General features: G+C 47.0%; 395 protein-coding genes, 5 tRNA genes, 8 pseudogenes and 2 riboswitches (2 of these 410 running past the window's edge). Of the genes and pseudogenes, 158 read left to right on the forward strand and 250 right to left on the reverse strand.

The window, feature by feature from the left end:
- On the reverse strand, positions 1–1,642 hold the 5' portion of the coding sequence (gene uvrB, locus VP504_RS00345) for an excinuclease ABC subunit UvrB (protein WP_325892399.1). 341 nt of this gene lie to the left of the window's left edge; the window shows 1,642 of its 1,983 coding nt (coding positions 1–1,642); it begins with the start codon at positions 1,640–1,642; its stop codon lies beyond the left edge, outside the window.
- Positions 1,643–2,131: 489 nt separating this feature from the next.
- On the opposite strand from uvrB, the gene VP504_RS00350 reads away from it, so the two are divergent.
- Positions 2,132–2,701 carry a hypothetical protein gene (locus VP504_RS00350; protein ID WP_325892400.1) on the forward strand — a complete coding sequence of 190 codons (570 nt, stop codon included), beginning with the start codon at positions 2,132–2,134 and terminating at the stop codon, positions 2,699–2,701.
- 86 nt (positions 2,702–2,787) lie between these two features.
- On the opposite strand, the gene fhuB is transcribed toward VP504_RS00350, so the two are convergent.
- The 5 genes from fhuB to VP504_RS00375 all read right to left on the reverse strand — a co-directional run bounded on the left by fhuB (position 2,788) and on the right by VP504_RS00375 (position 9,736).
- Positions 2,788–4,767, reverse strand: coding sequence for a Fe(3+)-hydroxamate ABC transporter permease FhuB (gene fhuB / locus VP504_RS00355; protein ID WP_325892401.1), 1,980 nt, complete (start codon positions 4,765–4,767; stop codon positions 2,788–2,790).
- Positions 4,764–5,699 carry an iron-siderophore ABC transporter substrate-binding protein gene (locus VP504_RS00360; protein WP_325892402.1) on the reverse strand — a complete coding sequence of 312 codons (936 nt, stop codon included), beginning with the start codon at positions 5,697–5,699 and terminating at the stop codon, positions 4,764–4,766. The genes fhuB and VP504_RS00360 overlap by 4 nt, the downstream gene beginning before the upstream one ends.
- Positions 5,693–6,460 carry an ABC transporter ATP-binding protein gene (locus VP504_RS00365; RefSeq protein ID WP_325892403.1) on the reverse strand — a complete coding sequence of 256 codons (768 nt, stop codon included), beginning with the start codon at positions 6,458–6,460 and terminating at the stop codon, positions 5,693–5,695. Before VP504_RS00365 ends, VP504_RS00360 begins: the two co-directional genes overlap by 7 nt.
- A gap of 62 nt (positions 6,461–6,522) precedes the next feature.
- Entirely contained in the window at positions 6,523–8,673 is a 2,151-nt protein-coding gene (locus VP504_RS00370) for a TonB-dependent siderophore receptor (RefSeq protein ID WP_325892404.1), read from the reverse strand.
- 133 nt (positions 8,674–8,806) lie between these two features.
- Positions 8,807–9,736 (reverse strand): AraC family transcriptional regulator, encoded by a 930-nt coding sequence (locus tag VP504_RS00375; protein WP_325892405.1) that lies wholly within the window; start codon positions 9,734–9,736, stop codon positions 8,807–8,809.
- Positions 9,737–9,908: 172 nt separating this feature from the next.
- Here VP504_RS00375 and VP504_RS00380 point away from each other — a divergent pair, with 172 nt between their 5' ends.
- The 3 genes from VP504_RS00380 (at position 9,909) to VP504_RS00390 (ending at position 12,182) form a co-directional block, all read left to right on the forward strand.
- Positions 9,909–10,685 (forward strand): siderophore ferric iron reductase, encoded by a 777-nt coding sequence (locus tag VP504_RS00380; RefSeq protein ID WP_251878814.1) that lies wholly within the window; start codon positions 9,909–9,911, stop codon positions 10,683–10,685.
- A gap of 151 nt (positions 10,686–10,836) precedes the next feature.
- The gene (locus VP504_RS00385; protein WP_325892406.1) at positions 10,837–11,544 is read left to right on the forward strand and encodes a hypothetical protein; all 708 of its coding nucleotides are present in this window, start codon (positions 10,837–10,839) and stop codon (positions 11,542–11,544) included.
- Between the two features lie 107 nt (positions 11,545–11,651).
- Positions 11,652–12,182, forward strand: a complete 531-nt coding sequence (locus VP504_RS00390; protein WP_325892407.1) for a hypothetical protein — start codon at positions 11,652–11,654, stop codon at positions 12,180–12,182.
- A 23-nt stretch (positions 12,183–12,205) separates the two neighbouring features.
- Here the strand turns inward: VP504_RS00390 and VP504_RS00395 are convergent, their stop codons facing one another.
- From VP504_RS00395 to yccS, 5 genes are all read right to left on the reverse strand, one after another.
- Positions 12,206–12,502 (reverse strand): S24/S26 family peptidase, encoded by a 297-nt coding sequence (locus VP504_RS00395; RefSeq protein ID WP_325892408.1) that lies wholly within the window; start codon positions 12,500–12,502, stop codon positions 12,206–12,208.
- A gap of 46 nt (positions 12,503–12,548) precedes the next feature.
- The gene (sodN, locus tag VP504_RS00400; protein WP_325892409.1) at positions 12,549–13,049 is read right to left on the reverse strand and encodes a superoxide dismutase, Ni; all 501 of its coding nucleotides are present in this window, start codon (positions 13,047–13,049) and stop codon (positions 12,549–12,551) included.
- A 5-nt stretch (positions 13,050–13,054) separates the two neighbouring features.
- Complete coding sequence (locus VP504_RS00405) at positions 13,055–13,249, reverse strand: hypothetical protein (RefSeq protein WP_325892410.1); 195 nt, start codon at positions 13,247–13,249, stop codon at positions 13,055–13,057.
- Between the two features lie 16 nt (positions 13,250–13,265).
- Complete coding sequence (locus VP504_RS00410; RefSeq protein WP_325892411.1) at positions 13,266–13,631, reverse strand: hypothetical protein; 366 nt, start codon at positions 13,629–13,631, stop codon at positions 13,266–13,268.
- Positions 13,632–13,837: 206 nt separating this feature from the next.
- A complete protein-coding gene (yccS, locus tag VP504_RS00415; protein ID WP_325892412.1) occupies positions 13,838–16,012 on the reverse strand; it encodes a YccS family putative transporter in 2,175 nt (724 codons plus the stop codon).
- Positions 16,013–16,246: 234 nt separating this feature from the next.
- Here yccS and helD point away from each other — a divergent pair, with 234 nt between their 5' ends.
- On the forward strand, positions 16,247–18,331 hold the full coding sequence (gene helD / locus VP504_RS00420) for a DNA helicase IV (protein ID WP_325892413.1): 2,085 nt from the start codon (positions 16,247–16,249) through the stop codon (positions 18,329–18,331).
- On the opposite strand, the gene VP504_RS00425 is transcribed toward helD, so the two are convergent.
- Together VP504_RS00425 and VP504_RS00430 are read right to left on the reverse strand one after the other, a co-directional pair.
- Positions 18,328–19,779: an HD-GYP domain-containing protein gene (locus VP504_RS00425; protein ID WP_325892414.1), complete on the reverse strand. Its 1,452-nt coding sequence runs from the start codon at positions 19,777–19,779 to the stop codon at positions 18,328–18,330. The two genes, helD and VP504_RS00425, sit on opposite strands and share 4 nt — an antisense overlap.
- Positions 19,780–19,854: 75 nt before the next feature.
- Positions 19,855–20,349 (reverse strand): hypothetical protein, encoded by a 495-nt coding sequence (locus VP504_RS00430; protein WP_325892415.1) that lies wholly within the window; start codon positions 20,347–20,349, stop codon positions 19,855–19,857.
- A 663-nt stretch (positions 20,350–21,012) separates the two neighbouring features.
- On the opposite strand from VP504_RS00430, the gene VP504_RS00435 reads away from it, so the two are divergent.
- The 4 genes from VP504_RS00435 to VP504_RS00450 all read left to right on the forward strand — a co-directional run bounded on the left by VP504_RS00435 (position 21,013) and on the right by VP504_RS00450 (position 23,287).
- Positions 21,013–21,759, forward strand: a complete 747-nt coding sequence (locus VP504_RS00435) for a flagellar brake protein (protein ID WP_325892416.1) — start codon at positions 21,013–21,015, stop codon at positions 21,757–21,759.
- A 143-nt stretch (positions 21,760–21,902) separates the two neighbouring features.
- Positions 21,903–22,082 carry a hypothetical protein gene (locus VP504_RS00440; protein ID WP_325892417.1) on the forward strand — a complete coding sequence of 60 codons (180 nt, stop codon included), beginning with the start codon at positions 21,903–21,905 and terminating at the stop codon, positions 22,080–22,082.
- A complete protein-coding gene (locus tag VP504_RS00445; RefSeq protein ID WP_325892418.1) occupies positions 22,083–22,520 on the forward strand; it encodes a chemotaxis protein in 438 nt (145 codons plus the stop codon).
- 32 nt (positions 22,521–22,552) lie between these two features.
- Entirely contained in the window at positions 22,553–23,287 is a 735-nt protein-coding gene (locus VP504_RS00450) for an MBL fold metallo-hydrolase (RefSeq protein WP_062714449.1), read from the forward strand.
- A gap of 63 nt (positions 23,288–23,350) precedes the next feature.
- Here VP504_RS00450 and VP504_RS00455 read toward each other — a convergent pair whose 3' ends face one another.
- Complete coding sequence (locus VP504_RS00455) at positions 23,351–23,761, reverse strand: BLUF domain-containing protein (protein WP_062714447.1); 411 nt, start codon at positions 23,759–23,761, stop codon at positions 23,351–23,353.
- 81 nt (positions 23,762–23,842) lie between these two features.
- Positions 23,843–25,462, reverse strand: coding sequence for a VRR-NUC domain-containing protein (locus tag VP504_RS00460; RefSeq protein ID WP_325892419.1), 1,620 nt, complete (start codon positions 25,460–25,462; stop codon positions 23,843–23,845).
- Positions 25,463–25,553: 91 nt separating this feature from the next.
- Between VP504_RS00460 and VP504_RS00465 the strand changes: the two genes are divergently transcribed.
- The 3 genes from VP504_RS00465 (at position 25,554) to VP504_RS00475 (ending at position 30,832) form a co-directional block, all read left to right on the forward strand.
- A complete protein-coding gene (locus VP504_RS00465) occupies positions 25,554–26,984 on the forward strand; it encodes a phosphatase PAP2 family protein (RefSeq protein ID WP_325892420.1) in 1,431 nt (476 codons plus the stop codon).
- A 158-nt stretch (positions 26,985–27,142) separates the two neighbouring features.
- A complete protein-coding gene (gene ydiJ, locus VP504_RS00470) occupies positions 27,143–30,196 on the forward strand; it encodes a D-2-hydroxyglutarate dehydrogenase YdiJ (protein ID WP_325892421.1) in 3,054 nt (1,017 codons plus the stop codon).
- 201 nt (positions 30,197–30,397) lie between these two features.
- The gene (locus VP504_RS00475) at positions 30,398–30,832 is read left to right on the forward strand and encodes a VOC family protein (RefSeq protein WP_062714440.1); all 435 of its coding nucleotides are present in this window, start codon (positions 30,398–30,400) and stop codon (positions 30,830–30,832) included.
- A 198-nt stretch (positions 30,833–31,030) separates the two neighbouring features.
- Here the strand turns inward: VP504_RS00475 and aqpZ are convergent, their stop codons facing one another.
- Positions 31,031–31,723: an aquaporin Z gene (aqpZ, locus tag VP504_RS00480; RefSeq protein WP_062714438.1), complete on the reverse strand. Its 693-nt coding sequence runs from the start codon at positions 31,721–31,723 to the stop codon at positions 31,031–31,033.
- 354 nt (positions 31,724–32,077) lie between these two features.
- Here aqpZ and VP504_RS00485 point away from each other — a divergent pair, with 354 nt between their 5' ends.
- The gene (locus VP504_RS00485) at positions 32,078–32,233 is read left to right on the forward strand and encodes a hypothetical protein (RefSeq protein ID WP_325892422.1); all 156 of its coding nucleotides are present in this window, start codon (positions 32,078–32,080) and stop codon (positions 32,231–32,233) included.
- A gap of 61 nt (positions 32,234–32,294) precedes the next feature.
- Here the strand turns inward: VP504_RS00485 and VP504_RS00490 are convergent, their stop codons facing one another.
- Positions 32,295–34,577, reverse strand: coding sequence for a YgiQ family radical SAM protein (locus VP504_RS00490; RefSeq protein WP_325892423.1), 2,283 nt, complete (start codon positions 34,575–34,577; stop codon positions 32,295–32,297).
- A gap of 282 nt (positions 34,578–34,859) precedes the next feature.
- Here VP504_RS00490 and VP504_RS00495 point away from each other — a divergent pair, with 282 nt between their 5' ends.
- From VP504_RS00495 to VP504_RS00505, 3 genes are read left to right on the forward strand one after another with little or no spacing between them, the layout of a single operon-like run.
- Complete coding sequence (locus VP504_RS00495) at positions 34,860–35,144, forward strand: DUF1367 family protein (RefSeq protein ID WP_325892424.1); 285 nt, start codon at positions 34,860–34,862, stop codon at positions 35,142–35,144.
- Complete coding sequence (locus tag VP504_RS00500; RefSeq protein ID WP_325892425.1) at positions 35,141–35,473, forward strand: nuclease domain-containing protein; 333 nt, start codon at positions 35,141–35,143, stop codon at positions 35,471–35,473. Before VP504_RS00495 ends, VP504_RS00500 begins: the two co-directional genes overlap by 4 nt.
- Positions 35,470–35,691 (forward strand): hypothetical protein, encoded by a 222-nt coding sequence (locus tag VP504_RS00505; RefSeq protein WP_325892427.1) that lies wholly within the window; start codon positions 35,470–35,472, stop codon positions 35,689–35,691. Before VP504_RS00500 ends, VP504_RS00505 begins: the two co-directional genes overlap by 4 nt.
- Before the next feature lie 149 nt (positions 35,692–35,840).
- Here the strand turns inward: VP504_RS00505 and VP504_RS00510 are convergent, their stop codons facing one another.
- The 11 genes from VP504_RS00510 to VP504_RS00560 all read right to left on the reverse strand — a co-directional run bounded on the left by VP504_RS00510 (position 35,841) and on the right by VP504_RS00560 (position 42,755).
- The gene (locus VP504_RS00510; RefSeq protein WP_325892428.1) at positions 35,841–36,188 is read right to left on the reverse strand and encodes a hypothetical protein; all 348 of its coding nucleotides are present in this window, start codon (positions 36,186–36,188) and stop codon (positions 35,841–35,843) included.
- 126 nt (positions 36,189–36,314) lie between these two features.
- Positions 36,315–36,848 (reverse strand): hypothetical protein, encoded by a 534-nt coding sequence (locus VP504_RS00515; protein ID WP_325892429.1) that lies wholly within the window; start codon positions 36,846–36,848, stop codon positions 36,315–36,317.
- A 636-nt stretch (positions 36,849–37,484) separates the two neighbouring features.
- Positions 37,485–37,919 (reverse strand): hypothetical protein, encoded by a 435-nt coding sequence (locus tag VP504_RS00520; RefSeq protein ID WP_325892430.1) that lies wholly within the window; start codon positions 37,917–37,919, stop codon positions 37,485–37,487.
- Between the two features lie 355 nt (positions 37,920–38,274).
- Positions 38,275–38,727 carry a GNAT family N-acetyltransferase gene (locus VP504_RS00525; protein WP_325892431.1) on the reverse strand — a complete coding sequence of 151 codons (453 nt, stop codon included), beginning with the start codon at positions 38,725–38,727 and terminating at the stop codon, positions 38,275–38,277.
- A 149-nt stretch (positions 38,728–38,876) separates the two neighbouring features.
- On the reverse strand, positions 38,877–39,224 hold the full coding sequence (locus VP504_RS00530; protein WP_325892432.1) for a hypothetical protein: 348 nt from the start codon (positions 39,222–39,224) through the stop codon (positions 38,877–38,879).
- A gap of 158 nt (positions 39,225–39,382) precedes the next feature.
- Positions 39,383–39,652, reverse strand: a complete 270-nt coding sequence (locus tag VP504_RS00535) for a hypothetical protein (protein WP_325892434.1) — start codon at positions 39,650–39,652, stop codon at positions 39,383–39,385.
- Positions 39,653–39,760: 108 nt separating this feature from the next.
- Positions 39,761–40,084: a hypothetical protein gene (locus tag VP504_RS00540; protein WP_325892435.1), complete on the reverse strand. Its 324-nt coding sequence runs from the start codon at positions 40,082–40,084 to the stop codon at positions 39,761–39,763.
- Positions 40,085–40,683: 599 nt separating this feature from the next.
- Positions 40,684–41,052, reverse strand: a complete 369-nt coding sequence (locus tag VP504_RS00545; protein ID WP_325892437.1) for a hypothetical protein — start codon at positions 41,050–41,052, stop codon at positions 40,684–40,686.
- A 309-nt stretch (positions 41,053–41,361) separates the two neighbouring features.
- A complete protein-coding gene (locus tag VP504_RS00550) occupies positions 41,362–41,694 on the reverse strand; it encodes a hypothetical protein (protein ID WP_325892438.1) in 333 nt (110 codons plus the stop codon).
- 176 nt (positions 41,695–41,870) lie between these two features.
- The gene (locus VP504_RS00555; RefSeq protein WP_325892440.1) at positions 41,871–42,320 is read right to left on the reverse strand and encodes a hypothetical protein; all 450 of its coding nucleotides are present in this window, start codon (positions 42,318–42,320) and stop codon (positions 41,871–41,873) included.
- A gap of 132 nt (positions 42,321–42,452) precedes the next feature.
- Entirely contained in the window at positions 42,453–42,755 is a 303-nt protein-coding gene (locus tag VP504_RS00560) for a DUF2004 domain-containing protein (RefSeq protein ID WP_325892441.1), read from the reverse strand.
- A gap of 375 nt (positions 42,756–43,130) precedes the next feature.
- Between VP504_RS00560 and VP504_RS00565 the strand changes: the two are divergent.
- Positions 43,131–43,250: pseudogene (locus VP504_RS00565) on the forward strand (alpha-amylase family glycosyl hydrolase); the annotation flags it as partial.
- A gap of 147 nt (positions 43,251–43,397) precedes the next feature.
- Here the strand turns inward: VP504_RS00565 and VP504_RS00570 are convergent.
- The 6 genes from VP504_RS00570 to VP504_RS00595 all read right to left on the reverse strand — a co-directional run bounded on the left by VP504_RS00570 (position 43,398) and on the right by VP504_RS00595 (position 46,321).
- The gene (locus VP504_RS00570; protein ID WP_325892442.1) at positions 43,398–43,664 is read right to left on the reverse strand and encodes a hypothetical protein; all 267 of its coding nucleotides are present in this window, start codon (positions 43,662–43,664) and stop codon (positions 43,398–43,400) included.
- Between the two features lie 24 nt (positions 43,665–43,688).
- Entirely contained in the window at positions 43,689–44,006 is a 318-nt protein-coding gene (locus VP504_RS00575) for a DUF5992 family protein (RefSeq protein ID WP_325892443.1), read from the reverse strand.
- A 106-nt stretch (positions 44,007–44,112) separates the two neighbouring features.
- Complete coding sequence (locus VP504_RS00580; protein WP_325892444.1) at positions 44,113–44,469, reverse strand: hypothetical protein; 357 nt, start codon at positions 44,467–44,469, stop codon at positions 44,113–44,115.
- A 163-nt stretch (positions 44,470–44,632) separates the two neighbouring features.
- On the reverse strand, positions 44,633–45,097 hold the full coding sequence (locus tag VP504_RS00585; protein ID WP_325892445.1) for a hypothetical protein: 465 nt from the start codon (positions 45,095–45,097) through the stop codon (positions 44,633–44,635).
- Between the two features lie 117 nt (positions 45,098–45,214).
- Positions 45,215–45,613, reverse strand: coding sequence for a hypothetical protein (locus VP504_RS00590; RefSeq protein ID WP_325892446.1), 399 nt, complete (start codon positions 45,611–45,613; stop codon positions 45,215–45,217).
- Positions 45,614–45,976: 363 nt separating this feature from the next.
- Positions 45,977–46,321 carry a hypothetical protein gene (locus VP504_RS00595; protein ID WP_325892447.1) on the reverse strand — a complete coding sequence of 115 codons (345 nt, stop codon included), beginning with the start codon at positions 46,319–46,321 and terminating at the stop codon, positions 45,977–45,979.
- Between the two features lie 190 nt (positions 46,322–46,511).
- Between VP504_RS00595 and VP504_RS00600 the strand changes: the two genes are divergently transcribed.
- Positions 46,512–47,474 carry a transposase gene (locus VP504_RS00600; RefSeq protein ID WP_325894090.1) on the forward strand — a complete coding sequence of 321 codons (963 nt, stop codon included), beginning with the start codon at positions 46,512–46,514 and terminating at the stop codon, positions 47,472–47,474.
- A gap of 577 nt (positions 47,475–48,051) precedes the next feature.
- Positions 48,052–48,540: pseudogene (locus VP504_RS00605) on the forward strand (Mobile element protein); the annotation flags it as partial.
- A 250-nt stretch (positions 48,541–48,790) separates the two neighbouring features.
- On the opposite strand, the gene VP504_RS00610 reads toward VP504_RS00605, so the two are convergent.
- From VP504_RS00610 to VP504_RS00665, 13 genes and pseudogenes are all read right to left on the reverse strand, one after another.
- Positions 48,791–49,120 carry a hypothetical protein gene (locus tag VP504_RS00610; protein ID WP_325892449.1) on the reverse strand — a complete coding sequence of 110 codons (330 nt, stop codon included), beginning with the start codon at positions 49,118–49,120 and terminating at the stop codon, positions 48,791–48,793.
- 805 nt (positions 49,121–49,925) lie between these two features.
- A complete protein-coding gene (locus VP504_RS00615; RefSeq protein ID WP_325892450.1) occupies positions 49,926–50,588 on the reverse strand; it encodes a hypothetical protein in 663 nt (220 codons plus the stop codon).
- A gap of 2 nt (positions 50,589–50,590) precedes the next feature.
- Positions 50,591–57,949 (reverse strand): RHS repeat-associated core domain-containing protein, encoded by a 7,359-nt coding sequence (locus VP504_RS00620; RefSeq protein ID WP_325892451.1) that lies wholly within the window; start codon positions 57,947–57,949, stop codon positions 50,591–50,593.
- A 70-nt stretch (positions 57,950–58,019) separates the two neighbouring features.
- A complete protein-coding gene (locus tag VP504_RS00625; RefSeq protein WP_325892452.1) occupies positions 58,020–58,412 on the reverse strand; it encodes a hypothetical protein in 393 nt (130 codons plus the stop codon).
- Between the two features lie 671 nt (positions 58,413–59,083).
- Positions 59,084–59,320: pseudogene (locus tag VP504_RS25545) on the reverse strand (integrase core domain-containing protein); the annotation flags it as partial.
- Between the two features lie 34 nt (positions 59,321–59,354).
- A complete protein-coding gene (locus VP504_RS25550; protein ID WP_442788887.1) occupies positions 59,355–59,636 on the reverse strand; it encodes a transposase in 282 nt (93 codons plus the stop codon).
- Between the two features lie 699 nt (positions 59,637–60,335).
- Positions 60,336–61,526: a hypothetical protein gene (locus tag VP504_RS00635; protein WP_325892453.1), complete on the reverse strand. Its 1,191-nt coding sequence runs from the start codon at positions 61,524–61,526 to the stop codon at positions 60,336–60,338.
- A 501-nt stretch (positions 61,527–62,027) separates the two neighbouring features.
- Positions 62,028–62,366, reverse strand: a complete 339-nt coding sequence (locus VP504_RS00640) for a GFA family protein (RefSeq protein WP_325892454.1) — start codon at positions 62,364–62,366, stop codon at positions 62,028–62,030.
- A gap of 204 nt (positions 62,367–62,570) precedes the next feature.
- The gene (locus tag VP504_RS00645) at positions 62,571–64,583 is read right to left on the reverse strand and encodes an EAL domain-containing protein (protein WP_325892455.1); all 2,013 of its coding nucleotides are present in this window, start codon (positions 64,581–64,583) and stop codon (positions 62,571–62,573) included.
- Between the two features lie 531 nt (positions 64,584–65,114).
- The gene (locus tag VP504_RS00650; RefSeq protein WP_002535001.1) at positions 65,115–65,276 is read right to left on the reverse strand and encodes a hypothetical protein; all 162 of its coding nucleotides are present in this window, start codon (positions 65,274–65,276) and stop codon (positions 65,115–65,117) included.
- A 384-nt stretch (positions 65,277–65,660) separates the two neighbouring features.
- A complete protein-coding gene (locus VP504_RS00655) occupies positions 65,661–66,650 on the reverse strand; it encodes a DUF2860 family protein (protein WP_062712548.1) in 990 nt (329 codons plus the stop codon).
- Positions 66,651–66,824: 174 nt separating this feature from the next.
- Positions 66,825–67,361, reverse strand: a complete 537-nt coding sequence (locus tag VP504_RS00660) for a DUF6942 family protein (RefSeq protein WP_157515662.1) — start codon at positions 67,359–67,361, stop codon at positions 66,825–66,827.
- 8 nt (positions 67,362–67,369) lie between these two features.
- On the reverse strand, positions 67,370–68,239 hold the full coding sequence (locus tag VP504_RS00665) for a LysR family transcriptional regulator (protein WP_325892456.1): 870 nt from the start codon (positions 68,237–68,239) through the stop codon (positions 67,370–67,372).
- 171 nt (positions 68,240–68,410) lie between these two features.
- Here VP504_RS00665 and VP504_RS00670 point away from each other — a divergent pair, with 171 nt between their 5' ends.
- The gene (locus tag VP504_RS00670; RefSeq protein WP_325892457.1) at positions 68,411–69,610 is read left to right on the forward strand and encodes an MFS transporter; all 1,200 of its coding nucleotides are present in this window, start codon (positions 68,411–68,413) and stop codon (positions 69,608–69,610) included.
- Positions 69,611–69,633: 23 nt separating this feature from the next.
- Here VP504_RS00670 and VP504_RS00675 read toward each other — a convergent pair whose 3' ends face one another.
- Positions 69,634–70,806, reverse strand: a complete 1,173-nt coding sequence (locus VP504_RS00675; protein ID WP_325892458.1) for a GGDEF domain-containing protein — start codon at positions 70,804–70,806, stop codon at positions 69,634–69,636.
- Between the two features lie 276 nt (positions 70,807–71,082).
- On the opposite strand from VP504_RS00675, the gene VP504_RS00680 reads away from it, so the two are divergent.
- Both VP504_RS00680 and VP504_RS00685 read left to right on the forward strand, forming a co-directional pair.
- Positions 71,083–71,757 carry a hypothetical protein gene (locus tag VP504_RS00680; RefSeq protein ID WP_325892459.1) on the forward strand — a complete coding sequence of 225 codons (675 nt, stop codon included), beginning with the start codon at positions 71,083–71,085 and terminating at the stop codon, positions 71,755–71,757.
- Between the two features lie 137 nt (positions 71,758–71,894).
- Complete coding sequence (locus VP504_RS00685) at positions 71,895–72,089, forward strand: DUF4250 domain-containing protein (RefSeq protein ID WP_325892460.1); 195 nt, start codon at positions 71,895–71,897, stop codon at positions 72,087–72,089.
- A gap of 44 nt (positions 72,090–72,133) precedes the next feature.
- Here VP504_RS00685 and metR read toward each other — a convergent pair whose 3' ends face one another.
- The gene (gene metR / locus VP504_RS00690; protein ID WP_325892461.1) at positions 72,134–73,045 is read right to left on the reverse strand and encodes an HTH-type transcriptional regulator MetR; all 912 of its coding nucleotides are present in this window, start codon (positions 73,043–73,045) and stop codon (positions 72,134–72,136) included.
- A gap of 105 nt (positions 73,046–73,150) precedes the next feature.
- Between metR and metE the strand changes: the two are divergent.
- Both metE and VP504_RS00700 read left to right on the forward strand, forming a co-directional pair.
- Positions 73,151–75,426 (forward strand): annotated as a pseudogene (gene metE, locus VP504_RS00695) (5-methyltetrahydropteroyltriglutamate--homocysteine S-methyltransferase).
- Between the two features lie 137 nt (positions 75,427–75,563).
- On the forward strand, positions 75,564–77,171 hold the full coding sequence (locus VP504_RS00700; RefSeq protein ID WP_325892462.1) for a CHASE domain-containing protein: 1,608 nt from the start codon (positions 75,564–75,566) through the stop codon (positions 77,169–77,171).
- A 48-nt stretch (positions 77,172–77,219) separates the two neighbouring features.
- Here VP504_RS00700 and VP504_RS00705 read toward each other — a convergent pair whose 3' ends face one another.
- The 8 genes from VP504_RS00705 to moeA all read right to left on the reverse strand — a co-directional run bounded on the left by VP504_RS00705 (position 77,220) and on the right by moeA (position 85,563).
- Entirely contained in the window at positions 77,220–77,666 is a 447-nt protein-coding gene (locus VP504_RS00705) for an META domain-containing protein (protein ID WP_325892463.1), read from the reverse strand.
- A gap of 407 nt (positions 77,667–78,073) precedes the next feature.
- Positions 78,074–78,838 (reverse strand): phosphate ABC transporter ATP-binding protein PstB, encoded by a 765-nt coding sequence (gene pstB, locus VP504_RS00710; RefSeq protein WP_325894091.1) that lies wholly within the window; start codon positions 78,836–78,838, stop codon positions 78,074–78,076.
- Positions 78,839–78,873: 35 nt separating this feature from the next.
- Positions 78,874–79,719 carry a phosphate ABC transporter permease PstA gene (gene pstA, locus VP504_RS00715; protein WP_325892464.1) on the reverse strand — a complete coding sequence of 282 codons (846 nt, stop codon included), beginning with the start codon at positions 79,717–79,719 and terminating at the stop codon, positions 78,874–78,876.
- Positions 79,720–79,724: 5 nt separating this feature from the next.
- Positions 79,725–80,636, reverse strand: coding sequence for a phosphate ABC transporter permease subunit PstC (pstC, locus tag VP504_RS00720; protein WP_325892465.1), 912 nt, complete (start codon positions 80,634–80,636; stop codon positions 79,725–79,727).
- 86 nt (positions 80,637–80,722) lie between these two features.
- Positions 80,723–81,544 (reverse strand): phosphate ABC transporter substrate-binding protein, encoded by an 822-nt coding sequence (locus VP504_RS00725; RefSeq protein ID WP_325892466.1) that lies wholly within the window; start codon positions 81,542–81,544, stop codon positions 80,723–80,725.
- Positions 81,545–81,744: 200 nt separating this feature from the next.
- A complete protein-coding gene (locus VP504_RS00730; protein WP_325892467.1) occupies positions 81,745–83,364 on the reverse strand; it encodes a putative bifunctional diguanylate cyclase/phosphodiesterase in 1,620 nt (539 codons plus the stop codon).
- Positions 83,365–83,569: 205 nt separating this feature from the next.
- Positions 83,570–84,319, reverse strand: coding sequence for a molybdopterin-synthase adenylyltransferase MoeB (moeB, locus tag VP504_RS00735; protein WP_325892469.1), 750 nt, complete (start codon positions 84,317–84,319; stop codon positions 83,570–83,572).
- Positions 84,320–84,327: 8 nt separating this feature from the next.
- On the reverse strand, positions 84,328–85,563 hold the full coding sequence (moeA, locus tag VP504_RS00740; protein ID WP_325892470.1) for a molybdopterin molybdotransferase MoeA: 1,236 nt from the start codon (positions 85,561–85,563) through the stop codon (positions 84,328–84,330).
- Positions 85,564–85,907: 344 nt separating this feature from the next.
- Here moeA and folE point away from each other — a divergent pair, with 344 nt between their 5' ends.
- Positions 85,908–86,564 carry a GTP cyclohydrolase I FolE gene (gene folE, locus VP504_RS00745; RefSeq protein ID WP_062712598.1) on the forward strand — a complete coding sequence of 219 codons (657 nt, stop codon included), beginning with the start codon at positions 85,908–85,910 and terminating at the stop codon, positions 86,562–86,564.
- Between the two features lie 124 nt (positions 86,565–86,688).
- Here the strand turns inward: folE and VP504_RS00750 are convergent, their stop codons facing one another.
- The 3 genes from VP504_RS00750 to VP504_RS00760 form a co-directional block, all read right to left on the reverse strand.
- A complete protein-coding gene (locus VP504_RS00750) occupies positions 86,689–87,882 on the reverse strand; it encodes an amino acid aminotransferase (protein ID WP_325892471.1) in 1,194 nt (397 codons plus the stop codon).
- Between the two features lie 315 nt (positions 87,883–88,197).
- Positions 88,198–89,598, reverse strand: a complete 1,401-nt coding sequence (asnS, locus tag VP504_RS00755; protein ID WP_325894092.1) for an asparagine--tRNA ligase — start codon at positions 89,596–89,598, stop codon at positions 88,198–88,200.
- 227 nt (positions 89,599–89,825) lie between these two features.
- A complete protein-coding gene (locus tag VP504_RS00760; protein WP_325892473.1) occupies positions 89,826–91,430 on the reverse strand; it encodes a methyl-accepting chemotaxis protein in 1,605 nt (534 codons plus the stop codon).
- A 226-nt stretch (positions 91,431–91,656) separates the two neighbouring features.
- Here VP504_RS00760 and queD point away from each other — a divergent pair, with 226 nt between their 5' ends.
- Positions 91,657–92,019, forward strand: coding sequence for a 6-carboxytetrahydropterin synthase QueD (gene queD, locus VP504_RS00765; RefSeq protein WP_325892474.1), 363 nt, complete (start codon positions 91,657–91,659; stop codon positions 92,017–92,019).
- Positions 92,020–92,103: 84 nt separating this feature from the next.
- On the opposite strand, the gene queE is transcribed toward queD, so the two are convergent.
- Positions 92,104–92,766 (reverse strand): 7-carboxy-7-deazaguanine synthase QueE, encoded by a 663-nt coding sequence (gene queE, locus VP504_RS00770; RefSeq protein WP_325892475.1) that lies wholly within the window; start codon positions 92,764–92,766, stop codon positions 92,104–92,106.
- A 260-nt stretch (positions 92,767–93,026) separates the two neighbouring features.
- Here queE and mlc point away from each other — a divergent pair, with 260 nt between their 5' ends.
- Positions 93,027–94,241: a sugar metabolism global transcriptional regulator Mlc gene (mlc, locus tag VP504_RS00775; RefSeq protein WP_325892476.1), complete on the forward strand. Its 1,215-nt coding sequence runs from the start codon at positions 93,027–93,029 to the stop codon at positions 94,239–94,241.
- 47 nt (positions 94,242–94,288) lie between these two features.
- On the opposite strand, the gene VP504_RS00780 is transcribed toward mlc, so the two are convergent.
- The 8 genes from VP504_RS00780 to bioA all read right to left on the reverse strand — a co-directional run bounded on the left by VP504_RS00780 (position 94,289) and on the right by bioA (position 102,474).
- Positions 94,289–95,128, reverse strand: a complete 840-nt coding sequence (locus tag VP504_RS00780; protein WP_325892478.1) for an energy-coupling factor transporter transmembrane component T family protein — start codon at positions 95,126–95,128, stop codon at positions 94,289–94,291.
- Entirely contained in the window at positions 95,125–96,822 is a 1,698-nt protein-coding gene (locus VP504_RS00785; protein ID WP_325892480.1) for an ABC transporter ATP-binding protein, read from the reverse strand. The genes VP504_RS00780 and VP504_RS00785 overlap by 4 nt, the downstream gene beginning before the upstream one ends.
- An 8-nt stretch (positions 96,823–96,830) precedes the next feature.
- On the reverse strand, positions 96,831–97,379 hold the full coding sequence (locus VP504_RS00790) for an ECF-type riboflavin transporter substrate-binding protein (protein WP_325892482.1): 549 nt from the start codon (positions 97,377–97,379) through the stop codon (positions 96,831–96,833).
- Between the two features lie 269 nt (positions 97,380–97,648).
- Entirely contained in the window at positions 97,649–98,887 is a 1,239-nt protein-coding gene (sstT, locus tag VP504_RS00795; RefSeq protein WP_325892483.1) for a serine/threonine transporter SstT, read from the reverse strand.
- 330 nt (positions 98,888–99,217) lie between these two features.
- Positions 99,218–99,886 (reverse strand): ChrR family anti-sigma-E factor, encoded by a 669-nt coding sequence (locus VP504_RS00800; protein ID WP_325892484.1) that lies wholly within the window; start codon positions 99,884–99,886, stop codon positions 99,218–99,220.
- Positions 99,879–100,511: a sigma-70 family RNA polymerase sigma factor gene (locus VP504_RS00805; protein ID WP_325892486.1), complete on the reverse strand. Its 633-nt coding sequence runs from the start codon at positions 100,509–100,511 to the stop codon at positions 99,879–99,881. The genes VP504_RS00800 and VP504_RS00805 overlap by 8 nt, the downstream gene beginning before the upstream one ends.
- 68 nt (positions 100,512–100,579) lie before the next feature.
- On the reverse strand, positions 100,580–101,131 hold the full coding sequence (locus VP504_RS00810; protein ID WP_325892487.1) for an LON peptidase substrate-binding domain-containing protein: 552 nt from the start codon (positions 101,129–101,131) through the stop codon (positions 100,580–100,582).
- A gap of 62 nt (positions 101,132–101,193) precedes the next feature.
- Entirely contained in the window at positions 101,194–102,474 is a 1,281-nt protein-coding gene (gene bioA, locus VP504_RS00815) for an adenosylmethionine--8-amino-7-oxononanoate transaminase (RefSeq protein ID WP_325892488.1), read from the reverse strand.
- Positions 102,475–102,582: 108 nt separating this feature from the next.
- Between bioA and bioB the strand changes: the two genes are divergently transcribed.
- Genes bioB through bioD form a run of 4 tightly spaced genes read left to right on the forward strand, consistent with a single transcriptional unit; the run spans position 102,583 to position 106,302 of the window.
- Positions 102,583–103,635 carry a biotin synthase BioB gene (bioB, locus tag VP504_RS00820; RefSeq protein ID WP_062712622.1) on the forward strand — a complete coding sequence of 351 codons (1,053 nt, stop codon included), beginning with the start codon at positions 102,583–102,585 and terminating at the stop codon, positions 103,633–103,635.
- 15 nt (positions 103,636–103,650) lie between these two features.
- On the forward strand, positions 103,651–104,817 hold the full coding sequence (gene bioF, locus VP504_RS00825) for an 8-amino-7-oxononanoate synthase (RefSeq protein ID WP_325892489.1): 1,167 nt from the start codon (positions 103,651–103,653) through the stop codon (positions 104,815–104,817).
- Positions 104,814–105,629: a malonyl-ACP O-methyltransferase BioC gene (gene bioC / locus VP504_RS00830; RefSeq protein ID WP_325892490.1), complete on the forward strand. Its 816-nt coding sequence runs from the start codon at positions 104,814–104,816 to the stop codon at positions 105,627–105,629. Before bioF ends, bioC begins: the two co-directional genes overlap by 4 nt.
- A complete protein-coding gene (gene bioD, locus VP504_RS00835) occupies positions 105,622–106,302 on the forward strand; it encodes a dethiobiotin synthase (RefSeq protein ID WP_325892491.1) in 681 nt (226 codons plus the stop codon). Before bioC ends, bioD begins: the two co-directional genes overlap by 8 nt.
- A 63-nt stretch (positions 106,303–106,365) precedes the next feature.
- Here bioD and VP504_RS00840 read toward each other — a convergent pair whose 3' ends face one another.
- Positions 106,366–106,545 carry a hypothetical protein gene (locus VP504_RS00840; protein WP_062712629.1) on the reverse strand — a complete coding sequence of 60 codons (180 nt, stop codon included), beginning with the start codon at positions 106,543–106,545 and terminating at the stop codon, positions 106,366–106,368.
- 741 nt (positions 106,546–107,286) lie between these two features.
- Between VP504_RS00840 and VP504_RS00845 the strand changes: the two genes are divergently transcribed.
- The 7 genes from VP504_RS00845 (at position 107,287) to VP504_RS00875 (ending at position 115,738) form a co-directional block, all read left to right on the forward strand.
- The gene (locus VP504_RS00845) at positions 107,287–107,706 is read left to right on the forward strand and encodes a hypothetical protein (protein ID WP_325892492.1); all 420 of its coding nucleotides are present in this window, start codon (positions 107,287–107,289) and stop codon (positions 107,704–107,706) included.
- A 281-nt stretch (positions 107,707–107,987) separates the two neighbouring features.
- Positions 107,988–108,869 (forward strand): protease HtpX, encoded by an 882-nt coding sequence (htpX, locus tag VP504_RS00850; protein WP_325892493.1) that lies wholly within the window; start codon positions 107,988–107,990, stop codon positions 108,867–108,869.
- A 129-nt stretch (positions 108,870–108,998) separates the two neighbouring features.
- On the forward strand, positions 108,999–109,133 hold the full coding sequence (locus tag VP504_RS00855; RefSeq protein WP_325892494.1) for a VOC family protein: 135 nt from the start codon (positions 108,999–109,001) through the stop codon (positions 109,131–109,133).
- 304 nt (positions 109,134–109,437) lie between these two features.
- Positions 109,438–111,735: a penicillin acylase family protein gene (locus VP504_RS00860; RefSeq protein ID WP_325892495.1), complete on the forward strand. Its 2,298-nt coding sequence runs from the start codon at positions 109,438–109,440 to the stop codon at positions 111,733–111,735.
- 337 nt (positions 111,736–112,072) lie between these two features.
- Entirely contained in the window at positions 112,073–113,644 is a 1,572-nt protein-coding gene (locus VP504_RS00865; RefSeq protein ID WP_325892496.1) for a DUF1800 domain-containing protein, read from the forward strand.
- The gene (locus tag VP504_RS00870; protein WP_325892497.1) at positions 113,641–114,966 is read left to right on the forward strand and encodes a DUF1501 domain-containing protein; all 1,326 of its coding nucleotides are present in this window, start codon (positions 113,641–113,643) and stop codon (positions 114,964–114,966) included. The genes VP504_RS00865 and VP504_RS00870 overlap by 4 nt, the downstream gene beginning before the upstream one ends.
- Before the next feature lie 196 nt (positions 114,967–115,162).
- Positions 115,163–115,738, forward strand: coding sequence for a class I SAM-dependent DNA methyltransferase (locus tag VP504_RS00875; protein ID WP_325892498.1), 576 nt, complete (start codon positions 115,163–115,165; stop codon positions 115,736–115,738).
- Between the two features lie 31 nt (positions 115,739–115,769).
- Here the strand turns inward: VP504_RS00875 and punC are convergent, their stop codons facing one another.
- Positions 115,770–116,981 carry a purine nucleoside transporter PunC gene (gene punC / locus VP504_RS00880; protein WP_325892499.1) on the reverse strand — a complete coding sequence of 404 codons (1,212 nt, stop codon included), beginning with the start codon at positions 116,979–116,981 and terminating at the stop codon, positions 115,770–115,772.
- 100 nt (positions 116,982–117,081) lie between these two features.
- On the opposite strand from punC, the gene punR reads away from it, so the two are divergent.
- Positions 117,082–117,984 carry a DNA-binding transcriptional activator PunR gene (punR, locus tag VP504_RS00885; RefSeq protein WP_325892500.1) on the forward strand — a complete coding sequence of 301 codons (903 nt, stop codon included), beginning with the start codon at positions 117,082–117,084 and terminating at the stop codon, positions 117,982–117,984.
- A 5-nt stretch (positions 117,985–117,989) separates the two neighbouring features.
- Here punR and VP504_RS00890 read toward each other — a convergent pair whose 3' ends face one another.
- Together VP504_RS00890 and VP504_RS00895 are read right to left on the reverse strand one after the other, a co-directional pair.
- On the reverse strand, positions 117,990–118,370 hold the full coding sequence (locus tag VP504_RS00890) for a rhodanese-like domain-containing protein (RefSeq protein ID WP_325892501.1): 381 nt from the start codon (positions 118,368–118,370) through the stop codon (positions 117,990–117,992).
- Between the two features lie 12 nt (positions 118,371–118,382).
- The gene (locus VP504_RS00895) at positions 118,383–119,129 is read right to left on the reverse strand and encodes a sulfite exporter TauE/SafE family protein (RefSeq protein WP_325892502.1); all 747 of its coding nucleotides are present in this window, start codon (positions 119,127–119,129) and stop codon (positions 118,383–118,385) included.
- 352 nt (positions 119,130–119,481) lie between these two features.
- Here VP504_RS00895 and VP504_RS00900 point away from each other — a divergent pair, with 352 nt between their 5' ends.
- From VP504_RS00900 to VP504_RS00910, 3 genes and pseudogenes are all read left to right on the forward strand, one after another.
- Positions 119,482–119,790, forward strand: coding sequence for a DUF1272 domain-containing protein (locus VP504_RS00900; RefSeq protein WP_062714362.1), 309 nt, complete (start codon positions 119,482–119,484; stop codon positions 119,788–119,790).
- 39 nt (positions 119,791–119,829) lie between these two features.
- Positions 119,830–120,079 (forward strand): annotated as a pseudogene (locus VP504_RS00905) (NIPSNAP family protein).
- Between the two features lie 256 nt (positions 120,080–120,335).
- Complete coding sequence (locus tag VP504_RS00910) at positions 120,336–121,007, forward strand: protoglobin domain-containing protein (protein ID WP_232314524.1); 672 nt, start codon at positions 120,336–120,338, stop codon at positions 121,005–121,007.
- Between the two features lie 108 nt (positions 121,008–121,115).
- Here the strand turns inward: VP504_RS00910 and VP504_RS00915 are convergent, their stop codons facing one another.
- A complete protein-coding gene (locus tag VP504_RS00915; RefSeq protein WP_325891013.1) occupies positions 121,116–122,450 on the reverse strand; it encodes an IS4 family transposase in 1,335 nt (444 codons plus the stop codon).
- Between the two features lie 159 nt (positions 122,451–122,609).
- Positions 122,610–122,807, reverse strand: a pseudogene (locus VP504_RS00920) (IS5/IS1182 family transposase); the annotation flags it as partial.
- 218 nt (positions 122,808–123,025) lie between these two features.
- Here VP504_RS00920 and VP504_RS00925 point away from each other — a divergent pair.
- Both VP504_RS00925 and VP504_RS00930 read left to right on the forward strand, forming a co-directional pair.
- Entirely contained in the window at positions 123,026–123,598 is a 573-nt protein-coding gene (locus VP504_RS00925) for a hypothetical protein (protein ID WP_325892503.1), read from the forward strand.
- Positions 123,585–125,084 (forward strand): hypothetical protein, encoded by a 1,500-nt coding sequence (locus VP504_RS00930; RefSeq protein ID WP_325892504.1) that lies wholly within the window; start codon positions 123,585–123,587, stop codon positions 125,082–125,084. The genes VP504_RS00925 and VP504_RS00930 overlap by 14 nt, the downstream gene beginning before the upstream one ends.
- A 159-nt stretch (positions 125,085–125,243) precedes the next feature.
- Here VP504_RS00930 and glyA read toward each other — a convergent pair whose 3' ends face one another.
- A complete protein-coding gene (gene glyA, locus VP504_RS00935; RefSeq protein WP_325892505.1) occupies positions 125,244–126,578 on the reverse strand; it encodes a serine hydroxymethyltransferase in 1,335 nt (444 codons plus the stop codon).
- A 109-nt stretch (positions 126,579–126,687) separates the two neighbouring features.
- Between glyA and VP504_RS00940 the strand changes: the two genes are divergently transcribed.
- Positions 126,688–127,548: a LysR family transcriptional regulator gene (locus tag VP504_RS00940; protein ID WP_325892506.1), complete on the forward strand. Its 861-nt coding sequence runs from the start codon at positions 126,688–126,690 to the stop codon at positions 127,546–127,548.
- Between the two features lie 36 nt (positions 127,549–127,584).
- A complete protein-coding gene (locus VP504_RS00945; RefSeq protein ID WP_325892507.1) occupies positions 127,585–128,202 on the forward strand; it encodes a LysE family translocator in 618 nt (205 codons plus the stop codon).
- 254 nt (positions 128,203–128,456) lie between these two features.
- Here VP504_RS00945 and VP504_RS00950 read toward each other — a convergent pair whose 3' ends face one another.
- Positions 128,457–129,434, reverse strand: coding sequence for an MBL fold metallo-hydrolase (locus VP504_RS00950; RefSeq protein ID WP_325894094.1), 978 nt, complete (start codon positions 129,432–129,434; stop codon positions 128,457–128,459).
- A gap of 114 nt (positions 129,435–129,548) precedes the next feature.
- Here VP504_RS00950 and VP504_RS00955 point away from each other — a divergent pair, with 114 nt between their 5' ends.
- The 7 genes from VP504_RS00955 to VP504_RS00985 all read left to right on the forward strand — a co-directional run bounded on the left by VP504_RS00955 (position 129,549) and on the right by VP504_RS00985 (position 135,262).
- Entirely contained in the window at positions 129,549–130,454 is a 906-nt protein-coding gene (locus tag VP504_RS00955) for a LysR family transcriptional regulator (RefSeq protein WP_325892509.1), read from the forward strand.
- Between the two features lie 67 nt (positions 130,455–130,521).
- Positions 130,522–131,133, forward strand: a complete 612-nt coding sequence (locus VP504_RS00960) for a Crp/Fnr family transcriptional regulator (protein ID WP_325892510.1) — start codon at positions 130,522–130,524, stop codon at positions 131,131–131,133.
- Positions 131,134–131,227: 94 nt separating this feature from the next.
- The gene (locus VP504_RS00965; RefSeq protein ID WP_325892511.1) at positions 131,228–131,959 is read left to right on the forward strand and encodes an SDR family oxidoreductase; all 732 of its coding nucleotides are present in this window, start codon (positions 131,228–131,230) and stop codon (positions 131,957–131,959) included.
- On the forward strand, positions 131,960–132,397 hold the full coding sequence (locus tag VP504_RS00970; protein ID WP_325892512.1) for a DUF2141 domain-containing protein: 438 nt from the start codon (positions 131,960–131,962) through the stop codon (positions 132,395–132,397).
- Between the two features lie 9 nt (positions 132,398–132,406).
- Positions 132,407–133,072, forward strand: a complete 666-nt coding sequence (locus tag VP504_RS00975; protein WP_325892513.1) for a TVP38/TMEM64 family protein — start codon at positions 132,407–132,409, stop codon at positions 133,070–133,072.
- Positions 133,073–133,203: 131 nt separating this feature from the next.
- Positions 133,204–134,487: a ferredoxin reductase family protein gene (locus tag VP504_RS00980; protein ID WP_325892514.1), complete on the forward strand. Its 1,284-nt coding sequence runs from the start codon at positions 133,204–133,206 to the stop codon at positions 134,485–134,487.
- Between the two features lie 79 nt (positions 134,488–134,566).
- Complete coding sequence (locus tag VP504_RS00985; protein ID WP_325892515.1) at positions 134,567–135,262, forward strand: hypothetical protein; 696 nt, start codon at positions 134,567–134,569, stop codon at positions 135,260–135,262.
- Between the two features lie 81 nt (positions 135,263–135,343).
- Here VP504_RS00985 and VP504_RS00990 read toward each other — a convergent pair whose 3' ends face one another.
- Complete coding sequence (locus VP504_RS00990; RefSeq protein ID WP_325892516.1) at positions 135,344–136,300, reverse strand: AEC family transporter; 957 nt, start codon at positions 136,298–136,300, stop codon at positions 135,344–135,346.
- 351 nt (positions 136,301–136,651) lie between these two features.
- Here VP504_RS00990 and VP504_RS00995 point away from each other — a divergent pair, with 351 nt between their 5' ends.
- The 6 genes from VP504_RS00995 to VP504_RS01020 all read left to right on the forward strand — a co-directional run bounded on the left by VP504_RS00995 (position 136,652) and on the right by VP504_RS01020 (position 145,264).
- Positions 136,652–137,356: a GntR family transcriptional regulator gene (locus VP504_RS00995; RefSeq protein ID WP_062661938.1), complete on the forward strand. Its 705-nt coding sequence runs from the start codon at positions 136,652–136,654 to the stop codon at positions 137,354–137,356.
- Between the two features lie 12 nt (positions 137,357–137,368).
- On the forward strand, positions 137,369–138,268 hold the full coding sequence (gene prpB / locus VP504_RS01000) for a methylisocitrate lyase (protein WP_062714381.1): 900 nt from the start codon (positions 137,369–137,371) through the stop codon (positions 138,266–138,268).
- A gap of 134 nt (positions 138,269–138,402) precedes the next feature.
- Entirely contained in the window at positions 138,403–139,530 is a 1,128-nt protein-coding gene (gene prpC, locus VP504_RS01005; protein WP_251879149.1) for a bifunctional 2-methylcitrate synthase/citrate synthase, read from the forward strand.
- A 23-nt stretch (positions 139,531–139,553) separates the two neighbouring features.
- Positions 139,554–142,148, forward strand: coding sequence for a Fe/S-dependent 2-methylisocitrate dehydratase AcnD (gene acnD / locus VP504_RS01010; RefSeq protein WP_325892517.1), 2,595 nt, complete (start codon positions 139,554–139,556; stop codon positions 142,146–142,148).
- A 9-nt stretch (positions 142,149–142,157) separates the two neighbouring features.
- Positions 142,158–143,354, forward strand: a complete 1,197-nt coding sequence (prpF, locus tag VP504_RS01015; RefSeq protein ID WP_325892518.1) for a 2-methylaconitate cis-trans isomerase PrpF — start codon at positions 142,158–142,160, stop codon at positions 143,352–143,354.
- A gap of 32 nt (positions 143,355–143,386) precedes the next feature.
- Entirely contained in the window at positions 143,387–145,264 is a 1,878-nt protein-coding gene (locus tag VP504_RS01020) for a propionyl-CoA synthetase (protein ID WP_325892519.1), read from the forward strand.
- Between the two features lie 63 nt (positions 145,265–145,327).
- On the opposite strand, the gene VP504_RS01025 is transcribed toward VP504_RS01020, so the two are convergent.
- A complete protein-coding gene (locus VP504_RS01025; protein WP_325892521.1) occupies positions 145,328–145,714 on the reverse strand; it encodes a hypothetical protein in 387 nt (128 codons plus the stop codon).
- A 137-nt stretch (positions 145,715–145,851) separates the two neighbouring features.
- On the opposite strand from VP504_RS01025, the gene VP504_RS01030 reads away from it, so the two are divergent.
- Positions 145,852–146,226, forward strand: a complete 375-nt coding sequence (locus tag VP504_RS01030; protein WP_325892522.1) for a hypothetical protein — start codon at positions 145,852–145,854, stop codon at positions 146,224–146,226.
- A gap of 127 nt (positions 146,227–146,353) precedes the next feature.
- Here VP504_RS01030 and VP504_RS01035 read toward each other — a convergent pair whose 3' ends face one another.
- The gene (locus VP504_RS01035) at positions 146,354–146,929 is read right to left on the reverse strand and encodes a hypothetical protein (protein ID WP_325892523.1); all 576 of its coding nucleotides are present in this window, start codon (positions 146,927–146,929) and stop codon (positions 146,354–146,356) included.
- Between the two features lie 659 nt (positions 146,930–147,588).
- Here VP504_RS01035 and VP504_RS01040 point away from each other — a divergent pair.
- Positions 147,589–149,958 carry an FG-GAP repeat protein gene (locus tag VP504_RS01040; RefSeq protein ID WP_325892524.1) on the forward strand — a complete coding sequence of 790 codons (2,370 nt, stop codon included), beginning with the start codon at positions 147,589–147,591 and terminating at the stop codon, positions 149,956–149,958.
- 364 nt (positions 149,959–150,322) lie between these two features.
- On the opposite strand, the gene VP504_RS01045 is transcribed toward VP504_RS01040, so the two are convergent.
- Positions 150,323–151,285: a transposase gene (locus VP504_RS01045; protein WP_325894095.1), complete on the reverse strand. Its 963-nt coding sequence runs from the start codon at positions 151,283–151,285 to the stop codon at positions 150,323–150,325.
- 542 nt (positions 151,286–151,827) lie between these two features.
- On the opposite strand from VP504_RS01045, the gene VP504_RS01050 reads away from it, so the two are divergent.
- Entirely contained in the window at positions 151,828–153,834 is a 2,007-nt protein-coding gene (locus tag VP504_RS01050; protein WP_325892525.1) for an FG-GAP repeat protein, read from the forward strand.
- Positions 153,835–154,091: 257 nt separating this feature from the next.
- Here VP504_RS01050 and VP504_RS01055 read toward each other — a convergent pair whose 3' ends face one another.
- Positions 154,092–157,142 carry an efflux RND transporter permease subunit gene (locus tag VP504_RS01055; RefSeq protein ID WP_325892526.1) on the reverse strand — a complete coding sequence of 1,017 codons (3,051 nt, stop codon included), beginning with the start codon at positions 157,140–157,142 and terminating at the stop codon, positions 154,092–154,094.
- A gap of 2 nt (positions 157,143–157,144) precedes the next feature.
- Positions 157,145–158,236, reverse strand: a complete 1,092-nt coding sequence (locus tag VP504_RS01060; RefSeq protein WP_325892527.1) for an efflux RND transporter periplasmic adaptor subunit — start codon at positions 158,234–158,236, stop codon at positions 157,145–157,147.
- Positions 158,237–158,423: 187 nt separating this feature from the next.
- Between VP504_RS01060 and VP504_RS01065 the strand changes: the two genes are divergently transcribed.
- Positions 158,424–159,017, forward strand: coding sequence for a TetR/AcrR family transcriptional regulator (locus tag VP504_RS01065; RefSeq protein WP_062712943.1), 594 nt, complete (start codon positions 158,424–158,426; stop codon positions 159,015–159,017).
- Between the two features lie 18 nt (positions 159,018–159,035).
- On the opposite strand, the gene VP504_RS01070 is transcribed toward VP504_RS01065, so the two are convergent.
- Positions 159,036–159,734 carry a class I SAM-dependent methyltransferase gene (locus tag VP504_RS01070; RefSeq protein ID WP_325892528.1) on the reverse strand — a complete coding sequence of 233 codons (699 nt, stop codon included), beginning with the start codon at positions 159,732–159,734 and terminating at the stop codon, positions 159,036–159,038.
- Positions 159,735–160,037: 303 nt separating this feature from the next.
- Between VP504_RS01070 and bfr (VP504_RS01075) the strand changes: the two genes are divergently transcribed.
- From bfr (VP504_RS01075) to VP504_RS01090, 4 genes are all read left to right on the forward strand, one after another.
- Entirely contained in the window at positions 160,038–160,508 is a 471-nt protein-coding gene (bfr, locus tag VP504_RS01075; RefSeq protein ID WP_062712947.1) for a bacterioferritin, read from the forward strand.
- Positions 160,509–160,510: 2 nt separating this feature from the next.
- On the forward strand, positions 160,511–160,984 hold the full coding sequence (gene bfr, locus VP504_RS01080; protein WP_325892529.1) for a bacterioferritin: 474 nt from the start codon (positions 160,511–160,513) through the stop codon (positions 160,982–160,984).
- A gap of 289 nt (positions 160,985–161,273) precedes the next feature.
- The gene (locus VP504_RS01085) at positions 161,274–162,647 is read left to right on the forward strand and encodes a tetratricopeptide repeat protein (protein WP_325892530.1); all 1,374 of its coding nucleotides are present in this window, start codon (positions 161,274–161,276) and stop codon (positions 162,645–162,647) included.
- A gap of 28 nt (positions 162,648–162,675) precedes the next feature.
- Entirely contained in the window at positions 162,676–163,308 is a 633-nt protein-coding gene (locus tag VP504_RS01090; RefSeq protein ID WP_062712954.1) for a DsbA family oxidoreductase, read from the forward strand.
- Here VP504_RS01090 and VP504_RS01095 read toward each other — a convergent pair whose 3' ends face one another.
- The 10 genes from VP504_RS01095 to torC all read right to left on the reverse strand — a co-directional run bounded on the left by VP504_RS01095 (position 163,309) and on the right by torC (position 177,922).
- Entirely contained in the window at positions 163,309–163,941 is a 633-nt protein-coding gene (locus tag VP504_RS01095) for a CDP-alcohol phosphatidyltransferase family protein (protein ID WP_062712956.1), read from the reverse strand. It abuts the gene before it with no gap.
- On the reverse strand, positions 163,934–164,620 hold the full coding sequence (locus VP504_RS01100) for an ATP-binding cassette domain-containing protein (protein WP_325892532.1): 687 nt from the start codon (positions 164,618–164,620) through the stop codon (positions 163,934–163,936). The genes VP504_RS01095 and VP504_RS01100 overlap by 8 nt, the downstream gene beginning before the upstream one ends.
- Positions 164,583–166,289: an ABC transporter permease gene (locus tag VP504_RS01105; protein ID WP_062712959.1), complete on the reverse strand. Its 1,707-nt coding sequence runs from the start codon at positions 166,287–166,289 to the stop codon at positions 164,583–164,585. The genes VP504_RS01100 and VP504_RS01105 overlap by 38 nt, the downstream gene beginning before the upstream one ends.
- Before the next feature lie 49 nt (positions 166,290–166,338).
- Complete coding sequence (locus VP504_RS01110; RefSeq protein ID WP_325892533.1) at positions 166,339–167,472, reverse strand: ABC transporter substrate-binding protein; 1,134 nt, start codon at positions 167,470–167,472, stop codon at positions 166,339–166,341.
- 5 nt (positions 167,473–167,477) lie between these two features.
- Positions 167,478–169,655 carry an FAD-dependent oxidoreductase gene (locus VP504_RS01115; RefSeq protein ID WP_325892534.1) on the reverse strand — a complete coding sequence of 726 codons (2,178 nt, stop codon included), beginning with the start codon at positions 169,653–169,655 and terminating at the stop codon, positions 167,478–167,480.
- A gap of 1,154 nt (positions 169,656–170,809) precedes the next feature.
- A complete protein-coding gene (locus tag VP504_RS01120) occupies positions 170,810–171,403 on the reverse strand; it encodes a TfoX/Sxy family DNA transformation protein (RefSeq protein WP_325892535.1) in 594 nt (197 codons plus the stop codon).
- A 115-nt stretch (positions 171,404–171,518) separates the two neighbouring features.
- Positions 171,519–171,614: riboswitch (cyclic di-GMP riboswitch) on the reverse strand.
- Positions 171,615–171,923: 309 nt separating this feature from the next.
- The gene (gene purR, locus VP504_RS01125) at positions 171,924–172,931 is read right to left on the reverse strand and encodes an HTH-type transcriptional repressor PurR (protein ID WP_325892536.1); all 1,008 of its coding nucleotides are present in this window, start codon (positions 172,929–172,931) and stop codon (positions 171,924–171,926) included.
- Between the two features lie 479 nt (positions 172,932–173,410).
- Positions 173,411–174,058, reverse strand: coding sequence for a molecular chaperone TorD (gene torD, locus VP504_RS01130; RefSeq protein ID WP_325892537.1), 648 nt, complete (start codon positions 174,056–174,058; stop codon positions 173,411–173,413).
- Between the two features lie 93 nt (positions 174,059–174,151).
- On the reverse strand, positions 174,152–176,680 hold the full coding sequence (gene torA, locus VP504_RS01135) for a trimethylamine-N-oxide reductase TorA (RefSeq protein WP_325892538.1): 2,529 nt from the start codon (positions 176,678–176,680) through the stop codon (positions 174,152–174,154).
- A gap of 78 nt (positions 176,681–176,758) precedes the next feature.
- Entirely contained in the window at positions 176,759–177,922 is a 1,164-nt protein-coding gene (gene torC / locus VP504_RS01140) for a pentaheme c-type cytochrome TorC (protein WP_442788888.1), read from the reverse strand.
- Positions 177,923–178,336: 414 nt separating this feature from the next.
- Between torC and torR the strand changes: the two genes are divergently transcribed.
- From torR to VP504_RS01155, 3 genes are all read left to right on the forward strand, one after another.
- On the forward strand, positions 178,337–179,050 hold the full coding sequence (gene torR / locus VP504_RS01145) for a two-component system response regulator TorR (protein WP_062713001.1): 714 nt from the start codon (positions 178,337–178,339) through the stop codon (positions 179,048–179,050).
- A gap of 23 nt (positions 179,051–179,073) precedes the next feature.
- On the forward strand, positions 179,074–179,544 hold the full coding sequence (locus tag VP504_RS01150) for a DUF2947 domain-containing protein (RefSeq protein ID WP_062712976.1): 471 nt from the start codon (positions 179,074–179,076) through the stop codon (positions 179,542–179,544).
- 149 nt (positions 179,545–179,693) lie between these two features.
- On the forward strand, positions 179,694–180,095 hold the full coding sequence (locus tag VP504_RS01155; RefSeq protein WP_325892539.1) for a hypothetical protein: 402 nt from the start codon (positions 179,694–179,696) through the stop codon (positions 180,093–180,095).
- A 400-nt stretch (positions 180,096–180,495) separates the two neighbouring features.
- Here VP504_RS01155 and VP504_RS01160 read toward each other — a convergent pair whose 3' ends face one another.
- The 25 genes from VP504_RS01160 to VP504_RS01280 all read right to left on the reverse strand — a co-directional run bounded on the left by VP504_RS01160 (position 180,496) and on the right by VP504_RS01280 (position 211,163).
- Positions 180,496–181,572 carry an ABC transporter ATP-binding protein gene (locus VP504_RS01160; RefSeq protein ID WP_325892540.1) on the reverse strand — a complete coding sequence of 359 codons (1,077 nt, stop codon included), beginning with the start codon at positions 181,570–181,572 and terminating at the stop codon, positions 180,496–180,498.
- A 14-nt stretch (positions 181,573–181,586) separates the two neighbouring features.
- Positions 181,587–183,335: an ABC transporter permease gene (locus VP504_RS01165; protein ID WP_325892541.1), complete on the reverse strand. Its 1,749-nt coding sequence runs from the start codon at positions 183,333–183,335 to the stop codon at positions 181,587–181,589.
- An 81-nt stretch (positions 183,336–183,416) separates the two neighbouring features.
- Positions 183,417–184,781, reverse strand: a complete 1,365-nt coding sequence (locus VP504_RS01170; protein WP_325892542.1) for an ABC transporter substrate-binding protein — start codon at positions 184,779–184,781, stop codon at positions 183,417–183,419.
- Between the two features lie 269 nt (positions 184,782–185,050).
- Complete coding sequence (locus tag VP504_RS01175) at positions 185,051–186,406, reverse strand: sigma-54-dependent transcriptional regulator (RefSeq protein WP_325892543.1); 1,356 nt, start codon at positions 186,404–186,406, stop codon at positions 185,051–185,053.
- Positions 186,388–188,388 (reverse strand): ATP-binding protein, encoded by a 2,001-nt coding sequence (locus VP504_RS01180; protein WP_325892544.1) that lies wholly within the window; start codon positions 188,386–188,388, stop codon positions 186,388–186,390. Before VP504_RS01180 ends, VP504_RS01175 begins: the two co-directional genes overlap by 19 nt.
- Positions 188,385–189,587 carry an ABC transporter substrate-binding protein gene (locus VP504_RS01185; protein WP_325892545.1) on the reverse strand — a complete coding sequence of 401 codons (1,203 nt, stop codon included), beginning with the start codon at positions 189,585–189,587 and terminating at the stop codon, positions 188,385–188,387. The genes VP504_RS01180 and VP504_RS01185 overlap by 4 nt, the downstream gene beginning before the upstream one ends.
- 176 nt (positions 189,588–189,763) lie before the next feature.
- Positions 189,764–190,819, reverse strand: a complete 1,056-nt coding sequence (locus VP504_RS01190) for a TRAP transporter substrate-binding protein (protein ID WP_325892546.1) — start codon at positions 190,817–190,819, stop codon at positions 189,764–189,766.
- Positions 190,820–190,917: 98 nt separating this feature from the next.
- The gene (locus VP504_RS01195; RefSeq protein WP_325892547.1) at positions 190,918–192,240 is read right to left on the reverse strand and encodes a TRAP transporter large permease; all 1,323 of its coding nucleotides are present in this window, start codon (positions 192,238–192,240) and stop codon (positions 190,918–190,920) included.
- Positions 192,237–192,815, reverse strand: coding sequence for a TRAP transporter small permease subunit (locus VP504_RS01200; protein WP_325892548.1), 579 nt, complete (start codon positions 192,813–192,815; stop codon positions 192,237–192,239). Before VP504_RS01200 ends, VP504_RS01195 begins: the two co-directional genes overlap by 4 nt.
- Positions 192,816–192,843: 28 nt before the next feature.
- Complete coding sequence (locus tag VP504_RS01205; protein ID WP_325892549.1) at positions 192,844–193,599, reverse strand: glutamine amidotransferase-related protein; 756 nt, start codon at positions 193,597–193,599, stop codon at positions 192,844–192,846.
- Positions 193,600–193,607: 8 nt separating this feature from the next.
- Positions 193,608–194,768: an iron-containing alcohol dehydrogenase gene (locus VP504_RS01210; RefSeq protein ID WP_325892551.1), complete on the reverse strand. Its 1,161-nt coding sequence runs from the start codon at positions 194,766–194,768 to the stop codon at positions 193,608–193,610.
- A gap of 8 nt (positions 194,769–194,776) precedes the next feature.
- Positions 194,777–196,162 (reverse strand): aldehyde dehydrogenase family protein, encoded by a 1,386-nt coding sequence (locus VP504_RS01215; RefSeq protein WP_325892552.1) that lies wholly within the window; start codon positions 196,160–196,162, stop codon positions 194,777–194,779.
- An 8-nt stretch (positions 196,163–196,170) separates the two neighbouring features.
- Positions 196,171–197,541 (reverse strand): glutamine synthetase family protein, encoded by a 1,371-nt coding sequence (locus tag VP504_RS01220; RefSeq protein WP_325892553.1) that lies wholly within the window; start codon positions 197,539–197,541, stop codon positions 196,171–196,173.
- A 257-nt stretch (positions 197,542–197,798) separates the two neighbouring features.
- The gene (locus tag VP504_RS01225) at positions 197,799–198,776 is read right to left on the reverse strand and encodes a LysR family transcriptional regulator (RefSeq protein ID WP_325892554.1); all 978 of its coding nucleotides are present in this window, start codon (positions 198,774–198,776) and stop codon (positions 197,799–197,801) included.
- A 132-nt stretch (positions 198,777–198,908) separates the two neighbouring features.
- On the reverse strand, positions 198,909–200,552 hold the full coding sequence (gene panP, locus VP504_RS01230) for a pyridoxal-dependent aspartate 1-decarboxylase PanP (RefSeq protein ID WP_325892555.1): 1,644 nt from the start codon (positions 200,550–200,552) through the stop codon (positions 198,909–198,911).
- Positions 200,553–200,715: 163 nt separating this feature from the next.
- Positions 200,716–201,249 carry a hypothetical protein gene (locus tag VP504_RS01235; protein ID WP_325892557.1) on the reverse strand — a complete coding sequence of 178 codons (534 nt, stop codon included), beginning with the start codon at positions 201,247–201,249 and terminating at the stop codon, positions 200,716–200,718.
- A gap of 194 nt (positions 201,250–201,443) precedes the next feature.
- On the reverse strand, positions 201,444–202,511 hold the full coding sequence (gene ugpC / locus VP504_RS01240) for a sn-glycerol-3-phosphate ABC transporter ATP-binding protein UgpC (RefSeq protein WP_325892558.1): 1,068 nt from the start codon (positions 202,509–202,511) through the stop codon (positions 201,444–201,446).
- 40 nt (positions 202,512–202,551) lie between these two features.
- Positions 202,552–203,400, reverse strand: coding sequence for a sn-glycerol-3-phosphate ABC transporter permease UgpE (gene ugpE, locus VP504_RS01245; protein WP_325892560.1), 849 nt, complete (start codon positions 203,398–203,400; stop codon positions 202,552–202,554).
- Positions 203,400–204,281 (reverse strand): sn-glycerol-3-phosphate ABC transporter permease UgpA, encoded by an 882-nt coding sequence (ugpA, locus tag VP504_RS01250; RefSeq protein ID WP_325892562.1) that lies wholly within the window; start codon positions 204,279–204,281, stop codon positions 203,400–203,402. Before ugpA ends, ugpE begins: the two co-directional genes overlap by 1 nt.
- 68 nt (positions 204,282–204,349) lie before the next feature.
- Positions 204,350–205,654, reverse strand: a complete 1,305-nt coding sequence (gene ugpB, locus VP504_RS01255; protein WP_325892563.1) for a sn-glycerol-3-phosphate ABC transporter substrate-binding protein UgpB — start codon at positions 205,652–205,654, stop codon at positions 204,350–204,352.
- 320 nt (positions 205,655–205,974) lie between these two features.
- On the reverse strand, positions 205,975–207,228 hold the full coding sequence (locus VP504_RS01260) for an ABC transporter substrate-binding protein (RefSeq protein WP_325892564.1): 1,254 nt from the start codon (positions 207,226–207,228) through the stop codon (positions 205,975–205,977).
- A 3-nt stretch (positions 207,229–207,231) separates the two neighbouring features.
- Entirely contained in the window at positions 207,232–208,674 is a 1,443-nt protein-coding gene (locus VP504_RS01265; protein ID WP_325892565.1) for an ATP-binding protein, read from the reverse strand.
- Positions 208,664–209,386: a response regulator gene (locus VP504_RS01270; protein WP_062709418.1), complete on the reverse strand. Its 723-nt coding sequence runs from the start codon at positions 209,384–209,386 to the stop codon at positions 208,664–208,666. The genes VP504_RS01265 and VP504_RS01270 overlap by 11 nt, the downstream gene beginning before the upstream one ends.
- Positions 209,387–209,562: 176 nt before the next feature.
- Positions 209,563–209,661: a MetS family NSS transporter small subunit gene (locus VP504_RS01275; RefSeq protein ID WP_157515575.1), complete on the reverse strand. Its 99-nt coding sequence runs from the start codon at positions 209,659–209,661 to the stop codon at positions 209,563–209,565.
- Positions 209,658–211,163 carry a sodium-dependent transporter gene (locus VP504_RS01280; RefSeq protein ID WP_325892566.1) on the reverse strand — a complete coding sequence of 502 codons (1,506 nt, stop codon included), beginning with the start codon at positions 211,161–211,163 and terminating at the stop codon, positions 209,658–209,660. Before VP504_RS01280 ends, VP504_RS01275 begins: the two co-directional genes overlap by 4 nt.
- A gap of 922 nt (positions 211,164–212,085) precedes the next feature.
- Here VP504_RS01280 and cydH point away from each other — a divergent pair.
- The 8 genes from cydH to VP504_RS01315 all read left to right on the forward strand — a co-directional run bounded on the left by cydH (position 212,086) and on the right by VP504_RS01315 (position 221,721).
- Positions 212,086–212,178, forward strand: coding sequence for a cytochrome bd-I oxidase subunit CydH (cydH, locus tag VP504_RS25555; protein WP_157515573.1), 93 nt, complete (start codon positions 212,086–212,088; stop codon positions 212,176–212,178).
- 86 nt (positions 212,179–212,264) lie between these two features.
- Positions 212,265–213,479 (forward strand): patatin-like phospholipase family protein, encoded by a 1,215-nt coding sequence (locus VP504_RS01285; protein ID WP_325892567.1) that lies wholly within the window; start codon positions 212,265–212,267, stop codon positions 213,477–213,479.
- A 35-nt stretch (positions 213,480–213,514) separates the two neighbouring features.
- A complete protein-coding gene (locus VP504_RS01290) occupies positions 213,515–214,072 on the forward strand; it encodes a sugar O-acetyltransferase (RefSeq protein ID WP_325892569.1) in 558 nt (185 codons plus the stop codon).
- 184 nt (positions 214,073–214,256) lie between these two features.
- Positions 214,257–214,856 (forward strand): GTP cyclohydrolase II, encoded by a 600-nt coding sequence (locus VP504_RS01295; protein ID WP_325892570.1) that lies wholly within the window; start codon positions 214,257–214,259, stop codon positions 214,854–214,856.
- 354 nt (positions 214,857–215,210) lie between these two features.
- Positions 215,211–216,377, forward strand: a complete 1,167-nt coding sequence (gene emrD, locus VP504_RS01300) for a multidrug efflux MFS transporter EmrD (RefSeq protein ID WP_325892572.1) — start codon at positions 215,211–215,213, stop codon at positions 216,375–216,377.
- A gap of 249 nt (positions 216,378–216,626) precedes the next feature.
- On the forward strand, positions 216,627–218,024 hold the full coding sequence (locus tag VP504_RS01305; protein WP_325892573.1) for a peptide MFS transporter: 1,398 nt from the start codon (positions 216,627–216,629) through the stop codon (positions 218,022–218,024).
- Positions 218,025–218,369: 345 nt separating this feature from the next.
- Positions 218,370–218,459, forward strand: a riboswitch (cyclic di-GMP riboswitch).
- Positions 218,460–218,489: 30 nt separating this feature from the next.
- On the forward strand, positions 218,490–221,165 hold the full coding sequence (locus VP504_RS01310) for a calcium-binding protein (RefSeq protein WP_325892574.1): 2,676 nt from the start codon (positions 218,490–218,492) through the stop codon (positions 221,163–221,165).
- A 16-nt stretch (positions 221,166–221,181) separates the two neighbouring features.
- Positions 221,182–221,721: a NapC/NirT family cytochrome c gene (locus VP504_RS01315; protein ID WP_325892575.1), complete on the forward strand. Its 540-nt coding sequence runs from the start codon at positions 221,182–221,184 to the stop codon at positions 221,719–221,721.
- A gap of 48 nt (positions 221,722–221,769) precedes the next feature.
- Here VP504_RS01315 and VP504_RS01320 read toward each other — a convergent pair whose 3' ends face one another.
- The gene (locus VP504_RS01320) at positions 221,770–222,093 is read right to left on the reverse strand and encodes an HI1450 family dsDNA-mimic protein (RefSeq protein WP_325892576.1); all 324 of its coding nucleotides are present in this window, start codon (positions 222,091–222,093) and stop codon (positions 221,770–221,772) included.
- 201 nt (positions 222,094–222,294) lie between these two features.
- On the opposite strand from VP504_RS01320, the gene VP504_RS01325 reads away from it, so the two are divergent.
- Positions 222,295–223,086 (forward strand): hypothetical protein, encoded by a 792-nt coding sequence (locus VP504_RS01325; protein ID WP_325892578.1) that lies wholly within the window; start codon positions 222,295–222,297, stop codon positions 223,084–223,086.
- A 337-nt stretch (positions 223,087–223,423) separates the two neighbouring features.
- Positions 223,424–224,740 carry a YjiH family protein gene (locus VP504_RS01330; RefSeq protein ID WP_325893954.1) on the forward strand — a complete coding sequence of 439 codons (1,317 nt, stop codon included), beginning with the start codon at positions 223,424–223,426 and terminating at the stop codon, positions 224,738–224,740.
- A 62-nt stretch (positions 224,741–224,802) separates the two neighbouring features.
- On the opposite strand, the gene VP504_RS01335 is transcribed toward VP504_RS01330, so the two are convergent.
- On the reverse strand, positions 224,803–225,045 hold the full coding sequence (locus tag VP504_RS01335; protein WP_325892579.1) for a hypothetical protein: 243 nt from the start codon (positions 225,043–225,045) through the stop codon (positions 224,803–224,805).
- Between the two features lie 158 nt (positions 225,046–225,203).
- Here VP504_RS01335 and VP504_RS01340 point away from each other — a divergent pair, with 158 nt between their 5' ends.
- Positions 225,204–225,797 carry a PGAP1-like alpha/beta domain-containing protein gene (locus VP504_RS01340; RefSeq protein ID WP_062709374.1) on the forward strand — a complete coding sequence of 198 codons (594 nt, stop codon included), beginning with the start codon at positions 225,204–225,206 and terminating at the stop codon, positions 225,795–225,797.
- A gap of 156 nt (positions 225,798–225,953) precedes the next feature.
- On the opposite strand, the gene VP504_RS01345 is transcribed toward VP504_RS01340, so the two are convergent.
- Positions 225,954–227,237, reverse strand: coding sequence for a DASH family cryptochrome (locus VP504_RS01345; RefSeq protein WP_062709372.1), 1,284 nt, complete (start codon positions 227,235–227,237; stop codon positions 225,954–225,956).
- A gap of 461 nt (positions 227,238–227,698) precedes the next feature.
- Between VP504_RS01345 and VP504_RS01350 the strand changes: the two genes are divergently transcribed.
- Positions 227,699–228,040 (forward strand): hypothetical protein, encoded by a 342-nt coding sequence (locus tag VP504_RS01350; RefSeq protein WP_157515571.1) that lies wholly within the window; start codon positions 227,699–227,701, stop codon positions 228,038–228,040.
- Positions 228,041–228,122: 82 nt separating this feature from the next.
- On the opposite strand, the gene VP504_RS01355 is transcribed toward VP504_RS01350, so the two are convergent.
- On the reverse strand, positions 228,123–228,764 hold the full coding sequence (locus tag VP504_RS01355) for an OmpA family protein (RefSeq protein ID WP_062709370.1): 642 nt from the start codon (positions 228,762–228,764) through the stop codon (positions 228,123–228,125).
- The gene (locus tag VP504_RS01360) at positions 228,761–230,167 is read right to left on the reverse strand and encodes a TolC family outer membrane protein (protein ID WP_325892580.1); all 1,407 of its coding nucleotides are present in this window, start codon (positions 230,165–230,167) and stop codon (positions 228,761–228,763) included. Before VP504_RS01360 ends, VP504_RS01355 begins: the two co-directional genes overlap by 4 nt.
- Positions 230,168–230,622: 455 nt before the next feature.
- Here VP504_RS01360 and VP504_RS01365 point away from each other — a divergent pair, with 455 nt between their 5' ends.
- Together VP504_RS01365 and VP504_RS01370 are read left to right on the forward strand one after the other, a co-directional pair.
- On the forward strand, positions 230,623–240,858 hold the full coding sequence (locus tag VP504_RS01365; RefSeq protein ID WP_325892581.1) for a retention module-containing protein: 10,236 nt from the start codon (positions 230,623–230,625) through the stop codon (positions 240,856–240,858).
- 153 nt (positions 240,859–241,011) lie between these two features.
- Complete coding sequence (locus tag VP504_RS01370; protein WP_325892582.1) at positions 241,012–242,001, forward strand: chemotaxis protein CheV; 990 nt, start codon at positions 241,012–241,014, stop codon at positions 241,999–242,001.
- Between the two features lie 62 nt (positions 242,002–242,063).
- On the opposite strand, the gene VP504_RS01375 is transcribed toward VP504_RS01370, so the two are convergent.
- Complete coding sequence (locus tag VP504_RS01375; RefSeq protein ID WP_325892583.1) at positions 242,064–244,199, reverse strand: TRAP transporter permease; 2,136 nt, start codon at positions 244,197–244,199, stop codon at positions 242,064–242,066.
- 90 nt (positions 244,200–244,289) lie between these two features.
- The gene (locus VP504_RS01380; RefSeq protein WP_325892584.1) at positions 244,290–245,303 is read right to left on the reverse strand and encodes a TAXI family TRAP transporter solute-binding subunit; all 1,014 of its coding nucleotides are present in this window, start codon (positions 245,301–245,303) and stop codon (positions 244,290–244,292) included.
- Positions 245,304–245,523: 220 nt separating this feature from the next.
- Here VP504_RS01380 and VP504_RS01385 point away from each other — a divergent pair, with 220 nt between their 5' ends.
- On the forward strand, positions 245,524–245,775 hold the full coding sequence (locus VP504_RS01385; protein WP_325892585.1) for a hypothetical protein: 252 nt from the start codon (positions 245,524–245,526) through the stop codon (positions 245,773–245,775).
- Between the two features lie 55 nt (positions 245,776–245,830).
- On the opposite strand, the gene VP504_RS01390 is transcribed toward VP504_RS01385, so the two are convergent.
- The gene (locus VP504_RS01390) at positions 245,831–246,319 is read right to left on the reverse strand and encodes a hypothetical protein (RefSeq protein ID WP_062709359.1); all 489 of its coding nucleotides are present in this window, start codon (positions 246,317–246,319) and stop codon (positions 245,831–245,833) included.
- A gap of 312 nt (positions 246,320–246,631) precedes the next feature.
- A complete protein-coding gene (locus VP504_RS01395; RefSeq protein WP_325892586.1) occupies positions 246,632–248,059 on the reverse strand; it encodes an NAD-dependent succinate-semialdehyde dehydrogenase in 1,428 nt (475 codons plus the stop codon).
- Between the two features lie 563 nt (positions 248,060–248,622).
- Here VP504_RS01395 and VP504_RS01400 point away from each other — a divergent pair.
- Positions 248,623–249,870: a hypothetical protein gene (locus VP504_RS01400; RefSeq protein WP_325892588.1), complete on the forward strand. Its 1,248-nt coding sequence runs from the start codon at positions 248,623–248,625 to the stop codon at positions 249,868–249,870.
- Between the two features lie 60 nt (positions 249,871–249,930).
- On the opposite strand, the gene VP504_RS01405 is transcribed toward VP504_RS01400, so the two are convergent.
- From VP504_RS01405 to VP504_RS01420, 4 genes are all read right to left on the reverse strand, one after another.
- Positions 249,931–250,950 carry a Preprotein translocase subunit SecY gene (locus tag VP504_RS01405; RefSeq protein WP_325892589.1) on the reverse strand — a complete coding sequence of 340 codons (1,020 nt, stop codon included), beginning with the start codon at positions 250,948–250,950 and terminating at the stop codon, positions 249,931–249,933.
- Between the two features lie 128 nt (positions 250,951–251,078).
- Positions 251,079–251,975, reverse strand: a complete 897-nt coding sequence (locus VP504_RS01410) for a DNA-3-methyladenine glycosylase family protein (RefSeq protein ID WP_325892590.1) — start codon at positions 251,973–251,975, stop codon at positions 251,079–251,081.
- 182 nt (positions 251,976–252,157) lie between these two features.
- Complete coding sequence (locus VP504_RS01415; protein ID WP_325892592.1) at positions 252,158–252,865, reverse strand: response regulator; 708 nt, start codon at positions 252,863–252,865, stop codon at positions 252,158–252,160.
- 253 nt (positions 252,866–253,118) lie between these two features.
- On the reverse strand, positions 253,119–254,780 hold the full coding sequence (locus VP504_RS01420) for a sensor histidine kinase (protein ID WP_325892593.1): 1,662 nt from the start codon (positions 254,778–254,780) through the stop codon (positions 253,119–253,121).
- A gap of 308 nt (positions 254,781–255,088) precedes the next feature.
- Here VP504_RS01420 and VP504_RS01425 point away from each other — a divergent pair, with 308 nt between their 5' ends.
- From VP504_RS01425 to VP504_RS01450, 6 genes are all read left to right on the forward strand, one after another.
- Positions 255,089–256,072 carry a tripartite tricarboxylate transporter substrate binding protein gene (locus tag VP504_RS01425; RefSeq protein ID WP_325892595.1) on the forward strand — a complete coding sequence of 328 codons (984 nt, stop codon included), beginning with the start codon at positions 255,089–255,091 and terminating at the stop codon, positions 256,070–256,072.
- Positions 256,073–256,203: 131 nt separating this feature from the next.
- Positions 256,204–256,677: a tripartite tricarboxylate transporter TctB family protein gene (locus VP504_RS01430; RefSeq protein WP_325892596.1), complete on the forward strand. Its 474-nt coding sequence runs from the start codon at positions 256,204–256,206 to the stop codon at positions 256,675–256,677.
- A 4-nt stretch (positions 256,678–256,681) separates the two neighbouring features.
- Complete coding sequence (locus tag VP504_RS01435) at positions 256,682–258,235, forward strand: tripartite tricarboxylate transporter permease (protein ID WP_062709333.1); 1,554 nt, start codon at positions 256,682–256,684, stop codon at positions 258,233–258,235.
- 11 nt (positions 258,236–258,246) lie between these two features.
- A complete protein-coding gene (locus VP504_RS01440; RefSeq protein ID WP_325892598.1) occupies positions 258,247–259,449 on the forward strand; it encodes a CaiB/BaiF CoA transferase family protein in 1,203 nt (400 codons plus the stop codon).
- Positions 259,446–260,291 carry a citryl-CoA lyase gene (locus VP504_RS01445; RefSeq protein WP_062709326.1) on the forward strand — a complete coding sequence of 282 codons (846 nt, stop codon included), beginning with the start codon at positions 259,446–259,448 and terminating at the stop codon, positions 260,289–260,291. Before VP504_RS01440 ends, VP504_RS01445 begins: the two co-directional genes overlap by 4 nt.
- 233 nt (positions 260,292–260,524) lie before the next feature.
- On the forward strand, positions 260,525–260,917 hold the full coding sequence (locus VP504_RS01450; RefSeq protein WP_231870044.1) for a hypothetical protein: 393 nt from the start codon (positions 260,525–260,527) through the stop codon (positions 260,915–260,917).
- A 41-nt stretch (positions 260,918–260,958) separates the two neighbouring features.
- Here the strand turns inward: VP504_RS01450 and VP504_RS01455 are convergent, their stop codons facing one another.
- Positions 260,959–261,150 (reverse strand): hypothetical protein, encoded by a 192-nt coding sequence (locus VP504_RS01455; protein WP_062709323.1) that lies wholly within the window; start codon positions 261,148–261,150, stop codon positions 260,959–260,961.
- 187 nt (positions 261,151–261,337) lie between these two features.
- Here VP504_RS01455 and VP504_RS01460 point away from each other — a divergent pair, with 187 nt between their 5' ends.
- The 5 genes from VP504_RS01460 (at position 261,338) to VP504_RS01480 (ending at position 264,289) form a co-directional block, all read left to right on the forward strand.
- Positions 261,338–262,033 carry a glutathione S-transferase family protein gene (locus tag VP504_RS01460; protein WP_062709320.1) on the forward strand — a complete coding sequence of 232 codons (696 nt, stop codon included), beginning with the start codon at positions 261,338–261,340 and terminating at the stop codon, positions 262,031–262,033.
- An 81-nt stretch (positions 262,034–262,114) separates the two neighbouring features.
- The gene (gene sigZ, locus VP504_RS01465; protein ID WP_325892600.1) at positions 262,115–262,666 is read left to right on the forward strand and encodes an RNA polymerase sigma factor SigZ; all 552 of its coding nucleotides are present in this window, start codon (positions 262,115–262,117) and stop codon (positions 262,664–262,666) included.
- Positions 262,667–262,799: 133 nt separating this feature from the next.
- The gene (locus VP504_RS01470; RefSeq protein WP_062709313.1) at positions 262,800–263,195 is read left to right on the forward strand and encodes a GFA family protein; all 396 of its coding nucleotides are present in this window, start codon (positions 262,800–262,802) and stop codon (positions 263,193–263,195) included.
- Between the two features lie 16 nt (positions 263,196–263,211).
- Entirely contained in the window at positions 263,212–263,958 is a 747-nt protein-coding gene (locus VP504_RS01475) for a metallophosphoesterase family protein (protein WP_325892602.1), read from the forward strand.
- Between the two features lie 43 nt (positions 263,959–264,001).
- Positions 264,002–264,289 (forward strand): hypothetical protein, encoded by a 288-nt coding sequence (locus VP504_RS01480; RefSeq protein ID WP_325892604.1) that lies wholly within the window; start codon positions 264,002–264,004, stop codon positions 264,287–264,289.
- A 36-nt stretch (positions 264,290–264,325) separates the two neighbouring features.
- Here the strand turns inward: VP504_RS01480 and VP504_RS01485 are convergent, their stop codons facing one another.
- The gene (locus VP504_RS01485) at positions 264,326–266,026 is read right to left on the reverse strand and encodes a mechanosensitive ion channel family protein (protein ID WP_062709304.1); all 1,701 of its coding nucleotides are present in this window, start codon (positions 266,024–266,026) and stop codon (positions 264,326–264,328) included.
- 361 nt (positions 266,027–266,387) lie between these two features.
- Here VP504_RS01485 and VP504_RS01490 point away from each other — a divergent pair, with 361 nt between their 5' ends.
- The 3 genes from VP504_RS01490 (at position 266,388) to VP504_RS01500 (ending at position 268,617) form a co-directional block, all read left to right on the forward strand.
- Positions 266,388–267,188: a ParA family protein gene (locus VP504_RS01490; RefSeq protein WP_062709302.1), complete on the forward strand. Its 801-nt coding sequence runs from the start codon at positions 266,388–266,390 to the stop codon at positions 267,186–267,188.
- A gap of 68 nt (positions 267,189–267,256) precedes the next feature.
- Positions 267,257–267,898: a hypothetical protein gene (locus tag VP504_RS01495; protein WP_062709299.1), complete on the forward strand. Its 642-nt coding sequence runs from the start codon at positions 267,257–267,259 to the stop codon at positions 267,896–267,898.
- Positions 267,892–268,617, forward strand: coding sequence for a DUF3307 domain-containing protein (locus VP504_RS01500; RefSeq protein WP_325892605.1), 726 nt, complete (start codon positions 267,892–267,894; stop codon positions 268,615–268,617). Before VP504_RS01495 ends, VP504_RS01500 begins: the two co-directional genes overlap by 7 nt.
- A 50-nt stretch (positions 268,618–268,667) precedes the next feature.
- Here VP504_RS01500 and VP504_RS01505 read toward each other — a convergent pair whose 3' ends face one another.
- Positions 268,668–269,630: a TerC/Alx family metal homeostasis membrane protein gene (locus VP504_RS01505; RefSeq protein WP_325892607.1), complete on the reverse strand. Its 963-nt coding sequence runs from the start codon at positions 269,628–269,630 to the stop codon at positions 268,668–268,670.
- Positions 269,631–270,118: 488 nt separating this feature from the next.
- Between VP504_RS01505 and VP504_RS01510 the strand changes: the two genes are divergently transcribed.
- On the forward strand, positions 270,119–271,627 hold the full coding sequence (locus VP504_RS01510) for a phospholipase D family protein (RefSeq protein WP_325892608.1): 1,509 nt from the start codon (positions 270,119–270,121) through the stop codon (positions 271,625–271,627).
- Between the two features lie 170 nt (positions 271,628–271,797).
- On the opposite strand, the gene VP504_RS01515 is transcribed toward VP504_RS01510, so the two are convergent.
- The 14 genes from VP504_RS01515 to VP504_RS01580 form a co-directional block, all read right to left on the reverse strand.
- Positions 271,798–272,715, reverse strand: a complete 918-nt coding sequence (locus VP504_RS01515; RefSeq protein ID WP_062709286.1) for a helix-turn-helix transcriptional regulator — start codon at positions 272,713–272,715, stop codon at positions 271,798–271,800.
- Positions 272,716–272,843: 128 nt separating this feature from the next.
- Positions 272,844–273,551 carry a 4'-phosphopantetheinyl transferase family protein gene (locus tag VP504_RS01520; RefSeq protein WP_325892610.1) on the reverse strand — a complete coding sequence of 236 codons (708 nt, stop codon included), beginning with the start codon at positions 273,549–273,551 and terminating at the stop codon, positions 272,844–272,846.
- Complete coding sequence (locus VP504_RS01525; protein WP_325892611.1) at positions 273,532–275,460, reverse strand: hypothetical protein; 1,929 nt, start codon at positions 275,458–275,460, stop codon at positions 273,532–273,534. The genes VP504_RS01520 and VP504_RS01525 overlap by 20 nt, the downstream gene beginning before the upstream one ends.
- The gene (locus tag VP504_RS01530) at positions 275,457–276,608 is read right to left on the reverse strand and encodes a saccharopine dehydrogenase NADP-binding domain-containing protein (protein WP_002541815.1); all 1,152 of its coding nucleotides are present in this window, start codon (positions 276,606–276,608) and stop codon (positions 275,457–275,459) included. The genes VP504_RS01525 and VP504_RS01530 overlap by 4 nt, the downstream gene beginning before the upstream one ends.
- Positions 276,609–276,699: 91 nt before the next feature.
- Positions 276,700–278,871 carry a TonB-dependent receptor gene (locus VP504_RS01535; protein WP_325892613.1) on the reverse strand — a complete coding sequence of 724 codons (2,172 nt, stop codon included), beginning with the start codon at positions 278,869–278,871 and terminating at the stop codon, positions 276,700–276,702.
- A 158-nt stretch (positions 278,872–279,029) separates the two neighbouring features.
- Positions 279,030–279,818, reverse strand: coding sequence for an ABC transporter ATP-binding protein (locus tag VP504_RS01540; protein ID WP_325892615.1), 789 nt, complete (start codon positions 279,816–279,818; stop codon positions 279,030–279,032).
- Positions 279,815–280,900 carry a FecCD family ABC transporter permease gene (locus tag VP504_RS01545; RefSeq protein ID WP_325892616.1) on the reverse strand — a complete coding sequence of 362 codons (1,086 nt, stop codon included), beginning with the start codon at positions 280,898–280,900 and terminating at the stop codon, positions 279,815–279,817. Before VP504_RS01545 ends, VP504_RS01540 begins: the two co-directional genes overlap by 4 nt.
- A gap of 3 nt (positions 280,901–280,903) precedes the next feature.
- Positions 280,904–281,941: a FecCD family ABC transporter permease gene (locus VP504_RS01550; RefSeq protein ID WP_325892617.1), complete on the reverse strand. Its 1,038-nt coding sequence runs from the start codon at positions 281,939–281,941 to the stop codon at positions 280,904–280,906.
- 8 nt (positions 281,942–281,949) lie between these two features.
- Positions 281,950–282,969, reverse strand: coding sequence for an ABC transporter substrate-binding protein (locus VP504_RS01555; RefSeq protein WP_325892619.1), 1,020 nt, complete (start codon positions 282,967–282,969; stop codon positions 281,950–281,952).
- 221 nt (positions 282,970–283,190) lie between these two features.
- Positions 283,191–284,027, reverse strand: coding sequence for a thioesterase II family protein (locus VP504_RS01560; RefSeq protein WP_325892620.1), 837 nt, complete (start codon positions 284,025–284,027; stop codon positions 283,191–283,193).
- Positions 284,028–284,029: 2 nt separating this feature from the next.
- On the reverse strand, positions 284,030–288,706 hold the full coding sequence (locus tag VP504_RS01565) for a non-ribosomal peptide synthetase (RefSeq protein ID WP_325892621.1): 4,677 nt from the start codon (positions 288,704–288,706) through the stop codon (positions 284,030–284,032).
- The gene (locus VP504_RS01570) at positions 288,703–298,626 is read right to left on the reverse strand and encodes a non-ribosomal peptide synthetase (protein ID WP_325893956.1); all 9,924 of its coding nucleotides are present in this window, start codon (positions 298,624–298,626) and stop codon (positions 288,703–288,705) included. The genes VP504_RS01565 and VP504_RS01570 overlap by 4 nt, the downstream gene beginning before the upstream one ends.
- Before the next feature lie 8 nt (positions 298,627–298,634).
- Positions 298,635–300,020 (reverse strand): salicylate synthase, encoded by a 1,386-nt coding sequence (locus VP504_RS01575; protein ID WP_281545339.1) that lies wholly within the window; start codon positions 300,018–300,020, stop codon positions 298,635–298,637.
- A 52-nt stretch (positions 300,021–300,072) separates the two neighbouring features.
- The gene (locus VP504_RS01580; RefSeq protein WP_325892622.1) at positions 300,073–301,707 is read right to left on the reverse strand and encodes a (2,3-dihydroxybenzoyl)adenylate synthase; all 1,635 of its coding nucleotides are present in this window, start codon (positions 301,705–301,707) and stop codon (positions 300,073–300,075) included.
- A gap of 289 nt (positions 301,708–301,996) precedes the next feature.
- Here VP504_RS01580 and VP504_RS01585 point away from each other — a divergent pair, with 289 nt between their 5' ends.
- A complete protein-coding gene (locus tag VP504_RS01585; protein ID WP_325892624.1) occupies positions 301,997–303,838 on the forward strand; it encodes an ABC transporter ATP-binding protein in 1,842 nt (613 codons plus the stop codon).
- Positions 303,831–305,591, forward strand: coding sequence for an ABC transporter ATP-binding protein (locus VP504_RS01590; protein ID WP_325892625.1), 1,761 nt, complete (start codon positions 303,831–303,833; stop codon positions 305,589–305,591). Before VP504_RS01585 ends, VP504_RS01590 begins: the two co-directional genes overlap by 8 nt.
- A 526-nt stretch (positions 305,592–306,117) precedes the next feature.
- On the opposite strand, the pseudogene VP504_RS25560 reads toward VP504_RS01590, so the two are convergent.
- The 7 genes and pseudogenes from VP504_RS25560 to VP504_RS01620 all read right to left on the reverse strand — a co-directional run.
- Positions 306,118–306,384, reverse strand: a pseudogene (locus tag VP504_RS25560) (Mobile element protein); the annotation flags it as partial.
- A gap of 74 nt (positions 306,385–306,458) precedes the next feature.
- Positions 306,459–306,534: transfer RNA gene (locus VP504_RS01595), tRNA-Val, on the reverse strand.
- Positions 306,535–306,583: 49 nt separating this feature from the next.
- Positions 306,584–306,660: transfer RNA gene (locus VP504_RS01600), tRNA-Val, on the reverse strand.
- Between the two features lie 33 nt (positions 306,661–306,693).
- Positions 306,694–306,770, reverse strand: a tRNA-Val gene (locus VP504_RS01605).
- Positions 306,771–306,793: 23 nt separating this feature from the next.
- Positions 306,794–306,870: transfer RNA gene (locus VP504_RS01610), tRNA-Val, on the reverse strand.
- Between the two features lie 169 nt (positions 306,871–307,039).
- The gene (locus VP504_RS01615; RefSeq protein WP_325892627.1) at positions 307,040–308,038 is read right to left on the reverse strand and encodes a DUF3080 family protein; all 999 of its coding nucleotides are present in this window, start codon (positions 308,036–308,038) and stop codon (positions 307,040–307,042) included.
- A gap of 112 nt (positions 308,039–308,150) precedes the next feature.
- Positions 308,151–309,521, reverse strand: a complete 1,371-nt coding sequence (locus VP504_RS01620) for an MATE family efflux transporter (RefSeq protein WP_325892629.1) — start codon at positions 309,519–309,521, stop codon at positions 308,151–308,153.
- A gap of 155 nt (positions 309,522–309,676) precedes the next feature.
- On the opposite strand from VP504_RS01620, the gene VP504_RS01625 reads away from it, so the two are divergent.
- Positions 309,677–310,288 (forward strand): riboflavin synthase subunit alpha, encoded by a 612-nt coding sequence (locus VP504_RS01625; protein WP_325892630.1) that lies wholly within the window; start codon positions 309,677–309,679, stop codon positions 310,286–310,288.
- A gap of 77 nt (positions 310,289–310,365) precedes the next feature.
- Here VP504_RS01625 and VP504_RS01630 read toward each other — a convergent pair whose 3' ends face one another.
- From VP504_RS01630 to hutC, 8 genes are all read right to left on the reverse strand, one after another.
- Positions 310,366–310,569 (reverse strand): CPXCG motif-containing cysteine-rich protein, encoded by a 204-nt coding sequence (locus tag VP504_RS01630; protein WP_325892632.1) that lies wholly within the window; start codon positions 310,567–310,569, stop codon positions 310,366–310,368.
- A 318-nt stretch (positions 310,570–310,887) separates the two neighbouring features.
- Positions 310,888–311,538, reverse strand: a complete 651-nt coding sequence (gene hxpB / locus VP504_RS01635) for a hexitol phosphatase HxpB (protein WP_325892633.1) — start codon at positions 311,536–311,538, stop codon at positions 310,888–310,890.
- A 68-nt stretch (positions 311,539–311,606) separates the two neighbouring features.
- On the reverse strand, positions 311,607–312,470 hold the full coding sequence (locus tag VP504_RS01640) for a fructosamine kinase family protein (RefSeq protein ID WP_325892634.1): 864 nt from the start codon (positions 312,468–312,470) through the stop codon (positions 311,607–311,609).
- 155 nt (positions 312,471–312,625) lie between these two features.
- Complete coding sequence (gene hutH / locus VP504_RS01645; RefSeq protein ID WP_325892635.1) at positions 312,626–314,158, reverse strand: histidine ammonia-lyase; 1,533 nt, start codon at positions 314,156–314,158, stop codon at positions 312,626–312,628.
- 13 nt (positions 314,159–314,171) lie between these two features.
- Entirely contained in the window at positions 314,172–315,866 is a 1,695-nt protein-coding gene (gene hutU, locus VP504_RS01650) for a urocanate hydratase (RefSeq protein ID WP_325892636.1), read from the reverse strand.
- Positions 315,866–316,879, reverse strand: a complete 1,014-nt coding sequence (gene hutG, locus VP504_RS01655) for a formimidoylglutamase (protein ID WP_325892637.1) — start codon at positions 316,877–316,879, stop codon at positions 315,866–315,868. The genes hutU and hutG overlap by 1 nt, the downstream gene beginning before the upstream one ends.
- Entirely contained in the window at positions 316,869–318,080 is a 1,212-nt protein-coding gene (gene hutI / locus VP504_RS01660) for an imidazolonepropionase (RefSeq protein ID WP_325892638.1), read from the reverse strand. The genes hutG and hutI overlap by 11 nt, the downstream gene beginning before the upstream one ends.
- Before the next feature lie 166 nt (positions 318,081–318,246).
- A complete protein-coding gene (gene hutC / locus VP504_RS01665) occupies positions 318,247–318,951 on the reverse strand; it encodes a histidine utilization repressor (protein ID WP_325892639.1) in 705 nt (234 codons plus the stop codon).
- A 245-nt stretch (positions 318,952–319,196) separates the two neighbouring features.
- On the opposite strand from hutC, the gene VP504_RS01670 reads away from it, so the two are divergent.
- From VP504_RS01670 to btuD, 15 genes are all read left to right on the forward strand, one after another.
- Complete coding sequence (locus VP504_RS01670) at positions 319,197–320,408, forward strand: glycerophosphodiester phosphodiesterase family protein (RefSeq protein ID WP_325892640.1); 1,212 nt, start codon at positions 319,197–319,199, stop codon at positions 320,406–320,408.
- A 360-nt stretch (positions 320,409–320,768) separates the two neighbouring features.
- Positions 320,769–322,430: a methyl-accepting chemotaxis protein gene (locus VP504_RS01675; protein WP_325892641.1), complete on the forward strand. Its 1,662-nt coding sequence runs from the start codon at positions 320,769–320,771 to the stop codon at positions 322,428–322,430.
- A 371-nt stretch (positions 322,431–322,801) separates the two neighbouring features.
- Positions 322,802–324,730, forward strand: a complete 1,929-nt coding sequence (thrS, locus tag VP504_RS01680; protein WP_325892642.1) for a threonine--tRNA ligase — start codon at positions 322,802–322,804, stop codon at positions 324,728–324,730.
- A 3-nt stretch (positions 324,731–324,733) separates the two neighbouring features.
- Complete coding sequence (infC, locus tag VP504_RS01685) at positions 324,734–325,279, forward strand: translation initiation factor IF-3 (RefSeq protein WP_082111321.1); 546 nt, start codon at positions 324,734–324,736, stop codon at positions 325,277–325,279.
- 100 nt (positions 325,280–325,379) lie between these two features.
- On the forward strand, positions 325,380–325,574 hold the full coding sequence (gene rpmI, locus VP504_RS01690; protein ID WP_002540100.1) for a 50S ribosomal protein L35: 195 nt from the start codon (positions 325,380–325,382) through the stop codon (positions 325,572–325,574).
- Between the two features lie 42 nt (positions 325,575–325,616).
- Complete coding sequence (rplT, locus tag VP504_RS01695) at positions 325,617–325,970, forward strand: 50S ribosomal protein L20 (protein WP_002540099.1); 354 nt, start codon at positions 325,617–325,619, stop codon at positions 325,968–325,970.
- Between the two features lie 630 nt (positions 325,971–326,600).
- Positions 326,601–328,100, forward strand: a complete 1,500-nt coding sequence (locus VP504_RS01700; RefSeq protein WP_325892643.1) for a sugar ABC transporter ATP-binding protein — start codon at positions 326,601–326,603, stop codon at positions 328,098–328,100.
- 60 nt (positions 328,101–328,160) lie between these two features.
- On the forward strand, positions 328,161–329,198 hold the full coding sequence (locus VP504_RS01705) for an ABC transporter permease (RefSeq protein WP_325892644.1): 1,038 nt from the start codon (positions 328,161–328,163) through the stop codon (positions 329,196–329,198).
- Positions 329,199–329,344: 146 nt separating this feature from the next.
- Positions 329,345–330,454, forward strand: a complete 1,110-nt coding sequence (locus tag VP504_RS01710; RefSeq protein WP_084387649.1) for an ABC transporter substrate-binding protein — start codon at positions 329,345–329,347, stop codon at positions 330,452–330,454.
- A 624-nt stretch (positions 330,455–331,078) separates the two neighbouring features.
- Complete coding sequence (gene pheS, locus VP504_RS01715; protein ID WP_062706165.1) at positions 331,079–332,062, forward strand: phenylalanine--tRNA ligase subunit alpha; 984 nt, start codon at positions 331,079–331,081, stop codon at positions 332,060–332,062.
- Between the two features lie 19 nt (positions 332,063–332,081).
- Positions 332,082–334,472, forward strand: a complete 2,391-nt coding sequence (pheT, locus tag VP504_RS01720) for a phenylalanine--tRNA ligase subunit beta (protein WP_325892645.1) — start codon at positions 332,082–332,084, stop codon at positions 334,470–334,472.
- A 410-nt stretch (positions 334,473–334,882) separates the two neighbouring features.
- Positions 334,883–335,179, forward strand: coding sequence for an integration host factor subunit alpha (gene ihfA / locus VP504_RS01725; protein WP_062706172.1), 297 nt, complete (start codon positions 334,883–334,885; stop codon positions 335,177–335,179).
- A 198-nt stretch (positions 335,180–335,377) separates the two neighbouring features.
- The gene (locus VP504_RS01730; RefSeq protein ID WP_325892646.1) at positions 335,378–336,451 is read left to right on the forward strand and encodes a succinylglutamate desuccinylase; all 1,074 of its coding nucleotides are present in this window, start codon (positions 335,378–335,380) and stop codon (positions 336,449–336,451) included.
- Between the two features lie 62 nt (positions 336,452–336,513).
- On the forward strand, positions 336,514–337,500 hold the full coding sequence (gene btuC, locus VP504_RS01735) for a vitamin B12 ABC transporter permease BtuC (RefSeq protein ID WP_325892647.1): 987 nt from the start codon (positions 336,514–336,516) through the stop codon (positions 337,498–337,500).
- On the forward strand, positions 337,497–338,252 hold the full coding sequence (gene btuD, locus VP504_RS01740; protein WP_325892649.1) for a vitamin B12 ABC transporter ATP-binding protein BtuD: 756 nt from the start codon (positions 337,497–337,499) through the stop codon (positions 338,250–338,252). The genes btuC and btuD overlap by 4 nt, the downstream gene beginning before the upstream one ends.
- Before the next feature lie 236 nt (positions 338,253–338,488).
- Here the strand turns inward: btuD and VP504_RS01745 are convergent, their stop codons facing one another.
- The 3 genes from VP504_RS01745 to VP504_RS01755 all read right to left on the reverse strand — a co-directional run bounded on the left by VP504_RS01745 (position 338,489) and on the right by VP504_RS01755 (position 340,414).
- Positions 338,489–338,941: a tellurite resistance TerB family protein gene (locus VP504_RS01745; protein ID WP_325892650.1), complete on the reverse strand. Its 453-nt coding sequence runs from the start codon at positions 338,939–338,941 to the stop codon at positions 338,489–338,491.
- 127 nt (positions 338,942–339,068) lie between these two features.
- Positions 339,069–339,482 carry an OsmC family peroxiredoxin gene (locus VP504_RS01750; protein WP_062706189.1) on the reverse strand — a complete coding sequence of 138 codons (414 nt, stop codon included), beginning with the start codon at positions 339,480–339,482 and terminating at the stop codon, positions 339,069–339,071.
- 575 nt (positions 339,483–340,057) lie between these two features.
- Positions 340,058–340,414, reverse strand: coding sequence for a YibL family ribosome-associated protein (locus VP504_RS01755; protein ID WP_062706192.1), 357 nt, complete (start codon positions 340,412–340,414; stop codon positions 340,058–340,060).
- 379 nt (positions 340,415–340,793) lie between these two features.
- Here VP504_RS01755 and hrpA point away from each other — a divergent pair, with 379 nt between their 5' ends.
- The 4 genes from hrpA to VP504_RS01775 all read left to right on the forward strand — a co-directional run bounded on the left by hrpA (position 340,794) and on the right by VP504_RS01775 (position 347,734).
- Complete coding sequence (gene hrpA, locus VP504_RS01760) at positions 340,794–344,636, forward strand: ATP-dependent RNA helicase HrpA (protein ID WP_325893958.1); 3,843 nt, start codon at positions 340,794–340,796, stop codon at positions 344,634–344,636.
- A gap of 340 nt (positions 344,637–344,976) precedes the next feature.
- Positions 344,977–345,588, forward strand: a complete 612-nt coding sequence (locus VP504_RS01765; RefSeq protein WP_325892652.1) for a murein L,D-transpeptidase catalytic domain-containing protein — start codon at positions 344,977–344,979, stop codon at positions 345,586–345,588.
- A 176-nt stretch (positions 345,589–345,764) separates the two neighbouring features.
- A complete protein-coding gene (locus VP504_RS01770; protein WP_325892654.1) occupies positions 345,765–346,622 on the forward strand; it encodes a DNA ligase in 858 nt (285 codons plus the stop codon).
- A gap of 113 nt (positions 346,623–346,735) precedes the next feature.
- On the forward strand, positions 346,736–347,734 hold the full coding sequence (locus VP504_RS01775; protein ID WP_325892656.1) for a substrate-binding domain-containing protein: 999 nt from the start codon (positions 346,736–346,738) through the stop codon (positions 347,732–347,734).
- 23 nt (positions 347,735–347,757) lie between these two features.
- Here the strand turns inward: VP504_RS01775 and VP504_RS01780 are convergent, their stop codons facing one another.
- From VP504_RS01780 to VP504_RS01805, 6 genes are read right to left on the reverse strand one after another with little or no spacing between them, the layout of a single operon-like run.
- Positions 347,758–348,663, reverse strand: a complete 906-nt coding sequence (locus VP504_RS01780) for an SMP-30/gluconolactonase/LRE family protein (RefSeq protein ID WP_325892657.1) — start codon at positions 348,661–348,663, stop codon at positions 347,758–347,760.
- A gap of 23 nt (positions 348,664–348,686) precedes the next feature.
- The gene (locus tag VP504_RS01785; protein WP_325892658.1) at positions 348,687–350,261 is read right to left on the reverse strand and encodes an aldehyde dehydrogenase (NADP(+)); all 1,575 of its coding nucleotides are present in this window, start codon (positions 350,259–350,261) and stop codon (positions 348,687–348,689) included.
- Between the two features lie 2 nt (positions 350,262–350,263).
- Positions 350,264–351,214 carry a YncE family protein gene (locus VP504_RS01790; RefSeq protein WP_325892660.1) on the reverse strand — a complete coding sequence of 317 codons (951 nt, stop codon included), beginning with the start codon at positions 351,212–351,214 and terminating at the stop codon, positions 350,264–350,266.
- A gap of 12 nt (positions 351,215–351,226) precedes the next feature.
- Positions 351,227–352,237, reverse strand: a complete 1,011-nt coding sequence (gene araD1 / locus VP504_RS01795; protein ID WP_325892661.1) for an AraD1 family protein — start codon at positions 352,235–352,237, stop codon at positions 351,227–351,229.
- Positions 352,238–352,245: 8 nt separating this feature from the next.
- Positions 352,246–353,418, reverse strand: coding sequence for an L-rhamnonate dehydratase (locus VP504_RS01800; protein WP_325892662.1), 1,173 nt, complete (start codon positions 353,416–353,418; stop codon positions 352,246–352,248).
- Positions 353,415–354,470 (reverse strand): 4-hydroxythreonine-4-phosphate dehydrogenase PdxA, encoded by a 1,056-nt coding sequence (locus VP504_RS01805; protein WP_325892663.1) that lies wholly within the window; start codon positions 354,468–354,470, stop codon positions 353,415–353,417. Before VP504_RS01805 ends, VP504_RS01800 begins: the two co-directional genes overlap by 4 nt.
- Before the next feature lie 606 nt (positions 354,471–355,076).
- On the opposite strand from VP504_RS01805, the gene VP504_RS01810 reads away from it, so the two are divergent.
- The 6 genes from VP504_RS01810 (at position 355,077) to VP504_RS01835 (ending at position 361,590) form a co-directional block, all read left to right on the forward strand.
- Positions 355,077–356,174, forward strand: a complete 1,098-nt coding sequence (locus VP504_RS01810) for an ABC transporter ATP-binding protein (protein WP_325892664.1) — start codon at positions 355,077–355,079, stop codon at positions 356,172–356,174.
- Between the two features lie 64 nt (positions 356,175–356,238).
- A complete protein-coding gene (locus tag VP504_RS01815; protein WP_325892665.1) occupies positions 356,239–357,582 on the forward strand; it encodes an extracellular solute-binding protein in 1,344 nt (447 codons plus the stop codon).
- 53 nt (positions 357,583–357,635) lie between these two features.
- Positions 357,636–358,604, forward strand: a complete 969-nt coding sequence (locus VP504_RS01820; RefSeq protein WP_325892666.1) for a carbohydrate ABC transporter permease — start codon at positions 357,636–357,638, stop codon at positions 358,602–358,604.
- A 12-nt stretch (positions 358,605–358,616) separates the two neighbouring features.
- Positions 358,617–359,444, forward strand: a complete 828-nt coding sequence (locus tag VP504_RS01825) for a carbohydrate ABC transporter permease (RefSeq protein ID WP_325892667.1) — start codon at positions 358,617–358,619, stop codon at positions 359,442–359,444.
- 2 nt (positions 359,445–359,446) lie between these two features.
- Entirely contained in the window at positions 359,447–360,415 is a 969-nt protein-coding gene (locus tag VP504_RS01830; RefSeq protein ID WP_325892668.1) for a c-type cytochrome, read from the forward strand.
- The gene (locus tag VP504_RS01835) at positions 360,412–361,590 is read left to right on the forward strand and encodes a cytochrome and DOMON domain-containing protein (protein ID WP_325892670.1); all 1,179 of its coding nucleotides are present in this window, start codon (positions 360,412–360,414) and stop codon (positions 361,588–361,590) included. Before VP504_RS01830 ends, VP504_RS01835 begins: the two co-directional genes overlap by 4 nt.
- Before the next feature lie 12 nt (positions 361,591–361,602).
- Here the strand turns inward: VP504_RS01835 and VP504_RS01840 are convergent, their stop codons facing one another.
- The 11 genes from VP504_RS01840 to VP504_RS01890 all read right to left on the reverse strand — a co-directional run bounded on the left by VP504_RS01840 (position 361,603) and on the right by VP504_RS01890 (position 374,188).
- Positions 361,603–362,343: a FadR/GntR family transcriptional regulator gene (locus tag VP504_RS01840; protein WP_325892672.1), complete on the reverse strand. Its 741-nt coding sequence runs from the start codon at positions 362,341–362,343 to the stop codon at positions 361,603–361,605.
- A gap of 230 nt (positions 362,344–362,573) precedes the next feature.
- Entirely contained in the window at positions 362,574–365,405 is a 2,832-nt protein-coding gene (locus VP504_RS01845) for an FAD-binding and (Fe-S)-binding domain-containing protein (protein ID WP_325892673.1), read from the reverse strand.
- Between the two features lie 2 nt (positions 365,406–365,407).
- On the reverse strand, positions 365,408–366,082 hold the full coding sequence (locus tag VP504_RS01850) for a LutC/YkgG family protein (protein WP_325892674.1): 675 nt from the start codon (positions 366,080–366,082) through the stop codon (positions 365,408–365,410).
- A complete protein-coding gene (locus tag VP504_RS01855; RefSeq protein WP_325892675.1) occupies positions 366,079–367,509 on the reverse strand; it encodes a LutB/LldF family L-lactate oxidation iron-sulfur protein in 1,431 nt (476 codons plus the stop codon). Before VP504_RS01855 ends, VP504_RS01850 begins: the two co-directional genes overlap by 4 nt.
- Positions 367,506–368,279 (reverse strand): (Fe-S)-binding protein, encoded by a 774-nt coding sequence (locus VP504_RS01860; RefSeq protein WP_325892676.1) that lies wholly within the window; start codon positions 368,277–368,279, stop codon positions 367,506–367,508. The genes VP504_RS01855 and VP504_RS01860 overlap by 4 nt, the downstream gene beginning before the upstream one ends.
- A 222-nt stretch (positions 368,280–368,501) precedes the next feature.
- Positions 368,502–369,326 carry an HDOD domain-containing protein gene (locus tag VP504_RS01865; RefSeq protein WP_325892677.1) on the reverse strand — a complete coding sequence of 275 codons (825 nt, stop codon included), beginning with the start codon at positions 369,324–369,326 and terminating at the stop codon, positions 368,502–368,504.
- A 135-nt stretch (positions 369,327–369,461) separates the two neighbouring features.
- Positions 369,462–370,181, reverse strand: coding sequence for a DUF3581 family protein (locus VP504_RS01870; RefSeq protein ID WP_325892678.1), 720 nt, complete (start codon positions 370,179–370,181; stop codon positions 369,462–369,464).
- 78 nt (positions 370,182–370,259) lie between these two features.
- Complete coding sequence (locus VP504_RS01875; protein ID WP_325892679.1) at positions 370,260–370,709, reverse strand: NUDIX domain-containing protein; 450 nt, start codon at positions 370,707–370,709, stop codon at positions 370,260–370,262.
- Between the two features lie 81 nt (positions 370,710–370,790).
- Positions 370,791–372,419 (reverse strand): diguanylate cyclase domain-containing protein, encoded by a 1,629-nt coding sequence (locus VP504_RS01880; RefSeq protein ID WP_325892680.1) that lies wholly within the window; start codon positions 372,417–372,419, stop codon positions 370,791–370,793.
- Positions 372,403–372,837 carry a hypothetical protein gene (locus VP504_RS01885; RefSeq protein WP_325892681.1) on the reverse strand — a complete coding sequence of 145 codons (435 nt, stop codon included), beginning with the start codon at positions 372,835–372,837 and terminating at the stop codon, positions 372,403–372,405. The genes VP504_RS01880 and VP504_RS01885 overlap by 17 nt, the downstream gene beginning before the upstream one ends.
- A gap of 1 nt (position 372,838) precedes the next feature.
- Positions 372,839–374,188, reverse strand: coding sequence for a hypothetical protein (locus tag VP504_RS01890; RefSeq protein WP_325892682.1), 1,350 nt, complete (start codon positions 374,186–374,188; stop codon positions 372,839–372,841).
- A 114-nt stretch (positions 374,189–374,302) separates the two neighbouring features.
- On the opposite strand from VP504_RS01890, the gene cobB reads away from it, so the two are divergent.
- Positions 374,303–375,019, forward strand: coding sequence for a Sir2 family NAD+-dependent deacetylase (gene cobB / locus VP504_RS01895; protein WP_325892683.1), 717 nt, complete (start codon positions 374,303–374,305; stop codon positions 375,017–375,019).
- Between the two features lie 54 nt (positions 375,020–375,073).
- Here the strand turns inward: cobB and VP504_RS01900 are convergent, their stop codons facing one another.
- The 4 genes from VP504_RS01900 to potA all read right to left on the reverse strand — a co-directional run bounded on the left by VP504_RS01900 (position 375,074) and on the right by potA (position 378,959).
- Entirely contained in the window at positions 375,074–376,114 is a 1,041-nt protein-coding gene (locus tag VP504_RS01900; protein WP_325892684.1) for an extracellular solute-binding protein, read from the reverse strand.
- A 121-nt stretch (positions 376,115–376,235) separates the two neighbouring features.
- Complete coding sequence (gene potC / locus VP504_RS01905; protein WP_325892685.1) at positions 376,236–377,006, reverse strand: spermidine/putrescine ABC transporter permease PotC; 771 nt, start codon at positions 377,004–377,006, stop codon at positions 376,236–376,238.
- Positions 377,003–377,860, reverse strand: a complete 858-nt coding sequence (gene potB / locus VP504_RS01910; protein ID WP_325893959.1) for a spermidine/putrescine ABC transporter permease PotB — start codon at positions 377,858–377,860, stop codon at positions 377,003–377,005. Before potB ends, potC begins: the two co-directional genes overlap by 4 nt.
- Positions 377,844–378,959: a spermidine/putrescine ABC transporter ATP-binding protein PotA gene (gene potA, locus VP504_RS01915; RefSeq protein ID WP_325892686.1), complete on the reverse strand. Its 1,116-nt coding sequence runs from the start codon at positions 378,957–378,959 to the stop codon at positions 377,844–377,846. Before potA ends, potB begins: the two co-directional genes overlap by 17 nt.
- A gap of 342 nt (positions 378,960–379,301) precedes the next feature.
- Between potA and VP504_RS01920 the strand changes: the two genes are divergently transcribed.
- From VP504_RS01920 to VP504_RS01970, 11 genes are all read left to right on the forward strand, one after another.
- Positions 379,302–380,111 carry a hypothetical protein gene (locus VP504_RS01920; protein WP_325892687.1) on the forward strand — a complete coding sequence of 270 codons (810 nt, stop codon included), beginning with the start codon at positions 379,302–379,304 and terminating at the stop codon, positions 380,109–380,111.
- The gene (locus tag VP504_RS01925) at positions 380,112–380,885 is read left to right on the forward strand and encodes a glucosaminidase domain-containing protein (RefSeq protein ID WP_325892688.1); all 774 of its coding nucleotides are present in this window, start codon (positions 380,112–380,114) and stop codon (positions 380,883–380,885) included.
- Positions 380,882–381,526, forward strand: a complete 645-nt coding sequence (locus VP504_RS01930; protein ID WP_325892689.1) for a DUF2987 domain-containing protein — start codon at positions 380,882–380,884, stop codon at positions 381,524–381,526. The genes VP504_RS01925 and VP504_RS01930 overlap by 4 nt, the downstream gene beginning before the upstream one ends.
- Positions 381,527–381,705: 179 nt before the next feature.
- Positions 381,706–382,599: a tRNA 2-thiocytidine(32) synthetase TtcA gene (ttcA, locus tag VP504_RS01935; protein WP_325892690.1), complete on the forward strand. Its 894-nt coding sequence runs from the start codon at positions 381,706–381,708 to the stop codon at positions 382,597–382,599.
- A gap of 286 nt (positions 382,600–382,885) precedes the next feature.
- Positions 382,886–383,353 carry a TRAP transporter small permease gene (locus VP504_RS01940; RefSeq protein WP_325892691.1) on the forward strand — a complete coding sequence of 156 codons (468 nt, stop codon included), beginning with the start codon at positions 382,886–382,888 and terminating at the stop codon, positions 383,351–383,353.
- A complete protein-coding gene (locus VP504_RS01945; protein ID WP_325892692.1) occupies positions 383,354–384,658 on the forward strand; it encodes a TRAP transporter large permease in 1,305 nt (434 codons plus the stop codon).
- Between the two features lie 25 nt (positions 384,659–384,683).
- Entirely contained in the window at positions 384,684–385,691 is a 1,008-nt protein-coding gene (locus VP504_RS01950; RefSeq protein ID WP_325892693.1) for a TRAP transporter substrate-binding protein, read from the forward strand.
- 50 nt (positions 385,692–385,741) lie between these two features.
- Positions 385,742–386,719: a VOC family protein gene (locus tag VP504_RS01955; protein WP_325892694.1), complete on the forward strand. Its 978-nt coding sequence runs from the start codon at positions 385,742–385,744 to the stop codon at positions 386,717–386,719.
- A gap of 6 nt (positions 386,720–386,725) precedes the next feature.
- Positions 386,726–388,222, forward strand: coding sequence for a bifunctional 3-(3-hydroxy-phenyl)propionate/3-hydroxycinnamic acid hydroxylase MhpA (mhpA, locus tag VP504_RS01960; protein ID WP_325892695.1), 1,497 nt, complete (start codon positions 386,726–386,728; stop codon positions 388,220–388,222).
- On the forward strand, positions 388,219–389,061 hold the full coding sequence (locus tag VP504_RS01965) for a fumarylacetoacetate hydrolase family protein (RefSeq protein ID WP_325892696.1): 843 nt from the start codon (positions 388,219–388,221) through the stop codon (positions 389,059–389,061). Before mhpA ends, VP504_RS01965 begins: the two co-directional genes overlap by 4 nt.
- 19 nt (positions 389,062–389,080) lie before the next feature.
- Positions 389,081–389,854 carry a DNA-binding transcriptional regulator gene (locus VP504_RS01970; RefSeq protein ID WP_062706316.1) on the forward strand — a complete coding sequence of 258 codons (774 nt, stop codon included), beginning with the start codon at positions 389,081–389,083 and terminating at the stop codon, positions 389,852–389,854.
- Positions 389,855–389,946: 92 nt separating this feature from the next.
- Here the strand turns inward: VP504_RS01970 and uspE are convergent, their stop codons facing one another.
- From uspE to ccoN, 10 genes are all read right to left on the reverse strand, one after another.
- Positions 389,947–390,897: a universal stress protein UspE gene (uspE, locus tag VP504_RS01975; RefSeq protein ID WP_325892697.1), complete on the reverse strand. Its 951-nt coding sequence runs from the start codon at positions 390,895–390,897 to the stop codon at positions 389,947–389,949.
- Between the two features lie 140 nt (positions 390,898–391,037).
- A complete protein-coding gene (locus VP504_RS01980; RefSeq protein WP_062661551.1) occupies positions 391,038–391,781 on the reverse strand; it encodes an FNR family transcription factor in 744 nt (247 codons plus the stop codon).
- Between the two features lie 63 nt (positions 391,782–391,844).
- Complete coding sequence (locus VP504_RS01985; RefSeq protein ID WP_325892698.1) at positions 391,845–392,519, reverse strand: sulfite exporter TauE/SafE family protein; 675 nt, start codon at positions 392,517–392,519, stop codon at positions 391,845–391,847.
- Positions 392,520–392,711, reverse strand: a complete 192-nt coding sequence (gene ccoS, locus VP504_RS01990) for a cbb3-type cytochrome oxidase assembly protein CcoS (RefSeq protein WP_325892699.1) — start codon at positions 392,709–392,711, stop codon at positions 392,520–392,522.
- 4 nt (positions 392,712–392,715) lie between these two features.
- Positions 392,716–395,109 carry a heavy metal translocating P-type ATPase gene (locus tag VP504_RS01995; RefSeq protein ID WP_325892700.1) on the reverse strand — a complete coding sequence of 798 codons (2,394 nt, stop codon included), beginning with the start codon at positions 395,107–395,109 and terminating at the stop codon, positions 392,716–392,718.
- A complete protein-coding gene (locus VP504_RS02000) occupies positions 395,106–395,597 on the reverse strand; it encodes a FixH family protein (protein WP_325892701.1) in 492 nt (163 codons plus the stop codon). The genes VP504_RS01995 and VP504_RS02000 overlap by 4 nt, the downstream gene beginning before the upstream one ends.
- Before the next feature lie 78 nt (positions 395,598–395,675).
- A complete protein-coding gene (ccoP, locus tag VP504_RS02005; RefSeq protein WP_062706337.1) occupies positions 395,676–396,647 on the reverse strand; it encodes a cytochrome-c oxidase, cbb3-type subunit III in 972 nt (323 codons plus the stop codon).
- Complete coding sequence (locus VP504_RS02010) at positions 396,644–396,811, reverse strand: CcoQ/FixQ family Cbb3-type cytochrome c oxidase assembly chaperone (protein ID WP_002537147.1); 168 nt, start codon at positions 396,809–396,811, stop codon at positions 396,644–396,646. Before VP504_RS02010 ends, ccoP begins: the two co-directional genes overlap by 4 nt.
- Before the next feature lie 9 nt (positions 396,812–396,820).
- A complete protein-coding gene (gene ccoO, locus VP504_RS02015) occupies positions 396,821–397,432 on the reverse strand; it encodes a cytochrome-c oxidase, cbb3-type subunit II (RefSeq protein ID WP_062706340.1) in 612 nt (203 codons plus the stop codon).
- A 12-nt stretch (positions 397,433–397,444) separates the two neighbouring features.
- Positions 397,445–398,872, reverse strand: a complete 1,428-nt coding sequence (ccoN, locus tag VP504_RS02020) for a cytochrome-c oxidase, cbb3-type subunit I (RefSeq protein ID WP_325892703.1) — start codon at positions 398,870–398,872, stop codon at positions 397,445–397,447.
- Between the two features lie 275 nt (positions 398,873–399,147).
- Between ccoN and VP504_RS02025 the strand changes: the two genes are divergently transcribed.
- On the forward strand, positions 399,148–399,558 hold the full coding sequence (locus tag VP504_RS02025) for a hypothetical protein (protein WP_325892705.1): 411 nt from the start codon (positions 399,148–399,150) through the stop codon (positions 399,556–399,558).
- A 115-nt stretch (positions 399,559–399,673) separates the two neighbouring features.
- Here the strand turns inward: VP504_RS02025 and VP504_RS02030 are convergent, their stop codons facing one another.
- Positions 399,674–400,294 carry a hypothetical protein gene (locus VP504_RS02030; protein WP_325892706.1) on the reverse strand — a complete coding sequence of 207 codons (621 nt, stop codon included), beginning with the start codon at positions 400,292–400,294 and terminating at the stop codon, positions 399,674–399,676.
- Positions 400,295–400,450: 156 nt separating this feature from the next.
- On the opposite strand from VP504_RS02030, the gene VP504_RS02035 reads away from it, so the two are divergent.
- Positions 400,451–401,644, forward strand: coding sequence for an FIST signal transduction protein (locus tag VP504_RS02035; RefSeq protein WP_325892707.1), 1,194 nt, complete (start codon positions 400,451–400,453; stop codon positions 401,642–401,644).
- A complete protein-coding gene (locus VP504_RS02040; protein ID WP_325892708.1) occupies positions 401,641–403,722 on the forward strand; it encodes an ATP-binding protein in 2,082 nt (693 codons plus the stop codon). Before VP504_RS02035 ends, VP504_RS02040 begins: the two co-directional genes overlap by 4 nt.
- Before the next feature lie 46 nt (positions 403,723–403,768).
- Here the strand turns inward: VP504_RS02040 and VP504_RS02045 are convergent, their stop codons facing one another.
- From VP504_RS02045 to VP504_RS02065, 5 genes are all read right to left on the reverse strand, one after another.
- The gene (locus VP504_RS02045; protein WP_325892709.1) at positions 403,769–404,695 is read right to left on the reverse strand and encodes a LysR family transcriptional regulator; all 927 of its coding nucleotides are present in this window, start codon (positions 404,693–404,695) and stop codon (positions 403,769–403,771) included.
- A gap of 34 nt (positions 404,696–404,729) precedes the next feature.
- Entirely contained in the window at positions 404,730–407,078 is a 2,349-nt protein-coding gene (locus tag VP504_RS02050) for a nitric oxide reductase activation protein NorD (RefSeq protein ID WP_325892711.1), read from the reverse strand.
- A gap of 32 nt (positions 407,079–407,110) precedes the next feature.
- Positions 407,111–407,932, reverse strand: coding sequence for a CbbQ/NirQ/NorQ/GpvN family protein (locus VP504_RS02055; protein WP_325892713.1), 822 nt, complete (start codon positions 407,930–407,932; stop codon positions 407,111–407,113).
- 130 nt (positions 407,933–408,062) lie between these two features.
- The gene (locus VP504_RS02060) at positions 408,063–408,422 is read right to left on the reverse strand and encodes a ribulose bisphosphate carboxylase small subunit (RefSeq protein WP_325892714.1); all 360 of its coding nucleotides are present in this window, start codon (positions 408,420–408,422) and stop codon (positions 408,063–408,065) included.
- A gap of 29 nt (positions 408,423–408,451) precedes the next feature.
- Positions 408,452–409,870: a form I ribulose bisphosphate carboxylase large subunit gene (locus tag VP504_RS02065; protein WP_062706368.1), complete on the reverse strand. Its 1,419-nt coding sequence runs from the start codon at positions 409,868–409,870 to the stop codon at positions 408,452–408,454.
- A 626-nt stretch (positions 409,871–410,496) separates the two neighbouring features.
- Between VP504_RS02065 and tkt the strand changes: the two genes are divergently transcribed.
- From tkt to VP504_RS02100, 7 genes are all read left to right on the forward strand, one after another.
- Positions 410,497–412,470: a transketolase gene (gene tkt, locus VP504_RS02070; protein ID WP_325893961.1), complete on the forward strand. Its 1,974-nt coding sequence runs from the start codon at positions 410,497–410,499 to the stop codon at positions 412,468–412,470.
- A gap of 36 nt (positions 412,471–412,506) precedes the next feature.
- Positions 412,507–413,571 carry a class II fructose-bisphosphate aldolase gene (gene fba / locus VP504_RS02075; RefSeq protein ID WP_325892715.1) on the forward strand — a complete coding sequence of 355 codons (1,065 nt, stop codon included), beginning with the start codon at positions 412,507–412,509 and terminating at the stop codon, positions 413,569–413,571.
- A gap of 45 nt (positions 413,572–413,616) precedes the next feature.
- Complete coding sequence (locus tag VP504_RS02080; protein ID WP_325892716.1) at positions 413,617–414,543, forward strand: phosphoribulokinase; 927 nt, start codon at positions 413,617–413,619, stop codon at positions 414,541–414,543.
- A 9-nt stretch (positions 414,544–414,552) separates the two neighbouring features.
- Positions 414,553–415,602 (forward strand): class 1 fructose-bisphosphatase, encoded by a 1,050-nt coding sequence (locus tag VP504_RS02085; RefSeq protein ID WP_325892717.1) that lies wholly within the window; start codon positions 414,553–414,555, stop codon positions 415,600–415,602.
- Between the two features lie 90 nt (positions 415,603–415,692).
- On the forward strand, positions 415,693–416,571 hold the full coding sequence (locus VP504_RS02090) for an inositol monophosphatase family protein (RefSeq protein ID WP_325892718.1): 879 nt from the start codon (positions 415,693–415,695) through the stop codon (positions 416,569–416,571).
- A 123-nt stretch (positions 416,572–416,694) separates the two neighbouring features.
- Positions 416,695–417,219 carry an SLATT domain-containing protein gene (locus tag VP504_RS02095; RefSeq protein ID WP_325892719.1) on the forward strand — a complete coding sequence of 175 codons (525 nt, stop codon included), beginning with the start codon at positions 416,695–416,697 and terminating at the stop codon, positions 417,217–417,219.
- Between the two features lie 487 nt (positions 417,220–417,706).
- The gene (locus VP504_RS02100) at positions 417,707–418,135 is read left to right on the forward strand and encodes a phage protein (RefSeq protein WP_325892720.1); all 429 of its coding nucleotides are present in this window, start codon (positions 417,707–417,709) and stop codon (positions 418,133–418,135) included.
- Between the two features lie 38 nt (positions 418,136–418,173).
- On the opposite strand, the gene VP504_RS02105 is transcribed toward VP504_RS02100, so the two are convergent.
- The 23 genes from VP504_RS02105 to VP504_RS02215 form a co-directional block, all read right to left on the reverse strand.
- A complete protein-coding gene (locus VP504_RS02105) occupies positions 418,174–418,563 on the reverse strand; it encodes a hypothetical protein (RefSeq protein ID WP_325892721.1) in 390 nt (129 codons plus the stop codon).
- Between the two features lie 17 nt (positions 418,564–418,580).
- Positions 418,581–419,096 (reverse strand): hypothetical protein, encoded by a 516-nt coding sequence (locus VP504_RS02110; RefSeq protein WP_325892722.1) that lies wholly within the window; start codon positions 419,094–419,096, stop codon positions 418,581–418,583.
- Positions 419,097–419,397: 301 nt separating this feature from the next.
- A complete protein-coding gene (locus tag VP504_RS02115; protein ID WP_325892723.1) occupies positions 419,398–419,538 on the reverse strand; it encodes a hypothetical protein in 141 nt (46 codons plus the stop codon).
- Positions 419,535–419,660, reverse strand: a complete 126-nt coding sequence (locus VP504_RS02120) for a hypothetical protein (protein WP_325892725.1) — start codon at positions 419,658–419,660, stop codon at positions 419,535–419,537. The genes VP504_RS02115 and VP504_RS02120 overlap by 4 nt, the downstream gene beginning before the upstream one ends.
- Complete coding sequence (locus VP504_RS02125) at positions 419,660–419,884, reverse strand: hypothetical protein (RefSeq protein ID WP_325892727.1); 225 nt, start codon at positions 419,882–419,884, stop codon at positions 419,660–419,662. Before VP504_RS02125 ends, VP504_RS02120 begins: the two co-directional genes overlap by 1 nt.
- Positions 419,877–420,200: a hypothetical protein gene (locus tag VP504_RS02130; protein WP_325892728.1), complete on the reverse strand. Its 324-nt coding sequence runs from the start codon at positions 420,198–420,200 to the stop codon at positions 419,877–419,879. The genes VP504_RS02125 and VP504_RS02130 overlap by 8 nt, the downstream gene beginning before the upstream one ends.
- Positions 420,201–420,246: 46 nt before the next feature.
- On the reverse strand, positions 420,247–420,699 hold the full coding sequence (locus VP504_RS02135) for a structural protein (protein WP_325892730.1): 453 nt from the start codon (positions 420,697–420,699) through the stop codon (positions 420,247–420,249).
- The gene (locus VP504_RS02140; RefSeq protein ID WP_325892732.1) at positions 420,641–420,949 is read right to left on the reverse strand and encodes a hypothetical protein; all 309 of its coding nucleotides are present in this window, start codon (positions 420,947–420,949) and stop codon (positions 420,641–420,643) included. The genes VP504_RS02135 and VP504_RS02140 overlap by 59 nt, the downstream gene beginning before the upstream one ends.
- Entirely contained in the window at positions 420,946–421,404 is a 459-nt protein-coding gene (locus VP504_RS02145; RefSeq protein ID WP_325892733.1) for a hypothetical protein, read from the reverse strand. The genes VP504_RS02140 and VP504_RS02145 overlap by 4 nt, the downstream gene beginning before the upstream one ends.
- Entirely contained in the window at positions 421,404–421,931 is a 528-nt protein-coding gene (locus VP504_RS02150; RefSeq protein ID WP_325892734.1) for a hypothetical protein, read from the reverse strand. The genes VP504_RS02145 and VP504_RS02150 overlap by 1 nt, the downstream gene beginning before the upstream one ends.
- Positions 421,931–422,365 (reverse strand): hypothetical protein, encoded by a 435-nt coding sequence (locus VP504_RS02155; RefSeq protein WP_325892735.1) that lies wholly within the window; start codon positions 422,363–422,365, stop codon positions 421,931–421,933. Before VP504_RS02155 ends, VP504_RS02150 begins: the two co-directional genes overlap by 1 nt.
- Positions 422,340–422,750, reverse strand: coding sequence for a hypothetical protein (locus tag VP504_RS02160; protein WP_325892736.1), 411 nt, complete (start codon positions 422,748–422,750; stop codon positions 422,340–422,342). The genes VP504_RS02155 and VP504_RS02160 overlap by 26 nt, the downstream gene beginning before the upstream one ends.
- Positions 422,728–422,937: a hypothetical protein gene (locus VP504_RS02165; protein WP_062706419.1), complete on the reverse strand. Its 210-nt coding sequence runs from the start codon at positions 422,935–422,937 to the stop codon at positions 422,728–422,730. Before VP504_RS02165 ends, VP504_RS02160 begins: the two co-directional genes overlap by 23 nt.
- A 9-nt stretch (positions 422,938–422,946) precedes the next feature.
- Complete coding sequence (locus VP504_RS02170) at positions 422,947–423,261, reverse strand: hypothetical protein (RefSeq protein ID WP_062706421.1); 315 nt, start codon at positions 423,259–423,261, stop codon at positions 422,947–422,949.
- 9 nt (positions 423,262–423,270) lie between these two features.
- The gene (locus VP504_RS02175) at positions 423,271–424,062 is read right to left on the reverse strand and encodes a major capsid protein P2 (RefSeq protein ID WP_325892737.1); all 792 of its coding nucleotides are present in this window, start codon (positions 424,060–424,062) and stop codon (positions 423,271–423,273) included.
- 226 nt (positions 424,063–424,288) lie between these two features.
- Entirely contained in the window at positions 424,289–424,942 is a 654-nt protein-coding gene (locus tag VP504_RS02180; protein ID WP_325892738.1) for a hypothetical protein, read from the reverse strand.
- The gene (locus VP504_RS02185; RefSeq protein WP_325892739.1) at positions 424,932–425,423 is read right to left on the reverse strand and encodes a hypothetical protein; all 492 of its coding nucleotides are present in this window, start codon (positions 425,421–425,423) and stop codon (positions 424,932–424,934) included. The genes VP504_RS02180 and VP504_RS02185 overlap by 11 nt, the downstream gene beginning before the upstream one ends.
- A 30-nt stretch (positions 425,424–425,453) precedes the next feature.
- Entirely contained in the window at positions 425,454–425,681 is a 228-nt protein-coding gene (locus VP504_RS02190; RefSeq protein ID WP_325892740.1) for a hypothetical protein, read from the reverse strand.
- A complete protein-coding gene (locus VP504_RS02195) occupies positions 425,663–425,860 on the reverse strand; it encodes a hypothetical protein (protein WP_325892742.1) in 198 nt (65 codons plus the stop codon). Before VP504_RS02195 ends, VP504_RS02190 begins: the two co-directional genes overlap by 19 nt.
- Positions 425,857–426,039 carry a hypothetical protein gene (locus VP504_RS02200; protein WP_325892743.1) on the reverse strand — a complete coding sequence of 61 codons (183 nt, stop codon included), beginning with the start codon at positions 426,037–426,039 and terminating at the stop codon, positions 425,857–425,859. Before VP504_RS02200 ends, VP504_RS02195 begins: the two co-directional genes overlap by 4 nt.
- Positions 426,023–427,765, reverse strand: coding sequence for a rolling circle replication-associated protein (locus tag VP504_RS02205; RefSeq protein WP_325892744.1), 1,743 nt, complete (start codon positions 427,763–427,765; stop codon positions 426,023–426,025). The genes VP504_RS02200 and VP504_RS02205 overlap by 17 nt, the downstream gene beginning before the upstream one ends.
- Positions 427,758–428,021 (reverse strand): hypothetical protein, encoded by a 264-nt coding sequence (locus VP504_RS02210; protein ID WP_325892745.1) that lies wholly within the window; start codon positions 428,019–428,021, stop codon positions 427,758–427,760. The genes VP504_RS02205 and VP504_RS02210 overlap by 8 nt, the downstream gene beginning before the upstream one ends.
- Positions 428,018–428,185, reverse strand: coding sequence for a hypothetical protein (locus VP504_RS02215; RefSeq protein ID WP_325892746.1), 168 nt, complete (start codon positions 428,183–428,185; stop codon positions 428,018–428,020). The genes VP504_RS02210 and VP504_RS02215 overlap by 4 nt, the downstream gene beginning before the upstream one ends.
- 137 nt (positions 428,186–428,322) lie before the next feature.
- Between VP504_RS02215 and VP504_RS02220 the strand changes: the two genes are divergently transcribed.
- Together VP504_RS02220 and VP504_RS02225 are read left to right on the forward strand one after the other, a co-directional pair.
- Complete coding sequence (locus VP504_RS02220) at positions 428,323–428,586, forward strand: helix-turn-helix domain-containing protein (protein ID WP_062706439.1); 264 nt, start codon at positions 428,323–428,325, stop codon at positions 428,584–428,586.
- 186 nt (positions 428,587–428,772) lie between these two features.
- Complete coding sequence (locus tag VP504_RS02225; RefSeq protein WP_325892747.1) at positions 428,773–428,940, forward strand: DUF3653 domain-containing protein; 168 nt, start codon at positions 428,773–428,775, stop codon at positions 428,938–428,940.
- A gap of 168 nt (positions 428,941–429,108) precedes the next feature.
- Here the strand turns inward: VP504_RS02225 and VP504_RS02230 are convergent.
- Positions 429,109–429,294, reverse strand: a pseudogene (locus tag VP504_RS02230) (hypothetical protein); the annotation flags it as partial.
- 246 nt (positions 429,295–429,540) lie between these two features.
- Between VP504_RS02230 and VP504_RS02235 the strand changes: the two are divergent.
- Positions 429,541–430,059 carry an outer membrane beta-barrel protein gene (locus VP504_RS02235; protein WP_325892748.1) on the forward strand — a complete coding sequence of 173 codons (519 nt, stop codon included), beginning with the start codon at positions 429,541–429,543 and terminating at the stop codon, positions 430,057–430,059.
- A 148-nt stretch (positions 430,060–430,207) separates the two neighbouring features.
- Here VP504_RS02235 and VP504_RS02240 read toward each other — a convergent pair whose 3' ends face one another.
- The 4 genes from VP504_RS02240 to VP504_RS02255 all read right to left on the reverse strand — a co-directional run bounded on the left by VP504_RS02240 (position 430,208) and on the right by VP504_RS02255 (position 433,706).
- Positions 430,208–432,091, reverse strand: a complete 1,884-nt coding sequence (locus tag VP504_RS02240; protein WP_325892749.1) for a methyl-accepting chemotaxis protein — start codon at positions 432,089–432,091, stop codon at positions 430,208–430,210.
- 225 nt (positions 432,092–432,316) lie between these two features.
- Complete coding sequence (locus VP504_RS02245; RefSeq protein WP_325892750.1) at positions 432,317–432,778, reverse strand: GNAT family N-acetyltransferase; 462 nt, start codon at positions 432,776–432,778, stop codon at positions 432,317–432,319.
- Positions 432,775–433,032, reverse strand: coding sequence for a hypothetical protein (locus tag VP504_RS02250; protein WP_325892751.1), 258 nt, complete (start codon positions 433,030–433,032; stop codon positions 432,775–432,777). The genes VP504_RS02245 and VP504_RS02250 overlap by 4 nt, the downstream gene beginning before the upstream one ends.
- 38 nt (positions 433,033–433,070) lie before the next feature.
- Positions 433,071–433,706: a phosphotransferase-like protein gene (locus tag VP504_RS02255; protein WP_325892752.1), complete on the reverse strand. Its 636-nt coding sequence runs from the start codon at positions 433,704–433,706 to the stop codon at positions 433,071–433,073.
- Between the two features lie 241 nt (positions 433,707–433,947).
- Between VP504_RS02255 and VP504_RS02260 the strand changes: the two genes are divergently transcribed.
- Positions 433,948–434,511 carry a DJ-1/PfpI family protein gene (locus tag VP504_RS02260; protein WP_325892753.1) on the forward strand — a complete coding sequence of 188 codons (564 nt, stop codon included), beginning with the start codon at positions 433,948–433,950 and terminating at the stop codon, positions 434,509–434,511.
- A gap of 180 nt (positions 434,512–434,691) precedes the next feature.
- Here the strand turns inward: VP504_RS02260 and VP504_RS02265 are convergent, their stop codons facing one another.
- From VP504_RS02265 to VP504_RS02285, 5 genes are all read right to left on the reverse strand, one after another.
- Positions 434,692–435,354, reverse strand: a complete 663-nt coding sequence (locus tag VP504_RS02265) for a class GN sortase (RefSeq protein WP_325892754.1) — start codon at positions 435,352–435,354, stop codon at positions 434,692–434,694.
- 13 nt (positions 435,355–435,367) lie between these two features.
- On the reverse strand, positions 435,368–437,491 hold the full coding sequence (locus VP504_RS02270) for a marine proteobacterial sortase target protein (RefSeq protein WP_325892755.1): 2,124 nt from the start codon (positions 437,489–437,491) through the stop codon (positions 435,368–435,370).
- Positions 437,492–437,695: 204 nt separating this feature from the next.
- Positions 437,696–438,922, reverse strand: coding sequence for an RtcB family protein (locus VP504_RS02275; protein ID WP_325892756.1), 1,227 nt, complete (start codon positions 438,920–438,922; stop codon positions 437,696–437,698).
- A gap of 56 nt (positions 438,923–438,978) precedes the next feature.
- On the reverse strand, positions 438,979–440,133 hold the full coding sequence (locus tag VP504_RS02280) for a slipin family protein (protein ID WP_325892757.1): 1,155 nt from the start codon (positions 440,131–440,133) through the stop codon (positions 438,979–438,981).
- A 239-nt stretch (positions 440,134–440,372) separates the two neighbouring features.
- Positions 440,373–440,441, reverse strand: a tRNA-His gene (locus VP504_RS02285).
- Positions 440,442–440,735: 294 nt separating this feature from the next.
- On the opposite strand from VP504_RS02285, the gene rtcR reads away from it, so the two are divergent.
- Positions 440,736–442,343: an RNA repair transcriptional activator RtcR gene (rtcR, locus tag VP504_RS02290; protein WP_325893963.1), complete on the forward strand. Its 1,608-nt coding sequence runs from the start codon at positions 440,736–440,738 to the stop codon at positions 442,341–442,343.
- 189 nt (positions 442,344–442,532) lie between these two features.
- Here rtcR and VP504_RS02295 read toward each other — a convergent pair whose 3' ends face one another.
- Genes VP504_RS02295 through matP form a run of 3 tightly spaced genes read right to left on the reverse strand, consistent with a single transcriptional unit; the run spans position 442,533 to position 443,704 of the window.
- On the reverse strand, positions 442,533–442,937 hold the full coding sequence (locus VP504_RS02295; protein WP_325892758.1) for a PPC domain-containing DNA-binding protein: 405 nt from the start codon (positions 442,935–442,937) through the stop codon (positions 442,533–442,535).
- A 17-nt stretch (positions 442,938–442,954) separates the two neighbouring features.
- Entirely contained in the window at positions 442,955–443,245 is a 291-nt protein-coding gene (locus VP504_RS02300; RefSeq protein WP_002537093.1) for a DUF3634 family protein, read from the reverse strand.
- Between the two features lie 9 nt (positions 443,246–443,254).
- The gene (gene matP, locus VP504_RS02305; protein ID WP_325892759.1) at positions 443,255–443,704 is read right to left on the reverse strand and encodes a macrodomain Ter protein MatP; all 450 of its coding nucleotides are present in this window, start codon (positions 443,702–443,704) and stop codon (positions 443,255–443,257) included.
- A 262-nt stretch (positions 443,705–443,966) separates the two neighbouring features.
- On the opposite strand from matP, the gene VP504_RS02310 reads away from it, so the two are divergent.
- Both VP504_RS02310 and fabA read left to right on the forward strand, forming a co-directional pair.
- The gene (locus tag VP504_RS02310) at positions 443,967–445,649 is read left to right on the forward strand and encodes a Lon protease family protein (protein ID WP_325893965.1); all 1,683 of its coding nucleotides are present in this window, start codon (positions 443,967–443,969) and stop codon (positions 445,647–445,649) included.
- A gap of 63 nt (positions 445,650–445,712) precedes the next feature.
- Positions 445,713–446,231, forward strand: a complete 519-nt coding sequence (gene fabA / locus VP504_RS02315) for a bifunctional 3-hydroxydecanoyl-ACP dehydratase/trans-2-decenoyl-ACP isomerase (RefSeq protein WP_002537089.1) — start codon at positions 445,713–445,715, stop codon at positions 446,229–446,231.
- Between the two features lie 217 nt (positions 446,232–446,448).
- Here the strand turns inward: fabA and rmf are convergent, their stop codons facing one another.
- From rmf to pepN, 10 genes are all read right to left on the reverse strand, one after another.
- Positions 446,449–446,619: a ribosome modulation factor gene (gene rmf / locus VP504_RS02320; protein WP_082111327.1), complete on the reverse strand. Its 171-nt coding sequence runs from the start codon at positions 446,617–446,619 to the stop codon at positions 446,449–446,451.
- Between the two features lie 165 nt (positions 446,620–446,784).
- Complete coding sequence (locus VP504_RS02325; RefSeq protein WP_325892760.1) at positions 446,785–448,638, reverse strand: DUF3466 family protein; 1,854 nt, start codon at positions 448,636–448,638, stop codon at positions 446,785–446,787.
- Positions 448,638–450,557: an ATP-binding cassette ATPase Uup gene (gene uup, locus VP504_RS02330; protein WP_325892761.1), complete on the reverse strand. Its 1,920-nt coding sequence runs from the start codon at positions 450,555–450,557 to the stop codon at positions 448,638–448,640. Before uup ends, VP504_RS02325 begins: the two co-directional genes overlap by 1 nt.
- A complete protein-coding gene (locus VP504_RS02335) occupies positions 450,544–450,798 on the reverse strand; it encodes a glutaredoxin family protein (protein WP_325892762.1) in 255 nt (84 codons plus the stop codon). Before VP504_RS02335 ends, uup begins: the two co-directional genes overlap by 14 nt.
- Positions 450,798–452,930: a bifunctional 23S rRNA (guanine(2069)-N(7))-methyltransferase RlmK/23S rRNA (guanine(2445)-N(2))-methyltransferase RlmL gene (rlmKL, locus tag VP504_RS02340; protein WP_325892763.1), complete on the reverse strand. Its 2,133-nt coding sequence runs from the start codon at positions 452,928–452,930 to the stop codon at positions 450,798–450,800. The genes VP504_RS02335 and rlmKL overlap by 1 nt, the downstream gene beginning before the upstream one ends.
- 1,131 nt (positions 452,931–454,061) lie before the next feature.
- Entirely contained in the window at positions 454,062–454,610 is a 549-nt protein-coding gene (locus VP504_RS02345) for a cell division protein ZapC (RefSeq protein WP_325892764.1), read from the reverse strand.
- A gap of 141 nt (positions 454,611–454,751) precedes the next feature.
- Positions 454,752–455,762, reverse strand: coding sequence for a quinone-dependent dihydroorotate dehydrogenase (pyrD, locus tag VP504_RS02350; protein ID WP_325892765.1), 1,011 nt, complete (start codon positions 455,760–455,762; stop codon positions 454,752–454,754).
- A gap of 57 nt (positions 455,763–455,819) precedes the next feature.
- On the reverse strand, positions 455,820–460,637 hold the full coding sequence (locus tag VP504_RS02355; RefSeq protein ID WP_325892766.1) for an NAD-glutamate dehydrogenase: 4,818 nt from the start codon (positions 460,635–460,637) through the stop codon (positions 455,820–455,822).
- 155 nt (positions 460,638–460,792) lie between these two features.
- Positions 460,793–461,020, reverse strand: a complete 228-nt coding sequence (locus VP504_RS02360; RefSeq protein WP_251875040.1) for a DUF2835 domain-containing protein — start codon at positions 461,018–461,020, stop codon at positions 460,793–460,795.
- Positions 461,021–461,087: 67 nt separating this feature from the next.
- Positions 461,088–461,373: the end of an aminopeptidase N gene (pepN, locus tag VP504_RS02365; protein ID WP_325892767.1), read on the reverse strand. The gene runs 2,324 nt beyond the window's last position; the window shows 286 of its 2,610 coding nt (coding positions 2,325–2,610); its start codon lies beyond the right edge, outside the window — the gene reads right to left on this strand; its stop codon occupies positions 461,088–461,090.

Below are 461,373 nucleotides of genomic sequence, written 5' to 3' on the forward strand. Positions count from 1 at the left end.
CATTGCGGGCCGCGCGGCCAATGATTTGGATAAGCGCCTCTGTGGAACGCAGAAAGCCCGCATGATCCGCCTCGAGTATTGCAACCAAAGACGCTTCCGGAATATCCAGTCCCTCTCTCAGCAGGTTGATACCAATTAGGACATCCAATTCGCCACGTCGCAGCTGGCGAATAATCTCAACGCGATCTTCGGTTTTCACGTCGCTGTGAATGTACTGGCAGCGAATACTTTCTTCTGTGTAGTGTTGATAAAGGGCTTCTGCACTGTGTTTACTGAGGGTAGTCACTAACACCCGCTCTTTGCGTTCAATACAGCTTCGAATGCGGTTCAGCAGGTCTTCCTGGGTCTTTGCCAACGGGACTATCTCGATTTCAGGGTCCAGCAGTCCAGTTGGGCGGATCACTTGATCGACAACGACGCCACCGGAGCGTTTTACTTCATAGTCGCCGGGTGTCGCGGATACAAAAATGGTCTGCGGCTTTATCTTCTCAAACTCTTCAAAGGCGAGAGGGCGATTGAATTTGGCAGAGGGCAGGCGGAAGCCGTAATCAATCAGGGTATCTTTGCGGCTTTGGTCACCTTTATACATGGCGTGGATCTGCGGCACCATGACATGGGATTCATCAATAAATAGCAGGCCACCCTTGGGGAGATAGTCCATCAGGGTGGTTGGCGGAAGACTGGGGTCGCGGCCAGTCAGATAAGACGCGTAGTTTTCAATACCTCCGCAGTAACCTTGTAATCGCAGCATCTCCAAATCCCGTGTGGTGCGCTCAAAAAGTCTTGCTGCTTCTGCGACTTGATGGTTTCGACTGAGTTCGGCAGTGCGTTGTTCAAGCTCGGTTTCTATCGCTTTACAGGCGCGGGCAATTTGTTCCGGCGAGGTGGAATAGAGGGTCTTTGGCGAGACACGGTAATGTTCCAGGTCACCTAGAATTTCGCCCGTGGCGTTGTCCACTCTCAGCAGTTGAGTAATGGTTTGGGCATTGTCCAGCATCACCACTATCGCGTCTTTTTCAGAATCCGCCGGGAATATATCCACTTTATGCGGGCTGATGCGGTAACTCCCGCGAGAAAGAGGCTCACCGCCGGGCTCATAGTGAAGTTTGGCCAACTGGTTCTCTAGTGTTGTCAGGTTCAACTGTTCTCCGGGATGGAGCGGAATTTGGAGTCTGCGGTAATCCTCTGGCGAGCCTAAGCCATAAACGGAAGATACCGATGCCACCACAATCACGTCTTTTCGCTCAATCAGCGCTTTGGTGGTGGAAAGCCGCAGCCGTTCAAGCTGTGCGTTGATAGCGGAGTCTTTTCGAATAAAACGGTTACTGCCGGGAATATAGACCTCTGGCTGGTAGTAATCGTAATAAGAGACGAAATACTCGACCGCGTTTTTGGGAAAGAAGGCCAACATTTCATGGTAAAGCTGTGCTGCCAGTGTCTTGTTATGGGCAAGGATAAGGGTGGGGCGCTGCAAACGATGAATAATGTTTGCCATGGTGAATGTCTTACCAGACCCTGTGACACCTTGGAGTGTCTGGTGGGTTTTGCCTTCTTCAATGCCGGCGATGAGTTTGGCAACGGCTTCCGGCTGATCGCCTGCCGGTGCGTTCTTTGAGTGAAGCAAAAAGATTTCCTGACCCATGCCTGATCCCCTAGTCAATAAAGGTAATCATCAAGTAAAGGGCGGCGTGCAGTGAACTGTCAAACCGTATGGTGTGCTAGGTTTGGGAATGGCGATGGGTAAAGGCGCTTTGTCGGGTTGTGGATTGTCCGATGCGAATTTTTTGGCAAAAAAGCACAGATTTTTGTACTTAAACATAAAAACTTCTCAGATTTGTAGTCACTGTTTGATTTGATATATCAGTCTCCTAAAGCCAGTCCTGCCCTCTTTAAAATCTTAAACCCCTTCTTTAATTTGTCTGGTGAATTGAGCAGTTGGTGAGATCAGCGTGAGGCCCCCTTTTCGGGTGGTTCCATCGCTCTCGAAGTACGGATGATAGTCTGTCTGCCAATGCTTCAATACGTCGAGCACAGCTAGTTCCTTTAGCTGGGTATATGATCCTTGTGGGAAATGCAGTCTCAACATGGTTTCAACCTTTCTGCATTTTCTGCACTATCAAGAGGTATGTATATGCGTCAGTTTTCGAGCTTTATCGAAACCCTTAAAACAATAAAAAGTAATAGCGCGATGATGGCAATTTTCGTGTTATCCATGTCATTGAGCCAAGTCACCAGAGCAGAAGAAAAGCTCCCTTTCCTTACATTTAGTCCGCCGAGTTATGTCACCAGTATTCAGACCAGATCTTCGAATTTTGTCGGCGTGGATGAAGCAGACATGAGCTTTGTAGTGTTTGTAGGAGAGATTAACAACGTCGATAGCAACGGCGTTCACCCTGTGCAATTTTCGTTGCCATCAGCGGATTACTTTGTGGTGGATTACGACCCAACACTGACGAGCCTGAATGGACGTAACGTGAGCAATGCGGATTGGGAATACAGTTCAGTCGGGGGGAATCATACTTTCACTTATAAAGGAAACGGCGGGATTTTCCCTGGCAACACGTATTCCTTTGTGGGTGTAAACGCGACCTTTGTCCGCCCGCAGCGTGAAGAAGTGACATTGCAGGTCGACCTGGACCCAAGTGCAGGTGGTCAAGTAAGTTCACCAAGGCCTAGCGATTCGGATGTGCTTTATTACTGATACTTCCAAATAATTGCCATGGAGAAAGTGATAACACAATGTTGATGGCTTGAACGAGAACCAAGCCATCATTACGTTTGCGAAGTTCAGCGCCTTATCGATTTGTTCCTAACTAATATATAAATGAAATAGCTTCCTCCCAGCACTGATACCAAGGTTCCCGCTGATATTTGCGCGGGGTAAACAACGATTTGTCCCAGAAAGTCAGCCAGCAACAACAACACTGCACCCACCGCACCAGAAAAGTAGATTTGCTGTGTTACCTGCCTTGCACCAAGCATAGCGGCGATGTGCGGGGCGAGCAGGCCAACAAAGGAAACTGGTCCCATGGTTGTGGTGACAATGGCACAGAGGAAGGCTACGAGGATCAGCAAAGTGATGTAGGCAAGGTTTAGGTTTAACCCACGTGCAGCGGCAAATTGTCTTCCTGATGAAATCAAGGTGATCCAACGTGAAAGTACCAATACCAGTGCCATTGATACTGCAACACAAACTACCAGCGTAATGGCTTGGTTGCCTTCTACACGGTAGGTTGAGCCAGAGAGCCAGCCAAGCAGGACATATTTGTCGTCGCCGACACGGGTCAACGTAAATTGAACCAGCGCCTCTAACAAAGCGGTAAGTGACAAACCAGTCAAGATGAGAATAGAGGGTGCAAACTCATGTTTTTTCCCAAGAAAAAGTAGTACGACAAGCGCGCCAACACTACCCAACATCGCCACCCAGGGACTCATACCATGGATTGAGTAACCAAACACCAAGCTTGCAAGGACTAACGCCAACACTGCCCCGGCCGATACCCCCAAAATATCTGGACTTGCAAGAGGGTTAAATACCAGCCTCTGAAGCACAACGCCCGCAACAGCCAAGCTTATGCCAGAGGCAATGGCGGTGAGTAGTCTTGGCCACTTCAGTGTCCATTCAAACCCATCTGGTATTTGTAATGCGTATCCTGAGGGACTGGAAGCCAAAAAAACGCTCAGTAAGATAAGGAAAGTCATGGCGAGTCCCAGCCACTGTAATGCACCATTTTTTAACTTATCTGGGCCTGTTGGTAAGGTCAGCGAAAGTTGATCCTGTGCAGATAAACGGCGGCGGGCAAGTATGACAAGAGCTGGTGTGCCAATTACGGCTGTTGCTGTACCTGTGGGTATCATGTCCAGCGACCATTGCCCTAAATACGTTGCTAATGTATCGGTCAAAGCAAGAAATGCTGCGCCGAGTATGAAGCTGGCAACCAATTCTGTTCTCGGACGGGTGAATCCGATATAACGCGCGATGTTTGGGGCAATTAACCCAACAAAGCTGATCACTCCAACAGCGGTAATAGAAACCGCCGCGAGCCAAACACCTAAGGATATCAGGAGAAAGAATGCCCAACTGACATCCAATCCTCTCGCTGCCGCTCCTTTACTGCCTATACTGAGAAGCTGCAAAACGCGTGGAGCAAAGAAAATCAGCAAGAAAATAGGCGTAAGCCTGATAAGAAGCCAGTCAAATACTTCCCAGCCGTTTTGCCCCAAGTCGCCCGCGCCCCATACGAAGAGATTTTGAGCGTATTGATCGTTGAGAAGGATGATAGCCGTAGCTATTGCACCCAACAGTAAATTGACTGCCATACCTGCTAGGACGATAGGAATGCCGCTAAGGTTGTTGATACCCACTATGGTAACGACCAGCACCATGGCTAAAAGTGCCCCAAGCAATGCCATGAGCAGAGAGTAATCGCCTGCCAATGAAGGGGCCAATATGCTGAGCAGTACAAGCCCCAACCAGGCACCTGAAGAGGTGCCAAAAGTGAGGGGGGACATCATTCGGTTTTGCGTTAACTGTTGAAACAGACTGCCGACTAATCCTAGCGCTCCACCTACGGTAATGGCCATCATCAACCTTGGAAGGGAGGCTTCAACAAATGCCAGCCATTCGAAGGAGTCTTGCTTATCAAGGGTGCCGTTAAACCATTCTGTGTAGAGCTGACCAACAGAGCCAAACTGGTGTTGTCCAACGCCTAGATGTAATAAAGCAGCGCCAATAAACGCTGCCATTAAATAACCCCATCGTTTCATGGGCGTTCTGATAACGTCAACAATGCCTCTGCAAGTGCTTCAGCATTATATAAAATCGACATAGCGCCGCCGTAGCTCCAGCTTGCAGCAACAGGCGCCACATCATTGCGTTTAACAAATGGCATATTTTTCCAGATGGGAGAGCGGTTTAACCTTGCCTGCTGGTCAAAAGGTTCAAAATACAGAGCAATACCATTTCCCACTTTCTTGAGGTTGGTAATACGCTTCTGCGTAATTCCCCATTGTGTGCTTTCCTGAGGCATGGCGTTGTTGAAACCCAGCTGCTGCAAAGCAAATTGTGGGATGGAGTTATCGCCATAGACGTAAACAGAGGTTGCGCTGGCAAATCGAAAAGAGGTCACATCAGGTTTACCGTTTGGGTAAGCATCAGAAAGTTGTTGATTGAGCTCTTTGAGCCTTTTTTTCATGCTTGCCAGCTTCTGCGTTGCTAACTCGTCTTTGCCGAGCAAGTGCGCGATACGCTTGAAGTTTTCAATAGCTGCTTCGGCGTTATTATGGTCTTCACTGTAGGTCTGAAAATGAAGTACAGGCGCAATCTTTTCCAATCGTCTCTGCAAATCTTTTTGCGGTGAAGCAATTAATATAACGTCAGGTTTAAGGTCACGCAGTAGGGTGAAATTGGGCTCTACTCTTGTCCCGATATCCACGGATGTTTCTGGAATTGAAGGTTGTACTACCCATTCCTCATAGCCTTTGATATCAGGCACGGCGATAGGTGTGATACCGAGCTCTAATACCTGTTCGGTAATATCCCAATTCAATGCCGCAACACGTGTTGGCACTGCAGGAAGGGTCTTTTCACCATCACTGTCGGTGACTTTGTGATCTGCCCAGACAGCAGTAGAAGTGATGAGTGTTAACACCAGTGCGGTGAGGTTTGGTTTTTCCAATAAAAATTTAAAATTCAGCATACTACTGCAACCTTTGTTGTTTTTGATGGGTGGTCTAACAGGCGAATATTGGTATCAAAAAGCGTGGAAAGTGAGGCTTCATCTGTTAGCGTCCTTGTATCTCCGCTGTAAACGACGTTTCCCTCTTTCAGCGCCACGATATGGTCGGCATACCTTAGGATTAGATTGATGTCGTGAAGAATAACGATCACCCCTTTTTCCTGTTCACGATTAAGCGACTGGAGCATATCCATTACATGGTATTGGTGCTGAACATCGAGTGCTGAAGTGGGTTCATCCAAGACCAAAAGGGGGGATTGTTGAGCGAGTAACATGGCGATCCAGGCTCGTTGGCGCTCTCCGCCTGAGAGTTTCTCCGCTGGGTGATCGGCGTACTGCCCAATCTGCGTGGCGGCCATTGCAGCTTCAATAAACTCGATATCTTTCGCTTTCATGCGGCCAAAAGTGCCGCGCCATGGGAAACGTCCAAGCTTAACCAGTTCGCGTACTGACAGCCCCGAAGCTTGCGGCAGGTGTTGAGGCAAAAAGGCGATTTCTCTTGCCAGTTCCCTGCTGGTGTAACCAGTGAGACTGTTTCCATTAAAATCGATTGTTCCTGCGGACGGCTGGGTTTGCCCTGCCAACAAATCTACCAGTGTCGATTTACCTGATCCATTGTGCCCCATAATGACGGTCAGCTTATCGCTAGGAATAGAGAGGGAAGGAATGTTGAGAATATCTCGACACTCTCTTGTCACTTTTACATGGTTTAGTTGATACATATTTCTGAGAACCGTAGAAAGCAACTCACGAAGAGTTGCTTCTACTTTGTTTAAAGACGTCGTTAAAATTCGTATTTAACGTTCAGTTCAACCGTTTGTTCAGCGCCGAACCAGCAGTTGGTTTGGTTGTAGCAAGAGTAGTATTCCTTATCGAACACATTGTTCACTACCAAATTAGCCTGTGCGCCATCCAGTGAGGTGCTTGCGCTACCAAGGTCATAACCTAGAGATAGGTCTGCCACGGTATAGGATGGAACTTTACCTTGCGTGTTGTTGGCATCCATTTGCATTTCACCCACATAGCGAACGCCACCACCGATACGTGCACCATCCAGCGCACCGGATGTGACGTAATAGTTACTCCAAATGTTGGCACTGTGCTCCGGTACATAGATAGGTGTAGTGCCAACAAGGCTCGTATCAGAGGCTTTTTTTACTTCCATATCGAGGTAGGTATAAGAGGCCAGCACATCCCAGTTTTCAGCGAGATACGCCTGTCCTTCTATTTCTATACCTTGAGAAGTCACTTCTCCCAGTTGGATCTTTGCTCTAAATGTTGGGTCATTTGGATCAGCAGCAATTGAGTCATTCTTCGTGATGTGGAAATAGGATGCAGTCAGGGTATTCGACATGTCTTCTGACATATATTTAACACCGACTTCGAACTGTTTACCGGTTTGAGGCTTCAGGCTGTCGCCATTAATGTCTGTGCCCGCGGCGGGTTCAAAGCTGGTGGCATAACTGGCAAAAGGTGACAGTCCATTGTCAAACTCATACAAGGCACCTAGACGGTAAGAAAACTGATTATGATCTGAGGTGTCTTTGCCATCATAGGTAGGCGAAGAGCTTGTCTTATCGTCATGTGATTTGAAGAGGTCATATCGTCCACCTGCCAACAGAACGAGTCGGTCATAGCGCATTTGATCTTGGAAATAGAACCCCAGTTGTTCAAAGCCAATGTCATGGCTTTCTGAGTAAGCTTCGGTGACTTGGCTTCTGTCCAATAGGTTGTTGTTCGGGCGATAAGCATTAAAGGTGTAGAACGCGGCGTTGCCCGCATACTCTTTGTAGACAGAGTCGCCCTCTAAATCTTGATAATCCAAACCTAATAGTAGGTTGTGCTCCAACACACCCATGGCCACCCAGCCAGAGAGCTGGTTATCAATGACGTAGCTTTTGTAGTCTTCATCGGTGGTGTAGATATTTCGAGTCAGCAGTCCTGTTGATGCTGTAAAAGCGGTGTCGCGGTGGTATGTGTTTTCTTGATACAGAGATGCATCGGTGTATCGTGCGTTTTGTAGGAATGACCAATTATCGTTGAACTCGTGATGTAGCTTGTAGCCAAGCATGAGGACATCGCGTTCGAAAGAGCTCCAATTCACATCACCCAGAGAAACGGATGGTGACTGTCTTTCCAGTACAGCCAGTGGCATGGATGAGTTGATACCCATTTCAGGGTCATTCTGATAGTAAAGATTGAAATTGATCAGGGTGCGATCATTAACCTGCCAGTCCACCGAGGGGGCGATAACGTAACGCTCTTCTTCAGCACCATCCACCTGGCTGTCTTGCTTACGAGCCATTGCTACCAATCGGTAAGAGAGGTTGTTGTCACCAATCTGACCGGTTGAATCCACCGAGGCTTCAAGCAGGTTACGCGAGCCCGTTGCTGCATTGACAGATGTGCTGTCTTCTTGCTGTGGTGACTTGGCGATAATGTTGACCATACCACCCGGTGGCATTGAGCCATAAAGGACGGAAGTGGGCCCTTTGAAAATTTCGATTTGCTGAATAGCGGAGGGATCAATTTGCGGATGTAGGTTCCAGCCCGTTAGGTATGGCAGGATTAAACCGTCGTAATAGTTCTGGTTATTGTTGCTAAAACCACGAATAGAGAAGTTGTCATACATAGTAACAGCAGCGCCTTTTTGCTCTGTTACAACGCCAGGTGCATATCTTAGCGCCTCATTGACCGTTTTAACGCCTCGTTGCTCAAGCAGCTCGTTATCAATTACCGTTATGCCCTGGGGCGTCTCCTCTGGCTCTAAAGCGGTTTTAGTTGCTGTGTTTCGGTAAACCTGTCCAAGAACGGTGATGGTCTCTAGTTCCGCGCTATCAACAGTATTCTGTGCATCTGCGTAAAGTGGGGCAGAAAAGGCAGTTAAAAGTGCGACAGCGATGGATGAATGCTTAAATTGAGTCGTGGTGTCCATATTATCCTCAAATACCAATGCCAATTAATGGTAATAATTCTCATTTGCATTGTATGGAGAGGCGAAAAAGATAGTTAACAATTTGGTGCAACTTAAACACAAATTAAGGGCGAAATACGCTTTGGGTCTGCCGCTAAACTTTCTGGATAGGTACCCAATATTCCATGTCTGCGTGAGGTGATAGAGGCTCGTAATTGCTCGGATAAACCTCTAATTCATAGCCATCCATGCCTCGATATCCAGAGTTGGGCAACCAATGAAGAATAAACCACTCCAAGGTATGAGGAAGGCGTTCAATCGGCCCTTTGTGTCGAACTGCCGCGTATGTTTGTTTCGGCACTGTCAGCGCTTCCAACCTTTCAGAAATGAGGCTAGGTAACTCTGGGATAGGAATATGAGGGTCAAGCTCAACACCAGCCCAGTATTGAATTTGGCTACCGTCGAAATTGGCTTTAGTGATATCTACAACACCGAGTAATTGGCCTACCGGTTGGTGAATACCGCTGGTTTCAGCTTCTAAACTTGCCCAAAGCTGAGGGACAACCTCAGCAAAATTGGGGGCGAGTGAAAATAGTCCGTTTATTTCACCTCGAACGCCTTTCAGCAAAAACGTATCTTTGGTGTCGATCCTTACTTCAACAAACGAATATGTATTCTTTCCCGGGTAGTGAATTTCGGAAACTTCGATAGGTTTTTTTAACCCGATGCGTTGTGATTGCTTTCGATAAACACTTGGGCTTTGGCCGAAGAGTTGCTTGAAAGCGCGGCTGAACGCAATTTCGGAATTAAATCCAAGGGAGAGGGCGATATCGATGACGCGTTGTTCCGTGTCCAGCAGCATTTCGGCTGCGACACTCAGTTTTAATTCTCTGACATAATGTGCAACGGTTAACCCGGTTTCAGACTGAAATACACGTTGAAGCTGCCATCGCGACCAGCAACTCTGTTCCGCAATTTCCTCTAGAGATAATGTCGCGTCGAGGTTGTTATGTATGAATGACAGCACCTTGCTGATGCGATTAAATGTCGATACAGACCTTTCTTTACGTTGTTCCACCGCCACGATAACTACCAACAATGATGATTGAGTTGCACCTTGACCGATGAGGGGTAACAAGTGTGCAAGTAAACTAATCGTAATGAGAATTATTATTATTTTGCACCATATTGTTAGGTTTCTCAATTGTTATTGAGCTACCGTGTTGACCAATTCGCCCCCAAGATTTGTATTGTGTATGTTTCCTGACTGGCTAAAGCTTTTTTGGTTTCGCCCTCAATCACCTGCTATTTATCAACTGATCTTTACTCATTCAAAACAGGTCTCTCCTTACTTGAAAGGATCGTTTGGAGACTTACCCCAAAGCTGCATATCTATTGAGAATCCTACGAGTAGTGCATCTATTCGGGAGGTTTATCGAGAAATTGAGGGGTCTAATCCAGAGGCCGGCGGAAGTTACTGGCTGACACGTACTTGGGATCTGCTTTGTTGGCAGCCCATTTACCTGAGTTTTCTCTCGATTTACGGATTGAAGTCATTGCCTGATTTCACGCAATTCGGCCAGTTCAAACGAAACCGTCTTGTGGCGGGCTATCGTTTTGCTTCTGAGGAGCATTGGCACGGAGAACCTGAAGAGTTGATTCCGCTAGCGGCAGAGCAATTGTCTGAATTGTTCGAACAGTATCGCGCGCAAATCAATGATTGGGCGAGAATTAGGCCGGGGTTTACTAACCACCTGTTGGCTGATTTGATTTTAAGTTGTTTGATTAAACTACAAACGCTAAGACCCGAACTGGAAAGTGATTACATAGAAGAGCAAGCGGCACTCTGGCTCGACGCTTTTAAGTTGCCTAAAAAGCACTTGATAAGTCTTAGTCGAGACGAAGCTACGGGAAAGCTTAGACATATGCGAATCAGTTGTTGCTTGGTTTATAAGTGCAAGAAAGGAAGCCTCTGCTCGGACTGCCCTAGGCGAAATACTCGCCAAGCATTAACTCGCGTTAAAGAAAGCTAGTCATACCGCTCAGGCGGCATCTTAGAAGTGGTTTTCACCGTAACGTCTTATTTATGAACGATAGTTGTAATAAGAATTACGATAGTTTGGTGAAAGAATGTAATGGCTTGTCGCCATAGCGAGTTTTCAAAGGATTGAAAAGGGGCTTTCGATGTTCGGAAACGTGCTATCTTCGGCGTTCAACTTTGCTTTTAAGCACTTAGGCTTAATGTTCCGCGTGACGATTATACCGATTCTTTTGAGCGTAGCGCTGGAAGTCATCGCTTTCTCTTTTGAAAGCCAAATGATGGAGTGGGTGGATTACTTGTTGTGGAGTGTGCTCAATACCATCATTGCGGTTAATGTGCATCGCGTGGTTCTGATTGGGCCTCACTCTGTACCAGCATTCGGCCGATTTACCTTTGGCAAAATCGAGATTTGGTTTTGGCTTCACTACATTGTGCTTGGCTTACCCTATTTACTCAGTTATTACCTGATGGATCGGGCAAGCATGCTGCTTATTACACTGGCGGTAGTTGCTCTGGTTGTTGGGTGCCGCGTCAGTTTAGTTTTTCCCGCCATTGCTATGGGTAAGGGCGTTTCGTTCCTGTATGCCTGGGAGAAAAGCGCGCAAAAAACCTGGTTGATGATCTTAGTCGTGGCGTTGGCACCGTTCATTTTTGGCGTCATCTTTATTCCTGTGATGGCGCTAATTGTATTTATCGCACCTGAATCATCACCCATCTATTTGCTGATCGGCACCAATATCGTTATTGCCTATGTGACCGTGTTGGCGGTGATTGCGCTCTCTTTTGCTTATCAAGATCTCATCGGTGATGAGGATGTAATGCGATCCTCTGACGAACCACGGGAAGATTAGTATCGGTTGTCGAGAGTAATGCCAAGCGTGTCGCATTGGTTTAAGCGGCAGTGAGGGCATTGCGAACAATGGGGTTTGAGCTGGTAAAAACAGCCAAAGAGGTAAGAATGTTTGAATTTAAGATTGGCGATTGGGTGTTTACGACGCAATCTGGTGTCTGGCAGATCTACCGCATAGAACTTTTTAAAGCGTTTAGCCCTTCACGCAAGGAGCTTGAAGACAAAACGCTGATATTCGCCAAGCGTTTTATTGATGACACGGGCAAGGCAGCTTTCTCTCAGGAGTTCTTCTCACCTGCTTTGTTGTTCCCTGTTAAAGGGGAGGCTGAACACGATTTGGATTTGTTCATCAAAAGCCATCCGAAACTTTACTCAAAATTTCTCCGATACAAGCCCGAACCGATTAACACCGTTTTTCATTGCCGTGTTGAAGCGCCAGAGCATCAGTCCACAGAAGATATTGCTGACATGTTCCCGAGAGAAGAAGAGTTTACCCAATCAGAAGCAATGAAGTTTGTCGACTCGCTGGGGTTGGAATCGAGCAGTTATCCGCTTTGGACAGTGGAATTTGTTTCCCGGGGTACAGTATTGCGTGATGGCTATATACGCTATGTGTTTAACCGTGTGCTGGAGTTCTGAAGACTCCGATTGTGAAAGAACCCCTATGTTGAATCAGCAGAAATCCGCATCACCATGCGATATAAGGGCAGTTGGTTATCTATTGGGCCAATGGCTTCTTCGCTGATGCTGAGGGGATTATCGCCACGGAACGTGATGAAACTGCCAAGGGTAGTTTTCTGAAACCGTTTTACCATCCATCCCATACTCGGGTGATCAAACACATAAATCTGGTCGCGTTTCTTGGGCCACCATGTGGGCTGTCTTACGGCAACTATGTAATCGTCTGTGTTGAGTGTTGGGCTCATCGAGGAGCCCGCGACACGCATAATCTTCAACATCTTTCTCAAGTAAACATCAAGTTAAGTACCTTAACGCCTCAAGCATTTAGGGCTTGAGGTCAGGATACACAGTTGGCAATTCCGGGAGATAGGGACAGTCTGCCGTGAAGGTTTTCACACCTTTGGTCGCCCAGAATATCTCTGCAAACTGATTGACTTTATCCAACAGCTTCAGTGCTGCGTCTTTGTCTGATTCCTGCTTAACGACGGAAGCCAACATCATGATTTCATGTGTCAGGGAGTGAATTTCTGGGAACTGGTCAAGTTGAGGTTGCTTGAAGTAATCTCCCCAGATAATGCGGATTTCTTCTTTTAGTTTTTTGCCATGTTCTTCTTTCTGTTCAATCAAACGGGCGAACGTCGCTTTCTGCTGTTTGGTAAGGTCTTCTTCTGGTAGTTCATTGAGTAGGTCAATCATTCGGATCATTGTCAGCACAGCGATTTGTGCATGGACGGGATCGTAGATTTTGCAGGGAATGTCGCAGTGAGCAGAGACCCTGCCAAAGGAAAGTTTTTGGTCTAGACGTTCCATGAAAGCGTGAAGCATAGTGTTTATCTCCGTGACTGGGATTTCTTATCCAGATAATGAATCGCAAAGATGATGAGGGCGCAGCCAAGCAAAATTGGCATTAGCCATAGAAAGTGAATGAAATCGGCTGTCCAATGCGCATGGTCGTGGCCTTTGTGGGCGAAGATTTCTGAACTGAACAGGAACAGAAGAGCAAACAGGGTGAAATTCTTGAACATGGTTTCCTCCGACTGCTTAAGCAGCGCGTTGGGTAGTTTGTTTGAACACGACCAACTCACTGAGTCCGGCTGAATAAGCTTTCAGAAGGTCAACAAAATGCTGGTGGTCTGGTGACATTTTTTTCAACTGAACTTCGATGATCTCCAGTGGTGATTCAAGGTGGAATCGGGCGAGTTCAGATTGGTCTGATTGCTTATAAACGGTGGCGAGGTTGTGATGGCAGGCAAGCCAGGCTGAGAGCTTTTCGCGATCTGTAAACAGAGATTCGCTGTTCTCGTCCAACAAGGTTAGGGCGTCGAAGTAGTTGTCTTCGGCATGATCCATCTCATCAATAGCAAAGTGTTGGTTTCCCGTCACTATCAAGTTTCTCCAATCATCCATATCAAAGCGCCTCAATCATAATGATAACCATTCGCAAGTGATAATTATTATCGATTTAATGGAAAAGTAAAGACAGTTCCAAAACGAGAGCACATCAGATGCCCGAAATGTGAAGTAGATTGGAGAGCAAGGAATTGGGTGTTTGCGGGATCTGGACACGTTGAGAAAAGAAAATCCCGGCGACAGATGCCGCCGGCAAGGTTGTTTTAAGACTTGGAACTTTTCAGCGCTTTCTCCGCCAGCTCATCAGTAAGCGTGTGCATTTCCGGCATGATACGGTGTATTAAGTGAAGCTGCTGCAGCACCATACGGGCTGAGCTACTTTCCTCTTCTCGCCACCGCTCAAGGTGTTTGCCGAGCGCTTCGTCTAGACAAGGTATTTTCTCGGATGATTCTCCTGCCAGTTTCGAAACAAGACAGTCCAGTTCTTGGTGAATACCACGGTGCGCTTTGGAAACCAGTTCGTGGATGCTGTCGTCGTCCATTTGCATACGATGAGCACCCAGTGCGGAGATGTAACTTAGCATGGCATGGTTCAAACACAGGAAACGGAAGCTTTCGTCTGTGGCGGTTCGGTATCGGCCGGGCTCCGCCAGCATGTTACTGATTGCTGTGGTGAGCTGGGCGTCCCCATTGTGGGCTTCACGACGGGCAACGCGGTAAGCCATGTTGTCGCGTTTACCAATGCGGTATTGGCCAATAATTTGCGCCAAATAATCCCGGTTCGCGGCCACTGAGTCTTTCATGATCCCGCGCAGACGGTGAGCCTGCCAATCAGGCAATACAAAGCGGACGGCGATGACAGAAAGCGCGCAACCGACTAAGGTGTCGCCAAGGCGGGGAAGGATAACGGCATAACCTTCGCCTAACTGGTTAAAACACATCAATACCAGCAGAGTAATAAACGCAGTGGCGGCGGTGTAGTGAGTGGTTCGGAACGCGAAGAAAAGCACGCCGAACAGCACCATCAATACCAACTGTCCAGTTAAATCCGGGGACAGGGTGAGCAGGGGTAAGCCCACTAACAAACCAATCAATGTACCGGAAATACGCTCGGTCAGTTTGCTGCGGGTAGCCGAGTAATTCGCCTGACAGACAAACAGGATCGTCAATAAAATCCAGTAGCCGCGTGTTAGATCAAAGCCCTGAATAATGCCGTAACCCACAGCCAGTGCAAGGCTGAGTCGAACCGCGTGGCGGAACAAAAGTGATTTTGGGGTTAACTGGGCGCGGATACGGGACAGCTTGTCGCGTAAACCATGCGCATCTGAATCGGCGATTTCTTTGTCTTCATCGCTTTGTGTAGCATCTGCATTACTGACATTGGAGAGTTGGCGCTCAACTGTGGCCAGATTGCGGAACAGGAAGTCGAGCTGTGGGAGCAGGGGAGACCATTCTGGATTGTTTTGCGCTTTTACGTAAAGCAGTGACTCATTGAGTTCATCCAGCGCTTTTACGCTCTCTTCGCCGTGTCGGTAAGGTTGACCCAATGTCAGGCATTGAGAGACTTCCAAACACGCTTTGGATTGCAGGTGCAAAAGGCGTTGTAGGCGGAACATCACATCGCTGTGAAAGAAAACCTCTGCCAGTTCCTGATAGCGGTAGTGCGAGGAGTTGGCGCGCTCATGTATGTCCTGTGCAAGGAAGTAAATCTTTAGGTATTGGCGGTTGCTGTCGCTCAGTCTGCCGCCACGCACACGGTTTAGCAGCGCTGCCTTGGCTGTGTTTAGCGCGGTGACAACCAGCGCATTTTCTTTTGCATCTCGCAGGCGCAAAGGCTGTGGCTTTAAATCTCTACTTGGGTGGAACATCTCTGATTTCTGGTCGAGATAACCGGAAAGGGATTTAAACAATGCAGCGAGGCTTTGTTGTACCGGCTGGTGTGGCCAAAGTAGCAGCCAAATCAGCGAAATAACGCCGTAAAGTGCGGCACCTGCCAGCAGAAGTGAAGGTTGATACCAGAGGTTTTGTGACTCGTGCGCGCCAAGCATGGTGTAAACAGCAATAAGCAAGGACGCAAACGCGATACTGGCATATCGCGCGCCTATTGCGCCCAACATGATAAAACCGAAGGTTGAGGCCATGAGACCGGAAACAAACCACCATGGGTAATCAAAAAGGAGCTCGATAGAGAAGGTGGCGACGGCGAAACAGAAAAGGGTGGTGAGCAGCGCTGAAAGTCTGCCGGAGAAGTTGTCGTCTGTTTCTGCCAGTGCAGAGGCAATAATACCGAGAACCAGTGGTGTGATCGCTTCCGAGGCACCATACCACCAACAGGGAAGGGCAATACCAACGAGGGCGATAAATACGCGGACACTATAGTTAATGCGGCTGTTGGCCCAGTATTCCCTGAATGTAAGAGACGTTTTTTTTGAAATCATTTCAACGCAGCGTTAAGGCAAGTGTGGGTAGGAGCTGTTGACCTAAGATAGCAGATTAAAGGTGTCATCCAAGGGACGAGATCAAAAAGGAAGACTATTTCGCTTGGACAAGACAGGGAAAGCGTCCTTTTGCTTGATTTTCATTCATCTATATTAATTCTTTGGCTACTTGGGGTAGGAAATAGTGACGAAATTGATATCCTGTATAAATACACATGACTATAGAGTTGATGAATGAAAATCACCGCCTCTCATCTGGCTCAGTGGTTTGTACAGGGCGATCACTACAGTATCGCGCTGGACGAAACCCAACTTGTTTTTGAATCCAAACAAATGACGCAAACCGTCCCATTCTCAATTTGGGATGGACAGTGCCGTGTGTCTCGCGGTTTGGTTTGGGGGCGTTTGACCTTTATTGTTTCTCCTGCTGATCAGCCCGCACAGAAAATCACGGTTTATGGTTTGCCCTGGAATCAGGTGTATGAGTTTGCTGAGGCACTCTCTGAACACTATCAAGCGTGGCTGGGTAAGCAGCAAAACAGGTTCATGCTGGTGGAGCCGGAATTGGTTGCGCTGCGTGATGAGTTACGTGACTTCTCGGGGTTTCTGCGGTTTGAAGATTTGAAAGCGTGGCAAGTGAAAGCGCAGGAAGTGTTTGAGCGTTGCGGTGTGTTACCGCAAGTGATGGCGACAGCCAATCCAGCGCTTTATCAATCACTCTATGGCTGGCTGCAAAACGGTGAAGCACAACGCAACGCCCGAAATACTGCATGGCGTGATGAAGAGTTAGCGCGTTGGTCAACCTGGTTTGATGGGGTGGAATCGTCACCGCTGAATGATTCACAGCGTCAGGCGGTGTTGATGGACGATAACCACAACTTGCTGTTGGCGGGTGCAGGCTCCGGTAAAACCAGTGTGCTGATGGCACGGGCGCAATATTTGGTAGCCAGCCAGCAGACGGAACCTTCGCGGATTCTGATGTTGGCGTTTGGTAAGAAAGCCAGTGAGGAAATGGCGGAACGTTTAGCGAAAGCGGGTTTAAAGGGTGTGGAAACCTCGACCTTCCATGCCTTTGCGCTCAAGGCAATCAAAGAGATTTCAGGGCAGGATGCCAATATCGCGCCGATGGCGACAGATGAAGAATCCAAACATAGCTGGATGACCTTGTGGCTGGCGGAAAACTTCGCACAGCCTGCGGTTGAAAAGCGCTGGCTCAAGCATTTGGCGCAGTGGTCAATTCCGGGTTTATCGGCAGAGCGTCCGCTGGTGGAACAAGCTCACGAGGCAAAGCTGCAAAGGTGGCTGTGGCGACTGGTGGATTTGCTGGCGCAACAAAGCCAATCGGCAACTGCGATCAAGGCATCGATTAAAGGTGATGAAAAAGCTGAAAGTGAACTGGCATTGGTTCAGCCAGTGCTGAAAGGCTACCTCGCGGCGCTGAAAGAACAGAAGGCTTATGACTTTAACAGCCTGATCAAAGAAGCCACTAAGCTGCTTTCCAAGAAAAGCGAAGCCTTTGGCGCGCGATACGATCACATTATGGTCGACGAATATCAGGACATTTCCCCAGCGCGTCTTGCTTTGTTGGAAGCACTTTGCGGTGGTAAACGAAATCGCGCGCCTTCACTGTTCGCTGTAGGGGATGACTGGCAGGCGATTTACCGTTTCGCGGGCTCCGATGTCAGCTTAACCACAGGTTTTCTGAGCCGCTTCTCTTCCGGTGTGATTCGTTATCTTGATACCACTTACCGCTTTAATTCCCAGATTGGTGCTGTCGCCAATACCTTTATTCAGGTTGACCCACAGCAACTCAGCAAACCGCTGGAAAGCGCCCGGGAGCAAAAGAAAAAAGCGGTGCATCTGGTGCCGTCTGACAGCGCAGGTGCGGTGCTTGCCAAGCTGGCGAAATCTGCAGGCGACAAGCCAACCAGCTTGCTGTTAATTGGCCGCAATAACGCTAACAGTCCGGAAACTCTCAGCCAGTGGGAGGAGGATTACCCTAACTTCTCTATCAAGTATGTCACTGCACACGGCAGTAAAGGTCTTGAAGCAGATTACAGCTTTGTTCTGGCGATGGATGACGGTACCTTTCCTGCGAAATCGTCCGGGGAAGGGTTAGAGTCTTCATTGTTGTCAGCGCAAGATGAAATGGAACATTCCGAGGAAAGACGCTTGTTCTATGTAGCACTGACCCGTGCAAGGCATGAATGCTGGGTATTCTCTGACCCAGAAAAACCCTCTATTTTCGCGAAAGAGCTGTGGCAAGGAAGTTATCCTGTCACGTCTAAGTTATCGAAGAAAGTACTTCAGGCGGTTTAAGCCGCCTTCACATCTTCGTCTTTGTACTTCTGGGCAATATCGACAAAGGCATGCTCGCAGGCCAGAAATGCGTCCACCACAGCAGGGTCGAAGTGGGTGCATCGTCCCTCAAGAATAATCTGTTTGGCTTTTTCATGGCTAAAAGCAGGTTTATACACGCGCTTTGAGATCAGCGCGTCGTATACATCAGCCAGTGCCATTAGCCTTCCTGAAAGTGGTATTTCTTCACCTGACAATCCGCGTGGATAGCCAGAGCCATCCCATTTTTCATGGTGAGTCGCAGCAATCTCACGTGCAAAGCGCAGAAAGGCAATGCCATCGCCGCTTTTCTCGGTAATGCTGAGGGCATCTGCGCCGAGTTGGGCGTGGGTTTTCATGATGGTGAATTCTTCATCCGTCAGTTTGCCGGGCTTGAGTAAAATGGCATCTGGAATACCGACTTTACCGACATCATGTAGCGGCGCTGATTTGTATAGCAGGTCTATATTTTCTTCCGTCAGATAGCTGGAATATTTGGGCTGGCGTTTGAGCACATCAGCCAAGGCTTTCACATAATGCTGGGTACGCAGAATATGCGCGCCGGTCTCGTTATCCCGCACTTCAGCAAGAGTGGAAAGCCCAACAATGGTGGCGTCCCGTGTGCGGTTTATTTCGTCGTAGCTGTTTTTTAGATCGCCGAACATTTTGTTGGTGTAGTAGGCAATAACACCTAACTCGCCGATTTGGCTCAATGAAACTCTCTCGTCGAAACTACCGGAAGCTGCCGCTGTCATTGCATTGGTCTGCCGGGTCAACTGTTCGCTGACCAGTGCTGCCCCATTGACTGATATCAGTGCGATATAGGCTAGCACGACTCCTGCTACATAAACGAACTCTTTAATGATGCTGTCTATATCAGCAATATCTACCTGGTACTGAGTGTGCTCAGCCAACCACAATAAGTCTTTGGTCACCACAAGTCCCAAAAGTACGGTCATCATTACGGTAAGAAACATGGCACCTAAACCGATTTGCCCTGCGAGAGGTTTGATGTTTTCCGGCATTTTATGCTTGTTGATGTTGTTTTTAGAAAGGTGGCGGGCATTGGAAATGGCCAGGTCCAGATTGATCACAATACCAAGGAGGGTAATACCGAAAACAACCTTGAGGTTGCTGTCTAGGGGAAAGTCGTAAAGCAGGGAATACCATCCCGCAAATCCAACGCCAACGATACTAAACAGACTGACATTTGTCGTTAGACTGGCTTCATCATGTTTCACAGCGCGGGTAATCAGACGGGCAAAGTAAAGAAAGATAAAAACGGTCGCGGTTTGGATGAAGAGGACAGCAGTTGGCAATGAATCGATGAGAGGGCAAACCCGGGCGCCATACAAAGTGAATATAAATACGGCGGCTATGTAGTGGAGTGTCGCTCGGATTGGCGACTGATAGTGGGTTGTATCGGCCATAAGTCCTTTTGCCTTCAAAGGGGTATCCTAAAATTCTAGTCTTAAATGTGAGACCCGTAAGGAGACGAACTTATTTCACTGATTTTTAACACCACATTTCATCAGGGTGCTTTCCGTAATCATTTCGGTGATCAGTACGTGATAATGGAAGGGAGTTCGTTCATTGAAAGCAGTGGTTTCTGGATTGTTCAGCGCTTTTCCGGTGAGGTGAGTGAATGCACTGAAAACAGATTTTGAAGAGTCACCTGTGGCTGCAATGCCCAGTTGGGCGCAAATAGAAAGGTTGTTGATAAGAGAGACTTGCATGGTTTGTTCGTTATCATCATGCACCGTCATTACGGCAAAATAATGACCATCACGAACCCACAGTTCGCCATTGCTCAGCGCTTGCTTTTCACCGCCTTCTGTCATGTTCCAAGGTTGATCAAACCCCATTGCTGACAGCGCTTTTTTCATCTGCTCGGTGTTAGAAAACACCTTACTTTCACCATCTGATGTATTTGCCAACGCCATTGGTAGCAACATAAACCCTGCCAGAATGCATACTATTTTGGTTAAGCGAATAGCCATAGACAACCTCTTAACTGTCGCTTGTTTTCTCTCACTCATGCGCCTAGATTTGTATATACCCAAACAACCTAAATCATGCACCTTCAGGTTGTTTGGGTATATTCAGGTGCGCCGCCCCTTAATGCGAACAACGGCGGGATAATGAAAACCTTTAGAAATTAATTGGCACTTTATACCCAAACGACCTGAAGATGCGCGCATTCAGAGGTCATCAATGCGTTCAATTCGAGGCAAATTCCACGAGGAATAGTCGTTCTATATCCGTGGGATTTGTATAGTCACAAAAGAGAATAGGAAGTTGTATTTCTGATGTGGTTTCGTTCGACTAAAAAAGAAAAACTATTGAAAAAACAGGATGAAGAAATAGAAGTGTCAAATGGAAAAATATCACTATCGCTTTGAAATAATGCGTGCTTTTGCCTATATATTAATAATACGCCGTTTAGTCAGTGTTTGTTGTGGCACTGCTGTAAAAATGTCCAACAGTTTTTATCTGCTAGGCCGATAGCAAGATAAGTGAGTGATACCTAGGCTAACTGAAAGTTCCTTCAATGAGGTGTAATAGGTCTCTTTCCGTTCAAGCAATTTGTACAGGTGCACATCCACCCTATTTCCTATGTATTTGGTATTTAATCAGAGTAGCATTTCCGGCGAGGATGTTAGATGAACACAAATTCGATTCAAGAAAAAAAACCGCCGGCCAGACAAAAAGAAAGAGTGATTATGGGGCTCCACGCTATGGATTTTATCCAGCACGGTACGGAAGCTTCATTAGAGGTTCTGACTCCTTTAGGGCAGCGTCTTACTTTTAAATCCAACTTTATTGGCTTTAACGAGCAGCAACATATTTTCTTCACCATGCCGCATCTTACGAAAAAAGAGTATGACGAGTTTTTCATAGAAGGGTTCAATGTCGATATTGAAGGTGTATCGGAGAAAGGCGGAGGGGCGTTAGTTCGTTTTAGAACCCGAATTGAGCATGTGGTTTACAAGCCGATTAAACTGTTGGTATTTTCTGTTCCTCAGCAAGCAAAGGTGGTTATGCTGCGTAATGAGGTTCGCTATGAACTAAGTCTGCCCGGTGATATTCAACTTCCAAACCGAAAACTACGGGTCATTCTGACTGACGTTTCTTCCGCGGGTTGTGGATTCAGCTTCGATGCGATTTCTCCTGAATTCGATGTGGATCAAAGAATTGTGCTAGAGGTGGTAAACAACATCAGCGGTGAAAATTACGCCCTAAGTGGTGTAGTGAAGAATTCGCGTAAAAAGCGGGGTAAACAAAACTACGGTTTGGTTTTTGACGGACCTGGTAAGGCGAACTGTCAACGATTGCAGTCGAAACTGTTTTATGATGGTACCAAGTATGTGTTTAAGAGCCCGCAGAAAGATCCCACGTTAGGTGCATAATCAGAAAAGCATCGTTTAGGCGGTGTTTTTTTATGCGTTATTGCGGTTAACCCTACAAATTGTAAAGAAACTCTGTCTCATTTCTGAGCTGACTGAAATACTTGTCTCAACTGAAACTATATTTTATTCAATCAGATACTTCCATGACAGACTTAAACGCTGATAGTCACTTTGTGACAGCGGCGGTTGTCGCGGCGGAGTTGTATAAAGCCCGGGAAATCGCCAATGATATTTCATTAACTGCCAGCAACGCGAGAGCGTTGGCGCTGCGTGCCGGCCAAGGAGCGGCAGGGTTTCGAGCCATCACCGATTTCATCGACTAATTGGCCGATACAACAGTGAAAACCTCTGACATCATCAATCTCAAAGCTGTCACTATCAGTAGGCTGGCGACGATTTCAGTCCGTAATGAGCGGACAATTGAAAGCTTCAGCAAAGCCGCGACAATCAGCAAAAACGCCGAATTTGTCGATAGCATCCAAGCACCGCTAGACAAAATGAAGTCGGAACATGTCCAGTTGAATCGCCAGTTTTACCGTGAAGTCACGTCATTGTCGGAATTGCTGGAAAATCTGGCGCGGGAAATCAAAACTGCTTCAGTGCTGTCGGCTATGTCTCGCGTAGAGGCTTCGCAGTCTGGTAAGAAATTTGAAGAAGGGCTCAACGTTGTTGCTGACAACGTTTCAACCGCTGCGGAGCGAATTCAGACACACGTCATGCTGTCTCAGTCGTTGTGTCGTGAACTGGCAGAAGAATACTAATACAAATCCCTAATGCTTCGGAGACAGATCGAATGCTCACCAAGGAAATCTATTCTGGGGACACCCACCAGTGGTTTATGTTTGGCCGAGATCCCTCAAAGCCGGAGAAAATCATCGATACCAATCAGTATATGATTCGCACCAACAATAATGCGCTTTTGATGGATCCCGGTGGTATCGAGATTTTCTCTGCGATGCTGGCGGCGGTGGTTAAAAAGGTGCCTATTAGTCAGATTGGGCACATTTTTGCTTCTCATCAGGATCCAGACATTATCTCTTCGCTTGGGCTTTGGGATGCGGCCCTATCCGGAGCCAAACTCCATGCGCCCTGGCTTTGGGAGGGCTTTGTTCGCCACTTCGGTATGGAACATATCGAGTATGTTCCTATAGCGGATGAAGGTGGCTGCTTGGTGCTGAATGGCGTCGAAATTCGCTTTTTCCCTGCGCATTACCTGCATTCTTCAGGCAATTTTCATGTCTATGACCCCGTGGCCAAAATCTTGATGAGCGGTGATGTTGGTGCGGCATTGGAGGCAGATGAAGCACCTATGGAAGTGGAAGATTTCGAAGAGCATATTTCAAAGATGAAAGGCTTTCACCAGCGTTGGATGCCATCTAACGCGGCAAAAAATGACTGGATACGCCGTGTTCGGGCGCTAGAAATTGATATGATGTGCCCACAACATGGCCGTGTATTCACTGGCGATAATGTTGGGAAGTTTCTGGATTGGTTTGAACGTCTGGATGTGGGCGTGGCTGTGAAATAGCAAAAAAACTAATCTCTGAAGGGTGCCCAGGCACCCTTTTTTAGTTGGGGTGAAAGGCGTCAGTTAGTCGCGAAATATCAGAAGAAGGCTTAGCGCTTCTCCTGGATCAATTTTGTGCTCAGTGTCGTCATCAAAGAAACGCTTGAACCCTTCGAGTCTTGGGTCATCATTGTTGATGTGATGGAAGCCCATGCTCCAATTCTTGAATTGACGTTCGACGATGGGTTTGCGCATCATTTCAACCACAGAGTAATGACGATTGTCCTGACAGATAGTTGTATATAGAGGAGTGAGAACGTGTTCTTCCCCTTCGATAACCTGAATGAAGTCGCCATCCTTGTACAGCAACATCCCAGTGACGCCAATCTTTTCGTTGTTCTCACGAATAGCGGCGAGCATTTCAGCGAATTCTTCATCAGTAAAAGGGTGTTCTGCGCTGCTGATGTAAACAATCTGCTGTAAGTTATCGCTCATTTCGAGCTCCTATCTCTATCGATAACATATTCTTTCCATAAGTATGTATTAACTTAGGATTTTTGCCTTAAAAATGAGGATTCAGTTTTCAGCGGTCACATAGAGAGTGAGACTGCAAAGCCCTTCGGCCGCTAAAAAGTTCAACCAGCGCACTTGATGATGTTGAAGCTTGTCGCCCGGTCCTTTTACTTCAACAAACTGGCAATTGCCGTTTTTCACCATAAACAGATCAGGGTGGCCGGAGCGGTTGGATTTCGGATCGAACAAGATGCGTTTGACACAAGCCACGATTTGATTAGGGGATAGCGTTGATATAGCTGCTTCAACTAACTCGCGTTTGGCCCAGCCCCAATTTACCCAGTCATTGGAGATGCCCAGCTTGGTGTCGTAAATTGCCATAAGATCGTATTCACCGCGTTCAAAAGCCTCACAGCGTCGGTCAATATTGACTTGTCGTACCGTTGTGAACTCCGGGGAATACATGTCGCGTGGCGCTCGCTGGAAGGGGTTGAGAAAAGCGCCGGGAACGGGTTCAAAGATGATGTCCCAAAGCAGAAGGCCAAACAAAGCATTGAGTAAATTGTTTTCGCAGTACCATACGTTCCAGCCTTGTTGAGCGTAATAGCGTGCGGATTCGAGCTCCACACGCTCAGCGATCTCAAGGGTGATGTGTTGAGAAGTAAATGACTCTCCTGTTTTTTTAGGCGCGGGGTAGGGTATTTTCTTCGCTAATTGTCTGGCAATACGTGCGGCGACATCGGCTTCATCTTCATTGATCGGGGATTCCAGCATGGCTGTGACTAAGACAGCTGCCTCTTCTAAGCGTTCTTGCTTGATGGCAATACGGGCTAACCTTTCTCTGGCAGGGGGAAGAGAAGACTGCATAAACAAAGCTTCTGCGGAGCGTTCATCCTTCTGTCTTTCAAAATCTCTAGCGAGTTTGTTGGCTAACCGTTCCCACTTACGTGTCAGTGGAGGCCAATCGGGCTTCTCAGACAGCATTTGACTCACTTTTAATGCAGAAGCGAGTTCTTTGGTTTCTTTATAATCCCAATACAAATCAGCAAGTGATGACAAGAAGAGCCAGTCAGTGATTTGAGTTCGTGAGTGAAAGAGTCTGTCCTCAGGGCGAAGTTCAACTTTTTCAAAGCGGTAAATACCCAAATCGTTGAGAACGAACTGGCTAATATCCTGGCGCGAATTGCCGAAGTAAAGCAGTAAAAATACAGGCAAGACATCGTGTTGTAGACAAAGAAAACGGGTTGGCAAAGGTGGGAGATCTTCTTCACTGTTTTTAACGATAGCGGCAATAATTTCCGGTTTCCGCAGGGAAGCTGTTAATGGCATATGTGCGTAAAGAGAAAGCAGTTCTCCTTTCGTCATCAAGCTTGCTACTACGTCAAATGGCGGCGTTGTGTCAGTGATTAACCCTTCATCAGATAAAGTGGTGATAGCGCTTTCAATGTTCGGAATTTCAGGATAGTGAAGCTTGTCACTGCGAAACCAATTCCCTTTTCGCGTCAGCATCCGGACCAACAGTAATTGTGCATTTTGGGGTAAACCTGAAAATGCATGTAACCAATTTGTTTCCGTTTCTGTCAGCAAGTCGCTGTATCTAGTCGATACTAAATCGACGATGGATAAAAAGTTATCCAGATAGTAGTGAGGAGGCAGAATAGGGAGGTTGTGTGACTGGCTCATGGCATCCTTGTGGGTTTAAAACTAAGACGATATTTATAGGGACAATCAGTTAGTGAGCATAACACGACTCATTTCAGGGGTGCTTTTTCTCTTGTTACTTCTATTTGCATTTCCTGGAACCACAACCAGCAAAGAAAACGCGATCAATAGTACCTTACCCATTGAGGCCGGAGACTGTTTGATCGTCGACAGTGATAAAAATATTCTGATGATTGTTGAAGCGATCAGCGGGCGATACTCGATTCCTGGCGGCTCAAGCATTGGTGAGGAAACCGGGGAAGAAGCCGCAAAGCGTGAGACTTATGAAGAAACTGGCTTACATGTGAATGTTGGTAAACAAATCGCGCGAACATACAATTCTGCCATCTTTGCTTGCGAGCTGGTTTCGCCAACGCCCTATTTTATCGACTCTCAGGGGCGTAAGGTCCTGATGGCTTGGTCTGCGCCCCATTTCGGCAAAGAAGTCATGCGTGTTCTTATGATGCCGGACAACGAGACGGTGCGTGATAACTACCGTTTTCCTGAGCATAAGTGGATGTTCAAACTCTGGGTTCCGGAAGTAACACCGAGTGCGTTCGTGTTGTCAGCGGGTGATACTGCCGTGCTGACGCCTTTCTATCAGGCGCAGCTGTCATTGCTGCAATCCCTGTACGAATGGAAAGCCAAGAGTACGTCAGTTGAGGTTTTCGTTACTGGTACCATCGCATTGGGCAGCCTGTTCACACCGTTTTTGTTCCTCGTCTCACTCATCTACATTCGTGCATACCATGGGCACAGAGCGACGCTGATTTATGGGGCGGGGTTGTTGTCCATATCCACTTTTGTGTTGATTCTGACAACTGTGGTGGAATTGCCTAGACCTTATTTTATCGACCCTGTATTTGGAGAGCAGGACACGCTCGGTTACACGTTGCCAAGCGCGATGGTGTCTCTGACAACGTTCTTTTTTAGCTGGCTGTTGTTGAATTGGGATAAAGAGAGTTTTCCTAAAGGGAGAAAACGCCTTGCTTTGTTTGCGGCATTTTGTGTGTCGGTGATTAGCGGAAAGGTTTTGCTTCAGGGGGAACACTATCCCTCTGATATTGTTTTGGGCTTATTGATAGGATTTGGCTTCTCAGTGGGATTTAAACGGCTCAGGGATTGGCGTTTTGCCAATCGAAATCGTGCGCTAACGTCGGCACGTTTCTGGCTGATGAGCTTTGTAGTAGCCGCAACCATTGGAATAGGTATTCACAAACCGCACATCGTGTACCTTTCTGCATTTTCTTTAGGGATTTACTGCGCGCTTTTGTGGCTGAAGGTTTTTCCGCTCTATGTTTCGGCCGTTCGACGCCCGTCCAAGTTAACGTTCTTTATGATTGCACTTGTTGGTGTCATCGTGATCGTGTTTGTAGATAACGCTATATCATCCCGCTATGCGGTGAATACTGTGATTGTCGCTGTAAACTGTGCATTAGCTTGGGCGATATCTGTCTGGTTGCTGTTGGTGACGCCACGTATTATTTATCAATTTGTTCGGTGACACGTAAACGTTTGCGCGGCGTGTTTTTAAAGGGATTTCTAATAGGATTACCGCTTTGAAGCAGGTCACACCTGAGGTAAAGTTATAGCAGTCGTTAGTTTATAAGATTGCCAACGATCGTATGGAAATAGATCGTACAAATGGCTTCAGGGAGCAAGATGTTACCAGCACTTACACACCAGCATACGCTCGATCCCATCGTCGGGCGTTTTCTTGATGCTTTAAAAGAGAAGGGTTTCCAAGGTGAGACGGAAACCTTTTATGCCAGCCGCCTTGCTGTTGCGACCGATAACTCGGTTTACCAGCTTCTTCCCCAGGCGGTGGTTCTTCCTACTTCAACGCAAGACCTAACGTTGTTGGGCGAGGTCTGTAAAGACACTGAATTTGCTGGAATTAAATTTTCGGCCCGTGGCGGCGGCACTGGCACCAATGGCCAGTCACTGACCCAGCATATCGTTGTCGATATGTCGCGCCACATGCGCAATATCCTCGAGATTAACCCGGAAGAGGGTTGGGTGCGCGTACAGGCGGGTGTGGTCAAAGATGCATTGAATGATGCGCTGCGCCCACATGGCTTCTTTTTCTCGCCTGATCTTTCAACCAGTAACCGAGCGACGGTTGGTGGTATGGTCAATACCGATGCGTCGGGTCAGGGCTCATTGCGCTATGGCAAGACCTCAGACCATGTTCTGGCGCTGAAGGCAGTGCTTGCCGATGGTTCAGTACTAGATACCGAACCTCAGTCTTTAGCGGATGTGATTGGCAACAGCCGTGATAATTATGCAGGTAACGCATTGCGCCGCGTGGCGGAAATCTGCCAGACCAAACGAGCAGAGATTGACGCAAAATTCCCACCGCTCAACCGTTTCCTGACAGGCTATGACCTGAAAAACGCCTATCAGCCAGAGACTGAAACCTTTGACATGGCGCGTGTGCTTTGCGGCGCGGAAGGCTCGCTCGCATTTATCACTGAAGCCAAGCTGAATATCACGCCAATTCCAAAAGCGCGCACTTTGGTTAATGTGAAATACGACAGCTTTGACTCTGCGCTTCGCAGTGCGCCAGTGATGGTGGAGGCGAATGCGTTATCAGTGGAAACCGTGGACTCCCGAGTATTGAATCTGGCGCGCGAAGACATTGTCTGGAACACAGTAAAAGATTTACTGACGGATGTGCCCGGTAAAGACATGCAGGGCATCAATATCGTTGAGTTTGCAGGTAATGATGCAGATGAAATCGACGCGCAAATCGCCTCTCTCTGTGAGCGCCTAAATGTATTGGTTGAAGCGGGTGACAAAGGCGTGATTGGTTATCAGGTCTGTAACGATCTGAGCTCAATCAACAAAATCTACAACATGCGCAAAAAGGCGGTTGGCCTGCTAGGGGCCGCGAAAGGCGCAGCTAAACCCGTTGCCTTTGCAGAAGACACCTGTGTACCACCGGAAAACCTGGCTGACTTTATTGTTGAGTTCCGTGCCTTGCTGGACAGCCACAAGCTGAACTACGGCATGTTTGGTCACGTTGATGCTGGCGTATTGCATGTTCGTCCCGCGCTTGACCTTTGCGACCCCGAGCAAGAACGTCTGATGAAGACGATTTCCGATCAGGTTGTGGCGCTGGTGGCGAAATATGGCGGCTTGATGTGGGGCGAGCACGGTAAAGGCTTCCGTTCTGAATACGGCCCTGAATTCTTCGGCGAGGAACTGTTCGACGAACTGCGAAAAGTAAAAGCAGCATTTGACCCTCATAACCGCATGAACCCTGGCAAAATCTGTACGCCAATCGACAGCAGCGATTCGCTGGTGAAAGTTGATGGAGAAAAGCGCGGTACTTTAGATCGCCAAATTCCGGTGACGGTGCGCGACAGCTTTAAGCAGGCGATGGAATGTAACGGCAACGGCCTTTGCTTCAACTATGACACCAGCTCGCCGATGTGCCCGTCGATGAAGATCAGCTATGACCGTCGTCACTCGCCAAAAGGCCGAGCGGGTATTGTGCGTGAGTGGCTGCGTTTGCTCGCGGAACAGGGTGTTGACCCTGTCACCATGGAAAAAGAGCTGATGGAGAAAACGCCATCAGTGCGCCAGATTTTTGCGCGATTCAAGAATACCTGGCTTTCCAACAAAGACGATTACGATTTCTCCCACGAAGTGATGGAAGCCATGAATGGTTGTCTGGCGTGTAAAGCCTGTGCAACCCAGTGTCCGATCAAAGTGGACGTGCCGAGCTTCCGTTCGCGCTTTATCAATCTCTACTACAGCCGGTACCAGCGTCCGATGAAGGATTATCTGGTGGCAAACATCGAAGGCATGTTGCCTTGGATGGCAAAAGCGCCGGTGATTGTTAATGCCGTCACTCAGCCGAAATGGGCGCAGTCGGTTACTGAGAAAACCATCGGTTACGTGGATACACCTGCGTTGTCAGTGCCTACTTTGATGGAATCACTGGACGGCCACCATGCCACCAAGTTTGACTTGGAATGGTTAAAAGCCTTAAGCGCAGAAGAACGTTCCCGCTATGTGTTGATTATTCAGGATCCGTTTACCAGTTTCTATGAAGCGGATGTGGTGAAGGACTTGGTGACGCTGGCAGAGAAGTTGGGTAAGAAGCCAATGCTGGTTCCGTTTAAGCCAAACGGTAAAGCGCAACACATTAAAGGCTTCCTGAAGAAGTTTGCCAAAACAGCCCGCAATACCGCTGACTTCCTGAATCAGTTGGCAACGTTGGACGTGCCAATGGTGGGTGTCGACCCAGCACTGGTGCTTTGCTACCGCGATGAATACAACGAGGTTCTGGGTGATAGCCGTGGTGACTTTCAGGTGCAGACGGCGCATGAGTGGCTACTCAACGTGATTGCTGATGTGCCGCAGAAAGAGAACCCAGATAAAGACGCTTGGTATCTGTTTGCGCACTGCACTGAGAAAACCAAAATGCCGAATGCGGAAGCAGAGTGGGGCAAAATCTTCCATCACTTTGGTGGCAAGTTGGAGGCTATGGCTGTGGGTTGTTGCGGCATGGCCGGTACCTACGGCCATGAGTCCGACAAGCTGGAAAACTCGAAAGGCATTTTCGGTTTGAGTTGGAAACCACGCTTGGAATCTTTGCCACCGTCGCGCTGTATGGCGACAGGCTATTCATGTCGTAGCCAGGTGAAACGCTTTGAAAGCAAAAAACTGAAGCATCCGGTGCAGGTGTTGGTAAAGCTTGTTTAAGTACCGCAATATCAGAGAGAAGGGAGCCACAATGGCTCCCTTTTGTTATCTGTACCCAAATAATCTGAATCCTGCATCTTCAGGTTGTTTGGGTATAACGAAAAGCTAAATCATAAAACGTCTTAATTATTAGGCGGGATGCATATGGGCACCTGATAGTCTGGTTGGTAGAGATTTCATACCAATGGAAAGGAGTCAGACATGAGCACACTTCAGCCACATGTGACGTTCCATGGCGTTTGTAGAGATGCATTGGGCTTTTACAGTCACGCGTTGAGCGGGGAGATTAGAACGCTCTCGACTTTCAATGATTCGCCGGTAGAGTTTCCCGAGCACTTACTTTCCAGAGTGATGCATGCAGAGTTTGCCTCACCGGAAGTTCAGTTCTTTGCCTCCGATGGATTGGATGACTCATTGGCGCAAGGCTCGGGAGATGTGGCATTTCACGTTAGATTTGAAGATGAGAAAAGACAGAATGAAGTCTTTATGGCGCTTTCTGAAATGGGGCAGATAGTGATGCCTCTGGATTACACCTTCTGGAAAGTGCGCTTTGGTATGGTGACGGACAAGTACGGGATAAGGTGGATGCTGAGTTGTCCCGCCGAACACGTAGATATTTATACCCAAACAACCTGAAGATGCTCGCATTGAGGGCCTCCCTTCGGGCGAGTTGACTGACGTCGTGCTCTTTGTTGTTCCTTTTTGATGGAGGTGACTACACCTACAAAGGAACGCCGCGATCACAACGCCAGTCAAACTCGCTGAATCCTGCATCTTCAGGTTATTTGGGTATAAAAAAAAGCCCCGAATTTTCGGGGATTTTTCATGGAGTATTTAATCTTCGTTCGGACTCAGCCAGCGGTAAACCACACCGGCGATGAAAGCACCAATCAACGGGGCCACCCAGAACATCCAGAGTTGTGCCATCGCCCAGTCACCAACAAGCAGCGCAGGGCCCGTGCTCCGTGCAGGGTTCACGGATGTGTTGGTGATTGGAATACTGATAAGGTGGATCAGAGTGAGAGCAAGACCTATCGCCAAGCCTGCCATACCTGGACTTGCCAGTTTGTGGGTTGCGCCCATGATGACAATCAGGAACATAAAGGTCATCAACACCTCGGTGATAAAGCCTGAGAGCATGTCATACCCGCCCGGTGAGTGGTCGCCATATCCATTTGACGCCAAGCCACCCGCTAAATCAAAACCTGGTGCGCCGCTGGCAATAATATAAATGACATACGCGCCAACAATACCCCCTGCGACCTGAACCAACATGTAAGGAATCAGCTCAGCGGTAGGAAAGCGTCCACCCGCCCATAGGCCAAATGAAACCGCTGGATTGAGATGACAACCGGAAATATGGCCAATGGCATAAGCCATGGTTACGACAGTTAAACCGAAGGCGAGGGCGACACCCAGAAAGCCGATGCCAAGTTCTGGAAAAGCTGCAGCAAATACTGCGCTACCGCAGCCTCCAAGTACCAGCCAAAAGGTGCCAATAAATTCTGCGGTCAGTTTCTTTAACATTTCACGTTCTCCCTAGTTTTAGTTAGGACGGCACGTGAGAAAACCAGACTCATGACTGCTTTACCATCTGAGTGACTTAGATATGGGTATCTTTACGCCATAAAAGTAGCACCCTATGCTTCTTTCACGATGTTATTTTTGATACCCCAACGCGCCGCCAAACGTACCTAAGACCAGTGTGTTGGTGCGAGTGTCACAATTCGGGACTGCCAAGCGTGGTGGAGTTTACAGTAGGGCAGTTGTTACGCTAGGCACTGATATGTGTTAGCCTTAAAAATCAAAAGGATGGTTATTTTCCTAAACAACCATTTCACGGTAGCGGCGAGCTGAGCTATCTCATCCAGAGGTGTCAGAATGGTTAAAATTGGATTTATCATAGGCCTTATCATCATCGGCGTATTGGTCGCTAAGTTTCTCGATGAAAAGTCTCAGAAGAAGTTTATGATTGGCGCAGTCGCCATCGCTGCCGTGGCTGTTGTGTTGTTGGTGATTTCAGAACTGATGCACTGACTGAGAATCAGGCAACAAAAAGCGAACCTTGCGGTTCGCTTTTTTGTTTTACGGAGAGTGGTTATCTCACTGCCTGACGGCTTCTGGTTCCAGCTGGACGTTTTTTGCTGCCTTGTGCTGGTTTACCGCCAGCATTTGAGTGTGCTTTCGGCTTGCCACCTTGAGGCGATGCTTTGCCATTGGTCGGCTTCTTACCTGCAGGTTTGCCGCTGCGCTGGTTAGGCTTGCGAATATCTGGCTGGTTCGGGTGCTTGGTCGCAAAGCGTTTTGCGCCATGACGACTTGAACCACGGCGTTGTGCGGGCGTCATTTCCGCTTCGGTGCCTTCTCGAGGTACCAGACAACCTGGGCGGTCACCAATCAAATGACGCTTACCCATGCTGATTAAAGCTTCACGTAGCAAAGGCCAGTTAGCGGGATCGTGATAACGCAGGAAGGCTTTGTGCAGACGACGCTGACGCTCACCTTTCGCGACAAACAAGTCTTCACGTTTCTTGTACTTCACACGTTTCAGCGGGTTGGCTTCCGCATGGTACATAGCCGTCGCATTACACATTGGTGATGGGTAGAAGTTCTGTACCTGGTCGCAACGGAAATCATTCTCTTTCAGCCACAGCGCCAGATTCATCATATCTTCGTCAGTACACCCAGGGTGCGCCGCAATGAAGTAAGGGATCAGGTACTGCTTCTTGCCAGCTTCTTTCGAGTATTTCTCGAACAGCTCTTTAAAGCGGTCATAGGCACCCATGCCCGGCTTCATCATCAAGTCCAGCGTGCCCTTTTCTGTGTGTTCAGGCGCGATTTTCAGATAACCACCAACGTGGTGAGTCACCAACTCTTTCACGTACTCCGGAGATTCAATCGCCAGGTCATAACGAACACCGGATGCGATAACTACTTTCTTCACGCCTTCAAGCTCGCGCGCTTCACGGTAGAGGTCGATCGTGTGTTTGTGGTCAGTATCGAGCTTTTCACAGATTTTCGGGAACACACAGGAAGGACGACGACAGTTCTTCTCTGCGCGAGGGTCAGAACAACCAAGGCGGTACATGTTCGCGGTTGGGCCACCCAAATCAGAAATCACACCCGTAAAGCCCGGTACTTTTTCTTTGATGTCTTTAATCTCGTTGAGGATGGAATCCTTTGAGCGGTTCTGGATGATTCGGCCTTCATGTTCGGTGATCGAACAGAAAGAACAACCACCAAAACAACCACGCATGATGTTGACTGAGGTTTTAATCATTTCATACGCAGGGATTTTCGCATCGCCATAGCTAGGGTGAGGAACACGCGCATACGGGAGACCAAAAACGTAATCCATTTCTTCTGTTGTGAGAGGAATTGGCGGTGTGTTAACCCAAAGTTCACGCTCGCCATGCTTTTGCACTAACGCACGTGCGGAATAAGGGTTGGTTTCCAAGTGCATCACGCGGCTTGCGTGCGCATACAGAATACGGTCGTTTAACAGTTTTTCGTATGAAGGCAGACGAACGAAGCTATTTTCCGCATCGTGGCGGGAAGGGCGCACCATCACAGGCTTCGGCACTTCTTCTTTCACTTCGCTCTTGTCGGTTGCACAAGCCGTTTCCGTTACGTATGGGTTCGGCATAACCATGGCTTTGCCTGGCTTATCGATACGCGAACTGTCAATTTCCTTCATTTCTTCCGGCACTTTTTTCAGCATCACTGCGGTGCCCGGAATTCGGGTCATATCGGCAATATTCTCGCCACGAGAAAGGCGGTGCGCCACATCAACCAGCGCACGCTCTGCGTTACCGAACAGAAGAATGTCAGCTTTGGCGTCACACAGCACTGAGCGGCGGACTTTATCTGACCAGTAATCGTAGTGTGCGAGACGACGCAGGCTGGCTTCGATGCCACCCAGTACGATAGGGGTGTCTTTGTATGCTTCTTTACAGCGTTGCGAGTAAACCAGTACGGCACGGTCTGGACGTTTGCCGCCTGCATTACCTGCCGTGTAAGCATCGTCATGGCGTGGCTTACGGTCTGCGGTGTAGCGGTTAATCATAGAGTCCATGTTACCGGCTGTTACACCAAAGAAGAGGTTAGGCTGACCAAGTGCCATGAAGGCTTTCTTATCCTGCCATTCTGGCTGCGAGATAATACCTACACGGAAGCCCTGCGCCTCAAGCGTACGACCGATAACCGCCATACCAAAGCTAGGATGATCGACATAGGCGTCGCCGGTGACAATGATAATGTCACAGCTATCCCAGCCGAGCATGTCCATTTCTTCTCTGCTGGTCGGCAGAAAAGGAGCAGGACCAAAACACTCAGCCCAGTATTTGGGGTAATCGAATATCGGAGTTACAGAATTGCGCATTTTTTAACCTCTTTCTCGCGAGGCGTGAATTATAGCGGCTTGAGCAGGTGAGAGCTAGATCGAATAAACCTCAGAAACTAAGGGGGTTAGTAGTGAGCAAGGCTATATACCCAAATAACCTGAAGATGCAGGATTCAGGTTATTTGGGTATACAACCTACCATATCATTGTGCAGAAGCCAGCCAACTTACTGATAGAAGAGTTACTGGACTTCTATTAGAGCATCTGTACCGCTAAGCGCTCTTCAATCCCGCCCAATCCTATCCCCAAAAGCTCTCTGGGATGGCAAGTGTCCACAACGCTTCACTGACGGTCGAAAAGAGCTTTGAGGCTTACCGAAAGTGGGTGGCGATGGAGGCGGGTTTCTTTCGTATCGTCGTCTTCCCGAATGGCGCGGTGAAAAAAGAAGCCAAATCTATCTCGTTCGCCAAGATGGACGACAACGAATTCTCTGAACTCTACCGAGCCTCCTTCAACGTGATTTGGAATCAGATCCTGCATAAGTACTTCGAGAGCGAAGCGGACGCTGAAAGGGCAGTGAACAACCTACTGGGGTTTGCATCATGACTATGAAAAAAACAGCCATCAGAAGTAAAGCCCTTACTGATGCCGCAAGGGGACAGGAATGTACATTGCAGATTTCCGGGGTGTGCTGTTTTAACCCTGAAACCGTGGTGTTTGCGCATTTTCCAAGTGCGACACATGGCATGGTCTATAAGTCAGACGACTTTTGGGGTGCGGATGCCTGCATGAACTGTCATGACGTCATGGATGGACGGGTGAGCTACGACTTTGAGCCGGGAGAGCGAGAGGAATACATGTTAAGGGCGGTACACGCCACGATCGCAAGGAGAGTGAGAGCCGGGCTTATCGAGATAAAGGGGCAGCGAGTATGAGTATGGGATTGGAGCTTTTTATCCGCCTGCACGGTGAGAAGACGCTTTCCATACAGCGGGGAAGGTCAGCGCTTACGCCCGATGTCATCTTGGGTGTTTTGGGGAAATTACAGCACGACTATCCAATGGGGAGTGACGCCATCATGTGGAAGTGGTTAAACGACATCCCGGCCTTTGAGCGGCTGCAAGAACGACTGGAAGCACAATGTTGTCATTGATTTTGGCCTGATAGTGATTCCAATCTGCCATGATCTATAGTCCCTCTTGATGTTTAACGCTTTGCTTCGCTGGCACCGTAATGGAGCCACTTTGTGCTAGCGTACAGCACAAAGCGAGTGGAGTGCAGGCGGTCGGCTGCCGAAATTTGTTATGTATTTCTATGGTGGACATTAGAATACCCCACTATTTTAATTGCTATCTTGTATGAGATAAGCCCTGTAATAATGAAAGCAGGTAAATGCCACCACCAAAATAAGTACAACAATTCTGCTATTTCATTTGGAGCACCACCAAAAACGCCAGCGCCTAGCATAACCCCAAAAGGCATTGGCACAACCACTATTGTTGCAGGGGCGAAAGATGGCGTAAATAGCAAGGTATAGATTGTTGTGCATATCGCGACCCTTGCTTTATCCGTTAGTCGCTTTACCAAAAGAGTTGCAACCAAAGCAACAAAAAGTAAAACCAATACTGCCCCGCCGAATATTAGTAGCACTTACTCTCCTTACACAGAACGTTAGCATAACGGGCGCTTATTAGCCCAAACTGATTGAAACGCCTGAATCACAGCATTTCTATGAAAAAATGTGCCACGAGTAAACATCCCTCGTTAATTCGCTTGTTATGCAGCCACACCAAAGTACTTTTTATACAACTTGGGGCACATAAACTTCTCGCACTCTTCTCTAAATAGCCAATTGGATGAGCACTCAATATGACTGAATACACGATCTATAAAGTAAGCCATATCCTCCAAATACTTTCTAGAAGCGTTATTGGAAAGTCCTTTAGAAATTCTCACCTTAACTAGGTCGGCACTAATATCCTTCCTTGCTCTAAAATAGAATTGTTTGCCTTCTTGCGAGAAATACTCGACACCAAAGGCTTCGCCTTCTAATTCCCATTCGGCTTGGTGAATTTCTTTCTGATTGGCGAAACCACTCAAAAATTTTTTAGCAATTTGTAAATTCTTTGGTAAACGACCGCTAGATCTAAATCTCACGAGTTTTGCGCAGCAGTCCAGCAAATAGTGCTTTACTATTTTCTGTTTAGCCGGATTTTTACTTACTTTCTCTAACTCTAATTTTATATTCATAGTCTTGGAATCAACTGGATGACTAACGTAAGCATAACGGGCGCTTATCAAATCACCCAAAACTGCTTTAATTCCTTGTATTCATGATACTTTACAAAGCTACTGCAAACTTAAACCATTGTGACATAAACACTAATGCCAAGTTGTGAGCCAAGTTGTCAAGCGTTGGTTGTCTGATTGAACGCTTGGTTATGTCACTTGATAGCAATGGTTTCTAACTCTTCTCCGGCTAGTGTAGTGCTGTGTACATCTAAGCACTTCCCAGTAGTTCCCCAAACCTGTACAGTTTTACCACTCGCGTGAGCTGACAGAACCATTGATAGCCACTGAGCACCCCCTGGATTAGACGTGTCAAAGACATAATGACCTCTATCCCCCATGTTGGAGCACGTAGGCTGAGAGCTAGGAGTGGACGCTACCTTAAACGTAACAATTTTCCATACCAAGGCCCCGACCTCACTTCTAGGATTTTGGTATTTTTGACTTCACTTGCTAAAACGGCACCAGATAACAAAATTCCCAGTGTAAATATTAATAGTTTCTTCATTATTATTTTCCTATAGTTTTTCCTTGTGGCATAGCTCTCGGCTCAGGCGTAAACAACCATAGCGGGATTGGAGCCATATTTCGCGCTCGCGCCATTGGCACAAATGACACGGCAGTTGGTTGTCGTTTGGAGCCGTTTGTTATGCCTGATTAAAAATAAGTCTCTTGGACTGCAACAAAATCCACCTCACAACCAGCTCCCTCTGAGTGGATTCTAACTTTCTTTCCAGACATCTGGGCGGATAACAACATGCTTAGCATCCTATTAACTGTTGGCTCATCATGGTTAACCTTGCTTATTATCGCTACGGCGGTGCCGCCATGAATGCAATTTTCATTCACCTTTGTGGCATCGGCATTGAAGTAGATCCTAATGGACTTATTGTTGGAAAAGTCATAAAGCTTAATTCCTTTCAGCGTCCCAAATGCAACATCACCTGCAAATAAGCTCATAGAAAAGACCAAGCTAAAAAAACATATAAACTTTTTGATAATTTTCCTATACATATAAATAAACTTCTGGGACATAGCGTTGCAATCAATAATGCGCGCATACCAAGCCACCCCCAAAACTGCATTAATCATTTGTATTCACGTTACTTTAAAAGCCAGACCAAAAGGACTCTCCGGTCACTGTCCAACAACTTTGCATACAATGTCTGTATCAATAGTGCCAATTTCTACAAATTAGCCGTGTCATACGACATTCCCGAAAGAGAGGGGGATTGGCTGCGCGGGGAATAAACGCTTCAGAGACAGGCTTATTCAACACACAAATAAGAATAAGTGTTGGCTGCTCGATACTTGGTCATGAGGCGAGGTTGGATGAACTGGAAGGGCCGGGTAGGTAGGTTGAGAGCCTAAAGACAATGCGTTGACAGGGAAAAAGGAGTGAAGAACTCATATGTGTCATACGACAATTCACATAACACGCAAAAATTCATACCTGTTTTCTGAAATATACACGGTTAAAACCTGCTTCGCGTCGACGTTCTACTTCGATGTACCCCATCTTTGGATACATGGATAAATTTTCAGTCATGGCTTCATTTGTATATAGCACTACTGTTTCGTACCCAGTGTCTTTAGCAATGCGCTCAACGTGCTCGATTAAGCATCTACCAAAACCGAGCCTATTGTACTCAGGTAAAACCGCAATGTTCTCTAGGCATATATGACTGCGTTCCGGATAGAAAACAACGTACCCAACCAAGAGCGAGTCGCCGATAGCGACATCTACACAGCCTCTTGCAATCAGGCTTTCGAAATCTGCATGCATCGGCGCAGGATCTCTATCCATACGTTGAACATATTTTCCATAAGCCTTCCACGCGCAGGACTGAATATCGGTAAGGTCAGTTCCACAAGCCGGACGGATTTCGATGATAGTCATTTTTTCGTAATATCTTTTGCCGTTTAACTCCCAATCCAGGTGTGAAGCATGCCATAACTAAGTTTCCGAATTGCACTTCCACACCAAAATCACTGCATGCCAAAAATGCCACGCCTTAGATTTCGGTTTGGAGCTTTTGTTATAGCTGGCTACCAAACTACATATACGTTTCTAATCAGAATATTGCCGGATAGGCAGCTATTTGGTGCAGTACCTTGAAGTTTGATAGGTTTATTTGACGTAGCTGCGGCTAAAATAGCTGAGTACTGAGCTCTGCCTGCATCATTATCCAAGGCTCCAGTCCAAAAATCTGATGACCCGCAAGATGAAGTCGAAACAGAACCGTTTAGTTTTACGATAAACCTCTGAGCAGAATTCGATGTAGAGGTTGGATTGTTATGAATCTGAAGAAGTGAAATATTTCCAACTTCAATTGGCGCATTAGCATATGCACTTACTGAAAAAACAAATAACAGTAAGGCAATGAATTTATTCATCAAGTAGTACTCCTAAACCTAATTTGGGCTATAGCGTTGCAATAACGGGCGCTTACCAAACCGCCAAAAACCGCTTTAATTCTTTGTATTCACAACACTTTGAAAGCTGCCGCGTTGACAAAGCGTCCGCGTTGATTGCCTTTGTATGTTACTTATCACTACACATCTTCAATTGTTACTGCACCGAAAACACCAGAGAGCTGCTCTAGAAAATAGCCAAGAAAACTAAAATAATTCCCAGAGCGATGGCAATACAACCCTCTACTAACAATTCTGATTTCAAACATCATTTTACAGCCTTCAAACTCTGAAACCGTCCAAAGATCTTTTTCATAATGAAGCCTTGCTGTTTTATTGAAATTATTAATAAATGATTGAATTTCTTCTGTGCTTTGATATTCAACTTTGAATGTTTGGGCTAAGCCCACAATCTCTCCTCAGTAACATGACATCAACTTAAACCGCAGACAACGCACTGCACAATTTGCAAAGAAAAAAATTACATTAAATCGACCAATTTGGCCTGAATAGTTACCTCACTTTTGTAAAGTCACTGAGTCAACACGACAATTATCATCACGCTTCGAAATAATAAGAGCTTTGTCTGCTACGATAGAGGATAGAATTACACTGGAAAACATTTTCAGACCGTCTGCGTTTACCCCATACTGATTGATTTCAACTTTGAAGGGATTTGTACGGGAGCCACAATCAGAGTTAGTAGACGAAGACCAGAAATTGATATTTCCTATAGGGAGCACTTGCATGCGATCTACCTTTTGTGCGGGAACCCACTCTGCAAGTGCTTGAGAGGACACTAGCATAAGAAAGAAAGTAGAAATTAGTTTTAAAGTTTTCACTATGAATCATCCTTGAAAATAAAACGTTTGAATAGCGGATGCATACAAAGCCGCCCAAAACTGCTTGAATCCTTTGTATTCATGACACGTCGAAAAGCTGAAGCATTGAGAAGACGTCCCGTTGATGACTTTGTAGGCATCGAAGTTGAACCAATATTACTTGATCTGGGATTAGCTATTCGAAGAAGACATTAACATGATTTATTCGATAGCGTTGTCCATCACAGGGTTCGCTCGAAAAAAAGACATTTATAGACTTCTGGGTTGTAGCAGCAGTCAATAGTGTAGAAAGTATTTGCCTCCCTCTTTCATTGCTTGTGTCGATTGAAACATAGTGTTTATCAGCACATCTGTTATCTGGCCATGCTGTCCCAATAATTCGAGCGTAGGCGGTGGGGGAAGCCTCGCTACCTTCAATCGAAATATTGCCAACCTTCCAGCTACCATTACTCCATGTTGCAGACGCTCCCATAGAGAAGGCAAGGCATCATTGAGAACGCTATTAGACAACTTTTAATCATTTTACTTCCTATTCACCCTAATAAAGTAGCGGCTAAGCGAGGCAATTCTGGCTAGAGTGCATAAAGGCTTGCCTCAATCTAATTAACTATCCAGCCAAAATTCCAGCTTTCCGCATTACTTGTAACATTACAATTACCTGTGCCTTGCGCATACACCTTTTTACCCGAGACTTGGGCCGCCAGCAAAAGAGAGAGTATTGCACCGCCATCTGGCGTCTTGGTTGAAAAAGATAGCGAATCCTTGTTCCATGAAGCCACGCAACTGGCGGTTGAACCATTAGATGGAACTAAAGGCACTGTAAACTTTACAGTAGCCCAACCTCCTTCGGCTACGACTACTCGATTGATAAGCTGACCCGATTCATCATTCAACGAGTTTGTCGCCGAGATAGCGGCCAATGAATTGAAAGAGATCATAGTAAGCGCTAGGAGCAGTTTAAACTTCATACTTTCATCCATGTTAATTATGTAGAGCAAAACTTGCTCAACGACGCGACTGGCATATCTGCCATCCTCGTGCTCAATATCTAAACTCTGTTTATAAATTTAACAGTACGACCTTTGAATACCAACAGGTGCTAGATTAGATTTGCTTTCCTTAAATGAGACAAAAATGAAAATTAGCACCTCATAGCCATGCAGCTTGATGGGTAGTTGCAGCGTGAGAGGATTGGCTGCGCGGGGCAGCCGGGATGCTATGGGTTATTGACCGGAGAAGGGCTCATATGTGTTATATGAACAAAACACACCTACCCTTTATTGAATTTTCAGATAGATTGCTTGGATTTCTGTTCCCCAACCACCACCTACAGCGCAACTTCCCCACGTTTCTAACTTGACTGATTTTCCAGCAAGGGCCGCAGACAACAATGTCGAGTAGACAGCTTTTGAACCATCGTCCTTTACTTTAATTAAAAATGCATTTGAGTTACATATAGCAACCCTATCAACATCAAAATAAACATTACCATCTACTATTGGTCTTATCTGGGTCACATTCACCCAATCAGAAGTCATAGCGGCATATGCTGGGAATGACATAGAACAAGCCAGCAATGCACCAAGTAATTTGTACGATTTCAACTTCATAACCTAAAGCCCTTCTGTTTTAACAGTTAACCCTGTTCAGTTGCCCACTACATAATAACGTTGCAATAGCGGGCGCTTACCAAACTACCCAAAACTGCTTAATCCTTTGTATTCACAACACTTTGAAACGCTGCTACAGTGACAAAGCGTCCACATTTATTGCCTTTGTTAGAGTTTTAGCCGAATAACTCATGCCCAATATAAAGATGGCCTTCTTTCAACTTAAGAATGAATGCTTTTTTACTTACCAAACCGTGATCAGGGTCTTTTAAGTTAGCTTTAAAAATATAAAGCGAGCAATCATCGTCCCCATTTTGTAATATTTCAATATCACTAAGGCATTCCCATATATGTTCTGGACTACTACTGGATGAGCATGGCTGATAGAACGGCGATGAGTTGGACCAGTATTTTTTGTGTATTTCAGCCTTCTTCTCAAGGTGAGGCTCTAGTTCATCGCGATTATAGTCAGATGATGACATTATCTCTGCTTCAAGCCTTTCAACCTCAAGCATATCCTGAAAATAGCTATGTACGACACCACATACAGCACGTTCTATTTGGTCATATATTTCAGGGAGATTCTCAAGTCTCCTAATCATATTCAATGCATCGTTTATATCCATACTGACCTCTAACGTCGCAATAACAGGCGCTTGCCAAATAGCCCGAACCTGCTTAACCCTTTGTATTCACGATGCTTTGCAATGTTGCCGCATTGACAAAGTGTCTCGTTCATGGCTTTTTTCGGTAAACAACTAGCTTTCCATCTCAATACTCTCAACTTTGCCTTCTTCGTTGAATGTTACGCTGACAACATAATCAGTAACTTCTCCAGGGAGAGTAAAGTCATATACTTCTTCACCTTCCCATTTACTGCGCAGTACAAGTAGGCCAATTACTTGCTCACTCGATGGCGATTCGGTTCCCAGTAGCTCTACCCAATAACTTGTCGGCAACTCTTCCAAATGGTGAGATACAAACAAATCAACACCATCTTCTCCTATTTCAGTACCGGAAGAGTCTTTGATTGCTTGTAATGCCGATGCTTCGTATTTCATGGTTCACCTAACTCCTGCCATAAACGGCGAGCGTGTTTTGCGGGTACAGCCCCATAGGGCCCAATGAATGCTTCATGACATATGCTTGAGTGTGTGAGCAATTCGCAGGATTAACCCTATCAGCCCCAAGAGGGATGAAAGCGATAGAGCCGTCTTGATATCCTGCAAAAACGTAGTCAACTTTAGCGCTCGTAAAAATTGGAGCAGCAGTGACGACTTGAGGTAGAACGTACTTTTTAGGGCAGTCACCCGAAGAAAAGAACAAATCTGTCAGTTTCATCTCGATGAGTAACAATCTATATATTTCTAATCCCGAAAAGACAGCACAGAGATACTGATGTAGATTCGTGGAACCTAAAGGATTAAATGATAGGCATGACCATCGACCGCTCTTCGTTGATTAATGTGTCAGCAACGCCTTATTATCATTGCGTATCTCGTTGCGTTCGACGCTCATTTCTTTGCGGGTATGACAAACATTTTCAAAAAGTGTTTTATTTAAATGGTGGAAATTAATCGATTAGCCTATTCATATCTTATTACTATAGATTTGGAACCTAACGGTAAGACCTGCTCTGTCTCCAGTTCAAGAGAAATGAAGTTAAGTTACTATAATCAGGATAACCTTAGGATGCCTGCCCGCTAGCTATTCACTACTGGTTGGTTTAAATTAATATCATCTAAGATTTCCTGAAGCTTTTTAGTGTCAATTAATGCTCCAAAATGAAACCTCTTACCGCCATGATTTTTCAAATGTTCCGGACTGCTAAAAATATAGATTAGATGATATTCTTCGGTCAGGATATCATCGAGATTGTCGGCATCACTATAGTTGCTAATTTCTATGAATGGGCATGAGTCTTCATCAAATTGTACTAATACTCTTTGATTGGTTATGTAGTCTATCATCTTCCTAATCACTAAGAGCGTATATCAATGCAGTCTGATATATGAGGCGTTTCCGCAATTACTACCAGAGTAATCATAAATATCCACTTTGTGATTAGTAGACAGGGCAGATAGCGCTGCGGAGTATGCTCGAGCGTGAATTTCGTTGGAGCTCACTGCCCTTCGAGGGAAGGTAACTGCTCTATCCGTACAGGGCCCACTTCCTCCTTCAACCCAAACGGTAAAGTTTTCTCCATTACTATTAGTATTTGCAATAGAGGTTATTATTGCATCTTTCACGATGTATTCGGCATGAGATACTGTAGCGAATAGTACTAAACTTAAAGAGATAATCCTAGTCATGGATAAATCCTTTTTAAATATGTATGGTTCATGGAATTTCAGTGATGGTTTATTACTCTATCACGTAACTGAGAATTTAAGTTTCGTTAGCCTTATTCGATTGGATTTACTTGCTTAATTGAATATGGTGCATCACAGGGAAACCTGCATCATCACATCCACCGACATAATAGTTAACCTTTGTGTCGGTTGTAAAAGCAGTAAGAAGTAAAGAGTAAATTTCTGAAGATAGTTTATTGTCTTTTCTTAATGCTATTAACCAACCATGTGTACAATTAGATGGATTTATCATTTTTTCGAAAGAGTAGTAAACGGTTCCTACTCCATTATTATGGGAATGGGGGTAGATCGTTTTTAAGTTAGTGCCACCACTCCATTCTTGAGAATAAGATGCTGCCGAAGTTAGTGGTAATAAGATAAGTAAGTGTCGTAATATAGTGACTTTTTTTAATTTTAGTTTCATAACTACTCCATGTTAATGAACGTTGAATTATTAGTGATAAATTTTACCACTAACCTTTTGCTAGAAGATGTCTTATAAATCTATCTTTTCAACGATAGGTTTCTTGTAGAGGAGTTACTATTTTCCTCTTATGATGCCTGTCCTACTAACTGTACTCATAATATTAGTCGTTAAAGTATTTTTTCACTAAGTCACAGTCGCCTTTACTTAAGTTATATATTCCGCTACCAATATAGCGTAAATCACCAAAATGCCCAATGCCATCTAAAAAATTGTTTTTATGAAACATGACATCATAGCCCCGTATTCTTTTTTTAATTTTTAATGTTCTTCCATGTGTATTGAGAGTGAATACTGAACCATTTGGCTTTCTGTAAACTATTCTCTCTTTTGTTATAATGTATTTCCCATTGTTTCTTATAAATCTTGCTCTAAGATAAGGACGATTTAATATCATAGGTATTACTATTAAAGGTATTATAACGTCCATTATAGATGAACCATAACTCCAGAGATAAGATACGAAAACACTGATTGGGATTCCAATTATTGCTTCGGCCAGCTCTTTTCGATCTAAATAAAAAATACCACTTTTAAGGGGATTAACCTCTAATTCATTAGAAATCATAAATAACCTGATTGTGAAAGTCCTTAGAGTAAGTCCTAGCGGCTTTCGAAACGTGTGGGCAAAATTGAAGGTATAGGAGTGTTGGGGAGTCTGTCCCGTTAACTCTTAGCTAAATGTCTACAAATCCGGTTCGATAATAACTGGATCAGTATTCGAAAAAACACTTAAACACTCTTCTTGGCCAATAATTAAATATTCTTTAAGATTATCTTCTCTGGATAAAAAACCACTTCGTGATTTTTCATGATCAAGCCAACCGCCTGACTCCACTTCGCAAAGCCAAGAACTGATTTTTTTCTTCTTATCCCAGAACTCGTTTAAGTTGAATTCATCAAGCATCCTAAAACCTTCAACCCAGAAAAAGATAATATAAACTGGCTTCATTTCAGAAGCGGTATCAAGTGAGATATCCACCCTAGCTTCAAGTTTACATCCGTCCCAAGTTACGCTAGATAAGCTTGGAACGCTCAAAGGGTCAGGTACATTTCTTGGGCTAAGTTTTATCGAATTAGACATAAGATTTGTTTACAACCTAAGCTACCGGTTTTTCCAGACTTGCTTTCGAATTTGCCCAAAGGCCAACGTTTGTAGCCAAATCGAGCAGGGCAGGTTAGTGGGCAGCCCTGTGGTCAGGTACGGAACTCATTAGAGGCCGAGGCGAGAAAATCGCCTCATTCTACTCAAAGAAGCGAGCCTGGATATATGTCAGTACTGACCTTCCCTTAAGGGGAATGAAAACCAGAGCATCAACGCTGAACACAGGGGTAAAAAGAACGTGAATATCGTCTCGCTATACGAAACGACAAGAGCCGTTTGGCTTGACGTTGAGAGAGCGTCCATATATATCCCGCTAATATCGTTCTAACATGGAACTGCTGATTATCTGACTGATATTCTTTGTAATACAGGAAACGTTCCCGGATTATCTGTTTGCGGCAGAGCATGACATTCGCTGTCCAGAATGGAGAAAGCCACTTTCTTATCACCCATTTTTGCCGCCAGCATGATGCTTAAAGCCCCATCTGTGCCTAATGAATGTTTCATGACATATGCTTGAGTGTGTGAGCAATTGGCAGGATTAACCCTCTCAGTACCAATAGGTATGAAAGCAATAGAGCCGTCTGGATATCCTGCAAAAACGTAGTCAACTTTAGCGCTTGTAAAAATTGGAGCTGCAAAGACAAATTGAGATAGAAACACTAGTAAAATTGTTGCTTTAGCCATATTTTCACCTAGTCGTTTTGAATGGAATTTTATTTTATGATTTCGTACTTTTTAGGACAGTCACCCGAAGAAAAGGACAAATCTGTCAGTTTCACCTCGATGAGTAAGAGTCCATATATATCTAATCCCGAAAAGACAGCACAAAGATATCGATGTAGCTTCACGAAACCTAAAGCATTAAATGATAGCCATGACCATCGCCCGCTCTTCGCTGATCAATGTATCAGCAACGCCTTATTATCATTGCGTATCTCGTTGCGTTCGACGCTCTTTTCTTTGCGGTTATGACAAACATGCAGACAAGAACTTTGAACACAGACGCGAATGGATAGAGAAACGTCTGCTTTTACTCGCGCAAACGTTCTGTATTGATGTTTGCGCCTACGCCATTATGAGCAATCACTATCACGTTGTTTTGCACATTAACGTTAAAGACGCCGAATCATTGTCCCTAGAACAGGTCGCTGAACGCTGGCTCTCATTGCACTCCGGTCCCGTTTTGGTCAACCGCTTTATCCGAGGTGACAAACTGTCCGGATCTGAACGCCAACGCAGCGAAGAAATTATCGAACTCTGGCGAGCGCGATTGACCAGCATCAGTTGGTTTATGCGCTTGCTCAATCAATACATTGCTTCAGAGGCCAACCGAGAAGACCAATGTACCGGTCATTTCTGGGAAGGACGCTTTAAAAGCCAGGCTCTGCTTGATGAAAAGGCACTCGCAGCTGTAATGACCTATGTGGATTTAAACCCCGTTCGTGCTGCCATTGCTGATACGCCAGAGAAGTCTGCATTTACCTCTGTGAAAGCACGGATTGATGCCCTAAGAAAAGAACAACACACAGCGCCTTATCTTTTCCCTTTTGTCGGTAACCCTCGTGAGCCTATGCCTGATGGTATTCCATTTCGATTAATGGATTACCTAGAGCTTGTCGACTGGACGGGCAGACAAATCCGCCATGATAAACGCGGTCACATCGACACCACCTTGCCCCCCATTCTTTCCAGGCTTGGTTTTAACTCTGCCGAATGGTTGAGCGCTTGCACTCGAATCGAGCAGGGTAGGTTAGTCGGTAGCAGCCGAGCGATTAAAGCAGCACTACCTCATCTAAACCGAAAGCGGTCATCAGGGTTTAGACTGCCTGACGGCTAAAACTTTTCTTCTCAACCCAAACACTACCAACCAGCAGGCTATTGCCTGTTTTTGTGCTGTTTGAAATTTGCAAATTTGGCTTGGATTGACGCGGAATCTCGTCTGTAGCCACTTCTGAGCGTCTTTCTGATAAATTCAACATTATATCAATGAGTTGTTGATATAAGAGTGATTAGACTTTCCTTATGGTGTCTGTCCCAGTTAGTTCCCATTCTTTCCAGACTCGGCTTTGAATCGGCCGAATGGATGAGTGCTTGCACTCAAATCGAGCAGGGTAGGTTAGTCGGCAGTTGCCGAGCGATTAGGGCAGCACTACCTCACCTAAACCGAAAGCGGTCATCAGGGTTTAGACTGCCTGACGGCTAAAACTTTTCTTCTCAACCCAAACACTACCAACCAACAGGCTATTGCCTGTTTTTGTGCTGTTTGAAATTTGAAAATTTGGCTTGGATTGACGCGGAATCTCGTCTGTAGCCACTTCTGAGCATCTTTCTGATAAATTCAACATTATATCAATGATTTATCGATATAAGAGTGATTAGATTTTCCTTATGGTGTCTGTCCCAGTAGTTATGCCGGTCATTTCTGGGAAGGACGCTTTAAAAGCCAGGCTCTGCTTGATGAAAAAGCACTCGCTGCTGCAATGGCCTACGTGGATCTAAACCCCATTCGCGCTGCCATTGCCGATACGCCAGAGAAGTCTGCATTTACCTCTGTGAAAGCATGGATTGAAGCCCTAAGAAAAGAGCAACACACTGCGCCTTATCTCTTCCCTTTTGTCGGTAACCCTCGTGAGCCTATGCCTGATGGTATTCCATTTCGATTAATGGATTACCTAGAACTTGTCGACTGGACGGGCAGACAAATCCGCGATGATAAACGCGGTCACATCAACACTACCTTGCCACCCATTCTTTCCAGACTCGGCTTTGAATCGGCCGAATGGATGAGTGCTTGCACTCAAATCGAGCAGGGTAGGTTAGTCGGCAGTTGCCGAGCGATTAGGGCAGCACTACCTCACCTAAACCGAAAGCGGTCATCAGGGTTTAGACTGCCTGACGGCTAAAACTTTTCTTCTCAACCCAAACACTACCAACCAACAGGCTATTGCCTGTTTTTGTGCTGTTTGAAATTTGAAAATTTGGCTTGGATTGACGCGGAATCTCGTCTGTAGCCACTTCTGAGCATCTTTCTGATAAATTCAACATTATATCAATGATTTATCGATATAAGAGTGATTAGATTTTCCTTATGGTGTCTGTCCCAGTAGTTACTATTAAATTTTTCTTACGGTGTCTGTCCCGCTAACTCCGTCTTTACTGAGGTTTGGAGTGCAGCCAAGTTTGAGTTGTGTTATCTAATGTAGGATAACCAGCAAAACATCCGTTTGTTCTAAATTGAATCTCTCCGCCAGTTGCGTATGCACTAAGTGCTATGCTTAACCAACGGTCTATTTGTGGGTGATTAGGTGCCACATCAATTCTAGTTCCTTCGCATCCAGGTTCATTTATAAGCCTATCTGTTTGTACGAAAAATCGTCCATCTCCATAGAGTCCAGTATAAATTACTTTTCCAGTAAGATTGTCCGATGCATGAGCGTAAAAGCTACTTAGAAATATCAGAACAGGTAGGAATATTTTCTTCATTGGCATGTTCCTCGAAATAATCTTTGTGATCCAACTGTCGTATTGAGTGATTGGGAAGATCTACAAACGGGTCATATTAGCCCCAATTTACTGCCAAATCTTTCCAGACTCGGCTTTGAATCGGCCGAATGGATGAGCGCTTGCACTCGAATCGAGCAGGGTAGGTTAGTCGGCAGTAGCCGAGCGATTAAAGCAGCACTACCTCATCTAAACCGAAAGCGGTCATCAGGGTTTAGACTACCTGACGGCTAAAACTTTTCTTCTCAACCCAAACACTACCAACCAACAGGCTATTGCCTGTTTTTGTGCTGTTTGAAATTTGAAAATTTGGCTTGGATTGACGCGGAATCTCGTCTGTAGCCACTTCTGAGCATCTTTCTGATAAATTCAACATTATATCAATGATTTATCGATATAAGAGTGATTAGATTTTCCTTATGGTGTCTGTCCCAGTAGTTAATATCAATGAGTTGTTGATATAAGAGTGATTAGACCTTTCTTACGGTGTCTGTCCCAGTAGTTCTTTCTGCCTCACCTAAACCGAAAGCGGCTATCAGGGTTTAGACTGCCTGACGGCTAACTTTCTTCCTCAACTCAAACACTACCAATCAACATGCTATTGCCTGTTTTTGTGCTGTTTGAAATTTGCAGATTTGGCTTGAATTGACGCGGAATCTCGTCTGAAACCGCTTCTGAGCGTCTTTCTGATAAATTCAACCTTATATCAATGATTTATTGATATAAGAGTGATTGGATTTTTCTTACGGTGTCTGTCCTGTTACGGCTCTGTTACGGCTCTGATAACTTACTCTCTCGCTAAATCTTCAATTTCATCAGGGAATCTCTCTTGAGCTAACTTAGAGTATTGGTGGTATCTATCTGAAAACTTGCCACCTAGTGATGCCATATCTTTTAAGCCTAATATCCCCTCCTGAACCATGTGAAGATCACCATAGGTAATTAGCAGAATATTCTTATTTAGTTTCGACTCATTGCTTCCTAGATTTTCTGACTTCTCGAAAAGTTCATAGGTTTCGTCTAGCAACTGCAAGTTATTGCTAAATTTGAACTCTTGAAAAGTGATTTTTGCAAGAAGCTCGAGGGCATCTGCATCTTGATACAACCACGTTTGAGATTTCAGAAGGTTTTTAGCTCCTAAAGGATCTTTTCTATAGAAGCTATCTGATATCATCAGCCAGCCTTTGAGTATTATGGCATCCCGATCCCCTAGACTAACTAAACGATCAAGAGTTTCTTTTGAAAGAGCTTCATACTTTTCAAGACGTTCTTTATTATTTAAGTATAAGAAAACTGAAGAAAGTTTATCTTGTTGATTTTCTCTGGAGTTCAGGTCATTGAAGCAACGATCTATATCATATTTGCAGTTTTTTTCTATGGCTTTATCACTACCTTTGGATGGGAAGATAACAAACATCAATAATATGAAAAATATTCCACTAAACTTCATGTTTACCTCTTGATTTCAAAGTGGTTTAGGTGTCTCTCTACATCGCCAAGGAAATTTTCAACGCTATTTGTAAATTCTTTTGCATTGTCGATGAAGTTTCCACCATCTACTTTTATTGTTCCCTCAACCGTTGCTTGTCCTAAAGATCCCGATCCTTTCACACTTAGCTGACCCTCGGTATTTATGGCCGCACCTGCCGCCACATTTGCACCCTTGGGCCCTATTTTCTTCTCTATTGCGACTTCGCCTTCAAACTCGCCTGTTGTATGATTGTAACTGCCACTTGCTTTAATTTCCGCTACTTTTGTATCAACTTTAAAGTCTCCCGCGGTGACATTTACTGCAGTACTTACACTGTTGAAATCGGTTTTTGTTTCGAAATTACCTTTTCCGTATGAAGCTCCAAATTCGCCAGTTATAACGTCCTTAAACTCTAAGTCTGGCTGCAGATTGCTGATCTCACCTAACTGCGAAAATCCTGAATATGCGTATAGATCTTCGTTTTCTTGACTGTCACTTGAACCGTCACCTGACCCATCTTCTAAAGAAGAAGTAGATGAGTCGCCCGTATCATCATTTTTGCTGTCACGTTGACCATCTCTTTTTGTACCTCCATTTGAATGGTTTTTTTCATATTCATTCAAGGATTTATCTAGGTTATCTGATCTATCTTTAGCCCTTTCTGAGTATGCGACAAACCCAGTCGGATCTACATACTTCAACGGATTGTTCCAAACATACGCATAACGGTTAAAGCTATTCGTCACAAACGGCGCTTGAACAATCGGGTCTGCACTAATAAACCGCCCCAACTCCTCATCATAAACCCGTCCATTCATATGGGTCAGACCGACTTCCTCGATCTGCTCATGGCCGGTATAGCCTCGGTTGGTGCTGACCGCTGTCTCGACGAGCGTTGGGCTCTTGTTCGCGTTCCAGATGATTTCCCGCTGCTTACCCCATACGCTGTAGCTGCGGCGCTCAACCACCAGACGGTCTCTCGCAAACCGCTCTTCAATACCATTGGCACTAATCACACCATAGCCATCAGTGATCATGTCCACCGACTCAAGTGCATCGTAGTGGAGGTATTGGGTTTTCTTATTGAGTAGTTTCTGGGCGCTGTCACGCTCATGCACAACCAGTGAAATTAACTTCCCATCCGCATACACAAAGTGTTTATGCTCAACGTTACCTGTCGTTGTGTCTTTAACCCGCTCATACACCTTATCGAAGTAGAAGGTTTCCACGCCATCGCTGTTGGTTTTCAGGTAGCGGCTGTGGTTAGCGTCATACTTAAATTCAACCGTTTTACCGTTGCGGGTGATTTTGGTGGGTTTGTTGAATTCGTTCCATTCCAGTTCACGTTCCAATGCATTGTCAGTGCCTGCCACCGCTTTGGCGCTGACCATGTTACCGACTTCGTCATACTGGTAAGTCAGGCCATTAGCTTGTGTGACCGCATGTGGGCCAGCCTGCACACCGCTATAGGTGTAGTCGCCGATTTCAGAGCGTTGCTTGATGTTGCCCAACTTGTCATATTGCACGGTATGGAGCCCGGCAAAGTCAGGGGTCGCGCCCAAATAATCGTCTAACGAATCAAGGGTGACGTGGTTTCTGGTGACGCGATCCAGCCCGTCATATTCGAAGGTGTCTTGGATACCCAGAATGCGGTCATATCGCATTTTCACATTGTCGTGATTGTCGTAGGTGTATTCGATATGACGCAGCAATTGTGCCGACGATTTCTTAATCCGCTGGTCAAACAGACCGGACGCGATATGGGTGGTGATATGGTCAGGGCGACCCGTTCTCGCATTGTGTTTATAGGTGTTGACCAAACCATTACCCAGCATTTCAGAGAGGGTGTGGTTCCACGCATCGGTTTCACGACGCTGCCAGTAGTAGATATAGGCGTCTGCACCTTCTTCCATTTTTGATTGTGTCAGAATGGTATCCAGTTGTTCTGCCTGACTGTCTTCTTTGTACTGTTGGTCATCTAAATTATTGGTACATTTCTGGCGCTGTGCGGTCGTTAAATCACCTCCTAACTGATTCGCCATTTCACAGTAGATACCGGAAAACTCAGCCACATCTTCAGAGAGCGAAATCAACGCCGTCGCCAGCTCGGTATAAAACTTGTAGCGATTTCCGGCAATCACGCCTGCTTGCTCTAAATCTTCTGCCGAGAACAGTAACTCTTCCTGTGTTTCAGAATCAGCTTGTGCGACATAAATATCCTTGGTGGACATCAGGTCTGGTTGGCCGTTCTTGTCATAGTCGGTGAGGATAAAGTCATGAGCCGCAGTCAGTGCGGCGCTGTTAAATTCTGCCTCAGAGACTTTGTGCACAGTGGTGGTGTAGTTACGCTTGCCTGCTGTACTGCTTTCAAGGGTGGATTCGATGCGGTAAATGTCGCCATCCAGCGTCACATCAATCGGGGTGACGACATCATCATGCAGCATGACCCAGGTGCCGGGACGGAGGTAACACACCTTGTTAGCGTTGCACCATTGTTTAAAGCGGTAACCACCTGCGAGCATCGCGGCTGAGGAGCTATCCAACGTGTGGACATTGACGGTTTTTTGGTTGTATTCAGCCGCTTTTCCTTTAAAGAAGCTTTCCTGTGCTGCGTATTTTTCAGCCCGCTCTAGGTAGGTATTGGCAAGTGCAATGGCTTGGTCGAGCAATTGTTTAATTTCAGCGCGGAAGCTCGCACTGGTGAACACTTCATCGGCGTAGTTTTTCGGGCTACGCACGGCAGACATATAACCGTTGGAGTTGTAGATGTATTGCAACACCAGTCTGTCTTCCGGTTTGTCTCCCCGGTTGAGTGCGTTAGGGCGGGATAAGGGAGAGGTATCTATCCCGTTTGGTCGCACTTCCTGATTAACACGCTCATAGTCGTCATAGAAATAGTGTGAGCTGAATTTCTCGCCAAGGGTCTTTTTCGCAACTTCTGACAGCAGGCCATTGTTGTTGTAGTAGTAGTCGGTGGTCAGTCCGTTACCACCCACGGTGGTCAGGGTGCCGGGTTTTCCATTGCCGTCGTATTCCCACGACATGAGATTGACCTGATTGTTTTTGTCACTGCGCTCTGAGGTTTTACGACCCAGCGCATCATAGCTAAGGGTGGTTTTTACCCCGTTCGCATCCGTTTTTTCACTGAGTTCGCCCAGCGCATTATAGGTGTAGCCCCACACGCCCATATCCGGGTCGTCAAGGCTTTTACGGTGACCGAGTGAGTCATAGCCAATCGTGGTCACGTTGCCGGATGAATCTGTGGTGTCTTTGAGCTTGCCATCCGGGTAGTAGGTGTAGGTCTGGTAAGCGCCGTCTGGCTCGTCTTTACGCAGAATATGCCCCAGCACGTTTTGGGTGGTGCTGTGTTGGTAAGTGCGGGCATCTGTCAGCTCAGTCACAAAGCCTGTGTATTGGGTTTTGAACACGGCACGCTGACCGGCGGTGGCGGCTGGCTCGTCCTTTTCAATTTCACGGTGCAATTCATCGTATTTGAAGTTCACGATGGAAACGGCATTGTCTGTCAGGAAGCGCGGACGGGTGGCTGAGACTTTGCGGCCGCTTTTATCCCAAGTGTTGTCCTGCACAATCCATTCACCATTGAAGCCCTGATGGAGTGAGCGGATTTCACGGCCTGCATAGTCAAAATGCGTGATGGATTTACCACGGTCAGGCGCACTGGTTTCCACACAAGAGACGGTTTGTGCTGTGGCAGCGGTACAGGCATCCCCCAGTTTATAAACGTGCTTGATGACGTTGCTGGTGCCCGGACGGGTTTCGGATTTCAAGCGTTGGAAGGCGTCATAGGCGTAGCCCATGGTACGTCCCGCCAGTGGGCTCACCGATTGTTTCATCAAACCATTCGGGTAATAGGCGAGGGACGTTGTATGACCCTTGGCATTGCTTTGTGAGGTGGGGAACAACCCATTGGCGTCATAGGCCGTGGTCGACATGCGAGGATGGGTAATGCCTGTGCCTGTCACCTTGGTTTCGGTGACATTGCCGTAATCATCATATTTAAAACTGTTGGTAAGGGACTTGGCGGAAGAAATCGCATCGGACGTCCCGTACTCTGAGGCACGGGTGGTGTTGCTCATCAGCAATTTGTCATCGTTGTATTCAAAGCTGTTTTCAACGGCGCGTTTGTCGTTGGTTGTTTTGTCTTCAATCACCGTGGTGGAGACGTTGAGTGCGCCAATCTTCCAATAGTTTTCCGCTGTCTCTGACACCAACTCTGTGCGGCTGGAGGTGGTGGTACCAAACTCAGATTTCCCGTCACCATCGATGTCACTGTACACATAGCTACCGCACGAGGTAGGGGAAGCCGCATTAAATTGCGCGGCAGTAATGCCGACCAGATTTCCGGTTACCGTGGTCAGGCCATCTAAATCTGTCGATGAACCGGAGGCATCGTAACGGTAGTAGCTGTTGTAACGCTGAAGGACGATAGGGGTATCGACCTCCCCGTGAATAATGACGATGTGGTCATTGGGTTTGAAGTAGAGCTTGCCATCTGTCCCACAGTAGCGGCCAAGGCCCGCTTTAAAGGTGGAAAGCGTCGCTTCGAAGTTCTCGATATTCTGGACGGAAGAAATGTCGTAAATCTGGTGATTACTGTTCACCCCGGTAGAGAGATACTGGTTCGCGGTGGAGGTGTAGAAATGCCCACCGCCATCAATCCCACTGGTGATGGTATTGGTTTCATTCAGCACATTGCCGAAATGGTCGAGTGTACGGGTCGTGACTTCTTTTCTTTTTACCACCGGATTGTCGGCTGGACTGGCGAGGTCAAAGGCCTGTGTGGTAATCGTGTTGGCATAGATTTGGTAATACTTGGCACCATAGCCTTGTTTAGTCACCAGTTGGTAGTCGAAACTCTGTTCGCTAACTTTTTTGTCATTGCGGGTTTCAATAATAGAGAGTGGCTTACCCGCTTTAATGCCGTCATTCACCTCATACGTCGTCGTTGTCACGGTTTTAATTGCTGCGTTTTCGGTGCGGGTGATTTTGTTAAAACCTAAGAACCCATAACCTTTGTAGTGCGAGCGGGCACCTTCGTAGACATAGCTGTAAGTGGTGGGTGAATAGCCCTCGGGTGACTTGCTGTACCCTGACACCAAGAAGCGACGAGGTGTTGTGTTGAGGTAGGGGTATTGGTAGTAGCGAACCTGTTTGTGTACAGAGATGTCTGCGGCGAATTTGTAGGAGATATTGTAGTCAACGCCAGCTTCTTGGATTTTGAAGATTTTGTCTTGAATGCCGCCATCAGATAAGTGCTCAATTGCGTATGGTGTGGTATCTCTTGGCTCAGAAGTAGTGTCGCTGCCTCCTTCTCCATGAGAGCCAAAAATCTCAAACGATGGTAGGTTAACGTCATCAGAATTAGCAAATGAATATGTAGTTACAATATCAGGCCAACCATCGCCATTTATATCTGGATAGCTGATATAACTCGATGATGATAGCAGTGCACTCAAAGAATGGTTAATGGTTGTTTCAGCTGTTTTATTAGCATTAATTAAGCCAAATTCATTTATATAAAACTTACCCTCTCTGAAGTACTCTGGATAACCGTCACCATTTATGTCAATAAAGTCCAACTTACCTGATTTACTTTCTTTTACTCCAATGGTAAATGTTTGTGATAAATTGAATTCTCGTGAGGTGTTTACATATATTCTTGTTTGGTTATTTGAAGGGTTATAGCTTACTACATCAGGTAAAGAGTCATTATTAATATCAATGAATGAGAGCTGAGTATTGATGTATATGCCAGAAGGTGAGGCAACTTCCACTTCTCTTTCTGTGCTCTCTCCGGTGATTTTGTAGCGGAGTTTTCCCAAACTGACGCCATAATGTAAGTCATCAATACCATCACCGTTAATATCGAGCGACTTAGCAACAACTTTCCTTAACTTTCCGCCAGTATAGAGGAGTTTATATGCGCTACTTAGTGTCTCTTTACCATCGCCATTGAAATCGCCGGCGGAATGAGTATTTTCACAGTAAGCGTTAAGGTTTCCATCTCCATTCGGGGAGTAACTCCCACCAAGACAAAGACCTTTGGGCGTCAGCACTGCCTTGTTAGCCCCCCTTCCATAGGTATCACCATCACATAAATTACCTATTTGTTTCCACTTGGTTGTAACTAATGTTGGCTCTAGAAGGGAGCCAGTTAAAGAGTATGTTTTTCCATGACCTCCAGATATCGTTGAGCCATTTGGGTGCTTAATCTTGTGAGTGACATAGCTGTTACAATGATCAACTAATGTTCTGGAGACGATACCGTAGCTGGAAGGTCTACCGTCTCTTTTTGTATCAATGTATTTGGGCTCGATTAGGTCTGAATGTTGAACTGAATAGTTTATGGCTTTTTTTGAATACCAATCAAAAGAGATTGGGGTGGCGCACTGGGAGCCAGAACAATACTTAATATTATCTATTAAGCTTCTTTTTGTTCCAGGGGAATAAACATAGTTAATGGTATAGTTCGATATATCTTGGTTGTTGCTGTTTTTAATAGTTAGATTTGTGATTCTCTCAGATCTTTCTAACTTGCTACCATATAAATAGGATGAAGTCTTATCGTTTCTATCTCCGTACGTAAATAGAACCTTACCGCCAACATAATCTATAGACACAATCTTATGGCTGCTTCCAGATTGCTGCTCTGCATATTTGAAATCAATGTCGTTATTGCCGGTAATATCGGTAATCTTATTCAACGCCCACTTGTAGACATGAGCCTGACCGGGTAATTGTGCCTGTGAGTCTTCAGTCGCACCGTACTCGTAAACAGAGCCGTCTTTGGTCCACACTTTAAAAAATGCAGGGCCACTTCCTGCTGCGCCGTAAGAAATGACTTTTGAATAGCCATTCTCTTTCAGGCGGTACTCTGTAAGATTTCCACCATCTTTACCCGTGATGGCAATCAGGCGTTTGCCATCTAAGCAATATCTATCATTAGCATTAAACTGTACGCCTCCCCAACGTCCGTCCGTGGCTAAGTTTTTTCCACAACGTGTAATGGCGGATAAGCCACCGACTGACCAACCCATCCCCAAATAGCCATTCGGCCCATCACTGCGGTATTGAAGAGAAAGTTGAGGCTGATGACCTGCCCGGCCGGGAGAGACAGAGATAGGAAGGGAATAAGTCGCCTCACCGCCAGAAACAGAAAAGTCACCGGACAAAACGGCGGTTTCGCCACCGCTGGGTGTCAGCGCCAAGGTGGGCGTTGGCAGGCTGAATATCGTCAAGGCGGTGAAAACGCCTGTCAGCCATTTTGATGCGATTGATGTGTTCTTCGATGTACCCACTGCAGACGAACAGATATCCATATCTACTACCTGATTTTTATTTTTGAAGAGGGGAGTTGGAAATTGGAAACAGTGTTTCTTGTCCCAATGGCTATTGGGAGTTTGATATTTGCTTTAACGCGTTAAGCCTTGCTTTGAGGTTTGCCAGCTCATCAGGGACTTGTTGTGAGTCATCAATGTTGCTCTGGGCAAACGATTCCAAATCTCCCTTGAGAATGGGGAGAGAAGGGGCGTCGGCATTGACGAGTCCATACGTTAATGTTTGTTGAAGCTGAACAACCGGTGTTGGGTACTCTGCATCGTCGCTGAGCAGTTTTTTGGCAGGTGTATCCACGTCCACATCACTTTCAGGTGTGACACCTTGTGTCTCACTTTCAACTAGAAGCGATGAATGTGGTGTTGGAGCAGAAGAAATAGATACAAAGCCAATAACGCTGACAAGCAGAGCAACACCGGTAGCCGCATAGATGTGTGTTTTATTCATTGGCTACCTAATGAGTATGTCGGGTGAGGGCTCAATGTTAAATGTTAATAGCGTAAAAAATAAAAACGCTACCGCCCTTCGTAGTTAAACGACACAGCATAATGTAAATGACTATTGTTGCTTTGGTAAGTGTGCCGTCACTAAGTATTCATATAAAAGATATTTGTCTTATTTATTAAACATTGATTATATGCAAATGATCTCTTATTCCTTCTTTCGGTGACTCAGGATCGTGATTGGGTATAGAGCGTAACTCGTTGTTGATTAATACACTGTTGAGATCTTGAGGATATTCGTATTTGCCTGCGCGACTTTGCATACACATTTTAAGGTTTGACTGAGTAAATCAGCTTGAGAACGGTTTGTACTGTCCAGTTATTTGTATCTCTGGGGGCATTCTTGTTTCAAATTAGGCGTGTATGAACATAAATAAACACATTTGGAGCATGTATTCGAGATGGGACAATACATGTAAAGAAAGTAGGGTGTTTGGTTGAATATGCCGCTCAGCCTGTTAATCATCATAGTTACCTTAAGTCGTCATTTAAGGGACATAAATGGAAAAGTCAGTTGGTGATAACAAAGATGCTGAGAATAAGGTCAACCTAGAGGAAAGAAGTGGACCCCATTGGTTGGACACGCAAGCTAATTTCTTAAGTGTTTGATCCGGCTCATGCTGCGTATCTTTGCCTACCGAAGTAGGCTTCATCAGGAGTGAGGTCATTGAGACCCTGATGGTTACGCTCTTCGTTATAGAACACCATGTAGTTGCCGATTTCAAGCTCAGCCTCTCGGGGGGTGGTATAGGCTTTTAAGTAAACCTCCTCATATCTTAAGCTACGCCATAATCGCTCGATGAACACGTTGTCGACCCAGCGTCCTTTCCCATCCATGCTTATCCGTACACCATGGTCAATGAATCGAGTTTTTGCTGGGCCCGGTCTAACGACCGAGCACTTTCGCCAAAAAATCATTTTCCATGGTCATCTGACCGATCTTGGCGTGGAGTTTGTCCACCTCTTCGGAGCTGTCCTTGCCCAACTGACTTTCAGAAGCAAAAATCATGGCCGCATTATCCAGCAGCTCTTTCTTCCATGTTGAGATTTGGTTAGCGTGCAGGTTGTACTGTTGCGTTAACTCGGCAACCGTTTTATCACCTTTAGCGGCGGCAAGCGCCACCTTCGCTTTAAATTCGGGTGAGTGGTTTCTACGTTTTCTTGTCATTATCTGCTCCAGTCTTTCTGGGGACTATCAAAACAGATCAATCACCTAAAGTCGTGTCCAAAAATTGGGGGCCACTTCTGTGTCGGCTGCGCGACACTTATTCTTGTTTTTTAGGTGTACTTTGCAGTTGCGCCCTATCTAAAAGCCACACCATTAAGTGCCACAGCAAGAAATAACAGAACAGCCCCTAAACCAATTAGTAGAAGTGAAATAAGCCATAAAGCGAAGCTGGTTAACTTAACCAGAAACGTTTTTTCCCTTTGAGAACGGGTAACTTTTCGAAACTGATAAGCAGCAGTCAACGAGCCAATACACCACAATATGACTAGCCCTATGATTTGAGAATCACTTCTTCCTCTCGAAAAAACATGGTCCACAGCTATAAACAGCATTACATGCATCAACAAAGTAGCGATTAAAGTTGCTTTGATTCTACTCATATCCCCGAAAAACCTAATGCCTATGATAACGGGCGGAGGCGCTTTAGCGCCGGAGTCCAGCCCGCGTGGGTGACATTGACCATATTATTAGGGTTGGAAGGCGCTCGGGGTCAGGTCTTTCATCTTGCTAGCAAAATGTAGAATTTGCCCCAAACGCTTCTGAACTTTGCTCTTAACCTTTTGAAATTGCTTATTCATTAAACAAGGTTATGTTGCAAATACCACCATTCAAAACCTAAAGCATTGCCATTCTGAATGGCTAAACTGGTATTTTTTCAATCCAGTCTTTTGGCATCGTGTGCTTACCTCCAGCAGGCGCATATAGGCCCCCGTTCACATCGTACAGTTCTCCGCCTTTATTGTTGTAACCTCTGCTTGAATCATCCATTTTAGATCTACATGCCAACACTAGCACATCTTCATAACCACTGAATTCTGGGCTGTTTAATATTAGGCTCATTGGGATCGCCTTCTCTAGCTCTGATCCTGTCCTGTATGGGTTATACGGCACTGTATGAGAAACTAGGGCAAAATCACAGCTTTGAGTAAAATCAGCAAGCCCACTCAACTCAGGCTGGATTGTTAGGGAAAAATCATCTTCGTGGCCCATTAAATACTGGTCGGGCATCTCACTTCCTGTTTTGAAATGACCGCTCTGAGCCGCTTTTTGAATCATACCATCAGCTATATCGTTAAAGAGTTCGCCGTTAGCATGTCTTATGTGAGTTTTCCCAGAATCGCATAGGTACATCAAACTTCTATTAGCTGTATTGTTTTTCTGAGTAAAGTGAGGGTGCTCATATCCATGTGCCATTATTACTAGTGGCCTCTTAGCTGCTTCTTCTTGGTTTGATCTAGAGTACAATGCAACACCTGCTTCACCTAGCTGAGGGTCCTTGCATGTAACGAACTTAGGATCGGGTAAAGGCTTTCCCCCCATCACAACGGGCTTTTCAATAATCATTTGTTTCCAGTTTTCAGGTAACGCCTTTAGTGTCTGATCTTTTTCAATAACCTTCGGCTGTATCTTGCTTATTTGCGCCGGCGTTTTAAATGTCAAACGCTCTGAAGCAGTGAGTGTTACGCCACCGGTTTTGGTTCCCCTCATTTTGTTCAGTAATCTATGAATATCATTTTCATTCTTAGGGTCAGGAAGTACTTTATCTTTTTTTAACTTCGCCGGAACGTCTTTTGTATTAAACTCAAATATCGCCTGTTTCAGTGATGTCTCATCGAGATCTCCTTTAATCTTGAGGCTAATGAACCCCTTAAGAGCATTTTTGGCATCTGTAATATCTATAATGTATTCTGTTGTTATAGGTTTTGTGTCTGTTTGAAGAACCGTTTCAGGTTTCTTCACTTCTGGGGAAACTGGAGATAACTCTTTATTATGGCTATTGACTTGAGCTTGAGGAAATATTGCTCCGGAATTAACTGCACTTATTGGCATAACATCTTTCCTAGATTTGTGAACGTGTAAGCTCAATATACTTAGTTTTGGGTGGGAAAATATCAAATTTTGTCGTGATTTTATAACTTTATCAATAATGTTTTCAACTCATTGATAATAAATAATTTTCAAATTATAAATCAGTATCTGTACGTTGGCCGTTAAGTTTATTTAATCTTTTATCATAAATATATTCTATTATTAATAAAGCGTTATTAAAAAATTTAACTAATACTTTTTAAAGTATAAGATTAATTTTATTTTCATTTGTCAAGATTTCGTCGAATAAAATAATAAAAGGAGAAGTGATATGAAAAATTAAATCTTGTTAGTAAGCGTTATACCCAAACGACCTGAAGATGCGCGCTTGGGTATATATGGGAGTATGTCCTTAATTATTGCTAGTACGCTTTGTAAGTATAAAAAAGACGCTAAAAGCCCCTTAACCAGAAATGCCGCTATTGCTCTTTGATCGGAGAAGGGCTCATATGTGTTAGATGATTAGTAAGATGCGCCATTGATCTTCCAAACTGGGATACCGGAAAGCACTTCACTTTCAGCCATTCTCATATTTACGGCCAAGATATCTTCTGAACATTTCTGTGTTGTGACGCAATGAGTTAAACAACCACATGAGTTGCAACGATGAAATTCTACTTCTTTGTCACCCCAACAATAGAAAGCCGTTTTCTCATTCATGCTGATTTGAACTTGTTCTGGAGAAAAGTACGCCCAAGCCGCTGCATAACGACGACAAATAGAACAGTTACATTCACCAACTTCTTTAGGTAGTGAACTCAACACCAAGCTAACGTTTCCGCAGTGACACTTTAATTCCATTCGATGATCCCCTGTATTCACCTTACCATTCAAAAAGGTCGGTGATACATAACGAACACCGCACTAGTACGGCTCTTCGGTTACTGTCCAACAACTTTGCATACACTGTATGTATCAATAATGTTAATTTCTACAAATTGGCCCTTTCACACGATACTCCCAAAAGAGAAGGGGACTTTCAGCAATGTGGCTGAGCGCAAACTCTCAGCTCGCGGTTTTCTGGTAAAAATCGAATACCTTGAATGTGGGCTTATACCTATCTATTCGATTGAAAGGCAGCGCTTTTTCGAAGTAGAAGCCTTGGATATATCTCACGCCCATGCTTTTTAACTTAAGGTACTGGATATCTTTTTCTACGCCTTCAGCCACGCAGGTTAGTCCGAGGTCATTACACATGGTAAAGATGTTTTTGCAGATGTGATATCCCTTTTCTGATTCAATATTGTCGATCAGTGATTTATCAATCTTAACGGTGTTCATTGGAAGGAAAGTAAGCGTTTCAAAGGAGCTATAGCCAACGCCGAAATCATCAAGTGAAATATCAAATCCACTATCGTGGAGTCGCATAATGTTAGAAATAGAACTTGGGCTTTTTACTGATTCACGCTCAATAATTTCGAACTCTACATTTAGCCCTTTTAGTTCATTGATAATTAATCCTATGGCTTTGTTATCAGTCATGGTGTCAGGGTGAATATTGATAGCAACCTTAGGGTTGAAACCGCTGAGTTGCCATATTTGATAGTGCTTTTTCAATTCTCTACATACCCAAAGATCAATGATGCTTGCTAAGCCTGCGAGTTCAAGTGACTCAAGGAAGAACGGGCCAGAGATTGTTCCGTCGTCCTTTCGAATTCTGAGCAGTGCTTCATAGGAACTGCAATGTTGATCAATGATATCGATTTTGGGTTGGTAGTGGACGGCGAGCTTATTTGAGCTTATGAAGTTGATAATTTTATCGACTTCCAGATTGGATTTGATGATTTTGGACTCTGAAATATTTGATTTAATCCCCTCGGTTGACTCCATCAGCTCTATCATTTCCAGATTATTTTTAAGGTTTTCAACGTGGTTTGAAGAAGACTGTGCCAATGAATATCGCTTGATAAACGGTGTGTAAACAATGATACCAATGACAACGAGCACCACTTGAAGGAGGAGGGCGCTTCCGTTACCTCCTGTGGCGATGAATGCATTGATAAATATCGGTGTAATCCAGGAAACCTGGTTGTTGACGAAAGTAATGCCGAAGAAGTCTAGAAAGAAGAAAGCGATAGCAATATTAAGCAGTGGAATGGTGATGAAGGGGATAAGTAGAAACCTGTTAAGGACAATGGGAAGTCCATAAATGAGTGTCTCATTGATATTGAAAATAGCAAATGGGAGCGAGATTTTGGATATTTTGGTGATATGTTTGCTCTTTGAATATATCAGTGCCGCGAGAATGAGTGATAGCCCTGCCCCTGAACCGCCGAATACGATGAATACATCATAAAAAGCTTGATACGAAACATTATTAATAAGGATGTTATTGATGCTGTTGTTAGGCTCGATGATGGAGAGTGTGTTGGGCCCATGAGCCCCGAAAAACCAGAGAATTTGTGAGCCTAGTGTTCTTAGTGCCATAACCGACAAAAGGTCAAGATCCAAAAAGCTGAAGTTGATACTGCTTGCAATAGTTTCTAGCCCTCTTAACACGATTAAATAAGTCACAATCGAGAAAAAATAGATGATGACAAATGATTTTAGGTGGAAAAAGACGTGACTAAGCTGACCGTTTGACAACTTCAGGTCTTTTTCAAATTTAGGGATGATATTGAACAGTACGATAGAGACGATAGGAATGATAAGCACAAAGAAAGAAACGCCAGCGTCATTCAGTAGCGATTGAGAGTTGTGAGCATTTATTATGGACTCAATGGTGATAAAAATAGCGAATGATAACGTGATGATAAATATATTGTTTATGTTATAGCGTTTTGAAAAATGGAACGCGATTGATGTCATTAAAATGACGGGAAAGAAATTGCTCATGTAGCCTATGATTTTCGAGAGCAGTGCGCTATTGATAAATGACGAACTCAAGCCTGTTAAGAGTAATAGTTGGTTTATCAGAACGATAATGGAGGATATAACTAAATAGGGAACTGTGCTGATAAACGACTCTTTTATTGCCATGAAAAACACGTCTCTTCTTAATCTCTTGATTTTATCCACGATGCTTTCCCCAAACGATTGTCCTAGGCTGACCCTCCCTTAAGCTCAACAACTATCAAGCGGTTGGTCACTGATAGTTTTAGCTTTGATAGTTATGTTTCATATTTGAAGTTAAAATAAATTAATAATATGTATTTAAAAAGAGACAAAGTTGTCATTTAATTTTACATATCGTCTTTGTTTGTACTTATTGTAGGTTTTGTCTTTTGGGGTTCGTATGGACGTGATGAGAGTGTAGCATGTGGTGCAAATGACAGAGCTCCATGACCGCATTCCAACGAGTGAGTTCACGACAGAGGAATAAGCAGTGCTCACCCCTAATTTTTGTTCTCGCCGTTTGGAGATTCGTGTCTGTATTTGAGCTTAAAATATCTCAAAAAATACAGACTAAAGCTTTTATAGGGGCGGGAAAACAGTGGAATGTGCGGGAGTGGTAAGGGCCTTCATAAAGAATAAAAAAGAATTGGAAGGCCCTGTCCGTTGTTAAGGTCATCGCGTTATATCGCGATCTTTCAAATACAGCGTAATTGCTTAGTGAACCGTTACCTTAACGAGTGAGTCCGGTTCCAACTCAATGTAGAAATTACCTTTCTTTAGTCCGTCAAGATACTTAACATATACCGACCCTTTTACCGGGCATTTCTTGTGGTACTGCAGTTGGATAAGCTCACCGTGTTTGTTCATGCAAATCATACAAAGCTCCTCAACTCACTTCTCTAAATTGTTTTTCTGCACGCTACCAGTATCCATTCGTTGTCGCTCGTTACCCCTTGTTACGCTACGTTGTACCGTTTTGTCTGAAGCAACGTACAGGCCAACTTTTCTAAGAGATTCCTAAAAAACAGATATATCAATAGGTTAATGTTCATCTGTTAACATATTTTAGTAGTGCCTAGGTTTACCGTCTTATTGCAAAATGATTTTCATAATGCAATTGCAAAATAGGCCTATAAGTGCGGTTAATTTCATTTAATTCAATCATTTGTGAAATTTATATTTGTGCGTGTATTTTCCTACATGAATAAAAAACGCCACCTTACATTATAGTAAGATGGCGTCAAGTAGAGAGATGGATGGTTAGAATCGATATGTGACGCCGACTGAGCCAAAGAGTTCACTGGCGTTGTAAAAATCGATGTTTGAATCTGTATTGTTGTAGCCTGCCAGAGTCACGAATGAAAGCGGCTGAACTTCAAATAAGTGTGCGTATTCGTAGGCTAGAAAAGCGCTGTATTCTCTGTCATGGCGGACTGCACCAAAGATAGGATGAGGTGCATCGTAATCGCGGGAATGGTATTTACCCGTTAGTACGATTTTATTGCGACCTGCGAAGCTGAAGTAGCTTAGTTCTCCACCGTAAGATTGGTGAGACATGGCGTCCCCGTCAGATTCATTATTCATATATATGAATGCTGGCGTAATGCCCAATCCTTTACCCAGGAATTGTCGGTAACTCAATTTGGAGTAGAAGGTGTCACCACTGCGTTTAAGGCTCTGCTGGTCATTAGTTGAAAGCCCAAGCGAGCGACCACTTTGTTCGTGTTCGATATCGGTTTGAGCGTAAGCGATATCCAGAGAAAGCATGGAACCGCCAATACGATCCAGTTGCAGACGGTATGCGTCGCCGGATTTTTCTGTCTTACTTCTAGGTGTTCCAACCGCAAATGGGTCTTTCCAGACATCTGTGGCTAATACAGTTGGTAGGTAAGAAACGGATACTCTTGTTCCTGAATCCAACGCTTGGCGGTAGCCCAATTCCATTGCAATGGTACCCACGGCGATATCGTCGCGGGAGGTACCCACGAAAATTTGCTTATCAAGTCCTTGCCCGAAGGTATATGACAAACCGCCAAGCACACCAAAGATAGAATCGGTTTCTTGGCTTCCCTCAGAATTGAGGGGAGCGTCCTTTTTAGCATGACCTTTGGTTGATAAATTGGAGTCAGTAGATGTCATCCCCCCGATAAAGGAAATTTCACCACTGAGCCCACCTTTATCGGCCAGTCCAGCATGTGCAGCAAAAGGGATAAGCGAAATACTGACGATAAGGGGCTTAGTTATTTTCATTCGTACTCTGTCCCTAACAGAATGTGTAGAAGTGCATATGTTAACAGAGTGAACGATACAAAAAACACCCAAAACCTTTCGTGTTATTGCAACTTTTACTCATGCTCCGATAATGTTTTGGTTGCGAGCTCTGGTGAGTTGGGTTTGTCACGGTTGAATGCGTTCATGGGGCCATCAAGAGAGGTCTATCTTGCGGACGAGGTTCACTAATACGTCAATTTTGTTATTTGATAGCTGTCTGTAATCGAAATACGGACAGATAAATATAGGCAGCGACGGATGTTTGGCGAACTCATTGTTCAACCAGACGCATTTTTCTGAGAGGCCGAGATTTAGGGCATGAGTGCGTCCGGCAATGACGTGAATACCCCCATTTTTTGTTCTTTCTTCTACATCCCACTCACCAAATAAGAGCGCAGTTTTACTTTCGTTTTGTAATAAGGCCTGGTCCCTATAGCTTTGCCAGCTTGAAAAGCCTCTTGGCCTTAATGGCGATTGCTCTGGGAAAGCACATAACAATTTGGCGAAAACGTTGAAGACTTTTCGCCAGCCATTTCCGCCGATTTCTCCAAGTAATTTGATATCTCCAGCATCTAATATTTTGATACTGCCGCTTGAGGGCAGGTCTCCCCACAATGCTTCAGATGGCGGTGCTTTTTCTACATAGACGTTAATGCGGGCTGTTTTGTCGCCAAAGGCATAGTGATTCACATGATTTCCTATTTATTGTTTTGCACGAAATCGATAAAGGCTCGGTCGGCTAGAGATAGGTAACCATGTTTACGCCAAGCCATGGCAATGTCTAGTGTCACAGGCTGTTCGAAAGGAATGGGCGTTAATCCTGGCTCGTGATCGGTCACTAATTCAAGCAGCGCGGTGATGGCAAATCCGTGTCGGACAATATTCAGAATCATGGCTAACAGGTTCGTTTCAAATGAGAGTTGTGGAGAGATTTTGTGAATGGCACAAATCTGGTCGATGAACTCCCGGTGAAAATAGCCTTTCTTGAACATGACCAATTCTTCATTGAAGAACTCCTGAAAACTAATTGATTGTCTCTCAGCAAGTGGATGGTCTGTTGAAGTGACTGCCACCATTTGGGATGAAATCAGGTATGTCGTTTCAAGTGCTGGCGGAACATCCTGGTTGTGTATCACGCCAATATCCAACTCACCATCCAACAGCATTTGGCGAATCGACTGTGTCCCTGCCTCGACGACACTCAGTTTGAGATCGGGGTAACGGCTTTTAAAGCCCATTAGAATAGAAGGAAAGAAGTAAGAGCCAAGCATGCCAGGTACACCGACACGGACTTCGCCTTTTTGTAAGCCCCGAAGTTCTGCCATGGCGGTATTGGCGTCTTCGACCTGTTGGAGTACGCGGTGGGCATGGGGTAACAGAACTTCGCCTTCATGCGTTAGGTGAACCTGGCGTTCATTGCGGTCAAACAGTGGAAGGCCAATGCTCTGTTCTAGCTTTTTAATTGCAATACTGAGCGCGGGCTGGGCGATGTTCAATTGTCTCGCGGCACGGGTGAAGTTCTTCTGCTCAGCCACGCAGGTGAAGTAGCGCAATTGGCGAATGTCCATTCCGATTCCTTATATTCATCTTCTTGGAAGCTGTGCGCTCGTGAGGTAGCGACAAACCTAATGACTTGATTATATATAAAAGATCTTACCTCTATATATTTAATATATTTCTTTTATCATAGGTGTATTGATAAGTTCACTGTGTATTGAGAAAAAACAGCGAAAATTATCATGATTGAATTACAGACTCCCGCATACAGAAGAGCCGCCTTCGCATTGTCATTTGGCTCTTTTCTTGTGTTCTGTAATCTCTATCTTTTCCAGCCATTACTGCCGGTATTTGCAGGCGCATTTGAAGTGACAGCAACCAAAGCCAACTGGCTTTTAGCCTCTTCAACATTGGGATTGTCTGTCAGCTTAATTCCCTGGGCAGTCATTTCTGAAAAAGTCGGGCGACGTCCGGTAATGCTATTCAGCTTGGTGTTAATGCCACTTGTTGGCGTGCTATCACTTTTTATTGATTCATTTTGGGGCTTGGTGGCGGTTCGCGGTTTAATGGGTATCGCACTGGCAGGTTATGCTTCGGTTGCGGTGGCCTATATGGCGGATGAATTTAGCCCAAGAGCTTTGGTTGTTGCTGTTGGGGGATACATCAGCGCAAACTCACTGGGCGGAATCTTCGGTAGGCTTTCTGGGGGTACGTTAGCAGACTTTTTCGGCTGGGAAGATGCGGTCGCTGCTATGGCTACATTCACTGCGTTAGGTATGGCTTTGGTTTATTACCTGCTGCCATCTCAACGTCAATTTACGGCCTCACAAGATTCTGTCTTCAAGCAATTCCGCTGTATCGGGCGACACATTAAAACTCCGATTCTTTGGGTGGCGATGGTTGTCGGTGGGATCAACTTTGCGCTATTCGTGAATATCTATTCTGTTACAACCTTCCGCTTGCTTGAGGCTCCATTTGATCTGCCTGTTAGTATCGCTTCTGCCATTTTCATCTGTTATCTGGCCGGTACGTTAACTTCAACGTTGAGCGGCCGTTGGGCGAACCGTTACTCACCAATTACGGGTATGACTATCGGCACGTTGGTTACGCTAACGGGCGTACTCATTGCCAGTATTGAGCACTCGGCGGCAGTGGTCATTGGTCTTCTGGTTGTGAGCGGTGGTGCATTCTTCACTCACTCTCTTGCTTACGGGTGGGTCAGTCGGCGTGCTGTGCAGGGAAAAGCGACAGCGACTGCTTTGTATCTGGTTCACTATTACGTGGGTGGCAGTCTTGGGGGATTCTATCTCATCGGATGCTGGGAGATGGGTGGTTGGCATGCCGTTACATTTGGCGCGTTGTCACTGGCTGCAGCAAACATTGTGTTGATTCAGTTGCTTGGTGCGAAAAATAAAAAGGTCTCTTTGCAGGAGCCTTGTTAATACCCCGCAAGACTTCGGATGGCTCAGTTCACCAATTCCAGCCAAGGACGCTTCTGGCCTTCTTCTTTTACCTCATCAACTCGGTCATAGGTACTGCTTTGATCTCGGCCCGAATTTTTGGCTTTAAAGAGGGCTTGATCTGCTTGTTCAAGAATCACAGATAGGTCGTCGTCCTTGCAAAGGCTGGTGCTAATGCCAATAGAGGTTGTCACTTTCAGGGGCTCTGACAAGCCATCCACTTCGATCCGCATATCCCGAACACGAGCCATAATCCGATTGGCAACATGTTGGGCGTTATCTGCGCTGCATTTTGGCAGAAAGAGAATAAATTCTTCTCCGCCAAACCGTCCGAAAATGTCACTTTTACGCTGCGTTTCCTGAACCGCCTGAGTGAATGCTTGAAGCACAATATCCCCGGCATGATGGCCGTATCTGTCATTGACGCGTTTGAATCTATCTAGATCCATCAATAGTACAGAATAGGGACGCGACTTGGTTCGTGTATTTTCAAAATCCCGTTTGGCCAGCCTGAGAAGCATCCGGCGGTTGTAGATACCTGTGAGGGGATCTAGCGTCGCGTGCCGATAAAGTCTGAGCATCATGTGTAACTTGGAAGTCTGCGCCCAAATGACCAGAAAGCTGACCACGGTCTGCAGCCAGTAAAGAGTAAACGTTTCGAAGGACAACAAAGCGCCGCTCTGCGCATCAACGTAAATTTGGGACACGGCGATAATCAGCATGACGCAAACTGACTCTTTCACTGTCAGGGGGAGAATGGTCAGGATCACCACATAAACAAAGGGAAGCAAGTTGTAGCAGTAACTGAAGGCATCAATACTGTGCGGATAACCTAGTGCATGGTTGGTCAGCACATAAAACAAATTTAGGCTGACAACAAGGGCAAAAATGGCATTTCGACAGGCATTGAGTGTGCTGCGTTGGCTTGTCAACCAACCAATGAAAAACAATACGGCAGAAAGCTTGAGACGGAGAATGGCAAGGGGAGCCGATGCTTGGTCGAGAAGCAGGGCGTCAACAGGGATCCACAGAACGCACAATGCTGCCCACAGGTAGCAAAGGGCAACAATGCGGATACGCAAATAGGTTGCTCGGGTCGTACTAAAGGCTGATGCATGATGCTTGGCCGTTAGCAGTTCTCCCAACTGGGCTTTGTAATATGATAAGGACAATTCCATATCCCGGACGTGACTTCCTGCATTTTGAAGTTTTAGGGTTGCTCAGAAAACTAACTGTTTTAGGGCAATATCTTGAACCGCGTTCATATTTGCAGCTCCTATATAAAAACAGTTACATATTCATGCGGGTGAAAGCAAAATAATGGTCAATTTCTGTGAGCGTCTCAACGTTGTCACACACAAAAGGTGTGGTTTTTATCCCCGAAAAATCTGAAAATTAAGAATTCAGAACGTTTGGGTATATAATCGGTGCTCATTTGATCTGGGTGATAGTAGATGTACGAGATTTTTAGCGCCGTAACGCTTGCTGGTGTGTTGGGGGCGCAAGCTGTTTTGACTTTAGTTCTGCTGAAAGGGGACATTTGTCCAGGGCAGCGAGGACGTTTGCATAAGGCTTTCTGGTTTTTGGTTGCAGGCTGGGCAGTCACCATTCCTTTCTCGCCATTTTCAGCCTTACCTTTTATTACCCTAGGCTTTTTTTCCTTCCGTTCAAAGTCGGGTAAAACCCGCCAAACTGGCCCAGTTCCACTGTTGCATCTATCAAACGGTTTTGGCGTTTTGGTACTGCTGATGGCAGGTACCGAGCAAGGCTTGTTGGCAAGCTTAATGATGCTTTCTCAGGTTTTATTGGTAGGTGCCATCACTGCACATTGCCTGCTTGTTAGGGCACGTTCCCGTCTTCAGGCATTCCACCGTATCCTACCAGTGATTGGTGTTGTTGCCGCGATGCTTACTGCAGTGACATTGGCGGTAAGCAGCATGATGCTGGAACCGGAAGTTGCTAATTCTCTTGTTAACTCGGTGCTGGTTAGTCTTGGATTGGCAATGGCAGGAGTGTTGGTTTGGGCTTCTCATCTACTCCGCCAGACAACGCCACATATCGCGCAGCTTTGTGTTTCACTGGTGGTGATCGGGTGCGCATCAGGCATGGCATTGTCGACGATGATCTAGTTGGCGTGGAAGCCTGAAAACTGGCTGTCTCAGCAACAATAAATAGGCACGTGAAGTGCCTTTTTATTGCCTGATTCTCTCTGGCGGGGGAAATAGTCGTTCTATGCTTTAGTCATGTATCCGCGAGGACTACCATCATGGAAATACATAACCTTGCTCACCTCGATAGCGCCATTATGTATGGCATCGTCAATGAAAAGCTTCGCCTCGAATGCTCTTCATTGGATGAATTAGTGTCACAATTTGATCTGGATTTACAGGAATTCCAAGCCAAAATCGATGCCATGGGGTACTACTACGATCCGCTGGTGAATCAACTTCGCCGGAAATAGTCCCTAGGGGTCTGTTGGCCTTTGGTGGTTAAATTTTGTTCTCGCTATACGCGTTTGATTCCCTCTAAGTGCGTGTGGCACTGATTTCGCGCTGTAGAAAAGAATGCCTGCAGGTAAGGACGCTGCGCCTCCTGGTTTCTTACGGCGGCAAACAAACGTCGCCATAGCCCTTTCCCCAGTGGTCTGTCGACGACTAATCCTTGTCTTGAAAACTCACTGATTGCCCAATTGGGTAGCGCCGCCACACCAAGACCTGCCGTTACCATTTGAATCAGCATCAGGGTGTTATCTGCTGACTTAAAGTTGACGGGTTCTATGCCTGCTGGTTGTAAAAAGTGCTTAATCACATCCATTCTTTGGCGTTGAACCGGGTAGGTGAGCAATGTTTCACCGGCCAAATCTTCTGGCTCAATACGCTTTTTCTTTGCTAGTGGGTGGGTATCTGCCAACACCAATCGCATCTCGAAATCAAAGAGAGCTTCGTAGTGAATTTCGCTGCGCGGAGCGATATCTGAGGTAATCACTAAGTCTAGCTCGCCACCCGCAAGCGCGGGTAAAGGTTCAAAGCCAAACCCTGATGAGAAATCCAGCGTGACGAGAGGCCAGCTGATTTTGTATTCCTTGAGCGCGGGCATCAGCCATTGGAAGCAGGAGTGGCACTCGATCGCCATGTGCAGCCGACCCTGAGCATCCTCTTTCAAAGCGGCTAGTTCGGTTTCTGCCTGAGCAAGTCTTGGCAGAATGTCATCCGCCAGTTTCAACAACACCTGACCCTCAGCAGTAAAGCGTACCGGTCGGGTTTTACGCAGAAACAATGGGGCACCAATGCGTTGCTCTAAGTCCTTCAATTGATGACTCAATGCGGATTGAGTCAGACACAGTTGTGTGGCGGTTGAGGTCAGCGACCCTGTATCTCTCAGAACCGCCAACGTACGTAAGTGTTTTACTTCTAGCATGAATTTTTCTCAATATCCGTTTGAGCAATTTGAGTTTGTTTTATGCACTCTAATAAATCAATGTGGACATGTAAACATCTGGACGGCTAAAAAAAGGAAAGTGCCATGACCACAACGCATATTCTTGGTTACCCTCGCATTGGTAACAAACGTGAACTGAAATTTGCACTCGAGCAGTACTGGAAAGGTGAAATCAGCCTACAGGGATTGCTTGATGTGGGTGCGACTATTCGCCATCAAAACTGGCAGGTGCAAAAGGACGCAGGCCTTTCATTCGTCACTGTCGGTGACTTCGCTGGTACGACCAAGTACTGCAAACCAGTCTGACTTTAGGCCATATTCCAAAACGTCATCGCAATGGTCATCCGGATCTGGATACCTTGTTCCGCATTGCCCGTGGTAAAGCGCCTACGGGATGCAGTTGCGCGGCATCAGACATGACGAAATGGTTTAATACCAACTACCACTATATTGTTCCTGAATTCACAAAAGATGATGAATTCAATCTGAGTTGGAACCAAATTTTCGATGAGGTCAACGAGGCAAAAAGGCTGGCCACAAAGTGAAGCCCGTTATTCTGGGGCCAATTTCTTATCTCTATCTGGGTAAAGAAAAGGAATCAGACTTTAACCGTCTGGATCTGCTGCCTCGTCTACTTTCTGTTTACCAGCAAATTTTTGCCAAGTTTAAAGCGCAAGGTGTTGAGTGGGTTCAGATTGATGAGCCGATACTTGCGTTTGAATTATCTGAAGTATGGCGCAAGGCCTATAAGCTTGCGTATCAGGTTATATCGGGCGACGTAAAGCTGCTACTGACCACTTACTTTGAGTCGGTAGAGCAGCAGCTAGACATCATTTCCCAGCTGAAAGTAAATGGTCTGCATATTGATCTGAGTGTTGCACCTCAGCAGCTTGATGCAGTGATTAATGCACTTCCACAAGACTGGATTGTATCTTTAGGTGCTATAAACGGCCGCAACGTTTGGAAAGCAAATCTGAATACCTGGATTAAAACGCTTTCTCCGGCTATCGGGAAGCTGGGCGAACGTGCTTGGGTGTCGACAAGCTGTTCATTACTGCATACACCTGTGGATTTAGAGCAGGAAACCGACCTTGGACTGGAGGTACAGTCCTGGTTGGCTTTTGCTAAGCAGAAAACCCGCGAAGTGGTGCTGTTGTCTGATGCGCTAAGTGGCAATGAGTCAGCGATCGCGAAATGTGCTGAATACACTGCTGCAATTGAAGCCCGTGCGACCAGCGCAAGGGTAAATAAGCCAGAGGTTCAGGCGCGTGTGAATGCCATTACTGATGCGTTGGCAAAACGCGAGGCAAACTTCTCTGAGCGCGCCGAAGCACAGAAAGCTGCGCTGAACCTGCCACTATTTCCTACCACGACAATTGGTTCTTTCCCGCAGACCGAAGAAATCCGCCAACAGCGCCGCGCCCACAAAACTGGAAACTTATCCAAGGCGGATTATACCGCCGCAATGCAGAGGCATATTAAAGATGCCATCGAGCGTCAGGAGAAGCTGGGATTGGATGTGCTGGTTCATGGCGAACCTGAGCGAAACGACATGGTGGAGTACTTTGCGGAAAACCTAGATGGTTTTGCTGTCACCCGTTTTGGGTGGGTGCAGAGTTATGGTTCTAGATGCGTCAAACCTGCTCTGGTTGTGGGCGATATTTCCCGCGAATCGCCAATCACTGTTGAATGGGCAGCGTACGCGCAATCGCTGTCAGAAAAGCCCGTAAAAGGGATGTTGACAGGGCCGGTCACGATTCTGGGTTGGACGTTCCCGCGCGAAGACATTCCTCGTCAACAAATTGCCGAGCAAATAGCACTGGCATTACGAGATGAGGTCGCAGAACTCCAGAAAGCGGGTATCAAAATCATACAGATTGATGAGCCGGCCATCCGTGAGGGCATGCCGCTAAAGGCGAGTGATTGGAAAACCTATCTGGATTGGGCGGTGAACGCATTTAAGATCTCTGCAGCAAGTGCGGCATCGGATACCCAGATACACACTCATATGTGTTACAGCGAGTTCAATGACATCATTGACTCGGTTGCAGCGCTGGACGCAGATGTCATCACCATCGAAACCACGCTCTGACATGGAGTTACTGCAGGCTTTCGAGGAATTCGCTTACCCGAATGAAATTGGCCCGGGTGTGTATGACATCCACTCGCCAAACATTCCCTCGGTAGAAAGCATTGTAGGCCTGCTAGAAAAAGCGCGTAAAACGATTCCTGACCAGCGTTTGTGGGTGAATCCGGATTGTGGCTTGAAAACTCGCAACTGGACAGAAGTTGAAGCTGCATTGACCAATTTGGTCGAAGCTGCAAGAAATGTTCGTGCCACTGCCCAATATTCCTATTAAGCAAAAATCCGAACCTGAATCCTGGTTCGGATTTTTCGTATTTACATCATCGAGTTTCCCGTATCGAACGCCCAATGCTGGCGGGATCTAAGATTATGTTCAACAATTAGTTAACACATAACAGGGACGATGAAGGGATGGCGAAGCGGGTTTTATATTCAACGATACTTACAGTCTTTGTTGGGCTGTTTTTTTCGTTTCTGGCTGCCATGTCTTTGTATCAGTCAGAACGACAGTCTATCGAACATGAAATCCAGAAAGATGTAGAGAATGCAGCGCTTTCGCTTGGGCGTGAGCTTAACATCGGTATTGAGCTCATGTATGCCTTGAGAAATCAGATTGTGATGGATGAAGGCATTAATGAAAATGTGTTTGTTAGCCTTTCTCAGGCCGTCATGGATAGACACCCTAACATCCATGCAATGGAGTGGGCAGAAGTTGTCAACGAAAGCGATCGGGAACTCTATGAAGCAGAAGCTGCGTTGGAATTTGCCTTGTTTGAAATAGTCGAACTCAATGAGGAAGGTAATCTTGTTTCTGCCGTTCAACGCAATCGCTACTTCCCCGTCAGGTACATCCATCCTTATGAACTAAACCAAAACGTGTTGGGGTTTGATCTGGCATCCCGTCCTTCAATGAAGGACGCGCTGGAAATGAGTTGGTACCGAGGCGTACCCATTGCCACGCCTGCGATTCGCCTAAAAAGGGAATTTGAAGATCACAGTGGCTTTTTGATGTTGTTGCCAGTGTTTTTTGGCGATCCTGAAACAGATGCAGACAGGGAAGACGCGTTACGTGGATTCTTGGTTGCTCTGTTTGATGTGTCCGATATCTTCGACTTGGCGATTAACAACACGGTTAAAGAATCGATTAATCTCGAGCTGGTGGATAAAGGCTTATCAGAGCAAAGTGATGTGATTTTTTCCAACGTCGTGGACTTGGGAGAGCCGCCCGTGGAAGCTTTGACGTATGAGTCTGACCCGATTTTCTTTGCCGGCCGCGAGTGGTCGTTGCGTGGTACACCTTCTGCTTCCTACGTTCATTCACGAATGAGCATTTTCCCGCACCTTATTTTCTTTATCGGTGTGTTGATATTTTCCCTACTTGCCTACCTATTGTACATGCTGCAACACCGCGCCTTGACGATTCAAAGGCGTGTGGATGAGAAAACACGAGAGCTTAGAGACGCGAATAAGAAGCTGGAAAAACTTTCCAAAAGTGACGGGCTCACAGGGTATTACAACCGCGATTATTTCGAGCAGACTGTGGAAGCAGAAGTCCGCCGGACTCAAAGGGATAATCTCTATATCAGCCTGATGATCATTGAAATTGACAATATGTCGAAGTACAACGCTAAACATGGCAGGGTGGCGGGTGACAAAGCGATACGCCTTATCGGCTCGGCGATTTCAGATACGATGAAGCGTCCCGGTGACTTGCTTGCCCGCTACAGCGGAGAAGCATTTGCCGTGCTTATGCCTAACACCAAAGATGGCGGGCCTTTGGCAGAGGCTTGTATAGAAGCAGTAAAAATCTTGCGGCTACCATTCGATAAAGAAGTGGGCTCTCAGATTATTTCTATTTCGATAGGTGGTGTCACTATCAATGATGCAAGGTCATTGGAAGTGTCTAAGGTGTTATCCTATGGTGAGATAGCACTGGGGAAAGCCGTGGCCGAGGGAAGAGGTAAATTTCACTGGGTTTATATTCCCGAAACCATTCAGCCTCCCGGAGGAGGCTTTTAGAAACACCCGAAGTCGCTTACCGGGTGTTTGAATCACTGGTTAGTGGGATTAATTCACCCAGTCACGCAGTTGGAAAGACAATACGTGCTCGCCGTTTTCCAAAACCAGAGTTTGTTTGGTCAGCGTCACATCACTCCAATCGCTCAACACATTCGTCATGACACCTTCCAGTTTCATTGCTGGTTCAGGGCACGCCATCATGGTGCTTGCCATTTTGTCGATGCGGAATTTGTCGCCTTTCAGCTCTCCTTGACCAAAGTAGCGGTTACAACCACCATGGCCATTTGCAGTGAATGACTCACCAATTTCGAGGCTAGGTGCTGCAAAGCCTTCTGGCAGGTTCAGTGGTTGACCATCAACGCTTTCTAAAACCCAGTTGTGGTGCTGCATGTTTGCCTTAGACACTTCCATTGCGTCACCTTTGCCCGAAGTGCTGGCTGCACAGCCTGCCAGAATTGCTGGTGCGATCAGCATTGCGATTGCCATCTTTTTCATTATCAACTCCAGATTGATCTCTGAGTGTTTCTACATTTCGTCACGTAGAGACAGCGCCTGATTGGCTTGGTTCAATATTTTGGTTTCGCGATTATTATGAATCTTAGTTGCTTAGCAAGTCAGAAATCTGTCAAATCAGTACTAAATTGTGGAACTTGAACAAGGTTTGTTCGTTTTAAGAATTGTCTCAACGATTTGTTAACCTAAAGATCGATATTTTATAAATATCAGCCAGTTGGATCTGGTGGATTTTTAACGCAGAAATAAAAAATCCCCCGCTAGACGGGGGAATAATGCATCGCGATTGTTATACCAAAACAACCTGAAGATGCTCGTATTCAGAGATCATTAATGCGTTCAATTCGAGGCAAATTTCACGAGGAATAGTCGTTCTATTTCCGTGGCTTTTAACCAAAATCGCCGTTTACATAACCACGGGTGCGATCGTCACGAGGATTGGCAAACAGATTAGCGGTTTCGTCATGTTCTACCAATTCGCCCATAAGGAAGAAGGCAGTGCGGTCAGAAATACGACGCGCTTGTTGCATGGAGTGTGTCACGATGACGATGGTGTAATTCTTCTTAAGCTCTTCCATCAAATCTTCGATTTTCTTGGTGGCGATAGGGTCGAGCGCTGAGGTTGGTTCGTCCATTAGAATCACCTCAGGCTCCATGGCAATGGTGCGGGCAATACACAAACGTTGCTGCTGGCCGCCAGAAAGGCCGAAAGCGTGGGACTTGAGGCGGTCTTTTACTTCATCCCAAAGTGCTGCACCACGCAGGCTTTTCTCAACCACTTCATCCAGTCTTTTCTTGTCAGTCACGCCCTGAGCACGAAGACCGTACGCCACGTTGTCATAGATGCTCATAGGGAATGGATTTGGCTTTTGAAATACCATTCCCACCTTGATGCGGAGACTGGCAATATCGATGTTGCCGTAAACGTTCTCGCTGTCCATATCCAAGCGACCGTTAATTGTTACACCTTCAATTAAATCATTCATTCGGTTCAGGCAACGCAGCAGTGTTGATTTGCCGCAGCCAGAAGGGCCAATCAGTGCTGTGACTTTTTTAATTGGGATAGGCAGGGAAATATCTTTTAAGGCGTGGTTTGCGCCGTTGTTATAAAACAGGTTCAGGTTTTCGATATCGAATTTGTTTGCTGTGCTCATTGCAGTTGCAGTCATCATTGTGTTCTCTCCCGGGCTCAGTAAGTGGCCTTGCTAAATTTGCTGGCGATAATCTTGGTCAGCATGTTGATAAACAGCACGACAACAATCAGTACTGTCGCGGTGGCATACGCCTGGTTCCATTCGTGAATGGTGTAGAGCTCCTGGGTTAATTTGTAGAGGTGTACGGTTAATGTGCGGCCCGAATCCAGCGCACTTTCTGGGATACGTGCGACCATACCTGCTGTCAGAAATACCGGTGCAGATTCGCCAATTACCCGGCCTACACTCAAAATGATGGAAGTAACAATACCCGGCATGGCACTCGGTAGAATCAGTTTCCAGATAGTGTAGATTTTCGATGCGCCCAGACCATACGAGCCTTCTCGATAGGTTTGAGGCACTGCCATCAGCGCTTCTTCTGTGGTACGGATAATCACTGGCAGAATAAGAATGCTCAGCGTCAGTGCGCCAGACAGAATGGAGAAGCCAAGGCCAAGCACAGCAACAAAAAATGTCATACCGAACAAACCGAAGATGATAGACGGGATACCCGCCAGAGATTCGGTGCAGAAGCGAATGACTTTCACGAGACGGCTGCCGACTTTCGCGTACTCAGTCAGATAAATTGCAGTCATGATGCCGATAGGGGCGGCGATAGCGATAGATGCGATAACCATATAAATGGTGGAGACAATCATCGGCCAGATACCTGATTTTTCGCCAATGCGGGTGTAATCACTGGTGATAAATGACCAGTCCACATATTGAAGGCCATTGCTCAGGATGTACCAGATAATCCAGAATAGGAAACCCACGGTCATTGCGGCAGCAGCCCATACAGTGACCAGCGAGATTTTGTCTTTCATTTGACGAGTCAACATTGTCATTACCTCGCTTTTTCGCGGTTCAGGTAAAGCAGGGAAGCATTCAGGATCATGATAAATACGAGAAGGACGATGCCTGTTGCATAAAGTGCGCTGGCGTGTACACCTGAAGCGTATGACATTTCCAGAGCAATGTTGGCTGTGAGCGTGCGTGCTGATTCGAGAAGGCTGTTAGGCATAGCTGGAGCATTCCCCATGACCATAATGATGGCCATGGTTTCACCCAATGCGCGGGCAATACCAAGGATGACGCCAGTCATGATGCCTGAGCGGGCCGCCGGCACCAGCAGCTTGAAGGTAGTGAACATCGGCGATGCCCCAAGTGCCAGAGAGCCTTCTTTGTATGCTTTAGGTACAGCGCGCAGTGAGGTTTCAGAGACGGCGATAACCGTTGGTAGAATCATCACTGCGAGCACGATGATACCTGCCAGAAGTGTGTTACCAGCTGGGACGTTGAATATGTCCTGGATCATCGGCACGATAATAACCAGTCCAAAAAAGCCGTAAACCACGGAAGGAATGCCTGCCAAGAGTTCTACCGCTGGGCGGATTATGTTTGCCAACCACTTGGGAGCGACTTCTGCGATAAATACGGCGGTCAGTACTGCAACCGGAACCCCCAGTGCCACGGCTCCTGCAGTGGAAGCCAGTGACGCCACGATCATAGGTGCAATGCCATACAGGGCGGGTGGAAGCCATTCTGAACCGGTAACAATACTGGTAGCACCAGCTTCCTGGATAGCTGGGAGGCCTTCACGGAAAATAAAGAAGCCGATAGTCGCGAGAGACAATACGCCCAGTGTAGCGGCTGTAAGGAATAGCGCGCGGAAGATTTCTTCGCGCCAATCTTGGCGCTTTCCATTACCCAGTTTACCGGCTGGGATTTGGATAGATTGTTCAGTTGCGATGGTCATAGTTGCTGTCCTTTGTGTCAGGTGATGACAGAAGGGATTAAAAACTTGGTAAAGGTGGCCTGCCAAACTTGGCAGGCCAAAGGGTATTACTTAACTGGCACGTAGCCTTGGTTCGAAACGATTTTCTGGCCTTCTGCTGATACTACCCATTTGAGAAACTCGTCGGCCGCTGGAGAAGGTTTGCCCTCTTTGCTCAGTACCAGGAATGGACGAGCCACTTTGTAATCGCCTGCTGCGACAGCTTCAGATGTTGGTTTAACACCGTTTACTTTCACTGCTTTCAGTGATTCATCAATTGAACCCAGAGAGATGTAGCCAATTGCGAATGGATTGTTTGCGACGATAGTTTTGATAACACCGTTACCGTTACCTACCTGAGCACGTTGGGAGATAGCAGACACTTTGATGCCGTTAACTTTACGTTTCAAGCCCATGATGTCCTCGAATGCGCCACGGGTGCCTGATGCCGTATCACGGGTAACGACGACGATTGGTTTGTTTTCGCCACCAACCTGAGACCAGTTCTGTACTTCGCCACGGTAGATTTTTGCGATGTCTTCGATTGTCAGATCGTCCAGCGTGTTTGCTTTGTTTACCACAACCGCAATGCCGTCACGCGCAATGACAGTTTCTTTTAATGCAGACTCCTTTTCAGCGTCTTTCAGTTCACGTGATGCCATACCGAACATTGAGGTCCCGTTTTTCGCTGCTTTTACACCGGCGGAAGAACCTGTTCCTTGTACTTCGATAAAAGTGTTGTTGTTTTGGGTCTGGTATGTCTCAGCCAAAACTTCCATGACCTCTGTTACTGATGTCGAGCCAGATACGGTGATTGTTTCTTGAGCAGTTGCAGAATGAGCAACGAGCGCACCAGCCATACAAAGCGCCGTGAATACTTTTGATTTCATTATAGATTTCCTTAATCGTTGCCTTTCTTGAAGGACGTGTATGAGTCAACGATGGCAACTTTAGGTCTCTTTTATGACACTCATGTTTCAACTAAATTAAGCATTGATGACGGGGGAAGAAGTCAGAAATGGGACCTATGATTCTCTGGTAAATCATTAAATTAGTGAATGGGGCGGTCTTTTTTGGGGTAGATGGGTTGTTAGTTTTGGCTGGCCACACGCGAATTGACCAGTAACGTTTCATTGAGCCAAGCGTCGGTCTGTGCGAGGTTCATTGGGCGGCCATACCAGTAACCCTGGATCTTATCACAACCAATTGATACCAGATATTTTCCCAAGGCTTCGGTTTCTACGCCCTCCGCAACCACGCGGCAATCAAGGCTATGGGCTAGGTAAATAGTTGATCTAACAATGGCTTCGTGGTTGCTGCTGTAAAGAAGGTCAGTCACAAAACTACGATCAATCTTAATCTCATCGATAGGCATGTTGCTCAAAATCGATAGTGATGAAAACCCGGTACCAAAGTCATCAATACTAAGCGATATACCTAACTTTTTAATTTTCTCTAGCACAACACGCGCTTTAGCGGGATTTTGCATCATGCTGGTTTCTGTAATTTCCAGCGTTAACTGGGCAGGATTGACCGCGTAACGACTGATCAGTTTCGATAAATACGGTTCCAGTGAATCGTCTTCAATGTCCTTTGCCGACAGATTGACTTGAACTTGAGGAGTGATGGACTGGTTGCGCCAGACTGCCAGTTGGGCAAATGTGGTTTCCAGTACCCAATGGGTGATTTTTTTTATCGTATTGGTCTGTTCGGCGAGGGGGATGAAATCGTCTGGGCTAACACAGTAACCGTCGCTGAGAGGCCAGCGAATTAGGGCCTCGAACGTTGTGTTATGTGGGCTTTGCACATTCATAACTGGCTGAAAGTGCAATTCGAAATCCATGCTCTCCATGGCATTATGAAGCATGTCAGCTAATTCTGTTTGGTCGTAAAAATGGCTGGACGTGGAAGGTTCATATATTGCGTACGGGGCTTGAATACGTTTGGCGTTGTACATGGCAACTTCTGCGCGCTTGAGAATCTCTTCCGCATTACGGCTATGTTCTGGGTAAAGGGCTACACCCACTGTGTTCGTTAAGTTCACATCGTGATCATTGATCGTCAGCGGGTGATCAAGATAGCCCTGAAGGTTCTCGATGTGCGTGGCAATATTTATGTTTTCAGGGTCGTTTAAAATCATGGTGAAGCGATTCTCACTGGAGCGGGCGAGAAATATTTCATCCTGAACAAACTCTTTTAAGCGGGAGGAAAACTGGGCAAGCAGTACATCGCCTTTCTTGTGGCTGAAGACTTCATTGATGTTGTTGAAATTATTGATATCAATGATGATAAGTGCAAATCGCTGCTCAGAGATATTGCACTCGATAATTTGTTGACCAATGGTTTTCAGTAAAAATCGCCGGTTCGGCAAATCCGTCAAAGAATCATGTGACTCGTTGTGGCGCCGCTGAAATTCAACGAAGGCTATCCGCTCCATGCTTCGGGAAACCACACTGAAGATCATTACACAAAATATACCACCGCCAAAAAAAACTGCAGCGACGATGAACTCGATGATTGTTGCTTCAGTCTGTCGAGACAGGAAGGCTGCGAAGATAACGTATCCCAAGACGAAACCGAGCATGACGGGAATAAAGCTGAACGTGGATGGGCGGCGATCTCGATGGTATAGGGCGATCGAAGATTTGAGCGCCGAAATCAGGGCGAGCATTCCAAGTATGACAAGCACTATCGAGACGGTTTTTATCATCGTCCTATCACTTCGCCCGTTGTGAAATACTAGGGTCTATAGACATTTGGTGGTTAAGTCTTGATGCAAAAACCATCACCAAATGTCAGTTGACCCTTGCAAGGGATTAAGGCTGCCTTAATATGCTAAGGCAGCATAAGCTGTTATAAATGTAGTAGAGAATTTTCGAAATTGAGAAAAGTGTCAGCAAATCAATCTGAGTGTGTTAGTTATTGCAGACAGGGCAGGTTGGAGATTTAGGCAGGTTGAAGTCGCGCCACTCACTGCTCAAGGCATCGTACAGCATCACTTTTCGTGTTGGAGGGGGAGCGAAACCCGATAACAGTTTGATGGCTTCTAGTGCCTGACAAGCGCCAATGATACCAATAACTGGGCTAAGAATACCTGCTTCTAAGCAGCTCAAAGATTGCTCACCAAAAAGGGCGCTCAAGCACTGATAGCAGGGTTCGTCATCAGAATAAGTAAACACTGCAATCTGCCCTTCAAGGCGAATGGCTGCGCCACTCACAAGTGGCTTTTTTAATTTAAAGCACAGACGGTTTAGCTGATTCCGGGTTTCAACGTTGTCCGAGCAGTCCATGACCAAATCGTGAGACTGTATTAGCTTTTGTAAGGCTTCGTCATTTAACCGTTTGGCTATGGTTTCAACCTTGGTGTGTGGGTTGATCTTACGAAGGTTGGCTGCTGCAGATTCCACTTTCAGTACGCCAATGGAGCTGTCATTGTGGAGAACCTGTCGTTGCAGGTTGGAAAGCTCTACGATGTCATCATCAATAAGGGTTATTTTTCCGATCCCCGAGGCTGCAAGGTACTGCGTGGCGGCGCAACCAAGGCCGCCAGCGCCCAAAACCAGAATACTGCCTTTTTTAAGTGCTTCCTGACCGTCAAAGTCAAACTGACGCAGAATGATCTGACGGTTATATCTGAGTTCTTCTTCAGGAGAGAGAATATCCACGTTTTTCCTCAGTTCATTACAGCGTTAAATGGTTCAATTGTGACGGTTTCTCCCACTTCCACATGATTGCGATCTTGCTCAAGTACTGCAAAACAGTTCGCCAGAGACAAAGAACTAAATGCGCCTGAACCTTGATTGCCTGTTGTAGACACCAGCAAGTTGCCATTTTCATCCGTACGATAAATCGCGCGTTGGTAATCGGCACGGCCAGATACTTTCTTGAAGCGGGTTTCGGCCTTGGCTTTCAGTTTGATAGCTGGTTGCCATTGTGTGTGACCAGCCAGTTTTGCCAACAATGGCTGTACCAATACATGCAGTGTTACGAGCACAGAAACCGGGTTACCTGGAAGGCCACAGAAAAGGGAATTCTTTACGTTACCAAATGCAAAAGGTTTACCCGGTTTGATAGCGATTTTCCAAAAACCGACTTCGCCTTCCTGATCCAGAACGTCTTTAGTGTAATCTGCTTCACCTACGCTGACGCCGCCGGAGGTCACGATGACATCTGCTTGAGAAGCTGCACTTAGGAAAGTCTCGCGAAGCTTTTCAGGACAATCCGGCACAACGCCAAGGTCAATGGCTTCACAATGCATTTTTTCCAGCATGGCACGAATGGTGTATCGATTGCTGTCGTAGATTTCACCTTTGCCCAGTGTTTCACCAACCTGACGTAATTCGTCTCCAGTAGAGAAGAAGGCGACTTTTGGTCGACGTATAACGGTAACCTCAGCAATACCAAGTGTCGCCAGCATGGGTACTTCACGCGGTGTCAGTAGGGTGCCTTTAGGAATCACGACATCACCCACTTTAACGTCGTCGCCAATCGGGCGGATGTTTTGCTGTGGCTGGGCTGATGCAGTGAAAGTGATCTGGTCGCCCTGAACCGTCGTTTGCTCCTGCATGATAACGGCGTCCGCACCCTCTGGTACTTCTGCACCCGTCATGATGCGAATACAACTGCCTTTGGGCCATTCGCCTTCAAAAGGAACACCGGCAAATGACTTGCCTGCCAACGTCAGTGTATTTGATTCTGTCAGATCGCTGGTGCGAAGCGCATATCCGTCCATGGCTGAGTTGGCAAAAGGAGGCACGTTTAGCGGTGAGCAGATGTCTTGCGCAGTAATGCGGTTTTGCGCATTCACGAGAGAGACCACTTCTGTTTCTGTGAGCGGCGTCGTGTTCTCCAGAAGGGTGGTAATGGCCTCAGAAACGGGCATTAATCCCGGCGTGTCGCAGCAATCCATATAAAAACTCTCTTTCGATTTTTGAATACTGTAGCCGATTACAAATGTCAGGTCATATGACGTAACTTTGATGCTTAGCCTATGATCTCTATGTTGAGATGTACATTAGGCTCTCGCCATCGGGGCAACGAGATTTATGTCAGAGCGTATTCCGCCCGGCTCATAGAAGAAAGGCGATATTATCGCAAACTTTGTGGGCGGAAACTAATGCCCACACGCAATTCGAGGTGTAATTTTCTTGGCATTAACGTTATGCTTCAAAATTCTGACAGTACATTGATCCTTGTCCTCAAAAGGCGAGTAATAAATAAAACTATAACATTGGAACGATCCGAGGAAAGACTATGACAGCATTGAACGATTCTGCAAAACGGGTCCGTGAGGCGCTGATAGCACGTGGTATTGAGACTCCGATGCAGGCCGGTTCGTCGATGACCGCCCAAGAGAAGAAAGAGAAAATCGAATACCACATGCGCGAGATTCTGACTGCAATGGATCTCGACTTGGAAGATGACAGTTTGACAGAAACACCGATACGCATAGCAAAAATGTATGTGGACGAGGTATTTTCCGGTCTTGATTACACCAACTTCCCAAAAATCACAGTTATCGACAACAAGATGGGCTGTGACGAGATGGTGCGGGTGAAAGACATTACGCTGACCAGTACCTGTGAACACCACTTGGTAACGATAGACGGTAAGTGTACTGTGGCTTATCTGCCTAAGAACAAGATTATTGGTCTTTCGAAGATTAATCGCATCGTGCGCTTCTTTTCCCAGCGGCCACAAGTTCAGGAGCGTTTGACCCGTCAAATCTTGGTGGCTCTACAAACCTTGTTGGAAACCGATAACGTAGCAGTCCATATGAATGCCACCCACTACTGTGTGAAAGCGCGTGGTGTGATGGATGCAACGAGTGCGACGACGACAACTGCTTTGGGTGGCATATTTAAATCGAATGCTTCAACCCGCGCGGAGTTTCTTCACGGCATCGGCTAATAATACCAATCGTAGTAAATATCTGATCACCTACCTACTGTGATTGGTACAAATCAGGCTGACATAAAGCAGCTCAAAAAGAAAAAGCGCCAATTGGCGCTTTTTCTGTCTCTATCGTTCCGGACTATTTCAGAACAGCAGCAATACCTTTACATAGTGGGCCCATGTTTGAGCGGGTCATACCAGCAACGCTGATGCGACCAGAGCCAACAATGTAAACACCGAACTCTTCTTTCAGTTGGTTCACTTGCTCTTTGGTCAGGCCAGAGAAAGAGAACATGCCGTTTTGACGTTCGATGAAGCTGAAATCGCGGTCTACGCCTTCTTCTTTCAAAGTTGCTACAAACAGTTCGCGCATTGCTTGAATACGAACACGCATGTCAGCTACTTCCTGCTCCCACTCTGCACGCAGTGCGGCATCATTCAGGATAACAGTCACTACCGCAGCGCCATGTGCTGGCGGGTTAGAGTAGATAACACGTGCAATGCTCTTCACTTGGCTGAATGCAGTTGCTGCTTGCTCGGCAGATTCACCGACCAGTGTGAACGCACCAACACGCTCATTATACAGACCAAAGTTTTTCGAGAATGAACTTGCGACCAGAAGCTCTGAACAGCTTTCAGTGAAAATACGCAGCCCTGCAGCGTCTTCTTCAACGCCTTTTGCAAAACCTTGGTAAGCGAAGTCAAACAGAGGCAGAAGACCTTTCTCTTTCACCAGTGCTGCCAGTTGTTGCCATTGGCCAGCATCTGGGTCGATACCGGTTGGGTTGTGGCAGCAGCCGTGCAGAAGCACAACATCACCAGCGCTTGCGGTTTTCAGGTCTGCCAACATCGCGTCGAAATCCATGTCTTTGGTTTCTGCGTTGTAGTAGCTGTACTGTGCTACTTCCAGACCTGCTGCTGCGAATACGCCATTGTGGTTTGCCCAAGTTGGGTTGCTCACCCAAACTTTCACGCCGCCAAGCTGGCGTTTAATGAATTCCGCCGCCAGACGAAGTGCGCCAGTACCACCCGGAGCTTGTGCAGTTTGTGCACGTTTGTCTGCAATTACTGGAGCATCAGCGCCAAACAGCAGTTTTTGCACTGCCAGACCGTATTCAGGGGTACCTGGAATCGCCAGATAAGATTTAGTGGTCTCGTTTTCCAGCAGAACAGCTTCTGCTTTTTTAACGGTGGCCAGAACAGGGGTATTTCCGGATTCGTCCTTGTAAATACCTACACCCAGATTGATTTTCTCAGCACGGGCATCGGCCTTGAATTCTTCGGTTAGGCCCAGAATAGGGTCGGCGGGAGCCGCTGCAATTTTTTCAAACATCGTCGTTCATCCATGGCGTTAGTAACTTTCTTTTTTATAACATTTGACTGATCGTAATAAAACGGAAATTTGAGGATTTTTTACGTTTACCTATCACTTGGCTGTCAGAGGACTCTAAAACCCTTATTTTTCTATCTTTTCTTAAAGGCGTGAGGTCAGGCACATTAGTTTTGGAGGGATAACACAAAATCTTGAAACTCGCATGAGAAGGGGAGTTGGACGTGCTAGGACCACTTATATGCGAGGTGAACGAATGAAGAAAATTTACAGACAAAAAAGGCCGCTTTCGCGACCTTTTTAAAAATCCAAAATGGATTAGAAGTTTGCGCTACGTGGGGTACGTGGGAATGGAATAACGTCACGAACGTTACCCATGCCCGTTACGTAAGAAACCAGACGCTCGAAGCCCAGACCGAAACCAGCGTGTGGCACAGTGCCGTAACGGCGCAGGTCGCGATACCAGTTCATGTGCTCTGGGTCGATATTCATCGCGCGCATACGCTCGTCTAGTACATCCAAACGTTCTTCACGCTGTGCGCCACCGATGATTTCACCAATGCCAGGTGCCAGAACGTCCATCGCAGCAACAGTCTGACCGTCATCGTTCAAACGCATGTAGAAAGCTTTGATGTCTTTCGGGTAGTTCTTCACGATAACTGGTGCGTTGAAGTGCTCTTCAGCCAGGAAGCGCTCGTGCTCAGAAGCCAGATCGATACCCCACTCAACAGGGAATTCGAACTTCTTGCCAGATTTAATCAGGATGTCGATAGCATCGGTGTAATCCACCTGTGCGAAGTCAGATTCAACAAACTTCTCAAGACGGCTGATAGCTTCTTTGTCGATACGTTGAGCAAAGAACGCTAGGTCGTCACGGCGCTCTTCAAGCACAGCTTTAAACACGAACTTCAGCATGTCTTCTGCCAGCTTCGCTACATCGTCAAGCTCTGCAAACGCAACTTCTGGCTCAACCATCCAGAACTCCGCAAGGTGGCGGCTGGTGTTTGAGTTTTCAGCACGGAAAGTAGGGCCGAAGGTGTATACCTTGCTGATTGCACACGCGTACGCTTCTGCATTCAACTGACCAGATACGGTTAGGAAGGTCTCTTTACCGAAGAAATCTTCGTTGTAATCTACCGCACCTTTATCGTTACGTGGCAGGTTTTCCATATCCAGCGTAGAAACGCGGAACATCTCACCAGCACCTTCTGCGTCAGACGCAGTGATGAGTGGCGCAGAAACCCAGAAGTAACCTTGCTCGTGGTAGAAGCGGTGAATCGCTTGAGCCAGACAGTTACGTACACGTGCTACCGCACCGATTACATTGGTGCGTGGGCGCAAGTGGGCTACTTCACGCAAGTACTCGATAGAGTGTCGAGTTTTTGCCATTGGGTAAGTGTCAGCGTCCTCAACCCAACCAACGACTTTAACGTTAGTCGCTTGCAGCTCGTATGCCTGACCTTGTCCCGGGCTCTCTACCACTGTACCGGTAACTTCTACAGAGCAGCCTGTGGTAAGACGCAATACTTCTTCCTGGTAATTATTCAGCTCATTAGGAACAACCGCCTGGATAGGATCAAAACAAGAGCCGTCATAAATGGCAAGGAAAGAAATACCGGCTTTTGAATCACGACGTGTGCGGATCCAACCGCGAACAGTGACTTCTGTGTCTACTGCCGCTTTGCCGTGCAGGACGTCTGCTACAGGCACATAGTTCATAATTTGCATCTAACTCCGTTGAAGAATACCCGACGATCTGTCGTCGTCGGGCTGGGATAATTCGCACTAGGACAGAAGAGTTTACCCGCATACCAAAGCTACCTCAAGATGCAGGAATAGAGAGGCTTCATGGTGCGATGAGATCGAAGAAAAAACCAGCACATTTCGACGGGTATAAAGAAAAAGAGGGCGAGAAGGCCCCTTTAACTGATGGATTAGTATCCAACTTAAGCCAATTTGAACTCGTCAATAAGTTGTTCCAGTTGATCGGCGAGGTTTTTCAGGTTCGCACTGGAGGTTTGAGTCTGGTTTGCATTGGTCGAAGTATTCTCTGCATGAGACTGAATAGTGATGACCTGTTCTCTAAGTCCATCCGACATTTCAGCCTGATGTGCGGTGTCATGACTGATATCTTTGGCGTTCGCATTCACAATCAGGATTTCTTCAGCAATCTGAGCAAGTGAGTTAGAGAGTTGCATGACGGTATCAGAGCGCTGAGCCGTGTTTTCGCAAGTGGTCTCGATGGCTGAAGCTGAACGGTCAGCATCGGCTGTGAGTTGTTCTATGATGTTCTGAATATCACCTGTAGCGTCATGGGTTCGACTGGCTAGGTTACGTACTTCATCTGCTACTACCGCAAAACCTCTACCTTGATCGCCAGCGCGGGCAGCTTCAATTGCAGCGTTAAGTGCCAGAAGGTTAGTCTGTTCTGCAATACCGCGAATAACCTCCAGAATACTGTTCACTTCCTTGCTTTGTTGGTTTACCTCAAGGATCTGGTGACGAACCTGATCAATTTCCTGCACGAGTTGTTGAATTTGTTCCGCGGCCAGTTCCGCAACGTGGCGGCCTTGGTGCGCGCTTTCTGCCAAAGCTTCGCTAAGTTCGGCTGCTTCAGTGGTTTTCTCTTCTACGATGTGTTGGTGGTGTTGGACTTCATCAATAGAAGATGACATCTCCTGCGTTTCGCGGCGCTGATTTTCAACTAGCTTGTTAGTTTCGCTGGAGACATTGGTGAGGACTGTCGCTTCATGAAGTAGCGCGGTGGCAGTGCCTTTCACCCGGTTCAAACTGCTGGAGAAACTGTCGAGCAGTGTATCGCAGCTTGCGGCTAGCTGGCCGATCTCATCGTCACGGTGCATGGTAAGTCGCTGGCTGAGATTCTTCTCTTCACTGCAACGGTGCATAAAGCGGGAGATTCGCTTCATGGGAGAAACAAGACTGACTCGAATAAAGCCGAAAGTCAGGGCAAAGCCGCCAAGGGTTATCGCACTCATGATCCCGGCAGTTATTAGCATTTGGCCGTTGATGTTTTCATAGAGTGAAGAAAGATTGTATTCCAACCTGACCACACCGAGCACTGTCTCTTCGGGAACGATATGGCATTGTAGGCAATTTGTGCCTCGGTAGTTTGAGCTGGCCTTCATCGGAAGGGCTACAACAATACTTGGCCCATAGTCGCGAGTGACACGCTCTACAACGGTTTCTCCGTCGATGGCACGCTGGTCAATACTGTCCAGAATTGCTTGACCAGGGTTGCCGGGACCAAAGACTTTAGTGATGCCTTCAGCGCGAACAACGCGAGCATCTTCAATTCCGTTTTGCTCCAGAACTTTATTTCTCAGTGCTTCCTTTTGATGAATAGTGCCTGTCAGCATCATCATATTCAGACTGTCAAAATAGTTACTGGCTTTATCGAGGGTTTGTTCTCCGACTATATCGGTAACAAATGTTTTCTGTTGGTTGTTTTGGTAAATCAACGAAACAGCTAAAACGACAGAAAAAATACCGAGTAAGGCAAAGAGGATTTTAGCCGCTATTGGTAGGCGCATTGTTGAGTGTCACTTCCATGTAGTTATAATTTTCAACAGTTTACCTACATAATTGTGAATGAGTATTATCCATGATGTTAATGTGTGATTATTGCGACATAAATTTTTATGGGGTATCTCGCAACGATAGATAAAGGATTTGCGTCTGATTCAGTTTGAGCTGAACGCAATAATTGAGTAGCATCGCCGCGCAATGTAAAAACTATCGATCACAGGAACGCTAATAATGCATACCGAACTATTTAAAGAATTCATGTTTGAAGCGGCACACCGACTACCGAATGTTCCAGAAGGGCATAAGTGTGGTCGTCTACATGGCCACTCTTTCCTGGTTCGTATCTATGTAGCAGGCGAAGTCGACCCGCATACTGGCTGGGTGGTTGATTTTTCAGAGATTAAGCAGGCATTTAAACCAATTTATGACCGTCTGGATCACTACTATCTGAATGATATTGAAGGTTTGGAAAACCCAACCAGCGAAGTATTGGCTAAGTGGATTTGGGAGCAATTAAAGCCTGAACTGCCAATCTTGAGCAAAGTCATGATCAAAGAGACTTGCACTGCGGGTTGCATCTACACGGGTGAGTAGTATTTCGCTTAATTTCAATAGTAGAAAAGGGCCAATATGGCCCTTTTTTTGTGCCTTGAAAGATAAGTGAACTATATCTCTTATTTAGGCAATCTCTAGATACTTATGTGTTTGAATAGACAAACGCCAGTTTCTTTGAATGCAGGTTTTGATACAGAGGCTTGTAGCACGCGCTTTTTGGCTAATTGGCTGCAATGCTACCTCTTTCCCTCTTAAATCAATGTCTTTGAGTAAATTATCCAGCTTCTCTATATCACTTTCTGTACCGACTGGGTGCTTGATTTCATTAGCTCGCTCTAGAGCCTCTATCAGAACCGGTAGTTTTCCACGCATATTGATCTTAGGAGAAACGGTCACCCAGGTATTTGTCGTGGCTTTCACGGCGTATGTACCACTGGTTTCAATCTGACAACGGTAATTGTTTGATTCCAACAGGGAGGTCAAAGGGATAAGGTCAAACATACAAGGCTCTCCGCCTGTAATCACCACGTGCTTTGCGCTATAGCTGGCTTGCAGGTGTGCAAGAATCTCTTCGGCGGAGACTTTGGTCCATAGCGGGCTATCGCCATTTTTGGCAATGATGGTGCCAAAATCCCGCTCGTCTGCTGGCAGTGTGTCCCAAGTCTGGCGCGTGTCACACCAAGGACAGCCAACTGGGCAGCCCTGAAGGCGAACAAAGACCGAAGGAACGCCGGTGAAGGTCCCTTCACCCTGAATGGTTTCGAATATTTCGTTGACGTTGTACATACCGCTAAAACAGTCATTGGTTTCAAAGAGGGGGCAGATTATGTCAGTTTCAACAGCGGCTGTCTTGACCTGAAATGAAGAGGAATAAGGGTTATAGATTGAAATGGTGCTAACTTGTTGATTTTAGGAAATTGAGCGATTTATCGTTACGCTAAATCAATTTGCTCGTGACGTGGTTCACGACATTATCTAATGACGCTTCACAATTACTTCGCAAAGTAAAAAAATTCAATATTAAAGAATTTCACAGGGAGCATGGGATGATTCTCGCCCGGCCAGGACACATAGATCACATCAAGCGTAACAACGCTGGAGCAGTCTACAAGTTGATCGATCAGCTAGGGCCAATCTCCCGAATTGAACTCTCTAAGCGCAGTCAGTTAGCGCCTGCCAGCATTACCAAGATAACCCGAGAATTGATAGAGGCCCACTTAGTCAAAGAAACTGAATACGGCGAGCCTGCAAGTCGTGGGCGTCCAGCTATTGGTCTTGTGCTCAATAACGAGGGCTGGCAGTTTCTCTCAATCCGTCTTGGACGCGGATATCTGACACTGGCACTACATGAATTGGGTGGTAATATCCTTGTAGAAGAGCGTCACGATATTGTTGTTCTCGAGCAGGACTTGCTGCTTGAACTGATTCAGCGGCACATTAATCAGTTTTTCTCTACCTACTCTGAGGTGGTTGATCGCGTCACTGCTATTGCAGTTACATTGCCTGGTTTAGTGAATAGCACTCAGGGCATTGTGATTCAAATGCCACACTATGACGTACACAATATGCCTTTGGGTCCAGTGATTCATCGGGCAACGGGCTTACCTGTGTTCATTGGTAATGATACCCGCTCATGGGCACTGGCAGAAAAGCTGTTTGGTAATGCTCGTGATGTCGAAAACTCAGTGCTAATTTCGATTCATCATGGTGTTGGCGCAGGGATTATGATTGATGGCAAAGTTCTGGAAGGTCAGGTGGGCAACATTGGCGAACTTGGTCACATACAAATCAAGCCATTTGGTAAGCGCTGCTATTGCGGCAACAGCGGTTGTTTGGAAACGGTTGCTAGTTTGCAGGCTGTATTGGAGGACGCTCAAACCCTTCTTGACCAAGGCCATGACAGCGTGCTTCAGGACAAATCGTTAACCATTGATTCTCTGTGTGAAGCGGCGGTAGCGGGTGATGGCGTGGCCGTGAAGGTGATTACTGAGTTGGGTCATAACCTAGGGCAGGCAATTGCTATTATGGTAAATCTGTTTAATCCCGAGCGAATTTTGATTGGCGGTGAGTTCAACCAAGCGAAATCTGTATTGTACCCGGCGATCATTGAGCGCATCCAGAATCAAACGTTGCCACATTACTTTGAGAATCTAATGTTGGAAGAAAGCTATTTCTATACACAGGCAACGATGCCGGGAGCGGCACTTGTAAAACGCGCCATGTATGATGGGTACTTATTGATGAAGGTGCTGGAAGGCTAAGTAGATTTTCCGAAGTTGAAAAAGGAGCCATCGGCTCCTTTTTTCGTTTATAGCGGATACCAGACGATGCCATTGTCGAGCGAACGTTTGGTTAATGCCAGCGCGACGCAGATAGCAATCATCGCTAGCATGCTCCAGTCTTTCAGCGCAAGAGGTCGGTCGTTATACCAGGTACGGGATTTATTGCGCCCGAAGCCGCGGAGGGTCATGGCATTAGAGATTTCGTCCGCACGATCTAAGCTGGAAAAAATTAATGGGATAAGGATATTTGCCACACCGCGAAAACGTGTCATCAGCGGGACGTTTTTTGAAAAATCCACACCGCGTGCTTGTTGCGCATGCATGATATTGACAAAATCATTCTTCACTTCCGGTAAGTAGCGAAGTGTCAGACTTACAGCATAAGCAATTTTGTAAGGAACACCAATGCGATTGAGGCTAGATGCAAACTCTGTTGGATGGGTGGTAAACACAAATACCAGCGCGATTGGGAACATACTGAAGTATTTCAGCGTCACCGTAAGCAGGTAAAACAAGGTTTCTTGAGTGAGTGAATAGTTACCGGGTAACGCAATAATCTCTGTTGTGGTATTTGTCCAATCAGAGCCTTGCTGCGGTGCAAGCAGGAACATGAATATTGCATTCATACCCAAAACACTTAAGGTGCCAATCAACAGGGGTTTGTAGACCTGAAATGCCACGCCTGTCATTTTCAGCAAGGTCAGACCAAGCAATACCATTGCCACAATAATACGTAGATCGAACGTAGTGAGAACTACTGTCACCCACGCCATAAATAAGGTAAATTTGGTGATGCCATTCAGCGAATGAAGTGGCGACTGGGAATCAATGTAGCTAATACCAAACTTCATTTTGGATGCCTTCATTTGGCGTTGCTCTCTGTCTCAATAAACTGCTGCATAAAACCGTTGATGTCACTGATGTTTGCCTGCTCTGCCAGCTCATACAAGCTGGTGGTCGTTAGGTTGGCTGCATCTAACAGCTGAGGCTGGCTGAACACAGCTGTCATCGGTGCATCAGCGGTCAATTTACTATCAGCAATCACGATAGAGCGGGTGGTGTTTTCAAGCACCAAGTGCAGGTCGTGAGATATAATCATTACGGTCACGCCCCGCTCTTTATTCAGTCGCTTGATGAAAGAAAGCATCGCGGTGTAGTTGCGGTAATCCTGACCCGCTGTCGGCTCGTCCAGAATCAGTAATTCTGGCTCCATCACCAGAATTGAAGCGATAGTGACACGTTTTTTCTGGCCATAGCTCAGCGCGTCAACCGGCCAGTGTCGGTATTTACTCAGGCCACAGAATTCAAGCACTTCAAAACAACGTCGCTCGATCTCGAGCTCATCCAATCCTAAGTGTTTTAGACCGAAAGCCACTTCATCCATGATCATGTGATGGGAGATCATGTGATTAGGGTTCTGCATCACCACGCCGACTTTTTTGCTTCGTTCAAAAATCGAAAGCTGGTTGAAATCCTGACCGTCAAAAATGATGCTCCCTGCATCTGGCGCCAATACACCCATGATCAACTTGGTAATCGTGGACTTCCCCGAACCATTCTTACCCAGAATAGATACCAGCTCACCACGATGAATGGTGAAGGAGATGTCTTCGAGCGCGTTTTTCTCACCGTCGTAGGAGTAGGTGAGGCCGTCTACGATCAGCAGTGGTGAGTCGTTTTTCTCCAGACTTACAATGCGTCCAGCACAGGTTGCCCAACCTTGTAGTTGCTGTTTGAACCGCTCCACGGGCAGTGCTGACAGATAGGCAGGAGAGTCTGACTCAGCCAGCACACAACCAGCATGTTTTAGAGCAGAAAAGTACAGTGGCTGGCGGATACCATGGGTTTCAAGCAGGTCTGACATCATCAGCGCATTAGGTGTGGTGTCAGCCACGATAGTGCCGTTATCCATCAGGAGGACACGGTCGACATGCTTGGTCAGTACATCCTCCAAGCGATGTTCAATGATGATGATCGTTTTACCGGTATCACGGTGCAGTTGGTCGATGATTTCTATAGTGCGTTTTCCCGTCTTTGGGTCGAGGGCAGCAAGTGGCTCATCGAACAGAAGCACATCGACATCGTCGACAAGCACACCGGCAAGAGAAACGCGTTGTTTCTGACCGCCGGATAAATCATGTGGTGCATGATTGAGCAGGGCTTCCAGCTCAACCATCTGGGCGGTGGCTTTCACAATTGGGTACATCTCTCCAACCGGAACTTGCTGGTTCTCCAGTGCGAAAGCTATGTCTTCACCGACAGTTAGGCCGACAAACTGGCTGTCTGTATCCTGCAAAACGGTACCTACTTGCTCGGTGTACTGAACAAGTGACATTGAGCTCGCGCGCCTGCCGTCAATGAACAATTCCCCAGAAACGTCGCCTTCTACGGAGTGAGGGATCAAACCGTTGATACATTGACCCAGGGTGGACTTACCACTACCGCTTGGGCCGATAATCAGGACTTTTTCACCTCTCTCAATGCGAAGGTTGATATTCTTTAGCGTCGGGTTTACCAGCGCGTCGTAACGAAAGCTGAAGTTCTTAAATTCGATGGTCATGAAGAATGTCAGGCCTCAGTGAGGTTACGGCACTGGCTGTTGCGCTTGGCGACAGACTGCAGGATGAAATAGCCGACGACAGAAACCAGCAACGCGTTACCTGCGGCGATGATGCATAGCTGGATAAAGACCTTGGTGAAGGGTTCTGCATACAAAATAGTGTCGAGAAACGCTGAACAGCCGTAACCAACCACATTGCCTACCAATGCCAGCAGGGAAAACAGCAAAATATCAGGCAGTCTAAAATGGCCGTATTTGAGACGTTTTCTGGTTAGAACAGGAAAGAGACCGATGATCATACCGACGATACCCGAGCCTAAAACCCAGGTCAGCCAAACTCCCCAACCAGCGAATAGGTCAGTGACCCAATGGCCAATAAAGCCGACAAAGAAGCCAACGCCTGGGCCAAAGAGGACGCTGAAAAGCGCGAGAATTGCCATGGCAGGCTTCAGTGTGGTGTTGGCAAAAACGGGAATACCAAACATAGGCAAACCACCGATGCCGTAGAGTGCGGCACCGATAGCAATGATAACGACTGTTTTTGCAGAGAAATTCATAGATAACCTTTCGCACCCGGCTAATCGAAGGCCAGCCAGGACGCTCCGTAATGCAATTGTTTTAAGTTGCTCGCAAAAAATGAGGCGGGATTATATAAGATAAAATTCGAGAAAGGAAAGCTATCAGTCTAGACGTCTAAACCTTTCTGTAAACCAAGGTAGACGCTTGACGAAGTGTTGACCGGAACGAAGTTGAGAAAGGCTCGAAGACTAAATCAAAAAAGGCGCCTAAGCGCCTTTTAGACAGAGATATAGAGGAAGTTTACAGTTTACTTAGCCAGTTTTTCCAATACCGCTTTACGTTCTACTTCACGGCAAGCTGCAGCAGTGAACACGACGTCAGTCGAACTGTTCAATGCGGTCTCTGCAGAATCCTGAACCACACCAATAATGAAGCCCACTGCGACAACCTGCATCGCCACGTCATTCGGGATGCCAAACAGGTTACATGCGAGAGGGATAAGCAGTAGGGATCCGCCTGCTACGCCGGATGCGCCACATGCAGAAACAGCCGCAACGATACTCAGCAGAAGTGCCGTTGCTAAATCTACTTGAATACCCAGTGTATTAACCGCAGCGAGCGTCAGCACTGTGATGGTAATTGCTGCGCCGCCCATGTTGATGGTTGCACCCAAAGGAATCGACACCGAGTAAGTATCCTTGTCGAGTTTCAAACGGCTACACAGCTGCATGTTAACAGGTATGTTGGCTGCCGAACTGCGGGTGAAAAATGCGGTCATGCCACTTTCACGCAGACATTGGAGTACCAATGGGTAAGGATTTGAGCGTGTTTTGAAGTAAACGATGATCGGGTTAACCACCAACGCAATGATTGCCATGCTTCCAAGTAGGACAGCCAGCAGATGTGCATAACCCATCAGTACTTCAAAACCGGTTTCCGCAAAGGTTTTAGCGACCAGACCAAAGATACCCAGCGGTGCCAGTTTGATGATGTTGCGAACGATAAACGACACGCTCTCTGCTATGTCACCGAAAACGGTTTTCGTGGTGTCATTCGCGTGGTGAAGGGCAATACCCAAACCAATTGCCCAAGCCAGAATGCCAATGAAGTTACCATTCATCAGCGCATGGATTGGGTTATCAACGATGCTGAATAGCAGGGTAGTAATAACCTGAGCTATACCCTCAGGTGGCGCTACTGCAGTGTCAGAAGTGGTTAGCGTCAGTTCAGTCGGAAACAGGAAGCTCATGGTCACCGCTGTCAATGCAGCCGCGAAAGTACCAACAAGATAAAGGATGACGATGGGCCGAAGGTGGGTGTGTTGGCCTTTACGCTGGTTAGCAATAGATGCGGCAACCAGAATGAATACTAGAATTGGCGCTACCGCTTTCAGCGCATTAACGAAGAGTTCACCGAGAAACCCGACGGCTTTGGCGCTTTCTGGCGAGAAGCTTGCCAGTGCTACACCCGCAACAATACCAATCAGAATCTGGACAACCAGACTTGTATTGGTAACGCGGGCTAGGGGGGATTGTGTTTGCTTCATTTTATTCTCACTTCACTGTGTAAGGGTCTTGGGGGCCCATAACCGACAAAGCCTCAAACGTCATTACGCTCAAGGTAAAATGGGTATAAATCTGTTAACGCGAGGTTAGCGAATGGATTAAATCAGGATGGCTGGCGTTCTGTAAAGTGAAAATTGACATAAAATACGATACTAGATCGCGTTTGCGTTATTATATAACGATATGTGTGTATAGGGTAATTTAAAATATTGTATATCCAAATGTTTTTTAGTTGTTAATGGTAACAGTAAAAAAGCGCCCCAAAGAGCGCTTTATATACTTAACTAATGGATTCGCAACAGTACATTCTTCTAGTAGATGACATGTCCAACTGTGTTTAGCAATTGGCTCACGCCTTTTGTAAAATGAAGCGGAGCATCAGCCACGGTGTAGCAGAGACAACCGTCGTGGGTCTGCGGCGTATGGTGGTTTGTGCTATCCAAAATAATAAAGTCTCCGGGCACGTATTTATCGTGCTCATCCTCAAAGTGCCCACTTAGTAACAAGGTGACTTCCATTCCTTTGTGCGTATGGCTTGGAACGCTGCCGTTCATACCGATGTGCAATAGGCTGGCTCTTGTGTCGCCCTCGTTTAAAGGAAGTCTGGCGCGACTGATTGAACCAATAGAGCTCCAACCCAAGTGATGATATCGGCGTAGTGCAGTTGGCAGTTTATATCGTTCGCCTGCAACTTCTATCTCTGACACAGGTGAAGCGGACACTTTAGTTAATGGCGCGTTTTCTCCGTTAACAATAGACGCCATCATGTCGCTGAAAATATCTTCGTGGGCGCTTTGTTGCTCCGTGAAGATATCGTCATTGAATGCTGCGTCGGCAGCTTTTGCTTCGTATTGAGCAAGTTTCTCTGCACAGCAGGAGCACAGTTCGCAGTGAGCCGCGACGGCGATAGACATTGACGCCGGTAATTCACCCGCCGCGTGTGATTCAAGTAAAGCTTCAGACGGATGGTACTTAATCATTGTTTACCTCCAAATGACTACGCAGTTTTTGTAAACCCAATCTTAATCGCGATTTTATGGTGCCTAGGGGCACATTGAGCTGATCTGCGAGTTCTTGGTGTGTCAGTTGTTTTAGATAGACGCCTCTTACTACCTGCTGCTGAAGATCAGGGAGTAGGTCAATATAGGAAAGGAGCTGTGTCTGAATTTGCTCTTGCAGCGCTTCGTCTTCTTGGTCACCGACCTCTCCATCGATAAGCGGCCAGATGTCTCCGCTCAAACAGTCCTCTCTGTTGCTTTTAACTTTTCTGAGCATGTCAAAGCTGACGTTACGCATGATAGTGAAAACCCAAGTTGACGCTCCACCTTTGGAACCATCGTAAAGATGCGCTTTGCGCCAGACCAATATCATGGTCTCCTGAACCAGTTCCATCGCTTGGCCATCGGCTCGCAGATGACGGAGGCCGTAGGCACGAATTTTCGGTGCAAAGTGGCTGAAAAGATTTGAGAATGCTTTGTCATCTCTCTTCTCTGCAACGCGTGTGAGTAACTCCGCTAGGTGCTCAGGAGTAGGTGTAGACATAGATGACCGACTGTTTGAAGGTTTCTGGTTGCCTGAATTATAAGTGCTTTCGACCAGTTCCATGATGATTGTGTCCTTTAAATGTCTTATCAGTCGAAACGAATTAGATTTGATTTCGGATCACTAATACATCAAATTTTTTCTTCGCTAAGCAGTAGTGAAATAAATTGTTTGGCCTCTTGAAGGTCGTGTTGTGCGAGAAACCATTGACGTTGGTTGTTTGCGAGAGGAAGGATTTCTAACCAACGCTGGCAAACCCATAACATGTCGTCAAACCTGTGCTCGCTGTTGTACTGAGAGGCATGCTCGGGATGTGCTTCGAAGAGATTTTCAAGTGCTGTCCCGAGATCGCCGGCACCTTCATTTTCATTCCAGTCAGGGAGTACTTCGGTATCGCTAATCCAAAGTCCATCTTCTTCTTGTCCGATATTCGCGAGTTTGACACGTGATATACCGCGGATAGTGACACCCAGCAGTCCGTCGGGCAGAGTTTCAAAATCAACAATCTTCACATGCGTACCGAAACGACAAATTGCATCACCGTCTTTCATTGCAAGCACGAATCCGCTGTCATTTGCCATCGACTCCTTGACTAAGCGCACATAGCGTGGCTCAAAAATTCGTAGCTTCGTCACGCCGCCGGGAAGCAAGAAAAGTGGTAACGGGAAAAGACCTAACTGCATTGAAACCTCCATAAAATCACTTAGAAATTTACGTAGGTTCCAATCCGCGCGATCACCTTCGCCTATTCTTTGCTATCGAAAAAGTCAGCAAGACCGGTTTGAATGGCATCAACCAATTGCTGCAGTTGCACACCGCTCATGTCATAGGGAGGCATGATGTAAACCAGTCGGCCGAACGGACGGATCCATACCCCTTTGTTAATAAAGTGTTTTTGAATAATGTCGACATCGACTGGAGAGTGGGTTTCTACGACACCAATAGCGCCCAGCCAACGCACATCTTTGACATGCTGCATTTCAAGCAGAGGAGGTAGTATTTCAGCCAGCCTAGTCTCGATAGCATGCACTTTTTCCTGCCAGGGCGTATCTTGGAGTAATTGGAGGCTGGCATTGGCAACTGCACTTGCGAGTGGGTTTCCCATAAAGGTAGGGCCATGCATAAAGCAACCTGCTTCTCCGCCACACACTGTGTCTGCAACGTGCTTGGAGGTGATTGTGGCTGCCATGGTCATATAGCCGCCCGTTAGGGCTTTACCCAAGCAGAGAATGTCAGGTTCGATGTCGGCATGTTCGCAGGCGAAAAGCTTGCCTGTGCGCCCAAAGCCTGTAGCGATTTCATCACAGATTAAAAGAATACCGAACTCGTCGCACAGTTCCCTCACGCGTTTTAGGAAGGTTGGGTGATAAATCCGCATCCCACCCGCACCTTGAACAATCGGTTCGAGGATTACTGCTGCTATTTGCTTTGCATTGCTTTCTAGCTTGTCTTTGAAATCAGCAATATCATTTTCGTCCCACTCATCGTGAAAACCGCATTGCGGAGAGTCCGCGAAGATGTGTTCTGGTAAAAAGCCTTTATAGAGCTTGTGCATTGAGTTATCTGGGTCTGTCACTGACATTGCTGCAAAACTATCGCCATGATAGCCGTGGCGAAGCGTCAAGAACTTCGCCCGGCTTTCCCCCTTTGAGTGCCAATATTGAAGCGCCATTTTGAGTGCGACTTCTACAGAAATAGAGCCTGAATCACACAGAAATACTTTCTCAAGCGAAGGTGGTGTCATGGCTACCAGCTTTTTACACAATTCGATCGCTGGCTCGTGGGTGATGCCACCAAACATCACGTGAGACATGTTGGCGAGCTGAGAAGTAACAGCTTCATTCAATGCAGGGTGATTGTATCCGTGAATCGCCGCCCACCAAGACGACATGCCGTCAATAAGCTCAGTGCCATCTTCCAGATAAATGTGAACGCCTTTCGCCCGGTTGACGGGATAACACGTCAACGGGTTAATGGTGGATGTATAAGGGTGCCAAATGTGATTGCGGTCGAATGCGATATCCATGCTCAAAAAATACCCAGATGTAAACCATAGAAAGTGTTTGCTGTTGACATTGTAAAGGGCGACTTTAGACTGGACAAGTTATCGTTTAATCAATTTGAGGAAAGACAGGTGGATGTTCGCCATAACTGGACTGTCGAGGAAGTACAGGCCCTTTTTGAAAAACCTTTTATGGATCTGATGTTTGAAGCGCAGCAGATTCACCGACAGTACCAGCCCGCTAACCAAGTGCAAGTCAGCACACTGCTTTCCATTAAGACTGGCGCGTGTCCTGAAGACTGTAAGTACTGCCCCCAGAGCGCACATTACCGGACAGACGTTGAGAAAGAGCGTTTGTTGGAGGTAGAGCGTGTTCTGGATGCAGCGCAAAAAGCGAAGAACTCAGGAGCGACGCGATTCTGCATGGGTGCAGCGTGGAAAAACCCTAAAGAGCGTGACATGCCTTATCTGAAAGACATGATCAAAGGTGTGAAGGGTATGGGCCTTGAAACCTGTATGACACTTGGCATGTTGAGTTCGGACCAAGCGAATGAACTTGCGGGTGCGGGTTTAGATTACTACAACCACAACTTGGATACCTCGCGCGAGCACTACAGCAACATTATTACTACCCGTACATTCCAGGATCGTCTGGACACGTTATCTCATGTTCGCGGGGCGGGCATGAAGGTATGTTCCGGCGGTATCATCGGCCTTGGCGAGAGCAAACAAGACCGCGCTGGTCTGCTTGTCGAGCTGGCGAACCTTCCACATCACCCAGAAAGTGTGCCAATTAACATGCTTGTTAAGGTCAAAGGCACGCCAATGGAAAGTGTTGACGACGTTGAGCCTTTTGACTTCGTTCGTATTATCGCTGTAGCACGCATTATGATGCCGAAGTCTGCTGTTCGTCTCTCTGCAGGTCGCGAAAATATGAATGAACAGATGCAAGCCATGTGTTTTATGGCGGGTGCGAACTCGATTTTCTATGGATGTAAGCTACTCACCACGCCAAACCCAGATGAAGACTCAGATATGATGCTCTTTAAGAAGCTGGGCATTAACAGCGAGCAGGCCGTTCAAAAGCCAGATCAGGTTCAGGAAGAAACGCTGTTGACTCAAGTGGCTGAACGCGTAGCTTCTCGTCCTGGCAAAGACGACCTCTTTTACGAAGCGAACGTTTAGGAGTGCGCTTCGATAATGCGTGAACAGTGCCAGCTGCAAAGCCGTATCGAGCAGAGGCTCGAAGCGCGGCGGCAACAACGCCTTCACCGTCAGGTGGCTGCATTCAGCCACCGAAACGGACTGATAACGGACAGCGACAATCGCCAGTTCGCGAACTTCTCGGGTAACGATTACCTTGGCCTCGCCCAGGACGCATCCCTTATCAAAGCATGGCAAGAAGGACTTTCCCTTTATGGCGCGGGAAGCACAGCTTCGCCATTGGTAACCGGCTTCTCTAAAGCTCACCAGTTCTTGGAAGACAAACTTTGCAATTGGCTTGGCTTTGATCGGGCAATATTATTTAACAGTGGTTTCTCTGCCAATCAGGCGGTGATTTTCTCTTTACTAGAAAAGGGAGACTTGCTGCTTCAAGACAAACTTAACCATGCCTCGTTAATGGAAGCGGGCATGCTGTCTGAAGCCACCATGAAACGCTTTTCTCATAACGATGTGACTAAACTTGGCTCACTTCTACAGAAAGCGGACAGCCCAACGCTGACGGTCACAGAAGGCGTTTTCAGTATGGATGGTGATTTGTCACCACTGGCTGATGTGAAAGCACAATGCGAAGCTCACGGGTCGTGGCTGATGGTGGACGATGCTCATGGCTGTGGGATTCTAGGCGAAGATGGTCGGGGTAGTAGTAATCATACAGGTATTAAACCTGACATCCTTATCGTGACCTTCGGTAAAGCCTTCGGGATGATGGGCGCGGCGGCACTTTGCAGCGAGAGTGTCCATGATTATTTGACACAATTTGCCCGTCACTACGTCTATTCAACCGCGATGCCGCCTGCTCAGGCACATGCTTTATCACATGCTGTGGATATCATCAGCACACAATCCTGGCGTCGAGAAAAACTCGCATCGCTCTCTGAGCTCTTCCATTCTTTGTTAGCCGACGCCTCAGAAGTCATTCCTACGATAACGCCAATCAAACCCGTGGTACTAGGCGATGTAGAACGTATGCAAGTGGCAGCAACATCGCTTAAAGCATCTGGTTTTTGGACGGGGGCGATTCGTCCACCGACAGTACCAGCCAATTCCTCCCGCCTTCGAATCACGTTGTCAGTCAATCAAAGTGAATCGCAGGTGAAAGAGTTAGCAGCGACGCTGAGCCAGATTTTGCAGGAGGTGTCATGAGCCAGGCTGTCGATTTTCAGCAGGATGCCCTTGCGATGTTGGATGAGGAAAAGAAAGCCATTAAAGACGCCTTCAGTAGGGCAGCGAAGACCTATGACAGCAGCGCTGCGTTTCAGCGTCAGGTCGGTCACCTACTGATGGCAATGAACACGGACTGGCAAGGTAAAACAGTACTCGATTTGGGATGTGGCACAGGTTATTTCACCGAACAGATGCTCACATTGGGCGCTGACATGGTCGCGCTTGACCTTTCTGACAAGATGCTCGAACAAGCAAGGGTTCGTTGTGGCGATAGCGCGAACTATATTTCAGCGGACGCTGAGTCATTGCCATTGGCAGACAACAGCATTGATGTAGCGTTTAGTTCACTGGCATTACAATGGTGTCATGACCTCTCGGTGCCACTAAGTGAGTTGAAAAGGGTGGTGAAACCAGGGGGTAAGATCCTCTTCACTACTTTGCTTGAAGGTTCGCTTGAAGAATTGAAACAGGCTTGGCGAAAAGTTAATGGGCAGTCTCACGTTAATACCTTTTTATCGCACAAGCAGGTAAACATTGCGCTCGCTCAAGCTCACTGCAACCACTACCACATAGAATGTAAGCCGATTACGGAGTATTACCCCTCGGCGTTGGCACTGATGAAAGACCTTAAAGGGATTGGTGCTACGCATTTACAAGAGGGAAGAAGTGCGGGATTAGTTGGTAGACGTGCCTTTATCGAATTGGAAAGCGCCTATGATGTTTTTCGAAATGAAGATGGCACTGTCCCCGCTACGTATCAGGTTTGCTTTGGAGCTATAAGTAATGAATAAAAGCTTTTTCGTCACAGGTACGGATACTGAAGTTGGAAAAACCGTCGCATCAATGGCGGTGATGCAGGCCGTCTCCAAGGCTGGCTATAGTGTGGCTGGTTACAAGCCTGTGGCTGCAGGCAGTAAGGAAACAGAGCGAGGTCCAATGAACTCTGACGCCATTCGTCTGCGCGAATGTACGACAGTAGAAGTTAGCTACGCGGATGTGAATCCGTGTCTTTTGCATGCGGCTTGTTCACCGCATATTGCTGCTGAATTGGAAAATGAAACAGTAGACTTCAATCAGTTATCAGAGGGCTTGAAACGCCTTCAGTCACGTTCAGACTTCACCTTGGTTGAGGGGGCTGGTGGTTGGAGAGTCCCGGTCACCTATGACACAACACTTGCTGACTGGGTTGTAGGTGAGAAACTACCGGTGATTTTGGTCGTGGGCATCAAGCTGGGATGTTTGAATCATGCTTATCTGACCGCAGAAGCGATTCGTCGTGATGGTATTGAAATCGTGGGTTGGGTAGCGAATCGTGTGAATCCCGGTACAGAGCATTATTGCGATATCGTGAAAACGCTGGAACACCACTTGAAGGTGCCCAAACTTGGTGAGATCCCTTATATGCCATCTATTAAATCACGTGATTTAAGTGGATACATCGACATTGCGCCACTGGGTTTGTAAGTACCTTGTAGAGAAAAGAAAAGCCAGCTAGATAGCTGGCTTTTTTGGAACTTGTTTTGGTGCTCATTTGCTGTCTTCTGGCAGCAAGCCCATCAGCGATTGCTGAACATCGGACACTTCTTTTAGCTTTTGGTTTTCGTCGTCGGCAAGCCCTAACTCGGCACAAGCTTCATCGAAGCTCATACCCAAGTGACAGCAAAGGATATCGATCGCCATACGATAGTTTTCTTTGTCAGCCATCATTCTCTCTCCTTAGAATCGCGTCCCTGCTGGGCCACAATGTGTGCCTTTTAGCATTTCATCCTTGTGCGTAAGTTATTCCTCTATGGCGACAAATACAACTCGACAAAAGTCTAATACCCTAGTAGAACATCCCTGAACAATAGCCTGTTTACGCACGACTTAAAAAATAGCATGTGGCGTATGTTTGCAATGACTTGCGTTTCAAACTGTGCTCCTTCGCAAATAATGTGTTTTGGGAATGTTAATCGAGCACACAGTGCACTGAGTTGGCTCATTCAGGCAGACTGTTTGTATTCAGTTGCATTCTTGCCAATGAGTATTTCGAAGGTAAGCTGGTAGATACAAGGACGAAGGGGCAGTTGACAGCATGTCGTTGTTTTCTAGAAACATATTCAGGAAAGAAAAGCCAAGGGTGTATCTTGACTCGATTTTTGTCGTACCTAGGGTCTGTTGACCTTTGGTGATTAAATTTTGTTCTAGCCCTAGGCGTTTTAGGCGCGGCGAGGTGTGTGCCGCCTAGTCATTCTAAGCAAATACACCTCAACAAAGCATAAAACGTTTAGGGCAGAACCCTTCGGGAAGCGTTTGTGGGGAATTTCTGCTGCGTTATCGGCATCTTATGTAGGCCAGCTACACATCGATGCCTCTGCCTTGCATAAAATCCCCACAAACTGCTGCAAAAATCATCACCAAAGATCAACAGACCCTTGAGAAAGCCTTATATCCATAGATGAGTGGGGAATGTTTTGGAAAACAGAAAATTTTGAAAGCTCCATTCGTAAAGAGCTGGAAGAGATTTTCAATTTACCTCACGTATCGTCAGCTGAGAATGTGAGTGGTAATGACCTTGGTTTACAAGTGGCCGTCGTTAGCTATAGAGGTGGTGAGTTTTTAGACTTTACGATGCCTTCTGCTCACCTTCCCATTTTCTGGAGACCTAAAATCGAGGTTCACTCTAGGCTGTATTTTCTGAAAGACTACAAGACCTTTAAAACCTTCAAAGTTGTGGAAAGATATTCCTGGTCTGACTTTACTCGACGCACATTAACCATTAACGGCCTTCTACTGAGGTATAAGCCCCTGTATAACAACAAGGATATAGAAAGTTTACTTGTGAAAGCGTGTTTTGAGCTAGTCGGAAAAATGAAATCATCTCTATGATACGATAAAGAAATCATAGCTTCTCCAAAGCACATGACGAAGATGAATAATTTGGCTTCCTGATGGCGCGCGAGTGAATGGTTTTTCTTTTGACTCCATGACCAAAAGAACAAAAACAATAAATTTTTGTGATTTATGTTTTAAATTGTTACACAGGCTTGTTTTTCCGTATTTCGACCCTACTATTCGAGGAGTATCCCCAAGCTAGCTGAGGCTACTATAACCAGTGTCTTGAGCTAGGTTGAGGAATACGCTTTCATGATTCGGAGATTATTGACGCAATGAAACGCATCGCATTATTTCTGATGACAAACTTAGCTGTACTGTTTGTCTTCAGCATCGTATTAAACATCGTATATGCAGTTACCGGCATGCAGCCAGGCAGCCTGTCTGGCCTGTTAGTGATGGCAGCACTGTTCGGTTTTGGTGGTTCCCTGATTTCGTTGATGATGTCGAAATCAATGGCACTGCGCTCAGTGGGCGGGCAGGTTATCGAACATCCCCGCAATGAGACTGAGCACTGGCTGATGAGCACAGTGAGCCGTCAGGCGCAGCAGGCCGGCATCGGTATGCCAACGGTTGCGATTTACTACTCGGACGACATCAACGCTTTTGCAACCGGTGCGAAGCGTGATGACTCGCTGGTCGCGGTCTCGAGCGGGCTATTGGAAAACATGACCCGTGATGAAGCAGAAGCGGTATTGGCGCATGAAGTCAGCCATATTGCTAATGGTGACATGGTGACCATGACCCTGATGCAAGGTGTCGTGAACACCTTCGTTATCTTTATTTCCCGCCTTATTGCTGGCGCCATTAGTGGTGTGAACAACAGCGATGAAGAGGGTGAAGGTGGCGGCAGCTTTATCACTTACTTTATCGTATCTTCTATTCTGGAAATCGTGTTTGGCCTGCTGGCAAGCATCCTGACCATGTGGTTCAGTCGTCACCGCGAATTCAAAGCCGATGCAGGCTCTGCCAAGTTGGTAGGTAAAGAGAAGATGATTGCAGCGCTGGAGCGCCTGAAAGTGAGCCATGAAAGCCGCCTTGAAGGTTCAATGATGGCTTTTGGCATCAATGGCAAGAAGTCACTGAGTGAATTGTTCATGACTCACCCTCCGCTTGATAAGCGCATAGCATCACTGCGTGCGGGCGAGCATCTGTAACAGGTATTCGTCCTGACTATGATAAAAACGCCCCCTTAATTTAAGGGGGCGTTTTTTTATCCCCCCCATTTTCTGTTAGAAAGATAATCATCAGCTAGTTTTCAAGAAAACGCAGGAGGATAGAGGAAGATGAATCCAGTTGGTTGGTTTGAAATCGCAGTCAGCGAAATGGACAGAGCAATGGCATTTTACGAAGAAGCGTTAGGCTTGACGCTAAGCAAACAAGAAGTGGGCGGATTGAGTCTCTTCCTTCAGGCGAGTTGACTGACGCTGTACTTTTTGATGGCGGTGACGACACCTGAAAAGGGCCGCGGTGATCACAACGCCAGTCAACCTCGCAAGATCCGACATCTTCAGGTTGTTTGGGTTTAACGTCACATTTAAGCGACAAGTTGGAAGAAATCTGGCTTGGCGGTCACGTTTGTGACCGCTTTTGCTGGGTGGTTATTTTTTAGGCGCTCTCAATGTGTTGAAATGGCAATATATACATGAAAACACCGTACATTAAGTCTAATAAACCAGTCAGCGCCGACGGCTTGTCGTATAACAAAGGAATCATGGAAGACTGATGCTTAAGGCAATTAAATTTGTCATCTACAGTGCTATCTTGTTAGCGCTACTCGCGACAGCTGTATTTTACGGCGCTCTTACGCTCAGCCTTCCAGCCTTATCTGGCAGTAATTCTACCGATAGCATAGATCAAACCACTTATCTTCAGCGTGATGACTTGGGCACGGCAATCATCATCGCCCAGAATCGATCCGATGCCTCTTATGCGTTAGGGTTTGCCCATGGGCAGGACAGGTTCTTTCAGATGGATTTATTGCGCAGAAACGCTGCAGGTGAACTTGCAGCACTATTTGGAGAAGCTGCGCTCCCAATTGATGAAAATCGCCGGTTCCATCAGTTTCGTAAAAGAAGCGAAGAGACTTTTAAGCGACTACCCGAAGCAGACCAGCGTGAGCTTGAGATATATTCCAACGGTGTGAATGATGCGCTGGCACAGCTCTCCTTACCACCCTTTGAATATTTGGTTACCCAGACCCAGCCGTTACCTTGGAAGCCGGAAGATTCACTGCTGGCGATATTCAGCATGTATCTGGATTTACAAGGAAGAAGCCTCGAAAGGGATTTGCTAACAGATGCCCTGTACCTTCAATTCGGGGATGATATCGCTGAGTTCCTGCTCCAGCCCTCACCGTTTCAGGCTGCCTTGGATGATTCCATAATTAAGATAAAGTCAAAACCTGTTCCCGAACTACCTTCTTCTTTGTTGGAGACATCTCAGCGCGTCGAGATAGAAAAGTCTATTGCTGTTGGAAGCAATAACTGGGCAGTGGAAGGCTCATTAACGCGTAATGGTAAAGCCATGCTGTCAGATGACATGCACCTTGGACTAGCTGTTCCTGTTATCTGGTATCGCACCCAGTTAAATATCCAATCTGGTGATGATTTGTTGCAGATAACGGGTGTCAGCTTACCCGGGGCACCTGCGATTGTGGTGGGTTCCAATGGTCATATTGCCTGGGGGTTCACCAATGGTTATATGGATACAGCAGATTGGTATCGCTTAAACCCGAAAGATAAAACCAGACTGGAAACAGAAACCATTCCCCTCAAGGAGGGAGAACATAAGTATTTGCTGGAGCAGAGCGAATTTGGTCCAGTCCGCGTTATCAACGGACAAAAATATGCGTTGAGTTGGGTTGCACACCGTGACTACGCCGTCAACCTCAACTTGATGAAGCTTGAACAGACAACAACGGTACAGCAGGCGCTTGATACCAGCAAAACGACAGGGATTCCGTTACAAAATATGGTGCTGGCGGATTCTGCAGGAAACATTGCCTGGCAAGCTACAGGAGCCCTCCCAGACCGGAGGGAGCCATTCGCACGACCTGAACCTTCAAATAGATATGATAAGCGTTGGCTGCAAAGCGCAAAGCATGTTCCTTATGTTGTGAATCCAAAATCGGGAAGGATATGGACGGGCAACAGTAGAGTAGTGGGTGCTGAAAAAGATAAGCGTTTCGGGAATGGGGGTTATGCACTTGGTGCGAGAAGCGCCCAGATTAAACAACGTCTTATGGAGAAAGACACCTTCGACATCGAAGACTTCTACGCGATTCAGCTAGACAACGAAGCCATTTTTCTTCAGCGATGGCATGGATTGTTGCTGGGGGTGTTGGAGCAGGATACTTTGCTATTCCAAGAAGATATTAAAGTACTTAATGACTGGCATAATTGTGCCTGCGAAGATTCTGTCGGCTATACCTTAGTCCGAAAGTACCGTGATGCACTGATTGATAAACTGTTTGCGCCGCTGGAAACCAAACTCGAGGAACAGCACCTATCACTCTCCCTGATTGAACGACAAATTGAGCCAGCCCTATGGCAGTTAGTCTCGGACCGCCCCGAATCCTGGGTGCCGAGTGAGGTAGGTGACTGGAATAAGTTTCTCGTGGCACTTTACCTTGAGATGCGTGAAAGCCTGATGATCGAAATGACAGGGCATGCTGATGGCTCCCTCCAAGCACTGAAATGGGGAGAGGTAAACCAACTAAAGGTTCAGCATCCATTCAGCCGTCAGCTCCCTGTTCTTGGTAATGTTCTCGATATGCCGTCAGTGCAAGGGTTTGGTGATCGCTTTATGCCAGCAGTACAAGGGCGAACTTTTGGCGCTTCTCAGCGTCTGATTGTTCAGCCGGGGGATGAAATCAATGGTGTTTTAACGCTTCCAGGTGGGCAGAGTGGTCATCCATTATCGCCTTTTTATCGTGAAGGCTTTGAATCTTACATCAACAATGCACATACACCACTGCTCCCTGGCCCTCCTGTGCAACAAATATTATTTAAGCCTAATTAGACTTTAATTATCATTACAAATTATTGGTAGTGGTTATCAGTGATCACCGAATGATGAAGAAATTAGAATGAATGTCGGGGGATTTTACATCTTATTTTATGTCGGAAATGATTGATATTTAGTAAAAATTTCACTGTATGTTGGGCTATTCTGCCCTCAAGAATATTATCCCTACCCCATCCATTTGTAAAAATACAAGCATATACGTGTATAAATATCTGGACTTATTCAATTATTGAAGTATCGATCCATTTTTATTTCACTAACTTTCTTCGATTGGAAAAATATGAATATTCTCATTTGTGTGTCGGGTGGTCTTAAAAAGAGTCGTCTCATCATGAGTGACGTTCAAGATTGCCCGGGCAACTTGAGGGTATTCGATATGCAATTTGATTCTTTTTCTCATGCATCGCGCTGGCTGGATCTGGCAACATTTGGTCCTAAAAGAGGCGAAGTAAAAAGTCTTATAAACAAACGCGCCAAAGCTTGGTATGACGAACAAGTTTCTCTGCCAGTGACATCCCATTTAGAGCAATGCCATAAGCAATTTGAGGCGCAGGGTTACGGTAAAAAACCTTCCAAGGCAACCCGTGTAAGAGCCTGGCTTGATGTCGCATTTTACTCACAAGATCAACTGCGACAACGGGTCGCTTATGCATTATCTCAAATCTTTGTCGCTTCCGACCAAGATTCCGACCTAACCAACCATGCCCCAGCAATCGCAAACTATAACGATCTGCTGTGCCAACATGCATTTGGTAATTTCCGGGAGCTGTTGAAAAACGTATCAGTTTCTCCAGTGATGGGCCAATACCTCTCTATGGTTGGCAATAAGAAAGGCGACCTGGCAAGCGGCCGTCGGCCAGATGAAAACTATGCCCGTGAGATAATGCAGTTGTTTTCAGTGGGCCTGTATCAACGCGATATAGACGGTACTTACTATCTGGATGAGAATGGTAAGCCAATTCCTTGTTACACCGAAAGAGACATCCAGGAATTGGCGAGAATTTTCACAGGTTGGAACCATAGTGATAACGCGCTGATTGAACCAATGGTGAACAACGCCGTTGATCATGACCGTGGTGAAAAATGGGTAATGGGCCACCGTTTCCCGAAAAACATGCCTGCAGAGCAGGAAATGGATCAGGTTATGGATATGCTTCTGCACCATCCATCGACCGCACCGCACATATCACATGGCCTTATTCAGCGCCTGACCAGCTCCAACCCATCGCCTGATTACGTGCGCCGCGTAGCGGAAGTGTTCCTGGACAATGGCATGGGCATAACGGGTGACCTGAAAGCAGTGGTTTGGGCAATCCTGACTGACCCTGAGGTCTACACAGCAACACCAGTGACCATGAGTAAAGTCCGAGAGCCCTGGCTGTCGCTGGTTACTATCTACCGAGCTTTAGATGTCAAGCCGGGGGCGGGCAGTGATGTTGTTGAAACAGATTTGGTTTATTTGAAAACCTGTAATCAATATCCACTGGGGTCACCCTCTGTATTTAATTTCTATCTACCGGATTTTTCGCCCAAAGGCATAGTGAAAGACAATAACCTTGTTGCTCCCGAACTACAAATTGTTGATTGGTCGCATATTATTTACGTCCACAACTTTATTTATGGCCTACTTCGCCTGAATCTTCAGAAATTAAGCGCTCCGTTAGCGAAAGAGCTCTACATTAATGTCGAAGATTTTAAGGCTTTGATTACTAAAAAAGATATTGAGGGTTTTGTTCAGGAAACATCAGAGCGCTTCTTTAATGGTGCTATGCCGAATTCACTGAAAGAGTCAATGTATAAACAATACAACGGAATCGACTTAAAACCGGGTAAATGGGTGCAGCGTTTATTGTTTATTGCTCTGGCATCACCCTATTTCCATATCCAGGAGAACCGCGCATGACACTCACAAGAAGACAAGTCATCAAATCTTTGGGCGCGGCAAGTGCAACAGCGGCTGCACCATTGAGCCTTAGTGTTCATGCTGGTGGTGCCGACGATTACAAAGCCCTTGTTTGCGTATTCCTGGCTGGTGGTAACGACTTTTTCCATCAGGTGCTGCCTTTAGACAGTTGCAATTACAACAAATACGCATCATCTCGTTACTCGATCGTTGTTTCGCAAAGCATGGTAAACCCTTTGCACATCAAAGATGCTAATGGCGCACGATTTGGCCTACATAAGAGTATGACTCCACTCATGCGCTTGTTCGAAAGAGGCAAAGCGAATTTTGCGATCAACGTAGGTCCACTGTTGGCTCCTGTCACACAAAGCGACATTGTGTCTGGCCGTGCTGACCTGCCTCCATTCCTTTTTGCGCACAACAAACAGCAAGAAGTCTGGCAGCACAGCTGGATGGGACGGGGCTATAGCGAAAATGGCTGGTTGGGGATGTCTATGGATGTTCTTTCTCGAAGCAACGGTGGCATGCCTAATGCGTTCTACACAGGTCCGAATAGTCTGTTGGATGCATACAACACCGACAAAATCTTCGTGAACAGAAATGGCTTTGAGTCATTTAATATGCTTCAGAACGCCGCGATGCGATCGAGCTACGAAAATAACGCGAATCAATACTACGATTCGCCACTGACTGCAGGCTATGCAGACGTAGTGAAGCAAGCGATGTACGCACAAGATCAAATGAGCCCGATCATCGCGTCCATTCCAATGGACAAGCGCATTCCTGCTACCAGTCTTGGCATGCAACTTCGCGCGGTTAAGCAAATGATTGAGGGGGCGCAGATGCTAGGTCATAACCGACAAGTGTTCTATGTGACACTCGGTGGTTTTGACACTCATGATAATCAGGTGCGTCGCCAGGACGAGCTAATGAAAGAGTTTGCAGAGGGTATTGCCGCGTTTTACACCTCGCTTGAGGAAGAGGGTTTGGAAGACGGTGTACTGACTTGTACCTTGTCGGAGTTTGGTCGCACTATGCACGATAACTCACGTAATGGCACTGATCATGGATGGGGGGGGGGTCACTTCCTGTTTGGTGGTGGTACAGCGTCGAACACCTGCTTCGGTACATATCCAGATTTCACCCGAGGTGGACAGGATGACAACGGAGAGGGTCGCTTGATCCCTAAGATTTCGCACGAACAGTATGCAGCACATGTAGTTAAATGGTTAGGGCTGAACAATGCTGCATTGAACACTGTGTTCCCAAATCTGTACAAGTTTGGTGGAGCAATGGGAGAGGCTACTGTGGTAGCCCGCTGAAGTTATTTTAGCGAGTCATTTCCAAAGCCCGCAGCTCCGGGCTTTGTGGTTTTCATATTCAACAAAGAGAATAAAATTGAAATTTATCATGTAGTAAAGTGCTGGGTTTTTAATGCTTTGTGTCATGTTGAAATGGATTCATTTTACAAAATGCCATACCATTTATGTTCATTGATCACGGTATAAGGGAAGAGAAATGAGCGAAAGCTGGGATGATTTGGCCGCAGGGTGGGACGAAAATGAAGCGGTCATAGTGTATTCAGAGAAAGCTTTCAGCTCCCTTTGCGAACTGATCAATATCAAGGATGCAGATGTTTTAGACTTCGGCTGTGGTACGGGCCTTCTCACGGAAAAGCTCTCTCCAGAAGTCGCATCTGTTACGGCCATAGATCCTGCACCAAAGATGATCGCCGTTCTAGATGGGAAAGCACTTTCTAACGTAGTCACTATCGTGGGTATTGTCGACGAGGCTTTTGTGCGTGAATGCCGGCAAGCAAAAAAACGGTTTGACGTGATTGTTGCTTCCTCTTCACTCGCGTTTGTTCCTGATTATCCTGAAACCATTGCGTTGCTGACCATGTTGCTTTCCGATAACGGTGTTCTTGTTCAGTGGGACTGGGAGAAGAGTAGTGACTCGGGCGTTGGATTTTCAGCGAATGAGATTGAAGAAGCCTACGAAAATGCGAGTCTCAAAATGGTGTCTTTGTCGAACCCATTTAGTATGGGAGACATTCGGGTGATTATGGCGGTCGGGCAACGAATTGATGGCTAAAGCCGCGAAAAATTGCGGCTTTAGCCAGTCATTAAGCCGCCTGCGGCGAGTCTTCAATCGCTACGCGGTTAGCGTTCCAGCTCAACATCAGGCCCAGCAACACACTTGCACCAGCACCCATCATCACCGCTGATACCGTCAACAGGCCGTGGAACGCCAATGCAGATACCACGGCACTTGCTACGAAACAGATCATCGTCTGTAGGAAGTTCAGCAGGCCTGCTGCTGTCGCGCTACAGGATTTGAATTCTTCCAGCGCTTTGTTCACCACGATTGGGTAAATTGCCCCGTTTGCTGCTGCCATGAAACAGAATGGGATCAGTACAGGCCATATGGTGGTCAGGTCGCTCTGCCAAGACACCACGAAAATAACAGAAACACTGGCAATAAAAAGCCCAACAAACCACGGAAGCATGGTAGCGCTATCAAACTTGCTCAGCAACGCGCGACAGCTGTAACCGCCTACGATGAAAGCGATGGTCTGAGGCACATAGCTCATACCGATATCAGCACCGCTGTAACCCATTTCCGTCATTACGAATGGAGAACCTGTCAGCCATGCAAAGAATGCTGCAGAACAGCCGGCGAATACCAGCATGTTTCCAACAAACTTGCGCGAGCTAATGATGTTCTTGTAATCACCAACCAGTTTTGCACCCAGCTTTTCGCCGCTGTTTACCACTGGCGCACTCTCAGCCTGACGCAAAGTAGCGATAACCAGCATGGCGCCCAGAGCAACCAGCGCGATGAAAATGCTTCGCCAGCCAAACTGAGATTCCAGTGCCGCCCCTGCCAGTGGTGCAAGGGCAGGGGATAGAGCGACCAACGGCATGATAGTGGCAAATACGCGCTGTGACGTTTTGCTGTCGTAACGGTCGATAACTACCGCTTGCCAGATCACAGAAGCAGAACATGCTCCCAGCGCCTGGACAAAACGTGCGGCCAAGAATACTTCAATGCTGTCAGCCATAAAACAGGCAGCTGTGGCAGCACTGAACAGCGCCATACCGCCAACCAGCACTTTAATGCGGCCGATGCGGTCAGACAGTGGTCCATAAACGATTTGGCCCAGCGCCATGCCCAACAGGAACACGGTTAGCGACAGGCCAATCATGGATTGAGTTGTAACCATCTCAAGGCGGATGTTTTCAAAAGCGGGCAGGTACATATCAGTCGCCAGAAAACCGAGCATGCTCAGGCCGGCAAACCAAATCATTGTTGTCATAGGAACAGTATTTTTCATTTTACTTATCCGTTGTTGCAATATGCGCGCAGTCTACTGCTAGCGAAAAGCGCTGTGAAACGCTAAAATTTCCACACTGCTTTCAAAAAATTTGATTCGTATGTTTTCTTATCAAGATCTGCAAGTTATCGATGCTGTTGCACGCCGTGGCAGCTTTTCTACTGCAGCCGAAGAATTACACAAAGTTCCTAGTGCAGTGAGCTATACCGTCAGACAGATGGAAGAGAAGCTTGCTGTGAATTTATTTGAGCGATTACACCGCTCAGTTAAACTCACGCCCGCTGGCGAGTTCTTTGTGCAACAGGCTAGAGACTTGCTCAAACGGATGGATGATATTCGCGATCAAACCCAGCGGGTCGCCAACGGTTGGACACGAAGTGTTTCTCTGGCTCTTGATAACGTGGTGCGTGAAGATCGTGTCGATTCATTGGTTCGGGACTTCTACGATGCTTTCCCTGACGTGGAATTACTGCTGACGATGGAAGTGTTCAATGGCGTATGGGATGCTCTGGCTTATGACAGGGCGGACATAGCCATTGGGGCAACTGCTGCGGTACCAGTCAGCGGAAACCTGAGCTATCGCGACATGGGCATCCTCACCTGGCGGTTTGTGGTTTCGAAAGACCACCCTCTAGCGGCAGAACCTGAACCTCTCAGACATGAACAACTGCTGGCTTACCCTGCAATTTGTCTTGAAGACACCTCCCGCATTCTCCCCAAACGTGCTACCTGGCTGCTCGACAATCAGCGTCGCCTCACTGTACCTAACTGGCACAGTGCGATTCAGTGTTTTCGTTCTGGTCTTGGCATTGGGGCCATGCCTTCACACATGGCTAAACCGTACCTCGAAAATGGTGAATTAGTAGAAAAAACGTTAGTGGAACCACCCGCAAAAAGTCCATGTTGTATTGCTTGGCGGTCAGACAAAGAAAATCCAGCAGTGAACTGGATCTTAGATTACCTTGGTGATGCTGAAAAAGCCCACAAAGAATGGCTGGATTGAACCCATTAACTTTGCTCCACCAATGGATATCCCGCGGAAGACCATTGGGCAATGCCTCCTTTTAGCGAGCTCACATTGTTGAAGCCCATTCTCTTTAAAGATTCTGTGGCTAAAGCTGAGCGTGCACCTGAACGACAGTAGAGAACAATAGGGGCGTTAGAAACATCTTCTACTTTTAAGGTGTCGACGAGGTATGCAATGATATTCATTTCCAGTGTTCCTCTGGGAATAGGATACGAGTTGGAGATAATTCCACCCTCTAATTCTTGGGGCTCTCGCACATCAATGAGAACTACTTCGTCAGCACTTTCGCTGAGTTGCTTTGGTGATATCTCTATGATTTTTTCTTTAATAACATCGACGAATTGCTGACTGGTTAAGAGCATAGGTTTTTCCTTTCACAATATTTGATTGAATACAAAAACGGTAGAAATGATCATTAAGAGCGCTCCAAATAAACGAGTCATGTATGTTTGGGGAAAGAAAGTGCGAAGCCTGCCTCCAAACAACACGCCGATAGCGCCTAAAAGAATGACCTGAGTTAAATCTGTCCAACGAAGTGAGAAGAACTGGTCTGGGGAAGATGTCAGATAACCAGTCAGGCCAAAAATGGCATTGAGGGTAATGAGTATTAGGCTTGTTGCGAGTGCTTCATCGAACTGTAAGCCTGCTGCCAAAATCAATGCTGGTACAATGAGAAATCCACCGCCGACCCCTACGAAACCCGTTAAGAGTCCGACGAAACCACCAACGATAAATATCGGAAAGAGGGTGGTTGGTGTTTGCTTTATCTTTGGCGTTCGGGTAGAGAAAAGCATTTTCCCCCCCGCGATATACATGAAAAAAGACAGGACAATCAGTTGTGTTATAACAGGTGCGTCGACTGCTGCATCTGCGCCCAAATAAGCGCACAGAACACTTGGTACACCGAAGGCCAGCAGGAGACGAATGTTGATGTTTTTGGTGAAAGGATTCTTCAAAGAAGATAAGAGGCTAAGAATACCAACCACAATTAGGGAAGACATAATCGCTTCTTTTTCTGGCATTCCTATACCGTACACCAGCACCGGTATTGTAATAATGGCGCCTCCCGAGCCTAAAATTGCTAGTGAGAAACCAATAAAAAGTGCTCCGAGTAAAGCCATTCATTTATCTCATTACTTAGTAAAAGTATTGACGAGACACTAAATGATGGGGGGGAAGTTCAACAACGTATGAAACGTTGTTTGCTCGAAAAGGGATTGTTTGCCGCTTGATGTTGACTGAGTTAAAGGGGGGCTCACTTTGCCGGATATAAGCCGGACCTAACCATCAACAGTCCCCTATCAGAAGCTCTTAAAACCATGCGTGTTATCTATTGTTATCTTTTATCAGTACCCCGCAAAACAATTGATGTTTTTTCCTGAGGCCTAAGTGGATTCACTCTGTAGTATTTGATGTATGTGATTGCACTGACAATGACACTGGCACTGTCACTTTCAAAAAAGGAATTTGCCCATGCTGGAAATTAGACCTAACTGCGAATGCTGCGATAAAGACCTGTTGCCTGATTCAACCGAGGCGATGATCTGTACCTACGAATGCACCTTCTGTGTCACTTGCGTGGAAGACATCCTTTCTAACGTTTGCCCAAACTGTGGCGGTGGATTTATGCCAAGGCCCATCCGTCCGAAAACAGCACGACGTGAAGGAGTGAGCCTTCATCACCAAATACCCTCGACCAAGCGGGTAAATACGCGTTACACCATTGAAGAACTCAAAGCGTTTAGTGAGCAGTTCAAACATATCGAGCCTGAAAATCGATAACGTGGCCTGAATAAGACGGGTACAAACAGGGAGAGCAAAATGGTTACGTGTTATCTCAAATATGTCATCGATCCGAGGAAAGTTGCTGAGTTTGAGCAATACGCCAAGATGTGGGTTCCGCTGTTGAACAAGTTTGGCGGCTAACACAACGGCTATTTCTTGCCTTCAGAGCGAGGTTAACAATGTAGCGCTGGCGCTTTTCACTTTTCCGAGTCTCGCTGATTAGGAGATGTATACCCAAATAACCATAAGCTACGAACGGCGCTTTTTCAGACCCATCTTTGAATAACTGATATTTTTCCATTACCTGCTTGGGCAATGATAATTGACTTATCAGTAAGCCCCTGCGAGCCATTCTGCAGTGCCCACCTTTATTTGATCTCTAAATGATTTCTTTAGTGCTATTGACGTTTTCAAACAACCTGACATATAGTGTCGACACGAAACATAAAAAGTTTCGATTCGATACCCGATGTTGGCGCGATAGGAATGGTGCCGAGGTGTATGGAAAATAACCACTAAATTTGAAGCAATGAGAGGTAAATATGAAGAAGCTTGTATACGCGCTTTTCAGTGCATCGGTACTTTTAGGGTGCACAGGAACAGCAGTCAGTGCTGGTAATAATTCTGGTAGCAATATCCCTGGTTACGATGCTTACTCAAAATCTTTGGAAACCTCCCCTGTCACACCAGAGGAATTTGCACTGTTACAAAAAACCATTTTCTTTGGTCCCGAGGATGTGAAGGCGCTTCGTCAGGCCCAAAAAATTCTTAAACCTCAAATTACTGAGATTCTCGATACTTGGTACGGTTATGTAGGTGCAAATCCCCATCTGCTTTACTATTTTTCAAACAAGGAATCGGGCGAAGCAAACGGTGAATACCTTTCAAGAGTCAGGGACCGCTTTGAGCAGTGGATTTTGGATTTGACCGATGCAAATTATGACCAGCAGTGGTTGAATTATCAGCATGAAATTGCCAAACGTCACCACAGCGTGGGTAAGAACCGTACTGATAACGTGAATTCAGTTGACCACATTGATTACAGATACATGGTGGCGTTTATCTACCCAATTACAACAACCATCAAACCGTTTTTGCAAAACGGCAACGCATCGCAAAAAGAGGTTGATGCTATGTATGAGGCGTGGAGAAAAGCAGTCATTCTGTCTGTGATTCTTTGGACACACCCTTACATCAAAGATGGTGATTTCTAAGGTCTACAGTTTACTCTCCTAGTTGTAACTTTAAGACAAACAGGCCTCTTTAAAGTGGCCTGTTTAAGGTTGTTGACTAAACCCGCTTTTTGAGCTAACACCTATCACTTAAGGTTTAAGGTGCTTAGAGCGAACAGGGTAGCGAGTTTTATTAATACGAACGGTCCTCGCTTTGGGCCGTTTTCTTTTTTTGGGGAGTATGTAGCGTTTCACTCTCTCCCGCATGGCTCTTAGCTTTCTCGGGATTGAGCCGGGGGCTGCTATCGCACACCACATCAGCTCATCCTGAATATCTCTCAATGCCATCATAAAACTTATCCGCAATGGCGATACCTGCGCCTCTCTCGCAATACGACTGATTTCCAGACGAACCAAATTGTAAGCTATCAATAGTCCCCAGATTTCTTGTATTACCCCCTCCACAGACTGACTTCGTAGCAGCACTTCATCTTCAAGCATATTGTGCTTTATCTCTCCGTAGCTGTTCTCTATTTCCCATCGCTCAAAGTACACATCCAGTAATGACTGCGTACCATATTCCAGACTCGTTAAGGAGGTGAGGACACCTTTGACGTGATTGGGTTGCTCTGGCTTGGGGGACAGGACAAGGCGGGCTTGCCATTTCTCCGGCAAGCTCGGGTCTTGTTTCCGAGCATGGGCTGACACTTTCATTTCCACTAAAAGGTCTCGCCCTTCCTTATCCAGTTGTTCAATCACTTCATATTGCGTGTTGGATTTTATCGGCGTCATCCAGTGACTCGTCGTATGTTGCCGTTGCCAATTAATCATCAACTCAGCACTGAGGTAACAGCGGTCAAAAATCGTCAGGGAGTGAGCGGGAGCCGAAGCCGCCAGCTGTTTGGCATAAGAGACCTCACCTGTCGAGCTGGGCCCAAAGACAACATCATGTAATAAACGACTTCGCAGCGATGTGAGGGCACATAATCGAACAATCGGGTATTCAGTATGGTGGTTTTCATTGTACTTGATGTATTGGAAGTGCTCCGCAAGACAGGCGGTATCATGGGTGCGGAACTGAGTGCCGTCGACTGAAAGTAAACTTAGGCCAAACCATTTGTCATCGCTATCTTCCTGCTGGGTCCAATGGGCGGCTGTCAGTTTAAAAAGCGCTTCCAAAGGTTGGGCGGTGAGGCGCTTTCTCGCTTGAGGGATAGCACTTGGTGCAACAGAATCCCCTAAGTGGTTGGAAAGCTTGAGGTCTAATTTATCTAAAACTTCCGTGATGGGTTTATCCCGATACAAGCCAATACCGACAATCAACCAAACGACAAGTTCGGCGGGTAACTTACGCCGTCTCATACTGGCTTTGTTGGTCGAATCAAGGGCTTGCTCTATCCATTCGAGCGGGAGTTCTTTTTGGAAGAGAGCCATTGATTCGGGTGCAGCAAACGTATCGACATCAATCAGCCAGTGAGCCAACATAAAAAATACCCTCAGCAATTAGTGTACTGAGGGTATTGTTAACCATCTGTAGGATCGTTCAACTGATCAATGCCTTAACTGATCGGTGTTAGCTTTTTGAGCGGGTTTTTTGTTAGCGGTTGAAGGGCGCGATCACGCTACTTTTCCATACCGTTAGTTTCAAACGGCTTTTAACCCACTGAGGCTGACTTGCCTAACTAGCTGAGCTATTTGGCGCGTATAGAGCGCGATTTGGCAAAGATATGCCCCCAACAGGACAATCTTCTTAGTGTTTTTCGCTGCTGCCGCCAAAAAGCATTGGATTTGTATTTTCAACAATCCACGTTAGCCCGCATAGAGATGACCTCGATGTCGCTGGGTTTACGTTACCGAATAGGTGAATAGTTAGCGCAATCTGCGTCATTAAATGCATATGGCGTCTGGTTTTCCTAACAGCTGCGTCTCACTAATAAGCCAGAGCATCGATGAAAATCCTTTTAAATTGGTTGTTTAGGTATATGTACCTAAGCACGACAGAAGTCAGAAACAGATTCTGTTTAGGTTATTTCTTTTTGGCTAGCTAAATGGATTTTTAAATGAAACGGATTTCATTCTACCCCTTGCTGTTTTTTATCCTGTCAGGATGCAACAGCGATAGTAATACCACCGATTCAAATACACCCAGCTCCTCTCCCTCAGCGCCGACAGAAACCGTGACCTTGGCGGAAAGCGTTAAGAAATCACTGGAATTGTCTTATTCAAATCATGAACCTCAACTCGATAGGACAGAAAGCCTAGAGGGTACTGATGATGATGGGAATGGGGTACGTGATGATATCGACATGATCATTTCTTATACGGACGCTGATGAAACGGTGAAACAAGCGCTAATACAGCACGCGAAATCACTTCAAAACGAAATGAAAGTTGATTGGGATTCGCTAGGTGAAGAGGAAAGTAAAGCAGCGATGCGACAGCTTTCAAGCGATAGCATTCGTTCTAAACGGTGTTTGATGGAATCACTGGGTTCAGGTTTTTCAAAAGTCACCCGCACGCTTAGAGCGCTTACTTACAATACCAAAGCACGTACGATGCAATACCTGAAAGGTAACAAGGTTGCAAATGGCATGGCTTTCTCTATTGGAGGTAATGAAAATGCGTGCGAGTAAGTTAATGTGCGTGTTGCTGGTTTTGAGCTCTGCGATATCCTTTAAAACTCATGCAACAAATACCTGCAAAATCGAAGATTACGCCATCGTTTTCTTCAATGGCGTGCTGACTGACAGGCAAGAGGCTGAGGACAATATACTCGCAACAGAGTCAGCATTGGGGCATGGAGCGCAATACAATCAAGCAAAACTTCGCTACGTGCTTGCCTATAACCAGAGCGGTAAAGCCAATGGATTTGTTACTGCACTGGAAGATTTTGCTGAAACATTTGAGCAGCGTTCCGCTGAGTATGATCAGATTCTTTCTGAACGATGGGAGCTGTTCTGGCCAATATTGCGTGGTGAGCAATCTTCGGGATTTTTTGATTACCAGGGCGATGTGCTATCTGGGTATTTTAAACTGCTCCAGGCAGCGTTAAGTGAACAACGCCACGATGTCATTACAACGCTACTGACCTTCCTCTATAACAACCAAGCGGACATCCAAACCAGCAAAGAGCATGAGGCTATTCTTGACGCCTTGGTGTGGCATGGGAGCAAGATCGTTCTCGTTGCCCACTCTCAAGGTAACCTCTATATGAATCAAGCTTATAACCATACAAAAAATGTCAACGCTTATTCGACGGGGGATGCGATCAAAGCCGTACACATTGCACCAGCTTCGCCAATATTAAATGGTAATCACGTGCTTTTGGACGTGGACTATGTGATCACTTCTTTAGATCTGTTCACTGGTTGGAACATAAACGTTAACTCCTTCTGGCCAGCGGGATTTGATAGACCTGACCCCGTAGGACACAACTATATCGACATGTATTTAAATGGACCATCCGGTGCGCGTTCAACCGTTGTTGCTGCGATTGATAGTGAGCTGTTGAGTGTCAGTGATCCAGACCTTAAAGAGTATTTGATCGAGTTGAAACTCACGCCCAAACACAATGTACAGAGTTATTATGGTGCGACTGTTCAAGTAACCGATTACAAATCTCAACTCTACACTGGGGGGTACGATAACTATGACCCTAATAACCCACCTTCCTATCAAATCTTAAAAGAAGATGGTGCTGGGCCAAATCAAGATTTATCGCCGACGGCCATTAATAGCGACCCTTACAATGGGTATCGGATTGAAAACTGTGGCGATTACAACGAGCCAGATTGGCTCAAACACGGTAGCTATATGCTAACGACGGAGCATCCCAGAACAGCCTCTTCGCTAAATTTGGACGGCGCACCGCAACCCGGTTTTGACGTTGAGTTGACCACAAGGTTTGGGGATAAAATTACGCTTCAGCACAACCTGTTTCCCGGTTCGATAGGGCAGGTAATCAGTCGTCTGGCTTGCGATGGCATGGGGTTACGACATGTTGTCACGCTTGATCAAGACGACTATAAGCCTTTTATTTCCATCTTCCGTCAGGAGACATTGCAGATCCCTTCCAAGCTCAAAGTGGAAGAAACATGGCCACTTTGTGTGCCACATTGATTGAGTGGTAGGTAAGCGATTCATCTCTATAAAAAAGGCCACTGGTATGTTGTGGCCTTGTCAAATTGCGTTCGTGTATCCGGGTAGAGCCGCGCGTTCTTTGTTTCCTATGACCTGTATTATCGAGAAGCGTGGTGCGTACCCAGCCGAATGCAGGGTTTAACTGTGGACGTAGCGCATCGTTGTGAACTGCCGGCGAAGCGCTGAGACTGCTTTTGCTGTGTTCTCATCAGGCTTTCTGCTTAACAATGAATCAGCAATATACCTGGCGACTTCAGGCATTTGCTCTGCTGTCATTCCTGCCCGAACAATTTCGGGTGTACCAAAGCGAAGGCCGTTCATATCGTCGTCCACGGCTTTTATTGGCAAGCCAATCCCACAGGTCAGAATGTTCACTTTGCGTAGTTTCTTTGCCATGGTTTGCCCGCCACCAAATGATGTTGCCTGAATGGCAAATTGGTGAGATTCAGAAGTGGTTTGTCCATTTGACCCTATTACTTGAAACACAGGTAACCCTTCCTCCTGACAGGCCTTTGCCAGCTTTCGATTAGCTTCAATCATAGTGTTGGAATAATCAGTGCCAAACGACTTCCAGTCCAACAGCGAAACAGCAAGAGCGGCAGACTTGGCAGCGTCAAAATTCGCGGTTAACCCGGGGAAGGCAATGGCGTCAATGCGTTCCATCAAAGCAGCATCGTTGGAGACGATCAGCCCGCCCGGAGGACCTCCCAAGCTTTTATAGGTGCTCATGGTCATCAAATGAGCACCTTCGGCGAGTGGATTTGGCCAGCTGTTGCCTGCGATAATCCCGCATTGATGCGCTGCATCGAACAGCACTTTGGCACCGACTTCATCGGCAATAGCTCGGATGTCTGCAACAGGGTGGGGCAAGAGGTTTAAGCTGCCGCCAATGGTGATCAAATTAGGTTTGAGGGCGTGTGCTTGCTCTCTTAGCGCATCCAAGTCGACGGTGTAGTGCTCGGCGTCGGCTTTCATTTCGACAATATTAAGCCCATACAATCCCGCCGCACCTGCATTATGGTGAGTGACATGACCACCGATAGAAGCTGGTGGAACGAGAATGGTGTCGCCCGGTTGTGTCGTCGCCATAAAGGCATAAAGGTTTGCCATCGCCCCTGAGGCGACGCGGATTTCAGAGAATTTCGCATCAAAAACATCACACGCCAATTGCGCTGCAATGATCTCGATTTTCTCGATGGCTTCCAGCCCCATTTCATACTTGTCGCCGGGATAGCCAAGAGAAGGGCGCGTACCAATACCTGTTGCCAACAGCGCTTCCGCTTTTGGGTTCATGATATTGGTGGCCGGGTTGAGGTTGATGCACTCTCTTTCGTGGATGTTCCGGTTCTCATCGGAAAGCGCATAAATTGCCGCAATGACACCTGATTCGTTCAGCGCGCTGATATTGCCTACGGTGTCTTTCGCGTAATCATTGATGCTTTCTGCTACCCAAGGCTTCTGATGAAATGTCATTTTTGCCGTCCTTTCTCTGTTTTGTGATGTATCTATCTCAACGCGGAAGACCATTTCGCTCAAATGGATTATTTTTTGTATAAGGCAAAAATAATTTTGGGCTTATGTCATGCGTTCTGTTCGCTTTCCTCAACTTCCTCCTTTAGATGCGCTGGTGGCTTTTGAAGCTGCTGCCGAACATGAAAGCTTCGCCAGAGCGGGAGAAGAGCTTTTCCTGACTGCATCTGCAGTGGCGTATCAGGTCAAAAAACTCGAAAGTCATTTAGCCGTTTCTTTGTTCGCGAGGCATGGGAAAGGGGTTTCACTCACGCCCAAAGGCAAAGAATTTTTAGTGCTGGTTAAACAAGCGCTAAAAGATTTTGAAGAGAACGTTGAACGGATTCGTCATGGAAAGCTAAGGCCAGTTAGATTGGCTACACAGCACGCTATTGCTCAGTTCTGGTTGCAAAAGCGTTTGGGGAGCTATCAGCATGATTTCCCGGAGCATGAATTGGAAATCACCGCTGTGTCGACCGTTTCCGGCCAACCGGATGAAACCGATCTTGCGCTGGGTTATTTCCTTCATGACCCTGGCCGTCGCTGGCAAAAACTGTGGAGCGAGACACTGTTGCCGGTCAGTGCGCCTAATTATAAAGGGAAAGATGAGCCCGTCTTTTACCAAGACATGCACTGGCATGATGATTGGCGATTCTGGCAGGACAAGTTCAGCAGTATTCAAGCGCGAACGCGTCGCTCCAGTTTGTATGCTTTATTACTGCAATCGGTCTTGGACGGGCAGGGAGCGATGGTTGGGCGGGTTTCCCTGTTGCAGGATTATTTGGAGCGAGGTGAGTTGGTGCCTTGGCCGGACGATTCAGTGAATCAGGTGGAAAGTGGCGGATACTATCTCTATCGAAGCGCTGCCTGTGATGATCACCCTGTGGCCAATCATTTCTATGATTGGTTGACGGCGCAGTGCGCTTCTAGATAGGGTGAAAAGTCACCAAAAGGACGCAAAGATACACTAATGGAACTAATTACCTTTCTACTGTTTATCCCGGCCTGCTTTGCCTTGAACATGACGCCGGGGCCAAACAACTTACTTGCGATGAATAATGCCCGTTGTTATGGGTTTCAATCTGCGTTGATCGCCAGCTTTGGCCGAATAGTGGCCTTTGCGGTAATGATTGCACTAACCGCCTCTGGATTGGCGGTCATCCTTTACGCATCTGAAAAGGTCTTTCTAGCGATAAAGCTAGTCGGCGCGATGTATCTGTTCTGGATTGCTTTCCAGCTTTGGCGGTCAACGTCGAATCCGGTAAGCGATAAAGGAGCAGATAAAAAGGTTAAAGCATTGCTTCAACAAGAGTTGGCGCTGGCGGCTGGAAATCCAAAGGCCATCCTCATCTTCACTGCGTTTCTACCGCAGTTTGTTGATCCTTCTGCACCCATCAATCAGCAGTTCTTCATTCTGGGGCTGACCTTCTTGGTTTTGGAGGTGGTCGCTATTTCTATTTATGCGCTCTTCGGCATTTATCTTCGCCAATGGTTTAGTAAACCTAAAATGGCTCGCTGGTTTAACCGCGGATGTGCTGTCGTACTTGGCGTGTCAGGTGGTAACTTGCTGATGATGAACCGAAGCTGATTTCCTGTTTGCTGGAAGGTGATTTGTAGAGGAAAGGGTGCTTAATCACCCCTTTTATGTTCTGCTCAGTGCTTAAACAGTTTATACCCAAATAACCTGAAGATTCAGGATTCAGCGAGTTTGACTGGCGTTGTGATCGCGGCGTTCCTTTGTAGGTGTAGTCACCTCCATCAAAAAGGAACAACAAAGAGCATGACGTCAGTCATCTCGCCCGAAGGGAGGTCATCTTCAGGTTGTTTGGGTATGCAAGGAAGCTACTGCTGCTTAGATAAATCTCGGTAAGCTGCTGGTACGTTCAGGCCAGGGTGAACCCAATCGCGCAGCGCGTAGCCAGTAAACTCTGGCAACTGCACTTTCTTCACTGTTTCGCCAAGTGACAGGCCTTCATCAACGGCTTTTTGTACCTGGGTTGTGATTGCTTCCAGATAATCAATGTGCCACTGAATATCTTCCGGTGACATTGGGGAACCATGTACCGGAACCACCGTCGCTTCTTCAGGAAGGAAGGCTTTCACTTTCTTCAGTGAATCCAGAGTTTCCAGCAAGTGACCATCCAAAAGCCATGGTAGCGATGGTTTGACAGTGATAATTGGGTTACCCGTCCACATGGTTTTTGATTTTGGCTCCCAAACGAACAGATCACCGCCTGTCTGAGCAAAACCAAAGTCTATGATTTCAACATTCCTGCCGCCTAGGTCGAGTTCAATCGTACCGCCTTTACCGATCAGAATGTCCGCATCTGTCGGTACGATTTCTTCGATGCCGCGGCCTTTACCAAAATTCTGCATCATGAACTGCGTGTCTTGCTTAAAGTGAGTATCAATATATTCTTTCGTCACTTCGTGCTGGATGATTTTAGTTTCCTCAGGCAGGTACATGTTGCCGTAGGAGTGATCGCCGTGGAAACTGGTGTTCACCGCATAGATGATTTGTTTTTTCGCTTCTTTCTTCACCATTCCCTGAACTTGCTGGTTCAGACGTTCATTGAGCATGGTGTCGATGACCAATGCGCCTTTGTCACCTACAACAAAACCGCCACTTGTGGCTACTGGTAAGCCTTTCTGCTCCAGCTCTTTGGCATCGCTGGGATAGTAGGCATAAACCCCATCATCGAGTTTTTCAGCGACGAGTTGAACCTTGTTGGCATCCCATACCGGCTCGTTAGCTTGCGTTGAGAGACTCAAGAGTGAAGTTGCAGCAAGTACTGCCGCTGTTGTTGTCGTTATTTTCATCATGCTTTCCTTTACTTGTCGTCCATTTGTGTCCACTCTAGAAATTCTTGGATAAAGAAAAAACAGCAATTGAAGTAACTCAGTGTTCTCCAAACGAGAATAAATGGAGAGGCGATGGACAAGTTCACCAATATGGAAACCTTTGTGCGGGTGGCAGAGATTGGCAGCATCAGCGGTGCAGCAGACCGCATGAACATTGCCAAATCAGCAGTTAGCCGACGTTTAAAAGAGCTGGAAGAACACCTGAATGTTCAACTGTTCCACCGAACAACACGCACCATGCATGCCACAGAAACAGGCACGGAATATTACAAGCATTGCCTGCGCATTCTCGAAGACTTGCGTGAAGCGGAGGAAATGACTTCTCAGGCGCATTGTGTGCTGAAAGGGCCGTTAAAAGTTGCTGTTCCTTCAACGTTTGGAGTGCTCCATATAGGGCCCGCCATAAACGATTTCCTTGAAGCACACCCGCAAATTGAGTTTGAACTCGACTTCAATGACAGACAGGTTGATTTGATACAGGAGGGCTACGATCTGGCGATTCGTATCGCTGATCTACCTGATTCCACCTTACTTGCGAGAAAGATCGCCACAGTCCGTCATGTACTTTGTGCCAGCCCTAAGTACCTCGAAAAACATGGCTCACTGAAAACACCCTCCGAGCTTATTAACCATCAAGCTATTGTTTATAGCCTGAATAAAGACGTGAGCCATTGGCGGTTAAATACGCCGGATGGAAAACTGCAAAAAGTGAAGATTAATCCAGCGCTAAAAGGGAGCAGCGGGGATTTTCTGCTTTCCGCGGCAGAAAAAGGGATGGGTATTGCCCACCTACCAACGTTTGTTGTCTATCAAGCCATCAGGGAAGGGCGTCTAGAAGTGGTGCTTCCCGGCTATGCTTTTGGCGAGCTCAACGCCTACGCGATTTACCCGCAAACACGGCATTTATCACGCCGAGTCAGAACCTTGATTGATTTCCTGGTCGCCCGATTTGAAGGCACACCTTATTGGGATAAGTAAGATCTGCAACTCGCTGTAATTCGTAATGAATTAGCCGATGGTAAACCGATGAAGAACGGAAAGGTGGATGGAAGAAAGGCAGATACTGACACAGTTTGAAGCGGGCTTCAGACAGCATTTTGCTCTGAGCGATGACGAATGGCAGTCTTTTATCGAACAGGGAAAACTCAAGCTTTACAGCAAGGGTGATGTCCTGTTCAGCGCCGGAGATGTTGTCGACAAAGTAGGGTTTGTTTGTGCGGGTACCTTGTGCAATTTCTATCTCACGCCAGACGGCAACCGACGTAACAAGTCTTTTCTCCAACAGGGCAAGGTGTCTGCGTGCTTATCGTCTTTCGCAAGAGGGCTGCCTGCGCGCTTTGGCTGTGAAGTATTAACCGATTCAGTGTGCTTCGAATTGCCTGCGAAGGCGTTAAGAAGTTTAAGTGAGTCAACACCGGGATGGAAAGATGCCTTCCTGCAGATGGTGACGGCATTGGCCTTAAAAAAAGAGGCGAGGGAAGCTGATTTACTGATGCTGTCACCGACCGAGCTCTACATTCAGTTTGTCGAATCCTGCCCTGAATTATCGCAATCCTTGCCCAACTATCATATCGCTTCCTACCTTGGCATCACGGAAGTCTCACTCTCCCGCATCCGCGCTAAACTCGGCGTCCAAAACGCTTATCAGCGCCAGTAAAAAAGAAGAAATTTGGTGGTTTTAACTCTTGTTAAAGTGTTAGCCGCTTCTTCCCAATAAGCTGAATCCCGAACTATCTAAAAAGGGAGTCAGGATGAAACTACTCAATAAAACCATTGTGCTTACTGGTGGGACGTCCGGCATTGGCCGCCAGTTAGTTGAACAACTCGTCAGCGATAACCAACTGATAGTGCTTGGGCGGGATGCACAGAAACTCAGCACATTGAAGAAAAAATGGCCTTCCATCATCACTTTTCAGGTTGATTTGGCGGATGTGGATCAGGTTCATCTCATCGCCCAATCTATTGCCTCCGCGAAACCCGAAATAGATTTGCTCATCAATAACGCTGCGGCCCAGTTTATGCCGAAATTCACTGACGAGGCGTTCACATTCGACACGGTGAAAACGGAAGTCGATACCAACTTCACCTCTATTTGCGCGCTGATTCATGGCTTATTGCCTGCACTTCTTGCATCGGAATCGTCTCGCGTCATCAACATTAATTCTGCACTTGGATTAGTGCCAAAGGCATCTTCTGCGGTCTATTGCGCAACGAAAGGTGCACTCAACATCTTCTCCCAGAGTTTGCGCTATCAACTGGAAGGCTCCGTTGTTGCCGTACAACAGGCTTTTTTGCCTCTGGTAGATACCGCAATGACTAAAGGCAGGGGCAAGAACAAAATCTCATCGAGTGTCGCAGCCGCTGAAATTATCGCTGGTATCGAAAAAAGCGAGGACGACTTCGACATTGGTGCGACCCGATTTTTACGGGTGCTGAATGCCTTGGCACCTTTTGCAGCACGCAAACTACTGAAGGCGTCATAAATGGTCACAAAACGTAGTTGGCTGGGATTTATTTGGGGAGTGATTTCAATGACTGCAACGGCGACAGAAAACAGCGTAGACATCGTTGTGAAGGGGATAGACACAACAAGGCCAGGAAATGTGTTGGTGATGTTATTTGCTGAAGACGGCTTTCCAAAGAAGCACGACAAAGCGCTAAGGATCGTTAGTTACACCGCTGACAAAGCTGAGCGGAACGTCACCTTCGAAAATGTGCCAACGCAGTTTGCCGTCAAGGTTCTGCACGACGAAGACGAGGACGGGAAAGTCACCAAGAGCTGGACAGGTGTCTGGCCCAAAGAAGGTTTGGGTTTTTCCAACGGTGCGCGAATCACGTTCAAAGCGCCAAGTTTTTCCAGTGCACAGCTTGAAGCTTCAAGCATCACCTCTCCCCACGAAATCACTATCCGTTATCCGTAAGGAGGATTTATGTCATCACTTTTTAAACTCATGGGCATCATGGCCCTGTTTTTTGCTTCGACCTTTATTACGGTGAATGCGATGGGCTGGTTAACGGTAGAGCAGATTCAGTTGTGGTTTGAGCAAGCACAGTCACTGAGTGCATTGACTGTTGCAATTATTGTCGTCTCATTGTTGTTTTTGGATTTGTTCATCGCGGTACCCACGCTCTCCATCATGATTCTGGGAGGCTATTTCGCAGGGGCATATGTTGGCGCCTTAGCGGCTTTCACGGGTACTTTGCTGGCGGGAATTGCCGGGTATGTCTTGAGTGCAAAGTTTGGCGATAAGCTGGTCAATGTCGTCGTGAAAGATGAGAAACAGCGTGCTGAGTTACGCGGTCACTTCCGTCAGCATGGTGTGTTAATGATTTTACTTTCCCGCGCCATGCCGATTCTGCCAGAAGTCACAGCATGTATGTCAGGTATCAGCCGCATGAAATTCACAACTTTCCTACTGGCTTGGTGCATAGTTAACCTGCCGTATACCTTTATCGCTGCGTATGCGGGTTCCATCAGCAGTCCGGAAAACCCAAAACCGGCCATTCTCACCGCGATTGCACTTTCGGTATTCTTCTGGATTGGATGGGGACTACTCAGACGCTTTTCGTTGAAACGACCTGTTCGCGCGGACTAGCCGAGAAAGAGGATTAAAAACAGTGTTTCGATAGTTAGATTTCACAACAATTCGACATTCGAAGCACTATATTTCACAAGAGGAAGCCTTTCTAATTCAAACCAATTTTATACACACGACAGGCAAGTCTTTTGAAATTGAAATTCGCACTGGATAACCGGAAAAACATCTTAGTTGCCGGCGTAGTAATACTTAGCTTCATCGGCATAGGCAGTTTGTTGCCGGAAGAATTAACGCTTCAACGCTGGATTGCAGCCTTTTTTGCTGCCAATGCCTTGGTGGGAATGGCATTGGCTTTTCTGCTTTCGACGCGCATGGAAATTTTGGAATCTATCTTTGGTGGTTTGGACAGGGTTTACAAAGCGCACCGATGGGCGGGTATTTGGTCGGTTTTTTCTATCTTCATGCATTGGTGGCTAGTGCCACAATCTGAAGTCGCTCGTGAAGAAACAAGTCTGATTGAGATTGGCTCCGACACCGGAGAATGGGCAACTTGGCTGCTGCTGGTCTTGGTAGTGATCAGCTTTATGCGCATGCTGCCTTACCACTTATGGAAGTGGAGCCATCGCTTGATGGGATTGGTTTTCTTCATCTCCGTCTTCCACTATCTTTTTGCTGTCAGACCTTTCCAGCTGTTCTCACCAGCGGGAATCGCCATGAACCTGACGGCAGTTATTGGTGTTTGGGCTTGGTACTACTATGCCTTTGGAAAGGACACCAGTAAGCACTACATCGCCAAAGTTGAAAACGTGAAAAAGCAAAATGGTATCGTCAGTTTTGATACCAAGCCTTTGCAGGGCAAGCCGAAGTGGGAAGCCGGGCAATTCGCCTTTGTCTCAGTCCTCCATAATGACAACATCAAAAGTGAGCCGCATCCGTACACCATCGCAAGCAGCGATCACGGCGGGAAGCCAAGTTTCTCGATTGCCGCATTGGGTGATTACACCAAAACGCTTTATGAGCATTTGGAAAACGGCCAGATGATTCGACTGGATATGCCATACGGGCGCTTCCGCTTGGATATGAAAGCGAAAGAGCAAATCTGGATTGGTTCTGGCATCGGTATCACCCCGTTTATTGCCTGGTTACAATCGCTCAACAGCCAAAGCAAACAGCACCCTTCGGTCACGCTTTATTATCTGGTGAAAAACGAAGACGCTGCCATATTTGCAAAAGAGCTTGGTGAATTGGTCGAAGGCTTGCCAACGGTCAATCTAAACATTGTCTATTCAGAGCAAGGGCGTCTAACGCCAGAAAAAATTGCCGAAGATATCAATGGCGATATCGGTGATGTTTCGCTCTACTTCTGCGGCAACCCTGAAGTCAGAAAGACAATGCAGGACGGGTTAGAACAACTCGGCATGCCGAAGAACAACACCCATTATGAGTTGTTTGATTTTCGGGGTGCTTTGTAAGCACGAGCTTGTTCAAACGTCGGTTTCTTTTCATCCAACTAACCAAAAGTCACAATGCTAAGGTCCACGGGAGGAGCCTATGCACAAACAAAACATGCGCAATGCAGTATTGGCTGCTGTTATCTGTATTTTGAGCGTAGGGTGTTCATCAATGAACGAATCGGGTAATTCTAAATTCGCAATGAATGTAGAATATGTAAATGATGACAATGAGGTTATTTCAAGGCCCGACCTACCTCAGCGAGTTATTGTCCAGTTTACCGTTATCCCCGGCGCAATATGGGGCCGCCCGTTAACTGATAGCCAGTACTTAGATGTCACCGACATCGGCAGCGCTTTGAATGCTGACCTTTCTGATTTACACGCGAAAATTGAGCCTTTCGCAACTCCGTTGCTCGACACAGAAGCGAACGAAGGTTTAGTCATTACGCCAAAAGAAACAAAGTTAGCGAGATTCGGCACATTTACGTATGACTTTGAAACTCAGGACTCTCTGGGCGGGACAGGCTTTGGTAGTGCCGACCCTGAGATATATGGTCTAGTACTCACATACTTTGATCGACCAGCTGAGATCAAAGCTGTCAAAACCGAAAATGGGGACACATCAGAGTTCGACATTAAGGTTAAAAAGAAAGGGCTGGTTTGGCTGAAAATAACGAAGCTTCGTAAGAATTTTTATCTTTACACTGTGCATGAGTTTATTGGTAACGAATTTCTGTTCATTCGACCTCGAACACCAGACCCCAAAGAAGCTAAGCAAGACTTGTCGGCATAAAGTGGTCTGCTGAATATCTGTATTTGATATAGCAATTTCTAGGGAGCGAGTTAGCTCCCTTAGTTGTTTGGAAAGCTGCTTTTAGATCAACCCCAACACCTTCAACACCAAAGACCCAACACAAACCGTCACGCTCGAAAATAGGGTGGTGAGCCCGATAATATTGGCGCTTAACGTGGTATTACCCCCTGCAGCCCGTGTCATTGCATAGCTTGCGGCAGCCACTGGTGCGGCGTTCATAAAGAACAGAATCCCCAGTTCCAAGCCTCTGAATCCATAAAGGTAAGCAATCAAGGTAAAGGCGAAAGGCGCAACCATGAGCTTGTTAGAAGCTGCAAACCAGGTGGGCTTTTTCTCGTCTCTCATCATCCGGAAATCCAAGCTGCCACCCGTACACAAGAGCGCGAGTGGAAGTGCGATTCGGGAAAGGTAGTTGCCCGTGTCGACAATCACGGGTGGGAGAGTGATATTCAGTAGTGAAACAACAACGCCAAGTGCGATCGCGATGATCAGCGGATTCTTGGCCAGATTAATAAATATGGTTTTGGTCGATTGCAGTTTGGAACCCGCCGAACGCGGCGACAAGCAGATCACCGCTTGAATGTTATATACCACGGTAATCACAGCCACATAAATTGCCGCGAGGGCCAGTCCTTGACTGCCATAGGCATTTTCAACGTAAGCGATGCCTATGATGGCTGTGTTGGCACGAAAGCTCCCTTGAATCAGCACGCCGTGATCTGGATTTCCCTTGAAAGCCAGTTTGGTGGACGCGATACAAAACAGGAAAAAAACCACCGTCATAATAATGGAGAAAGCCAGAAATTCTGTGGCTTGTGAGAAGTTATGGTCAGCAGTCGCGATACTTAAAAACAGCATCGCAGGCAGGGCGACATTGAACACCAAACGTGAGGCAACATCGTTAAAGTTGGCGTTGGTCCACTTTAGTCTCTTGAAGATATAGCCAAGGGAAATGATGAAAAATATCGGTGCGACGAGAGAAAGGGAAAACGCTAATTGCTCCAGAATGTTAGCCATTTTGCTTCTTCATCTCGACTGTTTTGGTGGTTACTTAAAATTTACGCTATTTATGTGTTAATACTCAATAGTCATGCTATCAAGGCTATGTGTCCCATTTGTCTGTCCCACAAATCTATCACTTCTTAACGCTTCTTTAACTTCCTTAATAGTGACCTTATACCTTGGTCTTAATTGTCGACAATCTTCTTGATCTAATCTATTTTCAGGGTCTAAAGTATGTCTATAAGATAAAATTGTAGACAATGTTGGGGTTGTATCGATGTCTCAATTTCCTCCAGAAATGCTCATGAAAGCGCTGGAGGAAACCACGACAAACACCGTCAACACAGCCATTGGACAAGGAACACAATGAGCGAAAACAACGCATTAAGCGCGACGCTGGAAAGCGTGAGTCCCACATCGAAAGAAAACACCAAGTCGGAAAATCTGACAGCTTTGCTGGTCGAGGCCATCGTCTCCGGTGAAATCGCATCGGGCAGCAAAATCTCTGAACCAGAACTCGCCCGCCGTTATGAATGCAGCCGTGGGCCGCTGCGCGAAGCCATTATGCGTCTTGAAGGGCTGGGGCTGATTGAGCGTATTCCTCATGTTGGGGCGCGTGTCATTACCTTAACGCCAGAAAAACTCGTCGAGTTGTATGCAGTGCGTGAAGCGTTGGAAGGCATGGCGGCGCGACTGGCAGCCAGAAACATCAAGCAGGATGAGCTTCAGGGCATAGAAGATTTGCTCACCAAGCACTCCAGACATATCGACGAAGTCGAGGGCGCATCTTACTTCCATCAATACGGTGACTTTGATTTTCACTACCGGGTCATCATGGCGAGCCGCAATCAAAAGCTGATCAATTTGCTGTGTGGTGAGCTGTATCACTTGCTTCGCATGTATCGCTACCAATCACCCAAGACTCAATCCAGACCCAACCATGCGTTAGAAGAGCACAAGTTTATTTTGCACGCGATCCGTAACCGTGACGAAGAGTTAGCTGAGCTGGCAATGCGTCGCCATATCGCGGGCAGCCGAAAGGCAATCGAACAACAAATCTTAAAAGATTAGAAGGACCTGACGATGACACTCTCCCCTGGAGCCAAATTCCGACAAGCCGTTGAGCAGAACAACCCACTGCAAATTGTCGGCACCATCAATCCTTACTGCGCCATGATGGCACAACGCCTCGGCCATCAAGCCATTTACCTCTCTGGTGGTGGTATCGCCAACGCGAGTTACGGTCTGCCTGATCTTGGCATTACCACGCTGAATGATGTGATGGTTGATGTCGAACGCATCACTAACGCCTGTGATTTACCGCTGCTGGTGGATATCGATACCGGATTCGGCGGCGCATTCAATATCGCCCGCACCATCAAAGCGATGGAGAAAGCAGGCGCCGCAGCAGTGCATATGGAAGATCAGGTCGCGCAAAAACGCTGTGGTCATCGCCCAAACAAGGCGATTGTTAGCCAGCAGGAAATGGTCGATCGCGTAAAAGCGGCCGTCGATGCCCGTACCGATGACCAGTTCGTCATCATGGCACGCACCGATGCCTTGGCCGTGGAAGGCATGGACAGCGCCATTGAACGCGCAATTGCCTGCATTGAAGCGGGTGCTGACATGATCTTCCCGGAAGCGATGAACAAGCTGGAACAATACCAGCAATTCTCAAGCGCGCTTCGCAGTGCGATTGGCAAACCTGTGCCTATTCTCGCCAACATCACTGAGTTCGGACAAACCCCGCTTTATACCTGTGAAGAATTGGCCGCAGTGGACGTCGACATGGTGCTTTATCCCCTCAGTGCGTTCAGGGCAATGAACAAAGCGGCGGAAAACGTCTATCGCCACCTTCTCGAAGAGGGCAACCAAGAGGCATTGGTCGATTCAATGCAAACCCGTGCCGAGCTCTACGACTACCTCAACTATCACGACTACGAAAACAAACTGGACGATCTGTTCGCACAAGACAAATCGTGATGATTGAAAAGAACACCCGTTAACAAGCGCTTGCTGAGACTCACGCTTGAATACAAAAACTAAATCCAATACGTGAAACCGTTCGTCAATAACGCCCCGATAGAGGGCAACCGCGAACAGAAAAGGAGTTCAACATGCCAAATAAAGAGCTAAGTGGAGCAGGGCTACGTGGTCAAAGTGCAGGGTCAACAGCGCTGTGTACTGTTGGAAAATCTGGCACAGGGCTGACTTACCGTGGCTACGACATTACCGATCTGGCGAACAACGCGCAGTTTGAAGAAGTCGCGCACCTGTTATTGCGTGGTCATCTGCCCAATCAAAAAGAACTCGACGATTACAAAACGCGTCTGGTGAGTCTGCGCGGTCTGCCGACAGAGCTGAGACAGGCTTTGGAACTCATTCCCGCTTCAGCGCACCCCATGGATGTGATGCGCACTGGCTGTTCGGTTCTGGGGAATCTAGAGCAAGAGAAGGATTTCTCTGAACAGTTGAACGCCACCGAGCGCATGCTTGCGTTGTTCCCAGCCATCATCTGTTACTGGTATCGCTTCAGCCACGACGGTGTGCGTATTGATACGGAAGACACGAGCGAAGATTGCACCGGCGGTTATTTCCTGAAAATGCTGACGGACAAAGCGCCGAGCAACCTGCACAAGCAAGTGATGCATTGTTCGTTGATCCTCTACGCAGAGCATGAGTTCAATGCCTCCACCTTTGCGGCGCGTGTGTGTGCGTCTACGCTGTCCGACCTGCACTCCTGTATTACGGCGGCCATCGGCACCTTGCGAGGTCCTCTGCATGGTGGGGCAAACGAGGCGGCTATGGAAATGATTGAAAACTGGCAAACGCCCGATGAAGCTGAGCAGAACATCCTGCGCATGCTGGAAAACAAAGACAAAATCATGGGCTTCGGTCATGCGATTTACCGTGAAAGTGACCCGCGCAATGCGCTCATCAAACGCTGGTCAGAAGAACTTTCTGAAGCGGTCGGCGATACCCATCTTTATGCCGTATCAGAACGTGTTGAAGCCGTCATGAAGCGCGAGAAAGGCTTGTTCTGTAATGCCGATTTCTTCCACGCTTCTGCCTATCACTTTATGGATATTCCCACCAAGTTGTTCACACCAATTTTTGTGATGAGCCGTTTAACAGGCTGGGCGGCACACGTATTTGAGCAGCGTGAAAACAACCGCATTATCCGCCCAAGCGCCGATTACACCGGGCCAGAATCCCGTGATTGGTTGCCGATTGAGCAGCGTTAATGGGTGGAAATAGGGAACAGACGATGACGCAAAACAATACCCAATACCGAAGGCCGCTCGCGAAAACCGGACTCGATTATTTCGATGTTCGCGCAGCCGTTAATGACATCAAGCCGGACGTTTACGACACCTTGCCCTACACCTCTCGTGTATTGGCAGAGCAACTGGTGCGTCGCTGTAATCCGGCGGATTTACAAGCCTGTCTGACCCAAATTGTCGAAGGCAAAAAGGAACTGGATTTTCCTTGGTATCCCTCCCGCGTGGTGTGCCACGACATTCTGGGGCAAACCGCGCTAGTGGATTTGGCAGGTCTTCGCGATGCGATTGCAGAGCAGGGCGGCGACCCTTCACGCGTTAATCCCGTAGTGGAAACCCAACTGATTGTCGATCATTCATTGGCAGTCGAACATGCTGGCTTCGAACCCGATGCGTTTGAAAAGAACCGCGCCATCGAAGAGCGTCGCAATGAAGATCGCTTCCATTTTATTGAGTGGTGTAAAACCGCCTTTAAAAACGTCAGCGTTATCCCGGCGGGCAACGGCATCATGCACCAAATCAATTTGGAAAAGATGTCGCCGGTTATCCAAAGTCAACAGGGCGTCGCCTTCCCCGATACCTGTGTCGGCACTGACAGCCACACCCCGCATGTTGATGCGTTAGGCGTCATTGCCATTGGCGTTGGTGGCCTTGAAGCCGAAACCGTCATGCTTGGCCGACCTTCCATGATGCGACTGCCGGACATCGTCGGCGTGAAGCTCGTAGGCAAACGTCAGGAAGGCATTACTGCCACAGACATCGTGCTGGCACTCACTGAGTTTCTGCGCAATGAACGCGTGGTGTCGAGTTATCTGGAATTCTATGGCGAAGGCGCACGCGCGCTGACCATTGGCGACAGGGCGACCATCTCCAACATGACGCCGGAATATGGTGCGACTGCCGCGATGTTCTATATCGATGAGCAGACCATCACCTACCTCAAACTGACAGGGCGCGAGCCTGAACAAGTCAATTTGGTGGAAACCTACGCCAAAACCGTTGGCTTATGGGCAGATGACATGGAAAGCGCGCGCTATGAGCGGGTTCTACAGTTCGACCTTTCCAATGTGACACGCAATATGGCGGGCCCTTCAAACCCGCATCGCCGATTGCCAACCAGCGAGCTTGCGGAGCGTGGCATTACGTCAGCAAATGCGCCAGCAGACTCAGAAGGCAGCATGCCGGATGGCGCTGTAATCATCGCTGCTATTACTTCCTGTACCAACACCAGTAACCCGCGCAATGTGATCGCCGCTGGTCTGGTCGCGAAAAAAGCGAATGAACTTGGCTTGGTTCGAAAGCCTTGGGTGAAAACTTCGTTCGCGCCAGGTTCCAAAGTCGCGAAGCTGTATCTGGAAGAAGCTGGGCTGTTGTCCGAACTGGAACAGCTAGGGTTCGGTATTGTGGCTTATGCCTGTACCACTTGTAACGGCATGAGCGGTGCGTTAGACCCAGCTATCGAACAGGAAATTATCGAGCGCGACCTCTACGCAACAGCAGTGCTTTCCGGTAATCGTAACTTTGATGGCCGAATCCATCCGCATGCCAAACAAGCGTTTTTGGCTTCACCACCGCTGGTTGTCGCTTACGCCATTGCAGGCACCATGCGCTTTGACATCGAACGCGATGCGCTAGGTACTGATGCCAACGGCAAGCCAGTTTATCTTAACGATTTGTGGCCGACCGATGCAGAAATTGACGAAGTCGTGGGCAAATCCGTCAAGCCAGAACAATTCCAGCGTATTTACGTCGAAATGTTCCAACAAGATGAGAGTTCAAGCCTGAGCGACCCGCTTTACGACTGGCGTCCAATGAGTACCTACATTCGCAGACCACCCTATTGGGAGGGGGTATTGGCGGGAGAGCGTACGTTGAAAGGCATGCGTCCGCTGGCGGTGCTGGGTGACAACATCACGACAGACCATTTATCGCCTTCCAATGCCATTTTGCCATCGAGCGCAGCGGGCGAATATCTGGCAAAAATGGGTTTGGAACCCGTCGATTTCAACTCCTATGCGACGCACCGAGGCGATCACCTAACTGCTCAGCGCGCCACCTTTGCCAACCCGAAATTGCTCAATGAAATGGTGAAGGAAAATGGCGAAGTGGTGCAAGGATCGTTGGCGCGCGTTGAGCCGGAAGGCAACGTCACCCGCATGTGGGAAGCGATAGAAACGTATATGGAACGCAAACAACCGCTAATCATTATTGCTGGCGCAGATTACGGACAGGGCTCTTCACGTGACTGGGCGGCAAAAGGCGTTCGTCTGGCGGGTGTTGAAGCCATTGCAGCAGAAGGCTTCGAGCGTATTCACCGCACCAATTTGGTCGGCATGGGCGTGTTGCCTTTGCAGTTCAAGGAAGGCGTTAATCGCAACACCTTGGGGATTGATGGTACTGAGCTTTATGACGTGATGGGGGAGATCAAACCCGGCGCAGATTTGGCTTTGGTCATCACCCGAGCCAGCGGTGAAAAGCTTGATGTTGCAGTGACCTGTCGTCTTGATACCGAAGATGAAGTAAAGGTTTATCAAGCAGGCGGCGTACTTCAACGCTTTGCGCAAGATTTTCTGGCGCAGTAGGTGGTGAGCATGAGTAAGAAGTTGAAAATTCCTGCCACCTACATGCGAGGTGGCACCAGTAAAGGCGTCTTCTTCAGGCTGACAGATTTACCGGTTGAAGCGCAATCGCCGGGCGCAGTGCGAGATGCCATTTTGATGCGGGTGATTGGCAGCCCAGATCCTTACAGCAAACAGATTGATGGCATAGGCGGTGCAACGTCCAGCACCAGCAAGACCGTGATTGTGTCTAAAAGTACCCGCGATAACCATGATGTCGATTACCTGTTTGGTCAGGTCGCGATTGATAAACCCTTCGTCGATTGGAGTGGTAACTGCGGCAACCTTTCTGCAGCGGTTGGGCCATTTGCGGTGCATGCGGGTTTGATTGCCAAGGAACGTATGGTCGATAATGGTGTTATCTCGGTGCGTATCTGGCAAGCCAATATCGGTAAAACCTTGGTGGTTGACGTGCCAATACGTGACGGTGAAGTGGAGGAAAGCGGCGATTTCGAACTCGATGGCGTGACCTTTCCCGCCGCCGAAGTGCCGGTCGAGTTTCTTCACCCTGCGGGTGCGCCGGGTTCTCTGCTCCTGACAGGCAACCTTATCGACACGCTGGACGTGCCGGATATCGGCTCGTTCCGCGCTTCATTTATTAATGCAGGCATCCCGACCATCTTCCTTGATGCGTCAGAGCTTGGCTATGAAGGCACAGAGCTTCAAGACGACATCAATAATGATGCAGAAGTACTGGAACGGTTTGAAAAAATTCGCGCTTATGGCGCCATTCAAATGGGTTTAAACCAAACCGTGGAAGAGGCCCAAACCCGTCAACACACACCGAAGATTGCGTTCGTTTCCCCGCCTAAAAGCTACCAGAGTTCCAGCGGGAAAAAGGTGGAAGAGGCCGAAATCGATGTACTCGTCCGAGCTTTGTCGATGGGCAAATTGCACCATGCGATGATGGGAACCGCAGCCGTGGCCATCGCCGCCGCCGCATGTGTGCCGGGCACCATCGTCAACATCGCTGCTGGTGGTGGAGAAAGGGAAAACGTGGTGTTTGGTCATCCTTCCGGCACTCTAAAAGTCGGCGCGAAGGCACATCTTAAGCCCGAAGGCTGGTGGGTTGAAAAGGCGACTATGAGCCGAAGTGCCCGTATTTTGATGGAGGGACGCGTTCATGTGCCTTCCAGCGTTCTAGAAGTGAACGAGCGCGGCGAAAGCTAACGCGTTCAGAAAGACATTTTGGAGGAATCAATATGTCTGGCTATCAACAGGAATACTCGAAAGCGCAAACCGAGCCAGAAGCCTTCTGGCGCGAGCAATCCGAACAATTGAACTGGTTTGAAAAGCCGAAAACCATTCTGGCCAACGATGAAAATGGCATTGAGCGTTGGTTCCCCGATGGAGTGATGAACACTGCTTGGCTGGCATTGGATTACCATTGCGAAAACGGGCGCGGTGATAAAACCGCGCTGATCTATGACTCTCCCGTCACCGCCAAAAGACAAGCCTACAGCTATTTTGAACTGCGCGACCACGTAGCAAAAATCGCGGGTATGCTCGCTGGGATGGGCGTTGAGAAAGGCGACCGCGTGGTGATTTACATGCCGATGGTGCCTGAAGCTGCCATGGCGATGCTGGCTTGCGCAAGATTGGGCGCAATTCACTCTGTGGTATTTGGCGGTTTTGCACCCAACGAACTGGCGGTTCGCATTGAAGATGCAGAGCCGAAAGTGCTGATGACTGCCTCTTGTGGTGTTGAAGTGAACAAGGTGCTGCCATATAAGCCATTGGTCGACAAAGCCATTATGGACAGTTGTTGGAAACCTGAAAAGGTGGTGGTGTTGCAGCGCCCAGAATGTGCCGCGCCGATAGACCAAGAACGCGATGTGGATTGGCAAACTGCGTATCAGGCCGCGCAGCCCCATGACTGTGTTCCTGTTCTTGCCACTGACCCGCTTTACATCCTTTACACCTCTGGCACCACGGGCAAACCCAAGGGGGTGGTACGTGATAACGGCGGCCATGCTGTCGCGATGAAATATTCCATGAAAGCCGTGTACGACATGCCGCAGGATGGCGTTTTCTGGGCGGCGTCTGATGTCGGCTGGGTAGTGGGGCATTCCTACATTGTTTATGCGCCGCTTATCCACGGTTGCACCACCATTTTGTTCGAAGGCAAGCCCGTTCGAACACCAGATCCAGGTGCCTTTTGGCGGGTATGCCAAGACTATGCGGTGAATGTTATTTTCTCTGCACCGACTGCTTTTCGTGCCATCAAGAAAGAAGATCCTGATGGAAACTACGTTAACGAATACGATTTAAGTTCGCTGAAATCCATTTTTATGGCAGGTGAAAGGCTCGACCCTCCGACCTACGATTGGGTTGTCGAAAAAACCGGAAAGCCCGTGATTGACCATTGGTGGCAAACCGAGACGGGCTGGGCGATTGCTTGTAACCCAACAGGCGTTGAAGTGATGCCGGTGAAAGCGGGTTCATCGACCAAGCCAACACCTGGCTATCAGGTTGAAATACTGGATGCGGTGGGAAACAGCCTCAAAGCCAACCAGCAAGGTTATGTGGCATTAAAACGCCCGTTGCCACCAAGCTGTTTGCCGACCGTTTGGCGCAATCACGACCGCTTCGAAACGGGCTATCTGAGTCAATTCCCCGGCTACTATGTCTCAGGTGATGGTGGCTACTTAGATGAAGAGGGTTATCTCTTTATCATGGGCCGCATCGATGACGTGATAAACGTGGCAGGGCATCGTCTCTCAACCGGGGAAATGGAAGAGATTGTCGGCGCACACCCTGCTGTGGCTGAATGCGCAGTCATCGGTATTCATGATGACCTAAAAGGACAGCTCCCGGTCGGTTTTGTAGTACTGAAAGATGGCGTCGACATAGCCTCAGACCAATTGGCTGGAGAGCTTGTCGCCAAAGTGCGGGAAGAAATCGGCGCAGTGGCTTGCTTCAAGCTGGCATTGGTTGTCGACAGATTGCCAAAAACACGTTCCGGTAAAATCCTGCGTAGAACCATGCGTCAAATCGCAGATGGCGAGCAATATGTGGTGCCTTCAACGATTGATGATCCGTCGAGCCTGAATGAGATAGAAAGGGTGTTGCAGCGTTAGAAGCGGTTGGTTATTTGGAATAGAAAGGGAGCCAGTTGGCTCCCTTTTTGCTTATGATCATCATCACTCAAGGGTTTCAAAGTGGAACTTGTATTCACTGACACCGTCTATACGCACGCCTTTTTCCCTTAACTCAAGGTACTGCTTCATTTTAATGGTTCTGAAGTCCATTGCCTTCAGCGCAAGGATGATCCGCAGTTCATCCATTGAATGTGATTTGGCTTCAGAGCTGCATGTACCGCAGACAACATGGGTCTTAGGCTTAAAGCCAACCTGATTAAGCCAGTGCAAGTCTTTGGGTTCTTTACGTGTGCCGCAGAAGTAGCATTGATTATCTTGTTTCAATGCCGCCTGTTCCCTTAATTCATTGGGACTTGGTGAATTGGTAGATGGGGAAATTTTAGCCTTCTTATTACCACCGAACTGAGAAAACTGAACGACATTAGACATTGGGTTTGGCCTTATTAATTGAGTTATACCCAAACGACCTGAATACGAGCATCTTCAGGTCGTTTGGGTATATACAGCTAGTATTTTGCCAGAAAATGATCATAATCGTGCGACAAAACACGGGAAGAAAAATGACCATGACTGATTTTCAATATTACTTTCACCAACTGCCTTGTTTTAACTGCAAAAATACCACAGTAAGCACTGATCTTGGTTGGTTAACCTCGGCGATGAAAGACGATGTTGTCGCCCAAATCGCAACGATTATTGCGCAAGGCAAGGTTGAACCTGATCTTTCAGTGAACGTGACTTGTACGAAAGAAGAAGCACGTGATTACTTGCTGTTGAACTTCTTTGGCTACTCGGAAGAAGAACTCGCGAATCAAGTTAAAGCGGAAGATGAGCAAGAAGTTGAGGATGAAATCGCAGAGCTTCTTGCTGACGGAAGTGAAAAAGCCGTGTTTGAACATGAAGTCGCGCTGCAAAGCTGTACTGACTGCGATATTGACTAAGCGCGAAACCTGGCGTTAAGCCAAGTGTGATTGTAGGGCTTATGATGTTCTAAAGAAAAAGGCGCTATCAAACGAGGGTCTGATAGCGCCTTTTTGTTTTTGCAGTTATTGAATCGTTGGCCGAGGTTCAATCACATTCGTCAAGGGACACTGGGCCTTGCAGTTCTTTCAGGATCATCTTTTGAATATCGATGCCCATGCTCATCACGATCAGGCTCCAGTTCAGGAACGGCAATGAACCGTTTGCAATGCCACGCGCAAAGTTATTGGCATTCCAGTTAAACACCGCTGACAGCTTTTCGGTGGTCAGCGCTTCGTAATTGTCGTTATCAATCAAATTGCTGAACTGTTCACTGGTGGGGCACACAAACTTGTCATTAGGCCTGAAAGCCGTCGGTTTAAAATAAGAAAGTACCCTTCTTACGTTAACCTCAATCACTTCACCGTCACTTTGGATATTCGGCTCGCCAGCGAGCGCGCATAAGAAGCACCAGCATGGGTAAGGAATTGTTGAAACGTTTTCAGGTTCGTTCTTATAACGCGCCGTCCACGCATTGATATTTTTTTGCTGGATGCCTGTTACGCTAAACAATTGATTGGAATCGTAGCCGTTGTCTTTTAGTAGGTTGATCACTTCGGCCACTTCTGACACCAAAGGCTTGGCCCATCTACTGTATGGAGTAAGTGTTGCTTCTCTGACCATAATTAAATTTGTTTATAAACAAACGTTTAGTTTGTTTTTACTAAATATTACCCGAGATCATACGTGTTCAGACTGATAAGTCTACTTTTATCGGAAGCTGGGGCGGGAACCCTTAAAAGTCCGAAGCCTGTGTCCCTTCCTTCACGCCAAGTGCTCTCTTAACCAATGATGCGCTTTACTGTGCGGCTCAATGTCTGTTTGAGTGCTTGGAATAGCTTATCCGAACCGCGAGTGTTAGTGCTGCAGCACTTAGTCATTCTTGTCTTATCAGTGTCAGACTAATCGGTTCTGGCACGAGCCCCAAAGCCAGTGTCACTGAGTCCGTCATGGCGCGGAAAAAAAGAAAAACAAAACAAAACAAAACAAAACCAATTATGTTGAAGTACGCCGCATTCTTTAAAGGAGTGGTGTGTCTCAACTGTGAAACTTTCTTTCTGTATTTCACCAGATTTCTCTCAGTAACTGTCTGCTTTAACAATTAATCTGATTTCCACAGTGTCTCAGTCTTATTTGTGAATCAGTATTCTCATCATTGAATTCCCCTCAATCTCTTCTAGCTTATTTTTCGATACGAAATTATACGCGCACCCGATTTGTGGGTGTGCTGATGGGCTTAACACGCTTCACAACCATTAGACGTAATTTATCGAGGACATAGGATGTATTTCTCTAAGAAAGCGATATGGGTGGTGCCGGTATTTTCACTTGGACTCACCGCATGTGGGGGGGATGACGCCTCCGTACCGGGGAACGCGAATAGTCTCCAAATACCGGGCGCACCGGTTTTAGCACAACCGACGGTGGGGGCGCTCACAGGTGATGCTTATCCTGTCACCTTCAACTGGAGTAGCGCGGCGAATGCGACCGGCTATACCCTGTGTAGGAAAGATGCATCACAAGACGATAACTGTGCAAAACAGGGCGAAACGACGACCAATACATCACTGACTCTGCCTCTGAGTTTGGACACGCCGGCTGACTATTTTGTATTGGCCAAAAACAGTTCGGGCTCAACGGCGTCTAGTGAGATAGCCGTATCTATTCCCAAACCAGAGATGCCGGTTTTAGCGACGCCACAGGTGGGTGCGTTCAACGATAGTTCTCGTTTTTACCCTGTCACCTTTAGCTGGGATAGCGCCGAGTATGCGACGCACTATACCTTGTGCAGAGAAGACGGATCAGAAGACGATAACTGTCAATTTCTATTAGAAACCGAAGCTAACAATACCTCGCTTACTGCCAATCTAAATTTGGACGAACTGGCTAATTATTTTGTATTGGCCTCTAACGGTACAGGCAAAACAGCGTCTGGTAAGCAAGCCCTCTCTCCCGCACCTGGGCAACTGAATTTAGCGGCCCCTAATGTGGGTGAACTCCAAGATGACTATTATCCTGTCACCTTTACCTGGGATAGCGCCGAGCATGCGACGGCATATACCTTGTGCAGAAAAAATCAAGCACTCGAAGATGACTGTGAAAAGCTGGGCGAAACGACTGACACAACATCGCTTACTCTGAGTTTGGGCCCACTGAAAAATCATTTGGCTGAATTTTTTGTGCTAGCCGAAAACAGCACGGACAAAACAAAGTCTGGTGACGAATCCTTAACATCACCAGACCTGACAAAATTGATAACCTACATCAAGGCCTCGAATAGCGAGGAAGATGACTTTTTTGCCTACTCGTTATCAATGTCATCGGATGGCAACACCGTCGCGGTGGGGGCTTATCAGGAAGATTCCAGTTCCAGGGAAATTAACAGTGGCGAGGACCTTAATGATGCAAGTTCTGCCGGCGCGGTGTATGTGTACCGCCTTGCAAATGGCAGTTGGACGCAGCAGGCCTACATCAAGGCCTCGAATGCCGAGGCAGGTGACAATTTTGGCAGGCCGGTATCTGTGTCATCAGATGGCAACACTCTCGCGGTGGGGGCTTTTCAGGAAGGTTCCAATGCCGATCTCACTAACGCTGACGGGGCACCTGGTTCCGGCGCGGTGTATGTGTACCGCTTTTCCAATGGCAGTTGGTCGGAGGAGGCCATCATCAAGGCCTCGAATGCCGAGGCAGGTGACCATTTTGGCATCGCGGTATCGGTGTCAGGGGATGGCAACACCCTCGCGGCAGGGGCTCCCTATGAAAAATCCATTATTACTGATGACCAGAGCAATAATGATTCAAGTAGTGTTGGCGCTGCGTATGTGTACCGCTTTGAGAATGACAAATGGACGCAGCAGGCCTACATCAAGGCCTCGAATGCCGGGTACAGAGACTTTTTTGGCTTCGCGGTATCGGTGTCAGGGGATGGCAACACCCTCGCGGTGGGGGCTACAAATGAAGATTCCAATGCAGATCTCACTAACGCTACCGGGGTAACTGATTCCGGCGCGGTGTATGTATACCGCTCTGACGGTAGCAATTGGACGCAGCAGGCCATCATCAAGGCCTCGAATGCGAATGCAAATGACGAATTTGGCGAATCGTTATCATTGTCAGGGGATGGCAACACCCTCGCGGTGGGGGTGCCAAATGAAGATTCCAGTTCTCAGGTAATTAACACTGGCGAGGCCCTTAATGATGCAGCATATGCCGGCGCGGCATACGTATACCGCTTTGATAATGACAAATGGTCGCAGAAGGCCTACATTAAGGCCTCGAATGCCCTGACAGGAGACAATTTTGGCTCGTCGATATCAGTGTCAGAGGATGGCAACACCCTCGCGGTGGGGGCTCTTCTTGAAGATTCCGGTTCCCAGGGGTTTAACACTGGCGAGAGCGGTACTTTCGCAAGTTCTTCCGGCGCGGTATATGTATATCGCTTTGAAAATGAAAATGACGAATGGTCGCAGCAGGCCTACATCAAGGCCTCGAATACCGGCTCATCTGACTATTTTGGCTTCTCGTTATCAGTGTCAGGGGATGGCAACGCCCTCGCGGTGGGGGCTCGTGGGGAAGCATCCGATGCTAACGGCATTAACGGTGACGGAGACAATGACAATGCAGATGACGCCGGCGCGGTGTACATCTACTAGCCCATACCAGTAGTCACAATGGACGCGCCCAAACACGGTGTTGCACCAGACCGAGAGGTGAAATCCGTGAATCGGGCGCGTCCATATCTATCCAATAAATGGGACACAATAAATGGGACAGGTATTCTAATAAAATCTATAGCCCTTCACCCTCTGACAATAAATGGGACAGGCATTCTAATAAAATCTATAGCCCTTCACCCTCTCCGACTTAGTGCATCCCCCAACATTGGCGGCATTCAGCTAGATATGCCTGCCATGTGTGTCGAATCGACGAACTTTTTCTATCCGTTAAGTCTTTTTCAAAAAGCCGAAAACTCAGATGAGTATCTGATAAGTTTGAAACAACGAGTAAAAGTGGAAATTAGTAGTCAGGCAGTCGGAGCCCAGACATCCTTTGGCGACTAAGGTGAGGCAATGCGGCTTTAACAGCCGATTCTGAGCCTACAATGGAGCCGCGCTCTATGTGCGTACAAGTGTTTAACCAACAATCAGGCTCGAATCCAAGCCGCTCGAGCAAAGGTGGAAAGGAATTTTCGACATAACCACGTTTATCGTCGCGTATTTGTCGCCCTGTCCACTCAACCAGCTCCAAATAATCCATCAACCGAAAAGGTATACCGTCAGGCATGTTCTCTCTTGGATTACCGGAAAATGGAAACAAGTAGGGTGCTGTTGTTTCATCTCTTAACAGTGAATCCGAACGGGCTTTTACTGAGGTATGTGCAGACTGCTCAGGGGTAGGCGCTAACGCAGCACGAACAGGGTTTAAATCCACATAGGCCATCGCAGCCGCTAACGCTTTTTCATCCAGTAGTGCCTGGCTCTTGAAACGTCCTTCCCAAAAGTGCCCAGTACATTTGTCTTCTCGGTTTGCCTCGGTGGCAATGTGCTGATTAAGTAAGCGCATAAACCAACTGATCGACGTTAAACGCTCTCGCCAACTTTCAACGATTTCCAAACTATGTTCTGTTTCTGATGTTGAGAGCTTGTCACCCCGCAGCCACCGCTGAACTAACAAGGGGCCTTGATGAAACACCAGCCAGCGCTCTGCAATATCGAATGGAGATAATGATTTTACCTGCTCTGTGTTGATATGAAGTACAACATGATAGTGATTGCTCATGATGGCGTAGGCACAAACATCTATACAGAATGACTGCGCTAGCGCTAGTAATCGCTTCTCTATCCACCCTCTTCGGTGTTCGTAGCTTTTTCCATCCGTTTCATCAACACCACAGAGAAACGAGCGACGGACGCACCGTGAAACACAATGGTAGTAAGGCGTGGCATCAACACTGATAAGAGAAGAACGGGATTTAGTCACAGGCATCGTATTCTTTTTGGCTATCAATGCGATTCAACATACCGAGACCAAAGCGTCATTTCACATTTAATGAAGCAGTATGAGAGCGCAAAGATAAGACGATGAAACTGACTGTTTTATGATTTTCTAAAAGTGCCTGTCCCCATTTTTCGCCCATTTTTCTACCCGTTTTTCTTTAGACATTGGGAGCGGTCTTATTAAATGGGGTGTATACCCAAACAACCTGAATCCTGTATCTTCAGGTTGTTTGGGTATTTATTGAAGTGCGCCGCATTCTTTAAAGGAGTGGTATGTCTCAACCGTGAAACTTTCTTTCTGTATTTCACCAGACTTCTCTCAGTAACTGTCTGCTTTAACAATTAATCTGATTTCCACAGTGTCTCAGTCTTATTTATGAATCAATATTCTCACCATTGAATTACCCTCAATCTCTTCTAGCTTATTTTTCGATACGAATTTTTTACACGCAGCCGGTTTGTGGGTGTGCTGATTAGGCTTAACACGCTTCACAACCTTTAGACGTAATTTATCGAGGAGATAAGATGTATTTCTTTAAGAAAGCGATATGGGTGGTGCCGGTATTCTCGCTCGGACTCACTGCTTGTGGGGGGGATGACGCTAATACGTCAGCCTCCGTGCCGGGGAACGCGAATAGTATCCCTTTACCGGGAGAACCGGTTTTAGCGCCGCCACAGGTGGATGCGCTCACAGGTGATGCTTATCCTGTCACCTTCAGCTGGAGCAGCGCGGCGAATGCGACGGGCTATACCCTGTGTAGAAAAGATGCATCACAAGACGATAACTGTGCAAAACAGGGTGAAACGACGACCAATACATCGCTGACTCTGCCTCTGAGTTTGGACACGCCGGCTAACTATTTTGTATTGGCCAAAAACAGTATGGGCTCAACAGCGTCTGCTGAGATAGCCTTATTTCCCAAACCAGAGCAATTTACTCTTGTTGAAACGGAAGTGAAAACGTTCCAAGATCGCTCTCTTCAAGTCAAATTCAGTTGGAATGATGTCAAGTACGCGCAGAGCTATACCCTTTGTAGAAAAGATCAATCACAAGACGGTAAGTGTGCAAAGCTGGGCGAAACGACTAACGATACATCGCTTACTCTGAGTTTGGGCCCACTGGAAAATTATTTGTCTGAATTTTTTGTGCTAGCCGAAAACAGTACGGACAAAACACCGTCTGTTGGCCAACCCTTACCGCCAGAACAACTGACTGAGATGATAAACTACATCAAGGCCTCGAATACCGGGGAAAGTGACGATTTTGGTTACTCGGTATCTTTGTCAAAGGATGGCAACACCCTTGCGGTGGGGGCTTACGGTGAAAGCTCTAACACTACTAGCGAGGAAAACGACGATATGACGTCGGCCGGCGCGGTGTATGTGTACCGCTTTGACGGCAGCCGTTGGACGCAGGAGGGCTACATCAAGGCCTCGAATCCCGGGCAACATGACGCCTTTGGCTACTCGGTATCGGTGTCAGGGGATGGCAACACCCTCGCGGTGGGGGTGCCATGGGAAGATACACAATCCGGAGGCATCGATCCACCACATGATGATACTGATACTTCTTTTAATTCCGGCGCGGTGTATGTGTACCGCGTTGACAATGGGAATTGGACGGAGGAGGCCTTCATCAAGGCCTCAGATCCCGCGAGAGGTGACTACTTTAGTAACGTATCTTTGTCTTCGGATGGCGATACCCTCGCGGTGGGCGTTTCTAGCAGAAAGCACGGTGCCGGCGCGGTGTATGTGTACCATTTTAACGGTACCGAGTGGGCGCAGAAGGCCTTAATCGAGGCCTCGAATAAGGAAACAGGTGACCACTTTGGCACATCAGTATCTTGGTCAGAGAATGGAAAAACCCTCGCGGTGGGGGCTGATACGGAAAAATCTGACGGTACTGACAAGGGAAACAACAGTATAAACCTTGCCGGCGCGGTGTATGTGTACCGCTTTACCGACAGTTGGACGTACGATGAGGCCTACATCAAAGCCTCGAGTCCCGCGACGATTGACAAATTTGGTCACTCGGTATCTTTGTCATCGGATGGCGCTACCCTTGCGGTGGGCGCTATAGGGAAAGATGCCTATACCGGCGCTGTTTATGTGTACCACTTTGACGGTAGCAGTTGGACGAGGGAACAATACATCCAGGCTTCAAATAAAGGGGCAGATCACTACTTTGGCTACTCGGTATCTTTGTCATCGGATGGCAACACCCTCGCGGTGGGGGCTTATAAGGAAAAGTCCAATGCCCAAGGCATTAACGGTGAGGAGAACAACGATGAATTAGACAGTGCGGGCGCGGCGTATGTGTACCACTTTGACGGTAGCAACTGGACGCAGCAGGCCTATATCAAGGCCTCTAATACCGGGGCAGGTGACGAATTTGGCAAAGTGGTATCTGTGTCAGGGGATGGCAACACCCTCGCGGTGGGGGCCGCTAAAGAAGCTTCCGATGCCACCGGCATTAACGGTGAAGGGAACAATAATGATGCAACTGATTCCGGCGCGGTGTATGTCTTCTAGTCTATACCAGTAGCAACAATGGACGCGCCCAAACACGGTGTTGCACTAAACCGAGAAGGTGAAATCTGTGAATCGGGCGCGTCCATATCTATCCTAATGGGTCGGTTTCTTTTTGTAGGCTCAACCGCCAATGCGCTAAAATAACAAAGTGAATGCGACACTTTGCGTAAATAGAGCTAAGTCAGAATTGTCCAAAAATCATTTCCAAAACAAAAAGGGAGCCACTTGGCTCCCTTCGCATTTCCTTTCAGCCTGCTTTAAGCAGCCTCCACCGTCACCCTGAAGAAAATCGCATAGAACAGCGGGATCACCACCAATGTCAGAATGGTCGCGAAGAGTAGACCAAACATAATGGTCACTGCCATGCTCTTGAAGAAGGGGTCAATCAAGAGTGGTGCAACACCCAAAATGGTGGTGAATGCGCCCAGCAATACCGGACGGGCGCGGCTGAGGGCTGCATCGATAATCGCAAAGTAGGGCGCTTTACCATCGCGGATTTCTACGTCTGCCTGATCAACCAGAACGATGGCGTTTTTCACCATCATACCAATCAAGCTCAGGAAGCCGAGGATCGCCATAAACTCAAAAGGAGTCTGGAACACGATCAATCCAACCGTCACACCCACCACCGCCAGTGGGGCAGTCAGCCAAATCACCAAGGGTTGGCGTAGGGCGTTGAACATGAAAACCACCGCCAGAATCATGGCTGCAAAACCGTAAGGCGCAGAAATCACCAGACCTTCGTTGGCATCTTTCGAGGCTTTGTACTCTCCATACCACTTGAGCTCGTAACCCGCTGGCAGTTCAATGGCTTCAATCTTGGTGCGGACATCGTTGAACGCATCGGCAGTCAGCACGCCTGGTGCAGGGTCTGCCTGAACCAGAATGGTTGGCACGCGATCGATTCGGCGAAGAATTGCATCCTGATACACCACGTCGACTGAATCGACTAACTGGCTTACCGGAATAAAGGAGCCTGCTGCTGGGCTGAATACTTCGGTGTTTTCAATCGCACGCTGGTGATTGCGTTCGCTTTCAGGTGCGCGCACCACAACCGGGATCAAATCATCACCTTCACGGTAAACACCCACGTTACGTCCCGTCAGTGTTTGGGCAATCGCTTGGTTAATTTCCAGCGTAGTCAGGCCGAATCTCTGCGCTTCTTCGTAAGAATAAACAGGGCGAAGTACGGGCACTTGCTGACGCCAATCGTCTTGCACCGCAATCAGGTTATCGTCGGCCAACATGATGGCTTTTGCCTGCTCTGCCAGTTGACGCAGCACCGCGCTGTCAGGGCCTTTAAAGCCAGCTTCGATTTTCTTACCGCCGCCACGGCCAAGCATGAACTTCCATACCTTGATAGAAGCGTCAGGGTATTTCGCATCCAGTTCACTTTGCAGTTCGCCGAGAAGCGGAGCGATTTTGGTGTAATCGTCGATATCAATCAGCAACTGACCATAGCTCGGGTTTCGTGCTTCTGGTGCGTACGTCAGCATAAAGCGAAGGCCACCACCGCCAATCAAGCTGGTGATATTGGTAATGCCTTCTTTGGCTTTCACGTCTTTCTCGATGTCTGCGACCACGGCTTCGGTGCGCTTGATGTCTGAGCCTTGCGGCAAGTAGACATCAACCACGAACTGAGGACGTTGAGATTCCGGCATAAAGCCCGGTGGAACGAACTGCACACCCCAAATCGCGGCGGCCATTGTACCGAACAGCAAGGCACAACTGATGATGCGGCGATTCAACACCCAGGTCAGCAAAGCTTTGTAACCTGTCACTATACGCCCCGGTTTCTTATCGGCTTTTACCGGCTTCACTTTGAGGAAGTCATGGCACAGCATTGGCGTGACAGTAACGGCAAACACCCAGCTCAGGAACATGGAATAGAGGATCACCCAAAACAGGGAGCCCGCGTATTCGCCCATGTCTGATGGTGACAAACCAATCGCACTGAATGCGCAGATACCGACGACTGTGCCGCCAAGCAGAGGCCATTTGGTGGCGTTCACCACGTCTGAAACCACAACCTTGCGGTCTGCATCCGGTTCTTGCTGCAATCGCACCAGAATACCGTCTGTCACCACGATGGCATTATCGACCAACATGCCAAGCGCGATAATCAGCGCACCCAGCGAAATACGCTGCATGGCGATATCTTCAATCAGCATGATGCAGAGCGTGCCTGCGACGGTCAGGAGTAAGACAAAGCCGATAATCACACCGGAACGGACCCCCATAAACAGCAACAGCACCACAAATACGATGGCAACCGCGGCAATAAGGTTGTCGATAAAGTTGGAAACAGAATCACGCACCGAGTCAGACTGCATGGAGATAACATTCAGCTCCATGCCGAGCGGACGCTGACTTTCCAGTTCTGCCAGACGCACTTTGACCGCATCACCCATATCCACGACGTTACCGCCGGTGACATTCGAGATACCAAAGCCGATCGCGCGCTCGCCGTTGTATCGCATCAGCATGGTGGAAGGTTCTTTGTAGCCTCGCACGATGTTGACGATATCGCCCAGACGCAGCACGGTGTTGTTATCACCAACTGCAACTTGCAGGTTTTTCAGGTCGGCAACGGAATCAATGCTGGAGCTTGGGATCACCGGAATACGCATCGCTTGGGTTTCGATGCTGCCCGCAACTGTCACCAGATTTTGCTTTTGCAGCACCTGAAAGACTCTCTCTGCAGACACACCAAACTCTGCCAGACGTTCGCTGGAGATCTCGACGAAGATGGTTTCCTGCTGTTCCGCCAAGGTCGCGGTTTTCGCCACGCCCGGTACCAGCACGATTTCACGGCGAAGGGTATCGACATAATCCTGCAGCTGCTTATCGCTGAACCCTTCTCCGGTCACGGCAAAGAACAGGGCGTATACATCCGCAAAATCGTCGTTAACAATTGATGGGCCAGCGCCTGGAGGCAGCTGCCTTTGAGCGTCTGAAACCTTGCGGCGCAGCTTGTCCCAAACCTGTTGAAGGTCAGCACTGCTTTTTGCGAACTCGAGTTTGATTTCAACCGTCACCTCAGACATGCCTTGCATGGAGACGGATTTCACCTCTTTGAGTTCCTGAAGCGATTGCACCGCGCCTTCGATCACATCGGTCACTTCGTCAGAGACTTCCTGGGCTGTTGCGCCGGAATACGGAGTGACAATCACCGCCTGACGAATAACAAATTCCGGATCTTCAAAACGACCGAGTTTGAGGTAGCTGATATAACCGCCAATCAGAGTGAGGGCGATCAGCATCCAAACACTGGTGCGTTTGGCAATGGTATAACGTGCGATATCCATTGTTATGCTCCAGTGCGTTCGTCAGTGTAAGGGCGGACTTCCATGCCTTCTCTCACGCTGGAAACTCCCGCGATGATGACACGTTCGCCAAGGGCCAAGTTCTGTTCCACGACAATGCGGTCTTTGACCAGCGCGCCCAAGCCCACATAACGTTTTTCAGCTTTGTTATCGTCACCAACTACCCAAACGAACTGCTTGCCCTGGTTATCAGGCACTACGGCGGTCAGCGGCAGGGTGATGAGGCTGTTTTCGTCGCCAACAGCATTTACATCTGGTATGACTTTCACAGCCATGCCCGGCAAAACGCGGAAGCCCACCTGCTCTAACCCAAGTACGACGGCATAGGTTTGGGACACTGAATCTGCTTGTGTAGCAAAAGTGCGCAGTGTCAGCGGGAACGCTTGCCCCGGAATCGAAGAAATTTCTGCGATGGCTTTAGTGCGGTTACCACCAGACAACATGACTTGATGAGGAATGTTAATCACCACTTCCAAATCGTTGAGATCATGCACGGTAAGCACAGGTTCATTGGCTTGAACCTGAATATGGTTATCCATCATTTTGCGGCCAACAATGCCATCAAACGGTGCGTGAAGTTCGGTGTATTCAAGCTGGCGTTTTGCCTCGGCAACACGGTTCTTTGCCAGATCAAAGCGCGTAGTAATCGCATCTAAGTCGGCTTTGGAGATCGCCTGGCTTTTCTTGTAAATCGCCTGTGCACGCTCGTATTCTAACGTGGTGTTTTTCAGTTCAAGTTCTGCTGATTCCAAAGCTGTTTTGGCATCGCGAGAATCCAGCGTTGCCAGTAATTGGCCTTTTTTCACTTCATCACCTTCATTGACGAAGATGTTGGTCAGCCGGCCGCCAATGCGGAAGGCCATGTCTGCGCGTTCAGCCGCGCGCACGACACCGTTAAAGCTGAGATCTGCGGCTTGTTGTGTATTGACGATTTCAGTTAAGGCAGGCTGGATGACAGGCGCGGTGACTAGCTCAACCGCTTTCTCGCCACAACCTGACAGAAGAAAAGAAGAGATGATCAAAGTAGCAATCGCGCCGCGCTTGAATGGCGGTTTGCCGAACGTGTTGATGACCATGTAGTTCCACTCCACAAAGAGACCGGCCTGCAAAGCCGGTCTGATCAGACAATTTTGGGGTTGGTGTTAAAACCCAAAGTAAACTCTGGAGTTTATCTTAAGCATATTTTGTATTGAGGTAAACTCAAAAGTGTACTTCTTGATTTCAACTTGGTAGATTTGTCGCGTTGAGAAAAGGAGATAGCCCATGACACGCTCAGAGCAAAAGCGCCTGGCGATCATTACTGCAGCCAAAGAAGAGTTTATCCAGCATGGATTTGCGGCTGCGAATATGGACCGCGTCTGCACAATCGCAGAAGTATCAAAGCGCACGCTTTACCGTCATTTTGAAAGTAAGGAAGTACTGTTTGAATCTGTGCTGACCATCATTCAGTCTTCGATTGATGAAAGCCTGAGATATGAATTTGACGCCGACAAAAGCCTGAGTGAGCAACTCACCGCGATTACACGCCAAGAAGTGGATATTCTTTACGGCACATACGGGATTCCTTTTACCCGGACCATCTTGATGGAGTTCTTGCGTCAACCCGATATGGCTAGCCAGATCATTTCAAAAATCTATAACAATAAATCGTTGAACCATTGGTTTGATAAAGCGCAGAAGGCCGGGAAAATCAAAGCCATCAAGCTTGAATTACTCACCCAAACCTATTCAAGCCTGTTTAACGGCATGTTCGTGTGGCCCCAGGTATTCGATATGCAGCCAATTCCGGAAGGGGAAGATCTGGATCAGAAGATTGAGCATGTGGTGAGCGTAGTGGTGGGGTGTTGTGCAGCCTAACACTCCACGTTGTACTTTCTACTTCTGACACTTGATAAAGATGAAATTAGGGTGTTTTCTCAAGCGTTCATAGGTCTCTGGTGATGCTTGTTTAATGGCTCCTGAAACCTGTCCTTCTGAAATCTGGGTGATAGACAGCCCTGCATTGGTGACTGCATTTGTAATTTCAACCAGCGGTCGGCGGTAGAAGGTCACCTGAACCGGGGTGCCGACTGTGTTCCATTCCTCTTGTACTAACTCGGTGTCGAAGTAGTTACCCGATGCAGAACATTCAAAGTCTGCAAACGGATGGTGGGTTGAAAATGCCATGGATCCGCCAGGTTTTAGCACTCGGTAGACGTCACTAAACAGGGCGGTGATGTCTTTCAGGTAATGGATAACCAAAGGACACACGATGACATCGTATTGCCTTTTAACTTCTTTGGGTAAGCCTTCTAATAAGTCCTGAACATAGGTCGAAACACGGTCGCTAAATTTGTTTTTCACAATATCGACCATCTCTACAGAAAAATCGAGACAGGTAACAGATTCAGCGCCTTTACGGAGGAAGTAATCTGCGTATACGCCTGACCCACAGCCTAAATCCAACACTTTTTTCCCTTCGATATCACCAAGCATGGCTTGTAGGTTAGGGCGCTCAAAAAGCGCGTTGTAGATATTGTCTTGAACGGCCAGGTCATATTGCTGGGCATATCTTGAATACATGTCGGATTTCATGATTTTTCTTCGGACTCGATAGGGACAAAAAAACAACGGCATTTTGAGGTCGAGTGGACTGAAATACAATCCTTCGCACAAGGGAAATCACAATAAGGTCAGTATTTTCACACACTTGTTTGTAAATCCATGGGATTTTAAGGTTTTTGAAAAACAGTAACCTAAAACTGAATAAAAATAGGAATGGTTATCATTAGCTAATATTATGAAAATTAAGCATTTTTCTGGTTGTTGTTTACCTTGGTTTCACTTAGGATGTAGCACATCTTTTGGGATTCCCTGCGCTATAAAAGGATCATCACGATGAAAGGTCACCAAGACGTTGTCGTTGAGCTGAATAAGATTCTCACCTCCGAGCTCACCGCAATTAACCAGTACTTCCTCCATGCAAGAATGCTGGGCAATTGGGGTTTTGAAGCGCTCAATAAAGCCGAATACAAGAAATCTATTCAGGATATGAAGCACGCCGACAAACTGATCGAGCGCATCCTATTTCTGGAAGGTTTGCCTAACCTGCAACACCTTGAGCGCCTTCGCATTGGCGAGGAAGTTCAGGAGATGATCGAGTGCGACAAAGTGATGCTGGAAGAGCAGTTGGTTCAGTTGAAAGAAGCCATTGCTATCTGTGAAGAGAAACAAGACTACGTCACTCGTGAGCTGCTCAACGACATCCTCGAAGACGAAGAAGAACATCTTGACTGGATTGAATCACAACTTGAACTGATTAGCCTGACCGGTCTGCAAAACTACCTGCAAGCGAAAATGGAGAAATAAAAATGAAAGGTAATCAAGAAATTATTGATGGTCTAAACCGCTTGCTGACGAATGAGTTGTCTGCCATGGATCAGTACTTCGTTCATGCGCGTATGTACGAAGACTGGGGTATGGATGAGCTGTATGAGCGCATTAACCACGAGTCTGAAGACGAGCGTGAGCATGCATCCATTCTGATCAACCGCATCCTTTTCCTGGAAGGTACGCCGAATGTTCAGTCTCGTGAAAAGCTTCTGATCGGTGCTGATGTCGAAGAGATGATGCAGAACGATCTGAAATACGAGTACATGGTGGCTGCAGAGCTGCGTACCGTGATTGCACTGTGTGAAGAAAAGCAGGATTACCAGACTCGTGAAATTCTGCTGAAACTGCTGGATGATACTGAGTCAGACCATATGTACTGGCTTGAGAAGCAACTTCGCTTGATCAATATGGTTGGTTTGCAGAACTACATTCAGTCCAAGATGGGCAAATAAACCAACATCTACTCCAATCAAAGGCCGCTTCACACAGCGGCCTTTTTTATTGTCGAGGGTATACCCATATGTGGGTGTAGGTGTTGTTTCGATAGGCGTAACCAAAAACGCTTGGTATTGCAATGAATTATGCGTTGAGACGCTGGATTTACCCGCCGAATATTTTGTTTCGCGTTGACCTTAGGTAGAAGCGACAACAAATCGTTTCCCGCCAGGCAAAATATCCTAGTTTGTCACCCAATATTGACCTCGTTAAGCTCTCCTGACAGTTCGCTAAGGAGAATAAAAAATGGGAACAGACAAACGTGGGTTGGTTTTTACGGGTACTGACGATGCCGGTGTAGAACAATTTGAAGCCGCATTGGAATGGATATTCGACTATCGCCCTAATGCCATGGAGAAAATAGAGACTATCCTGGAAGCTTACCCTGAGTTTGTTATGGCTCACGTTTTAAAGGGATACAGCATTGCCAGTGAAGGACGACACTCTTCTTTGGTAAAGGTGGTCGGCGTACTCAACGCTATTGAATCACTCCATGTAAAGGCAAATAGCCGCGAACGACAACACATTTCAGCTCTCCAAGCTTATCAGCGGGGAGATATCAAAGCCGCCTTGGAGCTATGGGCGGGTATTTTGAATGAGTGGCCGCTGGATCTTGTCGCTTTTCGACAGTCTACAGGTAATCTTTTCTGGCTCGGTGAAAGACAGCGATTGGTTGATACAGCTGCTAAAATAGCGCCTCATTGGTGTGAAGACACCCCCGGATATGGTTACTTTATTGGGGCCTTTAGCTTCGCCTTAGAAGAAATTGGGGAGTATGGTAAAGCTGAAGAGTATGCTCGCAGAGCGGTTGAGCTAAACCCCGCAGATGTATGGGCCATTCACTCACTTGCTCATGTGCTGGAAATGAATGCACGCACTGACGAAGGCATAGACTGGATAGAGTCACGTCGAGAACAGTTACCTACCCATAACGCTTTTGTCGGCCATATCTGGTGGCACCTTGCGCTGTTCCATCTTGAGCAGGGTAACATCGATGAAGTGTTCTCCCTTCTTGACGAGCACATTTACCCTGAACCTTCTAATTTCTACTTGAGTGTTCAAAACGGGGCTTCACTGCTCAAGCGATTGGAGTTTCTAGGTATTGATGTCGGTGATCGTTGGCAGCGGCTCTACGAAGGTGTGAAGGATTCCTATGGGGACTATATCTACCTGTTTACTGAGCTTCACTCTGCTATGGTGCTCCATCGAGCGGGTGATAAAGAGGCAATCTCTTCATTGAAGCATGGGCTGAGTAACCCAAATGCTCTGCGCTATCCTTTCGAAAATGGGATTTCTCAACAGCTGGTTACGGGTATTGAGGCCTTTGAAAATGGCAATTTTGCCCACGCGGCAAGTTTGATAACGCCAATTCGATACGATATGGCAAGGCTGGGTGGAAGCCATGCCCAGCAAGATATTCTGCATCAATACCTGATCAACGCTGAGGTTCAGCAAGGCCATTTGGAAACAGCAAAAGGCTTCCTCAAAGAAAGGGTATCCCGGAGAACCCACTGGGACTTGGCTCCTGAAATCTATCTGAAAAAGCATGCCGAAATTGAAAGGCTGACGTTGAGTGGTGAAAAACAAGCGTTGAATCAATTACTCAGACGCGTTCTCTAATATTCCACAGTAACAGGATTGGTTTTCAATGACAGTAAAGGTTAACTTCTATAGCGATGTGCTTTGTTTTTGGGGTTGGGTTGGTCAGCATTACAACGACAAAATCATGCATCTCTGGGATAGCTCTCATGTGGAATGGCAGCATCATCATTTGGCTTTGTATGCGAATGTCCCCGAACGGATGAATTCCATTGGTGAGGGGGAACGTGGATACATGAAGTATGCCGAAATCACCGAAAGGTTAATGGCGAAATTTGACGGTTTGGATGTTAATCCAGATTTGTGGCGTAAAGTCAGACCGTCCAGTTCATTAATGCCACACCAAGCGGTGAAGGCAGTACAGTATGTTGCTGGTAATGATGTTGCGGTTGAACTCGAACATGCACTCCGAGAAGCGTTTTTCCGTGATGCACGGGATATCAGCCACTATGGTGTGCTAAAAGATGTGCTTGAGGAATGTCACCTTGCTACCCCAGACATCATGGAGCGCTTTTTGACGGGGAAAGCTCTGGCGGATGTCTATAGTGATATCAAACATGCAGAGGAAGACAAAATCCCGGGTAGTCCAGCGTGGGTTTTTGACTCTGGCCGTTATCGATTCTTCGGTCAAGTTGATATCGATGTACTGGCATTTGCCATCAATAATTTGGCGCGGGATTGATTATCCCGCGTTATCTTGAAGTGGATTATCTTTCAGTGTTTGATAGCCCGCCCAAATACGCGTTGCTGTGGTAATCCAGCAAAGTGCACCAAATGTCCAGGCAATTTCTGCAAAGTAACCAGGGAACAAGCAAAACAGTACAAAGCACGCAATGGTTTCAGTTCCCTCGGTTAACCCGCCAATGTAGTAGAGCGATTTGCTTTGATAAACCGGGTTTTCAATGTTTCGTTTACTGGCCATGATGGCAAACGCGAGGAAACTGGAACCTGTCCCCATAAACGAAAAAACAAGAAATGTGGCGGCGACTGCGTTTTGTTCGGGATTCGCTAAAGCAAAGGCAAACGGGATCATCGAATAGAACAGGAAATCCAGCGTGATATCCAAAAATCCACCTGCATCGGTAATCCCTTGTCTGCGAGCCAGAGCACCGTCTAACCCATCAAAAATACGGTTCAGGGCAATAAAAAGTAGTCCGAACCAGTAATACTCGTAAGCAATTGCAGGCAGCGCTAACAAACCAATCAGGAAACCAATGACAGTGACTTGGTTGGCAGTGAGGCCGATTTTGTCAGGTATCTTGGCGGCTTGCTTTAAGGGCCAACGGATAACGGCGATGGAATAGCGATCAAGCATTGTTTTGCTCCGTATTCATAAAGCCCACTTTCAAGGTCGTTTTCCTTTCTTTGTTTGGCCAATGCAACAAAGTGCTTTCCATTGGCACGTCATCTTCATCGTGCGTGACCATGACAGCGGCGATATTTCGATTTTTGATTTGCTTGAAAACGAATGCGCGGAAGGACTTTCGAAGTGGTTTATCCAGCTTGCTGAAAGGCTCATCCAGCAAGATGACTTTGGGGTGCGAGAGAAGAGTGCGCATCAAACTGATGCGGGCTCGCTGGCCACCGGAGATTTGGTCGGGCGCTTTAAAAGCGATATCTGCCAGCTCAATTTCTTGCAACGTCGCCAATGCACGTTCCTTTTTCTCGGTGGCGCTCATGGTGTCTGGCAGACCAAACGCGAGGTTTTGCCAAACATTAAGATGCGGGAAGAGTAAATCATCCTGAAACAGAATGCCTACCGCCCGTTTTTCTGCTGGGAGCGATTGGATGTTTTGGCCATTAACCAGAATATCGCCATCACAACTAAATTCGGGGGCAAGGTGTCCGGCAATTGCACTGAGCAGCGTGGATTTACCACAGCCGCTTGGCCCCATGATCGACAGTACATCCCCTTTTTCGATAAGGAATGACATGCCATCGACCAAGGTGGCTTGATTAGATTTTATAGTCAGGTTTTGTACGGACAAACTCATTCACAGACTCTCTGGATTCATCATGTCGGGCGAGGCGACGGCGCGGGTCAGCCAATCGGCTCGAAGCAAGCGCAAGGGCAAAGAAAATAAGTGGCAGGAAGGCTTGTATCAGACCATACACAGCACTGATACGTCTGTCCTGACCACTGGCAAGGCTGACCGCTTCGGTGGTTAATGTTGTAATGCGTCCTGCGCCTAAAAGCTGTGTTGGCAGATATTGTGCAAAACTGACACTGAGACCAACAGCCCAAGCCAGCAATATAGCTGGTATGACAATCGGTAGCTTGACCTGCCACCAGGCCTTCAACGGACTGTGCCCCAAGCTGCGCGCGGTTTGTGTAAGGCGCTGGTCGAACGATTTCCAAGGCCCATCCAACGCAAGATAGACATAAGGGAAGGCAAACAGAATATGCGCCCAGATAGTCGCCGGGACGTGCCATTGCCCCGGCAACATGTATATCGCGACTTGAATACCGAAAAGAATGGATAACTGTGGGATCAGCATGGGGACGGCAATGACCAACTGTGGGAGTGATTTGTGGTACTTGTCGCGATACTCCAGACAGCCTACAGCAAATATCAACGCAATCGTTGCGGATATCAGACCAAGAATCAGGCTGTTGGTCGCAAGCTCAATCAGATGACTGGATTCCTGTTCCCAAAACCGCGTACTGGTGCGTGTCGGCCAGATATCAGGAAAGCGCCAGCGGAGAGCGAACGACCAAACCAGCAGCAGGGGTATCATCATAAAAGGGAGTATAGCGATGAGTTTAAACAGGTGTCGTCCCGGCAGAGAATAGGTTTTGCTGCCGCTGAACTGCCAGTTCTGCCAAACGTTAATCAGTACATATTCGAACAGGCGATACAAAAGCAGTGTGCCGAAACAGAGGACGAATAACGAAATTGCTCCTGCTGCCGCACGTGGCAACATCGACAGATCAGGGTCGTTGAACCACTGCCACACCAGTACCGCAAAAGTCGTTGGTGAAGTTGGCCCGAGAATCATTGCCACATCGACCACTGACAACCCATAAGCAATCACAGCGTAAACTGGGAAGCGCATTTTCGGCAGCCATTGCGGAAACACTACTTTTAACCAAGCCGCGGTGCGGTTGTAGCCCAGACTTTGTGAGGCTGCGAGTAAACGGTCTACTTGCATTTGCTTCAGCACAGAAAGGCTCATCAAAAGTAGGAAAGGGGTTTCCTTCACCGCCAGAGCCAGAATTAAACCAATGCCATTGCTGTCCTGAACCAGCGACCAGTGGTAGGGCTGCTCTTGTCCGGTAAAAAGCGTGATAAAACGGAATAACCAGCCTGATGGCGCAAAGGTGAGGGCAAAGCCGATCGCAAAGGCAACGTGAGGCATCGCCAGCAAAGGTGAAAGCCACTGCTCGATGCGCTTCCAGAATCGGGTTCCCCAGCAGGATTGAAGGATCAGAAACGTAAACAGTACAGCAACAAAAGAGGCGGTAATGCCAGTAAATAGGGTGAGCTGAATAGCTTTGTGAGTGCCGGGCCACTCTTGCATCGCTCGCCAACCTTCGAGGCTGGGTTCACTTAGTCCAAGAACGGGAAGATAACTGACAGCTGAAAGTAACACGCCGCCAAGTCCGGGAAGAAGAGGTAAACAGCACACGACTAATGTCATCAAATACAGCAGGCGTAACATGTTTACCTCATTTCACTTGAAGCGCCCGTGGCTTCAACATTTATTCTAATTATTGACCATAACGCTTGAGCCATTCCTGCTCTAACGCACCTTGCCAGCTTGGATGCGGCTCAGGTTGAGATTTAAACAGAGGCTTGCTGTCAGACAGTTTGACGACAGCTGGGTCACCCCAGTAATCGCTGTTTGCTTTACGCGCCTGCGCTTCTTCGCTCATCAGGAAATTGATCGCAATAAGTGCGCCTTCTTTCGCATTAGCGTTCCACGGAATACCCATAAAGTGAATGTTGGACAGTGCACCTTTTTCAAAAGCAAAGGCTTTTGCGGAAGGCGCAAGTGTACCGTTTTTCACTGCCGTTTCAGCCGCATTGGGGTTAAATGTGATGGCGAGCAGCAATTCTCCGTCATCCAACAGCTGCATGGTTTCCGCGCTGGCCGCTGGGAACTGTTTTCCCTTGCGCCAAGCCACAGCATGCAGCTCATCCAAATATTTCCAAAGTGGTGCTGTCACTGCATTGAAATCAGCTTGATCAGCAGGCTTGTAGAACGGAGCGGTATCCATGCTTAATTCCAGCAAAGCGGCTTTCAGGAAGCTGGTGCCGTGGAATGCTGGTGGTTTCGGGTAGGTGATTTTCCCCGGAAACGCTTTTGCCAGACTCAGCATTTCATTAAAAGAGGCGGGTGGGTTTGCCAATGTCTTCTCATCATAAATGAAAACCAACTGGCCAACACCCCAAGGTGCTTCGAGGCCGTTAGTTGGTTCTGTGAAATCTTCGCTCACTGGCAGGGACTTATCGACAATCGACCAGCTTGGTAGGCTTTCGACAAACGGTCCAAACAACAGACCATTTGATTTCATTGATTTGAAGTTTTCACCATTAATCCAAACCATGTCTACACTACCGCCTTCATTCTTGCCAGCGGCTTTCTCGGCGACTAAGCGGTTTACGGTTTCAGCAATATCTGACACTTTGACATGTTGAAGAGTGACGCCGTAACGATCTTTTAGCTCGTCGCCCGCCCAACGCAGGTAGGCATTGATTTCCGGGCTACCGCCCCAAGCATTGAAGTAAACCGTTTGGCCTTGAGCGCCTTCTTCAATTTTCTCCCAGTTGGACAGATCAGCCGCCGAAACGGCTGATGTGAAGGCGAGGGCACAAGCTGCGACGATAGATTTCAAATTCATGGTGATCAATCTTCCTTAATCATGGTTTGAGATTTGTTTGCATTGGATTCGTTACGCATCCAGGTGTGGAACTTCTCTACCCAAGCCAACAGTCCTTGAGGAGCATTGTTCTGCTTCCAAACACCCGCTGTGTATTTGGTTGCCTCACTCATGGTTGGGTAAGGGTGCACTGTACCGAGGATCTTGTTTAATCCAAGGCCGTGTCGCATTGCCAAGGTGAATTCTGCGAGCAGGTCGCCAGCATGTGAACCCACAATGGTCGCACCCAGGATCTTATCTTTGCCTTTCGGTGTGATGACTTTGATAAAGCCATGGTCTTCCCCGTCCGCAATCGCACGGTCCAAGTCGTCGATACCATAGTGAGCCACTTCGTATTCGATACCTTGTGCAATCGCCTCTTTCTCGTTGATCCCGACACGGGCGACTTCCGGCGCAGTGTAGGTGGCTGCTGGCATCACAGAGTAATCTGCTTTGAATTTCTTAAAGTCACCAAACAAAGCATTCACTGCGGCATACCAAGCTTGATGGCCTGCAGCGTGGGTTAATTGAAATGGCCCCGCCACGTCACCAACGGCGAAGATATTCGGATAGTTCGATTGCAAATACTCATTCACTTTAACAGTGCCGCGCTCCGTGAGCTCAACGCCGATTTCCTCAAGGCCAAAGCCTTTGGTGTTGGCGACGCGGCCAAGCGCCAGCATCACATAGTCAAACTCGATGACAACTTCTTCGCCATTGTGCTCAAGGTAAGCACGTTGAACGTCGCCATCTTTCTCAAAGCGTGTTGCTTTGTGTCCAAGAAGAATGTTCACGCCGTCTTCTTTGAGGCCGTTTACAACCAGCTCGGCAGCATCGGCGTCTTCACGGATCAGCAGTTGGTCTGCCATTTCCACCAAGGTCACGTCTGTACCGAGGCGAGAGAAGCTTTGTGCCAATTCGCTACCGATTGGGCCACCACCCAATACCAGCAGCTTCTTAGGCTGCTCCTGAAGCTCCCAGACGTTGTCTGAAGTCAGGTAACTGACTTCCTGAAGACCTGGAATACCCGGAACCAAAGGACGCGCACCGGTTGCGATAACAATGTTGCGGGTGGTCAGGCGTTGACCATTCACCTCGACTTCCCAAGGAGACAGGATCTTCGCTTCGCCTTCAATACACTCCACACCAAGCTTGGTGTAACGCTCCACAGAATCGTGTGGCTCAATGTCAGCAATGACTTTATGAACACGGCCCATCACTTGTTGGAAATCCACCGTAGGTTCGCCGACCGTCACACCAAACTCTTGTGAGCGTTTGATTTCATGCACGGAATGACCTGCACGAATCAGTGCTTTTGATGGCACACAGCCAGTATTCAGGCAATCGCCGCCCATTTTGTGTTTTTCAATCAGGGTCACTTTCGCTTTTACAGCAGCACCAATGTAGGTGGTGACCAAACCGCCCGCACCCGCACCAATCGCAACCAGGTTGCGGTCAAACGTGGCTGGCTTTTGCCATTTTGCGTAAACGCGGCGCTTTTGAATCACGTTCATGATCATCTTGGCGATGATTGGGAAAACACCCAACAGAACCAGAGATAGCAATACGCCCGGTGAAACGATGCCGCTCAGGGAATCGATTTGTGCCAGTTGGGTACCCGCATTGATGTATACCGCAGTACCCGGCAGCATGCCGATTTGACTCACGATGTAGAAAGTGGCGGTGCGGATTGGCGTTAAGCCCATCAGCAGGTTAATCAGGAAAAACGGAAAAACAGGGATGAGACGCAGAGTCAGTAGATAGAAAGGCCCATCTTTCTCTACACCTTGGTTAATCGTGGCAAGGCGATCACCAAATTTGCTTTGTACCGAATCTTTCAGCAGGAATCGACTGACTAAAAACGCAAGCGTTGCGCCAATAGAGCTGGCAAACGAAACCAGAAGCAGTGCCCACCAGAAGCCAAATAAGGCGGCACCGAGCAGTGTAGCAATCGCTGCACCCGGCAATGAAAGTGCGGTCATGGCGATGTAAACGATAAAGTAAATCACGCTGGCACTGACAAAGTTGCTAGCAATGTTGTCTTTTAGTGCTTCATGCTGCGCTTTTGCGTTTTCAAGTGTAAACAGCGCTCCGAGGTCGAAGGCAAACCAGGTGACGAATATGGCTGCAATGGCAATGAGAACAGCTAACTTCTTTGTGTTCATTTCGGGTCCTTTTTTGATGACGTTGTTCCACGAATCGGTCTACTCGAAAACGGGATAACTACAAGTGATTTGGCACACCTATAACTATGGCAAAAGTTTCCTTTTGTCTTAGCTGAATGCACTTCGTTACCAATGAGTTAAACAGGTTTATTGTCAAAACTGTGACCGAGGGAGTTGTTAAACCTCGGCTTGACGAAAGCAATACGTGGAGTTGCGCGCGATTCCTCTTCTTTTTTGCTTGCTGGATATGACCGAGGGGTTTTGGGAAAAATTACAAACTTATTCAAATTTTTCGATGTTATTTGCGGGGGGATGAAGAGTGAGTGCATGTATGTCAAAGCTAACTTTATGGTTTAATTGATAAAATTTTTACGCAAAGAGTGGGTCGTTGGATTACTTCAGTGTCTTTTAAAGATGAGAGAGTGGAAATGACGTTTACAGGCAGTACGTGGTGTATTGGAGAACTAAAAGCCCCAGAGGAATCAGCGCAAGTGTCGTTGCGCCACCAATATGGTAGTTGCGGTACCAATAGCTGCGTTGTGCGAAGCTGTTCAACCTGAGACCCCAAATCACTACCAGTGCGTTGATACTACAAAAAAGAATAACAATGATAGTAAGAAAAGAGGGGTCAACAGTGCCATGTGTGTTTGTTGCATAGGAAACCGCAGGGAAGGAGAAACAGAAAAATACTGTCCACTTGAACCTGCGCGGCCACTTTCTGAAATGGTCGCGGAAAATTCTATCAATTTGGTCAGGAAACGGCTTTGTGTAGTGCATTTATTTGTCGTCATTTGTGTATCTTCTCTTTTGGCATAGTTCAGATTTGGATGCACTGATAAACGATATGCATCACAATGTCTCATATGTGTGATGAGTGTCACAAATGTGATTTAACTGTGGCTTTGGCTAGGTTGATCGTCCTTCACAGTAAATCTCGTCCTTTTTACCACTTTACGTAGACAAACCCTTCTCATGTAAGCAATGGGTCATCGTATTACTTTCCATTATTAAGGCCAAGATTGTCTATCAAGGGGGAAGTTAATTACTTTTATCGTGGCTTTTTACAGTACAGAGTATCTTCATATCGTCGCTCAATAACAAAAAAGCCAATGGCCGAGAGGGCACATTGGCTGTTTATGAGAGAGGTTTTTCGGCTACTGGCGAAGGGTTTCGAGTAACTCGATTCTGCGTTGAGGTGTGATCACAGACCAGTGCTTTCCTTCAATTGCACCTTCTAGTGCCCAAAGCAACTCAAGACTCAGCGCATCATTGTGTGATTTCTGTAATGCCTGATAAGCACCGACCGCGCCTGCACGTTGCAACTCCTCGACGGATTCGATGCCCGCTTTTTTCAGCATGCGTTCCGTCGCAAGGCGAAGGTTTGGAAGATCTTTGATACGTGACGGTGCAGCAGTCTTCTTTTCTTTCTGGTCTTCCCTTGCAATGGACAATGCTTTAACTGCATGGTCCATGAGAAGATCTGATTGCTCCCACCATTCCTGCGGCACTGAGTAGTATTTGGTGACAACAGGGAATCCACGTTTCTTGTATACGTAGGGTTTCATACTAAGCGTTTTGAATTCTGATTCATTGGCTATACCAGCGCGAAGATGAAGCTGGTCATTGACAACGAGTGCAAACATCGTCTCGTCGCAAAATACACCGAAACCGCCAAACATCGAGCGTGATTTCATTTTGCCCAGACATTCAAAGAACTTCAGTGTGTTTTTTAGAGTAGGTTTGTCCATGTGACTTATTCTCAATCAATACGTTCCTGGATGAATGGTCAAGGAGTAACGTAGCAAAGCTAATTCAGAGAATTGTCAACGCACCGGGTGAACCGGAATGTGAAATGCTAACGTCATCGGTAACTCCGCTACCAACATCAGAGAGTCACTCTCGATGTGAGGCCGGAAGCTTTGCGTCCCAGGCTTTCGCCTTGGTTTGCCTTTTTCTTGACAAGATTTAGCTTAACCGAATCGCGTCATTTTGTCGTTATTGCTAGTCTAACAAAGCGTGATCTTAGTTCAGAATGGGCTTTATTGATGCCTTTATAATTATTCCGTTCCCTTTGTTATTGAAGAAATTTCGACTTTCGCACCCCTTTTTCAATGTGAAATAAGGGTAGCACTAGAAATCTAGGCATTTTATTGATTTTGAGGTTTGTCGCAATAATAGTATTGGTTTATCTAACAAACTTGTCACTAATAGAAAAGCCTGAACGTAAACGCTCAGGCTTTTAGGTTTAATAGAAGCAGTAATTTGCTGTTAATTGTTCAAGTTCTTTACAGAACGTCGCACGATCAACTCAGGCTGCATTTCGAAAATCTGTTGCTGGTTTTCTTTGTTTGCCAGACGTTCCATCAGCAGTTTGATTGCCGTTTTACCCAAACGGTTTTTAGGCTGATGGATCGTAGTCAATGGCGGAGAGAAAAAGCCTGCTAAATCGATGTTGTCGTAACCAATGATTGAAATGTCATTGGGCACATCCAAACCTTCTTGGCGGAATGTACTGATAGCAGCAAGCGCCATGATATCGTTAAAGCAGAATATGGCTGTAGGGCGTTCTTCAAGCGCCACAAGTTTGTTGGCGGCTTCTACAGCAGAGTCACATTCAAAATCCGCTTCGACAATCCAGTCTGGGTTATAAGTTAATCCCGCTTCTTCCAGCGCTTTATGGAAACCGTCTAAGCGCTCGCGACACGTTAATTTATCCATTTGGCCTGAGATACAGCCAATTTTGGTGTGACCGTTTTCAATAAAGTGTTTGGTCGCAATATAGCCGCCAAGCTCTGCATTGTCCTGAATACAGTCTGTGTTGATGTGCTCAGTGCCCCAGTCCATCACTACCATCGGCAGATCTTGTTTCTTCTCAAGCAGCGAGAGTAGCTCTTCATTAAGGTCAGAGCACATGACTAACAGACCATCAACGCGTTTTTCTGCCAGCATTCGCAAGTAATCGCGCTGCTTGGAAAGGTTACCTTCGGTATTACACAGGATAAGCGTGTAGCCCTCTTTATAGCAGTATTCTTCTACACCATGCACTACTTCCGCGAAGAAAGGGTTGGTTGATTTGGTGACCAGCATGCCAATAGTGCGGGTAGAGTTGCACTTCAAGCTCCGAGCCACTGCGCTTGGTGCGTAATTCAGTTCATCGACTGCTGCCCATACTTTCTTTGTCGTGTTCTCTGCAACAAAACGTGTCTTATTGATCACGTGCGAAACTGTTGTTGTGGAGACACCAGCGAGTCGAGCGACGTCTTTAATTGTTGCCATTCGGTAATCTTCTTATCGTTTTCATTGGCAGTCTCTGTCATATCGGACTGCACAAGTTTACGCCGCTTAACCGACCTGAATGTTTTGGATTCAATCCGACGGTATAAGCAGCGTATTAGGTTCGTTCAATTTATGTGTGTGCTTTTTTCTCTTGTTGGTGCGTAATCGAACGCAATGCCCAAACAGTCTGACTGTTATCGACGCAGAGGAGAAAAAACGCGCGAGGCATTTACATGAGTTTGTTGTAAGATTTCAGAAAATTCTCAATGCCAATCGCTTGCGTTCACAGTTTAATGTCAATGGTCCTACGCCGCAATTATTGTGTTTTAGAGACGTGCATAAGGTTGATGCGCATCATGCTAACCACACAGTGCGTACTTTCAGTTTCAGCTAACTGAGCGCTAGCTTGGTGATTTTGAACGGCTATAAATACAAAAAGCCGGGAACAAGCCCGGCTTTTGAACACTGTGCTTGTCCGCTTATTCGACGTTAAGGAAGGCTTGGTCCAACTTGATAAAGGACACCAACAAGTTCGCTGCGGCTTTATAGAAACCGAATTTGTCGAACTGCTGCACGGTTTGTTGGAACTGCTCAATCCAAGGCAGCATCATGGTTTCAAGAAAACATTGCTGCTCTTGCATCATTGCTTCCTGCTTTTCCTCGTCTGTTTCTTTGTTCGCGAGGATCGCCAGGTTACCCATAAAGTCGAGTTCTACCGCCAAATGATCAAACGGCTCGTTAAAGTCTTTCCGTTGAGCAATACCGTACTTGTCCATCCACTGGCCCATTTCAACCGCTGGCTTGTCGTTCAATAAGCCGGTTTCGCCAATGTACATAGAGGCGTAAGGCAGGGCGCCAGACTTCGGTGTGCTCAGGAAAAGGCCACAGAAATCTGCAGCAAGCTCTAGTTGCGCATCTTCTCTGACTTTCAGTTTCACCAGCGCGTCACGAAATTCCGCAATCGGGGCTTTCAATTCGTCGGTCATCGCCAACACGGAGTAGTAGTTATCCATGTCGCCGCCGTGGTAGTTGTCCAGATTTTGCTGGGTCAACTCCGTCGCAAACAGTGAAGACATCCACCAGTAAAACTCGGCACGTTGTTCGTTAATGGCGATAAATTCTTGCATTGTAATTCCGTAAGTGAGGGATGTTTTTCGTTAATTCTAACCAGCTTAGAGTAAAAAAGGGCAGCCAAGCTGCCCTTTTCATCACACTGTCTCTTATGCGATATCCATCGCTGGGAACAGTGGGTTAACGTCGTCAACCGCGATAGGGCCGCTGAAGCCTGTCACTGCCGGTACTTTGCGAGTGTATTTCTCAATTTCGACCAGTGCAGTATGTGCTGAGGTTGCCTGAGCCAGCTTAGAGGTACCGATATCAACGGTCAGTACGTTTGGATCGCCGTAAGTACAAAGGGTACCTGGTTTGCCACCTTCCAGCGGCGCATACCATGCACCTTCGTGGATACGACATACACCAGACATGTAATCGTCAGTCACCACTGCACCAGCGAGTACCTGACCACGGTCGTTGAACACACGCACGATGTCGCCAGATTGGATACCACGCGCTTTTGCATCAGCGGTGCTGATGTAGCAAGGCTCGCGACCTGCTACCGCATAAGTGCCGCGGTGGTCGTCAGACGAACACAGCTGCGAGTGCAGACGGTGGTTCGGGTGACAGCTTTGCAGGTGGATAGGGTACTGCTTCGACTTAGGACCACCGTGGCTACGTTCTACTTTTTCGAACCACATTGGGTGACCCTGACAGTCGTCGTAACCCATGTCAGCGATAGTCTTACAGTAGATCTCGATAAGACCAGACGCTGTGCCCAGTGGCTCCAAATCAGGTTCTTTACGGAATGCTGCGTGACGAACCCACTCAGAACCTTCAGGGAATGCGATAAACTGCTCTTCTTCCCAGAATTTAACGAAGTTAGGCATACGAACACCGATGCCACGACCTTGCAGACGTGCGCCGTTGTAGATCTCTTCAATCCACTCCATCTTGGTCTTGCCGCCAGTGAAGGCCTCTTCACGACCGTAACGGGTACACAGCTCACGGAAGATATCGAAATCGTCTTTCGCTTCGAACATTGGCTCAACGATTTGTTTCATCGCGATAATGCCTTTATTCGAGTGGTTGCCGAACTGCTCGATGTCGTTACGCTCGTAAGTGGTGGTCGCTGGCAGAACGATATCTGCAAAGCGACAAGTCGCTGTCCACTGGTGCTCGACGGTCACAACTGTTTCCAGATTACGCCACGCCTTGATCATACGGTTACGATCCTGGTGGTGGTGGAATGGGTTGTTACCACAGAAGATAGCCATCTTCATGTGTGGGAATTTCACGCTGTGACCGTTGAACTGGATGGTGGTACCCGGGTTCTCGATACAATCAACGAAACGCGCAACAGGGATGTAGCTTGAGTAGCCGTTGTAGCTGCCGCTGTGGATTGGGTCAACGCCAGTCACTGAGCTGAAACCAGACATCAGAGGGCCCGCAGAAGTAATAGTACCTGCGTCGTTGTAGTGCCAACCAAAGCCAAAGCCACCGCCTGGCAGGCCGATTTGACCCAGCATGGCAGCCAGAACAACGATCATCCACGCGTATTGTTCGCCGTGCTGCATACGTTGCAGGCACCAGCCAGCGATGATCTGGGTGCGGCCATTTGCCATGGTACGCGCCAGTTCGCGGATTTGATCAGCTGGGATGCCACAGATTTCTGCCGCCCACTCTGGCGTCTTCACCACACCATCTTTCTCACCGGTCAGGTAAGGAACGAACTTGTCAAAACCCGTGGTGTAGTCAGCCAGGAACTGCTCGTCGTAAAGCTTCTCAGTGTAGAGAGTGTGCGCGATAGCCAGCATCAGAGGCACGTCAGTTTGTGGGTTAACCGCAACCTGAGAGCCGCCGAAGAACTTGTATGATTCGTTCTTAACCGGGTCAACGTGAATCACGTTGATTTCGCCTGCTTTTACTTTCTCAGCCAGTTGCTGGTAGTAACCGTACACGCTGTGGTCTGGAACCAGCCAGCCCACTTGCAGGTTCTTGATTGGGTCTGAACCCCAGATCACGATGTTTTTCGCGTTTTCCAGAACCAGAGGCCAAGAGGTTTGCTGCTCGTAAACTTCCATTGCGCCTGCAACGTAAGGGAGAACAACTTGCGCAGAACCAGTCGAGTAGTCGCCTACTTTTGCTAGGTAAGTACCGTGCAGGCTAATAGCGCGCTGCATCATCGTACCTGCGGTGTTGAACTTACCGCATGACTGCCAGCCAGAGTGGCCTGCGTAAAGTGCGCTTGGGCCGTAAGTGTTTTGAACACGTTCCAGTTCGTGGTGGAAGAAGTCCAGCGCCTGTGACCATGGCACACGCACAAAGCGGTTGTCGCCACGTTGTGAAGTGTCTGATTTCCAACCGTGCTTCAGCCAGTCGATGCGTACCATTGGGTACTTAACGCGAGATGGGTTGTAGACCACCTCGCGCACACCGTTCAACATTGAGGTTGGGTGTGGGTCGTTTTCAAACGCTACTGTGTTAACCCAGATACCGTTTTCAACTTTCGCGCGGAATGCACCCCAGTGTGAACCGTGGATAACTTCACCAGAGAAGGTGTTTTTCGCTTCAGTCGCGGCCATTGCTTTGCGTGGTGCCAGCAGGCTGGAACCAATCACAACACCCGCACTGGCGGTTAACATGCCAGAGAGAAAACGACGGCGGGAAATGCCTTGTTGTTTTTCAGTCGCCATGTAGAAGTCCTTATAGTTTTTAATTCATCAGGGCAGATGCACGAGGGCGCATCTGCCGCTTAGTATTCTTTTTACCGATTAGTGGGCGCCTGCACCGCCGGTATCACTACCGTGGTTCTGCAGATACTTCAGCAGTGTGCGCTCTTCGGTCTTGCTCAGACGGTAGTACGCACTCATGGCTTTCAGGCTTGAAATCCAGCCATTTGCAGTGAAGTGGCCAGGTGCCGGTGCTGCGTGACAAGAGTTACAGGTAGATGCGAACATTTCTGATGCATAGTCCCAGACTGGATCAATGCTCTGAACCAGGTGATCCTTGGTGATGTAGGCATTCACAGCCACTTGTTTCCAAGCGATGTTGGTTGCTGGATCCACTTCTTCAGAAATCACAGTCTCAGTCGCTTTCACGTCGCCACGAACGGTCGCCTTGAATACACGTTTACCCATGTACTCTGTCATTACACGGCCTTTACCGTTGGTTTCGATCCAACCTTGAACACGCACTTTAAGCATTTCGCCTTCTTCGCCAATGACTTCTACTTCAGAAGCTGGCAGCAATTGGCCTTCAACTTTGCCGTTTGCATCAGCGGTAGCGAACAGGCTCTTCTCTTCGATAGAGAACAGTTTCTTGGCACCAGCAGGTGCGATCGCAGAAGCTGTCAGGGTTTCGAATGTCTTACGGAAGCCACCCGCCATATTTGGCAGTTCGTGCGCGATACCTTTGTGACACTCGATACATGCCATGTTTTCTTTCGCCGCAGGGATCATTTCTTTCATCGCCTGAACAGACTGCTTGTCATGGTCCATAGCTTCATATGAGTGGCAGGTGGTACAGGTCTTGTAGTTCTCGTCAGCCATGCGGTCCCAGACTTTCTGGGCGAGTTCGAGTCGGTGTTCCTCAAACTTTTCCGGGGTATCAATTTTGCCCGTCACAAAGTGGTGGTAAACGTCTTTATAAGCGCCCATTTTGCGCCAGATTTTGCCGACGAAATCTTTGGGCTGGTGACAGTCTACACACTCAGCTCGGATGCCTTTTGCGTTGCTGTAGTGAATCGACTGCTTATATTCCTCGTAGTTTTGCTTCATTGTGTGGCACGACACACAGAACTCTGTTTGAGAGAAATAGTGGAGAGACTTATTCATCACGACCACGCCGGCAACCGTGATGACAGCACCGATCAGAACCAGCGCAAGGATGGAGTACTTCGCGCTAGGTTTGTTCAGCTTCTGCAGTAGCTTTTTCATAAAAGTGGATACACCCATAAAGTTTTTGTAGTCAGTGTTTGGGCCCATTCCGGTAGCGTGTTTGGAAGCAAGCCAGCGCACTATAGCTACATGTTTTTGATGCGTTATTTTGTTGCGGGCATAGTAGCGATTGGATATGAATATGGTTCAACCAGAAAATGAACAGGCAAGCGGCAAATATGAACAGATATGAACAGAATCGATTGTTAACGTGAAATGTGGGCTTTATGTGCTTCTAAATGTACCAAAAATGACTTAATTGTCGTCTATCTCGCAAAATGACCCCTGGGTTTGTTAAAAAACATGGTTGATTTGTCGTACATAAAACTGCAATAACCATGAGGTAAATCAAGTTTGTTCGCAATTTAGGTGGTAAAGTGCGGCTCCTCATGACGATATGTGAACAGGGTAAATGTGACACATCACATCTTGGTTGTAGATGATGAAGCAGTGACTCGCACTATGGTGAGCGCATACTTCGAAAAACAGGGATATCACGTCAGTCAGGCCGCTGATGGCAAGGAAATGCACCAGATTATGAACGAATGGCACATTGATTTAGTGCTGCTTGATATCAACCTCCCGGGTGAGGATGGGTTGATGCTGACGCGCCAACTGCGCAGCAAATGCGATGTGGGTATTATTCTCATTACCGCTCGAACTGACACTATTGACCGTATCGTCGGTTTGGAAATGGGTGCGGACGACTACTGTACCAAGCCGCTTGAATTGCGTGAACTTCTTGTTCGCGTGCGTAATTTACTCTGGCGCATTTCCAAAGCGAATACTCAGCCTGAAATGCAGAGTTCAGTAAAAGAAAGTGATAACATCGTGAACTTCAATGGATGGACATTCGACATTGAACGTCGCGCACTGAGCAAAGGCAACAACGCAGTTAAACTCACCAAAGCAGAATATGAAATGCTGGTGGCGTTCACAGCGAACCGTAACCGGGTATTGAGCCGGGAGCGTATCTTGAATTTGATCAGCCATCGGGTCGATGCGCCAAATGACAGAACCATTGATGTATTAGTTCGACGTTTACGCAACAAAATCGAGGTCGAACCCAAAAAACCGCAAATGTTCATTACGGTCCATGGCGAAGGTTACATGTTCGCGGGGAAATAATATCCGCGAATTCTGAGAGAACTATGAATTACATTCCCTTTGAAGAATACAAACGTAAGTGGATTTTTACGCATCAGTCTATGCCTGTTGCCGAAGAAGACCGCGAACACATCAAGCCGATGACGGAAGAGCGCGGTGGCCAGCTATGGCGTGATTTTATTAGCCAGCAAAGCCCAACTCCAGATCACTTTGGTAAAGGTGACTGGGCGATCATGCGTGATGCGTGGTCGCAGGAATCTGACTGGCAACATCCTTGGGAAGAAGAAGACGATTTGCCGGAAGACGTATTGGCGTTTTTCCCATGGGAAGACAATGCTGTCGTTTACTTCTGCTATGACAAAGGCAATGTCGTTGAAACCCGCTGGGGAATGTTCAAGAAGTACTGGAAAAACTTCCTGTTCTACGATGACAAGCCTTTGCTTATTGGCAGAAAACGCAAAGAAACTGCGATGTTTGAACAAAATGGCACAGTGAAGCTGGGCAAGCGCCCTTAGATAAACGACATCGTTTCAGTGAGTTAGAAAGCCGGGATTGACTCCCGGCTTTTTTTGTTTATACCCAAGCATTGGGTATATAGGCTTGGTTTTTGCTAGTTTTTTAACCAAAGACAAAATGTTGCCGCTTCAATTGGAAAGGATTTTTCATGAAAAAGTTACTGCTGGGTTTGATGGCTGTGAGTTTGGTGTCGGGATGCAGTTATGTGTCTAATTATGGTGTGCACGGAAAACTATTGGGAGCCGAACAACAGATAGTCCAATGTGAGTACGAGGCGGCATTGGATACCTTGCAGCAATTTACCGTGGTCGGCAGTAACAAAGAGAAATCCCAAGCTTTTAAATATATGGGTGTGGTATATCAGGAAAAAATGGATTTGGAAGCGTTTAATCATACAGTTGACCGCTTTTTGTTTAGTGAAATGGGCAGGGGGGAAATACGTGCCCAGATAATCGAGGAGTGGAACGAAGCACGCCGTACAATCCGTGAAAAGCGACTGTATGAACTAGGACGAGCAGAATGTGCGACGAACTTTGCGACCACATCGTGAAACATGGTTTCACTACAAATGTGACTCTCTTTCCAGAGTAGTATCTGGCTCGCAAAATTGCTGCATCTTCATAAAATATAAGGAAACTTTCATGTTTACCTCACAGTTTTCTTATTCATCAAGTACTAAATTACTCCTGTGTTCAAAATCAGTCAGTAATGCAAGGCCGCCACTTACAGACTGATTCTGAACCAAAAGACTTTCATTTCTTTCATTTGGTCCTATCAGCTGAAGGAAATTAATGAGAGGGCAGAACTCTAAATCTGCCAACGTAAAAACTCGAGGAAAACCAGCGTCGATATTGGCCTATCAACGCTGGTTTTTTTCATTCCAGAGCTCCATACACATAAAAAAAGAGAACCCCTAACAGCTAGGTTCTCCGTTAGCAAAAAATGAAACTTCAGCGCAATGCCACTATTTCCTCGGGCTTTAACGCCAATCGAATAGAAGAGCCGTTCTCTATATGTTCAGCCCCTCGGCGATGCGGATCGTCGACCATCAATACTTGCCCTCCGACATCAATACTGTATCGAACTAAATGACCGAGAAACTCTTTGTGTTTCACTGAACCTTGCAGCTCAATTCGGTTAGGGACCATGTCTTCATCACAAATTTCGAGACTTTGGGGCCGGAAAACGAGAGAAATTGTCCCGCTATCGGGGTGATCAAAGGGAAAGCAAATCCCGGACTCTGTCGTAAAGGTTTTTCCGTTAAGACCTTCGCGCAGCCTGCCATTTAGCATATTGGCGGTACCCAGAAAATCGGCGACAAACTTATTGGAGGGGTTGTCGTAGAGATCCATGGGTTTACCCACTTGCTGAATAACGCCTTGGTCGAGAACGGCGATACGATCAGAAATGGTGTTCGCTTCTTCTTGGTCGTGGGTAACAAAAATCGTGGTTAGCCCAAGCTGACGTTGAAGTTCAAGTAGGTCTCTGCGCATTTGCTCTCTGAGGTTAGCATCGAGATTAGATAGAGGTTCATCAAGCAGCAAAACCCTTGGTTCAACCACAACGGTGCGGGCAATCGCAACACGCTGCTGCTGCCCACCGGAAAGCTGGGATGGTCGTCGTTCTGCCAAATGATAGAGACCGACGAGATTGAGAGCATTGTCAACGCGCTCTCTAATTTCCGATGTGAGAACTTTTCTCTCTTCAAGCCCATAAGCAACGTTCTGTCTGACTGTCATATGCGGCCACAATGCATAGCTTTGAAAAACCATGCCAACGTTTCTTCTCCACGGTGGAAGCGCTTTGATGTCTTCATCACCCAGCAATATTTGCCCCTGAGGTTCGGGGCCAAAACCTGCAATGGCGCGTAGCAACGTCGACTTACCTGACCCAGAAGGACCAAGGAAAGCAAAGAACTCTCCAGGCTCAATCTCCAAATTTACGCCTTTAAGAACCTCTGTCTCCCCGAATGCAAGAGTGAGATCTTTAATGGTTATTCCAACTTGCTGTTTGTTATTTGGTTGCATAGTCATTCCTTAACTTAATGTTGTTTTTCACCGTGTGCCTGGCGTGTGCGTTCCACAATCGTGTGCGATAGATAGGTTGCGAGGCCAACAATAACAACAGCGATGACACCCAGAGCTGCACCAGGGCCGCGACCGGAAGCACTTTGCATAAAGAGATAGAGACCATACGCAAGGGGGGCATCAGATTCTTGAGAGACCAACATGATGGTGGCAGAGAGTTCCACAGCCGCAGTAGCAAATGCAGTGACAAACCCTGCGAGAATACCTGCAGCCATCAGAGGGATGACGATACGACGAATAGTTTTTGCCCTCGTTGCCCCCAAGTTTTCAGATGCTTCTTCAAATGAAGGGCTGACTTGTTGGAGGGCGGCAACACATGAGCGCAACGCGTAGGGTAGTCGCCGAACGGAAAGTGCAATCACGATAATGCCCCACCATGTTGCCATGGAGGTTCCGATGATAGGCAACTCTACATCATAGAAGGTGCGCAGGTATCCGATACCGAGCACGACACCAGGTACTGCCAATGCTGCCATAGCGCCAAAATCGAGCCATTTTCTTCCCATAATTTTCGTACGCCAAACCAGATAGGCAATGGCGGTACCAAGAATTACATCAATTAACCCAGCTAAACCTGCGTAAAGTAGCGTGTTGGTAATGAACTCTGAGGCTTGGGTGATAGCCGTCGAGTAGTGATCCAAGGTAAACCCATCAGGCAATGGGCTGAAGCTCCATATAGTGCCAAAGGAAAGTAGCAGTAGGGCAAAATGTGGGGCCAGGACCAGCAGAAGAATAAGTGCTATGACAGCATAGCAACCAATCATTTCTAATGGGCGTAGTTCGCGTTTTGACAAGCCACCTCCGCCTTTTTGATTGGTTGAGTAGTCCTTTCCTTTCAGGGCCTGAAAGGAAATCCAAAGTGCAAACGCCGAAAATACGACCAGAATGACCGATATGACATATCCCATTGGGTCTGTGATACCGACCGATGAAATACGAAGGTAAGCTTGTGGTGCGAGCATATTGTTAACGTTTAGCAGGAGAGGTGTGCCCAGATCATCAAAAACCTTCACAAACACCAAGGACGCACCTGCGACGTATCCAGGCATCGCCAGTGGGAATACGATGCGTCTGAATAGTCTTAATCCTGATGAGCCAAGTGATTGTGCGGACTCTTCCATTGAACGGTCAATGTTCTGCAATGCCGCAGACAAGTTAATGAGAATAAATGGAAAGTAATGCACACTCTGGACGAAAACGACACCATTTAGCCCTTCCATTATGGGAATGGTGAAGCCGAAGTATTCGTCCAGCAAAAGGTTCATACTGCCGTTTTCACCAAAAAGCAGTTGCATCGCCACCGCGCCAATAAAGGGAGGCATAATAAGTGGCACGATCCCCAACGTTTGGATGATAACGGTTCCGCGAAACTGAAAGCGACTGGTGAAATAGGCAAGTGGCATGGCAATGATTGAGGCCACGATGACCGACATAAACGCCACATAAAATGAGTTAAAGAAGGACTCTCTGAAGAGGCTTGAACCAAAGAAGTCTTTGAAGTTCACCAGAGTCAGCGAGCCATCAGGGTCTTGAAAGGCAACAAAAATGACTTTTATGACGGGCACAAACAAAAATACCACAACGAATAGAGCGATAAGCGCGGCACTCAGGTATAGAGCCCAATCTTCACGAAACTTACGCCAAAGCCCCTTTGAATTGGCACTGACTGACTTGTCAGACTGAGAAATAGAGACATTGCTCATTAGATACTCCGTTATCTATGGAATAAACACGCCCCTAACCGCGATAATTGGGGGCTCACTGAGAGGGGCGTGGGTTATGGGCTAGAGAAGTTCTATTGCTTGCTCGGCAAGCTCAGTCGCTTTTTGATAGTTAGCCAGCGTTGTTTTATCCCACTCCTGCTCAATCTCTGCCTGACGTGCCTCGACTTTGTCTGAGGCTTTTTTACGCTTTTTGGTAAAGATGCCCGCAAATTTAGGGTCAGATGCTCGCTCAGCGGTAATAGGGACGGCGGATACGAGAAGTTTTGCCTCGGCGACGAGATTCATTGCCTCGGTATTTTTGGCGGCTTTTGCTTTGGCTTCAGCTTCTTGAATGGCTTTTGTTGCTTCGCGCAATTCATCCAGTCTGTAGGTCACCATGACATCAAAAAGGCTGTTAACGACGTTATAGCGGGACTTAGAAACATCGAGGTTAAAATCAACGGTGCCCAGTTGCTCGCCAGTAAATGGGTTAGGGAAGCCTTCTGGGGTGCTTGCATAGGCCGCAGGGTTAACTGGAAGTCGTTGTATCTTTTTATCAAGCAGCAGCGCTTGCCCTTCCTCAGATAGCAGGAAATCAATAAAGGCAGCAGCGGCTTCGTTGTTAGGCGCATTACTGACCATGCCTACGTTTGCAGGGACGAGGGCTGTCAAGGTGGGATAGTGAAAATCAACGGGAAACCCTGTTGCCTTTGAAGATAGCCCAAAGAAATCAATCACGATACCTACGCCAAACGAACCGCTATTGACGCCATCAGGTACGCCGAAACTGCGCTCAGTGACAGTTTTGAAGTTTCCTGAAATAGATTTAAGGGTCGACCATCCTTGTTCCCAACCTTCGCCTTGAAGAATGGCTTCAACGGTAAGGTGTGTTGTTCCAGATCGTGAGGGGGCCGACATGCCAACATGCTTGTGATAAACCGGATCTGCTAAATCATGCCATTCTTTCGGGGTCGGAAGCTTTTTGGCTTTCATGTAGCGCTCATTCCACATCATGCCGTATCCAGAAAGCGCAAAGCCTTTATAGAAACCGTCAGGATCATTAATCGGGAAGGTACCGACCTTTTCGGGTATACCGCTCACGGAAGATTGGTATGCGGCGAGGAGGTTATTATCTTTGAGCACCTCGAAAGCGTCTGGTGCAGAGGCCCAAAAAATGTCAGATTTATTGTTACTCGATGTCTCTTGTAAGTACTTAATTCCCGCGGTCGTTTTCTTGGAAAGAACTTCGACGTTAATGTCGGGGTACTTTTTCTCGAAGGCCTTTTTGTAGACATCGGTAACGTCATTGGGAAATGAAGTGACAATCACGAGGTCTTTATCAGACATCGCCAGTGATGAAGTACTGCTAAGCGCAAGTATTAGTGATGTAGCCAATAAGGCTTTTACATGCTTACTCGTCGATCCTTGATGTTTGCTTGCTTTCATAAAACACTCCACTTGATTTGATATACCTAAACAAACTGGAGATACAGGATCCAACTCGCCCGAGGGAGGGTTTTCAATGCAAGTATCTTCAGGTCGTTTGGGTATAAAGTAGGGGAATTCCTACTCATCAGCCGTTTAGCATTTCAAGTGTTGTGCCAAAATGTGAAAGTTTATCAAGTGATTGTTTTTGATGGATATTTATGTTTTTTAGGTGGGTGTTAGCGTGTCATTTTTGGTCTTTGGCATGTCTTGAGTAGGTCAAAACTGACCTACTCAACATCTTTAAGATTATCAATAAGGTAACTCGCCTTATTTAAGCCGTATTTCTTCATTCGCAGATATAGGTTCTTACGTGGTATATCCAGATATTCGGCAGCATTGCTAATGTGGCCATGAAACATCTTCAAGGTGTGATGAAGCACTGAAAACTCGTATTGAGCCAACTGATGTGAAAGAGAATGGCAAGCATCAGCATCATTGGTGAAAATCAGGTCAGAGATGCCAAGGACAATACGATCTGCTTCGTTCATCAACTCCCTCACATTGCCTGGCCAGTCGTGAGACATCAGTTGTTGGAAATGGATAGAGGTCAGTGTTGGTGCTATTTGTCCCAGCCGCTTTTCAGCTTCATAGAGAAAGTAGCCTAACAGTTGGGGAATATCAGACTTACGCTCCCGTAAAGGTGGAATATCGAGTGATGCAACGTTAAGCCGGTAGTAGAGGTCTTGTCGGAATGTACCTTCCTGAGAGAGCGCCAGAAGATCTCCTTTTGCTGCTGAAAGTACTTTAAGATCGACCTTGACGGTCTCATTGCTGCCTACACGTTCAAGCTCACCTTCCTGTATCACCCGCAATAAACGTATTTGAGCAGTTAGCGGCATACTCTCGATTTCGTCTAGGAACAGTGTTCCCCCAGAAGCGTGCTCAATTTTTCCTATCCGCTTTTTGTTTGCGCCTGTAAAGCTACCTGCCTCGTGACCAAACAGTTCAGACTCAATGAGGTTCTCAGGCATTGCGCCACAGTTAATCGCGACAAAAGGACGATTCTTCCGACTAGACTGACTGTGCAAAGTTCTCGCTATCTTTTCTTTTCCCGTACCTGTTTCCCCATTAATGACGATATTGATGTCTGCATTTGCCAGCGTGATAAGACGCTGTTTTAGCTTTTGCATCACATCTGATTGGCCTATAAGCAGTTGGTCGGCGGTGATATCATGTTGCTTATTCTGTTTTAAGCGTCTGTTTTCAAGGGTAAGGGACCGATGCTGGGCTGCTTTACCCGCCAGGCCAATAAGACGTTCAGGACGGAGTGGCTTTTCAACGAAATCAAACGCGCCAAGCTTGATGGATTCCAGAGCGGTTTCTATGTCTGCATGCCCTGAAATAAGGATAACGGGCAAAGTGGGGTCAAGCTTTTGAAGATGTTTGAGAAAAGTAATCCCATCCATCGTTGGCATACGGATATCAGAAATCACGATGGCGTCACTGTTGTATTGGAGACTGACCAGTGCCATGTCTGCACCGGCGAAGTCAGTGACAGTAAATTTTTGTAACTCCAAAATTTCTTTAAGACTTTCTCTTAGCTCCTTGTCATCTTCTACCAACACTATGCGGCCGTTAGACATAATATGACCTCCGTTCCTTGGTTCGGTGTTGAGTTGACGACGATATTCCCGCCGAAATCCTTAATAATGTTATGTGTAATTGACATGCCAAGCCCCAGACCGCTGCCGACCTCTTTCGTGGTAAAGAAGGGTTCAAAAATCTGTGCTTGGGAATTTGCGTCCATCCCACAGCCATTATCGACGATATGAATGGCGATGTTCTGAGCCTCGTTGTTTGCAAAAATATGAATTCGTGGCGTAAAGCTGCCAGTTTCTTGTTTGAGAGTGATAGCGTCGATGCTGTTACTGAGTAAATTGATGAAAACCTGTTCTAATCTGATGTCATTTGCCTGTACGTGCAAATTGTCGCTGATATCTACGGACACCCATGTGTCCGGTAAGCTATCAGTAAAGAGGTCCATGGCATTTTTCAAAACATGCTTGACTGATGTTGGCTGGGTCAGGTCATCGGTTTTACGTGCAAAGGATTTTAAATGCTGACATAGACGGGCGGCGCGGTCGGTAATATGGTCAATCTTGTGCAGTTTTTCTTTAGCCTGGTTTAATCTTTTCTGTTTGATGTATTGCTCCGCCAGATAAGTATTTGAGCTAATGGCCGCCAACGGCTGGCTAAACTCATGTACGATACCTGATGTCAACTGCCCTAAAACCGCCAGCTTGGCGGCCTGTACAAGTTCTTCTTGTGTTTCTTGCAGGTTCTGTTCTGTCAGTTTTCGTTGATAAATCTCTTCAGTAAGCTGCCTGTTTTTCATTTCCAACATTGCCGTGTTTTGTTTTACCTGCCTGGCTTGCTCATTGAAAATATTGGTGGCTTTGGCTAGGGAACTGACTTCGTCTTTACCTCTGACATCAATGAGCGGCTGAAGCTCTCCCTTTGCTAAATGGCGCATACTGCGCAGCACATTTGATAATCGATTAAGCAATTGACTGCGGAGGTAAGCGCCGACAAATAGGGTGAGAAACGCAATACCAATAAGGGTGAATTTCAGTTGCTCACTACTTTGGTCGATGACTTCAATGAGTGTTTTTGAGGTTTCTATATTCTGATCTTCAGCGAAAGAAACAGCCTGATTGATGATGCGTCGAACATTTTCTATGAGGGTTTGGTTTTTGATTAAGAGGGTTCGGTTTTCTTGATCCAGTTCGAGTATCTTCAGACTTTGAGAAATCGAATTTTTGGGCCCCAGCGTTAATGCCTCCACCTGTGCTGCCATTTGGCGCACAGTGACAGTACTTGGGTAAGGGGCAAGAGTGTTAACCTGCCGATTAATCGTTAACAAGGTTTCATCTATCACGCTTTGTGCTGCCAAGACATCATTTCGGTCGTTGAACAAGGAGGTACGTTGAAGCAGGTCGAGCACCAAGTTTAAATCAGCCTCTAGCTTCAGTAGCTGAACCTGTACCTCCGATTCTGAACGCATTTTCGCAAACTCTTCAGGAGACAAGGCATTTTGACGGGCTAACTTTTCCGATAACTGGTTAAGGTTGTACTGGCTGTCAGTAGTAAGTGGGGTGACTTCTTCAACAAAGTCTATTTGTAGCCAGTGCAGTTGCTGCCTTAATTGCCGCTGTTCGTTTTGAAGCCGTAACTTGTGCTCAGTATTGCGGTATATATTTTCGATATTTTCTGATAGACGGGATACAAGCAAAGTAAATTCATAACTGCGTTGTTTTACTGCACTTGAGCTCGTGATGTCAGCGAGCTTAGGAAGGGCATTAGCCAGATTTTGTTGTGCCCGATCCAGCGCTTTTTCATTATTGGCTAGGGCCAGATTTGTAGCGTCTGTGGTGATACTTCCACCAATTTGGGCGATCTTTGCAGCGGATATAAGAATGGGAAGTTGCTCATCAACCAGTGACCGTGAACTGTTAGCCAGGAGCTGAAAAGAAAAGGAGTTTGAGAGTAAAAATGCACCCGATAACAAGCCAAGTAACACAAACAACGCAAAAATACGTGTCGCTATACTGTCACGTTTCTTCATTGATTACGCTCCAGCTTGATGGTTTCCAATGCCGCTGTTGCCGTATCCAGATTTTGGGATAGCGTCTCCCTCCATTTACCTGTCACTGATTGGAATGTGTTGGTATAACGGCGCTCAGGGCTAAGCATGTTATTTAAATGCTGGTCTGCGGCTTCCTTGTGCGAAATAGGGACAGCCGTTGCTTGTTCATATATTGTGTTGAGTTTGTTCTGAGTTTCTATATCTATGTTGTGGTTTTGAACTTGGTGCCACTCCTGCCAAAAGGCTTGAAGATCTGCCAGTCGATTGGTAATCAACTGATCAAAGAGGGCATTCACTGCGTGATATCGCATGGCCGACAGATAAGGATCAAACACAGGGCTAGGGTTTTGCTCAGTGATACGGTGCCCTTGTTGTAACGATATTCGGTTCACGCTGGGTAGTGACAGCAAGTTTTGTCCACTATCTGACAATAGATATTCGACGAACTTTTCACTACACGTATTCTTTGATTGACTGCGGATATGTGCAATTTTGGCAGCAATGAGAGGGGTATTAGGCACAGGTTCAAAACCGACGGGGTGGCCTTCAGCTCGCGCACTTCTGTAAAAGAAGTCCACCACAGGACCAAGCGTAAACCTTTGTTTAATGACACCTTCCCGAACACCGAAACTCCTCGCTGTGACTGTCGCTAGATTTCCACCCAACTGGCTTAAATAAGCCCATCCGTCTTCCCAGCCATATTGTTGGAGAATGATTTCTATAAGAAGGTGATTGGTTCCTGAACGGGATGGCGCGCTGATAGCTATTTGCTGATGAAAGCTTGGATTAAGCAAGTCTTCCCAACGTTTAGGGGAGGAAATGCCTAACTCGGACAATTTGTCGTTATGCCAAAAAAAGACAAACTGAGACCAGGCAAATGTGACTGGTTCGTCGATCAGCGATTTGCTTTGTAGAGTGGCCATCGCATCAGCAGAAGACATCCATACTAAATCTGGCTTCGGTGACCGCTTGTTAGCAATATGCTGAATAACCGCCGGTGTTTTTTTGTTGAGTAATTGGAGGTTCAGTGATGGGTGCGCTTTTTCAAAGGCAGTTTTAATAGGTGTATAAAAACTTTCAGGAAAAGAGGTCAGCACCACGATGGTGTCCTGAGGTTTTGCAACAACAAAGCCAGATGCTAGCCACAAAAGGACGAGCAAACGCAGTATGTGTGGCATGTTTGGCTCCTGAACAACTTTGCCATCAGTATTATAAAAACACACAGTTTTAACAAAATCTAAACATAATTTTGTGACCTGATAGTGCTGTTCACTGGCTGCAAGCAATTGCCTAAAAAAGAAAAAAGAAAGCGGCAATATGCCGCTTCAAGTCTTGATAAAGTGAAGAGTGTTTATCATGAATACCGGTATGGCTTACCTGCTTTCTCCATTACTCCAGCATATTCTTTAAATATCTCGATCACCCGAGCATTTCGTGGACTGGTTTTGGCGATCTCATCCCAGAACTTATAAGCCTCGACCTCAACCTGACGCCACTCTTCATCCGGAATGGTAGTAAGTTTCATCTTGGTGCCGCTTGTTCTGAGTTTAGCTTCACCGCCCCAATACCAGTGCTGACGATAATAGTGTGAAGAGTCCATCATGAGGTTAAAGAGTACTTTCAGGTGTTCCGGCAGTGCATTCCAACGCTCAGTGTTGGCAAAGAAGGAACCGCACCATGCACCGGAAATATTATTGGTCAAGAAATAGTTGGTGACATCTGCCCAACCAACGGTGTAGTCCTCGGTAATCCCTGACCATGCTATGCCATCCAGTTCGCCGGTCTGCACTGCCACTTCCACATCTTCCCAAGGCAGGGTGACGGGGATAACGCCGAAACGGGAAAGGAATCGGCCAGCGGTTGGGAAGGTAAAGATACGTTTCCCTTTCAAGTCCGCCAAGCTACGAATTGGGTCTACCGTCGCGAAGTGGCAAGGATCCCAAGAACCCGCACTTAGCCAAGTGACACCTTTGACTTCACCATAGGCTTCCTGCCAGATTTCTTTGAGACCATATTCTTCAAACAGCACCGGTACATCCAAGCTGTAGCGTGTGGCAAAGGGGAAATAGCCGCCAAATACGGAGATATCGACAGGTGCAGCGATGGAGTCGTCATCACTTTGTACAGCATCAATCGTTCCCTTCTGCATTGCGCGGAACAACTCGCCTGTTGGGACAAGCTGGTCGGCGAAATACAGCTCTATGATCATTTCACCATTAGCTGCAGCATTGAATGCATCTACGGCAGGCTTGATGACATGCTCAGCGAGCGCTGGGCCAGCATAGGTCTGTAGTCTCCAGCGTATAGGTTCCTTGGCGGATACAACAGCTGGTGCACCCAGAATCGCCGTTGAACTAGCAGCGCCGACGATACCTGCTTTTTTCAGAAAATCACGTCTGTTGTTACTCATAGTGGTGTCCTTATTACGTCATTAATTCGATAAACACACTTTTCTATTGCTTTGATTGTAGTTGCATATATGAAGTTGATATCTGTCGTCATTTCCTCCTATCGGCTGTAGTGCCATTCCGGCAGCCAGAGCGCGATCTGAGGGAATGCCATGACAATGACAAGCGCGCAGATCATGATGAGAACAAACGGCACGATAGAGCGGTAAATGTCGGTCAGTGACACCTCGGGCGGTGCCATCGCACGCATCAGGAACAGGTTGTAGCCAAATGGCGGCGTCATGTAGGCGATCTGACAGGTAATGGTATAAAGCACGCCATACCAGATAAGGTCGAAGCCGAGTAATTTCACCAATGGCACGTAGAGAGGGGCAACGATAACCAGCATGGCAGTATCGTCGAGGAAGGTACCCATGATGAGGTAGGACAGTTGCATCAGTATCAGCACTTCCCACGGGGTGAGGCCAAGCCTGTCAATAAACAGTGCTTCAATCGCTTTGACTGCACCTAAACCGTCAAATACCGCGCCAAAGCAAAGAGCAGCAAGAATGATCCACATGAACATGCAACTGATGGCGAGGGTTTTCCGCAACGTGTTTTCCATGACTTCTTTTGTCATACGCCGTTTGACGATGGCTGCAATGGTTGCAGCCAATGCGCCCACGGCCGAGCTCTCCACTAAACTGGTGACACCCATCAGGAACAGGCCTGTCATAGAAAAGAAAATCGCCAGAGGAAGAATGCCGGCTCGCAACAGCTTGAGCTTCTCACCCATCGGGACATTGCGTTCCTCTTTGGAAAGCGCAGGACCGAGATGCGGCTGCATTTTGCAGCGGACAACGATGTAAACAATGAACATCGTTGCCATTAGCAAACCCGGTAATACACCGGCAAGCCAAAGTTGGCCGACTGGCTGGCGAGCAATCATGCCGTAGAGCACCAGTACCACGCTGGGTGGCACCAATATCCCGAGCGAACTGCCTGCCTGTATCACCCCGGTAACCATGATCTTGTCGTATCCCCGCCTAAGCAGTTCGGGGAGGGCAATACTTGCACCGATGGCCATACCTGCCACGCTGAGACCGTTCATAGCTGAAATCGCCACCATTAACAGGATTGTCCCGATGGCTAAGCCACCATGGATCGGACCCATCCAAACATGGAACATTTTGTAGAGGTCTTCCGCAATGCCAGACTCTGAGAGCATGTAGCCCATGTAGATAAACAGTGGCAATGTCAGTAGCGGATACCACTTCATCAGCTTCATGGCTGCGCCAAAAGCAATTTCTGAACCACCATCTCCCCATAGCAAGAGTGAAGCGATAACGGCGACAGAGCCAATCGCAGCAAATACACGTTGCCCCGTCAGCAGCATCAGCATCATCGAAGAGAACATCAGAAGGGCGATCAGTTCATAACTCATTGCACGCCTCCTTCTGATTCTTCCTCAGAGACCTTTGGAGCACGCAATTTAGCAATGTCTTTGAGCATCACAGCTGTGGCTTGCAGCAGCATCAGCAAGATACTGAGGCACATGATGAGTTTGATTGGTGCCATATAAGGTCGCCAAGCCGAGTAACTGCGCTCGCCATATTCCAACGCATAGGAGGTGCTTGAAATGCCGCCATAGAGCAGAATGACAAGATAAACGATAAGAAAAATGACGGTGAAACTGTCGACCATGGCTTTGGTTCGGGGCGACCAATTACCGTAAACCAAATCCATACGTACATGACTGTTAAGCTGCATAGAGTAGGGGCCACCAAGCATGTAGTAAGCGACCATGGCAAACTGCGCCATTTCAAGCGTCCAGAGTGAAGGGAAGAAGAAGGTTTTAGTTATCGATGAATAGACGAGAATGCCTAACATCAAAAATATCAGATACATGGCAAAGCGGCCGATGTAGAAATTAACTGATTCAACAAACCTGACATATGTAGCGAGGGCAGAGGGTAAATATGACAGGTTTTTGTCTTCGGGTAGACGTGATGACTCCATAAATACTTCCTTCCTTGAATGGGGTCGATTAAGGTTTTGTAGACGGCGAAGGTGTGCTGAGTGGCGACTGATTTACCTTCAGAAAGTCGAGCAACCAATGCGTGACAAGCTCAGCGTCTGGGCTCTGTTGCAGGGAGGCCTGGCCGCGGGATATGACGTCTTCTGGTATACGATCCCTGCGTGACTCCATCAAATCGAAGGAGTAAGCACGACTGAACTCCGGGTGCCCTTGAATGGCCAAAAAATGATTGCCAACGGTAAACATACCAATCGGGCAGAAATCGCTGCTGGCAAGCGTCGCGCTGTCAGGGGGTAGCAGGCTAACCTGGTCCTGATGGCTCACGACAAGGGAAAAGTCAGTCTTTGGGCTTTTTAACCAAGGCGGTGTAACTTTTTCTTCCGTCGACAGAGTGCTGGTGGCAATACCGACACCCCAACCTTTGCCTGAACGTTCTACTTTGCCACCCAGAGCCTGTGCCATCATTTGGTGACCAAAGCAAATCCCTACCGTAGGCTTTTGCTGTTCATAAAGTATTCTGACGAAATCCTCGAACTTTTTAATCCACAGCAAATCGTCATAAACAGAGTAGCGACTCCCAGAAATAACATATCCATCGCATTCATCGATACTCGTGGGATACTCACCGTCAATGACCCGATAGCAGTGCAGAGAAAGCGAAGGATCGACTTTTTTCAATGTCCTCTCGAACATACCTGGATAGTTTCTGTGCGTGTTTTGAAGCTCTGGCTTCACATCATCACAAAGCAGGAGACCGATACGCATAATGCCCCTCAGAGTCCTTTTCCATGGACAGCGTTGATAAAGAGTTGGCTGTATTCAGCAGCAGAAAACGGGATTGGATTACCTCCCGCAGATGGGTCGTTGATAGACATCAATCCGATCTTTTCTGCTTCGGAGTCATTAATCCCAATATCAGCCAGTGTGTGGGGTATCTCAAGAGATTCTCGTAATGCCAGTATCCAGCTCAATATGGCATCAGTGCCAGAGCTTTCCAGCGCCAGATAACGAGCCAATCGCTCCATTTTCTCGTCGATTTCGCCGCGATTCGCTTCCAACACGTATGGCATCAGGATGGCATTCAGCAGGCCATGGTGAGCGTTGTACAAAGCGCCAAGTGTGTGGGCGATGGCATGCATAGCACCCAAGCCTTTTTGGAATGCTGTTGCGCCCATGCTGGAAGCAACCAACATTTGCATTCTGGCTTGTTTGTCTGCACCGTTTTCAAAAACAATGGGGAGGTTTTGCTGTACTAAACGGATACCTTCAATGGCGATGCCTTCAGCCATAGGGTGATAGCCTGGGGCACATAGCGCTTCAAGAGAGTGTGACAACGCATCCATCCCGGTGGCTGCAGTGATATGGGGTGGTAGGCCAAGAGTGAGTTCAGGATCCAGAATGACTTTTCCTGGCAGCATCTGAGGGTGAAAGATGATGAGCTTGCGTTTTTCATCTTCTTTAGTGATGACAGATGCGCGACCCACTTCTGAACCTGTACCTGCCGTGGTTGGAATTGCAACGATGGGGGCAATGAGTTCTGGGTCTGCTTGTGCCCAGTTATCGCCCACATCCTCAAACGCCCAAAGTGGTTGAGACTGTTCCGCTGATAGGGCGATGGCTTTCGCGCAATCTAAGGCAGAGCCACCACCTAGTGCAATCACGCCATCATGGGAGCCTTGTTTGAAAGCAATGTTTCCCGATTCGACGTTCTGGCCTGTTGGGTTGCCTTGAACATCACAGAACAGCGCTACAGAGAGTCCTTGCAGTGCGCAAAGGTCTCTTGCCTGTTGCGTCATCGACAGCGCCGCAATGCCAGGGTCGGTGACCAGCAATGGCCGATGCATTCCCAGACTTTTACAAGCTGCTGGCAAGGCTTCTAACGCGCCGATACCGGCTGTCATTGCAGTGGGGTAATTCCAGTTTGATAATGACATGTCCGCTCCTAAACGCGTTTGAAGTGATAAGACTTGGGCCGTGTTAGATGTTCAAACCCAATTTTTGATAGTGTGCATCCCCGTCCACTGTTTTTGACGCCTACCCAAGCCAGACCGGGGTCGAGGTAATCGCAGCGGTTAAGGAAAACGGTGCCGGACTCGGTGCTATCGGCTAATTGCTCGCCGCGATCTTCATCTTCAGTGAAAATCGCTGCGGTCAGACCGAATTCACTCTCATTCATCAAGCGCAAGGCTTCTTCGTCACTGCTGACACGTTGGATGCCTAAAACGGGGCCGAAGGTTTCTTCCGTCATCACCCGCATACTGTGGTCAACGTTAACGAGAAGTTGTGGTGACAAGTAAGGCGTGCCAAGCTGACTAGCTGGGAAATCGGACGCATCAATCAGGGGTTTTGCGCCTTGCAGAACCGCTTCTTCGGTTTGTCCTCGTACAAAGTCAGCAGAAGCGGTGCGAACTAAAGGCCCCATTGTTGTTTTTACTTCGTCTGGTCTTCCCAATTGATATTGATTAACGAGTTTGATGGCAGCGTCGACAACATCGTCATAAACCGCATCATGGACATAAAGCCTCTCCATACCGCAGCATGATTGGCCCGAGTTGAAAAAAGCGCCGTCGATGACAGTGTCAACAGCATTGGGAACATTGGCGTCGTGGCGTATATAGGCTGGGTCTTTTCCGCCAAGCTCCAAACCTGCGCTGATAAAGCGACCTGCAATCGCCTTCTCAACGACTCTGCCGCCAGGCACTGAGCCAGTGAACGCGACATGCCGGATTGAATCGTGTTGCATGACGGATTCGGTATCAGCGTGGGAAAGGTGAAGATATTGGAAAACGCCATCAGGCAAACCTGCCGCTGAGAAGGCTTCAGCCAATCTCTCGGCACATAGTGGTGTTTGGGCAGAGTGCTTAAGCAACACCGTATTTCCGGCTAACAAAGCGGGAACAATGGCATTAACCGCAGTCAGGTAAGGATAATTCCATGGTGCAACGACGAATACTGTACCGAGTGGAACGCGCTTGATGTAACGACGGAAGCCCGCTTTATCAGGTAAAGGCATGGGTGAAAGGGCTTCATGCGCAATGTCTATCATATGCATCGCGCGTTCTTCAAAACCGGCGACTTCCCCTTTGGTATAGGAAATAGGGCGCCCCATCATCCAGGTGATCTCTTCTGAAATTTCATCACCCTTCGCAACAAAACACTCAACGGCTTTGCGGCATAATGCCTGGCGCACCTCAAGTGGCGTGTTTTTCCATGGCGAATAGGCCTTGGAGGCACTTTCCAGTGCGGCATCTATATCGCTTGATGTAGCAAAAGGGCGCTCAACATAAACCGAGCCATCTACGGGTGTAACTGTCTGAAAACGTTCCATGTCTTCACCTAAATAATTTCAAAGTAACGGTCGAGTTCCCAATCGGTCACATGCTTACGGAACTCTCTTTCTTCCCACTCTCTTGATGCAGCGAAGTGTTCAACAAAGGCTTCGCCTAACATGGCTTTGGCGGCCTTGGATTGCTTGAACGATTGTGCGGCCTCCCAGAGTGTGCGGGGCAGTTGGAGTCCTTCGGGATGATCGATTTCATAGGCGTTGCCTACGATGCGGTCCGTTGGTTCCATCTTGTGCTCGATGCCATAAAGACCAGAAGCCAACGCGGCAGCGAGGGCGAGATAAGGATTGGCATCTGCAGCGCCAAGACGGTACTCAATGCGCTGCGATTTATCAGAGCCCGGAATCACACGGAGTGATGTGGTGCGGTTCTCAACGCCCCAGGTCGCATCCGTTGGAGCCCAAAAGCCTGGGATCATTCGGGTGTAGCTATTGACGGTTGGGGCAATCATGCAAAGGAATTGCGGCATCAAAAGCTGTTGACCAGCGAGGAAGTGGCGCTGCACGTCACTCATGTTGAGCTCTGCATCGGGCGCATAAAAGGCACTTTTCCCCGAAGCCCGATCGCGAAGCGAAATGTGAATGTGTCCGCTTTGGCCGGGGTAATCATTGGTCCATTTGGCCATAAAGGTCGCCATCATGTCGTTTTTCTGCGCCAGCACTTTCATGTAGGTTTTGAACAGCGCGGCTTTGTCCGCGGCGTCTTTCGCGTTGTCGACAGTTAGCGCAGCCTCAATGACACCTGGGCCAGTTTCGGAGTGAATACCTTCGATAGGGAAGTCCATGGATTCACCCATGGCGAGAATCGCTTTATACAAGCCTGAGTAAGTAGAGTTACGAATCATCGAGTAACCAAACCAGTCAGGCGTGATCGTTTTCAGGTTGCGGAAGCCTTTTTCACGTGCAGAGTGGGGTGTTTCATCGAAAATGAAGAATTCGTATTCAAGCGCGGCGTAGGCGTCAAACCCCATGTCCGCGGCCTTTTCTAATACACGCCGTAGTGTGGCGCGTGGGCAAACTGCTTCAGCATCACCTGAAAATTCCGCAATGAACAGCAGCATGCCATCCTCATCAAGCACATCGCGGCAGGTGTCAGGAAGAATACGAACCGGGGCATCAGGATAACCTGTGTGCCAGCCAGTGTATTTGGCGTTGTCGTAGAGTTGGTCTTTTACATCCCACCCCAACACCACATCACAGAAAGCAAATCCACCATCCAGCGAAGAGAAGAATTTCTCTTTCGACATGTACTTGCCTCGCATCACGCCATCGTTATCAAACAAACCGACTTTGACGTGAGAGAGCTTCCTTTCTTCAACAATCTTTTTGGCGTCTGCCGCCGTTTTTACTTCACGCGCTTCCATACCCGCTCCTGTTATTTTCGTTACCGGACCGAAAGAAAAACTGCATGCTCCATTTGCTTCTGTTGTTTCAGAAACCCATGAACCTCTATCAACGATAGTTGAAGCATGGGTAAGCAGTAGGTGACTCATCAGTCACTTACGGTTGGTAACGGACTGTAAATTTAACGTAGGCGAGGTATGAAAACTTTTACCACCACAATCACACAGGATGGGATAACACTATTAGGAATTTTAATAGTGTGAATTTGAACGGCTAGTTAGGTGTACTTTCCAATGCGGATTTTTCCATCCAGCCAGGGGTAATGTTGGCGGATTTTGGCAAGGAAATGTTGGCGTAGGATTTTGCAACTTCCATCGGCGAGTTTTTCTGGTAAATCACCAAGCTCATTGCGTCTGGCGATCAAGGTTAAATACCTGAAAAAAGAATCTTTTTCCGGGAGTGGAATGACGCTTATCTGATTACGGAATACCTCGCCTTGAAGAAGGCAAAGTGGCGTAGTTAATGCCCAGCCAAGTCCTTGAGCTACTGCGGAAAGTACCGCAAACGTGTTATCGAGTTGCATACGATCTGGCACGGAAAGACCTTGGTGATGCAGGTAGGTTTCTATTGATTGGCTGATAAGGCTTTGTTCACTGTAGCGAATCATATCCAAATGTTGACTCAATGCGACGAGTGAATGGCAGGTGTCTGGGTATTTTTGCTGGAACTGCTTGGGAACAACCAGAACAAAGGGCTCTTTCAGAATCTGTAGCCGGCGAAGGTCGTCCTGTCTTTCGAGAACATCATCAGAAATAATAATATCAATACTCCGGCTCAAAAGACCTTGCTGGTGGAGATGGGAGTAGCCCGTCATCATGGTCCAGTTCTCTGTGTGTGCTTTAATCACCTCGATCAGCGGCTGTCCTACGGTGGCAGCCAGTGAATCCACCATAGCAATTCGCACCAAGTGCAGACTGTTAAAACTCCCTTTGGTGATGACTTGCTGGGTTTTATAGGCTTGTTCGAGTAGATGAACAGACTGGTCGTAGAAGTAACGCCCGGCAACAGTGAGTTCCACGGGGCGCACACTGCGATCAAGCAATTTCACGCCGAGGCTACTTTCAAGATTGGCGAGGATTTGTGAAACCGAAGATTGGGAAATATCCAGATGCTGTGATGCTGCGGTCATGTTTCCGGTTTTAGCGGTTGCCACAAAAACTTCTAGCGATTTCAGCTCAAAGCCAAGCGTCCCCATCTCACATTCCTTATGATTTTAATCTTCCTTTGAACATCTTAGTCAAGTGATTTGAAATCAGCATGTTGCAGCTATGAGGCGAGAGCGGTGAGGAACAAAAAAAGCCGCTTTCGCGGCTTTCCTTCATGAAGATTAATTCAGGATTTGTTCGGCAAGTTCGAGAAGTTTCGGATAGGCGATGGTGCTTCGAAGAGCCAGTGCTCTCTGTTCTTCTAACACCTCTTGCAGGATGCTTTTGGTGGTGAGCGGGTTTGCCAAAACAACACGGAACACAATTGTTGCACGGTTATCTAAATAGACAGGCGTTAGCGTGGTACGGGAAACAAAGGTGTTCCCTGCTTCACGCTGGTGCTTTTGAATGAAGACCGTCAGATCGTTGAGGCGCTGGTGGAGCACTTCACGTTGGGCGTCATTGGCAACTTCGAACGCTTTCTTAACTGGCTCGGGTACCAAGCGGTAAGTGAGTAGGCAAAGCTCCGGCTCACTCACCACTTCAAAGTCTGGTTGCTCAGCGATAAGTGAAGCAAAGTACTCAGCTTTATCGACGCTTTGATCAATCAGGAGTTCATAACCTTCGCGTCCGATGATATTCAAGCTTGCATACAGCAACATTGCCATACCGCTGCGAGACCCTTCGAGCGTGTGACTGCCTAAATCTTTTGAGCCTTTTCGAAGGATGTAGTTGGCGTGATGTTCAATCGCAGAGACCATAGAAGGGTCTTTGAAAATCACCATGCCTGCACCCATTGGCACGTAAAGTTGTTTGTGCGCATCGATGGTCACCGAATCTGCACGCTCTATGCCTTTGAGCTTCTGGCGTTGGTTGTTGGACATCAAACTTGCACCGCCCCAGGCGGCATCCACATGAAAATGAATGCCTTCGCGCTCAGCAACGTCTGCCATGGCGTCAAGCGGGTCGATATTCCCGGTTTCGGTCGTGCCAGCAACACCAACCAGTGCAAATACCTTGATGTTTTTCGCTTTCAGCTCAGCAACTTTCTCTTCGAGCTTATCAATACGGATGCGGTTGTTTTCGTCCGTTGGAATCGCAACCAGAGACTGGCGTCCAATACCAAGCACGTCAGCAGACTTCTTCAGAGAATAGTGCCCGCGCTCAGAGACCAGAATAGCCAAATCGTCATAGCCGTAGTGGCGCATGGCACGGAACAGGCCCTCTTCAGCCACACCCTTGAATTCACCATCCGCTTTCAAAACTGCGTTGCGGGCGACCCACAGCGCTGTGATATTGGCGACAGTCCCACCAGAACAAAAAGCGCCAAGGGAGTGTTCTGCACTGTGCATCCAGCTTTCGTAGAAGTGCTTGTTGCGATCGTAAATCAGGTTGTGGAGCATGCCCAACACCTGACGTTCCAATGGCGTGAATGCTTTTGATGTTTCGATTTTGACCGTGTTCTGGTTCAGGCCAATCATGATTTTGGACAACGGCATCAGGAAGTAGGGAAGCGCTGATGTCATATGTCCAATGAAACGTGGCGATGAGGTATGTACAGACTGAGCAACCAGTTTATCCAGCAAAAATTCAGTGTGTTCAGAAACGAACGTTGGTTGCTCTGGGATCAACGGATTACTGAAATCTTTTTCGATATCAGTGAGAGACGAATCTGTCGCCGCAATATGATTCTGCAAAAAACGATTCAGGTTTTGGGAAATTTCCTGCTCGATTTTACCCAATGTGGAGTCGGGTGCTTCGGGCACGGTGAAAATACGGTGGAGGCTCTCTAGTGACGCTTCCGCCGTCTTAGTTTCTGTAACCATCCGAGGTTCTTTATTTTCTAATAATGGGCTTTTCTACACGATGTTTAAGCAAGTTACAACACAGGACCTACGTGGGCTTGGTTGATATCAAAGGGTAGAAATTTGGGGGATTGAGAAAAAGGCCAACATTTAGGTGGCCTTTGTGAAGCTTGGCTCGAGGCTGTTATTGCTTATCGCAACTGGTTTCGGCCAGTTTCAACATCGCATCGTTGTACTGAGTCAGCGGCACATCGATTTCTTTAGGGTGGCTTAGTAGAGAAGCGAGTGCTGAGCGAAGATCATAGTTACCTTCGTGTGCTTTACCCTGACGGAACTTAAATACTTTCTTGGCTGCATCTGCGAGTTCGCCTTGGGATGAGCTCAGGGCTTTCACATCTTCTTGAGTAAGACTCAGCCAGGATTCGACTGGCGCATCAAAGTTAAGTTTGGCTGGGTCATTTTCCAGATAGTAGTCAAACGCTTCTTCATTCAGCGTGAAGTGGTTACGACGGCCTTCCAGAAACCATCCTGCAACGCTTTCCAGCTTTGGGTCTTTTTTAATGGTGAGGTCTACGAGATTTTCGTACCAGATGATAGAGGCATCAACATAGTTGTGATACTTCTGGCTAACACAAAGCTTGTCCAGTTGGTCGATGTCTTTCGCAAACGAAACGCCAGGCAACAAAGTGGCAATGAGGATCAGGGCTGAACGACGCATTTTAAAATCCTTTTGGTCGAAGGTTGTTTCTGTGGTGTGGTTGTTTTGGTGTTGACGCTACAGATAGTTTTTATAGCCGTAATGGTAATGTTAGCGACCGAAGAATAAAAACGAAAACTTTCCCTGGAATTAGTGGATTGTCACAATCCAAGCGAGAGATCTCTCAGTTGCTCAGATTGTGACAGATGAAGGGGTTAGCTTTCGATACGTTTTTCAGTTTCTCTATCGAAGAGGTGAATGTTTTTAGCATCAATGGTGAGTGGTAGGGAAGTGTTGTCCTCTACTACCACATGACCTTCGACGCGAAGTGTCATTTGTTGGTCTGAGTCGGCGAGTGTACCGTACACCAGTAGATCGGCACCTAAAGACTCTGTCAGTGTCACCTTCATGGTGAGTTGTTTGTCCTTTGGGTTTTCTGCAATTTGCAGGTGCTCAGGCCGAAGACCAATGAAAAGCTCTTTATCGGAAAGGTTGGAGTCTGCAATTGACTCACCATTGTTCAGAGTGAGTTTTCCACTCATCACTGAGCCTTTAAGAATGTTCATCGACGGGCTACCAATAAAAGTGGCCACAAACAATGATGCTGGTATGTCATAGACTTCCAGAGGCGTGCCAACCTGTTCCACGTCTCCAGCACTCAACACGACTAAGCGATCTGCTAAAGTCATGGCTTCCACTTGATCGTGAGTCACGTAGATAGAAGTGGTATTCAATGAGCGTTGTAGCTTTTTGATTTCCAGCCGCATTTGTACGCGGAGTTTGGCGTCCAGATTCGATAAGGGCTCATCAAACAAAAACGCTTTCGGACGACGCACAATGGCACGTCCCATCGCCACACGTTGACGTTGACCACCAGAAAGCTGAGAAGGTCTGCGGGTCAGCAGATGGTCAAGTTCCAGCATCTTGGCGACCTCGTTGACTGACGTTTCAATCTGGTCTTTTGGGACGCCACGGTTTCTCAGGCCATAAGCCATGTTATTGAACACCGTCATATGCGGATAAAGCGCGTAGTTCTGGAACACCATAGCAATATCTCGTTCGCCGGGTTCTTTTTCGTTTACACGATTACCACCGATGGCAAGCTCACCATCAGAAATAGTTTCCAACCCTGCAATCATGCGAAGCAGGGTAGATTTGCCGCAGCCACTTGGGCCAACCAGCACAATCATTTCGCCATCAGCGATATCCAAATCCACCCCATGAATCGCTTTGAAGCCGTTGGGATAAACTTTTTTAATTTGGTCGAGTGTCATTGTTGCCATTCACGCATCCTCTGTGTGAAGCTGAATTTTTCGTCTTTTATCATTTTTCGGTTTCAACCAGGCCTTTTACGAACAGCCTTTGCATGCCAAGCACCACAAGCACGGGGGGAATCATGGCGAGCAGTGTCGTTGCCATCACCTTGTTCCATTCTACTTCGCCGTCGCCAACGGCCAGCATGCGCTGAATACTCATCACAATGGTGTAGTAGTTGTCTTCAGTGGTGATGAGAAGCGGCCATAGATATTGGTTCCAACCGTAGATAAACGTAATCACAAACAGTGCTGCAATATTGGTTCTTGAGAGCGGCAGGAGAATATCGAAGAAGAACTTAATCGGACCAGCGCCATCTATCCGTGCGGCTTCCAGCAACTCACCCGGCACCGTCATGAAGAACTGGCGGAACAGAAATGTCGCGGTGGCGCTGGCTATCAACGGAATAGTCAGGCCGGACATAGTGTTAAGCATGCTGAGATCTGCAATAACCTGGAAGGTCGGCATAATGCGTACTTCTACTGGCAGCATCAGGGTCATAAAAATCACCCAGAAAGCTAACATACGACCAGGGAAGCGGAAGTACACCACGGCATACGCAGACAAAATGGAAATCGACAGTTTGCCAATAGCAATACCGAGTGCCATTAATGTGGAATTCCATAGCATGCCTGCCACGCTGATATTCAGCTCTCGTGAGGTGCCTTCAGTAAGGATTTCATGGAAAACCTCAAAGCCTCGATCACCGAACCAAAGCGGTGTCATACCACTCACAAACTCTTTACTGTCGTGTGTTGCTGCCGTCAATGCGAGCCAAACAGGCAAGGCGACGGCCAGCACACCCAGAATGAGAATGAAGTGGCTGAAGAATGTCAGTAACGGTCTTCTTTCTACCATCAGTAAGCCACCTTCTTTTCAACGTATTTGAACTGAATGACGGTCAGCACGCCGACCAGAATCATCAGCAGGACAGACTGTGCGGAAGATGAACCTAGGTTCAGCCCGACAAAGCCATCAGCGTAAACTTTATAAACCAGCGTGGTGGTTGAGTCGCCTGGGCCACCTTGTGTCATCGCATGGATAACACCGAAAGTGTCAAAGAAGGCATAAACCAGATTCACGACCAGCAGGAAGAATGAGGTCGGTGAAAGTAGTGGGAACACGATGGTAAAGAATCGTTTCGCCGGACCTGCGCCATCAATGGCTGCCGCTTCAATCAAAGAACGTGGAATGGATTGAAGACCAGCGAGGAAGAACAGGAAGTTGTAACTGATCTGCTTCCAGGTTGCCGCGACGATAACCATAAACATGCCATCCCCTCCGTTGATAAACGGGTTCCAATCAATACCAACTGCTGCCATGGCATGTGCCAACACGCCCACAGTTGGGTTGAACATGAACAGCCATAGCACACCAGCGACGGCGGGAGCGACTGCGTATGGCCAGATGAGCAAGGTTTTATAGGCGGTAGCGCCTTTGATAATGTGGTCAGCCATCACTGCCAGCAACAGCGAGACGACCAGCGCCAGCGCAGCTACGGCAAAGCTGAAGAACAAGGTGGTACCAAATGACGAGAAGTAAGCGCTGTCTTCTAGAAGCTCAAAGAAGTTCTCTAAGCCCACGAATTCGGTGCTTAACCCGAAGGGATCTTCTAATAACGTTGACTGCCAAACTGCCTGTCCCGCCGGCCATAGGAAAAAGATGAAAGTAATGACCAATTGGGGGGCAAGTAGCAGTACGGGCAACCAAACGTTGTGAAAGACGGGTTTGTTATCCATAGCAATCTGCTTATTGTAATTATGTGGTTCAGCGGGGGGATGTCTCCCCCCGGTTTACGGTGAGCGTATTACTTGTTCGCTTTCGCGAATTTTGCCAGCAGTACGTTTCCGCGTTTAACGGCTTTATCCATTGCATCTTGTGCAGAGGTTTCGCCAGACCAAACATTTTCAAGTTCTTCGTTGATCACATCACGGATCTGCACAAAGTTACCCAGACGGACGCCTTTAGAAGCAGGCGTCGGTTCTACAGACGTCATTTGAACAATGGCGACGTCAGTTCCTGGATTTTCATTGTAGAAACCTTGTTTTTTACTGAGGTCGTAAGCCGCGTGAGTGATTGGTAAGTAGCCAGTGAACTGGTGCCAGTCAGCTTGGTTTTCTGCGCTGGACATGAATTTGAAGAACTTAGCGACACCATCATAGTCCTTATTATCATGACCTTGCAGAACCCAAAGGGTCGCACCGCCGATGATGGAGTTTTGTGGCGTTTTGATTTTCGAGGAGTAGTAAGGCAGTGGTGATACACCGAACTCAAAGTCTTTCACGTTACCTTTAATGCCTGCGTATGAAGCCGATGAGTTGATGTACATTGCACACTCACCGCTGTAGAACAGTGGCGCGCTGTCTGAACGGCGACCACCGTATTTAAAGGTGCCGTCTTTTTGCCATTCTGCCAGTTGGGCGATGTGGTCAACGAAGATTTTATCGTTGATCAACAGTTTTGCGTCTGTGCTATCAAAGCCGTTGTTGGCGGTGGCGATAGGTGCATTGTGGCGAGCACCGAAGTTCTCGATTTGTGTCCAAGATTGCCAGCCAGTGGTAAAGCCACACTTCGCGCCGTTTGCTAGCAACTTTTCAGCCACAGCATCCATTTCTTCCCACGTTTTTGGTGGCTCAACGCCAGCTTTTGCAAACAGATCTTTGTTGTAGTAAAGCACTGGGGTAGAGCTGTTAAACGGCATGGAAAGCATGTTGCCGTCACTGTCCGTGTAATAACCGGTTACTGATGCCAAATAGGCGGAAGGGTCAAATTCTGTTTTTGTGTCTTCCATCAGTTGGTAAACCGGATAGATAGCGCCTTTCGCGCCCATCATGGTAGCAGTACCAACTTCAAAAACCTGGACTATCTCCGGTTGCTGTTTCGCACGGAAAGCGGCGACAGCGCCAGTCATTGTTTCAGTGTAATTGCCTTTATAAACCGGTTTTACAACGAACTCACTTTGGCTCGCATTAAACTTATCTGCAATCTCGTTGACCTTTTCACCGAGATTACCTCCCATTGCATGCCACCATTCGATTTCTGTTGTAGCGTAAGATGGGGATGCCAGCAGCAGTGATACAGAGGTGAGTGCTGCTAATTGACCTAGCTTCATGGTTTACTCCTTGTCTGACGAACTTTTTTATGCCAGTACGGCTTTCCATTTCGAAAGTAAGATCGCTCGTTCGAGCGGGAGGGTAGAGCATATGAGCGTTGTGTTACGGTTTTGTTATAGCACTGCGGAGATTGCGTGTCTTCAAGCGAAAATAAAATGTGTGATTTCCCGCCAACTTACAAAGCGTTATAAAGAATAGACAATTGAATTGACAGGATTATTAATTTTCGATGTCGAAAATGCGAATTGTGAGCAAGGTGCTCGAATCAACAGATTAGAGGAGTTGCGCCCAGGTGGTTAAGGGCGCAATAGAGTCACAATTAGAGTTTATCAGCGAGCACTGCCGCGCGGATATGTCGCATAGTCTCGTCAATATCTACATTGTCATCGTTAAAGAAGCGGCTGATGACATCAAACAGCGCAATTTGGGATGCACGGCCAATAGCCATATTGTGGGAAAGGCTGGCAACCAGGTTGTCTGTCGCAGCAGCGCGCAGAAACGCCTGCATAGAGTCTTTCGCGCAGGCATCAAAACCTTCCATGTCGATATCCACACGGACCGGTATAGAGCCTTTACTGAGGTTAAATTCGCGTTGGAAGTCCGGTTCAAGTATCAGCTTAGCCAGCATCTTTTGTGACTCTGTTGTTTGTGAGGCGCCATTTTTGAAGAATACGAAGCTGTCAATGTTGAAAGAAAACTGGTTAGCTGTTCCGGGGGCTGGTATACAAAGGAAGTCCTTTCCTGCTTCTTTTCCTGCTGCGAGGAATTCGCCTTTTGCCCAGTCTCCCATCATCTGCATAGCGGCTTTGCCATTGATCACCAAAGACGTTGTATCGCTCCAGTTCCGCCCTGGAGCATCTGCATCCGTGTATTGCTTCATTCTGCGGAAAACCTTCAGGGTTTCGCGCATTTTTTCACTCGTCAATGCATCACTGTCTTGCTCAATAAAGGCTTGATGGAACACTTCAGTACCCATCACTGACAGTGCTATCAGTTCAAACAGCGTGGTTTCTTGCCAAGGCTCATTACCTAATGCAAGGGGAATGTAGCCAGCGGCTTTTATGTTCTCGGCAACAGCAAAGAAGTCGTCGAGTGTTTGTGGTGGTTGAACACCAACCTTGTTCAAGACGTCTGCGTTCGCCCATAACCAGTTTACGCGGTGAATGTTGAATGGCACTGCCACGTAATGATCATCCACTTTCAAGTAATCACTGACGCGGCGAGGTACCAGTTCGTTCCAGCGTTGTTGTTTGGCTACGTCATCCAAGCTGGCAAGAAATCCCAGCTTTCCCCATTCCTGGATTTCAGGACCTTTTATTTGGGCTGCATCAGGAGGGTTACCTGAAAGGGCACGTATCCGAAGGGTATTAATGGCGCTTTCCCCCGCTCGGCCAGCGACAGCAAAGTCTTTCCATACGTGGCCTTCGTGCTTCATGAGTTCTTTCAAAGTATCAACTGAGCGAGCTTCGCCACCACTTGTCCACCAGTGCAGTACCTCAACGTCGTTGTGGTCGTGTGCCAAAGCGGGCAAGGAAAGGCTTAATGCCAGAAACAGCGATAATATTCTCTTCATAATTCAGGTCCTGGGGAAAGCGATGTCGATTTGCAGACCGCCTTCCTTGCGGTTGGAAAGAATGATTTCACCACCATGAGCGCGAATGATATTTTTTGCGATACCCAAACCGAGCCCCGTACCATGCAAATCCGTGTGTAACCGAAAGTAAGGGTCAAAGACTTTTTTCAGGAACTCTTCCGGAACCCCAGGTCCTTTATCCATCAAAGTAATGTCCAGTGACTTCTCACCGTCATGCACATAAACAGTGACTTCATCACCGTATTTGACGCTGTTTTCGATGAGGTTGGTTAGGCAACGTTTGAAAGCCAGAGGCTTGCAATAGAACGGACGTAACTGCTCTCCGGTAATGTTCACACGCATGCGCTGCTGGTTGTGGACTTCAGCGATACTACTCAGTATTTGAAGCACATCCAGCGCTGTCACATTCTCGTGGATATCTGTATCTTTTACGGTTTGAAGTGCCCCTTTCACCATGATCTCGAGTTCATCGAGGTCTTTGTTAATTTTGGTCGCCTGAACTTCATCATCAATCAACTCTGCACGAAGGCGTAAGCGAGTGATTGGCGTTTTCAAATCGTGCGAGATAGAACCAAACAGCTTTTCCCTGTCGTGCATATAGCGCTGCAGTCGTTTCTGCATCAGGTTAAAAGCACGGGTCACTGTCGTGATCTCGCTGGCACCTTCTTCAACCAGTTCTGGTTGTTCGATGTCTGTACTCAAACGATTTGCTGCCTGTGCGAGTCTTTTTAACGGGCGTGTTTGGTTGCGGATCAACGTGAAGGTGAAGACCAACAGCAGGGTAGTGATCGCGAACAGGAAAACGATTTGGTCTGCGTTAATCAAGTCGTTTTCCAGCGTCACGTATGGAGCAGGCAGAATAGCGGCGATGTATACCCATTGCCCTTCAGTGAGCTCAATTTGTACTACCAGGATCGGTGGGTTTAATGGTTCCAGACTGAGAGTGTGGTGTGCCCAGGATTTCGGGAGGTCAGACAGCAACAAGCTGTTGTTGAGTACTCGCAGTGTTTCAGGACGCGAGAAGTCCACTTTGATTTGGTCGACGTTAGGTAGTTCTTTTTTGAGTACGTTTTCGATGGTGTCTATCGCCTCCAGTTTTGAACGGGTCTCCGGGATTGGCGTAATGTGGATTTCCTCAGTGTTAAACGATACGAAGAATCGCGCACCACCCATATTGCGGAGTTGGTCTAGGGCGATATGACGGTACTCGAGGGGGAGTGACTGGAAGAAAGTGGTGGTGGAAGCAAACATCTGCGCCATGCTTTCGGATGCTGATTTCAAACCTTCCACTTCACGCTCTTTGGACTGCGCATACCAGAAAAAGCTCGCGACGCTCTGTGCGAGGATCACCGATAGTACTGTGAGTAGCAGCGTCCGGGTAAGCAGTGAGCGGGGCCAGAAATAGGATTTTAAATCAAGACTCATAGGTAATGTCTGCGACAAACATGTAGCCGTTGCCACGAACGGTTTTGATGATGGTGGATTGGCGGCCATTATCTTTTAATCGTTGCCGCAAGCGGCTGACTTGAACATCAATACCACGTTCTTGTGGTTGAGCATCACGGCCGCGTGTTGCGTTGGAAATCGCGTTTCTGTCCATCAGCGTGTTTGGATTTTCAATAAACATCATTAAAAGAGCAAAGTCAGCGGAAGTCATTTCTACTTCTTGGCCGGTGACCTGATGGTTTAAACGTTGGGTCACGGGGTCCAGACGCCATTGTGCAAATCGAATGCCTTTCGGCTTGGACATGGTAGTTTCCTGCAACTGTTGCGTTCTGCGGAGCAGGGCACGGATACGGGCGACCAATTGGCGTGGGCTGAAAGGTTTTGCGATGTAGTCGTCTGCACCCAGTTCCAAACCGATGATTTGGTCTGTTTCGTCTGATACGGCGGTCAGCATAATGATGGGTACGCTTGAATCTTGACGAACGTACTTACATAGGGTGAACCCATCATCGCCTGGGAGCATAATGTCGAGAAGAATAAGGTCAGGGTACTGAACAGCCAGCTTGGCTTTCATTTCCTGTCCGTTTTGCGCGGTTGTCACATCATATCCGGCTTTAGACAGATATTCTTGAAGCAGCTCGCGGATTTCTAAATCGTCATCCACCACCAGAATCCGCTTCTGATTAACCATGAAAGGCCTTCCCCTGATACTTCTACAACTAGTTAAACAGCTTTTTATTATCTAAGAGAATAAGTCCTCTTTCTAGCGCATGTTGACCAAATAGGGTGCATGGGATCAAACAAATGGTTAAATGAACAAAAAAGAACCCCGGTATTTGCCGGGGTTCATGTCTTTCTGGGTTCGGATTACTTATCCGCCTTCATTGCACGGCTGATGCAATAAGCTGCGCCGCCCCAGGTAATGCCGAAGCCAATCAGCATCATAATGATTGCACTTGTTGTCATACGTTTGTCTCCTGTGCATCGTTCTCCGCTGAATCCTTAGCAGGACGCGACACGATGTTGACGATGATACCTACAATAGCCAGTGCTGCAGTCAGGCCCCAGCCCAGCATCAACAGGTCGCTTTGCTCGTAACCGCCATAACCTTCTTTGAATGTGTTAACCAGATTGGTACCGACGATCCAAGCCAGCATCAGTGGGCTAACGAAACGTACACACACTTCTAGCCATGCACCGACAGAGAACTCAGAAACTTTGTTTACGTGGTCACGGATGTCAGACACTTTAATCAACCAACCTAAGATAACTAGTTCAATCAAGCAGCTCGCCAGCAAGGCAACATTGTTCATGAAGTAGTCAACCAAATCGAGCAGCAACAGACCGCCGTTGGTTGCAAACGCCATAGAAACTGCGAAGCCGGTACCACAAACTACAGAGGCTGCTACTTTACGGCTGATGTTTAGCTTGTCGATGATGGCTGAAGTTACGGCCTCAATGATTGAGATGTGCGAGCTCAGACCGGCGACAACCAGCGCCAAGAATAGCAGTGGGCCAATAATGTATGGTGCTGGAAGCAAGTTAATCGCCTGAGGAAGGGTGATAAACGCCAGACCAACACCGCCGCCAACCACTTCCGTTACTGCTTTACCTTGCTCTTGTGCCATATAGCCCAAGATAGAGAAGATAAGTACACCGGCCAGAATCGAGAAACCACAGTTGATTAGAACGGTCATGAACGCATTGTTCGTGACGTCAGACTTCTTCGGTAGGTAGCTCGAGTAAGCCAGCATGATGGCGAAGCCAACAGAAAGAGTGAAGAAAATCTGTCCGTAAGCTGCAGACCAAACTTTCGCGTCAGTCAGTTTGCTGAAGTCAGGCGTGAACAGGTAGTTCAAACCTTCTACCGCACCTGGCAGGAATGCAACACGTGCAATCAACAACAGAACCATGATGAAGAGCACAGGCATCAAGATCTTGTTTGCGCGCTCGATACCGCCTTTTACGCCCGTAAATACAGCAGCAAAAGTGATAGCCCATGCAATGGCCATCGGAATTGCAATGTGGAGCTGCCAACTGCCCAGATTACTTGGCGAATTCTCCCCGAGTTTCAGGTATTCGCTGAAGAAGAAGGCATTGGTGTCTGTCCCCCAGCTTTGGTCAAATGCAAAGCCGATATAAGACATTGCCCAGCCGATAACTGCCACGTAGTAAACCGCGATAACAGCAGCGATACCGACCTGGAACCAGCCTAGCCATTCGAACTTAGTATTTAGTTTTGAAAAGACAATCGGCGCAGAACCACGAAGTTTATGGCCAAGACCAAACTCCATGATCATAAATGGGATACCTGCAGTAAGCATGGCAAAAAGATAAGGAACAAAAAATGCGCCGCCGCCGTTTTCGTAAGCCATATACGGGAAACGCCAGATGTTCCCCAAGCCGATTGCGGAGCCTACTGCCGCCAGGATAAATCCTGCGCGAGAGCCCCAGACTTCTCTAGTCATAACTTCTCCTTGTTGTTGATTGCACCCGCTTTTTTTATGCGTAGACAACAAATTGTAGTCTTCGCTGTGTTATCAGCGGCTATCTAAGTGAACAGAATTGAGTGTATTTGTTGCTGTTCTGGAAGCGCGTGGTGCAGGTGCTAATTCAACCATGTTGTGTTTGGAATTTTTCCCGTCACTTAAGCGAAACAATCTTCTGCCTGTGAGGTTAATGGCAGATTAAGCATTGGTAATATCTAAATCAATAGCGCAAATCTCTTATTTTTATGCTGTATTTATTGCGATGATTCCGCATATTTTGCTGTTGACGGTGTGTTTCTGATTGTAAATAAACTATTACCAGTGTATTGGTCTATTGATAACTTATCTGTTAGCAGAAAGTTGTGAAGTGTTTTTTCTGTTCGTTTGGGTGAAAAGTGAACAAAAGTGCGTGTAAGTTTGAATAACCACTATAAGTGTAAGAAAAAACACCTATTCGTAGCCTCAAATATGACATATCGGCATTATCAAGACTAGATAGTACAGATTATTAGTCATTCTAGGTTGTACAAAAAATGCATAAAAACATAATGTTAATATATTACCGTAAGGAAAATTATAGTTAATAAAATGTTATTAAATGAAAAAAACCAAGAGCCAAATAACTAACGATAAAAGTAGTCAATATCACTGGATCAATACATGTTTATTCATGAGTTTTGTGCTTGCAAGTTGTGACAAAGTTTTTCACGAACACGCTTTTTCTTCAGGAGAAGATTCTGCTAACTCTTGATATGTAGGGTTTTTGCTTTACGTCACAAAATGAAACATTTGATTCGCCTTTGAAACGATCTTAGATTGGGAACTGAATATTGAGGCTTGCGGTGGTAACTTCTATACATTAAGGATATGTAATGTGAGTGTTACCGCAAGGAGCAGAAAAATGGACACTAACTTGAAAATCGCACTATTCACCGCTTGCTGCGCACTTAGCGGGATCCTAACTTTTGCTACTGTGGCGATTGTCTTTTCTTAGCGCTCAATTTGTATAAAAGTATTGGCTCTGTACGAGTGAGTAAGCCTAAAATAGCGCGAATTCATTGATTACACCGAGAGGTGCTTGTGCAGAGCCCAAAAGACACTGATCTTACAGCGTCTTTTCCGTCCAAAAGTGTTTCGGCAACTCCTACCCCAACCCAAACTAAAGGACGAAAAAAACGTATTGCTCTTGTTGCTCAGGGTGGTGGGCAACGTGGCGTTTTCACTTCCGGCGTATTAGATAGCTTTCTTGATGCTGGTTTTGATCCTTTTGAACTCTACATCGGCACTTCTGCTGGTGCGCTGAATCTCGCTTCATATATCACTCGCCAGTATGGTTTTGGTCATCATTTCATCACCCAATATACAACTCAAGATCGCTTCTTCAATCTTATGAAATATGTGCGTCGCCAGCAGTTTATGGATTTGGACTGGGCGCTTGAAATGGCGTGTCCAGATCACCCAGAAGGGCTGCGCGTTGAAAACGCACGTGACACCCTCGTAAACCGCACAGCCTACGCTTGTGCAACAAATAGTCACACACTGGAGCCAAACTTCTTCCGTATGTTTGAAGATGACTGGTTGAATGTAATGAAGGCAACTTGTGCGATCCCTATGCTTTATCCCAAGGCGATTCGTATTGCAGATCAATTTTATGTTGATGGTGGAGTAACAGGAGCAATACCTGCTAGAGAAGCTTTCAACCGGGGTGCTGATATCATTGTGGTCATTCGCACAGAACCTGTTGCGGTAGATAAAACGCTGATGAGCGCGGTACTTACTGAGAATTTCCGTGGGCGCATGGAAAAAAGACTTCCAGACTACCTGGCACGGCTCAATATAGAAGATCGTATTGAAAAGCTATCAGAGTTCCATCACCAGCTTGCGCACCGATTGGAAGGGATCAGGGAGCGTTACCGAGATAAAGCGCCTGAGCCTCTGTGGCAGAAATTCAGAGAGATGATACATCAGAAAAATCAGAACGGGGGCCGTTGGTTGTTTGGCGGCGATTCTATCTATCGTCTTCATGCTTTGACCGGGCAAAAACTTAATGCGGACATGTTAGAGATGCTGACTAGGCACTTTCAGACTTACCAAGATGCCATTGAGTTTATGTCTCATCCGCCGGTACGGACAGAGCTCATTCAACTGGCTCCTAAACAGCCACTATCGAGCAGTGCACTGCTTAGTAAGCCCTTCCAGCTTGAACACGACTATCAGGATGGCCTGGTAACCGGCCGTCTATTTGTTGATGAATATGCGGCAATGCTCAGTGAAGTTTCGACGGTAACGCGCTAACTTATAAAAACTACTGTACTTTCAAGGAAGAAAGATTGACCGAATTTGAAAAAATGCAGCACGGGATGCCATACAGCCCTGTTGATCCTGAGCTTACCCAGTTCCGTTATGCCTCGAGGAGGCTTTGCCAACAGTTCAATACGATTGACCCCGCGGATGTTGATGCCCATGAAATGCTCATTACCAAACTGTTTGCGATTCGGGGAAAAGGCGTTGTGGTTGAAGCGCCTTTCACTTGCTCCTACGGAATGAACGTCAATGTGGGCAATAACGTCGCGTTTGGACCAAATTGCACCATTATCGACAGTGGACACGTAGAAATAGGCAATAACGTGTTGATTGGTCCGGGAGTAGGGATCTACACGATTATACAAGGCCTGCTGCCTTTGGAAGTACTTGATGGTGAGATGGAGATTTCTTTGCCTATAATTATTGGCAACAACGTCGTTATTGGTGGCAACAGTGTTATCAAAGCGGGTGTTTCGATAGGCGAAGGAGTCGTTATCGAAGCGGGTTCTGTGGTGGAGGGTGATATCGAGCCCTTCTCCGTTGTGTCCGGAAACCCAGCAGCCGTGATTCGTCGCCTCCGTTGATGGGTTGGCAGTGTTATCAGAGTTCTGTTACGATTGCCCGCCACGACAGTAGAAATGTTATATTATAACAATTTCATAGAGACGGTGTTGATATGTATCCGGCGTTCAGACAGTTAGCGGCTCAATCCGGATATACAGGGCAGTAAAATTCGGTATCCCCGAATTAAAAAGAGAATTGCAGTCGATGGCAAAAATTAGAGCAAGAGTCCCATTGAAGGTGGGTGTAGGGAGTAAAATTCCTGCAGAAATACTTTCGTTCGAAGGTTTGGGCTCGGAAAAAGAGCACGTCGCTATTATCTTCAAATGTGCAGATCAGAAGCAAGGAGCTCCACTGGTCAGAATGCATTCAGAATGCCTCACAGGCGATGTATTCCATTCCTCACGCTGCGATTGTGGCGAACAACTCGAAGAAACCATCCAGAAAATGGGCGAAGAGGGTGGGATTATTCTCTATCTTCGTCAGGAAGGCCGTGGTATCGGCCTATACAACAAACTGGATGCTTACAGGCTTCAGAGCGAAGGGATGAATACTTACGAAGCAAACAATCACCTAGGTTTTCCGGATGACTTACGCACGTTTGAAGACGCTGCAGACATGCTGAAAGCACTAGATGTGAATGCGATTCGCCTTATCACCAACAATCCAAAGAAGATTCGTGAGATTCAGGACCACGGTATCAAGTTGGAGGGTGTTGTTGGGACTCAGGCCCACGTCAAAGAGGGAAATGAAATGTACCTGAAGGCGAAGGTATCACACGGCAAGCACAAATTGACGATCGATTAAGTTCGACCAGAGTCAATACCAAAAAGCAGCGTTCAGTCGCTGCTTTTTTGATCTTTATTGTCCGTTCTCATTTTTATTCTGGGTTAACGAATACTCAGGCAAATCAATAGCTGTAGTGTTGCATTAGAATAACTAATCCTTTCTATGATTTCTTATCGTGCGTAAATCACGTTTTATTAGTTGTTAGAACCTCACCTCACCACTAAACTCTCCGAAAAATAAGGGGCAGTGGCATTCTTAGCATTAGATATCTTTTTTCTTGTCCGCTCCCTCACATAAAAGATTCTTAACGATTATTTGCTTTCGGGAGTGCAGGTTGTGTCTTCGGCAACGCCTTTATCCAAAATTTTACTCATGATTATCATCTTGGCCGCTGTAGGTCAGATGACACAAACCATGTATGTGCCTTCAATGGCAATGATGGCTGAAAGTTTTGCTGTGCCCCCAGCTTGGCTTCAAGCTGTTATGGCGTGCTACCTTATCCCTTATGGACTTTCCCAGTTTATCTATGGTCCCCTGTCTGATCGCTTTGGCCGTAAGCCCGTTATTCTGGTGGGTTTGGCGATCTATATTGCTGGTACGATTGTCACTCTGACGGCAGGCAGCTTTAGCATTTTCTTGTTGGGCAGCGTTATTCAGGGCGCGGGTATTGGATGTGGTGGCGCGATGGCGCGCACATTGACTCGTGACTGTTTCGATGGAAGCCGCCTGCACAAAGCGAACAGCCTGGTTAGCATTGGCCTGATTTTTTCACCGTTGATGGCACCTGTGATTGGCGGATTGCTTAGCTCGTATTTCAGTTGGCAAGCAAGCTACGCATTTCTGTTTGCTTTGGCTGTTGTGGTTTATCTGGTTATGTCACTCTACTTTAAGGAAACGCTGCCAGCGGACGCTCGCCGTAAGGACTCGGTGCTGAAAAGCTATCACCATGTGATGAGTAACCGACAGTTCCAAGGTTACCTGATTTGCCTGATTGCTGTTTTCTCCGGTATTTCAGTGTTTGAAGCTGCAGCGGGTGTATTGCTGGGAAGTACATTAGGTCTTAGTGCTACGAAAGTTAGCCTGTTGTTTGTGCTGCCACTGCCAGGCTTTATGGCGGGTTCATGGCTTTCTAGTGTGATTGAACAGCGGCTGTCTTCAGGTAAATCGCTATTAGTGGGGTCAGTCATTCTGTTCATGGGAGCGTTGACTGTGGTAATTCCGGGCTATTTTGCCACCGTTACCGTAGAAACCCTGATTGGTGGAGCATTTGTTTACTTCATGGGCGCGGGCTTATTGTTCCCAGCTGCAACAACTGGTGCTATTTCACCCTTCCCACGCCATGCGGGCACCGCGGGTGCTGTCATGGGAGGCGTGCAAAACATGGCTGCGGGTGTATTTACGCTATTGGCCGCTCAGATGAATGTGAACGATCAGTTCTCTCTGGGCGCAATTTTGCTGGCAATGGCCGTAGTTTCGGGGCTTGGTTTGCTACTGTGTCGTCGCCAGAAAGTGGCGCCAGATACACCCGTTACAGCATAGTGTTGTGGCTTGGATATAAATACGACCAATTAAGTAAAAAGGCGGCTGATCCAACAGGATCTCCCGCTTTTTCTATCTTGACTGGGGTTGATTTAGATCAAGTTAAGTATGATGCATATAAATATATATACATAATATTTGCGACATTGATCAATTTGGTGCAATGTGTACTGCCTGTGGCGGAGTTTGAAAGGAAAAGGAGGACCTAGAAACTCCCGCTTTAATAATCATAAAGGCGGTAAACACACAATGAATGCAAGCAGACAGTCTGAATGGCTGGGTCATCCTCGCGGTTTGTTCCTCCTCTGTGGCACAGAGTTATGGGAACGCTTCTCCTTCTACGCGATGCGCGCCATCCTGGTACTTTACCTCACTGATAAAACGATTAACGGCGGTCTTGGATGGACGACACAAGACGCGTTGAACCTCTACGGTATATACACCGGACTTGTCTATCTGACACCAGTAATTGGTGGTTGGATTGCAGATAATTTCGTTGGTCAAAGACGTTCAATCATCGTCGGTGGTGCTCTGATGGCGGTTGGCCAGTTTACGCTGGCGTTACCAAACAGCGTAATCGATCCGTTTGAACTTCAAGCATTCTATGTGGGTTTGGCATTTCTTATTATCGGTAATGGACTGTTTAAGCCAAATATTTCAACCATGGTGGGGCGCCTCTACAACGAGGGTGATAACCGCCGTGACGGTGCTTTCACCATTTTCTACATGGGTATCAACTTGGGCTCATTGCTGGCAGGCATCATTGCAGGTACCGCTTCTATGCATTTCGGATGGAAAGCAGGGTTCTTGTGTGCTGGTGTGGGCATGTTGATGTCGCTGGTCATTCAGTTGTTATTTGCGAATCGTCTTCTTGGAAATATTGGTATTGAACCAGCAGCGAAAGCACATATGAACAAAAGTGGCGATAATGGCAAACAACCGCTGACTAAAGTTGAGCGTGACCGCTTGAAAGTGATCGTGGTGATGAGCCTCTTTGTTATCATCTTCTGGGCTGGCTTCGAGCAAGCAGGTGGCCTGATGAACATTTACTCTCAGGAATACACCAACCGTATGCTGGGAGGCTTCGAAGTACCTGCGGCCTGGTTCCAGTCTCTTAACCCAATGTTCATCATTATTCTTGCACCATTGTTGGCAGTTCTCTGGCGTCGTCTAGGTGCAAATGAACCAAACTCTCCGATAAAATTCGCCGTGGCAATGGGATTCTTGTCTCTCGGCTTTGTCTGCATGGTGGGTGCAGCGATGCAGCAGGGCGGTGACATGTCTGTGAAAGCTTCAATGTGGTGGCTGGTGGGGGCGTATTTCTTCCATACACTGGGTGAACTGTGTTTGTCTCCAATCGGTCTTTCCCTAATCACTAAGCTGGCACCGCTTCGTCTGATGTCAGTGATGATGGGTACTTGGTTCTGTGCTAACGCGGTTGCTAATTATGTAGCTGGCTTCATCGGTAGCCATGTTGGTGATGCCGGCCCGTTGGCAATTTTCGGTGGTATTGCGGTAACTTCTGCGGTTGCTGGTCTGCTCCTGGTTCTATGTTCAAGCAAGCTGGTAGACTGGATGCATGGTGCGGAGGAAAACAAACAGGATTCTGACGCAAGTTTGACAGAGAAGTCTGTTGTTACAGCGTAATATGTAGTCATCATATAGTGTTTCTTAAAAAGCCATCGGTTGGTGGCTTTCTGTCTACTCCCCCAAGTAGGACATTAAAAACGTCACATACTTCGTACGGTTTAATACCAATATCACACAAGAGTATTGCATCATGGCCAGTGCAGCTCTAATGCCTTTTGAGTCTTTTCTAAAAGTCGGCTAAGGCCGTTCCTACCAGTAGCCTTATATTAAGACTAATTGCACATCACTCTATTGCCGTAGAGTCTTCATTCCGCCACCCTGATATCGCGTTGAAACAGCGGTACCAATGCTTTACGAGCTATAGGCTCCCATCATTTAACATTCATCAATAGGACAACTAACCGGAGTTAAAGCCATACCTGTTGTGAAACAGGGGCGGAAAGTTTCGGGTCTCAGGGGCGTTGGTGGTGCTGAGATAGCCGGGCTGCCTCTTGCTTTAGTTAGCCAAAAGAGGGACAAAAAATGTCGAATATTATAGGGACTTCAAACAACGATACACTTAACGGTACGCTGGGAGATGACTACATCGCAGGCCTTGGTGGCGATGATGTTATCTATGGTGATGTGGGTAATTCATCAGGAACAGGTCACACCGGCGCAGTTTTTGTACTTGGCGATGACTTCTCAGCATCAAGTGGTGAATTCCACACTTTCAATTTCCCACCAACGCTTAATTTCTCTGGCTCTACAACCAGCGTAACGTTTAACGATGATGATGGAAAGTTGAACGGTGATGATAACTGTAACGAATACTCTGATGATAAAACCCAGACCGTTGAAATGGGTGGTAAAGAGTACAGTGTAAACGTTGATTATCAGCTCAAATACTGTGATTTAGACGGTAATATTTACACGTTTGCTGTTGTTGATATTGACGCTGACAATACGGGTAATCATTACAACAATATTGGCGAAAACGGAAAAATTCTGATCCAACTGGATGGCCCTGAAATTACTTCTTCAACCAACATCTCTTATGTTCAGGGCTCTTACCAGAATATCAGTAGCCTAGACTACTCTTCTTTCACTTCTCCTGAAGAAGTTGATCCAAGTGTAGGCGGTGATGATGAGATCTACGCAGGTTCTGGTGATGACACTGTATATGGCCAAGGCGGTGATGATTACATCGAGGGCAACAATGGAGAAGACGAGCTTTTCGGTGGTGACGGCGACGACACTATCTACGGCAACACTGCTTCTCCTAATTTTAGCGATGACCCGAGTGTAAATGTTTTCCAAATGGGCAGTGACTTCACCATGCCTTCAGGCGGTGAGTTCCATACGTCCTGCTTCCCAAGTCAGCTTTCTTTCGACGGTGGTTCGACGAACGTCACGTTTCAGGATGACGATGGAAAACTGAATGGTGACAACTACTGCAACGAGTATTCAGATGACAAGTCGCAGACGGTGACCATTGATGGCAATACTTATGCGGTGAACCTAGATTACACGCTGAAGTACTGCGACTCTGAAGGCAACATCTATGAATTCGCAATCATTGACGTGGATTTGGATGGTAATGGCCACCATTACAACAACCTAAATGAGAACGGTAACCTTCTTCTGCAACTGAGCGGTCCGAAGATCACAGAAGCGACTGATCTGTCATTAGTGCCACATTCTTACGACAACATCAGTTACGTCGAGTACGACCAGATTGCCGAAGAACAAACGCTAGTTTCTAACGATGAAGACTACATCGATGGTGGTGCAGGTAACGATACTATCCATGGTCAATGGGGCGACGATGAGATCTATGGCGGCGAAGGCGACGACGTGATTTACGGTGGCAGTTATGGTCACCAAAAGTTGGAGCTTGATCGTGGTCATGATGGTTATTGGGATATCAGCAATGGTGACGCTGTCACGCTGGATTTGTCACACATTACTTCAAGCGCGGCTTACAGCAACAGCGTGGGTTACTACGTGTTGGATGAGTACGGCAACGTCCTAAAAGCCGTAATTATGGCTGACAATGCAAAACTGGATAAAGAAGCACAAGCGGTTATCGATGTTGAAGGTGCAGATCGTCTAGGATTGTTCATCATTCCTGACGGAGATACCAAAGGCTTTGATGAAGGTGAAGTCACGCTGAGCTTTGCAAACGGTAGACCGGTATTTGGGCAAGGCAGTCTTTCAGCAGGCGGATATGTGTCTGAGCAGGGCAAAAACGGTGATCGTCAGGATCATGAATTTAACTCTGGCGAGAACTCTTGTTGGGAAGATTTGTGGTGTCTGGGCGACAAAGACTTCAATGACGTTGTTATGAAAGTCAAAGCGACTCAGGTTTTTGAAGAGAGCGATGCAGATACTATCTACGGCGGTGAAGGCAACGACGAAATTTACGGTGGTAGCGATGTCGACCATATCATGGGTGGTGTAGGCGATGACACTATCTATGGTGGCGAGGGTGATGATGTTCTTGAAGGTGGCGACGGTAACGACAAACTCTACGGCGGAACAGGTAAAGATACTTTGCTGGGTGGTGCGGGTGACGATTTCCTTCACGGTGGTCCTGGTAGCGATGTTACCATTGACGGTGGTGAGGGCGTAGACACCTACCGAGGCAGCAACGGTGATGACGTGCTGATATTTAGTCAGGACGACTTTGTCGGTCTTACGACAACTAATTCCCAAGGTACCGAGATCAATAAGCACATGTACTACGGTGATAATGGTTTCGATACCATGCTGGTTAACGGCGATGCAATTGTTGATTTCACCGGTGTTTCTTACCAAACAGATTCCACTGTTACAGGTAACGTCATGGCACAGATTGAAGCAGTGATTGGTGATGAGGGTGATCAGACTGTTATTATCAACCCAAATGCTATTGAAGCTCAGTCTGACGTACCATTCGGTGAAGATCTGGGTACACCTGATGATTGGGATGGTTTTGTTGCTTACCTCGGTGCAGGTGACGACGCATTCGATGTGTCTGGTGTGCCTTGGGATTTCGTGGCGGGTGGAACCGTAAACGCACCAATCTCGGCTGAAACGATCAGCCTGATGGGCTTGACTAATACTCAGGTTGGCGAGTTGACCGCTTATGTGTTTGAGCATGAAACGCTGGATCGCACCATCACGATTTGGACTGATGCGGAAACCGTCACTCTGAACGGTGAAGATCTGTTTTAATCCAACGAGCTGTAATATGAGAAGGGTGACCCATTGGTCGCCCTTTTTTATTGCAGGGATCATTTTCTGGGGAGGTTTTAGCATCGGGATGGAAATGAAGAGCCGTGAAGAGTTCTGTATCGGCTGTCATGAGATGCAAGACAATGTGTACCAGGAATACGTAGGAACCATTCACTATAGTAACCGAAGCGGCGTGAGGGCGACCTGTCCTGACTGTCACGTGCCAAAAGAATGGGGCCCGAAAATGATACGTAAAATTCAGGCAAGTAAGGAACTTTATGCAAAAGCGTTTGGTATTGTTGATACGCCTCAAAAATTTGAAGATCACCGACTAGAAATGGCTACCAGAGAGTGGAACCGAATGAAGGCAAACGACTCTCAAGAATGTAGAAACTGCCATAATTTCGAGTTTATGGATTTCAGCGCGCATAAATCAGTCGCAGCCAATGTGCATGACAAGGCAGAAGAAGTCGGGCAAACCTGTATCGACTGTCACAAGGGTATTGCGCATAAACTGCCAAGAAACCATGACGCGTCGAAAGCTTTTCAGTTTTAACTTGCCAACGGGCCAGCGGTCGTTTTTGCTGGCCCCCATTTTTCTCCATTAGTCAGCAGTACGCTTCCAAAGCATGTGGCAGAACTTCTGTTCTGGGTCTCTGCTGATTAGCATGCGCACCAAGACATCGTCTAGGATATCGCCTGAAGCCAGACCAATTCGGATTTCAACAAACACTTCGCGGTCGACCTCAAAAGCTACATGTCCCTCCCAATCGCTTTCTGCCTCCACAGCAACACCAGCACCTTCTTCGTCAAAGCGCTCTTGATATGCCAGCATGTCCTCGTATTCTAGGTTGTCTTCTGCCATTTCGTAGAAGATGTCGAAAGCGGTGTCGAGGGTTTCGTCAATTGACAGTAAGGGGGTTTCCATCGGTTCCTCTCAGTTGTTCCGAATTTGCGCCATTACACCACGGTGTCAGTGATTTCCCAATCATCACAAACGCCACATGGAGAAAAAGACAGCGAAATATCACTTGATTTCATTTTGAAACCAGCGCCTTGGGTATCTTTGGGTATCTTTGGGTATAGAATGTAGAAAATACTTAAAAACGCACAGAGTGAGGAAATCTCTTTGTACCAGAACAAGCCGCGAGGTGGCCTGTTACCTGAGTTGGATAACGAAAAACCGTTTCAACCCATTTATGTTGAGCCTATCGCTGCTGCAACACGACAAATTCAATCTGCTATGGGCGCAGATCTTTTTCATGGCCTTTATTTGTCAGGCGATGTTGCTAGAAGGGAGGCAGGTGAGACCGCCGACCTCACATTACTGTTGGTTTGCACACGTGCTTTAAATGTTCAGGAGTACGCAGCGTTAAACACTGTTCGGTGGCGCATTGAACAATCCAGCGATGCCCTAAAGCGTGTGCTTATTGATGTAGTGCCACTAAAAGAAGTGACCAATTTGGCGAATATATTCCGCTGGGGTTTCTTCCTGAAGCATTGTTCAGTGAACTTGGCAGGAGAAAACCTCAGCAAGAGCTTTGGACACTTTGAAGTGAGTTGGGAAGTGTCGAAGGCGATGAATGATGATTTGGCACCGAGACTCAAAGATTTACGGCAGAAAATTGCGGTAGCAACCAAATGGGGGACGCAACTTGATGCTGGTCAGGAAGTTGCAGAACGCCTGATAAGAGCAAGTTTTGGGTTGGTGGCGCACAAAGTACAAAAATGGGAGTTCGATTTAAAGCCAGCATCTGAGGCTTTTCTTGCTTACTACCCAGATAAGTCACTGGAAATTGAGCGTCTTTTTTATCTTATTGAACGTAAGCCTGTTAAAAAACGTGCCGTTGTCGCCTTCATGGACAGCTTCAGTGCATGGGTTGAATCCGAATATGCAAAAATTGACCGCAAGATTGGGTAGATATTCATCTATATGAATATTAAAAAGGTGATAAAACCGACCTTTAAATGGTCGGTTTTTTGTGTTTAAATTTAGTGAATTTTACAGATTATTAACAATTTTATCGTTAATAATATACATTAAATAACCATTCAATGGTCGATTAAGCCTCTTTCTACGATTTATTCAATATAAATGACTATTTATTATTTACATGCAAAACAGGTTGCATTAGTCTTGCGCTCAATTAGTCACTTTTAGTGAATAGATATTTCACTCAACGCATTGCTCAGGAAGTTTCGCCATGCAAAAAACAGAAGAACTAAAAACGTCGTCTTCATCAACACGGAATCTGTTGATGTTCCTGATCCCATCGTTGCTGGGTGTCTTGTTGTTTATGACACCAGTAATGATTGATGGTGGGTTTACGATTCCTATCGCAGTTCTGGCAAAGTCACTACTTGGCTTGCTGGGTCAAGGAGCAACAATTATTGTCACCAGTATTATTCTGATCAGCGCAATTGGCTCTGTATTGGCCCTGGCGACAAAACCTCGTTTTATTACTGAATCAAAATTCCTGTCAGGCCTCTTTTTAGCAACGCCAGTTTGGCTGACAGTACGTTTGTTGGGTGCGGCATTTGTTGTAATGACTTTCTTCGGTTTTGGTCCCGATCACGTAATTGGCAGTGCAACGGGTGGCTTCGTGCTGGCTGATCTTCTACCGACGTTGCTTTCGGTGTTCGTTTTCGCGGGTCTATTCCTACCTCTGCTGACTAACTTTGGTTTGCTTGAGCTGATTGGTACCTTCATGACCAAAATCATGCGTCCCTTGTTCGGTCTACCAGGTCGTTCAGCTGTTGATTGTGCAAGTTCATGGTTGGGTGATGGCAGTGTGGCAATCCTGATGTCGAGCAAGCAGTATGAGCAGGGCTACTATACCGAACGTGAAGCGGCAATTGTTGGTACGACGTTTTCGGTTGTTTCTATCAGTTTCAGCTTGGTGGTGATCGCTCAAGTTGGTCTTGAGCATATGTTTGTACCTTTCTATCTGACAGTGTGCCTGGCGGGTTTTGTGGCCGCTGTGGTTGTTCCACGTCTTCCTCCACTTTGCTGGAAAAAGAACACCTTGGTCAATGGCGAGGAAAAAACGTTCGAGCATGAGACTCTGCCAGAAGGTGAAAACTTGTTCTCTTTTGGTGTGAAAAGTGCAGTGAATCGCGCCTCTCATATTCGTTCGCTGGGTGATGTTCTGAAAGAGGGCTTCCAAAACGCAGCAGATATGGTATTCGGTGTATTGCCAGTAGTAATGGCAATTGGTACTTCTGCATTGATCATCGCGGAATACACGCCAGTATTCACTATTCTGGGGATGCCTTTTGTTCCTCTGCTGGAATTGCTGCAAATCCCTGAAGCTGTTGCAGCCTCAGAAACCATGCTGATTGGTATCGCGGATATGTTCATTCCAGCCGTTCTTGCGGCGAATATTGATAATGAAATGACACGCTTCGTTGTGGCAACACTGTCAGTAACCCAGTTGATTTACATGTCTGAAGTGGGTGCACTGCTCCTGGGCAGTAAGATCCCTGTGAAAGTTTGGGAACTTGTGATGATTTTCATTCTGCGTACTCTGGTGACACTGCCGGTTATCGCGGGTGTTGCTCACCTCATCTTCTAAGTCAGAGCCATAAGCAGAAAGGCGGTCGTATGACCGCCTTTTCTATATCGAAGAGTAACAAACTACTCGCTCACTGCTTCTGATGCATCTTTCTTCGTATCTTCAGCCATTGCATCAACGTCTTTTTGAGCTTCCTTAATCAAGAGTTTTGCTTCTGCCTCGGCAGAATCAGCTTCGGCTTTCATTTCTTCTACACGTTCTTGTGCAACTTGTTCAGCTTGTTTTCCGGCGGTTTCTGTAGCATGGTTCACAAAAGGCGCAGCAACAAACAGCATGCTGAGAAGGGTCAATTTTAATGATTTCATTATGACTTTCTCCGAGTAACTAATTGCGTTCTTCTTAGGTATTAAGCCCAATAAAAAGTACTTAGTGAGAACGTGGTGCGGACGTCTCATTTTCGGCAATCATAAATAGTTTATGATGGTTGCGAAAAACCGAGCAGAGTAGTGGAGTTACAAAAACAATGAAAATCATTCTATTACATGGACTTTACATGCATGGTGTAGCCATGATCCCTTTGGAAAAGCGCTTAACAAATGCAGGACATGCGGTTCTGAATATCTCTTACAGCACTGTTATGCCAAATCTTAAAGCCTTGTTTGGTGAGATGGATGCATTCATTGATGGTGAGGAGGCCGTCATTGTGGGGCACTCTATGGGTGGCGTGATCACTCGTGTTTATCTGGAGAACGAGAGTGAGATGTCCAAGCATGTGAAAACCGTGATTACGCTGGGTACGCCACATAAAGGCTCCAAAGTGGCGGCGTTTTTTAAGGGGATTGGGATCAGCGATTTTATGTTTCAGGAGTCCAGTCGATTCTTGCTGCCTGATTATGAGCCCACATGGCCTGAAGGTTCGACCTTATACAGCATTGCAGGTGACATGCGTATTGGCCCAGCCGCTGTGCTGTTAAGAAGTAAGGAATCGGATGGTACGGTGCTGATTGATGAAACCAAGATTGAAGGCATGGCTAGCCATGAAATTTTTCCGGTAACGCACACTGCGTTGATCTTTGCGAAAAGAGTAGCTGACAGAATTATTGAAATTTTAGAGTAAGGTAATTTCAGCCATCATTTTCATCATGTAAATGGAGTAATCAATGCGACTGGCCACATTCAGAAAGCGTTGACTGATTTGATTTTCTCCTTTTACTTGGTGGTTTTTAGGGTAAGAAAAAGGCGACCTAAGGTCGCCTTTCACACTTGTTGATGTTCAAAACTTCAGTAAACTTTCTGACGATTTCGAATTCGCCCATTTCTTGACGAATGTACCATCAGGATCGTAAATCTCGGTTTGCTTTTCTAGATTGAAATGGCGTTGACCCCGCGGATCGGCGCCGACACCTGCCAGGTATTGCCAGTTTCCATAGTTGGTAGCGACATCAAAGTCGATCAACTGCTGCTCGAAGTAAGCCGCACCAAAGCGCCAATCCACACCAAGTTCATTGACTAAACAGGAAGCGACGATCTGACGACCCCGATTCGACATATAGCCGGTTTGGTTCAATTGTCGCATACAGGCATTCACAATGGGATAATCTGTGGTGCCTTGTTCCCAGGCTTTGTAGTTTTGGCAGTAATAGGTGGTGAGTGGACGTTTATTCTTAATACCTTCAAAGGCAAACATGCTGGCGCCATGGTAATGCATCATCCATTGGAAGTATTCACGCCACAGGAGTTCTGAATACATGGATTCAGTGGAGTCTGAACGCCCGTGACGATATTCGTAGTTATCCAGTTCCGCAGCGACAATACGAGGTGAAATTGAACCGTTTGCCAGCCAGGCGGATAATCGTGAAGAAAACTGCCATCCATCTAAACCATTTCGGGTTTCTTTGTAGTTTTTGAGTCCTTGAGTTTTCCAAAAGAAGTGATTGAGCTGGACCATACCTGAGTCTTCGCCACCTTGATAAGGCGTCAGGTCGTAGACAAATTCCTGCCCACCCCAGATGTCGCGTCGTTCATCAATATGCTTTGGTAAGGAATCCGGGGCACTGATAGGAATACACGGCAGAATATTCTTATTTTCGACGTGTTTCTTAAACTGGCTGAACGTCGGCGGATAAGAGGTTTTATCGAATGTAAGTTGGCTACGGAGGAAGAGAGAAAAGCTTTCGCCGACGCTGACTTCACAGCTAAGTGTTCGAGATAAATAGGCAACTTGCTGACGCTCATACACACCGGGATGATCTGTGACTGCCAAGAGGTTTATGCCATGCTTTTTACACAGATCTGGGATGACATGAAGGGGATTCCCGACTTTCACCACCAGTCGTTGTTTTCGTTTTTTTAGTTCGCTCTCCAGCGCACGCAGAGATTGGTAAAGGAACTCTTCCCTGAATCTTCCCAAGTGACGGGATTGAAAGTGAGCAGGTCTAAACCACTCAGGGTCAATCACGTAGACCATGAGGGCTTCGCTGCAGCGCCGGGAGAGGGCGACGAGTGATGGGTTGTCTGCCAGTCGTAAATCGTGTCTAAACCATATAAGCCCTTTCATACCGTCTCTCCTTAGTTATTAACATTGCGAACAGAAAGGTTGTCATCTTGTCGGCGGGGGTCACCTCCTTATTTATTGGTACGCAGTCAAACGTCAACGGAGTGCAGACGAGTATATAGATGAGATGTGTGTCTCACTGTTAAAGCGTAGTGCAGCATAAACAAAGTTAATAAGCATTGGGATTGAATTGTGTGCGAGATCAAACTGATGAAAACTACACATTTTTCTATTGCTATACGATTGACAGTATTCTTTATGGTTTAACTATGTTTGGTACCAGAAACTGATGCTTTTTCCCTAAAAACTTAATAATGATGAGTTGTGCTTTACGAAGTTGATTATAAGTCTGTCAGACTTTTTGACGATTTTCTTACGAATATTGATGTTTTGGGCTCAAAAGAGCGTTTCATGTAACTATAGTGGTGGCGAATGTCGTTGTAATAAATTTATGGATAAGAACAATGAGTGTGACTGGGCTAGAGCTATCAGGTTTTGTTCGCCAAGCACTGCTAGGTGTGTCAGGAATTCGGGAAGAAGTCGAGAACGAGCGTGTGTACTTTTATCAGCACGGGCGCTTATTCAGCATCGTCGATGATGACGGCCTGCAGTTTGTCGTTGGAGATGAATGCATTAAAGAAGCTTTACGACGTCCTGGGGCATTTCTGGAGCAACCGAGTGGTAAACGGTGTAAAGGCGTGATTCGCGTAACACCGGATAAATGTACTGAAACTGACTTAGATTTTTGGCTGCTGCTGGCATTGCCAACCAATCAGGGAACCATTGACCCTATTACCCTTCATTGAATCTCCAACCACTTACGAACGATAACAACGACAAATGAAAAAGGGCCAAATTGGCCCTTTTGCGTTGTATATCTTTCGAGGACTACTCATCTTCAGGTGAGGTTGTGTAAATCGTCCATTTCTTAACAATGTCCGTTTCAGAAACTTTCACGCTTGCCGTTACACGTCGGCTCAGAATGTCGGATTGTTCCTGGGTCTGCGCTTCAACAGGTTCAGCCTCGCCGTAGCCAACAATGCGGACACGGTCTGGTATGATTCCTTGTTCAATGAGTGCACTTTTGACAGCCTTGGAACGGCGTTCTGATAGCGTGAGGTTGTAATCCGGCTCGCCAATAATGCTAGCATACCCTTTCAGTTCCACCACGATGGAGGAGAAAGACTTCATAAAGCTGGCAAGGTCATTGACTTCGCCAATGAAGCTTGCCGGGATCCTTGAAGAGTCATTGGCAAACAGGATATGGAGGTCATCACGGGCACTGATTTCAAACTCTTCTGAGCAACCATCATTGTTAATGACGGCGCCAGCAGGGGTGCCTTCGCAGTTATCCCGGGCGTTGATGACTCCATCGCTGTCATTATCCAGTAAATCAGCTTGTTGGCTAGCGACGGGGGCTTGCGGCGCGCTGATGGAACATCCTGTCAACACCAGCGCTGCGATGATCAGAAATATACTGCTGAGAACTTGACGAGACAGGACAGCGTATCGCTGAAAAGCGTTCATCATTCTGTGTCTCCTTGTTGGTTTCCATTGTTTTTGCCGTAGATAGAGGTCTTCCACTCTTTTGGCGTATCTACGCGTAGTTCGTCAAGCAGCAGGCCAGTGGCGTTCAATACACGGTATTTTGAGTAGATACCGGTGTAGTGAGAATCAATGTATGAGCGACGCGCATCGAACAACTCGTTTTCCGTGTTGAGGAGATCGAGCAGGGTACGACGACCAATTAAATACTGTTTCTCATATGCTTCGAGCGTTTTAGACGCAGAATCAACGTGTTGTTGCAGGAACTGGGTTTGTTTTTCTGCCAACTCTTTTGCTGTCCAAGCCAAACGTGTACTTTCTATCAAAAGACGATGCGCGTTGTGTCGAATGTTCTTTGCTTTATTTATTTGGTATGCAGCGCTGCGCGCTTCTGCCGCATCCGTACCGCCATTAAACAGGTTGTAGCGCATGCGCAGCATGGCTTGGAATTCGTCGGTCTCGCCCGGTTGGCCGTCCAACTCTTCCCCCCATTCCTGTGATGCTTCAATACTGAAAGTTGGCAAGAAGTCTCCTTTCGCCTGCTTGTATTGACGGTGTGCTGCTTCAACATCGTTGGCTGCTACTTTCATCACCGGGTTGTTCTCTTTCGCCGTGGTGAGTGCTTCTGAGAGCGTTGGGGGGATATACTTCGCATCCACTTCTGGTGCGACCAAATCAAGCGGGGAAGCACCGACAATACGCTCGAATTCAATCACTGCGTCATCGACATTACTCATTGCTGAGAGCAAGTTGGTTTGAGCTTGTGCTAGACGACCTTCTGCTTGTGAAAGATCTGCTGTAGAGCTGATACCTGAATCCGTGCGCTTTTGGATGTCTCCGACAATTCGTTCATGAGTGTCGAGATTTTTCTGCGAAAGGTCTCGAATAGCCTGAGTGCGAAGAACCTCAATATAGGCCTCCGTAACAGCTAGTGCTGTATCCTGCGCGTCAGCTAGCAGTTGGAAACGTTGCGCTTCTGCTTCTGCTTTTGTGCGTTTGATGTCGTTGTAAGTAATAGAGCCATCCCAGATTAACTGCCGGAGACTGATGCGAACGTCTCTGGGGCGATAGGTTCCATCGTTATTGTCGCTGTCATATTGGGCGTAGCCAATGCCCGCATCGAGATCAACAGATGGTAGGTATCCGCCTCGTGACGCATCTATATCAGCTTCGCGACTTTTTAACTCGTTATAGGCTTCTCTGATTGTTGGGTTTTGTGAAAGTGTCGTTGCTACAGCTTGTTCTAAGGATTGCGCTTGAACCAAAGGTGCAATACCAACTGAAATGAGCGCAAACACGATGACACCTAACGTAGGTTTCCATGCACTAGGAATACCTGATGTGTTTGCCAAAAACCGCAGTCTATAGTGGGTGTTAAGTTGCTTCATGAATGCTCCCTTAAAGCGAAACTAGACCTTGCGTGAGAAAAATTAAATGCGTCAAAATGTAGTAATTTAACCTAGAAAATTCCTTTTGATTTATCTGTTTGGCTTTTCATGAAAATGCCTTTCTGCTCAGATAAATAGACAGTTGCATCATCAGAAATTGCTTTAAATCACACATTTGCATTACCGACGTAAAAAATAGGGCATGTTTGAACAGATTTAAGCCCTCTAGCTTGTCTATATCGCCTTTCTATCAAAAATGAGACAGGTCAAAATAAACCTCTAAGGGCCAAACTGTTTGTAGGGCATTAATTTTTTACTAAATTGAGTACGTCAGACTTTCAAGCGCAGTAATGGGCGGCTTCAATTCAAAATAACCTCACACCGCAATTTTGTTGGTAAAACTAGACAGATTGGTCAGTCGGAAGGGAGATTCGTAAGGGCTAATAGGTACCGTGATGAAGCTAGCAGAAACAGATATGCTGACGTCGGAAGATATCGAAATTGTGTCAGCGTCAGTCGCCGTAGAAGAAGGTGTTGTTTATCTCGTTCGGAATCATACAGCTAACCCCGTCAATGGTAATGCAGAAGCGCAAGTAGAAGATATTGTTGTTGCCTCCCCCAACGCCCGATATGTGGTAATGAAAGATGGTAATCCGGTTTTGGTCTCGGAGCCATGCGCTACCTGTATTCCTATCGGTAACGAAGATATTGAAATTATCGGTCTTGGTGAAAATGTTACGCTTGCAGAAAGTGAAGACGCTATAGAGCTACTGGATGGTGACATTGCCGCTCTGCAGGAAGCCATTCTCGGCGGTGTTGACCCTACGTTGGATTTTGAAGCGACTGCAGCTGGGGGGGCGACCGCTGCCAGTTCATCAATTGGTGATTTCGCTGTCATCCGATATAACAATGCCAGCGTTTTGGCTGAGGCTGGTTTTGATACGACATACACTCCCAATGCTGCAACGGCAGCCGCTGATGACAATCTCCCTATATTACCGCCTTCGGGTGGAGAGTCTCTGGCTATCGTCATTACTGAAAGTGATTTGCAGCCAGATGAATACCCAGTTACAACGAGTTCAAAGGTAACGGTCTCAGCAAGTTCACTGCCTCTGGATGCAGACAGTTTTGTAATTGAACCCACAGCAGCAACTGCATTAATCGAAGAGCTAACGGCTGATATCCAAAGTGGCGGGGAGTCCTTGACTTACTTGTTATCAGCAGACGGCAAAACCATCACTGGTAGCCTAAACGGCGAAACCATTCTCACTATTTCTGTTTCAGGCGTTCAGGTAGGACGGAATGTCGAAGTGACAGTTTCTTTAGCTTTAGATGCCCCCCTCGATCATAACGCAGACGGTGATACTGCAGGACTGGTGTCAGTGACGGATAATGCCATCAAGATAGAGATGGCAATCCAGGGGCAGGATGTCAGTGGCAACGAGTTGGATACGCCTATTACAGCAAATATGTCTGTGCTGGATGGCGCTGACCCGGAGTTGAACCCTGAAAGCCTGACGATTAATGAAAATAATGTCGACTATGTGTCCGAGCCTATTCCTATTAATCTCGACGTAAATAGTGATGCTTTGAAAAGTATCGGATTTATTTCTACAGCCCAACTTAACGAAGTGCTCGGTACTATCACAAGCAACGGGCAACCAACCACCTTTGTCGTTGAGGCTAATGAAATCCGAGTGTCTTTGAAGAGCGACCCTTCTACACCCCTTATAAGCATTTCTCTTGAGCGTGTTTCTGGCACTACAGATCAATACGCCTATGTTGTGACTCAAAATGCCACTATCGATGAGAAGGGGAAGAATGACGACACCGTTATTCCTGTGACGGTCGAAGCGTTAGATCAAGACGGTGATATTGGCTTAGGTACATTCAATGTCACCTTCAAGGATGGTGACGACGCTTCGGGTGAAAATGCCACAATAACAGGCCAATACGATCTCACTGAAGACCAACTGGAAGAGCCCCCTTTAGTGGCCAATGGAACGATTACGCTCGACGCAGCGGCAGACAGGTTGGTGCCAGATACTATAGAAGTGTCGAATCTGGCAGGTCTTCAGAGCGAGCTGAACGAGCTCACATCTGGCGGAGAGCCACTCAATTTTGAAATCAGTAAATCCGGCAGTGTGATTGAACTGGTGGGCAAGAAGCCTGACGGCACCGAAATCGTCAATATCACTTTAACCACTAGCCAAACTTCTGGTTCTGGTGCGGAAGGTATTTCGATTACTTCAGTGTTTACGCTGGATGGTCCACTCGATCATCTGAATTCGGGGCGGTTTTCTGATAATCAATGGGTCACTATTTCATCTGCTTCTGGGACAGACGAAGAAGTCTTCGATATTAAGGTGGAGCTTCAAGTACAGGATACTGATGGCGACCTGCTCGATACGCCAATCAGCGTGACCTATCAGGTAGAAGATGGCATTAAGCCACGCATTGACGCTATGGATTCAACCGTTACAGATCCAATGGTTGGCGAGCCCGCTACGACCACGACTGAATCTCTGGGTTTGGAAATTGGCAGCGATGGCATTGCTTCAGTAACATGGCAGTTGGATAGTTCCTTTCAAACTTTGATAGAAGGCTTGACCAGTAACGGTAGCCCGCTGTCATTGCTTTCACCACTGAGTGAGCTGAATACAGATGGAAAGCCGATTCAGATTGGCTATACCGAATCAGGCACCACGATTACCGTGCTTACCATCGAACTCGACCAAGCCAATAACGAATATAAAGTGACATTGGCCAAGCCTGTTGATGAACCGACGGGTGACATGGTCAAAGTGCCGTTAACGGTGAAAGTGACCGACGATGACGGAGATACAACGACATCTGATTTCACGCTCACCATAAAGGATGGCGCACCACCTAGTATAGATCCTGTCGATTCTACGCTGATTGACCCTGTTATTGGCAACACACGCTCGCAAGAAAATATTAGCCTTGGTATCACACAAGGCGCAGATGCTATTCAGTCTATCGAATTCTATGCACCTTCAGGGCTAGAGGCTGCGCTTAATGCGATTACCAGTAGCGGTTATCAGACCAGTGTTCAACCTCAGCCATTTTCTTCACTCACAGACGAAATCATTATTGTTATTGATGACCCCAGCCTGTCTGTGTCCTCTTCGCCAGCAAATGGCGACAGGGTGCTTTCGATAAAGCTCGATACCGGTGCCGATGGAAAGCCAACGGGTGAGTACACTGTTATTCTGGATTTAGCAGTGGACGAAACGGCAAATGAGCTTGAGTTTCCAGTCGGAGTAAAAGTCACTGATATTGATGGTGATGAAGTGACGGGCGAGTTTACGATCACTATCAAAGATGATGATTCAACGGTCGTTCCAACGACAAGCAAAGTGCTACCTATTACTGAGCCGGATCTCACACCGAATGACTCTCAGGTCGGTTACCCCGATAGTTCTAGCGTGAGTTTTGAGGTGAGTGCGCGAACGGATCGGCTGATGCCCGAGGATGTCAGAATAAGCAGTTCTGAATTGGCCGACCTTATCAAAGACATGGAAGAGGTGCTGACCAGTAGCGGTAAGTCGATCGACTTCGAATACGATCAGACAACCAGCATTCTCTCTGGACGCGCTGACGGTGAGTTGGTGATGGAGATAAGCTTTCCTGCTACCCAAGGCATTGATGGATATGGCTTGGAGATCGAGCCTTCTATCACTCTCTACAAACCCGTTGATCATAATGCAGACGCGACATCAAACAGTAAGGTATCGATTGACGGTGATAAGATACTTATTGCTATCTTATTGGATACTAAAGATTCAGATGGTGATGTGGTCAATGGCATTGCGGCGATAAACGTCAATATTCGGGATGGCGTACCGCCTATTATCACTAAAGCACCGGCGTTGAATGTCGAAGAGAGCGATATCAATGAAAACGGCTCTGGCTCTGGCAAAAACCGCCCTGGCACTACGCCGGGAGGTGTAGGTAAAGACGAAGACACTGCGACCGGAAAGTTGGAGATCAATAGCGGCAGCGATACCGTTGCGGATGTGGCCATTAATGTTAATGGCTTCGCTTCTGTTAACCGCGACAACAGTGAGGATGCTGCTGGCATTCCGGTTCCCCTCAGTTCAAAAGGCACTGTGGTCACGCTCGAACTGAGTAGTGAAACTGCTGCAAACAAGGTTTACACGGGCATGGCAGGGCAACGGGAGGTGTTTACCCTTACCGTGTTCCCGAATGGCACGTATACTTTTGCGCTACTTGGTGCTTTAGACCATCCCCGCGGTGAAGAGAAAAACTCACTGGCCATTAATTTCCCCGTTGAAGTCACGGATGCAGATGGCGACAAAGCAACAGACAATATTGTCGTCAATGTACTGGATGATGTGCCATTCTCGCTGGAAACCGATGGTGTCGGCACTGGCGGAGGCAGTGTAGTGGCGGAAGAAGGAGATTCATCTTCGCGCATCACTGTTTTGCCTGCGCGCAATCGGGGTGCGGATGATGCGACGATCAAGTCAGTTACCGTTAACGGTGAACAGCATGAACTGAAACCGGGGATTAATAATAGCTTTACTGTCACTGAGGGTTCGGGCGGACAAGAGTTAGGTACTCTGGTCATACATAGTCGCGGCACCGCAGAATTCATTGCCAACGATGGCATTACGCATACTGGGTCAACCAGCAGCAGAATTACTGAATCATTCAGTTATGAAATTCTCGATGGTGACGGCGACATTGTTGTGGGTACCACTGAAATTGTCGTTGTTGATGCCGAGCCACAGCTCATCGTTAGCAATGCGACAGGACTAGAAGATCAGGGCAGGGAGCCAGACCCTAATGATGATCTCGTTGCGAATCCAACTGACGGTATAGCCATCAACATGACGGTTGATGCTGGCGATAATGATCAGGGCGAAACCGTTGATCGTGTTTTAATTACACTCCCTTCCAACCCCCACGGTACCTTTTATGCAAACGGCACTGCCCTTGCAATTTCTGGGAATCAAATCGAATTGCCAGACAACCTGTTTGCTCCTGATTCAGCGAACGAACTATGGACATTGCAAGGCGTAACTTTCGTGCCGGATCAGGATTATTCGGCAGCGAATGGTGTTCCGACATTTACCGTTACAGGGTTTGTAAAAAATAGCGATGGATCTGAACGTCAGCTAGAAAATCAAACCTTCACTATTACTGTTCAAGGTATTGCTGATGTCCCCATCTGGGACAATTCCACAACGGCTTTTTACTATAGAATTGATGAGGACAGTGAGGGAGCGACGCTTAGCCTCAATGCGGAACTTGAAGACAGGGATGATTCAGAAGCGCTGAACTACATCCTGACGCTTGATAGCGGCAGTGCGACTTTGTTGCTCAACGGTGCCGAGTTAACGCTCACAGACGGTAAATACACTGTCGCCGCGGCAGATATCAATAATGTAGTGGTGAAGCCAGACGCCCATTTTTCCGGCGATATAACGCTGACCGCGGTTGCCCAAAGTAAGGAGAAATCTAATTTTGCCTCCGGTCAGCAAACGGCCGACTCTGAAGCTCAAAAGATTACCATCGCTGTCAATCCAATCGCAGATACTACGACGCTTAAACTGACCCGTATCAGTGGGTTAGAAGACGAGCTCATTGACCTCAAGCCACATATCTCCCTGAGTGAATCTGCAGATACAGACGGTTCAGAAGTGCTTTATGTCTGGATTACAGGGCTACCGATAGGGGCAAAATTACTGTTGGGAGACGGGACTGAAGTGCCTGAGAGTGGTGGACTCTATGAGATTGCTTACACAGATATTGGCGGGTTAAAGCTTCAGCCACCACCAGAAAGTAATGTCGATTTCGAGCTCGATGTGCGAGGCGTGGTGAAAGACACCATGACAGTTACCAACGCCAGCGGAGTGGCGGAAACCGTCACTAATATTTATGAGACCGGAGCAAAAACCCTCAATATTGCGCTGAAAGGCGTAGCTGATGTGCCAGATATTGAAGCAGATTTAGGGAATGTTTGGCAGCCAGTCATCGAAAATGGCGTGGAAACAGGGATTGAAACGACAATTCCTGAAGACGGTGAAGTCGCGCTTTCATTTACGATTAAATCTGGTGAGAAAGGGAAGTCACTCCCCGATGATAACTCTGAGACCCTTTCTACATTGGTCACCAATATTCCCCAAGGCGTCACTTTATTAGATACCAACAATGACGAAATCAACTTAGTCTATGCCGGTCTGGGTGCAAATGGCGAACCTCAATACCAAGCAAAGGTAGACGGGCTTTCGGAAGTTAAATTGGTTCCTCCTCCCGGCAGCACAGACGACATTACAATGACTATCACCATTGTCGTCACTGAAAATGACGGTGATTCTTTGACCGTCGATAAAAATGTCATTGTCCATATCGAACCAGAAATTGATGCGCAAGATTACACACTCAACAGCCGTGGATTCGAAGACCAGAATGTGGTTGTTAATTGGCGCCCAAACACGGATGAGGGGTTCACTGATAACAACGAATCCATCACCGCCATTACCTTTTCAATGTCCCAGGCCGCGATTGACGCTGGCTACACCTTGACGATTGCCGGAGAATCAATCCCTATTACCTTTTCTAGAGGCGAGGCGGTACTCAGCACTGACCAAGTCAGTAAGCTTTTAGCGGGTAATAATTTGTTACTTAGGGCACCAATAAACTCTGATCTCGACAGGGATCTCGACTTGAGCGTCAAACTAACCGTTGAGCAGAAAGACACTGACTCAGCGGTCGTTGATACCAAAGAAATCATTGGAGACCTGAATGTTCGGATCATCGCGACGGTAGAGAAAACTGGAGACATTGAGCTTGTTGATGCATCTAATAACACCCTTTCAACGACTATTGTCGGTGAGGGTGGTGGTTCTATCTCACTTTCCAGTCCTGATAGGCGTCTGGCATTTGTCACGCCAGAAGGTGTCAATACCGATGGCAGTAGCGAGGAAATCATTACTCAGGTGGTGGTCACTTTTGTCGCTGATGCCAGTGGGACGCCACTGACAGAAGAGCAACTTGAACTCTTTGATCAGTTTTATGTGACGGGTGGGATAAACAATGGAGACGGCAGTTGGACGGTGCCTGAGAATGCAATAGACACATTAGCCATAACGACGTCTGCTAAAACAACTGAGCCGATATATGTTCAAATCACCGCGTTGGTTCAAGATCAAGGGGATGGCTCCGAAGGTGATGCAAGCCGCGAAGTCGAGCAGAAGCCTATCATACTGACACTCGACTTCCAGGGGGAAACAAACCAGACCGAGTTGGCAGGTGTCATATCGGTCAACTTGCAAAATGTGACCGGAACTGAAGATAAATCGATTAAATTTGGTGACCAAATTGACGATTTTATCCAGGTTAATGCCACTGACGCTCTCAATGATGAGTTGACATTGGTTATTGATTCCTCCGCGTTGTCGGCGATTGGCGCAGTGGCTTCTGGGATGGAGTTCAACTACGAAACCAGTGAATATGTTACCAAAGTGCCTGTGGCTGCGGATGGGTCTGTTGATCTTTCCGCCATTGCTTTGTTAATGCCCAGACATTTTGCCGGTGACGCAATACTTCCTATCAAATTGGTCACGACAGACAAACTGAGTGGAGACGTCAAAGAGCTTGATACGTCGATCACTATTGTGATTGCCCCAGTGGTAGATGGCTTGACGACCGAAGTGAAAATCATCCAAACCGATGGATTGAATAGTGAAGAACAGCCTGTCGATAACCAATCAGAATGGGTGCCAGTGCCAGACAAAGGACTTGAAGATGGCATCATAGAACTGGACTTCACTTCTAAACTGATTGACCCAGATAAAACGCCTATATCCGGCGTTGAATCAATCACCCAGGCAGTATTGACCGTTGACAGCTCCGTAGGCTTTTTTGTTGATGAAAACGGTGAGAATCCGCAAAGCTCAGTCACAGTCTCCAGTGCTGATCTGTCGAAGGTTTACTTTAAACCCGTAGAGGACTTCAGCGGTGATGTCAGCATCAAAATCGACACAACGGTTGAAGATCGGGCAGTCAATGACCAGACGGGCTTACCTGACTCTGTCACGGTGAAAACTATCTCAACCAGCGTTTCGTTCGAAGTGTTGCCGGTCAATGATCCGGTTATCTTCAGTGGTAATACTTCACCCATCACGGGGAACGAAGATGAGCAAATCGCACTAACAGGCGTCACGGCTGCGCTGAAGGACACCGACGGCTCTGAGAAGATTGTCTCGATGAAACTCACTGGCGTACCAGATGATTTCCAGGTGGTTTCTAATGGAAGCCAATTGGTTCAGAACAGTGGTAATGGAAACTGGTCGATCAGTGTGCCCGCCAACAGCCAAAGTTTCACGCTTGATGATATTGCCTTCATTCCGCCTAAGAACTTTAGTGGCTCGATGACGGTAGAAATGGTGGTTTATGCCAAAGAAAACCTGTTAAGTACACCGAAAGAATACAACACAACGATCGATGTGGTGGTAAATCCAATTGGCGATGGAGTAGACACGCAAATCACTACATCGGTATCCGGCGCAGAAGATGAAAACATTGAGCTACCGTTGGATATCACAGTGTTGGATAACAAATCTTCTTATGATGGTACTGGCTTGTCGGCAACAGAAAATGGGCCGGAAGTGGTCAAAGTGGTACTGAACAATGTGCCTGAAAGCTCCACCATCAGCTTACCGCCCGGTGTTGCGAGTGGCAGTAGCGCGGAAAAACAACCTGACGGTAGTTGGATTGTGATTGCCAATCAGACCACTCTGTCTTCGTTGATACTGACACCGGGTGATGCTAACGAAAACAACTGGAATGGTCAGCTTGAGGTCTCGATTCGTGCGGTAGATAACGGTGTAGAAGCAGAGAGTTCGCTTTGGGTGAATCAGATTATTGATGTTACTGTCACGCCGATAAACGATGCCCCCGAGCTTACGTTACCGACATCTCTTGAAGCAGATGAAGAGACTGCACTACTCATCGAATCCATTCAAGTGAAAGATGTTGATGCCAAAGAGACAGCGGGCGGGAGTATATCGATTCGATTGAGCGCAATTGATGGTGTTATTGGTTTACCTGATTCGTCACCGTTACCTTCGGGTGTCACCGTGAGTGGTCAGGGCTCCAATAACATGACGCTTGAAGGTCCACTGGGTGCCATCAATGAGGCACTCTCTCATGGCGTGACTTACTTGGGCGACATCAATTTCAGTGGCGAAGATACCCTGACCGTGACGGTGAATGACAATGGAAATACCGGCGGTGGTGGGGCAAAGACAGACACAGAATCGGTCAGCATCAATGTACTGCCTAAACCTGATATTCCAACATTGACATTGAACACGCCTCAGACTGCGGCGGTTGCTGGTAGTGTGTCATCCTTGATTCCTTTACTGGGATTGGCGGCCGCTCTCACTGATCCTTCAGAAACGCTTTCCATTGAAATTCGAAATGTACCTGCGGGACTCACGTTTGTAGACGCAGATGGTACGGTGGTGGGCACCGGTCCTAGTGGCGGTGTATTAACACTGACGCCAGCTGAGCTGGGTCAGCTTTATGTCAGTGGCTCATCGGTGTTGTCGAGTACCGTCGAAGTGGTCGCGATTTCCACAACCTCTGCCGGTGATTCTGCAGAATCTGACTCCATCGAGCTTTCCATTAATGTCGCTAATGCGGGAGAAGGAGTGATAACTGCCAGTGATCCCTCGGTAGACAATCTAGTGGTGTCGGGTACTGAAGATGCAACTCTTGAAGGCGGTGCTGCTGATGACATCCTTATCGGTGGGTTAGGTGCAGATATTATTAGTGGTGGGGCGGGAGATGACAGCCTGTGGGGAGGTAAAGAGGGCGAAGCGGACAACAGTGTAAACAGGTTTGTCTGGGAAGCTACCGATTTCGGCTCTGCGGGAAGATCTGCGACGGACACTATCGAAGACTTCAATACTGCTAAAGATGTGGTGGACTTGAGTAGTGCATTGGCGCTAAGGAACCTCCCGAACTTTTCAGCTTTGACAGATATCCTTGATTTTACGGAGAGTGACGGTAGCGCATCGCTGAGTATATCTGTAGGTGGAAACAAAGTTCAGGAGATTATTTACAGCGGTGTGAGCCTTGATGAAATGGTCAACGGTACTGCGTCTGGAATGACGCAGGAAGAAATCCTCACTTCAGTCATCGATAACGGTCAACTCTATTTAGGCGCTAACTTCGGCAATGAGTCCGCTAATACGCTGGTGGCAGATGATGCTGGTGAAAGCCTGTTTGGCATGAATGGTAACGACACGTTGCAGGCGGGTAAAGGCAACGACATTCTGACGGGCGGCGGCGACAGCGATATTTTCGAATGGCTTGAATCTTCGTTAAGTACGCCATCTAACACCGATAGAGTCACCGATCTTACCTTGGGTCAGGACAAACTCGACATATCTGATTTGCTGACGGGGGTTGGTGCAATCCCCGATGTGTCCGACTTGCTGCCATTCTTTGATGATGCTTCTGTAGCAGAGGATGGTACCGTTTCACTGACTCTGACCTCAAATGGCCAAACACAAAATATTGTTCTAGAGAACATGGACATATCTAGTTCTGGCCTTGACTTGGCTGTGGGTTCCAGCACGTCTGCCATTGTCACCGCGCTCTACGAACAGCAGGCTTTTAGGGTGGATTGAGTTGTGATCTGTGCCAAATAAAATGGACTTTTAAACCCAAGGCGTTGAATTGGAGGTAACTAATTTCGCTAATTGAGTCGTCTGTAGATAGATTAAGACTATGCTGTTAAAGGACATAACTGTTTATTGCCCCTACATGCATTGAGATCTGGTATGAGCATAGAGCCTAAAACATCTATTTTGACAGAAAGTGGTACCAATGAGCTCGAGATTATAGAGTTTCGATTAGAGAAAGTATTACCCGATGGGTCTAAGAAATTATGCTACTACGGAATTAATGTGGCCAAAGTACGCGAGGTTATTCGTGTTCCGGATACAACAGACTATCCGAATGCGCAGCCGAATGTCTTGGGCGTATTTTCTCTCCGTGGAAAACTGATTCCTTTGGTGGATTTAGCCAGTTGGCTTAGCGTTCCTACGACGAGCAATATCGACGAAAAAGTAGTGATAGTCACTGACTTCAACAAGATGTCGAATGGCTTCTTGGTCGATAGTGTAAGTCGAATACACCGTATTTCTTGGGAAGAGGTGGAATCTCCCAGCCAATTCCTTGAATCTTCTGATCAGGACTGCGTGGTGGCGGTTGTCCGTCAGGAAGCCAATCTCATTATGATCCTGGACTTCGAGAAAATCATTGCTGACATTAACCCAGAGATCAGCATGGAAAAATACGATGTCACCAAAGACAAATCCGTGGTCATAGATGATGCCATGATGGCAAGACGAGAGGCGAAAACCATCCTTGTTGTTGATGATTCCGCATTTATCAGGCGTCTGATTGAGAATACGCTGAGGTCTGCCGGTTACAACGTTATCACCGCGAAGGATGGTCAGGATGGTCTGGATAACATGATGGAATTCGTTCGCCTTTGCACCGAGGAACAGCTCCCCATTTCAGAGTTCGTTGATGGCGTTGTGTCTGACGTAGAAATGCCCAAAATGGATGGCCTGCATTTAGTGAAAAGGCTACGCGATATTGGCGAATACGAAGATATCCCCATTGTCATGTTCTCGTCCTTAATGAGTGAAGACAATCGCCGTAAGGCACTTGAGTTGGGCGCTAATGACACTATCACTAAACCGGAAATTGGACGTATGGTTGGTTTGATGGATAGTTTGGTGTTGGGCGATGAGAAGAAGTAGTGTCCTTTTGGTTAAAAAAGCGCCTTAAAGGCGCTTTTTTGCTTTTGGTTCAATCGGTCTGTTTAAGCTGTGGTTAGTGTTGGTGCTTTTTTATAGGAGTAAACAACTAACGCAATGAATAACGCAGCACCCAACACGCGAGCCCAGAGATCAAGTCCAGGCCACATCATCAATGCCGCCATGCCAAATGTCGCTGTACGGAATAGAGGATTAATTGGACCTTCAAGATAACCTTCCAGACCTGCTACGAGCGCCCAGGTGCCCAGAATTGCAAATAGGGTCACTATCACCACTTGTTGGAAATCCCCAGCAACCAATGGCGTATAGGCCATAAGTAATGGCACCAGATATAACCCTTTGGCGATTTTCCACGCCTTGAATCCTGTCGCCATTGGCGGGGTGTGGGCAATGGTTGCGGCTGCAAAGGCGGTTAAACAGACTGGAGGTGTCACGTTACTGTCTTGTGATAGCCAGAATATGATGAGATGGGCAGCTAATAATGCTAAGCCAACAGTTACTGGACCAAGAGACTGCTCCAGAAGCGTTGCTTTAAAGTCATCAGGGACTTTGCCGACCAAGTCGACGGCCATTTCAAACGGCATTGGCGAACCCAGAGCGGCGAGTTGTTCAGGCGCAATCAGCATAAATATGGTTTTGGCTTCTTCTGGCAGTTGACCTGTAATGAGAAGCTCAAGCAGTTGCTGCTCTGCAATCAACCCATACAGTGCTGGAGCGGAAAGGGTACCCAATACGATGTAGGACGCAGTAACCGGCAAGCCCATACCCAATATCAGAGAAGCGAGGGCAACTAATACAATCATAATGAACAGGCTACCCCCCGCCCAGTCATTGATCATCAAGGAGAAGGTATTCCCAATGCCAGTGGTACTAATAACATTCACCACCAATCCAATACCTGTAAGTAATACGGCGGTGGTCGCCATGTTGCGAGCGCCTTGAGCGAGCGCATCAAAGATATCCGTAACGCCCATTCTATTCGGCGAAAGCCAAGATGAAACTACAACGGAAATAATCGAAATGCCTGCTGCATAGGTTGGTGTGAAATCCATTACCAGCAAGGCGACAAGTACAGCGAGTGGAATGAGATAGTGCCAGCCAGATGCCAACACGGAGAACATCGAAGGTGTGACGGTTTCCAGTTGATGAACACCAGAACGTTTTGCTTCAATGCGGACGAAAAATGCCACCGACAGGAAATAAATCAGTGCTGGAGCAAATGATACCGCGATGATTTCGACGTACGGGATTTGGGTGTATGACGCTATGATAAAAGCGCCAGCCCCCATAACAGGTGGCATAAGCTGCCCGCCTGATGATGCTGCGGCTTCCACGCCTGCTGCAAACTTAGGTGGAAAGCCAGCTTTCTTCATCAGGGGGATGGTAATTACCCCGGTAGACACCGTATTGGCGACACTGGATCCGGAGACGGAACCCATCAAGCCAGAACCCAATACGGCGACAAAACCTGGGCCGCCGATGATTTTACCTGCCGCCGCACGGGAAACATTGATGATGTAATCACCCGCTCCGGATTTGACCAGAAACGCTCCAAACAAAATGAACATGAAGACATAGCTCCATGATATTCGGGAGATCGGGCCAAACATGCCTTCAGAACTATAAAAGGCGCGGTAAAGCATGGTTTCGGCAGAAAGCCCAGGGAAGGCGAATATGCCATCCAGCCAGCTTCCCCACCAAACTACATAGGTCAATGCGACGACAATCAGGCAAGGGATAAACCAGCCCATGGTGCGTCGGATAAGTTCAAGTGCAATCAATATGGCAATAACAGAAAACACCCAGTCGCTGGTCACGAAGGTAACACCACGTTCGTAAAGAGCGTCTTCCGCGAAAATCACGTAAACCAAACAGGCAATAGCGGCGACTGCAATACCAATGTCGATGGCCAGAGCACAACGGCTTTTACGCCATTTAGCCGCTGCGGGGTAGGTCAAGGCACACATCACGGAAAAACCAGCGAAGTGTGCAGCGGACACCCAGAGTTCAGGTAAGGTGGCGAGCGTGTTAAACCATATGTGAACGAGTGAAAGCGCAATTCCGAACACAGTGACAATGCGGGTGATTAGCGGAAAGTCGGACCGCTGAGTGAGTTCAAACTGGTTGAGTTCGGTTTCGAGTTCCTGAGGCGAATCTGCGCTTGAAGATTTATCAGTCATATTCCTTCTAGCGTGCGGAGAAGGCACGACGTCCTGTTGGGCTGAAAATAAAAGGAGGCGCTGACCGGTCAGCGCCTTTTTGCTTAGGATTTATTGAGTGACAAGGTGATCAGGAATCGTCAGGCCTTGCTCTTTGTAGTAGCGCGCCGCACCAGGATGTAGTGGCACTGGTAGGCCATCAATTGCTTTCTGAAGCGACATCGCTTTAGTCGCTTTGTGGATGCCGTTCAGGAATGCCAGATTCTCATAGATGGTTTTGGTGAGCAGGTATACATCTTCGTCACTGATATCGCTGCGTACTGCCAGAAAGTTTGGCTGCGCGATAGTTTCAACCGCTTCGGTTTGCCCTGGGTAAGTGTTTGGCTCAATCACAAAGCGGGTCCACAAGTTGTAGCTGCCGTTGGCTTCTTTCACTTGCTCATCTGTAAAGTTCAGGATCTTGATTTTATCGCCCATGGCCGCATATGCACGGGTAACGGCACTGACTGGCACACCTGCTGGGGTGTTCATACCATCGATGTTACCATTTTGCAGTGCATCAGCACTGGCACCATAACCAAGATGGGCCATGTTAAATTTATCGGTGTTGATATCCAGTCCCGACAAAATTTGAAGGCCAGAGCCTTCAGTGCCGGAATTCTTCTTACCGATCGAGAACTTCTTACCATCCATCGCGTTCATATCCGCCATGGTACCTGTCTTCGCGAGGTCACCCAGTACGATAAAGTGCTCAACGTTTTGCCAAAGCATGGACACAGAGCGTAGCTCTTTCTGAGGACCTGCCTGCTTCACCTTGCCTTCGCCATTCCATGCCCAAGCCCCGTAAAGACCTTGCAAAATAGCAAACTGAGCTTCGTTCTCACGCAGTAACTTCACGTTCTCACCGGATCCTGCAGAACTGATCGCGGAAAGGGAGAATTTATGCTTGGGTTCCAGCTTCACTTTGCTCAGCGTTGCCAGCGCAACACCAACTGGGTAGTAGGTACCACCAGTCGATGCGGTTGCAAGGATATAGTCGCGGTCTTGAGCGGTAGCGCTTCCCATTCCAGCAGTGATCATTGCTGATGCGAGTGAAAGTGTCTTCACCAAGGATTTGATTTTCATACAACACTCCAATGTTAGAGGTATCCGTAGCCATGGAATTTAGCAGGGAGGACGAGTGATCTTCCTGCTGCAGATATCTCGGAAAGGATAGTTGAGATTGTAAATGTAATGTTAATTAGCTCCGATAAACATAAGCTTTCTCTCAGTTTTTTCTTGTCCTAAGACTTTGGTCTAACGCTTTCTTTGAGATAACATCAGCGGACTAATCAATGGAGGTATTGTGGCGAAACCCAAAAAGAAATTGCCTGAACGTTCTGTCGATATTATCTGTGCTAAATGCAAAACGATATTATTCAAATACAAGAAAGGCGGTAAAGGGGCATTAGTGAAATGTTTTAAAGAACGCATAATGACTGACTACACTAACACGCCATGTGAATGTCCTTCTTGCGGCAACGTGTTTGCGAGGGAGACGTTGGTAAGGGGAACGCCCGCCTACAAAATCATTGGTGGTAAAGCAGCAATGAAGTGAGAAGAAGAAATGAAAAAGGTACCCTGAAGTGCCTTTCGCAATGTTGAAGCGAGGCTTAGATGCCTGCTCGCTTGAACAGGCCCGCCATCAATTTGGAGCCAGATTTCACGCCAGTAGATTTACCTTTGAATTCACCCGCCAGTTTGGTGTTGCCCACTTCACGAGCAATGTGTTGCATGGTGAGGTACATATCTTTTGCTGACTTCATACGGTTCTGGTCGTTTAGCGGAGCCAGAAGTTTAATCATGTCAGTGCCGGACATTTTGTTTGCTACTGCATGCTCTTCAATGGCAGTTAGCAGTCTATCTAAATCGTTGGTTGCTTCTGAGCTCTCGATTCCTTCTTTCTTCATTGCCTTCAGATTACGGCGGCGGATCTGCTTGATAATGAAAGTAGGACGGCTTACCAGTTTGTAGCCCCAAAATCCCGCTGCGACGACAAGAGCGATACCGCCAACCACGTATGGCCAAACAGAACCGGAAGATTCAGCAACGGTTTGTGCATTAGCTGCGACTTCTACTGCAGCTGAAGGTACGTCAGACATCTTTTTACCTTTGTTCTTTTTGAATTGGGCGTAGTTTCGCACTGTGGCACGAAAAAACGCTGTTGCGCTTCACATTAAAGGAAAAGACCTGTCTTTGGGAGGTTTGATTGCAGAATTTTTATGCAATTTTAAAACAATCATATACTTATAGAGCAGAATTTCGTCAAAAATTAGTGAATTTTATGAACGTAAAAGTGAATGAAAGGGATTTCTTGTTGCAAAGCGAATTTGGTAGGTACTTTTTATGGTTTGGAAATGAAAAAGCAGGAGAGGACTCCTGCTTTTACCAGTTAAACGTTCATTCTGACCAGCTTACATACCACCCAAGCAGATATATTTGGTATTAAGATATTCATCGATACCTTGTTTCGCGCCTTCGCGGCCAATACCGGACTGCTTAACGCCACCAAATGGAGCGACTTCGGTAGAGATAACACCTTCGTTAACACCTACCATACCGTAGTCCAGTGCTTCGGCAATGGCGAAAATACGGTTGATATCTTTACTGTAGAAGTAGCTGGCAAGGCCATAAATGGTGTCGTTAGCCATTTGAACCAGTGACTCGTCATTACTGAAACGGATGACAGGTGCAATTGGGCCGAATATTTCTTCCTGAACAATAGCCATGTCGTGAGTGACGTCAGTGAGAACCGTCGGTGCAAAGAATCGACCACCATGATCTTTTCCTCCAACGGCCACTTTGGCCCCCTGTTCAGTTGCACCAGTAATCAGGCGTTGGACTTTATCTTTCGCGTTATCGTCAATCAATGGCCCAATAGAGATGCCGTCTTCAAGTCCATTACCTATTTTCAACTCAGAGACGGCTTTGCAGAATTTATCGACAAATTCATCGTAAGCAGAGTCCTGCACATAGAAACGGTTGGCACAGACACAGGTTTGGCCTGCATTGCGGAACTTCGAGGCAATCGCACCCTTCACGGCGGCATCGATATCCGCGTCATCAAAGACGATAAATGGTGCATTGCCGCCCAGCTCCATTGAAACGCGTTTCACACTCCCAGCGCTCTGTTTCATCAGGATGCGGCCCACATTGGTAGAGCCGGTAAAGGAGATCTTCTGGATTTGATCACTGCTACAGAAATGTTCGCCCGCCATCACTGCATCCGTTGTCGAGATAATCACTAACAAATCACGGGGTAAGCCTGCTTGGTAGGCGAGTTCCGCAACCGCGTATGCGCTGATTGGTGTCTGAGCAGCAGGTTTGGCCACGAAACTGCATCCAGCCGCTAATGCCGGCGCAGCTTTGCGGGTGATCATCGCAATAGGGAAGTTCCAAGGTGTAATAGCAGCAGCGACACCCACAGGTTGGCGTATTGTCATGATCCTGCGATCTGCCAATGGGGTAGGAATGGTTTCGCCGTAAGTGCGTTTGCCTTCTTCTGCAAACCACTGGATGAACGAAGCGCCATAGGCAACTTCACCGCGAGATTCAGCAAGTGGTTTACCTTGTTCCAGAGTCATGATGCGGGCTAAATCTTCCTGATTTTCCATCAGTAGGTTGAACCAACGGAGAAGAATTTCACTTCGTTGTTTTGCTGTTTGCTTTGCCCAGGCTTTTTGCGCCTCAACCGCTTTGCTGACAGCACTCTCGATTTCTTGTTTGCTGTGATTGGGAACAAAACCCAGAATATCGCCAGTGGCAGGGTTATCAACGGCAATTGCATTGTTCGAGTTTTCGCACATGGCGGAGAGTAGTGAGCGGTTCTTAATCTGTTCCATATTGGTTTCCATTCAATAAACCGAGTGATTTGTCAGCAGATTCTAGCCTAACTGCCGTGAAAGTGTGGTGCAAGGGCTCCGTAGAAGAAGAGGATTCGCCAAAGCAACAAGATAATAGGATTGTGATCTGTGCAATATATCGAACGGGTGTTTGGTTGGTAAAGATATACAAGCTAGCAAAATCGATGGCTTTAAGCGGTTCATCATCGTGAGTATTATTTATTGATGTTGCCGGTCACGTTCATCATTTACTTTCACTCACAATGTCTTTCACGCGTCCACCAGTGTGAATATTAACGCCACCTTAAAAACTGTGCGTAGTAGGCTTCTTTTTACTCATTGATAGCATAATCCCAAATACGGGATCTTGTCGTGTAACACTTACAAAATCTGACGTGATAACTATCACACTACTGGCGGCGCTTGGTAACAGTCTCTGGTCTAGATTTAACTGAGGTGAACAACTCACCCGTTCTAGAAAGTGGCATCTAACTATAAGAAAAATAAACAATGATGATCTGGTTGATATTCAGATCAGATTCAGTGACCTAGGGGATTAGCCGATGAACAAGTTCAATGCGGTCTTTTGTGCCGTCGCCTTTGCATCTTTACTCAATGCCTGTCAATCAACCAGTGAACCAAGACAGGTTACAGCTGAAACCAATACACCCACCCAGGAAAGCCAGAACACATTAAAGATCTACAAAGCATCAAAAGCAGACTACGAGAGTTGGCTGGCTAAGATGGAGGAAAGCAAGTCATTGAGGCTTTACGACGATGACTTGGTCGATGATCTGTTCGATGCATGGGATGACGCTGTCGATGTTTACGAAGACTTCGCATCAAACCCAGCGAAAGCGACAGAAGACTATTCACTCTTCTCTGATGGAACGTACGCTGAAAACTTCGACAAACGCTTGTCACAAGTTGCTGGGCTATACGACCGATTGCAAACACTCAAAACGACTGCAGATTCATTGCTGGCTGAATCGATCGCTGAGATGGCTTATCTTGGAGAGATAGGTGCAGATGAGTTGTATGCATCACGCTATAACCGCTTGGCTTCTGATTACAGGAAGTTGTTCGCTTATGTCTCAGATAACGACATTGATGATGCGCAGGTCAAGCAAGTCGTGTTCCTTGAAAATGCAAAGAAATTAGAAATTGCCGTTGTTCTCAAAACCCACGTTGAGCCACTGAAAAACCAGATCACCTTGCTTCGCCGTGAAGGGTTTAAGTCGGTAGCCCCTATCAGTTTCACTAAGTCAGAAGCTTCGCTCGAACAAGTGGTAGCGAGCGTTAATGCGAATCCTCGGGACATAGATGCCATCAATGATGCTGTGGCTGCCGTTCAATTTGAAATTGAGCACGTGAAGCATATCGGTCAGGAGGTAAAGCGGTTTAGAAATGTTGATAATGGCAAGTTTGAACCACTGATCCTTGAACTGGAAAACCGATTGCATGCCATTGCGCAAGCGCTGGAAGGGTTAGATCTTCGCAATCAACCTATGCAGCAACAAGCCCTGGTGCTGGAAGAAAAGGCCCAGATGTTAAATACCGCTCTCACGTCGAAGCCCGACGTCGATCCTCAACTCGCGAAGCTGATGAGTGAACTGGATAAAGTGCAGTCAGATTTGTCGATGTCGCAGCAGGAAAAAGCATCGCTAACAGCACAAGTGACGACATTGGAAGAGCAAAACAGCAAAAACGAAGGGCTGATTGATGACCTCAAGATGGTGATTGATACCATCAAGCCAAAGGGGGATAGCAGTGTGACAGAAGTGAGTGCGGAACCCATTGACGGGCTTTAGACTCCAATTAATCGAATAAAGAAAAGAGCGCTTTACGCGCTCTTTTTCATTGATTGCGGTTTAAGCCACCAAGTAATAATGATTATTGGCTTTCTTGGCAATGAGGCCACCAAGCATCATTTGCTCAAACAAAGTGTCCACATCATCCGTTGAAAGCAGGAAATGTTTACCAACGGCTTTCTTAGAGCAAGTGATCACGCCGGCTTGCACCGCTTTTTTCACTTTATCTTCAAGTGACAGTGCTTCTTCTGCGGAAGCAGCATCCGCGGTGACAGGCTCATTTAAAGCGGGTTTATGTTCCAGATAGCCAATCGGCTTGCTAACGTCTTCCGGCGTGATATCAATTTCAGTGTGGTGTTGATAGAAGCGTCGGAAACGCAACTCTTCACCAATCACACCGACAAAGAAAGCCGCAAACAGGTCGAGCAAAATAGAAAGGAATACGACAAGACCGAATTGCGCAGCTTGCTGAGAAACGCTGAACGCATCGGCTAGGCTGTCAATCAAACCAATCGCAGAGCCTTGCGTTACAGGCGGCAACGAATCGCGTTCAGTTGCCAACTTGATTTGCTCTTCACGAAGCTTATTGTTTTGCTGCTGAATACGGGTAACGCCTGTCGCGATGCGTTCCATTTCAATGTACTTCTCAGCGGCGAGGTTATTGAGCTCAATTTGTTTTTCGATGGCGGCGATTTGTCTGTCGTAGGCTGCGACTTTAGCTTCCTGAATGGAGATAACACCCTGCGCCTTGTTGGTTGCACTGTTGATGCCGCCAATACTCCCGCCAATCGAAATGGCAGCCAGCACTAAGTAGAAGACCAACGCTGTGATTGCACCTGTGTAGTTTTTGTGTGCGCGACGCTCTCCAAATTCGTACCAAGCGTAGAATTTTCCCGCTTCGAAAATGATCGCCAGAGTACCAAACAACACCTTCATCATGGTGTTGTCATCAATGGAAAGGAATAGCAGCAGCGAAAAGACCGTAGAGGTAACAACAGCGGCACCGGTGAAGGTGTACACGCTGATCATGGCAAACGGCCCTTTAGGGTAACGATAACCCAACATGTTTTTGTAATGCATAAATGTGTCATTGATCACGGTACGAGGGCGGGGAGCATACCGCAATGATCATAAGGGTTCCGCAACTGTGGCACGTTAAAATGTTCAAGTGCCTGCTAATGCATCAAATTGCTAGAGAAGTGAGCGGGTTAGTAGCTCTTGTCCGAATCCATCGCCCATAAATGTGCAGCGACCAATGCGCGATAAGGAGAAAAAGACGCAAGCCATTGTTGGGTTTCTTTCTCCGTTGGCTTTTCTTCCAACCCTAATAACTGTTGAAGGCTTCTGCGGACGGCGACATCGCCATGAAGTGAACCATCCAACCAGCCGAATCCACGCAACAGGGTATAGCTGACCGTCCAAGGCCCCACACCTTTGACAGCAAGAAGCTGTTTGCCTATCTCTTCGGGGTCTGCATCTAACGACAGAGACAGGCTGCCGTCTACCAAGGCTTGAGCGATACGTTGAATCGTTGTGGCTTTACTGTTTGAGTATCCGCAGCTTCGGTATGTTTCAATCTCTGTTCGTGCCAGAATCGTCTCGTCGGGCAAACACCACATGCCACTGCTGTGCTGTATACCAGTGGCTTCTATTAATCTGCGTCGAATAGAAACGGCAGCTTCTACGCTGATAAGCTGCCCCGTAATCGCCCAGGTAATGGCTTCAAAAGGCGTGACAGTTTGTGGAATTCTCAGCCCTGCAGAATGGTTTAACAGACGAGATAGTTCAGGGTGAGCGCGATACTCAAATTCAAATTCATCCGTGGTTTGGCACAGTCCGAGCATGTGTTTCAGAAGATGCTGGAGTTCCTCTTCTGTCATTGGACATGTTTTACTGTCTGAGTGGATACTCAAGCTAGCCGTTTTGTCAGAGAGGGTTAGATGAAGCAAGGTGGGTACACCTTGTAAAGTGATCCCTTTAATCACCTCACTGCCGTCAACTTTTTCCGCAAGTTCGGTTTTGTCCCTTCGATGAAAAGTCAGAAAATCTTGGTGTCGAAAGCTCTCAGGTAGTGACGTTGTCACTGAAAGGGGAGCATGGCTCATAGTATCTGACTCCATTGAGAAGTGTTGGGTATATTTATTGCAAAAGCGCGAATGACAAGACTAAGCAATCCGCGAGTGGAATGCGATAAATAAGCCTTTAACGCACTATAACTAAATGTGACTCATTTGAATTGTTCAACCGGGATCACAGGCGCACGAATGTTTTCTTAGTCTGCAAAGGGTTATGCGGAAATGTATCTACGCTCAGGTCGGCCTACGCTGCCGTAGTTAACCTGTGCTTCTAATTCCTGGGTGCTGACCATGTATTCGAGGTAGCGTCTTGCCGTGGTGCGGCTCGCGCCAATCATGGTGCCGACTTCTTCTGCATTGAGTGATTCTTCCGAATCAGAAAACACAGTACGGATTTTATCCAGCGTGATGCCATCAATACCTTTTGGAAGACGCTGGTTGGAATTGGTGATTTCCTGAGGGGCGGCAGTATTGGCCACTGCACGTTGTGGCAAAAGGGTATCGACATCCGTTTGCACTAAATCTTCCATCGCATGAAGCTTCTCTAAGTGGGCCGCATATTGGTGAATGGCATCTTGCAGGCGCTCAAACACCAGAGGTTTAAGTATGTAATGAAATACGCCGCTTCTCAGTGCTTCGCGAAGGGTATCCACTTCTTTGGCGGCAGTAATAAGAATCACGTCGGTTTCACTGTTGTTAGCGCGAAGTTTTCGCAGGAGCTCCAGGCCAGTGCCTTTAGGGAAGTGGTTATCGAGTAGCAAGAGTTCCGGTTTGAATACATCCACCAAATCTTCGGCGTCTTCGAGGGTATGGGCGATACCCACCAGCTCAACACCATCAATGCGCTCTAGAAAGCGTTTTTGAATCTCTGCGATTTGAACGTCATCTTCTGCGATAACGACACGGATGCTTTGTGTCATAGGTACTGCTGACTCCGGTGTAGACTTTTCTTATAGTTTAGCTCTGATTTTCAAAGGATTTAGGGATATACCCAAACGACCTGAAGATGCAGGATTCAGCGAGATTGACTGGTGTTGTGATCGTGGCGTCCCTTTGCAGGTGTAGTCACCTCCATCAAAAAGGGATAACAAAGAGCACTGCGCCAGTCAACTCGTCCGAAGGGAGGCCATCAATGCGCCCACTTCTTCGTTAAATTCCACGGAAATAGAACCACTATTCCTCGCGAAATTTGCCTCGAATTGAACGCATTGGTGACCTCTGAATACAAGTATCTTCAGGTTGTTTGGGTATATACACGGTAAACCGGCTGCCCATTGTATCTCCGGGCTCTAACAAAATGGTACCGCCAAGGTTTTGCAGAAGCTTTTGCACCAAATGCAGGCCATAACCATGGCCTTCGCCTTTTTTAGTGGTCACCCCTTTACGAAAGATACGGGAATGGTCTTCTTCGAGAATACCTTGCCCTTCGTCCTCTATCTCGAATATGAGGTCATTGCCGAGATCGGTCATGGATAGCCTGACTTCCAAGCGTTTGTTGCTTAACGTGGCTTCAAGAGCATTGTCGATCAGATTACCAATAATACTCACCAGTTCTTCGCGAGGGATGTGATCAGGCATCTGTTTCATTGAACTTTCTGGGTCAATTTCGAGGCGCAGACCCAGCTCCTTTGCGCGGTTGTACTTCCCTAATAAACAACCCGCGAGTATGGGGTCCGGGACGGCTTCCAACAAGAGATGAATCAATGCTTGATGACTTTGGGTTTCTTGGCCGATCAGTGCCAACGCTTCGTCAGTTGCACCGATTTGAATAAGCCCTGCAATCGTGTGGAGCTTATTCGAGTACTCATGGGATTGGCTGCGGAGCGTGTCAGCATATTGCTGGATTTGAGTGAGCTGTTTGCTGACCGCATCGAGTTCGTCTTTACGGCGAAAACTCGATACCACACCTGTGATTTCGTTGTCCTGCAGCAAGGGCAGGCGGTTAACAATGAGGTTTCGGTCCTGTAACCAAATCTCTTTGTCGAAATGGGGTTTACCGGACTTGAGTACGTCCATTAACCGGCTATCCGGCAGCACGTCCTCGATCGGACGATCGGTAAGTTTTGTGTTGGCATCTAGCCCAAGGGTTTCTACCGCAGCTCGGTTAAAAGTGGTAATACGGCCTTTATTATTTACCGCGATAATTCCTTCCCTTACTGATTCAAGGGTGGCGTTTCGCTCTTGGAAAAGACGACCAATCTGCTCCGGCTCTAAGCCGAAAATAGCTTTTTTGAAATGGTTGGCAAACCACATGCCGGTCAAAACACTGAGTGAAAAGCTGACAGCAATAACGATATACAGCGTCGTGATATAGCGGTTGATGATGTCATCTACTGATTTGAGTAAGAAACCAACTGAAACAATGCCGACCACTGACTCGCTGCTTGAATCAAATATCGGGGCTTTTCCGCGAACGGTTGCCCCCAGACTGCCAGTGGCTTTCTGAATGTAGGGTTTTCCGTAAAGCAGGGCGGGCTCGTTGTAATCACCATCATCGTCATACATCGGCTTTCCTACCCGTTTCCAAGAGGGGTGGGCGAGCCGGATACCATTTTGGTCACCGATGACGACAAAGCGGGCATCATTCACCTCTGCAAGGTCGAGTGCGAGTGGTTGAAGGTATTCACTGTCTCTCTGTTCAGCGGCTTCAACTACGGCCGGCATGGCTGCAATCGTTTTAGCCACGTTTAGGGCGCGTTGGCTTATTTGTTCGTCGAGAGAATGAGAGAGATAGAAAAGTGCAAACAGGCCAATAAATCCAGTTTGCAGCAAGGCCATCATGCCGAGTATCAGCATCATGCGGGTTTTGAGCTTGAGCGCGCGAAGTGAAAACATCCAGAGAAGAAACCTTTTGTTTACTAAATAGGGTGAGAAAGAGGCCTAAACATAGTCGCTATTATCTATCTACTTGAAATAATGATTCTTTGTCCCTTATCACGCAAGTGAACAATATGAACAAAATGTTTTTTAAAGTTTAAAAAAACATTAAAACCAGAAGCTTTTCAGATTTTGGGCTGGCAAATAGGTTGAAAGAGTAGGGCAAAGATCCCGAAACGGCGCATTGCGCTTTAAACGCCATTTTGAGCGGAGTTTCGGCAAAAATCTAACTCGTCCAAAGGACGGAACGACACGAGGAAAAACCTATGATTTCTAAACTGTTCGCCAAAAAACGTTCTATCGTTGCAGCTTTGGCGCTCACATCTGCACTGAGTGCGGGACTGGCTAACGCTGCCGTAGATGAAGTTCACTTCCTAATCCCTGGTGGTGCAGGTGGTGGTTGGGATGGTACTGCACGTGGTACCGGTGAAGCACTGTCTAAAGCAGGTCTGGTTGAGACTGTTTCTTATGAAAACATGTCCGGTGGAGGCGGTGGTAAAGCGATTGCGCACTTGATTGAAACTGCTGCTCAAGCCGACAACACACTGATGGTGAATTCAACCCCGATCGTTATTCGCTCACTTTCTAAAGTTTTCCCTCAGTCTTTTCGTGACCTGACGCCAATCGCTGCAACCATTGGTGACTATGCGGCGTTTGTTGTTCCAACAAGCTCTAAATATCAGAGTTTTGAGCAACTGATGAAAGACTACAAAGAAAACCCGCGTTCAGTTTCCGTTGCGGGCGGTTCTTCACGTGGCGGTATGGACCACTTAGTTGCAGCTATGGCATTCAAGGCCGGTGGCGGTGACCCAAAACGTGTGAAATATGTGGCTTATGATGCCGGTGGTAAAGCGATGGCAGGCATGCTGTCAGGTGAAACTCAAGTACTGTCGACCGGTTTCTCTGAAGCACTGGCACTGAAGAATGCAGGTGAAGTTCGCATTCTGGCGATGACTGGTCCTGAGCGTTCACCAGCAGCGAATGATGTACCAACCCTGAAAGAGTTGGGTTATGACGCGGAATTCACTAACTGGCGTGGATTCTTTGGTGCGCCAGGCCTGTCTGACGCACAAGCTGATGAGTATGCAGCAACGCTGGAAAAAATGTACATCACAGATGCTTGGGCAGAAGTTCGCGACCGCAATGGCTGGACTGAAATCTTCAAACCTCGCGAAGAGTTCGTGACTTTCCTTGAGGGTCAGGAGCAAGAAGTAGGTGCACTGATGAAAGAGCTTGGCTTCCTTCGCTAAGCCTCAACGAAAAGGGCTCGGTTCTCCGAGCCCTGATTCAATTGGTCGAATGACCTAAGGCCTACGGATTAGGCCTTATCGCTTTTCAAGACGGACATTACCGTCTTACATTGCAGTTCAAGGAGTGTCAAATGGTTGTCACTAAAGACCATATCGGTGGTCTCGTATTTCTCTGTCTTTCAGTGGCATATGGGTACTACGCCCGCCAAATCCCCATGTTCCCAGGCGATGAATACGAACCTTTTCACGCACAAACCTTACCTATCGCACTTTCCTATATGGGTGGCATTCTCGGCATTTTAATGTTGGTAACAGGTCGTCGTGATGCTGGCAGCAAAGTGCAATTGGTAGGGTTGGACTTCGTGCTGGTGGCAAAGCTGTTAGCGTTGATTGTGGCGTTTGCTTTTGCGCTTGAGTGGGTTGGATTCCTGCTTTCTACCATTTTCTTTTTGGTTGTCGGTTACTGGATTCTCGGAGAACGCCGACCGAAAACATTGTTCATTGCATCGGTACCTTTTGCCGTCGGTATCTGGTTTGTGCTGGCAAAGCTACTAGATATCTATCTCGCGCCTGGACGCGCGTTTACCCAGTTGTTCGGAGGTTAAGGCTATGTGGGAAGGAATCGCGACGGGCTTAAGCACCGCAACAATGCCTTTTAACATTATGATGGTGGTTGTCGGCTGTTTTGCCGGTACCTTCATCGGCATGCTGCCAGGTCTTGGGCCTATTTCGGCAGTAGCACTTATGATCCCGATTACGTATGGTCTGGATCCAGCGTCTGGCATCATCCTGATGGCTGGCGTTTATTATGGTGCCGTATTTGGCGGCTCCACGTCTTCAATTCTGATTAATGCACCAGGTTGTGCAAGTACAGTGGTGACGGCATTCGACGGTTATCCGCTGGCGCAACAACGTCAGGCTGGTAAAGCATTGGCGTTGGCGGCTTACTCTTCTTTCACCGGTGGTACGATTGGCGCAATTATTCTGCTGTTTGCCGCGCCCGCACTCGCCAAGGTCTCGCTGAGTTTCCAGTCTGCCGACTATTTTGCGCTGATGATCTTAGGCTTGACCGCAGTCGCCGCATTTGCCGGTAAAGGTCAGGTGCTGAAGGCTATGGCAATGACGGTATTCGGCCTGATGATTGCGACCGTGGGTACGGATGTAATCACCGGTGCGCCGCGCTTTACGTTCAACAATATCGACTTGATTGATGGTATTAGCTTCTTACTTTTGGCAATGGCGACTTTTGCGCTAGCGGAAGTGGTGATGACGGTGCTGAAAGGACAGCATAAAGAAGAAGAGCCTGACATGGATATGGCTGCGCTAGGCAGCATGAAGCTGTCAAAAGAAGAAGTGAAAGAGGTAGCGCCAACGGTTGCCCGTTCTTCTATTTTCGGCTTCATCGTTGGTGTGCTTCCGGGTGCTGGAGCGACTATCGCTTCGTTCCTCTCCTATGGTCTGGAGCGTAACCTTGCACCGAAACGCCTGAAAGAGAAGTTTGGTAAAGGGGCATTGCGAGGCCTTGCAGCACCAGAGTCAGCAAACAATGCTGCATCGACGGGTTCATTTGTTCCGCTGCTTACCTTGGGTATTCCGGGTTCAGGTACCACGGCAATCATGCTCGGCGCTTTGATTGCTTACGGCATCCAGCCAGGACCGCGTCTGTTCGTCGATAATCCAGACGTGTTCTGGTCGGTTATCATCTCGATGTACTTTGGCAACATTGTACTGCTTATCCTGAATTTGCCGCTGATCCCATATATCTCACGTTTGTTGGTGATCCCAAGGCCAATACTGATCCCACTCATTCTGTTCTTCTCGATCACAGGTGTGTATCTGGTCAGCTTTAACACCTTCGATATCAATATGATGGTTATCATCACTATTGCGGCGATATTCCTGCGTCTTTTGGACTTCCCAATGGCACCGATGCTTCTCGGCTTTATTCTGGGCGGCATCATGGAAAACAACCTTAGTCGCTCACTGATCATCTCTGATGGCAGCTTGAGCTTCTTATGGGAACGTCCGCTGACACTCACCATCATGTGTATTTCAGTATTTGTGCTGCTACTCCCAGTGATCCGCACAGGTCTGGAAAAGGCAGGGATAGGCGCGTCGAAAAACCAACGCCCGAACGTGCAGGTTGATCGTGGTGACGGATAAGGAACAAGCAAATGAGTACAACCTTATCCAGCTTCCGTGTGCTTGATTTGACCAACGTGTTGGCAGGCCCTTTTGCCTGTCACCAGTTGGCACATATGGGCGCAGATGTTATCAAGGTCGAGGTCCCCGGGAGTGGGGATCTCGCCCGACAATTGGGTGCAGATCCTGACCTCAATGCCAAGAAAATGGGTGTGTCGTTTCTGGCGCAAAATACGGGAAAACGCTCCATTACGCTTAACCTCAAAGACCCTGAAGGAAAAGCGATTTTGAAATCGCTGGTAGAAACCGCAGATGTGTTGGTGGAAAATTTTCGCCCCGGAGTGATGAAACGCTTGGGGTTGGATTATGAAGTGCTGAAAGCTGTCAACCCAAACCTTATCTACTGTGCAATATCAGGCTACGGTGCTGAAGGTCCCATGAAGCACCTTCCCGCTTATGACCAAATCATACAGGGAATGTCAGGTGTGATGTCGATTACCGGCGCGCCGGAAAATGCACCTTACCGAGTCGGTTACCCGATTGCAGACACTATTGGTGGCTTGACCGCTGCTTTTGCGATTTCTTCAGCCTTGGCAGGACGTGCACAAAATGGCGAAGGCTGTTTCATTGATGTCTCCATGCTGGAATCGACCATGGCGACCATGGGCTGGGTGGTTTCGAACTACTTAGTTGCCAACAAAGACCCCAAACCTATGGGGAACGACAATTTTACCGCCAGTCCTTCAGGTGCATTTAAAACTGCCACGGGCCTTATCAACATTGCGGCCAACAAACAGGAGCAGTTTGAGTCTGTCTGCGATGCGATCAATCAACCCGAACTTAAAATTGACCCGAGATTCTCCGAACGTCAGGCTAGGTTGCAGAACCGTGCGGCACTCACCGAGATTCTAGAAGCTGCGTTTTCGGCGTATCCCGCCGAGTTTTGGGAAGATACCCTGAACAAATTGGGAGTGCCTGCAGGTCGGGTGATGACGGTGCCGGAAGCGCTGGATCTTCCGCAAGTGAAGTTACGCGAATTTGAAGCAGTATTTGAGGATGTTGAAGGAACAAAAGGCGATGTCCATATCGCTCGCCCAGGTTTCCTTGTTGATGGAAAGCGACCCGAAGTCGATATGCCACCACCTGTTTTGAGTGAACACAGCGATATGATCCTTTCTGAGCTTGGTTATAAAGCGAGTGATATTGAACAACTGAAAGAGAAGGGCGTGGTATGAGTATTCGACGCCCTGAATCCGGGCCAGAGAAAGCAGTGGCAGACTGGTGGCGAACAGACATCATTGACATGAAACCGGGTGAAATCAGCTACTACGGTTATCCGATTGAATCCTTGATTGGTAACGTCAGCTTCACACAAATGATCTGGTTGATGACGCAAGGTGAACTACCTTCACCGGAAAAGGCCAAGTTGTTGGATGCAGCCTTGATGTCAGCGGTAGATCATGGACCTCAAGCGCCAAGTATCGCTATTGCCCGCATGGCTTCAACCTGTGGTGTTGGGCTGAATAATGCAATGGCATCTGCGGTAAATGTACTGGGTGATGTTCATGGCGGAGCGGGAGAACAGGCTGTGACCTTCTACCAGATGGTGAATGAAATTGCTGTGTCTAAAAGTTTGTCGATAGAAGAAGCTGTGATCGAAGGTTTGGCAAAACAACGTGAATTGCATGGCAAGTTCATTCCCGGTTTTGGGCATCGTTTCCATCCTGTCGACCCCAGAGCGCCGAGGTTGATGGAACTGGTTGCTGAAGCTAAAGCTGATGGCATCGTTGAAGGGCGTTTTCATTCCATCGCTTTACAGGTGGAAAAACAACTTCTGAAAGAAAAAGGCAAAGCGATACCAATGAACATAGATGGTGCGACAGCGGTTATCTATGGCGAATTAGGTATACCCGCCGAGTTGGCCAGAGGGTTATTTTGTCTTTCCCGATCAGTAGGAATTTTGGCACATGCCTGGGAACAAACTCAGCAAGGTGGCCGCAACAAAGGCCCGATCCCACGTGATCTTCTCTGGACATATGATGGCCACCCCAAACGGGACATGAAAAATAAAGACTAACCCTTGTGATCTCCAGACCCTAGTGTGGGCAACTGAACCTGATAATTTGACATTCTCCTTGTCAAACCTTCACCACCTTTACGCACATTTAAAGGCGGTTTTTCTTTCTCTAAATATTGAACACTGTTTTATATATTTGTTAGGGTGACTTGTAACTCGATTCAGGTTGTCTTTAATATACTGGCTTAGCAGCGGGTATAGACTGAAATGCTAAGCAATCATCAAGGGAGATCATGATGAATCCATTAAAAACGCTGGTGCTGTCGTTATTGCTTGTATTGCCTTTCGCGGCAAGTGCGGAAGAAGAAAGCAGCTGGGATAAAGCAAAAGAATCGGCAAGTGAAGCTTGGGGCTCAGCCAAAGAAGCAGGTAAAAGCGCTTGGGACGCCACCAAGGAAAAAAGCGAAGAATTACTGAACGGTGCTGAAGAAGGAAGCAGTGACCTCTGGGACAGCGCGAAAGAAAAAAGCTCTGAGCTGTGGAATAAAGGCAAAGAGAAAGGCAGCGAACTGGTCGAGGAAGCAGAAAAGAAAGCCGAAGAAATGCTTGAACCTGAACAAACTGAACCTGCGCCAGTCAAACCTTTAGAGCCAGAAGAGTCTGAAAAATTTAATCAATCAGCCTAAACACATTAAAAGGCATAATGAAAACCATTGTGCCTTCTTTCTTAAATCGCTTTACGAATCCCTTCTAGTTCATCCAGTCTGGCCTCGTGGCCAAGGATTGCATCAGCCTGTTCTGCAGGCGTTTTTAGTTTTTTTAACGCACCATCCAGCATCAAATCCAATGTGTCGATAGATTTTGCACGACGAAAGAAAATCAGCCATTCAGTGCGATTTTTAGGCAAGGCTTGAGACATGAAACTCCATTTATATATTTGGGTTTTATAGTAAGAGCATTTTAGCAAAGTTTGTTAAAAGAGAGTAACGAAGTCACTTCTTTAATCTGATAACAAATAGAGACTTTAAAAAAGTTTTGCGAAATCTTCGTCTTTTTCTTTTCAGCTTCGTCTTATAGGTAAAGTCCCTAATAGAAGAAGCATTCTGATGATTAAAGTAGTTAGTTTTAAAATCTGCCCTTTCGTTCAACGTGTAACTGCGTTGCTGGAAGCTAAGGAAATCCCCTATGAGATTGAATATATCAGCCTAAAGGATAAACCTGGCTGGTTTTTGGAAATCTCCCCAAATGGACAGGTTCCTTTGCTTATCACCGATAGTGGTGTGGCTTTGTTCGAGTCTGATGCCATCGTTGAATACATCGAAGATGAATTCGGACCTTTGCAAGACAAGTTGAGTAACGAAGATAAAGCGGTGCAGCGCGCATGGAGCTATCTGGGTACCAAACACTACCTGATGCAGTGCGGCACCATGAGCAGCAAAGATAAAGCGACCTTTGATGAAAGGGCAAGTAAGTTACAATTGGTTTTCCAGAAAGCTGAGAAGCAACTGACAGGTGACACGCGATTCTTTGACTCAAACACGCTAGGCAAAGTTGATGTTGCTTGGTTACCGCTCTTGCATCGCGCTGCGATTATTAAAGAAAAGGCCGGATATGACTTCCTATGTGGTCTGCCAAAGATGCAGGCATGGCAGCACGCTGTTTTAGAAACAGGTTATGCCGTGAAGTCAGTATCATCGGACTTTGTTGAACGATTCAGCGATTTCTACCTTAAAAACACCTATCTTGGTGAAGGTAAAGATGTGGCGGCTAGTCAGTGCGGATCGTCAAGCTGCTGCGGTTAAGCGATTTAACTTTAAAAAGAAATACACTTGGCTGGTGGGAGACATTCCATCAGTCAATTTCCGTTTATTTAAGAGTGAGCAATGACAATAGAAGCTATTTGGTCTGAGTATCAGACAAGTCTTAAAGCCTTTATTCGTAGCAAAGTCAGCAATCCGGACGATGCGGAGGATTTGCTGCAGGACATACTGGTGAAGACGTATACCAGCCTGCCTTCATTGCATGAGCGCAGTAAGTTAAAGCCTTGGCTGTTTCAGATAGCGAACAATGCCATCATCGATTTCTATCGGAGAAAAAGGTTCGACAGCAATGATAGTGATGAGGTCGGTAACGAACTCTGGCTGGATGAAGAGTCGCCTTCTGTTGTCCAAGATCTTACCAAATGTATTCTCCCATTTTTACATGGTTTGTCTGAGAGTGAGGCTGAATTGCTAAAGGCGATTGAGATAGACGGCGTAAGCCAGAAAGATTACGCGGAAACTCACGATATTAATTATTCAACGTTAAAGTCGCGGTTAAAGAAAAGTCGGCAGAACTTGATGGGCTTATTCAATCAGTGCTGCAAGTTCTCGTTGGACAGCCAAGGCAATCTGCAGGAGTACGAACGTCGGGATGGCAATTGTTCAAAGTGTTAGCGCCTCGGAGAAATAACTGATTTGGGAGTTGAGTGGCGTTTAACGTTCAACCCTCTGTTATTTTTAGAATCAATGCAGTTGAATAAAACGCGTCAAATCAGTTGACCTTAATGCCATGGATGATGAGGTGAGTATGATTCGTAAAGTTGGCCCTACAGAAATAAAAGAAAAGCATAAACTTACTTGTCACTGTGGTGGGGTGGAGTTAGAACTTTTCTTGCCAAATGGTATTGAAAAGCCTCGCCGTTGTGACTGTTCAATTTGCCGCAGAAAAGGGGCCGTGGTGGCTTCTGTTAAATTGGATGGCATTAACATCGTCAAAGGGCAGGAGCTCCTCAAACTGTATACGTTCAACACCCACACAGCAAAACACTATTTTTGTTCAGAGTGTGGTATTTACACACACCACCAGCGTCGCTCAGATCCTTCAGAATATGGCTACAATGTGGGTTGCTTGGAAGGGGTTAATCCCTTTGATTTGGGTGATGTTGTCACCAACGACGGTGTACACCATCCCGCTGACCGCTAGATATAAGGATGTGCCAATGCGTTTAGCTTTGCTTTCGGACATTCACAGCAACGTTTTTGCATTGGATGCAGTGTTGCGTGATATTCGTCGAGAATGTGTTGATGTAATCGTCAATCTTGGTGATATCTTGTACGGACCTATCGCCCCTCGTGATACGTTTAATCTATTGATGCAGAATGAAATTGTCACCATTCGTGGCAATCAGGACAGACAGATTTATGAGGCGCAGGAAGCGGAGATAGCTTCAAACCCGACGATGCAGTTTATTCTGGATGATCTCGGTACAGCGCCCCTTGACTGGATGAAGTCACTGCCACCTACCATACAATTTAATGAGGATATATTTTTCTGCCACGGCACACCGGAAAACGATTTGGTGTACCTGTTGGAAGACGCGTCAAGTGGAAGTCCCGTATTGAGAAGTAACGATGACATTATGGCGTTACTGGCGGGCAATCCAAGCCACCTAATTTGTTGCGGTCATACCCATTTAGCTAGATCAGTTTCGACGCGCAGCAATCAACTCATTGTTAATCCTGGCAGTGTGGGACTTCCTGCCTACAAGGATGACGAACCTTGGGTTCATGCGATGGAAAACTTTAGCCATCATGCCTCTTACGCGATCGTGGAGGGAGGTGGGAGAAGTTGGAGCGTGAACCACAAGCGAATTGATTACGATGTTCGCAAAGCCGTTGAAGCTGCAAAAAGCAGAAATCGTGATGACTGGGTTTCGTTCCTAAGCACAGGACGTGCAGTTAACTGAGCAACGCGATTTCGCCGCCTATTAATCAATTTAGGGGACGTTAATGGCTAACAAATATCAGTTCTTCACCATTCCAAATTCCAACAGACAAAAGTTTACCTATTTGGATATGGCTTCAAACACCTTCCTGGTAGAAAAGGATGCTTTGCTGGCTCAGGGATATGAAGTAGAAGATGACTCGATATATGCAGATTCAGCTCATGAAGCGGTAGAGAAGTACAAATCGAATTACATCCATGCGCTAGAGGAATATAACGCTTCAACCAATCTGTACTACAGCCTGATTCTTATATACAAATGGCTTAAGGGTTTGTTTGTAAAATCCAGATAGAATCTGAAAGCGCCTCGATTGAGGCGCTTTCTCGTTTTAGGCTTCTTTTTCTGCTGGTGAGGGCAATTGACCTGATGCCATATGAAGGTGCACATCCTGTTGTGGGAAAGGGATAGAAATGCCTTCATTGTCGAAGCGTATTTTCACTTCTCTCGTCACATCCCAGTAAACATCCCAATAGTCATCGGTCTTGACCCAAGGGCGAACGATAAAATCAACAGAAGAACTGTTGAGTACGTGTAATTTAATCATCGGCTCGGGTGCACGCAGAACAGCAGGATGGTTGCTAATAATGTCAGTCAGTACCTTTTCTACATATTCCACGTCATCACTGTAGCTAACGCCGAAAACCATATCGACACGTCGAACCCTTTCATGGGTCACGTTTTTAATCACGTCGCCCCAGATCTTGCTGTTTGGCACAATAATGATTTGGTTATCAAAGGTTTTGATGGTGGTGTTTACCAAGCTCATATGGCTCACCTTACCCTCAACGCCACCAGCCTGAACAAAATCCCCGACATCAAACGGGCGATAAATCAAAAGCATCATGCCTGCTGCGAAGTTAGAGAGTGTATCTTGCAGAGCGAAACCGACGATAACACCAGCGATACCAAAACCCGTTAGAATAGGTGTAAGGTTCAGACCAATCTGGGATAGGGCGATCAGAATACCAATAAACCAAACGGCTTTAGCGGACATAGAGATGAAAAAGTCCTGCATTAATACCGAGAACTTGAGGTTCTTCGCCGCCACTGCTTTCTTCACAACTTTGCGCGTCAGGTTCGCGATTTGTCGGGCAATAAGCAGAATGATCAAAAAGACGAAGAGCTGGAAAATATGTTGTGGCGCATTTTCAACAAACCAATTCCAGAACTTGCTTGACCAGGTCTTAACGATCGATAGTAGTACGTCACCACTCAGCAAATCCTGCGTCACACTGCCGGTCGCTTCAAAGTAAAGGCGTTTGTATTCTGCCGTTTCAAGGCCGACTCTGTCTGAAAGGTCAATCATCACAGAAAGACTGTGAGTGGTGATCGCCATACGACGTTGGGTGATGAGCTGCCTGAGCTGTATTGCGGCTTTTTCAGATTCCGGCGCGACTTTCAATTGGGCTTCATCCACGCTCAGTTGTTGGCGAAGGTATTCGACGTTGGCAGCAATTTGCTCGGTTCGACGGCTAATTTCTTTTTTAAAAGCCTCTTCTGCCGCCGGGTCGATAGCATTGAGTATTTTCAGCCAGTCGATGTTCTGTGCTTGCTCTTCGTACATGCTGTCGAGGTATTTACGGGATTCTTCGTATTCTGACAGAATGGCGAACTTGTCCTCGCTTTTTGCTTCGCTCAGTTGTGCGGAAAGTTTGGAAGTACGTTCTATTAGGTATTTTACCCCTTGCTCCGCGTAACTCTGTTGCTGTTTGATTTCTTTGATCAGAAATGGTCGGTCAAAGCTGTCATTTTCTACGCCGCTGGCGATGATTGAACGCAACTCCTCATTCTTCTGAAACATTTGAAGTTGCAGTGCCAACTTATCTTCGCCACTGGCTTTGGCTTGTAGCTCAACAAGATCACTGAGTTCACTATTTAGATTGTTGACTTTAGATTCCCACTGACTGGCTGCACTTGCTGTCTCAGTGGAGAGAGAGGCTGTTTCAGCGCTTGCAAAGCTGGCAAGTGAAGACGAAAAAAGAAGGAGTAATAAAGGCAAAGTTGATGCGGTACGCCAACGGGGGATCATGAAGGTCTCTCCAACGTAATAATTATTGATTAGGTAGTATGGCACTTAGGATTCATGCAAGCACTGTATGTCTCTCTCACATTTGAAGATTTTCCCAAATATCCCAAACCTTTTGAAAATTAGAGCCTTTCTTTGTTATTGCTTTGTTGAGTGCAAGGTAGGTCTTGGGCAAATATTCAGGGTTGTCAGATATCTGAATTCGATAGTTTCGTATTCACCATTCACTATGTGTCTGCCGTCCGCTGTTTCTGGGTATATTCGAGACACATCTTCACTTTTTCTTTTTCTGGTCTTGTTAAGCTACTGGTTGAGTATGCACAGTTCGTAGTCGTGCTGTTTCAAACCATTGGAAGGGAAAACGATGCGAAGAATCATCTTCAATCAGAAGGGCGGTGTAGGTAAGTCCAGTATTTCGGTTAACCTTGCAGCGTTAAGTGCGGCAAGTGGCAAGAAAACTCTGCTTATTGACCTCGATATTCAGGGTAACAGCAGCCACTATCTGGGTGTTGATATCAACGCGAAGAACGATAGAACGATAGCTGATCTTCTCGACCAAACTGTTTCCTGGTTTTCTGTATCAACCCCAATCAAAAACTTTCCCCAAGCAACAGCTTACGAAAACCTCGATATCATTCCTTCAAGCCCGAGGCTTGCTACCTTAGAGCCTGAGCTGGAGCGGCGATACAAGATTTACAAACTACGTGATGCGTTAGATGAGCTCGAAAAAGAATATGATCGCATTTATATCGATACGCCACCCAATCTCAATTTCTACAGTAAAGCGGGCCTGATTGCCGCCCATAAACTGCTGATCCCATTTGATTGCGATAGCTTCTCCCACCAGGCACTGTTGACCTTGATGGACAACCTTGCCGAGCTGCGTGATGATCACAACCGCAAGCTGATGCTGGAAGGGGTGGTGGTCAACATGTTCAACGCGCAGGCGAAGTTCCCAGGGCAAATCATCGAGAATGTGAGAGAGTTAGGTTTGCCGTTGCTGGAGCCTTTTATTCCGCAATCGGTCAAAATGAAAGAGTCGCATTACCACCAAAAGCCACTCATGCATTTTGCGCCTAAACACAAGCTATCCGAGAGTTTTCAGGCGTTGTACGACCAATTAGAAAGCTCAGAAGAAGAGCCATTACGCGATAAAACAGCGTAACCTTTGACAAAGTTACACAAAGGCGTAACATTTAGTTATGTTACTTATTTATGTAACTTGGAGGTTGCATGAGCATCAGTATAGCTGGCGTGATCACCGGGGATTTAGTCGGTTCAACAGAAATGGAAGAAACACTGCGTCGCCGATGCATAGAAGCGATTGAACAGTGCTTTTCTGTATTTGGAGAATCCGCGAAAGGCGAAATCTACCGGGGTGACGCATTTCAAATATACACGGTTGAGCCTGCATCACTGGTGAAGATGGCAATCATACTAAGACTTTCCTTGTTATCGCTGGGACAGGATGCCAGATTGTCATTGTCTGTAGCAGAAGCCACCGAGCGAGAGCTACCCGTTCGTATATCGAATAACTCCGAGGCATTTACGCTGTCAGGCAGAAATTTGGATGCGATGAAAAGTACCAGATTGGCCTTTTCTGCGGACAGTGAACCTTTCACCAGCGATGTGAAAATCGTCTTGTCTTTTCTTGATGATCATTTGAGCCAAATGACGGCGAAAATGGCACGAGCTTTATTACTCTGGCTCGATAATCCATCAAAGCAGCATGCTGAACTGGCTGAGAATTTCGGTGTAAGTCGAAGTGCATTCACAAGAATTATCAACCGTGCCAATTATGTACGTATTGACGAAACACTCAGATGGTATGCTGACAGGCTGATTAGATATCAAAGGAATGGAATGTTTTGCTGACCTTAATACTCGTTCTGGTGGTCATCCACATATTCTCTGAGTTTTATCTTTTCCCAATCATGGAATCCAAGCGGAAAGGGTTATTTCTGGTGACTGTATTGCAGGCAGGCTTAGCGTTTGTCGCATTCACTGCTGTGGTAGCATCAATCCTGACCGTTTTCATCGCGACGTTCGCGTTAGCTGTCCAATATCTGGTGCTCAGCTACTGTATGATCATGCCTGCTGAAAGGCTTCGCGGTATGTTGCTCAAGTTTACCCTGCATATTGTTCTTATTTCACTTATTACTGCTTTTGCTGTGAATCCTGATCAGCGGCATATTGCATGGGAAGCAATGGTGTCCGTCAAATGGCAGACTTTGATATGTTGGACCTTGGCTTATCTGCTTGCTCTCAAACCGTCTTCTTCAGCCATTGCTTTGATTTTGCAGAATTGGGCACAAGAACTAACCGCAACCGAAGATGCAGCTTCAAACCGCCCATTGAAGGAAGCAGGTACCTTCATTGGCTATTTTGAACGGACACTGATTGTGACTTTTGTGCTTTGGGGTCAATTGCCCGGGGTCGCTTTGGTATTAGCTGCCAAGTCGGTTTTTCGGTTTGGGGATCTGAAAGATCATGGAAGTAGGATGTTCACAGAATATGTGATGCTAGGGACATTCGCGAGCGCTATGTTTGGCATAGGTTGTGGTTTGCTCGGAGACTATCTCGGTAAGCTTTAACAAACTGACTTATAGAAATAAGGCACCTTGAGAGTGCCTTGTTTTGATTGTTAGTGTGCCAATTTTTCTATCTGACGTTGTTTCCAGATAGATGCACCAATACCAATCGCCAGTGAGCTGACAATCACACCCAGAGACACGGGCGTTGCGATAGCGAACGGCGTGTCAATAAGCAGCATTTTTACACCGATAAAGCACAGCATGAATGCCAGCGTATGGTGCAGATAAGCAAACTTGTTCAGCATACCGCCCAGCACAAAGTAAAGAGAGCGAAGGCCTAGCAGAGCGAATACGTTAGCTGCCAGTACCAGGTAGGGTTCTTGAGTTACAGCGAAAATCGCAGGGATAGAATCCAGTGCGAACATCACGTCGGTCATGGCAATCACCATCACCACTACCAGCATTGGGGTAGCAAGGATACCCACCGCATCGCGGATGAACAGCTTATTGCCACGGTAATCCGGGCTAACACGCAGGAAGCGTTTTACCAACCGTACCGCAAAGCTGTCTGAGAACGACTCGTTATCTTCACCATGCTGACGCCACATTTGTACGCCGGTCCAGATCAGGAAGAAACCGAACAGATACAGAATGACGTGGAACTGGGCAATCAACGGCGCGCCCAGTGATATCATAATACCGCGAAGGATAAGGGCGCCCACAATTCCCAACATCAGAATGCGGGGAACATTTTTCTCTGGCACTTTGAATTGGGCAAAGATCAGCGCAAAGACAAACAGGTTGTCGACACTGAGTGACTTTTCAAGCAGGTAACCGGTGACAAATGACGTCGCCGCTTCACCATTGGTTAAGCCACTGCTTGGTGCCATGTACGGCCAGAAGAAATAAATCGCTGCAGCGAAGGCAAACGCCAGCGCAAACCAGAAAACACTCCACACAGCAGCACTATGGAAACTGATTTTTCCGCGGGTCAGTAGCAAGTCGATGCCGAGCATCAGAAGTGTGAGAACTAACAGGCCTTCATAACCTGAGAAAAGTTCGCTTAGGAACATGGTACCTCCAGCATGCGGAGGTTGCAGGAGAGGGGGATCGCCTAACCAACCGCACAGCTAAAAACGAAAGTTAAAGCAAGTGTGTGCGTTGGTCTTGTCAAAACACTCTGTGTGAATGTTCTCGCGTGCCGGAAGCAATAAGCTACGGGATGACGACAGCGCGACGAAGTGACTACTCCCCAAAACGCCGCCATAGTAGTGCTTTTTCTCTAAATTAAAAACAAAAATCTTTGGGAACTTTATTTGTCTGTTTCGCTATCATCACTTTTCCCGCATGGGCGGCTTAAAGAAAAACACCCAGTCAACAGCCCCTAGCATCACCAAAAGAGTAAAGGCCGAGACGCTGTACAAAAGTTGCTTAAGGTCAGTGCGTTATTGAAGTGGCAAGAAGTGACAACAACCACCCCTTTGTGTATGTTCAATAAGTGGTTAAGAATCAGACTAAATGGACATAGAATCAGTTGGCAATCTCCTCGATTAAAATCAGTATGCTTTCGTTATCCTTCCTACTCTTAGGCTGCGATACTCCACCAGATAGCGTGCCACTGTCTCAGAAAAACCATTGTGATGGGCAACCCAAGATAGAGCGTCAACCCCTCTCATCCTACTTAGCTCCTTACGAAGATGAACTTAGCGCTAAAACTGGCGTTTATGTTCTCGAGCAGGGCGCTGAAGCTATGATGTCGCGGGCTTGGCTGACCGAAAGCGCAGAGAAATCGATAGATATTCAGTACTTTATCTTTTCCGTGGACAATATAGGGCTGATTGCGAGTGATATGCTGGTTAAAGCGGCTGAGCGAGGCGTAAAAGTCCGTGTTCTTGTCGATGACCTTATGATAGAAGCCCGCGGTGACGAACTGCTTATTCTGGCCGGTCATGAAAACATAGAGATCAAGATATACAACCCCAATGTGAATATCGGAAAAAACCTCGCCGAAAAAATCAAAGTACTGCTGACCGATTTCCATGGTTTGAACCAAAGAATGCACAACAAAATTTTTGTGGTGGATAATCAAGTGGCCATTACTGGCGGGCGCAATATCGCTGACGAATATTTTGGCTTCGATCATGCCTATAACTTCAGAGACAGAGACGTATTCTTGGCAGGCAAAGAAGTTAAGTCGCTGACAACCTCTTTTGAAGAATATTGGCAACATGATTTAAGCGTTAGCGTTGAGAAGCTTTTCCCTGAAGACGCTTTCTCCACCAACCCTGATTTCTCTCGTCTACATGCTTATGCATGCAACCCCGAAAACTTTAATCCTGAAATTCGCGCTGAAATCGAGAAAGTGCCTGAGACATTTCGCTATCTCGAAAAGCAAGGTAAGTTTCGGTTTATTGAAGATGTGGAATATGTATACGATAAACCGGGCAAGAATGATAAGCGTGCGTTCCTTAGTGGTGGCAGTATTACTCAGGATAAACTGGTTGAACTCGCTGACAGTGCAAAAGACAGCATTCTTATCCAAACCCCGTATTTAGTAACAACAGCGCGTGACAGGGTATTTTTAAAGGAGCTTGTCGGACGCGGTATCTCGATAAAAATCCTCACTAACAGCCTTGCATCTAATGACAACTTGGAGGCGTTTAGCGGTTATCAAAGAGACCGAAAAGCACTGCTGGATACCGGTGTCGAGATCTACGAATTTAAACCTGATGCGAAGGTAAGACAGCGGGTGATGACAGAGCATATGGTTAAGCGGTTACCTTCCCAACCCATCTTTGGACTTCATGCAAAGACCATGACTATCGATAATCATACGACTGTCATTGGCACCTACAACCTTGACCCAAGAAGCGCAAATCTGAATACCGAGAGTATTACCATCATAAGTTCTGCGCCAATCACAGAGAATGTTCGCCGAGCGATGGAAGTAGAGTTAGAACCTGAGAATGCTTGGAGGATTACCGAAGAATTCAACCCGGACGATACGGTGTCGACATCTAAACAATTAAAGGTAAAGCTGCGCAGAATTGTGCCTAAAGACATCCTTTAATGTTGTTTCTTCATGGGATCAAATTCAGCACCTAAAGCACCTCAGTTCATGAGGTGCTTTTTATCGGGCTAGCCAATAAGATGAACGAAAATTTCAGCTCGCAACTGGCTTCGCTTCTGCTTTTTAAGAACAGCTCATAGCGATAAACTGCCATATCTACTTATCAGTGTTTATGGTAGAGCTGATTTATTTTCTCCATTAGCCAGAAGTTCTCTCCGCGCATCTTTAGGTAAAATGCTGAACTGTTTCTTGAAGGCGGCACTGAAATGACTGACGTTACTGTAGCCAAGGGTAACGGCCGTTTCGGTGACGTTTGATTGCCTTAATAGTTCGAGCGCTTTCTTCATCCGCTCTTGTTGGAAGCATGCATAAATACTTGTATTAAATAAGATTTTAAAGCCACGTTTTAACTTGCATTGGTTCAGGCCAACTAAGCTGGCTATTTCTGCAATCGTAGGGGGCTCGCTTAAATCTCTCAACAAATAACGCTTGGCTGCTTCTAACTGATGCTTTTCCCTATTATTGAAACTGCAATGGCAAACTGGGTCATTACAGGCTTCGAGACTCCAATGAATGTAGCTAAGTACCGCCGCGTGAAGTAGTAACTTTCTTTGGGGGGACTCATTCATTAGTGTGGCAATATTCAGGGCGGCCGAAACTATTTTGGGATTTTTTCCAACAGCTTTAACGAAGAAAGAAGTATCACTCCACCAGCTATCCTGGAGTAGCTGTTCACCCGCAATTTCCTGAAGGAGTTTAGGAGTAATCATAACAGCTAGATTACAAAACTCGGTTGGCCGTGGCATATGAAACTCTTCGCCATCAGAAAAACCTATGGTGACCTCACCTTCCCGCAGATGAATGTTGATGTTACGGACTCGGGCCTTAAACTCTCCCTGTAGTAGGCAATTTAAGTGAACGTATTCGCTGTCCCCAGGGAAAGTGCAAGGTGTTGAAGGTGCGTCTGAGCGCGAAATACATACAGCGAGGCCTGACATTACCTCGACGAAATTAACTGATTCTTCTTCCTCTTGATGATGTTTTTCTGTCACATCCCTCTCTTTCAAGAGATGACTAACCGAACTCATTTGCCTTTTCCTTTGTGTAGTTGACCTAGCTTGTTTCTATTCGCATATTCGCTTTTATTCTCAGTACATATTACATTAAAAAAAATGATAATCATTATCACTTGTGTGAAAAGTTGGCTTCTTAGCCCCTAGACGCCAATAGTCTTCGTGTTACAACGGACTAACGTGAGTATGACTTTATCTGTGAACATTTGATAACCGATTGGAAAAGTGCATCCATGCTGCAGTGTGGCGTTGAAAGAACGGCTCAATGAAAGATAGAGAACTCGAGAACTAGGGTCTACACCTGTCAATTTCGCGGTGTCAAAAGAAGCTATCACATTGATATATGGAAATATTGCTTTGTAAAGAGATTCCTTTGCCGAGAAAATAGTGGTGAGAAACAACTCTTCGTTTAAAAAGTGGTAACGGTATTTGAATTCGTCTTCGCAAAGGATGCTATCCCATATCTGGGAACAAGTTTGGGGCTTTATGAGAGGTTCAATATCTACTCCGAGATATTTGCAGTCGGACTGATAAGCAGCCACGGCAACAGCTTTACCTTGGCAGTGTGAAATAGAACCGACAATGCCGGAAGGCCAAACGGGCTCTCTATTAGAGCCTATACCGACTTTGCTGGGTATTTCTATGCCCAGATTTTTCTGGGCATAGAATGCACAATAACGACCAGCAGAAAACTCACATTTTCTTTTTAAAACTGCTTCGTGATGCATTTTTTCAGGTAATTGTATTCCTCTTGACGACAAACGTTGCAAATAGCGGGCGTCATAACAAATGTCTGTCGACACCATCGCTATCTTTGATGTCGGAACCGCTTCACAAGTGAAGCGCTGCAAATTCTTGTCCTTCGGGGTCAGCATGTTTAACAATGTTCTCACTAGATGAAGGGCATATGAGAGCGGAAACGTTACCTTGCTCAAACACATCCCATTCAACTCTGCCACCATTTGAAAGCAGTATGTATTCGAATGCTTCCCGTTCCATCTCACGGACTAAATGAGAAAGTTCGGGGCAACCAAGGAAGCTAAACAGGTTTGCATAAAGGCAATCTTTGATGACAAAAAACGTATTTCCAATTTCGTCCACTTCAGATGATAGGGTAATGATATTGAGGTCCGCATAACTTTTCAGGTATGCAAGCCAATATTGAACTGCTCCGTGATGAGGGGATTCCAAAAGCGTAAACTGTTGCGCATCTGGCCAGAGCCACCGCATCTCCATTTTTCCAGTTTCAAGAAACATTTTACGATACATCTGATAGGCTTTGTCCTGCCCTAATGCGTCTCTGGCGCATGAATAACCAGATGTAAACATACTGATGTCTTTTACCGCTTTTGCCCAAATATCAGGTGGAGGCAATGCGACGCTTGACGAGTATTCGCTCAGCATCTTTTGATGTTGGCGCCACCTAGAAAGTGTTTTAACGATGAAACCTGCAAAAGATAATGGGTTAAACTCTTTTCGAAGAGCTCCCCAAATATCCGACTCCAAGAGAAACATCTTTTGCAGAGGAATCATGCGAGGATGTTGTTTGGGTGCGGTATACCAGTTGCGTGAATAGTGTTTCATTCGCTGGGCGTATTTTTGCGGACACTCCACCCAGCCAAAATAAAGCCCAGCTTCTTTTAACTGCTCTAAGTCCGCTTCTTTAAAGTGGACGCCTTGTACACTGAGTCCTTCTATCAAAGCATACCTATGGGCCTTCGACAGGCTTTCAACACTCAAAACGCCACGGGTGTTAGAAAACTGATTGTTAAGATACAGTTCCGCGCAGCACGCAGCGACAAGTGCTGTTAGATCATAGGAAGAGATCATCCCATGAAGTAAGAGTCCTTTTTCTGGAGAATCATCAGGGTAGCACCAAAGTATGGTATCAGGGTCAGCGTCCCGCTTTTCTTTCATGGATTGCCCGCTTTTGTAAAACATGTCAGCGAGCTGGTTTTTACGCTTTTCGCTTGGTGCGATAGCGGCCAAAAATCTTGCAAAACCTTGGTGCAGATATTGAATGTTGTAACGACTATCGAGACTTTCTATTTTGTCCGAGATATTACTCTGCTCAGAGACGATAGCGGTATTCTCTACAGCCGAGTATGGGATGAGGCTGATTGCTTTGGTGTGGCCAGAAAAGGTAAATAGTTGTTTGCCATCTTTCCATGGTGTTTTAAACTTTTGCCTTTTACCATTTTTTATCCAAGATACATAGGGTTCGAAACTAGAGAGGATGGCATGTGGACTTGCCTTTCCACCACCATATGCGGCTCCCATGTAAGCGCGGATCGAATAATATTTCTGTGAAGAGCGCTCTTCTTCTGCAAGTCTAGCCAACATCAAGCTTGAAAGCCCTGGCATAAACCCCATTCCTGTCAGGATAAGGCGATTTTGGTCTTTAGCGTTCTGATCCAATGAAAATATACTGTCTGCTGCCGTTATGCTGTCGTTGATGTCAATACAGTCAATTCCGGCATCAAGGCAGAGCAGATGGGCCTTTTCTCTAACCTTTTCCATGGGGCCAATCGCGATAATTGCCAAATCAAATGTTGATAGCGTTTTGATGGCTTCTTTTGGGGAGGCCAAATCGAAAGGGAGTAAAGGGGTATTGTCAGACGACAAATTAGCAGCGTGACGGGATGTTCCAACAACCTCCCAGGAAGTATTCATTGAACGAAGAAAATGAATGATGCGGTAACCCGTTTCCCCTTTACCACCCAGCACAATCACTCTTTTTTTATCTGCTGATGACGTCATGCGATTTTCTCCTTAACGCGCTGATCATAGTTCGCTATGTTGAATCCCCATTCGGCAATATTTTCTTCTTCCAGGTAGGGCATAAATATTGATGGTGCAATCGCCTGATGTAGCATTAGCACCCCTGTTTTTGAGCAGTGGCCTTCTAATACACATCTTGCGGCAATACCTATCATTTTGCCTGTCGCTTGATAGGTGTTTGTTAGCGTTAGTTGTGCTTGAGATTGCAACTGTTTTTTATTGAGTAAACTCACTTGAATACCATAGAAGGGCGAGAGTGACTCCAGGTCTTTTCTGGCACTTTTTTCAAGGAGTTTTGCGGCCAAATTAGTTGTTGAACGGAACTTATACAGCCCCAAGATCTTGGCGAAAATACAGGCTTTCATTGCCCTTGGGCCGATATTCGTTCCAAACGCGCGAAGGTGCGAGATATTGAATTCTTTTGCAAGTTCCAACGCTTCTTCCGAGTAAACAAGCATGGTTCCGATTTCTTCGTCGATGTTTGGGAATGTGACGGCACTTCGGGCCTGACGGAATGGTGCCCTTAAAATTTCATCATTTTGGAGGTATGCAAAACCTCGGTCATGGCCAAAGCCACCAAGACTATGGATGATGTCCCATGCTGAATTAAACGACCACGCATCACGACCAACATACTGAAGTTCAATCTCATCAATATCGGCTACTGAGCGAATCTGCTCTAGGATGTATTTAGGAAAAAGACCGGATAGTCCGGGTAAAAGCCCTACGTTGATGACGAGCGGGACGTTTGAAGGAGTGAGAAATTCGTCCTCTCTGAGGCTTTTGAATACCGGGTCATAGCCACCTGCATCAATAAATGCCGTGTTTGATGCTTTACAAGCTTTTGCAACACGATCTCCGACAATGCCAGAAGGGCCGACACAAGAGATAACCAGTGCATAATCCTGACAGTGCGACTTCAGTGACTGCTCATCAAACACATCGATACGCTTTGTCGAGACTCTTTGCGCCAAGTGACTGGTTTGGGTGTTTGATAGAGAGGCCGAGCGGGATGCAACAACAATTTTTTGGGATGTGTTGTCGAGCAGGTATTGCATGACCTGCTGACCGACCTGTCCCATACCTCCCAAAATTAAAACATCGCGTTTTTGCTGATTGAAGTCCATGTCTATTGAGCTCCTTGCGAAAGTATTGTTGTCAGGTATTTAGAATTAACGAGCGCCCGCCACTAAGTGGTGACGGGCTCATTTAAATGAATCAGTAATAAGCGGTGAGGGTCAGGCCAAAGCTTCTTGGGTCAGCCGCTTCTGCTGTTGGGCCAGTGCCAAAATCGTACTCCACGGTGGAGTAATTTTCGTCCAAGGCATTTTTTACCCAGAAATAGGCATCCCACGAAGAGGCTTCAATACCCAATTTGGCATTGATTAACTGGTAAGGATCTTGTTTTAGGGTGTTTAAGCTGTTGAAGTAGTATTTGCCAATGTGCATAGCGTCGACGCGAGTAAACAAATCTAGGCTATGTGTTAACGGCTTCTTGTATTGAACTGCAAGGTTTGCCGTAACATTTGGGGTATTCACCATCTTTTTACCGTCACAATTGCCTGCCGACCCCAGAAGGTCACAATTTTCATATTTTTTGTACTCGGCATTAGTGAAGCTTCCACCCAATTCGATAAACCAATTGTTCGCGGGAATGTATCGAGCTTCTATTTCGATACCTTGACTTCTGCCTCGGCCTGCATTGTCTGTGAGTACCTGATTAGTACTTTGAATAAGCTGCTGGACCTGCTGATCCTTTATATCGATAAGGAAGATGGCTGCAGAGAGATCGAGCTTGTTGTCTAGCTGGGTAGTTTTGAAGCCAATCTCATAGTTAGTGCTCGTTTCTTCGTCATAAACAGGGTCTTCCTGGCTTGGATAAAGATGGTCAAAACCGCCAGCTCGGTACCCACGGCTCACTGATGTATAAAGCAACGAACCGTCAGTAAAGCTGTAAGACGCTCCAGCTTTTGGTAACCAAACATCGAAGTCTTTTGTGCCATTCACTGCCACACTGGTGGTGCTTTGATTATTGGAGTTGATGTTTGCTTTACGCTTTTCTCTATCGAGACGCAATCCGGCTGTCAGAGTAATATTTGGCGTGATGTTGTAGTCAAGTTGACCAAAAGCAGCGTAACCAGAGTTATCTTTTTTAACGTTAGACATGTCAACGTATGGGCCGCCATAGCCAAAGGCCGTGTAGTCGACATTGTTTTTTCCGATCACTCGATATTCACTGGTGTAGGCGTAGAGCCCACCAAGCCACTTGAGCTCAGTACTGGTCGTGGAATTCCAACGAAGCTCCTGAGATAGCTGCTTTTGCTTTTCATCTGATTTTGAGTGAAAGACATAAAGTGGGTTGGAATTCGCGTCCTGATCTGCAGAACTTTTATTCTCCCAATCTCTCCACCCTGTGATAGACGTGAAATCGAAAGCATCAAAGTTCTTTGTCACCGCCAGTGAAATACCGACAGAATCTCGATTATCTATACCTTTAAAATCATTATTGATTTTCTCTGGGTTGTTCTTGATGAACTCGGTTAGACCAAGTGCGTAGGAGTCATCTCTGAGGCGCTGATAGTCAATAACGAAATTAGCTTCTAATGAATCTGATGGAATCCATCGAAGTGATGTTCTGGCGAATAGATCATCTTTTTTTCCGTAATCTGAGCCATCAAAAACATTTTCAATATGTCCGTCACTCTGGATGCCGGCTAAGCTGAGTCCTGCAAAAAGTTCGTCTTCGATAATGGGTGTGTAAACCGTAGCGTTCAGTTTTCTCTCATTCAGGCTGTCGGCAGAAAATGAAACTCTCCCTTCGGTGAAATTGTCAGGTTTATTGGTGACGACATTGATGATACCTGCGAGGGAATTACCACCATACAAGGTACCTTGAGGTCCCCGCAAAACCTCAATTCGTTCGATATCAATGAGGTCGAGATCGAACATCCCGTTGTTCGTATAGTTCACGCCGTCGACGTAAAAACCAACAGTTGGGTCAGTGAATAGCCCTGGACCAATCCCGCGAATGAAGATATTGCTTTCTCGGCTTCCTCCCCAGGTGAAAATATGTAGGTTTGGAATATGCTGACCGAGTTCTTGAATCGAAGTGATTTGTGCGTCCTTGAGGTCTTGGTCAGTTTGAACAGATAAGCTAGAGGGAACATCCATTTTGTTTGCGCTGCGTTTGTCAGCAGTGACGGTAATGACTTCCAGTGCATCTTGCTCAGCAGCAATACTACTATGACTTATTGGTAACATAACCAGGCAGGCAATAGGTAAGCTCTTCTTCAAAATTGATGATTTTTGAATAGCCCTTTTTTTTGAAAGCAAGCTCGTGTTTTTCTGGTGTTTGTTATCTAAATGCGGGCTGAAGGGGGTAAGCGGCATGACTTGATACTCCTTGTCAAAGACTAGATGGTTATGGGAATCATTCTCATTATTCATCTAGTCTGCAGTGAGCGGAGGTTTGCTGCTACCCGATAAGGATTGCTGTTACCCGAATCCGAGCGTCTTTACCATCAGCGCGCTGGTGAGAACGTTTGTGTCTATTGACCAGCGCAAAGTGGTATAGCCACAGGATAGATTTTTTCTCCATCCCGATGGATTTGCATTTCCACCTTGACGCCAAATACTCTATTCATCATCTCTTCATTGATGGTGTTAATTGGCGAGTCGTCAGCGATCACTTTTCCATCTTGCATAGTGACAATACGATCCGAGAACTGACTTGCCTGATTGATATCATGAAGCACCATGATGATAGTGGTCTTGTGTTGGCGGTTTATCTTTTTTAACAGTGAAAGTACTTCGTACTGATGACCTATATCGAGGTAAGTTGTGGGCTCATCCAAGATCAGTATCTTTGCCTGTTGAGCAATACATAGCGCAATCCAACCGCGCTGTCTTTCTCCACCTGAAAGGCTATTAAATGGCCTATCTCTATAAGCAGTCATACCTGTTTGCTTCAAAGCCATCTCTACCGCTTCTATGTCCTTTTCTGACACTTTGCCCAGCAACCCTTGGTGTGCGAATCGGCCATGTGAAACGAGTTGAAAAACCGAAATACCTTCGGGTGCTATAGGGTCTTGCGGTAGAAAAGCGAGTTCTTTAGCCAGTGCTTTTCTGGACCATCTTGATAAGGAGGTTTCATTAAGCCTTACCTCGCCACGAGAAGGCTTGAGTATGCCTGCTAGCGCTTTGAGTAATGTCGATTTTCCGCACCCATTTGCACCCACAATGCAGGTTATTTCGCCATGGTTAATCGCTAAAGATACATCGGGTACGATAGTGTTCGACTGATAGCTAAGAGTAAGGTGATCAGCGAATAGTGTCATGATTGGTGCCTAACTTGCTTTTGTAGGAGAAAAAGTAATACAGGTATGCCCAGTAAGGTCGTAATGGCGCCTGCTGGCAGTTCAATTGGGCTAACAATAGTACGGGCAACTAAGTCGGCTGCTAATGTCAGACTGGCACCAATAAGGGCACAGACCCAAAACTGCCTCTTGATGTCGCCACCAACCAGCAATCTGGAAATATGCGGCACAATTAATCCTAGAAAGCCAATAGGACCGCTGACTGAAATTGCGCTAGCAGCAAAAATGACGGCGACAGCGATACAAGCGATCCTCCAAGCCATAACGTTCATGCCCAATGCCTTTGCTTGCTGTTCATTAAAACGAAGCAAGGACATTGGTGACTTCAAAAGAGGGAGTAGTAACAAGCCCAGAAGTGTCCAGGGCAACACCAGCATGATGTGTGAAAAATCCCTGGCATACAGGCTTCCTGCCAGCCAAAGCACAGTCGTTTCTGTTCTACCACCTCCCCATACAATCACCAGCCACATGACAATAGCATTAGTCATTGCACCAACCGCGAAGCCGTTTAATGTCAGGGTGACAGGGCGAAGGTTTGATTTGATAGACAACAATACAACAAAGAGTGTCGATATGGCTCCTCCGATAAATGCTGCGAATGGCAGCCATTCAAGGGATATCTTCACTGGGGTGTTGAAGAGAAACATAGCGTTGACATAATCAACCAAGAGTAAGACGGTAACGATAGCCAAGCTAGAGCCGCTTGAAATACCTATGATGCTGGGATCAGCCAGCGGATTTCTCGTCACGCATTGAAGGATAAGACCAGCAATGGCGAACTGAAGCCCAACCAAGAGTGCAAGTAATGTTCGGGGGAGGCGAAGGTTCCATATCACTTCATAAGCGGTGGTATGCGTTGTATTAGGAAAAAAGGCCTGCAGGACCTCAGTCGGTGAAAGATGAATAGAGCCCGACATAAGAGACAGTACCGCCAAAGCAAGGGCAACGAACCATAGCATAAGGAGAGTTAGTCGGTAATTATCTGACTTTTTCTGCCTCCCTCCAGGCAAAGAGTCGGTTCCTTCTGAAGCAACTGTTGTCATGCTTTATTCCGCTTTTTTCTTAATGAGGTAAACAAACAAAGGGCCGCCAACTAAGACACACAAGATGCCGACTGGCACGTTTTGTAGTTTGGCAATGGTGTCAGCCACTCCAACCAATGTCGCTCCTAACATTGCAGAAACGGGCAGACTTTGTCTGTGGTCAAGACACTGAGCCTGACTTTTGTTCTGAAGCATTAATCGTGTGAGATGTGGCGCGATAAGACCCACGAAAGAAATAGGTCCAGCAACAGAGACTGTGGCTGCGGTCAGTACGACGGCAATGAGGCCAAGCAGCAATCTCCACAGATGGGCAGGAAAGCCTAAAGAATGACAAGTCACGTCATCGAGCATAAGTAGGTTAAGTGGCCGAGAGAAAGTGACTCCCATAACCAAACCTGCTATCGAAAAGGGGACAAGTAGACCCGCATGTTGCCAGGTTCGGTCCATCAAGCTGCCAGTTAGCCAGAAGTAAATCCCGTTAGCATCAGCCTTAGCGGTAATCAAAACGACGACAATAGCGGCATTAAAAAATAGCGCTACACACATACCTGATAGCGTTAGATGAAGTGGACTTAGCTTCGTTCTCCAAGCGATAAGAAATGTGGTCAGTCCGGCAACAAAGCCACCTAAGGTACCAGTCAATAGTAGTAGCAGAGGGGTTAGTGCCGACCAAGCCATACAAACAACAATCGCAAATGATGCACCCGCACTCACGCCCATCAAGTCCGGGGAACCCAGAGGGTTACGGGTTATGGACTGAACAATAGTCCCCGCCATCCCAAGTGTTGCGCCAACCAATACAGCAATGATGAACCGGGGCAATCTGAGTTCCAATACTAAAAATGATGCCAATGAATCAGAGGGCTGAATCAAAGCCTTGATCACTTGAGTGGCTGAAAAGGATGTTTCTCCGGTCATTAAGGATAACGAACCAGAAACGAGCAACAGCAAGGCGCAGGAAATAAGAATGATCACAAAACGCCATGCCCCTTCATGTGCCTTTAAAGCCACCGGTGGAACCGAAGATGTAGGGGAAATCATTCAGTCGCTTATCCTTCAGATATAACCAACGGTTTTGCTCTTGCTTCTGCTGGGATATCAATGGGTTCACGGAACGTTTCTGGGTAAAAAAGATGAGCAAGCTCTCTGAGGACCATATCTCTAGCTATTGGGCCATGAGTCATTACATATTGGTCACTAACGCGGTACGCCCTGGAGGTTTTCACTGCTTTAAGTCTCCTCCAAACGGGGTGAAAACTGACGGGCTTATCGTCACCTGTGAATGAAATGATCACATCTGGGTTGAGCGTAAGTAGCTGCTCCATTGAGAGAACGGTAGCGTCAGGTTTTTTAAGCTCAGGCGTCGGAGAGGGCCCCATCGAATACTCGGCCTTGAGGGATGTCATAATATGAGTGGCGATATGGTGGTCGTAAAACACATAAATGGTATCTGCCCAATGCCAGAGAAAAACAACACTGACCCCACCTGGAGCTTGGGCGCGATATTCATTGAGCTTTCTATCGAACTCAGCATTAATATCAATACCTTGCTTGTGTTTTCCTACCGCATCGGCCAAGGTACTAATCGATCGATTTGAGTCTTCCAATGTCACCAGATCAAAGGTTAGCAAAGGGGCTATTTTCTCAAACTGCCCTGAAAAGGGTTCCGCATACTGTTGTAAGCCCACAATAAGGTCGGGCTTCAGTTGGGTTAACCTCTCCATATCCGGCTCATGGACTTCTCCGAGATCAACGGCGGTGTGAACCTGCTCGCCAAGGAAAACAGATTTACGATGTTGAAGTGTCGAAATCCCCGTTGCATTCTGGCCCAGTGCTTTAAGCGTGTCTGCACCAAAGGCTGAAACAGACGCGACGGAAGAAGGTGACGTTGATACTGTTACAGGCTTTCCCCGATCATCCGTCACCGTAACTGGGAAAGCATCATTTGCACTTATGTCAGGACTTAATATCAGCGTTGCTAAAACTAACATTGAAGTGACAGATTTGGCGTCAAATGGCGCTTCAATAATTGGTTTCAACAGGATCTTCTTGACTAACTGACTGTTCATTTTTGGCTTCCATTCACGTTCAGGTTTTATATCAAACAGATTTAAAATGGTGCTAACTTGGGCGAAGTTGTCCTTTCAATAGTGGTTGGTGACCCACTGAAATTTGGTATCTGATTGATTTGGTTAGATAGGAAAACGATGTTAGATGTTAGGCATTGCTCTTACTACCCGAATCGGGATTGAATGCCCCGCAAAAGTGCGGGGCGTTTTCACTGAATGGGTCAAGGCAGCTGGAAGGAAAGGGAGGGACTTAACGTCGAACTATCTTTATAACTTTCCATGAAGACACGAATAACCGCTTCATAGTGATCAGCAAGATAAAAATGCCCCCCTGGAAAAGACTGCAAGGAGAAATTGGCAGAGGTTTGGTTCTTCCAGAGCAATGCATCATCTCTACTTAGCTCAGAGTCGTTATCCCCAATGAGTTTTTTGATAGGGATCGGCAAGGGAGGGCGTGGCTCGTTTCTCTTGCCGTAGGTCTCGATCAATTGATAGTCAGCTCTTAAAGCTGGGAGCACCATTTCCAATAGCTCCTCATGTTCTTTTAAGAATGAAAGTGAGGGGCTTAACCTGACGATCTCTTCTACGAGTTCGTTATCTGAACTGATATGAAATTGGGTCGGGTTTGCGTAGCCGGGGGCGTCTGTTGCTGAAGCAACAAGAGCAACAGGAAGCCTTAGACCTGCCTTTTGCAGCTCAAGGATCAGTTCATACCCAATCGAAGCGCCCATGCTATGGCCAAATATCACAAAGGGAATTTGCAATAAGTGTGGGTTTCCGGTCAGTTGGTCGAAAAGCGCCCGTACCATATCTTCCATGTTGTTTATACATGGGTGATTCAGCCTTTCTTCCCTGCCGGGGTATTGAACAACAACGAACTCGGTATCTTCGGGAACAGCCTCGGGCCATTGTTTAAAATAGCTGGCAGCACCTCCGGCATGGGGGAAGCAAAAGATACGCCTCCTGATGTTTGGGTGTGTTTTCAGTACCCTGAACCATGAGGATGGCTTATTGCTTTTTACACTTTGCATTCTTTGAGGTTGAGCTGTGTATTCCAAAATTACGCCTCCTCTTCTGATGCGGAGTGCACGGTATTATAAGGCTGTGCGAATACGCGCTTGATCGTCTCTTGGTAATGAGCAACGAGCGGTTTAAAGTATTCCTGACTGATGATGTGAGGTGCCTTATCTACGAGGGCTAATGCGGATTCAGTATTATCGATACGATATTGGTGGTGTCCGCCTTGTTCCATACCATGTTTGAAATAGCGATTGATGAAACCACGGCCGAAACTATCCGCAAGTTGCTTATCCCATGTTGCAAAATCAACCGACTTGAAATTACATCCAAGTTCATTAAGCCAGCGATATATTTGCTCACCTGTATGGCTTTGACGTGAAACGACATGGAAGTTCTTTCCATTTTCCTCAACATCCATCTTGCTTATTTCTGCAATCGAGTCAGCGACAATGTTAACGGGTGTCGTACTAATCAAAATGCGTGACTCTGGATAAGCGCCGACGCTTAAACATGTACGGAAGAATTTGACGAACGCATCATCATTGATGAAAGGTTTTTCTAATGTGTTATCCCAGGTAATAGCACCGGATCGGTAAATGTTAACAGGAACACCTTTTTCCCTGGCACGGTAGAAGATTTGCTCCGCCATGTACTTAGTGTGTTCGTAAGTAAGTTCTGGCTTATGCCAAGGGCCATCAGGGGCCACTGACTCTAGCACTGGCGGTTCATTTTCTTCATACGGAAGTCGATAATGGACGCCAATTGTAGACATATAGTGGATAGGCTTTATCTTCCCGGTAGTTGCTAATTCAATAGCATTGGCAGACCCTTTAACGTTGATTGGGTAAAGGTCAGACAGTGGTGCGATAAGGCTGATTAGCGCGGCAATATGCACGACCTTGTCTATGGTTTGTGCCAGGAAGTCGTACTCAGAATCGCTGATGCCATAGTGATCTAAGGTGAGATCTCCTGGAATGATTTTAATTCTTTGGGTATCGAGCTCCCAGTCTAATCCTTGGTCAGCAATAACTTTTCGGATGCGCTCATAACCGGTTGCTTCGTCTTGGCAGCGTACAAGGCAATAGAGTGTATCCTCGGTCTTGTCGAGTAGTGCTTTGAGTATGTAGACACCCAAATAACCTGTGGCACCCGTCATAAATAGGTTTTGCGGCTTTCCTGTTGGAGTGCTTAAAGACAACGCCTGCGGTAGATTTCTGAAGGCCTCTGCACACAACTGGTCTAGATCGATAGATTGACGGAAGGCTTCTTCTGCATCTTCTGATGCTTCTAATACGCCTACCATTTTGTCAAAAACAGCGTTGTTAAAAATCATATCAATGTTAACGATAAAGCCTGCCTCGGAAAGTCGATTTAGCAACTCTACAGCGGAGAGACTAGAACCTCCTTTAAGGAAAAAGTCATCAGTTCTTTGTACGTGCTCTACCTTGAGCAGTGCTTTCCAAATGTCGGCGAGTTTGAGCTCCAAAGGTGTTTCTAATGGCAATTCCTCGATGTTGGAATTCGTTGGCAACGCAGAGAAGTGCTCTTTGAGTGTATTTCTATCTACCTTTCCATTACTACTAAGTGGGATGGCATCCAATACCAAGACCTGTGATGGGATCATGTAGCCCGGCAGTAAAGAAGAAAGTTCTTCTTGAACGCCTTGAAGCAGGTTGGAACTTTCTCCATTCGTTTCTTCTGATTCAGAGTCATCTAGCACAATGGCGCAGACCAACTCCAATGGTTCTGGTTTTACTAGAGCGACGCCTTGTTTGATATAACTAAGTTCACTGAGTGCTGCTTCAACCTCACCTAGTTCGATACGATGACCTCGTATTTTGATTTGATTGTCCTGACGCCCCAGGATCTCGATGACCCCATCTGGTCGATAGCGACATATATCGCCCGTTCGATACATTCGTTCACCAGTCTCCGGATGAATAATGAAGCGCTCTTCAGTTCTTGTAGGGTCGTTAATGAATCCTTTTGCAACGCCTGGACCACCAACTAACATTTCTCCCGGTACCCAGTCAGGGCAGTCCTCAAAGCGAGTGTTCTGGACATAAAGTCTGTGATTACTGAGAGGAAGACCATAGGGAATGCTGGTTGCTCCGTCAGGAACATCCATAATACGGTTTGAAATACAGGTGACGGAAATTTCAGTAGGCCCGCCCAAACTGTTCAGGTCCAGGTTTGGTAGCGCAGCGAGAATTTTCGGCGGCAACGTGACAGGAATCCAATCACCAGAGATAAATGCCAGCCTCAGGGTCGATAGACTGACTGAGCTATTGTTTTCGTGCCATGCCATGAGCATCTGCATATGTGCCGGCACAGAGTTCCAGATCGTCACTTTCTGGTTCTGCACTGTTCTTGCCCAAACTTCAGGATTATTGCGCCAGCCATTCCCCGGAATGACGAGGGTAGCACCTGCACTGAACGTGCAGAATATATCCAATACAGAGAGGTCAAAACTGAAATTAACCAAGGCCAGTGTTCTATCGCTAGCGGTGATACCGAACTCTCTGTTAAAACCGGCAATCGTATTGCTCACCCCTTCGTGTGTCAGCATTACGCCTTTGGGACGACCAGTCGTGCCTGATGTGTACAGTATGTAGGCGAGTTGTTCGTGAGTATTGGCCTGTTGGCCTTGTTTAATGATCTCTGAAAGACGGTCTTCCAATCGTTCACTCTGACTCTCAAGCAATGGCGATTCGGAAACAAAGAGGGCATTAACATCACTTGGCCATTCTACCTCCGATGTATCTGAAGAGGTGAGTACGAGGCGTATACGGGCATCTTCGAGAATGGTATTGCGCCTTTTCTCTGGCTGAATTACGTCTATCGGAACATAAGCGCCACCCGCCAGCAGTACACCAAGCACCGCAGCAATTTGTTTGGGTCCTTTGTCCATAAATATGGCGACGGGTTCTCCGGAAAGCAGACCCCTGTCGATTAATGTATCTGCAATGGACAAAGACCACTCTGCAAGCTCACGGTAGGTATAGTTCGAGGGCGTTTGTGTATCATGCACAAGTGCGATTTCATTAGGAGCTGCGATAACATGCTGACAGAATGACTCATGCAAATAGCCTGAAGGCAAAGAAGCGTCTTTTTCAGTATTAAGTTGCTCGCGCAGCTTTTTACTCTCAGGGTGCAGACTGACGGGCTTGTGGCTGCCCCAGTGAGACTCTGACGTTGCTAATGTCGTGAGCAGTGTTTTGAATGCATCAAAGGCTTGTTCGATGGCTCCCGGAAGGAATACGCCGCTTCGTATGTCCCAATCAACAAACAATAAGCCACGTCGCTCTGTCACTTGGCAGTCCAGCCAGACTTGTGGCGTCTGTGTAATACCGAAGTTCAATTTAGCGTTATGCATAAAGTCGTTTTGTGGGAGTGATTCACTCCCGACACCAACTGTGCTCGTGTAAACCACTGGGATCAGTGTATTACTTTTTCTTTCTTTGGTGATGTCCCTAAGGACCTCTACACCTGTGTATGCATCATGCTCCAGGTCTTGCCAAAGCTGATGCTGGAGCGCCGCGGATCTGTCTTTAAAGTTTTCACCTCTTAATCCATTAACCTCCAATACATTGACTGCAATAAAGTCGCCGACAATTCGGTTTATATCGGGGTGGGGGGCTTTTCGGTTCAGTAGTGTCAGGTTGATACAAAAGTCATCATTTCTCGACCAGCGCTGAAGCACTTCAGCGAACGCATTCATCACTGCGCTGGAAGGGGTAATTTGATGAGTTTTAGCAATTTGACTAAACATCTTCCACTGAACTTCAGGCAATTCGAAAGACAGCCTTTTGAAACTGGGTGCTGCACCCGTTGCCAAATGATCTGGTTGCAAGTTTGGGTTAACGGGTAATTCCGGGGCGCCGGGGAGGGAGCGAATGCGTTTCTGCCAATAGTTTTTGTCTAGCTGGTATTTTGAATCATCTTCTTGATGAAGCTTACTGTGTTGTTGATAGAGAACGACATCACGGAATGAGGCTTGGAGTGGTTCATGTTCCTTTTCAGGATGCAGATACATATCCCCAAGTTCAGCCAAAAGCAGCTGAATGCTGGCAAAGTCCGCGATCAGTAGATCAGTAGAGTGATGAAGAATTGCGCTGCTGTCATGTTGGGTCAGGCGCAACTCATAAAGTGGCCAGCACGTCGAATCATAACGACGATAAGCCATTTCTTCCCGTGACTTGGTGACCGAATCTCTGAACACTTTTTCAGGCTGACCTTTGGTGTCATCACATGATATAGAAGGCAGTGTATAGTTCTTCAACACCTGCTGTTGGCCGTTGGTGTCAATGACAGCTCTTAGCATGTCATGTCGCATGATGAGCTTGTGCCAAGCTTTCTCGAGCCTGGCGTGATCCAGCCTCGGCATTTCCAGCTCGATGTAAGAGTGGCACCCAACACCTCCCAATTCGTAGTTGTCTCTTCGACCTACTATGTAAGCCAACTGCAAGTCGGTGAGTGGGAAAGGTTCAAACCTATCTTCTGGATGGGTTGTTAACACAGTCTCCTCAGAGGCTTGGTTAAGTAAATCAATAACATCATGTTTTTTAGCCGAAAGCAGAGACTTGAGTTCTGAGGTAAGGACGCCTTTTGGCGCCTTAAATCTTAAATTGTTGTCTTCTACCCAAAGCTGGACGCCGCGGTTCTGCAAACTTTCAACGAGCTCAAAAGCGGTCATATCAGTCATTGGTTTGTTCATAGCGAACCCTCCTCAAAAATTTCAGTATCTTCCTTGTCTCCCTCGGAGAGAGCCTGCCACTGTGCTTTTATCGGCATTGCAAATTCCGCAACGCTTGGTGCTGTAAAGAGCATTGATAACGTTACTCCCGCCGGGCTTATCCGTTGTTGCTGCATCGCCTGAACGATCCTGGTTGCGGCTAAACTATCGCCGCCAATCATGAAGAAGTTATCGTTTCGTGATATCCGATCGATACCCAACTCTGAGGCCCAGATTTCTGCAATTTGTTCTTCTATCGAATCACGTGGCGCTTCATAACTGTTTTCTGTTTGGCGGTTTAGCAGACTGGAGAGCGTTCTCCGGTCAACTTTACCGTTGGCACTGAGTGGAATTTCATCGACCAGCGCGAGGGTAGAAGGAACCATATAGTCGGGCAGCAGGGCACGGAGTTGGTCAGTGACATCCGCCTTGAACTGCTCGGTGTCAGTATCATCTGTATGGTCAACCAACAGGGCAGCAGCGAGTGAGGCAGGCTGTCCGGCAGGAGAGAGCACGACGGCGACAGCACGGTGAATAGCGCTCAGGCTGTTCAGGGCAGTTTCTACCTCACCGAGCTCAATACGGTGTCCCCGCACCTTGACCTGATGGTCAAGGCGGCCCAGGAATTCCAGATTGCCGTCAGGCCAGTAACGCCCCTGGTCCCCGGTGCGGTACCAGCGCATAACAGGTTGGCCGGAAACAGTCTCTGATGTGGCCTGAACAAAGCGGGCCTGAGTGAGGGTGTCATCCCCCCGGTATCCGGTGGCGACCCCGAGGCCCCCAATCCAAAGCTCACCGGGCACCCAGTCAGGGCAATCGCGCCCTTGTGCATCGACCACCCGGTAAACCTGATTGGCGAGTGGTTTACCGTAAGGAATGGACGTCCAGTGCTCAGGGAGAGGGGTGTCCGGAGAAAAGGCATCAAAGGTGTTAGACCAGATAGCGGCTTCCGTGGCGCCTCCCATGGCAGCCAGTCTTACCTGATGGCTGTTCAGCGCAAACAGACGCTGAGGGATATCCATACCAATCCAGTCGCCGGAAAGGAGAACCTGCTCAAATGGTAAGGTCAGGTGCTGGCTTTCAGCGACAACCATCAGCATGTCTAACAAGACAGGGACAGAGTTCCAGACAGTGACATGATGTTCGTTAATCAAAGACAACCAGGCAGCGGCATCGCGTCGAATAGCGTCATCGACCATGACGACGGCACCGCCAGCGCTGAGCAGACCGAAGAGGTCATAGACGGAGAGGTCAAAATCGAGCGCAGAGACCGCAAGCACACGGCTGTCGGGGTGGATACCATAGCGGTGGTTAATGTCATCAAGGGTATTGGCGGTGGCCTGATGGGCCATTTCAACGCCTTTGGGTTCACCGGTAGAGCCGGAGGTGAAGATGATATACGCCGGACTGTTTGGTGAGACAGAAACGGGGGCCTCTAATGGCGAGAACCTGTCAGTGTATGAGATATCAATGGCGAGACCAGGGACGGCATCAAGGTGTGCCGGGTCAGTGACAGTGAAACGGATCCCCGCAGTGGAATGTATACGCTGCTGTCGCACCAGAGGCTGGTGTGTACCGACAGGGACATAGCACCCGCCAGCGGCCAGAATACCAAGGACAGCGATGACCTGATTGTGTCCCCTAGGAAGGGTGACGGCAATAGGTTCACCGGGTTGAACCCCGTGCTCGGTGAGTAAAGCAGCCAGTTGCAGGGCAGCTTGAGCGAGCTCGCCATAGGAGAGGGAATGTTGTTCAGAAATAATGGCAGTGCGTTCGGGGGTTTCCGCCGCCATTTCAAAGAACGGTTGGTGAAGAGTTCGCTCCTTATAAGGGTACTCTGTCGTGTTGGTCACACGGCGGGTTTGAGTCTGTTGTAATGGTAAAAGCGTATCCAGTGGTGAGTTCCACGAGACATGCAGGGTATTCAACATTGTGCTGAGGGCGTCAAACATGTCGTCGAGCATGCCTTCAGGGAAAAGTGAATCCACGGTATCCCATGAAATATGAAGCTCATCACCATATTCATACATTTGATGATCCAGCCATACCTGAGGTGTTTCCGATAAGCCTCCACCGGATATTTGCGGGAACTCGCTGATAGTCTCTTCTCTTAACAGATCATCAGACATTCCGAGTGTGCTGGTGAATACAATAGGCAAGGCAGCCGCTGTCATATCCATATGCTTTGCGCGCTCGCGTTGCACATAAATTGAAGAAACCTGTCGATGCTCTAAGGCATCAAAGGTTTCTTCCTGTAACTGCAAAGCACTTTCGATTAAGTTTGCGCTCCTGTCAGGCTGATAACCCACTGGTACCAATGATGTAAAGTCACCGGCAACATGATTGATATCCGGGTGAATTGGCTGCCGATCGAACAGTGTCATATTTACGGTATGTGAGTGGCCGCCACTCCAACGGCTTAAAACCTCACAAAATGCACTCAGCACTGCAACAGAAGGTGTGATCCCATTGGCTCTTGTTGACTTCTTTAGACTTTGCCAAGTTTCGCGGTTTAAGATCATTGACCGTCTGCGGAAGTGAGAATGATTGACTGTTCTTGGATCAACCTTCAGTGGTAAAGCTGCAGATAGCGGGAGTGTTTCAAGTTTTTGCTCCCAGTATTTGATAGCTGTTTCACGTTGTTTTGCCGAGGGTGCGAATTGTTGAACATAATCGCGGAATGAGACCGCAGGCGCAGGCAAAGGCGCTTCAAGATCCCTGTATCTGAGTGCTAGCTGGCGAAGCAGCATTTTAATGCTGAAGCCATCCAAAGTGAGGTAGTTGAAGATCAAGCCAACCCTGCTGCGGTGATGACCCATTGAAAATACGCGCGCTGCAAACAATGTGGCTTCTTTCGAGGACGAGAGAGCTTTCCACCAAAGTGAGAGCTGCGTGCTGGCATGTTCAAGATCATCACACTCTACCTGTTCAATAGAGGTAAAGAATCTGGACGGATCCTCGGCCACACATTGTGTTTCCATATCATTAATATCAACCCTGAGCATGTCATGATGCTGAACCAAGCTGTTCCAAGCCTTTTCAAGCCGCCCAACATTGACGTTCTCACCATCCAGCTCGACCAGATAATGGGTACCACAGTTGAGTGGCAGTCCAGGTGACTGGCCCATCCAATAGGCACGCTGAACCTCTGTCAGTGGGAAAGGTTCAAAGCGAGCGTCCGGGTCAGGAACCAGGGTGGAAAGCGGCTCGGCGTTCTCGAATGAGAGTCCGGCAGCAAATTCGGCCAACACAGGTTGTGCAAACAACAGACGGAGAGGCTGTTCAGCGGTCAGCCCATTTTCACGTAGCGTTGAAATGACCTGGGTGGCTAACAAGCTATCACCGCCGAGAGAGAAAAAGTGGCTTTCCCTTCCGATGCTTCTGTCCGGTAACAGTGCTTGCCATACGCTGGCTACCTGACACTCCTTATCGCCTTCTGGAGGTGTCAGGATAGTTTGCTGTGCGTCAGCATGCTCAGCCAGAAGTATCTGAGCTTGCTTGCGGTCAACTTTACCGTTGGCACTGAGTGGAATTTCATCGACCAGCGCGAGGGTAGAAGGAACCATATAGTCGGGCAGCAGGGCACGGAGTTGGTCAGTGACATCCGCCTTGAACTGCTCGGTGTCAGTATCATCTGTATGGTCAACCAACAGGGCAGCAGCGAGTGAGGCAGGCTGTCCGGTAGGAGAGAGCACGACGGCGACAGCACGGTGAATAGCGCTCAGGCTGTTCAGGGCAGTTTCTACCTCACCGAGCTCAATACGGTGTCCCCGCACCTTGACCTGATGGTCTAGGCGGCCCAGGAATTCCAGATTGCCGTCAGGCCAGTAACGCCCCTGGTCCCCGGTGCGGTACCAGCGCATAACAGGTTGGCCGGAAACAGTCTCTGATGTGGCCTGAACAAAGCGGGCCTGAGTGAGGGTGTCATCCCCCCGGTATCCGGTGGCGACCCCGAGGCCCCCAATCCAAAGCTCACCGGGCACCCAGTCAGGGCAATCGCGCCCTTGTGCATCGACCACCCGGTAAACCTGATTGGCGAGCGGTTTACCGTAAGGAATGGACGTCCAGTGCTCAGGGAGAGGGGTGTCCGGAGAAAAGGCATCAAAGGTGTTAGACCAGATAGCGGCTTCCGTGGCGCCTCCCATGGCAGCCAGTCTTACCTGATGGCTGTTCAGCGCAAACAGACGCTGAGGGATATCCATACCAATCCAGTCGCCGGAAAGGAGAACCTGCTCAAATGGTAAGGTCAGGTGCTGGCTTTCAGCGACAACCATCAGCATGTCTAACAAGACAGGGACAGAGTTCCAGACAGTGACATGATGTTCGTTAATCAAAGACAACCAGGCAGCGGCATCGCGTCGAATAGCGTCATCGACCATGACGACGGCACCGCCGGCGCTGAGCAGACCGAAGAGGTCATAGACGGAGAGGTCAAAATCGAGCGCAGAGACCGCAAGCACACGGCTGTCGGGGTGGATACCATAGCGGTGGTTAATGTCATCAAGGGTATTGGCGGTAGCCTGATGGGCCATTTCAACGCCTTTGGGTTCACCAGTAGAGCCGGAGGTGAAGATGATATACGCCGGACTGTTTGGTGAGACAGAAACGGGGGCCTCTAATGGCGAGAACCTGTCAGTGTATGAGATATCAATGGCGAGACCAGGGACGGCATCAAGGTGTGCCGGGTCAGTGACAGTGAAACGGATCCCCGCAGTGGAATGTATACGCTGCTGTCGCACCAGAGGCTGGTGTATACCGACAGGGACATAGCACCCGCCAGCGGCCAGAATACCAAGGACAGCGATGACCTGATTGTGTCCCCTAGGAAGGGTGACGGCAACAGGTTCACCGGGTTGAACCCCCTGCTCGGTGAGTAAAGCAGCCAGTTGCAGGGCAGCTTGAGCGAGCTCGCCATAGGAGAGGGAATGTTGTTCAGAAATAATGGCAGTGCGTTCGGGTGTTTCCACCGCCATTTCAAAGAAGGATTGATGTATGGTTCTGGTTGAAAAGGCTTGGTCAGTGCGATTTATTCCCAGCCTTGATTCACACTGTTTGTTAGGTAATACAAGGTGAAGTGGTGTATCCCAGTCAATGATGATTAGATTATCAATGAGCGCAATGTAAGTATTAAACATGTCATCGATCATTCCCTCTGGGAATAAGGCATCAACACTGTCCCAAGATAAAGCAAGCTCTTCATCAAATTCATAAAGCTGATGATCTAACCAGACTTGCGGGGTTTCGGATAAACCACCGGCAACCATTTTAGGGAAACCCGATTCACCCTGTTCAAATAGCCCATTACCAAGCCCTAATGTGCTCGTAAACACGATCGGGAGAGAGGCAGCTGTGAGACTCATTTCATGAGATCGTTGCCGTTGAATCCATATAGAAGAGACGGCTTTATTTTCCAGAACATCAGCGATCTCCCGTTGGGTCTTTTTAGCTTTTTCGATCAGAGTTGATTCTTCTTCACGACAAAAACCTACGGGTGCCAGTGTGGTGAAGTCACCCAGAATACGATTGATGTCTTGATGCACAGGTTGGCGATCAAACAAAGTCAGATTGATAGAATGATCTTTCCCGCCATTCCAAAGGCGAAGCACTTCACTGTATGCGGTTAGAAGCAAAACAGAAGGGGTGATTTGGTACTTTTGCGCCTTGTCTTTTAATGCTTGCCAATCTTCTGCCGGCAAACGATGTTCCCGCCTTGTGAATATTGGATGCGCCAAGCGTTCTGGTTCTGTCGCCAAAGGAAGAGATGCTTTTAACGGGAGTTCTGCAAGTTTATTCAACCAGAATGTTTCAGCGTTTTGTTTTTCTTCATTACTTGGCGCAATTTGATTGACATAGTCCCGGAACAGTAGGTCTGTTTTTGAGGGGAGGCTCTCTGGATCTAAGTATGTCCGGCTTAATTGCTCTAGAAGCAATTTGATACTGAATCCATCTAGAGTGAGATAGTTGAATATAATTCCGACACGACAGCGAGGGTTTCCTTTTGCATCTTGATAAGAGACAGCAAACAGATGGTGCATTTGAGCCGAAGACCCGACGTCACTGTTTTTGCTAGCAGATGATGTTGTATGGAACTGTTGATGAAGCCACTGCTGTGCAAGTTGTTCACCTTGACCATCTTTCATGTCATCGAATCGGTGACAAAGCGTCTCAATACCCGGGAAGAAAGGCAGTACGCGCTGATTCCCCTCTTTGTCTATCGTAACCCTAAGCATGTCATGATGCTGAACCAAGCTGTTCCAAGCCTTTTCAAGCCGCCCAACATTGACGTTCTCACCATCCAGCTCGACCAGATAATGGGTACCACAGTTGAGTGGCAGTCCAGGTGACTGGCCCATCCAATAGGCACGCTGAACCTCTGTCAGTGGGAAAGGTTCAAAGCGAGCGTCCGGGTCAGGAACCAGGGTGGAAAGCGGCTCGGCGTTCTCGAATGAGAGTCCGGCAGCAAATTCGGCCAACACAGGTTGTGCAAACAACAGACGGAGAGGCTGTTCAGCGGTCAGCCCATTTTCACGTAGCGTTGAAATGACCTGGGTGGCTAACAAGCTATCACCGCCGAGAGAGAAAAAGTGGCTTTCCCTTCCGATGCTTCTGTCCGGTAACAGTGCTTGCCATACGCTGGCTACCTGACACTCCTTATCGCCTTTTGGGGGGGTCAGGGTAGTGTGCTGTGCGTCAGCATGCTCAGCCAGAAGTATCTGAGCTTGCTTGCGGTCAACTTTACCGTTCGCACTGAGAGGAATTTCATCAACCAGCGCGAGGGTAGAAGGAACCATATAGTCGGGCAGCAGGGCACGGAGTTGGTCAGTGACATCCGCCTTGAACTGCTCGGTGTCAGTATCATCTGTATGGTCAACCAACAGGGCAGCAGCGAGTGAGGCAGGCTGTCCGGCAGGAGAGAGCACGACGGCGACAGCACGGTGAATAGCGCTCAGGCTGTTCAGGGCAGTTTCTACCTCACCGAGCTCAATACGGTGTCCCCGCACCTTGACCTGATGGTCTAGGCGGCCCAGGAATTCCAGATTGCCGTCAGGCCAGTAACGCCCCTGGTCCCCGGTTCGGTACCAGCGCATAACAGGTTGGCCGGAAACAGTCTCTGATGTGGCCTGAACAAAGCGGGCCTGAGTGAGGGTGTCATCCCCCCGGTATCCGGTGGCGACCCCGAGGCCCCCAATCCAAAGCTCACCGGGCACCCAGTCAGGGCAATCGCGCCCTTGTGCATCGACCACCCGGTAAACCTGATTGGCGAGCGGTTTACCGTAAGGAATGGACGTCCAGTGCTCAGGGAGAGGGGTGTCCGGAGAAAAGGCATCAAAGGTGTTAGACCAGATAGCGGCTTCCGTGGCGCCTCCCATGGCAGCCAGTCTTACCTGATGGCCGTTCAGCGCAAACAGACGCTGAGGGATATCCATACCAATCCAGTCGCCGGAAAGGAGAACCTGCTCAAATGGTAAGGTCAGGTGCTGGCTTTCAGCGACAACCATCAGCATGTCTAACAAGACAGGGACAGAGTTCCAGACAGTGACATGATGTTCGTTAATCAAAGACAACCAGGCAGCGGCATCGCGTCGAATGGCGTCATCGACCATGACGACGGCACCGCCGGCGCTGAGCAGACCGAAGAGGTCATAGACGGAGAGGTCAAAATCGAGCGCAGAGACCGCAAGCACACGGCTGTCGGGGTGGATACCATAGCGGTGGTTAATGTCATCAAGGGTATTGGCGGTGGCCTGATGGGCCATTTCAACGCCTTTGGGTTCACCGGTAGAGCCGGAGGTGAAGATGATATACGCCGGACTGTTTGGTGAGACAGGGACGGGGGCCTCTAATGGCGAGAACCTGTCAGTGTAAGAAATATCAATGGCGAGGCCAGGGACGGCATCAAGGTGTGCCGGGTCAGTGACAGTGAAACGGATCCCCGCAGTGGAATGTATACGCTGCTGTCGCACCAGAGGCTGGTGTGTACCGACAGGGACATAGCACCCGCCAGCGGCCAGAATACCAAGGACAGCGATGACCTGATTGTGTCCCCTAGGAAGGGTGACGGCAACAGGTTCACCGGGTTGAACCCCCTGCTCGGTGAGTAAAGCAGCCAGTTGCAGGGCAGCTTGAGCGAGCTCGCCATAGGAGAGGGAATGTTGTTCAGAAATAATGGCAGTGCGTTCGGGTGTTTCCGCCGCCATTTCAAAGAAGGATTGATGAATCAGGCGCTTCGTTCTGTCTATTTGAGTGTTGTTAATGGCTGAGCGAACGGCAACCTGATTTTCTGGCAGAGACGGATTGTAAGCATCATGCCACTTCGCAGTATCAATCAATGATTCTAAAAGGCTGCAATACTCTGCGAATGCTTCCTCTATCACCCCTTCAGGAAACAGATCGTCAACGGAATCCCACGCCAATAGCAGGCCATCTTCCATCTCGTAAAGCTGATGGTCCAACCATACCTGTGGTGTTTGGGAAATCATGTAACTGAGGTCACCAAGGGTTTCCTTACATGTTTCTGTAATCAATTGTGTGCCCAAATTGCAAGCGAATACCACGGGTGCACTGACACCTTCAGATAATCCCTGCTTTTGCAGTTCACGCTGTATTTGTACGGCTGAGAATGTTGAGTGAGACAAATCTTTATGGAGTTGTTTTTGTAACACTTTTACTCGCTCGGTAAACGGCAGTGGCTTACTGCAGTCGCACTCAAGTAAAAGTAAATTGGTGAAGTCAGCGACGACATCATCAATACCTGGTTGTCCACCTTGCCTATCAAAAATAGGGATATTGAGAACGAAGTGGGGGCTATTGCTCCACCGTGCTAGCACTTCTGCGTAGGCTGAAGCCAACATCACTGCAGGCGTGAGGCCTTGTGATATGGCGTTATGCTTTATCTCTATCCATCTGTGATTAGCGATTTTGTGGGTGCGCCGGGTGAAATGTGGTTTAACAATAGAATCGGGGGCACATGCTAATGGGAGCTGAGGTCCGGGTGGTAGATCTGCTAGCCTGTCAAGCCAGTAACGTTTATCAGCACACTCACTAAGTTGGTCAGCTTGCCTTTTGGCCTCTAGATAATGTTTGAACTGCCAATCTGGTTTGGCCGCCAGGGTGCAATTTGTGTTTCCTGATTGCAACTCGCCATAAAGGTAAGCCAAATCACGGAGCAAAATATGGATGCTTTGTACGTCAGCAACGAGTAAGTCAACGTCAAAGTGAATTCTTGTCTTGTGGTTCGGTAGTAATGAAAGTGAAAGGCTCGCGACTTGGCCTCTCGCAATATCGAGCTTCCTGTGGGACAAGCTATTGCGAACTTCTTCTAACGCATCCTCTAACTCACTAGTATCAAATGACTGAAAATCACGAACTTCTAAAAGAGGTAGAGCGAGGTGATGATCGACATATTGTTTACCTTCCTCAGTAAAGACGGCTCTCAACATTGGATGGTGTGACAGAAGCCGATGCCAGGCGGTTTCAAGCGAATCAAAGTTGACGGCTGAACCATCGATTTCAATGTAGGCGTGGCAGCCAACGCCACCAAGTGTTTGATGATCTTGGCGCCCTAACCAATAGGCGTATTGGACATCAGTCAGATCGAAAGGAAGGCTATCTCCTGACTGATGTCCTTCATTGTGTATATTTTCTTCCTTGGTGATGACGTGGCTTACAGGCTGACTCAAGATTGCCAGCCAATCATTAAGAGTGGGAGATTCAATAAGGTCTACAAAGGTTACCGTTGATCCTGCTCTGCGCCATTTATCAACTAGTCGCATTATTTGAAGCGAATCGAGGCCACATTCAATCAGGTTTGATTCATCTTGTTGGTGGGGTTCAAACTGAATGTATTCTTCGATATCTTTGATGATTGACTGTCGGTCAATAGTTGATTGAAAAGACTCCATGGTAGTCACTACACGGTCTCCTTTTTTGACTGCTCTATTGATGGCATAGGTTCTTGCAGATCTTGAACAAGGTATTGCGCAATGCAGCTCAACTTTTCAATGGTCTCAGTGAGTTCCCGTTCTGGGAGTGATTGGTCGACAATACCTGCGCCAGCTTGAAGCCAACATTTCTCTTCATCTTTGTAAATTGATCTCAGCACCAGACCCGCATCCATGGCTCCATCAGGGTCAACAATCATGACGCTACCACTGTAAAGAGCGCGCTCGCTGGCCTCATACTTTTTGATGGCGAGTAATGACTCTTTCTTGGGGATGCCTGATGCTGTTACTGCGGGGAACAGGGCCTTGAAAGCGTCCCAAACCGAGTGGTTGGAAGACAGTTTTCCTTTTACCCGAGACGCCAAATGCTGGACACTACCGCGGCGTTTGATTGACATAAAGTCGCACACAGAGAGACTCTCTTCATCACAGACTTGGTCAAGTTCTTCGTAAGCAAGCCTGACCGAAATTGCATGCTCTGCGATTTCTTTTGTTGTCGAGATAAGCTCGCTTTTAAGTTGTAACTCTTCTTCAGGGGAATTGCCGAGAGAACGGGTACCTGCGAGTGGTTGTGTACTCACCCATCCATCAGGTGATGCTTCCAATACAGTTTCAGGGCAGAACCCTGCAGCCTCAAAACCTGATTGGCGTAAGATAAATGAACGAGCAGGCGTATTCTTTTGTCGTCCATATTCATAACTTTTTGCCATGTCCAAAGGGAAGGAGACTTGGACTTGCCGCGACAGAATGACTTTCTGATAGTGGTTTTCTTGGATGTCAGCGATCGCCTGTTGCACAGCGGTTTTGTAGTATTCGCAGCTGGACGGTATAGTTAAATCAACATGTTCAATAACAAAATCAGTATCATACCCATGTTTCTCGCGACGTTCAGCGAGTCTGAATAACTCAACAAGCTTTTCTAATCCTGCGGGAGAAGTCGCCCTTAGCGTCGCTGTTTTGTCAGATACTCTAACTTCATATTCCGGGATAAAAAGGGACATTAGCTTGTTCGTTTTATCAAGGGATATGGTATTTGTTAAACCATAAAAGACGTATGCCAATTCAAATTTTGCTTGCCCATAAAGCCTCCAGTTTTCTACGGGTAGATTCTGGGTGATATGGGTCATGGCCGGTTCAAAATCCTCATAGCCCATTATTTGAATTCGGTCTTCTTGCTTTACCACGATTTCGTTTTTGTAAACGTCTATGCTCAACAAATTGCCCATCCCTAAAGACCATTCACCAGGTTTTTCGTAGATCATGAATTGATCTGCTAACCCACTGTTAGCAATGGACAGGAGTAGGCGGCTTGTTTTTGCGGATGTTGGAAGAGTAAGTTCTTTATATTGAGTCATAGTAATAAATCCTTATAAATTTGGTTGGGCTCCAAGTGGTTGCTGTGCGATCTCATCCCGTTCTTCTGCTGGTTGGTTTGAACTGGGCTTTTTCTATCAGCGTTTTTTTGTTTATTTTGCCTACCGATGTCAGTGGCCAACTTATTGCCAGTTCAAGTTGATCGGGTTGTTTGAATCTTGGAACACCTAGCTTCGCAAGGTATGCTCGAAGCTCTTTTAGTGTTGGTGGTTGGATGTTTTGCTTGTGAGTAACAAATGCGCAGCTTCTTTCTCCCAATTCGTCATCTGGTACAGCGACGATCACACACTCATCAATGGCGTCGAGCTTCTCAATAAGTGGTTCGATTTCAGCAATAGCAATTTTCTCTCCAGCCCGGTTAATTTGTTCCTTAACTCGTCCTTCAACAACGTAGTTGCCTTCAGGTGTCTTTCTGACGAGATCTCCGGACTTATAGAATCCATCTTTGGTAAACGCAGTGAGATTGTGACTTTCTGCATTAAAGTAACCTCTGATGGTGTATGGACCTCGGGTATGCAGTTCCCCAATTTCGCCATCAGGCACGATATTTCCATTACCGTCCACGAGCCTGATTTCATCTCCCGACGACATGGGGCGTCCCTGTGTGTTTAAAATGGTTTCGACGGAGTCATTTAATCGCGTGTAGCAGACTAAACCTTCTGCCATCCCAAAGACTTGCTGGAGCTTACACCCAAGAACAGGAGAAACACGCTTTGCTGTTTCTGGGTCAAATTTTGCACCGCCGACTTGAAGTAATGAGAGCGAGTCAGTATTGGTGGTATCCCATTCTTTTGAAGACAGCCATAGCTTTACGAGAGGTGGGACTAAAGCTGTATGTGTCACCTTTTCTTCGTTGATGAGCCTAAACGCCTCATCACTGCCGGGAGTGCGACACATGACGACTTTTCCGCCAACGCTGAGTGTGCCAAGAATACCTGGGCAACCGAGAGGAAAGTTATGTCCTACTGGAAGGGCTGCTAAGTAAACGGTGGACTCGTTAAGTTCACAGACGTCAGCTGAAGTACCAAAATTGTAGGCATAATCGCTATGGCTTCTCGGAATCAACTTTGGTGCACCAGTCGTGCCACCAGACAGTAGCAATAAGGCTGTGTTGAAAGGGTTCAGGTCTGGTAGAGGAACTGGGTCGGTGCGTAGGGTATTGATGGTCTGGTGACTATTTGAGGCACCATCGATAAACAGTGACCTTATCTTCGGATATCTTGATTGAAGTTTCTCACCTAACGATACATAGTCAAATCCGAGGAATCTATCAGGAACGATATATGCGGATGGCTCGGCTTGGTCGCACAGAGAAGCGATATCGTTTTCCCTTTGTGCCGGCATCGCTAGCACCGGAACAACACCAATACGAAAAAGGGCGAAGATAACCAGCACAAAACTCGCACTGTTGGGCAGTTGGACAATCACCGTTTCTCCTGATTTAAGCCCCGTCTTCAAAAAGCCAGCCGCTAATCGATTCGATTGTCTATTCAATTGCCGATAAGACAAGCGAGTAGAATTGTCTATTACGGCTGTTCTGTCTCCATACTCTTCTGCCCACTGGGCCAAGTAGTCTCCAAGTGTTTTTGGACGAAGATAGCCAGCTTCGATCTGTTTTTTCTGTTGGTCCGTTATGGTCCACAGTTTTTCAAGATGTTCGATATCCATTCTTATCGCCCCTCCATCTCGCAGTTTGAAACGCCACTCTCACCTTCTAGAGAATGATTATCATTACAACTTACTTTTTGCGGAATTCGAGGACTACTCGTATCGGAATTTTATAACCGAATGAGGAAGGTATGAAATTTAGATTCATCATAAAGCATTGAATAATATGATTATTAATGGTTTCAAAAAAATCATGACATCGCTTTTGGGGGAAGCCATCCGATACGGGTGGTAGGGGTATCTTCATACCCCATAAAATGTTGTGGTTATCTTTTGGGATGAAAAACTTATGGATGAAAAACAAGAAGCGAGATCCGGGTGGCAGGTCTTGCGCGGTTTATTGGTTAGCCAAAAATACAAATTAATGACTGCAGTGTTTTTTTCAATTATTGCTGCGGGATTGGAGCTTGCTCCCTTCTGGATTTTTTTCAAAGCTGCTGAATTGACCCAGGTGTTTTACACTGAAGAATTGAACAGCCTCAATAATCCAACAGTGATTGCTGATAGTTTTTATGCGTTAGGAGCTGCCTTGTTCCTAGTGCTTGTTTTCAAAACAATCGCTTATGCTACCGCCTATACGCTAAGTCACCAATCTGCATTCTTAATATTGGCGGATACCAGACAATTATTGGTGTCTCGGTTGGCTTGGGCTCCACTTTCTTGGTTTAAAGAATACAAAACGGGACAATTAAAGCAGGCAGTAATGCAAGATGTCGAAAAGATGGAGAACTTTTTCGCTCATCATACGGTTGAGGTTTCTACTGCAGTTTTTGGGCCTATATTTGTCGCGGTTTACTTGTTTTGGATTGATTGGAGGCTTGCACTCGCAGCGTTAGCCGCAGCGCCAGTTGCCATGTTGAGCTCGTTTGTTGTGATGCGTGGAATGAGTAAGTACTACGACCAATACCACTCTGCATCTGTTGAATTAAACAGTACTATTGTGGAGTACATCCGAAATATCGCAGTAATGAAACTATTCCGCCAAGATAGCACTAGTTTTGGGGCACTATCGGAAAGCTTAGATCGCTATTTTGGAATTGTAGATAAAGTGACACTAATCACTGTACCTAGGTGGGCATTATTCACAAGTTTGCTCGGGGCAAATGTTCTTTTCATATTACCACTAGGTATGTATTTAGTTCAGAAAGATATGGTTGGAAGCCTCGACGTTGTAATGGCTGTGCTTCTTGGGGCTGGAATGTTGAGGCCTTTACTAAAAATCAGCCACTTTTTTAACGAGATCCAGGAGATATTATCCGGTGTTAAACGACTGACACCCATTTTGGATGTCGTTAAAATGGAAAAAAAGTCACAAGTATCTAATTTGAAAAAAGACATTGAACTGTCATTAAGAGAAGTGAGCTTTTCTTATGAAGGACGAGAAATACTAAAGAATATTAGCGCTTCATTTAACCCAGGAACAACATCTATTGTTTTAGGAATGTCTGGAAGTGGAAAGTCGACATTATTACAAATAATCGCCGGCCTTATAGAACCTAACAGTGGTGATGCTTTTGTCAATGAAATTTCTGTTAGTCGTCTTAACGATGTTCAAAGAGCCTCTCTTATCTCATTGGCCTCACAGGAAGCATTCTTGTTTAAAGGGACGATAAAGGAAAATATCTTAATGGCGCGCCCTGAAGCAACGTCAAAAGATATTGATAACGCTATTCATGTTGCTGGACTTACTGGTTTAATACGAGAGTTACCTGCAGGACTAGACACTCAGATTGAAGAAAGAGGTATCCGGTTATCCGGCGGAGAGAAGCAACGCATCGCACTGGCACGCGCTCTATTGGTTGAAGCGCCAATTGTGTTGTTAGATGAAGCAACAGCATATGCAGATAATCTTACACAAAAGGCCTTCTACCAAAATCTCAAAAAATACTATCCAAATACAGCTGTCGTTGTTGTTGCTCATCGCACCTATGGATTGGAGGAAGCTGATCAAATTATTCTTTTAGAGAAAGGTGAGATCAGGGCGGTTGGAAAACACCAACAACTTATGCGTTCCGACGAACTCTACAAGGCATTGTTTATTCTCCAGTTAGAAAATGACTATTGGGCACTTGGAAGCCATCAAGAGTTATTGAATAAAGAGGTAATGAGTGAGGCTATATCAAATGGATAAATCGATACTTTTCATCATTAAGCGCGTGATCAAACATAGCCAAGCGTCGCCAACTTTATTTATTAAAGGTGCTTTATTTCGTACCTTTGAAAAGGGATTGGATATTTTTCCAATTCTAGTCTGCTACTGGTGGTTTATATCAACATGGGAAGGTGATGATGAGAATAGTTCGTTCTTTAATATAGCAGGTAGCAGCTTTGAGATCCTGGATGTAGTCATATTACTAATTGTCGTTTTTGTATTTCAGTTCATGTTTTCATGGTTGGGGCAAAAGTATAGTTTTTTGGGAGGCTACGGAATCATGTCCGGGTATCGAAGAAAGGTACTGGATAAAATACATTCTATGCCTCTATCTACACTTTATAGATATAGATCTGGATACCTTTCCGAATTGGTGACTGATGATACAACCCGTATAGAAAACATTTTCACTCATTTGGCAATAGATCTCTTTACTTCTTTGTTAATACCATTTCTCATTCTTGGGTCTTTACTGCTTCTAGATTGGAGAGCGGCAATTATTCTCATAGCAGGCTTTCCTTTATCAATACTCTTTGTTCAAGGGACTAGACAAATATTTAATAAAGTGAGTCAAAAGAAACTTAATGCAAACAGAGAAGTTTCCGGTGTTATTGTGGAATTTGTTATGGGTATAAAAACACTACGCCTTTTTAACTACTCACAGCAATGGCTATCAAAACTAGAACTTCTATTTAGCGAAATGACAAGAAAAAGTGTAACGGTTGAAGTGTGGGGGGCAGGTCCTGTTGTATTGTACCGTCTTATCGTTGAAATAGGGCTTGTTGCTTTTTTATTTTGGTGTGGATCCCAAGTTGAATCTGCATCGTTTCAGCCACACATTACGGTATTATTTATTTTCTTGGCGTATAGATTGATTTCTCCTCTATTAGATATGGCTCAGTACTTAAATATCATTCGTTACGCAGCTCAAAGTGAGATGAAATCTGAAGAAGTGATTCGATTTGAGTCGTTACCTGAACCTCCAATTAAAATGCAGGCAGAAAATTACTCTGTCCAATTTGATAATGTGTCATTTAATTATGATGAGACACCTTGCCTGAAAAATATTAGCTTCATTGCTAAACACCATGAAGTGACCGCTATTGTTGGTCCCTCTGGATCAGGTAAAACAACGTTATTCAATCTGATCTGCAGATTTAGTGATCCATCGACAGGTACGGTTAACATTGGTAATTGTAGCTTGCGGGATATAGGCACCACCGGCGTTTATGACAACATCAGTATGGTCTTTCAAGATGTTCAGCTCTTTGCCTCTTCAATCATGGAAAACATAAGGATAGGCAGGAAAGAAGCTTCAGATGAAGAGGTATATGAAGCATGCAAAAAGGCATTTTGTCTGGAGTTTATTAGTCAACTACCTCAAGGTTTTGATACCCAAATTGGGGAGGGTGGGACCCGTTTATCAGGTGGTGAGAGACAAAGAATATCGATTGCACGAGCTTACCTAAAAAATTCGCCAATTTTGTTACTTGATGAGATTACCGCATCGGTCGATTCGGTTGCACAGTATGAGATTCAACAAGCACTCATGGGGCTTGTCGAAGGTAAAACAGTGATTGTTATTGCGCATCGACTGAGCGCGATAAAAACTGCCGACCAAATTCTCGTCTTGGACAAAGGTGAGATCGTGCAAGCGGGTAGGCATCAAGATTTGGTTGAACAAGCCGGTCTCTATCAAACTTTATGGTTTGCCCAATCTGTTCAGCGATAGTTTGCTCGGCGCGCTTTAACGGTAAGTTTGGAATCTGAAGTCATAGGGAACTTTAATCACTCGGGATTTAATATCAACAGACTGCTTACAAAGCCCTGGCCATTTGAATGGGGCTTTATCTAATAAGGGATAAGCAAATGTCGTTTCGAGAGCTGATAGGGAAGGTTACGTGGGTTAGTCAGGACGAAATTTTTAAAAATGCTGACTCTTATCACTAGATTTTTCCCTCATTCCAGCAGTCCACCCCAGTATGCACCCGCTAATTAACTGTTTTCCTTCACAAACAACCCGGTAGCTATTGAGTGTTAAGTTATTTATTTTCAGTGTCTCACATTGTAACCATTAGAGAAAGACGACCATTAACCTGTCGATAATCTGTTTTTATAAAGACTGCTTTGTCAGAAAGGCACTCAAGCGACTCAGGCCGCTAAATTTCGCATCAAATCTGACAAAATCTGGAAACGGGAGACAGCACAAAAACAGGCGATTGCCTGTGATTGGATTACATGGGGGTTAAGGAGAAGGTTTAGCCGCCAGGCATTCTAAGCCCTGATATGCGCTTCCGGTTTAGTTGGGGTAATGCAGCTTTAATGGCAATGTCACTGCCCACTAGACTGCCTTACTCGATTTGGGTGCAAGCCTTTAACCAATCACTGGGTTCAAAGCCGAGTCTAGAAAGAATAGGCGGTAAAGTATTGTCGATTTGGCCGCGTTTGTTGTCCCTGATTTGCCTTCCTGTCCAGTCGACAAGCGCCAGATAATCCATTAATCGAAAGGGGATACCCTCGGGCATGGTTTTTACAAATTCGATACCAAACCAAACCAAACCAAACGAAAAAAGCCTGCTCGAAAGCAGGCTTTTTGAAATGGTGGGCGATACCGGGCTCGAACCAGTGACCCCCTCCTTGTAAGGGAGGTGCTCTCCCAACTGAGCTAATCGCCCGAATAAACGCTTGGGATGCCCTCAAAAGGGTAGTGCGTTTATTGGAATTTGGTGGGTCTAGGCAGACTCGAACTGCCGACCCCTACCATGTCAAGGTAGTACTCTAACCAACTGAGCTATAGACCCAAATTCTGATTCCATCCTGGTTAGGGAAGGAATTGGTGCGTCCGGGCAGACTCGAACTGCCGACCCCCGCCATGTCAAGGCGGTACTCTAACCAACTGAGCTACGGACGCATAAAATTTTCTAAGGGAAAGCATGGTGCGTCTGGGCAGACTCGAACTGCCGACCCCTACCATGTCAAGGTAGTACTCTAACCAACTGAGCTACAGACGCATATCTCACTGATAATCAGTCTTGCTTCCCCTGAAAGCGGGATGAATATTAGCGAGTAGGAACAGGCGGCGCAAGCGTAAAACAGGACTTTTTTGCCACATCTTGTGCGTTTGCTGGTTTGCTGCACAATTTGGCGCTTCTTACGCCAGAGTTTTTGTTTTTAAAGGCTTTAAGAACTGACCTTCATATTGCAGCGCTGAAACAGCTGTTGCCAGTATCCAACATGGTCTTTAACGGCTTGTTGGAAGTTCTGATAGTGGTCTCCGGCAAAATAGGCGTCGTTGTAATTCGAGAAGACCTCATTCTCAGGTAATTGCCTGTGAAGGGCGTCGAGCGCGGGCTGCGCATCAAGGTATAGTCCGTTTATTTTCGAAAGGTAAGGCTGCACTTCGCCGATGAAAAACTTATCAAATACGTTTCTGAGATAGTTGAGGCGGGTTGGGTCCCGGTTTGCGCCGCAGATGACCAAGAGGTCATCGCGATAAAGCTGTTTGGTGATGGTGTTAAGCCAACGGGTACTTTCATCCATGGAGTGAAAAACAGAGCCAAGATAACGCTGCTTCTCAATGGGCTCCTGTAGCGAAACAATGTCGGCGTTCCGCTCGGAAAGATTGGCGTATGCGTTGATGGCCAGAAGCGCTTCACTGTGAGGGAAGGGTTTATCGGGCGCAATTAGGCTGAGACTTGCAGGTGTAAGCTGTTGACGCCACGCATCACTGCTGACCAGCGTGTTCCAGTACACCGTGCTGAGTTGCTCTTGCTTCTGTTTTTGTGCGTTGAGTAATTGTTCGCGAAGGGCATCGCTTTCGATGTCTGCTAGGCAAAGCTCAAGTGTGTTTAATAGCGATACTTCGTAGTTAAGCTGCCTGAAGGCGTCCTGAACCTTGCCGAGAATGGAGTTTCTGTCGGCGATCAATTGAAACAGTCCGCACTCTCTAAGTTCATAAGCGTCCAATAAGCCCATACGCACGTCTTCAATGGGCAACTTCAAGTCCCGTTTTCTGGGGAGTTCGATATAACCGCTTTCTTCTAATGGCAGAGGTTTTGTGTTGACGACATTGGCGAGGCGGGTTTGATAGTTTTCAAATTGCGCACGTGCCTTGTCTGATTCCAGACAGCCTGAAACCAGGAACAGGGCAATGATGGCAGCGGCAATTCGGATAACCATTCTCTAGAACGTTGAATAATTGATAATCATGGTACGAAGTATAAAAGATGCGGGATCCAAAAAGAAAATCCCGGCATCAGAACCGGGATTTTGAAGAAGGGCGGTATAAGGTTTATTTTTCTGCCATCGCCAATTGGAATTCGTTCGACTGTTTGCGAATCCAACGAAGGCGAATGCCGAGCATAATCGCTGCCGATGTCAGGCCAATGATGATACCTACCCAGAAGCCGTAAGCGCCCATAGGCTCCACGATCCAATCCGTCATACCGAGAATGTAGCCAATTGGCACGCCCAGTATCCAGTAAGCGATGAAGGTACGAATGAAGATTGCACCCATGTCTTTATAGCCTCTCAGTGCGCCGGCAGCGACAACTTGGATAGCGTCCATACACTGGTAGACGGCGGCGAGTAGCATAAGGTTAGCTGCCATAAGCACAACTTCAGGATTACTGTTGTAAAGCAGGATTATCGGCTCACGGAATATCACGGTTAGTGTGGCTGTGACCATGGCAGTCGTGAGTCCAATCAATATGCCGAGCTTGGCTGCTCTTGCTGCGCCTTCTGTCGATTTTTCACCCAGTTGGTGACTGACGCGAATACTTACGGCTGTCGCCAGACTCATCGGCAGCATGAACACCATAGAGGCAAAGTTCATCGCAATTTGGTGTGCAGCGACAATGATAGAGCCCAGTGGTGAAACAAGAAGTGCAATACCGGCGAACATGGTGACTTCAAAGAATATCGAGGCAGCGACGGGTAAGCCCATCTTGAAGATACGTTTGAGTGCCGAAATGTCCGGAGCAGTAAAGTTGGCAAATGCATTGATAGACTTCAGTCGTTTGTTGAGCAAGACATAAACAAACATGGCTATCAGCATGAGCCAATAGACGAGGGTGGTTGCGACACCACAACCGACAGCGCCAAGTGCGGGAGCACCAAATTTGCCGTAAACAAAAATCCAGTTCAATGGCACATTAGCGGCAAGGCCAATAAAGCCAATAATCATCGCTGGAACGGTGAGTGATATACCTTCCGCTAAGTTACGTAGTACTTGAAAGAGCAAGAATGCTGGCACAGCCAGGATAACGGCATAGAGATAACCTATGGTTTTCTCAGTCAAGGCTTCTTCAACATTCATGTAGTTGATGATGTGGCTGGCATTGTAAAGCAAAAGCCCAATAGGAACTGACAGTAAGATAGCAAGATAGATGCCTTGCTGAACCTGAAACGGGATTTTGTTTTGCCGACCAGAGCCATTTAATTGCGCGATGATGGGGACCATCGCTATCAAAATACCTATGCCAAAAAGAATAGAAGGAAGCCAGATGCTGGTAGCTACGGCAACTGCGGCCATATCGGTCGCGCTGACGCCGCCTGCCATGACGGTATCGACAAAGCTCATTGAAGTTTGCGCGAGCTGCGCAATGAAGACAGGGATCCCCAATTTAATGATGGATTTGGCTTCCAGGCGATAGTTTTGCACCTATAACTCCGGAAAAGAAAAATGAGGCTGAAAAAGGAGTTGTATTATACGTTTGCATTGCAAGGCGACAATGGATACTTTTGGGAAACACACAAGATTTAGCTTATTGTTTGCTTCACTATTAATACAGCCAGTTGCTGTTATCAGGAATCGTTATGTTTACAGGTATTGTTCAAACTACTGCCGAAGTCATTCAGATAGTCAAAAAGACGAACTTTCAAAGTCATGCACTTAGAATGGATGAAACAACGCGCAAGGGTTTGGAAATTGGGGCTTCAGTTGCGCATAACGGTTGTTGTTTAACCGTAACAAAAATTGATGGTGACGTGGTTTGGTTCGATTTGATGCAGGCAACACTGAGCCTGACTAACCTCGGTGCCGTCGCGGAAGGCGATAAGGTCAACCTTGAGCGTGCGGCTAAGTTTGGTGATGAAATTGGCGGTCACTCTATGTCTGGCCACATTATGTGCACTGCGGAAGTGGTAGACGTCATCGAATCGGAGAATAACCGCCAAGTTTGGTTTGAAGTGCCTTCGAGTATATCCAAGTATATTTTTGATAAAGGCTACATTGGTATTGATGGTATCAGCCTTACCATCGGTGCCGTTGAAGATAACCGTTTTTGCGTCAACCTGATCCCTGAAACTTTGTATCGAACCAATATGGGTTGGCGGGCTAAAGGGGACTCGGTGAACATAGAGGTTGACCCCCAAACGCAGGCAGTGGTTGATACCGTTGAAAGAGTGCTTGCTGCCAAGAAGGTATAAGATACGTTCCCATCTATAAGTGAGTAATGAAAAAGCCAGCATTTGCTGGCTTTTCTTATTTCGAACGCATGTAAATTTCAGAAAATCTGCTCGTCGTCAGCATCTACGAATAAGTTGATGGTTTTGTGCTGTGAGTCGATGATGAGATTCAAATGAATAGCGTTACAGCACGCTGGGCAATCGTCATAAAATTCTTGGTCACCACCACTGGTGTCCAATGTTATGCGAATCTTGTGTCCACAGTGCGGGCAATCGATCCCTCTTTCCGTGTATTTTTGCATGTTCAACTCCCTATCTGAACTGCGGGCCTAAAACATGTCGGCTTAAAAGGTAGCTGTTACCTGAAGCGTTCATGTGTGCCCATAATAAGAACTCTAGAACATTTGCTCAGTGAAATAAGATTAAAGTATGACTGAACACAGAAATTCACGTGAAATTATCAGCTTGAGAAATGGTTTCTAATAAATGTATCTGCCGCTCTGATTGGGATGCGTAAGAATTTGTTGCAGAGCGTAAGGGCAGGTTTTTTCTGTGGCTAACGGTCAAGAAAGGAATGAAACAATAGGGCAAAACGCTGTGTTTTGCCCTGATTTTAGGGACTAAGCTCTCAGCATTTCCACACTTAATTCGTCAAGAGAGTTAAGTTTTATGTCGCTGATCACCCAGCGTTCCTGTGCGGTAACTTCATGTTCTGGAACGACAACTGTGCGCATTTGAGCTGCTTTGGCTGCCAGAAGGCCAGTGAAAGAATCTTCCAGGGCAATACAAAATTGGGGGGCGATTCCCAAGCCTTCCGCTGCATTCAGATAAACTTCTGGATGCGGCTTACCGTATTTAAGGAGCTCTGCAGAATGGCATTGTTCAAACCATGATGCGATTCCCAGCGCTTCCAGAGATGCGTTAATGAGTTTCATCGGGGAAGAAGAGGCCAGCGCGATGCGAAGATTCGCTTCTTTACAGAGGGTGAGTGCGTGTATCACTCCGGGCTTCATGGGTTTGTGAATCGATACCAGTTCAATCACTTTATCGAGGATCATGTCACACACCTCGTCACATGACGGACCTTCCCAACCTTGGGTGCTGTAGTAGTGTTTGACAATCTGATCGATGCGGATACCGGTCGTATCTATTGTATCCTGGCGGGTGATTTTCACGCCAAGACTTTGAAAAACGACAAGCTCTGCGTCTTGCCAAAAAGGTTCGGAGTCGACTAAAAGACCGTCCATATCGAAAATAGCAGCTTGGATCATGATAGCTCCAAAAAAGATAAAAGGCGCCAAAGCGCCTTATTCTGAACGATTACGTCAGTGCAGGAAAACTAAACCAGCTCAAGTTTGTTGATCAGTGCCTCGGTTTCCGCTAAATAAGGGCCGCCAAATAAAAGGCAGTGATTGAGCATATGGTAGAGGTTGTAGAGATCTTTGCGATCTTCAAACCCTTCATCAAGCGGCCATACTTCTTCATAGCCGTTGTAAAACTCTTCTGGAAATCCTCCAAATAGATACGTCATGGCAAGGTCAACTTCACGATCTCCCCAATAACAGGCAGGGTCGTAGACAATCGAGCCATTCATGGTCGAGGACGCATTGCCTTTCCAAAGGTCACCATGAACCAGACTTGCTTTGGGTTGGTGGCCGTTGAGGCGCTCTTTTACTGCTTCGACAATGGCTTCCACGTCTCCGAATGACATACCTTTTTCTTCAGCCAGTTGGAGTTGGAAGCCGATTCGATGATCAGCAAAGAAGTTGGCCCACTTACGGTGCCAACTGTTGCGTTGTTCTGTGGTGCCAATGAAGTTGTCGATATCAAAACCGTATTCCAACTGCTCCCCCCACTGGTGAAGGCGAGCGAGCTCTTTACCAAGCAGATATGCGCTTTCCTCATCCAGTTGCTTCATTGGAATGTAATCGAGCACTAACACTGATTTCTCTTTGATAATGCCGATATAGATCACCTGCGGGATAGATATTTCACCGCTATTCGCTAAATGCCTGAGGCCTTCTGCTTCGGCTTCAAAGATGGGCAAATTGTCTCGTGAATTCACTTTCACAAAGAAGCGCATATTTCCACTAGCAATGGCGTAACACTCGTTGATGTCGCCACCATCGATAGGCGTCTTTTCTTCGACTTCAAATTGCTGACCCAGAGCGAGCGAAAGCTGAACTGAGAGCGAATGCCACATAAATGCACCTCTTCACGATAATGAAAATTGGTGAGATAACAAAATAGTAGCGCAATTCGGTGAGAGTGATAGATGTCCAATACCACAATTTGTATCGGTTTTTAAAAATTTAATGGAAATAAGACAAAGCCCCGTAAAAACGGGGCCTTAATACTCTAAAAACTGGGTAACAGTTTTGCGGGCATATATTTGTTATGACAGGCTTCCAGGAGATGGACGTTTGCTTTCTCAATATCTGGCGCGAAGTATCGGTCTTTGTCATAAAAGGTGACATGACTTCTCAGTTCAGCCTTGATTTGCTCTAGACGCTGAGAGGTTTTTAGCGGTGCTCGGAAATCTAAGCCCTGACATGCGGCGAGCAACTCTACCGCCAGAATGCCTCGAGTGTTATCTGCCATCTCTGCAAGGCGACGTCCTGCGAATGTTGCCATCGACACGTGGTCTTCCTGATTGGCCGATGTTGGTAAGCTGTCTACCGAAGCAGGGTGAGCAAGTGTTTTGTTCTCGCTGGCCAGCGCCGCAGAGGTGACTTGTGCGATCATAAAGCCGCTGTTGACGCCACCATTGTCGACAAGGAATGGAGGAAGCTTACTTAAGCCGCTATCGATAAGCAGTGCCATACGTCGTTCAGATAGGCTACCGATTTCCGCAATCGCCAATGCGAGGTTATCAGCCGCCATGGCAACGGGTTCTGCGTGGAAATTACCACCGGAAATAATGTCACCGTCATCGCAGAAAACCAGTGGGTTATCAGATACTGAGTTAGCTTCGATTTCGAGTACATCAGCAGCATGTCGGATTTGCTGGAGACACGCACCCATCACTTGTGGTTGGCAGCGCAGTGAATAGGGATCCTGAACTTTCTCGCAGCTTTGGTGGCTATCGCCGATCTCGCTGTTCTGCTCCAAAAGATGTCGGTAGGCTTCTGCCGCATCCATTTGAGCGCGATGCCCACGTACACGGTGAATACGGGGATCAAACGGACGGCGGCTGCCCAAAGCGGCCTCAACAGAAAGTGCACCGCAAGCAGTTGCTGATGCAAAGAGATCTTCTGCGGCAAAGAGTCCTTCCAAAGCGAATGCTGTTGAGGCTTGTGTGCCATTCAACAGTGCCAAGCCTTCTTTAGGGCCAAGAGTAATCGGATCCAAACCGGCAATTTTCAGCGCCATCGCTCCGGAAATGACTTCGCCTTTGTGTCTCGCCTGGCCTTCACCCAATAAAATGGTACTCATGTGGGCGAGGGGAGCTAAGTCTCCAGACGCGCCAACCGAACCTTTCTTGGGAATACAAGGGAAGACTTCCGCATTGATTAGCTTTGCCAGCGCTTCAATGACAGAAAAACGTATGCCGGAATAACCGCGGGCAAGACTTGAGATTTTTAAAACCATCATCAAGCGAACGGTAGCATCATCCATGAACTCGCCAATACCGGCAGCATGGGAGAGTACAATAGAGCGCTGCAGGGTTTCTAAGTCTTCCAGCTCAATACGGGTATTGGCGAGCAAGCCAAACCCTGTATTGATGCCGTAAACCACACGTCCTTCCTCGAGCACACTGGCAACCGTATCGACACTTTCCTGCATGGTCTCAGCAACGCCTTCGGCAAATTTAACCTGTGTGGGTTCACGGCTGACTAGGCGAAGATCTTTGAGTGTTAGCGCACCCGGAATGAGCGTTAGTTTATTCATTATTATTAGCTCCTTACTGCTTGACCGGAACGTTTGGAACGTCGAGTAACGGTAAGTCAAGTTGTTGTTCTTTCGCGCAGTTTATCGCGATATCGTATCCTGCATCTGCATGGCGCATCACACCTGTTGCAGGGTCGTTGTGTAATACGCGTCCGACGCGTTTCGCCGCATCTTCCGTACCATCACACACGATCACAACGCCAGAGTGTTGTGAGAAGCCCATACCAACACCACCACCATGGTGAAGTGAAACCCAAGTTGCGCCAGATGCGGTATTTAGAAGCGCATTTAGTAGTGGCCAATCTGACACTGCATCAGAGCCATCCATCATGCCTTCGGTTTCACGGTTTGGGCTAGCGACTGAACCTGAATCCAAGTGGTCACGGCCGATAACAATCGGTGCTTTCAGTTCACCGTTTTTCACCATTTCGTTAAAGGCTAATCCAAGGCGTGCACGATCTTTTAAACCTACCCAACAAATACGGGCTGGCAGCCCCTGAAACTGAATGCGCTCGCGGGCCATATCGAGCCAGTTGTGGAGGTGTGGGTTGTCTGGGATAAGCTCTTTGACTTTCTGGTCGGTTTTATAAATATCCTCCGGATCACCAGAAAGGGCAGCCCAGCGGAAGGGGCCAATACCCTGACAGAATAGAGGTCGAATATAAGCCGGAACGAATCCTGGGAAATCAAAGGCGTTTTTGACACCTTTTTCCAGTGCCATCTGGCGGATATTGTTACCGTAGTCAAGTGTTGCTGCGCCGCGTGATTGTAGCGTCAGCATGGCTTTGACTTGTTCTGCCATTGAAGCTTTCGCTGCGTCAACAACGGCGGCTTCGTCTTCTTTGCGTCTTTCGGTGGCATCTTCCATAGTCCAGCCCTGAGGCAAATAGCCATTTAACGGATCGTGAGCAGAGGTTTGGTCAGTGACGACATCAGGCGTAATACCACGTTCGACAAGTTGAGCGAAGATATCCGCTGCATTGCCAAGCAGACCAATGGAGAGTGGCTTGCTGTCATCGATTGATTGTTGAAGGATAGATAATGCTTCATCCAGATCTTTCGCTTTTCTGTCAACGTATCCAGTTCGTAGGCGGTAATCGATTCGACTTTCATCGCATTCAACCGCAATCATGGAAAAGCCCGCCATTGTAGCAGCCAAAGGCTGTGCACCGCCCATGCCGCCAAGACCACCAGTGAGAACCCAGCGTCCTTTCGCTTCTCCGCCAAAATGCTTTTTCGCGACAGCAACGAAGGTTTCGTAAGTGCCCTGAACAATGCCTTGGGAGCCGATGTAAATCCAGCTTCCTGCGGTCATTTGCCCGTACATAGCCAGACCTTGTTTATCAAGCTCGTTAAAGTGTTCCCAGTTTGCCCAATGGGGAACCAGATTGGAGTTGGCAATCAGGACGCGTGGCGCATCTTTATGAGTTGGGAAAACGCCTACAGGTTTGCCGGATTGAACCAGTAGGGTTTGGTCATCTTCCAAACGGCTAAGTACTTCCACGATCTTGTCATAACATTGCCAGTTTCTCGCTGCGCGCCCAATGCCACCATAAACCACTAAGGCGTGAGGATGTTCAGCCACGTCAGGATGCAAGTTGTTCATCAGCATTCGAAGCGGCGCTTCAGTCAGCCAAGACTTTGCAGTCAACTGTGTGCCTGTCGGTGCTTTGATCGTGCGCGACAGATCCAGACGGGGATCGCTCATTATTTCACTCCTTTGGTATCGGTGACCATGTCATTAGCAAGGCTGCGGGAAATTGTCCAAACAAGACGTGCAGCGAGTCGAGAGGTATGGTTGTCTATGTCATAGCGCGGATTCAGTTCCGCGATATCGGCAATCTTTAATTTGGGTAAGCCGTCTTTATCCTTGGCTTCGCCGATGCTGCGAATTAGGCTTTCCACCAGGGCGTAATCGACGCCATGCACGGCAGGCGCGCTAACCCCAGGCGCTATAGCGGCAGGGAAAACATCAATGTCGATGGTGAGGTAAAGGGCATCCACTCCTGAGATAAACGTGCTCAGTCGATCTTCGATAGTGGCAATCGTTGTAGCAGTGAAATCTGTGTCTTCGACCACCAGAACCTTGAGGTCTCTGGCTTTATCAAACAATGCCTGTGTGTTACTGGAACGACTCACCCCTAAACAAGCGTAATGGAACGGCCAATGACGGCTTTGGCAGAACTCAGCGATTTGAGAAAAGGGTGTGCCGGAACTGCCATTCTGTGCATTGCCGGCGCACGTTCGGAGATCGAAGTGCGCATCAAAGTTGATGATGCCAATTTTGGGTATCTCGGAATGGCTTTTCTGCAAGAAGTGGTTGGCGAGTCCTTGGAATGTACCCCAAGCAACTTCATGACCGCCGCCCAAAATCAGTGGGAAGTGTTTTTGCCTCATCGCTTCGCTGATGTTGTCTGCGAGATGTCTCTGCGCTTTGGCCAGATCGTGGTCGTCGCAGCGCACGTCGCCGCTATCATAAAAAGTGAGCGAGTGATGGTGCCAAGGCAAGTTAGCCAGCATCTTACGGATTTCGGTCGGTGCCGAATATGCTCCGACTCTGCCTTTATTGCGTGATACTCCCTCGTCACTGGCGAAACCTATTAACATACAGCCGGGCTTTTTGGCCTCGTCTGCACTTTGCACTTTCTGGTGGAAGCGATATCCGCGTTCACCATCTTCCAAATCCGTCCGGCCTTGCCAGACGCTCATATCAATCGTCATTGGCTTTAACTCCTTTCAGATAGCGCGCATAGAGTGGCGCTAGACCTATTTGGTAACTCAACTGCGCCGGAGACGTTAAATCCCACACGGCAAAATCGGCATCAAACCCAGCGGTTATTTGCCCTTTTTTATTGAGCCCCAGCGCTTTCGCTGCATGACAGGTGACACCATAAAGATTCTCTTTCGGTGTCAGCCCAAACAGGGTAGACGCCATATTCATCATGAGAGTCAGGCTGGCAAAGGGAGACGTTCCAGGGTTGAAGTCAGTGGCTATAGCCATTGGGACCTTGTGTTGACGCAGCCAGTCGATGGGCGGCTTCTGTGTTTCTCGAAGGAAATAGAAAGCGCCTGGAAGCAGGGTGGCGACAGTGCCATTTTTAGCCAGAGCTTTGACCCCGTCTTCGCAAAGATATTCGATGTGATCAACAGAGCGCGCGCCCATTTCTGCTGCCAGTGCACTTCCACCCAGATTGGAAAGCTGTTCGGTATGACCTTTGAGTTGCAGCCCATGGCTTCTTGCGGTTTGGAAGACTTTTGCCATTTGCTCCGGCGAGAAGCCGATTCCTTCACAGAACACATCGACGGCATCTGCAAGCTTTAACTCTACAGCGGACGGGATCATTTCCTCGCACACCAGCGAGATATAGCCATCGCTGTCATGCTTGTATTCTGGTGGCAGGGCATGAGCACCTAAAAGTGTCGTGGAGATATTAACGTCAAGTTCTTCAGCCAGCATTTTTGCGGCTTTGAGCATTTTGATCTCGTGGTCGAGTGTCAACCCATATCCGCTTTTAACTTCAATGGTTGTGACGCCGTCACGCATTAAAGCTTTGGCACGTGGAAGTGCTAGAGAGAAGAGTTCTTCAATGGAAGCTTCTCGGGTGGCTTTTACGGTAGAAAGAATACCGCCACCATTTTCGGCGATTTTTTCGTAGGGAACACCTTGCAAGCGTTGTTCAAATTCACCTGAACGGTCACCTGCAAAAACAATGTGAGTATGGGCATCAATGAGGCCCGGTGTAACCAAGCGGTTTTCTAGGGAAACGATTTGATGCTCTTCGATAGGGAGGTTTTCACCCACGGCAAGAATGCTGCCATTTTCGACAGCAATCATATGGTTATCTTTTACTTGGTATCCCTCAGTACGGGTGACGTCTGTGTCCATTGAAACAAGACGACAATCCGTGAACATCTTCTTCATTTTTAACCGCGCTTTTCATTTGTATATATAAATGTATAGACAATTAGAGAAGGCGATGACAAGATCATTTGTTATAAAATTGTGATGAAAGGTGTAAAGCTCAGCGGCCACTCTTCGGGAAACCGCTGAATTTAAGAGCGTAGTTTGTTCTTACGGCCGAGCGGCCTCAGAGTTCTGCGCGTGCGCTCAGTTTGTAGCGGTTACCGGGATGGTAGAGCAGGGCTGCACTGACTAATTGACTCTCACTCCAGGTACGTCGGTGAAGTAAAAGGCAAGGTTGGTTAGTGTCGATTTGCAAAAGTTTGGCGATGTGGGCAGGAGGCAAGATAGCTTCAACAGTATGCTCTATAGTGCCTAGAGGGCAATGAGATACCAAATACTGGTTAGGCGTTATTGTGGAAAAATCCTGCTTTAAGTAGTCGGGCGCAAAGGCAGGATTCACCCATCTCAGTTCAACTTGGATAGGAATCTCATCAGCAAAGTGTACGATTTCACTTTTAAAGACATCACTACCAAGCATGATGCCAAGGCGCATTGCGACGTCTTCTGGCGCATGGATCCTTCTTAAGGAAATGATTTCACTATGGTATGCCTGTCCACGACCTGAAATTTCCTCTGCGATATTTCGAATATCCATCAGTGGGCTTTCTGCTTTGCGCTGACAGACAAATGTGCCGAGGCGGGGTGTACGTTCAAGCCAACCTTCATTTACCAAGTCTCTCACCGCTTTATTTACCGTCATCCTGCTAACAGAAAACTGATCACATAGCTCTGCCTCAGTAGGTACTTTGGTGCCTACGGGCCATTCATGCGATTCAATTTTCTCAATCAGGAAGTCTTTGATCTGCTGGAAGCGTGGAGATTTCTGCATAGGTCATTTGGCTAATATTCGTATATACAAATAATGATTGATGAAGTGAGAAGGAAAATCAAGGCTGCCTATCAGGGAGTCCAATCAGACGCAAAAAACAGCACCATTTGTCTCACTTATTGATTCATCACTAACTTAATATTGAACGTTAAGATTTCTGTCTCAAATCATTCATCTGCCTCGTACAGACTTTAGTGGCGTTTCTTACCTTATTTATAATGTGTTCCATTAAAAGGAAGCTGTAGATGAAAAACATCGTTAGGTTGGGCTTGGCTTTTTCTCTTTTAACTTCGGTAAATGCCTTTGCTCTTGTTGACGTTACTCTCGGTCCCCGCCCTTTGTTTCTTGTTGCTGATATGGATGAAGGTGTCCTGAAGCAAAATCTTGAGAAGTGTTTGCGTGGTAAGCCTGAGAAAAGTGCGTTTTCGATTGGCCATCGCGGGGCGGCGCTGATGTTTCCTGAACATACCAAAGAATCCTACATCGCAGCGGCTCAAATGGGAGCGGGTATTCTCGAATGCGATGTGACTTTTACTAAAGACAAAGAGCTGGTGTGCCGCCATTCCCAAAATGACCTTCATACCACGACGGATGTGCTTGCCCACCCTGATTTGGCGGCTAAATGCAGTGTGCCTTTTATACCGGCTAACCCTGCTACCGGACAAGAAGCAAAGGTGGAATGTCGAACCTCGGACTTCACGTTGGCAGAGTTTAAACGCCTAAAAGGAAAGATGGATGGAGCGAATCCAGAGGCTAAAACACCAAAAGAGTATATGGATGGTACACCTGGTTGGCGTACAGACCTTTACGCCAGTCGTGGCACACTGATGACACATGCGGAAAGCATCGCGCTGTTCAAAGCGCTTGATGTGAAAATGACGCCTGAGTTAAAAGCCCCGGTAGTTTCTATGCCATATGATGGTTTTTCACAGCAAGACTACGCGCAAAAAATGATTGATGAATACAAAGGGGCTGGTATTAAACCTTCAGATGTTTTCGCGCAATCCTTTCATCTTGAAGATGTAAAGTACTGGATTACCTCAGAGCCTGAATTTGGTGAACAAGCGGTTTTTTTGGATGCGCGTATGTACAAAGACAGGTCTTGGAAACCGACTCTGTCAGGTATGAAGGCACTAAAATCAGTAGGGGTTGAGTTTATTGCGCCTCCATTATTCGCGTTGGTAGCGTTGAGTAGCGATGGGAAAATTGTTCCTTCTGATTACGCACAAATGGCTAAGCAAGCTGGCCTGGGTATTATCACTTGGACACTCGAACGTTCTGGCTCTCTGGATGGTGGTGGCGGTTGGTATTATCAGTCCATCAAAGAAGTGACGAATAACGATGGTGATGTGTTCAATCTGCTGGATGTGTTGGCTCAGGATGTCGGTGTCGTCGGTGTGTTCTCAGATTGGCCGGCAACCACCACTTTCTATGCCAACTGCATGGGTATTAAATAAAAAATGGTTCTAATAAAAAGTGGGCCCAATAACGGTTGTCGTTGGGGCCCTAAATTACAGCATTGCAACATCAGACAATATTACGCATTACCAATTTATCTGGTTCACTTGTTTTTATTCATTTGCCTTAAGAGAGCGCGTTCGACGTGCTTGCTCCGTGCATATCAAACCCCTTAAATTTTCACATTACTCGCTGAATAACTGTAAAAAGTCATCGTCTTTATATGCATTCATTTGGCGAGAAAGAATTTCTTTTTCATGAATGTATAAAATTTCGGGCAATCTAAATTATGCGTACCATACTTACTACTGAGAAGTGTATCAATTGCTCAATACTCGGCACAAAATTGGAATGTATGTATGAAGTTAACAATTCGCTGGAGACTCATTCTCCTCTCGATCGTCCCACTGGTTGCTATCACAGTCGCTATGATTGGCGCCATTTATTTTGAAACGACTGCCCTCACGGCATCGCAGATCAAAGTCACTCACGAAGGACTTATGGAGCAAAAGAAACAAGAGCTTTCATCATATTTAGATGTGGCTACTTCTGCCATTGCACCTCTAAAAGCCAGAAACGCGTCTCGCGAAGAGGTGGTATCTGTTCTTCAATCCATTAAATTTGGTGAAAGCGGTTACATGTTTGGTTTGGACTCTAAAGGGAACCGTTTATTTTTAGGGGACACAGGCAAGGGGATTGGGAAAAACTTCTACGATGCTCAAGATGCGAAAGGTAATTACCTCAATAGAGACCTTATCAAAAATGCTAAAACAGGTGCTTTTACAACCTATTATTGGCCTAAACTAAACGAAGAAATACCTTTGCCAAAGCTTAGCCTTTCAACGTACTTACCTGAGTGGGATATTGTTCTTGGAACAGGCTTCTACACAGACGATGTTGATCTTCAAATCAGTTTGATGGATGAAAAGGCACAAGCCCTGATGCAAGAAGGGTTAATTAAGGTCACTGCGTTGTCTGTAGCAATTCTGTTGTTGTCAATGATTGTTGCCATCTTTATTGCTAGGACCATTATCAATCCGCTCCGAATGTTTGATGACTCTATCCAATCGTTCGCAGAAGGCGAAGCTGATCTGACAGCAAGAATGCAACCTTTCACTATTCCTGAGTTCGCAAGGCTCAGCGCAAACTTCAACAAGTTCGTGGCCAGTCTCCAGGATATCATTACGAGTGTTAATGATGTAAGCCTGAACGTGGTTGCTGAAACTGATTCAATCAAGGACAGGGCTAAACAGGTAGATGACTCTGCGCTGGAACAAAGACAAGAAACAGAGCAAATCGCGACGGCAATGACGGAAATGACAACGACGGCGATTGAAATATCAAACAATGCAAATCACGCAGCCGAATCAGCAAAAGATGCTGATATCAACGCGAAAGATGCTGCAATGATTGTCGGTAACGCGGTGAACTCAGTAGAAAAGCTCGCCGAAGAACTGTCACATGCCAGCAATGTCATGTCGCAACTGGAAGGAAGCGTAAAGAACATTACGTCTTCCCTATCTGTGATTCAGGATATCGCTGAACAAACTAACCTTCTGGCTCTCAATGCAGCGATTGAGGCGGCGAGGGCAGGTGAACAGGGTAGGGGCTTTGCTGTTGTGGCCGATGAGGTGCGAACGCTTGCGAGCCGAACACAGACCAGTGCTGGGGAAATCCATGAAATGATTCAGTCACTGAAACAGGCATCTGATTCTGCTGTAAACGCGATGGAATCGAGCCAGACGAGAGGAGGAGAGACAGTCAGCGAGGCAGAAAAAGCCAGAGAAGCCATTGGAAGGATAGAAGACTCAGTCGGCACTATTCTGGATATGAATGCTTTGATAGCAACGGCAACCGAGGAACAAAGTATTGTTGGCCAAGAGATTTCAGAACGTATTGTGGTTATCTCTGATAAGAGCTCTCTATCAGCTGACTTAGCGAACCAAAACCGACAAGGCAGTGCAACACTCAATGGGTATGCCAATGAGCTGAATGGCCTTGTTTCACGGTTTACGGTTTAGCATTTACATAAAAAGTATATTCATTACACCGTCTGTTTTCGGGCGTTGATGCTTGTAGATCTTGTAGATCTTGTAGATCTTGTAGATCTTGTAGATGTTGGAAGATTCTGTTCAGCATGGCATTAAGGCTCTTTGACAGACGGTAATCGATGGGACTATCTGTTTCTCTAAGCGAGCTCTTGGTATTGCGTTATTCCTCCACACAGTTACAATCCTCCTTCTGTTCTCGTACACACATTTTGATTTGTACCAAAATTTGTACTGTCAGAACTTTCCCAAAGACTCATTATCCATAATGCATTGCTATTAATGAGAAAACTTTAAGCAAGTGCTACTTCGTGTGTAGCACCACTGTAAAATAGGACGAAATAATGCCTGTAATCACTCTTCCTGACGGTAGTCAACGTTCATTCGACAACCCTGTCTCTACTTATGATGTCGCTGCGGACATTGGCCCAGGTCTAGCGAAAGCCTGTATTGCCGGACGTGTTAACGGTCAACGTGTTGACGCATTTGATCTCATTACCGACGATGCCAACCTTGAAATCATCACTGCGAAAGACGAAGACGGTCTTGAGATCATTCGCCACTCTTGTGCTCACTTGCTGGGTCATGCGATTAAGCAGCTTTTCCCTGACGTGAAAATGGCGATCGGTCCAACCATCGACAGCGGTTTCTATTACGACGTTGACCTTGACCGTTCTCTGACTCAAGAAGACCTGGATGCGATTGAAAAGCGCATGAAGGATTTGGCGAAAACCAAATACCAGGTGATCAAGAAGAACGTGAGCTGGCAGGAAGCGCGTGATGCTTTTGAATCACGTGGCGAACCGTACAAGATGGAAATTCTGGATGAAAACGTATCTCGCGATGATCGTCCAGGCCTTTACCATCACGAAGAATACATCGACATGTGTCGTGGTCCGCACGTACCGCACATGGGTTTCTGCCAAAACTTCAAAGTCCTGAACGTTGCTGGTGCATATTGGCGCGGTAACAGCGATAACAAGATGCTGCAACGTATCTACGGTACGGCTTTCAACGACAAGAAAGAACTGAAAGCTCACCTGCAGCGTTTGGAAGAAGCAGCAAAACGTGACCACCGTAAACTGGGTAAGCAACTTGACCTTTACCACATGCAGCAAGAAGCACCGGGTATGGTGTTCTGGCATCACAATGGTTGGGTTGTTTTCCGTGAACTGGAAACTTTTGTTCGTGCAAAACTGAACGAATACGATTACCAGGAAGTGAAAGGTCCGCTGATCATGGACCGTGTTCTGTGGGAACGTTCAGGTCACTGGGACAAGTACGCAGACTACATGTTCACGACTCAATCTGAGAATCGTGAATACGCACTGAAGCCAATGAACTGCCCAGGCCACGTTCAGATCTTCAACCAAGGTTTGAAATCTTACCGTGACTTGCCACTGCGTATGGCTGAATTCGGCAGCTGTCACCGTAACGAGCCATCAGGCGCGCTGCACGGCCTGATGCGTGTTCGTGGTTTCACGCAAGATGACGCACACATCTTCTGTACGCCAGAACAGGTTCAGCAAGAAGTGACTTCTTGTATCAAGATGGTTTACGACACTTACCAGACTTTCGGTTTCGACGAGATCGTGGTCAAGCTGTCTACCCGTCCTGAAATGCGTGTAGGTTCCGATGAAATGTGGGATCGAGCTGAGAAAGCACTGGCTGAAGCGCTGGAATCTATGGACATTAAGTTCGAGATTCTGGAAGGCGAGGGTGCATTCTACGGTCCTAAGATTGAATTTACTTTGCATGACTGTTTGGATCGTGCGTGGCAGTGTGGTACTGTGCAGCTCGATTTTGCTCTGCCTGAGCGTTTGGGCGCAACGTACGTTGGCGAAGACAACGAACGTCACACCCCAGTGATGATTCACCGTGCGATTCTGGGTTCACTGGAACGTTTTATCGGTATTCTGATTGAAGAATACGCGGGCCATTTCCCAAGTTGGTTGGCTCCACAACAAGCTGTAGTGATGAACATTACCGACAATCAAGCGGAATATGTTCAGGAAGTAGCGAAAAAACTGCAAAAAGCAGGATTTAGAGCGTCTGCAGACTTGAGAAACGAGAAGATTGGCTTTAAAATCCGCGAACACACTTTGAAGCGCGTACCTTACATGTTGGTTTGTGGCGACCAGGAAATGGAAGCTGGCGAAATTGCGGTACGTACACGCAAAGGTAAAGACTTGGGTAAATATAAAATTGACGAATTCGTTTCTCTGCTCGAGAACGAAGTTCGCACCCGAACTCTTAATATTTTGGAGGAATAAGGTATTAAAGGCGCAAGAAAAGTCCCGGCTAAACAAAATGCTCACCGTCTTAACGAAGAACTTCGTGGTCTGCGTGAAGTACGTCTGACTGGTATTGATGGTGATCAGCTTGGTATTGTTTCATATGATGAAGCGATTAAAGCAGCAGAAGATGCTGGTGTTGATCTGGTAGAAATTAGCCCTAATGCCGAGCCGCCAGTATGTCGTGTGATGGACTACGGCAAGTTCATCTACGAAAAGAGTAAGGCTGCGAAAGAGCAGAAGAAAAAGCAAAAGATTGTCCAGATCAAGGAAGTTAAATTCCGTCCTGGAACCGATATTGGCGACTATCAGGTAAAACTACGCAACCTGGTTCGCTTTATTGAAGAGGGTAACAAGGTCAAGGTTACAATCCGTTTCCGTGGTCGCGAAATGGCGCACCAGGATATCGGTGTTGACGTTCTGAACCGACTGAAGGAAGACACTGCTGAAATCGCTTCAGTAGAAAGTTTCCCTTCAAGAATTGAAGGTCGTCAAATGATCATGGTTCTTGCCCCTAAGAAGAAGTAATTTCGGCATACAAGTAACGAGAGGCTATGCCTTCGGGCATAGCCTCTTTGTTCGCCAAATTACACTGTTATTAATTGCATACAATGCGGAGTTATTCATCATGCCTAAGATGAAAGCAAACAAAGGCGCTGCTAAGCGTTTCAAGAAAACTGGTGGCGGTTTCAAGTTCAAGCACGCAACTAAGCGTCACATCCTGACTAAGCGTACTACTAAGAACAAACGTCAACTGCGTCCTAACTCAATTCTGCCTAAGTGCGAAATGGGTGCAGTTGCGCGTATGCTTCCATACGCATAATTTTTCTTAGTATTTTTAACGAATTAGTTTAGGAGAGACATAATGCCTCGCGTAAAACGTGGTGTACAAGCTCGTGCACGTCATAAGAAAGTTCTGAAACAAGCTAAAGGCTACTACGGTGCACGTTCACGTGTTTACCGCGTAGCTTTCCAAGCAGTAACCAAAGCTGGTCAATACGCTTACCGTGACCGTCGCCAGAAGAAACGTCAATTCCGTCAACTGTGGATTGCACGTATCAACGCTGCGGCTCGTCAAAACGGTATGTCTTACAGCCGTTTCATCAACGGTCTGAAGAAAGCGTCTATCGAAATCGATCGTAAGATCCTGGCTGATATCGCTGTATTCGACAAAGCTGCATTCTCTGTTTTGGTAGAGAAAGCGAAAGCTGCTCTGTAATTTATTACAGAATAGACTTTGTGAGAAAGGGGAGCTTAGGCTCCCCTTTTTCTTTCTTTTTTCCTACCAGCGATATATCCACCCCCCTCAAGATGCGTGAATGCAGCAACTTCAGGTCGTTTGTTCATGCACTATCCAGCTATTTAGAACTCTTATCGTTCGCATTGCTGTCCGATGGTTTAGGCAAAATTAGTTCCATCTTTCAAGGCTTTTAAGCATTTCAATACACAGTGTTGCCTTCTCATTTTTCACTATCGTCCGCAGGATAGAAGTCTAAGATTAGTTTTCATGAAAATGTTGACCAGATATCTAGATATTTGACTTGAAACTGGTATGAATACTAGGCCAAATTTCTGCGGGATTACATACGAGAGTAAAATATTGTTATTTAGCCATGCGCGCGTCCTCGTCTATACTTCATCTTTAAGTGACAAGAAATGAATATAAGATGTTGTTATATATGAATATAATTACGTAATGTCTTTATTGCTCCAAACTTAAAGATGTTTTAATTATGAGATTTTAGATGTGTTATCAAAATCCAAAGAGACTAGGTGATCATAACTAGACTAGACTACTGGTACTTAATAAATACCAGTTTAGAATGGCACTGGTGTCGAAGGAGGAACGATGACCACAGCTGTACCATTACTTCAGCTTCAAAACGTTGATAAACGATTTGGAGGTAACCACGCGGTCAAGAGCGTGTCATTAGACATAGACCGAGGAGAAGTTGTTGCGCTGCTTGGAGAAAATGGCGCTGGTAAGTCCACTATCATAAAGATTTTGGCTGGCGTTTATAAGGCCGATCATGGAACTATTCGATGGGAAGGAGAAAGAATTTCTTCTGCGCGATCTCTTATTAATGAGAAATCACAACCTATCGCATTTATTCATCAGGATCTTGGTCTCGTCGAATGGATGACCGTTGCTGAAAATATGGCTTTAGTGATGGGTTTTCCCAAGAAGCTAGGTTTCATTGACTGGGGAAAACTTAACATCGTTGCCTCTGAAGCTTTGGCAAATGCCGGCATTGCTATTGACCCAGAAGCTAGAGTCTTTGACCTTTCTAGAACAGAAAAGTCACTTCTCGCAATTGCGAGGGCTATTGCTGTGAATGCAAAAATTCTCGTACTTGATGAGCCAACGGCCAGCCTTCCTGCGGATGATGTCCAACATCTCTTTCGCGTTATCAATAGATTACGGGATGAGGGAGTGGGCATGATTTATGTTACACACAGACTTGATGAGGTCGTCGAAATTGCGGACAAGATATGCGTCATGCGTGATGGTAGCCGCATAGAGGTCGGTAATGCCAAAGACTATGATATACGCCAGCTTGTTCATTTAATCGTTGGTGAAGAAACAAAAGAGCGTGTACCACACCATTGCGCGCCAAACTCTCCTACAACGCTCACTTGTACCAATGTGGTATTTGGAAATACAGGCCCAGTGTCTTTCTCGTTAAGGAAAGGAGAAATGATCGCTTTGGTTGGGCTTCGTGGGGCTGGCCAAGAAGACATCGGTCGGGGTCTATTTGGCGAATGTTCTTATGGTGGTGGGCACATCTTTTTCAACGGTAAGGATTACGTCCCCTCTGATCCGTTGAAAGCCATTTCTAATGGTATTTCCTTAGTCGCAGGTGACAGGAATAACGAGTGCTTAATCCCCTCTATGTCTGTCCGTGAGAACCTCTTTGTTAATCCGGCACTAACGTCTGATAGCGCTATCGGTTTTTACGGCGGTAAAGAGGAAATAGGCAAGGCGTGGTGGAAAGTGCAGCTTTTTGATATTCGCCCAAAGGATGTCGACATAGAAGTCAGTGCGTTGTCGGGTGGAAATGCACAAAAAGTCGTTATCGCAAGGTGGATGGACCTTGAAAATCCGTTGCTCATTTTAGAAGACCCAACGACAGGCGTGGATGTTGGAGCTAGGTCAGAGATTTATGACCTTTTAGACAAAGCGCTGGAGCAGGGTATTTCTGTCATTGTTATCTCTTCCGATCTGGAGGAGGTATCGAAGATATGTCGTCGGGCATTGGTGTTTGAGCGGGGGAGAGTTGTTGGTGAACTCACGGAGAGTGACGTTTCGTTTTCAAATTTGCTGGCGATGTCTATGGGCAGCGCTTGAAACCCAACCTGAATAACAAGGCTTAAACACCGTTGACACGTATAAAGGATTAAAAGTGTTATGTCTAAAACATCTATAAAATCTACAGCTTTGGAGTCGAACGTCAATATCGCTCAAGATGGATTCGCAGCTTGGAGCCTACAGGGAATGACACGGTACGGGCTGTTTTTTCTTTGTATTCTGATGGTTTTACTTTTCTCTGCATTGACCCCTTCTTTTGCTTCAATGCTAACCGTTCAGGCTATCTTGGCAAGCAAATCAAAGATTGCCCTGTTGGCGCTAGCAGCAACAATCACCATGATCGTTGGAAAGATAGATTTAAATGTGGGCTTTGGTATCGTTCTTTGGCACATACTCGCAATCAACCTTCAATATGAACATGGATTGTCTTGGCAGGCTGCCATGTTGGTTGTATTAGCGGCATCAGCGCTATATGGCTTTCTTAATGGTTTGCTTGTTGCTTTAGCGGACATAGATAGCTTTGTTGCTACGTTGGGCTCTGGAACTGTCATTTATGCAATCGCACTATGGTATTCAGGCGGTAGGCAGATCGTCGCTGATTTGCCTGACAGCTTTTATGCACTGCACCATACCGAGCTTTTTTCCATTCCACTCCCTGCATTTTATGTCGTTGCGGCTGCAATCATTCTGTGGCTATTGACTGAAAGAACACCCGTTGGTCGTTGTATGTATGCAGTAGGTGGTAATCCTACTGCCGCTAGATTAAATGGCATCTCGGTTAACCGTTATGTGATCGGCGCCTTTGTTGGCTCTGGCCTACTCACTGGTTTCACGGGTGTTTTAGTAGCGGCAGAGCAGGGGGTTGGACAGGCAAGCGTTGGTTTAGATTTCCTCTTGCCATCTTTAGTAGGGGCATTTCTCGGTTCAACAACTATTCGTCCAGGGCGGGTTAACGTCTGGGGAACTGTTATTGGAATAAGCATTCTGGCCATTGGTATTGCGGGTATCCAGCAATTTGGCGGTGCATTTTGGGTTGAACCGCTTTTTAACGGGGCAACTTTGTTGTTATCGATTTCTTTGGCGGGTTATGCCCAACGCCGCAGAATGAGTAGTCGGAAAAAACCAAAGAAAGGGTAGCGTTCGGCAAGGTTCCCCATACCCAAGACGAGGAATCGTGATGTTGAATGACGTTATCTATAGATGCTGTTGATGGATGCAGTAGGCGTAGTCCAAATATCCATCATTTCACTAAAAAATGGTAACCCAAACGAAAGGAGTAAGTTATGGTAAGCCTTAGAAAGTCAGTTGCTTTAGCGTTATGCATATCTCTTGGTTATATCCCTTGGCAGGCGTCAGCTGATACTTTCGTAGACAATGCGAAGGAGATTGTAGAAAAAGCAACAGCACCCAATGCACCTTGGACTGGCCCAACAACAGGTCCATCACTGCAAAAAGATAAGTACATTGTATACATTGCCTCTGACATGAAGAATGGTGGTGTTTTGGGTGTGAAAGATGGTTTAGAGGAAGCAGCAAAAGCTGCTGGTTGGAAACTTGATGTTTTTGACGGAGCTGGCTCGGTAAAAGATCAACTAGCTGCGCTAAACCAAGCTATAGCAAAAAAACCTCATGCGATTATCGTGGGTGGCTGGAATCCGAATGTTGCAAAATTTCCTCTAAAAAAGGCTAGAAAACAGGATATTGTTTTAGTTGGCTGGCATGCGGTGACTGACCCAGGCCCAGTTCCCGAGTTTGACATGTTTTATAACGTGACGTCAGATTCACAAGACGTTGCAAAAATTGCTGCGATGTATGCAGTTGCAGAGTCGGAAGGGAAAGCGAAGGCGATTTTCTTTACTGACTCGCTCTATCAGATAGCCCTTGATAAAGCGAATGCAATGAAAGCTGTTATCGAACAATGTGAGAAATGTGAAGTGGTTGAGTTTATTGACACACCGCTATCTGACACTTCAAATCGTATGCCAGCAATGACCTTTAGTTTACTTCAAAAATATGGCGACGATTTCGAATATGCACTCGGGATTAATGATCTTTACTTTGACTTTATGGCTGCGTCTTTGAAAACGGCTGGTAAAGGCGGCGTAGATGCACCTTACAATATTTCTGCTGGTGATGGCTCAGTCTCCGCTTTTCAAAGGATTAGAGAGGGTAATTCTCAAGCCGCAACTGTACCTGAACCACTTCGCCTTCACGGATGGCAGATCCTTGATGAAGTTAATCGTGCATTAGCAGGAGAGGCGCCATCGGGATACGTTACGCCAGTGCACCTTGTCACCAAGGAGAATATTGCATTCGATGGCGGTGACAGAAACGTATACGATCCTGAAAACGGCTACCAAGATGCGTACAAAAAGATTTGGGGCGTTAATTAACCCTCAATAAGAGAACCACCTGCTTAGCAGGTGGTTCTCTTAACCAAACTTAAAATGCTTAATTTATGCGATTCCTATACCCAAATAACCTGAAGATGCAGTATTCAGCGAGTTTGGCTGGCGTTATGATCGCGGCGTTCCTTTGTAGGTGTAGTCACCTCCATCAAAAAGGAACATCAAGGCCAGAAGCGACGCTTCACAAACAGGCCGGATATATGAAAGCAAACCTGTCCCTTCAATCAAACCTGTCGTCTTGCAAACTAGGAGGAGACCATATGTGGGTATAGCTGTTGCATGCACTTCAACTCCATTTTTGAATGAAACTTAAGGAATCATTCAAGCAAGAAAATTGCTTAGGCGTTACAACAATTCACAATCTTCCTCCATAAAGTCCAATCTCATAAATAAATATGGCGATGAAATAAGCATGACAGGCACTTATCGTGTATTTCAGATTGGATTTAAGCCGCGGTTTAATTACTATGTATCGTTACGTCTTATACCAATTCTCAGAGCGTGATCTGCCGATGCGAATTCGTACTGGAAAGACGGATTCTGCTACGAGAATTGGTATATCTTTTACTCCCCCGTAGGACACTGCCTGGACAGGCAGATGAGGAAACGATGCAACAACTAGAAGAGATTCTATCCAACGCAACGGCTGCTATCGAAGCAGTTGATTCAGTTGCGGCTCTGGATGAGGTACGTGTTAAGTACCTGGGCAAAAAAGGCGAGCTAACCCTCCAGCTTCAGCAGTTGGGTAAACTTCCGCCGGAAGAGCGCCGTGAAGCGGGTGCAAGCATCAACAAAGCAAAGCAAGCAGTTCAACAAGCGCTGACCGAGCGTAAAGTTGCACTGGAAAGTGCAGAGCTTGAAGCAAAACTGGCTGCTGAGACCATTGATGTGACTCTGCCGGGGCGTCGTATCGAAAACGGTGGTATTCACCCAGTGACCCGCACTATCGAACGTATCGAAAGCTTCTTTGGTGAGCTTGGCTTTAGCGTTCAAACTGGCCCAGAAATCGAAGACGCATTCCATAACTTCGATGCACTGAACATTGCGGAAGATCACCCAGCACGTACTGATCACGACACTTTCTTCTTTAACCCTGATCTGATGCTGCGTACGCACACTTCAGGTGTTCAAATCCGTACGATGGAAACCAACCAGCCGCCACTGCGCTTTATCGCACCGGGCCGTGTTTACCGTAACGACTACGACCAGACTCACACCCCAATGTTCCATCAGGTCGAGGGTATGCTGGTTGACGAAAACGTAAACTTTGCACAGCTGAAAGGTATCCTGCACGACTTCCTGTGTAACTTCTTCGAAGAAGATCTGGAAGTACGTTTCCGTCCTTCATACTTCCCATTCACTGAGCCTTCAGCAGAAGTTGATGTTAAAGGCAAAAACGGTAAATGGTTGGAAGTACTGGGCTGCGGTATGGTTCACCCGAACGTACTGCGTTCTGTTGGCATTGACCCAGAAAAATACTCAGGTTTCGCATTCGGTATGGGCGTAGAGCGCTTGACCATGCTGCGCTACGGCGTAAATGACCTGCGTGCGTTCTTCGAGAACGATCTGCGTTTCCTGAAACAATTCAAGTAAGCATTGGGGTAATTGATAAATGAAATTCAGTGAATCCTGGCTTCGCGAGTGGGTTAATCCTGCAGTAAACAGCGAAGAACTGGCACACCAAATCACCATGGCGGGTCTGGAAGTAGACGACATTGAAGCCGTTGCAGGTGATTTTACCGGCGTTGTTGTTGGTGAGGTGGTTGAGTGTGGCCAGCACCCTGATGCAGACAAACTGAGTGTCACCAAAGTGAACGTTGGCGGCGAAGAACTGCTGGACATCGTTTGTGGTGCACCGAACTGCCGTCTTGGCCTGAAAGTAGCAGTAGCGACTGTTGGCGCTGTGTTGCCAGGCGACTTCAAAATTAAGAAAGCGAAACTGCGTGGTCAGCCTTCTCACGGCATGCTGTGTTCGTTCTCCGAGCTGGGCATTGATGTTGAATCAAACGGCATCATGGAACTGCCTGCGGATGCAGTGATCGGTACCGACTTCCGTGAGTTCCTGAAGCTGAGCGATGTGACTATCGATGTGGATCTAACTGCAAACCGTGCAGACTGTCTGAGCATCAAAGGTCTGGCACGTGAAGTGGGCGTTCTGAACCGTGCAGAAGTTTGTCAGCCAGCGTTCGAGAAAGTAGCTCCGGCAATCGACGACAAAATCTCTGTTGCCATCGAAGCGCCAACAGCGTGTCCACGTTACCTGGGCCGTGTGGTTCGCAACGTGAACGTTAAAGCGGCTACGCCACTGTGGATGCAGGAAAAACTGCGTCGCAGCGGTATCCGTTCTATAGACCCGATTGTAGACATTACTAACTACGTGATGCTGGAGCAAGGTCAGCCAATGCACGCATTCGATCTGGCGAAGATCGAAGGTGGTATTGTTGCGCGTATGGCGAAACCAGGTGAAAAACTGGTTTTGTTGGACGGTAACGAAGCTGAACTGAGCGAAAATACACTGGTGATTGCTGACCACAACAAAGCGCTGGCTATTGCTGGTATCTTTGGTGGTCAGGATTCTGGCGTAAATGCAGAAACCACGACTGACGTTCTGCTGGAAGCGGCGTTCTTTGCACCAGACGCTATCCGCGGCCGCGCGCGCAGCTATGGCCTGCACACTGATTCTTCACACCGTTTTGAACGTGGTGTTGATTCAACACTGCAAAACTACGCGATGGAGCGTGCTACCCAGCTGCTTATCGAAATCTGTGGCGGTGAAGCAGGGGATATCGTGGGTCAGGAATCTGACGAACACCTGCCCAAGGCGAACACTATTGCGCTGCGTCGCACCAAGCTGGACAATCTGCTGGGCCACCATATTTTTTCTGAAGATGTAGTGGAAATCCTGAGCCGCCTGGGCTGCGAAGTTGAAACGACTGAACAAGGCTGGTCTGCGAAAGCACCATCTTGGCGTTTCGACATGGCGATTGAGCAAGACCTGATTGAAGAAGTTGGCCGTATCTACGGTTACGACAACATTCCAAACCAAGCACCAATTGCGTCTCTGAACATGAACGAGCACAAAGAAGCCAATCAGCCTCTGAAGCGCGTTCGTGATCTATTGGTTGACCGTGGTTATCATGAAGCGATTACTTACAGCTTCGTCGAGCCAAACCAACAGAAACTGATTGTGCCAGATGTAGAGCCTTTGGTTCTGCCTAACCCAATCTCTGCAGATATGTCAGCAATGCGCCTGAGTCTTTGGACTGGCCTGTTGAACACTGTTGCTTACAACCAGAAGCGTCAGCAGCCGCGCGTTCGTCTATTTGAAGCTGGCCTACGTTTCATCCCTGCAGAAGGTGCTGAGAACGGCATGTTGCAAGAAATGATGCTGGCAGGGGTGATTGCAGGTCCTCGTTCTGAAGAGCACTGGGATATTGCCACTAACACAGTGGATTTCTTCGACCTGAAGGGTGATCTGGAAGCGATTCTGGAGCTGACTTCTAACGAACTCAACTACAGCTTTAAAGCGGCGAAACACCCTGCATTGCATCCCGGCCAGTCTGCGGCTATTGAAGTAGACGGTGAAGTGGTGGGTCACATTGGAACTGTTCACCCTGAGCTTGAGCGTAAGTTTGGTTTGAACGGCCGTACCATCGTGTTTGAAATCGAATGGTCTTCGATCAACAAGCGTGTGATTCCAGAAGCAGTCGTCATCTCCAAGTTCCCAGCTAACCGCCGTGATATCGCTGTAATCGTCGCTGATGACGTAGAGTCTGAAGCAGTAGTACGTGCGTGTTTGGAAACTAAGAATGCACTGATCACCGGCTCTAAACTATTTGACCTTTATAAAGGTAAGGGTGTTGAAGACGGTAAGAAGAGCCTTGCGATTGCACTTAGCCTGCAATCAACTGAGCGTACACTGGAAGAAAGTGATATTTCTGAGGCGGTTGCATCGGTTGTCGCTCTGCTTGGTGACAAGTTTGGTGCGCATCTTCGCGACTAATTACAAAAATGTTAATAAAAAGCAGCCATGTGGCTGCTTTTTTTATGTCTAGAAGTTCTAACACATATTGTTCTGATAAATCTGTGTTTTATCAGAATCTTAACAAGTTGTGTCAAGCAAACGATTAAAACCCCTGTAAAAACATTACTTAATGACTATATTCGCAATGGTATGTCTCAGTTTTTATGCATGGTTTAAGAATGAAAAGCTCACAAACAGAGCATTGTTCCAAATATTGATATGGAAAAAAGTTGGCGCAAATCAGCCAGTTGGCTTACACTATTTGTAAGTTGCTGCTAGAGATTATGCTGCCCGACGAAGGAGCAAGTGAATAATTCTTTATGTAGTGCAATCATGGTGTAGATACGACGTATCACATTTGTGTTCAACATTTCTTGAGGGAATGACCTATGGCGCTCACCAAGGCCGAGTTGGCTGAGAACCTGTTTGAGAACGTCGGGATGAGCAAGCGGGACGCCAAGGAAACTGTCGAGGCGTTTTTCGAAGAGGTTCGTAAAGCGTTAGAAACTGGCGAACAAGTTAAGTTGTCTGGCTTCGGAAATTTTGATCTTCGTGACAAGAACGAACGCCCTGGCCGTAACCCAAAAACGGGTGAAGATATTCCTATCACGGCACGTCGTGTTGTCACGTTTCGTCCGGGCCAAAAACTGAAGGCACGTGTCGAAAAAGCCAAAGTAGACAATTAATCGTCGTACGAGAGTTTTCCAAAGAACCGTGGTTATTTAACCGCGGTTTTTTATTGCCTGAAAGTTAGCCACTTTGGCAGAGTCCCATTGTGATATAGGTGCCTAATTGCGTTTGTTATCAGAGTGTTTAATTTGTATATTGGGGGTCAGATACGAGAAGAACACATAAAACAAAATAATCAAAAGGGACAGCTTGAAATGGATAGTCAACTCTCCGGGGGATTTCTAAAGCACACGTTATATCCACCCAGTAATTTCCTCCCTAGCAGCATAACCCTTTCTAACGGTGTCAGCGTCTGCCATAACGCAATAGGTGTTGTTGAAATCACGCCACCAAAAGCTGATAAAGCCATCGTGGTATCGTCGGGTGTTCATGGTGACGAAACCGCACCTATCGAGCTTGTAGACGACTTGGTTTCCAGTATTCTCGATGAAGCATTTCAGCCTACCACTCGCTTACTGTTCATCATCGCCCATCCAGACGCTATTCATGCCCATACGCGCTTTATTGAAGAAAACTTGAACCGTTTGTTTGCCGGTAAAAACCCTGTCAGAAACAAAGAATGTGAGCTTGCAAATGAGCTGCAGGCACAAGTTCAGGCCTTTTTTGCAAAGGGTAGTGAAGAACCTTGGCATTTTGACCTACACAGCGCCATCAGGGCATCTAAACACTATATGTTTGGTGTGGTGCCGGCGTCTTCAAAAGCGACCGATGTAAGGCCACTTTTAGGTTTCCTCAAAGCATCCCATATGGATGCCGTCATGCTTAGTCGAACACCTTCATCAACATTCAGTTGGTATAGCGCTGAAAAGTTTGGCGCAATGGCCGCCACGTTTGAAATGGGGCGTGTTGCGCGCCTTTACGAAAACAACATGGGGGAGTTTGTACCATTACGCGAAGCATTAGTGGCGCTGATGTGTAGTGAGGTACTTCCCGCTCCATCTTCAGAGAAGGGGTTCTCCAGCTATAAAGTGACGAGAACTATCACTAAAACCGATGATGCTTTTAACCTCGCTTTTAGTGATGACGCTGCGAACTTTACGTATTTTGCAGAGGGTGAAGAGTTAGCAGAAGAAAATGGCACTGTATTTTCCGCAATTGCAGGCGGTGAAGCAGTGGTGTTCCCAAATTCAAAAGTGGCCATAGGTCAGCGTGCAGCGCTATTGGTTCAGCCATTCGAGCCAGATCTGTCGGAGCCGCTCTATGTCAACGTAGAGCGGGAGCCAGAGTCTATCGCCTATAGTGCGAATCACAGCAGGTCTTTAAGTTAGCGCTTTTCATTTTAATCTGTTCTATGTATGGTTGGCGGCAATTGTGATCAAAACCCGAAACCATGCATTTACTTCAACTTGTCCAGCGCCGGGAAAGGCGCTGGCATGCAGCACTTATCATCTCTCTTTGCCTTCTCACTGTCAGTGTGCTTCTTTCGTTGTCCGCCGGTGAAATCTGGATATCTCCAATTTCTTTGAGTTCTCCTCTGGAACAGCAACTGTTGACTGAACTGCGGATTCCCCGCGTTATTGCCGCTATTGTAATTGGCGCATCTCTTTCGGTCTCTGGTGGGGTATTGCAAGTCCTGCTCGGAAACCCCTTGGCTGAACCGGGAGTGTTGGGAATATCCGGTGGTGCAAGCTTGGCTTTGGCTTTGGTGCTATTTCTCTTTCCAACACTTGCCACACCTTATGTTTTAATGGCATCTGCCATGATGGGAGCTTTGGCTTTCACAGCAATTTTGGTCATGCTGGCCAGAAAGAGAACCATATCCACTGCCAGATTACTGTTGATTGGTGTGGCGTTGGGAATACTATCTAGTGCTATCGTGACTTGGGCATTCTATTTCAGCTCTGATCTCAATTTGCGCCAGCTAATGTATTGGTTGATGGGTAGCCTGTCCGGCGTCCATTGGCCGCAACTGACACTAACCGCCATTGTTGTTCCGGCCTTGATATGGCTTTGCTTTCAAGGAAAAAGGCTAGACCTGATGATGTTAGGTGAAACCCAGGCAAAGCAATTGGGGCTCGATACAGACTCACTGCGATGGCGTTTGATCCTCTTGGTTAGTCTGTTGGTGGGGGCGTCTGTAGCCATGGCAGGTGTTATTGGCTTTGTTGGTCTTGTTGTTCCACATTTTCTTCGTCTTTGGCTGGGAACAGAAAACAAGTTCTTGCTGCCGCTTTCGGCAGTTGCAGGCGCTGCATTGATGTTGGTTGCTGATACTATCGGCCGAACAGCAATTGCGGAAGCCGAGTTGCCAGTGGGTGCGGTAACGACCACCATCGGCGCGCCGTTGTTTATTTGGATGTTGTTAAGACGCGTATGATTATTGCAAAAGATATTGCGCTTGGTACGCGACTGCTACCTCTTAATTTCAGTATCAATGAAGGTGAGATTATTCACCTGTTAGGGCCGAATGGAAGCGGGAAAAGTACGCTTCTAGAACTGATATCTGGTCTAACCGTAGGGCAGGGAAGCGTTGAACTTGGAGGGGTTGATGTACGCAATATTGACAGCTTGTCACTTGCTCGTCAGCGAGCCTATCTCAGCCAACAGCAGAGACCTGCTTTTGCTATTGGTGTTTATCAGTATCTAAGTCTTAGTTTGTCTAACATTTCTCAACAGAATTCACTAACAGTAGAGCGTGCAGTTGCTGAAGTTTGTGAAGAGTTGGGCATTGCTGACAAACTGAACCGAAACACTGAACAACTTTCTGGCGGCGAATGGCAACGTGTTCGCCTCGCCGGTATATGTTTACAGATCTGGCCAGACATTAATCCTGATGGCAAGTTACTGATCCTTGATGAGCCTGCAACTGCTTTGGACATCGCCCAGCAAAGTGTCATGTACAAAATGGTCAGGAATATTGCGGATAAAGGTGTATCAGTAGTGATGTCGAATCATGACATCAACCGCACGCTATCGGATGCTGACAGGGTGATATTGCTAAAAAGCGGTCATATCGTCGCCCAAGGCATACCCGGTGACGTAATGGATGTGGAAACTCTAGAGGAAGCATTCGGTGCTCAACTTCGCCGTGTGGAAGTAGATGGGCAAGTATTGATACTTAACCAGTAAAAAGACGCGATATAGGAGCGGTATACTCAAACGACCTGAAGATGCGCGCATTGAAGGCCTCCCTTCGGGCGAGTTGACTGACGCCGTGCTCTTTGTTGTTCTTTTTTGATGGAGATGACTACACCTGCAAAGTAACGCCGCGATCACAACGCCACTCAATCTCGCTGAATCCTGCATCTTCAGGTTGTTTGGGTATATGTGGTGAGTCTGCGATAGTGGCTTTCGAGGAACAGCAATTACTGTTGTCCAGTCACCTCTAGCTTTGCTTTTATGAACAAAGCATGGTCCAGATATAGCAGCTCCGCCGTTTTACGTATTACTGAATCCTCCAGTGGATCAAGCTCGCCGTCCGCATACGCAACTTCCCACATCGCTTTGACTAAATCGTACCGCTGATTTTGCTCCAACTGACGCAGTTTGTCGGTGAAGTCGTAGAGTGAAACAGATTGATGGCTATCCTTTCTAGCATCCTCGACCAAGGTATCTGCCTCGTCTTCCTCAATATTAAGTAGTGAGCAGAGTAGACTGACCTTGGCCTTCTCCTCCCTGGGGTCTACCTGGTGATCTGCACCAGCTACTTCACATAGTAGCCCTGCCATTGCGCGTTGATATCGCATTTCATTTGAAGTGGCGCTGCCACCTTCTTCGGAAAAGACTTCTTTTAAAATCGAAGACAGTTTTGAAAACATAACCGCCGCATCTCCTGATTTGCTGTCTATCAAAGAGTACGCGACAAAGAAACGTGATGTAAACCGTATTTACAAAGCAGGTAGGAAAGACGCTCCTCAATGAAACGGTAAAGGAGCGTCAATAAGCTTAAGCGAGGGTCAATTGAAGTGTCACTTCAGCACCAGTGAACAGACGAGACACAGGACATTTTTGCTTGGCAATTGCCCCTAATTCTTGAAGTAAGTTGTCTTCCAGCCCATCAGCCGACACTTGAGATTCCAGTTCGATAAGCGTAATTTTTGGACCATCATCATCACCTAAGTGAACTTTGGCTTGTGTGGAAATGGTTGGAACTAGACCTTTTTCCGATAGAAGCGCGGAAAGAAACATGGAGTAACATCCAGCGTGGGCTGCACCTAACAGCTCCTCAGGGTTGGTACCTTCACCATTCTCAAAACGGGAAGCGAAAGTGAACGGACCCGTGACATCACCATATTTCATTACGCCTTTGCCTGACTTTAACGTACCTTCCCATACTGCATTGGCTTTTTGTGTTGGCATTATTTTCTCCTAGTTTAAATTTACCCAGTCAATCGGGAACTTGTCCCAGTTACAGGGTCATAACCTACTGACCTTAGGTTGCAGTTAGATTGTCTCAGTGCAGGGAGCTTAGAACAAACAATGAAAAGTTGCCCGGTAAGAGAGGATATATATGTCGGTGGGGAATAAAAAAACGCGCCATTAGGCGCGCAACGTAGCATTGGCAGACGACCGCACTACAAAACCGATTTTGGACTCAACGCGCTCTATTTCGCCATATTTTATGAGGAGTTATTTTCTCACTATAAAGACATTACCCTAAAGTCGTAGACGTAGTAGTGTACTTAGGTGATTTTTCTTAAACGTTGTAGAAACATAAAGTTATCGGCTGAAAAATCATAAAGTTGGGAGCTATCTAAGATAATTTTACTCAAATAACCTGACGATGGTTTTTCAGAGATCATCAATGCGTTGAACTCGGGGCAAATTCCACGAGGAATGAGGTGTTTTTAGTGAAGGGAAAGCGCGTCAGGAGAGTTTTTGGCTAAGTGATGCCATTCTTTTTTATAAAAGAGAATGGCATCCATTGGTAGAAATCAGAATTGCTTAGGTGCAAAACCTGTTACAACTTCCAACTTCAGTTCTTTACCGAGTTTTGTCAATGGGTGAACAACAACTAAACCACGAACAGATTTCTTCAGTTTACCCATGTCAGCTTGTTCTTGCTTAGTGATTTCACGAGAAAAAGGCATATCAAGTAGCGCTTTGCGCTCTTTGTTTATGGTGAAGTTTTGTTTGTGTGCCAGTTGGCTGATTTTCTTATTCAAGTCTTCAATGTCGTTAGTGAATTTAGTCACCATCACGTCGTCACCACGAGACTTAGCGGCATCAAGTTTGACTTGGCTTTTGTTCAGACGGTTTTTCAGTTGTTGAAGTTCTTGTTTAATGCTCATGGTAATCGACCACTTAGATTGATTTGGGCGCGGAGTGTACCACAGGCTAAGAAAGATGGTATACCCAAGCATCTTCCGTCAGATCGTAGACTCTCCATAAATTGGAGCCTCTTGCGGTTCTTCGCCAATCCTACCAAGTTTGTCTCCCTAACTATCTCTATGCCGCAAGGTTGGAAACGAGAAGTAAGATTGCCAATCGAGCTTGCGGTGTGTTGTGGTAGAATCTTCGCAATTTTTAAAACGGTACTGAGCCTTATCGAGTCTCGCGCTCGTATCGTGAGTGGATTTTCTTCAAAACAGCAATTCTTTGGATATCGATTTGACCACTTCAATCCATCAAAACAACGCTAAAAAGCTTTTCGCTGCGCTTGATGATTGCATGCTGAAAGACAAGTTCCGTCTCAGCAAACGCATCAAGGGAGCGCAACGCATCAAGAAAGACGAAGCCCGTCAGGCTGTCTTCGATGAGATCGCGCTGGATATCGCTAAGTCGATGCAAGTTCGCATGCAACGCTTGGCCAACAAGCCAAAAATTACTTTCCCTGAGCAACTACCAGTCAGTCAGAAAAAAGACGACATTGCAGAGGCGATTGCCAACAATCAGGTGGTGATTGTCGCCGGTGAAACCGGTTCGGGTAAAACCACGCAGTTGCCTAAAATCTGTATGGAGCTTGGGCTTGGTGTATCAGGCGTCATTGGCCACACTCAGCCGCGTCGACTGGCTGCGCGCTCAGTAGCAACCCGTATCGCCGAAGAGCTGGAAACCGAACTGGGTAAAACGGTCGGTTACAAGGTTCGATTCAACGATCAGGTTTCAGAAGAGTCCCGTGTAAAACTGATGACGGACGGTATTCTGCTGGCGGAAATCCAGCATGACCGTTTTCTGAATCAGTATGACTGCATCATCATCGATGAAGCGCACGAACGCAGTCTGAACATTGACTTCATCCTTGGCTACCTGAAACAGCTTCTGCCAAAGCGTCCAGACCTCAAACTGATCATCACATCAGCGACTATCGACCCTGAGCGTTTCTCAAACCACTTCCGTGGCGCGCCAATCATTGAAGTTTCTGGCCGAACTTATCCCGTGGAAGTGCGTTATCGTCCATTGGTGGAAGACAGTGAAGATACGGATCGTGACCAGCTTCAGGCGATTTTCGATGTAGTCGATGAACTGCATGACGAAGGCCCAGGCGACATTCTGATCTTCATGAACGGTGAGCGTGAGATTCGTGATACGGCCGATGCACTGAATAAACGCAATCTGCGTGATTGCGAGATCCTGCCGCTCTATGCACGTCTGTCATCGGCAGAGCAAAATCGTGTGTTCCAGTCCCACTCTGGTCGACGTATTGTGCTGGCAACCAACGTCGCGGAAACCTCGCTGACAGTTCCTGGCATCAAGTACGTGATTGACCCGGGTACGGCGCGTATTTCGCGTTACAGCTACCGTACCAAGGTTCAGCGCTTGCCTATTGAACCTGTTTCTCAGGCGAGTGCGAACCAGCGTAAAGGTCGCTGTGGTCGTGTATCTGACGGTATCTGTATTCGCCTTTACTCAGAAGAAGATTTCCTGTCGCGTCCTGAGTTTACCGATCCAGAAATTCTGCGTACTAATCTGGCGTCCGTTATTCTTCAAATGACGGCGATTGGTCTGGGTGATATTTCTGCATTCCCATTCGTTCAGCCGCCTGATAGCCGCAACATTTCAGACGGTGTTCGTCTGCTTGAAGAGCTTGGTGCGCTGAAAGAAGGCAAGAAAGACGATGATCACAAACGTCTGACCGAAACGGGGCGTAATCTGGCACGTTTGCCAATCGACCCGCGTTTGGCGCGTATGGTGTTGGAATCAGCCCGTCTTGGCTCATTGCATGAAGTCATGGTGATTGCGTCTGCGCTGTCGATTCAGGACCCTCGCGAGCGTCCTTCCGATAAACAGCAGCAGTCCGACGAAAAACATCGCCGTTTTTATGACAAAGAGTCAGATTTCCTCGCTTATGTGAATCTTTGGGAACATATCAAAGAGCAGCAAAAGGCGCTGTCTGGAAACCAGTTCCGCAAGCAGTGTAAGAAAGACTATTTGAATTACCTTCGTGTTCGTGAATGGCAGGATGTTCATTACCAAATTCGTCAGGTGGTGAATGAGTTGGGCTTTAAGATCAATCAGGAACCGTCTGATTATCAGTCCATCCATATGTCATTGCTGGCGGGTTTGCTCTCTCACATTGGTCTGAAAGATCAGGAGAAGAACGAATATCAGGGTGCGCGTAATGCCCGTTTCAATATCTTCCCAGGATCAGGCATCTTCAAGAAACAGCCGAAGTGGGTGATGGTGGCCGAGCTGGTCGAAACCTCTAAACTGTGGGGCCGTGTTGCCGCCAAGATCCAGCCTGAATGGGTAGAGCCGTTGGCGAAACATCTCATCAAGCGCAGTTATTCCGAGCCGCACTGGGAGAAGAAGCAGGCCGCGGTATTCGCGTTCGAGAAAGTCATGCTTTACGGCGTTCCTATCGTTCCAAAGCGTAAGGTGAATTACGGCAGCATAGATTCGATTGTCAGCCGCGAGATCTTTATCCGCTCTGCGCTGGTAGAAGGGGACTGGGATACCAAACACAAGTTCTTCCATCAGAACCGTAAAATGCTGGCGGAAGTCGAGGAGCTTGAGAAGAAATCACGTCGCCGCGATATTCTGGTTGATGATGACACGCTCTATGAGTTCTACGATCAGCGTATCGAACATACTGTAGTTTCCGGTCGTCATTTCGACAGCTGGTGGAAGAAAGCCAGCCGGGATGAACCAGAAAAGCTGAACTTCGAAAAAGCCATGCTGCTGGCAGGCGATGCCAGCCATGTGACTGAACTGGATTACCCGAACTTCTGGCATCAGGGCAATCTGAAGCTCAAGTTAAGCTATCAGTTTGAACCAGGTGAAGACCACGATGGTGTGACGGTTCACATTCCGCTGCCGGTGTTGAACCAGATTGAACCTGAAGGGTTTGATTGGCAAATCCCGGGATTACGCCATGAGCTGATTGTTGCGCTTATTAAATCGTTGCCAAAAACGTTACGACGTAACTTTGTGCCAGCACCAAACTATGCGTCTGCATTCCTGCAGCGTGTTACGTCAATGGAAATGCCCTTGTTGGATGCGTTGGAGAAGGAGCTCAAACGTATGACTGGCGTGACCGTGCTTCGTGAAAACTGGCAGCTGGACCAGTTGCCTGAGCATTTGAAGATCACTTATCGCGCGGTGGACCACAAGAATCGCAAGCTGAACGAAAGCTACGATTTGTATGAGTTGAAAGATGGCTTGAAAGAGAAGGTTCAGGAAACCTTGTCTCAGGTTGCGGATGACGATATCGAGCAACAAGGGCTGACCACCTGGAGCTTTGGTACGTTGCCGAAAATGTATCAGCAAAAACGCGGTGGCTTTGAGGTAAAAGCTTTCCCGGCGATTGTTGATAACAAAGATTCGGTGGGCATTAAGCTTTACGAAACAGAAGAAGAGCAGCGTCAAGCGATGCAACAAGGTCAGCGACGTCTGATCCTTCTGAACGTACCATCGCCAATCAAGTATCTGCACGACAACTTGCCGAACAAGTCCAAACTCGGTTTGTACTTCAACCCGTACGGCCGTGTGCTGGATTTGATTGATGACTGCATAGCATGTGGTGTCGACAAGCTGATTGAGTCTCAGGGCGGTTTGAAGTGGCAGCCTGAAGAGTTTGAAGCGCTGAAAGAATATGTTCGTGCAGAACTGGGTGACACTGTGGTGGAAATCGCCAAACAGGTCGAACAGATCCTGACGACGGCATTCAGCATCAATAAGAAGCTGAAAGGTAAAATCGATTTCACCATGGCGTTCGCACTGTCGGATATCAAAGCACAGGTTGAAGGATTGATCTTCAAAGGGTTTGCGACAGAATGCGGATGGAAACGTCTGCCGGATATTCAACGTTACCTGAATGCAGTTGAGCGTCGTTTGGAGAAACTGCCGATTGATCCTAACAAGGATCGTCTGCACATCCTCAAGATCGAATCTGTCACTAACGACTATAAAGAGCTGCTGAACAAAATCCCGAAAGGGCAGCGTGTTCCTGAGTCGGTGAAGGAAATTCGCTGGATGATTGAAGAGCTTCGTGTCAGCTACTTCGCCCAGCAACTTGGTACGCCTTATCCGATTTCAGATAAGCGAATCAAGAACGCTATCGACGCTATCTAGATCTTCCTTACAGTCATGTTTCATCTTAGAGTCACTTATCTATAAAAATAGAAAGCCAGCGTTGTCGCTGGCTTTCTCACCTTTTGCCGCTATGGCAACATTCCTTCATACAGGTGATGACAAACGGCAAGCATATGCCTTTCTCACCGACCACATGCAGGTTACGCACGAAAGGAAGAATGCGCAGTTTGTAAACTGAAAAAGCTAACTTACTGAAAAAATACAATTAATCGTTTCAGATAAGGCTCTGGCACGAATTTTGGTATGACATAAATGGGATTAGCCGATTTGCATTGCTCGGCACGCATTTTTTAATCACATACCATTTACGGGGAATGTTATGTTTAAGGCGTTGAAAGCGACTTTTGCGCTCATTTTATTACTGTTTTCTGCGAACGTATTTGCAGCCATTCTGCCAGATGCACATTCGATGTATCGGCAACTTAACCTCTCTGATGAAGTGACCTTTGATAAATTCCAGAAAGCCTACAATCACTTCCGCACACATAGAACAGGGAAATCTGTTTTTACTCTCATTGACTATGGCAAGCCCTCTTCTGAAAAGCGTTTTTGGGTCATTGATGCAGCGAAGCGTAAAGTATTGTTTGCTTCTTATGTCTCCCATGGCAAAAACAGCGGCTCACTTTATGCGAAGACATTTTCTAATGTGGTGAACTCTCGCCAGACCTCCATTGGCGTGTTCCGCGCTGCAGAGACCTACTATGGAAAGCACGGCTACTCATTGCGTCTCGATGGTTTGTCTAAAGGCGTGAACGACAACGCACGCCAAAGAGCGATTGTTATCCATGGTGCGGCGTACGCCCATCCCAATGTCATTGCCAAGACGGGCCAACTTGGACGTAGTTGGGGTTGCCCGGCACTACCAAAATACTTATCGAAGAAGGTGATTAATACCATCAAAGATGGAACTTATATCTACGCTTTTGCTTGATGAGTCAATCCAGTATAAGAAGCGGTACATTCAGACGGATGCGCCGCTTTTTTGTTTTTCTCTGTAACAACAGGATGAGATTTTGATGAGGCATCCCAAATAGCTCACTCGAACTGGTATTCGGACGAACGGGAGGAAAAATGGATTCAACATCCTGAAACCATTGAGTCGATACCATGAAAACAGCGCCACTCCTATTAGCCATCTCTTTAGGCCTATTCGCGACTACAAGCGTCTCTGCTGATACTTGCCTTCACTATAAACCGCAACTTGCTATCCCTTATGAAATCGCAAAAATCAACAATTGGGAAAACTATCTTTTCAGTGAAAAACTTGATGGTATTCGTGCTTACTGGAGCGGTGAGTACCTTTTCACGCGTCAGGGTAAACTTATCTATGCGCCGAAATGGTTTATTGATGCCTTACCGCAAATACCCCTGGAAGGTGAGCTTTGGATAGGACGTAACCGTTTTGAAGAAACCATGGCAGCGGTGATGGATGGCAAGCCCAATGATAAAGAGTGGGATAAGGTGAAGTTTATGGTCTTCGATCTTCCTGCCAGTTTGGATAGTTTTGATGTTCGATACAAGCAGTTTAAGAGTATGGCGCAGGGGCTGAACATTCCTCATCTAGGTTATGTTGAACACAAACCGGTTGAAAGCAAAGCGTCTCTGTTAGCGCTGCTTGAATCTGTAAATGAGTCAGGTGGAGAAGGTCTTATGCTTAGGAAGCGCAGCGGTATTTATCAGCCAGGCCGCTCAACGAATGTGATCAAAATGAAGCTCGTCGACGATGCGGAAGCGGAAGTGATTGGATATGTGAAAGGGAAGGGAAAGCATGAGGGTAGGATGGGCGCCTTGGTGGTGAGAATGCCAGATGGAAAGGAATTCAAAATCGGCACCGGATTCTCAGATGCTCAAAGGGAAAATCCGCCAGAATTGGGTGATATGGTGACCTATCGCCACAACGGTTTCACCAAAAACGGCATTCCCAAGTTTGCGCGTTTTATGAGAGTAGATGCCAGTAAGCAATAACCTTCATTTGTCGTCTAAGAGTTAATGTTATCGGTCACACTTTGCATATTCCCAGTGGCGAATAGCTGAATTAGCTCAAAAACTTATATCAAGAGGTTTTTGAGGAGGTTGCTATGGAAAAGAATCGCCGTCCTACCATGAATGATGTGGCTAAACGTGTGGGTGTGACCAAAATGACCGTTAGTCGCTATCTCAAATATCCTCACAAAGTGGCAAAAAAGACGGGCGAAAAAATCCAGATTGCGCTCGATGAACTGGGTTATATTCCCAACCGGGTGCCTGACATTCTCTCAAACCGCAGCAGTAAAGCGCTTGGCGTTATCCTTCCTTCTTTATGCCATTCGGTTTTTCAACAAGTGCTTGCGGGAATAGAAACTGTGGCTGAAGAAAATGGCTATCAAGTGATGCTTGCACACGGTGGCTATAGCGCAGAGACTGAACAGCAGCGCATTGAATCGTTGCTCTCTTTCAATGTTGATGGACTTATCTTGGCTGACAGTGACCATACTCAGAAATCGCTGAAAATGATTCAAACGGCGGGTATTTCCTACGTAGAAATCATGGAGTCAACACCGAAAAATACAGCACAAAGCGTGGGCATTGATAATGAGCTTGCTGCATTTTCAATGGTGACGCTTATGATTGAACGGGGTTTCGAGCACATTGTCTGCCTTAACGTGAAAAAGGGGATTCGCACTTCAAATAAGCTTCAAGGTTATGTGGATGCAATGGAAGATGCTGGATTGACGCCAAGAAGTATAACCGCGAAAGCGGAGTCGTCAGTTTCACTAGCCCGTAAAATGGCCACTAAGGTTTTTGACCGGTACCCAGACACTGACGCCTTCTTCTGCACAGATGATGAGCTAGCTGCCGGGGTGTTGATTGAATGCCAAAGTCAGGGGCTGTCTGTTCCTGAGCAAATTGGGATCGCGGGCATACATGCGCTCGATATCGGGCAATCTATGATGCCGAAATTAGCGAGTGTCATTACGCCTGATAGAGAAACTGGGGAACATGCTGCGCTAGCTCTATTGAGTCAAATTCATGGAGCCCAAATTGACATAGAACCGCTTGGCTTTGACATCGATGAAGGAGAGAGCCTTAGCTCTTGAATCAACCCAAACGGCCTGGAAAATCAGGTCGTTTGGGCGTATTGGATTCCTTTCGTATTCAGTTTGATACCATAAAGCGACGTTGTTGCCGTGATGAATAGGTAAGACTGATCTTCACCGCCAAATGTACAGTTGCTGACCCGCTCAGGAACGGGTATTAGTCCAAGCTTCTCACCAGTTGGTGTAAAGACAGCGATTCCTTCATCACAACTGCAGAATATGCTCCCGTGTATGTCTACTCGAAACCCATCTGGGATCCCAGGTTCCACAATACAGAGGGTTTCCCCTTTCCCAAGTGAACCGTCTCCATCGACAGGAAACTGGCGGATTTCACGTCGGCCCTTGGTGGGAAATTCGACGATCGACATATCGGCAACGTAAAGCGTCCGTTCATCCGGTGAGAAGGCGAGCCCATTGGGCCTCTGCACGTCTGTTGTCATGATGTCCAAATCCCCCGTTAGGGGGTCGAAGCGATAGACATGACACCCTATTATTTGACTTTGAGCCTGAAAGCCTTCGTCATTCCCTAAAATGCCGTATGGCGGATCGGTAAACCAAATACTTCCATCTCGCTTAACCACGACATCATTTGGGCTGTTCAATCTTTTGCCATCAAAATTGTCAACAAGGATAGTGGTGACGCCATCAGGTGAAGTTTTGCTGACACAACGCCTACCATGCTCACAACTAATGAGATTGCCATTTAAGTCGAGATAATTCCCGTTAGAAAAATGAGAGTAAGCTTTCTCTATCGTTAGGCCTTCGGCCTCACTCCAGCGGTAGAGTTTACAACCTTTGACGTCACTAAAAAGTACTGCATTGCTTTCTCTCAACCAGACGGGACCTTCGGCCCATATTACGCCTGAGCAAAGTTTCTGCGGTATTTTACCTTCAGCAAAAATGTCATCGAAATGAATGGTGTAATCCATGAGGCACTATCCTGACTCTTTATTTATTCTGGCTGACCGTCTATCGTTCTACTCACATTTAGTGGGTTATCTGCTTTTAACTCATCAGGCAGAAATGCCTCTGGAACGTTTTGGTAGCAAACAGGACGAACAAATCTATCAATCGCAAGTGTACCCACCGAAGTAGTTTGACTGTTCGATGTTGAAGGATATGGACCGCCGTGGACCATCGCGCTTGATACCTCAACCCCTGTGGGGAAGCCGTTAAACAGGATTCGTCCAACTTTGAGCTCCATCGCTGATACGATGCCATGAATACACTCGGGATCATCCTCAGAGTTAGCATGTACAGTACCCGTCAGCTGACCTTCAAGGCGTTGAATAACATCAATAATATCCGCCGTGTTCTGGCAGGTAACCAGCATGGAGAACGCCCCGAAGACCTCAGCATGAAGACTGTCGTCGTCCAGGAAGGCTTTGCTGGCGACTTCAACAAGTGCTGGAGTACAATGATTTACTCCACCAGATAGCCCTTCAGCAACCAAGCTAACATCATGGTGATTAACGAGATTATTTTTGGCTGCAGCATAGTTTTGTTGAATGTTGCCCGTGAGCATGGTGCCAGCACTATTGTCTTTCAGTTGTTGTTTGACCTGTTCAATAAACTTGGTCAATGAAGCGCTCGGAGTCGCTAAAACCAGCCCAGGGTTTGTGCAAAATTGTCCTGCGCCCATCGTCAAGGAAGCGGCAAACTGATTAGCTAAACCTTCAGGGTCTGCATCGAGTGCTTTTGGCATCAACACCACCGGATTAATGCTGCTCATTTCTGCGTAGACAGGAATAGGCTCCTTCCTTGATTGTGCTGTTTGCATCAACGCCAAACCTGCAGCTTGAGACCCGGTGAATCCAACAGCTTTAACACTAGGGTGGGCAACAAGCTCGTGTGCGATGGAGTTACCATTGGCAAAAACCAGAGAGAAGGTCCCGGGGTGTAATTCACATGATTTAACCGCTTCGACGATACAGCGCCCAACCAACTCAGAGACCCCCATGTGTGCCGGGTGCCCTTTTACAATGACAGGGCAACCCGCTGCCAATGCTGATGCGGTATCGCCACCTGCAACTGAAAAAGCAAGCGGAAAGTTACTGGATCCAAAAACGACGACCGGTCCCAAAGGTACTTTTTTCATACCAAGATGCGGGCGGGGAAGCGGTGTTCTATCTGGCAGAGCAGTGTCAATCCTAATATCCTGCCACCTACCATTCTCAAGGACATCAGCAAATAGGTTCAACTGTGCGCAAGTCCTCCCTCTTTCGCCTGTCAGCCTTGCTATCGGTAGCCCTGTTTCTAACGTACCTCGTTCAAGAAGTTCGTCACCAAGAGACATGATGTTTTCTGCGATTGTTCTTAGAAATGCCGCTCTTTGTTTTGGTGATGTTTGTCTGTAACTTTCAAACGCTTTATCTGCTTCGGTGCAGGCAAGCATCGCCTGCTCTGGAGAAGCGCCAGCAAATAGCGGTTCGATAGGTAAAGAAGTGGCAGGATTCATCGAATACAACTGCCCAGTTTGACCAAAAACGTCTTGACCACTAATAAACATTACGCCCTTAACTGACATGATCAGGCTCCCGTTGGATGTGAAGAGGATTGCAGGATGAATGAAACGTCCGGTTCTGCGAGACAAGAGAATGAGCGTTTCACGTTGAGGTTGTTCGGGTCTAAGACGGCAACGGTGTCATTGGTCAAAGAGACAAATACATCGCCGCTGGTCGGATGAAAACTGACAGCAATAGGATCAGCAGGGAGGTCAATCGTTCCTTTATTTTCAAGAGATAAACTGAAAATACTGATGGACTGTCCGCCGTAGTTTGTGACATAGAGAAGGTCATCAGGAGACAGATAGGCTCTAGTAGGATCAGTACCTGTATCTGCGCGCGCAGTAACCTCTAGCGACTCTGTATTAATGGCGACGACTTGGTTATCGAGGCGGTTAGTGACGAATAGCGTTTGTTCATCATCAGACAGGCAATTGCCTTCTGGTTTTTTGCCCGGATACATGGCAACGGGCAGAAAGGCTGGATCCCAAGGTCTGATTTTTGTCACGGTATGACTAAGAAGGTTCAAACAATAAGCAGTGCTACCGTCCTTGGTCAGTGAAAACAAATGTGTTTTTAGACCACCGGAAGGTAGCGCCCGATCTGGAGCGTTAGCCGTTCTGGGAGACTCGAAAATGACCATGACATTTTGAGATTCGCTCATGGCATAAAGGCGGTCTTTGTCATCAAGCGCTAAGCCATGAATACGATAATATGGCCAAGTGCTAATGGTGTGGACATGCTCCTTGGTTTTCAAATCAATCACGAAAATACTACAACCTCCGTGGTCCTCAGTAATTCCTGAGTTTTGAACACCATAGTGTCCTACGTACGCGAACTCTCTTTTTGAATCGACAACAAACTCATGGGGAAACTGGCCCACCTCGATTTGCTTAATGGCTTCACCGTTTTCGACATCAAAGAAACCAATTGTGTGTGCGCTCTTTTGGTTTAGGAGCAAAATATCTTTTTTCATGTATACTTCCATTTAATACATCACATCAACAACTACAACTGAGTCTATATTTTGGCTTTCCTGTACCAATCTGTTGCTGAGTGCTCGGCCGAACTGAGGCACTTCAATCTCAAACACGTCACCATCAATGGTCTTTATAGAATCCGCGAAGCTGAGTGTTGATGTGCCGAAAAAGTGTATGTTGACGTCTCCGGGGTGACGGAAAAGACTGTACTTGAAGTGGTGATGCTCTAGATTACGGATGTTATGGGACATGTTGCTTTCGCCAGTCACAAAAGGCTTCTCCCAGATGACGTCACCGTCGCGTAGAATCTTACTTGTTCCTTCAAGGCTTTGCGGAATGTCGCCAATCAGTAACTCTGGTCCAAAACTGCAGTTTCTAAGCTTGGAGTGTGCTAGCCAAAGGTAATTATGGCGCTCTGTTATATGGTCAGAAAACTCGTTTCCGATAGCAAATCCTATCCTATGAGGGTTGCCAACGCTGTCATTAATGTATGCGCCAACGATTTCTGGCTCTTCACCCGCATCCTGTGCAAATGAGGGAGAAGGCATTTTACCAAAGGGCTTTTGAACAATACTGCCGTTTCCTTTGTAAAACCATTCTGGTTGAGAGGCATAGCGCGACTCGGTTGCTATGCCGTCTTCTATACCCATCTTGAACATCTTCATGGAGTCCGTCAGTGTCGAATCATCCTGCTGGATTTTGCTGTGCATCGACGCACGTGTGTCTGCACTGCCTAAGTGAGTCAGACCTGTACCAGTGACAAAGGTATGGGCTTGGTCTGGGTGGTGCAGGGGAGAAAGCACTAAACCGTCTTCAATCAATTTATGGTAGCTGAGGGTTTTTTCTGATAACAAGCTGTCAATCACGAATGTTAACGGTACAGAGCTTTCAATAGCCATGAGGGCTAAGTCATAAGTAGTCAGTGTCTTTTTAAGTGGAATCACTTCATCTGCACTGAGCACCTTTGCCAAACTGGGCCCTTGATCTGATAGGTATTGGATTACACGGTAATGAGTCATTTTGTTACCTATTCGATGATGTTGAAGTGATCGAGATACTTGGTGGAAATCGAAAGACCCAGTCCTGGTAAGGTGTTATCTAAATCCACATAGCCATTAACCGGAGCGGGATCGCCTTCAAAGATGTAATAGAACAGCTCATTACCAATTTCTACATCATGAACAGGGAAATACTCGGCGACGGGAGAAGCCAGTGTCGACATGGTTAGATGGTAATTGTGCATTTGACCTGCGTGAGGAATGACAGGGACACTATACACTTCGGCTAAGGCATTAATTTTACGTGCAGCCGTTATTCCGCCAACGCGGTTGGTATCATACTGAATGACGGAAATTGCTCGCTTGTCTAACAACTGTTTGAAACCATGACTGGTAAACTCATGTTCTCCACCGGAGATCGGGATGCTGGTTAACTGGTTCAACTCCGCATAGCCGTCGATATCATCTGGAATTACTGGTTCTTCAAGCCATCTGGGTTCAAAACGTTCAAGCTTTGGCAAAATACGTTTTGCGTACTCTAGGTTCCACCCCATGTAGCACTCGAGCATCAGATCATTGTCGTAACCGATAACTTCCCTGACGGCTTCAACGGCCATTAGATTTTGCTTAACACCTTGGGGCCCATCATTGGGACCGTGGCCGAAACGCATTTTCATCATGTTGAAGCCTTGATCGAGATAAGACTGTGCCTCTCTTTGCATTTCATCCAAATCAGTTCGGTATAGCTTGGAGGCATAAACAGGGATTTTTTCTTTCGTTCTTCCTCCAAGCAGTTTAAAGACTGGCTTGTTAGTGGCTTTGCCCATAACATCCCATATGGCTATATCGATGGCAGAAATTGCTGCCATACCAATCCCTTTACGTCCCCAGGCGATGGTGGAGCGATACATGCTCTGCCAGATGTGTTCATAATCGAAGGGATCCTGTCCGATAACGAGTGGAGCGAGATAATGGTCGATAATGTTTTTTGCGATACGGGGTGCTAATGCCACATTACCAATACCGACAATACCGGTATCCGTCTGTATCTCGACAACTGCCCAATCATGGAAACGAAATGTCCCCATTGAATCGCCTGTTCTCCAGAGCATATCTGTAGCGTTAGAACAGAAATTAGAAGCGGGTGGAACAGTATGGCCTTTCCACTCGAAAACTCGGGTTTTTATCGATGTGATTTTCATTTACTTCCCTCTTTAAGATCATCGATTGGAGGTGGATTTTCCCTGAATTGTGATTCACCCATGACACAAGCTAAATTGAACGCCTTGCGCATAGCATTGAAATTAGCCTTGTTTTCACCGGCAATATCGAAAGCCGTTCCGTGAGCGGGAGTAGTGATAGGAATAGGCAGCCCACCTTGGACAGTCACGCCATTTTCAAAGCCCAACAGCTTAATCGCGATTTGTCCTTGGTCGTGGTACATAGTGACAACCGCATCGTATTCACCATCTCTGACCTTGAGAAATATGGTGTCCGCAGGAAAAGGCCCATGTGCGTTGACTCGCTTCTCCTTCAAGAGACTCACCGCTGGGCTAATGATCTCAATCTCTTCTCGACCACACGTACCGCCATCTCCACCATGTGGATTAAGCGCTGCAACGGCTATTCTTGGATTGGATATACCGGCTTTGATTAGGCTGTCGCTGATTAAACAACCTGCTTGGACGATACGCTCGGTTGTAATGTATTTTGAGATATCTTTCAGGGGAACGTGTGAAGAAATCCTGGAAGTCCAAATGCCATCCAAGGTATTGAATTCGCAAAAGTAACTATTAACACCCAGAAAATCAGCGAAAAAATGGAGTTCATCTTCAAACTCCATTCCTGCCATTTTCATCGCATGCTTGTTAAGTGGTGCAAAGCAAATGGCATCTATCTTCCTGTCCTGTGCCGCGTGTAGGCAAAAAGATAGTGCATCAAGCACTGATTTCCCGCTGGCTTGGTTCGCAACCGCTACCTCCAGAGACTCCTCAGGCATTGTGTTGACTGGTAGAAAATAGATCTTTTCGCCGGAACTCTGGCTGATCTCGCCAAAGTCTGTAATGTGCGTCGCCTCTATTTTTACACCAACAGTTTTCTGCGCATTCTTCAAAAGCCATTCGTCACCGACGATAACAACCTTGCAAGCTCCCCGCTCGAAGTTTGGCTCTGCAAAGTTTTTCACAACCAGTTCAGGACCAATGCCTGATGGATCACCTAATGTCACTGCCACTATTGGCTTTGTTCTGACCATCTCTACTTTCCTGTGATTCGCTTTGCCCGGTCGTCTTCTACTCAAACGGAACGCTAGTTTAAGGGGTACGGCGTGTCCGTGAGCCGATAGAACACTTCTGAGCGCTCAATGTTTACACTAAATGGTATTTAAAACGTACCAGTTGGTTTTTCAGCTTACAAGGTGAACGAGGAGGTAATCTTAATTTCAATTTGAACAGATATAGATTTCTGAAGATATTTTTCCCTGTAACTTATTGATTTTTAGTGATGTAAATTAGCCTAAGATATGTGATTTTTGGATGTAAAATTATTTATATTATTGATATATATATACTTAAAGATATTAGACTAAATAAAAACTCAACTGTGATAAATAAATTCCCTTATTGTCTCACTAGTAATATTTCATTCATATATTACGTTATCTAGTTTGATAAAAAGCAAACTATGAACAAAAAATGATCAACAGGCGATCTGATTAGGATTTCTTCTGGTACATTTAACAGACCAGTTAGTTGGGGGGTTATAAGTTGAATACCCTCAGCAGTCTGTTGCTACACGTTGCTCCGTTGCTTCTCGTGACAACAGTAACGAAGGATAGCTTCCACATTTTCAAGGATTGAACATGCCTCAAATTAGAATTAAAGAACTCGTCAAACGTTACGAACATGTAGAAGTCATCCACGGTCTAGATCTCACCTTTGAAGACAACGAATTCACTGTGCTGGTCGGCCCATCAGGTTGCGGGAAGTCAACGACGCTCAGAATGATTGCAGGGCTGGAAAGAGTGTCCTCTGGAGATATATACATCGGCGAGAGGGAGGTGAGCCAACTTGAACCGAGAGATAGAGACCTTGCCATGGTTTTTCAAGACTATGCGCTATACCCCCACATGAATGTCGAGAAAAACCTCTCTTTCGCACTCCGCCTGGCAAAAGTAGACAAAACAGAAATTGACAATCGCGTGAGAAGCGTTTCAGAGATGCTTGGCCTTGACCATTTACTTCACCGTAAACCTGGCGAATTGTCTGGAGGACAGCGGCAAAGAGTCGCAATGGGCAGGGCTTTAGCTCGTGACGCTTCTACGTTACTAATGGATGAACCTTTGTCTAATCTTGACGCGAAGCTGAGAGCACAGATGCGGGCTGAACTCATCCTGATGAGAAAAAAGGTAAACAAAAACATTATATACGTTACCCACGATCAGATAGAGGCCATGACCCTCGGAGATAGGATCGTAGTAATGAATGATGGATATGTTCAGCAGCACGGCACACCAGAAGAACTTTTTTGCCGCCCAGTGAACAAATTCGTTGCGGGCTTTATGGGCTCACCTTCTATGAACTTCTTATCGGGTGATGTGAACCACACAGAGGAAGGGATTTTCATTGAAGGGGATGGCTTCCAATTCCGAGTAGACCCAACGCTTGAAGACAAAATAAAACAACTCTCATCTTCATCAGTGTATGTTGGTGTCCGTCCATCTTCATTTTCGACACATCCTCTAGAATATTCGAACAAAATTAGACTCCCAGTATTAGTGACAGAGTACTGCGGCTCTAACTCCATCATTGTTTCTGAAATCGGCGGCAATCGGGTTGCTATTGAAGTGACCTCCGAAAGCTTGCCTAAACGGGACGAATACGTTGATTTTTATTTCAAGTATTCGGACCTCTATATCTTCGATGCAATAACCGAAAAAGCACTTTACCCAGACAACTGATCGTAGACAGGGAAGTGTTATTCATTACTCACCAATTACCCCAAGCAGTTATGCGGGAGGAGAAATGTTAAGGAATGCAAAAAATCTGAAGAGTTGCGCCATTTCATTGCTGGCTTGCACAGGAATGTTGTTGTCGGCCAATTCATTAGCGAACCCTTACCAACCATATGAGGGAGAAACGTTGGTCGTGAATTTCCCAGCGCACCCTCACTACGATGCCGTGATGAAGGTACTTCCAGAATTTGAAAAGCAAACCGGTATTGGTGTTGAAGTCGATCAACTTCAATACTTGGCTATGCGTCAGAAGCAAACGCTGGAGCTAACGAAAAGAAAAGGTGACTACGATCTGATCGCTTATGTTGTTTTCTCGAAAGCGGATTATGTGTCAGCAGACCAGATAGAGCCGCTCGCTCGCTTTTTTATGAATCCAAAGCTGTCTGATCCCAACTATGATGCAGATGACCTTATTGATGGTTACGTACAAAACGTTGGTGTAGCGGGTGGTAAGAAAGGCTACCTCCCAGGGCCTACTGGCGCTTTGTTTGGCATTCCATTTGGTTCTGAAACCTCAGTGTTGGGCTATAGAAAGGACATTTTCGAAAAACATGGTTTGAAAGTGCCTGAAACTTACGCAGAGCTTCTTGAGACTACTTGTAAAATACAAGAACTCGAACCAGGCATGGTTGGCTTAGCGACACGCGGAAAATCAGGTCACCAAATCTCTCATGCTTATCTTCTTCATTTAGCACCTTTGGGTGGAAGGATCTTCGATGAGCAGTGGAACCCGACCATCAACAGCCCGAAGGCCGTCAAAGCCGCTGAAGCACTCAAGACAATTTTGGAGTGTGGGCCCGAAGGAGGAACGTCATTCGGTCTGTCTGAAGCGAAAAATGCCTTCCTACAAGGCAAAGCTGCGATGTACCTAGATACCACCATTGTAGCTGGTGAAGTGAATGACCCTGAAAAATCAAAAATTGTGGGAAAAGTCGGCTGGGCAAAACACCCTATGGGTGAGCGTAGGGCTTCTCAAACGGGCGGGTTTGGCCTTGCTATTCCAAAAAATGCCCAAAACAAAGAGGCAGCGTTCTTGTTGATGCAATGGCTGACTTCCAAGGAAGCGGACAAGATGATTGCGCTTGCTGGCGGTAATCCATCTCGCTTCTCTACACACCAAGATCCAGATGTCGTCGCTAAGTTTCCACAAATGGAAATCTTCGGTGAAGCGCTCAAGGATGCGGATCCTGACTGGAGACCAATCATTCCAGTATGGGGGCAAATTAATACTGAGTTGGGCACCAATCTATCCAAAGCGATGACGGGAGAAATCACTATCAAGGAAGCGCTGGATAGAACTAACGACACCGCAAAATCTATCATGACAAAAGCAGGCTATTACACCTATCAATAAAAATACTGAGGCAGGCTAATCACCTGCCTCCAACTATCCAACGGAACTGGAAAATGCAAATTATGAGTTCATTGTCATTGGGCAAAAGCGAAAAGACAGAGCGGCGAACACTACGTCACTTTATGAATAACGCTGCGCCCTACCTATTCATGGCACCTGCAGCAGTTATTCTGGTTTTCGCACTGGTCTATCCCGTCGGCTATATGATGTTTGCCAGCTTCTTTGACTGGAGACCTAGTCAACCTTTTTCCGACGCCGAATTTGCAGGGCTGGACAATTATATTTGGCTGCTCCAGGACGCTGGGTTTTTAGAGTCTTTCTTTGTGACTGTCACTTTCGCTTTCACCGTTGTGCTTCTTGAGATGGCATTAGGTGTTGGTTTGGCATTGATGCTAGAAAGGCCAATGAAAGGAATGTCTGTTTACCGGACGATATTCATTCTACCAATGATGATTGCCCCTATCGCCGTGGGCTTAGTTTGGCGCTATATGTATAACCCACAGTTCGGCATCTTTAATAAAATGCTCAATGCTTTGGGCTTTGAAAGTATCCCATGGTTGTCAGACCCTTCTTGGTCTCTTTTTTCTATCATTCTTGCGGATATCTGGCAGTGGACTCCCTTCGTGATGATCCTTTCACTGGCAGCACTTCAGTCTCTGTCAAGCTCCGTGGTAGAAGCTGCCCGTCTTGATGGTGCGAACAACTGGAACTTAATCTGGCATATCAAGATTCCACTCATGCTTCCTGTTCTTATCGTCACACTACTGTTGAGGCTGATAGACGCATTCAAGGTGCTGGAAGTCATCATGATCCTTACCAATGGTGGGCCAGGGCTATCAACGGAAATACTTTCCCTTAGGATTTTCAAAACGGTCACTGACAGCCAAGAGCTTGGGCTTGCAGCGGCACTTTCAAACATGCTTTTGGGCTTGGTTCTGATCATCACCATTGTGATGTTTGTCTTTAACAAAATGCGTGAAACACGTAGCAGCAAAATGAAAGCTGCAGCAGAGAAGTATTAGGGAGATTAGGACATGAAACGAAGCACGGTAAACACAGTCCTGTATTACTCAGTACTCCTCTCACTGGTGGTTTTTTCGTTGGGACCGATCGTCCTAATGTTTATCACTTCTTTCAAGTTGAAAGTCGACATCATGAGCGATAGCACGGCATGGTTTTTTATTCCAACGTTGCAGAACTACGCCACTATGCTTGATGACCGTTCGTTGGTGAATAATGTCAGTAACTCTCTATATGTGGCTATTGTATCAACTGCGATCACCCTAGTGGCGGGGTGTATGGCAGCGTATGCCATTGTTCGTTACCGTTTTTTCGGTAGGGATGTGGTATCTATGACGACGCTGGTGATGAGAATGGTACCGCCTGCAGTATTGCTGGTTCCTGTCTTTGGGATATGGACTTTCGACTATCAGATTGATGGCACTCTGAACGGTATTGTTCTCATCTACACAGCGATGAACTTACCATTTGTGATTTGGATATTGCAGAGCTTCATTACGCAGATACCGATTCAGTTAGAGGAAGCAGCAAGGATGGATGGGGCAAATCCCTTTCAGGTCTTTTTCCACATCATTTTGCCTGTGATTCAACCAGGTTTAGCTGCGGCTTCCATCTTTACGTTCAGAATAGCGTGGAATGAATTTCTTATTGCCAACGCGATCTCTGACCGAAGTACGAGGACAACACCAGTGTATATCGTAAATTCGTTGACGGAATACAATATTGACTGGGGTGCAATCATGGCAATGGGCGTCCTCTTAGCGATTCCTCCCATCATTTTTACCTTTATTGCATCTAAACAGATTATTTCGGGGATGACCGCCGGTGCTGTGAAGGGGTAGCAATGAGGTGGCTGTTAAACAAGCTTGCTATCAAGCCGCTGTGTCGTTGGCAGAAAAGAGCCTTCGCATTTGGAGCGGTTCTGATAGCGATGGGGGCATGCATATTCGTTACATTGCTGGTTTACCCCCATATCGCGCTAGATGCGGAAAAATCTAATCTAACCTCACTCACCGCAGATATAAAAAATGGTGAGTATGTCTATCACTTATCCGGTTGTGCGGCTTGTCATACAAGTTTGGGGAATGGCGCGAAAGCAGCAGCGGGTGGTAAGAGGATAAAAACGCCTTTTGGAACGCTTTTATCTTCCAATATCACACCGGATGAGACATTCGGGATAGGTGACTGGAGTATCACTGAGTTTGAACGGGCGATGAGAAAGGGTATTTCTCCGGATGGTTATTTTTATTATCCAGCCTTTCCATACACAACATATGCGCGCATGAGCGATCAAGATATTGTTGATCTCAAAGCATATATCGATGCCGGTATTGCACCTGCAGCTGAAAACGTAAAAGAGAAAACACTCCCGTTTCCTTTCAGTATCCGTTCGGGACTTGGGATATGGAATATTTTTTATGCGGATGATGACAACATTGTTCCTACTTCTGACGGTGAAGCTTCTCCAGAATTAAGGCGTGGGGCATATCTGGTTGAAGCATTAGGGCATTGCGGAGAGTGCCATACACCAAGGGATGCTTTGGGCGGTATTTTGCGTGATAAATGGATGTATGGTGTGGAGATCGGAGAATTCAATCCTGCGCCGAGTCTATTGAACTCTCCTGATGCACTTGGAGATTGGACCAGAGAGGATTGGCGCCGCTTTCTGAAAGTAGGACTGCTACCAGACGGAAATCACACTGGCGGAGAGATGGCTCTGGTTGTCGACGAGATCACCTCTAAGCTCAGCGATGAAGACGCGGATGCAATGACAGTATACTTTCAATCACTGCGGGGAGGAGATGAAAGGTGAAATGGTTACTATCACTCCTCATGTTATTTTCTTTTGTATCCAGTGCAGATGAGCCAGCGCTATGTAATACGTATCAGCATCAGGCGCGTCTCATCGACAGCGACCTTATTCTCTGCTGGTCAGTGCGTGATGATGATTTGAAAGTCAAAGCTATTCATCCTGGAGAAGTCTGGATAGGACTTGGCTTCGGTAAGACAATGACAAACGCTGACGCGGTCATTGGATATATAGATAAAGCTCTCGTTGTTGATAGCTATATGTCGGGCAGGCTTCAGGTCGATATCAATGACGATCCAGAGCAGAATATCACTGGCTCATCCATTGAGTTTGACAACGATGAGACCACACTGATATTTGAACGCATTCTGGATACCGGCGACATCAGGGACGCGGTGATTAATCCATCTCAATTTACTGATTTGCTGTGGGCTGTTGGTGGGAATAAGTCGTTTGGCCTTCACCCAGAATATGGGGTGCAGCAAATTCATTTTGGGAGTGGCGCGCAAGCAGAAAGGAGCTTTTCGGTTCTCATTATCCTCCATGCGCTTTTGCTGGTATTTAGCTGGGGGATCTTTTCTCCAATCATTATTACAGTCACTCGTTATTTTAAGGTCACCCCTGGGCAAAACTTTCCAATTTCTCTCGATAACAAGTTTTGGTGGGTCACCCACTGGTTAGGTCATGCTGGTGTTATTGTATTATCTATCATTGCATTTGGATTAAGTGTTTGGAGTATTGGCGGTTTTGACCTTTCAACTCTACATGCAAAGGTAGGCATAGTGGTGTTGGGACTATCAGTTATTCAGGGAGGATATGGCTGGGCAAGGGGAACAAAAGGAGGACCTGTTGATGATCATGGGAATCCTGTGCCCAGAAACATGTGGTATGGCGATCACTATAACATGACGCTGTATCGTCGGCTCTTTGAGTGGTTACACAAATCGATGGGCTATGTAGTGCTAATAGCTTCACATCTGTGTTTGTACACAGGATTCTTTCTCTTCAACCTTGGTGCCTGGGCTTATATTCTGTTGCTTGTTATGGAAGTTCTCATGGTTGGTGCGTATGTGCTTTTCAGTCTCCAACACCGTTGGATAGATACTTACCATGCTATATGGGGCTTTAGCCGCTCTCACCCTGGTAATAGATTTAGCAAGCGGCCTTATAAAGAGTAATCAATACACTTTTTAGAAACCACTTTTAACACGCATGACCTCTAGCGTGGTGTCGTAAACGCTATTGAGGTGATTGACCATCATCTCTTCTGCTCTATCTGGGTCTCGATTTTCTAAAGCCTGATAAATCCTCACGTGTTCTTTGTAACTCTTTTCAATGCTTCCATCGACAGACAGCACAACGCGCCTGAATTGAAGGCCAAATGCATAGAGCTCTTGAGCATATTTGTTGAGCAATTCATTAGGAACGCATTCGGCAATTAAACGGTGGAACTGTTTATCAGACAGTTGAAAATGAACGGGCTGATCGAACAGCTTTTGTTGTTGTTCAAGCAGCGACGCCATGGTCTTGAGGCCAAATTCATCGATATTTAGGGTCGCTTTTCTAACGATCGCCCGCTCGATGATTTTTCGGGTTTCAAATACAGTATCTATATCGTGATTGTTTATCTGAAGATCTGACAGACTTGGATTCAGTTCCTGACACTTTTCTAGAAGGTCTGTTGTTCTGTTAATGGTTGTTTTTGCACCGTGTGAGATGTTAAGCAAGCCGAACTCAGATATCAGCCCCAATGAACCGCGGACCGTTTCTCTACTTACACCAAAAGTGTTTGAGAGTTCTCGTTCACTCGGGAGTTCGTCACCGTCTCTCAGCAGTCCAGTGAAAATCATTTCTAAAATCTTTTCAGCGAGAATTTCTTTTTTGGTTTTGTTTCTTAGTTTGTGTTCATTATCTAAAAATAACAGAGACATAATAGGTAAGCCTTTTACTTTTATTCACGGGAGTGTCGACTGAAAACAAAAGCAGACTGATTATTAACTGGTCTTTAAAGCATACCAGAAAACGAAAGGATGTTTGTAGTACTTGCGAGATCTGTATGGATATTAAGTAATCAGGCGTAATGATGATGAGGAGATTCTGGGAAAAGATACAGAGCAGGGAATGTGCCCGCTGCTCTGTGATTGAGTAAAAATCGAGGTGTTCAGTTGGTTGGCGTCGAAGCCTCATCCAATAGGTACAAGATATTGCGGTATGGAATACCACTGTGATGAGTTAATCCAATCTCACAGGTTCTACTGTTGCTGAATCCACGCGTGCAACCATCCGGAATCTGGGCTTTGAGCGGTGAAAGGGCAGATTCATTGAGCTCTGGCGTAAAAAAGCCTTTATCGCCTGCAAAACCACAACACTCAATATGCTCAGGCACAATCACTTCCTTTGCACACGCTTTAGTGGCTTTCAGCAGAGTCTCAGCTAATCCCATACGTTTCGAACTGCAGGTGATATGAAGCATCACGGTTTCATCCAGTGGCTTGATATCCAACTCATCAATCAGATGTTCCATGATAAAGCCTGCTGGCTCCATGATATTCATGGTCTGGGAAAAGGTTTCCTTACTGAGTTTGGTGCAAGGGCTGGTGTCCATCAGCACTGGGACTTTTCCATGCTGGCTTACATGCCAAAGCGCGGCTTGAAGCTCCTCGCTTTTGTTCTTGGCGATAGAATTCATGCCTTTACTGTCATAAGGCATACCACAACAAAGTGATTTGAGCGCGTTTGGCGTAATGACTTGATACCCCGCACGCTCGAGAAGTGACAATGTCACCTCAGTTAATGAGCGTTTGTCATCACTGGTCACTTCATTGCTCATATTACGTGAGGAACAGGAAGGGAAGTAAACGACTTTTTTCTCTTTTGCGACAGCAGATGGCGCGACCTGGGCACTATTAGCAACAGGAAAGCTTTCATGCCAGATAGGTGTTTTGCCTTTTGTCAGTTTACGTAGTCCGTTAATAGCCGAACCGAGCGCTTTTTCGCCCAGTGTTTTCTGCATGATCTTATTGGTGCTTAAACTGAATCGGGTCATTGCAGTGACGGCGGAGAAATGATCCGCGGTCCATGTCGCAATCGGTGTAAAGCGTTTGTACTTTTCTGTTCGTACTTTCTTGATGAGATCGCCGGTGTTGATAGCGACAGGACAGCGGTCGGCGCACAAACCTGTTGCAGCGCAGGTATCCACACCCAAGTAGTCGAACGCCTTTTGAAGCTCTTTATGTCTGTCTGTATTGCCTTCGCGCTCGAGACGGCTCAACTCGCGATAAATAACTATACGTTGGCGAGGCGACAGCGAAAGCGTCCTTGAAGGACACACAGCCTCACAGAAACCACATTCGATACAACGATCGACGAGATCATCCGCTTTTGGCATCGGTTTCAGGTGCTTGAGGTGCGAATGTGGATCGTCATTGATGATCACACCTGGGTTAAGCAGTCCTTTCGGATCGAACAAGGTTTTGATGCGTTGCATAAGAGAGTAGGCATCAGTCCCCCATTCCAACTCAACGTAGGGCGCCATGTTTCGGCCAGTACCATGCTCTGCTTTTAAAGAGCCGCCATATTTCACGGCAACGAGCTGTGCCACATCGTCCATGAATTGACCGTAGCGTTGGACTTCTTCTGTGCTATCGAATCCCTGTGTGAAGACAAAGTGGAGATTACCTTCTAGCGCATGGCCAAAGATGATAGCTTCGTGGTAATCATATTGGGTAAACAACGCCTGAAGCTCTCGTACGCCCGATGCCAAACGCTCAATAGGGAAGGCGACATCTTCAATAATGACTGTGGTGCCCGCTTCGCGAACTGCGCCGACGGCAGGGAACATGCCTTTACGAATGCCCCAAAGTGTCGCGACGGTGTGAGCGTCTGAGGTGAATGCGACTTGATGCGGCACGTTATATTGGGCGATGGAAGAGAGAATAGTTGCACACTGCTGGTCGAGTGTTTCCTGATCCGCCGCGCGGCATTCCACCAGCAAGGCACAATGTTCGAGTGTCAGCGATGGCAGAAAATCAGGCATGCCGGGCTTGTCAGCCACGGAACGCAATGCGCGTCCATCCATCATTTCTACCGAAGAAACGGGCGTTTTAGAAAGCGCAGTAACGGCATTGGAAGCGGTTTCGATATCGTTAAACACTAACAAGGTTGATGCTTTGTTCGGGTGCTCTATCACTGTGTGGTAAGTAATTTCAGCAATGAAGCCCAAGGTGCCTTCAGAACCCACCATCAAGTGCGTTAGCACATCGATAGTATCAGTGAAGTCAATCAAAGCGTTGAGTGCATAGCCTGTGGTGTTTTTTAAGCGATATTTATGAGCGATACGGGATTTCAATTCGCCGTTAGCGTTCACATCATCACAGAGCGATTGAATCCCCTTAATCAGATGCTGGTGGCTTTGCTTAAATTGGGCAACCGAACGGCTATCTGCGGTATCGAGCAGGGTTCCATCGTGAAAAACGATCTTCATCGACTCGACGGTTTTATAGGTATTTTGCGCGGTACCACAACACATACCGCTGGCATTATTCGCCGCAATACCACCGATTTTGCAGCTGTTGATAGAGGCTGGATCAGGCCCGATCTTGCGGTCAAAAGGCGCGAGATAGCGGTTTGCATCTGCACCGATAACACCTGGCTGTAGCCTGATTTTCTTACCGCCTTCAAGAATGGTGTGGTTACGCCAGTTATCTGTGAGCGTAATTAACACTGAATCAGACACCGCTTGACCGGAAAGGCTGGTGCCTGCTGCGCGGAAGGTAAACGGAACATTCAGTTCGCCACAGGTTTGAATGATGAATAACACATCCTCTAAGTCATCCGCTTGCGCGACAATTTTAGGGATTAAACGATAGAAGCTGGCATCCGTACCATAAGCCAAACGACGGGTTTCATCCGTGATGAGGCGCTGCTGCGGAATCCGTTGTTGCAGCGCCTCATGAAGGGTTTTGTAGATTGAATCAGCCAACGTTTGGCTCATGGTTACTCCTTAACCAAAATCAGGATCAGGCGCTTCGGTCCGTGTGCGCCGTAGGCGAGGGTCTGTTGAATATCTGCCGTTTTTGAAGGGCCAGAAACCAATACCAAATTTGTTGGTGGTTGGGTTTCCCATCCCGCTTCTTTCCAAAACGACGAAGCCATTAACTCGCTGAAATTAGACACAATGTCAGATTCATGAAGGATAGCAATATGAACAGGGGGAACCAGTGACAGGGCTCGCGGTTCGTCTTCGCCGGTAACAATGGCGAGCGTGCCAGTATCGGCAATAGCCGCTTTAATCACATTAACGCTGGCATCAACATCTTGGAACAATGTCGTTTTCAGCGCTTCCATGGTTTGGTCATATTTGAGAGCCTTTGCATCAGGGCATTGGTTTGCGATAACTTCCTTCAACGGGCTGTTTTTGGAAAACAGCACTTTTCCGAATCCATTCGTTTGAATGCACTCTACCAGCGCAGTCTCAATGCTTCCTATCTCTGTGCGGATAATTTCCGTGTGGCTTGCTTCCATGCATGCCAATAAACGCTCAACGCGCGATTGTCTGTTTTCCGATGACCAAGCTTGCCACGTTGGTAATTCACTGCTTTGCAGTGAGCGTGGTGCCGCGTTCAACTTGGCGAAGATGGTGGCTCGTGCTTGTTGACTCTGTGCTCTCATTTTTGGCCTCCTTTGCGCTGTTTGAGCATGACTTTAAGTGAGGTTTTGGCAAGTTTCGGTTTCACGCGACACTGCGTCCAGTTGCCAAGATGATTCGGAATGAGTCCGTTCATCTTTCTCGCGGCATCGAGGCCTCTGTGGTAAAGCAATGGATGTGTGGCGGCATAGGCGAAACTTTTCACCGCTGCCTTTTCCAGCGTATTGCTGGCCGCATTTTGTCCCTTCAAAGCATCATGATTTGCTTCTGGCTTGTTCTTAGATTCCTGCCGCAAACGCTGGAGCAGGGAAGGGATAGGAATGCGAACCGGGCACACTTCCTCACAGGCACCACATAAGCTTGAGGCGGTAATCAGTTCTTTGGTGCTGTCGATTCCAGTGAGGTGCGGAGAAAAAATCTTCCCAATTGGACCTGGATAGACTGTGCCGTAGGCGTGGCCGCCTATCCGGGTATAAACCGGACAGTGGTTCATGCAAGCACCACAGCGAATACATTGGAGTGTTTTGCGAAGTTCTTCATCGTGATAAGCCTGAGTCCGTCCATTGTCCAACAAAATAAGATGGACTTCTTCGGGACCATCCAACTCGCTCTTTTTCCGTGGGCTGCTGATCATATTGAAGTACGTCGTGATGTTCTGGCCTGTTGCTGAACGGGTCAGGGCACTATAGAGCGGCGGTACGTCAGACAGGGACTCGACCACCTTTTCGATACCACTGATTGCAATATGGACTTTAGGAATAGTGGTACACATGCGACCGTTGCCTTCGTTCTCAACCAAGCAAAGAGTGCCAGTTTCAGCGACAGCAAAGTTAACACCTGAAACACCAATCTCAGCTTCTTGATAGGCCTGACGAAGAGCATTGCGGCCAGTTTGAATCAAGGTATCTACATCGGTCGTTGGTTTGAAATCGTTTAGGTTATGCTCGAAGGTGTCCGAGACCTGCTGCTTGTTCTTGTGAATGGCAGGCATGATGATGTGTGACGGTGTATCGCCATCCAGCTGAACGATGTACTCGCCCATGTCGCTTTCCAGGCAGCGAACGCCTTGTTTTTCCATATGATGGTTGAAGCCTATTTCCTCACTCACCATGGATTTACCCTTCACCATGAGCTTGGCTTGGTGTTTATTGGCAATGCCACTGAAAATCTCGTTGGCTTCATCAGCATTGAGTGCCCAGTGAACATGAACACCGTTACGGGTGAGCTGGTTTTCTAACTTTTCCAAAAGCTCTGGCAGCTTACTTAAACAGCGCTGGCGAATGGCTTCTGCCCGGTCGCGTACGGCTTTCTCTTCGGCTGCATCAGGGAAGGCATCACGGCGTTTGCCACGAAGGTAGTCCATCGCCCCACGGAAATTCTGTCTAAGCTCTTTCTCACCCAGAGCTTCTTGTGCCTGCAGGTGGAAATGTTCAGGAGTATTGTGACTCATTGTTCACCTCCTGGCGCTCTGGTTCGCTCGGCCAAAAAACGGGCGATATGCTTACCCTTGAAGGTTTCGCCTTTGTATTCCAGCACGCCATTGATATTGAGCATGCAACCCCAATCCGCGCTGACGAATTCAACGCCGCCGGTGTTTTTTAGGTTGTTTGATTTATCATCCACCATGGCTTCACTGATATTCGGATGACGAACAGAGAAAGTACCCCCGAAGCCGCAGCATTCTTCTTCATACTGGGGATGCTTCACTTCCACCTTGTTGAGTTGTCCCAGTAAATGAGCCGTGTAAACGTGTACGTTCATCTCGCGTCGTGCTGCACAAGACGTATGCATGGCGACAGCAATTTGTTCACCGCGGTCATCGAACTGTGCGCGGCAGACATTGGTCAGAAACTCAGTGAGCTCAAAAACACGTGCCGAAAAAGACTTGGCGGTAGTTTCAAAGGGATGATCTTTAAACAGGCGTGGATAGTGATGAACCATCATGCCGCCGCAAGAGCCGGATAGGATGACAATGGGGATATTTTCTGGGAAAAGCGCCATTTGGTTTTCGGCGACAACTCTGGCTTCCTCCGTATAGCCAGAACTGTAGGCAGGCTGTCCACAGCAGGTTTGTTTGGGAACGAAATCAACGTCTATGCCTTGCTCCTCCAAAAGAGAAATAGCGTCTAACCCAGTATCCGGGTCAAAAGCATCCACCAGACAAGTGGCGTAGAGATAAACCTTCCGTGGTTTTGCAGGGTAGATCCGAGGTTGTTGCATGTGCTGTCCTCGCGACATTGCTTTCATTGAGATTTAGTCAGTCTTTCAGCGACTGGATTTTCTAATTATTGGAATTTGAGAATAATGCGTAAACGATAGTTCGATAAATAGCATTGAATGAATTTATTGTTTCCAAAAACAATATAATGACGCGGGTTTGGGCTGTTTCAGGCAAAAGAAAAGCGCCAAATTTGGCGCTTTTCGGAGGCGAGCAGGGGGGGGTTAAAGCAAAGAGTTGGCCATTTCACGGCCAGCACCTCGAATATCATCAAGCGAATCAACAATGCTCTCGTTAAGGCCAAGCATGCTGTATTCGAGTTGGTGATTAAGCCAGGTGATTTTGGCTTCTTCGTCTGGAAGACTATCCCAGTTATCATCAACCTTGGCAGAGAAATTAATGATAGCAGCCAGTTGGGAAAAGCTGTCACCCTGAACAGCCCCGTATTGGTGCGCAATTGCATCGACAAGCGTATCGGCGAATTTCCAGCTTCGCGCTAATTCACCACCGAGTTGCGCGTTATCGGTGCTTAGCACAATTTGTTGGGCTTCTGATTTGGTTTTACCCGCTGCTATGTGAAGTTCAACCTTTTGGGCTTTGTCTGGATATACGGTGTAAATCAGGAGGTCGCCAATGTTATGAAGCATACCTGCGGTGAATGCTTCGTTTTGATCTGATTTCAGTTCTTTAGCCACGGTTTTGCATAGCGTTGCGACTTCGAAGGTGGCTGCCCAATATTCATTAATATCCAGCCCTTCAATTTTAGGGAAAGTACTCATCAGCGCTGAAGCGGTAACTAGCGTACGGATCGGTCCAAGACCCAAACGGATTACCGCTTCATCAACAGAGGCAACACTTCGGCCACGACCAAAGTGAGCTGAATTTGACAAACGCAAAACGCGGGCACTGATTACTTGGTCCATCGCGATTTTTTCGGAAATTTGGTTCATGTCTGAACCTTCACTATTCACCAAGTCCATCAATTCCTGAACAACTTTGGGAATCTTTGGGAGCCTATCGATATGAGAAAGTAGATCTGCAGTTGCCATATTTAACCTCAACGCAATATTGATAAATTAAATATAGAACAATGTATGAAAAGTGGTACCAAATATTGATTATAAGACATTGAAGCAATTGAGAAACCCCGTATGATTCGGGGTTCATATGATGTGTCGCACTAATTATACGAGTTGCGCTGACAAGAATTCAGATTTCCTAATATTGAATTTATCAACCAGTGCTTCAACAGCAGATGTTTCGTATCCGCGTAGACCACTACATACCATTTTCTTTTTCCCTTCACCGATGACTTGTCCATTCTCTTTGAATACGAAGGCAAGAATCACGGCACCACGCTTGCCGGATACTTCCATCGTAGAATTGGTCAGTTCTACAGTCGGGTTAGAAAAGCCCAGATGTTTAAAGTTGAGCTCCATGCTTTCATACATCACAAGGGGACGGTCTGGATTAATCATCATACCGCTTTGTTCCATAAGGGGAACCATGATGTGAGGGAAGTTCATGCCGGAAAATTTCACATAGTTTTCTGCAACATTGGCGGCGAGCTTCTCATTCAGCAGATTCTCACCTTCACGCTGCATGGTCAGATAGCATTTGTCATTCGAATCAATAACATCCAAGTGTCCATTTTCGTCTTCACGAATGGTGAGTCCGAGGTTATCAGAAATCATACCCGAAAAACTGACTCGCATTTTCTGACTAATACCTGCTTTAGCAAGAAGAACAGAGAACAGAAGATCACCTGGCACACAGAATCGCTTTGAATCTTCGTCGTGTATTGGGTTGAAATCGCCCGCAACGAGTTTGGCGAAATGACTGGCTTGTTGGCGAGTGAAAACGAATTGGCCGTCTTTCTTGCTGAAATAGTTATCTAACTTCATGATCTCTTATGGTGGATGTCCACTGTTAATCTTGTTGGGCATTGTAACTGAGCGACCAGGGGTAAATGGTCTAGCCAGTTATATAATGTGTCCTTGATAGATTCGGTCGAATGATTTTGTTTGAAGTGCTTCTACCATGGTCTTGGGGAAGAAAAGCAAATCCGGTAATTTATCTAATGGCATCCAAACCATGCCAATCTGATCTTTATCTGGTTCTGACGCTTGGGTGACTTGTCGGAAATTGGTTGCTTCAACAAAGAGTTCAATTTGATGAAGGTGTTTTGGAAGATAAGTGGTATCCAATTTATCAGCAATGACTTCTCGGACAAAAAGGATATCCCCCATATCCGCTTCACCACCGGTTTCTTCTAATAACTCTCGCTTAAAAGCAATATCCAGCGTTTCATTGTGTCTGACGCCACCACCAGGAATAATGTACCAAAGGCCACGTTCGTCGCGGTGTTCAGCGAGTAAAATTGCGTTGTCCCGATAGCAGACTGCGCGAACAGAAACTCTGAGTGGATGCATTGGTAAGTATCCCTTCCTGACAATGTGAACCAACAGCATACAGAGTTGCTGGGGAAGGATTCAATATGTTGTCACTTTTGACTAGCGATTTGCTGATGCTGTTGTTTCTTCCGCTTGGTAGAAACGAAAGAAGTTTTTACCATTGTTTTTCACGTAATACATGGCTTCATCTGCTTGCTCAATAAGCGCACTGATCGTTTCATCGTTATTAGAGTACACGCTAATACCAATACTAGAGCCGACAGTCGCGGTCTGCTCATGACCTATCTCGACAGGAAGGGCTACCTGGAATTGCAGATCAGACGCAATGTCTGAAACGGCGGTTTCGTAATTTGGGTTGTAAGAGAATCCAATCAAGAATTCGTCACCACCCCAGCGTGCCACAACATCCGAGCCACGGAAGAATTGTTTGATGCGGTTAGCGACCTCGATAATCACCTTATCACCAGCATCATGCCCGTAAGTATCGTTGACATGTTTAAAACCATCGAGATCAATCATGAGAACGGCGAACTTACGTTGTTTTTTGTCGGCTTCTTGAAGTGAGACTTCGAGTTTGGCCATGCCTGCACGTCGGTTCAGGAGCTGTGTAATCGGGTCATGCTCTGATTCATAGATAATATTTTGTTCACGCTCTGCGCGCTCTGTGATGTCGTAAAGGACGACCTCGAGCAGACTATCATCTGGATTATTAATGTCTTCAACTTTCGAAAACAGACAATGTACCCAACGGTCAGCAGCACGGACTTTGTGTTTAAGCTGAATATCTACAGCACTGAACTGATTTCCGGGCTTAAGCCAGAACTCGTCAATAAACTCTTTAATCTCTGCAGGATCGTTAAAATAGCCTGTGAAGTCTGTTTTGGAGAATCGGTCAGTATCGACAATAAATGTCTGGCCGAGCAGCCTCAGTAACGCAGGATTTGCGACGATTAGCCGGTTACTCGAATCAATGAGGCCAATACCTGCACTTGCACGCTCAAAGATAAAGCGGAATTTCTTAGAGAGGTTTTCAGTTTCAGATCGCAGGTCACGTTCATTATCAATCTGATTGTTTACCGCATCCAATAGACCATTAATGTCGCTGACTAATGCACCGATCTCGTTTTCTTTATGGCCAACAGGCACATCTATTCGTGTGGTATCACCCGGTGTAATCAAGTGAAAGCGATTAGCGATTTTTTTCATTGGTTCAGTAAGGATACGGTTAACGATGATAAGCGTTAGTAAGGCGGTAATAACGGAATATAACACCAGCACGATTACCTGGATCTTTGCCAGTGAGATTGCGTTGTTTTCGATATATTTTTGATTTGGGTAGACCAAAAGGTCGCCAACGAATTCATTTTCGTTAAATGGTGACAGGATAGGAAAAATGATCGCGGTGTCAGTTTGCTCCAAATCGCTGCTACCTGAGAAAGAGGCAGATAGTCCATCCTGACTGGTTAAGCGAGCAGCGGAGATAATGTCGTTGGCTTCAAGTCCACGCAGTACTTCCTCGGCCAGTTCTTTGTTACCCAAATACATCGCAATAGAAGCAGTTTGTTCGATGGTGGTGATAACCTGTTTAATCTGGCTACGCGAGCGGTCAACTTCTTGGTGATAAGAAATGTAGAACCAGGTTATAGACGCGAAGATCGAGAAAATGAGTGCGCCTGTGGCAACACCCGTTGCAACTCGGATATGGACACGTCTATTGAGAATCTTCAAATTTATATACCACTTTTAAACCATGAACCAAATCGCCTTTGCTGATATATGCAATCGCGTTTTTGTTTTGTTTAATCAAAGCGATAACATCTGCGGAAGAGCGTACCGTTTGAGGGGGCTCTGACTTACCGGTGAAGAGCAGTCTTGCCCAGTATGCATTGACTTGAGCTGATGACTTACCGACTAACGTCCGATAGAAGTAATCGCGCTCTTGGCTTTGCTCTGGAAGGTCTGTTGTATATGCTGATTCTCCATTTGGGTAGGAGTTGGAACGGCCCATATACAGATCTACTAATTGACGGGAGGACAGAGAGATCAGTGGATTTTCTACATTAACGACCACAACTAACTCTGCACGGGTCCAAGGCGGCCATGCTAGCCAAATCAAAGTGAGTAGTGTTAATGCGAATATTTTCATATCAAAACACAAAGCTCAGGCCAACAGAGATGGTATCGATATAGTCAGGCACAGGCTTTGTCAGGGCTTTTTCATTAACTGACCAACTGCCGATCCTATCGTTGTTCAACCAAGATCTTTCAATTTGTCCTTTAAGTGAGAGTTGCGAATTAATGTAATAGCGCGCCCCTATACCCAGCGTTTCCTGATCGATGACTCGTGCATTCAGGTTACTTTTGATTACTCCATATGCATAACTGATCTCAGGTATTGTTAGAGCTGCGATAGAAGGCGGTTCTAGTTCGTAGAAATCACCGAAAGACTTGGCTTTTGAAGCAAAACCGTAAATGGTAAGATCATTAACCGTTTTCCCTAGGCTTGTATAACCAGCCATCAAATCGGGGAAAAACGGCCAATCAGCATCTGTGTAACTTAGCTCAGCTTGGATGCTCCAATCTTCAGTCTCATATTGAGCGCCAAGCGAGTAGTAATAGAAACGTGTCGTTTCGACTTCAAAATCTTGTAATGTATTCTGAAGCGAAGGCCATAATGCCAAAATTTGGCTATTTGAAGATGCCAAAGTGATTAGAGATGACGCTGGGTTTCCCTCATCAACTTTGGCTGTTGTCGCTGAACCCGAGATATTCCATCGGTCAGAATAAAAGCTGAGTTTTGTGCCTATCATGGGTGACAGCGTCACTTCATAAGAGCTAAATATCGTGTTGATGGAGACCGCGGATTGGCCACCAAAAACTCTTGCTTCTATGATCCCGTCACTGAGAGGTGTGGTATATGCGATATCGCCGCCATTAAGACTAGTGACAGGAATATTGGCATAGAAATCGGTAACAGGTTTGGTCCAAAGGTATGCGAAGCCCACATCGCGATACTCTGACAACATGTAGATGGGTGTGGCGATACGACCAACGCGTACACTAACTGCTGAAGAGACTCTGTAACGGAGAAAGGCCCAGGTAATAGTCTTGTCTAAATTGTTTTGGATGCGGTCTTTGATAACGCCCTGAACGACAAAATCCCAGCCATCGGAGAATCTGGCGTTGAGTTGCAGCCCAATGGAGGAACCTGCATCCAGGCTCCATTCGCGATAAATAGGGCCCTTAGTTAGATCATAAACATAGCCAAAGTCATCTGTACCGGAATGAATAGCGGATAGGTTACCAAACCCACTCAGCTGCAAGTGTTCATTAGCCACAGCATTAACTGAAGCTAATGTAGCTACTGAGGCAGCGAATAATATGAGTTTGAGCGGTCGCAATGAGTTATTCCGGATCATGCTTGGGACACTCATTAAATATAAGACATATTTCGGATTTCTCTTGTTAAATGTTGTTTTATGTAGGATTTCGACCATGGTCTAGTCCCACTCTGCTGTTTTGCCAATACCAACAGTGATATAAAGGTTTAAAGCACATAAATCCAATACAGAAGAAGTGCGCAGGAACCAAGACCAGAAAGGAAGCTCAATATGCAATTTCCCTATAGAAACATTGTCATACTGACGGGGGCAGGTATCTCGGCCGAATCCGGGATTCGTACATTTCGGGCCCAAGATGGTTTATGGGAAGAGCATCACATCGAAGATGTGGCAACGCCTGAAGGTTTCGCCAGAAATCCAGCGTTGGTTCAGACTTTTTATAACCAGCGAAGAAGACAGCTGCAGTCCGGTGTTGCGCCGAACCCTGCGCATGAAGCACTGGCAAAGCTGGAGCGTGAACTGGAAGGGTCGGTGATAATCGTTACTCAGAACATCGACAACCTTCATGAACGAGCTGGTAGCGAAAACATCATTCATATGCACGGTGAGCTTCTAAAAGCGCGCTGTAGTGGCTCTAACCAAGTGTTGGATTGGAAGGATGACATTATGGTTGATGACCTGTGCCATTGCTGCCAGATACCTTCCTCTATGCGCCCACACGTGGTTTGGTTTGGCGAGATGCCGTTGGATATGGACAAAATACATACAGCTTTGGTAGAGGCTGACCTGTTTATTTCAATTGGTACGTCTGGTTCAGTTTATCCCGCGGCAGGATTTGTGCATGAGGCTGCCATCAATGGTGCAAAAACGATTGAAATGAATTTGGAGCCGAGTGCGGTAGAAAGTGAATTTGACGAAAAGCGCTATGGGAAGGCGAGTGTTTTGGTTCCTGAGCTGGTAGAAGAGATTCTTGCACTGCAAGATTAAATGGATTGCAGTATGGACGTAAAAGCGGCCAATGAATGGCCACTTTTTCGTGTTCTACTGACCCGCTTTCAGCTTCTGAAAGTACTCTTCATAAAGTACGTTCGCTTCGCCAACAGAGCTCTGCCATTCGCCTTTTTCCATGACATCTTGTGGTGGATAGACGCTTGGGTCGTCTTTGAACGCTTTTGGTAAGAGCGGGTAAGCCGCTTTAACCGGTGTTGGGTAACCAATGTCGATAGCCAGTTTCGCTGCATTCTCAGGACGTAGCAAGAAGTCGATCATCTTGTGCGCTGCGTCTACGTTCTTCGCAGTGGCAGGAATTGATAGGCTGTCCATCCAGAAAATTGCGCCTTCCTTCGGCCATACTATGTCTACCGGCGCACCTTCACTGCGTGCGATGTATGCCGACCCGTTCCACAACATACCAAGCGCGACTTCGCCGGCCATGTAAGGGTTTGCCGGGAAGTCAGAATTGAATACCAGCACGTTTGGCATGATTTTCTTCAACTCTTCGTAAGCGGCTTTGATTTCTTCCGGGTTGGTCGTATTTGCTGAGTACCCGAGTTTGGTGAGCGCGATATGAAAGAATTCACGAGCGTCATCCATCATCAGCAGTTGGCCCTCGTACTCTGGGCTCCACAGATCGGCCCATGAGTTAACAGAGTCTTTTTCAATAAAGTCTGTGTTTACACCAATACCTGTAGCGCCCCAAATGTAAGGGATAGAGTATTGGTTATCCGGGTCAAACGGTTTGTTCAGGTTGTTTGGATCCAAGTCGTCAAAGTGGCTGAGTTTGCTTTTATCGATTTTTTGCAGCATACCTTCATCGCGCATCTTCTTCACATAGTAAGTCGATGGCACAACCAGATCGTAACCGTCAGGGTGTGTTTTCAATTTGGCATACATGCTTTCATTTGATTCATAGGTTGAGTAAATGACTTTGATGCCAGTTTCCTCTGTGAACTGCTCAAGCACTTCGGTAGGAATGTATTCAGACCAATTGTAGAAATAGAGCTCTTCCTCTGCGATTGCAGTGTTAGAGAAAAGAGAGAAGGACAGGGCGCTTCCCAGCGCAAACTTAGACCAGGGTTTCATCGACAACTCCTGTAGTTTTTCATTGGTATTATTGAGAATAACGGGTGGTTCAAGCCATCCGTGACTGAAAAATGCGAAAACAACAGAGGGAAACAACCGCAATGGTTGCTCCCTCGTATTATTATCTCACTTTGTCGCGTGCGAGCATTTGAGAGCAAATAACCAACACGAGAGAGACGATAAGCATCAGCGTCGCCAGAGCATTCACTTCTGGAGAAACGCCAACCTTAACCATTGAGTAGATTTTCAGTGGCAAGATTTCGTAGCTTGGACCTGTCACGAACGAACTGACGATGACGTCGTCCAAAGACAGGGTAAAGCTCAACAACCAGCCCGCAGCCACAGCGGGTGCAGCCAGAGGCAGAATGATTTTCGTCAGAATCGTCCACTCACTTGCAGCCAAGTCTTTCGCTGCTTCAAGCATACGCGCATCAAAACCATTCAGTCGGCTGTAAACCGTCACCACAACAAACGGCAGGCAGAAGGTAATATGTGACAGCAGCAGGGTCAGGAAGCCCAGTTGCGCACCCATCAGCACGAACAATGCCAACAGCGAGATTGCCATTACGATGTCAGGAGACATCATTACCACGAACAGCATGCCATTCACGAAGCCTTTACCACGGAAGCGGTAACGGAACAGTGCAACTGCTGTCAGGCTGCCAATAATTGCTGCGGCTGTTGCCGAAAACACCGCGATTGTCAGTGAGTTCCATGCGGCCTGTACCAGGCTGTCGTTATTAAGCAGTAGGGTGTACCACTTTGTGGTAAAACCTTTCCACTCCATCCCGAACTTGCTTTCGTTAAACGAGTTAACGATAAGAATGACAATAGGGATGTATAAGAATGCATAAACCAGCGACATAAAGCTGGTACGGAAAAATTGACTCATTCCAGCTCTACCCTCTTGTTAATCAGCTTTCCAACCCGCCAGTAGGCGAACAGCAGTAGACCCATCAATACGGTCAGTGAAATACTCGCTGCGGAACCAAACGGCCAGTCTCGAACATTGAGGATCTGACTCTTGATGACGTTACCAATCAACAGGTTCTTCGCGCCGCCCAGCAGGTCAGATACATAGAACATACCCAGGGCAGGAAGGAGAACCAGAAGACAGCCAGCGATGATGCCCGGCATGGTCAAAGGCAGAATGACTTTGATAAATGCCTGAAGCTTGCTTGCGCCTAAGTCTTTCGCGGCCTCAAGATAGCTGTTGTCCAGCTTCTCGATACTTGAGTAAAGCGGAAGAATCATAAATGGCAGCAGGATATAAACGAGGCCAATCATCACCGCATACTCGGTGTACATAATACGTAGTGGCTTATCGATGATGCCCAACGTCAGCAGGCCTTCGTTAAGCAAACCACGGGTACCCAGGAAAATTTTCAGGCCGTACGTACGGATCAGCGAGTTAGTCCAGAAAGGAATAATCACCATAAACAGCATCACAGGACGCCATTTCACTGGCATGCGCGCAATAATGTACGCAAACGGGTAACCAATCAGCAAACAGAGCAGGGTAGCTATGGCTGCCATATAGAATGAATGCCAAACCACCTTCGCGTAGAGCGGGTCCATCAACTTGGCGTAGTTGCTCAAGGTGAAGGTCATCTCAATCAGGTTTGCGTCATCGCGGGTCAGGAAGCTGGTGACAATAATCATCAGGTTCGGGATAAACACGAACAGCAGCAACCAACCTACAATCACGCCAATGATGGCGTTTTGGAGATTAAGCTTCTTCATCAGGCAGTACCACTTCCCAGCTTTCAACCCAGGTAATCGCGACTTTCTGATCCAAAGAGTGGTCTACATCTGGATCGTCTTCGTTGAAGAACTCGCTGACCATAACTGACATGCCAGATTCCAGCTCTAGCACTGAATCCAGTGTCATGCCCTTGTAGTTGCGCTCGCGAACGTAACCGATAATGCCATTGCCAGAATCTGCCGCTTCGATTTCTTCGATACGCAGGTCTTCAGGACGCAGCAGGACTTTTACGCGGTCGCCCGCTTTGACGTCCAACTTACAGTAAACCTGACATTCACGGCCTTCGATAGTCGCGGTAATACGTTGCTCATCAATACGCGAAACGACATCAGCATCGAACACGTTGATTTCACCAATGAAGCGCGCCACAAAAAGGTTAGAAGGTTCTTCGTAGATTTCACGAGGGCTGCCATCCTGAACCACATCACCTGCTTTCATTACGATGATACGGTCAGACATCGACAGGGCTTCTTCCTGATCGTGAGTAACGAAGATGAAAGTAATGCCAAGCTTGCGCTGGAGCTGTTTCAGTTCCATCTGCATTTGTTTGCGCAGTTTGTAGTCCAGCGCGGAGAGAGACTCGTCCAACAGGAGTACTTTTGGTTTGTTAACCACGGCTCGTGCAATTGCAACACGCTGTTGCTGACCGCCTGAAAGTTGATGAGGTTTACGGGGGGCGAATTTCTCAAGTTGAACCATGCGAAGGGCTTCCATCACACGTGGTTCGATTTCACTTTCAGCCACTTTCTGCATACGCAGGCCAAAAGCAACGTTGTCGAACACAGTCATGTGTGGAAACAGTGCATAACTCTGGAAAACGGTATTTACATGACGTTGTTCTGCGGGGATAGCAGTCACGTCTTGTTCATCAATGATAATTTGGCCATCGTCTGCATCTTCAAGACCAGCAATCAATCGAAGTACTGTGGTCTTGCCACAACCTGACGGACCTAGAATCGTTAAAAACTCACCGTTGTGTATTTCAAGATCAAAGTTCGAAATGATCTCTTTGCCATCAAAGCTCTTGCACAGTCTTTTCAACTGGACAACGGGTTTTTTAATTGGTTGTGTTGCGTTCAATTCTACTCTCACTCCTTACACCGTGGGCGATTAGCTAAGTAAAAATTCCCCTAAAAATAGACGGCGCATGATAGACGCGCGAATCATGAAGTTAAAGCGTTTTTTTATGTTTTATCGGCAATTTTTCACCCTAAAATTGACGCGGTACAGGAATTTGTAGAAACCGCGAGCAAATCCGATTCTTACTACCTGCGTCTATAAATTGGGGACGAAGGCGTTCGGTAGTATAGACCGTTAAGGTGACGTCTAAAAATGCGACACCTTGAGACGTGTTCAAAAAATATCACCTATAACTTTAAGAGTGGGGAGATTTCTTAGGCTAAAGACAAAAGTTACTTTGCTATGAATAAACAACAGTTGAGCAACGCACTTCACGTTGGCGGCACCCTAGAAAATGCGCTGAGTGGCAATTATACGCTAAGTGCTTCCAGTGTGGTTCAAGAAGCGGTCAAGCTGACGCAGAAGCATTTTTGGCAATTCCTGCCTGCGACAGTGGTTTTGACCATTGCGCATGTGTTGATTTTCCTTGTTGCGCTTACGATTATGCAGGGCACACCCTATACGGTGATGGAAGCCTTTATCGGGAAACGGCAAATGACACCTGATCTTTTGGCGTCAGCCAGAATTGCTGTTTTCGCTGCAACAGTATTATCGGCACCGCTATATGCAGGGGCGAGCCTTATGGGCCTAAGCCATGCCATCGGGTTTCGAACCAAGCCACGACACATTATTAAGGGTTTGGCTTATGCACTTGCCGTAACGCTGGCCATGAGCTTTATCAACGCATTACAAAGCTTCAGCAGCCAACTCATCCCGTTGCTGGGAATCTTCCTCGGCATTACCTTCTCCATGACCATTCTGCTTATCTGTGAAAAGCGGTTGCGCCCGGTAGAGGCGATGATCGTTTCATTTAGGGCGATTATAAAAAAACTGATACCATTGACCTTGGTTTACATCGTCATTGCTATCTTGTTTGTCTTTTCTTATGCGACAGCAGGGTTGGCCTTGGTCTGGGCGCTACCATTCATGTTCAATGTGAAGGGCGTGCTTTACCGAGAAATGTTCGGTGTTGGTATTGAAGTGACCGTGTCACAAGAAGGCGATGATGATTCTTCTTCTGATGACGGTAATAAAGAGGTTTTCAACGCCTAAATGAAGCTTTCTCATGCTGTATTGGCTTCGGCTCTATTTATTTCTGCGTGTAGCGACGCCCCACAAACCCCTCTCACTGTAGACACACTCCAACAGGCTGCTCCGCCACCTTCGATGGTCGAGAAGCCTGATTTTGGTTCTTACCAAATGGTTGATGAGAAGAAAAAAGCGTTCGTGGATTTTATGAAACCCGGCATCAACTATATCAACGGACTGATTGAAAACGCGCGCACACGACTGGTTGAATTGGAAAAAGGAAAAACGCCAACGACAGAAGACAAAGCGTTCATTGCCCGTGTCGCCGAGTTGTTTAATCTGACGCTTCCAGAAGCAGGTGCTGATCAAAAATGGTATCAAGAAGCACTTAAACGTGTAGATGTGATACCTACAGATCTTGTTTTAACTCAGGCAGCTAAAGAATCTGGATGGGGTACATCACGCTTTGCCCGTGAAGGAAATAACTACTTCGGACAGTGGTGTTACACTTCTGGCTGCGGCATGGTGCCAAGCGCACGTTCGCAGGGTAAAACCCATGAAGTCGCCGTGTTCAAAGACACTTATCAATCAATTCGAGCGTATTTCCTTAACGTCAACCGTAATAAAGCGTATGCCCCGTTGCGAGATATTCGTGCTGAACTGAGAAAATCAGGTGAGCCGGTTACCGGCGTTGCATTGGCTAATGGATTGAAAAGCTACTCTGAACGCGGCCAAGCTTACGTCGATGAAGTGCAAAGCATGATTCGATACAACCAGAATTATTGGAGCCAAGGATGATTAGAGGACTTACGGCAGTCTTAATGGCCGCTGTAATTTCATCACCTGTCGCTGCGGCGCAGGTGAAATTCAGTTACAGCAAGCTATATACCCAGCTTAAGCATAACTATGGTGAAAACCATCCAGATGTGAAAATTGGATATTTTATGATTTCACCTACCGATGGGGACACTTGCCAAATCACCAAAGCCTGGATGACCAAAAAAGCGCATTACGAAGAATTTGAGATCCCGGCATCGCAAGAACTCCCACTGCCTATCGACAGTCACCTTCGTAAAGTGAATCCGGATGTGTTCATTGAGACCGCTGGCACTCAAGCCTGTGATATTTCATTTCAGGTAATGGCAAAGAAAAGTTTCGGCTCAGAAGTGACGGAAGAACAGGTCAATAATCTTGTCCCTCAGATGACGACCATGATGCAGGATTTGGGGGGGATGTTTTCTTCCTGGTTTATGCCGGAGGTTGAAGGGGTGACCGTTCATTTTGCTGATGTCCAACCCGAACTAAAAACCTCAGAAGGACGCGCCATTAATGTGGAAGGGAAAGTTGCCATTATCCGTTTGAATGAGATGAAAACTGGAGAACGTGTTTTCTTTCCGCAAAAGCCACTGAAAGTCACGCCTTGGATCCCGCAAAATTAAACCTTTAGTCGCCTCGTTAGCCATGGTTGTGGGGAGGCACTAATCAGGTCGCCTGAATGGAATTGGACATAGGCGGTTTCGGATTTTTCACCCAGGGATTTCAACGCTTCTAAAAGATACGTATAATCCACCGCCTGTTAAAATACACCGTTGACTCAGTCGACACTTTGAGAACGCCAATGAATCAGAAAGATACGAGAAAAGAGACACTTGAATTCAACAAACTCCAAAAACGCCTGAGGAGGAATGTTGGTAGTGCTATCGCCGACTATAACATGATCGAAGAAAATGATGTTGTGATGGCATGTATCAGCGGTGGTAAAGATTCATTTGCTATGCTCGATATCTTACTGAACTTGCAGGCGGCAGCACCTGTAAAGTTTGATGTAGTTGCGGTCAACTTAGATCAGAAACAACCTGGTTTCCCAGAGCATATTCTACCTGAGTACTTCGAAAGCCTGAATATCCCTTATTACATTGTCGATAAAGATACCTATTCAGTTGTTAAAGAAAAGGTCCCTGAGGGAAAGACGACCTGTGGTCTTTGTTCGCGTTTACGTCGAGGGACTTTATACTCATTTGCAGAGAAAATTGGTGCGACCAAATTAGCACTTGGCCATCACATGGATGATATCGTTGAAACTATGTTTCTCAATATGTTCCATGGCTCCCGGTTGAAAGCAATGCCGCCAAAATTGCGCTCAGATGATGGAAGAAATGTTGTTATCCGGCCTCTAACTTATTGCCGAGAGAAAGATCTAGTTAAGTACGCTGAGCATAAAAACTTCCCAATCATTCCTTGTAACCTTTGTGGGTCACAAGAAAATCTCCAGCGTCAGGCAATCAAATCGATGCTAAACGAGTGGGATAGAAAAACACCTGGCCGCGTGGAGAGTATCTTTAAGTCCATCCAAAATGTTAGCCCAAGTCAATTGGCAGACCGAGAGCTCTTCGATTTTGTTAATTTACCTCTGGATCGTGAAGGCAACCGCGGTGAATATGAGTTCAGTGAGGCAGTAGTGTCATCGACAAACATTGACGAATCACTTTTTATTGACGTCACTAACGTGTAGTCATGCACTTCATTTATAAATTGCAACATAAGAAGGGAGCCATCGGGCTCCCTTTCTGTATCCATTCCTGAACATTATCCCTGATGTTTTCCTGAAGTTCGTATGAATAAAAACTGCCATATCAAATTCAATGGATGGCAGCTATTTCTATAAAGTCTTGTTTCTTTGAGTATCAACGCCTCTCAGTGTCCGGCAGACGGACAAAGTAAGCCCTTTGGTGGCAACATTTTATTAGCAACATTACCGTTAGATGACAGGTCGAGACTGCGTTGTAGAGGTGGTGTGCATGAGCAGTGAAGTTGTTACCCGTTATTCACTTATTTTGTCGGCTTTTTGCTTTTTGCTTGGTGCGCTGATGACAGTGTTAGACGTCTTTCTCCGTGCTATTTGGAACGCTAATTTGCCAGGAGTCATCGAAGCGACTGCTTTGTCTATCGGCTTAGGGGCGCTGCTCTCAATGCCGGCTTGTTATCTTAAGGATTCCAATGTTACGGCGCGCCTGCTTAGTGAGTTGAAACCTAAATTATTCAAGCGCCCACTTCTTATCTTAGGTAGCGCTTTTTCACTTGTGTTTGCCATTTCGCTTTTCTACATCATGACAACGTATGTCATAGAAAGTTGGGGCACACCAGAATCCACGCCAGATTCGGGTCTCCCAAAAGATTTGCTGCTCTTGCTTATCTCCCTGTCTTTCTTTATCGCAATATTAGCGGCATCTAGGCGTTTGACCAAAGCACTGAAGGGAGTCGACTAAATGGATGTGGGGATCGTAATCGGTGGTATTGGTTTTGCTGCGACATTGGTGCTTATCCTCCTCGAAGTGCCAGTTGGCGTTGCAATGGGACTGGTCGCACTGGCAGGTTGCAGTTATATCATCGGTACTGAAGGGATGCTGACAATTGGGGCCACTACCATTTGGGAGTCTCTGACTAATTACACCCTCGCTATGCTCCCGCTTTTTGTTTTTATGGGTAATATTGCAGTGCAATGCGGGCTATCGAGTCGACTCTATGAGGCCATGCGAACGTTGTTAGGCCATCAGCGGGGTGGTTTAGCCATGGCGACGATCAGCGCATCTGCAGGGTTCGGTATGATCTCTGGCTCTTCTCTTGCTACAACAGCAACAATGGGGCGAATAGCATTGCCGGAAATGGCGCGAGCAGGTTATTCACAAAGTCTGGCCTCGGGCACGGTAGCAGCTGGCGGCACATTAGGCATTTTGATTCCACCCTCGACAGTGTTAGTGATTTATGCGTTTCTCGCAGAGCAATCTATTCGTCAACTCCTTTTAGCCACTGCTGGCCCCATTTCCATTGCTATTCTGCTTTACTTCTCTGCCATCTGGTTTTCACTAAAAATTAGCCGCTCAAGCGCTACTGAGCGCCCAAGATCCTCTAAGCAGGAAAGATTGAATGCTTGGAAAGAATTGGGGCCGCCAGTAAGTGTTTTCAGCTTGATTATGTTAGGTCTATATAGTGGCTACTTTACGGCTAACGAGACGGCGGCTGTGGGGTTAGTGCTTGTGATCGGATATGGCGTGCTCAGTCGACGCCTTTCTAAAAAAGGATTTATTGAAGCCGCAACGGATACAGCCAAAACTTGCGGTGCTCTCTATCTCGTGCTCATCGCTGCAAATTTATTCAACTTTTTCCTCGCGCTTTCCGATTTACCTTTTTCATTGACGGCGATTTTTTCCGGTGTTCTCGATTCACCACTGATGGTGATTCTCTTAATGACATGCATCTATCTGGTTTTAGGAACCCTGATGGATAGCCTGGCGATGTTGTTATTGACCGTTCCGCTATTTGTCCCTGTCGCGGATGCCGCAGGTATAGACCTGATTTGGTTCGGTATTTATGTGGTTATGGTCGTAGAAATGGGGCTGATTACACCACCTGTAGGAATGAATTTATTTGTCTTAAAGGCGACGAATGCAGACATACCCATGGTTGCTCTTTGGAAAGGGGTTCTGCCGTTCGTCGCCGCAGATTTTATACGGATAGGCTTGATTATCGCCTTTCCAGTACTGGTTATGTGGCTGCCCGATGCTGCCAGATAGCATCTGACTCAAGGAGGGTCGTTTTATGAAAAAGACAATGCACTTTTTGTTCGTAAAGTCAGGCTTGCTTGCCGTTTTGCTTTTGCTGACGGGATTTGACGCTATTGCAAAGCAAATGAGGGTGTCATCCTTTGAACCAGCCAAAGGTTTTTTTTCTCAAACACTTCAGGCTTGGATTGATGAGGTAAACCCCAAATTAACAAAGGGATATAGATTTAAACTGTATCCCGGATCCATCCTAGGCGCTCCACCAGCTCAGGCCGAGTTAGTGGCAAAGGGCGTTGCTGATGTTGCTTTCGTTGTTCCTACTTACACCTCAGGTCTGTTTCCCATGACTACAGTTTCCGAAATACCCGGACTAGTCAAAGACTCGAAAACGGGCACGCGAATACTAAACACCCTCAAACAAGAAGGCCTGTTGGGCACTGAATTCGCAGATTTTAAGGTGATCGCATTGTTTACCACACCGGGGTATCGGATCTTCAGCGCCGATAAAGAGATCAAAGTCCCGAGCGACTTATCAGGCATCAAAATGCGGTCTCCTTCACCTTACGGCTCCGAGTTACTTAATGAAATGGGGGCTTCTGGAGTTCCTATTCCAGCTCCACAAGTTTATGAAAATATGGAGAGAAATGTTGTAAGCAGTGCAGCATGGACAATGGATGCGTATAAGAGCTTTCGGCTGTATGAAGTCGCTCCGAATGTGACGAACACACGCTTCATTGCGACACCATTGGCTTTTCTGATGAACAAGAAAACCTATGAGCGTCTGCCAGATAAGGATAAAGCAGCTATCGATTCTATGTCTTTAAGCGAAAGAAGCGCCTGGGTAGCTGAGCGTATCGATGCTAGCGAGACAGATATTGAAGCGCAGATGAAAGCTAAACCTGATGTCCACTTTATACAGCTTAATACAGAGCAAAACGCAGCATGGACTGATGCTTTTGTCGATGCGAGAAACTTGTGGCTATCAGGAAAGCCAGATGGCGCTGAGGTAGTACTAAAAAGGGCAATTGAGATTGCTGAAGAATGAGTGAGTACCTTTATAGACATTGTAATTTAAGGAAAAAAGGGGACTGAATTTTGGCGATATGTGCTTTAGGTTACCTCGGCATTGGCTCTGACAAATTGGATGACTGGGCTTCTTTTGCCAGTCACATCCTTGGGATGCAGAAAGTTGACCGAGCAGGTCATTCATTGTCGTTTCGCATGGATGATAGAGAGCAGCGTCTCCATATTTCAGGTGAAAAAGGAGATACGCTCGCTTTCATTGGTTGGGAAGTAGAGTCTGTTGATGATTTAACATTTTTCGCTGCAAAGCTAGATGCTGCAGGGTATCAAGTTAACCTGGGTACACAAGAACTTGCAGGCAGACGCTTTGTTGATGCGCTCATTTGGTTTTTCGACCCCATGGGTAACCGTGTTGAGCTCGTATTTAACCCTGCAATCACTTCAGACCCCTTTATTCCTGGCCGCCCAATTGATGGATTTAATACAGGTCCCCTCGGTATGGGGCATGCTGTGCTGCACGTGGAAAATATTGAAGTCATGTTGCCTTTCTACCGAGATATTCTGGGTTTTAATGTCTCTGATTACGGCCAGTCTCCTTACGGCATGTACTTTTTCCACGTCAATGGGAGACATCATAGTTTTGCGATGATTGGATCTGGACAGGCTGGCTTTCATCACTTTATGGTCGAATACCAAAATCTTGATGACGTTGGACAAGGCTACGATCTAGCGCAACTCAGAGAAGATAGCATTGCTTACACGCTTGGACGGCACACCAACGACTACATGACGTCTTACTATGGTTACTCACCTTCCGGTTTTTTTGTAGAAAGTGGTTGGGGGGGGAGAGTCATTGATACTTCCACATGGAAGCCACATGAAACCACGGTCGGGCCGAGCTTCTGGGGTCATGAACGCCTTTACCTTCCCGAAGATGGCGGACGCAAAAGGCTTCGAGCCATGCGTCTTCAAGCTGCCGCCGAAGGGTTAAGAGCGCCCCCCATTATCGATTGCCCTTGGCTATACAACAAACTTACTTCTCAAAGGTGAATCACAATGAAAATCGCTGCTGAACATGACATTTATGATGTCGTGGTAGTTGGTTTGGGCCCAGTGGGAGCCACGCTGGCGAATTTACTCGGTATGTCGGGTGCCAAAGTGCTCGTACTAGAGCGAGAGGCATTGGCTTATCACCTACCAAGAGCCGTTCATTTTGACGATGAAGTGATGAGGGTTTTCCAATGGATTGGTATTGCAGAAAAGCTCTTGCCTAAGATACGCATCAACCCTGGGATGAAGTTTGTTTCAGGCGATGGCGAGCTTTTGTTGGACTGGCCAAGGCCACAGGAAGAAAGTCAGCATGCCTGGCATCCCAGTTGGCGGTTCCATCAGCCGGATTTAGAGGCCTCACTGAGGCAAGCGCTAGAGACTTACCCAGACGTGACGATAATGAATCGTTGCGAAGCTTTCATGATCGATGGTTTGCAGGACGAAGTGTCTATTCGATTTGAGAACATGTCCAACGGAGAAATCAAACATGTTAGGGCCTCTTATCTCGTTGGGTGTGATGGGGCGCGATCTCTTGTAAGGCGTTTTATTGAATCTCCAATGAAGGACTTTGGGTTTCATGAGCGTTGGTTAGTCGTTGACACTGTGTTGAAAACAAACAAACCAAGCCTTGGTGATCACTCCATCCAGTATTGTGACGCGACCCGGCCAGCGACATACATAAGAGGTCCTGGCAAGCGCCGACGCTGGGAGATATCCGTTAATCCTAGCGAAAATAGTGTTGATATAGCGAAAGAAGAAAGTGTCTGGAATCTTCTTGCAGCATGGTTGACACCAGATGAGGCAGAAATTGAAAGAAGTGCTGTTTATACCTTTCATTCTCTTGTGGCTAAAACATGGAGTAAAGAACGCCTATTCATCGCTGGGGATGCCGCCCATCAGACGCCGCCATTTATGGGGCAGGGAATGTGTGCAGGTATTCGAGATGTTGCAAATTTGGCATGGAAGTTGGTTGCCTGTTTACGCCACGGACATAACCCAACACTTTTAGACACTTATCAAACTGAAAGAAAACCCAATGCAGAGGCCTTTATAGAAACGGCGATCAGGCTTGGACATTTGATAAATACGGCAAATGGCAAGCCTGCGCTAGAAGCTGCAATAAAAAGTGATGATGGACATAGAGAGATGACATCACTTTATCCTCCTCTTGGCCAAGGGCTTGGCGACGGCGTGCATTGTGGGAAACAGTTTAGTCAGCCCAAAAATCATCTTGGTCAACGAATGGACGACTTGTATCCATACGAGTGTTTGTTTGTCGTTGAGAACGCAATGGAAAATGAAGTTAAACAACTTACAGGTATTGATGTCGCATCGACTTCAGAGTTTCCGTCACTCAAATACTACCTCGATGGGCTCGATGCTAAAGGTGTTTTGTTACGCCCTGACAGATACATATTGGGCACGGGAAATACGGTAGATGAGATCGTTGAACTGATATCACTCCTACCGTATGACATTAAAAATGGAGAAGGCATAAAATGAAATTTTGTTCATTTAAAGCAAAAGGAAGAGAGTCTTTTGGCATAGTGAAAGACTCTGGCATTGTTGATTTAGGCAAACGTACACATTTTTGTTCTCTGAAGGACTTTATTGCTATGGGGGACTTGGTAAACATCGACGCTCTCACCAAAATTCCCTCTGATTATGCCTTCGATGAGGTCGAGCATCTGCCTGTGATACCAAATCCCGATAAGATTATATGTGTAGGCCTTAACTATCATGATCACATTAGCGAAACGGGCAGGGAAGAAACCCCAAATCCTGTTTTATTTGCTCGCTTTTCTGGTAGCCAAATTGGCCATAATGCTAATCTTATCAAACCATTAGAATCAGATAAGTTTGACTATGAAGGTGAGTTAGCCGTCATTATTGGTAAAGAATGCAGACGTGTTCCTGAGGAAAAAGCACTAGATGTAGTGGCTGGCTATGCGTGTTACAACGATGCGTCAGTACGTGATTGGCAGAAGCATACCCATCAGTTTATGCCGGGTAAAACATTCTACGGAACAGGCCCATTTGGCCCTTGGATGGTGACCTCGGATGAAATACCGGACCCTTCAAAACTGCATTTGCAAACACGATTGAATGGAGAAGTGATGCAAGATACCACCACGAATTTAATGATTGCTTCTGTTCAAAGGCTCATTGCTTATTGTTCAACTATTCTTCCATTGTTACCTGGTGACGTTATTGTTTCTGGTACGCCCGGTGGCGTGGGTGCTCGTCGTAATCCGTCAGTCTTTATGAAAGAAGGTGATGTTTGTGAAATTGAAATTTCGGGTATTGGAATACTGAAAAACCGCGTTATTTCAGAGAAGTAGGATTTAGTCAGGAGAAGCGATGCATACACGTTATTCAGATACAGTCAGGGCATTAAAGCGGGGATTGGACGTATTAAAGTTCATCAATCGTCAAGGTGTTTGCAAAGTGTCTGAAATCGCAACTGCATTAGACATACCCAGACCTACCGTTTATCGCTTATTAGAAACGCTGGAAGAGGAGGGCTATGTTGCATTTTCCTCCACTTCGAAACGTGTTCGGGTGACACGGATGGCTGCCTCGCTAAGTGATGGGTTTGCCGCCACAACTGAAGTCTGTCAATTGGCTGGCCCACTGCTTGCCAAGTACTCGAAAAAGCTAGTATGGCCTTTAGATTTGTCTACCTATGACAACGGGGCAATGGTGATACAAGAAACTACGCATATGAGGAGTCCTTTATCCATAGATAGAGGAATGTCTGGCTTTAGATTACCTATGCTAAGAACTTCACCAGGACGTTGTTATCTGGCGTTTTGTCCTCCGGAAGAACGAAGGATGATTATTGAGCATATTCGGCGACTCCAAGATCCCCTTGATCCTCCGTTTTTGCTCGACCATGTTTTGCTTGCCATGATCAAAGAGGTTCAATTTAATGGTTATGCAACGCGTATTGGTCAAGAGTTTCAGTCAAAGACGTCATCGTTCGCGGTACCTGTTTTTTCATCAGGTCGGGTCGTCGCATGCGTTTCTATGGTTTGGACAAGAGAGGCTATGACGCTAAAGCAGTCCCTGAAGATGGCGGAGAAGGAAGTCAAAGAAATAGCAACAAAGATTAAAGCGGGACTGGATACATAAGGTAGAAGCGAAAAGTAAACATCTAACACTTACTGAGGTGGGTCGTTTAGGGTTGAAAAAAGCGCCTTTCGGCGCTTTTGGAAATATTCAAATTAACCCAATCCAACATTGGGGGCGAGTGGGCTAACATAGCCGTCAGGTTTAATAGCCAATACGTCGCAATTGAGTTGGTCAATGGTGTGCTCTGCTGTATTGCCTATAAAGATAGCGGACAGGCCGACACGCCCTGTAGTTCCCAGTATCACCAATTCGGCATCTAACTCTTTGGCAACGGCGGGGATAACATCCTCGGGTAAGCCTTCCATACAGAAAGTCTGATCTTCATCAATGCTATGTTTTTGCCGCAGCGCTTTCATTTGAAGCAAGTGATGGCCCCTTACAGCATCGGTATAGGAAGCAGGATCGAACTCGGGCAGTTCAATGGTGACATTCACCGGTGTCGCAGGATATGCGTTGACCAGATTCACTTCTGCGGTGAGAAGTTTGCTCATGGCCTTGGCTTCATCGATGAGCTTATCGTTGAGCGGCTCATGGGTTTCATTTTCAGAAGAGACGTTCACCGCAGTAAGAATTTTTCCGTTTTCAGGCCAGCTATGTTCTTTAACCAAAAGAACCGGACAAGGGCACTTGCGGAGCAAATGCCAGTCGGTAGGAGTGAAGATCAGTGAACCGAGCTTGTCGTGTTGATGTGTCGCTTTGATTACCAGATCATGTTCGCCATCAAACACTTTTGCGATCATGCTTTCGTATGGACGGTTATGCCAAACAACGTGTTTAACGATCTCAAGCTCTTCAGACGCATTCTTTTCAATGACTGAGTCTATCCACTCTTCACGTTGCTTAAGCACTCCTGCTCGCATTGCCTGACGCTCTTCTGCAGAAAGCATAGAGGTCATTTCATAAGAAAAGTCATAAATGGCAAGGAACAGGGTGATTGTCACTGGTGCACAGGATTTTCTTGCGATGTCCTTCGCACGGGACAGAGCAGGCTGTTCTTCATGGTCGGGATCTATAGCGACGAGCAAGTTGGTATATCTGTTCATAACAACCTCCAGCTTTGTGATGCCGATACTTTAATTTAACTCATTGTGGCAGGATCTTGCGATAAATTCAGATAGATATAAGCCAAAAAAGAGAAATGGCGCGTATAGCGCCATTTCGAGATCTATGTTTAAAGAAGGGTTTACTTGGATACACCTGCTAAACGGCTCAGTTCTTCATGATCAAGAATGGTGATATATTTGCCTTTTACACTCAGCATGCCACTTTTCTGAAAACGACCCAGCAGGCGGCTGATGGTTTCAACAGTCAGGCCAAGATAGTTACCGATATCACCACGTGTCATGGTAAGGCGAAATTCTTTCGCTGAGAAACCACGTGCAGAAAATCGGGTAGACAGGCTATGAAGGAATGCTGCAAGGCGCTCTTCAGCATTTTTCTTAGAGAGAAGCAGGATCATTTCCTGGTCGCCTTTAATTTCACTACTCATCAAACGCATGATTTGCTGGCGTAGCTTGGGCATTTTACCTGACAGGTCATCGAGTATTTCGAATGGAATCTCACATACCATAGAAGTTTCCAACGCCTGAGCAAAACTAGGGTGGGACATATGGTTAATTGCATCAAAACCCACTAAGTCACCAGCTAAATGGAAGGCTGTAATTTGTTCATCACCTTGTTCTGTGATGGTGTAGCTCTTGATAGTGCCTGAACGAATGGCATACAGAGAACGAAGTTGATCACCGGCTTGGAATAAAGGCTGACCTTTTTGAATCGGCTTTTTACGCTCGATAATTTGGTCAAGCTGATTCAGTTCACTCTCGCTTAACGTAAAAGGGATACAAAGCTGACTGATGCTACAGTCCTGACAATGGATTGCGCAACCACCAGATTGAACACGTTTAGTAGGAATTTTGTCTTGAATCATGAGCCTGCTTAGCCGAATTGATTTGAGTCAACATTTTACCATTTCCTAAAAAGAAAGCGAGACTTAGTACAACTGATTGTATACAGAATAAGCGGTAATAATTCCATACATTAATAGTATCAATGATGATAATCTTCTAAAAATCAAGTTGTTAAGTAGGTTTCTTGTTACTTCTGCAGCAGAGCCAACCAAAATCATTGCGGGGAGGGTACCTAAACCAAATGCGAGCATTATCAACAATCCATCTAACGCATTTCCGGCCACTGCGGCCCAACTCAGAGCTGAATAAACGAGCCCACATGGTAACCATCCCCACAGCATACCAAACGGCAGAGCTGCAAAAGGCGATTTCAGCGGTAGCAACTTAGACGAAAGTGGAGAAACTCGCTTCCAGAGTAGCTGTCCCAAACGCTCTATGTGGGCGAGACCATTCCAGAAACGGCCTATATAAAGCGCAAGAAGAATCATCATGATGGCTGCGACCAATCTGAGCCAAAGAAGCTCTTGTGTTACTAGAGTAACGCTCATCACTCCAGAAACTAAACCGCCAGAAATTGCCCCGATTATTCCATAAGAAAACAGGCGACCGCCATTATAGAAAAGCAGGAAGGGAAGTTTATGTTGGTTTTGTGGAGTACCGATAGAAACGGCAGCGGCGACGCCGCCGCACATGCCTAAACAGTGACCTGCGCCGAGCAGGCCAACCGTGAAGGCAGCGAACAGATCAGTGACGGGCATCTACTTATCGTCCGAGTTAATGCCATCCTCTCTCTTGGACTGGGAAGAAGAATCGTCGTCGTCGAGAAGAATATTCATGCCTTGTCTTTCCAAATCTTCAAATTGCTCTGATTTCACCGCCCAAATGAAAATACCGACGGCAACGCACACCAGAACAATAGCAATAGGGATGAGGATATAGAGACTTTCCAAACTGTTACACTCCCTTCAGCGTTTCAATCAAATCTTTTTTATACAAACGGAGCGAGTTTGTAACAACGATTACCGAACTGCCGGACATACCTGCTACGGCCACATATGGTGCGACAAATCCCATCACCGCCAGTGGCAAAATCACCAGGTTGTATCCTAAAGCCCAGGCCAGATTCTGCCGAATAATTTTTTGTGTAAAAGCCGCCAATTTGCGTGCATCAAGCAGTTTTGTCAGGTCATCACCCAGTAAGACCATGTCGGCAGAAGCCTTGGCGACGTCCGTGCCGCTTCCCATAGCAACCGATAGGTGTGCGCCGGCTAAAACTGGTGCATCATTCACACCGTCACCAATCATCATAGTGATTTGGTCGCCCGGGAGGAAGTTCAAATACTCGAGCTTACCCTGCGGAGAAACACCTGCGACTAACTCGTCAATACCAAGTTTGTCAGCAACGGCTTGGGCGGTGGCTGAATTGTCACCCGTCAACATCGTGACTTTGATGCCCGCTTCGTGGAATTTATCGATTAGCGTTTTACTGGACTCACGGATCGGGTCAACCAAAAGGAAAGAGGCAATTGCTTCGCCATCTCGTGATAACCAGATTTGGTGAGGACTATGTTCAGCAATGGTTGAGTTGCTTAGTGCAAATTCAGGTTTACCGATCCGCCATTCATCGCCTTCGAATTGACCTTTTAAACCTTCACCGATGACGTTTTCTACGGTCTCTACGCCTTCAGCTTTGTCGAAATCGCAAAAGGCTTCCGAGATAGGGTGGTTGGCATAGGATTCCAAAGACGCAGCGATTGAGGTTGCCCGCTTCGCATCGATGTTCGCGTAAAGCTGGGTCTCAGAAATCGAAACGTTACCTTCGGTTAGTGTGCCGGTTTTATCAATGACTACACGGTTAATGTGCGTCAGCGTTTCAAATACATGACCCCGACGCAGAAGAATACCTAATTTGCCAAAGGTTGATGTCGAGCAAGTCAGTGCGGTTGGTGTCGCCAATGACAATGCACAAGGGCAGGTAGCTACCAGAACAGAAAGCATAATCCAGAAAGCATCTTCTGGGCGGTGGCTTTGCCAATACCACCAGGTGCAGGCTGATATAATCAGAATTGCTGCAACAAAGTAACGCGCTACGATATCGGCGACCTCTGCCACTCTTGGCTTGGCGAGCTGTGCAGCATCTTGAAGCTGAACGATATGCGCAATAAGCGAGTCTTTTTTCTCAGCGATAACCTCAACATCGACGTTTCCATCGATATTCATGGTGCCCGCAAAGACTTTATCTCCGTTTTGTCGAGACTCAGGCATAGATTCGCCAGTGAGCATAGACTCATCGACTGTTGTCACACCCTCAACGACTAAACCATCAGCAGGGAAGGGTTCACCGGGAAGAACACGGACAACGTGACCAATAGTTAAGGATTTCGCGGGAATTTGTTCACCTGATGATAGCGTTGCCAAACGCGGTATCAGCTTGAGAAGGTTCGCGCTGGCGGCTGCAGCTGTTCTTCGTGCTCGCATTTCCAGAAATCGCCCTATCAACAGGAAAAAAGTAAACATGGCGATAGACTCAAAGAAGACTTCCCCTTTACCAGTCATGGTGGCATACAAGCTGGCGAAATAAGCGAACAGGAGCGCTATAGAGACAGGGACGTCCATCCCCAGCGTTCTTGCCTTCAGGTTCCGCCAGGCATTGACATAAAACGGCATCGCAGAATAAAGAAGAACGGGGGTGGCGAAGATCAAACTAACCCAGCGGAAGTAGTCGCGAAAAGACTCATCCATATCGCCAAACACTTCGAAGTACATTGCTACCGCAAGCATCATGACTTGCATGGTAGCGAGCCCTGCGATACCCAGCTTATACAGGTATTGCTTCATAGTGTGATGATACTGTGCTTCCTGGTTGTCCGCTTCAAAAGGAGCTGCTTTGTAGCCAAGTGCATGGATCTTGTTTAGTAGGGTGCTTAGCTTGGTCTTAGATGGTTCCCAACGAAGTGTGGCACGGTTTGTGGTGGTGTTAACGCGAATACGAGATACACCTTCCTGATTGTTCAACTGCTTCTCAATCAGCCATGCACAAGCTGCACAAGATACACCATCAACGGACAGCACCACCTCGTCGATGCCATCTTCATGACGCACGAACTCCTGTTGGACATCTTCGTTGTCATAAAGTGAAAGGGATTGAAGTTCTTCTGGAACAAGGTTGGCTTTTTCAGCTGGTGCCGTGCGGTATTCATAGTAAGAGGTGAGGCCGCTTGCCACTATCGTAGTGGCGACCGCTTCACACCCAGGGCAACACATGATGCGGTAAACACCCTGAATTTCGACTTTATAGGAGTCACCAGTGAGAACCGGCTCTCCACAGTGATAACAGTCTTTTGTCATTCCTTGCTCTGACCATACAACTTAACAGGGTCTTCAGAGGGGAAATTCGCTCGGCCGTTCAAGGCCCATGTTCCATCAAATGCGTTTACTTCAACATACCAGGGGCCAGAGAGCGGTTCACTCAAAGACAGTCGATAACGGCCAGAAGCGTCGGCATTAACCATTTGTTCAATATCTCTATCAGCAAGTGTACGGTGTTGGAATGTAATTTTTAGCGTAGGATATTGCATGAGCTCACCTTTATCCAAGGTGAAAACTGCAGTGTCATTCTGTGCAGACAGGAAAGCGGAGATGGAAAGTTCATCGGCTTTCTTTAAGCGGGATATATCGAGGTTAATTCCTTTACCTTCTTTGTAATAGTCTTCCGCTACAAGAGATACCTGATTTTTACTGAAAAGAGTAAAGGTAAAAAGACTAGCAACTACAACGCTGCCTGGAAGGGCAATCAGGAACCAGGGCCAGAACTGCTTATACCATGGCTTATTCATATCGCTTTCCTGTGTGTACTGAAATTCTTGGGGAAAAAAGCCCCTATAAGCAGGGGCTTAACAAATAAAATAATAATTTTATTGATTTTGTGGTGTGCCTAGCTGCCAAACGTAAGCAGAAAGCAACTGGATCTTATCTTCGTCCAGTATGTCTTTCCATGCTGGCATAACGCCTTGACGTCCGTAACGGATGGTTTCTTCAACCGCTTTACGCGAACCGCCAAATAACCATACGTTGTCTGTCAGGTCAGGTGCACCAAAGGCTGGGTTACCTTTACCGTCAGTGCCGTGACAGGCTGCACACACTACAAAGCGTGTTTTACCTTTCGCCGCTTCCTGGGCATCAACCTTGCGACCAGACAGGCTCAGTGTGTAAGAAGCTACTTCACGGACGCCGTCATCACCTAAAGCGTCGATCCATGAAGGCATGTTACCCACACGACCGTGCAATATAGTTGCCTTGATAGTATCTGGCTCGCCACCATACAGCCATGCTTTATCAGTCAGGTTAGGAAAGCCCGACTGGCCGCGTGCATCAGAGCCGTGGCACTGAGCACAGTTCTGGATGAACAGACGCTGGCCTACCTTGATTGCTTCTGGATTCTTAGCAATTTCAGCAATTTCCAACAGCTCATCTGAACCTGGTTTGTAAGCGAGCTTACGGTAGGTTTCACCAAAGATAGCATTTGCAGTGGTTAACTCACGCGCGTATTGATTAATAACATCGCTGTCTGCGAGTCTCTGACGAGACTCTTCAATGTTTGCAACGTCCTGCGCGGAACTCTGCCAGTTAAATACGCCTTTCCAGTTACCCAGACCAGGATACAGTACGAAGTAAACTGCACCGAATACGATGGTCGCCCAAAACATGTACGACCACCACTTAGGCAGTGGATTATTCAGCTCACGAATACCATCGTATTCGTGGCCCATATCTTCACCATCAGCTACGCCATCAAGGTCTTTGCCACACCAAATAATCAGTGCGGCACAACCTACTAACGTACCGATAGTAATGACAGTGATAAATAGACTCCAAAACGTAGTCATTTGTTATCTTCTCCTGTCTTTTTATCGCCCTTTTCCTCATCAGCGAAGACGAGGTTAGCAGCTTCGTCGAATTCCTTTTTACGGCGACTGCTATAGGCCCAAAGCACAATCACAATGAAGCAGACGAAAATCGCTAGCGTCCATAGGGCATGAAAAGATGCCATAAGAGCTCCTTACTTCATCGCGTGGCCGAGTGACTGCAGGTAAGCGATGACGGCGTCCATCTCAGTCTTACCTTCAACGTCTGTTTTCGCATTTGCGATTTGTTCATCAGTGTATGGAACACCGAACATATCGCGGAAAACAGTCAGTTTCTTAGCTGTGTTGTCGCCAGTCAGAACATTCTCTTCCAACCAAGGGAAGCCAGGCATGTTTGACTCAGGCACAACCGCACGAGGATCGATAAGGTGAACGCGGTGCCACTCATCAGAGTAACGGCCACCAACGCGCGCCAAATCTGGACCTGTACGCTTGGAACCCCACAGGAATGGGTGTTCCCAAACACTTTCACCCGCCACAGAGTAGTGGCCATAACGCTCAGTTTCTGCGCGGAATGGACGGATCATTTGACTGTGACATACGTTACAACCTTCACGGATGTATATGTCACGCCCCTCCATTTCAAGCGCAGTGTAAGGGCGCAGATTATCGACAGGCTCGGTCGTTTGCTTTTGGAACAGCAGTGGCGTGATTTCAACAAGCGCGCCCATGCTGATAGCAATGACCGTTAGAATGGCGAAAAGACCAACGTTCTTTTCAACTATTTCATGACGACTAGAACTCATTCGTTGGTCTCCTTATGCTGCTTGCTCGACGGATTTGAGGCTTGCTTTTGGTGCGGCAATGGTCTTGTAGGTGTTGTAAGCCATTAAGATCATGCCTGACCAGAAGATTGCGCCACCAACGAAACGAACAAAGTAGAACGGATAAGAAGCTTCCAAAGACTCTACAAAGCTGTAAGTCAGCGTGCCGTCAGTGTTAACTGCACGCCACATCAGACCCTGCATTACGCCGGAAATCCACATTGCAACGATGTACAGCACGGTACCAACAGTTGCTAGCCAGAAGTGGACGTTGATCAGGTTGATAGAGTACATACGCTCTTGCCCGAACAACTTAGGTACCAGATGGTACACTGCACCGATAGAGACCATAGCCACCCAGCCTAACGCGCCTGAATGAACGTGGCCGATTGTCCAATCGGTGTAGTGTGACAGTGCGTTGACTGTCTTGATTGCCATCATCGGGCCTTCGAAGGTAGACATACCGTAGAAAGACAGAGAAACAATCAGGAATCGGAGGATTGGGTCATAACGCAGTTTGTGCCAAGCACCTGACAGCGTCATGATACCGTTTATCATGCCACCCCAAGATGGGGCAAACAGGATAACAGACATAACCATACCCAGTGACTGAGTCCAGTCAGGTAAGGCTGTGTAGTGCAGGTGGTGAGGACCCGCCCAGATGTACAAAGATACCAGCGCCCAAAAGTGAACGATAGAAAGGCGATAGGAGTAAACCGGACGACCTGCTTGTTTAGGTACGAAGTAATACATCATACCCAAGAAACCTGCAGTCAAAAGGAAGCCTACAGCATTGTGACCGTACCACCATTGGATCATGGCATCTATTGCGCCTGCATATATCGAGTAAGACTTCATTCCAGATACTGGAATAGCCATGCTGTTCACAATGTGCAGGACAGCGACGGTGATGATGAATCCACCGAAAAACCAGTTCGCTACGTAAATGTGCGAGGTTTTTCTTTTGATTAGCGTTCCGAAGAACACAACGGCGTATGAGACCCATACAACCGCAATAGCGATATCGATTGGCCATTCCAGCTCTGCATATTCTTTACCGCTGGTGAAACCCATTGGTAGTGTTATTGCTGCAGACAGAATGATTGCTTGCCATCCCCAGAAGGTAAACTCGGCCAGCTTGCCTCCGAACAGCCTTGTCTGACAAGTGCGCTGCACAACGTAATAAGACGTCGCAAACAGTGCGCTTGTACCGAACGCAAAAATCACCGCATTAGTATGCAGTGGGCGTAAACGGCTATAAGTCAGATAAGGAATGTCGAAGTTCAGCGCGGGCCATACCAGCTGAGCGGCAATTAGAACACCAACACCCATGCCCACAATTCCCCACAGGATAGTTACCAGGGTGAATTGACGGACAACGCGGTAGTTGTATTCCAGTTCAAGCTGCTTTTCTTGGCTCATATTGCATGCTTCCACTTTTTGATTACTACACTCACGTATTACAAAGTGACTCAAACGTCACAATGCCACCCCAGGAGCAATGCAATGCGAATAGTGATTGATTTATACCCACTTGATGCATTCCATTGCTATTTCATTGTAAAAGTGGCATTTTCGATAGTGATAATACTTCAGTTATTCAGTTAAATACAGGGTCGCACCTTCACTCGATTTACGCTCGGGTAACATTTCTACTAAAACTTTGAGCTCTGTAACACGGGAAAAGTATAGTTCTTATGGCAGCAGAAAAATTAACCACAGGTCGTTTAGTTCAAATATTAGTCGTTATGGCTGTACTCATAACTGCATTTATCTGGAGAACGCTAGAACACAATGAACCCGCCACCATGGTGAAATGTTCTGTTGTGGCGGGTGCTTGCAGCGTTTCTTTAAACGCTGAAACGATCGAGATTAAGACTGAAAATCAAGATGATAATTCACGGGTTTTAGTAGTACATTCAGTGTATGAACCAGGTGAACTTCGTTTGTTAGGTGACCCTGAAATTGTCATAACTTCTAAGAAAATTATGAAAAGTGCTGGAAAAAAAAGCGCCTATATTTATGCTTTACCCGATGATGTTAAATATGAGTCAATGCAAAAATGGATTTTAATCATTGATCGAGATCAATTGGTAATTAACTTTTAACATCGAATTAATAATTGTGCGAAATGGATTAACAATTTATGATTTGGACATTCAATTCAAGCGAACTTGCCAAATTTCATACTAAAGTAGCTATAGGCTGCTTTTTTACTGACGACTAGTCTTCTGGATTACTAAAATAAAAAGCTTGGTGACGTACCGCGTTAGCACTTTTAGACGAGAGGTAATGGATGAGATCTGAGGCGTCAGTTGCTATTTCGGCACACTTTTCGCTTTGGGTGTATTGATAGCAACCGATGACGATGTGATTAACTTTTATTCCTTTGTTCTTGGTGTTGTTTTTGTGTGAAAGCTGACAAAGCTTTAAGTGAAGGTCCTCAAGAGAGTGACTGGTTTCTTCGTCATTATCAGGGACGATGACGTATGTTAGGGTTAGCTCGCAATCTGCTTGTGATATGTCATAGGATAACGCCGCAAAAAAGCTCTCTTCCAGTGGCATTGTTAACTGGTCAATCGATTTCTCAGAGACGAGGACAATAACGCCATTAACCAGTGCGACATTCCTTGTGACCCATTTAAACTCTTCTGCGATCATGGAATGAACGAAGGGAGAACAGTGGCGATATCGGACCCGGGGTTCATCTGCTGCGACAGCATATCCATCCTGCACATTATCTGCCAGATAAACCACGTTATTACCTTTTTGGGCGAGACGTTTGCTAATTATTTGTCCTAAAAGGAGATTCGCATTAATTACAATATAAAGCTGGCTGTCCATAGCGCGCGAGGATTTTTGGAAAGATACTGACGATTCTATCGTCTATTAATAGAGAATTCAGTGATTAAGCGTAAAGAATTACAGTAAAAACTGGTATTTACAGAAGTGAGGGAGCTATTATTGAAGGCATTGCCGCAAATAGCCGTGTAGAACTAAATGAGAATTGCGACATCATCATCGAGTGCTCCTAGTGCCATAGAAGCTATTCAAGCCATCGCGGAAGAGATTTCGAGAAAGATTTCGACTCCCTCTCTGATGCTTGTTTACTACACCGAGACGCAGGATGCAGAAAGTATCAAGCGAGAACTCAATCGGCATTTTCCCAACACATGTGTTATTGGCTGTTCATCATGCCAAGGCACTATGACGGATAAAGGCTATTTAGGTGGACACACCTTGGCTGTTTGGGCAGTGGAAGATGTTGAAGGTGCCTACGGAACATCGCTTTGCGAATTAAATCCAGATGATGACGTAGCAGAATCGGCTAGGGCAGTTCTTAGTCGCGCCATCGACAGCAGCGGTAGACCCGGTGAACTTCCGGCGCTCATCACGCTTCATGCAACACCTGGTCATGAGGAAACCATCCTCACTGCAATTCGCGAAGAACTTGGCATAAATATCCCCATTATTGGTGGCTCCGCTGCTGACGATGGCGTCAGCGGCAAATGGTCGCTTATGGATAATCAGCGCGTCACGTCGTGCGGCATTTCCATGGCGGTGTTTTTTCCCTCCGCACGTGTCAGTTACTCTTTCCATAATGGCTATGCAGCAATGGGACCAAGTGCCGTCGCCACTAAAGTTGATGGCAGAACTTTGGTCGAGTTAGACGGGAAGCCCGCTTTTGATATATATGCTAAGTGGTATTTCGACGCTACAGGTACTGAGATAAATCCCGAAGCTTTGTTTGCCCAATCTACACTCTTTCCGCTGGGACGTCAGACGGGCAACATTCATGGCATGCCTTATTACACGCTTTCTCACCCGGCAACTGTATCATCGGAAGGCGGAATCCAGATGTTCTGTAACATTCAAGAGGGTGAAACAGTGCATTTCATGTCAGGTACGACAGAAATGTTGGTTTCCCGGGCAGGGCGCGTTGTCGATTCAGCCAATGACCACGATAAAAATACTTGCGATCCAATCGGTGGATTAGCAATTTATTGTGCAGGATGCATGTTACATGTTAGTGATTCTCTTCACAGCGTCGCAGCGAACATGCGTCTTTCTATGCATCATGCTCCTTTTATTTGCCCGTTCACATTTGGCGAGCAGGGACAGTTTCTCGGCGGGGAAATTGCCCACGGTAATTTGATGATATCCGCCGTTTTGTTCCACAAGGAAGAGCTATGACAGGAGCAATCTCAGAGAAATTGCAGGAAACACTGTTTGAACTGAACCGTGTTGAAGAGAGAGAGCAGAAATTTAAAGAAGAAAACCGCGCAATCCTGTCGGCAATATCAGCCATGTCTGGTGCAAGCAATAAAATTGAAGTCTTCAATACGTTACTGAAAGTGATTGAACGTTATGTATCCTTTGATAATGCTTTGGTGCTCACCCGAAACAAAGAAACAGAAGACTCGTATTCCTGTCTAGTTTCAACTTCACACAGCGTAGAGAATTTCCTTTGGCAGGATGGCGGCACGTTTTCGCGTTGTGTGAATGGGCAGACAGTGGTGCTCTACGCGCCAGAGCGTGTAAAAGAGTTCGAACGGCTACAAAGCGAGGATTTTGATTCCTGTCGCTCAGCAATTATTACTGGCATGACGGTGAATGCCAGCGAGTCTATTTTAATCCTGCTCGCAGCAGAGAAGGGACGTTTCGATACCAAAGCACAGCAAGTTGTCGAACGTTTTCGGCCACTTATTGAACGTACTATCATTGATATTGATTACCGTGAACGTCTTCAATGCTTGGTTTCGGTTAAAACCCAAGAACTGACAGCGAGTCGGCAACGTTTCCGGGACTTTGCCAAAACCGCTGGCGACTGGTTCTGGGAAATTAACAACAATCTTCAGTTTACCTATTTGTCGTCACCTTCCAATGAATCGTTTTCCGCTGAGCCTCAGGCGATCATGAACCAATTTAACCGGCAGCCGGATGTGAAGCACAGACTTTTGGATCTCATCCAACTGGAGCAGCCTTTCTCAGAAGTAGAGTGGAAGGTTTACCAAGAAGGAAGAGAACAGTGGATTAGCCTTTCCGGACGTCCTTATTACGACAAACGTGGCAATTGCATGGGTTTTCGCGGTACAGCGAAAGATATTACTGCTCGTAAGCAGCGTGTTCATGAACTCCAGCAGGCGAGACAACAAGCCGAATCAGCCAACGCCGCGAAATCTCAGTTTCTGGCAATGATGAGCCACGAAATTCGCACACCATTGAATGCAGTGATGGGATTGTTAGATACGCTACAGCAATCACCGCTTGATGGAGAACAGGCTGTTTGGGTTTCCCAAATGGATAAATCAGCACAATTACTGCTCACGATCATCAACGATATTCTTGATCTATCGAGAATAGAATCGGAGCGATTCTCACTGCATCCAGAGGCGATTAATCCTCGTGACAGTGTCACTGTTGTGTTCAATCAACTACATGAAGTGTCATCCCGCAAAGATATTCAGATGGAAATGGACATTGCAGATGATGTTCCAGAGAGTATTTATCAGGATGGAAATCGGTTTACTCAGATTCTGTTGAACCTTGTGGGGAACGCTGTGAAATTTACCGATCACGGTAAAGTAAAGGTCTCTCTGCGTGTCTTTAACGGAAGACTGAACCTCTTGGTGGAAGATACAGGAATTGGTATTAATCCTGAGCGTAAGAAAGATATATTCCAGCCTTTTACACAGGCAGATGGAAGCATTACCCGTCAGTACGGTGGGACCGGATTGGGGCTGTCCATATGTAAGAAGTTAGTGTCCATGATGAAGGGCAGCATTGATTTTGAAAGCGAGCTTGGAGTAGGCACCACATTTTATATTGATATCCCACTAGTCGAATCCTCACCGACTGAGCACGTGAAGAAAGATAATACTGACGACAACGACCTAGACTCATTAAATATTTTGGTAGCGGAAGATAGCAAGGCTAACCAGATGGTTGTGAAGTTGATGCTTGAGAAAGCAGGGCATCAGGTCGTTGTTGCGAACAACGGAAAAGAAGCCGTCGATTTTGTTCACGATGGACATGTGCAATTCGACATGATTTTGATGGATATGTCGATGCCGGTACTTTGTGGTGTTGAAGCAACAAAACAATTACGTGCTGAAGGATATACATTGCCAATTATCGCTTTGACTGCAAATGCAATGAACGAAGACAAAGAGCGTTGTATGGAAGCTGGCATGGATGATTTTGTCACCAAACCAATTCGAGCAGTCGTACTTAAACAGGCGTTACGCCGTCACGTAAAGATTGAAAGCTGAGCAAAGCGAGTAAATAGCCTTTACCTTAGTGATAAAAGTGACAATGTCACATTTTAATAATGCACTGTTCGGCGAACATATCCTCATGATTATTTCTACTTAACAGATAGTTACTGAACGCTTTGGCAATAGGTGATAATGCTTTATCGCTTCGGTGCACTAAGTACCAGTGTCGGATAATCGGCATATTTTCCACATCTAACACTTTCAGTTTTCTGGCTTCGAGCTCAAGAGAAATCGTGTGACTGGACACGATGCCTAGACTCAATCCCGCAGATACCGCTTGTTTGATCGCTTCACTGGCACTCATTTCTGCGGAGACATTTAACTCGTATCCATGTTGATGGAAGAAGCGCTCAATAGAAAATCGTGTACCGGAACCTTTTTCTCTGACAACCATGGGCTCTCTGGCGATGACGGACAGGGGAATGCTTCTTTGTTGGCAAAGTGAATGGTTAACAGGAGCAATAACAACCAAAGGGTTTTCCATAAACTCCACCGCTTCAACATCAAATTCAGCCGGGGGCTTACCCATGATCACCAAGTCACAATCGTTGCTCTTAATGTCTTTGAGCAACTGTTCTCTGTTTGTCACTTTCAGACTGATTTTAACGTCAGGATGTTGCTGGGAAAACTCAGCCAGAAGTTTGGCAGCAAAATAATTCGCAGTGCTCGCGACGGTGACTTTGAGTTTGCCACAGGTTAGCGATTTCATTTTTTCAAAAGCATCTTCAGCATCACGTAGTTGTTCAGATATCCGCTCGCAATAACCTAAAAGTTCATCTCCGGCATGAGTAAGAAAAAGCGATTTCCCCAAATGTTCGAACAGTGGGAGGCCAATGTTATCTTCGAGTTGTTTTATTTGCATAGAAACGGCAGGCTGAGTGAGGTGCAGTTCGGCGGCTGCGCGCGTGAAACTTAAATGCGTTGCTACCGCCTGAAATATATTGAGCTGTCTTAACGTCAAATGCATAACAAACTTCCTTGTTACTTATGCAGAGAGTGGTTTAGGAAGACGTTCGGGTAATGCTCGCGAATAAATGCGGTAAAACCTCAGGAAGTCTACTTGTATCATCCAATACTGAGTAATGTCCTTCACCAAATATCTGGCCAACATAACTGTCTGCTTCTGGATCAATCGTCAAACAGAAGGGGGTGATGCCTTGCATCAACACATCATCTATTGCGTTTTTGGTATCAGCCTGAAGATAAAGCGGATCACGACTGTCTATGTCAGCGGGTTCGCCATCGCTGATCATTAACAGTAGCTTTTTTCGCTGGGGTTGCTGAGCCAAATATGTTTTGGCATGTCGCAATGCTGCGCCCATTCGTGTCGATAAACCGCCTTCCATAGCAGCTAACCGGGATTTTGTTATGTCATCGTATGCTTCATCAAAATCTTTAAAGCGTTGGTAACGAACATCACTTCGTCCGTTGGAATTGAACCCATGAATGGCAAATGGATCTCCAATACCATCAATCGCATTTGCCAACATCACTGTCGCTTCCTGGGCAATATCCAGCACTCTGAGATCACCGTGATTTCCAGGTAGTGAATCCACGGTCGATTGAGAAAGATCCAGTAGAACCAATACGGCTAAATCCCGCTCGCGCCGAATAAGCCTTTGGTCAATGTTCATATCCGGCAGCGCGCCACGACGAATTTCTTTCATGGCATCAATTGCCGCATCAAGATCCAACTCATCACCTTCAAACTGTTTTCTCAGTCGCTGAAGCCCTTTAGGTTGAAGCGCTTCAACGATGGCTTTGATTTTCCTGAGTTGAGCTTGCCGGCTTTCTACGAGTTCATCGATTTTAGAAGCAATACTTTTTTTTACCGAACGCTCTGTGAGTGTTACCCATGCCGGGCGCATTTGATTTGCCGTATAGTCCCATTCTGGATAGTGGAAGGGGGATGATATTTGTTGTTTGCCTTCCAGTTCATTCATGCTGACGTTTTCAGGTTCGCCATCCCGAAAAAACTCAGACTCCAGAATCCATACTTCCTGAGCGTTATCATCAGCCAGTTCGTTGTCTATTTCATTGACCATTTCCATCACATTGACGGTTCTTTTAACCTGAGGTTCAGAAAGAAGCGGCCATTGATAAAACTCATCACCGTTTTCAAACCAGAGGTAAGTATTATCGTCACGATAAAAAAGCTGGTTAGGCAAATTGCCCTCATCACTGATCTCTATATCACAAGCTAAACGTCGGGCTAGCGTGTCTGTATGGACTTCCTGTTCTAAAGAGTTATTCATGCTCAACAAAGCATTGAACGTGTTAACGACGTAAGTGAGATGCGCTGGAGCATCTTCAGCATTACCTGATAGCAATGCCAGTGACAGTTGGTTGGCTTCGTCGTTGCTTTTTTTGACTTGAGCAAGATGGAAGGGCATCCATAGTTGGCGCAAACCGGGAAAATCTCTGATTGCTAACGCTTCGACGCGGGCATCTTCTACGAGTCCGTAACAGTAGCGCTGAATGTCAGAGTAATCGCCGTGTGGTTTTGGTCGAGAAAACATCAAGTGCGCTGCGGCATGAGTCACAGACGCTCGGTATAAATTTTTCGCCGAAAGTGTTGGATTGCTGGGTTCCTGAGCTTCCATAGCATCCGGCAACAAAATGGTGCCGCTGTGAATAGTAGATAGTGGCGAAGAATTTTGTTCACTTTCGGCGCAATTGATCTCGATAATTCTGGGACGGAGAAAGAAATCGCGGCCCCAGATAGCACGGAGGTAAAAATTAAGTTGACGCTGGGCATCTACAAAAAGGGTACCGCGGCGCTGTCTTTGAAAAATATTCTGACTTTCCGGTGACGCGAGTGTGAAGTAACTGTGTAGGGAATCTATCTGGTTTGCATGTGATTTAGCGCCAATGAGTGCCCAGTGACGTAAGCCTAAAATGGGTAACGATGTGAGAAAACTGGGAGATCGCGTGAGAAATACTTTAAGGCACCTAGGCGCAGTCCGAGCTAATTCCTCAACAAGCTTTTGGTAGATGTTTAAGCCATCCTTTGAGCAAAGCCTTTCCGCGACAGCAGGCAGGGTATTCAGATATTGAGATAGGCGCTCCGAACCCAACCATTCAGACAGGATAACAATGGTATCTTTCACATCAACTATGACACTGTCACCTATTTGCTTCTGAATATTTGGAACGGATAACAGGAACGCAGAAACCGATTCATCTGACTGATATTTCGAGAGTAAATCTAAGACGGCCGTCAGGTATTCATTCAAATCAATGACGTTCATAAGCGCTTCAGCTTCCTGAAAGCCAGTTTCAAAAGCGAGCTTTAATCCATCCGTTTTTTCTACTAACTGCGCTTCAACTCTTCGCTTATTCGCGCGCATTTTATCATCCATAACCAGCCCTAAATATCGTATCAAAAGCAACCTTGAACCGTCGCTTCCAACGTTTCCCGAATATCAGCGTCATCACTCAAAGGGCGAACCAAGGCCATGTGACAAGCAGCCACAGGGGGAATTCCTTTTTGAATGAGTTGTGCGGTATAAACCAAGAGTCGGGTTGATATCCCTTCGTTGAGTCCATGCCCAACCAGGTTCCTGGCATGTTTTGCTATTTGAATCAGCCGGCCCGCTTTAACTTTATCTATCCCGGTTTCATGGCACACGATAGAAACTTCGGTTTCCTCGTCCGGATATTCGAACTCCAATGCTGCGAAACGCTGTTTGGTAGACGTCTTAAGATCTTTCATCAGCGTCTGGTATCCCGGGTTGTAGGAAATCACTAACTGGAAGTCCTCATGAGCCTGAAGCAGCTCACCTTTTTTCTCTAATGACAACGTTCGGCGATAGTCTGTTAGAGAATGGATAGCAACAGTCGTATCCTGTCGTGCCTCCACCACCTCATCGAGGTAGCAAATTGCACCAATCCTCGCTGCGGTCGTGAGAGGGCCATCTTGCCAATAGGTGCCATCAGCATTGAGGAGATAGCGACCAATCAAATCAGATGCCGTCATGTCCTCATGACAAGAGATAGTGATAAGCGGTTTACCTAAACGCCACGCCATGTGTTCGATAAAACGGGTTTTACCGCAGCCTGTTGGACCTTTTAACATCATGGGAATGCGTGAATCATAAGCCGCTTGGTAAAGAGAAATTTCGTCGCCGGATTCTTGATAATACGGCTCTCTGGGAATCAAATATTGATTCTCCCGAGGCATACGTTGAATTGCCTGAGTCATAACTAACTCCATGTTTCTTGTTAGGTAAAAGAAAAAGGGCTGGGATACACAGGACTAAACGTTCCCAGCCAAAGCCCTATCGAGAGGGTACCCAAGCTACACCGGAGAGAGGGCCTGGGTAGATCCGGGGTTACTCAAATCCTGGGGCGCGGTAAATAACCATCGATGCCCCCTGACTTTGGCGGTAATTGTCATATCCAATCAAACGAACATGGTGGTTCGGATTGAGGTTATGGCATAGTTGCGCCTCGCTCAGGATCTTATCGACATTGGTTTCACCAAACATGGGCAGTTTCCACATGTACCAAAATGAACCCGTTGCCTCTTCTGGCTCGGTATGCTCGATGGCAGGGTTCCAGCCTTTACTGACGATAAACTCAACCTGACGGCGAATTTGATCAGCGGTCATTCTTGGTAAGTAAGAGAAGGTTTCGAACTTTCGGCTGTGCGGATCCGTCAATCGCGACGAATAATCCATAACTTCACTCATGAGAATCTCCTTGATGTTTTCGCAAGTGACTAGGCGTGAACCACGTCCAGCTTGTCTACTGTGTCGAATTCAAACTTAATTTCTTTCCAGGTTTCCATCGCTGCTTTTAGCTCGGGACTGTGTTTCGCTGCAGCAGTGAGAATATCTTTGCCTTCTCGCTCAAGTGAGCGTCCTTCATTGCGTGCTTGTGTACAGGCTTCCAACGCCACACGGTTAGCCGCCGCACCAGCAGCATTACCCCACGGGTGTCCTAAGGTACCGCCACCAAACTGGAGTACGGCATCATCGCCAAAGATGGAGACTAAAGCAGGCATATGCCATACGTGGATGCCACCAGAAGCTACCGGTAATACGCCGGGCATAGAGCCGAAGTCTTGGTCAAAAAAGATTCCACGAGAACGATCTTCCTTAATAAAACGATCACGCATGATGTCTATCCAGCCCAGCGTTGCTTCGCGATCGCCTTCGAGTTTACCCACTACGGTACCTGAATGAAGATGGTCACCACCGGACAGGCGCAGACATTTCGACAGCACTCGGAAGTGAATACCATGGTGTGGATTTCGGTCGAGAACGGCGTGCATTGCGCGGTGAATGTGCAGCAGCATACCGTTCTGACGACACCAATTTGCAAGACCAGTATTGGCGGTAAAGCCTGCTGTGAGGTAGTCATGCATAATGATTGGCATGTCGAGTTCCTTGGCGAACTCTGCGCGACGATACATTTCTTCTGGGGTAGGCGCAGTCACATTCAGGTAGTGGCCTTTACGTTCACCGGTTTCGCGTTCTGCGCGATGAACAGCCTCAGCGACGTACTCAAAACGATCTCGCCATCGCATAAAGGGTTGAGAGTTAACGTTCTCATCATCTTTAGTAAAGTCGAGCCCACCACGAAGACCTTCGTAACAAGCACGGCCATAGTTTTTTGCAGACAAACCCAATTTGGGTTTGATGGTACAACCCAGTAGAGCACGGCCATATTTATTGAGCTTATCGCGTTCAACCTGAATACCATTTGGCGGACCACCGCAAGTTTTCACATAGGCAATTGGAAAACGGACATCTTCAAGGCGCAAAGCGCGAATTGCTTTAAAGCCAAATACATTGCCCACTAGCGAAGTCAATACGTTAACTACTGAGCCTTCCTCAAATAGGTCAATGGGATAGGCGACAAATGCATAGAAAGAAGTATCGTCACCTGGAACATCTTCGATCGCATAAGCGCGGCCTTTGTAGTAGTCCAGGTCGGTCAGTAAGTCTGTCCATACTGTTGTCCAAGTTCCTGTAGAAGATTCCGCAGCCACAGCAGCGGCTGCTTCTTCTCTAGGAACCCCTGCTTGAGGCTCTATTTTAAAGCAGGCCAGAAGATCGGTGTCGGCGGGGACGTACTCGGGCATCCAATAGGTTTCCCGGTATTCCTTTACACCTGCCTGATAACTCTTTGCCATAACCAATTTCCTTATTTATTGCTGTTGAATTAAATATCATCGCAGTTTAATTGCGAACTGCGCTTGCCATTTATTCAGTGTTGTTATTTTTAAATCAAAGTGAAATTGGAAGTTTTTATAACAAGGATAACTATTATTTAGCATGCTGCTTTTTAATGGCTATTATGAATAAAAAAGAAATAGAACAATCTATAAGTTAAAAATAAAATCTTTAAATAACATGGTCATACATTAAGTTTGTGCCAGGAAAAAATTAAAGGAAGCTATCAAATAGAAAGGAATAAGTTTTTCTTATCTTTTACAGAAATATTCCTGATTGGAGACTTTAACCCAATCTGTTTAATTTCAAATTCAATCACCTTTTATATGTAAGGTTTTGCGTGATTGATTTGAAACTAAAAAATAATGACTTATCACGCTAACGCATTGGAAAGAAAGAATAAAAGTGACAACCCATTTTGGTTGACGCTAATTATCAGGAAATAAAGATAGGGAATACTTCAATGAGCAAGGTAAGTCAGTTATCTGAGGAGTACAAAACGGCTGAAGCCGAGATACATTTGTCACCCACATCCGACGAAATTCATGAAGATTGCGCTAACGCTTTGCGTATTTTGGCAGTCGATATGGTTCAAAACGCCAACTCAGGACACCCCGGCGCTCCCATGGGGATGGCCGATATTGCGACAGTCCTGTGGCGTGAATTTCTGAAACACAATCCACGGAATCCAAACTGGTCAAACAGAGACCGCTTCGTGCTTTCAAATGGCCATGCTTCCTGTTTGATTTATGGTCTTCTGAATCTGACCGGATACAACGTCACCACTGATGACCTTAAGCAGTTCAGACAATTAGGAAGTAAAACGCCAGGGCATCCAGAGATTGGTGTAACGCCAGGCGTGGAAACAACAACGGGTCCACTTGGGCAAGGGCTTGCGAATGCGGTGGGCATGGCGCTGGCAGAGAAAACCCTTGCGGCACAGTTCAACAAACCCGGTTTCTACATCGTTGATCATTACACCTATACCTTTTTCGGTGACGGCTGTCTGATGGAAGGCATTTCCCACGAGGTGTGCTCATTAGCAGGCACAATGAAGCTGTCAAAGCTCATTGCTTTTTATGACGACAATGGCATCTCTATTGACGGTGACGTAGAAGGCTGGCTGACCGACGATACACCGCAGAGATTCCGTGCCTATGGTTGGCATGTGATTGAAGATATCGATGGGCACAACCATTACTCCATTCGCGAAGCCATTATGGATGCCCGTGCGGTTGAAGATAAGCCAGTGTTGATTTGCTGTAAAACTGTCATCGGCAAAGGATCACCAAACAAAGCAGGATCACATGATGTGCACGGTGCGCCGCTGGGAAATGATGAGGTAGCCAAGACCCGTAAGTCTATGTCCTGGAATCATGATCCTTTCGAGATCCCCAAGAAAATCCAAACTTATTGGAACGACAAAACACAAGGTGCTTTAAGGGAAAACCTGTGGAATGCGACTTTTGCAGCCTATAAAGATGAATATCCCGAGCTTGCAGCGGAATTTACCCGTCGTATAGAAGGGCAACTGCCTAGAAATTGGGGAGAGGAGTCGGAGCAATTCGTTAGAAAAGCGGCATTGCAGGCCCAAAGCATCGCCAGCAGACAAGCTTCTCAGCAATCGCTAAACGCCTTTGGTCAGATGTTACCAGAACTGATAGGTGGATCTGCCGACCTCAGTCCTTCAAACAATACGTTTTGGAAAGGCGCTACCGATAACAACCCAGAGTCACCAGACGGTAACTACATACGTTTTGGTGTGCGTGAGTTTGGTATGAGCGCAATAGCAAACGGCCTTGCACTCCACGGCGGATTTATCCCTTATTGCGCGACGTTTTTGGTGTTTTCTGACTACGCGAGAAATGCCATCCGGGTAGCTGTGCTTTCCAAAGTCCACGCCATTTTTGTTTTCACTCATGACTCCATTGGGCTGGGTGAAGATGGCCCAACACACCAACCAATCGAACACCTAACCAGCTTTAGGGCGATGCCAAACGTGAAAGTGTGGAGACCCTGTGATGCGGTTGAAACGGCGGTTGCATGGAAGAAGGCGATTGAAGATCAGTCTGGTCCCCATATTTTGGTGTTTTCACGTCAAAGCCTTTCATACCAGCTTCGCCGTGCTGACCAACTTCCACTCATCGAGCGGGGCGGTTACATCCTGAAAGAACATGAAGGACGCATGGGTGATGAACCTGACATGATTCTTATCGCCACAGGCTCTGAAATCGAACTCGCTGTTGAAGCCGCTATTTTACTGAACCGTAAATCGATTCATGCCCGCGTGGTCTCTATGCCTTGCGCTGATGTTTTTGACCAGCAGCCTGCTCACTACCGGAACAGCGTACTTCCATCATCCATAAAATGCCGGATATCAATCGAAGCCGGTTCCACGAAATATGTGGGAAGTGATGGATTGCCTTTAGGTATCGACACCTTTGGCGAATCCGCACCTGCCGCTGCGCTATTTGAACACTTTGGCCTGACGGTAGAAAAAATCGTCCGACGCGCAGAACGCATGGTCAAGCAATTACGCCCGTCCAAGTCACAGCGTTAAACGACTTCTGAATCATTGAAATGCAAGGAGAGAGTTATGGCACTCGTTAGTATGAGACAAATGCTAGATCACGCTGCAGAGCAAGGATATGGCGTCCCTGCTTTTAACGTGAACAATATGGAACAGGTTCACGCCATTATGGGGGCAGCTGCCGCCTGCGATGCACCTGTGATTCTTCAAGCTTCTGCCGGCGCGCGTACCTATGCCGGTGCGAGTTTTCTCCGCCACCTAATGCTGGCTTCAGTAGAGCAGTGGCCTTCAATTCCAGTTGTGGTTCACCAGGATCACGGCGCTTCACCTGCGGTGTGTTTGCAATCGATCCAACAGGGGTTCACCTCCGTCATGATGGACGGCTCATTGCATGAAGATATGAAAACACCTGCAAGTTACGAATACAACTGCGACGTGACCGCGAAGGTAGTGGAAATGTCCCACGCCTGCGGCGTATCGGTTGAAGGAGAACTTGGCTGTCTTGGCTCATTGGAAACAGGTACTGCTGGTGAAGAAGATGGCTCCGGCGCTGAGGGTGTGTTAAGTCATGATCAACTTCTGACCGACCCAGAAGAAGCCGCGATGTTCGTGCGACAAACTGGGGTGGATGCATTGGCTATCGCAATCGGCACCAGCCATGGCGCGTACAAGTTTACCCGACCGCCAACGGGTGACATTCTTGCGATTGACCGAGTAAAAGCAATTCACGAAAGGATCCCTGATACCCACCTGGTGATGCACGGTTCATCTTCTGTTCCTCAGGATTGGTTGCAAATTATCAATGAGTTTGGCGGCGACATGGGCGAAACCTATGGTGTGCCGGTGGACGAAATCGTGGAGGGCATACGCCACGGGGTACGCAAAGTGAATATCGATACCGACCTCCGCATGGCGAGTACTGGAGCAGTCCGTCGTTTCCTTGCTCAGAATCCAAGTAACTTTGATCCACGCAAGTTCCTTGCTGCCGCAACGAAAGCCATGGAAGCACTCTGTAAGGAGCGTTATGAAGCCTTTGGCTGTGCGGGTATGGCATCGCGTATCAAGCCAATAAACCTTGAAGACATGTCAACGCGATATGCCTCGGGTGAATTAGACCCTTCCGTCAGATGAGTTCTAGCTGATTGTTACTCATATTCCATCTGAAGGAGAAAAACTATGTCTGTAAAACATCCCATTGTGGCGGTAACTGGCTCATCTGGAGCAGGGACGTCCACGGTAAAAAATGCGATGGAGCAAATTTTCCGTCGTAACCAATTTCAAGCTGCAGTTATTGAGGGCGACAGCTACCACAAATACGACCGTGCTGACATGCGCGAGCGTCTAAAACGCGCCCAGGAAAGGGGCAAAAACCTAAGTCACTTTGGCCCTGAAGGTAACGACTTCTGCGAGCTAGAAAAGACATTTCGCGCATACGCTGAAACAGGCACTGGACTGCGACGTTACTACATCCACAATGAAGAAGAAGCAATGCTTCACGGTTCGAAACCTGGCACCTTCACTAAGTGGTCTTCAATTCCAGAAGGCTCAGACCTTCTCTTCTATGAAGGTCTGCACGGCGGTGTTGTAACCTCTAACAGTAATGTAGCGCAATACGTGGATCTGCTTATTGGTGTCGTACCGATTGTTAATCTTGAATGGATTCAGAAAATCCATAGAGATACCAATGTGCGTGGTTATAGCCGCGAAGCGGTGACGGACACTATTTTGCGCCGTATGCACGATTACGTTCATTACATCACACCACAGTTCTCGCTGACGGATATCAACTTCCAGCGTGTTCCCATGGTAGATACATCAAACCCCTTTATCTCCCGAGATATTCCAACGTTGGATGAAAGCATGGTGGTGATCCGTTTCCGCGATCCAAAGAAAACCGGTGTCGATTTCCAATACCTTCTTAACATGATTGATGGTTCAGTCATGTCACGCCGCAACAATATTGTAGTGCCGGGTGGGAAAATGGGTTTAGCGATGGAGCTCATCATGCAGCCATTAATTGAGGAGCTAGTGCTGCATGGCTCAAACAGAGTAAGTGTTGAAACCACTCATGACCGCTTTTCAAAGCGCGTCCCCGCGCTTTAAGGAGGCTATATGATCAGGAAAGGGACAACATTTACCCGGTTTATTATCGAAGATCTGAGAAAGCTTCCGGAAGCAACGGGAGACTTTACGCTTTTGTTAAGCACAATCGTCACTGCATGTAAGGAGATTGCTGATGATGTGAGCCGCGGACAGCTTATTAATGTGTTGGGATCCGCGGAAACTGAAAACATTCAGGGTGAAACCCAAAAGAAACTTGATGTCATTTCTAACGATATCCTTATTCGCGCTCTTGAATGGTCTGGCCATCTTGGTGGCATGGCGTCAGAAGAGATGGAGGAAGCGTATCCGATCCCGGCCAAATTCCCCAAGGGAAAATACCTGCTGGTCTTTGACCCGCTTGACGGCTCATCAAATACCGAAGTGAATGTATCGATTGGGACAATCTTTTCCATTCTTCGCTGCCCGCCGGGTATTGTCGAGCCCACTGAAGATGATTTCCTTCAGGCAGGAGCAAAACAAGTCTGTGCGGGGTATGTTCTATATGGACCCGCTACCAATCTGGTGCTGACGACGGGTCAGGGTGTGAATGGATTCACCCTGGATAGAGACATTGGCGAATTTATCCTCACACATCCAAAGCTCACGATCCCGGAAAAAACCAACGAGTTTGCCATCAATATGTCGAATCAGCGCCACTGGGAACCTGCAGTGAAACGCTATATCGACGAAGTGGTAGCCGGACAAGAAGGGCCAAGAGGAAGGGACTTCAACACTCGCTGGGTCGCATCCATGGTCGCAGAAGTCCATCGAATCCTGATGCGTGGTGGCATCTTCCTTTATCCCAAAGATAACCGAGAGAATGTGAAAGAAGGGCGCTTACGTCTCCTGTACGAAGCGAATCCCATGAGCTTCATCATTGAGCAAGCCGGAGGTGCGGCATCAACGGGAAGAGAGCGGATCCTTTCCGTAAAACCACAGAGGTTACACCAACGCATCCCCGTCATTATTGGTGCAAGAGAGGAGGTTGAGCGGGTAGAGCGCTATCACCTGACAATGGATAAATTACAGAGTGAATCTCCGCAAACCACCATTAGCTAGTACAGGAAAAGGCCCACTAAAATGGGCCATTTTTTACGAATAAACCAAATGGCACTAAGGCGTCGATGACCAAAAGGAAAGGGGAGTAGAATGAAGATGGAGCCGTCAGATACCCATGAAAAAAACACACTGCAGACCTTATTGAAAATGACGAAAATGGATGTCAGATCTCTTCTGTCCGATATAGTGCGAAGTGCGGCAATCAAAGCGGTTTTACCAAAATTCCACCGAGGGATAACAACATCAGACATCAACTACAAGGCTAATTGTGACATTGTCACAGGTGCAGATTTGGAAATGCAACAGCTTCTAATAGAGGCACTAAGAACATATTGGCCGCATATACCAGTCTTGGGAGAAGAACAGTCCCGGGCTATTCAATTCTCGATATTCGAAGAACAAAATCAGCCTTTTTGGGTATTAGATCCTATAGATGGCACCAGTAACTTTGCTTTTGGCATTCCTTACTTCTGCACATCGCTCGCATTGCTTTACAAGGGTAAAGTTTGGTTGGGGCTGGTTTACGACCCGAATAGAGACGAGTTGTTTTATGCCACTTCGGGCAGAGGTGCAACATTGAACAGCATTGATTTAGACTTTACTGAACTGAAAGCATGCGACGACTTGAAGAGTTCTATGGCGTTGATCGACTTTAAACGCCTGCCCAAAGACATGGCTTCCCATCTGGCAGCTCATCCACCTTATCGCTCACAGCGCAGTTTTGGTGCTAGCGCTTTAGATTGGTGTTGGATTGCTGCCAATCGTTGTCAACTATACCTTCACGGCAATCAAAAGCTTTGGGATTACGTCGCTGGGAGTTTGATCCTGCAGGAGGCGGGTGGTACATGTTCGTCTTTTGATGGTACAAACATTTTTGATAACAGCATGCATTCAAAGGCGGTAATCGGAGCAACCCATCCTGATTTATTTAGACAATGGCATGATCATCTTGATCCATTTCTTTCATAGCTTGAGGAAGGTTTCGAGTTCTGCTGTTAGCGAGTTTTAGGTACGAATTCTAACAAAATAGGCATAGAATCTGCTGGGGCGAACTAAGCTTTTCTTGTCTATATTATTGATATTGCGTGAACTATGTGTACTCAAGAACTACGGAAAGAATTCGAAGCCGCGGTCGAAGCCGCGGTCGAAGCCGCGCAGGCGGAAGCCGACTACTACAAAAAATGGCAAGGTCGATTTCGGCGGGCGTCATTTTTTCTGAGGGTATTTTCCGTATCGGCATTTTTGATAGCGACAGTTACAGCGTTTGGGGCGGAAGATAGCGAGAAGCTCAGCTTGGCATTAATGGCAGTAGCAGGGATTCTGGGGATTTGTGACCAAATATTCTTGATTAGTAGCAATTGGCGACGTTACGCCAAAGCTAGGTTAGAAATCGAGTTACTCATAGTGGTCGCCAACATTGAGTGGGCTGAACTGTTGAGCAAAATCACGAGTGAAGATGTCGTTAGCCCTGAACATCGACAAGCAGCATTTCAGCTTTTCAAAAATTTGGTGAAGGACACCAAGGAAATTTCAATTTCGGAAACCAGAGGTTGGGATTCGGAGTTGGAAGCAGCAATGAAGCAACTTAGAGAACTGACCAAATCCAGCAGCGGCTAAGCGGGTTCCAGTGCAAAAGCTTTTCACGATAATTCACCAAAGCTAGAAGAACTCTGTTGGAACAGAATGATCCAATATGAGCGTCTTAGAGAATTGGTAATTATCTATTTTATGGTAAATAGATAATTACGTTCAATATACTGAAATCCTTGAAGAAAGTGGGTGATGACAGACAGGTTAGAGTCAGATTTAGCATAGCTACATCCTTTATTTAACATAATATACATAATGCGCACTGAGAGCCTAATATTTAACAAATGCCCGTTTCCTGATTCGGTATCACTTCATGTGACTGATTTTAGACATTTTTTCCCGATACATTTCACCTGCGCTAACTTGCCTCGTTTCACTCACACTCTGCATACTATTTTACGCAGTTTAACCCTGTTGCCTTCGTGCGTCCGGTTAAATCTGCTTTGCCGATGGTGCGCGCCGTCATTAATCGAAAAAAACATTCAAGCAACGGTTAGTTGTGTGAGGTAAACCAATGTTACTTGATGCGTTCCGCGCGCTTTTCTGGCGTGAATTCAACTCGATACACGATGGCGCGGCCTATTTTCATGTACGACCTGTGACGGTCAAACGCTGGCTGGATGGCTCGACGCCACCCAATCCGATGGCTGAAAAACTGCTGATTATCAAAGCCCGCGGCTACCTGCCGAACGATTTGAACTGGCAAGGCTTTAAAGTCAATGAAGCCCGCGCCGTGATTATTACCCCGGATGGCCGCGAGTTTGCGCCGCGTGAGCTGGAAGCCTTTCCGCTCTGGCGTGACCAGTACCACGCGCTGAAAGACCGCTACGGCCTGATTGAGCGCCCGCCTGTCAAACCTGCCGCCGCGCCTGTCACTGTCTACCGAGGAGGGAAACGTAAGCAGCCCGCGCCGTGGATACCCACGAGGGACAAAATGAAGTGATAAAAAAGCCCGCGATTGCGGGCTTTTTTAGTATCGATTTAATTGGCGTAATGTTGTTGAATTGCCTTTACCCAGTCATTCATCATTTCATCTGTGACTTCGTCTAAGGGCACAACCTGACTACCTTCGTTTATGGGTGTGACCTCCACTGATGAATCCGCGCAATACTCAAAGCTTGCCGTGTAATTCTTCGTCTTATAGTCAAACACATCAACTGCAATTATGTACTTGCCACGTATTTGAGTCATTTCAACAGAAAAAGGGTTCTTATATGTTGCTGTCGAGAATTCAATTTCGCTCACTACCCCTTGGAGTTTTTCCCCGAGAATCTGAGCTTTCTCAGTAAACCCCTTTAAACCTTCAGTAACTTCTAATTTGCTTGCTTTCTGGGTTAGGGCTTTTCTTCGTTGCTCTGTTAGCATTTTCAAGTTTCTCTCTTAGAATCTTATTTAAGTAGTTCAATGGCAGGTGCGATACTGGCACCCAAAATTGAACCAACCAGCGGGTGTTTTAGGAATTGACCTAGTAGAGTCTTGGCTTTCTCTTTCTCTTGCTCATCGGCGTCTGTACTGTTGATTCTTTCAGCTAAATCTGACATGGCATTGGCGATATTTTGGGTGTTATGGTCACCAATCTGAACCGTTGAATTAGGGCCTGTCACGTTGATTACGGGAGCTGGCTTGCTGGCACTGATAGCGTTAGGTCTCTTAAACTTCACATGAATACTTGGTTTAAATTGAGCGTCTAATGTACTGGTATGGTAGTCAGCTTGTGTGACAATGTTTCTTTCTTGCCTCCCGCTAGGTAAGTCTCGTAGGATTGTGTCTCCTTCTTCAATGTCAGCCTCTATATCACTGATTATAATTGACTTTCCAGCGAATTGCGCCGGATATGGACCAATGATAGTGCCGTCGATTTTTTCTACTAACGCATCTTCTGTTTTGAAATGTACATCAAGCATCGGACTTTATAACCTCGTTATATGGGATAACACCTTATATATTGGGTCTTTTGCATATCAATCAACCCTTGTACGCTAATATTCATCAATATTTTCAATCGATTAAAAAAACCGCACTATGGCGGCTTTTTGTTCGAATCTGGCGCTGACTAAAATAGTTTTCGCTGCTTTTTGGCTTTCACGCCTTTCTTACCTGCGGCGCTCAATACCTTTTTCATCCGGGCGCGAAATTTGGCGTCGTTCCTCCACTTGCGAGCGGTGGCCTGACCGCCCTTTTTACCTGCCTGTCTCACGTTCATGGTTAACCTCTCAGTCGTTTCATAGCGAGCGCGCCAATCACCACGACAAACCCTGCCAGCAACATAGTGCGTTCAGACACGTCTATGGTGAATTTCAGCGGCTCCGGGGTGGCGACGTTTACGCCGAACTCTTTGGGAATCATACGACCTCCATCCGGGTTTCAATGACGGTAATACGTCGCTCCATACGCCAAATCAGCAGACCCACCCCAATCAGCACCGGAGAAAGCCCCATTTGATTCAGTTCGATGAGCGTCTGACCCATTACGCCCCCTTGAACTGGTCGCGAACGGTTTCCCAGAAACCAACCGCAAACGGAATCGCCGCGCCAACAAAGCCGCCATAGCTGACACCTGCATCGGTCACGGTCGCGGTGAATAAATTCCCCTGACCGCTTGCCAGTGCTACGCCTGAGCCAATCAGCGCCAGCCCGCGCACCGTGGAGGGTTGTTTCAAACGGCGCTTTAACGCCTCAAGATAGTTAGCCATTAAATGAAATCTCCTGATTAATGAGCGGACGGTAACGGGGCAGCATCGCCCCGCCCCGTTCCCCGAAAAGTTTGGTCAGTGCAGGTTGCCACGGCTCCCAATTCCAAAGCGTTGCCTCAGCTTCTGGGGTTAACCGGTACTCGCTGGTGAGGTAGAAATCACGAATCATCAACGGGCGTAATTCCACCTCATAAGAGCCGTTTTGCCATTGGGTGAACTCAGCGAGCAGTGAGCCCGCCGGGGCGGTGGCGTCGCTCACTGCGTCATTGACCGCACTGACGGCCTTACCTGCCAGTTTTCGCGTGAGGTACCACACCGCCACGCCACCCAAGACGACGAAACCTAAATCGACCAGACGCCGATTAAGCGAGGGCGATAGCTTGAGTGATGAGGTCATCGTCATAAGGCTGCATCCCGTTTTCGTGTTTGATAATGGTTTTCAGCAATAGCGGATAGTGACCCAATCCCAACGGCGCGTCAGGCGAGACACCAAGTCTAGAAGCCACATGATGGATATACGCCTCTGTGTTGTTTTCATGGGATGGCGCCCAGCGGTTGATAATGCCGCGCACCGTGTGAATCTGATGCTTGTGGCGGTAAGTCATCAGCACGCGGTAAAGCGCACGAATCCCCCACTGTGGCGCGTCAAAGATGATGAAACGGCCATCATTGCCGCGATAGCCTTTCCACGGTATGCCGTTGTCTTCGATGTTGCCCGGATTGTGGTTGCGGATGCCTCGCGGCGAACTGGATGATTTAGAGAGCATCAACACCCCCGCCAGTGCCGCCAGAATCAACAGGTGTTGCTGCTTCATCGGCCTTTTCCTTTTCTATGGCGCGTTGATGTTCATCCATCAGCCACGCATAGTGTTTATCAAAATCCGCTTGCGTCAGGGCGCTATTATGGCGGGCGTCGGTGTACTCCACCTCGCCGCGCCCGGTCACTGTATCAAACTGCACTGCCCATTCCCCGCGACGCATTTCAAAGCCGCCATGCGGCCTCATGTCAACGCCTACGCCGTCAACGATGATGAGTTGGTCTTGTGTGATGGCTGTGATTTTCATAGTTTTCTAATCCAAATAACGGCGATTGATTTTTGTCGGGTGTTAATCGCGCTTGATGAACTGGACGCCCCCGCGCCGTGTGCATGGGCATGGGATGAGCCAGCGTTATTGGAATTCAATGGTGATGTTCGTGTTGCAGTTGAAACGACATCAATATTGACATATCCACTCTGAGACAAAGATGAACCGGGTTTTCTGGTGGGTAGCGGGTGAGCATGGCTTGGCATCTGCGCCAAGCTCAGCGTGTGGTTATTCACCCAGACGCTTGTTGTGATATTTGGCGTGACTTCATCTGCGCCAAACTGCTGACCGACGTTGTAAGCACCGCCCGCCCCAACCACGGCGCGGTCGACCATGTCGGCGGCAAGCTCCCACCCGCTCGGAATGTCATCAAGTGTACCGGAGTGGATTTTTACATCCCCCGCTTTCCAACCGCCTGCATTAAGCCGTGGCATCAGTTCAACTCCTCTAGGGTGCGAACGCTTGCTGTTGTCGGGGAAAACCCGAATACCGCCGCTTGCGTGTTGATTTCGAGGCTTTCGCCTGCATCAACACGGATGCCTGTCTCCACATCCAGCCCAGCGCCGCCGATGTAGGTCAACGCATCGCAGAAAATCAGCACACTGCGACGTCCAAGCCTCGCGGGTACAATTTCCCCCGCTTGGTTCGCAGTCAGTGTGGCTTTGCCACTTTGTAAACTTGCCGCGCCAGTCAGAGAGGTTTCTAAACGGTCGTCTACCAGCTTTGCCAGACTGGCAAAAACGGTTAAATCCTGTGGTGTTTGCGATGAAAGGAAGAAACTCTTAAACGGTTTCGGGTGCTCGATGGCCAACCCCTGATAAAGCACAGTTTCCAGTTCGCTGTCATCGTGATACTCAAACCGCACATTGACCGCCCCGGACGCATTCACCACCTTGAAAAATGTCCCGGTGAGGCCGTAAGGCTTCGGGAAGGTGTCAGCATTGATTTTTAGCATGGTCATCAGAACTTACCCCGCAAGGCGACAGCGACACCCACCGCAGCCAAAGACAATGCGACATACTTGGTCATGGTCTGCGTCGTTCCGGCATCACTCGAAAGTGACAGATTTTTCGCCACATCTAACGCCGCATCTGTCGCCCCCTTGGAGGCGGTCAGGGATTGGCCGATGATGTCACGGGATAAATCCCCCATCTCACTGATTGCAAGGCGTGAAACGGCCTCATTGCTTTCGAGAGCGTCAGAGCTTGATTCACTCATGGCTTGCAGTGCTGCCGATACTGCACCGTGGTCGGTCATAGAGGCATTGATGGTGGAATCGGTGACACCACTTAAAATCACGCCATTATTTGCGCCCTGAACCCCTACGCTTGAGTTGAGGTTGGTGGTGTTAGTGGTGTTTTTAGTGAGGTTACTTGAACTGCTTGAGCCGCCCATTGATAGCCATCCTTAACACGTATTCGTTGGAGTCCGGGCGCCACTCGACGAGGCGGAATGGAAAGCCCAACATATTGAGAAAACGCAGTTCACCGCGTCGCTGGGTATGCACCCGGATGGAAATGCAGCCAACCTGCACAGCGGTACGCAAAATATGTGGCGCCACGGCTGCAAGTCGGTGCTTTCCGGTGAACCCGACAACAACCAGTTCGCGCCCTTCCGGGCGGAGACACATCACGGCGCCGTGACAGCCAAAAATAAACTCTTTACCGAGTGCGGTTTGCTCTTTGGCGTCCGTGATGTAATCCCCAAGGCTGAGCGCCAGTGCAGGCGCGGCCACCTCAAAAGGGAGCGGAAACAGGTCAGTTTTTGCGGGTGTAGACATACAGTGCCGCGAGCCCGGTTAACAACAGCGCCCAAGAGGGAATCCCGTTGTTACTGCCGAAATTAATCGCGCCCCCTGTAAAGCCGCTGTTGGTGGTGTGCGTGGTGGTGTTGTGCGCGGCAGAGGGTCCCGCGCTGCCACCTTGCAGCCCACCGCCACCCGTAAGCGAGGTCATCGAGCCAAACATGATGCCCCCTTACTTTTTCAGCAGCAGGACAACAGCACAGACACCCAGCGCGCCAATCATCAGCATTTGATTGCTGACACCCGGCACCAGTGAACCGCGCATCGGTTGCGGGTTAATCTGGCTGGAGTGCTCCGGCTGGCTGGCTACGGGTTGCTGTGAGGCGCCCGTCGCGTCCTGCCCGGCCTGAATGCGTTCATATTCCAGATACGCCCCGGCGGCAGAGCTAAAAAGGTCGCCCGCCTTATCGACAAAGCCACCCCACCATGCATCACCCGAAGGTGCGCTCACGGCGTTAGGGTTCAACGCTCCAATTGCTTGCGCCATGTCGCCCCCTTAGATGCCTTGGTATTGGTCGAGGTACTCGACAACAACATCAACGGCACCCGGATTTGCCAGCGTCGGACGGATACGGAAATCCTGCACGCCTTCCAGTACCAGCGCCTGAGACATATCGCCTTCGAGCATGAAATCGAGCGACATTTTGTCGGACGATTGCGGGTCGCGGGCATAGTCGGTCTGGATTTTGGCCGCGAGTGTCTTGTCCATCTCGAACACACGCAAGCCGTTCATGTCCAGCTCGCAGCGGGTCACGTCCGGGCTGTAGAGATGTACCGACGCAATGCGGGCACCGCGCGGAAGTGGCAAGTTGTCGATTTCCTGCTCGCCAGCGGTGGCAAACGATACCGGGAAGGTTTTCACCTTGGTGATGATACCCAGCGGTGACTGGTTGCCTTTGATGGCGTGTCCGGTCAGTTTTGGCGCGGTCGCATCGTCAGCAATATCAATCAACAGGGTCAGGGTTTGCACGTCCGAGGTGCCGACCGCGAACACTCGCTGCTGCGCCGGGTCATCCATCTCGGGACGGATAAACCAGATAGGTAGACTCGAAGCCGTGGCCGTGCCGCGCTTGTAGTGCTTGTTCAGGGAGTTCAGGCGCTCGCCATCTTTCCACTTCTGCACCACTTTGCCGTTCACTTCCAGACGGATGTTTTTCATCTGGGCCAGCGCCATGCCGGAGAACTCCAGCAACAGCATGTGATACGCCAGACCTAACGGCAGTTCAAGTGTTGCGGTTGCGCCTGCAACGACGTTCGAAAAGGAAGGGAGTTTATGGGTTAAACGCATAAGTCATACCCCCTTATGCGTAAACGATTTTTTTCACGGGCTCAACGCGGTTAGCGACCCACAGGGTAGCCAGTGACACCAGAATGAGCGGCGCGTATTTCTTAATCATGTGAGTTTCTCCAAAGTGACGTCTCACGACGTGAACAGGGACGCTTCACAGCGTGCCAAGGAGTTATTAGTCAATATCATATTGACGCTGTTTTCAAAGGTTTTTTACAACTTTCCGTTACGTTACGGGCGCCCGGACTACGGTCTCCCGTTGGTGGGTCAAATTGCCCTTGGTGACGGATAAATCCGAACGTTTGAACGCCACCCAATCGAGTTTCACCAGTCCGGCCAGTTCGTCCGGGTTGATGTTCATTTCACGGGCGACGCTGACCCGGTCAGCATCACGCCCCAACAACCCGGTGCGGATAACCGCCGCCTGACTGAGTGCGGTTTTATCCGCCTCTGCGGGGCGTTGGGTCACGGCCATCACCTTAATCGCCCGTTTACGGCCACGGCGCAGCAATCGTCCCCATGCAGGCGGTGCTTTGGCCGGGGTGGTGACATCGGCGATTTCTTCTGCCACCGCCACACAGCGCCCCCACGCAAACACCGCATTGCCCCAAAAATCAAAGGCGTCCTGCCCTTCACTGACGAACGCAATTTTTAACCCGCCCGCCGGATAGCGGTAAAGATAATCGAGAAACTGCCGCGCGCTGGTCACACGGACAAAGCCGGGCTGGTCTCCGTATTCGTCATCCGGGTCAAACACGGCCACGCGGGGCGCCTTATCAATGACGCGTTTGACGTGGGACGATTTCCCCGCGCCCGTCGTCCCACAAATGTATTCGTGCTGCGCATCGAGTGAGGTATCAATCCGTTTCCTATTGCTCATGCAGTACCCCTTCTTGTAAGGCGTTGTCAGGATTGTGTACCGCGCTTGCCGTGTCGTCCGGCAGGGCGTCCTGTTGCGTTTCCGGTGGTTTCTCCTTCGGCGGGATACCCATCGCCAGACGTGACCCGGCCACCCCTGCCACCACCAGACCAAAACCCACCGCCGGGTGGTCAAGGTTGGCGTCAGGGAAATAGTGTTGCAAACACACAGTGCCGCTTTCGGCAATGGCGTCCACCTCTTCGGGCTGGATTTTCCAGTTGGGGCAAACCAGCGCAGACAATACCGTGGTTAGCGTAGCAATGGTGCCTTTGAGCACCGGGTCAGCCGCCATCGGCTCAGCGGGCACGGCGTCAAATTCCATGCCCTCGCCCGTGTCGCTTTGTGGCGCGTCAGTGGGTAAAGGTTCGCCGCCGTCGAGTGCGACGGCAGCAGGCGCGAGCAGTTTCAAGTCTGCCCGCACATCGTGCAGTTCGTTGTCCATGTCTCTGTCTCCCGACAGTGAGTTGTGTGATTATCCCCAAAGGGCTTTCATGAAACCCTCTTCCTCTGGGGGCGTTTCTTGGCTGTGCTCAGGCAAAGGAATCATTTGCTTTTTGAGCCAGTTTTGCCCGGCAGGCAGATTGGGCTTAATCATGCCCGCCTCGCCCAAGTAGTAGAGCTTGCCGCGCTTGTCCTCACGCACTTCGGCCATGTCGCCCGCAATCGGGCATTTGATATGTCCTATCGTTTCACGTGGCATTTCATTTCCTTCCATTGCTGAAGTTTTACAATAAGTGTTTCGCGGTGATGTAAATCCCGCTCCCATGACTCAAGCTGCTGACGCCATGTCAGCAGCTTGTTATAAAGCCAGCCCCACACGCCAAACATTGCAACGGCGAGCAGTAAAAAGAGCAGCGCTAGCCACTCTCCCCCGGTCATGAATCATTCTCTATAGTGACAGGCTGGCGCTCATCACTGTTCATGTAAGCGCGGATTTCACGCAGTTCGGTGTTCACTGCCTTCACCCACACCACCATAAGACGAAGCGGTGCCAGAAACCGCCCGTATACCGGGTGGCTGGTCGCCTTCTTCACCTCGTGGTCAATCTCGTTCGTCACAGTCTCCAAATTCTCGTTTTTCGCCATAGCTGTTAAGCTCCAGTTGCACCGGATTCCATCCGGTTTCTTTTAGCCAATTGACGCGCGCCTCATGAATCAACAGCTCATCCCTAAAGGCGGTCAGTTCCCCATTAAATTGTTGTTTGATTTGTTGCTTTAACAGGCGACAGTTCTCAATGTCATCGCTCTGTATGTTCCAACCTCGCGCACCCGTCGCCCAGATGAGGAAGCGGTCAAGGTGCTCGCGGGCGTTTTCCCCATCGAAATGCACAAGCGGATGGTCATCGCTGACCGTGCGCCCACATTCGCGAATTTTGGCGGCGGTGGCATCCATCACCCCGTCTAACTGCGTTAACCTGGCACTGAGTTTCTGCACCCGGTTTTGTATCTGCTCTGGGGTCAGTTTCTTGGATTTCTTCACGATTTGAAGTGCGCGGGCGCTCGCTGCAATTTTCTTTTTGGTCTTACTGCGTAACCGGGTAATCGGCTTTTTCCACTTGCCCAGACGGTGACGGTATTCCGCGATAATCGCGCCCATGCAATCGGCCTCAAAGGTGGCTAGGCATTCCCACCCCGGCGCACGGCTGCACTTTGCGATGCCGTAACGGTTACCACGAATCAAACCCTGCTCGCCGTTGTCGCCTTTGGCGGCATAGCCCACCGCTTTGATGATGTATTTGCCCGCGGCTTTGCCATGTTTGATGCGCTCAAGGTGCGCAAGGCCATGACCCCATAATGATTCAATGCGTTCAGCCCATGCCCGGAAAAGCGGTTTAGGTACCTGCCAGTTAAGCAATACATGCACATGGGGGTTAGGTTCGCCGTCTTCATTGGCCGGGCATTCTGCTACCCATATATAATGAAAATTCCCGTGACGTGGGCGCACTTTCAGTGGCGCGTTTTCCGTTACGTAATGTAATGGGTGGTCGTCTCCGTCGCGTTCCGTTACGTAATGGAAATCAAACCCACGCTGGTAGACCTTTTTCGCCCCATCCAGAAACCGGGAAACCTCGCGGCCGATGGTGGTCTCCGGGCTTTCGTCATCCCCGGCAAACAGTTTCGCCCGCGCCTCTGGCGAAAATGTCAGGGTGAGAAAGGTGGTAAACCCGTTATGTAACGTTGCCACATAGGCGGCAGATTCGAAGATTTTCCCCACGGCCTTCGGTGTCAGGCGCTCAGTGAAGCGGGCACCCGTTGTTGGGGCTGGCGCATCCTGCGGGCGCGGTTGTACGAATATCCCGGCGCGGTATTTACCCGACCACGGCTGATGCATGATGCGAAATGCCCGGTTACGCTCGGATTGACGGTGCGCGTTGTGGTGGCTGTAGTCGTCGTGGTGGGTTCGTGGGGTTTGGTCTGCAAACCGGATACCCACCTCGCCGCCGTCCGCTCTGTGTTGCAAAAGCTTTGCCTGATTGGCTATCAGGGTGCGTCGCTGCGCTTCTTTCGTCCGTGTCGGACTTTCGCACCCTTGGACTAGCCTAGTGCCCCCGTCGCTTTGCTCCGCCCCTGCGGGGGGCTGGTTTGGGCGTTCGGTATCGCGCACTTTCATCCAGTGGTTAAAGTCCGCATGACGCAGTTTTTGCGCTTGGCTTTCTAACCACGCTTTCGGGGTTTCCCCTGTTACCGGGCTTTCAAGTCGGGACAAAAGCAGGTCGCCGGGGATAGCTGCCCCGGCGATATATTGAATGTCTTTTTGTGTCAGTGTCGGGAGCGTCTTATCCATCACTGTCACCAGTGACGCCACGCTCTAGCGATACATACCGCCCGGACTTGGTGTCCCTCATTGAGTTGATAGAAAGGTGGCGATATTCGCAACATAAATCCGCCGCGCTTTTGAATTCAGGAATCACTTGAATCGGTAGCCATAGCGTAACCTTCTCCAAGCCTTCCGCGCGTTTTGCTGCTTCATAACGGGCATTGCGTGAAAGCTTCCGGGGGCTGTTGCCCCCATCCGCCTTGACGCTTAGGGATTCATTCATGCCACCCCTCCTAAACGACGCGCTTGCATCATTCGTTTGGCGGCACGTTGAAAACGGTCGGAGTAACGAAGGTCAGGACAACCTTGCTTGCGGTTTGGGTCTTTTTTTAGACCGAGGTCGTTACGGATTTTATCAATCCAATACTGATGATTAACTTGTTCCATGTCTGCATCCCCATGCATTAGCGTCAATATTTAGCTTTACATCTCGCACCAATTGACGTCAATACGGGTATAGACTGTGGTATCCGACAAAATGTCGAGCTAAGATTTAACAAATAGCGTCAAGGCGAGGGTGACAAGTGGAATACTTAAATAAACTTTTGGACGATGTAAAAGACAGGTACAACATACCTTCAGACTATGCGTTAGCTCAGAAGTTAGAGGTTCCGCGCGCTACGGTTAGTAGATGGCGTCAAAATAAGAATTGTGCCGAGTGGGATGTCATCTTCAAATTGGCGGATTTACTGCAACTGGATGATCAAAATGTCGTCTATAACATCCTTGCCGAAAAGACCAACAATCCCCGTGTAATCAAAGCCTTAGAGTGTGGTCGCCCTGCCTAAAATCTATTTGCCCTTTTATACATAATGCGCACTAAAATATTTAGATTTAACACTCAATATCGCTATAGATTGAGCTTCAGTTTGCTCATATCAAATCATGATTGTCAGCTTTCTATGTTACTTCTGGTTGGCATCATTCTGACAAAATTGAATCTATGTTTCCTCTAACGTCTTTCTGTTTTCATCTTGCAGCCAAGCCTCAAAGCCGAAAAGCTACTCCTCATCAAAGCGCGCATCTATCTGCCGAACGACTTCAACTGGCAAGGCTTCAAAATCGATCAAGACCGCGCCATTCTTATCACTCCGTCAGGTGCGGTGTTCCATCCCAGAGAGCTTGAAGCCTTTCCTATATAGCGAAAGTATTTTGCGCTGGTTCGCCGCCATGGACACGTCCCGGATGCGCCATAGCATCTCCCAAACCGCCAGTAACCGAATACCGATGAACAGGCTGCGCCACCCAGTGCCTATTGAGATTGCAAGCGTTTCCAGTATATCCACCCTAATTTCTTTCCATTTAAACGACAGATAACACACGATTGAGCGAAATCCAAACGTATCAATCACCACCGCTGCCACTACATACCAGTAATACTTGGGGACAGCCTTCAATGCGGTAAAACCTGCTTCCACATACGGCGCATAATCCGGAAGAAACGACAGCATCAAGGGCACAAAGATCACCAGTAAAATGAATTCATCTTTCATACCGCTTTTATAGGCATTACCCCAGCCAAACGTGCAAATACACTTCCAACCCACTGCGCTATTTGCTTCATTTTTCGTTACACACTTTGTTACAGCACTAAGCACAAAGGTAATGGAAACCATAATCGAACACTGTATTATTGTCGGAGAATATTCACATTCGTATGGAGTGATTCGGCATTTGCCAAGGAAGTGAACAAGGATCGTTGATCAAGGAAGTCTTAAATACGGCAATAAAAAGGCTTTAATATGAACAAAATGACTATCGCACTGGTTGTCGCTTTATCCGCACCCTCTTTTGCGTCTGAGACATCAGACAATACTTACCTTTTCGGCGGATACAAAGGTGGTGACCGCAGCGGTTTTAACCTGGGGGCTGGATATCAATTCAATAATAATCTGGCTATCGAAGCATCATATGCATATGGTGGGGATGAAAGTTTCTATGAGTTTGAAGGAAACAATGGCACCTATCGAACCAAAATTAATGTTACCTATCATTCCACCCACCTTGATGCGGTATGGCGTAAAGATATCAATACCTACTTCATTCCATACGTCAAAACCGGTATTGCATACAATACCGGTAAAATGGATTTAAGCAGTACTTTTAGTCGGGGCCTCACCTCATCTCAGGATTCAGAGTTCAGGCCTCATCTGGCTGTGGGCACAGAACTTCAGATTCCGTCTGAAAGCCGAGTGTTTGCAAGGATGGAATACAATACCTATATGATGTCCAGCCCATCCAGTGATGCTTGGTGGGGGTAAATGTGGGGTATCGTTTTAGCTGACACTGGCGTAATACTGCAAGCATTAAAGAGTCCTGCTTGGGGCTCTTCTTTTATCTAGCTACTCTAACTTTCGGCCCAAAAATAAAACCCCCTTTCGGGGGCCTTTTCTTACGAGTTGTGTCTACTCATACTTTAAATTTGTTTAACTCATTTTCTTGCTGACCGGCTAAATCAGAAATCGCTACACAAAGTGTTTCTTGTTCTTTCGCCCGCTGTGACAGAGTTTCACTGATGTCACGAATGTTATCGGTGTTCTGCTGGATATCATTGGCGGTATCCCGTTGCTTAAATGAAGACTCTGAGATCTCATTGATCAGCTCGTTGATACGGTAAATGTGATTGTGAACGTCAGTGAGAGCAGAATTTGCTCCGAGCACCACTTCCTGTGTACTTGATGCAGTGTTGCGGCTCTTGATAATGACGCTTTCCGCTTCACCTACACCAGCTTGTAGCTGGGCAATCATATTTTTGATTTCTTCTGTAGAGGTTTGCGTGCGAGATGCGAGTGCGCGTACCTCGTCGGCGACGACGGCGAACCCCCTACCCATTTCTCCAGCACGCGCCGCCTCAATGGCAGCATTCAATGCCAGTAGGTTGGTTTGTTCGGCAATGTCAGTGATCACGGTAAGAATAGACTCAATGTTGGCGCTGTATTTAGCCAGTTCATTCACTTTAGATACTGCCGTTTCCATCTCTCCCATCAGTAAGTCGATCGAGGTTTTCGTTTTCTCTACAGAGTCACCGCCTTTGTTGGTGGCTTCGGTGCTCTCTGCAACCACTTCAGCGGCATTGCGCGCCCGTTCAGCAACGTCATTTGAAATATCTGTCATCTCATGGATGGCGTCAGACACCAGACTGATTTCTTTGAGTTGGTGTTCAGCACCTTCAGCCGCATTTTTGGCAGATGATACTGTCTGGCGGACGTTGTCAGATACTTGGTCTGATGTTCCTTTAATGCTTTTTACCAGCGTTTGAAGATAATCAATAAAACCGTCAAACTCTTTAGAAACACCGCCGAATTCATCGTTACTTTTAATAGCAAGGCGTTTTGTCAGGTCGCCGTCACCACTGTTGATCTCTTCAAGGCTTTCACGCAAGTTGACAAGAGGTCTAAGCTGGCGCGAGGTCACCATACTCAATAGCAGCCCAATCAAAATAGCGCAAACCGCAGTAGTTATCATGGAGGCAAAGCCGAACTCCTCACTGTGAGCCATGAGAGTTTGTTCGTCGAGCACAACACCTATTAGCCAGTTGCTGCCAGTAAGCTTATCCAATTTATGGAATACAGTGAGTGCTGAACCGTTATCTGTTTCAACTTTCTGAAACGCTTCATCAAGTACTGGCAGGGTGTCGCCTTTGTAGAGCTTACTGATTTTCAGACCATTAAGATCGCCATTCGGGTGGCTGATAATGGTACCGTCATCACTCAATAGAAAGGCATAACCTGTGTTATTGAAATTAAGTGTGTTAAGTGCTTTTGACACAGTGTCTAAGCTTAGGTCACCGCCGAAGGCTCCTTTCGAAACACCATTGTCATAAAGATTTGCAACAGCTGAGATGAGAATTTCTTTGGTTGCAGCATCCGCATAAGGGTCGGTGAGCCTTGCAGAACTGTTCTTTTTAGCGAAAGGATACCAAGGACGTTTTCGAGCATCCCAGCCTTCAGGATTCCAACTTGGGTCATTGGTGATACGTTTCCCGTCGGTATCGAGCCCTCCAAATATCAGGATGAACTCTTCTTTAAGTATCGGAAGGTCGAAGGTAGTTTGAATAGTCTCTGCACTAAAGTCGGCATTGATGTTCTCAGCCATCATATCAATGAGGGCAAGTTTACCGTTTAGCCAGTTGGTTATTTGCTCCCCCATGGCTGCAGTGGTCTCAAGGGTGTTTCGTTTTGACATGTCCAGCTCTTCTTGTTTCACGTTCTGGTATTGAAACCAGGAAAGCGCAGAGAGCACTCCGATAACAACTGTTGTAGAAAGTAAAGCAACACGATAAGAAACTTTCATTAGCGATACCCGCACTTGATTTGTAGTAAACTGATTCGATAGATCAATTTTTATTGGTATCACTTAATGAAGCAGACGATGTAATCTCAATCCAGAGCTTATTAATGATTATTGAGTGCTTTGTAATTAAATTGAGCTTTTTTTGTCAGAAAATTTTACATATCATTATTCACTCAAACTTTAAGTGTGTAAATAAACAAACAAATAAAAATTAACCGTCTATTTTTATAGACCTTTCATTCTCACCGACACTTTCACGCCGCGATATTCGACCTGCTCTATTTCTTCAAACCCAATCCGACTATATAAACCACCATCTAACTGCTCAGTTTGAAGATGAAGTTTTTCAATGCCTAAGGTCCTCGCCAATCGTTCTAACTCTCCGACCATCTTCGACGCAACCTTCTTGCCACGATGCGCTTTTTCTACATAGACGCCACCGACCCAATGTTCCTTGTCGGTGTAGATGCTCATTTCGTGATAACAGAGGTAGGAACAACCGAGGATCTCATCACCTTCAACGGCATAGATCATCAGTGGCAGTTTGTCTCTGTTGAGGTATTCGCTCAGCTTGGCTTGGTTGCGCTCTATCGTGGCCTCGGGATTCAGGTGCCCCCATTCATTGAGAAACCACTGAGCAACGGTAGGAAGTGTTTCTGGCTTATCTGCAAGGAAGATGAATTTCATGATTTGGCCTTTTCCAGAAGGTTCTTGGTTTTTAACCAAGAATACAGACCATAGAAGATACCGCCTAATGGAAATGCCCAAAGCGAGAAAGAGAGCGCTTCTATGAAGCCTTTTCCGGTAAAAAGCGGCGTAATGGCGGCATAAAAAATCGCGGTAGGAATTCCCCACAGCAACACACCGTAAACCAGTATGTGTTTGGACATCCCCATCGCGATCTTTTGTTCTAGTTTCTTGAGGTCTTCTGGATTCGTCACTGTCGGCTCGTATGCGTGATAGTTAAGTCATGCGTTGTTTATGCCTTGGTGACTTGCTCCTGCAAAGTTACCGCAATGATTGTTGCGAGTTCAGTCGCAGGCGTTTTGGTGCTGTCGAGTTTGAGATCATATTTCAGATGATGTGGTGATGTGTAGAAGCCATGCCTCACTTCATCTAACGTTCTATCTCCTCGGTCAAATGTGCGTCTCTCTAACTCTGGAAGTTCGCAGACAAGACCAACATATAAACGCTCATGGCGCTCGAAAGCCAGATCCATTTTCAGTGCTCGCTGTGGCGTTGAAATCACAGCATCAAAAATGACTTTGTTACCCGCTTCCAGCAAGGCATTCACACAAGAGAATGCCCCGTTCGTCAGGGTATTTGAGTCCAGTGAACGCCAGTCGTTTTCCTGATTGCAGCGCTGAAGCACTGACGGTGGAAGCGCATAGACTAATGTGTCGATAGAAAAATACAGCCAGTTTTCTGGAAGAAACTGCTCCTGGAGAGCTTTCGCCAGCGTGGTTTTACCCGCTCCAGAGGCGCCATCGAGAACGATTAAATTTGGGCTCATAAAGAAAATTGCCTCTTTGTTGTTTTTGTTGGCGACATCATTCTTGTTATGTGAATCTGAGGGAAGTTTTTCCGGTTTATGTGGAAGAAAAATGCGATCCATACGCACTCTGTTTCAATGATGAACCACACATTTTTTAGGTAAATTAACTGAAAAATCGAAGGTGTTTGTAACTGACCGATGTACCGATTGCACTCAGAATAGACCAATCTCGAATTACTGATCACTCGCCTTGTAGCCCGCCACTGCTGTACTAATGTTCTGAAAAACACCGATAAAAATGAGCCTAACCCATTGGGCCGTAACCACAATAACGTCAGTAACTAGATCAGGGAAAATAACGATGGCTAGAGTTCTTATCATCGCCGGTGATTTCGTTGAAGACTATGAAATCATGGTGCCCTTTCAAACGCTTCAGGTTTTGGGACACTCGGTTTCTGTGGTTTGTCCGGGGAAATCAAATGGAGAAACCATTAAAACGGCTATCCATGACTTCGAGGGCGACCAAACCTACACCGAAAAACCAGGCCACATATTCACATTGAATGCGGACTTTGATGCGGTTTCCGACACCTCATTTGACGGTTTACTTTTACCTGGCGGACGCGCGCCAGAATACCTGCGTTTAAATGAGGACGTGTTGAACCTGATCACTGCGTTCAACAATAAAAACAAACCGATTGCTGCCATTTGCCACGGCGCCCAATTACTCACGGCATCATATGTGGTTTCAAACCGCGCGATTTCCGCTTACCCCGCTTGCGCTCCGGAAGTTCGCTTGGCCGGCGGTGAATTCACAAACATTGCGATGGACGAAGCCATTACCGACGGTAATCTCGTTACGGCACCAGCATGGCCTGCACACCCTGCGTGGCTCACCCAGTTCCACACACTGCTTACTCAATAACTATAACGATCCATCACTAAGCCTCCCATTTGGGCGCGATTCGCGCCCTTTTTTATTAGGCTTATTTTTCGTTTAAACCTCATATTTTCAGGTAGATAAGTAGTAGGATTTTCGTGTTATCTAGATTGGGCTAATGCGAACCAACAATAAGTTATAGTGCGTTATGGTTACGTTTATATGCTATAGCCACTGTTCAGTTTCAGTCTTCGCGGAATAGAAAACATCAGGTGCGAAATCTCGGAGTGAGTCTGGTGTTAGCTGGGGTTTCGCCACCACGACATAGCGCAGTGGTCCGTTGAATGTCATGGCGTCGAATGGATAACAGGTCACCAGTGTGACGCGGTCATCGTCCGTTTGCTCTATCCACTGAGTGTCAGATTCATGAGCGATGCTGATTTCTTCCACGCTGTAATACACCTGAGTGCCGGCGCGGGTCTCAATACTCATGGTATCGCCCGGCTTTATCTCAGACAGCCCCGAGAAATGGGTGTCGTTATGACCGTAGATGACGACGTTTCCCCTCCTTCCCGGCAAGGCAGTTTGCATCTGCAGTGTTGGACCAAATGCCAGGTTTCGCATGTTGGCGCCAGACAACACCCACTGCGGCTTGTTGTTCTTCAATGCGATCTTGGCGATGGGATAAGTATCAGCCCACGGCCAAGGGGCTTGGTTCTCGCCCGTTTGTTTTTGCTTCTCCCAAGCGTGGGCAATCATGAGTTGGGCGAGTTGCGCCTTGGCTTTTATGTATAGGCCATTTGCCATGATGACACCTCCACACAGGAAGCTGGCCATAAAAACGAGTTGCCAGGGCTTCTGCGGAAAATAACGACGGATGACTTCCATGTATACTGACCTTCTATTGGAAAACGTCACGTGATGCGCGACTGAAGCGAATCCCTACCGCACTGACAGCCAACATTAATCCACCCAGTAACATCATGAAGGTGCTTCCCAAACCACTCTGCAGCATGGTGACGTTGTTTTTAGGTGCATGTGGATTGATTTGATGTGGCTTTGCTTTCTCATCCAACGGTCGGCTTGGATTGTTATCAACGGCGACCAGCGACGTATGCTTGGTGACAATGTGATGATTTAAACCCAGCTCTGTGATTCGGGTTTCTTTCTCATTTGCACTCAAGCTTTGATTGAGGGTGATACTTTCGATTTGTTTACGCGCCCAAAGTACGTCTATACCTGTCGCAGCGCCCGCTTGAATGGCTTCAAGGTCAATATCCAGCTGCCATGGCGCGTCACTTTGAATGCCTGTTAGCTGTAATGTATTCGCGTTTTCGGGGATGGTAAACGCCAAACCCAAAGGCTGGGTTTTGTAGAGATCCGGTACTGGGTTTGGCCATGCATCGACAGGCTCGCCATCATCCCACTTCACGGTGATGTCTTTCATTACTGGGCTGGACAGCTTTTGAAACAGTGGCTTTAGTGACGTAGAAACTTCGTTGAGGCTACTGATATGGGTGAAGCTTCCTTTACCTGATACGGCGGCGCGCTGCATAAAAGTGCTGTTTGGCGCGGATCCAATCCCGACGGTAAACAGTCCTCGGTCTTTCAATCCTTTGCTGATTAAGCCGTACAGCTCTTCTTCATTGCCAATGGCACCGTCTGTCATAAAGACAATTTGGTTCAAGTAACCAGCCATTGGCTCTGACGTATACGCCAACTCTAATGCTGTCGCTATTTCGGTGCCCCCATCTGCTTCAATGCCACGAACAATGCTGCTGACTAAACCGATATTCTTGAGAGTTGCTTGCACGGGCACTGACGAATAACGACGCGCTTCGTGATTAAAGATAATCAGGTTGAAGTAGTCATCGGCTTCGAGGCTATGCAGCGCGTAGATGACGGCTTCTTTGGCTTGCTCGATGGATTCACCGTACATTGAGCCGGAGATGTCCAACACCAAAGTGATGTTTTGGGGGATGCTGTTTGCCTGCTTCGATTGCGGCGGCATCGCCATTAAAAGACCGTACTTCTCGCCTTCCTTTTCCTGCACAAATAAGGCTGCAACCGGCATGCTGGCAGCCGCTGGGCGCCATTTCAGTACAAAATCCTGATTGGCGATTTCCATTTCGCTCAGTGTGACGGAATAGCGGCTTTCAGAGACCTTTTCTACATTGATGGAAGCTGTGGTGCTTTCCACAAAATCAATCGGCAGACCCATGTTGATGTCTGCTTCCAAGGTAAAAGCGATTTCATCTTCAAGCAGCGGATCACGATACTCCGGCGTAATTTCATTGGCATCTGGCACCTGACGCGTTGCCACAGCCCAACCGTTTTGCATTTCCTGTAATGGTGTTACCACTTCTTCAACACGATGTTCGCCTTCTTCCAGAATTGGGCCTTCGATGTCGCCTCTTGCCTGCAGTGACGTCGAATCTGGCAACCCCGGAATGTAGCGATGCGTGAAGGTGGTTGGGAAACGAAGGCTGAACTCACCATCTTCATAGTGAACCGTCTCCTGATATTGGATATTCACCACAATGGTTTCGCCAGGCGCAACATTGGCAATCTGCGTAGAGAACAAGTTCGCACGGTGCTGTTCCACCAACGAGGCTTTTTTTCCCTGCTCAGCGGCACGGTTGAAGGTTTCTCTCGCTTGCTGTTTCTTTTGGATTTCACCTTCAATGATGCGCTCACCGATTTGAATCGTCAGATGATCGACCGCTGCATTCTGAGGTAGCGGAAACAGATAACGGGCGTTAATCCAATCGTCTGTTGGATTGGTAAAACGCTGTTCGACCTTCACGCGATTCACCAGACCATTTATCACCAACTCTGCACTGGTGGAAAGCTGAGGCGCTGCCGTCCAGAGTTTGTCTTCGCTGTTTTGCGTTTGTATATACAAGCCGCCTTCTTCCTCACTGGCAAAAGCAATCGCAGGGAGGAACATGATGAAAAGCGCTGTCAGCAACCAATCTGCTAACGGCGCTTTGAATGAGACTTTGGAGATTTTCAGGGAGTACATTGCCACTTCCTTGACCTGTCGTTATTGACTGGCATTACACCAAATCAATCTGTCGGTTCCGGGTAGCAACTGAGGCCAATTCAGACCAATTGTGGCAAGATTATGGTGGCCCAACACATTTAAGTTATAGTGCGTTAAAGGATGTAAAACAGCAGGAGACATGCTCCTGCTTAAATTATTGATTTAACGTGTGATCAGTCGTATTTACCCTTTCACACAAACCACTTGCTTCAGGGTATGCACCACTTCGATAAGGTCTTTCTGTGCTTCCATGACTTTGTCGATATCTTTGTAGGCGTGCGGGATTTCATCAATCACTGCTGCATCTTTTCGGCACTCAACACCTTCCGTCGCGGCAACTTGATCTTTGATGCTATAAACCTTTTTCGCCTGTGCTCTCGACATCACACGCCCTGCGCCATGACTACAGCTTTCGAAGCTTTCTGGATTGCCAAGCCCTCGAACGATGAAGGACTTCGCCCCCATGTTACCAGGGATAATCCCCAGTTCGCCCTTGCCAGCCCTCACCGCGCCTTTACGAGTGACATAGCATGACTTACCAAAGTGCGTTTCCCGCGAGATATAGTTGTGGTGACAATTCACCGCCACGTCTGCCGTTTCAAATGGCACTGGGATTTGTTTTCTCAGCGCTGTAATCGCATTGATCATCATGATTTCACGGTTTTTCGCGGCAAAATCCTGCGCCCATTCGACAGCTTCCACGTAATCGTTAAAGTAGTCGCTGCCCTCTTCCAAATACGCCAGATCCTGATCGGGAAGGTGGATCTGGTGTCGTTCCATCTCCTTCTTCGCCAGTTCGATAAAGTAGGTACCAATGCGGTTTCCTACGCCACGGCTGCCTGAGTGAAGCATGATCCAAACTGCGTCGTTTTCATCCAGACAAAGCTCCAGAAAGTGGTTCCCCGTTCCCATGGTGCCCAGATGGTTAACGTGGTTGCTTTTCCTGATCGCCGGATGCTTATGGCAGATTGCCTCGAAGCGCAGTTCCAGCTTTTGCCACTCTTTTGCTACCACTTCAGGGATGTTATGCCACGCGCCGCGGTCGGTTTTTCCTCGCCCAAACGTTCTTCCATGTGGTATCGCCGACTCAAAAGCATGTCGGATACCACTGAGGTTATCCGGGAGCTGTGAGGCTTTCAGCGAGGTTTTGCTTGCGAGCATCCCGCAGCCGATATCCACTCCCACGGCTGCCGGTATCACGGCTTTGACCGAGGGAATCACGCTACCAATCGTAGCCCCCATACCGAGGTGGACATCCGGCATCACGGCAATATGGGAGTGAACAATATCCATAGATGCGATGTTATTCAGCTGTTGGCGTGCCTTATCTTCAAACGGTACGCCTTTGGTCCACGCTTTTATCGTTGCTTTGTTTTCGTTTTTAATTTCGATGTAGTTTTCAGTACACATTGTGCTTTCCTTGATGACGCGCCTTACCGTATTTGCTTCACGGCAAGACGCGTTTTCTATGTTATTTTCACCACGCCTTGCATGAGTCCTTCCAGACCACCGTAGACGTTGAGGTTGCTGATTTTGTCCGCCACTTTTTCAAGTGCTTCCAGCTCTTTCAGGCGCATCAGTGTTGGGTTGTTTTCCATCACTTTGGCGGTGTTGTGCAGGCTTCGTGTCGCTGCCGTTTCCTCACGACGTTTGATCACGTTGGCCTCTGCCGCTTTTTGCGCTTCAACGACCTGGTTGAGAATCGCTTTGATTTCACCCGGTAAAATGATGTCTTTCATACCCACGTTGCCTAACTCGACACCGACTGCTTTCAGATTTTCTGCCACCAGCTCTTTCACGGTTTCACCCACATAGAGCTTATCCAGCAGTAAATCGTCCAACGCTTTGGTGCCAATGGCTTCACGCAACGCTAACTGCAGCAGTTTGTAGGCGTATTGTTCGACATCGTCCACGCTGCTGGCAGCTGTTTCAGCATCCAAGATGCGGATGTTGGCGGTTAAGTTGATGCGCAGGCTAACGCGGTCTTTGGTCATGATTTCCTGACCTGACACTTCCAGAATCTGGGTGCGCGTGTCATAGCTTTTCAACTGAAACTCACGGTTGAACTGCCAATAGCCATAAGTGCCCGGAGACAGTTTTTCTGCCAGCTTGCCGTCGATATAAAGCAGGCCGACATGGCTGTTTTTCACTGTCGCCACCGCTACGGGTTTCACTGCGACCGTCGATTCACTGCGTATCAAACGCGTCGCCAGGTTCACACCGGCTTTGTTGATCAAATACAGCGTCTTATCTTCCACCAGCGGTGTATCTGCAATGTCGATACGATCCAATCGGATCTCACCGGCATCTTTCCACATAAACAGACGCTCTCCCGGTGCCACCACACCACGCAACATGCCATCAAGATACAACATGCCTACTTCTGTATCCTGAAGTTTCTCGTGTTGGATGTGCTCCTTCAACGAGGCTGAGCCTTGGTATAAACGCTCTCCGTTTTTCTGGGAGAAATACAGCTCGTCGATATCGAAAACTTCGAATTCAACATCGTCTTTCATGTCCCAAATTTTGTGTAAACCCTGCATAAGCACTTGGGTCAGTTGCTGGTTTTGAAAAACCAGTGCGCGTTCGTTTTCTGCAATTTTGATGGTTTTACGAAACATAATCTTTTTCCTTGTTTAGTGAGAAACGAAAGGACACAGCGTGGCGATGCAGTGGCAACTGTCGCTCTTGGTAAAGGAAGCTTCCTGCCTGCTTTACCCCTCTGCGCGGTTGCGTCTTCATCTCATTGGTTGCTCCGTTCGTTTCCTTGTTTCCATTTGTTTGCGTTATCTGAGTGGGACTCGAACCCACGACATACGAATTAACTTCGCCGTTCTACCAATTGAACTATCAGTTAAGGTGACTAGAGCGGGAATCGAACCCGCAGGTGACGGAACATGTCCGCTGCTTTACCGTTTAGCTATCTAGTAGTTTTTAGGGAATCGAACCCTCGGCAGTTTCCTGCTCCCTTCCAGGGGAAACGTGATTGGTATACACATTCACAGTGTGAGGTGCACCGGGGTGGTATTCAGAACCACACGCCGCTAACCACGAGCTTGTTATTCCAAGTCACGTGCCAGTTTCAAAAGAAAAGTAAGAATTAATTTTTATTTTATTGTTTTTATTGAATTAAAATCTTTTCAGTCGAATATCAGTCGCCATATCCATTGCCACAAACATTCATATTTTCGATACTTATAGATATGGATATATCTTTTTGGATATGAAAGTGGTGATGAAGAAAACGATTGTTGTCAGCCTTTTGGGCACACAGTTAGACAGAATTGGAAAACGGGTTGATAGATGGACACGCTGGAGACCAAATGTCGGATTGGTTCAACAAGAAAGCCTGTCTATCGACACGCTTTATTTACTGCATGACAACCATTCCAAGCGCCTTGCCAATAACGTTGCCGTTGATATCGAATCCGTTTCGCCAGACACAAGCGTTGCCTTATGCCAGATGAACTTCGCCGATCCGTGGGATTTTGAAGAGGTGTACGCCAAGCTTTATGACTTTTGTGAAGCGATGGATTTCGACATCGATAATCATGATTACCTTTTCCACATCACGACGGGCACTCACGTGGCACAGATTTGTAGCTACCTGCTGACGGAGAGTCGTCACTTTCCGGGTAAGCTGATCCAGTCTGCGCCAGACCTGTCGAAGGAAGATAAGACCATTGGCCGTGTGCAGATTATCGATCTTGATCTGTCTCGCTATGACCAGCTCGCCACGCGCTTTGATAATGCACGAATTGAAGACGAAACCTTTCTGAAAGGCGGTATAGAAACACGCAATGAAGCCTTCAACCGGATGATTTCGCAGATCGAAAAGGTCGCGATTCGCTCCACTGCCCCTATCCTGCTTACCGGACCAACAGGTGCAGGGAAAAGCCAACTCGCTCAGCGTATCTATCAGCTTAAAAAGCGCCGTGCCTTGCTCAAAGGAGAACTTGTCACTGTGAACTGCGCAACGCTTAAAGGCATGAATGCGATGGCGGCGCTGTTCGGACATACCAAAGGCGCTTTCACGGGCGCTTCTGCGGCGCGTGAAGGTTTTCTGCGCGCTGCCGACAAAGGGCTACTGTTTCTGGATGAAATTGGCGAGCTTGGGCTTGAGGAGCAAGCTATGTTGCTTCATGCCATCGAATACAAACGGTTTCACCCTGTTGGCAGCGACAAGGACGTAAACAGCAACTTTCAACTCATCGCCGGTACAAACCGTGATTTGAAAGCCATGGTGATAGAGGGCACGTTTCGTGAGGATTTGCTGGCGAGAATCAACTTGTGGACGTACCCACTTCCTGGGCTAAAAGACCGCAAAGAGGATATTGAGCCTAATCTGGATTATGAAGTGATGGCCTTCGCCGAGAAACATGGTGATCGCATCCGCTTCAACAAAGAAGCGCGCGATAAGTTCCTCTCCTTTGCGCTCTCTCATCAGGCCACCTGGAACAGTAACTTCCGCGACTTAAGCTCTGCAGTCACCCGATTGGGCACATTGGCGGATTCATCCAGGATCGCGGTTGAAGATGTAGACGATGAAATAGCGCGTCTATCAGGTATGTGGAGCGGCTCGTCTAATGAAAGCTCCAGTTCCTATCTTTCTCTGTTAGATGACGAAGTCAGGGAGGATTTGGACACCTTTGACGTGCACCAGCTTAACTATGTGTTGAGTGTGTGTGACCGACATGATTCGATGGCGTCTGCAGGACGTGAATTGTTCAATATCAGTCGCACGAAAAAGGTTCAGTCTAACGATTCAGCGAGGCTTCAAAAGTATCTCGCGAAGTTTGGGGTTTCTTGGAAGGACTTGAAGAAAAAGTGAGCAATGAACTTCTTGTAAGGTAATGAAATTAAAATGGTAAATTCATAATCATGAATACTTACGCATGAACTATTTTACTTCCCTCGGAAAATTTTTCACTTTAGTGATAAGTCATTCAATTTAATGAATAAAAGACGTAAAACTGCGCGAATACAAAAACGGACGCTTTTTAGGCATCCGTTCTTGTATTTATTCTTTGCTCACCACCAGCTCAGTGTAGCCAGTATCGGGATCATGCTCTCGACTGAACCCGTAACCATAAAACTTCAGTAAACACACTTCCGCGGTGTGACTGACAATACAGCCTTCCATCATGTGCCCGCCTGTGACAGCGCCCTGTTTATCCGCGACCGAAATATGTAGGTGAACATGCTCTGGCGTGAGCGTGCCTGAAACAGAAAGGATTTCGAATGGCTCGATTTTGCTAAGCGTCGATTTTCCGTCGGCCACACGAATTTTTAGTTCAGAGAGACAACCCACCAGCGATGCGACGCAGCCAGCCTGAATCTGATGCGTTTTCACGGCATCGAGAATTGACTGCTTGAGATCTGCGCCTCTGATAAGACGAAATACGATGGGTTCAACGGATGACATGACAACTTAAACAATGGTTATTTGAATGACTTGTGTGGGAAAACGTTGCGGATACGTTGTTGCACCTTGTGGTCTATATCTTTCGATAGAACCAGCTTGGCAGGATTAAAACGGTTTCGATACACCTTGATGGTGCCGCTGAAAGGCGTTCGCTTGTTGATTTCTTCACAGTCATGAAGAAAACCATGAGGGATTTTCCCTTTCTTATTAACAAGCTGGCCGTCCTTAAACTTGATAAGAATAATAGGACGGTCAACCAAAAGATAAGCAAATAAAGCGATAAAGCTGGCTGCGAGAAAGTACTCCATGCAGACTCCTTACATGTCGAGCAAACTACTCAAATCCTTCTTCAGCGCATCTACTTTCTTGTTCGCATTCTGGGAACGGTTGGCTTCACCAATCAGGTATTCAATCGTGTCCGAGAGCGTCGCATCGAGTTCCTGCGCTTTCAAAGACAATTTTTCCCAAACTCGGAAGTCCAGGTCAATCGACTTTTTGCGAGTGTGCTCTTGTTCAGCATTAAAGTGACGCTTACGCTTCGCACGAATCGCCTGCTTGAGCTTAGTATCAAGCTCTGAAGACATATGTTCGCCGATCCATTCGATCACTTTTGTAGGCTCGTGTTCGAGCGCTAACAGTGACTTCACCGCAGCTTCGACCTCGCTGGTGTCGACATAACGCGTAACGTTCGCACCTTCTTTATACTTTTTGACCAGATAGCTCCATTTCCATCCGGCTTCGAGGTTTTCAAGTTGTTGATATTTCATAATTCGAGTTTTATTTGGTTGAGAGCAAAATAAATGTGAAATACAGTGACAGCGTAACAGCAGTTTACTTTTTAATCAAATTAACTCTGCGTATCTCTTTGATCTTTTCTATTCAGATATCAAAACTGAACCCTTTTGTATCGAGGCTCTATTCACTTCGTTTCTTTAACACCGACAACTGGTTATCTTCGCTACTTTGAAGGAGCGTATTCATTTATACTCATCGGTAATTAATACAATGAAAAAGTTGATACCCAAACGTATGCAAGAAGTTTCCTGGCAGTCCGTCGTGCCGCAGTTTTCTCATGTTGAAGCGCACATTCGTCAATACGCCGCTATCGAAGCGACCTCTCCTTGTACATTGCAACCGAGATTAAAAAGCAGCATTGAACGTCTCGTTCATGAGCATCACTTCCCGCGTCTTCTTCTGGTGACAGCGCCAGATGTTTATGACTACCTTAAATTGCTCGAGAACATGGCGAAAGCGGCGCTACCGTCAGATGATATGCCTGTGGTCATCGCAGAGAATATCGATGAAGTTCAGCTGTTTGGCGCAGTGTATCCGAACAACTCGGATGTGACAACGTCACGGACTGTAAATGGTCTCCTCCATCAAGCAAATGGCGGCGTGCTTCTCATTTCTCTTGGCTGCATTCTTGCCCAACCCAACGTTTGGAGCCGATTGAAGTCTCTACTTTCAACAAACAAGCTTGGCTGGAAAAGCGCAAAACCAGATGTTTACTGCGAGCTACCACCACCTTCAGAAATTTCCGTCAGAGTTATCGTCGTTGGCGATCGCGCATTGATGTCTGACTTTGAAGCTGGCGAACCTGAATTACATGGTTTGGCGAGCTACGCCGAATTCGAACAGGACATGTATCTTACTGAAGAGAACGTGGGTACCTATCTGTCGGTGCTGAAAGGTCATCAACAAGCTTTCGGTATCAAACCTCTTGATCCAGAAGCCGCTCAACGTGTGATGCAGGCGGGTGCAAGATATACCGAAGATCAGGAGAGATTGCCGCTCTGTCCGCTTTGGACCCAAACCCTGCTTCGTGAAGCAGATTTCCAAAGTAGTGGCGAGACCATTGTGGCGGCAGACGTAGAAGCGGGCATCGAAGCTAAATACTTCAGAGAGTCTTACCTGCCATTGCGTGCAGTCGATGACATCCACAAAGGTCAGGTATTCATTGATACCCGTGGCGAACACATAGGTCAGGTAAACGGCCTGACAGTCATTGAAATGCCGGGCCACCCGATGGCTTATGGTGAGCCGGCACGTATTTCCTGTGTGGTTCATTTTGGTGACGGTGACATCGCAGACGTCGAGCGTAAAGCAGAACTTGGCGGCAACATACACGCCAAAGGCATGATGATCATGCAGGCGTTCGTTAGCGCTGCGCTGGACCTGGACGAGCCACTGCCATATTCCGCCTCCATTGTGTTTGAGCAATCTTACTGTGAAGTAGACGGTGACAGTGCTTCCCTTGCTGAGCTTTGTGCGTTTGTCAGTGCCCTGTCCCAAACCCCAATTAATCAGAGCATTGCTATCACTGGTGCGGTTGACCAGTTCGGCCGTGTACAGGCCGTTGGCGGTATCAACGAGAAAATCGAAGGCTTCTATCACATCTGCGAGCATCGCGGCCTGACAGGCGATCAGGGCGTTATCTTGCCCAAGACCAACCTAAACGCACTGTGCTTGAGTAAAGAGGTCACTGAAGCCATTCGTGACGGCAACTTCCACATCTGGGCAGTTGAGCATGTAGAGGAAGCTTTCCCGCTCATCACTGGCCTTCCATTTAGTGGCGATGAAAATGAAGAAGATGACGTGGAAGCTGAGACACTTCTAGGCAAAATCGCTCAGAGAATCGATGTCTTTCATCATGGTGAGACCCGTCACACATCCTTAATAAATAAGCTTAAAAACTGGTTAAAACACAACTGATCCGAGTTGTTTAGCTTACACGTGTACGCTAATCTGCTCCTATCTTTTTGCAGGAGCAGTTTAATGCTAATGAAACGCCACTCTTATGACAGAGACGACCTCCTAGCCTCTAGCCAAGGAGAGCTTTTCGGCCCAGGTCGTCCACAACTTCCAGCACCTAACATGCTGATGATGGATCGCATTTCTAACATCACGGACGAAGGTGGTGATCACGGCAAAGGCTTTATCATTGCCGAGCTAGACATTACTCCAGACCTATGGTTCTTCGATTGCCACTTCCCTGGCGACCCAGTCATGCCTGGCTGCCTAGGCCTTGACGCAATGTGGCAGCTAGTTGGCTTCTTCCTCGGATGGGTCGGTGGTGAAGGTAAAGGTCGTGCACTGGGTGTGGGTGAAGTGAAATTTACCGGTCAGATTCTGCCTACCGCAAAGAAAGTAACTTATGAGATCCAGATGAAGCGCGTTATCAACCGCAAACTGGTGATGGGTCTGGCTGATGGCCGTGTGCTGGTGGATGGCAAAGAAATCTACGTAGCGAAAGACCTGAAAGTAGGCTTGTTCCAAGACACCTCTTCTTTTTAAGTCGATATCGACACGCCAAATTCTAAACCGCCTCCGGGCGGTTTTTTGTTAATGGTGTTTTACCTCCTCTCCTGTCCCCTAACAAGCTAAACGCTAGCCACTATCTCTCAGTAGCGATGTAGAAGTAGGACCAATGCCATTTAGTTATAGTGCATTAAGCGATAAACAAAAGCCCCGTTTTCCGGGGCTCATGTATAGTTTGGTGTGGGTTAAAAAGTTACTTCAGCATCGATACTTTCGTATCTCGACCTTCGCGCCAACCTCCTAGCCATTGGCTGCGCGCGTCCATGGCTTGATAGGGACATGTCTCAGAGGATCGACCGTTTACACCAGCTTGATAGCCTTTTGCTTGTGCTCGCTCTAAACGATCTCGCTTCTGTCTTTTCATATATTCGCCCTCTTATCCTAAGATGGTTGTATCTTTTCAGTGAGGTTTCATCCAAGTTGATCTTTTATGACCCTCACTAATTAAGATTCACGCATGGTTAATAAATAATCAAGCATCGAAAGGCTCATCCAATATAAATTTGTGAAGGTGAGCCAGAAAGTGAAATTACTTTTTACGGCGGAAAATTCCACCCAGAGCTAACAAACACAGGCCAATCAAACCGATACCACCGCCGCTACGTTTGATGGCATTTTTATCTTCTGGGCGAGGAGTAATGTCCCCGGACTGGCGAACCAATTTCACAGCCACCAGCTCTTCTGTGCCACTACACAGAGCATTAGCCGCCACAGAACTATAGCCACCAGCGCAGTAGAAGGCAGAAGCTGCAATATCGCCATTTGCTGAAATATCAAACGCTTCAGCAATGCGGAACTGGTTATTGTTGCCTGTTGGGTTGCCATCGTTAGTCAAGTCATCCAGACGCCAGCCGCGCTTGCCATCAAAATCAGGGCTCAAAGTGCCATGCGCATAGATGTAACCACGTTGGCGACGGGACCGGTCACGTGAGTTCTCAATATCAACCTTACCTACCAACTCGCCATTGTCGTTGATAGCTGCTGCAGTCGCGTTGTACCCATTAAAGAACAATGGGCTTTGTGACGGCCCCAATAACGTGGTCGAATTACCCTTGTTGATAAAGACGGTTTCTGCATAAGCACCGTTATTCAATCTTGCATTCTTCGCCACACCAACAACAATACCGTTATTGTTGATGTCGGTTGCTTCTGTATAGCGGTAAATGATGTCGCCGCTTTGACGGATGTTGATGCCCGGAATTAGTGCCATATCCCAACAACGTTTCGTAGGATCGCTTTCCAGGTCAGTTAAGCACGTTGAAAAATCGGAAACCGGCGAGAGTTTTACAGCACGGGCGTAAAAGCGACTGTCGTTATAGGTGTTGAAACCAACCATTGTTGGTGCAGCTGCACCTTCAACCAAAGCGGCAGCATTAACGCTAGCTTGTGCGGTATCGTCAGTATTTCCTGTTACGCCACTAGGGAAGTCAGCAATAATCCGAGCTCGCAGTGGCTCATCAGTGTAACTTGGGACCCAAATCGCTGCTTGGTTAGTAAACTGGTAGTACTGACAAGCGCGGTCCGTCCAACTCACTGTTGAAGAACAGCTATTTAAGTTGTTCAACCCTGAATCTTCCGGCGCTTTGTTTCCATTTTCTGGATCAGCCATGTTAGCGATAGACGCAGAACCAAACACGATGGTAGTAGGGGTACCTGAAAGGTCTGCAACCACAAATCCCTTTGCATTGGTCTGGCCGATAGTATTGATTACATCGGTAGAGCCTTTTGGCGGTAACAATTCATCTGCACCATTGAAGCCTCTGCGCTGAAACGCCCTAACGTAGTTCGAACCGACTTTGTAATACGGGCTGCTTGAAGCACCAATTGCGTCATTACCGTTTATCGCGTTAATGACTACATTTGAAGAATTCGGTTGAACAGTGCCACTCGGCTGTGTTCCTGAAACACCGGCATCAAAAGGCTCAACTGGATTACCCTCAAGCGCTGCGACACTGTTGCTCGTAAAGCCATTGATCCAAGCATCAATTTCTTTCTTTAAACCGCCAAGACAGTTTTGCTCGCTGTCTTCACTATCACAAACAGCCCCAGTCGCTTGAACGCCGTACCATCTTTCGTCCGCCCAGACGCCACAGGTGTTATATCCCAAATAGTCACGACAGTAGCGATACAAATCGCCCTGACTGTTGATGAAATGCTCTACATCTACCATGTAAGGCAGTTCTTCTGAGTAGTTCAGGCCAACCGGGCCACTCAAACCTTCAACGGCAACCTTCGATGAATCAGAAGAAATAGCTGTTGCTTGAGATGAGTTGCTTGAAGGTGCGTCCATTAACTGAACTTGATACAAGGCAGCATTTGCCACCGCAGGGATACCAGCTACCGCAAGTGCGATAGCTGATAGTTTGAATTTGTTGAACTGCATTACGATTCCTTTTGCATCTCTTCGAGTTCTTCCCATCGTTCAAAGGCGGTTTCCAACTCAGCTTCTGCCTCGCTCAAACGCTGCAGGACAGGCTGGGTTTCTTCCGTGCTTTTCTGGAAGAACGCAGGATCGTTTACCGATTCCTGTATTTGCGCGATTTCATTCTCTAGGTTTTCAATAAGCTGTGGAAGTGCTTCAAGCTCTCTTTGTAACTTGTAAGACAGTTTTTTACCTGGCTTATTGTTATTTGCCTGTTTTTTAGGCGCTTCTTCCTTTGGAGTTTCTTTCGCTTTCGGTTTTTCTGACTCGATGGACTTCAGGTAGTTTTCACGCTGCTGCATCGCATCATGATAACCACCAACAAATTTGCGAATGACACCATCGCCTTCAAAAATCCAGCTATGAGTAACGGTATTGTCGACGAACTGACGATCATGGCTCACCAACAGTAGCGTACCCTGATAATTGGCAAGTAATTCTTCCAAAAGTTCCAGCGTTTCGATGTCCAAATCGTTGGTTGGTTCATCGAGTACCAAAAGATTGCAGGGTTTTAGGAAGATTCGTGCCAACAGAAGCCTATTTTTCTCGCCGCCTGACAGTGCTTTTACTGGCGTACGGGCACGACGAGGGTGGAACAGGAAGTCTTGTAGGTAACCGAGCACATGTCGCTTACGGCCCCCTACTTCTAGTTCCATTTTGCCTTCTGCCAGGTTGTCGATGACCGTCTTTTCCGGATCCAACTTTTCACGGTACTGGTCGAAGTAAGCCACTTCCAACTTGGTACCCACATGGAACTTACCTGAATCTGGGGCGATTTTTTCCAACATCAGCTTCAAAAGCGTACTTTTGCCGCAGCCATTGGGGCCGATCAGCGCGATACGATCTCCGCGCATCACATTGAAACTGAAATCACCAATGATCTTTTTACCATCCCAGTGGTAGTCGATGTCACTCGCTTCAAACACAATCTTGCCCGAGCGCACAGCTTCATCCAGTTGAATGTTTGCATTGCCCTGCACTTCTACGCGATCCGCACGCTCTCGACGAAGCTGTTTCAGAGCGCGCACACGACCTTCATTACGTGTACGACGTGCTTTGATGCCCTGACGAATCCAGGTTTCTTCCTGAGCCAGCTTCTTATCGAATTCAGCATTCTGCTCAGCCTCTACGCGGAGCATCTCTTCTTTGCCTTCTAGGTACTTCTCGTAGTCGCCCGGCCAGGAAGTCAGTTGGCCACGGTCCAAATCGACAATACGGGTTGCCATAGATCGAATAAATGCACGGTCGTGTGAGATGAAGACGATGGCACCTTTAAAATCTTTCAGGAAGGTTTCCAGCCAGATGATGGTCGCCACGTCCAGGTGGTTGGTTGGCTCATCAAGCAGCAGAACGTCTGGATCACTCACCAGCGCGCGAGCCAGTGCCGCTTTGCGCTGCCAGCCACCAGAAAGCTCGGACAGCTTTTTAGTGCCATCCAACTTCAATGCGCCCAGTACCGAAGTCAGTTGGTTTTCGAAGCGCCATGCACCTGAATGCTCAAGTTGCTCCTGAACGCGTGCCAGGCGATTAATGTTCTTCTCGCTTGGGTCATGTTCTATTAAGCCCAGAAGGTCATGATACTCTTTGAGCTGCGCTCCGACTTCTGCCAATCCCTCAGCGACATAATCAACAACACTTCCCTCTGCGTCACGCGGAGGATCCTGCTCTAGGCGGGACACTTTCAGATCTTGTTGGCGGTTAATGCTGCCGTCGTCGAGTTGAACGGTGCCATGAATCACCTTCATTAAGGTCGATTTACCCGCGCCATTACGGCCTACCAAACAAACCCGTTCGCCTTGCTGCAGAACAAACTCTGCGCGATCCAGCAACGGGTTATCACCATAAGCCAGTTGCGCGTTAGTGATATTAATCAATGCCATGTTTTACTAACCAAGTGTTTAAAGCTGAAGAATCGAATGGCCAGCCCAGTTCGTCATTGACTGAGCCGTCATTATTTTGGAGAGAAATCACCGGAATAGTGACACCGTAACGATCAAACAGTGCATCATCAAATGCAATGTCTACAACGCGCAAGGCAGCGGTTTTATCCGCTGCCTGATATAGCGCCAATGCCTCTTCACATAAATGACACCCTTCCGTGCTGTAGAGGATTAAGGCCATTAACCTTCCTTGTGTTTGATAATCCAACAGTTATGAATCTGCTTGTTACGCTCAAAGTCCATCGGGATAGAGCGGTTTGTGATGTTCTGAGCTTGCAGGCCCAGCTCAGCTAACTCGTCAACATCCATTTTGAAGTTACGCTTGTTGTTTGAGAAGACGATTTCACCGCCTCCACGCAGCAGACGCTTAAGCTCAGTCATCAGTTTGATGTGATCACGTTGGACATCAAACGTATCGAGCATGCGCTTAGAGTTCGAGAAAGTCGGCGGATCGATAAAAATCAGATCATATTGGCCTTTTGCCAACGACAGCCACTTCAGGCAGTCTGCTTGCTCAAACATGTGCTGGCGACCTACTTTGCCGTTGAGCTTCATATTGCGCTCAGCCCAAGCAAGATAGGTCTTCGACATATCTACCGTGGTTGTCGATTTAGCACCGCCTACCGCTGCATGAACCGTCGCAGTACCGGTATAAGCAAAAAGGTTAAGGAAATCTTTACCTTTTGCTTTTTCACCCAGCATCTTGCGTGTATAGCGGTGATCCAGGAACAGACCCGTATCGAGATAATCATAGAGATTCACTTCCAGCGTCACACCGTACTCGTGAACCTTCATAAAGCGCTTGGCTTCACCTAACTTCTCGTACTGGTTGGTACCCTTCTGCTTCTCTCGGGTTTTCAGAACCACGTTATTGGCATTCACGCCAGTTACAGCGATGGTTGCGCGAACCATGTCCAGCAGACGACGACGTGCCTTTTCTTCTGGGACGGTTTTAGGCGGCGCATATTCCTGAATAACAATGTTATCGCTGTAACGGTCAATCGCCGCGTTGTACTCAGGCAGGTCTGAATCGTATAGACGGTAACATTCAATACCTTGTTGTTTCGCCCATTTATCCAGCTTCTTAATGTTTTTGCGAAGACGGTTAGTGAATTCAGGCGCCACATCTGCGACCGGCGCTGGCTCACCCTGTGACGTTGTCACCTCACCACGTGCGGTAATGTGATAAGTCTTCATTACACAATCAAGCGCGCCATTACGGAGCTTGTAAGTATTGTCTGCGCGCATGCGAAGGCAACTCAGCAGTTCATCAGAGCCCGAATAAATTGATGCAATAGAGCCTTTAAATTGGCTCTTCAGCTGCACGCCTAACTGGGTATATAACGCGATAAGGCCCGGCGTAGTGCCCAGACGCTCGCCGTATGGAGGGTTACAAATGATGTTGCCCTCTTCGAAGCCTTCTGGACGCGTCAGTTCCGCTGCGTCACCTAACTCAAACTGAATCAGGTCAGCTACGCCAGCACGGCGGGCGTTTGCTTTAGCCGTTTCCAGCACGCGACGGTCATTATCGAAGCCGAAGAACTTGCTTTCGCACTTCGCAGGACCTTTCTTTGACTTGAAAGTTACTTCCGCGTGTACTTCCATCCATTCTTCACGATTGAATGATTTCAGTGCTTCAAAGCCCCAACGCTTGCGTTTAAGGCCTGGTGCCACTTCTGCGGCCATCATTGCCGCTTCAATCAGCAAGGTACCGGAACCACACATTGGGTCCAGCAAAGGCTTATTAAATGTCCAACCACTTTTCATAACCAAGGCAGCAGCGTTGGTTTCACGAAGCGGCGCAGCACCAGATTCTGTGCGATAGCCGCGTTGGTGCAAGCCAGAGCCCACCATATCGATTCCCAGCAAGCCCTGCTCTTTAGAAAGACGCATGTGAATACGCAGGTCTGGTTGCTCACGATCGATGCTAGGGCGATCCAAGTCCGCCTTGACGAAGCGGTCAACAATCGCGTCTTTCACTTTTAGCGCACCATACTGGCTATTGCGGATTTCGCGATTTGTACCGTTGAAATCAACAGCGATACGTTTTCTCTCGCTGAAATATTGTGGCCAGTTAATAGCAGTTGCGCCCAGATACAGGTCCATGTCGTCACGCACTGCGAATTCACCCAGAACAAGAATGAAACGTGACGCCGTGCGGCTCCATAAACAGCACGTGTAAAGAGTTTTCTCATCCGCGCGGAAGCGTACACCGGCACTCACAGCTTTCACGCTGCTGGCACCCATCTTTTGTAGTTCTTCTGCTAACAAGTTTTCTAAACCGCGGGAGGTAATTGCTAAATATTGATTCATGGATATGGATTCTGAGGAATGTTGCGCGCGATTATAAACGAATTCAGACGCCAAGGCTCTATCAAGGGTGATTTATCTCACTATTTTCCTTGATATCGAACGCTATTGTTTTTGCACTGAGGCTGGAGAAATTCACTGAGCGCCACAAGTCATTGAGTGGCTCCAAAAGCGCTTTGCAGAAGAAGCACCTTTCTCTTAGCAGCAATCCAACTCCCACTTTTATCCCTTTATCCGCAACACTAAATTACGTTTCCTCATGGAAACACTGCAAATACCACCAAACAAATACCTCATCTAGCATCGCTTCCACCAAATTATCACTCAGTTATCATAATAAAGTAAGCACACACTTATCCAAAGAGCTTTAAATTTAAAGGTATATAAGTTTCATTTCATTGAACATCATTTCCCAATAGGAAACGCCACCCACCCCGCCAATCTGGTATATACCAAAGGCCAATTTAAACTGAAAATCAGGCAATAAAGGGGGAAACTGCACCCTTATCGTTTATATATTTGAACTAAATTTGGTGTTATTGGTGTGATAAGAGAGGATAAAAAGAGAGCTGATGGAATCTATTTGTGTGACACAAACCACAATAAATATCTATTGAAGATATGTCTTAATTTTCATTTACAGAGGTGCGTCCTTTCTAAACTGTCAGAAATTTTGTCAGTGATTTTGAGAATAACCTTGCCCTTTTTAGAGATCAGTTGACCTTAACAAGACCTTTGTTAAGGACGGAATGAACCACAAAATGTAGTGCTATTGATACCTATTTCAGCAAATCATTACAATTTCGTTTCGTTCTTTTTTCCAGTATTAGACAGAGTGAAATGTCACGATAGGAGGTATTCAGTCATTCCGCTTTCGGAGAAGAAGTACGCAAACAGCTGGTATTGAAAGCATAGGTATACCTATAACACTCCAGAGGTCATCAATACGTTCAATTCCAGGTGAATTTCGCGAGGAGTGGTGAGTGGCATAGATAAGTAGGCGTCATAAAGCCCTCTCTTTGAGAGAGTTGACTGGCGTCATGTATATTCATGTTGATGGGTAGACAGAAAGATAAGCTTGGAGAGAGTATCAGATGTGAATAGAAAGAAATGGGGCTGATAGAAGCCGGTCTATCAGCCCACTAACGCATAATGACCACTGCCGTTATCGTATTGCTGTTGGTATGTCGATAACCGGTCATTCATTACTTTTATAGCTTCGCAAAACCGCATATTTTTAGTGTCGTTCAGCGTAAGCGGTGTTTCGCTGGCATGCATGCACAAAGATGCACAGCCTGCGTTCTCAATCACCAAGAAAGCTTCGCTGCCGTATTCGGTTTTCAGTTCAATAATGGAGCCTAGTTCTGGAGAGAGATCCCCTTCCTGAGCCTGAAAAAACCAGCTTTTAGGTAGAAGCGGTTTATGGAAGCGTTTTGCTGCCACTGCGTTCAAAACAAGTTCGGCCTTTCTAGGGCCAGTTATAGGTAGAACACTTACTGCATCAGAGTAAGCTTGAAAGAGTGATGCGTCGTCGACTGAAAATGGGGTATCAACAAACGCATCGGGGATGAGGTACTTTTTCTCAATAGCTACACGAAACACGATCTCCCGACCCAAATCCAGCATCAGCGTTTGAGCTTCGGAATCGAAGTACCACTTCCACGCGTTATTTGGCTTCAACATCGTTTTCGCTCCTGCGACAACTTGAGATTCGGTCCATGACCATTGAAATTAGAGGTGCTTTCTGGGAAGTGTAATCGGCAGGAGATAAAAAAAAAGGGGAAACAAATTCCCCTCCTCTCTCTATTTACTTAATTTTTCGGCTTAAATATTTCGAACTATATCTTTTACCAGACGCGGTCCGTGGTAAATGAAACCAGAGTAAACCTGAACAAGTTCGGCTCCTGCCATCATTTTTTCTTTCGCCGCCATGACGGAGTCAACACCACCGACACCAATGATTGGCAGTTTGCCATTCAGTTCCTGATGAAGACGACGAATCACTTCAGTACTCTTATTCTGAACAGGTCGGCCACTCAAACCACCCGCTTCGTGTGCATGAGGCATGCCTTCTACCAAAGAGCGGTCAAGTGTCGTGTTAGTTGCAATTACACCATCAATACCATGACGAACTAGAGAGTCAGCTACTTGAACTAATTCTTCTTCACTCATATCCGGAGCAATCTTCAGCGCGAGAGGTACATACTTGCCCTTCTCTTCAGCGAGTTTGTTCTGACGCTCTTTCAGAGAAGAAAGCAGATCATCCAACGCTTCACCGTATTGCAACGAACGAAGTCCTGGCGTGTTTGGCGAAGAAATGTTTACTGCGATGTATCCTGCATGGTCATAAACTTTGTCCATACAAATCAGGTAATCATCTTTACCATTTTCTAGTGGCGTGTCTTTGTTCTTACCAATGTTGATGCCAATGATACCTTCGTACTTGGCCTTCTTAACATTCTCCACCAGCGCATCAACACCATGGTTGTTAAATCCCATGCGATTAACAATACCCTCTGCTGGAAGAACACGGAACAAACGCGGTTTTTCGTTTCCATCCTGTGGGCGCGGTGTCACCGTTCCCACTTCTACGAAGCCAAAACCCATAGCCCCAAATGCATCAATGCACTCACCGTTTTTATCAAGACCTGCCGCAAGGCCAACTGGGTTTTTAAAATGCAGTCCCATGACTTGAACAGGACGAGGAGGAAGATGCTGACGATAAAAAACGTCGAGAGGAGTGCCGGTGAAACGTGATAAGTTCTTCATTGCCAGATCATGAGCATGTTCTGGATCTAACTGAAAAATTGCCGATCTGGCGAGGCGGTACATCATGTAACCTCCAAAAAAAGCCCCGAGTAAACGGGGCTGTATTATTAACGCTTTATCGACTTAATTCAAATTTAAAAGCGTAAGTTCCCGCAATGCAACGGAGAATTTCGCGAATTCGTGGGCAGAACCGACTTTAAACTCGGCAACGATACTTTCCCAACGTCCTAAGCTCACCGCATGCTCGACCATCCAAGATTCTAAACCAAGCTCTGCACTATCATCTTTCTTCATGCCTTCCAGAATGTGAGCAGTCAACATACGTTGTTGCCAGTCTAGATCTTCTCGGAATGAAGCACGGGCCAGTGCCTGCCAATGGTTTTCCACTGGTTGGTTAGTGATTTGTTTGAGGAACCAGTGAAGCGACAGAGTATCACCCAACACAAAGTAAAGGCGGGCAACCACGTCGAACGGTTTCTTCATTTGGTCAGAAACCTGAGCAAGATCCAAACCTGCGTAGAAGCTTGTCAAACGAGCGACTTTATCCGCGATGTCTTTCGGCACGCCTTGAATGAGGTACTCTTCCGCCTGTTCTTCATGCTCTTTAAGTTCAGTTGGAACCAAGTATTTATCAAGGTTATCAGCCAGATTCTTAACCGCAGGTTTGTAGAACGCAACCTGTTCTTCAAGGCCCATCCCTTTCATTGGGTTACGAAGAATCCAACGTGTTGCGCGGCGCATCATTCGTCTACAGCGATACATCACTGCATACTGAACCTGAGCTGTCAGTTTGTTATCCAGAGACCGAACATCTTCAAACGTCTGGCCAAAATCAAATACTTCACGGGCTATCGCGTAAGCCGCAGCAATATCTCCAACGCTTGCGCCGGTTTCATCCTGCATGCGGGTCACGAAGTTAAAGCCCATGTCGTTCGACATTTGGTTGGCCAGGCTCGTCGCAATAATTTCACCACGCAGAGGGTGTGTTTCCATCGCATCACGATAGTTACGCTGTAACTCTTGTGGAAAATATGCAGGCAACAATTTACCGAAATGCGGATCTTCTGTGATTTGTTCAATCACCAACTGTTCTTTCAGTACCATCTTGCCGTAAGCCACCAGTACAGCAATCTCTGGACGGGTTAGCCCGACTCCACGCAGCTGACGCTCAGCCAATGTTTCATCATCTGGCAGGTATTCCAAACCGCGATCCAACTTACCTTCTTTTTCCAGGTAATGGATAAACCGAATCTGCTCTTTAAGTAGAGATGCCTGCTGCTCGGATGTGACAGAAATAGACTCACTCTGGCAATAAGCGTCATCGAGCACAATGTCGGACACTTCATCTTCCATGCGTTCAAGTACTTGATTACGCTGCTTGAAGGTCAGATCCCCTGCCGCTACCAGCCCATTGAGCAAAATCTTGATGTTAACTTCGTTATCCGAGCAGTCTACACCTCCGACGTTATCAATAAAGTCGGTGTTCACACGGCCGCCGTTCATGGCATATTCGATACGACCTAGTTGCGTCATACCCAAGTTACCACCTTCACCAACGATGCGCGCGCCCAGTTCATTGCCGTTAACACGCACTGCGTCATTTGCGCGATCACCCACATCGGTATGTGTTTCTGATTCCGACTTGGTATAAGTGCCGATACCGCCATTCCAGAAAAGATCCACATTTGTTTTTAGGATCTGTTTGATCAACTCGTTAGGCGTCATGGTCTGCTTGCGCACACCTAGCATCTTCTGGATTTCAGGCGTTAGTTCAATGGATTTCGCTTTACGCGAGTACACACCACCGCCCTTCGAGATCAACTTCGGATTGTAATCTTCCCAGCTTGAGCGAGGCAGTTTGAACAAACGATCGCGTTCCACCCAGGATTTCGCTGAATCTGGATTTGGATCAATAAAGATATGAAGATGGTTGAACGCAGCAAGCAGTCGGATATGTTTAGAAAGCAACATACCGTTACCGAATACGTCACCCGCCATGTCACCCACAGCCACACATGTGAAGTCAGTTTCCTGACAATCGATACCTATTTCGCGGAAGTGACGTTTCACCGACTCCCAACCACCTTTCGCCGTGATACCCATGGCTTTATGGTCGTAGCCATTTGAACCACCCGATGCGAACGCGTCGCCTAACCAGAAGTTATATTCTTCCGAGACCGAGTTCGCGAGATCTGAGAACGTCGCCGTACCTTTATCTGCTGCAACAACCAGATATGGGTCATCCTCATCATGACGAACCACGTTTATAGGCGGTGTCAGGTCACCTTCAACAATGTTGTCAGTGATATCCAAAAGGCCGCGGATGAAGATACGGTAGCAACGCTGACCTTCAGCGAATATCTCATCGCGTCCGCTTAGTGAATGTTGTTTCTTACAGACAAAGCCACCTTTCGCACCGACTGGCACAATAACAGTGTTCTTAACCTGTTGCGCTTTCACCAAGCCTAACACTTCAGTACGGAAATCTTCCTGACGGTCAGACCAACGCAAACCACCACGCGCCACTTTACCGCCACGAAGGTGCACACCTTCAATGTCTGGGGAGTAAACAAATATCTCGAAGAAAGGCACCGGCTTTGGAATATCCGGAATATTCGAAGGCTGCAATTTCAGAGACAAATAGTCTTTGCACTCGCCAGTTTCTTTGTCTTTCTGATAGAAGTTCGTACGAAGCGTCGCTAAGATCATCTCCATATAGCGTCGGATGATACGGTCATCATCCAAGCTTTCAACCTGCTCGAGCTCTTCTTCGATCTTACCGATGACCTGCTTTTGTTCTTTGTCGCTGCTCTTCTTCGGATTGAAGCGGTTGCTGAACAATTCTACCAGTAGTTGCGCCAAATCCGCATGGGATGCCAACGTTTCTTCAATGTATGATTGACTGAATGGGAAGGCAACCTGACGCATATATCGCGCGTAAGAGCGAAGGATCGTCACTTCACGTCCACTCAGACCGGCATTCAGCACCAAACGGTTGAAGCCATCGTTTTCAAGTTTACCGTGCCAAATACCTGCAAAAGCATCTTGGAAACGATCACGCGCTTCCGATAAAACAAAGCCTTTGTCTGCGCTGTGTAACATTGAGAAGTCGAGGATCCAGTATACATCGCCCGACGTGGTTTCTACTTTATACGGCGCTTCACCAATCACACGAAGACCGAGGTTTTCGAGCATTGGCATCACATCTGACAAGTGAATCGCTTCATCTTTCTGGAACAGTTTCAGACGAACAGAACGTGAGTCCTGAGGTTCTTCCTGAGGACGATAGAAGAGCATATCTAATCTCTTCTCTTCGCTCAGGCCTTCAAGGCGTTCAATGTCAGCGACAGCCGAACCCGGTAACATCGCTTCTTTGTATGAACGTGGGAACGCACCGAGATAGCGCTTCGCCACCGGCGTACCAAGGTTTTCACCAAAGGTGGTAATCACTGCTTCTTGAAGACGATCATCCCAGGTTGATGCTGCTTCAGTCAGGTTCTGCTCTAATTTCTTCACATCAATGTCAAAGTTGTTGTTATCTACACGGACAATGTAATGGGTCCTCGCCAAAGGACTTTCAGAGAAGAAAGTGTTGAACTCAACGTCTTGGTCTGAACCAAAGTAGTTGCCCAGAATACGTTGCGTTGCGCGGCGGAACTCAGTGTTATAGCGTTCACGAGAAGCGTAAACCATGCAGGAAAAGAAACGCCCAAATGGATCACGGCGCACGAAGATCCTAAGCATGTCACGGTCTTGAACTTGTACAATACCCATACCGATATCGAGCATTTCAGACTCGCTCGCCTGGAACAGCTCATCACGTGGGAAGTTCTCGATGATATTAGCCAGCGCTTTCCACGAGTGTGATCCCTCATAGTAACCACTGATCTCTAGGATCCTTCTAACCTTGTTCTTCAAAACAGGGATATTGGTAGTTGACTGGTTATATGCGGAAGACGCATAGAGTCCATGGAAGCGATGCTCACCAATCACATTGCCTTTCTTGTCAAAGCACTTAATACCGATGTAATCCATATAGGCAGGACGGTGAACGCGCGATTTGCTGCTGCCTTTGTTTATGACTAGCAAGTCTTTACGAAGCGCGGTTGCACGCGCCGACTCCGGCATTTCCGACAACTTCAAGCCCTGTCGTTTAGGATCCAGTTTCTTCGCTAGACCAAGGCCTTCTTGGGACGAAGCTTTGAGCTCGTGGTCACCTTCAATAGCATTGAGTTCATAATATTTATAAGCCATAAAGGTGAAGTTGTGAGTAGCTATCCACTCCAGGAAGTCTACCGCTTCTTGCTGAAGGTCTTTGCTGACTGGCGGTTTGTCTTTCTTCAGTGAAGCAATCACTGATTTGATCTTTTGTTGCATTGGTTGCCAATCATTAACAATCAACGCAACGTCCGTGAGGGTTTCGGTCAGTTCTTTTTCGAGTGCTGACATTTCCCTCTTTGAACGCATTCGGTCGATTTCAAAGTGAAAGACTGTCTGCCTTACACCTTTTTCATCACCGATGGTCTTAACACTGCCCTTTGCGTCTTTCTCCACAGACAAAGGCCCGTTGAGCATTAAGTGCGATGCTATGTCCAAGCGGTTGAGTGTCATTCGGACGGAATCGACTAAAAACGGAGCATCTGGAGTGAGAATTTCTACAATAGTATGAGTAGACTGCCATCCGTCCCCACTCAATGTAGGGTTAAAGACTTTAACGAAGATTTTATCTTGTTCGAAAGCGTTCAAATGATGCCACAGGCTGATAACAGCGCCGTAGAGGTCGGATTCATTCCGTTCCTGCAAATCATCATCTGAGATGGGACCCAAAATCCTTTTTGCCAAAGTTTCTACAAGCGGTTGTTGTGTCTTGTCCAGTTTTTCAGCAATAAGATGATAAACCTTCTCAAGTAACACCGGCACAATAGGGTCACGCGCGGTCATGGTTTACTCCATATATTTTTTATGTGATCGCTATGAGTATAGAGGTTAATTAGTCTTTGCGACTCATGGAGTAGTTTAAGGCGTCATTTATAATTTCGTTACATCAATTTTCGTTAATTAGATTCGAGTTTTTAGTTATGTGATTGCCGTACGGTTTAACCAATTTGTTCGAGCGATTTAAACCGATTATGTTCATCAACTGTTAACCGAAATCGCCCTTTTACACCCAGTTGACTCAAATACGGACGGAGGCGTGATGCAGGCAGTTGCAGGGTTAAACCATTGTCGGTTCTGACAACTACGGTTGACGCTGCACCGCTATAATGCTGTTGGAAAATGTGGTAAGCAATATCCACAGAAAATAAATAGACATTTGAGTTCATAAAAAAACCGTCTCCTCTTAGACGGCTTTTAAATTACCTAATCGATATTAATTAGCAAGCGTACGGTTTAAGCCTCCAGTGCTTTGTTGATTTTCTCATAAAGATCCTTCGCGAGATTATCCAGCGCTGCCAAACGATCCAATTGAGCACGCATTAATTCCTGACGATCTTTATCGAAACGCTTAAATTTCAGTAATGGGTCTATTAACCGAGATGCTACTTGTGGGTTAGATTCGTTCAATTTAAGCAATATTTCCGTCAAAAAAGCATATCCAGATCCATCTTTCGCGTGGAAATGCACAGGATTCGCATTACAGAAAGATCCGACCAGCGAGCGTGTGCGGTTCGGGTTC

This window comes from Grimontia sp. NTOU-MAR1, from assembly GCF_035758505.1.
Lineage (GTDB): Bacteria > Pseudomonadota > Gammaproteobacteria > Enterobacterales > Vibrionaceae > Enterovibrio > Enterovibrio marinus.

Excerpts from the sequence above, each read along its gene's own strand:
- VP504_RS01670 (WP_325892640.1), top strand. The coding sequence starts at position 319,197 with ATGAAAAACATCGTTAGGTTGGGCTTGGCTTTTTCTCTTTTAACTTCG.
- bfr (WP_325892529.1), top strand. The coding sequence starts at position 160,511 with ATGAAAGGTAATCAAGAAATTATTGATGGTCTAAACCGCTTGCTGACG.
- VP504_RS00800 (WP_325892484.1), bottom strand. The coding sequence starts at position 99,886 with ATGATTAAGTACCATCCGTCTGAAGCTTTACTTGAATCACACGCGGCG.
- VP504_RS01095 (WP_062712956.1), bottom strand. The coding sequence starts at position 163,941 with ATGCTTGATCGCTATTCCATCGCCGTTATCCGTTGGCCCTTAAAGCAA.
- VP504_RS01160 (WP_325892540.1), bottom strand. The coding sequence starts at position 181,572 with ATGCAACCAAATAACAAACAGCAAGTTGGAATAACCATTAAAGATCTC.
- VP504_RS02140 (WP_325892732.1), bottom strand. The coding sequence starts at position 420,949 with ATGAAAATCACAGCCATCACACAAGACCAACTCATCATCGTTGACGGC.
- VP504_RS01965 (WP_325892696.1), top strand. The coding sequence starts at position 388,219 with ATGAAATTTTGTTCATTTAAAGCAAAAGGAAGAGAGTCTTTTGGCATA.
- VP504_RS01435 (WP_062709333.1), top strand. The coding sequence starts at position 256,682 with ATGTGGGAAGGAATCGCGACGGGCTTAAGCACCGCAACAATGCCTTTT.
- VP504_RS00625 (WP_325892452.1), bottom strand. The coding sequence starts at position 58,412 with ATGAATAAAACACACATCTATGCGGCTACCGGTGTTGCTCTGCTTGTC.
- VP504_RS02160 (WP_325892736.1), bottom strand. The coding sequence starts at position 422,750 with ATGTCTACACCCGCAAAAACTGACCTGTTTCCGCTCCCTTTTGAGGTG.
- torD (WP_325892537.1), bottom strand. The coding sequence starts at position 174,058 with ATGCAAGAATTTATCGCCATTAACGAACAACGTGCCGAGTTTTACTGG.
- pstB (WP_325894091.1), bottom strand. The coding sequence starts at position 78,838 with ATGAGCACAGCAAACAAATTCGATATCGAAAACCTGAACCTGTTTTAT.
- VP504_RS01025 (WP_325892521.1), bottom strand. The coding sequence starts at position 145,714 with ATGTCTAATGTCGTTCAGTTTTCTCAGTTCGGTGGTAATAAGAAGGCT.
- VP504_RS01930 (WP_325892689.1), top strand. The coding sequence starts at position 380,882 with ATGATTAGAGGACTTACGGCAGTCTTAATGGCCGCTGTAATTTCATCA.
- VP504_RS00665 (WP_325892456.1), bottom strand. The coding sequence starts at position 68,239 with ATGGACATTCGCCAATTGCGCTACTTCACCTGCGTGGCTGAGCAGAAG.
- helD (WP_325892413.1), top strand. The coding sequence starts at position 16,247 with ATGAAAATCACCGCCTCTCATCTGGCTCAGTGGTTTGTACAGGGCGAT.
- VP504_RS01840 (WP_325892672.1), bottom strand. The coding sequence starts at position 362,343 with ATGTCTCTGTTATTTTTAGATAATGAACACAAACTAAGAAACAAAACC.
- pstC (WP_325892465.1), bottom strand. The coding sequence starts at position 80,636 with ATGACCATCGCAACTGAACAATCTATCCAAATCCCAGCCGGTAAACTG.
- VP504_RS01615 (WP_325892627.1), bottom strand. The coding sequence starts at position 308,038 with ATGGTTATCCGAATTGCCGCTGCCATCATTGCCCTGTTCCTGGTTTCA.
- VP504_RS00635 (WP_325892453.1), bottom strand. The coding sequence starts at position 61,526 with ATGCCAATAAGTGCAGTTAATTCCGGAGCAATATTTCCTCAAGCTCAA.
- VP504_RS02150 (WP_325892734.1), bottom strand. The coding sequence starts at position 421,931 with ATGACCATGCTAAAAATCAATGCTGACACCTTCCCGAAGCCTTACGGC.
- VP504_RS00785 (WP_325892480.1), bottom strand. The coding sequence starts at position 96,822 with ATGACCATCGAATTTAAGAACTTCAGCTTTCGTTACGACGCGCTGGTA.
- VP504_RS01215 (WP_325892552.1), bottom strand. The coding sequence starts at position 196,162 with ATGGAACGTTTTCAGACAGTTACACCCGTAGATGGCTCGGTTTATGTT.
- VP504_RS01340 (WP_062709374.1), top strand. The coding sequence starts at position 225,204 with ATGAAAATCATTCTATTACATGGACTTTACATGCATGGTGTAGCCATG.
- VP504_RS01175 (WP_325892543.1), bottom strand. The coding sequence starts at position 186,406 with ATGTCTAACGGCCGCATAGTGTTGGTAGAAGATGACAAGGAGCTAAGA.
- VP504_RS02065 (WP_062706368.1), bottom strand. The coding sequence starts at position 409,870 with ATGGCAAAGAGTTATCAGGCAGGTGTAAAGGAATACCGGGAAACCTAT.
- VP504_RS00860 (WP_325892495.1), top strand. The coding sequence starts at position 109,438 with ATGCTTAAGGCAATTAAATTTGTCATCTACAGTGCTATCTTGTTAGCG.
- VP504_RS02040 (WP_325892708.1), top strand. The coding sequence starts at position 401,641 with ATGACAGGAGCAATCTCAGAGAAATTGCAGGAAACACTGTTTGAACTG.
- VP504_RS01815 (WP_325892665.1), top strand. The coding sequence starts at position 356,239 with ATGTTAAGGAATGCAAAAAATCTGAAGAGTTGCGCCATTTCATTGCTG.
- VP504_RS02240 (WP_325892749.1), bottom strand. The coding sequence starts at position 432,091 with ATGAAAGTTTCTTATCGTGTTGCTTTACTTTCTACAACAGTTGTTATC.
- aqpZ (WP_062714438.1), bottom strand. The coding sequence starts at position 31,723 with ATGTTAAAGAAACTGACCGCAGAATTTATTGGCACCTTTTGGCTGGTA.
- VP504_RS01875 (WP_325892679.1), bottom strand. The coding sequence starts at position 370,709 with ATGCATCCACTCAGAGTTTCTGTTCGCGCAGTCTGCTATCGGGACAAC.
- VP504_RS00975 (WP_325892513.1), top strand. The coding sequence starts at position 132,407 with ATGTCATCACTTTTTAAACTCATGGGCATCATGGCCCTGTTTTTTGCT.
- VP504_RS01345 (WP_062709372.1), bottom strand. The coding sequence starts at position 227,237 with ATGAAAGGGCTTATATGGTTTAGACACGATTTACGACTGGCAGACAAC.
- VP504_RS01040 (WP_325892524.1), top strand. The coding sequence starts at position 147,589 with ATGTATTTCTCTAAGAAAGCGATATGGGTGGTGCCGGTATTTTCACTT.
- VP504_RS01530 (WP_002541815.1), bottom strand. The coding sequence starts at position 276,608 with ATGGACTTCAATCAGCAAAAACGCGATGTTTTAATTTTGGGAGGTATG.
- mhpA (WP_325892695.1), top strand. The coding sequence starts at position 386,726 with ATGAAAATCGCTGCTGAACATGACATTTATGATGTCGTGGTAGTTGGT.
- VP504_RS00610 (WP_325892449.1), bottom strand. The coding sequence starts at position 49,120 with ATGAAGAAAATATTCCTACCTGTTCTGATATTTCTAAGTAGCTTTTAC.
- VP504_RS00580 (WP_325892444.1), bottom strand. The coding sequence starts at position 44,469 with ATGAAACTAAAATTAAAAAAAGTCACTATATTACGACACTTACTTATC.
- VP504_RS01625 (WP_325892630.1), top strand. The coding sequence starts at position 309,677 with ATGTTTACAGGTATTGTTCAAACTACTGCCGAAGTCATTCAGATAGTC.
- thrS (WP_325892642.1), top strand. The coding sequence starts at position 322,802 with ATGCCTGTAATCACTCTTCCTGACGGTAGTCAACGTTCATTCGACAAC.
- VP504_RS01170 (WP_325892542.1), bottom strand. The coding sequence starts at position 184,781 with ATGAAAGCAAGCAAACATCAAGGATCGACGAGTAAGCATGTAAAAGCC.
- VP504_RS01575 (WP_281545339.1), bottom strand. The coding sequence starts at position 300,020 with ATGACTCAATATAAAGAACTTACTCTTCCAACATCCGCAAAAACAAGC.
- VP504_RS01050 (WP_325892525.1), top strand. The coding sequence starts at position 151,828 with ATGTATTTCTTTAAGAAAGCGATATGGGTGGTGCCGGTATTCTCGCTC.
- VP504_RS01920 (WP_325892687.1), top strand. The coding sequence starts at position 379,302 with ATGAATAAACAACAGTTGAGCAACGCACTTCACGTTGGCGGCACCCTA.
- hxpB (WP_325892633.1), bottom strand. The coding sequence starts at position 311,538 with ATGATCCAAGCTGCTATTTTCGATATGGACGGTCTTTTAGTCGACTCC.
- bioF (WP_325892489.1), top strand. The coding sequence starts at position 103,651 with ATGCGTGAACAGTGCCAGCTGCAAAGCCGTATCGAGCAGAGGCTCGAA.
- VP504_RS01360 (WP_325892580.1), bottom strand. The coding sequence starts at position 230,167 with ATGAAGCAACTTAACACCCACTATAGACTGCGGTTTTTGGCAAACACA.
- btuC (WP_325892647.1), top strand. The coding sequence starts at position 336,514 with ATGCATTTACTTCAACTTGTCCAGCGCCGGGAAAGGCGCTGGCATGCA.
- pheT (WP_325892645.1), top strand. The coding sequence starts at position 332,082 with ATGAAATTCAGTGAATCCTGGCTTCGCGAGTGGGTTAATCCTGCAGTA.
- VP504_RS00380 (WP_251878814.1), top strand. The coding sequence starts at position 9,909 with ATGTTTCCTGACTGGCTAAAGCTTTTTTGGTTTCGCCCTCAATCACCT.
- VP504_RS02045 (WP_325892709.1), bottom strand. The coding sequence starts at position 404,695 with ATGCATTTGACGTTAAGACAGCTCAATATATTTCAGGCGGTAGCAACG.
- VP504_RS02050 (WP_325892711.1), bottom strand. The coding sequence starts at position 407,078 with ATGCGCGCGAATAAGCGAAGAGTTGAAGCGCAGTTAGTAGAAAAAACG.
- VP504_RS01590 (WP_325892625.1), top strand. The coding sequence starts at position 303,831 with ATGGATAAATCGATACTTTTCATCATTAAGCGCGTGATCAAACATAGC.
- VP504_RS01545 (WP_325892616.1), bottom strand. The coding sequence starts at position 280,900 with ATGACAACAGTTGCTTCAGAAGGAACCGACTCTTTGCCTGGAGGGAGG.
- VP504_RS00425 (WP_325892414.1), bottom strand. The coding sequence starts at position 19,779 with ATGGCCGATACAACCCACTATCAGTCGCCAATCCGAGCGACACTCCAC.
- uspE (WP_325892697.1), bottom strand. The coding sequence starts at position 390,897 with ATGAACAGATATACCAACTTGCTCGTCGCTATAGATCCCGACCATGAA.
- VP504_RS02280 (WP_325892757.1), bottom strand. The coding sequence starts at position 440,133 with ATGTTTCGTAAAACCATCAAAATTGCAGAAAACGAACGCGCACTGGTT.
- VP504_RS00350 (WP_325892400.1), top strand. The coding sequence starts at position 2,132 with ATGCGTCAGTTTTCGAGCTTTATCGAAACCCTTAAAACAATAAAAAGT.
- VP504_RS01475 (WP_325892602.1), top strand. The coding sequence starts at position 263,212 with ATGCGTTTAGCTTTGCTTTCGGACATTCACAGCAACGTTTTTGCATTG.
- VP504_RS01315 (WP_325892575.1), top strand. The coding sequence starts at position 221,182 with ATGAGAAGGGTGACCCATTGGTCGCCCTTTTTTATTGCAGGGATCATT.
- VP504_RS00505 (WP_325892427.1), top strand. The coding sequence starts at position 35,470 with ATGAGTATGGGATTGGAGCTTTTTATCCGCCTGCACGGTGAGAAGACG.
- VP504_RS01700 (WP_325892643.1), top strand. The coding sequence starts at position 326,601 with ATGACCACAGCTGTACCATTACTTCAGCTTCAAAACGTTGATAAACGA.
- VP504_RS01370 (WP_325892582.1), top strand. The coding sequence starts at position 241,012 with ATGAGCATAGAGCCTAAAACATCTATTTTGACAGAAAGTGGTACCAAT.
- VP504_RS01035 (WP_325892523.1), bottom strand. The coding sequence starts at position 146,929 with ATGGTCAGAGAAGCAACACTTACTCCATACAGTAGATGGGCCAAGCCT.
- VP504_RS00805 (WP_325892486.1), bottom strand. The coding sequence starts at position 100,511 with ATGGAACTGGTCGAAAGCACTTATAATTCAGGCAACCAGAAACCTTCA.
- btuD (WP_325892649.1), top strand. The coding sequence starts at position 337,497 with ATGATTATTGCAAAAGATATTGCGCTTGGTACGCGACTGCTACCTCTT.
- purR (WP_325892536.1), bottom strand. The coding sequence starts at position 172,931 with ATGGCAACAATTAAAGACGTCGCTCGACTCGCTGGTGTCTCCACAACA.
- sodN (WP_325892409.1), bottom strand. The coding sequence starts at position 13,049 with ATGCTTCACGCTTTCATGGAACGTCTAGACCAAAAACTTTCCTTTGGC.
- VP504_RS01365 (WP_325892581.1), top strand. The coding sequence starts at position 230,623 with ATGAAGCTAGCAGAAACAGATATGCTGACGTCGGAAGATATCGAAATT.
- VP504_RS01030 (WP_325892522.1), top strand. The coding sequence starts at position 145,852 with ATGACTGATTTTCAATATTACTTTCACCAACTGCCTTGTTTTAACTGC.
- VP504_RS01275 (WP_157515575.1), bottom strand. The coding sequence starts at position 209,661 with ATGACAACAAGTGCAATCATTATGATGCTGATTGGCTTCGGCATTACC.
- VP504_RS00440 (WP_325892417.1), top strand. The coding sequence starts at position 21,903 with ATGACAGACTTAAACGCTGATAGTCACTTTGTGACAGCGGCGGTTGTC.
- VP504_RS01555 (WP_325892619.1), bottom strand. The coding sequence starts at position 282,969 with ATGAACAGTCAGTTAGTCAAGAAGATCCTGTTGAAACCAATTATTGAA.
- punC (WP_325892499.1), bottom strand. The coding sequence starts at position 116,981 with ATGAAAAATACTGTTCCTATGACAACAATGATTTGGTTTGCCGGCCTG.
- VP504_RS00940 (WP_325892506.1), top strand. The coding sequence starts at position 126,688 with ATGCGTTCTGTTCGCTTTCCTCAACTTCCTCCTTTAGATGCGCTGGTG.
- hutG (WP_325892637.1), bottom strand. The coding sequence starts at position 316,879 with ATGACGATTGATATGAGCGTCTGGCAAGGCCGGACGGATTTGGAAGAT.
- VP504_RS02245 (WP_325892750.1), bottom strand. The coding sequence starts at position 432,778 with ATGAAATTCATCTTCCTTGCAGATAAGCCAGAAACACTTCCTACCGTT.
- VP504_RS00760 (WP_325892473.1), bottom strand. The coding sequence starts at position 91,430 with ATGCGCCTACCAATAGCGGCTAAAATCCTCTTTGCCTTACTCGGTATT.
- htpX (WP_325892493.1), top strand. The coding sequence starts at position 107,988 with ATGAAACGCATCGCATTATTTCTGATGACAAACTTAGCTGTACTGTTT.
- VP504_RS00640 (WP_325892454.1), bottom strand. The coding sequence starts at position 62,366 with ATGGAATTAAAGTGTCACTGCGGAAACGTTAGCTTGGTGTTGAGTTCA.
- tkt (WP_325893961.1), top strand. The coding sequence starts at position 410,497 with ATGGTTCAAAACGCCAACTCAGGACACCCCGGCGCTCCCATGGGGATG.
- acnD (WP_325892517.1), top strand. The coding sequence starts at position 139,554 with ATGACGCAAAACAATACCCAATACCGAAGGCCGCTCGCGAAAACCGGA.
- VP504_RS01995 (WP_325892700.1), bottom strand. The coding sequence starts at position 395,109 with ATGACAAAAGACTGTTATCACTGTGGAGAGCCGGTTCTCACTGGTGAC.
- VP504_RS02270 (WP_325892755.1), bottom strand. The coding sequence starts at position 437,491 with ATGTACTCCCTGAAAATCTCCAAAGTCTCATTCAAAGCGCCGTTAGCA.
- VP504_RS02255 (WP_325892752.1), bottom strand. The coding sequence starts at position 433,706 with ATGGATCGCATTTTTCTTCCACATAAACCGGAAAAACTTCCCTCAGAT.
- VP504_RS01090 (WP_062712954.1), top strand. The coding sequence starts at position 162,676 with ATGACAGTAAAGGTTAACTTCTATAGCGATGTGCTTTGTTTTTGGGGT.
- VP504_RS02155 (WP_325892735.1), bottom strand. The coding sequence starts at position 422,365 with ATGGGCGGCTCAAGCAGTTCAAGTAACCTCACTAAAAACACCACTAAC.
- VP504_RS00590 (WP_325892446.1), bottom strand. The coding sequence starts at position 45,613 with ATGTCTAATTCGATAAAACTTAGCCCAAGAAATGTACCTGACCCTTTG.
- VP504_RS01430 (WP_325892596.1), top strand. The coding sequence starts at position 256,204 with ATGGTTGTCACTAAAGACCATATCGGTGGTCTCGTATTTCTCTGTCTT.
- VP504_RS01420 (WP_325892593.1), bottom strand. The coding sequence starts at position 254,780 with ATGTTTTCACTTCGCGCGCTCAAGCTCAAAACCCGCATGATGCTGATA.
- VP504_RS01470 (WP_062709313.1), top strand. The coding sequence starts at position 262,800 with ATGATTCGTAAAGTTGGCCCTACAGAAATAAAAGAAAAGCATAAACTT.
- VP504_RS01750 (WP_062706189.1), bottom strand. The coding sequence starts at position 339,482 with ATGCCAACACAAAAAGCCAATGCAGTATGGGAAGGTACGTTAAAGTCA.
- VP504_RS01870 (WP_325892678.1), bottom strand. The coding sequence starts at position 370,181 with ATGAAGTTAGATAACTATTTCAGCAAGAAAGACGGCCAATTCGTTTTC.
- VP504_RS02300 (WP_002537093.1), bottom strand. The coding sequence starts at position 443,245 with ATGGAGTACTTTCTCGCAGCCAGCTTTATCGCTTTATTTGCTTATCTT.
- bfr (WP_062712947.1), top strand. The coding sequence starts at position 160,038 with ATGAAAGGTCACCAAGACGTTGTCGTTGAGCTGAATAAGATTCTCACC.
- VP504_RS01320 (WP_325892576.1), bottom strand. The coding sequence starts at position 222,093 with ATGGAAACCCCCTTACTGTCAATTGACGAAACCCTCGACACCGCTTTC.
- VP504_RS01200 (WP_325892548.1), bottom strand. The coding sequence starts at position 192,815 with ATGGAGTCATCACGTCTACCCGAAGACAAAAACCTGTCATATTTACCC.
- bioC (WP_325892490.1), top strand. The coding sequence starts at position 104,814 with ATGAGCCAGGCTGTCGATTTTCAGCAGGATGCCCTTGCGATGTTGGAT.
- VP504_RS00530 (WP_325892432.1), bottom strand. The coding sequence starts at position 39,224 with ATGAATAAATTCATTGCCTTACTGTTATTTGTTTTTTCAGTAAGTGCA.
- VP504_RS02085 (WP_325892717.1), top strand. The coding sequence starts at position 414,553 with ATGATCAGGAAAGGGACAACATTTACCCGGTTTATTATCGAAGATCTG.
- VP504_RS01980 (WP_062661551.1), bottom strand. The coding sequence starts at position 391,781 with ATGATTCAAGACAAAATTCCTACTAAACGTGTTCAATCTGGTGGTTGC.
- VP504_RS01445 (WP_062709326.1), top strand. The coding sequence starts at position 259,446 with ATGAGTATTCGACGCCCTGAATCCGGGCCAGAGAAAGCAGTGGCAGAC.
- VP504_RS01400 (WP_325892588.1), top strand. The coding sequence starts at position 248,623 with ATGAACAAGTTCAATGCGGTCTTTTGTGCCGTCGCCTTTGCATCTTTA.
- VP504_RS02145 (WP_325892733.1), bottom strand. The coding sequence starts at position 421,404 with ATGCCACGGCTTAATGCAGGCGGTTGGAAAGCGGGGGATGTAAAAATC.
- VP504_RS00520 (WP_325892430.1), bottom strand. The coding sequence starts at position 37,919 with ATGATTAATGCAGTTTTGGGGGTGGCTTGGTATGCGCGCATTATTGAT.
- queD (WP_325892474.1), top strand. The coding sequence starts at position 91,657 with ATGCATACCGAACTATTTAAAGAATTCATGTTTGAAGCGGCACACCGA.
- VP504_RS01155 (WP_325892539.1), top strand. The coding sequence starts at position 179,694 with ATGAAAAAGTTACTGCTGGGTTTGATGGCTGTGAGTTTGGTGTCGGGA.
- VP504_RS00925 (WP_325892503.1), top strand. The coding sequence starts at position 123,026 with ATGAAACGGATTTCATTCTACCCCTTGCTGTTTTTTATCCTGTCAGGA.
- VP504_RS00570 (WP_325892442.1), bottom strand. The coding sequence starts at position 43,664 with ATGATAGACTACATAACCAATCAAAGAGTATTAGTACAATTTGATGAA.
- VP504_RS02100 (WP_325892720.1), top strand. The coding sequence starts at position 417,707 with ATGTTACTTGATGCGTTCCGCGCGCTTTTCTGGCGTGAATTCAACTCG.
- bioA (WP_325892488.1), bottom strand. The coding sequence starts at position 102,474 with ATGGATATCGCATTCGACCGCAATCACATTTGGCACCCTTATACATCC.
- rplT (WP_002540099.1), top strand. The coding sequence starts at position 325,617 with ATGCCTCGCGTAAAACGTGGTGTACAAGCTCGTGCACGTCATAAGAAA.
- VP504_RS00490 (WP_325892423.1), bottom strand. The coding sequence starts at position 34,577 with ATGCGCAATTCTGTAACTCCGATATTCGATTACCCCAAATACTGGGCT.
- VP504_RS01120 (WP_325892535.1), bottom strand. The coding sequence starts at position 171,403 with ATGGACAAACCTACTCTAAAAAACACACTGAAGTTCTTTGAATGTCTG.
- VP504_RS02025 (WP_325892705.1), top strand. The coding sequence starts at position 399,148 with ATGGCAGCAGAAAAATTAACCACAGGTCGTTTAGTTCAAATATTAGTC.
- VP504_RS00945 (WP_325892507.1), top strand. The coding sequence starts at position 127,585 with ATGGAACTAATTACCTTTCTACTGTTTATCCCGGCCTGCTTTGCCTTG.
- VP504_RS00990 (WP_325892516.1), bottom strand. The coding sequence starts at position 136,300 with ATGGCTAACATTCTGGAGCAATTAGCGTTTTCCCTTTCTCTCGTCGCA.
- VP504_RS01165 (WP_325892541.1), bottom strand. The coding sequence starts at position 183,335 with ATGAGCAATGTCTCTATTTCTCAGTCTGACAAGTCAGTCAGTGCCAAT.
- VP504_RS00915 (WP_325891013.1), bottom strand. The coding sequence starts at position 122,450 with ATGTTGGCTCACTGGCTGATTGATGTCGATACGTTTGCTGCACCCGAA.
- VP504_RS01070 (WP_325892528.1), bottom strand. The coding sequence starts at position 159,734 with ATGAAATCCGACATGTATTCAAGATATGCCCAGCAATATGACCTGGCC.
- VP504_RS01065 (WP_062712943.1), top strand. The coding sequence starts at position 158,424 with ATGACACGCTCAGAGCAAAAGCGCCTGGCGATCATTACTGCAGCCAAA.
- VP504_RS01950 (WP_325892693.1), top strand. The coding sequence starts at position 384,684 with ATGAAAAAGACAATGCACTTTTTGTTCGTAAAGTCAGGCTTGCTTGCC.
- VP504_RS00965 (WP_325892511.1), top strand. The coding sequence starts at position 131,228 with ATGAAACTACTCAATAAAACCATTGTGCTTACTGGTGGGACGTCCGGC.
- VP504_RS01375 (WP_325892583.1), bottom strand. The coding sequence starts at position 244,199 with ATGACTGATAAATCTTCAAGCGCAGATTCGCCTCAGGAACTCGAAACC.
- VP504_RS01970 (WP_062706316.1), top strand. The coding sequence starts at position 389,081 with ATGCATACACGTTATTCAGATACAGTCAGGGCATTAAAGCGGGGATTG.
- VP504_RS00620 (WP_325892451.1), bottom strand. The coding sequence starts at position 57,949 with ATGGATATCTGTTCGTCTGCAGTGGGTACATCGAAGAACACATCAATC.
- cydH (WP_157515573.1), top strand. The coding sequence starts at position 212,086 with ATGGACACTAACTTGAAAATCGCACTATTCACCGCTTGCTGCGCACTT.
- VP504_RS00560 (WP_325892441.1), bottom strand. The coding sequence starts at position 42,755 with ATGAAATACGAAGCATCGGCATTACAAGCAATCAAAGACTCTTCCGGT.
- VP504_RS01865 (WP_325892677.1), bottom strand. The coding sequence starts at position 369,326 with ATGGCAACTGCAGATCTACTTTCTCATATCGATAGGCTCCCAAAGATT.
- VP504_RS02035 (WP_325892707.1), top strand. The coding sequence starts at position 400,451 with ATGAGAATTGCGACATCATCATCGAGTGCTCCTAGTGCCATAGAAGCT.
- panP (WP_325892555.1), bottom strand. The coding sequence starts at position 200,552 with ATGGTTACAGAAACTAAGACGGCGGAAGCGTCACTAGAGAGCCTCCAC.
- VP504_RS01335 (WP_325892579.1), bottom strand. The coding sequence starts at position 225,045 with ATGAAATCATTAAAATTGACCCTTCTCAGCATGCTGTTTGTTGCTGCG.
- VP504_RS00555 (WP_325892440.1), bottom strand. The coding sequence starts at position 42,320 with ATGGATATAAACGATGCATTGAATATGATTAGGAGACTTGAGAATCTC.
- VP504_RS00395 (WP_325892408.1), bottom strand. The coding sequence starts at position 12,502 with ATGTTGAAGATTATGCGTGTCGCGGGCTCCTCGATGAGCCCAACACTC.
- pstA (WP_325892464.1), bottom strand. The coding sequence starts at position 79,719 with ATGTTGACTCGTCAAATGAAAGACAAAATCTCGCTGGTCACTGTATGG.
- VP504_RS00525 (WP_325892431.1), bottom strand. The coding sequence starts at position 38,727 with ATGACTATCATCGAAATCCGTCCGGCTTGTGGAACTGACCTTACCGAT.
- VP504_RS01765 (WP_325892652.1), top strand. The coding sequence starts at position 344,977 with ATGTTTAAGGCGTTGAAAGCGACTTTTGCGCTCATTTTATTACTGTTT.
- VP504_RS00725 (WP_325892466.1), bottom strand. The coding sequence starts at position 81,544 with ATGAAATCAAAAGTATTCACGGCGCTTTGTATGGCTGGTGCGCTCGTT.
- VP504_RS00500 (WP_325892425.1), top strand. The coding sequence starts at position 35,141 with ATGACTATGAAAAAAACAGCCATCAGAAGTAAAGCCCTTACTGATGCC.
- VP504_RS02135 (WP_325892730.1), bottom strand. The coding sequence starts at position 420,699 with ATGAAGCAGCAACACCTGTTGATTCTGGCGGCACTGGCGGGGGTGTTG.
- VP504_RS01055 (WP_325892526.1), bottom strand. The coding sequence starts at position 157,142 with ATGGATATCGCACGTTATACCATTGCCAAACGCACCAGTGTTTGGATG.
- fhuB (WP_325892401.1), bottom strand. The coding sequence starts at position 4,767 with ATGAAACGATGGGGTTATTTAATGGCAGCGTTTATTGGCGCTGCTTTA.
- VP504_RS00435 (WP_325892416.1), top strand. The coding sequence starts at position 21,013 with ATGAACACAAATTCGATTCAAGAAAAAAAACCGCCGGCCAGACAAAAA.
- VP504_RS02265 (WP_325892754.1), bottom strand. The coding sequence starts at position 435,354 with ATGGAAGTCATCCGTCGTTATTTTCCGCAGAAGCCCTGGCAACTCGTT.
- VP504_RS01730 (WP_325892646.1), top strand. The coding sequence starts at position 335,378 with ATGGATAGTCAACTCTCCGGGGGATTTCTAAAGCACACGTTATATCCA.
- VP504_RS02165 (WP_062706419.1), bottom strand. The coding sequence starts at position 422,937 with ATGTTTGGCTCGATGACCTCGCTTACGGGTGGCGGTGGGCTGCAAGGT.
- VP504_RS01745 (WP_325892650.1), bottom strand. The coding sequence starts at position 338,941 with ATGTTTTCAAAACTGTCTTCGATTTTAAAAGAAGTCTTTTCCGAAGAA.
- VP504_RS00680 (WP_325892459.1), top strand. The coding sequence starts at position 71,083 with ATGTACGAGATTTTTAGCGCCGTAACGCTTGCTGGTGTGTTGGGGGCG.
- VP504_RS00455 (WP_062714447.1), bottom strand. The coding sequence starts at position 23,761 with ATGAGCGATAACTTACAGCAGATTGTTTACATCAGCAGCGCAGAACAC.
- VP504_RS01395 (WP_325892586.1), bottom strand. The coding sequence starts at position 248,059 with ATGGAACAGATTAAGAACCGCTCACTACTCTCCGCCATGTGCGAAAAC.
- VP504_RS01850 (WP_325892674.1), bottom strand. The coding sequence starts at position 366,082 with ATGAGAGCACAGAGTCAACAAGCACGAGCCACCATCTTCGCCAAGTTG.
- VP504_RS01585 (WP_325892624.1), top strand. The coding sequence starts at position 301,997 with ATGGATGAAAAACAAGAAGCGAGATCCGGGTGGCAGGTCTTGCGCGGT.
- VP504_RS01085 (WP_325892530.1), top strand. The coding sequence starts at position 161,274 with ATGGGAACAGACAAACGTGGGTTGGTTTTTACGGGTACTGACGATGCC.
- VP504_RS01785 (WP_325892658.1), bottom strand. The coding sequence starts at position 350,261 with ATGTCAGTTAAGGGCGTAATGTTTATTAGTGGTCAAGACGTTTTTGGT.
- VP504_RS01310 (WP_325892574.1), top strand. The coding sequence starts at position 218,490 with ATGTCGAATATTATAGGGACTTCAAACAACGATACACTTAACGGTACG.
- VP504_RS01800 (WP_325892662.1), bottom strand. The coding sequence starts at position 353,418 with ATGAAAATCACATCGATAAAAACCCGAGTTTTCGAGTGGAAAGGCCAT.
- VP504_RS02190 (WP_325892740.1), bottom strand. The coding sequence starts at position 425,681 with ATGCCACGTGAAACGATAGGACATATCAAATGCCCGATTGCGGGCGAC.
- VP504_RS01115 (WP_325892534.1), bottom strand. The coding sequence starts at position 169,655 with ATGAACACAAAGAAGTTAGCTGTTCTCATTGCCATTGCAGCCATATTC.
- VP504_RS02210 (WP_325892745.1), bottom strand. The coding sequence starts at position 428,021 with ATGAATGAATCCCTAAGCGTCAAGGCGGATGGGGGCAACAGCCCCCGG.
- ihfA (WP_062706172.1), top strand. The coding sequence starts at position 334,883 with ATGGCGCTCACCAAGGCCGAGTTGGCTGAGAACCTGTTTGAGAACGTC.
- VP504_RS02110 (WP_325892722.1), bottom strand. The coding sequence starts at position 419,096 with ATGCTTGATGTACATTTCAAAACAGAAGATGCGTTAGTAGAAAAAATC.
- VP504_RS02055 (WP_325892713.1), bottom strand. The coding sequence starts at position 407,932 with ATGACTCAGGCAATTCAACGTATGCCTCGGGAGAATCAATATTTGATT.
- VP504_RS02120 (WP_325892725.1), bottom strand. The coding sequence starts at position 419,660 with ATGGGTCAGACGCTCATCGAACTGAATCAAATGGGGCTTTCTCCGGTG.
- VP504_RS01410 (WP_325892590.1), bottom strand. The coding sequence starts at position 251,975 with ATGAGCCATGCTCCCCTTTCAGTGACAACGTCACTACCTGAGAGCTTT.
- VP504_RS00550 (WP_325892438.1), bottom strand. The coding sequence starts at position 41,694 with ATGAAGTTGAAATCGTACAAATTACTTGGTGCATTGCTGGCTTGTTCT.
- rlmKL (WP_325892763.1), bottom strand. The coding sequence starts at position 452,930 with ATGAATCAATATTTAGCAATTACCTCCCGCGGTTTAGAAAACTTGTTA.
- VP504_RS01330 (WP_325893954.1), top strand. The coding sequence starts at position 223,424 with ATGTTCCTGATCCCATCGTTGCTGGGTGTCTTGTTGTTTATGACACCA.
- matP (WP_325892759.1), bottom strand. The coding sequence starts at position 443,704 with ATGAAATATCAACAACTTGAAAACCTCGAAGCCGGATGGAAATGGAGC.
- VP504_RS01540 (WP_325892615.1), bottom strand. The coding sequence starts at position 279,818 with ATGACACTATTCGCTGATCACCTTACTCTTAGCTATCAGTCGAACACT.
- VP504_RS02355 (WP_325892766.1), bottom strand. The coding sequence starts at position 460,637 with ATGACCGCGCGTGACCCTATTGTGCCGGTGTTACTTGAGAAGGTTTAT.
- VP504_RS01580 (WP_325892622.1), bottom strand. The coding sequence starts at position 301,707 with ATGGATATCGAACATCTTGAAAAACTGTGGACCATAACGGACCAACAG.
- VP504_RS00845 (WP_325892492.1), top strand. The coding sequence starts at position 107,287 with ATGTTTTGGAAAACAGAAAATTTTGAAAGCTCCATTCGTAAAGAGCTG.
- mlc (WP_325892476.1), top strand. The coding sequence starts at position 93,027 with ATGATTCTCGCCCGGCCAGGACACATAGATCACATCAAGCGTAACAAC.
- rpmI (WP_002540100.1), top strand. The coding sequence starts at position 325,380 with ATGCCTAAGATGAAAGCAAACAAAGGCGCTGCTAAGCGTTTCAAGAAA.
- VP504_RS00575 (WP_325892443.1), bottom strand. The coding sequence starts at position 44,006 with ATGACTAGGATTATCTCTTTAAGTTTAGTACTATTCGCTACAGTATCT.
- VP504_RS02000 (WP_325892701.1), bottom strand. The coding sequence starts at position 395,597 with ATGAATAAGCCATGGTATAAGCAGTTCTGGCCCTGGTTCCTGATTGCC.
- pheS (WP_062706165.1), top strand. The coding sequence starts at position 331,079 with ATGCAACAACTAGAAGAGATTCTATCCAACGCAACGGCTGCTATCGAA.
- VP504_RS02115 (WP_325892723.1), bottom strand. The coding sequence starts at position 419,538 with ATGATTCCCAAAGAGTTCGGCGTAAACGTCGCCACCCCGGAGCCGCTG.
- VP504_RS02180 (WP_325892738.1), bottom strand. The coding sequence starts at position 424,942 with ATGAGCAATAGGAAACGGATTGATACCTCACTCGATGCGCAGCACGAA.
- VP504_RS01890 (WP_325892682.1), bottom strand. The coding sequence starts at position 374,188 with ATGGTCGAAATCCTACATAAAACAACATTTAACAAGAGAAATCCGAAA.
- uup (WP_325892761.1), bottom strand. The coding sequence starts at position 450,557 with ATGGCATTGATTAATATCACTAACGCGCAACTGGCTTATGGTGATAAC.
- VP504_RS00390 (WP_325892407.1), top strand. The coding sequence starts at position 11,652 with ATGTTTGAATTTAAGATTGGCGATTGGGTGTTTACGACGCAATCTGGT.
- VP504_RS02060 (WP_325892714.1), bottom strand. The coding sequence starts at position 408,422 with ATGAGTGAAGTTATGGATTATTCGTCGCGATTGACGGATCCGCACAGC.
- metR (WP_325892461.1), bottom strand. The coding sequence starts at position 73,045 with ATGCTAGAAGTAAAACACTTACGTACGTTGGCGGTTCTGAGAGATACA.
- queE (WP_325892475.1), bottom strand. The coding sequence starts at position 92,766 with ATGTACAACGTCAACGAAATATTCGAAACCATTCAGGGTGAAGGGACC.
- VP504_RS00960 (WP_325892510.1), top strand. The coding sequence starts at position 130,522 with ATGGAAGAAAGGCAGATACTGACACAGTTTGAAGCGGGCTTCAGACAG.
- VP504_RS01280 (WP_325892566.1), bottom strand. The coding sequence starts at position 211,163 with ATGACTAGAGAAGTCTGGGGCTCTCGCGCAGGATTTATCCTGGCGGCA.
- pyrD (WP_325892765.1), bottom strand. The coding sequence starts at position 455,762 with ATGATGTACCGCCTCGCCAGATCGGCAATTTTTCAGTTAGATCCAGAA.
- VP504_RS00485 (WP_325892422.1), top strand. The coding sequence starts at position 32,078 with ATGGTTAAAATTGGATTTATCATAGGCCTTATCATCATCGGCGTATTG.
- sstT (WP_325892483.1), bottom strand. The coding sequence starts at position 98,887 with ATGAAGCAAACACAATCCCCCCTAGCCCGCGTTACCAATACAAGTCTG.
- araD1 (WP_325892661.1), bottom strand. The coding sequence starts at position 352,237 with ATGACTCATTACCGTGTAATCCAATACCTATCAGATCAAGGGCCCAGT.
- VP504_RS00700 (WP_325892462.1), top strand. The coding sequence starts at position 75,564 with ATGGCGAAGCGGGTTTTATATTCAACGATACTTACAGTCTTTGTTGGG.
- ugpE (WP_325892560.1), bottom strand. The coding sequence starts at position 203,400 with ATGGTAGAAAGAAGACCGTTACTGACATTCTTCAGCCACTTCATTCTC.
- VP504_RS01770 (WP_325892654.1), top strand. The coding sequence starts at position 345,765 with ATGAAAACAGCGCCACTCCTATTAGCCATCTCTTTAGGCCTATTCGCG.
- VP504_RS01305 (WP_325892573.1), top strand. The coding sequence starts at position 216,627 with ATGAATGCAAGCAGACAGTCTGAATGGCTGGGTCATCCTCGCGGTTTG.
- VP504_RS02205 (WP_325892744.1), bottom strand. The coding sequence starts at position 427,765 with ATGGATAAGACGCTCCCGACACTGACACAAAAAGACATTCAATATATC.
- VP504_RS01110 (WP_325892533.1), bottom strand. The coding sequence starts at position 167,472 with ATGAATTTGAAATCTATCGTCGCAGCTTGTGCCCTCGCCTTCACATCA.
- VP504_RS01525 (WP_325892611.1), bottom strand. The coding sequence starts at position 275,460 with ATGACGTCATCAGCAGATAAAAAAAGAGTGATTGTGCTGGGTGGTAAA.
- VP504_RS00875 (WP_325892498.1), top strand. The coding sequence starts at position 115,163 with ATGAGCGAAAGCTGGGATGATTTGGCCGCAGGGTGGGACGAAAATGAA.
- VP504_RS00810 (WP_325892487.1), bottom strand. The coding sequence starts at position 101,131 with ATGCAGTTAGGTCTTTTCCCGTTACCACTTTTCTTGCTTCCCGGCGGC.
- VP504_RS00900 (WP_062714362.1), top strand. The coding sequence starts at position 119,482 with ATGCTGGAAATTAGACCTAACTGCGAATGCTGCGATAAAGACCTGTTG.
- VP504_RS01775 (WP_325892656.1), top strand. The coding sequence starts at position 346,736 with ATGGAAAAGAATCGCCGTCCTACCATGAATGATGTGGCTAAACGTGTG.
- VP504_RS02010 (WP_002537147.1), bottom strand. The coding sequence starts at position 396,811 with ATGGCATCTTTTCATGCCCTATGGACGCTAGCGATTTTCGTCTGCTTC.
- VP504_RS02235 (WP_325892748.1), top strand. The coding sequence starts at position 429,541 with ATGAACAAAATGACTATCGCACTGGTTGTCGCTTTATCCGCACCCTCT.
- hutH (WP_325892635.1), bottom strand. The coding sequence starts at position 314,158 with ATGAATAAACTAACGCTCATTCCGGGTGCGCTAACACTCAAAGATCTT.
- VP504_RS01205 (WP_325892549.1), bottom strand. The coding sequence starts at position 193,599 with ATGCGTATCGGTCTCCTGCTTTGTGATGATGTGAAGCCAGAGCTTCAA.
- VP504_RS02195 (WP_325892742.1), bottom strand. The coding sequence starts at position 425,860 with ATGACCGGGGGAGAGTGGCTAGCGCTGCTCTTTTTACTGCTCGCCGTT.
- VP504_RS01810 (WP_325892664.1), top strand. The coding sequence starts at position 355,077 with ATGCCTCAAATTAGAATTAAAGAACTCGTCAAACGTTACGAACATGTA.
- VP504_RS01190 (WP_325892546.1), bottom strand. The coding sequence starts at position 190,819 with ATGAGTAACAACAGACGTGATTTTCTGAAAAAAGCAGGTATCGTCGGC.
- VP504_RS01425 (WP_325892595.1), top strand. The coding sequence starts at position 255,089 with ATGATTTCTAAACTGTTCGCCAAAAAACGTTCTATCGTTGCAGCTTTG.
- bioD (WP_325892491.1), top strand. The coding sequence starts at position 105,622 with ATGAATAAAAGCTTTTTCGTCACAGGTACGGATACTGAAGTTGGAAAA.
- VP504_RS01260 (WP_325892564.1), bottom strand. The coding sequence starts at position 207,228 with ATGAAGAGAATATTATCGCTGTTTCTGGCATTAAGCCTTTCCTTGCCC.
- cobB (WP_325892683.1), top strand. The coding sequence starts at position 374,303 with ATGCAATTTCCCTATAGAAACATTGTCATACTGACGGGGGCAGGTATC.
- ttcA (WP_325892690.1), top strand. The coding sequence starts at position 381,706 with ATGAATCAGAAAGATACGAGAAAAGAGACACTTGAATTCAACAAACTC.
- VP504_RS01460 (WP_062709320.1), top strand. The coding sequence starts at position 261,338 with ATGATTAAAGTAGTTAGTTTTAAAATCTGCCCTTTCGTTCAACGTGTA.
- ydiJ (WP_325892421.1), top strand. The coding sequence starts at position 27,143 with ATGTTACCAGCACTTACACACCAGCATACGCTCGATCCCATCGTCGGG.
- VP504_RS02170 (WP_062706421.1), bottom strand. The coding sequence starts at position 423,261 with ATGGCGCAAGCAATTGGAGCGTTGAACCCTAACGCCGTGAGCGCACCT.
- VP504_RS00585 (WP_325892445.1), bottom strand. The coding sequence starts at position 45,097 with ATGATTTCTAATGAATTAGAGGTTAATCCCCTTAAAAGTGGTATTTTT.
- VP504_RS00995 (WP_062661938.1), top strand. The coding sequence starts at position 136,652 with ATGAGCGAAAACAACGCATTAAGCGCGACGCTGGAAAGCGTGAGTCCC.
- VP504_RS00865 (WP_325892496.1), top strand. The coding sequence starts at position 112,073 with ATGAGTGACGTTCAAGATTGCCCGGGCAACTTGAGGGTATTCGATATG.
- VP504_RS01510 (WP_325892608.1), top strand. The coding sequence starts at position 270,119 with ATGCTTTCGTTATCCTTCCTACTCTTAGGCTGCGATACTCCACCAGAT.
- rtcR (WP_325893963.1), top strand. The coding sequence starts at position 440,736 with ATGAAAGTGGTGATGAAGAAAACGATTGTTGTCAGCCTTTTGGGCACA.
- VP504_RS01885 (WP_325892681.1), bottom strand. The coding sequence starts at position 372,837 with ATGAAAATATTCGCATTAACACTACTCACTTTGATTTGGCTAGCATGG.
- torA (WP_325892538.1), bottom strand. The coding sequence starts at position 176,680 with ATGGCGACTGAAAAACAACAAGGCATTTCCCGCCGTCGTTTTCTCTCT.
- VP504_RS00985 (WP_325892515.1), top strand. The coding sequence starts at position 134,567 with ATGCACAAACAAAACATGCGCAATGCAGTATTGGCTGCTGTTATCTGT.
- VP504_RS01270 (WP_062709418.1), bottom strand. The coding sequence starts at position 209,386 with ATGGTTAATCAGAAGCGGATTCTGGTGGTGGATGACGATTTAGAAATC.
- hutU (WP_325892636.1), bottom strand. The coding sequence starts at position 315,866 with ATGAGCGATCCCCGTCTGGATCTGTCGCGCACGATCAAAGCACCGACA.
- VP504_RS01455 (WP_062709323.1), bottom strand. The coding sequence starts at position 261,150 with ATGTCTCAAGCCTTGCCTAAAAATCGCACTGAATGGCTGATTTTCTTT.
- VP504_RS00780 (WP_325892478.1), bottom strand. The coding sequence starts at position 95,128 with ATGAAGGCATCCAAAATGAAGTTTGGTATTAGCTACATTGATTCCCAG.
- VP504_RS02360 (WP_251875040.1), bottom strand. The coding sequence starts at position 461,020 with ATGAACTCAAATGTCTATTTATTTTCTGTGGATATTGCTTACCACATT.
- VP504_RS02175 (WP_325892737.1), bottom strand. The coding sequence starts at position 424,062 with ATGCGTTTAACCCATAAACTCCCTTCCTTTTCGAACGTCGTTGCAGGC.
- VP504_RS00495 (WP_325892424.1), top strand. The coding sequence starts at position 34,860 with ATGGCAAGTGTCCACAACGCTTCACTGACGGTCGAAAAGAGCTTTGAG.
- folE (WP_062712598.1), top strand. The coding sequence starts at position 85,908 with ATGACAGCATTGAACGATTCTGCAAAACGGGTCCGTGAGGCGCTGATA.
- VP504_RS01295 (WP_325892570.1), top strand. The coding sequence starts at position 214,257 with ATGGCAAAAATTAGAGCAAGAGTCCCATTGAAGGTGGGTGTAGGGAGT.
- VP504_RS02335 (WP_325892762.1), bottom strand. The coding sequence starts at position 450,798 with ATGGCCTTAATCCTCTACAGCACGGAAGGGTGTCATTTATGTGAAGAG.
- VP504_RS02310 (WP_325893965.1), top strand. The coding sequence starts at position 443,967 with ATGCAAGAAGTTTCCTGGCAGTCCGTCGTGCCGCAGTTTTCTCATGTT.
- VP504_RS00930 (WP_325892504.1), top strand. The coding sequence starts at position 123,585 with ATGCGTGCGAGTAAGTTAATGTGCGTGTTGCTGGTTTTGAGCTCTGCG.
- VP504_RS02030 (WP_325892706.1), bottom strand. The coding sequence starts at position 400,294 with ATGGACAGCCAGCTTTATATTGTAATTAATGCGAATCTCCTTTTAGGA.
- sigZ (WP_325892600.1), top strand. The coding sequence starts at position 262,115 with ATGACAATAGAAGCTATTTGGTCTGAGTATCAGACAAGTCTTAAAGCC.
- VP504_RS00595 (WP_325892447.1), bottom strand. The coding sequence starts at position 46,321 with ATGGCTAAAGCAACAATTTTACTAGTGTTTCTATCTCAATTTGTCTTT.
- VP504_RS01515 (WP_062709286.1), bottom strand. The coding sequence starts at position 272,715 with ATGAGTTCGGTTAGTCATCTCTTGAAAGAGAGGGATGTGACAGAAAAA.
- VP504_RS00545 (WP_325892437.1), bottom strand. The coding sequence starts at position 41,052 with ATGAAGTTTAAACTGCTCCTAGCGCTTACTATGATCTCTTTCAATTCA.
- VP504_RS00655 (WP_062712548.1), bottom strand. The coding sequence starts at position 66,650 with ATGAAAATAACTAAGCCCCTTATCGTCAGTATTTCGCTTATCCCTTTT.
- VP504_RS01550 (WP_325892617.1), bottom strand. The coding sequence starts at position 281,941 with ATGATTTCCCCTACATCTTCGGTTCCACCGGTGGCTTTAAAGGCACAT.
- potC (WP_325892685.1), bottom strand. The coding sequence starts at position 377,006 with ATGAGTCAATTTTTCCGTACCAGCTTTATGTCGCTGGTTTATGCATTC.
- VP504_RS01565 (WP_325892621.1), bottom strand. The coding sequence starts at position 288,706 with ATGAACAAACCAATGACTGATATGACCGCTTTTGAGCTCGTTGAAAGT.
- VP504_RS01480 (WP_325892604.1), top strand. The coding sequence starts at position 264,002 with ATGGCTAACAAATATCAGTTCTTCACCATTCCAAATTCCAACAGACAA.
- VP504_RS00750 (WP_325892471.1), bottom strand. The coding sequence starts at position 87,882 with ATGTTTGAAAAAATTGCAGCGGCTCCCGCCGACCCTATTCTGGGCCTA.
- VP504_RS00685 (WP_325892460.1), top strand. The coding sequence starts at position 71,895 with ATGGAAATACATAACCTTGCTCACCTCGATAGCGCCATTATGTATGGC.
- VP504_RS02260 (WP_325892753.1), top strand. The coding sequence starts at position 433,948 with ATGGCTAGAGTTCTTATCATCGCCGGTGATTTCGTTGAAGACTATGAA.
- VP504_RS01440 (WP_325892598.1), top strand. The coding sequence starts at position 258,247 with ATGAGTACAACCTTATCCAGCTTCCGTGTGCTTGATTTGACCAACGTG.
- rmf (WP_082111327.1), bottom strand. The coding sequence starts at position 446,619 with ATGAAAAGACAGAAGCGAGATCGTTTAGAGCGAGCACAAGCAAAAGGC.
- fba (WP_325892715.1), top strand. The coding sequence starts at position 412,507 with ATGGCACTCGTTAGTATGAGACAAATGCTAGATCACGCTGCAGAGCAA.
- VP504_RS00840 (WP_062712629.1), bottom strand. The coding sequence starts at position 106,545 with ATGATGGCTGACAAAGAAAACTATCGTATGGCGATCGATATCCTTTGC.
- VP504_RS01150 (WP_062712976.1), top strand. The coding sequence starts at position 179,074 with ATGAATTACATTCCCTTTGAAGAATACAAACGTAAGTGGATTTTTACG.
- VP504_RS01490 (WP_062709302.1), top strand. The coding sequence starts at position 266,388 with ATGCGAAGAATCATCTTCAATCAGAAGGGCGGTGTAGGTAAGTCCAGT.
- VP504_RS01485 (WP_062709304.1), bottom strand. The coding sequence starts at position 266,026 with ATGATCCCCCGTTGGCGTACCGCATCAACTTTGCCTTTATTACTCCTT.
- hrpA (WP_325893958.1), top strand. The coding sequence starts at position 340,794 with ATGCTGAAAGACAAGTTCCGTCTCAGCAAACGCATCAAGGGAGCGCAA.
- VP504_RS01180 (WP_325892544.1), bottom strand. The coding sequence starts at position 188,388 with ATGAAGAAACGTGACAGTATAGCGACACGTATTTTTGCGTTGTTTGTG.
- prpB (WP_062714381.1), top strand. The coding sequence starts at position 137,369 with ATGACACTCTCCCCTGGAGCCAAATTCCGACAAGCCGTTGAGCAGAAC.
- VP504_RS01805 (WP_325892663.1), bottom strand. The coding sequence starts at position 354,470 with ATGGTCAGAACAAAGCCAATAGTGGCAGTGACATTAGGTGATCCATCA.
- VP504_RS00670 (WP_325892457.1), top strand. The coding sequence starts at position 68,411 with ATGATTGAATTACAGACTCCCGCATACAGAAGAGCCGCCTTCGCATTG.
- VP504_RS01060 (WP_325892527.1), bottom strand. The coding sequence starts at position 158,236 with ATGGTCATCAACACGTTCGGCAAACCGCCATTCAAGCGCGGCGCGATT.
- VP504_RS01265 (WP_325892565.1), bottom strand. The coding sequence starts at position 208,674 with ATGAGTCTTGATTTAAAATCCTATTTCTGGCCCCGCTCACTGCTTACC.
- VP504_RS01675 (WP_325892641.1), top strand. The coding sequence starts at position 320,769 with ATGAAGTTAACAATTCGCTGGAGACTCATTCTCCTCTCGATCGTCCCA.
- VP504_RS01940 (WP_325892691.1), top strand. The coding sequence starts at position 382,886 with ATGAGCAGTGAAGTTGTTACCCGTTATTCACTTATTTTGTCGGCTTTT.
- ccoN (WP_325892703.1), bottom strand. The coding sequence starts at position 398,872 with ATGAGCCAAGAAAAGCAGCTTGAACTGGAATACAACTACCGCGTTGTC.
- VP504_RS01195 (WP_325892547.1), bottom strand. The coding sequence starts at position 192,240 with ATGAGTTATGAACTGATCGCCCTTCTGATGTTCTCTTCGATGATGCTG.
- VP504_RS00365 (WP_325892403.1), bottom strand. The coding sequence starts at position 6,460 with ATGTATCAACTAAACCATGTAAAAGTGACAAGAGAGTGTCGAGATATT.
- VP504_RS02125 (WP_325892727.1), bottom strand. The coding sequence starts at position 419,884 with ATGGCTAACTATCTTGAGGCGTTAAAGCGCCGTTTGAAACAACCCTCC.
- VP504_RS01710 (WP_084387649.1), top strand. The coding sequence starts at position 329,345 with ATGGTAAGCCTTAGAAAGTCAGTTGCTTTAGCGTTATGCATATCTCTT.
- VP504_RS01105 (WP_062712959.1), bottom strand. The coding sequence starts at position 166,289 with ATGTTACGCCTGCTGTATTTGATGACATTAGTCGTGTGCTGTTTACCT.
- VP504_RS01830 (WP_325892668.1), top strand. The coding sequence starts at position 359,447 with ATGAGGTGGCTGTTAAACAAGCTTGCTATCAAGCCGCTGTGTCGTTGG.
- ccoP (WP_062706337.1), bottom strand. The coding sequence starts at position 396,647 with ATGACTACGTTTTGGAGTCTATTTATCACTGTCATTACTATCGGTACG.
- VP504_RS01755 (WP_062706192.1), bottom strand. The coding sequence starts at position 340,414 with ATGAGCATTAAACAAGAACTTCAACAACTGAAAAACCGTCTGAACAAA.
- yccS (WP_325892412.1), bottom strand. The coding sequence starts at position 16,012 with ATGATTTCAAAAAAAACGTCTCTTACATTCAGGGAATACTGGGCCAAC.
- glyA (WP_325892505.1), bottom strand. The coding sequence starts at position 126,578 with ATGACATTTCATCAGAAGCCTTGGGTAGCAGAAAGCATCAATGATTAC.
- VP504_RS01390 (WP_062709359.1), bottom strand. The coding sequence starts at position 246,319 with ATGTCTGACGTACCTTCAGCTGCAGTAGAAGTCGCAGCTAATGCACAA.
- VP504_RS01100 (WP_325892532.1), bottom strand. The coding sequence starts at position 164,620 with ATGAGTTTGTCCGTACAAAACCTGACTATAAAATCTAATCAAGCCACC.
- VP504_RS01855 (WP_325892675.1), bottom strand. The coding sequence starts at position 367,509 with ATGAGTCACAATACTCCTGAACATTTCCACCTGCAGGCACAAGAAGCT.
- VP504_RS00370 (WP_325892404.1), bottom strand. The coding sequence starts at position 8,673 with ATGGACACCACGACTCAATTTAAGCATTCATCCATCGCTGTCGCACTT.
- VP504_RS01845 (WP_325892673.1), bottom strand. The coding sequence starts at position 365,405 with ATGAGCCAAACGTTGGCTGATTCAATCTACAAAACCCTTCATGAGGCG.
- asnS (WP_325894092.1), bottom strand. The coding sequence starts at position 89,598 with ATGAACTATGTGCCTGTAGCAGACGTCCTGCACGGCAAAGCGGCAGTA.
- VP504_RS02275 (WP_325892756.1), bottom strand. The coding sequence starts at position 438,922 with ATGTGTACTGAAAACTACATCGAAATTAAAAACGAAAACAAAGCAACG.
- VP504_RS01505 (WP_325892607.1), bottom strand. The coding sequence starts at position 269,630 with ATGTTCCTAAGCGAACTTTTCTCAGGTTATGAAGGCCTGTTAGTTCTC.
- VP504_RS00790 (WP_325892482.1), bottom strand. The coding sequence starts at position 97,379 with ATGAATTTCTCTGCAAAAACAGTCGTTATCATTGCTATCGGTGCCGCA.
- fabA (WP_002537089.1), top strand. The coding sequence starts at position 445,713 with ATGCTAATGAAACGCCACTCTTATGACAGAGACGACCTCCTAGCCTCT.
- ccoO (WP_062706340.1), bottom strand. The coding sequence starts at position 397,432 with ATGAGTTCTAGTCGTCATGAAATAGTTGAAAAGAACGTTGGTCTTTTC.
- hutI (WP_325892638.1), bottom strand. The coding sequence starts at position 318,080 with ATGAAGAAGATGTTCACGGATTGTCGTCTTGTTTCAATGGACACAGAC.
- VP504_RS00475 (WP_062714440.1), top strand. The coding sequence starts at position 30,398 with ATGAGCACACTTCAGCCACATGTGACGTTCCATGGCGTTTGTAGAGAT.
- VP504_RS01235 (WP_325892557.1), bottom strand. The coding sequence starts at position 201,249 with ATGCGTCGTTCAGCCCTGATCCTCATTGCCACTTTGTTGCCTGGCGTT.
- VP504_RS01350 (WP_157515571.1), top strand. The coding sequence starts at position 227,699 with ATGAGTGTGACTGGGCTAGAGCTATCAGGTTTTGTTCGCCAAGCACTG.
- ugpA (WP_325892562.1), bottom strand. The coding sequence starts at position 204,281 with ATGGATAACAAACCCGTCTTTCACAACGTTTGGTTGCCCGTACTGCTA.
- VP504_RS00450 (WP_062714449.1), top strand. The coding sequence starts at position 22,553 with ATGCTCACCAAGGAAATCTATTCTGGGGACACCCACCAGTGGTTTATG.
- VP504_RS01020 (WP_325892519.1), top strand. The coding sequence starts at position 143,387 with ATGTCTGGCTATCAACAGGAATACTCGAAAGCGCAAACCGAGCCAGAA.
- VP504_RS02295 (WP_325892758.1), bottom strand. The coding sequence starts at position 442,937 with ATGTCATCCGTTGAACCCATCGTATTTCGTCTTATCAGAGGCGCAGAT.
- VP504_RS01790 (WP_325892660.1), bottom strand. The coding sequence starts at position 351,214 with ATGAAAAAAGATATTTTGCTCCTAAACCAAAAGAGCGCACACACAATT.
- VP504_RS01405 (WP_325892589.1), bottom strand. The coding sequence starts at position 250,950 with ATGCATTACAAAAACATGTTGGGTTATCGTTACCCTAAAGGGCCGTTT.
- VP504_RS02215 (WP_325892746.1), bottom strand. The coding sequence starts at position 428,185 with ATGGAACAAGTTAATCATCAGTATTGGATTGATAAAATCCGTAACGAC.
- VP504_RS01640 (WP_325892634.1), bottom strand. The coding sequence starts at position 312,470 with ATGTGGCATTCGCTCTCAGTTCAGCTTTCGCTCGCTCTGGGTCAGCAA.
- VP504_RS00385 (WP_325892406.1), top strand. The coding sequence starts at position 10,837 with ATGTTCGGAAACGTGCTATCTTCGGCGTTCAACTTTGCTTTTAAGCAC.
- VP504_RS00675 (WP_325892458.1), bottom strand. The coding sequence starts at position 70,806 with ATGGAATTGTCCTTATCATATTACAAAGCCCAGTTGGGAGAACTGCTA.
- VP504_RS01705 (WP_325892644.1), top strand. The coding sequence starts at position 328,161 with ATGTCTAAAACATCTATAAAATCTACAGCTTTGGAGTCGAACGTCAAT.
- emrD (WP_325892572.1), top strand. The coding sequence starts at position 215,211 with ATGATTATCATCTTGGCCGCTGTAGGTCAGATGACACAAACCATGTAT.
- VP504_RS00705 (WP_325892463.1), bottom strand. The coding sequence starts at position 77,666 with ATGAAAAAGATGGCAATCGCAATGCTGATCGCACCAGCAATTCTGGCA.
- VP504_RS01450 (WP_231870044.1), top strand. The coding sequence starts at position 260,525 with ATGATGAATCCATTAAAAACGCTGGTGCTGTCGTTATTGCTTGTATTG.
- hutC (WP_325892639.1), bottom strand. The coding sequence starts at position 318,951 with ATGCAGAAATCTCCACGCTTCCAGCAGATCAAAGACTTCCTGATTGAG.
- VP504_RS02080 (WP_325892716.1), top strand. The coding sequence starts at position 413,617 with ATGTCTGTAAAACATCCCATTGTGGCGGTAACTGGCTCATCTGGAGCA.
- VP504_RS00405 (WP_325892410.1), bottom strand. The coding sequence starts at position 13,249 with ATGTTCAAGAATTTCACCCTGTTTGCTCTTCTGTTCCTGTTCAGTTCA.
- VP504_RS00890 (WP_325892501.1), bottom strand. The coding sequence starts at position 118,370 with ATGCTCTTAACCAGTCAGCAATTCGTCGATGTTATTAAAGAAAAAATC.
- VP504_RS02090 (WP_325892718.1), top strand. The coding sequence starts at position 415,693 with ATGAAGATGGAGCCGTCAGATACCCATGAAAAAAACACACTGCAGACC.
- VP504_RS01355 (WP_062709370.1), bottom strand. The coding sequence starts at position 228,764 with ATGATGAACGCTTTTCAGCGATACGCTGTCCTGTCTCGTCAAGTTCTC.
- prpC (WP_251879149.1), top strand. The coding sequence starts at position 138,403 with ATGCCAAATAAAGAGCTAAGTGGAGCAGGGCTACGTGGTCAAAGTGCA.
- VP504_RS01860 (WP_325892676.1), bottom strand. The coding sequence starts at position 368,279 with ATGCAACAACCTCGGATCTACCCTGCAAAACCACGGAAGGTTTATCTC.
- VP504_RS01630 (WP_325892632.1), bottom strand. The coding sequence starts at position 310,569 with ATGCAAAAATACACGGAAAGAGGGATCGATTGCCCGCACTGTGGACAC.
- VP504_RS01925 (WP_325892688.1), top strand. The coding sequence starts at position 380,112 with ATGAAGCTTTCTCATGCTGTATTGGCTTCGGCTCTATTTATTTCTGCG.
- VP504_RS00430 (WP_325892415.1), bottom strand. The coding sequence starts at position 20,349 with ATGGCTATTCGCTTAACCAAAATAGTATGCATTCTGGCAGGGTTTATG.
- VP504_RS02095 (WP_325892719.1), top strand. The coding sequence starts at position 416,695 with ATGTGTACTCAAGAACTACGGAAAGAATTCGAAGCCGCGGTCGAAGCC.
- VP504_RS01945 (WP_325892692.1), top strand. The coding sequence starts at position 383,354 with ATGGATGTGGGGATCGTAATCGGTGGTATTGGTTTTGCTGCGACATTG.
- VP504_RS01570 (WP_325893956.1), bottom strand. The coding sequence starts at position 298,626 with ATGGAGTCTTTTCAATCAACTATTGACCGACAGTCAATCATCAAAGAT.
- VP504_RS00895 (WP_325892502.1), bottom strand. The coding sequence starts at position 119,129 with ATGGCTTTACTCGGAGCACTTTTTATTGGTTTCTCACTAGCAATTTTA.
- VP504_RS00615 (WP_325892450.1), bottom strand. The coding sequence starts at position 50,588 with ATGAAGTTTAGTGGAATATTTTTCATATTATTGATGTTTGTTATCTTC.
- VP504_RS00955 (WP_325892509.1), top strand. The coding sequence starts at position 129,549 with ATGGACAAGTTCACCAATATGGAAACCTTTGTGCGGGTGGCAGAGATT.
- punR (WP_325892500.1), top strand. The coding sequence starts at position 117,082 with ATGTTTTCTTATCAAGATCTGCAAGTTATCGATGCTGTTGCACGCCGT.
- torC (WP_442788888.1), bottom strand. The coding sequence starts at position 177,922 with ATGAAAAAGCTACTGCAGAAGCTGAACAAACCTAGCGCGAAGTACTCC.
- VP504_RS00650 (WP_002535001.1), bottom strand. The coding sequence starts at position 65,276 with ATGATTTGCATGAACAAACACGGTGAGCTTATCCAACTGCAGTACCAC.
- VP504_RS00910 (WP_232314524.1), top strand. The coding sequence starts at position 120,336 with ATGAAGAAGCTTGTATACGCGCTTTTCAGTGCATCGGTACTTTTAGGG.
- VP504_RS01780 (WP_325892657.1), bottom strand. The coding sequence starts at position 348,663 with ATGGATTACACCATTCATTTCGATGACATTTTTGCTGAAGGTAAAATA.
- VP504_RS00360 (WP_325892402.1), bottom strand. The coding sequence starts at position 5,699 with ATGCTGAATTTTAAATTTTTATTGGAAAAACCAAACCTCACCGCACTG.
- VP504_RS01985 (WP_325892698.1), bottom strand. The coding sequence starts at position 392,519 with ATGCCCGTCACTGATCTGTTCGCTGCCTTCACGGTTGGCCTGCTCGGC.
- VP504_RS25550 (WP_442788887.1), bottom strand. The coding sequence starts at position 59,636 with ATGACAAGAAAACGTAGAAACCACTCACCCGAATTTAAAGCGAAGGTG.
- VP504_RS01380 (WP_325892584.1), bottom strand. The coding sequence starts at position 245,303 with ATGAAAATCAAATCCTTGGTGAAGACACTTTCACTCGCATCAGCAATG.
- VP504_RS01415 (WP_325892592.1), bottom strand. The coding sequence starts at position 252,865 with ATGACACAAAGCATCCGTGTCGTTATCGCAGAAGATGACGTTCAAATC.
- VP504_RS01820 (WP_325892666.1), top strand. The coding sequence starts at position 357,636 with ATGCAAATTATGAGTTCATTGTCATTGGGCAAAAGCGAAAAGACAGAG.
- VP504_RS01185 (WP_325892545.1), bottom strand. The coding sequence starts at position 189,587 with ATGCCACACATACTGCGTTTGCTCGTCCTTTTGTGGCTAGCATCTGGC.
- prpF (WP_325892518.1), top strand. The coding sequence starts at position 142,158 with ATGAGTAAGAAGTTGAAAATTCCTGCCACCTACATGCGAGGTGGCACC.
- VP504_RS00600 (WP_325894090.1), top strand. The coding sequence starts at position 46,512 with ATGACCATCGCCCGCTCTTCGCTGATCAATGTATCAGCAACGCCTTAT.
- VP504_RS00950 (WP_325894094.1), bottom strand. The coding sequence starts at position 129,434 with ATGAAAATAACGACAACAACAGCGGCAGTACTTGCTGCAACTTCACTC.
- moeA (WP_325892470.1), bottom strand. The coding sequence starts at position 85,563 with ATGGATTGCTGCGACACGCCGGGATTAATGCCCGTTTCTGAGGCCATT.
- VP504_RS00410 (WP_325892411.1), bottom strand. The coding sequence starts at position 13,631 with ATGGATGATTGGAGAAACTTGATAGTGACGGGAAACCAACACTTTGCT.
- VP504_RS01225 (WP_325892554.1), bottom strand. The coding sequence starts at position 198,776 with ATGGGGACGCTTGGCTTTGAGCTGAAATCGCTAGAAGTTTTTGTGGCA.
- VP504_RS00460 (WP_325892419.1), bottom strand. The coding sequence starts at position 25,462 with ATGAGCCAGTCACACAACCTCCCTATTCTGCCTCCTCACTACTATCTG.
- VP504_RS02185 (WP_325892739.1), bottom strand. The coding sequence starts at position 425,423 with ATGGACAACGAACTGCACGATGTGCGGGCAGACTTGAAACTGCTCGCG.
- VP504_RS01220 (WP_325892553.1), bottom strand. The coding sequence starts at position 197,541 with ATGGAAGCGCGTGAAGTAAAAACGGCGGCAGACGCCAAAAAGATTGTT.
- VP504_RS01535 (WP_325892613.1), bottom strand. The coding sequence starts at position 278,871 with ATGCCGCTTACCCCCTTCAGCCCGCATTTAGATAACAAACACCAGAAA.
- VP504_RS01495 (WP_062709299.1), top strand. The coding sequence starts at position 267,257 with ATGAGCATCAGTATAGCTGGCGTGATCACCGGGGATTTAGTCGGTTCA.
- VP504_RS02325 (WP_325892760.1), bottom strand. The coding sequence starts at position 448,638 with ATGCAGTTCAACAAATTCAAACTATCAGCTATCGCACTTGCGGTAGCT.
- VP504_RS01825 (WP_325892667.1), top strand. The coding sequence starts at position 358,617 with ATGAAACGAAGCACGGTAAACACAGTCCTGTATTACTCAGTACTCCTC.
- VP504_RS01900 (WP_325892684.1), bottom strand. The coding sequence starts at position 376,114 with ATGAAACCCTGGTCTAAGTTTGCGCTGGGAAGCGCCCTGTCCTTCTCT.
- VP504_RS00730 (WP_325892467.1), bottom strand. The coding sequence starts at position 83,364 with ATGATAAAAACCGTCTCGATAGTGCTTGTCATACTTGGAATGCTCGCC.
- VP504_RS00870 (WP_325892497.1), top strand. The coding sequence starts at position 113,641 with ATGACACTCACAAGAAGACAAGTCATCAAATCTTTGGGCGCGGCAAGT.
- VP504_RS01210 (WP_325892551.1), bottom strand. The coding sequence starts at position 194,768 with ATGTCATTATCAAACTGGAATTACCCCACTGCAATGACAGCCGGTATC.
- ugpC (WP_325892558.1), bottom strand. The coding sequence starts at position 202,511 with ATGGCAACAATGACACTCGACCAAATTAAAAAAGTTTATCCCAACGGC.
- ugpB (WP_325892563.1), bottom strand. The coding sequence starts at position 205,654 with ATGAAGCTAGGTCAATTAGCAGCACTCACCTCTGTATCACTGCTGCTG.
- VP504_RS00855 (WP_325892494.1), top strand. The coding sequence starts at position 108,999 with ATGAATCCAGTTGGTTGGTTTGAAATCGCAGTCAGCGAAATGGACAGA.
- VP504_RS02345 (WP_325892764.1), bottom strand. The coding sequence starts at position 454,610 with ATGTTGAAGCCAAATAACGCGTGGAAGTGGTACTTCGATTCCGAAGCT.
- VP504_RS00970 (WP_325892512.1), top strand. The coding sequence starts at position 131,960 with ATGGTCACAAAACGTAGTTGGCTGGGATTTATTTGGGGAGTGATTTCA.